This window comes from Castellaniella sp. MT123 (assembly GCF_039614765.1).
Taxonomy (GTDB): Bacteria; Pseudomonadota; Gammaproteobacteria; order Burkholderiales; family Burkholderiaceae_B; genus Castellaniella.
Window position 1 is genome coordinate 1,256,235 of sequence record NZ_CP154879.1, and the last position, 457,866, is coordinate 1,714,100.

Genomic DNA, 457,866 nt, shown 5'->3' on the forward strand with positions numbered 1-457,866 from the left:
TCCTCGTCCAGCAGGGCGACGGCGGCACGCAGCTGTTCCAGCCCCAGGGAATCGCCCTGCGCCGACTGGGTCAGCAGCTGCGGCAACAGCACCTGCTGACGCCGCCGCCCGGCAATGGCATCCGCGCTTTCCACAGGCTGTGTGATCGACATCAACGCGGCCAGATCCGCCTCGGAGGGGGCGAACTGGGTGCGGGCGGACTGCATGGGCGCAAGCGCCCGGTCCACGAGTTCGGTTGCGGTCAGGAACTGCAGATTTTCGGGGACTTTTTGCCCATCGGACACATAGTGGATCGGCAATCGGTAGCGGATGGTGGTGTCCAGCACCGCCCCCAGGCAGGCGGCTTCATCGATCTTGGTGATGATGCAGCCGCGCAGCGGCGTGCCACCGTCACGAACATACGAACGGGCGACTTCGTCCAACGTATCCCCATGGCTGGAGGCGTTCAGGGCCAACAACCGCTCGACCCGGCGGCCGGCGCCCGCCAGCAGGGCGGCCTGGTCCGTGACATAGCGGTCGCGCTGACTGATCCCGACGTTGTCGATCAACACCGTCTGATCGGGGCGGACCGTCTGCAGGACCCGCCGCAATTCATGCACGTCCTGGACGACGTGCACCGGCACACGCATCATCTGCCCGTAGATCTTCAACTGCTCGTGCGCGCCGATCCGGTAAGTGTCGGTGGTCAGGAGCACCAGGCTGTCCGGACCTGCGCGCCGCACACAGCGGGCCGCGAGCTTCGCAATCGTGGTGGTCTTGCCAACCCCCGTGGGGCCGACCAGGGCCAGGGCAAGCCCGGGCTGCCACAGGGCGTCCTCGGAGGCCAGGACCGGCAGGTGCTTGACGAGTTCGCCGCGCGCCCACTGCAGGGCAGCCCGTGTGCCACTGAGTTCCGGCATGCTCTTGAGCATGGCGCGCAGCAGCGTGGTGCTGAAACCAAAACGCAGCAGTCCCTGAAAGAGCGTGACCGCCTGCGGCGAACGGCGCAATTGATTGCCCCACAGCAGCTCGTCGATCCGGCTTTCGAGGGAACCCTTCAGGTCGTCGATCGCGCCCATCAGGCCATCGCCTGGCGCGACCGCCGGCGTCGGCGACCGGGCGGGTGCCGACACGGACGCCGCAGGAGCCGTGGGAACGGCGGCCGGCGCGGACGGCACCGACACGGGGGTCCGTGCGGCGATCTGGTCATGATCGGGCAGCGAGGTCGGATCCGTGGCGAGGATTTCGACCCCGCCATTGACCCGCTTGCTGGAAATGATGAGGGCATCCGCGCCCAGCGCCAGACGAACCTGGCGCATGGCCTCGCGATTGGTGGCCCCGAAAAAGCGACTGATGTTCACGCAGGACTCCCGCCGATGACGGCCGTGACCCGGATCATACGCTCCTCAGGGATCTCGGCGCTGGAGAGCACCGCCATGTGCGGCAGATGATGGCGCAGGAAGCGCGACAGGGACGCCCGCAACATGGGCGGCACAACCAGCACGGGCGCATTGCCCTTGTCTTCCTGTTCCTGGACGTGCCGCTGCGTCTCGCCCAGCAGGTTTTCCGCCAGCCCGGGTTCCAGCGCGCCGCTCGCGCCCAGCGCCTGCATCAGCACCCGCTCGAGGCGCGAATCCAGTCCGATGACCCGCAATTCCTCTTCGCCCGCAAACCAGTGCTGGACGATGGCCCGGCCCAGGGCCACCCGGGTCTGGGCCAACAGCTCGTCCTGGTTGGGGCCGGTGCCGGCCGGATTGAGGCTGGCAAGACGCGGCGCATATTCGGTGACTGTCTCGAGGATGCTGCGCATATCGCGGATGGGGACTTCCTCGTCCAGCAGGCTGCGCAGCAGATTCTGCAACTGCGGCAGGGTGATCGTCTTGGGCACCAGATCCTCGACCAGCTTGGGCACGTCGCGCCCGACGTGGTCCAGCAGCTGCTGCGTTTCCTGGCGGCCCAGCAGCTTGGCGCCATACCGGTGCATCAGGTGATTGAGGTGTGTGGCCACGACGGTCGCGGCATCCACGACGGTGTAACCCGCAATCTGCGCCTGCTCACGCAGGGACGCGTCGATCCAGACGGCGGGCAAGCCGAAGGCCGGATCCTTGGTCGGCGTCCCCTGGACCGGCGCCGTCACCCCGCCCGGATCGATGGCCAGCCATTGGCCGGTCTGGGCGACGCCACGGCCGATCTCCACACCAAAAAGCTGGATGCGGTAATCCGTCGGCTTGATTTCCAGGTTGTCCCGGATATGCACCACGGGGGGCAGAAAGCCCATCTCCTGCGCGAACTTTTTACGCAGGCTGCGGATGCGATGCAACAGCTCTCCGCTTTGTTGATGATCCACCAGCGAGATCAGGCGGTAGCCGACCTCCAGGCCCAGCGGATCCACGGTGGAGACGTCATCCCAACTGGCCTCGGAGGCTGCGGCAACGGCCGCAGTCTGCTCCTGGCTGGGCCTGGAGTCCGCAACCTTCTGTTCACGCTGCTTACGCTGATGCAGCGCCCACCCCACGCCGCCGAGGATGGCGGCCAGCAGCAGGAACGCGACGTGCGGCATATTGGGAATCAGGCCCATCAGGGTCAGGATCCCGGCGGTGATGAACAGGACATTGGGATTGGAGAACAGTTGCCCCAGTACCTGCTGGCCCACGTCCTCGTCGGTCGCCACCCGCGACACCACCACACCCGCCGCTGTGGAAATCACCAGCGCCGGAATCTGCGCCACCAACCCGTCGCCGATCGTCAGCAAGGTATAGACGTTTCCTGCGTCGCCCAGCGACATATTGTGCTGCGCCACCCCGACGATCAGGCCACCGATGATGTTGATCACCATGATCAGCAGACCGGCGACGGCATCCCCGCGCACGAACTTGCTGGCGCCGTCCATGGCCCCATAGAACTCGGCTTCCTGGGAGACTTCGCTGCGGCGCCGGCGGGCATCGTCCTCGCCGATCAGACCGGCATTCAGGTCGGCATCGATGGCCATCTGCTTGCCGGGCATGGCATCCAGGGTGAAGCGTGCGCCGACTTCCGCGATCCGGCCGGCGCCCTTGGTGATGACGATGAAGTTGATGATCACCAGGATGATGAACACCACGATGCCCACGGCGAAATTGCCGCCGACCAGGAAATGGCCGAAGGCCTCGATCACGTGGCCCGCGGCGGCCGGGCCCTTGTGGCCGTTCATCAACACCACGCGGGTGGAGGCCACGTTCAGTGACAGGCGCAGCAAGGTGGCAAACAGCAGCACCGAGGGGAAGGCGGCGAAATCCAGCGGCTTGCGGGTGAACATCGCCACCAGCAGGATCATCACCGACAAGGCGATGTTGAACGTGAACAGCAGGTCCAGGACGAACGGCGGCAAGGGCAGGATCATCATGCCCAGCACCATGAGGATCAGCACCGGTCCCGCCATCAGGCGGGCATGCCCGAAACCTTGGGTCTTGAGAAAATCCAGGAAATTGTTCATGAGACGAATGCGGGTGCCGCTTCAGGGCTGCGTTGCGGATCGAGTTCGGGAGGGACCGGCAGTGCCTGCGGCGCAGGTGGCAGTGTACCCGAGCCCTGCCGCCAGTTGCGGACCTGATAGACCCAGGCCAGCACTTCGGCCACGGCGGCATACAGCGCAGCCGGGATTTCCCGATCCAGTTCAACGTGATGATACAGGGCACGCGCCAGCGGCGGCGCCTCCAGGCGGGCAACCTGATGTTCCTCGGCCAGCTTGCGGATCTGCGCGGCGATCAGTCCCGCGCCTTTGGCGACCACCATCGGCGCCCCCCCCTGCCCCTCGCGGTAGCGCAAGGCCACCGCGTAATGGGTGGGGTTGGTCACGACCACGTCGGCGTCGGGCACCGCGCTCATCATGCGCCGCCGCGCCATGGCACGCTGCTGCTGGCGGATGCGGCCCTTGACGTGCGGGTCGCCTTCGCTTTCCTTGTGTTCCTGCTTGACGTCCTCGCGCGACATGCGCAGTTGCTTGGCATGGTTCCATAACTGCCAGGGCACGTCGATCAGAACGATGATGATCAGGGACGATGCGATCAGCAGACTGCAGGTCGCCGCCAGTTCAAGCCCCCGGGCCAGCCCCTCGGTGGGCGGCATGTGCGACAACGCCAGCATGTCCTCGCGATAGGACCAGATCACCTTCACCGCCACGTAGCCTACCAGGACGGCCTTGCCCAGCGTCTTGATCAGCTCGATGAAGGTCTGCATCTGGACGAACCGCTTGAGCCCCTTGAGCGGGTTGAGGCGCTCGAACTTGGGCTCCAGCGCCTTGGACGACAATAGGAAACCGCCCAGCGCGACCGATGAAAAAACCCCGACGACCAGCAGCAGCCCCAGGATGGGCAGAATCACCAGCAGGCCCTGCCAGGCCGAGGCCGCGGCGACATTGAGCATGACGTCGGGATCCCGCACGATCCTCGGATCGAACCACAAGCCGCTGCGCAGCACGCCCTCCAGGGCGCGAAACAGCGACCCACCGCCGAACCACAGGGCACCGATGCCGCTGATCAGGGCCATGAACGTGCCCAGTTCGCGCGAACGCGCAACCTGCCCCTCCTCGCGCGCCTTTTCCAGGCGCCGGGGCGAGGCGGCTTCAGTCTTTTCGAGATCGCTGTCCTCGGCCATCTGGTCGGGCGCCCGTCGTCAGTCAGAAACCCAGGCTGGCCAACAAGTCGTCCACCTGATCCTGATTGGCCACCACGTCGTTCTTGCCCTCGGCGTTCACGACCGGGCCATTGAGCAGCGATTGGGTTTCCTCGCGCTTTTCCTGAGGCGCGTTGTCGATCAGCACCTGGACGAGTTCGGTCTCGATGGTACCAATGACCCCCAGCATCTTCATGATCACCTGGCCGGTCAGGTCCTGGAAGTCCTGGGCCATGATGATTTCCATCAGATTGTTCTGCGAGGCCTGGGTCTTTTCGGGGACGCCCTTGATGAAAGCCCGGGTGTCGTCCACCAGCGCGCGCGCCTGATCGAGCTCGACCGGATGCTCGAACCAGTCCTGCCAGCGCGCATCCAGCGCCCGCGCGTCGCTTTGCATCGTTTCCTGCCAGGGCTGGATCTGCTCGGCGGCATTCAGCACGCGGTTGGCCGCCTGCTCCGTCATCTGCGCTACGTAGTGCAGCCGGTCGCGGGCGTCCGGAATGGCATGCGCGGCGTCCTTGATGGCCTGATCCAGACCCAGTTCCCGCATGCTCATGCGCAGCGTGCGCGTCAGATGGGCGATCCGGTGAATCAGGTCCAGCGAAGGCGCCTGGAAGTCGATCTGCCCGTTTTCCGTCTGTTCTGCAGTCATGATGCGCCCCTTACAGTTTCTCGAAGATCTTGTTGAGTTTTTCCTCGAGTGTGGCTGCCGTGAAAGGCTTGACCACATAGCCGCTGGCGCCGGCCTGGGCCGCCGCGATGATGTTTTCCTTCTTGGCCTCGGCGGTGACCATCAGCACCGGCAGCGTGGCCAGGTTCGGATCGGCGCGGATGTTCTGCAGCATCGTCAGACCATCCATGTTCGGCATGTTCCAGTCGGACACGACGAACTCGAACCCCCCATTGCGCAGCTTTTCCAGGCCGATGGCGCCATCTTCCGCCTCGTCGACGTTTTCATAGCCCAGGTCTTTGAGCAGATTCTTGATGATCCGGCGCATCGTGGGGAAGTCATCGACGACCAGGATTTTCAACGTTTTTTGAACCACAGGTCACACTCCAGTCAATAAATGCAGCAAGGTAGGCAGGGAATCCTTGCTGTTGTTCACACCCGGTGCCCGTAGGCGCCCGCACTTTTCAGAATCCGTTCACTGATCTCGTCCAGCGGGACGGCCTCTTCGGCGGCGCCGATCAGCAAGGCCTCGCGCGGCATGCCAAAGACGATGCAACTGGCCTCGTCCTGGGCGAAGGTCCGCGCCCCCGCCTCGCGCATGGCCAGCAACCCCTGGGCACCGTCCTTTCCCATGCCGGTCAGAATGACGCCCACCGCGTTTTTCCCTGCGACCTGCGCAGCCGAATGGAACAGGACATCGACAGAGGGGCGATGCCGGTTCACCGGATCGGTGTATTCCAGTTTGACCACGTAATTGGCGCCGGAACGGGCCAGTTTCATGTGCGCGATGCCCCCCGGTGCCAGATAGACGTGCCCCGGCAAGACACGCTGCCCGTCCTCGGCCTCGTGAACCTGGACGGCGCACAGACCGTCGAGACGCTGGACGAAGGATTTGGTGAAGCCCGCGGGCATGTGCTGCGTGATCATGATAGCCGGGCTGTTGGCCGGCAGAGGTTCCAGCACGTGGCGGATCGCTTCTGTCCCACCGGTGGAGGACCCGATCATGATGAGCTTTTCGGTCGTGGAGAAATTGCCCGCCAGGCGCGGCCGCGCGGGATGATCGCCCGCGTGCGCCGGCCGAGGGCGCAGCCGCGCGTGCGCAGCCGCCCGGATCTTGTCGGCGATCATGTCGCTGTATTCCATCAGCCCGTCGCGCAAGCCGAGCTTGGGCTTGGTGACGAAATCGACCGCCCCGAGTTCCAGCGCGCGCAGCGTGACCTCGGAGTTGCGCTCGGTCAGGGATGACACCATAACCACCGGCATTGGCCGCAGGCGCATCAGCCGTTCGAGAAAATCGAGGCCGTCCATGCGCGGCATTTCCACATCCAGCGTCAGGACGTCGGGATTGTGCTGCTTGATCAGTTCACGCGCAATCAGCGGATCCGGCGCGGTCGCAACGACTTCCAGATCCGGCTGCCCATTGATGATCTCCGTCATCAGGCTGCGCACCAGCGCCGAATCATCCACACACAACACACGAATTTTCTTGATTTCAGCCATATCAGCAATTGTTCCCGGCAAGTTCAGGCAAGCTCATACACGGTCTGCCCTCGAAGCCGCAGGGATTTCGTCAGGTACGTAAAGTTTTCCGAGTGCCCCGCGAACATCAGACCGCCTGATTTGAGCAAGGGCACGAAGCGATCCAGGATTCGTGTCTGAGTCGGCTTGTCGAAGTAGATCATGGTGTTGCGGCAGAAGATCGCATCGAACTTCTGGTTCACCGGCCAGACGGGCGCCACGAGATTCAGCTCATCGAAGGTCACCAGGTTGCGAATCACCGGTTTAACCATCGCCATACCGGCCTGCCGACCCGTCCCGCGCAGAAAATAACGGCGCAGAAATTCCGGTGGCACCGGCTTGATGCGATCCAGGGTATAGACCCCCTTGCGCGCCTGCGCCAGGGCCTGCACGTCGATGTCGGTCGCGAGGACCGAGATGCCGACGTCCGACTGGCCGCAGGCGTCATGCAGGGTCATCGCCAGCGTGTAAGGCTCTTCACCCGTCGACGAGGCGCAGCACCAGACCGAGATCGGCTTGCGCCGCGTCCGCACGAAGTCCGCCAGGATCTGGAAATGGTGCTGCTCGCGGAAGAACGCCGTGTGATTGATCGTGAAGGCGCTGATGAAGCGGTCCCATTCTTCGGCCTGGGGATTCTGTTCGAGCAGATTCAGGTAATCGCGCACCGAATCGAGGCCGGAATGATGGGACCGCAGCCCCAGCGTGCGTGCCGCCATGTCCCGTTTATGGTCGCCCAGCACGATCCCGGCCCGCTTGTGCAGGATATCGACCACGCGGGCAAGGTCCTGCGGCTCCGCCTTGGGCAAAGCCGGCTGCGAGAAATACGAGACGGAGGATACGGCATCGTGAATCATAAGAGGTGCTCTGTGCTCAAGCCTGCTCCAGAGCCAGCCTCGATGCGCCCGCCGCCGGCTCGTAGCCGAGCTGCCCGCCATGGACGTCGATCACCGGGCCACCCTCCTGGATCTGGAAAGTGGCCACGGCGGCGCTGAGGTGCTCGGCCTGATCCAGCAGGGAGCCCGCCGCGCTGGCCGCTTCCTGGACCAAGGCCGCATTCTGCTGCACCACGTTGTCCATGTCGGTAACCGCAGCATTGATCTGGCCGATGCCTTCGGCTTGCTCGCGCGAGGCCGAGGAAATCTCGTTCATGATCGCCGTCACCCCCTGCACGGACTGGACGATCTCGCCCATGATGCGCCCGGCGTCCTGGACACGCTCCGAGCCTTCGCGGATACGCACCACGGAATCGTCGATCAGCCCCTTGATTTCCTTGGCGGCCTGGGCGCTGCGCTGCGCCAGCGAGCGGACCTCGCCCGCCACCACGGCAAATCCCTTGCCCTGCTCGCCCGCGCGGGCCGCCTCGACGGCGGCATTGAGCGCCAGGATATTGGTCTGGAAGGCAATCCCGTCGATGACACCGACGATCTCGGCCATCTTGCCGGAGCTGCTGGTGATGCCGGTCATGGTCTCGGCGACACTGGACACGGCCGTCCCTCCCCGCTGAGCGACCTGGGCGGCGCTTTTCGCCAGCTGATCGGCCTGCTCGGCGTGATCGGAGTTCTGGCGCACCGTGCTGGCGAGCTGTTCCATGCTGGCCGCCGTCTGCTGCAGCGACGCCGCCTGCTGCTCGGTGCGGCTGCTCAGGTCCGTATTGCCGGCAAAAATTTCCTGGGACCCCACACGGATCTCGCCGACGCCGCTGCGCACCGTGGCCACCATGCGTACCAGGCTTTCCTGCATGCGCTGCATGGCCAGATACAGGACGCCGATCTCATTGCGGGACGGCACCTGGATGGCCGCCGTCAGGTCGCCTGCGGCGATGCGGTCGAAGTGCTCGCCAGCGCGCCGCAGAGGGCGCAGCACGACGCGCTGCAGGAACAGGTAGGCGGCGATGGCAAACAGCAGCGCCACGACCATAGAGACGCCGACGATCAGGATCACGTTCTGGAGATGGGCCCTTTCGTCCTCCATCTTCCGGTGCGTCCATTCGCTCTGTTGCTGGCGCAATACGGTGTAGGCCTTGTTGAACCGCTGCTCCGCCGGCTGGACTTTTTCTCTTTGCAGCCGGTCATACTGATCGATATTCCCTTCCTTGAGTTGAGCCAGTACCGTGGGAACAGTGTCGACCAATCCGCTAAAGAGCTTGGCGACCTGGGTGCTGTCCCCCTCCGCGCTCAGGTACGTGCTCGCGGCGGAATTGAACAGATCCATGGTTTCGTTGGCCCGGAACAAGGAGGATTCCGCGCCGGCGATCAGGCGGCGGGTGTCGTCGCTGATCTCTTGCGCGGATGCGCCACCGCCCGTGTTCCAGTTGGCGGCGATGGCATTGTTGCGCAGATCGTTGTTGACGACGATGCTGGCCAGCGCCCGGCCCATGCCGACTTGCGCGTCCTTGTACTGATTGACCGCGTCGTCCAGCAAGGAAATGGATTCCTGTCCGTTGGCGACCTGCTCGAACGCATCATTGTTCATCTTCAGGGACAGCACGCCCAGCAGCGCGCCCGAAATGAGCATGATGAAGAAAAAAACAAGCACCAGAACCAGACTGGTGCGGACCTTGAGCGCGCCAAGAAACGACTTTTGACTTGCCTGCATGAATTCAGAACCTCGTGGGCATGGATGCGTCTGCGAGAGCGAAAGACGAGGTCCAACGCTCCGCCTGCTTGATGTGTGTACTGGAGAATCAGCCAAACGGGCCGCCCGATCAGGCCACCGCGCTTTCGACCAGTGCCATTTCATCGCTGGTCATGAGTTTTTCGATATCGACCAGAATCAGCATGCGCTCGCCCACGGTCCCGATCCCCGTCAGGTGTTCCGTCGAAAAGGCGGATCCGAACTGCGGCGCGGCACTGATCTGGGACGGTTGCAGTATCAGAACGTCGGACACCCCGTCCACGACAACCCCGACGACACGCGAGCGAACGTTGAGGATCACCACCACGGTCTGGGCTGTGTATTCCACGTTGTCCATGTTGAACTTCATGCGCAGATCAACGATCGGCACGATCACGCCGCGCAGATTGGTCACGCCCTTGATGAAGGACGGTACGTTGGCGATGCGGGTCACGGTCTGGCTGTCATAGCCCCGGATCTCCTGCACCTTCAGGATGTCGATACCATATTCCTGGTTGGCCAGGGTGAAGAGCAGGAATTCCATACCCTGGGTTTCGACCTGATCCTGTTTGACGGCGGAAAGATTCATGGTGGCTCCGAAAAAGCGAGGGAAAGGGGGTCAGGCCGCCGCGGCGACCGTGCGCATCGTGGCGGTCCGGCGCAATGCGAAAACGTCCACGATCAGGGCCACGCAGCCATCGCCCAGGATCGTGGCGGCGGAAATCCCCGGAACCTTGCGGTAGTTGGTTTCGAGGTTCTTCACGACCACCTGATGCTGGCCGATCAGATGATCCACCATCAGGGCGAAGCGCTGGTCTTCGGCCTGCAGGATGACGGCGATCGCCCGGGTCAGATCGGTCTCGGCGTCATGCACATTGAAGACCTCGTGCAGTGCGATGATCGGTAGATATTCGCCACGGACATGCAACATCTGCTCGGTTTCGGAGATCCGGTGGATCTGATCCGGCGTCGCCTGCATCGATTCAGTGACATGCGACAGCGGCAGGATGAAGGTTTCCTCGCCGACCTTGACCGACATGCCGTCCAGGATGGCCAGGGTCAGGGGCAGGACGATGCGGGTCGTCGTACCCTCGCCCTTGCGCGAGGACAGCTGCACATGCCCGCCCATGCTCTGGATGTTGCGGCGCACGACGTCCATGCCGACACCCCGACCGGAGATGTCCGTGACCTTTTCCGCTGTGGAGAATCCGGGGGCGAAGATAAGCTGCCAGAGTTCGTCGTCAGGCGTCGATTCGGAGACCGGGAAGCCAGAGGAAATGGCTTTCTTCAGAATTTTTTCGCGATTCAGACCGGCCCCGTCGTCGATCACGTCGATGATGATCTGGCCGCCGCTGTGCTGCGCGGACAGGATCAGGGTGCCCTCGGGGTCCTTGCCCTGGGCGATCCGGGCTTCCGGAACTTCCAGGCCATGATCCAGGCTGTTGCGCACCAGGTGCGTCAAGGGGTCGATGATGCGCTCGATCAGGCTCTTGTCCAGTTCGGTGGCCTGGCCCTTGGTGACCAGCTTGATCTGCTTGCCCAATTTCTGGGCGTTTTCGCGCACGACGCGCGGGAAACGGCTGAACACATAGTCCATGGGCATCATGCGGATGGACATCACGGCTTCCTGCAGGTCGCGGGCATTGCGTTCGAACTGTTCGATGCCGCTGAGCAGCCGGTCGTGCAGGACGGGATCCAGGGACTGCGCCGTCTGTACCAACATGGCCTGGGTGATGACCAGTTCGCCCACCAGGTTGATGATCTGATCGACTTTTTCGACGCCAACCCGGATGGTGCCGCTTTCTTTTTTGGCAGTCTTGGTGCCTGCGGGCTTGTCCGCGGAGTCCGGATGATCGACGGAAGCGGCAGGCCGATCCTCAGCGTCGGTGGACGTATCCGCCGAAGCCGGGGCCGCAGGCGCGGGCACAGCGTGGGCGACAGGCGCCGTGCCGGCATCCGGCGCCACCGCGGGCTGGGTCGTGGTGGCCGCCCCACCCGGAAGGGGTTCGCGGCTGATCGCCACCTGGTCGGCATTGACGATGAAGCAGCAGACCGCTTCCAGATCAGACGCCGGCGTCACGGTATGCAGCCACAGGGACAACGTGCCATTGTCATGGTCGCGATGCAGGATGTCGCCCATGAGCGACATCTCTTCGGCCAGGGGCTCGACGTCCTTGTCCTGGATGCGGCTGATGCGCACCACGACCGGCAGATCGCCCGACGCCACCGCCTGGGCCGCCACGGGTGCCGCCGCGGCGACCGGAGCGGCTGCCGCCCCACCCTGCTGCTGTTCCAGGGCCAACTGACGCAATTGCGCGCAGATACGCTCGTAGACCTGCTGGTCCGGCTTTTCCGAGCCGCGATACGCGGCGACTTGATCGGTCAACACGTCCTTGGTTTCCAGAAATAAATCGATCATATCCTGACGCAACGCCATCTCGCCATGGCGGATCAGGTCCAGGAGGTTCTCCAGCAAATGGGTCGTCTTGGCCAGTTCCTCGAAGCAGCCGAAGGTCCCGGCCCCCCCCTTGATGGAGTGAGCCGCGCGAAAGATGCCGTTCAGGTCATCCGAATCCGGATTCTCCAGATCGAGGCTGAGCAGCAACTGCTCCATGTTGGCCAGCAGCTCGTCGGCTTCGTCGAAGAACGTATCGTAGAATTCACTCAGGTCCACGCCTGCACTCATGATCTGTCCTCACCCTTGATTGCCGGGCGCCTTGGCGGATGCCGCCGCGCCCGATGGTTGATTCGTGACGGACTGCGTCGAGCCCGACAATTGAGAAGTGCCGGTGGAAACCGCACCCGTGGCACTGGACCTGCCAGACGCAGGGGCAGCGCGTACCGCCGCAGGCACCAGTGACGAAACCACGCCTGACGGGGTCACCGCCGACGCCGCATCGGGGTGGCTCAGTTCTTCCAGCCGCTTGCGAATCCGGATGCCATCCTCGCCCGCCGCGTTCTGCTCGTCGATGCGGCGCTCGGCGCGCCGGTTCAGCACCAGGATGCTGATCCGGCGGTTCACGGCCGCCAACGGGTCGTCCTTGATCAGATTAACCGTATCGCCCAGCCCCAGAATGCGCTTGACCTTGTTTTCGATCAGACCGCCGGTCACCAGCTCGCGGCGCGCGGCGTTGGCCCGATCAGCCGACAATTCCCAGTTGCTGTAGCTGCGGTCGCCCGCCGCGTAGCGCATGGCGTCCGTGTGGCCGGACATGGTGATGGCGTTGGGCAGCTGGCTGATCGGCGGTGCCAGTTCGCGCAGGATGTCACGCATATAAGGCTGCACCCGGGCGCTGCCGGTGGCGAACATGGGGCGGCTTTGCTGATCCAGGATCTGGATGCGTAGGCCGTCGGGCGTCATGTCCAGCAACAGCTGGGGACGAAACTGCTTGAGCACCGGATTATGCTCGATCAGATTTTCCAGGTTCTGTTTCAGGTTTTCCAGGTTCTCCTGATCCTGCATGTCGCTTTGATCCAGCTGGCTGGCATCCGGCTTGGCCGATGGCATGGGACTGCGGTTCGGGATCACGCTGGGCTGCCCGCCGGGGATCACCGACTTGCTGTTATCCAGATTCTGGCCACCGGTCACGGCGGTCATCAGGGGCATGCGGAAGTACTCCGCAATGCCCTCGAGTTCTTTCTTCGGCACCAGCAGCAGCAGCCACATAACCAGGAAAAAGGCCATCATCGCCGTCATGAAATCGGCGTAAGCGATCTTCCAGCTGCCCCCGTGGTGCGCTTCGCTGTAAGTGCGCTTGCGCCGGACGACGACCCGGCCGCTATCGTGATTGGCCATGCCCGCTGTCTCCCGTCAGCGGCCGGCGGCCTGGCTTTTGGTCTGCCGCACGTGCGCTTCCAGTTCGGAGAACGACGGACGGACGGACGAAAACAGTACCTTGCGGCCAAATTCGACTGCTAGCGGCGGCGGATAACCGTTCATGCTGGCCAGCAGGGTGACCTTGATGCATTCCAGGACCTTGACGGCCGCGACGGACTGGCGCTCGACGGCCGCCGCGAACGGCGCGGCGAAGCCGTAGGACAGCAGAATGCCTAGAAACGTCCCGACCATGGCCTTGGCGATCAGATCCGCCAGGATGGCGGGCGGCTGGTCCACAGCGGCCAGCGCATGCACGACCCCCAGGACGGCGGCCACGATCCCGAACGCGGGCAGGCTGTCGGCCACGCCGCGCACAGCGTTGACCGGCGTGTTGTGTTCGCTGTGCAGGGCCTCGATTTCCTGGTCCATCAGCGTTTCGATTTCAAAAGGATTCATGTTGCCGCTGATCATGATGCGCAGGTAGTCCGTCAGGAACTCCATCAGCTTGGGGTCCTTCTGAATTTGGGGAAACTGCGCGAAGGTGGCGCTTGCCTTGGGGTCTTCGATATCGGATTCGATGGACATCAGCCCATCGCGGCGCGCCTTGTTCAGCAGGGTGTACAGCAAGCCCAGCAGTTCCATGTACAGCGACTTGCCGTAAGGGTTGGGTTTGATGGCCTTGGGGATGGCTTCCAGCAACAGTTTGATGGAAGCGCCATTGCTGCCACCGATATAGGCGCCCAGGGCGCAGCCCCCGATCAGCACGAATTCGAAGGGCTGATAGAGCGCCCCCAGATGCCCGCCCACCCCGATGAAACTGGCGAACACCCCCGCCAGGACAACCAAATACCCCAGAATGATAAACACTTGCGCGCGCCCTGATAGTCAGAATACTGTCAATGTTCGCCTGTTTTCATGCGTTCAAAAGCATGGTTCAACAGGACTTTTTGTCCACAAATCCGCTATCTGACCGAAATCAGGCGATCACGCGGGTATTTGCCTTGCGGCGCGCCCGGGTCTTGCCTGCCCGGGGTGGCGGTTTACAGATGGCGCAAACGAAACCGGCATCGGGGTCGTGCGCATGGGCGACGAACTGGCCGTGGCACTGCTGGCAGCCAGACAGCTGCACCAACCCGCTTTCGAAAAAGCGCACCAGCATCCAGGCGCGGGTGAAGCTGAGCACGGGTTCATCCTGGGACTCGCCCGGCTGCAGGCCGGTCGTGGACTGTTCCAGGTAAAGCCGATAGGCTTCTACCAGAGCCAGCGACTTTTTCGCTGGCGTGAACGTATCCAGATATCGGTAGATGTTGTAGAACAAGCTGGAATGAATGTTCGGCAGCCAGGTCATGAACCAGTCGACCGAAAACGGCAGCATGCCTTTGGGGGGCGAGGCCCCCTTGACTTCGCGGTACAGGCGGGCCAGGCGGTCGTAACTGAGCGAGGTTTCCGCCTGCAGCACCTGCAGCCGCGCCCCCAGACGGATCATGTCGGTGGCCAGCAGGATGTCGTCGGCCTCGCGGGAGACGCTTTTGCCGGTCGTGATCACAGCCTAGGCCACCGCGGTTTCGGCACGAGCCATCAGGATCGTGGAGTGCGCCTGCTGCAGCACCCCCCCCAGAACCTCGTGTGTCAGAGAGTTGAGCAGCTGCGCGTCATTGAGCCGAAAAGCGCAGAGCACCGAATTGGAGCTGGCAAGCTTGACGATCTGCGCGGGCGACAGGTTCAGGATGATGTCCGCGACATCCTCACAGAACCCCAACCGGAACATGCCTGCCGCCAGGTTCTCGCGCAGCAGGCGCTGTGCGAGCATCAGGTAGGACAGATTGACTTCTCGAATATCGGTCAACAACGCGGAATCCAGGGTGGACATGATATCCCTTAGCTTAGTATGGGCAGTAATTCCCTCGGCAGCGAAATACGAATCATGACAAGCCGGATGGATCACACCCGACAGGAAGAATCTTGTCACGTTTCAGGCCACTACGAGAATTAGATTCAGACATCAAAGAAACATTTTCATGCACATTCGACATGAACAGTGGCAGTATAGCGGGAACTAGCCTGTCTTTTGACGTCTGGAATCCAGATATGAAGAATATAGTTGTATCAAATTATTTAAATTGCCAATTAATATTAATGGTCATGAAAGTGTGTTAAGCCGGAACCTGGCCGTACTGGTCGGCCAACGCCAGGAAGGTCTTCAACTGCCCGTCTGTGCCAATTTCGTCCTGCAGGATCCTGGAAACGGCCGGTGCCGACCGCCTGGCCAGGGAGGCATTCAGAAAAAGCATCCTGTGGCGCCGGGCCAACACGTCTTCCACCGAGCGGGCATATTCGTGGCGCGCGGCAAACCGCACCATGGCCTCGGTCAAGCCCAGTCCCAGATCGACGTCATGTCCGGGAAGGCCCTGGACGGTGCCGGCCTCGTCGCCATAACAGTGCAGCCCGGGTAAGGCGGTGAGGCTGGTGGGCACGGCGCCAGCGCCGGGGGCGCCCACCAGGGGAAAGTGTGCCGTACGGCACTTGGGCAGGATACCCAGATGGCCGGCCTGGACGCATTGATGCAGGACGTCCTCGGCCATGGAGCGATAGGTGGTCCATTTGCCCCCCGTGACAGTCACCAGGCCCGAGGGACTGATACGCACGGTATGTTCGCGGCTGATCGACTTCGTGTTGCCCCCCGCCTGATCGTCGGGGCGCACCAGTGGCCGCAGCCCGACCCAGACACTGAGCACGTCGCTGGCCGCGGGGGCGCGCGCCAGCACGTGGGCGGACTCGTTCAGGATGAACGCGGCTTCCTCGGGCAAGGCGCGGGGTTCACGCGCGGTATCCCGCCGCGGCGTATCTGTCGTCCCCAGGATCACGTGCCCCAGCCAGGGTACGGCGAACAGCACGCGGCCATCGCGAGTATGCGGCACCAGCAGCGCGTTGCGGGATGGCAGAAAGGACCGGTCCACCACCAGATGCACCCCCTGGCTGGGAGCCACCATCGCGGATGTGCCCTGTCCCCGGGCCGCGTCGTCCAGACGGCGGACATCGTCCACCCAGACCCCGGTGGCATTGACGACGCAACGCGCCCTGACCTGCCCCCCGCGCGGCACATCATCAGGGGCCAGCGCATCCCGCCAGCACACGCCGCTGACGCGTCCATCCTGGTGCAGGATGTCCACCACCGGACAGTAATTCAGGACCAGGGCACCCTGGGCGGCCGCCGTGCGGGCCAGCGCCAGGGCCAGACGCGCGTCGTCGAACTGGCCATCCCAGTATTTCACGCTGCCAAACAGATGGTCGGTATTGACGCCAGGCAGTTGCCGGGCAGTCCCCGCTCGGCCCAGCCATTCGGTGCGCCCCAGGCTGGCGGCCCCCGCCAACGCGTCGTAGATCTTCAGGCCGGCGCCATAGAACGGTATTTCCCAGGGACGGTAGGCCGGCATGATGAAGGCCAGGGGCTGCGCCAGATGCGGCGCGTTGTTCAGCAGTGCGCGCCGTTCGTGCAGCGCCTCGCGCACCAGGCTGATGTCACCCTGAGCCAGATACCGCACGCCACCATGGACCAGCTTGGTCGCCCGCGACGAGGTGCCGCCGGCGAAATCGTGAGATTCGAGCAACAGTACCGACAGGCCCCGCAACCGGGCATCCAGCGCGACGCCCAGTCCGCTGGCGCCACCCCCGATGACGATCAGGTCCACTTCGTGCAGCGCTTCGAGGGATTGCAGCAACCGAGCCCGATCGGTCGGGGCGGAAAATGGCGCGGGTGAGGAAGGCATCGGGACGCGGATCAGGAATTCTGAGGTCAGGCCAATGATGCGCCCGAGGATCGTTTCTCCGGGATTTTAACGGGCCGGTATCATTTGTTCCACGCAAGAACATTCCTGTCGAGGATTCCTTCATGACTTACCTGCTCGCCCTGGATCAGGGCACTTCCAGCACCCGCGGGATCGTCTTCGACCGGATGGGTCGCATCGTGAGCCTGTCGCAGCGGGAATTCACCCAGCACTATCCGCAGCCGGGCTGGGTCGAACACGACCCGATGGAGATCTGGCACACACAGCGCGACACCCTGCGAGAAGCCCTGCACAGGGCCGGCATCTCCGCGCGCAACGTCAGCGCCATCGGCATCACCAATCAGCGCGAGACCACGGTGGTCTGGGACCGCCGCACGGGCGAACCCATCCACCGCGCCATCGTCTGGCAGGACCGCCGCGCCGAGCCCACCTGCGCCGAGCTGCGCCAGCAGGGGCTGGAAGCCACGATCCTGCAGCGCACGGGCCTGCGCGTCGACGCCTACTTTTCCGCCACCAAGCTGAAATGGATTCTGGATCACGTGCCTGGCGCACGCGCGCGCGCCCAGGCTGGTGAACTGCTGTTCGGCACGATCGACAGCTGGCTGATCTGGCAATTGACTGGCGGCCGGCATCATCTGACGGACGTCAGCAATGCGGCGCGCACCATGCTGATGGACGTACACCGCAACGCCTGGGACACGGAACTGCTGGACCGGCTGGACATCCCGGCCCGCATGATGCCCGGAATCCAGCCGTCCTCGGCGGACTTCGGCCTGACCTCGACAGAGATCCTGGGCCATACCGTTCCGATCCGCGGCGTGGCGGGCGACCAGCAGAGCGCCCTGTTTGGCCAGGCCTGCTTTCATCCCGGCATGGCGAAAAATACCTATGGCACCGGCTGCTTCATGCTGATGCACACCGGCGACCAGTTCCGGGTATCGGAGAACGGCCTGGTGACGACCAGTACCGCGCAGACGGACGCCAGGCCTACCTTCGCCCTGGAAGGCAGCGTTTTTGTCGGCGGCGCCGTGGTCCAGTGGCTGCGCGACGGCCTGCGCGCCTTCACGCGCAGCAGCGACATCGAGGAGATGGCCCGCAGCGTGCCCGATTCGGGCGGGGTCATGTTCGTACCCGCCTTCACCGGGTTGGGCGCCCCCTGGTGGGACCCACAAGCGCGGGGCACCATCACCGGTCTGACCCGCGGCACCACTATGGCGCACATCGCCCGAGCCGCGCTGGAGAGCATCGCCTACCAAAGCGCTGCTCTGCTGCAGGCCATGAGCCGCGACGCGCAGGCGGCCGGCACGACTGCGCTGCCAGCCTTGCGGGTGGACGGTGGCGCCTGCGTGAACGACTTGCTGATGCAGTTCCAGGCGGACCTGCTGGGCATCCCGATCCTGCGCCCGACCATGGTGGAAACCACAGCGCTGGGCGCCGCGTTCCTGGCAGGCCTGCACGCCGGCATTTACGCCGATCTGGACGAGCTGGAATCGCTGTGGCGCATCGAGCGCCAGTTCGACCCGGCGATGCCGCGCGACCAGGCGGCCGAATGTCTCGCCCGCTGGGACCACGCCATCCGCCAGGCCAGCGTGCGCTGATTCGCGGCAATCCCGATAGAATGACACAAGAACGCCCGACGTCCCGCACATGAACGGAATCATTCAACCGATCAGACGGGACACCCCTTGCAACCATCGGGCAGACTATTTGCAGGATTTCCATGCTGAAAAAACTGATCCTGATCATCGCGGTCTTCGTCGTCATCCTGCTGGCCCTGAGCTTCGGCGAGATCGCCTTTGGCCGGGTCTTCGTCTGGATCTCCAGCCTGACGGGCGTGCTGGTGCGCAATTTCAGCGAACTGTTCGCGGTGATTGCGTCCTACCTGCAGGCGCACACCGGCAAGGTTCTGCTGGCCATCCTGCTGACCGTGCCGGTCAGCCTGTGGATCCTCAGTTCTCACCGCGAGGCACTGGGCCGGCCATCGTCGCAGCGCCGCATCGCGATCGTCCTGGCTATCTTCCTGGGCTGGCTGGGCGCGCACCGCTTCTTCCTGGGGCAGATCGGCTGGGGCCTGGGCTATCTGGCGATCGCCTGGATCTTCGTGCCGCTGGCGGTGGTGCTAGGCCTGATCGACGCCATCCGCTACCTGTTCATGGACGACGAAACTTTCGCCGCCACACAGTTGTCCTGACCCCGGCTTGATGCCGTCTTCATTTCCCGCCCCCGCGCGCTACCGGCTGCTGGACCTGGATGCCGACGCAAGACAGGATCCGCTGGCCGACGAAGTGCTGCTCAGTCTGGCCACCGAGGGGCCGGTCGCGTGCCTCTGGCAGGCGGATCAGGGCCTGGTCGTCCCGCGCACCTACACGGCCCACCCCGGTTTTATCGCTGTCCAGAAAATATTCGCGGCCCGGGGATGGCCCGTCCACGTCAGGCAATCGGGCGGCGGCGTCGTGCCGCAAGGGCCCGGCATTCTGAACCTGAGCCTCGCATACACCGTCGCCGGACGGCCGCTGGATCATTCGGAAACGTTCTATCGGCACCTCTGCGGCATTATCGGCGCCGCACTGCTGTTCTTCGGTATCGACGCGCGGGCGCAGGCCGTCGAAGGCTCTTTCTGCGACGGCCGATACAATCTGGCGGTCGGGCAGCCGCCGCGCAAGATCGTCGGCACGGCTCAGGTCTGGCGGCGCATGCCCGGCCAATCTCCGGGGTGTCAGGTCGGGCTGGCGCATGCCTTGATCCTGGCCGATTGTGACCCGGCCACGATCACAGGCCAGGCCAATGCCCTGGAGGAAGCCCTGGGAACGCCGCGTCGCTACGCGGCCGACCGGATCGCTTCCCTGGGCAGCCTGCTGCCCGAAGCCAGCCGCGCGGCCTTTCTCACCGCCTTTCACGCACGCCTGCGGGACGTCCTGCTGGCCAGCCCGCCGATCGGGCCCGATCCGCACGACTGACGCCACAATCGATGCTGCACCGCAACGCGCTAAAATGCCGCCTGCTCAATTTCCGTTTTCTGGATACAACGTGAGAAAAATCGTCCGCGCCAAACTGCATGGCATCCGCGTCACCGGAGCCGACCTGGACTACCACGGCTCCATCACCCTGGATCCCGACCACTGCGAAGCCGCCGGCATCCTGCCGATGGAATTCGTGGATATCTGGAACAAGAATTCCGGCGCCCGCATCAGCACCTACGTCATCTACGGCGAGCGGGGTTCACGTTGTTGCATCCTGAATGGCGCGGCCGCCCGCACCTGCCAGCGCGGCGACGAAGTCATCATCGCCAATTCGGAATACATCCAGGAAGCCGAACTGGAGCACATCAAGCCGATCGTCCTGACCTTCCATCCGGACAACAGCGTGCGCGAACACCTGGGATATTCGGTCGGCCGCGACGCACAGGGCCGGCTGAGCTTCGAGATTGTGCACTTCGACTGAGCGGAACCGGAGCCGGCCTTGCCCATCGGACGGCCGACTCCTAAAATCACCCACGCCACACCCATTTTCGAGTCCCGCTAGGGGTGCCGCCACAGCGGCTGAGACAGTCCCTTCGAACCTGATTGAGATCATCCTCGCGCAGGAAAGCAGCTCGCCATGGCGACTGCTTTCCATCGCCCGCGCCTGCCCTCCTCGCCCAGACAGACAGGCGCACCATGAATCAGAACACTTCCCCATCCCGCCAACGCCCAGTCCGCGCGAACGCCGGTCGTCGTCCCGACGCCACCGGTTCCTCAGCGGGGACTCCCGGCATACCCGAGGTCGAACGGGTATTCGGCTGGCACGACCACATGGCCCTCTGGTTCAGCCTGGGGGTCGGCCTGCTGGTGATCCAGGTCGGCGCGTATCTGGCGCCCGCCCTGGGCACCCGTGGCGCGCTGATCGCGGTCATCGCCGGTTCAATCCTCGGCGCGGGCCTGCTGGCCTGGGTGGCCCGCCTGGGCTGCGACAGCGGCCTGTCCAGCGCCGGCCTGATCCACGCGGTCTATGGCCAGCGCTTCGCCCACCTGCCCGTCTTGCTGAACGTCGTGCAACTGCTCGGCTGGGCCACGTTCGAGCTGGTCATCATGCGCGACGGCACCCAGGCGATCGCGGAAAAGGCCTTCGGCGTGAACACCGGCCTGATCGTCCCGACGCTATTCTGGGGGCTGATCGTCCTGCTGCTGCTGCGCGGCTCCATGGTCACACTGGTGCGGCGCATCGTCAGCCGCATCGGCCTGCCGCTGGTGGTGCTGTCGCTCATCTGGCTGACGGTGCAGTTCGGCCTGAAGCTGGATGCGCCAGGCCTACGGGCACTCTGGCAGCGCACGGGCGATGGCAGCATGAATACCTTCCAGGCGCTGGACCTGGTCATCGCCATGCCGGTGTCCTGGCTGCCGCTGGTGGCGGACTACGCCCGACATGGCCGCAGCGGTCGCGGCGCACTGGGCGGCACCTGGTTGGGCTACACCATCGCCAACATCTGGTGTTACGCGCTGGGTGTGCTGGTCATCACCGTGACAGGCCCCGATGTGGACATGGTCAATGCCCTGCTGCTGGCCCAGGGTGGACTGCTGGCCCTGGGCCTGATCCTGATCGACGAACTGGACAACACCTACGGCGACCTGTATTCCGGATCCGTCTGCAGCCACAGCCTGCTACCCGCCTTTGGCCTGAAAACCTGGGGCACATTGCTGGCCGCGCTGTCGATCGCGCTGGCCATGGTGCTGCCGATGCACAGCCTGGAACCCTTCCTGCTGGCGCTCAGTTCCGTGTTCGTGCCGCTGTTTGGCACGATCCTTGGACGGCTGGGCATGCGGCCCGATCGCCTCACCGACACGCCGCGTGGTTTCCACGCGATCCCCGCGGGGATCTGGGTGCTGGGGATCGCCTGCTACCATTTCCTGGCACAATGGGCACCGGATTACGGCAGTGCACTTCCCACGCTGCTGTTGACATTCACTCTGGGCGCACTCACCGCCAGGAACGGCTTCCGGTCCGCTGAACCGGCCAGATCCTGAGCCCGCAACCGCGGGCAGCCCTGGCGGCCGAGGGCCCCTACAACATAGAAACAGGACACTCGCCATGCAAATCGGCATGATCGGACTGGGACGCATGGGCGCCAACATGACAACCCGGCTGCTGCGCGACGGCCACGACTGCGTCGTGCACGACCGGAATCCGGAAGCCATCGGCCGGCTGACCGCGCTCGGCGCCACCGAGGCCCACACCCTGGGGGAACTGGTATCGGCCCTGGCCGCGCCCCGCGCCATCTGGCTGATGGTGCCGGCCGGCACGGTCGATGCCGTGCTGGCCGACTTGACCCCGCTGCTGCAGGCCGGCGACATCCTGATCGACGGCGGTAATTCCCACTATCACGACGACTTGCGGCGCGCTGCGGCCTTACGGCCACTGGGCATCCACTACGTGGACGTCGGCACCAGCGGCGGCATCGCGGGCCTGGAACGTGGCTATTGCCTGATGGTGGGGGGCGACCAGGCGGTCGAACACCTGACCCCGATCTTTGCCACTCTGGCCCCCGGCGAGGGCACGCAGCCGCCCACCCCAGGCCGACAGCCCGGCGCAAGCACGGCGGACCAGGGCTGGCTGCATTGCGGCCCGCACGGCGCAGGCCATTTCGTCAAGATGGTGCACAACGGCATCGAGTACGGCATCATGGCCGCCTATGCCGAAGGCATGAACATCCTGCGTCATGCCGACATCGGGCGGCAGACACACGCCGCGACTGCCGAAACGACGCCGCTGCGCAATCCCGAACACTATCAGTACGACATGAACCTGCCCGATATCGCCGAACTCTGGCGGCACGGCAGTGTGATCAGTTCCTGGCTGCTCGACCTCACCGCCACGGCGCTGGCGAGCAACCCGGCCCTGTCCGGCTTCCAGGGCCGCGTATCGGATTCCGGCGAAGGCCGCTGGACCATCCAGGCAGCCATCGACGAGGCCGTGCCCACACCTGTCCTCAGTGCCGCACTGTATTCGCGTTTCGCCTCGCGCGGCGAGGACGACTTCGCCAACCGGGTGCTGTCCGCCATGCGCCAAGCCTTCGGCGGCCACGTCGAACTGCCGGACACGCAGGATTAAAAAAGCCCGCCTCAATCGAGGCGGGCTTGCTGTCCGGGGGCGCCGTTTCGGGCCCCCGGTCGCTGGAAGAAAAACGCTCAGGTGCGTTGCGCGGCCAGCTTGCCGTCGACCACCGGGGCGGCCTTCGCATCGAACAGAGCCGTCACGACCTGCCACATCACACCCAGGCCGCCGACGATGAAGACCACGTCGCCGAAGGTGCGGGTCCAGCGCAGGGTCCGCAGGATGTCCTGTTGCATGAAGGTCTCGCCGCGGGCCCACCAGGTGCCCTGGCTGACGCTGGCGTAGAACTGCATGACGCCGATTGGCAGCAGGCTCAGCGTGATCATCATCACCAGGCCGATATTCATGCACCAGAACGCCGTGTTCATCAGGCTGTTGTTGAAGCTCATGTTCGGGCGCAGATAGCGCAGAACGAACAGGACGAAGCCCAGGGCCAGGAAGCCATACACACCGAACAGGGCCGCGTGCGCATGCACCGCCGTGGTGTTCATGCCCTGGATGTAGTAGAGCGCGATCGGTGGGTTGACCATGAAGCCGAACACCCCGGCACCGATCATGTTCCAGAAAGACACGGCCAGGAAGAACTGCAGCGGCCAGCGCAGGTTTTCCATCCATGGGGCGCGGGACTTCAGGCGCCAGTTTTCCCAGGCTTCATACCCCAGCACGACCAGCGGCACGACTTCCAGAGCACTGAAGGATGCGCCAATCGCCATGATTGGCGTGGTGGTGCCCGAGAAATACAGGTGGTGCATGGTGCCCGGGGTGCCGCCCAGCATGAACAGCACGGCCGAGGCCAGGCTGGCGGTGGTGGCACCGCGCTTGGACACCAGACCCATGGTGGAGAAGATGAAGGCCAGTGCGGCAGTGGCGAACACTTCGAAGAAGCCTTCCACCCAAAGATGCACGACCCACCAGCGCCAGTATTCCATGATGGTGAGGTTGGTCCGTTGGCCGTAGACCAGACCGGCACCATAGAACAGGCCGATACAAATCACGGAAGCGGTGAACAGCGCCAGCAGGTTCTTGTCGCCCTTTTGCTTGAGCGCCGGCACGATGCCGCGCAGCATCAGAACCAGCCAGAACACGACACCCAGAAACTTGCCGATCTGCCAGACACGGCCCAGCTCTACATACTCATAGCCCTGGTGACCCAGCCAGAAGCTCCAGCTTTCGGGCATCAGGTGGGCGATGGCGGCAAAGTTGCCGGTGAACGAGCCCAGGACGACTACGACCAGCGCCCAGAACAGGATATCGACGCCCAGCTTCTGGTATTTGGGGTCTTTGCCGCCGTTGAGGATCGGAGCCACGAAAAGGCCGACCGCCAGGAAGCCGGTTGCGATCCAGAACAGTGCCGCCTGGATGTGCCAAGTACGCGTCAGCGAATAGGGCAGCCACTTGGACGCGTTGATGCCGTAGAAGGTCTGGCCTTCCACCGTGTAGTGCGCCGTGAAGCCGCCGATGAAAATCTGCGCCACGAACAAAGCCACCACCAGGAACAGGTACTTGCCCAGCGCGCGCTGCGAAGGCGTGAGCACCAGCTGCAGGATCGGATCACGCGCCGGCGCGGGGGCTTCTTCCTCTTCCTTGTGCATGAAGGCCCAGGCCCAGACCAGCAAGCCCACGCCCGCGATCAGGAGGATCACGCTCACGACCGACCAGATGACGTTCTCTGGGGTCGGCACGTTGTCGATCAGCGGCTCATGCGGCCAGTTGTTGGTATAGGTCGCTACGCTGTCGGGCCGATCCGTCCCGGCCGCCCAGGCGGTCCAGAAGAAGAAGTTTGCCAGACGTGCGCGATCTTCCGCGCTGGGCAACGTGCCTTCCTTCATGGCGAAGTGAACACGGCTTTCGTGCAGGGACGCGTCATCGCCGAACAATTTGTCGTAGTACGACGCGGTGTTCGCGATCGCCTGAGCGCGACGGTCGGACACCGTCACCACGCCGCTGGTCGCGTCATAGGTATTCTTGCGGTATTCGGCCTTCAGTTGACGCTGCAGGATGACCTGATTGTCCGCATCGAGCTGATCGTACTTGACACCGAACTTTTCCTGCGAGGCCAGATCCAGCCAGCCCGTCAATTCACGATGCAGCCAGTCCGCCGTCCAGTCCGGGGCTTGGTAGGCGCCGTGTCCCAGGATCGAGCCCAGGGTCATGCCACCGGCCGACTGCCAGGCAACCTGACCGTCCAGGATCTGGTCGTGGGTCATCAGAACCTTGCCATCCGCCGTCGCGACCTGGGCGGGGATCGGAGGCGCCTGATGATAGACCTCCTTGCCCATCCATCCCAGGACGCCAAACGCCACCACAAGAACGCCGATCAGCGTCCACCATAACTTCTTATACTCACCCATTCTGCGCTCCTTCTGCAGCCGCGAGAGGTTTTCAATGACCAGCGCCGAAGGGCGCCCCCTTTTTTCACTTCATGATTCTTCAAGCAATAAACGTGCCAGCTGAATGCGCTAGGGTAACTACTGATATAAATCAAATACGGTGATTTTTACCTTTCAATTCAGGGTATATTTAACCGTTCAATGGTAAAAAATACCTTTATGGAAACACAGCTTCTGACGGATCTGGCGACCGACCTGCCCGACGGCGTCCGGCTGCAACGCGCGGCCACGGCGATCCGACAGGCCTTCTCCTGCGATGCGGTGGGCCTGCTGATGCTCGACAGCAACGACACGCTGCATCTGGTGGCCGCCGCCGGCCTGGCGCACGAAGCGCTCGGCAGGCGCTTCGTCGTCGGGCAGCACCCACGGTTTGCCACCATCCTGTCACGGCGCGAACCCACCTGGTTCGACCCGGGTAGCGTGCTGCCCGACCCGTACGATGGCCTGCTGGACGACCGCAAGGGCTTGCCCCTGCCGGTGCACGACTGCATGGGTATGACGCTCTACCATCAGGACCGACCCTGGGGCATCATGACGCTCGACGCCCTGAACACCGGTATCTTCGACGAAGCGGCCCACACCCGGCTGCTGCGGCTGGGCCTGATCCTGCAGGCGGCCGTGCGCATGACCGACATGGAACGTGAGAACAGACAGTTACGCCAATTGGGCAGTTCGCAACAGGGGATCGAACGCATCGGCGAAGTCACGGAAATTCTGGGCCATAGCGAAGCCATCCAGTCCCTGCTGCACGAGCTGGACCTGGTCGCCGATTCGGACCTGCCCATCCTGCTGCTGGGGGAAACAGGCGTGGGCAAGGAACTCTTCGCGCGGCGACTTCACCGCCATTCGCGCCGCAGCCAGCAGACCATGATCCAGGTGAACTGCGCGGCGCTGCCCGAGTCCCTGGCCGAAAGCGAGCTTTTCGGCCACGTGAAAGGTGCCTTCTCGGGCGCCACATCGGACCGGCCCGGGCGCTTCGAAGCAGCCCAGGGCGGCACCTTGTTCCTGGACGAGGTGGGCGAACTGCCCCTGAGCCTGCAGGCCAAGCTCCTGCGGGTGCTGCAGAACGGCGAGATCCAGCGGCTGGGCACCGACCAGGTCATCAAGACCGACGTGCGCATCATCGCCGCCACGAACCGCGATCTGAAGGCCAACACGCAGGCGGGGCTCTTTCGGGCTGACCTGTACCACCGCCTGTCGGTCTACCCCATCCCCATTCCGCCGCTGCGCGAGCGCGACCGAGACATCCAGATCCTGGCCGGGCATTTCCTGGAGTTCAACCGCGCCCGTCTGGGGCTGCGTGGCGTGCGCCTGTCCTACGGCGCCGAACGAGCGCTGCAGCAGTACCCCTGGCCGGGCAACGTGCGCGAGCTGGAACACGTCATCAGCCGGGCAGCCCTGAAAATGCTCAGCCGAGGCGCGTCCCGGGACCAGGTCCTGACCATCGAAGCGGAGCTGCTGGATCTGGATATCGAGCCGCAGCCCGCGGCATTATCGAAAACCGGCGTGCCGCCTGGCGAATCGGCGCCCGGGGCGCTGGCCGGCGCGGATGCGGCGAACATGCCGCCATTGGATATCGAGAACATTCCCTTATTGCGCACCAGCGTGGACGCCTGCCAGCGCCAGGCGATCCGCCAGGCGCTGGTCGCGGCCGGCGACAACTGGGCCCAGGCCGCCCGCGCGCTGGGGCTGGACGCGAGCAACCTGCACAAGCTGGCGAAGCGGTTAGGGCTCAAGAACCGGATCGACGAGTGACCCACCAATCCACCCCATGTTAGAGATTCGCTGGGCAGCGTCCCCGATCCAGGAAACCTTTCCCCTGCGCAGCCATCCAACCTAAAATGCCCACGCACGGGCCCACGCTCAGCGGGCCGACCTTCTGCAAGGATCCCTAATCCATGTCATGGCAAGACATCCTGATCGAAAGCGGCCTGTGGCTGGCCAAGGCCTATGTCCTGACGGTACTGGCCGGCGTCATCACCGTCTGGGGCCTGAGACGCTACACCCGCTGGGGCGAGCAGTTCTGGCGCCTGAGCGCTGAATTTTTCTCGCCGCGCCGCAACTGGCGACCACTGGCCGGCGTCGCACTGATCCTGCTGCTGACACTGGCCGCCGTGCGTCTGGATGTGCTGTTTTCCAACTGGTACAACGCCATGTACAGCGCGCTGCAGGCGCTGAACGCCCCCGGCTTCTGGGCCGCCATGCTGCTGTTCGCGCTGTTGGCGGCGGTGCACGTGGTGCGGTCCCTGTTCGACTTCTACGTCCAGCAGGCTTTCGTCGTGCACTGGCGGGAATGGCTCAATGAGCGTCTGCTGAAGAACTGGATGGACCAGCAGGCGTACTACCGCTCGCAATCGCTCAGTCACCTGGCCGACAACCCGGACCAGCGGATCCAGCAGGACATCACCAGTTTCGCCACCAACTCGATGACCCTGGCGGTGGGGCTCATCAACGCCTCGGTGTCCACCATCGCCTTCACGGCCATCCTCTGGCACCTGTCGGGCCCCATGACCGTGTTCGGATACGAGATCCCGCGCGCCATGGTGTTCCTGGTCTTCATCTATGTCTTCATCGCGACGCTGCTGGCCATCTGGATCGGCAAGCCGCTGATCCGCCTGAACTTCCTGAACGAAAAGCTGAACGCCGATTACCGTTACGCCCTGGTGCGCGTGCGCGAATACGCCGAGAGCATCGCCTTCTACCGCGGTGAACGCGTCGAGGGCAATACCCTGCGGAACTGGTTCGCGGCCGTCATCGGCAACGCCTGGGACATCATCTACCGGTCCCTGAAATTCCTGGGCTTCAACTTCGTCGTCACCCAGACGGCGGTTGTCTTTCCCTTCATCATCCAGGCCGCGCGGTTCTTTTCCAAGCAGATCAGTCTGGGCGACCTGATTCAGACCGCCCAGGCCTTCGGCCAACTGCAGACCAACCTGTCGTTCTTCCGGAACGTGTACGACAGTTTCGCCAGCTATCGCGCCACCCTGGACCGTCTGAACGGTTTCAACGAAACCATTGACCGCGCCCGGGACATGGTCCTGCCGCATTCCCGTCAGGACGGCGGGCGCCTGGCCCTGCAAGGGGTTACCGTCCGCCGCCCCGACGGCTACGCCTTGTTGAAGGATCTGGACATGGAGGTCATCCCCGAGCGCCCGGTGCTGGTGCGCGGCCCCTCCGGGGCGGGCAAAACGACCCTGCTGCGCATGATCGCCGGCATCTGGCCCTATGGCTCGGGCGAGATCATCCGCCCGGAGTCCGCATCCCTGTTCCTGGCGCAGAAACCCTATCTGCCACTGGGAACACTACGCGAGGCACTGCATTATCCAGCCCCCGTCGATCAGGTCCCTCCCGGGCAGGACGAAGCCATTCTGGATCTGGTGCACCTGGGCCATCTGCATGACAAGCTCGATGTGCAGGACGACTGGAGCCGGATCCTGTCGCTCGGCGAACAGCAACGCCTGGGATTCGGCCGCCTGCTGATCGCACGCCCGGATGCGGCGTTCCTGGACGAAGCGACATCGGCGATGGACGAGGGCCTGGAGGACGCCATGTACCGCCTGCTGCGCGAACAACTGCCGGCAACCCGCATCGTCAGCGTGGGCCATCGCAGCACGCTGCGCCGCCACCATGGTGCCGAGCTGGTGCTGCAGGGCGAAGGCGGTGGCTGGCGGTTATCACCCATCGCGGCCAGCTGATTCGTCACGCCCCTCGGTCCGCCCAAGGCGATTCAACGTCCCCGCCCTTGGCAAACCGAGGTATGGAACAAGGGTATACCCGTGTTCCGCGCCCTGGATGGATTACACTGGGCGCGGCCCGGATACCCGTGCGCCCGCCATCGGACCGGTCATCCGGCCATTCCCACAATTCCCCTCGCCGTCAAACCCATGTACGAATACTATCTGCCCATCAAGCACCTGCACATGACGGCTGTCGGGCTCAGCATCACCCTGTTCGTCATCCGCGCCTACTGGTCGGTGACCGGGTCCGGCCTGCTGCAGCACAAACTGGTGCGCATCCTGCCGCACGTCGTCGATACGGTGCTGCTGACCTGCGGCATGATACTGGCGGCAATGATCGGCCCCAACCAGCCCTGGATCCTGACCAAGATCGTGCTGCTGATCGCCTATATCGGCGTGGGCACGGTCGCCATCAAGCGCGGCCACACGACGCGCGGGCGGCTGACCGCCGCCCTGATCGCCGTGCTGATCTTCGTCTACATCATCGGTGTGGCGATCACCAAGGATTCCGGTTCCTGGTTCTCGATGCTGTAAGAACCCGATTTTGACCCAGGCTGCGCTTTTTCACAGGCTGCCCATCAGGGACTGAACCCCCAGGCTGCTGACCGACACCGCCGCCCAGACCCCCAACCCCAGAAGGATCGGGCGGGCACCCGCCAGTGCCATGCGGCGTAAATCCGACGACAGGCCGATCGCAGTCAGCGCCATGATGATCAGGAACTGCGACCCCAGGTGCAGTGGTTCCAGCAGGAACGTCGGCACCAGATCCAGTGTGCGGATACCGGATGCCACCAGAAACCACAGGATGAACCAGGGGAAGATCCGCGCCAGCGACACCCGGGTTTCCGCATGGCGGGCGCGCCAGGCCGTCCACAGCGCCAACCCGATGCAGACCGGGATGATCAGGGTGGCACGTGTCAGCTTCACGATCGTGGCGATGTCGCCCGCCGCGGTACTGTAGCTGTAGCCCGCCGCTACGACGGACGACGTGTCATTGATCGCCGTGCCGGCCCACAGACCGAAACCCGAGTCGCTCAGGCCCATCCAGTGGCCCAGCGGCGGAAACACCAGCACCGCGACCACATTGAACAGGAAGATGGTGGAAATCGCCAGCGCGGTGTCGTGATCGTCCGGCTTGATGATGGGGGCCGCAGCGGCGATGGCCGAGCCCCCGCAGATGGCGGTCCCCACGCCGATCAGCGTGCGCAGATGCCCATCGAGCCCCAACCAGCGCCCCAGCAGCCAGGCCGAGACGAACGCCACGGTCAGCGTCACCAGCGTCACGGCCAGCGACGAGGCCCCTGTCTGCACCACCTGCCCCAGGCTCAGCCCGAACCCCAGGCCGATGATCGACCATTTGAGGACCTGGCGGCTGCTGTAAGTGATGCCCGGCACGAATACCGGCGAAACACCCAGCAGATTGCGCCATAGCATTCCCAAGACGATTCCCATGACGGGCCCGCCGATCAGCGGCAGCCAATGCCCCAGTTCCCAGGCCACCACGCCCAGGCCGGCAGCCAGCAGCACGCCATACCAACGTGAGGGCGCGCGCGGCGGATTATCCAGCCCGGAACGGGCGTCCATGCGGCCCTGGGCCGGCAAAGGATGGGGAACGGCGGAGATCGGCAACATAGAGAACAGCAAGAGGTGAATCGGATCACAGGCATTCTAGTGATGCGCAGCCGATCAATAAATTCAATAATGATGAGTGTTAGTATCAATAAAATTGAATCATTGAGGCATTCATCCTATGCTCGGTCTCAGCATCCGCCAGCTTGAAGTCTTCCACGCCGTCGCCTCGACCGGCAGCGTGCGCCGCGCCGCCGAGCAGTTGTCCCTGACGCAACCAGCCGTCAGCATGGCGCTGAGCGAACTGGAACGACAGCTGGGCAGCACCCTGTTCGACCGCGAGCGCGGCCGCCTGCACCTGAACGCCCAGGGCGCCGAACAGCTGCCCCGCGCCCGCGAGATCCTGGAGCGGCTGCAGGACATTCAGCGCCAACACCCGGACGCCCAGGGCGCCCTGAGCGGCGAACTGCGCATCGGCGCCAGCAACACGGTGGGCAACTACCTGGTCGGGGAACTGCTGGGTCCCATCGTCGCCCGGCACCCCCAGGTGGCGCTGCGCCTGACCGTGGACAATACCCGCGCCATCACGGGCATGCTGCTCGATCACACGATCGACGTGGCCTGCGTCGAAGGGCCGGTGCACCATGCCCAGCTGGAAACACGGCCCTGGCGCAGCGACGCGTTGGTGGTCTGCGCCGCACCTTCCCATCCGCTGGCCCGGTTGCCCCGGCTACGGATCCAGGATTTCGCGGGTGCCCACTGGATCCTGCGCGAGCGCGGCTCGGCCACGCGCAGCCTCAGCGAACAGGCGCTGACCGCGCTGCCGCCTGGCCGCATTCTGCTCGAACTGGGTCAGATCGAAGCCATCAAGCAGGCGGTCATCGCCGGTCTGGGGATCGCCTGCCTGCCCTACGCCGCGACCCTGGACGCCGTGGCCACCGGCCGGCTCCGGGTGCTGCGCACACCCTTTCTGAATCTGGACCGGCGCCTGTCCATCGTGCTGCACCGCAGCCGATATCGCGGTACGCTGATCGAAGCGTTCCTGCATTCCCTGGAGGCCGACCCCCATGCCCAAGACTGAATCCCGTATCCAGGCTGCTCTCCAAGCCTACGACGTCCGCGCTCTGGTGCTGCAAGGCGGCGGCGCGCTTGGCGCCTATCAGGCCGGTGTCTTCGAGGGGCTCAATGAAGCCGGCATCAACCTGACGGACCTGGCCGGCATCTCCATCGGTGCACTGAACGTAGCCATCATCGCCGGCAATCCGCTCGAAAAGCGGGTGGAACGCCTGCACGAATTCTGGGACACGATCTGCCAACCCTATGCCGGCCCCGGCTCCAATGCCCTGATGGAGCAAAGCCTCTTTCAGGTCAACGATCTGGCCCGTCAATTCCTGGGCACCGTCCACGCCAGCAGCGCGGTGATGCTCGGGCAGAAAGGCTTCTTTCATCCCCGCTTTCCACCCGCTGTCCTGTCGCCCACACTGGACCCGACCTGCGTCGGCCACTATGACACGCGCCCCCTGAAGGACACGCTGGAGGCTCTCTGCGACTTCGACCGCATCAACGACAGCGGGCTGCATGTCTCGGTCGGCGCCGTGAACGTGCGCACGGGCAATTTTGTCTATTTCGACAATCGCAAGATCCGCCTGCGGGCCGAACACTTCATGGCCTCCGGCGCGCTGCCCCCGGCCTTCCCGGCCATCGAGATCGACGGTGAGTATTATTGGGACGGCGGACTGGTGTCCAACACGCCGCTGTCCAAGGTTCTGCAGCAATGTCCGGAACGCGACACCCTGGTGTTTCAAGTGGACCTGTGGTCGGCGTGCGGCCCGGCGCCCCGCAGCATGAGCGAAGTAGGCGACCGCGTCCAGGACATCCGGTATTCCAGCCGGACCCGGTTTGTCACCGACGAAATGCGCGCCCACCGGAAGATGCAGCGGCTGCTGCGCCAGGTCTTGGATCAGGTCCCGGCCGAATTGCGCGAGAGCGACCCGGCATGCCGGCAGGCAGAGGGGCTGGCCTGCAGCGCGCGCAGTAACGTGATCCACCTGATCTACCGCGACAAGCCCTACGAGCAGCATTTCCGCGATTTCCAGTTTGGCCCGGCGACGATGCGCGAACATTGGGCGACCGGACTGCAGGACATCCGCAAGACGCTGGCGCATCCACATTACCTGTCGATGCCTGACAACGCGGCCGGGTTCGTGACGCACGACGTGCACCGCGACGAAGCCGAAGAAAGCATGCAGTGATGTGTAGCGGGATGCTCAGGCCTCGGACAATCTGGGTTGGGCGGACGTCTTCGGGCGCCGGCCCAGCACCACGGCGGCGGCAGCCACCAGAACGGTACCGGCCACCTGCGGCAGGGTGATGGGCTCGCCCAGGAACGCCCAGGCCAAAAACAGAATCGAAACGGGCCCCAGCAGCCCCAACTGGGCCGTCAAAGGCGCCCCGATGCGCGCCACCGACCACATGATCATGAAGGTCGGCAACACGGTATTAAGCGTCGCATGGATCAGGGACAGGCCATAGACCGGCCAGGCCTGATCCAGGCCGGCAACGCCCTTGACCATGAAAAAATGCGCCATGGTCACCCCGGTGGATACCGTCATGGCATAGGCGACCAGCCGCGTCGCGGTCACCCGCTCGATCAATTCGCCCGAACCGATCAGGTACAGCGCGTAGGAAAAGGCCGCGCCCAGCACGCAGGCGGACCCCAGAACGACATGCTCGCCCGCCACCGACAGATCGTCCCAGAACACCAGGGCCACGCCGCCATAGGCCAGGGCCATGGCCAGCCACTGACGCGGCGCGATCGGCTTGCCCAGAAACCAGGCCGAGATCAGCAGCACGAAAGTCGGCGCCAGAAACAGAATCAGGCGCTCGAGCCCGGCGGAAATGTACTGCAGCCCGAGAAAATCCAGGAAACTGGACAGGTAATAGCCGATCACCCCCAGGATGACCACGCGGACACTGTCGCGCCAGCCCAGGCGCGGCAACAGCCCCCGGCGCGCCCGCAACGCCTGGTGCCATGCGATCGCGGCAAAGAACGGCAGCGCCAGCAGCATGCGAAAGCCAATGACGTCCAGCGCGTCCACGCCGTGCAGATACAGCAGTTTGGCAACGATGGCCTTGGCCGAAAATAGTACCGCCCCCAGCCCGGCCAGCAGAAATCCGGTCCAGAACATGCGCCGTGAAATTTCCGCCATTATTAGTTGCCTAGTCAGTTATTGATGGCGTAGAATTTTATCATGCAAGAACCTTCCTCCCAGCATCCCGAAAACCCGGACCCCATATCGGCTCGCGCCTCATCCGGCTGTTTTTACAGCGACAGCCCCGGCGAACTAACGGCGGACCGCAATGTCGGCCTGCTCATACGGCACCTGCACGTCTTGCTGCACCGGGTCCTCGACCTGCGCACCCAGCCAATGGGGCTGACGGCGAACCAATGGCGTCCGCTACTGCTGATCCAGCACAAAGGCATCGACACGCCCGCCGAACTGGCGCGCGCCATCAACGTGGACAGTGGGGCCATCACCCGCATGCTGGACCGCCTGGAGGCCAAGGGCTTCCTGCGCCGCGAACGCATTCCCGAGGACCGCCGGGTCGTGAAGGTCGTGCTCACAGATGCGGGACATGCGCTGACCGATCAGATCATGCCCATCATCGCCGATGTCCTGAATCAGCAGCTTCAGGGATTTTCCGAAGACGAGATCCGCATGCTGCTGGCTTTGCTCAAGCGCATGATCGCCAACGGAGAAAACACCCTGCGGCAAGCCAGCGGTTCCGTCTCCGCCGACTGAAGCCCGGAACGCTCCCCGACGATGAAGCCGGATACATCCCACATTACAATTGCCTAGTCAGATATAGACTCGATCAACTACTTTCAGTTTTCTGTCAGCATGAAACCTTTCATCCCCCTGCTGCTGGTTCTGTCCCTGTCGGCCTGCGCGCCCATGGATCCGGGCGCACCCGCCGTACAGACACTCACCGGCACCCAACTCGACCTGCACGGCGATCAGGCCGTGGCCTGGCCCCAGGGTCACTGGTGGACGCGATACCAGGATTCGCAACTGGACGGGCTGATCGACCAGGCCTTGCTGGCCAATCCCTCGCTTCAGGTGGCGACCGCCCGCGTACAGGCCGCGCAAGCGGCAGCCAAAGGCGCACGGGCCTTGCAGTGGCCACAGGTGAACGCCAATTTCCACGCGACCCGCGGGCTCTATAGCGAGAATTACATCTACCCGCCCCCAATGGGCGGTTCCTACCAGACCGACGCCGGGCTGGGACTGCAGATGGACTTCAACCTGGATCTGTGGGGCAAGCAGCGGGCACTCGCCCAGGCGGCGGGTGAACGGGCCGTGGCGGCGCAGGCGATGCGCCAGCAGGCGCGTGTACTGCTGGTGTCCGCCGTGGCCCAGGCCTATTTCCAGCTGCAGGACGCCCTGGCCCAGGCCCAGGCCATCGAAGACATCGTCGGCAAGCTGCAGGAAGCCCTGAACATCACCCGCGACCGCTACAAGAATGGCCTGGGTATCCAGGTCGACGTCGATCAGGCGGATTCGGCCGTCTCCTCGGCCCAGGTCCAGCTCAGCCAGGCGCGCAACAACGTCCAGCTGCTGCACCACCAACTGAGCGCCCTGCTGGGGAAATCCCCGGAACAGTTGCCGGCAATCCAGGCCCGCACGCATCAGGGGCTGCCCGCCAGCGTGCCGGCGCACATGCCCATGGCGCTGCTGGGCCGGCGAGCCGACATCGTGGCGGCCCGCCTGCAGGCTGAAGCCGCTGGCGCCGAAGTCTCGGCCGCCAAGGCGGACTTCCTGCCCAATGTGGATCTGTCGGCCGCGGCGAGCTATCTGTCCCTGGGCCTGGACAAACTCATTCGCAGCAGCAGCGAAAACACCAGCGTCGGCCCCGTCATCACGCTGCCCATCTTCAACGCCGGCGCGCTCAATGCCAGACTCAGCGGGCAGCGGGCCGCGCGCGACATCGCCATTGCCCAGTACAACGAAACCGTGCTGGGGGCGATCCGCGAAGTCGCCGACGCCAGTGCCTCGATCCACTCGCTGCACGAGCAGATCGGCCACCAGGAAGCCAGCCTTAAGGCCATCACCTCGGCCTACGACGTGGCACTGGATCGCTACAAGGCCGGCCTGGGAAATTTCGTGCAGGTGCTGCTGGCCCAGAGCGAAGCCCTGAAGCAGACGGTCCAGACTACGGATCTGCATGCCCGCGCCTACATCCTGGATGTCCAGCTGGCGACGGCGCTGGGCGGCGGCTATATCGAACCCGCTTCAGCCTCCGCCACACCGTCTTCCGCCCCATCCTCGCCCAGCCAGACGACCCCGACTTCCACCGACTGAACCCGATATATCATGACTGCAACCAGTTCCGCCCCACAATCCGCGCGCAAACGTCTGCTCCTGGGCGCGACCGCTGTCTTCATCCTGATCGCCGTGCTTTACGGCATCTGGTGGGCGATCTTCGCCTCGCACTACGAATCGACGGATGATGCCTACGTCCATGGCAACCTGGTGTCCGTCAGTGCCCAGATTCCGGGCACCGTGGTGAGCATCGGCGCCGATGACACCCAGACGGTCACCCAGGGTGCGCACCTGATCACCCTGGACGGCAGCGACACCGAAATCGCCCTGGCTCAGGCCGAGGCCGCCCTGGCACAGACCGTGCGCCATACCCAGACCCTGTTCGTGCAGAACGATACCCTGGCCGCCGACGTTGCCGTGGGCGAAGCCAACGTCGAGCAAGCCGACACTCTGCTGCACAAGGCCCAGAACGATCTGCAGCGGCGCAACGCCCTGCGCGGCTCGGGCGGGGTCAGCGGCGAAGAGCTGCTGCATGCCCAGGTCGCCGTGAAGTCCGCCCAGGCCAGCCTGGCGCAGGCGCGGGCCGGTCTGGCGGCCTCCAAGGCCAAGCTGGCGACCAATCAGGCCCTGACCCGTGGCAGCACCGTCGCCACGCATCCCGACGTCCTGCAGGCCGCCGACCGGGTCCGTCAAGCCTGGCTGGCCCAGGAACGCATCCGCGTGCCGGCCCCTGTGACAGGCATGGTGGCCCAGCGGTCCGTGCAACTGGGGCAGCGCATCCAGCCCGGCACGCCGCTGATGACGATCGTGCCGCTGAATTCCCTGTGGGTGGAAGCCAACTTCAAGGAAAACCAACTGCACGCCATGAAGCCAGGCCAGAAGGTCTCCCTGGTTTCGGACCTGTATGGTAGCGACGTCACCTACCACGGCACTGTGGTGGGGGTATCGGCCGGCAGCGGCAGCGCCTTCGCCCTGCTGCCCGCGCAAAACGCCAGCGGCAACTGGATCAAGGTCATCCAGCGTGTGCCGGTGCGCATCGAGCTAGATCCGAAGGAACTGCAGGAACACCCGCTGCGCGTCGGCCTGTCCATGACGGTGGACGTCGATCTGTCCAGCACGCCGAAACAATCCCCGAACCAGTTCGCCGCACAGAGCACCGACAAGCCGGTCCTGAGCACACCGGTCTACGATCATGACCCCGCCCAGGTCGATGCCGCGATCAAGCGGATCATCCAGGACAACCTGGCATCATGAGCGCTACCCTCGCCCAGGCCGACGACGCGGCGCTCCCTGCCGCGCCCCCGGGCCGCCCCCCCGAAGGCGGCCACCCGCCGCTGGAAGGCAGCGCCCGCGCCTTCGGCACGATCGCCCTGTCGGCCGCCGTGTTCATGAATGTCCTGGATTCGTCCATCGCCAACGTGTCGATCCCGACCATCGCCGGCGACCTGGGCGTCAGCACCACCCAGGGCACCTGGGTGATCACGTCCTTTGCCGTGGCCAACGCCATCACGGTCCCCCTGACCGGATGGCTGACCCAGCGCTTCGGCCAGGTGCGCCTGTTCGTCCTCGCCACGCTGCTGTTCGTGCTCAGTTCCTGGCTGTGCGGCTTTGCCTGGTCGTTCGAATCCTTGGTGTTCTTCCGCGTGCTGCAAGGCGCGGTCGCCGGGCCGATGATCCCGCTATCCCAGGCCCTGATGCTCTCGAGCTATCCACGAGCCAAGGCAGGCATGGCGCTGGCCCTCTGGTCCATGACCATCCTGGTCGGCCCCATCGCCGGGCCGCTGCTGGGTGGCTGGATTTCGGACAATTATTCCTGGTCCTGGATCTTCTACATCAACATCCCGATAGGCCTGGTCGCCGCCTGGGCGTCCTGGCAGGTCTATAAATCCCGCGACTCCCTGCGCACCCATCGGCCCATCGACCGCATGGGGCTTTTCCTGCTGGTCCTCTGGGTCGGCGCCCTGCAGGTGATGCTGGACAAGGGCAAGGATCTGGACTGGTTTGCCAGCCCGCTGATCTGCATCCTGGCCGTCGTGTCAGTCGTGGCCCTCATCTATTTCGTGATCTGGGAACTGACCGCCGCCCACCCGGTCGTCGACCTGACCCTGTTCATGCAGCGCAATTTCACGGCCGGCACGGTCTCCCTGTCGATCGCCTATGGGGTCTTTTTCGGCACGGTGGTGCTGTTGCCCCTGTGGCTGCAGAACACCATGGGCTACACGGCCACCTGGGCCGGCGTGGCGGCGGCGCCCGTCGGCATCCTGGCCATCATCATGTCGCCCATCGTGGGCCAGCTGCTGGCCCGCAACGACCCACGCCGGATCGCCACGTTCGCCTTCCTGATCTTTTCCCTGATCAGTTACATGCGGGCGCAGTACAACACCAACGTCGACCTGTTCGGCGTCATGCTGCCCACCTTCATCCAGGGCGCGGCCATGGCCACGTTCTTCATCCCGTTGACGACGATCTCGCTGTCCGGCCTGCGACCCGACCGGATCCCGGCCGCCGCCGGGCTGACCAACTTCGTCCGGCTGGTGTGCGGGGCATTCGGCACCTCGATCACGACCACGCTGTGGGACAACCGCGCCATCATGCACCACGCGCGCCTGACGGAAGTCGCCCGCCCTGGCGAACCGGCCTTCGACCACATCATGGGTGGTCTGCGGAACCTGGGGGTCGACCCGCTGCATGGCGCAGCCATGCTGGACCAGGTCATCAATCAGCAAGCCTACACCATGTCGGCGACCGACTTCTTCTACGCCTCGGCCCTGATCTTCCTGATCCTGATCGGGCTTATCTGGCTGGCGCGTCCGAAGACGGCGGATCACGGCGGCGGAAGTGCGGCGGCGGGGGCGCACTGAGGCTCGGTGCATGCTCCACAAACCGCGCGGGACGTGACCCGCCCAGGCCATTTGCGGACCCAGAAAAAATTATGCTATAGTTTCGCTTCTTCGCAGTTCCCCGATAGCTCAGTCGGTAGAGCGACGGACTGTTAATCCGCAGGTCCCAGGTTCGAGCCCTGGTCGGGGAGCCACAGAATACCAAGCGTAAATGCTTGAAAAGCTTGAAAAATAACGCCTCTTTCGTAGGGGCGTTATTTTTTTGTCTGGTCAACCCCCCAATTTGGGTGCTTTGATAGTGCAAATGATAGCGCTGCTATCAATGGGCTTGCTGCACCGGCAACGGCACGCACTTTGAAGGTGGGAAGACATGCCTCAACAATTAAAGTCGAGCCCGCGCAGGCAACTGCTCGACCTCCATATACGCCTATGTCACTCAACTTTCAGGGACATAGCCGTGACAACTTGCCATCTCGACCAGCACCACCCGCTAGCATTCGTCGGCCACCCGGGCCAGGCAGGAGGTGCACAATGAGCACACGCCTACCTCAGCCCTTTCGCTACCGTGGTCGCTGGCGCGCCCAGGTCACGCTCAAAAACGGCGAACGCCCCAGCGAGGACTTTGACACGTTCGCACACCTAATGCGACTGATGGGGCGCTGAAGACATGAGCGCTGACAGCCGGGAAAGACCGGCACCCCAAATGCAAAAAAGCCGCCCCAGTCTTACTTGGAACGGCCTTTCTAAGCTAGCTGCTAGCTAGTCGTATCAGATCACCTGGATCTGCATTGCGCAGGGGCCTTTCTGCCCAGCGCCAGTAACAAACGAAACTCGCTGGTTCTCTTCCAGGCTTTTGTGGCCGGAGCCCTGAATTTCGCTGTAGTGCGCGAAGAGATCCTTGCCGCCTGACTCGGGCATGATAAAGCCGAAGCCCTTGTCATTGTTGAACCACTTCACGATACCGATTTCTGTTTTCAATGTATGTCCTAAATATAAAAGGGAAAAATATCCCCACCCAGACTATGGGTGATAGTGCGCTAGATAGCCAGCACTGTTACCAAATAGCACTCCTTTGATAGCGCTCGTGGCCTTCCGGGCGCGCCACATCCTCACCCCTCCGCAGACAGCACCTGACGGGTAAGAATCGTCGGCTTGCCTATCCCCTTTTTCGAGTACGTGCGCCACCCGGTGACTATCCGGGCGTCTCGTGCTGTCTGCCGAGGGCTGAACTCCTGAACCTACCAACACCGGACGGCCATGAACGGACGCGACGGTGCGGGACGACTGGTATTGGGCCGGAACCGCCCGCACATCAATCACCATGGCAGTGCCTGTGTTCACGGTTGAGGTAACCGTCAATAGTCTCTTTAAAAAGAACAATTAATCTATAAAAACGGTATTTATCATCAACATGATATCCAATAAAGTTGATCTCACGCCAGCACTGATTGACCAGCGTGTCGGCAACGGATCTCTGAGCACCCTGTTTCATCCACTCATTGGAAGGATTTTTCATCATGAACATCACACTCATTGGCGCCGGCAACATGGGCGCGGGCTTCGTCAAACAACTGACCCAGGCGGGTCACCAGGTACGGGTCACAGCGCGCCATCTGGAGAAGGCCCAGGCTTTGGCCGATGCCCATGCGGGTGCCACCGCGACGCCGGCGGATCAGGTGCTTGGTGATTCGCAGGTCGTGATCGTCGCCACCGCCTTCGCTGATGCCGTGCCCGCGCTCAAGGCGTTGGGCTCGCTCGACGGCCGCATCGTCATCGACATCACCAACCCGCTGACGGCCGACTTCATGGGTCTGACGCTGGGCCACGAAACCTCGGCCGCCGAAGAGATCGCCAAGGCACTGCCCGGCGTCCCGGTGGTCAAAGCCTTTAACACCCTGCTGGCCCAGGTGCTGGCCGAAGGCCCCACGTTTGCCGGGGGCCAGACCGCGCCTGTTTTCTATGCCGGTGACGATGAACGAGCCAAGCAAACCGTGCGCGCGCTGGCCGAGAGCATGGGCTTCGAGCCGGTGGATGCGGGCGGACTGAAGAACGCGCGCTATCTGGAGCCGCTGGCCGGCCTGAACATCTACTTTGCCTATGGCGCCGGTCATGGCACGCAGATCGCACCGACCTGGATCCGCCGCGCCTGATCACGGAATCACCCACATGCCCCGTTCACCCTCGCTCTTCATTTCCCACGGCTCACCCATGTTTGCGCTGGAACCCGGCATTCTCGGGCCCCGTCTGCGCCAGCTGGGTGCTACGCTTCAGGGCATCGCCGCCATCCTGGTGGTATCGCCCCACTGGCAGACATCAGGCTTGCGTGTGACGGGTGCCGAGCGGCAAACGGCCATTCATGACTTTGGCGGATTCCCGGCACCGTTGTACGCGCTCGAGTATGCGCCACCTGGCGCACCCGCGCTTGCGCAGGGAATCGTCGAGCTGCTCGACCATGCCGGCCTGCCCGCCACCGTGGACGTGTCGCGCGGGCTGGATCACGGCGCCTGGGTGCCCTTGCGTTACCTGAAGCCGGATGCCGATATTCCGGTGATACAGGTCTCCATGCCGCGCGGCATGGATGCTGAAGGTGCATTACGGCTGGGACGGATGCTGGCCCCACTGCGCGACCACAATGTGCTCATTGTGGGATCGGGAAGCCTGACGCACAACCTCTACGAATTTCGCCGCCACATCAAAGACCCCCAGTATGCTCAGGAATTCGCGGACTGGGTGGCATCGGCCCTGGCGCGGCACGACGACGATACGCTGATCGGCTACCGCGCACGCGCACCCCACGCATCGCGGGCTCACCCGACCGAAGAGCACTACCTGCCTCTGTTGGTGGCGCTGGGCACCAGCACATCGAACGAGTCCCGCACCCGCATCGTGGGCGGCATGACCGACGGCGTGTTGTCGATGGACAGCTTTGGCTTCGGCCTGAATCTTGAACAACAGCAGGAGGCTGCATGAACGATAGAACCTGGTCCGCGCTGCGCACCGATCGCACGCTCGCATTCCACACCAGTCACCCCGAGGGTCCAGCGCAGAGGCTGCTGATTCTACTGCATGGTGTCGGAGGCAACGAGACCAACCTCGCACCGCTTGCCGAGGCAATGCCTGCGGACACACTCATTGCCCTGGCCCGAGCGCCCTTGACCCTCGGAGCGGGTCAATATGCCTGGTTCCAGGTGTCCTTTGGACCGCAAGGCCCACGCCCGGATCTGATTGCAGCTGAGAACAGCCGCCAGCAGATCGCCCAGTTCATCGCCGAACTGCAAGACGAGTACACCGTGTCGCCGGCCAGCACCGTGGTGGCCGGTTTCAGCCAGGGCGGAATCATGAGCGCCAGCGTTGGGCTGACCCGCCCCGAACTGGTCGCGGGCTTCGGTATCCTTGCCGGGCGCATTCTCCCCGAGTTGGAGCCGCAACTGGCGGAGCGCGCCGCACTGGCCAGGATTCGGGCATTCATCGGGCATGGCCGAAGCGATACCAAGCTGCCGGTGGATTGGGCACATCGGGCCGACGCCTGGCTCTCGAACCTGGGCATCCCGCACGAAACGCATTTGTACCCAGGAGATCATGGCATCTCGCCGGCCATGTACAAAGACTTCGCGTCCTGGTTCATAGCGCTGACCAGCCAGGAAAAGTGAGAATCTCACGCGCACTCAGGGCTGCTGGGCGAATCCAGCCTCAGCCGCTTCATGCCCAGTTGACGGCCGGGCGTTGCACGGCCGTCAACTGATCAAGGCAAGCGCATCAGGATCGGCACACCGGCCTTGCGCAGACAACCCGCCGTCACACTGCCCAGCAAAGCCGCCTCAAGCGCGTCCTTGCGCCGCGTGACCATCGCCAGGATGACGTCGCCACGGCGAACCACATGATCGGTGATCGCCATCACCGGATCGCCGTGCAACACTTCCCAATCGATGCGCACACCGTGCCGTTTGGCCAGATCCGTTGCCATGGAGTGGACATAGCCGGATTCGAGCGCCGGCATTTCACTGCCGGCCGCCTCGCCGACCTCGGCGGCACTGACGGACTGAACCGCGCTGACGACCTCCAGATCGGCATCGATCCAACGGGCAAACTCGGCCGCGTCACTGGCCATCGCCTCGGGCAGCGAACCGCCATCCAGGGGCAGCACCACACTGCGCAGCTTTACTGGGGCGCGGCCCTGCGTCCTGGCCCCAGTCGGGTGATACACGAGCACCGGACCGCCGACACCGCGCACGACACGTTGCGCCACACTGCCCAACACGAGTTCCATCAGCCCGGAACGCCCGCGCGAAGTCATCGCCAACAGGGTCGAAGGCTGGCGGCCGGCCTCTCTGAGGATCGCCTGGGCCGCATCGCCGGTGTCCACCAGGGACAATCCGTGGGCTCCGTGGGTGGACGCGATCGAGTCGATGTAATCCCTGGCATCCTCCTCGTCGGAGGCCTTGTCGGCGACACGCAACAGCACCAGCTCCGTCCCGTGAACGGCCGCCAGGCCAGCCGCGTAAGGAATGATTTCCTCCGAGAACGGCGAACCATCGAGCGGCACGAGAATACGTTTGTACATAGTCATCACTCCAGAAGGGGTTCTCCAGGGCACTGCTCAGCCTTTCAAGGCGATCTCAGTATAGGGTCCGCCAAACGCAATCGCCATAGGGGACTGCGCACGGATGTTTGCGCAAAAGCAATCTAAGGCAAGAAATATTCGCGGTCCCGGCCGTGCGCAGCCTGGCTGGCCGGTCCGGATTGACGGCCCGTCGCGCGATTAGCATAATCGGCCGAGAGCCCCCTACGAGAGATGGACATGGACAACCGCCCCGCCGCGCTGATCGAAACACCCGGACCATGCAATGTGAACACCCTGTCCAGCGTCATGGCAGGGCCGCGATGACGCTGCCTCCAGACCTCGCCAAACGCCTGCGGGCCATCCAGGAATCCCCCAGCTACCGGTTGGCGCAGGAAGACGTCGAACTGCTCGGGGAAAAAGACCTGCGGCCGCTGCGGCTTCAACTCGAACTGCTCAAACCCGAACGCGTCCTGCTCGAGCAAGGCGTGGGTTCGACGATCGTGGTGTTCGGCAGCGCGCGCGTGACCGATGTCGAGACCGCCCATGCACGGCTTGCCGCACTGCAGAAAACAACCACGGCCTCGGCAGGCGCGGACACACGCCGCGAACTGGCGCTTGCCCGCCGCCGGGTCGAACAGGCTCGCTACTACGAGCAGGCACGCCGCTTCGCCCAACTGATCTCATGCCGCTTCCAGAAGGAGGAACGCTGCGATTTCGTGGTCGTGACCGGAGGTGGACCCGGGATCATGGAAGCCGCCAATCGCGGGGCCTTCGAGGTCGGTGCACGATCGATCGGGTTCAACGTCAACCTGCCTCACGAACAGGAACCCAATCCTTACATCAGCCCGGAACTGGCATTTCGCTGCCATTATTTCGCCTTGCGCAAGATGCACTTCCTGTTGCATGCGCGCGGCCTGGTCGCCTTTCCCGGCGGCTACGGCACATTGGACGAGCTGTTCGAGGTGCTGACCCTGATCCAGACCCGCAAGATGGAGCCGATCCCTGTGGTGCTGGTCGGACGGGATTTCTGGCGCCGGACCATCGACTTCGACTATCTGGTGGACGAGGGCTATATCGCGCCGACCGACGTTGACCTGTTCACCTGCGTCGACGAAGCCGAGGAAATCATGGCCGCGCTGGAACGCTTCCATGCGGGTCGGATACCTGCCGACGTACCATGACGCGTAGCGGGCAGAATTTTTCCGCTGGGAATCACAGCGGACACACCTGATCCTGACGCGGCACGATCGCATCCCAGCCGAGCTCGCGCCGGATCCGCACGCGCAGCGCCTCGGATGCGTCCGGTTCCCCGTGGACGATGAATACCCGGCGCGGCCGCCGCTGAAAGCCGGCCAGCCAGCGCATGAGGTCATTGCTGTCCGCATGCGCCGACAGCGTTGGCAACTCGGTGACCTCGGCGTTCACGGGAATCCATTGACCATGAATGCGCGTCTCGCGGGCACCACCGACGAGCAATTTGCGGCCGCGCGTGCCAGCCGCCTGGAAGCCGGAAAACAACAGCGTGTTGCGATGATCGGGCGCGAACGCCGCGATATGGTGCAGCACTCGCCCACCGGTCGCCATGCCGCTGGCGGAAATGATCACTTTGGGGTACGGATTGGCCGACAGCGCCTTGGATTCCTGGACATCGCGGACGCAGTGCACCGCGTCGCAGGCCGCCTCATAATCGTGAGGCGGCAGCCGATGGTCGTCCGGGTAGGCGCGCATCAGGTCGCTGGCGCTGGTCGCCATCGGGCTGTCCAGGTAGATCGGCACGTTGCGCAGCCGGCCGGCGCGGCGCAGCAGCCACATTCCGTAGATCAGCAATTGGGCACGCCCGACCGCGAAAGCGGGCACCACCACCGTGCCCCCACGCTTTACCGTGCGCTCGATCACCTCACCCAACGCCTGCATGGGATCGCCGGGCTCATGCAGACGATCGCCATAGGTGGACTCGATCACCACATAATCCGCGTCGGGCACAGGATCCGGATCATGCATCACGAGGTCGTTGTAGCGGCCCAGGTCGCCCGAAAATGCGATGCGTACGCCACCGATATCCACCTGGGCGGTCGTCGCCCCCAGGATATGGCCCGCACGACGCAGCAGCAACGATGCCTCGCCCGGCAGCGCCTGCTGGTGATACAGCGGCACAGAGTGGAACAACCTGATCGCGCGCTCGGCATCGGCCGACCCATACAGCGGCAACGCCGGCTCGTGTTTGCTGAAGCCCTTGCGGTTGGCGAAGTCGGCATCCTTTTCCTGCAAAAAGGCGCTGTCGCGCAATATCAGGGCGGCAACGTCCCGGGTAGCCGCCGTGGCATGGATCCGGCCACGAAAGCCATCACGCGCCAGGCGCGGCAGGTATCCGCAATGGTCCAGGTGCGCGTGCGTCAGCACCACCGCGTCGACCGACTGCGGCTCGACGGGCAGACGCTGCCAATTCAGTTCGCGCAGGTTTGCCAGGCCCTGAAACAGGCCGCAGTCGACCATGATGCGAGTATCGCCATGAGTCAGCAGGTGCTTCGAGCCCGTGACAGTGCCTGCGGCACCCAAAAAGGTCAAAGATGGCATGGCCTACCGCCCCCGAATCTGATCGATCAGCCGCCGGTCGCGCTTGGTCGGCCGGCCGGCAGCCAGATCCAGCGCCGGTTCCGGCGCCAGGCGGCGCTGCTCGGCAGCCCGCGCACGCGCCGCCGTGCTGTCGGCCGTTTCCTGATACAACAGGGCTGCCTGGGGCGCGGGGCCACGCGCGCCGCTAAGCGCCCGTACCTCGACCTCGATGTCGAAACCGGGTTTGCGCACCCGGATCCGGTCACCCACACCGACTTCGCGCGCCGGTTTGGCGACGAGCTGCTCGTTGATCTGAACACGCCCCGCCGCGACTTCATGCGCAGCCAGACTGCGGGTCTTGTAAAAACGCGCGGCCCATAGCCATTTGTCGAGTCGAAGCTTGTCCATCCAGTCATTTCCTCAGTGATGCTGCCAGAACGTCCCGTGCACATAGGTCGGCGTTTCCGCGTAGGGGGCCGGCGGTTGCCACAGCACGGCCACATACCAGGTCGACCACGCCACAATGATAAGCGACAACACCCAAAGCCACACCGGAATGGGTGATGGGGATTCGGCGCGGCGCGTGCCCGAACTCTTGGCAGCGATGCACAGGGCCAGCCCGATCATCGCCGGGCTGGCCCAGGCGTAAAAAGTGTCATTCGTGTGGATCGGTCGAAGACGCCCAAGTCAGTTCCGCATCGGCCTGTTCCTGTCCCGCGGGTCGTGAAACGATTGCGACATTGTCCATGTCCCACCTCCTTCACTTCCCCCTGCGGTCAGCGTACGCTGGAATGGTGTCGTACTCCTGAATCCCAGCACTGCGAACGTAGTCAAGATCATGCCCAGCCTGCCCACTCTCTACACCATTGGCCATTCCACCCACAATCTGGCCACCTTCGCCGGACTACTGACCGGGGCGGGCATCGAGCTGCTGGCGGACATCCGCACCGTGCCACGCTCGCGAACCAATCCGCAGTTCAACCGGGACACGCTGCCAGAGGCATTGGCGGCATTCGGGATCGCCTACGAACACATGGCCGCCCTGGGCGGGCTGCGCGGCAAGTCCAAGACCGTGGCGCCGGGCGTCAACGGTTTCTGGGAGAACGACAGCTTCCACCATTACGCCGACTATGCGCTATCGGACGATTTCCGCCAGGGGCTGGAAGCGCTGATCGCCCAGGCGCGGGCCCGACGCTGCGCTGTCATGTGCTCCGAGGCTGTCTGGTGGCGCTGTCACCGGCGCATCGTCGCCGATCATCTGATCGCGCGCGGCATCCCCGTGTTCCACATCATGGGGCCCGGGCACATCGACGCGGCCAGCCTGACGCATGGGGCAGTCATCCGGCCCGACGGCACCGTGGTCTACCCGCCCGCTGGTTCGCAGGCGCCGGGCTGACCTGCCCAGCGCGACACCACGGATCGATGCCATCGACAAAACCACCCCTCTCGCTGTCCCCGAAACGCCAGCCACTGCGCCAGCTTCCATGGGCCTGGCACCGCTCGCTTTCAGGCCCTGCGTTCAGTCAGCCGTCAACGTCGTAAATGTTGGTATCCATGGAGAACCATTCCACGCCGCCATGATCTGAGCATCAGGTGGATCACAAACCACTCGTTGGGATGCAAGTGTGCCCCGACATTCTCTGGAGTTCTTGTCATGACGACACGTTCCCGCATTGCCTATCTGGCGGCCTGCTCTGTGGCCGCTTTCGGCCTCGCCACGGCCTCGCCTGCCTTCGCCGCCAGCACGGCAGGCACCCCCGCCCAGACCACGGCCCAGGCGAGCGCGAAACCCGCCCCGGCCCACAAGGCCAAGGTGCACAAGGCGAAGAAAGCGCGCCATCCGGCCGCCAAGAAACACACAGCAGTGAAGAAATAAGTCCTTGCCGTGGTCATGCCAAACGCCGCAGCTTCACGCTGCGGCGTTTTTTTCATGGTTTTTCGATACACTGAACCTTCTTCGACACGATCCCCCGCCGCCCCCGCATGCACCTGCGCCGCAATGCCCTGCACAATGAGCTGCACGCCCGTCCGTCGATGTATTTCGACGCACCCGCGCAGGTCTTTCACTTGGCTTTTCTGGATGAAGACGATGCGGCGCAATCCATCATCCGGACTTTGTGCGACCGGCATGTCGCACTGGCCGACCCCACGCTGCCCCAGGGCGAATTCCCGATCGGCGATGCTCGCCTGAAGTGGGAACGGCACACGGAATTCCTGACCCTGACGCTGGTGACCCCCGGCACCCAAGCAAGCCCCTGGTCCGCCCTGCCAGCTGTGCTGGCCGAGGTCGCCGAGGCGCATAGCAGCCTGCTGATCAATGCCGATCAAATCTGTGTGGAATCCGAGGACTCTTGGCGTGGCGACCTGGCGCAGTACGGCTTTCACGACCCGCTGGGTTCCAATCTGGACGACGGCAAGGCTACCGTCTGGAGCGACCTGCGACTGAACGGCAACGGTCTGAACCGCATGCTGGTGCTTAACCGCCAGTTCGACGGACGGCGCCTGGGCCGGATGGTCCGCCGGCTGCTGGAGGTCGAGACCTACAGACTGATGGCATCGCTGACGCTGCCGGTGGCCCGGTCCCTGAGTGGCGAACTGCGCCAGTATGAAACCGAACTGGTCGCCCTGTCCGATGACAACGCGCATACCGGTGCGGAAGACATCCGGGCGCTGCTCAAACGCATCACCCGCCTGTCGGCCCGCGTCACGCAGACCCAGGCCCGCACCCGGCTGCGCTTCAGCGCCACCGAGGCCTACGCCCAGCTGGTCTTCGAACGGATCGCCGAGCTGCACGAAAGCCGCACCGGCGACTGCCAGAAACTGGGCACCTTCATCGAACAGCGTTTCCGACCGACGGTGCGCTACTGCGAATCCACCGACCAGCGCCTGACTCGCCTGGGTAGTGCAGTGGCGGATCTGGGAAACCTGCTTCAGGCTCGCGTGCAGGTGGACATGGAAGAACAGAACAGCCAGATCCTGCAAAGCCTGAGCACCCGCGCCGATACCCAGATCAAGATCCAGAAAGCGGTCGAAGGCCTGTCCATCATCGCCATCAGCTACTATCTGCTCAGCCTCTTCAAGCTCCTCTATCAGGGGCTCCTGACGGTGGGGTTCGATCTGTCACCGCGCGCCGCCCTGCTCGCCGGCATGCCGCTGGCCGTGATCATCATCGGCGCCATCGCCTACCAGATCCGCAACGCCCGACGGCACTGACGCTCCATACGATACCCGCATGAATACGACGACCCTACACTTTCGCAGCTTCCTGCTCCTGCTGACCGCCGTCTCGTTCGCGTTCCTGAGCATCCTGCTGCCGTTCTACGCCGCGATTTTCTGGGGCAGCGTGCTGGCCCTGATCTTCAGCCCCCTGCATCGGCGTCTGCTGCGTCTTCTGGGGGGACAGCGGCCCGGACTGGCCGCATTCCTGACCTTACTGTGCATCACCCTGATCGTGATCCTGCCCCTGCTGTTCATCGCGGGGGCCCTCGCCAACGAAGTCGCAGGCCTGTACACCCGCATCAACACCGGCCAGCTGAATCTCGGCCAATATTACGAGCAGATCGTCGCCGCCCTGCCGCCATGGGTGCATGGCTGGCTGAATTCGTTCGGAGTGGGCGATCTGCTGAGCATCCGCGAAAAGCTGTCGACCGGCGCCCTGCAGGGCAGCCAGTTCCTGGCCAAACAAGCCGTCAGCATCGGCCAGAACACCTTCCAGTTCGTCGTCGGCCTGGGCGTGATGCTGTATCTGCTGTTCTTCCTGCTGCGCGACAGCACCGAGATGATCCCCACGCTCAAGCGCCTGATCCCGCTCCAGGACGAGCACCGGCACAAGCTTTTCCAAAAGCTCGCAACCGTGGTCCGGGCGACGGTGAAGGGCAACATCATGATCGCGGCCACCCAGGGTCTGCTGGGCGGGCTGATGTTCGCCTTCCTGGGAATCCAGGGCGCGCTGTTCTGGGGCGTGCTGATGGCTTTTCTGTCCCTGCTGCCGGCCATCGGCGCCTCGCTGATCTGGGCGCCGGTCGCGGTGTATTTTCTGGTCACTGGCGCGTGGTGGCAGGGCATTACCCTGACCCTGTTCGGGGTTCTGGTGATCGGCTTGATCGACAATCTGCTGCGGCCGATCCTGGTGGGCAAGGACACCAAACTGCCCGACTACGTCGTGCTGATCTCGACGCTTGGCGGCCTGTCGGTCTTCGGCCTGAATGGCTTCGTGATCGGCCCGCTGTTCGCCGCCCTGTTCATGTCCTGCTGGGATCTGTTCCCCGACGCGGTCGCCATGATCCAGAATGCCCGCCGCCAGGATGATGCATTGGACAGCGCCACCGAGAAGCCGGACAACGGCAACCCGTAAGACGAGGCGTGGTTCATCGCCCCTGTTCCTGTGTAGGTTCCAGAAAATTCATGTACAATGCCTGGCTTTGGTGGAGGTCGCCCTTCACCTGAAGTGGCAGGTTATCAGAACCTGCCATGGCCGGCTTAGCTCAGTTGGTAGAGCAGCTCATTCGTAATGAGAAGGTCGGGGGTTCGACTCCTCTAGCCGGCACCATATCCCCTTAAAAATAAAGAAATATTTCGATTGGCACAATCGTTGCCACATCGTTTTTTTATTTATCTGTACCTTATTTCACGTCAATGCGACCGCTCTTGAAACATGGTTTAATTCGGCGACCTTAGCGAAAAGCCCATGGACAGAATTGGGCTGAAGCAAAAACTGGGGCTTCATCGGCGTGAATTCATGGTGATTTCGGTCTGCGGAAAACGCGTTTCGGCGTGGCTTGGCATCATCGCCATGCTGCTGCTCGTCTGTGCGCCAACGGTCAGTCACTTCATGCATGCGACGCGCAGCATGACCTTGCCACTTTGCACGGTGGCACAGTTTGGGCATTCGTCTGCCGCTATCACCGTCTCAGTGAGCAATGCTCACGACACCGATCACGGCGCGGACTCTCATCTCCTTGATGACTGCGGCTATTGTCATTTACTACAGCACGACGCCGTCTTGCCGTCCGTGTCTGCGGGGTCGCCACCCGTCTTGTGGCTTTTCATCCTGGCCTTGGTGCTGTTGCCGGCGCGGTGTTTCACGCCGATCGGCGCCTTTCCTGCGGGCCGACCTAGAGCACCTCCCGTTTTTTCTCATTCGTAAGCCTATCCGGTTGACATGCTGACGCCTACATCGCGGCGACAGCACACGTTCGTACAACACGAATCTGAACGACTTGAGAATTTGAAATGACGAGACTTGCACTTGCCACGCTCGTGGCGCTGATCTTTCCTGCCCAAATGGCATTCGCTGACAGTGCGGCGAATGCTCCCGCCGAGCTTGCACCGATTGTGGTCAGTGCCAGTCGGGATGCTGCCACCCTGGAGGAGATTCCACAGAGCACAACGATCATTACGCGGCAGCAGATCGACGAGAGCCCCGCCCAATCCCTTGACCAATTGCTGCGCAATGTGGCGGGATTCAATCTGAGCAGCGTCCCAGCAACATCCAAGGATCCCACTGGGCAATCATTGGGCATGCGCGGTCTCGGGAATGTCTCCGTACTCGTGCTGCTCGATGGCATACCGATCATGGATCCGTTTTATGGCACCGTGCAGTGGTACAAGGTGCCGCTGGCCAATATCGATCACGTGGAGGTGGTGCGCGGAGGTTCCGTCGTATGGGGCAATATGGCTGTTGGTGGGGTGGTCAATATCATCAGCCGTCAGCTGACAGACAACCAGACTGCCTTCTCAACCCATTACGGCAGCTTTGGGACCAAGGATGTGGCGTTTAGCCAGAACATCAAGGTCAACGATGGCCTGGGACTGAATCTGTCGGTCAATCGGACCGATGTTCGTGGCTACCCCTTGACGCCTGCCGCATATCGCTGGCGTTTTCCAGGCCGGGATTCAGTGTGGACACGCGAAACCAATGTCCAGTTGAGCGCCAGGTTCAACCCTGCATCCGATCTGCAGGGATATGTGCGTCTGGGCTATCACATCAACGATGAGAAAACTGGCTACGAGTATGGCCGCGCCAAGCAGACCACCCCGGATTTTGCGGCCAGCCTCACCAAGACGCTGGACAAAAAGAGTTCAGTGACCGCATCCGCCTGGGGACAGCGGGTGGCGTTTGACAAGTACAACGGCGCGAGTTGCTATTGGAAACCGACTGGCAAGTGCTTGTCCATGCCGCCCTCGATGCAGGAACTCCCGACGGCGCAGGCGAATGACCGCGTGGATCAGTACTACTCTCAGTACGGCGATCAGAGCTACAACGAAACCGGTTTTTCGACGATTTATTCAAGGGAGATCGGCAACATCTGGCAGGACATCCAGCTGGGCGTCGATTACCGCCGTCTCGGTGCTTCCGATAGCGAATGGATCTACAACGCACCCACCGTGTTCGGTACACCGACCGGCACATTGGCCTCGACAGTCGAAGGCAATGGAACACAGACGTACAGCGGGGTCTTCGTGCAGACGCGGATTGCACCGGTGGACTCGCTCTTGATCACGTTGGCCGCCCGGGGGGACCGCTTCTCCAGCGATATTTCCTCCACCCAAGGTGACAACCCGGAATTAACGGGTGGCACCACAAAGACGCGGCTAGACCCAAGCGTTTCGATGCGCTATTTCGCCAGCGATGACCTGTCGTTGCGCGCATCGATCAATCGGACATTTCGTGGCCCGGGTCTGAACAATACCTTGCGATCCTATGGCAGCCCCAGTTCGACGCCGTCCATTGCAAATCCATCGCTTGTTCCTCAGGACATGCTGGCACGCGAAATCGGCCTGGACTATAAACACGGCGATCTGCAGCTGAGCGCCACCTATTTTTACTATTCGATCCACAACGCGATCCTGTCGACCTCCGGCTCTATTGCGGATGCGCCATCGGAATATCAGCGGGCCTTATGTGCTCATTTCCTGGCGGGTTCTTCGAACACCAATTGCAGTTTCTACAGCAATGCCGGCGATCAAAGATCCCAGGGGATGGAATTGATCGGATCCTATCAAGTGTCGCCACAGCTCCGCATCAACGGGTCCTTGACCTACACCGATGCGGTGCTCACCAGCACAACCACGAACACCCCCGTCGATGTGCAAATTGCGGGCATCCCAAAGTGGACAGGCAATTTCGGTGTCAGCTGGAGTCTGACCGAAAAGCTCCAGGTGGCTGCTCAAGGGCGTTACATCGGCCGGATGAACTACTACAGCTCGAGCACTTTGGGCACGTACTCTCAAGGCTCGAATACCGTCTTCGATGTCAATCTGCGTTATCACCTCACGCCTGCCGTCGATTTGACGCTGGCGGTCAATAACGTGTTCGACCGTACCTACACCGACAGCACATGGACCTATAACCAGCCGTATACACAGACGTTGGCCCCGCCTCGCATGGCCTATGTCGGCATTCAAGCGTCGTTCTGAGTTCAGACATCCAGATAGAGGACATCATGTTGATCGCAAAAATCCGCCGCCGCATCAGCGTTGCTATTGGGTTTTCGGTGGTATCGGCGCTACTGCTTCCAGTTCCTCAAAGTATGGCCCAGTCCATGTCCGGAATGCATATGCAGCCGCGCAAGGCAGCGCAACCCTGCAAATCGTCGCAGCCATTAGGGTGTGCCGATAGAGCATCGGGAGCATTCTCGCCGGACGGCACACTATTGTTGGCCTGGACCCAAGACAAGAAGGTCTATTTCGCCCGCTCCAAGGATAAAGGCCAAAGCTGGACGCTGCCCTTGATGATCGGTGACGCCAGAGAAGGGTTCGACGGTGGCGGTGATGCCCGACCGCAACTGGCCGCTAACGCCAAAGGCAGCGTGCTGATTGCCTATGACACGTTCAAGGATCAGAACTGGAATGCGGAAATCTGGCTCGCCAGCTCTGTCGATGGGGGCACGCATTTTGACACGCCAAGGGTCTTCGAGCCCGAAAGCGTGAGTCAACGGCTTCCGGTGTTGAGCATGACACCGGCAGGCAGAATACTGATGCTTTGGCAGGACAAGCGCCTGAGCGGGCCTCAAAAGCGACCGGGGGCCTCGCTTGCGTACGCCTGGTCAATGGACGGTGGCCGGACATTCTCACCGTCTGCGATTGCGGCAGAGGTCAGCTGCGAGTGCTGCCGCATCGGCGTGACAAATTCAAGCAGTGGGGAACCTGTCGCTGCATTCCGGACGATTTTTCCGGAACAGGTGCGCGATCACGCGCTGCTGCAATTTTCGCCTTCCGGGTCGCCTCGCGCTCCGCTTCGGGTTGCCACCGACAATTGGAAAACAAACGCCTGCCCACATCACGGACCGTCCGTTTCAGTTTCCAACGACGGGACGACACACATGGTCTGGTACACCCAAGGCCAAGCTCGCCAAGGGCTGTTTTATGCCAGACTGGGCCATGGCGAGCAGGCGTTCAGTGAGCCGCAGCGCTTGGGTGGCGTCGACGATGCCTCGTCGCATCCGTACGTACTTGTGCAAGGGCAGCAGGTATGGCGGGTGTGGAAGGCATTTGACGGGCAAGCTTCACACGTGATGCTCCAGCAATCAGGCAACGATGGTCGTGATTGGAGTGCACCGAAGGTAATCAGCAGCTCGACGGGCGGTTCGGATCATCCACTGCTGCTTGGCTATCAAGATCATGCATACCTGTCATGGCTCAGCAGCCAACATGGCTATCAACTGATCGATTTGAAGGAATGATCATGAAACTCAATCGAATGCTGCTGGTTGTCGCCGGCCTGGCCGTGTGCCGACTTGCCGGCGCAGCCGGCTTGCAGTGGTACGAGGCGGGAGACTGGGCCACCTTGCGTGGCCAGCACGCTTCCGCACCCTGGGTTGTCCATTTCTGGGGCATGAGCTGCAGCCCATGCCGGCAGGAGCTTCCGGCGTGGAGCCGGTTCATCCGTGATCATCCGGATGCCAGAGTCACCTTCATTGAAGTTGAACAAGCCGATCCGTCCGCGGTGCAGGCCGTACTTGAAAAAGCAGGCCTTGCCGAGAGTGATCAACGGCTCAGCTCGGATGGTTTCGATGTTGCCGAGCGTTACGCAATCGACCGGCGTTGGCACGGAGAAACGCCCATGACTCTCTTGATCTCCCCGGACGGCCAAGCACAAAAAGTCACCGGCACCATGGACTTTGATCGACTGACTGCATGGACGGGTCTGGACAGGCCATAGGATTGGAGTTGGGAAAACTTTAAAGAAGCCGGCCGGCGGCAAGAACTCCCAGGACGACCGCTGACATTTCCGAGTACGGGGCATAATATGCCCCGCTTTTCAACAGACCTTCGCCATGTTCATCCGGCGTTCATCCCGGCAAGCCTACTATGATCCGGTCCGCTGCCAAGGAAACTCCCGACCATGCAATCCCCTCAAAATCATTACAACCGCCTGTCGATCTCCCTGCATTGGCTGACGCTGGCGCTGCTGATCGCCGTCTATGCGCTGATCGAACTGCGCGACCTCGCCCCCAAGGGCAGCGCACTGCGCGACGGTATCCAGATGTGGCACGAGACGCTGGGGTTGACCGTGTTCTGCCTGTTCTTTTTCAGGCTGGCGGTGCGCAGGACGTTCGGTATCCCGCCCATCACGCCCCAGCCGCCGGCCTGGCAGCATACGGCTGCCCGCGCCATGCACTGGGCACTGTACCTGTTCCTGATCCTGACCCCCGTGCTGGGCTGGATCACGCTCAGTGCCCAGGGCAAAGTCGTGCCGTTTTTCGGCTACGAATGGCCCGCCCTGATGGGCCCCGACAAGGCCTGGGGTCACGACCTGAAGGAAATCCACGAAACCATCGGCAATCTGGGCTACTACCTGATCGGCCTGCACGCACTGGCGGCGTTGTATCACCATTACATCGTGGGCGACAACACCCTGCAAAGGATGCTTCCCAAGGTGCGCTGACCCCAGGATCACGCCTCATTCCGCCGGCCCGCTACCGGTGGAACATATTACAAAAGGTCGATCGATACATTATATTTGGCGTACTGAGGCTGGAAATCCGAACCGGGTGCCCGGGCCCTAGACGGAGAGAGCCGCCATGTCCATTCGGATCCAGCCGTTCCACGACACCGCCACCGGTACAGTCAGCTACGCGCTGTCCGATCCGGCCAGCGGGATGGCCGCGGTCATCGACCCCGTGCTGGACTACGACGCCAGCTCCGGGCGCACCCGAACCACGGCCGCCGACCGCATCCTGACGTACATTCACGACCGGCAACTGACCGTGCAATGGATCCTGGAAACCCATGCCCACGCCGACCATCTGTCAGCAGCAGCCCACATCCGCCAGCATGCGGGGGGCAGAATCGCGATCGGCGAGCACATCCGCCAAGTGCAGGACGTATTCAAAAAACTCTACAACCTGGGGGCGGAATTCCTGGCCGACGGCAGCCAGTTCGACCACCTGTTCACCGATGGTGAAACGTTTCTGATCGGATCCCTGACAGCTACGGCGATGCTCGTGCCAGGCCATACGCCCGCCGACATGGCCTATCGGGTGGAGGACGCCGTATTCACCGGCGATACCCTGTTCATGCCCGACCTGGGCACGGCCCGCACCGATTTCCCGGGGGGCGATGCCCGGATCCTGTATCGGTCGATCCAGCGGATCCTGGCGCTGCCGGATGCGACCCGTCTGTTCGTCTGCCACGACTACCCACCGGACTCGCGCCCCGTCGCCTGGGAAAGCAGCGTAGCCGAGCAAAAATTCCGCAACATCCATGTGCGCGACGGCGTCACGGAACACGAATTCGTTGCGCTGCGCCAGACGCGGGACGCCACCCTGGCTGCGCCCACGCTGATCCTGCCCGCGCTGCAGGTCAACATCCGCGCCGGGCAACTGCCGCGCCCAGAGGCCAACGGCGTCTCTTATCTGAAGATCCCGCTCAATGTCCTGGGCTCGAATGCCTGATCATGGCCATACGCACCAGGCCCATCAAAGCCCGAATCACGCGCGTAACGGCCCGGCCTGATTGGCGGGGATCACCTGGATGATCCGGGCCGCGCTGTCGGTGGCCGCCGCCAGCGCGGCCTGCGGCGCGGCGCCATCGGCCCAGGCATGCACGAAGGCCGAAGCAAAGGCATCGCCCGCGCCGATGGTGGACACTGCCGGCACCATTCGAGCCGGGTGAAAATGCCCGTCGGCGCCGTCGTAAAACAAGGCTCCGCCAGATCCCAGCGTCACCAGGACGGCCTGCCCGGGCCGGTGGATCAGCCGCTGGGCCAGGCTTCGTGCCACTTCGGGCGACGGCGCGTCGGTGTTCAGGGATTCGTCGCCGCACAGTTTCGCCGCCTCGCGCGCGTTGACACACAGCAGGTCGGCCTGATCCCACAGGCCATGCAGGGCTGCGGGATCGGACAGCTGCCGCGCTCCCGGCGTGACGACCAGGCGGAATGGCCAAGGCGCCGACAGGTCCGCCAGCGCGGCCTGCAGCCAGGATTGGGACTCCAGCGACAGCCCGGTCACGTAGACGACATCCGCTTGCCGCAGATCGGGGAAGCCGTGCTCTCCGACCCAGGCGCTCGCGCCCCGCTGCGCATAGGCCCGCGCGGCACCCGAATCGTCCACCATGACGACCGCCTTGCCGGTCGGCAGGACATGGTCCGGCATGGCGGCCCGGATCCCGTGTCGCTGCAGTAGATCGCGCAGCAGGCCGCCCTCCAGATCCCGCCCCACACAGGCGTACACGCTCGTGCGCGCACCGCGCGCCGCGACATTCAGCGCCGCATTCACGGCGCCACCGCCGGCATACAGGCCAATGTGCTCGACATCCTGCTTGGCTCCGCTCATGGGTCGGACACGGGAGACGACAATATCGACGATAGCGGCGCCGATGGTGGTGAATTGCATGGCGAGAGGGACTCCGGATGGCGGGACGCGACAAGACTAACCGGGCCCCCGTTCAATTGCAACAACAGGGATTGATACGACTGTCCTACACCAATCCGTTGAAGTCCGATGCGGCATGGCGTTCGCGCAAAGTCCCCTCGGCTGTGCGATTGACCAGCCTGCCCCGCCGTACAGCGGGGCGTTCCGCGATCTGATCCGCCCAGCGCACAACATGTCGGTAGTCCTGCGCCGACAGGAACTCGGCCGCCCCGTATGTCTGCCCCAGCACCAGCCCGCCATACCAGGGCCAGATGGCGATATCGGCAATGGTATAGGCGTCGCCCGCGATAAATTCATGCTGTGCCAGACGCTGGTCCAGCACATCGAGCTGACGCTTGGTTTCCATGGCAAACCGGTTGATCGCGTATTCGATCTTGGTCGGTGCATAGACATAGAAATGCCCGAACCCGCCACCGACATACGGCGCGCTGCCCACCTGCCAGAACAGCCACGACAGGCATTCCACCCGCGCGGCTGGCTCGGTTGGCAGGAAGGCGCGGAATTTTTCCGCCAGATACAGCAGGATCGCGCCGGATTCGAAGACGTTGACAGGCGCAGGGCCGCTGCGATCGACCAGCACCGGAATCTTGGAATTCGGATTGAGCGCCACGAAGCCGCTGCCAAACTGGTCGCCCTCGCCGATGCGGATCAGCCAGGCGTCGTATTCGGCGCCGGTATGGCCGGCCGCGAGCAGTTCCTCGAGCATCACGGTGACCTTGATACCGTTGGGCGTGCCCTGGGAATACAGCTGCAGGGGATGATCGCCCACGGGCAGCACCTGCTCGTGCGTCGCCCCCGACACCGGACGATTGACGTTGGCAAACCGCCCACCGCTGGGCTTTTCCCAGGCCCAGACCTTGGGTGGAACGTATTCTGACGACTGACTGCTCATTGCTTGACTCATGCTGATGACCCCGGGAATCCGGCGTGACACGAAAATTCTACGCCACCGGGCCATTGCGGAGCCCGGCGAGCAGGCCGGGATCCCGTGCGGCCAACGTCTACTGACGGGACTTCAGCGGGCAGGTGTTGATGCCCAGCACGGCATACAACGGGCAGAAGCGGAACAGCGCCGTGGCAATCGCAACCAGCCCCAGCCATCCCCACCATCCGATGGTGCCATTGGCAGCCAATACGATGAGCACCAGCCCAAGAATCAGGCGCAGGACGCGATCGATCGTTCCGACATTGAGTTTCATATACCCCCCGTGAATGGATTCAGTGAATGCACAGCAAGACTATTTCAACACAGGGGGCACAACACCGGTTTGCGCCATGTCAGACCTGGCGGGCAAATGCGCTCGACGCTCAATCAATAATGCGGCGGACGCTCGTCCTGTGGATTGCGGGCGCCCGAGCCGCCGTCCGGCGACTGCTGCTGGCGCAGGCCGGCCAGTTCCCGCGCCAGGACCTCGATCTGCTGTTGCTGGCGAAACACCGTCTGGTTCAGGCGATCCAGCAGATCATCGGCATAGACGGACTTCAGCTCCAGTTCGACGATGCGCTTTTCCAGCGCGGCAACTTCATTCATGGTCACGGCTCCAGGCAATCCGTCATTACAGCACAGGGCCTGCGAGGAAATCCGCCAGCATGCCGGCCACGACCTGGGTCGCGCCTCGCAGATCGCCGAGTTCGATGTGCTCGTCGGCCTGCTTCGCCCGGGATTCCAGGACGGTGCGCGGACCAGCGCCGTACATGACGGTTGGAATCCCCTGCTCGGCATACAGGCGGGCATCGGCATACAGCGGCGTGCCGACCGCCAGAATGGCCTCGTCGAACACGGCCAAGGCATGCCGCTGCAGGCTGGCCACGAGCTTTTCGTGACCGGACAGCGGCCGCAGAGCGCGGGCCAGGAGCAGGCGACGAATCGTCACCGTGATGCCTGGCAGGCCCACGACCGCCGACTGGATGAAGCCCCGAACCTGCGCCTCGACCTGCTCCGGATTTTCTTCCGGAATCAGCCGGCGGTCCATCTTCAGGACCACCCGACCTGGCACGACGTTCGTGTTGGTGCCGCCTTCGATCCGGCCCACGATCATGGTGGGATTCGTGATGCCGTCGATCGCGGAATGAATCTCGTCCAGCGCCGCCGCCTGACGATAGACCTCGTCCAGGATACGGCTGGCCGCCCGCAGGGCATCGTGCCCTGTCTTGGGCGCCGAGCCATGCGTGGCCTTGCCCTCGACGGTGACCTCGAACTGCAGGCAGCCGTTATGCGCCGTCACCACGGCGTGGCTGAAACTGGCGCACAGGACGTAATCCGGCCGCGTCAGGCCATGTTCCAGCAGCCAGCCCGGCCCCTTCAGGCCGCCGAACTCCTCGTCGTAGGTGAAATGCAGTTCCACGGCGCCCTTCAACGCGGCGCCGCTGGCCTCCAGCGCCCGCACGGCATGCAGATAGGTCGTGAAATCGCTTTTGGACACGGCCGACGCGCGGCCGTACAGGCGGCCATCGATGACTTCGCCACCATAGGGATCATGAGTCCAGCCCTCGCCAGGCGGCACCACGTCGCCATGCGCGTTCAGGGCGATCACCGGCCCGCCTGGCGCGTACCGGCGGCGCACGATCAGGTTGGTGATGCTTTGCATCCCGTAGGCCCGGATTTCATCATCGGGCACCGCGTGGCGTTCCACCTGCCAGCCCCAGCCCTCCAGGATCCCCGCGACGACTTCGGCATGTGGCGCGTTGTTTCCCGGTGGCGTATCCGTGGGCACGGCCACCAGTTGGCGCAACAACGCCACCTGATCGTCGAAATGATCGTCCACCCAGGCATTCAGGCGGGCGGACAGGAAGGAATCGGTGGATACGGTCGTATTCATCGGTGGTCTCCTGGATGCCGGGCGCCCGCGGACGCCCATGCCGATCAGCGGGCCAGACGCCCCCAGATGCGCACGCGGCTGATACCGCCGTCGGGGAACATGTTGACCCGAACGTGCGAGACCGGGCCGACCGGTGGCAGGACGGCACCTTCGTAGAAGTGCTGCTTGTCCATCTCGGTCTTCTGCTCGCCCAGGACCACAGGCCAGAACATGGCCTGCGTCACCAGCGACTGATCCGTGGATTCATGGACCAGCGCCCCCTGCACCGATACACGATCCGGGTAATTACCCTTGAAGTGAGCGGTGTCGATCTCGATCTTTTCAACCACGACCGGATGACCCAGTTCGATGATGACCCAATCATTGCCGGGTTCGCGGCGGCGGCGCGTTTCCCAGCCGTCACCCATGTCGACCCCGCGGCCCGGCGTGAGCAGCGGCATGGGCGAACCGAAGTGGGAATCGTTGTAGGCCACGATGCGACCGCCGTTGGCCAGCGCCGAGACTTCATACAGCGCGTCCGGATCCTTCTTGTCCCAGTCGCAGGCCGGCTGGCCATACACGCGCAAGCGCGCCACGCCGCCGTCGGGGAAGATATTCAGACGCAGGTGCGTCCAGACGCGATCATCCGCGATTTCGACGAAATGATGGGAATTTCCCTGCAGGGATTTTGCCGGAACGATCTCGACCCATTCGGTCCCATCGTCGGGCTCGCCGTCGCAACGGGCGACCTGCACAGAGGCTGCCGGGGGAAAATTGCCGGTGAAGTGGCTGGTGTTGATGTCCAGGCCCTTGATCGTGCCGGGCAGACCCAGCTTGACGATGGCGGTGTCGTTGCCGCCATTGCGGCGGCGCCGGGTTTCCCAGCCATCCATCCATTTCCCGTGATCGTCGAATTTACCGACGATGAAGACGGGTTCCGAATCCTGCAGCATGCGCTGCGCGCCGGCGAAAAATTCATCCGTGCAGGACAGGACCCGGGCCCCCAGCTTATCGCTGGCCAGGTTCGTGTGGCGGGTGGCAAACGGAGGCAGATCGACGGCAGGGGCGTCGATCACGGTGCCGACGGGCAAATTGGGGGAAACCATGGTGTTACGCTCCAAAAATTCAGAAAAAACGCGGCGGATCAAGCCGCCTTGAAGGGATGTTCCTTCACCCAGTGGCGCGCAATATCGGCCCGGGTGGCAACCCAGACGCGGTCGTGCTTCTGGATGTGATCCAGGAAGCGCTGCAGACCGGCAAAGCGGCCCGGGCGGCCGATCAGGCGACAGTGCAGGCCCACGGACATCATCTTGGGCGCGGTTTCACCTTCCGCGTACAGCACGTCAAAGGCGTCGCGCAGATAATGGAAGAAATGGTCGCCGGTGTTGAAGCCCTGCGGTGAGCCAAAGCGCATGTCGTTGGTGTCCAGCGTGTAGGGCACGATCAGCTGCGGATGTTTTTTCCCGCCGCCCAGGTCCACCTCGGTCCAGAACGGCAGATCGTCGCCGTAGTAATCGGCGTCATACAGGAATTTGCCTTCCTCGGCGACGATGCGCAGCGTGTTGGGGCTGTCGCGCCCGGTATACCAGCCGTCGGGGTGGCGGCCCAGCAGCCGCGTCACAATCTCGACACAGCGCTGAAAATGTTCGCGTTCCACCGATTCGGATGCGTTCTGATAATGGATCCAGCGGTAGCCGTGGCAGGCGACCTCATGGCCCAGTTCGACGAAGGCGCGCGCGACCTCGGGGTTGCGCTCCAGCGCCATGCCCACGCCGAACACGGTCAGCGGCAGGCCCCGGCGCTCGAACTCGCGCAGGATGCGCCAGACCCCGGCCCGCGAGCCGTATTCGTAGATGGATTCCATCGACAGGTGACGGTCGGGATAGGCGGCCGCGCCGATGATTTCCGACAGGAACTGTTCAGACCCGGAGTCGCCGTGCAGCACGCAGTTTTCGCCGCCTTCCTCGTAGTTGACGACGAACTGGACGGCCACGCGGGCCTGGCCGGGCCAGTTTGCCTGCGGCGGGGTGCGACCATAGCCGGCAAGGTCACGGGGGTAATGCGGATCGGTCATGAAGGGTCTCCTGAAGAATGAACGTCAGCGCCGCACGCTGAAGGCTGACCAAGGATCGGGCACGCCGTCGCCGGGCGCCTCCATCCGTTGTTCGCAGTCCTGTAAATGATGGTTCATGGCTGACTTCGCCTCTCGGGCGTCGCGTCGCCGGATGTGGGCCAGAATGTCCTGATGCTCGACATATGAGCAGGCGCTGCCTTCGGGGCTGCCGCCCAGGGCGATGATGAGCGTGGTGCGGGCGCACAGACCCGACAGCATGTCGGTCAGCACCTGGTTATCCAGCAGCCGCGCCAGTTCGACGTGAAAGGCGTTGGACAGACGAATCCAGCTGATGCGGTCGCCCTGTTCGTACGCGCGCCGTTCCCGGTCCACCATGTCATCCAGCGGCGCCAGGCGTGATTCCAGGTCGTCAAGCACCACCAGCTGGTCGATCGTGATGTTTTCCAGGGCGCGGCGCATGGCGAACACGTCGCGCACTTCCTTCGGGGTAGCCTGCCAGACACGCGCACCACGGTTCGGCTCGATCAGCACGATCTTGTCGTAGGCCAGCCGCGCCAGGGCGGCCCGCACGGTGCTGCGCGAGCAGTCAAAGATCGAACACAGGGTGGCCTCGGTCAGCTTGGCCCCAGGCAGCAGACGGCGGTCCATGGCGGCATCGAAGATCTCGTTATAGACACGGTCCACATCAGACGGGCTGTCGGCGCGTTTCGGATTACGCAGAGACGACGCCCGGGGAGCGCGCAGATCCGGCGAGACGCCTCTTGAGGGTTTCAACTTGAGCATCGGTACGAACGATTCAGAATCGGCTGCAATGATCAACAAAAATTGTTGACAATTATTGGGGATCACGCCAGAATCGTCAACACAAATTGTTGACGATCTGTCGGGCCCTTGGGGTTGTACGCTTTCGCATACCACCCAAACCCGACGCAAACCATCCTGCCCCGAGGCCATCCGCTCCCATGCGGTCGCCTCGCGAACCGGTGCCACGCACCGGGACGGCCAGACCGGGGGCCATACTGGCGGGATACTGACCGGGGATTCAATCTCATGGGAAAACTTTCCACCCATGTCCTGGACACCGTTCACGGTGTGCCGGCTCAGGGCGTCGCCCTGGAACTCTATCGCCTGGACGGCGAAACCCGCACCCTGCTCACACAGACGGTCACCAACCAAGACGGCCGCTGTGACGCGCCCCTGCTCAGCGGCGACGCGCTGACCAAGGGCACCTACGAGCTGGTCTTCCATGCCGGAGACTACTTCGCCCGCAAGGGCATCAGCCTGCCCGAACCACGCTTCGTCGACATCGTCGTCCTGCGCTTCGGCATCGCCCACCCGGAACAGAACTATCACGTTCCCCTCGTGGTCACGCCGTGGACCTGGTCCACGTACCGCGGCAGCTGATCAAGAAGATACGTCCCACCCCCATCGAATACAAGAAGAGGAGACCTCGCCATGGAAGGCTTTTTCCTGGAATACGGCAATCTGCTGCTGCGCTGGCTGCACGTGATCGCCGCCATCGCCTGGATCGGCGAATCGATCTATTTCGTCATGCTGGACCTGAGCCTGCACGCCCCTAAGGGCGAACTCAGCAAGAAGCTGGGCGTCCACGGTGAAATGTGGGCCGTGCACGGCGGCGGCTTCTACCACAACCAAAAATACCTGACCAATCCGGCCGAGCTGCCCGACGACCTGCACTGGTCATTCTGGAAGGCCTACACCACCTGGCTGTCAGGTTTTGGCCTGTTCATGCTGCTGTACCTGCTGAAGGCCGACATCTACCTGGTCAACCCCGCCAGCCCCTGGGAATGGGCACGCCAGATGGGCGGCGTGGAAGCCGGCACGCTGGCCGTGCTGTTCCTGGTGGTGGGCTACAACGTGTATTCGCGCCTGTGCCGCATCATCAGCCCCACCGTCAATCACGACGGCTGGCTGAGCGCCGCCGTCGGCGTGATGATGATCATCACCGCCTGGCTGACCAGCCAGATCTTCCCGGGCCGCGCGGCATTCCTGATCACGGGCGCCCTGATGGCCACCTGCATGTCGGCCAACGTGTTCTTCTGGATCATCCCGGGCCAGCGGCGCATGGTCAACGCCCTGAAAGCCGGCAAAAAACCCAACCCTCTGGATGGCGCCTGGGGCAAGCAGCGGTCGGTGCACAACACCTATTTCACGCTGCCGGTGATTTTCCTGATGCTCAGCAACCACTATTCGTTCACGTATTCGAACCCGCATGCGTGGCTGATCATGGTGCTGTTCATCTTCGCCGGCGCGGTGATCCGCCAGTACTTCGTGCTGCGCCACACGGGCAAGAACGACCTGCGCTACCCCGCTGCCGGCATCGTCATGCTGGCCCTGATCGGCTGGATCGCGGCCCCGGCGCCGGGCGCGTCCCAGGCCGCCGGCCAAGCGAGCGGTGCGTCATCGGCCGTGACGGTCGGCCAGGTCCACGGCATCGTGGCCTCGCGCTGCGTCGAGTGCCATTCCGCCAAGCCGACGCAGGCGGGCTTTGCCGCCGCCCCGGCCGGCATCATGCTGGACACCAAGGCGGAAATCATCCAGCATGCCGCGAAGATCAAGGAAGTGGTCGGCAACAAGTACATGCCGCTGGCCAACCTGACGCAGATGACCGACGCCGAACGCACCGTGATCGCGGCCTGGAACGGGAAGTAAAAGCGCGGTTTCAGCGATTGGGCAGGCACAGGTATCCCCGGCTCAAGCCTTCGAGCGCGGTCAGGGAACCGCTTTCAGCCACCTGCACATCGCTGTACCCCGCCGCGCAGGAGCAGCTGCCGGTCAGGGGATTCGCCGTCGTGACCCCTGTCGCACTGGCACAGCCCTTGCGACTGTTGTACATGTATCCACCGCCCGCCGGCCGGGCCAGTTGCTGCCACGTACCGCCCAGGCAGATCAACAGCCCCGGGTAGCGCTCATCACGACCCAGCGCCCTATCGGTCGAGCAGGCGGCGTTTCCCCTCCATCCCTTGTCCAGTACCAGTCCGTCGCGTGCCTGCAGCCAGGTTCCGCTGCGCACCGCCCCTGCCACGGAAGCATCCCCCTGAAAGTCCGGGTCGCGGGGATCGCGCACCCGCAGATGGTCCGGGTCATCCGTCGAGCCGCCGGGCGGCAATGCCGGATCGGTCCCGATGGGTAGCCAGACCGCCAACGCAACTGTGCCGGCCCCCCATCCCCAGGCTGAATCGGGGGCAACGGCAAGCCCCGCTCCGCGCAGCAGACCGGGTTGACGCGGCCAGACAACCAGGCCGCGCCCACCGGAGGCTTGCAGCCACTCAGCCACCAGTTCCTCGTCCACCCCGCCCTGACGATGCAGCAGGCCCGTGCGGCTGGCGATCAGGGCCTGCAGCCGACAGGGCGTCTGGGGGCATGAGCCATCCCGCACGATGCGCAGATCGAGTGTCTGACCTAGAGGGCCGTTTTCCTCCCAGCCCGGTGGCAACAGACCCGTCGCCCGCAGCTCCGCCCACGTGGGTGCCGACCAGTCGGCAACACCTTGCGCCGCCAGCGCCGTCGGCGTGTCCGCCCGCATCAGCGCGTCAGCCTGCTGTCGAAGGAATGCCTCGGCTGTCTGACGAGCGGGCTCCATCCACGCCGCCAGGGCCCGCGCCTGCAACGCACGCGCCCGCCGCGCCCATTCCTGGCCCGCCCAGACCGCCAGCGCCAGGCTGAGGATCGCCACGATCATGAATTCGACCAGGAGAGATCCCTGCTGGTCCACGAGCCTGCGGCGCCATGGGTACCGGTCAGACCGAAGATCAGCGCACATGAAACACGAACTGATTGGTATCGCCCCTGGCGCAGACGCCCTCGGCCGACAGCGCACTATAGGGGGTGGTCTCGTCCTTGACCGTGCGGGCCGCCCCCCCATCCGCGCTGACCGTGATCCGGTCGGCCACCCGCTGCAGGACGGATGCGATCGACGGGCAAGCGGCATGGTTCACACGCAACAGACGCAGCAGAAAGCCCGCGCCGGCATCGGTCGGTTCGACTTCCACTGTGCCTCCACCTCCCAGGCCATGCAGGACGGAACCGTCGCCGGCACGGGTGAGTACGGTCGAATCGGCCACCATGGACGCCAGATTGGCGGTCCCGATGGCGACATAGGGCGGATCGCCGGCGGTACCCGCATTAACACGCGTATGCATGACAAATCGCACCAGTTCCTGACCGACCTTGGGCACCTTGTTCTCCATGACGTACCCGCCAATCGCCGGAATACTGATGACCGCGATCAGCAACACGATGGCCGTGACGATGGAGACCTCGATGAGGGAAAAACCCTGCTGCCTGCGTCGCGGATCACGCCCCCACGCGCTTTCCGGACTGTCCTGTCCCGCACCGGCCTCGTCTCGGGCGATCCGCCGCACGACACTCGTCCGCGCCCGGCATTCGGCCTGCCGGCGAATCTGCCGGCGCTGCCGGCGTTCCCGGTCGACGGACGGCCATGTTTCCCATTCCCGCATGTTGCCTCCTTTGCCGGTCCCCCGGCCACGACATGCCGTCCATCATTGGCCGGCATGAAACATCATCCAGCCTCGACGCAATTCATCGATGGCCGCGTAATGCCACAAGCCGATCCCCAACACGACGACCACTCCCGCCAGCAGCACGAACCAGCGCAAGGCTTGCGCTTGAACCCGGATACGCGCAAGCCAGACAGTTGCCATGCGATCATGGGCGGCCTGCAATCCCGCCTGCAGGCCGCGCGCCTGCGCCATGTCCTCCAGGTACCAGTACAGGTCGCGATCCAGCAATCCCGTGTCGAAAGCCGCCGCACCGGCCAGACCCTGATCGACCCGCCAGACCATATGCTGGAGATGGGAAGCCATCCAGGGGCTGGCACCGTCATGGAACAGGACCAGCACGGGCCGCAACTGGGACGAACTGCCGGAACCGGGCTGCAGCAGGATCGACACCAGCGCCAGCAGCCGAAGCGCCTGAACCTGGCGATACAGACGCCAGGGGCCGATACGGTCCAGCCGCTGACGCCACATGCCATGCGATCGCGGCAGCGTGTGCAAACCGACCGCCAACCCGCCCAGTACCGCAAGCGGCCCGACGAAACCCCAGGTGCGCAAGCCATCGGCGCAGGCGAACAAGGCGCGCGTCCAGCTTCCCTGGAAAGCCACCGGCAACCCCTGGAAGGCCTGCTGCAGAGCAGGCACGGTCCAGGCTGGCAGTGCAAGGATCAGCAAGCTGACCACCATCAAGGCGGCAGCCGCCGCACCCAGCGTGGCCCACAGCAGCTGCTGTGCCTGAATCATCAAGGCCAGATGCCGGGCCAGCGCCTGAAAGCAGGCCAGCAGACGCGCATTGCCAAAAGCCTGGGCCGCCCGGATCAGCGCGAGTTCGTCCGGCGGGAAGCAGCCGGTCCAGGTCACGTACAGGTCCCCCCCGCTGGTTTCGCACGCGGCTGACCAGTGGCGCGACAGCCTTCCCCGCACCGCATCCGGCCCGTAACGCAACGCATCCCGGTCGAACAACTCGCGCAAGGTCAGGCGTCCCTGGGTCGCTGTCAGGATTGCCTGCAGGTAGTCGAAGTAATCGGCGCGCCCGTTGGCAAAACGCCAGGCATCGGAACGCAGCCGCCAGCCGGACAGGATGGAGCCTACAGCCATCATGGAGCACCTCCATCGCGCCGCGATGAGATGGGGTCGCCCTGCCGCTGGCTGCGGCGCAGCATGAGCGTCTCGAACGCTATGAAGCGCACCTCGACATCGCGAGGATCGAGCAGGCCGGCGGCGGCCTTGTCCATGGCATGCGCCATGGCACTGTCGCGCGGATCCGGCAGATACCCCTGGCCACGCTCGGTCAGGTCGACCGACAGGCCGGGTTCGATGAGTTCGGCAGCCACTGTGCGGCCCCGGTAGCCCGCCAATTCAGGGAGCTGCGCCACCCGGCAGTTTGCGCATCCCGCAGGATCGCGCATGCGCAGCCGGCAGGCATCGATGCCCCAGGTCTGTTCGATCCAGCCCAGCCAGCGCCGCCAATCGGCCGGCACACCCCCCTGCTGGCGCACGAGCTCTCCGGGGTCCGCCGGACCCGCACAGTCTGGACACAACCGCGGCAACAGAACCTGGGACACCAGCAGTTTGAGCACCCCCGGCGTTTGCAGGAAATCCCGTGGCACCCCAATAAATTCCGAAGCCAGCCGGTCGACGATGGCGCGGGCGGACGGCGCATGCACCGTGGTATAGACATTGACCCCGGAACCCGCGAGATCCATGAATGCCAGACCGCTTTCGGCATCGCGGATTTCCCCCAACAGGACGTCACTCATGGCGGAACGCTTCAATGTCCGCAGCTTGGCGGCGTAGCGGCCATGCGCCTGCTGATCCAGATCCCTGCCGATGGTGTTCTGCACCGCCTGCGCGATCCGGTATTCGACCGGTTCCTCTAGTGTGATGACCTTGCGATGGTCCGGCAGTCCGCGAATCAGAGTGGCCAGGGTCGTGGATTTCCCCGACCCCACCGTACCGGCCAGCACGATGGCTCCGCCCTCGGAGCGCATGACACGATCAAAACGCGCCATCTGGTCCGGACGATACCCGAGGGAATCCAGGGTGGCATGCACCGGATCCGCGTCCCGCGACAGGAACCGCAGACACACGCTGGGCCCCCGATCCGCCGCCAGGGAAGCCCAGCGCAAGGTGTAGGCCCTGCCATCGACCCGGCGCAATAGACTGCCCTGCTGCTCCAGCAAAGGATCAAAGACCGCTCCGTTTCCCCCCTGGATATCCATCCAGGCGACCGACAGCACGTCGAGCAGCAGATCCGTCGGCATGGGGCGGAAACGCTCGGGCGCGACGTAACGCCCGGCCACGGTATAGCGGACCTCAGATTCCGGCGCATCCCGATATACGTTCAGGTGCAGATCCGTGGCCCCCTGGCGCACACCCCATTCCACAAGATCCTGAAAAACACCCGCAAGCGCGGTCGGCGTCCGGTCGGCCGCGCGCATCGACGGCATGGCTGCGCCGGGATTCCTGGACAGCGCCAGCAACAAGGCGGCCGGCAGCACATAGCGGGCGGGATCGGACAGACGATAGCCAGCCGACTGGATGCGGCGGACAAGCGCGTCAGCCTGATCGCCCCCCACATATTCCGCTCGCGCCAGCAGGGTCACGCTGCCATCGGCACGCTCCACCGGACAAAGACGGTCCGCAAGCGCTCGCACCCCGAACTGCTGGTCCAGCAGGCGGCGCACAGGCGGCTGCAACGCCGACAGCTGCTCCGGCTGATCAATGGTCGCCGCGCGAGACAGATCGAAGGGTACCGGCGGCTCGGCAAGCCGCAAGGCCGGAGACCAGATCTTCATGGCCGCACCTCGCCCAACAACAGGCGCAGGCACAAGGAATGACGATCCTCTCCGCGCTCCAGCTGGACGCAGGCCCCGTTCATGCCGCGCAACTGATACACCCCCGCATCCCCGGCATGTCCGGCGGGATAGGCCTGCCCCCGCACGTACAGATACCCGCGCGGCCCCACCTGAACCTCGGCCATCAGGGTCTGGCCAACCCCGTACAGGGCAACCAGCCGGGGAGCCAGGACAGGCCGCACAGGAACATCCGCCAGGCGGGAGCCCGACCGTCCGGGGGATCCTGATGGAGCATTTTGCGCATCCCGCAGATCCTGCTGCATCAGGTCACGGACGGACTGGACCTCCCATTGGTCCTGTTCCCCGGAAGGCTCCGTGGCAAGCTGCGCGGGCAGCATGGCCGGATACAACCCCAGGACACATCCCGCCAGCCACAGAGGCACGCGGCGCGATGACTGGTTCAGGGCATCCCTAGCGACGGTTTTCATAGACGGACCCTTCCAGATGCAAGATCAGACGGCTGGCCCGCAGGGCCGGCCGGGTCCCTGGCGCATGCGACAGGGATGCCTTTTGCCAGGACACGGATTGCGCCAGCGGGGCCAGAAGCGCCGCCGAACGCAGCGGCCCTTCCACACGCAAGGGCCGCAGGGCCAGTGCTGGCAGGTCGTCCGGCTGAGGCTGGGGCCGACCCTGCGCATCCCGGGGTGCCGGAATCGCCAGAGGACGCGGCGAATCGACGCGCAAGGTGGTGAAGGCAGGCAACACGGCCTGCAGTGCGCTTGCCCAGTCGCGTGCCAGCAGACGCGTGGTTGGCAGGCCAAGAGGATCCGGTGCCCGGCCGTCCAGGGTGAGCGGCCAGCTCGCGTGGGCGACATCGAGTGACGGGAACTCCACACGCCAGCCGGCGGGCGCGGCGCGCAACAGGCCACGATTGTCCGCCTGCGAACCCAGGCGGCGATATTCGCTGCGGCACTGCCAATGCGGGCCATCCATATTCCGCTGGCAACTCAGGTTTCCCAGAACCCAGCCTGCCAGCCGGGCCGGCTGACGATACAAGGCCTGCAGCAAGGTCCGGGTGCCCTGCTCTCCATGAATGGGATGCCGCGCAAGGGTCAGAGCCAGCGCCTGCTCCCAGGCCCGCCGGCCATCCTGCGCCGGCTGAGCCTGGGCCTGACCCACATATCGGTTCCAGCCGAAGCCCAGCATCACGACAACCGTCACCAGCAGCCCCACCAAGGCGGGGCCATGACGGCGTACGCGCGTCAGGGGCGTGGAAACCACCGATTGACGAGCCAGGCGCTGGAGAATCTCCCCACCCCCAGGGTCGGCCTGAAGAACCTCCATCTTCGGGTAGGCCAGGAGCAAGGCTTCGATGGCCTTTGCCGCCATGTCGGGATCCGGATAGCCACGGTCAGCGCGGGCAAGCACCACGCCTTCGTGACAGGCCAGGACATGCCAGGTCCGCGGGTCCGGCGTCAGCACGCAGGCGACTGTTCCCCTCGGGTGAAGGCGCGTCAGGAGATCAGCCGCGGACCAACAGGACTGTCGCAAGGACACACCGCGCGCCAGCCCCAACGCGGCCGGGGGATTGCCGGAGAGCGCCAGATGGGAAGCCTGCTCGCGGCGCGCTTGAGTCCGTACCCGGTCGGGCACCCCCAGCAAAGGCACCCAATCCAGACCGAATACCAAGGGCACCTGATCAACCCAGACGAGGCGAGCCTTCCGCATGATCAGAGCCCCTCTTCGACCTGTGCTGTGATGATCAACACTGTGGCCAGACGCTGCGAATTGAGCTGATCTCCTCCGCCCAGGATGGCTGGCAGGCCCGGGTTCAAACGCCGTTCGGCCGATTCGGACTGCCGCCGGTCGAAGCCGGATACCACCAGCGGCTGCCCCGGCTGCAGCGCCAGCTGCTGCACCGTTCCGTTGCCTTCGATGGTCAGCTGTTGCAGCTGCAACGGATTGGCTTTATCGCCAAAGGTCACGGTCTTCAGCGGCTGGGCCACGGTATTGTCGTAGGCCAGCGAGAGCAGGATCTGGCCGTCTTCCTGGGCATCGGGCACCAGGGTCAGCAGGGAACCCACCGTTTCTTCCTTCTGGTTGACGGAGACGGCAGGAACCGCCAGCCCGTTGGCACCGGACAATGGCGTGGTTTCCACCCGGTCGATGTATGAGAACGTCGTCCGCACCGCATGCGTGACAGGCCGGCGATTGAGGGTCAGCATCGGCACGCTGCTGCGCCGCACGAGCTTGACGGATTCCCCCATGGCCCGGATCACGGCTTCGCTACCCGTCATCGGCCCCTGTACCACGCCCACGCCCAGACGGCCAACAGGTTCCGTCGCCAGGGCCGGCATTGCCAGGCCCGCAGCCAGCCTGGCCCCGGAGAACACCACGTTCCAGTCCAGGCTGACCTGGGCCTGTTCGCTGAGCGCAACGGTCAATTCTTCGAAAATCAGCCGCACGCGCCGGGTCAGCGCCCGGTTTTCCTGATCCAGATAGCGCGCGATGCGATCCAGCACATCGGGGGTATCGGTGACGACGATCGACGCTCCGGCGCCCGGTTCGGCGACCAGCAGGCCGGCACGCGACAGAAAGGGTTCGATCCGGGCCCGCACGGTCTTCATCACATCCTGCTCGCCGCTCTTGAGCTGCGTGCTGGATGTGCTGACGAAGCCGCCCTCGGCCTGCTTGGCCCCCAGGCCCAATGAGGCCTGCGCCCGCGCGTCCAGCGTCAACGCCCGCACATTGAAAACCCGGGTGTCGGTCCGGAAGAATTCAATGCGCCCCTGCTCGTAACGCCAGCGCACCCCCAGGTTGGCCGACAGCCGGTCCAGGATGTCCGGCAGCGGCGCGGGCGCGGACGCCAGATCGAACGGCCGCGCCGGATCCGCGACCGGCGTCCCCTGACCCGCCGTGCTGGCCAGCCGCGGCAGGAAATGCCAGGCAGGCAGCACGGCATCGGGGCGCACGTGCACCGGGATCCCGGTGACCGAGGCAATCCGCCGGGCGATCAGACGCAGGTCGTCGGTGCCATCGGCGAACAGCAGGGTCGTGCGGACCTGGGCGCGCAAGGCCGGCGGCAGCGACAGCTCGCGGGCAAGCGGCTGAGGACGACCGGCGACCCAGGGTTTATCGATTTCCTGAGTGGCATGTCGCTGCCCGGGATTGGTCAGGGATCGTGCGAACTGCCCATGGCCCTGTTCAACCGACTGGTCCGCCTGCAGATAATCGCGCGCTGCCTGCCGCAGACGTTCCGGCAAGGCACAACCGGACAACGCCAGACAGGTAGCCAGCAGCCCGCACGACAGGCGCCGGTTCATGATTCCGCCCCAGGCTGCTGCGTGCGGTCGCAGCGTTGGGCCAGAGGGATCACCCGCAGTACCTGGTTGGCGTAAAAGCAGGGTTGCACGGGGCGATCGCCCAGTTCGGTCGCCGCCAACAGGCCACGGACCGCGGCACGAAATGGTTCCTTGAAGACCGCGGAACCCGCCAGCGGGATATCGACGTCCACGGCCCAATGTTCCGCCTCGAAGGTCCAGCCTGCCAGGCGCGCCCAGCGCGCGAGTGCCCGGCGCAGGTTGCCATCAGCGGGAGTCACTTCGAAGGCATCGAGTGGCCGGGTCACAGCGGGATCGACAGCCTCGCGATTGGCGGACGCCCGGGGCTTCTTCCGATCCGCCCTGAGCGTGGCAGTCGCCTGTCCGGTCTTGGCCGGTGCCTGAGGATCGGCGAATTCCGGCATGGCCGGAGACCGGGACACGGGCATGCCGGCCGGGGCTGGCAGGGCCAATGGCTGGGGCCCAGTCGCCACGAGCGGCGGCGCCGCAACGGTCAGCGGCTCGGCTGCGGAAGATGCCGCCGACGCCACCCCGGCCTGCGGCCGCCAGGCCTCGGCCTGCAGCAGGCCGCCCCGAATCACCAGCCGATCGGGAACCCCACGCACAACAAGGTAGTCGCCCTCGCGCCGGGCCTGCAACAGCCGATCGCCCGTCGATGTGCGGGCAAACAGAGCCGGTGCCGTCTGGGTTGGCGGGTACTGCAGCCAGGTCTGACGGCCATCGTCGAACACCTGCAACGGTGCGACGCTGGTGTCCCCTGACAGGCGCCAATCGAAGTGGTATTCACCAACCGGCACCCCCTGGCCGGTCAAATCGCGCCACCAGGCGCCGCCATCCATCGTCGCGCACCCGGTCAGCCCGAGCATCAGCCCAACCGACAGCCCCATCGCCAATACCCGTCCGATCATGCCGCCCTCCGCGAATGAACCCGGACCCGGCGGAAAGAAAAAGGCACCGGATTCGGGGAATCAGGTGCCTATGGTGGCCTGGCGGCGGGACCGCCGCCAGACTGGGAAGTACGAACGGATAAAAAGGCCCCCGGACCGGATCCGGGGATTGTGCGCTAGCGCTGGCGCGCCAGGCGGTTGCCTTCCACCGCGGCCAGGCTCAGCGCCGTCACGGCCGGTTGCTGACCGTCCAACGCGGAATTCAGGATCTGCTGGAAGCGCGTGCGGATCGCCGGGTAGTTCTGGATACGGAAGCCTTGCGCCGTCACAGCTGAACGGCCCGAATAGACCGCGACCAGGCTGCGCCACTGACCCAGGTTGGCGTAATACCCGGCCGGCGTACCGTCGAACGCCGCCTGCGTCACGGGCAGATAACCGGTTTCCTGGTACCAGCGCGTGGCCTGCTGGGGTTGCGCCATCCAGCCCAGGAAGGCGACGGTGGCGTCGGTGACCGGCTTGGGCGATTTCATGACCCACAGCCCGGCCCCGCTGACGAAGGGGTTGCCCGGCAGCTTGGTGACTTCCGGATAATACGGCAGACCCACGACGGAGTAATGAAGCTTGCCCTGGCCGCTGAACTGGCCGATGTGCCCGGAATTGGACATCAGCACAGCGCACTGCCCCTGCGCGAACTTGCCGACGGACTGCTGGCCGACTTCGGGACGCACCATGATTTGCGAACGCACCCAGCTGATCATCAGCGACAGGTGGCGCACGTAGGTGGTGTCGAAGGAAAAGCTGGGCAGGCCCTTGGCCTTGAGGCCATTGTCGGCGCTGGCGTACAGCTGGTTGTTGACCGCCGCCAGGTTTTCCAGATTGATGGACACCGGCAGGTCGGAAGCCAGCGGACACTGGCGCGAGCCATGGTTGGCCAGATCGACCAGTTGGCCCTGCAGCTCCATCCAGGTGCGCTGGGGCGCGGCCGGCGTCAGGCTGGCTTTTTTGAACGCATCCTGGTTGTAGTACATGACCGGGATTTCCAGCATGGCCGGGAAGGCCATCAGGCGGCCCTTGGGATCATGGATGAAGGCGTTGTCCGACGACACGAACCAGCGCACGTCCTTCAGCGGCCCGGTCTTCTGCAGCGTGTACAGGGGTTGGACGTAGGCGCGTTCGGAGATTTCTTCCAGTGTATGGCTGTCGCCGATCTGGGCCAGGGCCGGCAGGGTCTTGGTGCGCGCAGCGGCATCCAGTGCCTGGTTCAGCGCGTCCGGCGTGTCGAACGCGCGGACCTTGACCTGGACGGCGGACTGACTGCGGTTGTAGGCCTTGACCAGAGCCTGGAAGGCATCGGCATTATGGCCGTTCAGGGTCACCCAGACGGGGACATCCGTGGCCGCCCAGACGGGCGACGCCACGACGGCCGCCGCCAGCACCCAGGCGGCGTACGATCCCGGACGCCGCGCGTCGGAGCCAAATGCGAATTTCATCATGAGTCAATCCAAAAAAGGAAAACGAATGTCCGGCGAGCGCCCCGACACCAGGTCGGCCAGGACGCGGCCGGAGCCGGCGCCCATGGTCCAGCCCAGGCTGCCGTGCCCCGTGTTCAGATACAGGTTGCGGATGCGCGAACGGCCGATCAGCGGCACGTTCGACGGCGTCGTCGGCCGCAGACCAGACCAGAACTGAACGTTATCAAAATCGAGGGCCGTTGGGAACAGGGACCGGGCGTGTTCCACGAGCTGATTGCAACGGACCGTATCCAGGGTGCGCGAATAACCGCCGATTTCCGCCGTGCCTGCCATGCGCAGATGATCGCCCAGCCGCGAAGTGACGATCTTGGCTTCCTGGTCGACCAGGCTGACCATGGGCGCGGCCGCCGGATCCCGCAGGCTGAATGTGGCGGAATAGCCCTTGGCCGGCCAGACCGGGCAGGACACGCCCAGCGGGGCCAGCAACATCGGGCTGAAACTGCCCAGCGCCACCACGTAGGCATCCGCGTGCAGCGCCCGGAAGAAACCGTCGGGCTCGACCAGTTCGGCCACGGAGATCCTGCCGTTGACCGGCACCAGCCGGTTGACCCGCGTGTTGAAACGGAAAGTGACACCCGCCGCCCGCGCCCGTTCGGCCAGGACGCGCGTGAACAGGTGGACGTCGCCGGATTCATCGTCGGCGGTGAAGTCGCCGCCCAGGATCGGACCACGGGCCGCCGCCAAGGCCGGCTCGATGCTCAGGACTTCGGCCGTATCGACCACGCGGCGGTCCACCCCCAGGTCGCGCATCATCGCGGCGCTGGCGCGCGCATGCTCGAATTCGCGCGGATCGCGGTAAAAGGCCAGGATGCCGCGTTCCAGATGGTTGTATTCGATGCTCAGTTCGGTGCGCAGTTCGCGCAGTGTGGCGCGGCTGTACTGGGCCAGCGCCACCATGGCCCGCAGATTGGCCGCGAAGCGCGGTGCCCGGCATTCGTACAGGAAGCGCGCGCACCACAGCCACTGTCGGGGACTCAGGCGCGGACTGACGCGCAGGGGCGCATCGGCGCGTCCGATCCAGCGCAGGACCTTGTGCAGGGTATGGGTGCTGGCCCAGGGCTCGGCGTAGCAGACGGAGATCTGGCCGCCATTGGCCCGGCTGGTTTCCAGCGCGGCGCCGGGGCGGCGGTCGATGACTTCGACCTCGTGGCCGGCCCTGGCCAGCCACCAGGCACTGGACACCCCGATGATGCCCGCCCCGAAGACGGCAACCTTCATGCCTGGACCTCGGCCCGATCGGCTTCCGACGTGAACGCGTCGGCATGGAAGGCCTGCGGCGACAGGCCGCGCTGGTGCACGAAATCGTGCCGGGCGGCCTCGACCATGGGAGGCGCCCCGCAGGCGTAGACCTGATGCCCCGACAGATCCGGAAAATCGGTCATGACGGCCTGGTGTACCCAGCCGGTGCGCCCGGCCCAGCCGTCTTCTGGCAGCGCATCGGAGACGACCGGTACGAACCGGAAACCGGGCAGGCGCGCCCGCCAGCCGCTGGCCAGTTCCGCCTGGTACAGATCGGCAGGGCGTCTTCCGCCCCAGTACAGGACGGCCGCACGCCTGTCGCCGCGGCCCAGCATGCCTTCGATGATGGCCTTGATCGGGGCGAAGCCCGTGCCGCTGGCCAGGAAGATGATCGGACGGTCGTCAGCCCGCAGAAAGAACGAACCCAACGGGCCTTCGATGCGCAGGATGTCGCGCGCCTTCAGGGGCTCGTCCCCCCGGCCGAACACACGGTCGGTAAACGCGCCGCCCGGCATATGGCGCACGTGCAGTTGCACCCGGTGATCGACGGCCTGGGCGCAGGCCATGGAATAGCTGCGCCGCCGACCGTCCTTGAACAGGAATTCCAGATACTGGCCCGGCTGAAACCGAAAGGCCTCGGCCGACGGCAGTTGCAAGGTGACCTCCATCACGTCGGCGGCCAGCGGCGTCAGGGCCTGGACGCGCACCGGCATCTTGCGCACGACGATGTCGCCGCTCATGCGGACCTCTTCGGCCTCGATCACCACGTCCGACGTGGGTCTGGCCTGGCACAGCAGCGTATAACCGCGCGCCAGGTCATCGGCTTCGAGGATGCGCGCCGGCGCCGGGCCCGCGTCATAGCTGCCCGACACCACCCGCCCCCGGCAGGTGGAGCAGGTGCCGTTGCGGCAGCTGTACGGCAGGATCATGCCGGACGCCAGGGCGGCGTCCAGAATGGTCTGGCCGGGTTCGACCGTGAATTCACGGCCTGCGGGCTGAACCGAAACCTTGAAGCTCATGACGGGATCCAGAAACGTGGGCAATACGGCATTTTATCCCGCAGCCGCAGCCCTGCCCCCGGAAGCCATCACGGCGATCAGGCGCCGTCCGCCAGTCCCGACCACAGGCTGGGCTGCTTGATCTTCACGTCCAGCAACTTGCCCTTGCGGGCGCGGCGCCCGGTGTACGCGGCCAGGTCCTCGGGCGTCAGGGTCAGCGCCGTGTCGCGCGCGCGGTAGACACCGCGCAGCACGACACCCGCCGGCCCGACGCCCGCCCACTGCGCCAGCCGATCGTCGTCATCCAGTCCCATCAGGATGGTGCCGCGTCCACCGCCCGACAGGGTCTTCAGTTCGCCCAGGGCCACCACCAGGAACTTGCCTTTCTTGCTCAGCAACGCCACGGCCTGGTCATCCGGCTTGAGCAGCAGCGGCTTGAGCAAAACGTCCCCCTTGTCGACCGTGACGAACTGCTTGCCCGCATGCTGGCGGGTGGACAAGTCGGCGACCCCGGCCAGAAAGCCGTAACCCGAAGCCACCCCCAGGAGGACACTCTGCCCGGCCTGCCCTACCCACATATGGGCAATGCGGCTGCCGGGTTCCAGCGTCAGCATGGACGTGATCGGCTGCCCGTCGCCGCGCGCCGAGGGCAGACCGGACACCGCCACGCTGTAGGCGCGCCCGGTATTGGACAGGGCCGTGAGTTCCTGAGTGCTGCGGCATTCGACCGCGTCATACAGCGCATCGCCCGCCTTGAAGCCGAACTGCGTGGCGTCGTGACCATGACCCTGGCGCACGCGCAGCCACCCCTTCTGGGACATCACGACGGTCACGGGCTCGTCGACCACCTGGGTTTCCAGCACCGCGCGCTCGGCGGTCTCGATCAATGTGCGGCGATCGTCGCCGTATTGCTTGGCGTCGGCCTCGATCTCGCGGATCATCAGGCGGCGGAACGTGTCGGGATTGTCGAGGAGGTCCTGCAGCGCGCGTTGTTCCTCGCGCTTGCCGGCCAGTTCCTGCTCGATGCGGATGCCTTCCAGCCGGGCCAGTTGCCGCAGACGCATCTCCAGGATGTCGTCGGCCTGGCGTTCGCTCAGGCGGAAGTGTTCCATCAGAGCGGCGCGCGGCTCCTCGGCCTCGCGGATCACGCGGATCACCTCGTCCACGTTGAGATAGACGATGCTGCGCCCTTCCAGGATGTGGATGCGGTCCAGGACCTTGTCGAGCCGGTGGCGCGTGCGCCGGGTGACGGTCTGGGCGCGGAATGCCAGCCAGGACTCCAGGATCTGGCGCAGGCTGCGCTGACCGGGTCGGCCGTCGGTGTCGATGCACACCAGGTTCAACGGCACGTTGCCTTCCAGGCCCGTGCGCACCAGCAGCAGGTTGACGAACTCGTCGCGGTCGATGGTGCGTGACTTGGGCTCGAACACCAGGCGCACCGGTGCCTGCTTGCCCGATTCATCACGCACGGCATCCAGCAGCCCCAGCACCAGCGCACGGTTCTGCTGCTGCTCGGCGCTCAGCGCCTTCTTGCCGGCGCGCGGCTTGGGGTTGGTGAGTTCCTCGATGGTTTCCAGGATCTTCTGCGCCGAAGTGCCCGGCGGCAGCTCGGTGACCACCAGCTGCCACTGGCCGCGCGCCAGATCCCCGAAGTGCCAGCGGGCCCGCGCCTTCAGGGTGCCGCGTCCGCTGGCGTAGATCTGCGCGATCTCGTTGGACGAGGAGATGATCTGGCCGCCGCCGGGAAAATCCGGCCCCGGGATTAGCGTATATAGGTCGGCATCACTCAGGCCAGGTTTGCGTAGCAGGGCCACGCAGGCCTGGGCGATCTCGCGCAGATTGTGCGACGGGATCTCGGTGGCCATCCCGACCGCGATGCCCGACGCCCCGTTGAGCAGCATGACGGGCAGGCGCGCCGGCAGACAGACCGGCTCCTGCTGGCTGCCGTCGTAGTTGGGCACGAAATCGACCGTGCCCTCGTCCAGTTCGTCGAGCAGCAGCCGGGAAAACGGCGTCAGCCGGGCCTCGGTATAGCGCATGGCCGCCGCGTTGTCGCCATCGCGCGAGCCGAAATTGCCCTGCCCGTCGATCAGGGGATAGCGCAGCACGAAGTCCTGCGCCATGCGCACCATGGCGTCATAGGCCGCCTGATCGCCGTGCGGGTGATACTTGCCCAGCACGTCGCCAACGACGCGCGCCGATTTGACCGGGCGCGACTGCGGCCCCAGGCCCATGGCGTCCATCGCATATAGAATGCGCCGCTGCACGGGCTTCTGCCCGTCGGAGATTTCCGGCAGGGCGCGCCCGCGCACCACCGACACCGCATAATCCAGGTAGGCCTGCTCGGCATAACGCGCCAGCACCAGGCTTTCGTCGTCGGCCGTGCTCGCCAGATCCGGCGTATTGCTGTCCATCATTCTTCCTTATATGTCCACGTCGGCCAGATTGCCTTTTTCTTCCAGCCAGACGCGCCGCTGGTTTGCCTCGCCACGCGCCATCAGCATCTCGAACATCCGCTCCGAATCCCGCAGGCCCTCGTCGCCATGCCGCACCTGCGCCAGCCGGCGAGTGTCGGGGTTCAAGGTGGTGTCCCAGAGCTGTTCGGCGTTCATTTCACCCAGCCCCTTGAAGCGGCTGATCCGCCAGGCGTTCTCGCGCAGGCCCTCGCCGCGCAGTTTTTCCTGCACGGCATCGAGTTCCAGCTGATCCAGGCAGTAGACCTTGCGCGCGGGGCGCTTCCCGGCCGCCGGCACATCCACGCGGAACAACGGCGGACGGGCGATGTACACGTGACCGGCCTCGATCAGGCGCGGGAAATGCCGCAAAAAGAGGGTCAGCAGCAGCACCTGGATATGAGAGCCGTCCACGTCGGCATCCGACAAGATGCAGATGCGGCCATAGCGCAAGCCCGACAGGTCCACCTCCTGGCCCACGCCGTGCGGGTCCACCCCGATGGCGACGGAAATATCGTGGATCTCGTTGTTGGCAAACAGCCGGTCGCGCTCGACCTCCCAGGCGTTCAGGATCTTGCCGCGCAGCGGCAGGATGGCCTGGAATTCCTTGTCGCGCCCCATCTTGGCCGACCCTCCAGCGGAATCGCCCTCGACCAGGAAGACCTCGGTGCGGGACGCATCCGAAGATTCACAGTCCGTCAGTTTGCCCGGCAGCACGGCCACGCCGGAGCCCTTGCGCTTCTCGACCTTGCGGGCCGCCCGGGTGCGTGCCTGAGCCTGACCGATGGCCAGTTCCGCCAGCCGTTTGCCGTATTCCACATTGGCGTGCAGCCAGAGTTCCAGCGCGTTGCGCAGGAACCCGCCCACCAGCCGCACGGCGTCGCGGCTGTTCAGGCGCTCCTTGATCTGGCCCTGAAACTGCGGATCCAGCACCTTGGCCGACAGGATGAAACTGGCCCGCGCGAAAACGTCCTCGGGCAGTAGCCGGATCCCCTTGGGCAGCAGATTGTGCAGCTCCGCGAAGGATTTGACGGCGTTGAACAGCCCTTCCCGCAGGCCGGATTCGTGCGTGCCGCCCGCCGGCGTGGCGATCAGGTTCACGTAGGATTCCCGCACCACGGATCCTTCGTCGGTCCAGGCGACGACCCACTGGGCGCCCTCGCCCGCTGCGTACTGCTCGTCATCGTCGCCCGCATACTGCTGGCCTTCGAACATCGGCACCAATGTCGGGGTATCGCCCAGGGCCTCGGCCAGATAGCCCTTCAGGCCGGATTCATAGTGCCATTCGCGCTGCTGGCCGGATTTTTCCAGCGCCAGGGTCACCCGCGTACCGGGCAGCAGCACCGCCTTGCTGCGCAGGGCATGTTCCAGATCGCCCAGCGGCACCTGGGCTTGGTCGAAATACCGGACGTCCGGCCAGACCCGCACGCGGGTGCCCGAACGCCGCTTGCCGACCGACCCCACCTGGGACAGTGGTTCGACCACCGTCCCGTCGGCAAAGACGATGCGCCATTCGCCACCGTCGCGCCAGACGGTGACTTCCAGCCGGGTGGACAGCGCGTTGGTGACCGACACCCCCACGCCGTGCAGACCACCGGAAAACGCATAGGCGCCGCCATCGGCCTTGTTGAACTTGCCTCCCGCATGCAATCGTGTAAAGACCAGCTCCACCACGGGCGCATGTTCTTCGGGGTGCTCGCCTACCGGGATGCCCCGGCCGTCATCTTCGACCGACAGGCTGCCGTCGGCGTGCACGGCCACGGCGATGCGGCTGCCAAAGCCGGCCAGCGCCTCGTCGGCGGCGTTGTCGATGACCTCCTGGATGATGTGCAAGGGGTTATCGGTGCGCGTGTACATGCCCGGTCGCTGGCGCACGGGCTCCAGCCCTTTCAGGACGCGGATCGATGACTCGTCATAGCGTGCAGTGTTCACTGGGTGTCCGTCGTTGACATTCGAAAAGGCCACCATTTTACGAAGATAATGGTATGCTTAGGGCCATCGGGTCCAAAGCGCCACTGCTGCGCGACAATCATCATTGGGCCCTGTTCCCTTTCCCGTCTTTGCGCACATAACCGCACATCATGAGTGACTCCATCAAGCACGTAAGCGATGCGTCCTTCCAATCCGACGTGCTCCAATCCGATCTGCCCGTTCTCGTCGATTACTGGGCCGAATGGTGCGGGCCCTGCAAAATGGTCGCCCCGCTACTCGACGAAGCCGCCGCCAAATACCAGGGCCGCGTCACCATCGCCAAACTGAATGTCGACGACAATCCCAACAGCGCCGCCAAATACGGCATCCGCGGGATCCCCACCCTGATGCTGTTCAAGGACGGCAAGATCGCCTCGACCAAGGTCGGCGCATTGTCCCGCGCCCAGCTTCAGGCCTTCCTCGACGAATCCCTCTGACCTTTTTCAATCATCTACCCGGATGATGATCGCGCGGGCCCGACTCCGGGCCCGCTCATGATCCGACGGTTCTCTCTTCTCTTTCTTTCCCATGCACCTGAACGAACTCAAAGCGCTGCACGTTTCGCAGCTGCTCGACATGGCCGCCGGTCTCGAGATCGACAATGCCAGTCGGCTGCGCAAACAGGAACTGATGTTTGCCATCATGAAGCGGCGCGCCAAACAGGGCGAACAGGTCTTCGGCGACGGCGTCCTGGAAGTCCTGCCGGACGGATTCGGTTTTCTGCGCTCGCCGGAAACGTCCTACCTGGCCAGCACCGACGACATCTATATTTCCCCCTCGCAGATCCGCCGCTTCAATCTGCACACCGGCGATTCGATCGAGGGCGAAGTCCGCACCCCGAAAGATGGCGAGCGCTATTTTGCCCTGGTGAAGGTCGACACGGTCAACGGCATGCAGCCGGAAGCGATCAAGCACCGGATCATGTTCGAGAACCTCACGCCGCTGCACCCCGACGTGCCGATGGTGTTGGAACGCGACATCAAGAGCAAGGAAAACATCACCGGGCGCATCATGGATATCTTCGCGCCCATCGGCAAAGGCCAGCGCGCCCTGATCGTGGCCAGCCCGAAATCGGGCAAGACCGTGATGATGCAGCATATTGCCCACGCCATCACCGCAAACTACCCCGATGCGGTGATGATCGTCATGCTGGTTGACGAGCGCCCCGAGGAAGTCACCGAGATGCAGCGCACCGTGCGCGGCGAGGTCGTCGCCTCCACGTTCGACGAACCCGCGACACGACATGTGCAAGTCGCGGAAATGGTTATCGAGAAGGCCAAGCGCCTGGTTGAGTTAAAAAAGGATGTTGTCATTCTGCTGGATTCGATCACCCGCTTGGCACGCGCCTATAACACCGTGGTGCCAGCGTCGGGCAAGGTCCTGACCGGCGGCGTGGACGCCAACGCGCTGCAGCGCCCGAAGCGTTTTTTCGGCGCGGCACGCAACCTCGAGGAAGGCGGTTCGCTGACGATCATCGGCACGGCCCTGATCGAAACCGGCAGCCGGATGGACGAGGTGATTTACGAAGAATTCAAGGGCACCGGCAATTCCGAAGTGCACCTCGAACGGCGATTGGCCGAAAAGCGCATCTACCCGGCCATCAACCTGAACAAATCCGGCACGCGTCGCGAAGAGCTCCTGATCAAACCCGAACTTCTACAGAAGGTCTGGGTGCTACGCAAGTTCATCCATGACATGGATGAGGTCGAAGCCATGGAATTCATCCTGGATAAAATCCGGGCTACCAAAAACAATGCCGAATTTTTTGACATGATGAAGAAATAAGCGAGCATCTTTCATGAGTCTTCCTTCCGTCGAACAGTTTCTCAGCCAGCTGCAGGCACGCGACCCGCACCAGCCCGAATTCATGCAGGCTGTCAAAGAAGTCATGCACAGTCTCTGGCCCTTCATCCAGAAGAATCCGCGCTACGCCAGCCAGGCTCTGCTCGAACGCATCGTCGAACCGGAACGCGCCTTCCAGTTCCGCATCTGCTGGATGGACGACACGGGACACACCCGCGTCAATCGTGGTTTTCGCATCCAGCACAGTTCGGCCATCGGCCCCTACAAAGGCGGCATGCGCTTCCACCCTTCGGTGAACCTGTCGATCCTGAAGTTCCTGGCCTTCGAACAAACCTTCAAGAACGCGCTGACCACCCTGCCCATGGGCGGCGGCAAGGGCGGGTCCGACTTCGACCCCAAGGGCAAATCCGATGCCGAAGTCATGCGCTTCTGCCAGGCGCTGATCATTGAACTCTATCGTCACCTGGGCCCGGACACCGACGTGCCCGCCGGCGACATCGGCGTGGGTGCCCGCGAAGTCGGTTTCATGGCCGGCATGATGAAAAAATTGTCCAACCAGGGCGCCTGCGTCTTCACCGGCAAGGGCCTGTCCTTCGGCGGCAGCCTGATCCGGCCGGAAGCCACCGGCTACGGCGCGGTGTACTTCGCCGAGGAAATGCTCAAGCACGCGGGCCAGTCCCTCGACGGCTACACGGTCTCCGTCTCGGGCTCGGGCAACGTCGCCCAATACACCATCGAGAAATGCATGCAGCTCGGCGCCCGCGTGATCACGGTCTCCGACTCGCACGGCTGCGTCGTCGATCCGGCCGGCTTCACCCCGGAAAAGCTCGCCGCCCTGATCGAACTGAAGAACGAAAAGCGCGGCCGCGTGGAAGAATACGCCCGGCAGTTCGGCCTGACCTACGAGGCCGGCAAGCGCCCCTGGCACGTGCCGGTAGACGTGGCCCTGCCCTGCGCCACGCAAAACGAACTGGAAATCGAAGACGCCCGCACTCTGATCGCCAATGGCGTGCGCTGCGTGGCCGAAGGCGCCAACATGCCGTCCACCATCGAAGCCGCCGAGGCCTTCATCGCGGCGGGCGTGCTGTATGCCCCGGGCAAGGCCAGCAATGCGGGCGGCGTGGCCGTCTCCGGCCTGGAAATGAGCCAGAACGCCCAACGGTTGCACTGGACGCGCGACGAGGTCGATGCCAAGCTGCACGCCATCATGCGCGACATCCACCAGAACTGCGTGCATCACGGCAGCGAAGCCGGAAAGGTCAATTACCTGAACGGCGCCAACATCGCCGGCTTCGTCAAGGTCGCCGACGCCATGCTGGCCCAAGGGGTGTACTGACATGCCTCACCCACAGATGTCGAAGCATCCGTGAAAAAAGCTCCTTCGGGAGCTTTTTTCATACCTGCCCGCGTCAGGAAACGGGATTCACGAGACCGGCTAATTCGATACGGCGGCCTTTGCCGACGGCGCCGGTTGTTCGGCCGAAGCCACCGGCACGTCCGTGATTCTGGGATCGTCCCAGGTGCCGGTGATCCGGTAGCGCACCGTCATGGCCTTGGCCAGCGGTGTCTTCAGCAGCCATTGGGTGACGAAGGCACCCAGCCCGATCAACGGGTTGACGGCGATCCCCGCCGCAATCGCCGCGCCGCTGACGTCCAGATTGGGCACCATGACCGCCTGCAGGTTCAAGGTCTTGTCCAGGATGTTGGTGCGGCCTTCGAGCAGAATCGTGCCCACCGGCCCGATCACCTTGTAATCGTGCGCCTGGATCACGCCCTGGTTCAAGCTGAGCATGCCGCGCAGCTGATCGAATGGGAAACCATCCTTCGGTAGACCGGTCAGCCCCTGTCCCAGGTGATTCAGCCGCGTGATCGACTGCAAGGACAGAAACTCCAGCAACTTGGCCGTCTGCGAGCCCAGCTTCAGGAAACGCCCCTTGTCCAGCGAAATTTCCAGTTTTCCCCGCAAATCGGCCTTGTCGTGACGCCAGGGTAGATCATGCCATTCGAAGTCCCCCTTGAGCGTCCCCTGCCCGCCCGCGAGCACACCGGGCAGGCCAGCGTGCGACAGCCAGGTCCCGAGATCCTGCGCCGTCGCCGTCGCCTTGAGTGTCAGGCCTCGGCCCGGCCCACGCAAGCGCCAGGTACCGGTACCCCGCAGGCGGGCATCCTCGTCGCCGATCCGCAAATGGCTCAATAGCCAGACATGGTTCGCACTGTCGCGGGAGCCTTCCAGGGCCAGCGCGCCAACCGGGTGTCCGTACAGACGCAATTCGTCCGCCTGCAGGACGATGCCCGGGATCTCCAGGTCGTCGTCGAACGCGGCATCCTGGTCCACTTCGGCTTCGGGCAGCAGGGATTGGGTATCCCGGGAATCATCGCCCAGGCTCAGGCGCGCGAAGCGGCCCGACATGCGGCCCGTCACCCGGCCGTCCTGTTCCTGCCATTTCAGCGTACCGGTCGTCTGCTCGGAGCGCAGATTCATGGACCACTGTTCTTCCTGGGTGCGTGTCACCCGCATCACGGCATGGTCCAGACGGGTGCCCAGCAGGCGCAACTGGTCCGCCTGGACGCTGAGCAGCGACAGATCCGGCCATAGCGGCCGGCTGGCCGATCGCCCGGCCGGCGCGCGCCCGCGCCGCGGAATGGAAAACTCGTCGACGATCCGGTTCCAGATATCCAGATCGAACAGGGGATAGGCCAGCGTCACGCGCAGCCCGGCCCCATCCGCGTCGGGCGCCTGCCCCATCCCGATGGCGGCTCGCTGAAAATAGGATCCGGCGCGGACCTGACGCTGATGGCGCAACCCCAGGACCACGAAATCGCCATAGCGGATATCGAGCGTATCGGACTGCGGATCGGCATCCGACCAACGCACCTGCAACTTGCGCGGCTGTGGGGCGGGCTTGGACAACGGCGCGGGGAAATCCAGCGCAAGCCCCTGGGTATCCGAATCCAGGGTGAGGTTGTAGGCCTTTCCCTGCTGCGCCAGCTGGGCCTGGTAGTCCAGCGTACCCGTGATCCGCCGCATGCCCGGCACGCCGACGAAGGCGGCCAGTGCCTGAGCTGTCATCCGCCCGTGAAAGGACAGGCCCGTCGCGTGCTTGCCGCCCAACGCGCCCTGCGCCTGAAGCGCTCCCCCCAGCAACTGTGCGTGCAGCGCCTGGACGATCCGCACCCCTTGTTCGCTGAAATGCAGGCTGCCCCGGATATCCTGGAATGCCGGGGCCTGGGGCAGAAACTGCAAGCGCCCCTGCTGCAGATCGACGCGGCCCTGCACTTGCGCATCCTCGGCATGCAGCAAGGGGATTGTCAGGGACAGCGGCACTTGCCAATCACCGGCGGCGCTGGCCTCATCGAAGACACCGTCCAGCATGCGGCCGATGGGCGTGTGCCGGATCAGGGCCATATAGGTACCGCCATCGGCCTCGGTCTGGCCCGACACCTGCAGTGTGGCTTCATGCTCCAGATCGGGGATGCGGGCCTGCAGCCCGCCCAGCCGGATCACCTGTCCGGCCAGAGGTTCCATCCGCGCCGTACTGGCCGTCAGACGCAGGTCCATCCGGTGCAGGTCGGCCGTTCCGGTGACGCCCTGCAGCAGAGGCCACGACCGGCCTTTCGGAGCATCCGGCACGAACTCGATGCGGGCATCCTGAAAATCCCCCCAGACGCGGAAATCGCCAGCCTGTGGCTGTTCGCCGAACGGGAAGCGGTCCAGGTCACCCTGCAAAAGCCAGTGCCCATTGGACAGCGTGCCCGCTTGCAGACCCTTGGCCAGCCAGTGGCGGGCATCCGCATCGACTTCGCGCGGCAGATAGCGGTAAATCGCATTCAATTGCGCCTGGGCGATCGTGCCCTGAAAATCGGCCTGTCCTGCGTCTCCCCCGCCGGCATCCCAGCGCCCCGCACCCCGCATGCTGATGTCCGCATTGCGCCAATCCAGCTGGTCGAGCGTCAGGGACCAATGTCCGGCATGGCTCACCTTGCCGCGCACAGCCACGGCACCGAATGCCAGGGGCTCGTCGAACCACTGCGGCTGGCGCAGTTGCGTATCCTGCAGACGGACGTCGAAGGCCAGGCCCTCTGTCATGGACGTCCCCAGCGACAACCCTTGCCATTGGCTCAGGCGGCCTTGCGCCCAGATTTCGGCGCGGGGCACCTGGAGGCTTTCCTGGTCGTCCGGCGCCCAGCGCAGGGCCTCGAACCCCAGCAGCATGGTCAGCCGCGGCGAGTCCTTGGCCGCCTGCATCCAGGCCTGTGCATCCAGCCGTCCCTGTTGCAAGGCATCCGGCAGGTCGATCCAGGCACGCCAGGCACGTGCACTGGCCCCGGAAACCCGCAACCATCCTTGCCAGTCCTGCGGCTGCAGCCCCTGCACCAGCCGGGCCGCGTCACCCACCCGCACGCGCAGGTCCAGCCGGGCATCCTCGGCGGCAGGCGCGCGCGCCGAGAGCGACAGGCCCAGACCATCCGGTCCCTGGCGACGCAGCACGGCATCGACGTCCTTGAGCACGAGCTCGGGCGCCCCGCGCCGCTGATCCCGCCAGCGCAGCGTGGTGTCGTGAAAAGCGATCAGCGGCTGAGCCAGCACCCATTGCAGCCAGCCCGGCATGGCTTCCTGGCGGGTGGAATCGCCCGGGTCCAGGTTCTGTCCCAGGAAGTCGATGCTGCCGTCGGGCCGCCGGTCCAGGGTCAGATCCATCTGCCGGACCCACAGGCGCAGTGCGCCCTGGCGCCCCGGCAGCAGCGCGGCCCAGTTCAATCGTGCGCGCACGACGGGCACGGCCAGCAGCGCATGACCGTCGGGAGCGGACACGCGTACGTCGCTGACGTCGAACTGTGGATCCCAACCCCGCCAGGAAACCTGGATCGGCCCCAGGGCAACCGGAACGCCCAAGGCCTGCGACAGTCGATCGGCGATCCACGGACGCCAGTCGTCCAGATGCGGCAGGACGACGTAGCGCGCCGCCAGCAGCGCGCCGCCCAGCCCGAAATACAGGCAGACGATCAGAACGAGGGCGCGACGCCCCCAGTTGCGGGAAAGCCTTGAAATGAATTGGCGCATGCCAGGTTTTGCAGTATGTTAAAGCCCCCTGCAAGCCCGGCTGCGCCGGGCTCAGTCCCATCGAACCGCTGGCAGATCCGATGTCTCGAGCCATTATATTAGAGCCCGCCTTGCAATGGTCCGGCGCCCTGCGGCGCTACCTGCTGGCCCATCCCGACGCGCGGGACGGCCTGCTGGAAGACGCCGCCGAGCCGCTGACACGCAAGACACTGAATGCATGGTACGCGCAGACGATCGCCGGTCTGGCTGGCCAGCCACCCGACCGCCCCGCCCTGCAGCGCGCCCTGCGCCGCCTGCGGCAACGGGTGTTCCACACCCTGATGGTGCGCGACATCGCCGGCCAGGCGCCGCTGCATGAGGTGGTGGCGGCCATGTCGGCCCTGGCCGATCTGGCCGTGGGGCAGGCCTACGCCTGTGCCATGCGCACACTGACAGAGGTCCATGGCATTCCGCGCCATCCCGAGACCGGGGCTCCTCAGGACATGCTGATTCTGGGCATGGGCAAGCTGGGCGGCAAGGAACTGAACGTATCCTCGGACATCGACCTCATCATGCTGTACGACGAGGAAGGCGAAACCGACGGGCGCCGGCCCATCAGCCATCACGAGTTCTACGGCAAGGTCTGCCGTCTGATGATGCCCATCCTGTCCGAACTGGACGCCGACGGCTACGTCTTTCGCACCGACCTGCGCCTGCGCCCCGACGGCGACAGCGGACCGCTGGCCTGGAGCCTGGCCGCGCTGGAAACCTACCTGGTCGCCCAGGGGCGCGAGTGGGAGCGGTACGCCTGGCTGAAGGCGCGCCTGATCCACTGTCCGCTGTTCGACGAAGCGGTGTTCATCAGCCAGGCGCAAGCACTGGAATCGCTACGCCGGCCATTTGTCTATCGCAAATATTTCGATTTCGACGCCCTGGCGGCCCTGCGCGGCCTGCGCGAACGCATCCGCATGGACTGGCAGCGCCGCGCCCAGGCTCGTCACGGGGTGGATACCCGGCACAACATTAAACTAGGCGACGGCGGGATCCGGGAGATCGAATTCGTCATCCAGCTGAACCAGCTGATCCGTGGCGGACGGCAGCCTTCCCTGCAGCAGCGCAACCTGCTGGCGGCCCTGCACAAGCAGCACCGCGCCGGGATCCTGGACGACACTCAGGCCGGCGGGCTGGAAGCCGCGTACGGCTTTCTGCGCCGGGTCGAACACCTGCTGCAATACCGCGAGGATGAACAGACCCATCTGCTGCCCCGCGACCCGACCGGCATGGCCGCCCTGGCCCAGGCCATGGGATACCCGGACATGGCCAGTTTCCAGGCGACGCTGGAACGGCACCGCGCCTACGTGTCCCAATGCTTCCAGGATGCGTTCCGGATCGCCGGCATGGGCGGGGACTCGGCCGACGACGAAGAATCCCCCGCTGCCGACACACCACCCGCCACGCTGTCCGACGAGCAGGCGAACGATATGCGCACGCACATCGACAGCCTGCTGGACAGCCACCGCATCCAGGGGCTGTCGCGCACCAGCCAGGAACGTCTGCGGGCCCTGCTGCCCGGCCTGATGCGGGCGGCAACCCTGACCGACGATCCCCCCGCCACCCTGCTGCGGCTACTGAACCTGGTCGAACACATCGCCCAGCGCAGCGCCTATCTGGCCCTGCTGGCCGAATATCCGGAAACCCTGGCGCGGGTCGCCCGGATCGTGAGCGCCAGCCCCTGGGCCTCGCAGTACCTGACCCGCTACCCGCTGCTGCTCGACAGCCTGATCGAATGGCGCAGCCTGATGCAGGCCCCGGATTTTCCCGCGCTGGCCGAACAGCTGCGCAGCGACCTGGACGCCTGCGTCCTGCCCGACGGCCAGCCCGACGTCGAGCAGCAGATGAACCTGATGCGCGACGTCCAGCATCAGGTCACGTTCCAGCTGCTGGCGCAGGACCTGGAACACGTGATCAGCGTCGAGAGCCTGGCTGATCACCTGTCGGCGCTGGCCGATCTGATGCTGGCCGAAGCAATCCGCCGGGTCTGGCCGCAGGTGCTGCCGCCGGATCGCCGCGCCAACCCGGGACACCCGCGCTTCGCGATCATTGCCTACGGCAAGCTGGGCGGCAAGGAAATCGGCTACGCCTCGGACCTGGATCTGGTGTTCCTGTATGACGATCCCGATCAGGATGCCAGTGAACGCTATGCGAAGCTGGGCCGGCGGGTCGCTTCCTGGCTGTCCACCCTGACGTCGTCCGGCCGGCTGTACGAGATCGACCTGCGTCTGCGGCCCGATGGCGATGCCGGCCTGCTGGCACTGCCCATCGATGCCTTTGAACACTATCAGCTGAACCAGGCCTGGCCCTGGGAACACCAGGCACTGACCCGCGCCCGCTACGTCGCCGGGGATGCCGCCATCGGGGCCCGCTTCGAGGACATCCGCCGGCATATCCTGCTGCTGCCACGCGACCCGGAGGCCCTGCGCCGCGAGGTCCGGTCCATGCGCGACAAGATATCCCAGGGTCACCCGAACCGCAGCGGCGACTTCGATCTGAAGCATGACCGCGGCGGGATGGTGGACATCGAGTTCATCACCCAGTTCCTGGTGCTCAGTCAGTCTCGGGCCCACCCGGAACTGCTGGGCAACCTGGGCAACATCGCCTTGCTGGGGCTGGCCGCCCGGGCGGGCCTGATCCCCGGCCCCCTGGCCACCGAAGTTGCCAATGCCTATCGCACGCTCCGCGCACGTCAGCACGTCTTGCGGCTGCAGGGGGCGGAAAAGGCGCGCGTCCCGCAGACGGAACTCGTGCATGAACGCGAGGTGGTGGGGCGGTTGTGGGGGTTGGTGCTGGAAGGGGGAGATCAGGGCTGAGGCTTTGGTTTCCGGAGAACCTCATCGTCGTGGCCAGCCCTCCGGGGCGCCGGTCGCATCTTGGCGGCTTCGCCGAATATGGGGTGGTGAGCTCCAACAGCGCCCCGGAGGGCTGGCCACGACGATTGACGCAAGAACAGACACCAGATAGCCCCGACGAAAAAACCGAGGCGCCGCGCCCAGGGGAGCGGCGCCGTCAGGATCGCTGTCAAGTACGATAGCGACGAGGACCGATCACTGCAACGTCCGCTCGAAGACGAACTTCTCGCCGTCCCAATCCACCGGGACCACATCGCGCGGACCGAACTCGCCTTCCAGGATCAGCCGGGCGACCGGGTTTTCCACGTACTGCTGGATGGCGCGTTTCAGCGGCCGCGCGCCAAAGACCGGATCGTACCCCACCCGGGCCAGTTCCTTGACCGCCGCATCGGTGACTTCCAGCCGCATTTCCTGCTGAGCCAGGCGTTCGGCCAGGCGCTTGATCTGGATACGGGCGATCGGCTCGATGTGGCTGGAATCCAGACCATGGAAAACCACGATTTCGTCGATCCGGTTCAGGAATTCCGGCCGGAAGGCGGTCTTCAGTTCGTCCCGGATGACCTCTTTGACGACCTCATAAGGCTGGTCTGCCATGTTCTGGATATGCTGCGAACCAATGTTCGAGGTCATGATGACCACCGTGTTGCGAAAGTCCACGGTACGCCCCTGACCATCGGTCAGCCGTCCATCGTCGAGCACCTGCAGAAGCACGTTGAATACATCCGGATGCGCCTTCTCAACCTCGTCGAGCAGGATCACGCTGTAGGGCTTGCGCCGCACGGCCTCGGTCAGGTAGCCGCCTTCCTCGTAGCCCACATACCCCGGAGGCGCGCCGATCAGGCGGGCCACCGAGTGCTTTTCCATGAATTCGCTCATGTCGATGCGCACCAGGTGGTTGTCCGAATCGAACAGGAAGCGCGCCAGCGCCTTGGTGAGTTCGGTCTTGCCCACGCCGGTCGGCCCCAGGAACAGGAAGGACCCATAGGGCCGGCTCGGGTCGGCCAGGCCTGCGCGCGACCGGCGGATGGCCTCGGACACCAGGCGCACTGCCTCGTCCTGGCCCACGACACGTTCGTGCAGCACCGCTTCCATGCCCAGCAGCTTGGCGCGCTCGCCTTGCATCATGCGCGAGACCGGAATCCCGGTGGCCCGTGACACGACCTCGGCGATCTCCTCGGCCCCCACCTGGGTGCGCAAGAGGCGCGGCTTGCCGGATTCCGCATCCTTGGGTGCGGCTTCGGCGGTCTTCAGTCTGGCTTCGAGTTCCGGCAGGCGGCCGTACTGCAGCTCGGCCAGTTTGTCGTACTGCCCCTTGCGCTGCAGTTCCGCCATCTCGGCGCGAACCTGGTCGATTTCTTCCTTGACCGCTTGCGAACCCTGGACAACGGCCTTCTCGGCCTTCCAGACTTCTTCGTAGTCGTTGTATTCCCGCTGCAGGGATTCGAGTTCCTCCTCGATGACCTTCAGGCGGCGTTCCGACGCTTCGTCCGTGTCCTTGCGCACGGCCTCGCGTTCGATCTTCAGTTGGATGATGCGCCGATCCAGCTTGTCCATGACTTCCGGCTTGGAGTCGATTTCCATGCGGATGCGCGCCGCCGCCTCGTCGATGAGGTCGATGGCCTTGTCCGGCAGGAAGCGGTCCGTGATGTAGCGATGCGACAGTTCCGCCGCCGCGACGATGGCCGGATCAGTGATCTGCACCCCATGGTGCAGTTCATAGCGTTCCTGCAGTCCGCGCAGGATGGCAATGGTCGATTCCACATTGGGCTCGTCCACCAGCACCTTCTGGAAGCGGCGTTCCAGGGCGGCGTCCTTTTCGATGTACTGGCGGTATTCGTCCAGGGTGGTCGCGCCCACGCAGTGCAGCTCGCCGCGCGACAGCGCCGGTTTGAGCATATTGCCGGCATCCATGGCACCTTCGGCCTTGCCGGCGCCCACCATGGTGTGCAGTTCGTCGATGAAGACGATGGTCTGGCCGGAATCCTGGGACAGTTCCTTCAGGACGGATTTCAGGCGTTCCTCGAATTCGCCGCGATACTTCGCGCCCGCCAGCAGGCCCGCCAGATCCAGCGCCAGAATACGCTTGCCCTTCAGGGTTTCGGGGACTTCGCCGTTGACGATGCGCTGGGCCAGGCCTTCGACGATGGCGGTCTTGCCCACGCCCGGCTCGCCGATCAGCACCGGATTGTTTTTGGTGCGGCGCTGCAGGATCTGGATGGTGCGACGGATCTCGTCATCGCGTCCGATCACCGGGTCCAGCTTGCCTTCGCGCGCCCGGGCGGTCAGATCCAGGGTGTATTTTTTCAGCGCCTGGCGGTTGTCCTCGTCCTCGGCACCCGAGACGGTCGCGCCGCCCCGGACTGCCTCGATCGCGGTTTCCAGCGCCTTGCGCTGGAGGCCGGCGTCGCGCAGCGCGCGACCGACCTCGCCCTTGTCGTCGGCCAGTGCCAGCAGATAGAGCTCGCTGGCGATGTAGGTGTCGCCGCGCTGACCGGCTTCCTTGTCGGTGCGCGCCAGGGCGGCCTGTAAATCGCGCCCCGCCTGGACGTTGTCCTCGCCGCCTTGAACAATGGGAATGGCCTTCAGCTGGCGGTCCAGTTCGGTCTGCAGCCGGGGCACCGCCACACCCGCGCGCGCCAGCAGACTGGACGATCCACTGTCGGAATCGGCCAGCAGCGCCAGCAGCAGGTGGACGTTTTCGATGTAGGGATGATCGTGACGCACCGCGAGGCTCTGGGCATCGGCGAGTGCCTGCTGAAATTTCGTCGTCAGTTTGTCGAATCGCATGGGTGGAACCCTTCATGGGGAGGGGGCTCTGCGCCCCGATATGCCGTATATGCGGTTGGTTGGCGGGTTTTCAAGACACTGCCCCAGGACGCCGTGATTGAGAAAAATCAAATACGGACCAGATAAAACCTGGATCTGGCGGCATGGGACCTCAACCAGGGTTTACCCGGTGCTACAGTTGGACGAACCTCAACGAGGTCGTGTCCCCACTGCCGAAGAACCGCCATGACATCACACCAGGACTGGGACCCCCGCGCCCCCGAAGTCCTTGCCGATCCCATCGCCGCCTACGACCACATGCGCAGGCGCTGCCCGGTGGCACACAGCGACTATCTGCACCACTCGGTCTTCCGCCACGCCGATGTCATGCGTATTTTGATGGATCCGCAGACCTTCAGCAGCCAGGCGTCGCGTTACGTCTCGGTGCCCAACAGTATGGATCCGCCGGAGCACACCGCCTACCGCGCCCTGATCGAACCCTACTTCGGCCCCGATCGCATGGTCGAATTCGAGCCCACCTGCCGCCGCATCTGCGCCGAGCTGGTCTCGGCCCTGCCGCGCAACAGCAGCACGGAAATCATGTTCGGCCTAGCGCATCCCTTTGCGCTGCGCATGCAGTGCGCCTTTCTCGGCTGGCCCGACAGCATGCACGAACCGCTGTTGCAGTGGATCCACAAAAAGAACGTGGCCACGCTATCCGGCGATTCGCACGCGATCGCCGCCGTCGCCATGGAATTCGACGAAACCATCCGCGACCTCCTCAAGGCCCGCCGACGGGCCGGCGACCAGGCGCCGGACGATGTGACGACCCGGCTGATGCACGAGACCGTCAATGGCAATCCGCTGGCGGAGGAAGAGATTGTCAGCATCCTGCGCAACTGGACGGTCGGCGAGCTGGGCACCATGGCCTCCAGTGTCGGCATCATCGCCAACTATCTCGCCAATCACCCAGACCTGCAGGACCGCCTGCGGCGCGACCCCGACCTGGTCAGGCCGGCCAACGACGAAATTCTGCGCATCCACGCGCCGCTGATCGCCAACCGCCGCACGCCGACTTGCCCTGTCCGGGTGGGCGGCACTCAGGTCCAGCCTGGGGAGCGCCTGACCCTGATCTGGGCCTCCGCCAACCGCGACGAGACCGTCTTCGGCGACCCGGACGAATTCCGGCTGGATCGCGATCCGTCGTTGAACCTGCTCTACGGGGCCGGCATCCATGCGTGTCCGGGTGCTCCGCTGGCCCGGCTGGAACTGGAAGCCATGATCCAGGCCCTGCTGGCGGACACCCGGCGGCTGGAACCCAGCGACGAACACCCCCCCATGCCGGCCATCTACCCGGCCAGCGGCTACCGACAGGCCATCCTGATGCTGCGGCACGACTGAAACAGCGGGTTCGTGGCGGGGATCGGACATCCGCATGAGCACATAAGAAATTCTCATACCCCTCGCGGCAATACGCCGTGAGGGGAGACTACAATTCAAGCATGAATCATTCGGGACGGAGATCGCCCCGGCCTTCCGCTTGAGGCCTGCCATGTGTCAGTTATTGGGCATGAATTGCGCCACGCCCACCGACATCACGTTTTCGTTCACGGGGTTCGCCGCGCGCGGCGGCGAAACGGACCACCATGCCGACGGCTTCGGCATCGCTTTCTATGAAAATCGCGGTTCCCGGTGTTTCCTGGACAATGCCCCCTGCTGCCAGTCGCCCGTGGCCGAACTCATCAAACATTACCCGATCAAGTCGCGCAACGTCATCGCCCACATCCGCAAGGCCACCCAGGGCGCACTGGAACTGGAGAACTGCCACCCGTTCGTGCGCGAGCTCTGGGGACGCCACTGGCTGTTCGCCCACAACGGCGACCTGAAGTCCTTCGACCCCACGCTACGCGGCGATTACCTGCCCATCGGCCAGACCGACAGCGAACGCGCCTTCTGCGTCATGATGGAGGGGTTAAAGGCGCGTTTCGGCTCGCGGGAACCCGACGACCAGGCGCTGTTCACGGCCGTGGCCGAGATGACCTCCGACCTGACCCGCCACGGCGTATTCAATTTTCTGCTGTCCAACGGGCACTGCCTGCTCGCCCATTGTTCCACCAGTCTGTTCTACATCGTGCGCGCCTGGCCGTTCCAGATCGCCCACCTGGTGGATACGGACGTGTCCGTGGATTTCTCCCGCGTGAACGCGCGCGGCGACTGCGTCTCGGTCATCACCACCCGGCCCTTGACCGACAACGAGACCTGGACGCCATTGCAAACAGGCGAACTGATGATGTTCGTCGACGGCCGCCCCCAGTCCAGCCAGCGGATCGAGATCCCGCAGGACGTCCAGCGCAGCAACCAGGAAAATCTGGCCTGTATCTGAACCCCCGTGACGGCGGGACCGCCGGCCGGTCCGGACCGGCTGACCTATGATGATGCAATGACCGATACCACCACGAACGACGACTCGCGCCCGGACGAACCTGTCGAGCCCGATCTGAACGAATGCTGCGGCAACGGCTGCACACCCTGTGTGTTCGACACCTACGCCGAAGCGAAACGCGCCTGGCAACAGGCTGTGAAGGAATGGGAACAACGGCATCCGGACGCCATCCATTCCGGACAACCTCATTTGCCATAGGGTTCCCACCCGGTTTTCGGAAGGCTCGTTTCTATAATCGGAGTCTCCGACTCATCTTTTCAGGACATCTCTACCGTGGCTTCCGACGCTATCCCCATGTTTGCCGAAAACACGTATCCGTTCGACGCCCGCGGCGTGGCCAAACGCTTCCGCCATGCGGCGATTTTTGGCGCCCTGTCGGCCCTGCAACCGGGCGAGACCATGCGCTTCTGCAACGATCACGACCCGCTGCCGCTGCTGCAGCAACTGAAAGGCCATTTCGGCGAAAACATCGAATTCGAATACCTGGCCCGCAACCCCGGCGAGATCGTCATCGATTTTCATATCGTGCCCTGATCGCCGATCGTGGACAGCGATCTCATCAAAAGCCACTCTGCGGAGTGGCTTTTTTCATGTCCCATCCCATGACTGCGGGGACGAGGCATCAGAGACGGCGACCCTCGGGGCCGACGACGGGTTCGCCGTCTTCTTTGCTGAATGCGCCGCGCTGCGCCTGGGGCAGAATCTCCAGCACGATTTCCGATGGGCGGCACAGACGCGTGCCCAGCGGCGTGGCCACGATGGGCCGGTTGATCAGGATCGGGTGCTCAAGCATGAAGCCGATCAACTGATCGTCGGTCCATTTCGGATCCGCCAGACCGAGCTCGGCATAGGGCGTGCCCTTCTCGCGCAATAGCGCGCGCACCGGCATGCCCATCGCCGCGACCAGCGCCGTCAGCGTGGCGCGGTCGGGCGGCGTCTTCAGATACTCGATGACCACCGGCTCTTCGCCGCTGTTGCGGATCATGGCGAGTACGTTGCGCGACGTGCCGCAAGCCGGATTGTGATAGATCGTGATGTCGCTCATGGTCGGGGTCCAGTCATCGTGATGAAGGCCAGATTATTGCACTGTCAGGCAACATCAAAAACCGCGGTATACGACGACGCGCGGCGAGTCCGGATTGGATCCAGCTTACAATGACCGCCCAACATCCATTCAACACATCCGGATGCATGCTCTGGCGGCAACCGCCACTACCAACCACCGGATACCCGACATGACTCAGGCGAAATTCGCGAAGAACGCCAAGGCGCAGCTGTTCGAAGATCTCAAGCGCCAGATCCTGACGATGGAACTGGGCCCAGACGAGGATCTGGACGAGGTTGCCCTGTGCGAACGCTACGGCCTCTCGCGCACTCCCGTACGCGAGATCTTCCGCCGCCTGAGCGGCGAGGGCTACGTGGATATCCGCGAGAATCGCAGTCCCCGCGTCTCGCCGATGAATCACTCGACGCTGCGGCACTTCTTTCTGGTGGCACCGATGATCTACGCAGCGGTGGGCCGACTGGCGGTGCGACATTTCACTGCCCACCAATTGGCCGACCTGAAGGAAACCCAGGCGCAGCTTCGCCAGGCGAGCCTGGCTGGAGACGTCCAGGCCATGGTCCTGAAGAACAACCGCTTTCATGAAATCATGGGCGAGATGTCCGGCAACGTGTACCTGCAGACCAGCTTGAACCGCCTGCTGATCGATCACGCGCGTATCGGCCGCACCTTTTACCAGCCGCACGATCAAGACACGGCCAGGCGCAGCGAGACATCCATCGACCACCACGACCAATTCATCGATGCGCTGATCGCTCGCGACGAAGAGGCCATCGTGCGGCTGTCCTACGAGCACATGGAACTCTCGCGCGAACATATGGAACTGTTCATCATGCCGCCGGGGCTGAAACCGGAACCGCCGCAGTCGCTCTGACCCTTCCGGCCTGACCCTTCCGGCCGGCCCCCGCCGGACCAGGCCGCTCTCCTTCGCTCTCGCACCGCCCTCCCGCCCTTGCCGGGAGCTCGCAGCCGTGCTGTTACGCCCAATAAAAAATGTATTCCCAAAAAATCCATTTCTAACTATAATTGAATACAAATCGAATACAACATAAATACACACGAGACAAACCATGAGCAACACCAAGCTCAGGGCTTTGGAGTCCTCGGCAGCGCCAGGAAAAGGTCACAATAAATCCAGGCTCTACGAAGATCTCAAGCACCAGATCCTCACCTTGCAGCTGGCTCCCGACGAAGACCTGGACGAGCTCAGCCTGTGCGAGCACTACGGTCTGTCCCGCACCCCGGTGCGCGAGGTCTTCCGCCGCCTGGGCGGCGAGGGCTACGTGGACATCCGCGAGAATCGCGGCGCGCGCGTCTCGCCGATGAATCACTCGACATTGAGGCACTTCTTCCTGGCTGCGCCAATGATCTATGCCGCGATCGGCCGCCTGGCGGCACATCATTTCACGCCAGCCCAGCTCGCCCGACTCAGGAATACCCAGGCACAGTTCCGGCAGGCCTGTGCGGCGGGTGACGTGACCGCCACAGTCCTGTGCAACAACCAGTTCCACGAAATCATCGGCGAAATGTCGGGGAATATTTACCTGCAGGCGAGCCTGAACCGCTTACTGGTCGACCATGCCCGCATCGGCCACACGTTTTACCAGTCACACGGCGCCAGCGAATCCAAGCGCCAGGAACTAGCCCTCTCGCAGCACGATCAATTCATCGACGCCATTGCATCCCGCGACGAAGAAGCGATTGTCCAGATCACCTTCGCGCATTGGGAACTGTCGCGCCAGAACATGGAAATGTTCATCACACCTGCCGGGCTCATCCCGGATACGCCGCACAAAGATGCGGAAACCCTGTCGATATAGGAGTCATCGCATGTTCGAAGGCATCTACACCCCGCTCATCACCCCCCACAACGCCGACGGTGGCATCAACAAGGCGGCGTTCGCCGAACTGATCGAATCGCTGATCGACGCCGGCGTGCACGGCCTCGTCGTCGCCGGGTCGACCGGCGAATACTACGCACAGACCACGCAGGAACGGATCGATCTGGCCGCCTACGCCAAGCAAGTCATCGGCACCCGTGTGCCGCTGGTGGTCGGCACGGGCGCCACGCGCACCGAGGAATCCATCGAATACGCCCTGGCCGCCCGGACCCTGGGCGCCGACGCGATCCTGGTGGGCTCCCCCCCCTACGCCCTGCCCCTGGAATCGGAAAACGCCGACCACGCACTGGCCATCGACCGGGCTGCGGATCTGCCCATCATGCTCTACAACTATCCGGGCCGCATGGGCGTGCACATGGGCCGCGACTACCTGACCCGTGTCAGCCAGTCGAAGAACGTCAAAGCGATCAAGGAAAGCTCGGGCGATGTCAACCGCATCCACCTGCTGACCCAGGAATTCCCGCAGATCGAGATGTCCTGCGGCTGGGACGACCTGGCGCTGGAATTCTTCGCCTGGGGCGCACAAAGCTGGGTCTGCGCGGGGTCCAACTTTCTGGCGCGCGAACACGTGGCCCTGTACCAGGCCTGCGTACTGGAAAACGACTTCAACAAGGGCCGCAAGATCATGGGCGCCATGATGCCCTTCATGAACTTCCTGGATGCGGGAAAATTTGTGCAGTCGATCAAATACGGCTGTGAATTGAACGGTCTGGCGGCCGGTCCGGCGCGGGCGCCGCTCCAGGCGCTGGACGAAGCAGAAAAAGCCCGCTTCCAAGCCATCGTCGCCGAACTCAGACACAACGTCGCCGATATCATCGGAGCATGACATGAGGAGCTCACGCCCGGTCCTGTCCGGACCATCGAGCACGATCCCATCCATCCCACTGAATAAAACGCAATGAGTCAAACCACGATTCGCCAGCCCACCGAAACCGGCCTGTCGGGCTGGGCGGCCCTTGCCCCCCGGCGGTTTCCCGCCCGCGCCCTCGAAGGGGCTCAGTCAGCCGACTGGCTGATCATCGGCGCCGGCTTCGGGGGCCTGTCGGCTGCGCGACGACTGCGCCAATTGCGCCCCGAGGACAAGATCATCGTACTCGACGCCCAGGAGATCGCCATCGGCGCCTCCGGGCGCAACTCCGGCTTCATGATCGACGTGCCCCACAACCTGACGTCCGGCAATTATTCCGTCGGCGGCGCGGACTCCAGTCTCCTGGAAATCCGCCAGAACCGCATGGCCATCGCCTTCGCCGCCGAGGTCGCACGGGAATACCGTATGCCGGCCACAACCTTCGACCCCTCGGGCAAGATCAACGCGGCCGCCACGGAACGAGGCCTGAAGCTGAACCTCGGCTTCGCCGATTCGTTGCAGCAGATCGGGGAACCCAGCGAGACCCTGGACGCCGTCCAGATGCGCGAAATCACCGGCACCGACTACTACCTGGGGGGCGTCCATACCCCGGGCGCGGTGATGATCCAGCCAGCCGATTACATCCGGCGACTCGCCGAAGGCCTGGCAGGCGAGACCGACCTGTTCGAGCACTCGCCTGTGCTGTCGCTCGCCCGCAAGGGCCCAGTCTGGGAAGCGGTCTCGACCCGGGGCACCGTCCAGGCTCCCCGCGTCATCCTGGCCGTCAACGGCCACATCGAAAGCTTCGGCCACTTCCGGCACCGCCTGATCCATGTCTACACCTACGCATCCATGACGGCCGCCTTTCCGGCCGGCGCAGCCGGTGTCGACCGCTGGGCCCTGCTGCCCGCCGATCCCATGGGGGCCACACTGCGCAAGATCACCCACGACGGGCAGTCGCGCATCGTGGTCCGGACGCACTTCACCTACAACCCGGACATCCGGGTTTCCGAACAGCAAGTCGCGAAAATCGCTGCCCAGGAACGGCGATCCTTCGACGCACGATTCCCCGCACTGAAAAACATCCCCATGGAATTCAGCTGGGCGGGCGCGCTGTGCCTGAGCACGAACCATGCGCCCGCCTTTGGGGAAATCGAGCCGGGGCTTTATTCCGCCTGTTGCGAGAACGGACTGGGCACGGTCAAAAGCACCCTGGCCGGCATGATGGCCGCGGAACTGGCCACCGGCACGGACAGCGAACCTCTGCGGCAGTTCCAACAGCAACCGCCGCCGTCCCGTCTGCCGCCTCAGCCGATCGCCTGGCTGGGTATCCAATCCGTCATTCGATGGCACCAATTGCGTGCCGGCCGGGAGGGCTGACCTCCCACCGACGCAAGCGCCCGGAACGGCCCCCGATCCGGGCACCGAAGTAAACCGAGAACACAACGACATCAGGAGACAACACATGAAACTGCTCAAGAAACTGCTCTGCGCCGCCGTCATGACCGGCGCCATGGCCTCTTCCGCCTACGCGGCCAAAGGCACCATCAACATGGGAACAATGTCCTGGGAAGACCTGACTCCCATCACCTACGTCACCAAGAACATCCTGGAAAAGGCCGGCTACGACGTCAAGGTGACCGAATTCTCCGAGATCGGCATTGCTTACGCCGCGCTCGTCAAAGGCGACGTGCAGTTCATGGCTTCGCAAATCGATTATGCGGCCCAGGACTACTGGAGCCGCAACAAGAGCCGGTTGGAAAAACTGTCCCCCGTGTCCTTCGGGCTGTACCAGGCGGTTGCCGTCCCCAAATACGTGACGATCGACTCCATGAAGCAACTCAATGAAAACGCCAGCAAGTTCGGCGACAAGATCGTCGGCATCGAACCCGGCTCCGGGCTCATGCGCGACGCCGCCTCGGCCGTCAAGGCCTATGACCTGAAGCTCAAGCTGGTCGACGGCAGCACGGCCGGCATGACCGCCGCCTTGAAGTCCGCCGTGGACCGCAAGGAGTGGATCGCCGTGACGCTGTGGGAACCGACCTGGATGATGGTCAAGTACGATATGAAGTTCCTGAAGGATCCCAAGAACGTCTTCCCCGGCCCCCAGGCCTACTACTGGATCGGCAAGAAGGGCTTCGCCGAGGCCAACCCCGAAGTGCGTGAAATCCTGGCAGGCATCTACCTGCCCCTGAGCGCCATTGCCGACATCAACGTCGGCATGAATGACGGTCAGACCGTGCAACAAGCCAGCAAGGCCTGGATCGCCAAGAACGCCGATCTCGTCAAGCGCTGGGAAAACATCAAGAAGTATTGATCATCCCCGGACTCCGGCATCGCACCGCAAGGCCGGAGTCCTGGCAGAGAAGCCACCTGCGCACACGCTGCGCAACCGGAGGAGCTCAGCATGACCACAACCACCATACCGTCCGAAGAGATCCTGGTCGACTGCCAGCAGGTCTGGAAAATATTCGGCGAACAGGCGCCTGCGGCGATGAAAGCCATCACCAGTCAGGGCCTGTCCAAACGCGATGTGCTGCAAAAATTCGGCTGTACGGTCGGCGTGTCGGGCGTTAGCCTGCAAGTCAAGCGGGGCGAAATTTTCTGCATCATGGGCCTGTCCGGCAGCGGAAAATCGACGTTGATCCGCCTGCTGAACCAGCTCATCCGACCCACCCAGGGCCGAGTGCTGGTCAAAGGCAAGGATCTGGCCACCCTGGACGCCGCCGGCTTGCGCAACATGCGCGCGCACCATATCGGCATGGTGTTCCAGAGCGTCGCCCTGCTGCCCCAGCGCACCGTGCTTGAAAATACCGCCTTCGGCCTGGAAGTCCAGCGAGTGCCCAAAGAAAAACGCAACAAGATCGCAGCGGAAGCGCTGGACAAGGTCGGCCTGGCCGACTGGCAACACCACTACCCCAATGAACTGTCAGGCGGCATGCAACAGCGCGTCGGACTGGCGCGCGCCATCGCCTCCGATCCCGAGATCATCCTGATGGATGAACCGTTCAGCGCGCTCGACCCCTTGATCCGACGGCAATTGCAGGATGAATTCCGCACGTTGACCAAACAACTGGGCAAATCGGCTGCGTTCATCACGCACGACCTGGAAGAAGCGATCCGCATCGGCGACCGTATCGCCATCATGAAGGACGGCGTCCTCATACAAGTCGGGACCGCCGAGGAAATAGTCCGCAACCCCGCCGACGACTATGTGGCGGAATTCGTGGCCGGCATCTCCCGCCTGCATCTCGTCAAAGCCCGTTCCATCATGCGGCCGGTCGCCGAATTCCGCGCCGCGTATCCGGACGTCGCCATCGAGGCCCTGCCACGCGCCGCGGCCGAGACCGACATCGCCGAACTGATCACGCTGTCCACCCTCAAGGAACTGGACTCGGTGGCCATCATGGGCGACGGCAGCCCCATTGGCATCGTCTCGCCCCGCGATCTGCTCAACGGCATCCAGGGCAACGAACGGCCCGCCGCGCATTGACCTGCTCCAGGAGCGCATCTCATGAACCATACCGATCTGATCTCCGCGTTCGACGGCTGGATGGAAGACGCCCTGGCCCGTCTGACAGACAGCTCCAGCCAGATCTTCACCGCCATCCAAGCGGGGCTGGAAGGCCTCAACGCCGCCATCCTGTGGGTCCTGAACCTGGCGCCGTTCTATATCGTGGCGGGGGTGGTTGGCCTGCTGGGCTGGCGCCTCGTCAGCCGGCGCTTCGGGGTCCTGTCCGCCGCTGCCCTGGTGATCTGCCAGATGATGAATCTATGGCCCGAGACCACCGCCACGCTGGCATTGGTGATCGCCGCCACTTTGCTGGCGCTGCTGCTGGCGATCCCGTCAGGCATCCTGAGCGTCTATATCCGCGGGATGAGCCACTTGGCTGAACCCATGCTGGATCTGCTGCAAACGCTGCCCCCGTACATCTATCTGCTACCCGGGATTGCGCTGCTCGGCTACGGGCCGGCGACCGCGCTGGTCGCCACCCTGGTTGTGGCGTTTCCCCCGGCCTTCCGCCTGGCGGCGCTCGGCATGAGGATGGCGCCGGTCGAATATCTCGAACTGGGCATGGCTACCGGCATGACACGCTGGCAGATGTTCACCAAGATCCGGCTGCCGTTCGCCCTGCCCAGCATCATGGCCGGCATCAACCAGAGCCTGATGATGGCCTTCGGCATGGTCGTCATCGCCGGCATCGTCGGTTCCGGCGGCCTGGGTCAGACCATTTACGACGCGATCCGCAAGCTTGACATTGCCAAGTCCATCGACGCGGCACTGGCTATCGTGATCCTGACCATGATTCTGGACCGGCTCAGCCAAAGCGCCGGCGCCTCCAGCCCCAAAGGGAGAAAAGCATGAGCGCGATCCTTCCGACCCTCTCGCCCGGCGCCTGGTTGACCCCGGCGGTGGATTGGCTGAATGTCCATTGGCATCCCTTGTTCGCCCTCATCAGCGATGTCATCCAGCTCGTGCTGGACGGCCTGACCGCGCTCCTGATGATCCTGCCGCCGTGGGCGCTAATCCTCGTCAGCACCGCGCTGGTCCTGAAGCTGCTGGGTCTGCGCCCCGCCGTCATCACAGCCCTGACGCAGGGATTCTGCTGGGGCGTGGGCCTGTGGCCCGAAGCCATCCAGACGATCACCCTCGTCACGGTGGCCGTCGTCCTGTCCGTGGCCATCGCCTTTCCGCTGGGCGTGCTGGCCGCCCGCCGGCCGGCTCTGGAAGCCGTTCTGCGTCCGATACTGGACATCATGCAAACCGTGCCGCCCTGGGTGTATCTGATCCCGGCCGTGATCCTGTTCAGCCTGGGCAGCGTCCCGGCCATCATCGCCACCATCGTCTACGGCATCCCGCCGATGCTGCGCCTGACGACGCTGGCCTTCAAGCAGATCCCGCACGATCTGCAGGAACTGGGCCAGGCGCTGGGCGCGCCGCCGCGCACCGTGCTGCTGAAGATCGAAATCCCGGCTGCCATGCCCACGCTGCTGGTCGGCCTGAACCAGTGCATTCTGATGTCGCTGGCGATGGTGGTCCTGGCCGGTCTGGTCGGATCGGGCGGCCTGGGTGCGGAAGTCACCCGCGGTCTGACGCGCATGGAAATGGGCCTGGGGCTGCGTGCCGGCCTGGCCATCGTCGCGGTGGCGCTGCTGATGGATCGGCTGTCCAAAGCGGCCCTGGGCGGCAGGGGGAAACCCCGTCCATCACGATAACGCGCTCCGATCACACCTAGCCCATTGCCGACGCCCCATCGTTCATCAACCCAGAGAGTCCCCATGTCCGACTTCCTCACCACGGCCCAATACCACCACATCGCAGCAGAACTGAAACTGCCGCAACACGCCTTCATCGATGGCGTATTCCGCCCGTCAATCTCGGGCCGGACCTTCACCACCGCCAATCCCGCCACTAACGAAGTGCTGACGGAGATTGCCGCCTGCAACGCCGAAGACGTGGATCTGGCCGTCGGCGCCGCGCGCGCCGCATTCGAAGACGGCCGCTGGTCGCGCATCCACCCCCGCGAGCGCAAGGAAACCCTGCTGCGCCTGGCCCATCTGATGGAAACGCACGCCCGCGAACTGGCCGTACTGGAAAGCATCGACAGCGGTAAGACCATCTTCGACTGCGAAACCGTGGATGTGCCGGAAACCATCCACGTGCTCAAATGGCACGCCGAATTGATCGACAAAATCTACGATCAGGTCGCCCCCGCCTCGGACAGCCACATCGCCCTGGTGGTGCGCGAGCCCGTCGGCGTCGTCGGCCTGGTGCTGCCCTGGAACTTTCCGCTGCTGATGCTGGCCTGGAAAATCGGCCCCGCCCTGGCCTCCGGCTGCTCGGTCGTCATAAAGCCCGCCGGAGAAACGACGCTGACAGCGCTGCGCGTAGCCGAACTGTCGGTCCAGGCCGGGCTGCCGGCCGGCGTACTGAACATCGTCACCGGTTCCGGCACCGAAGTCGGTGAGCCCCTGGGCAAACATCCCGACGTGGACATGGTCAGCTTCACCGGCTCGACGGCGACCGGGCGGCGCTTCTTGAATTATTCCTCCGCCAGCAACCTCAAAGAAGTGGTACTGGAACTGGGCGGCAAGAACCCCTGCGTCGTTCTGGACGACGCGGAAGACCTGGACACCGTGGCGGCGCACGTCGTCAACGGCGCGTTCTGGAACATGGGGGAAAACTGCTCGGCTGCGTCCCGGCTGATCGTCCAGCGCGGCATCAAGGATCGCCTGCTCGAACGAGTCAAGGCCGAGGCTGCGCAATGGATCGTGGGGGATCCGCTGGATCCCGCCGTGCGCGTCGGCGCCTTGGTATCGAAAGCACACTTCCAGAAGGTCAGCGCTTACCTGGAAGCGACCCGGGCGGAAAAAGTCCTGATGGGCGGCAAGATCGTGTCCGAAGGCTTCGTCGAACCCACCATCGTCGACACCCGGCGCGACTCGAAACTGGCCATCGAAGAAATCTTCGGTCCCATCCTGAGCGTGATCACCGTCGACAGCTTCGAGGAAGCCATCGCGGTCGCCAATGACACCGACTATGGATTGGCCGCCTCGATTTTCTCGGCCAACGGCAAACGGGTGATCCGAGGCGCCCGGATGCTGCGCGCCGGCACCGTCACCGTCAACAGCTTCGGCGAGGGCGACATCTCGACGCCATTCGGCGGCTATAAGCAGTCGGGTTTCGGCGGCCGCGACAACTCCATCCACGCGCACGACCAATACACCCAGCTCAAGACGATCTGGATCGATCTGTCCTGACGCTGCGATACGTACCGCAGCCCGTCATCCTTGGCCCTCTGGGAATCGCACCGCCATCCAGGCACTGACCGGGTGGCGGTGCGCCGCGTCTGTTCTTGACCCCCATCAAGGCTATCAGAAAAAGGCTCTGGATCGCTTGATGACACTATATATTGTGTTTAATATTCACGAATACACAATATATAGAGGAATTCCGGATGACTTCCATCCAGCCCCAGAGCCCGGCCGAGCGCCCCATTCCCCACGTGGACGTCATCCGTTCCATCGACGAATACCTGCGCCAGCAGGACTGGCGCGTGAACGCCAACGCCAACCAGGGGTACTCGCTGGGCGGGCTGATCCTGAACACCTCGGGCAAGATGATCGCCAATTACTGGCTCAGTCACGTCTACCCGGAAACCGTCGGCCAGGCTCACCGCCAGGGCGACCTGCACATCCACGACCTGGACATGCTGTCGGGCTACTGCGCCGGCTGGTCGCTGCGCACGCTGCTCAACGAAGGCCTGAACGGCGTGCCCGGCAAAGTCGAATCCGCCGCGCCGCGCCACATGTCCAGCGCGGTCGGCCAGATCGTCAATTTCCTGGGCACGCTGCAGAACGAATGGGCCGGCGCCCAGGCCTTCAGTTCCTTCGACACCTACATGGCGCCCTTTATCCGCAAGGACGCCATGACGTACGACCAGGTGCGCCAGTGCATCCAGGAACTGATCTACAACCTGAACGTCCCCTCCCGCTGGGGAACGCAGACGCCGTTCACCAACCTGACCTTCGACTGGGTCTGCCCGGAAGACCTGCGCGAGCAGGTGCCCGTGATCGGTGGCGAAGAAATGCCCTTCGCCTACGGCGATCTGCAGGCCGAGATGGACATGATCAATCAGGCCTACATCGAGGTCATGATGGCGGGCGATGCGCACGGACGGGCTTTCACCTTCCCCATCCCGACCTACAACATCACGCCGGACTTCGACTGGCACAGCCCCAACGCCGAACGGCTGTTCGAGATGACGGCGAAATACGGCCTGCCCTACTTCCAGAACTTCATCAATTCGGAACTGAAGCCCAACATGATCCGGTCCATGTGCTGCCGCCTGCAGCTGGATCTGCGCGAACTGCTCAAGCGCGGCAACGGCCTGTTCGGCTCGGCCGAGCAGACCGGATCCCTGGGTGTGGTCACCATCAACTGCGCCCGCCTGGGCTACCTGCACCCGAACGACGAACCCGGTCTGCTCGCCAGGCTGGACGAACTGCTGGCCCTGGGGCGCGACAGTCTGGAAATCAAACGCCGGGTCATCCAGCAGCACATGGACGACGGCCTGTTCCCCTATACCCGCCGCTACCTGGGGACCCTGCGCAACCATTTTTCCACGCTGGGGGTCAACGGCGTCAATGAAATGATCCGCAACTTCACCGGCGACGAACATGATCTGACCACCCCCTGGGGCCATGCCTTCGCCGTGCGCCTGCTGGACCATGTCCGCGCCCGCATGATCGAATTCCAGGAAGCCACCGGCCACCTATACAACCTGGAAGCCACCCCGGCCGAAGGCACGACCTATCGCTTCGCCAAGGAAGACCGTGCCCGCTGGCCGGATATCCTGCAGGCGGGCACGCCCGACATGCCCTACTACACCAATTCGTCGCAGTTGCCGGTGGGATTCACCGACGACCCCTTCGAGGCCCTGGAACGCCAGGATGAGCTGCAACGCAAGTACACCGGCGGTACGGTACTGCATCTGTATATGACCGAACCGCTGTCGTCGGCCGAGGCCTGCCGCACCCTGGTGCGCCGCACGCTCAGCCGCTTCTCGCTGCCCTACATCACGATCACGCCGACCTTTTCCATCTGCCCGAAGCACGGCTACCTGCCGGGCCGGCACGACTTCTGCCCGACCTGCGACGATGAACTGCTGGCACGCAAACGGGTCACTGCCTCGACAGCCGCCCCGGTCACCGAGGGCATCGCGGCCGCCAGCCCGGCCTGAGCGCCGGCCCACCCTTTTCACCCGTCCGGGCCTGCCGGGCCCGGCATTTTTTCACTCACCATCCTTTCAGGAGCACATCATGACCCACACCCCCATCACACTGAACGACGCCGAACGCCAGCCCTGCGAGATCTGGACCCGCGTCATGGGCTACCACCGGCCCATGTCGTCCTTCAATATCGGCAAGAAGGGCGAATTTCACGAGCGCCGCTTCTTCGTCGAACGGCGCACGGGGCAAGCCCCGGCTCGACACGCCGCATAAGCACAGAGCACTGGTCATTCCACCGCGGACGCCGTCGCGACGGCGTTCCAGGCCGGGACGAGGCCGGTGCGTAGAACACTCCCCCCAAGCAAAATGCCAACCACCACACGCATCAAGATCGGCGGCCTGGTGCCCTTCACCGCCACCGACTATCCCGGCCTGCTGGCCGCCGTCATCTTCGTCCAGGGCTGCCCCTGGCGCTGCGGCTATTGCCACAACCCGCACTTGCAGCCCCGCACCGCCGACAGCCCGCTCGACTGGAATGGCGTCCTGGCCTTCCTGCGGCGCCGGGTCGGCCTGATCGACGGTGTCGTCTTCAGCGGCGGCGAGCCCACTATGGATCCCGGCCTGGGCGCCGCGATCGACCAGGTCAGGGCCCTGGGTTACCGCATTGGCCTGCACACGGGCGGGACCCACCCGCGCCGGCTCGCACAGGTGTTGCCCGCTGTGGACTGGGTGGGTCTGGACATCAAAGCCAGCTTTGAGGACTACGAACGGATCACTGGGGTGACCCGCAGCGGCGAACCCGCGCGCGACAGTTTGCGGGCCGTGCTGGACAGCGGAGTGGATTTCGAATGCCGCACAACGGCGCACCCCGATCTGATCAGCCAGGACGGCTTGCTGGCGCTGGGCCAGACACTGGCGCAATACGGGGTGCGCCGCTACGCAGTGCAGGTATTCCGGCCCCAAGGCTGCGCCGACGAGGCTCTGAACGCACATGGCCAGTCCTTGCGGGACTGGCCATGTGCGGCGGTCAGCGACGCACTGGCGGCGCTGTTTCCGTCATTCGAGCTGCGGCGCGGGTAGGCGCCGCGATCGCCCCCGCAGGCGGCCCGTGCCGCCACGCGGATCGGCGGTCAGCTCTCCATCGCATCGAGCAGCATGCGCACGGCGTAATCGGCGAAGCTGCGCCGCACGATCAGTTCCCAGGCATCGCCATCTTCCCCCAGCGGGTACAGCAGTACGCTGGTCTTGAAGAAATGCGACTGGGCACACCGGCCGAACGGCAAGGCACGGGGGTGCAGATCCAGCGGACAGCCCGCGTTCAGCACATTGCGTACCCCCGGTCCATGCAGCTGGACGACGGAATAGCCACTGCTCTGGTCCGTGACCGCGAACCAATGGCCCGCCAGCGCGTGTTCGGCCCGGGATGCCAGATCGTCCCCGCTGCCGGCCCCGGTGCGCACCAGCCACTCGTCGGGTGCCAGCCACAAGACCGTGATATCGCCATGACGGGTCACCGTATTGGGCACCAGGGGCAGTTCCAGCCCCAGACACGCCTGGACGGCCCCCAGGGCGGCGGGATCGGATGGGTCCACACGCAGATTGGCCAGGCTGACCAGAGGCTGCTCGCTCAAGGACACCCGATCAGGGGCGCCATGCAACAGGGGCAGGCCAAAGTCCACATGCAGTCCCGTCAGCGGGCTCTGCTGTTTGTTTTCAGTCAACATTTTGACGGGCTCCTTCGGGATCGTAGAACACCGGACTGCAGACGCGTGCCGGCATGAATCGGCCATCGGCCGTGGCCACCGTGACTTCATGGCCCATCTGTGCTTGGCCGTCCTTGAGCATGGCAAGCGCAATCGACCGTCCCAGGATCGGGCTCATGTAGCTGGAGGTCACATGGCCGAACATCGGGGCGATGGTCGCCTGGGTCGGGCCCTGCAGGATCTGGCCGCCTTCAGGCAGCACGCAGGCGGGGTCCTTGGCCAGCAGGCCGACAAACTGCTTGCGCCCGGGACCACTGGTATGACTGCGCGACAGCGAACGCTTACCCAGGCAATCCTTGGTCTTGGCCAGCATGCCGCCCATGCCCAGATCCATCGGGGTGACCGACCCGTCCGTATCCTGGCCGACGATGATGTAACCCTTTTCACCGCGCAGCACGTGCATGGTCTCGGTGCCGTAGGGCGTGATGCCGTAGGGCTGGCCAGCTTTCATCAACCGCTCGACGATATGGCGGCCCATGTTGGCCGGCATATAGATTTCGTAGGACAGCTCGCCGGAAAAGCTCACCCGCAGGACGCGCGCGAACACCCCATCGATGGTGCCTTCCTGGAAACTCATGAAAGGAAAGGCTTCATTGCTGAAATCGATGTCCTTGCAGACGGCGGTCAGGACCTTGCGCGCGTGGGGGCCCGCAACGGTCGCCACCGCATACTGGTCGGTCACCGACGTCAGATAGACCCGCAGATCCGGCCATTCGGTCTGCAGCCAGCGCTCCATCCAGCTCATGATGCGGGCGGCGCCACTGGTGGTGGTGGTCAGCAGAAAATGGTCCTCGGCCAGGCGAATGCTCACGCCGTCGTCCATGACCATGCCGTTTTCATCCAGCAGCAAGCCATAACGGCAGCGCCCAGGCTGCAGCTTGGTCCAGGAATTGATGTACAGGCGATTGAGGAACTCGACCGCATCCGGGCCGCGCACATCGATCTTGCCCAGGGTGCTGTAATCCAGGATGCCGACGCTGTTGCGCACGGCCAGGCATTCGCGCCGCACCGCCGCGTGCATGTCCTCGCCCGGTTTCGGATAGTAGTGGGCGCGCTTCCAGTTGCCCACATCCTCGAAGATGGCGCCTTGTTCCAGATTCCAGTCGTGCAGGCAGGTGCGGCGGATCGGATCGAACCAGTCGCCCAGTTCCCGCCCCGCCATGGCGCCGAAGCTGACCGGCGTGTAGTTGGGACGGAATGTCGTGGTCCCGGTTGCCGGAATGCTTTGCTTCAAGGCTTCAGCCAGCACCCCCATGCCGTTGATGTTGCCCAGCTTGCCCTGATCGGTGCCAAAACCCATGGCGGTATAGCGCTTGACGTGCTCGACCGAGTGGTAGCCCTCGCTGACCGCCAGCAGGATGTCGGAGACGGAGACATCGTTCTGGTAATCGATGAACTGCTTCGAACCCCGCGTGGCATCCTTGCCTTTGCCAACCGACCACAGCGGCAGCAGCGGCGTGACCTCGACGGAATGGGTGGACCAGTCGGGAAGATCGGCCGGACGCGTCGGCGCGGCGCCCTGCACCGCCCGCAGGCCGGCTTGCACGCCACCCACCAGGGCGGCTTGCAAGCTGAAGTCGCCGTTGGCGGCACCCGCGCTGCTTTGCGGCTGAGCCGCCGCATCCGGCACGAAGCAGGCCCGTTCCTCGCACCAGCGCGGTTTGCCACGCGACTGGGCGTACAGGTGGATCACAGGATTCCAGCCGCCGGACATGACCAGCAGATCGCAGGCCAACGCATCGATGCCGTCGCGCAAGCTGGCGCCGTGGCCCCGCAGGCGCACACCGGTCACATGCTTGCCGCCGCGTGCCTCGGCCACCACCGTCTGATGGATGACCCGGACCCCCAGGCGCTCGGCCTCTGTCGGCAGGGTCCCGTGGCTGAGCACGCGCGGATCGACGACGGTGACATCGGCGCCATGGCGCTTCAGGTCGATCGCTGTCTGGTAGGCACTGTCGTTGTTGGTGAACACGACCGCGCGGCGGCCGGGCAACACACCATAGCGGTGGATATAAGCGGAGACGGCACCCGCCAGCATCACGCCCGGAATATCGTTGTTGCCGAATACCAGCGGCCGTTCATGGGCGCCAGTCGCCAGCACCACGTGCCGCGCGCGGATCTTCCAGATGCGTTCGCGCACGCCGCTTCGCTGCATGATCGGCAGATGGTCGTGCAGCCGCTCGCAGGCGGTAACCAGATTGTGATCCTGGTAGCCAAAGGCGGTAGTGCGCTGCAGCACCTGTGTTTCCGGCTGGGCGGCCAATTCCGCCATGCGTTCGGCGACCCAATCCAGCGCGGGTTTGTCGTCGATGACTTCCTGGGCGCGCAACAGGCTGCCCCCCGCCTCGCCACCATCGTCCACCAGAATGACCCGGGCACCGGTGCGGCCTGCCGCGCAGGCAGCCGCCAGCCCCGCCGGCCCCGCCCCCACCACCAGCACATCGCAGTGCGCATAGCGTTTCTCGTAGCGATCGGGATCCTGGGTGTCGGGCACCGAGCCCAGACCCGCGGCGTCACGGATCCGTTCCTCGTATTTGCCCCACCAGCTGCGCGGCCACATGAAGGTCTTGTAATAGAACCCCGCCGGGATGAAGCGCGCAAAGCGCTGCATGATCGCCATGCGGTCATGCTCGATGTCCGGCTTGGCATTGACGCTGGTCGCGCGCAAGCCTTCATAGAGTTCGACCTCGGTCGCACGCGCGTTGGGCACCGTATACGCGCCGCTTTCCAGCTGCACCAGCGCATTGGGCTCTTCGACCCCGGCGGTCATGATGCCGCGCGGGCGGTGGTACTTGAAACTGCGCGCCACGAAATGCACGCCATTGGCCAGCAGGGCCGACGCCAGCGTGTCTCCTTGCAGGCCGGTATAGGCCTTGCCATTGAACGTGAAGTGCACGGGCGCGCCGCGCCGTACACGCCCGCCCTGGGGCAAACGACTATCCTGATTCATACGGCCTCCCGGATCGGTTCGGCGGTTTCGTGACTCTGACCATCGAAGGTCTCGTAGCCCTGGATGTCATAGGTCCGCGTATCGCGTTCAGCCATGAACCAGCGGCGGCAACCCTGGGCATGAACCCACTGCTCGCGAAACAGCCCGAACGTATTGCGGCGCATGAACACGTAATCACCCCATTCGCGATCATCCATCGAGGCGTTGTCCACGGGACGCACGATCCCGGCTTCCCCGCCATAGCTGAATTCGCTTTCGGCGCGATCCCCGCACCACGGGCATTTGATCTGCAACATGATGTCTCCTTCAGTGGGCCACGGCGGCTGCGCCGTGCTCGTCGATCAGATGGCCGCTATAGAAGCGGTCGACGGAGAAGGCCTTGTTCAGTGGATGCGGCTCGTCGTGCGCAACCGTGTGCGCAAAGACCCAGCCCGAGCCCGGCGTGGCCTTGAACCCCCCGGTTCCCCACCCGCAATTGAAATACAGCCCCTTGATCCCGGTCTTGGTGATGATCGGGCACGCATCAGGCGACACGTCCACGATGCCCCCCCATTGACGGTTCATGCGCACGCGGCTCAGGGACGGGAACATCTCGACGATGGCCTGCAGCGTGTGTTCGATGCTCTGGAAGCTGCCACGCTGGCCGTAACCCAGGTACTGGTCGATGCCGGCGCCGATCACCAGGTCGCCCTTGTCGGACTGGCTGATGTAGGCGTGCACGGCATTGGACATGATGACGGTATGGACGCAGGGCTTGACCGGCTCGGAAACCAGCGCCTGCAAAGGATGGCTCTCGATGGGCAGACGCACGCCGGCCATCTCGGCCAGCACGCTGGAATGCCCCGCCACCACGACGGCGACTTTCTTGGCCTTGATGAAGCCTTTGCCCGTCTCCACGCCTTCGACCACGCCGTCTTTCTTCCGGATATTGAGGACCGGACAATTCTGGATGATATGCACCCCAAGCCGGTCCGCCGCGCGGGCAAAGCCCCAAGCCACGGCATCGTGGCGGGCCACGCCGCCGCGCCGCTGGAACGAACCGCCCAGCACGGGATAGCGGCTGTTCAGATTGATGTTGGGCACGATCTCCTGGACCTGCGCCGGCGTCAGCCATTCACCATCGACCCCGTTGTAGCGGTTGGCATTGATGCGCCGCTGGGTGTCGCGCACTTCCTGCAGATTGTGAGCCAGGTTCATGACGCCGCGCTGGCTGAACATGACGTTGTAGTTCAGGTCCTGCGACAGGCCTTCCCAAAGCTGCATCGCCTTTTCATAAAGCTGGGCCGATTCATCCCAGAGATAGTTCGAGCGGACGATGGTGGTGTTGCGCGCGGTGTTCCCACCGCCCAGCCAGCCTTTTTCCAGCACGGCCACATTGTGGATGCCATGCACTTTGGCCAGATAGTAGGCGGTGGCCAGGCCGTGTCCGCCCGCGCCGATCACGACGACATCGTATTCCCGCTTGGGTTCGGGGCTATGCCACGCCCTTCCCCAGTTTTCATTGTGGCTCAGCCCGTTGCGAATCAGGCTGAAGATCGAGTAGCGATTACTCATGGTCTCCTCGCTTGTATGATGGCGCACCCATGTTTGGCGTCATGGGTGTAGTACATCAAATGCGGGCTCGACTCGATAGAATTATTTCGCCGTACTCATGGAAGATTCCGGCTAGGAATCCCCAGCTCAGAAGAACTCGCTGCGCCCGGGAAATACCTCGCTGATGTAATCGGCCACCGGGTCGGGTGGCGAAAGCAGCGTATCGGGCAGCTGGGCACGGCCGCGCCACGCGCTGGGCGGCATCTTGAAGGCCGCGCGAAATTCGCGCCCCAGATGGGACGCATCGGCAAAACCGCATTCCGACGCAATGGCGGCAATGGTTTTCTTGGTATGAGTCAACAGCCAGGCCGCCAGGCGCAGCCGCATGCCGCGCGCATAGGCCTGAGGCCCCTGCCCGGTGGCTTCCTTGAAGAGCCGTTCCAGGTGGCGCACGGAAATACCCAGCTTGCCGGCCAGTTCATCCAGGCTCAGTGCCCGTCCGACGTGCTGCTCCATCAGCAGGACGGCGCGCCGCACGGCGGGATGCGTCGTCGGCTGGATGCCGGGCGGCAACGGCTGGGCGGCGCTGGCCCGGCCGGCATCCTCGACCTGCAGGATGCGCAGGGCCTTCTGCACGATGGACTGATCGATGTGACGTCGCAGGATTTCGGCGGCGACATCGATCGACGCCCGCCCCCCCGAACACGTGATGCGGCGCCGGTCGAAAACATACAGACGGTCGGCCACAACCTGTGCCGGATCGATTCCAGGGAAGCGTTCCAGAAAATCCCAATAATGGAACCAGCTGATGCAGATGCGATGCTGATCCAGCACGCCAGCCTGCATCAGGGTGAACACCCCCGTGCACAAGCCCACCAGATGGACGTCTTTGCGCGCCGCTTCGCGGATGAACTCGAGCATCCCGGGACTGACCGGCGGACGCTGCAGCAGGCCACCGACGACCACCACATAATCGAAGCGGGCGGGATCGCCCAGCGGTTCGGAGGGCACCACCTGGATGCCACTGCTGGAGCGGACCGGCGTCAGGGTTTCATCGACCACCTGCCAGGCGCACCGCATCGGGCGGCTGTGGTCGCCCTCATCGCCAGACAGGCGCAGCACATCCAGCATGCCGGAAAAGGCGGTCAGGGTGAAATGCGGCAGCAAAATGAAGCCAAAACGCACCGGTCCAGTACTCATATGATCTTGCCTCTCCATGCCCGACGATTCAGGCGCCATGACGTTTCCATTCTAGGCGGATACGCGCCCTCATGATGTAGTGGGCACCGATACAGGGCCGGCGCGCCCCGCCAGCCACTCGACCCAGGAGACACATCATGCAGCACCCATCATCGCCCATCCCACCCGCCGCCAGCGCACTGTTCTGCCTGACGGTGTCCTGCCCCAGCAAGGCCGGCCAAGTCGCAGCCATCGTCTCGTTCCTGGACCAGCGACAAGGCTACATCGACGAATTCACCGTCTTCGACGAAAAAAGCACGCAGCAATTCTTTGTGCGCTGCGTCTTCCACACCGATGGCCCCCAAGCGCTGGACATCGCCTCCCTGAACCGCGATTTCACCGAATTGGCCCAGCGTTTTTCCATGCGCTGGACCATCCACGACATGGCGCGCCGCCCCAGGGTACTGATTCTGGTGTCGAAGCTGGAACACTGCCTGGCGGACCTGCTGTTTCGCACCCGGATGGGCGAACTGCCGATGGACATCGCGGCCATCGCGTCGAATCACGACACCCTGCGCAGCCATGCCGAGGCCGCCGGCATCGCATTCCACCATCTGCCCGTCACCGACGACACCCGGCCGCAACAGGAAGCCGCCATCCTGGATCTGGCGCGCACGACCGGTTCCGAACTGGTCGTTCTGGCCCGATACATGCAAATCCTGCGTCCCGAAACCAGCAAAGCGCTGGCGGGCCGCGCCATCAACATCCATCATTCCTTCCTGCCGGGCTTCAAGGGCGCCCGCCCTTACCATCAGGCTTACGAACGCGGCGTCAAGGTGATCGGCGCCACGGCCCACTTCGTGACCGACGATCTGGATGAAGGCCCGATCATCACCCAGTCCGTCGAACCGGTCGATCATGCGCAAACCCCCGATCAGTTGCTGGCCACCGGCCGCAACCTGGAATGCCGCGCGTTGGCCCAGGCTGTGCGCGACTATCTGGAACGGCGGGTCTTCATCAGCGGGCATCGGACAGTGGTGCTGTAAAGCGATCCCGATCCGCATCGGGCGGCGCTCGCGGGCGCCGCCCGGGTTCCGGACGCGGCGGCAACTCAGTCGAACGCGGTCCGCAACGCGTCTGTGATGCCTTGTACGCAGACCGTCAAGATCAACTGGCCGTGTTCCGCGCTGGCCCGGCTGGCCGACGACAGGCAACCCGACTCCGGGGTCCATTCCGGCTTGATCGGGAAAAAGTCGTAGGGCGGGAACGTCGCCGGCGGATGATCCCGCACCTGACTCATGTCGACCAGATGCGGATGCAGATGCAGCATCAGGGACGTTTCCAGCACCCCGCCATGCTCGACGGCCCAACCCGGAAAATCCCCCTGGTAGATCGCATCGATCGTCGTCTGGTCGATAAAGTCCCAGTAGGACAGAATGATGCTGCGGAAATCCCGGATGCCGTCCCAACGCAGTTCACGCAGTGCCAAGTCGACGCCCTCGGTGATGAACGCGGAGTTCTCGTAATGACCATTGACCAGGACGACCTTACGGACCCCGTGGCGCGCCAGTTCCTTCAGCACATCACGGATGATGCTGGTGACGGTCAGCCCATCCAGACTGGTCGTCCCCGGCATGTGATTGCCACCGCCGCTTTTTTGCTGCGACTTGTAGCCGTAGGCGATGGCCGGCGCCACCAGCGCCCCCATGTGCGCCGCCACGCGCTCCGAGATGGCGGTCGGCAGCAGGACATCCGGATTCATGCTCATGTGGGGGCCATGCTGCTCCAGCGCGCCGACGGGTATCAGCACGACAGCCCCAGCTTTGACTTTTTCCGCGTAGGCTGGCCAGGCCAGCTCCGCAATACGAACGTGATTCATGTTCTACCTCTTGAAGGCCAGACGCGTGCGTCCCATGTTGAAACCCAACGTCAGGACCAGATAGCTGACCGCCGTCACGCCGATCGTCGGGAAGGATGCTGTCCAGATCGCCGCGGCGTCTGTCAGGCCGTAATGCAGCAGGTAGAACGCGCCCAACCCCAGCGCCATCGAAACCCAGCCGGAAACGTTCCAGTCACCCAGCCGGCTCTTGGTGGAACCATCGGGATAATTCCCGGCAAACAGGTCCTCATCCCGAACCTGGCATCTGCGCACGATGAAATAGTCGACAACCACCAGCGTCCACAACGGAATGAAGACTCCGCCGACGATGCCGAGAAAAAACTCGAAATACTCGATGAACTTGTCAAAGGCCAGCGGCAGGAAGCACATGACAAACTGCAGGACCGCGATAAACAGCAGGTAGCGCTTGGGCGATTCGCTGCGCGTGGCACCCACCAATCCCATGCCGGCCCCATACAACACGGTCACGTTGGTGCTGACAGTGGCGAAAAACACCACCAGAAAGGCAACGGTACCCAGCCCCAGGGAAGCAATGGTGGAACTGGGATCCGAGTTGTTCGGATCGAAGACGCCGGTGTCCAGGACGACGCCGATCACACCGATGGCACCGACGATCATGAACCAGCCTTGGCCCAGATTGACCCCCAGCCAGCTGCCCGCTGTGGCGGCACCCGGCCCCTTGGCAAAACGGGCAAAGTCGCCGATCATCGCCCAGCCCCAGCAGAACCCGAAAGCCAGATCGAAATAAAACGCCGGCGTATGCTGAGCCTCCGGCAAAGTCAGGCTGGCAATTTTGGCGTAGTCCCAGTGCTGCAGGACGACGATGGTTTCCCAGACACCCAGGACGACCAGCAGGACGACCGAGATCCATTCCAGATACTTGATGGCCTGATGTCCCACGACGACGATCACGCCCTGAACGACCGCGGTCACCAGGATGCCCAGAATCAACGGCATCATGGAACCGGGCTGCCCATACGTCGGCCAATCCCACATGGCATGGAAGACGTAGGTCAGTGAAATAGCCGCGATGAAAGTATTGATGCTGGGCCAGCCGATCATGCCCAGAAATTCCCCGATGCCGGCCCAGCGCGAACCCTGGACGCCCAAAGCGGGAACCGTGCAGGTCACCGTCGATGCGCCATGTTTCCAGGAAATCCAGCCGATCATGGCCCAGGGAATCATCATCAGCGGCAAATAAATGAAGGCATATTGCCAGACGAAACTCATGCCGATGGCCGCCGCCATTCCGCCGAAATACCAGGATCCGGTGTTGACCCCGGACCCGAACCAGGTCACGACCTGGTCAAAAAAGCCATACTCGCGCTTGTCATGCGGAATTCTGGCGGTGCCGTATTCCATGTAGTGTCTCCTCGAAGGTGCGCCGGCCCCCCGTTATGTCCCGGGAGTGTACCGGCTCTGGTGATTGAGCGGCGGCGTTTTTTCCGCATCCGCCCAATCCATCTTAGAGACAGGAAGCCTGGCGGCTTTTTTCAGAAACGACCTTTACTTGCCAGAAAGCGAAACCATGCCTAAAGCCGCACGCGCGCTCAGGCCCGGGAACCCAGAATGCGGGTCTCCTGCACATCCCAGCTGACATGAACCCAGCCATCGTCCTCCACCGGCAATCTCGCGCGCCCGGCATAGGGGACCTGCGCCTGCAATTCCAGGCCGGTTTCCGTTTGAAGATGGATCGTCATGATGGCACCGACGAATTCTTCTCCGATCACGCGACACCGCAAACGATTCTGGCCTGCACCGCCCGGCCCGGCGAAGCGCATGTCCTCGGCACCGACATACAAGGTGACCGGATCCCCTTTGGCAACACGCCCGCCAGCCGCCACAGGCGTTTCCAGGACCCCATGATCAGATCGGACAATGATTTTGTCACCGGCGATATCGGCCACCTTGCCTTCGATGATGTTCTTGCCGCCAATGAATTCCGCCACAAACCGGTTGCATGGCATGGAATAGATTTCCTGGGGGGTACCCACCTGTTCGATATGGCCCTGGCTCATGATCACCACCCGATCGGCCATCGCGAAGGCTTCGGAATGACTATGGGTGACATACACGAAGGTGATGCCGATCTCCTTTTGCAGCTCGGTCAGTACGCCTTGCATGCGCACCTTCAGGTTTGCATCCAGAGCGCTCAGCGGCTCGTCGAGCAACAGGATGGGGGGCTCGGTCACCAGGGATCTGGCCAGCGCAACCCGCTGGCGCTGGCCGCCCGACAACTGACTGATATCCCGATTCGCAAACTCGGCGAGCCCCATGCGATCCAGCCATTTCCCGGCCCGGCGCCTGCGCTCGGCCTTCTGGACGCCGCGCATCCGAAGACCGAATTCAACATTCTCGGTGACGCTCAGAAAGGGGAATAGCGCGAGGTTCTGCCACACCAGGGGCGTGTCGCGATCCCAGGTACTGAGCTCGTTGATGCGTTCTCCGTTGAGGCGAATTTCGCCTTGCGTGGGCTGATCCAGACCGGCCAGCATCCGCAGGGTCGTTGTCTTGCCGCAGCCGCTCGAGCCCATGATTGCCAGGAATTCGCCTTCACTGATGTTCAGGTTGATCGATTCGACGGCGGTAAAGCCCCCAAATGACTTGCTGACATTATCCAGTTCCACCAAAGGACGATTCATGTTTTCACTCCCCTTTGGCCGTGGCCAAAATTTTTCGAGTCTTGTTTTTCCCATGCCGCAGCAACAGAATCTGCGCCAGGACAACCAGCATGATGGTGACTGTGAATACGATGGAACCGATCGCGTTGATCGTCGGGCTGACGCGCCCCTGCAAGGTCGTGAGGATGCTGACGGGGACCGTGGGGTCCAGCCCCGACACGAACCAGGCAACGGCATACTCGTCGAACGACACCGCCATGGTCACAAACAGCGCCGCACCGATACTGGGCAGGGAAAAAGGCAGAATCACGTGCCATAACGCACGCCACTGGCTGGCACCCAGGTTCCAGGCCGCCGCCTCCATGTCGGCGGGCATCAGTGCCAGGCGCATCCGGATCACCGCCATCGCAAACGGGGCGCACATGACGATGTGGCTGATCATGACCGCCTGGATATTGCCCGACAGACTGACACGCGACAGAAATGCCAGCATCGCCAATCCCATGATGACCACCGGGATGGTCGGCGGCAACAGCGCCAGCGTCAGATAGACCGATTTTCCGAAGAACCGATAGCGATGATCGGTATACGCGGCGCAAAACCCCAGCACAGTGGACACCACCGCAACGGTGAAACCGACTTTTGCGCTGTTTCCAAACGCCAGCCAGATATCGGCGTCGGAGATGATGTCCCGATACCACTGAAAGCTGAAATCGCCCAGAGGCAAGGTCGGAAAGCGATCCGCGTTGAATGAAAAGACAAAGCTGGCCGCGATGGGAGTAAAGATGAATACGAATATCCCAAAGGCATAGCAATAAAGCGTCAGATTGATCCATCGGTTTTCGTTCATTTCGGCCTCCGGTAGGCGAACCAGATTGCCGCCAGGGCAACCGCCAGCAAAGTTATGACCATCGTCACCGCCACCACGGCCGCCTGTGGCCATTGCTGGCCGGACTTGACGGTGTCGATGATCACGGTGCTCAGTACGGTTCTCAGGCCCCCTCCCAAATACAAAGGACTGACAAAATCGCCAAACGTCAGGATGAAACAGAACAGCGCCGCGATCATGATGCCGATTCTGGCGGACGGGATGATGACGTGCCAGATCGTGCCAAGACGGCCACACCCCAGGTTATGGGACGCTTCCACCAGATTACGGTCCACGTAGATCAGGCTGAGCAACTGCAGCAAGGTCACCAGCGGCAGGCACAGGGTGGCATAGCCGATCAAGGTGCCCCCCAGGGTATTGAGCATCGCCACCGGCGGCAGGGATAGCCATTTCAGGAGCATATTGACAACCCCTGAATCCGCCAGGACGACTTGCCAGGCATAAACACGCACCAGGTAACTGGTGAAAAACGGGATGATCAGCAACAGCAGTGCAAACTGTCGTGCGGAACCCCGAAATTTGAAGGCGATCGCATAAGCGCATGGAAAAGCAATCGCACTGATGACGATCGCGGTGAAAATCGCCATCCCGAAGGTCAGAGCGTATGCGTCGTAAAAATAGCCGCGCGTATAGATGAACGCCCAATTGGCGAACGTAAAATCCGGCTTCAGTCGGAAGAACTCGACCGACCAGAAGGTAATGACCAGCAGGAACACCACCGGGAAGACCAGAAAGAGCAGCTGCCACACGAGCGGCGGCAGGCTCAGGGAAAAGGCATATAGCCTCTGTTTTGGAACGAAATGCCCGGCACGCGGCGACTTCCGTCGCAACTTGCGCACGTCTGCCGCGGCGCCAGGGGATCGCATTGAACTCTGATGCGGGATTATCACCGAAACCTCCTGTGCCACGAGGCCCAATCAGGCCCTGTGCGGGCTTTCTGTTTTTGAGCCAGGGACCGACTCCGAAACCGCAAGCCGCTGACCAGGCTCGTGCCCACCCCAGATTGCATCGGGCACGACCGGCCTGGTCAGGGATTGCTCAAGCGCTCTTGTACTTCTGCCAAAAATTATTCCAGTCCTGCAACGATTGCTGGACCGGAAGCTGCCGATCGTGGATGCGGCCTTCCCGGATGATGTTCATCACGTTGTACTCATCCATCAGCATGCCCCCACGTTCTGCCGCCACGTGATTGACCTTTGCCAGGAGCTTCCATCCCTCTTGATTCGGGATCAAGGCCGGGTAAGCCTTCATGGTCGCTGCCTTGACCTGCCCTTCCGGGGTGGACATATATTGCAGGAACTTGGTGGCCAAGCCGACCTTCTGGCTGCCCTTGCCGATGCACAGGCATTCGTCCCATTGCAGGCCGCCTTCCTTGGGCACGACCGTCTTGAACGAACCGCCGTCCCGCGCCAGCAGGCCGGTAATCCAGTCGCCGATGCCCAGCATGGCGTGGACCTGCTCGGTTTTCAACGCGGAAAGCGTGCCGCCATAGCCAAAGAACCCAGCGATCTGCGGACGCAGGCTCATGGTTCTGTCCTGCACCTTTTGCCAGGCGGCGGCATCGATATCGTAAGGCTTGGAATCCCCGTTCAGCAGGCTCATCTGACCGAGATTGGGCAAATGCCAGTCGAAATGCGCAACCTTGCCTTTGAGCTTCTTGTCCCAGAACATCTCGTAGGAGCTTGCCTGCTCGTCGGTAATATATTTGGTATTGAACGAAACCCCCAGGAATCCGAAACGCATGAGCAACGCATACATGTCGTTCTCATGCCATAGCATGGGAAATCTACGGAATTCCGGAAAATAATCGTTAAAGGGATAGTCCGCCGGATTCAGCTTTTCGATATAACCCGCGGTCCGGAGCTGCTGGACATATTCACCGTCCGCAAGAATGACGTCGTAAGTACCCGGCGGCGACTGCGAGATCAGCGCCAGCATCTCGTCCCCACCGGTATAGTACTTGGCGCGGATCTTGACGCCATGCTTGTCCACAAAATCCCCGACCACCTCGCGCTCGGCGAAACCATTCCAGGTCAGCATCGTCAACTGCTCGAGCGCCAACGCGCTGCGCAGCGGAAGCGCACTGGTGACGGCAGCGGCGCCCACCAGACCTCCAAGTTTCGTGACAAAACGTCGACGCGATGCAAAATCGCTGCGTTTCAAGGGAAGTTTCATGTTCCATTCCTCCTCAGTCGTACCTGGCCATATCCGATATTGATTGGCGCTATTGGAAACAACGAAAGGGACAGTCGCCCTTTCAGGATTTACTTCCGTACAAATGTCATGCGCTGTGGGTTGGACAACGGGCCTGGCCATCACCAGGACGCCTGAAAGCATCGAACCGGCACACCGCGAGGGAACCTGGGCCAGCCACTCCTTTGTCTCCGTCTTATTTATGTCATTGTTTCAGGTTGCCTGTAACGACGATCCTACGGGTTCCGACCGTGGGGCTCGTTGTCGGAAACGACATCAAATTGTCTGAAAGCGAACCGGCGCCTACCGGATGCGGCGCGTCAGCCCCAGGCACCGGACGCCGCGCGCTGGCCCGGGCCGCGCGCGACTATCCGGAGCGACGGTTCTTCACCAGCGGGGATCGAACGGTGGTGCTGCCAGTACTTACATGGATGACTTCGGCCGCTGCCGCGTCAGCAGGGTCAGTGCGATGAACAGCAGAATGGACAAGCCCAGCAGCAGGGTGGCAGCCGCCATGATCGTCGGATTGATCTGGTCCCGGATACCCGAAAACATCTGGACGGGAAGGGTCCGTTGCTCAGCCGCGGTCATGAACAGCGCCACCACAACCTCATCGAACGAGATCGCGAAGGCGAAGATCCCACCCGACACAACCCCGGGGAGGATGCTGGGCAAGGTCACGCGAAAGAACGTCGACAAGGGAGACGCGCCCAGGCTCAGCGCCGCCCGCGTCAGATTGGTGTCATACGTGGACAAGGTCGCCGTCACCGTGATGACGACGAATGGCGCAGCCAGCGCCGTGTGTGCGAGAACCAGGCCCGTGCGCGTGTTCGTCAGCCCGAACTGCCCGAAGAACAGATAGCTGCCCACCGCGACAATAACCACCGGGACGATCATGGGTGAAATCAGCAATGCCATGATCAACCGGCGCGCCGGGAAATCGGGCCGCGAAATTCCCAGCGCCGCCAGCGTGCCCAGCGTCGTCGCCAACACGGTAGTCAGCACCGCCGTGATGGTGCTGTTTACGATGGCATTCATCCAGCGGGCGTTGCCGAAGAAATCGGCATACCAGCGCAAGGAATACTCCTGAACGGGCAAGGTGAAGAAAGGATCCTTCGAAAAGGACAGCGGCACGACGATGAAAAGCGGTGCAATCAGGAACAGCATCACCGCGACGGCAAACGCGACCACGAAGATGCGCGGTAGGCGCTCCGCGCGCGTTGCATAGGAAGGCAGCCACATGACGTTACCCCAGCTTGATTTTGTCGGCGCCCCCGACCAGGCGCAGGAAAGCGACGTAAACCACCAGCGTCGCGACCAGCAAGACAACGCCCAGCCCCGAGGCCAGGCCCCAGTTGAGATCACGATTGATGAAGTCGGCAATAAAATTGGACACCATCTGGTCGCGCGACCCTCCCACCAAAGCCGGTGTGATGTAGTAGCCCAGGGACAGGATAAACGTCATGAGGCATCCGGCAACCACGCCAGGCAAGGTCTGCGGGGCATAGATGCGCCAAAACGCGGCAAGAGGTGGCGCCCCCAGCGAACGAGCGGCTCGCAATTGAGTGGTCGAAATCGAGCGCATGACACTATAGATCGGCAAAATCGTGAAAGGCAGCTGGATATGGGTCATCGCCGTGACCGTACCGACCCGCGTGAAGATCAACTGCACTTTTTCGCTGACCAGATGCAGGGAGAGCAACACGTCATTGATGACGCCGTTCGACTGGAGCAGCACGACCCAGGCCGTCGTACGCACCAGCAGCGAGGTCCATAGCGGCAGCAGCACCATCAACATCATGACGGCGGCGATCCCCCGGGGTGCGATCGTCAGTACATAGGCCACTGGATAACCCAGAATCAAGGTCAGAAGAGTGACTAACGCGGCGATGTAAAAGGTCCGCCCAAGGATGTCGACAAATACCGCCTGATCGCCAGCCACCCGGCCGACTGAGGCATCCAGGTTTTGCTGCAGGTCCAGTGCACGTAACAGATAATAAGGGGTGAACGCTGAACCGCTGCGCTTGATGATGGTCCAGACGGCTGGCGACGCCCAGTCCTTGCTGAGCCCTAGAAATCTTTCCTTATATGGCCCCGACTCAACTCTTTCAACCATCCGCGCTGCTGTTAATACACGGCTACGCATTCCTGAAATTTCATAATTGAGACGCTTGCCAAGCAGTGCCGCGGTGCTATCATTTTGGGCCGCCCTGAGATCGACAGCGAGCGCATCGTAGATTGGTTCATCAGACACGGAAACCCCATCCCAGCTTTCTAAAGCTACCAAAGTGCGGGGCAATACTTGGCGGACCTCGGGATTGGCAACGGCCGTCGTCAGCAAGTACAAGATCGGAACGACAAAAACGATCATCAGAAATGCGATCAAGGGCAGTGCCAATGATAGCGCGGCACGGCGGGCAGGCTGTTCGGCGCGCCGCACTGCCTTTGAGACATCGATGTTCGCAATCACAGCGGCTGTCATGTCTTTATGCCTCCAGCAGCTGGCAATCGGCAATCCCACAGTCGAGGGCGACCGGCTCTCCAGGCACAAAATGGCGAGCTTCACGCGCGGGGATGCGGGCGGTCAGCATCTGGCTGCCGAAGGCCTTAATCGACAAGCGCATGTGATCACCCAGGAAGAAGACTTCATGAGCCTCTCCGATAATCCGGTTGCCTTTCCCGCACGGCTCGCCGCTGGCTAGTGTCAAGCTTTCCGGTCGGACGGACAGACTGACGTCATCAGTCGCACCCGACAGTCCATGTCCCATCCCCTTCAGGATCGTACCGTCGGGCATTCGCACCACCGCCAGATCCCCTTCGTGCGCGACCAGGGAACATGACAAGGTATTGTTTTCACCGATGAACGAGGCGACGAAGCGATTCGACGGCTGCTTGTAGAGCATCTCCGGTTCCGCCAATTGCTGGATGCGGCCATCATGGAAGACCGCGATCCGATCCGACATAGTCAGCGCCTCGGACTGGTCATGCGTGACGTATACCATCGTGATACCCAGAGAGACCTGGAGCCTTTTGATCTCGATCTGCATATGCTCGCGCAACTGTTTGTCGAGGGCGCCCAACGGCTCATCCATCAATACCAATGAGGGCTCGAACACCAAGGCCCGCGCCAGCGCCACCCGTTGCTGCTGTCCTCCGGAAAGCTGCGCCGGCTTGCGATCCCCAAAATTCCCGAGGCCGACACGGCCAAGTGCCTGCCGCACCGTCGCAGCAGCGTCGGCGCCCTTGATGCCGCGATAGCGCAAGGGAAACGCGACGTTCTCCGCCACAGTCATATGTGGAAAAAGCGCATAGTTCTGGAACACGAAGCCAATATTGCGCTTCTCCGGCGGCAGCCGTTCGACGGGCTTCCCGTCGAGCAGGATGCGCCCGAGCGTCGGTCGCTCAAACCCCCCTAGCATCATCAATGTCGTCGTCTTGCCAGAGCCCGAAGGCCCCAGCATGGTCAGAAATTCTCCTCGGCGCACGGACAGATTCAGTCCGGAGACGACGAAATTGACACCATCATAGGATTTCTTGACTTCCTCGAACCGGACCAGCGCTTCAGCCGACCTGCTCGGCGCCGTCGATCGCATTTCCCCGGGATGACCCATAGCTAGCCTCCATCGATCAACAGCATCACTGTGCAATCCACGTTGTGAAGCGACGGCGGATTTCATCCCCATGATCAGCCCAGAAACCGTTATCGAGCGTCAGGGCGCCGGTCATGTTCCGGGGACTCGTGGGCAGATTTGGAGCGACATCCCTGAGCACGAACCGCGCCGCAGACTTACGCACCGGACCATAAGGAATATATTGCGAAACACCGGCGAGCTCTTTGGGCTCGATCGCATATTTGATGAAGGCCAGGGCGCCCGCCTGATTCTTCGCCCCCTTCGGGATGACCCAATAATTGGAATCGAGAATCTCATGATCCCACACGATCTTGAAATTCTTGCCTTCCTTGTTGGCGTTATAGATACGCCCATTCCATGCCGTCGTCATGACCACTTCGCCGGAAGCCAGCAACTGCGGCGCCTGGGCACCGGCTTCCCACCACACGATGCTGCTCTTGATCGTATCGAGCTTCGCGAACGCCCGATCGACGCCCTCTGGTGTGGATAATGTTTTGTAGACCTGATCAGGCGCGACGCCATCGGCAAGCAAGGCAAATTCGAGGTTGGTCGCCGGATTCTTCCACAGACCGCGCTTGCCTGGGAATTTGGTCGTATCGAACAGATCCTTGATGGCCGTCGGTCCATTGGCCAGCCGGGCACCGTCATACGCCAGGGTGGTCGCGTAAACGATGGTCCCAACCCCGCACTTGGACGTGGTGCCATCAAGCCAGTCGTCCTTCGGACCGATCTGCGCCCAGTCGATCTTCTCGAAAATGCCCTCGTCGCATCCCTGCAGCAGCGTTGGCGCATCCACGTCGACGGCGTTGAGCGTGACATTGCCAGATTCGATCATGGCCTTGATCTTGGCAATCTCGCCGCCGTATTCCTGCTCGATGATCTTGATGCCGGCCTTGGCGGTGTACGGTTCGAAGACCGCCTTTCGCCAAGCCTGTTGATATGCGCCGCCGAAGCTCATGACTGCCAGCTCTTCCTGCGCCAGCGCGGGCTTCGCACCGACTGCGGCCAGCGCCGCCAACGAAATGACCAATAGACTGCCCGTAAAGCGATGTTTCATCTTCACACTCCCTAACAGCAGTTAACATGAGCACCGGCCGACCGGCGCACCATGCGGATACGCCCGCCACGGAGATGGCTCGGCGCCATCATCCGAATCAGACGGAGGATTTTTGTCAGTGAATCAATCCGCTAAAGCAGCGCGGGAAAATCGGGAATCAGCCACAGTTGTCTCCGTGTCTTTTGAATCGTTTTAATTATCTGTAGGAACCATCCTAAGGGCTCCGGTTGCGGGGCTCGTTGTCGGAAACGACATCAAATTGTCTGAAAGCGAACCGGCGCCTACCGGATGCGGCGCGGGACACGATGCGTCAGCCCCGCCAGCAGATCATTGGCGATCGTGCTGGACGACCAGGCGACCTCATCCACCGAGGGCCCGCCATCCCCCCACAAGATGACCGGCGACCCGATGTCCGCGGCTGGCACGGGATCCAGGTCCACCGACAGCATGTCCATGGAAACCCGGCCCACCAGCCGGGTCCGGACACCGGACACTGTCACCGGGGTGCCGGTAATGGCGTGGCGGGGATAACCATCGGCATAGCCACAGGCAACGATCCCGACCCGCATATCGTGATCTGTCCGGAATGCGTGACCATAGCCGATCGCCTCGCCCGCTGGCAGCACATGGACGCTGATCAGTTCAGAGCCAAGCGTCATAGCCGGAAGCAGCCCCAGGGAGTCGGCATCCCGCCCCACATACGGAGACGCCCCATACAGGCAAATCCCCGGCCGCGCCCACTGGTCTTCCCCCGGCACCCGGGCGGCCAGGCCTGGCGCAAGGACCGCCGCCGAATTGCAGACACTGACCGGTCCGGGCAGTCCTGCGGCGACACGGCTGAAGCATTCCAGCTGCGCCCGTGTCACGGCCAGGTCGTCATCGGCTCGGGCAAAATGCGTCATCTTGCCGACCAACCCCAGGACGCCGGCGCTTTGCAGCGCCCGCGCCCGGTCGAATGCCCCACGGTATTCCCCTGGCTGAAATCCCAGCCGGTGCATGCCCGAATTGAGCATGACATGGGCGTCGATGGCGGCCGGGCGTGGATACGCCGCCAGCATGTCCATCTGAGCATGACAGTGGACAACCGTACCGATCCTGTAATGGTCCAGCACATCCAGGTCGCGCGGCTTGAAGAAGCCCTCCAGCAGCAGGATGGGCCGCTGCCAGCCCAGCTCGCGGCACTGCACCGCCTCGTCGAGATCCAGCAGCGCCAGACCATCGGCGGCGGCGAAACCGCGTACGGCGGCTTCCAGGCCATGGCCATAGGCATTGGCCTTGATGACCGCCCAGATGCGTGCGGGCGCGGGCGCGTCGTCCGCCAGACGGCGGGCCACGCGGTTCAGATTGTGCGCCAGCGCGCCCACATCGATCGTTGCCAGAATAGGACGTGGCATGACATCCTCGCAAAAAGTGCGGGACAACCCCGGTGCCCCGCAACCCGCACTCCCGGAGGCTTTCCGGATTCTCCAGACGCCAGACTGGGCAACCAGCCCGCCCAGTCCTCGGTCATCGAACGTTCGCGCTGTTCACCATGGCATACGCCGAGTGATTGTGGATCGACTCGAAGTTTTCAGCCTCCACCTCGTAGGATGCCACGTCCGGCAGCCTCTGCAACAGGACAGCCACGTCGCGTACCAGGTCTTCGACGAACTTGGGATTCTCATAGGCATGCTCGGTGACGAATTTTTCATCCTCACGCTTGAGCAGGCTCCATAGCTGACCGGAGGCCTGCGCCTCCACCCCGCGGATCAACGCATCCAGCTGGGCTGCCACAGGGGTGTCGTAGTCCAGGCGGACCTGCACATGCGAGCGCTGGTTGTGCGCCCCATACTCGGAGATCGCTTTGGAGCAAGGGCACAGGCTGGTCACAGGCACCTGGACGCACTGCGAAAAACGCGCTGGTGCCCCCCGCGAGGCGTGGGCCATCCAGAGGACCTGATAATCCATGAGGCTGTGCAAGCCGGACACCGGCGCCGCCTTTTCCAGGAAATAGGGAAAACTGGCGGTCAAGTCGGTGCTCTCCACACCCAGCCGGTCGCACACAGCCTGCGCCATGCGGCAGAAGCCATCCGGGGACATCGGCGTGTCACGCCAGGCTTCCAGCACCTCAATGAAGCGCGACATGTGGGTACCCTTGTCCTCGGCGGGCAAGGCCACGGTCATTTCCCAATGCGCAACGACTTGCTGCGGCTGGCCGGCCGACATGGCCAGCCGCAGCGGATAACATACCCCTCTGACACCGACCCTTTGAATAGGGACCCCGCGAGTATCCGGACCGCTCTGCACGTCCGGCATCGAGACCGCCATAGGATCGAAAAGAGTATTCATGTGCTTTCTGCTCAGTCCACGAATCGTCGAAACGAATCCCTAATCCGCGAGCGGGTCACGCGAGGTCTCCTTGCTCATCGCCATCGCGACCAGCGCAATGCCCGCCGCCGCCACGAGATACCAGGCAGGGGCCAGCTTGTTGCCCGTCAGATGGATCAACCAGGTCGCAATGAACGGTGCAGTCCCGCCAAAAATCGCATTGGCCAAATTGAAGCTAAGTGCAAAGCCGCTGTAGCGCACCCGGGTTGGAAAGATCTCCGATAAAAAACACGGCAAAGTCCCGTCGTTCATGGTCAACATGGCGCCAAACACGATCTGGATCAGGACCATGCCCAGAAAGCCCACGGACGCCAGACTGCTGAACAGCGGCACCGTCAACCCGATGAAGGCGATCGACGCCAGAATCAGCATCGTCTTGCGGCCCCAACGATCGGACAGGATGCCCATCAGGAAGATGAAACCGATATAGGAAATCAATGCGATCGTCGTCGCCATAAAGGACTCTGTTTCGCCAACCCCCAGCTCAACAGCCAAATACGTGGGCATGTAGCTCAAAATGATGTAAAAGCCCACGGCATTGAGCATGGTGACGCCGATCGCGATCACCAGGGCGCGGCGATGCCGGGACAACAGCAGGCTGACCGGCGCATGGGACACTTCACGCGATTCTTCCATTTCACGGAACTTGGGCGAATCTTCGAGATGGATCCGGATATAGCGGCCGATGTAGCCCAGAGGCGCCGCCAGCAGAAACGGCAGGCGCCAGCCATAGGACTGCATCTGCTCCGGGGTCAGAAACAAATGCATGCCAGAGACCATCAGCGATCCCAACAGCAAACCGGCGGCCGTACTGGCCGGGACGATGCTGGCGTACAGGCCGCGCTTGTGAGCGGGCGCGTATTCGACCAGAAACGCCGAGGCGCCCGCATACTCGCCCGAGGCGGAAAATCCCTGCACCAAGCGCAAACCCAGCAACAGAACGGGTGCCCAGACGCCGATCTGATTGAAGTCCGGCAAAAGGGCAATGGCGAACGTTGCCAGGGACATTATGATGATCGACAGTGACAACGCATGCTTGCGGCCGATCTTGTCCCCATAGTGGCCCCAGAACACGCCACCGATGGGCCGGACGATGAAGGACAGCGCAAAGACCCCGAACGTCGCCATCAAGCCGGCGGTCGGTGAAACATCGGGGAAAAAAACGGCTGCGATGATGGTTGCCAGATAGGCATAGGACGCGTAATCGAACCATTCGACAAAGTTACCGATAAAGCCGGCAGCGGCAACCTTGCTAATGACGCGGCGCTCACCAACGCCAGGCATGATGCCCGCGTGGACGGTGGCAGAATTCATTGCTGTCTCCATGGGCCGTCCTTCCAGCCGATCCTTTCCGGACCGTACCGAGTGGACGTGCTCCTTTATTGGTATAGCGGCAAATCATGTAAATCCGTGGGGCATGAGGCGCCGATCCGAAGCATACCGGGAACGGCCCCTCATGCAACAGCGGATCAGCGCTTCACGATGTTGTGTTCCGGACCGTACGGGAACTTGGTGATGTTCTCGGCCCCGTCGGCCGTCACGACCAGGATATCGTGCTCGCGGTAGCCGCCGGCGCCCGGCAGACCTTCGGGCAACATCAGCATCGGTTCCATCGAGACCACCATGTTGGGCACCAACACCGTCTCGATATCCTCGCGCAGTTCCAGTCCGGCCTCACGCCCGTAATAGTGGGACAAGACACCGAACGAATGGCCGTAACCGAAGGTACGGTATTTCAGGACATCATGCCGATGGAAGATCTCGTTCAGTTCCGACGCGATGTCGCAGCAGCGGGCGCCCGGGCGGATCAGTTTCTGACCGGCCTCGTGCACTTCGACGTTGATCTCCCAGATGCGGCGGTGGGCATCCGAGCACTCCTCGGCGAACAATGTGCGCTCCAGTGCCGTGTAGTAGCCCGAGATCATCGGGAAGCAATTCAGGCTCAGGATGTCGCCACGCTGGATCCGGCGCGACGTCACCGGATTGTGGGCGCCATCGGTGTTGAGGCCGGACTGGAACCACGTCCAGGTGTCCATCAGCTCGGCATCCGGGTAAGTGCGGGCGATCTCGCGCACCATGGCCTGTGTCGATGCCAGCGCCACTTCGTGCTCGGGCACGCCCACGGCAATGGCGTCACGGCAGGCGGCGCCGCCGATGTCGGCGATCCGGGCGCCATGCTTGATCAAGGCGATTTCCTCGTCGGATTTGACCATGCGCAGCCGCATGCAGGCCTTGCCGATGTCCACCAGTTCGCTACCCGGCAGGGCGGCGCGCAGTTTGTCCAGGTTTTCCGCCGTGACGTGATCGAGTTCCACCCCGACCCGCTTCTTGCCCTTCAGCAGAGTCTGGACCGCATGGAAATAGTTGTCACGCTGCCAATCCGTGTAGACGATGTTGTCGCCGAAGCTGCGGCGCCCCGGCTGGCCGGCGTCGATATTGGCGCTGATGGTCGTGTGCTTGTCTTGCGTGAGCGCCAGCCCATAAAAGCGCCCGAAGTGGCAAAATAGAAAGTCGGCGTAGTAATTGATGTTGTGGTACGAGGTAAACAGGACGGCATCGATGTCGTTGGCAGCCATGTGCGCGCGCACAGAATCGACGCGCCGCTGCATTTCGGCAGCCGAAAAGGTCGGCTTGGCGCGCGGGCCGTTGGGGATCTGCAGCAGGCGCGTTTCGCGCATCTGCTGGGCTGCTGTGGCGGCATTGGAAAATTGCAGACTGCTCATGGGGATGTCTCCTGTGATTGGCATCGGCTTTTGAAATGACCACGCGGTTGTCCGCGTTCGTGCAGACCATCTTAGAGACCGCGCGCCGCATGCCTTTTTTCAGAAGCGACCTTTAATTGCCTGGAAACGAAGATCCGCGCCGAACAAGACGGATCGACAATAAAAACACCCTTTCAATCTGAAAGCGGAAGCACTTTTTGGACGGAGACAAGCAGGATGGATGTCCCTTCGGTTCAGGACGCCTCGCATGGGCGCCCAGTCCCGGACACGCAGCACTACGGTTTTTTGCTGGTTCCCGGATTTACGTTTATCGGTTTTTCCTGCGCGTTGGAACCCCTGCGCATGGCCAACCTGGCTAGCGGGTGTCCGCTGTTCCAGTGGTCCACGATCAGTCTGGATGGCGCACCGGTCCAGGCCAGCAACGGGATCCCCATCCAGCCTGACCACGCGCTGGACGACGCGCCCCCATTCGATACCCTCTTCGTCTGCGGCTCCAACCCGATCCCAGCCCGCATCGACTCGCATTGCCTGAACTGGTTGCGCCATCGTGCGCGCCAGGGAACGGTCCTGGGCGGTATCTGCACGGGTAGCTACTGGCTGGCACGGGCGGGCCTGCTGAACGGCTACCGTTGCACTCTGCACTGGGAAGACACCGAACGGCTGCTGACCGACTTTCCGGAAATCATCGTCTCCAAACGCATTTACGAAATCGATCGGGACCGCTATACCTGCAGCGGCGGGATCGCGCCCGTGGACCTGATGGTCGCGCTCATCGGCCAGCGGACCGGCAGCCACGAGATCGCCGCCAAGGTCTCCGAACTGATGGTCTGCGAACGGATCCGCTCCACCCAGGATCCCCAGCGGATCCCACTGCGCCAGCAACTGGGTACGGGCCAACCCAAACTGACCGAGGTCGTGACCCTGATGGAAAACAACCTCGAAGAGCCCCTGACCAAGGAAGAACTGGCCCAGTTCATCCAGGTCTCGGTGCGCCAGCTCGAACGCCTGTTTCAAGAACATCTGAAATGCACGCCCAATACCTACTACCTGGAATTGCGGCTGCGGCGGGCGCGGCAGCTGCTGCTGGGCTCGGAACAATCCATCATCGACGTGGCGGCCGCCTGCGGTTTCGTGTCGGTGACCCATTTCACCCACCGCTATCGGGACTACTTCGGCACAACACCGGGCCGCGAGCGCCGGATCGGCCATCCGGCGCATGATCCGGCGCCGGCCGGCCGGCCGCCTGCCCGGGTATCCTGACCAGCCGCCAAACCCCATCCGCCACGGCACTCGCGTCCCAGTACTATGGCGCGAACATACAAGCGGAAAACACAGTTTTCCCTAGAATAAGCATCGAGCGAGACAGCCGGAGGACCCGGCGGATTCCGCCGACCCCGGCCAGCCTCGCAAGCGCGTCGAATGCGCTCACGACAATACCTGACTCACCACAGGAGACACCATGTTTTCAGACAATCAACGGATCCAGGGCTTTGACGATACGCTGTGGGCGGCCATCGAAGCCGAACACCAGCGCCAGGAACAGCACATCGAACTGATCGCCTCGGAAAACTACACCAGCCCCCGGGTCATGCAGGCCCAGGGAACCAAACTGACCAATAAATACGCCGAGGGCTACCCGGGCAAACGCTACTACGGCGGCTGCGAATATGTCGACGTGGTCGAGCAGTTGGCCATCGACCGCACCTGCGAACTGTTCGGTGCCGATTGGGCCAATGTGCAGCCCCATTCGGGCTCCCAGGCCAACGCGGCGGTCTATCTGGCCTTGCTGCAACCCGGCGACACGCTGCTGGGCATGAGCCTGGCTCACGGCGGACACCTGACCCACGGCGCCAAGGTCAGCTCCTCGGGCCGCTTGTACAACGCCGTGCAGTACGGCCTGGACGAAAACGACCGGATCGATTACGACGAGGTCGAGCGCCTGGCCCTGGAGCACAAGCCGAAGATGATCGTGGCGGGGTTTTCCGCCTATTCGCAGATCCTCGATTTCCCGCGTTTTCGCCAGATCGCCGATCGGGTGGGCGCCCTGTTCATGGTGGACATGGCGCATTTCGCGGGCTTGGTCGCCGCAGGCCTGTACCCCAGTCCGGTCCCCCACGCCGACATTGTCACGACCACGACACACAAGACCTTGCGCGGTCCCCGGGGCGGTCTCATCATGGGCCGGGCCAACCCCGACATCCAGAAGAAAATCCAGTCGGCCGTGTTCCCCGGCGCGCAGGGCGGCCCGCTGATGCACGTCATCGCAGCCAAGGCAGTCGCCCTGAAAGAAGCCATGCAGCCGGAATTCCGCGAATACCAGCAGCGGGTGCTGGACAATGCCAAAGCAATGGCCGAGGTCTTCGTCGCCCGGGGCCTGCGCATCGTCTCGGGAGGCACCCACGATCACTTGTTCCTGGTGGACCTGTCGGCCAAGGGCATCACCGGCAAGGCCGCGGATGCGGCTTTAGGCGCCGCCCACATCACGGTCAACAAGAACGCGGTACCCAATGATCCACAGCCGCCGTTCGTCACCAGCGGCATCCGGGTCGGCTCGCCGGCGATCACGACCCGCGGTTTCCGGATCGAACAGGCACGCGAGCTGGCTGGCTGGATGTGCGACATCCTGGACGACCTGGACAATCAGAAAACCATTGCCCGGGTTCGCGACCAGGTGATCGAACTGTGCCAGCGATTCCCGGTGTATCGCACCAGCGTCGAGACTGTCGCGGCATGATGTCGTCATGACCCCCAACCCGGCCGCCACCACGGACGAGCCCCACAGCGTCCGCACGCAGGCGCTCTTGTGCCTGGCTCTGTTCGCGGCGGCCTACACGGCGCAGACGGTCTCTCCGGTGATGCTGTTCTACACCATCGATCTGCGCCTGTCCACGACAGATCTGACCCTGTTCTTCACGGTCTATGCCGCGGGTCTGATGCTCGCCTTCCTGATCGGAGGCCCCCGATCGGATCGTCACGGCCGCAAGGCCGTCGTCCTGCCCTCGGCGGGCCTGCTCCTGCTGGCCGTGCTGGCCTTGATGGGCGCGACAGTCGGGGGCAAGCCGATGATCCTGGCCGCGCGATTCATCCAGGGCGTTGCCAGCGGCGCCATCTTCACCGTCGGTACCGTGTGGCTGCGCGAAATGGCGGGTACCCGCAACGCCACGCGTGCCTCGATGCTGGCCAGTGGCGTCATGGCGTTCGGCTTCGCCATCGGGCCGTTCGTCTCGGGCGTGCTGGTCCAATGGCTGCCCTGGCCGCGGCTGTTGTCGTTCATGATCGCGCTGGCCATGGTGGGGGGCGCCATCCTCATCCTTCGAGCCTTGCCGGAAACCCTGACCGAGGGCCGGGCTTCCCGAGTGCAAATCGGCCTGCCGCCGGGAACCGCCACGGGGTTCTTCTGCTACCTGATCCCCTGTGGACTGCTGGTCTACACCTTCACGATGCTGTCGCTGATCGCTTTTCCCATCCAGTTGGGCAAGGCGGGATTCGCACAGATCTATTTCATCCTGGGGCTCAGCGCCTTGATCGTGCAGGGGTTTGCCGCATTGGCCACACTCTGGGCGATGCGGCTGGGGCCGACTCAAGCCGGCTGGATAGCGGGCCTGTGCGGCGCGATTGGCTGCGCCCTGGGTTATCTGTCGGTTCAACCTGGCGGCTGGCTCTGGGTCCTTCCGGCCTCGGCCGCCATCGGCCTGGCCAACGGCCTGTCCATGGCTTCGGGGGTGGCGGTGTCGGACCGCCTGGCACCCGCCGGTCAGCGGGGAGCCTTGATTTCGATGTTCTATGTCGTCGTCTACCTGGGCTATTCCAGCCCGACGCTGTTGTCGCTGATCTGGGGCAAACAGACGATGGAACGCGGCGACACCCTGATCGTCCTGGGTGCCTTTGCCCTGGCCATGACCGTCGTCATCACCACGGTCGGCCGGCGGGCCATCCGCAGCCACCCGGCCAACGCGCCCGCGAACCATGCGACGGCTGCGGCGACCTCGTCAGATGCCTGAATTGACGCCTGAGGAATGCCGTTGAGGGCGGGACTGGACCAACGCCCCCACCCGCCGGCGCAACCCCGCCAGCGCATCGCGCAGGACGACCTTGGGATGAAAGACCGCCATATCGATGGAATCCAGGGTGTTCTTCACCATCAGCCCCAGTTCGGTATCGCCTTCGATGACCAGACGGCGGCTGAAGAAGAGCGTGTCCGGATCTTCCAGACGCTGCAGCAGGCGGTAGAAATCCCAGGCGTCGGCCCGGATGGTCAGGTCCGGTTCGGCATTGCCATGCTGCGCGGCACGAAACGCACCGGCGCGCCAGGTGTAATCGAAGCGCACATGAGCATCGACGACGTGGATACGCAGGGACCGACCTTCCAGCATGTGCAGGGTGTCGGGATGCAGATGGCGTGCCAGCATCAGGTTCAGGCCGGCAACGAACAGGATGGAGCCCGGATAGCGGGGCAGGCGCTCGAGCGCCTGGGCCAGCGGTTCGGGGACGCGATAGGTGGAAGTCGAAGGATTCTGCATAACCTTGCCTTATCAAAAAAAAAGGATTCAGCCCACGCGAGCCCGGATGCCCGGCACGGATGCCTGGGCCACCGCACCCTGCGGCAACACCATGTCCAGACCCGGGCGGCCATGCCAGTAGCCGTTGCAGGGACCAGCCGGCATCAGGGGTACCAGGCGCTCATGGGCATCCTCAGCGGATTCCTGTCCATCGAGCACCGCGCGAAACGCCGCGACGACCTGATCCATGTGCTGCGATTGTGGACTGAGGCGCAGCACGTCGACGCCCAGGTCCCGCAGTTCGTCCAGCTCGTGGATCAGGGTATGGACCAGCGCCGACTGGGTCTGGATGCCGTTGATCGTCAGGAAAGCCTGAGATTCTTTGGTTTCCAGCAGCAGACCATCGGGATGATCCATGCAGACGTACTGGCAGTTGTCCTTGGGGAAGTTGCGGTTACGCGCCGTAAAACACCGGGCGGAAAACGCCAGCGGCATGCGGCCATAGGCGAAGACTTCCGTCTGCAGACCGGCGGGCCGGTCCTGCTGCAGCTGCGTCAGGCCAGCCCGGCCCATTTCCAGGGGCATGACCCAGCGGGTGGCCCCCTGCGCGACGATCACGTCCAACGTGGGTTTGCTATAGATGTTCAGAAACGGACCCGCAATGAAATCGAGCCCCCACGCTGCGCCTGCGGCTTGCTGCCCCCTCACGAGATGCACAGCCCCCATGTCGTTGGCTTCGATGCCGTAGCGGCCGTTTTCCGTGATCTTGCGCAGGGTGTTCAGGTCATTGCCCGATTCCAGCAGCACCTGGGTGGACAGGATCGGAGTCTTGCCGGCCTGGGCCAGCATGTCGGCGACCTCGATCCAGTCGGGCAAGCGCAGTTCGTGACGCCGAGAACAGACGGTTTCGCCCAGATAGACGATGTCCACCGGCCAGTCGCGGACCGCCGCGTAGAATTCCAGCGTCGTCACGCGCGGCCAGTAGTACTGCAGTGGGCCCAAAGCTAGTTTCATGATGGTTTTCCTGATGTGGCATGCACCGCCGCCGGCCTGGGCCGGCGCGATCCGCAGGGCAATGACGGCAATTATTTCCAGGGGCGGTGATAGGCCCCCAGCGTGTGCTGCTGACCCTCGGCGACCTTGTTCAGTTCGGCCATCCAGGACGGATGCACGGAATAACGCGCGGAGTTGGAGCGCGCCTGGTCGATGGCCTGGCGCCAGACCCGGGTGACCTGGGCGACATAGGCAGGGCTGCGCTGGCGGCCTTCGATCTTGATGGCGCGCACACCCATGGCCATGAGTTTCGGCAGCAGTTCCAGCGTATTGAGGCTGGTGGGTTCTTCCAGGGCGTAGTAGTTTTCGCCTGCCACGTCGAAGCGGCCCTTGCACAGCGTGGGGTAGCCGGCGTTTTCACCCTGATCATAACGATCGATCAGTACGCCGTTCAGGCGTGATTCCAGGCCGGCGTCGGTCTGCTGCCAGCGCACGTGTTTCGCCGGTGAACAGACCCCATGAGTGTTGGGCGATTCGCCGGTGGCGTAGGACGACAGCGCGCAACGGCCTTCGACCATGACGCACAAACTGCCAAAACCGAAGACCTCGATCTCGACGGGCGCGTTTTCGCAGACCTGCTGCACCTGGGCCACGGACAGCACACGTGGCAACACAACCCGCGCGATCCCGAAACGTTCGTGATAGAAGTGGATGGCCTCGTAGTTGGTGGCCGACCCCTGGACGGACAGGTGCAGACGCAGATCGGGATATCGGGCGTGGGCATAGGCCATGAGCCCCGGATCAGCCATGATGACCGCATCGACACCAGAATCGGCGGCGCGGTCCACGGATTCCTGCCACAGGCGCCAGGCATCGGGCTGCGGATAGGTGTTCAGCGCCAGGAAGACCTTGCGGCCACGGTCATGCGCATAACGGATGCCCTGGGCGATGGCGGTGGCGTCGAAGTTCAGGCCGGCGAAATTGCGCGCGTTGGTGGCGTCCCGGAAACCCAGATAGACGCAATCGGCGCCCTCGTCGACGGCGGACTTCAGGGCAGGCAGGCTGCCGGCCGGACAAACGAGTTCGAAGCTGGACAGGCCGTGATGGGGCACAACGCCGGGACGGATGGAAGGAGTCGAAGACATGGGGGCGATCCTGGGCGATCCTGGCGGGGCACACCGCCGGGCCCTGCCTTGGCACTATCTGGGAATGCGACGATCCGGTCCGATCTCGGGATGACGTCTGGCCGCCGGGTCGAAGCGACTTTCGCACTATGCACCCCCGCACGACGCCCCGCCTTAATCCGGATCAAGGCCGGGCCAGATTGAACACAGCACGGAAACGGTACCGCGTACGCGGTTTTCCACCCTGCGGGTAGGGTCGATCGTGTAAGGTAGCGCCTTGACCTGCGAGGTACACCCATGAGCCATCCCGACATCACCCTGGACGTGCGCGGCCTGCCGCCGCCGGAACCGCTGGAACACTGCCTGGAGGCGCTGGCCGATCTGTTACCTGGCCAGCGGTTATGCATGTTGATCGACCGTGAACCGTATCCGCTGTACGCCATGCTGGACCGCGACGGGTTCCAGCACGAATGCACCTTCGAGGAAACCTATTTCCAGGTCACCATCTGGATCGACTGACCATGCAGCGCGCACTGGATTTCGACAAGACACCCGCTCTGGGCGTACCCCTGCCCTTCTTCCTGAACGTGCCGCTGTTCGGGGCGCTGGCCGGCGTACTGGCCACCTGGGTGGGCCCTCAGGCCTTCGCGTCACGCTGGGATGCCGCGACCCTGGCCCTGACGCACCTGTGGACCCTGGGCATTCTGGGTAGCGCCATGCTGGGTGCCCTGATCCAGATCCTGGCGGTCGCCTGCAACGTCCCCGTGACACCGGCGCGGGCCGTGGCGAATAGCGCCCATGCGCTGCTGACGCTGGGAACCCTGGCTCTGGCGGCCGGCTTTCTCTGGTGGTCCCCAACGGCCTGGCTGACAGCCGTCGGGTTGCTGGGACTTGCCTTCGCCCTGTATCTGGCGGCGGTCGGTCGGGCGCTCTGGCGCCACCGCAAACAGGTCTACAAAGGGGCGCGCGAGATCCTCGTCCCGGTGCGCGGCGCACTGGCGGCCCTGGCTCTGGCGGTGCTGATCGGACTGATCATGGCGGGCGCGCTGGGACTGGGGCTGGGGCTGCCGGACTGGGTGGGCAGCCACATTCTGTGGGGGCTGCTGGGCTGGGGGGGCTTGCTGCTGATGGGCATGTCCTTTCAATTATTGCCGATCTTCCAGATGATCGAACTCTATCCAAAACCGCTAACCCGCTGGCTGCCGCTGCTGATCCCCGCGCTGCTGCTGGCCTGGAGCGCGCTGGATGCCTCCACCGGGCTGCCGCATCTGATGCGCGAAACGGTGGAACTGCTGCTGACAGGGGCCTACGTGACCTGGATCGGCACATCGTTGCAGCGGCTGTGGACCCGCAAGCGTCCCACCGCGGAACCGACGACCCTGTTCTGGTTCACCGGCTTGATCTGCCTGCTGGCCTGTGCGCCGGCCTGGGTCTGGCTGCGTCACGGTCAGTCCACGCAGGCCGCGATGGTGCTGGGTATCCTGCTGATCGTGGGCGGGCTGGGATCGGTGGTGCACGGCATGCTGTACAAGATCGTGCCCTTCCTGCTGTGGAAGCACGCACAGGACGCCATCGTCATCCCCGACCGAGACCCGGCCCAGGTCCGTGTCTACCTGAAGGTGCTGCCGAAGATGGCCGCCTATATCCCGGAACGCCCGGCACAGACGCAATGGGTGATCTACGTCCTGATGGTGGTTTCCTGGGTGCTGGCAGCCACGGGCTGGCGGCCCGCCGCAACGATCGCGGGGCCGCTCCTGGTCCTGTCGGCCGCGCTGCAGGCCTGGAACCTGGCGCGGGCGCTGATGCTGTACCGCAAAACATTGCGGGCCATGGCGGCCCTGCCGATCGCGGCGGCGGGGGGCCGACGCGACGTCTCCTGATCCCGGGGTCAGTCGTTCCCGATCTCCGCCAGAGCCCGAATCAGTTCCGCCATGTTCGACACACCCAGCTTTTCCATCGCCTGAGCCCGCTGCACCTCGACATAGCGCACCGACACCCCCTGATCCGCCGCAATGTCCCGGTTCGTCAGGCCCGCCTCGACCCCGCGCACGACGGCCCGCTCCCGCGCGCTGAGCGCCTGGTAGAGCGCCCGCAGGCGGCGGCGCCGGTCGGCCTGCCTCGACCGATCCAGGGCGCGATCGATCGCCGGCATCAGGGTGTCCAGCAGCACGGGCTTTTCCAGGAAATCCACCGCGCCATTCCGAAAGGCCCCGGTCGCCATGGACACGTCCGCATGCCCGGTCAGGATGATCACGGACAAGGGGCTGCCCAGCTGTCGCAAGTGTGTCTGCACGGCCGGCCCATCCCATTCGGGCATGCGCATGTCCAGCAGGACCACCCCGGCCGCGTACAGGTCGGCGCCATCCAGGAAGGCGCGGCCATCCGGCCAGTCCAGGCAGCGCAGGCCTACCGTCTCGAGCATGTAGCGGCACGCGCGACGCACCGACGCGTCATCGTCCACGATATGAATCACGGCATGGGGCTCGGTCATGGCAGGGAATCCGGGGGGATGGACGGCAGCTCCAGCAGCACCAGGGCGCCGGTCACGCCGTCGGCACGATTGCCGATCTGGATCCGCCCTTTCAGGGAGAGCATGATACGCTGCGCGATCAGCAGCCCCAGGCCGAGCCCATCGGGCCGCGTCGTGCGAAACGGCACGAAGGGAAACCGCACATGCTCGGCATCGAAGCCCGGCCCGTCGTCGGCGACCTCGATTCGCAGAACGCCTTCCTCGGCCGCAGCCCGCACAGAGATGCACCGCGCACCGGCCTGCACGGCATTGATCAGGACATTGGCCAGCACTTGCTCGAATGCCCGGGGAACGTCGCCGGCCACAAGGGCCTGGGGGATGTCCGCCTCGATACGCACCCCCTGGCGGTCCGCCTGCAACCGTACCATGCCGACCACCTGTTCCACCAGGGCGCCCAGCGCTTGTCTTTCCGACACGGGCTCCGGCCGTTCCGGCTTGGCCCATCCGCGCAGGTTGTGGATGACCCGATCGCAGCGCAGGACATCGTCCCGGATATGTCCCAGCACGGGAAGCAGGGGATGGTCCCGGTCCTCGGCCCGCAGCCGATAAGCGGCCGCCTCGACGTATTGCAGAATGGCGGCCAGCGGCTGCTTGACCTCGTGGGCGATGCCCGCCGCCATCTCGCCCAACAAGGCGATCCGGTCCGCCTGGGCCAGCGCCTGCTCATACTGGTGCAGTTGCTCATGCGCCAGATGCAGACGCTGGCGCTGGCGCCGCGCCACGCGCGCCAGCCACAGGCTATTGCCCAGCAACAACAGTCCGAGGCCCAGCACCGAAACCAGCCAGGGCCAGTAGTGCCACAGCAGACGTCGCAGCTGGCCCCAGACATCGGCATCGGACACATACCCAATCCGGTGCAGGCGTCGCTCCACGTCGGCGGCCGATACCGGCAAAGACCATCGGGGCAGGCCGGCGGGCGGCGAGTCACCCAGCAGGACGCCACCCAGGGCCGCCGCCAGACCATCCGGGACCGTATCCAGAGCGGCCAGCGACCAGCCAGGCAACAGACGCGTGCTGGATGCGCAGGGAGCCGCCTCCGCGGGAGCGGCCGGACCGGGAAATGTGTCCGAAGCACCCCAGGCTGGTTCCAGGAGGCGCAGGCGCATGCCCTTCAGGCGACCGGAGGCCGACAGTTCCTCGTACAGACACACCGGCACGATGGCGGCGTCCACCTGGCCCGCGGCCAGCTGCAGCAGCGGCCGGTCGGCGGGAAACCCGGAAAAGACAGGAACGTAGTCCCGTTGCGGCGCAAGACCCTCGCGATCGAGCAGTTCCACCCCCAGCAGATATCCGCCCAGCGCCTCCGGGTGCACGGCGCCCACCCGCCGCCCCTTCAGATCCGCTAGCGACAACGGACCATCCTCACGCACCCAGATGGCCGAACCGATTTGCTCCAGAAATTGGAGGTCGCCGCCGCCCGAAGGTTTGAGCGTCGCCAGCCAGCGCACTGGCCGGCGGGGATCCAGCGCGCGGAACTGGACCGGATTGGCCAGCAGGAAATCCAGACCCTCCAGGGTCCCCGGCCGCAAGGCCTGATCAGGCACGATCGGGAGCAGATCGAAATGCTCGCCGGGCAGGCGCTGTTCCAACCAATCCCGCCAGGAGCTCCAGGCCCGCAGCGCCTTTTCCGGACCGCGCGGCGCCAGGATCCCGATCCGCCAGGCATGCAGGGACGCCGCCTCCCCTTCCCCGGCCGCCCGGGCGCCAGCCGTCAGCAGGACCAGCCCGGCCAGCAGCACGACACGCGACAGCCGCCCCATCACACGCACGATTTGCTCCATATCAATAGATCCCTACTAGCAGTACGGTTTTCCACATAGCGCGGTCCGATGCCAACCCGCACAATCAAATCGGGCCGGCATCGGCAACGAGACGATCCTCCGGCCCCGCGACACGAGAAGGAAACAGCAATGTCCAAAAGACGCATCACACCCCTGCGCGCTCTGCTCATGGCCGCCGGATTGACCGCCGGACTGGTCATCGCGGCCACCTGGGGACTGGCGTGGCAGCGCCGCCCCGAACCGCCCGCCCACACGGACCTGGCGCTCGACGATCCCGCTCTGATCCGGCAAGGCGAGTATATTGCCAGAACCGCGGACTGCATCGCCTGCCACACGGCACCCGGCGGCAAGCCGTACGCCGGCGGCCTGGCCATGCAAACGCCGGCCGGCGCGATCTACTCGACCAACATCACGCCCGATCCCGACACCGGGATCGGCGCCTACGACTACGAGGCGTTCCGCAACGCGGTCAAGCATGGCATCCGCCGGGACGGGGCGGCGCTCTACCCCGCCATGCCCTATCCGTCCTACGCCATCATGCCGGAGGCGGATCTGCGCGCCCTGTACGCCTACTTCATGAAGGCCGTGGCGCCACAGCGCCAGGCCAATGCGAAATCCACGATTCCCTGGCCACTGAACATGCGCTGGCCGCTGATCTGGTGGCAGGCGCTGTTCGCGCCCACCCGTACCTTTCAGCCCGCTCCCGAGCTGGACGCCAACCTGAACCGCGGCAAATACCTCGTCGAAGGCCCGGGACACTGCGGCGCCTGTCATACGCCGCGCGGCATCGGCTTCCAGGAAACGGCACTGAACCTGCAGGACGGCGACACATTCCTGTCCGGCGCCCTGATCGATGGCTGGCGCGCCAAAAGCTTGCGCGGCGAGGCGCAAGGCCTGCATTCCTGGAGCCAGGCGGAAATCATCGAGTTTCTCGCCTCGGGACGCACCAACCGGGTAGCCGCCTTCGGCGCCATGGCCGACGTGGTCAGCCACAGCACACGACACATGACGGCCGAGGACCTGGGCAGCATGGCCGCCTATCTGAAGCAATTGCCGCCCGCCCCCGGCAAACTGGCGGCTTTTGCGCCCAAGCGGGACACGTTGACCGAGTCGCTGCTGGACGGGACAGAGCGCGTCCGGGGCGCCCTGCTCTATCGGGAGCACTGCATGAGCTGCCACCGGCCTGATGGCCAGGGCGTGCCGCGCATCTTCCCGGCGCTGGATGGCAATTCCGCGATCTTCGCCCACAATCCCCAGTCCACCATCCAGGTGACACTGGAAGGCGGTCGCATGCCGCTCGATCCCCGCGCCGACAAAATGGCGTTCGCCATGCCCGGCTTCAGCCACCTGTCCGATCAGGACATCAGCGAGGTGCTGAGCTTCGTGCGCAGCGGCTGGACCAATCAGGCGCCCGCCGTTACGCCTGAACAGGTGCGCGAGATCCGCGCATTCCTGGCCACGAAGGCGCCCCACATCCAGACAGGAGAACATCAATGAGTCACCATCGCTCCCTGCGCCTGTGCCTGACCGGGCTGGCGCTGGCCCTGGGTCTGAGCGCGGGCGCGCTGGCCCAGTCCACCGGTGCGGTTGCCCCGCAGACTTATGCGGTCAAGGACAAGAACGGCCAGCTGCTGCCCGCCTACACCATCCCGGAAGACAGCGAAATGCTGAAGCATCCCGACGCCGAACAGATCCTCTACGGACAGCGCCTGCTCAACGAAACGCAGCGCCTGCTGCCCGACCGCGTCGGTGCCGCCATGAACTGCAACAGCTGCCATGTGGTACAGGGCAAGAAGCCGCTGGGCGCACCCTTCATCAACACCTACAACAGCTTTCCGCAATACAACCCGCGATCCGAACGCGTCATGACGCTGGAGGAACGGATCAACGGCTGCATGATCCGGTCAATGAACGGCAAGAAGCTGCCGCAGGATTCCCGCGAGATGCAGGCCATGGTGGCCTACATGAAATGGCTGGCCCAGGACGTGCCGCACGGCGCCCAGGTACAAATCCAGAGCAGCCGCCCGATCGATATGAGCATCAAACCCGACCCCGTACGGGGCCGCACCATCTATGGCGCACAGTGCGCATCCTGCCACGGCGCCAACGGCGAAGGCCGCAAGGATGCGCGCGGCAACATCGTGTTCCCGCCACTCTGGGGCGACGAGTCCTTCAACATCGGCGCGGGACTGGCGCGGACTTACAAGGCCGCGTCCTTCATCTACGACAACATGCCCATGGGCGTGCACACGAAAGGCGCCTGGGGCGAGGGCCGCACACTAAGCCTGCAGGACGCGGTGGACGTCGCCGAATTCTTCACCCATATGCCGCGCCCAGATTTTCCGATGAAGGACAAGGACTGGCCATCGGGGAAGAAACCGAAGGATGCACGATATTAGGACGGGGTTCACCCCCTGTACGACCTGAGGCCTTCGGCGTTCAGGACGGTGAATTCGCGTCCGCGCACCCGGATCAGGCCACGCTCGCTCAGTTCACGCAGGATCCGGGAAAAGTGCTCGGGTGTGAGATTCAGCCGGGACGCGATCACCGATTTGCTGATCTCGATGCGGAAAGGCGTGTCCTCCTCGCCGCGCCATTGGCGAAACAGGAAAGAAATCAGCCGCTGAGCGCCGGTGTGCAGGGTGTAGGCCTCCACGTCGCCCATCAGGCTGTAGAGCCGCCGGCTCAGGCCCGCCAGCATCTTGCGGGCCACCCCTGGATGGCGGTCGATCTGCGCGAACAGCGCGTCACGCCCGACATGCAACAACAAGGTATCGCGTAGCGCTTCGGCGGTGACAATGTAGTTCTCTCCCATGAACATCAGAGCCTCGCCGAACCCATCGCCCGGTCCGATCAGGCGCACCACCCGCTCGACCCCGGATGCCGAAATGAACACGAGCTTCACCTGGCCATACACCACGACGTGAAAGCCCAGGCAGGGTTCGCCCCGGCGGAAGATGATCTCGCCGCGCATGGCAATGACCTCGGTCGTGCCCTTGGCGATCGGATCCAGGTCGGCAGCCGGCAATTCGTTGAACAACGGCACCTGCCCCAGCAGATCGCGGATCCGCAGATGACGCGACCCTTCGTCGCTGGCCAGATGCACGTGTCTGCTCTCCGGATTGCTAGAATTCACATCATGATCCGTGCGCTGTTTACCATCCTGGGCACGATTTCCCTGGCGCTGGGCGTGCTGGGGATCTTCCTGCCCCTGCTGCCCACGACGCCCTTCCTGTTGCTGGCGGCCTTCTGCTACCTGCGCGGCTCGGCGCGCCTGCATACCTGGCTGATGTCCCATCGCATTCTCGGTCCGTATATCCGCGACTTCCAATCGGGGCGCGGTATCCCCCTGCGCAGCAAATGCATTGCTTTGGCCCTGATGTGGCCGTCGCTGGCCCTGTCGGCCTGGATCATGCCGGTACTTTGGGCACGCTGGCTGCTGCTGATCCCCGGCATCGGGGTCACGATCTATCTATGGCGCCTGCCGACCCGCGCCCGCGACGACGACATCAAATGAGCTTCGAGTAGGTCGCCACCCGCGGCCGGCGCACGTACTGGTCGAACACCATGGCGAATGCCCGCACGAACAGGCGGCCCTTCGGCAGAACCTGCAGGCCCTGCCCATCGAGGGCCAACAGGCCGGCCTCGACGTACGGCTGCAACTGCGCCAGTTCGTTGGCGAAACAGGACTCGAACGATTGTCCATGACGCGCCTGGAACGCCGCGAAATCCAGCGGCATGCTGCACATGATGGTCATGATCACCTCGCGGCGAACGGCATCGTCAGGGCTCAGATCGAAGCCCTTGGCTGTGGGCAGCTGGCCGCGCGCCAGGATGTCGCGGTAGGCATTCAGGGAATGGTGGTTCTGCACGTAGGCATCGCCGATCTTGCCGATCGCCGAAATCCCGAATCCGACCAGATCGCATTCCGCTCGCGTCGTATAGCCCTGGAAATTACGGTGCAAACCGTGTTTCAGGCGAGCGCGGTTCAATTCGTCATCAGGCTTGGCGAAATGATCCAGACCGATGTAGACGTAACCGGCCGCCAGCAGCCGACGCGCCGACATCAGGAAGATCTGCAGTCGCGTCTCGGCGGACGGCAGGTCTTCGGTACGGATCAGCCGCTGCGACTTGAAGCGGTCGGGCAGATGCGCATAGTTGTACAGCGCGATCCGGTCGGGCGACAGTTCGATCAACTGATCCAATGTGCGGCTGAAGCTCTCGAGCGTCTGTTTGGGCAGGCCGTAGATCAGGTCCGCATTGATGGATTCAAAGCCGTTGTCGCGGCTGGCCTGCAGAGCCGTACGCACCATATCATAGGGCTGGATCCGGTTGACAGCCGCCTGCACGTCGGGATTGAAATCCTGCACGCCGAAACTGGTGCGGTTGAAGCCCAGGCCGGCCAGCATGGCCAGGGAATCCGGCGTCACCGTGCGCGGGTCGATCTCGACACCCAGTTCCGCATCGGGGGTGAACTCGAAATGACGGCGGATATGATCCATCAGGTTGGTGAGTTCGGCCGCGCTCAGGAAGGTCGGCGTTCCGCCGCCCAGATGCAGCTGCACGGTCCGCCGCTGGTTTCCCAGATGCGGGCTGACCATGTCCATTTCCTGGAACAGAATGTCCAGGTATTCGGCCGAACGGCTGTGATCTTGCGTGATGATCTTGTTACAGGCGCAGAAATAGCACAGGGATTCGCAGAACGGCAGGTGGACATACACCGACAGCGGCGCGGCATGATCCGACGCGGTGCGGCGGGCCAGATGGTCCAGATAGGATGTGGCCGGATAATCGCGCTGAAAACGGTCGGCCGTCGGGTACGAGGTGTAACGGGGACCCGATTGGTCGAAACGCCGGATCAGCGATTCGGAAATTTCCAGGTCCGGAAAGGCAATCGTCCGCGGATCGCCAGAAGCGTCGGGTGTTCCCGTGTGGCTGGCCACGTCGGATGTTGCTTGGGTTGTCATGCCATGAGCTCCTGAGGCAAAACAGCACCCGGACCCTTCTGGTTCCGGATGCAATTGGCCTCATTGTCCAGTATCAAAAGCCATTGTCACGCGAAAAGCAGCCATCAAGCTTGATTCATGTCAAGTCTCTGACTTCGCGTATCATAAACGACTGGTCGCTCCTCAGAATCCCGCCGCGTGTCCCTGCTCCTGACTCTGATCCTCACCATCCCGTTCGCCGGCAGCCTGTGCGCCGCGCTGCTGCCTGCGACCGCGCGGCGTGCGGGGGCCTGGATCGCCGGCGGCAGCGCCCTGGCCTGCCTGCTGCTGACACTGGCACTGACACCAGAGGTCGCACACCTCGGGCTGATCAAGCTCAGCTTACCCTGGATCCCGTCCCAGGGGGTGGACCTGACGTTGCGCATGGATGGCTACGCCTGGCTGTTCGCCGTCATCATCTCGTCCATGGGCGCCCTGATCGCCCTATATGCCCACTATTACCTGTCAGCCCAGGATCCGGCACCCCGGTTCTTCGCCTTCCTGCTCAGTTTCATGGGGGCCATGCTGGGCGTGGTGCTGGCGGGCAATCTGATCCAGTTGCTGGTGTTCTGGGAACTGACCAGCCTGTCGTCCTTTATGTTGATCGGCTACTGGCACCACCGCATGGATGCCCGGCGCGGCGCGCGCATGGCACTGCTGGTCACCGGGGCGGGCGGCTTCTGCCTGCTGGCCAGCATGCTGATCATCGGCCACATCGTCGGCAGCTACGACCTCGACGACGTCCTGGCCGCCGCGAGCCAGATCCGCGGACACCGCTGGTATCCCATCCTGCTGGTGCTGCTGGCCGTGGGCGCGTTGACCAAAAGCGCGCAATTCCCCTTCCATTTCTGGCTGCCCAACGCCATGGCCGCGCCCACGCCAGTGTCGGCCTATCTGCACTCGGCCACCATGGTGAAGGCGGGCGTCTTCCTGTTGGCGCGGTTCTGGCCGATCTTTTCCGGCACCGACTGGTGGACCTGGATCATCGGCAGCGCCGGCCTGTGTTCCCTGCTGCTGGGTGCCTATGCCGCCACATTCCAGCGAGACATCAAGAGCGTGCTCGCCTATTCGACGATCAGCCATCTGGGCCTGATCACGCTGCTGCTGGGGATGAACAGCCGCCTGGCGCTGGTCGCCGCCATTTTCCACATGATCAACCATGCCACCTTCAAGGCCTCGCTCTTCATGGCCGCCGGCATCGTCGATCACGAAACCGGCACACGCGACCTGACCCGCTTGTCCGGCCTGCGCACGGCGATGCCGCTGACCGCCACCCTGGCGATGGTATCGGCTGCCGCCATGGCCGGCGTGCCACTGCTCAATGGCTTCATCTCGAAGGAAATGTTCTTTGCCGAGACCATCTTCACCTCCGGCCACTGGCTCACGCGCTGGGGCTTGCCGGCCGCAGCCGTGGTGGCGAGCGCCTTCAGTGTGGCCTATTCGCTACGCCTGATCATGCAGGTGTTCTTCGGCCCGCCAGCGCACGATCTGCCGCGGACGCCGCACGACCCGACCCGCATGATGCTGATCCCCAGCGCGATCCTCGTCGTCATCTGCCTGGCCGTGGGCATGCTGCCGGGCCTGACCCTGGGCCCGGTCCTGGACATGGTTATGCGCGGCCTGCTCGGGCCGGGTCTGCCGGCCTTCGACCTGCAGGTATGGCACGGACTGAACCTGCCCCTGCTCATGAGCATGATCGCCATGGTCGGCGGGGTCGGCATCTATCTGGCGCTGCGCGAACGCGACCGCAGGGCGCCCGGCCAGGTCCCGATCATCTATCGGCTCGACGGCCGCCGGAGCTTCGAGAACGCCCTGGAAGCCATCGACAGCGGCACCTTGTGGCTGCTGGGCCGGTTGCAGACCCAGCGGCTGCAGCCCCAGGTGCTGCTGCTGGTCTTGTGCACGCTGGGCGTGGCCCTGCTGCCGCTCGTCGACGGCGGCTGGTGGCCACAAGCCAGCACGCGCGACACCCCGCTGCAATGGTCCTTCGGCCTGATGTGGCTGGCCGGTGGCGCCTGCGCCATCGCCGCGGCCTATCAGGCCAAATACCACCGCACAGCCTCGCTGATGCTGGCCGGCGCATCGGGCCTGATCACCTGCGTCACATTTGCCTGGCTGTCGGCCCCGGATCTCGCCCTGACCCAGCTGGCGGTCGAAGTCGTCACCACCGTCCTGATCCTGCTGGGCCTGCGCTGGCTGCCGCCGCGCATCGAGGAATACCCCGGCGCCACATGGCATCGCACCCAATGGCGCCGGTGGCGCGATTTCACCGTGGCGGTGGCCGGCGGCGCGGGCCTCGCGGTCCTGGCCTACGTCATGATGATCCGTCCTGCCGCATACCAGAGCATTTCCAGCTTTTTCGTCAAACAGGCGGTGCCGCTGGGGGGTGGCGCGAACGTCGTCAACGTGATCCTGGTGGACTTCCGGGCCTTTGACACCTTCGGTGAAATCACGGTGCTGGCTGTCGTCGCCCTCAGCGTCTATGCGCTGCTGCGACGCTTTCGGCCACCGGCGGAGGCGCTGGCGATGTCCTCGCGCCCATACAGTGCCCAGTCCGACTCGCGGGACCTGGAATCGGACACGCAGGCCACCCTGCCCGACGGCCTGATGAAGGTTCCCGCCGTCCTGGTGCGCCTGCTGCTGCCCGCCTCCACCCTGATCTCGCTGTATTTCCTGCTGCGCGGCCACAACCTGCCCGGCGGCGGTTTCGTGGGTGGCCTGGTCATGGCTACCGGCATCATCCTGCAATACATGGTGGGCGGCATCCTCTGGGTCGAGGCCCGGCCCCTGATCCGCCCGCAGGCCTGGATCGCCCTGGGCCTGCTGGTCGCGGGTATCGCCGCCATGTCCGTCTGGTGGGTGGGGCGCCCCTTGCTGTCGGCCTACACCCTGGACCTGATGCTGCCTGTCGTCGGCGAGCTGCACCTGTCCAGCGTGTTGCTGTTCGACCTGGGGGTCTACATGCTCGTGGTTGGCGCGACCATCCTGTTCCTGATCGCGCTCGCCCACCAGTCCCTGCGCTTTCACCGCAACATCACAGAGCCGGCCGACGGCCCGCACACGGAGACCTGACCATGGAATGGATTCTGGCCCTGGGGATCGGCGTGCTGGCGGGATCGGGTATCTGGCTGCTGCTGCGGCCGCGCACCTTCCAGTTCATCATGGGGCTGACCCTGATGACCTACGCCGTCAATCTGTTCATCTTCGCCATGGGCCGCCTGCGGCTGGACGCCCCACCGGTCATCGACCCGCACTGGGCGGACCCGGCCCGCTATGCCGACCCGCTACCCCAGGCCCTGGTCCTGACCGCCATCGTCATCGGGTTTGCGACCACCGCCCTGTTCCTGGTGGTGCTGCTGGCCTCGCGCGGCATGAGCGACACCGACCACGTCGACGGCGAGGAGCACCGCCCATGATGCCCTGGCTTCAGCACCTGCCGGTCCTGCCGATCCTCGTGCCGCTGCTGACCAGTGCGCTGATGCTGCTGACCCGCGACAGCCAGCGGCGCTTGCGTGTCGGGCTGGGAACGGCCGCGATCCTGCTGCAGATCCTGATCGCGCTGATGCTGATCCGTGCCACGCAAGGCATCGGCGCCCCGGCCTGGCCCGACGGTATCGGCGTCTATCGCCTGGGCAACTGGCCCGCGCCTTTCGGCATTGTCCTGGTCGCCGACCGCCTCTCCGCCCTGATGCTGGGGCTGACCGCCGTGCTGGGCCTGTGCGCCTGGATCTACGCCACGGCCCGCTGGGACCGGGCGGGCAGCCACTTCCACCCGCTGTTCCAGCTGCTGCTGATGGGCCTTAACGGCGCGTTCCTGGCCGGCGACCTGTTCAACCTGTTCGTCTTCTTCGAGATCCTGCTGACGGCATCCTACGGCCTGATGCTGCACGGCTCGGGCAAGCGCCGCGTCGGCGCCGCCCTGCACTACATCGGCGTCAACCTGATCGCCTCATTCCTGCTGCTGATCGCCATCGCCCTGATCTACGGGCTGACCGGCACGCTGAACCTGGCCGATCTGTCAAAACAAGCCCTGACCCTGGCGGGGGCGGACCGGCAGCTCTTTGACAGCGCGGCCGCCATCCTGGGCGTCGCCTTCCTCATCAAGGCCGCCGCCTGGCCGCTGAACTTCTGGCTACCCAACACTTACACCGAAGCCGCCGCACCGGTGGCGGCACTGTTTACCATCATGACCAAGGTCGGGATCTACGCCTTGCTGCGCATCGGATCCCTGCTGCTGCCGGCTGGCGCGCCGGCGGCCTTCGGCGGCGCCTGGATGTTTCCAGCCGGCATCGCGACACTGGCGTTCGGCACCTTGGGCATGCTGGCCAGCACCCAGCCCCGGCGAATTGCCGCCTATGCGGTCATCACTTCATCGGGCACCCTGTTCGCGGCGCTGGGCATGCCCGGCGTCACGGTGACCGGCCCGGCCCTGTACTACCTGCTCAGTTCCGTCCTGGGCCTGGGCGCGTTCTTCCTGCTGCTGGAACTCACCGAGCGCAGCCAGTCCTTCGGGGCGGACATGCTGGCCATCACCCAGGAAGCCTTCGAAGGCGACGAACCCGAGGCCGCCAGCCTGTCGGAGCAGGTGGTCGGAACACCGCTGCCCGCCACCATGGCATTCCTGGGCCTGAGCTTTTTCGCCTGCTCCCTGCTGATCGTCGGCCTGCCGCCTCTGTCCGGCTTCGTGGCGAAATTCTCGCTGCTGTCCGCCGCGCTACAAACCGCCGAACAGGGCGCACCCACGTTCAATGTCTGGCTGCTGGTGACGGCCATGCTGACCTCGGGCGTCGCCTGCCTGATGGCGCTGGGACGCTGCGGCGTGCGGCTCTTCTGGGTTCCCGAACAGCTGCACGTCCCGACCCTGAGGATCAATGAAATGGCCCCCATCCTGATCCTGCTGGCCGCCTGCGCGCTGTTGACGGTTCAGGCCGGTCCCGTCATGGATTATCTAGAGGATACCGCGCACTATCTGGACCAGCCCGCACGCTACATCCAGGCCGTGCTGGCACCCGCCTTCCCAGGAAGCCAGCCATGAAGCGTCTGCTCGGTTTCCTGCCGCTGCCCTGCCTGCTGCTGGCCTTGTGGCTGATCCTGAACGACAGTCTGTCGGCCGGTCACATCGCGCTGGGCCTGGCCATCGCACTGATTCTCAGCCTGTTGACCCCGATCCTGCGTCCCGTCCGCGCGCGCCTGTCCCACCCACTCACAGCGCTGCGGCTGGTCGGCCACGTGGCAGTCGACATCGCGCATTCGAACTGGTTGGTCGGCCTGCGCATCCTGCGCGGCGACACCGCGAACGCCCGGCCCGGATTCCTGGACATTCCGCTACGCATCCGCGACCCCCACGGACTGGCCGCACTGGCCGGCATCGTGACCTTCACCCCAGGCACAGTCTGGGCCGGACACGATCCGGCGCACAACATCCTGACCCTGCACGTCCTGGACCTGCACGACCCCGCAGGCCTGACGCACACCATCCAGGACCGTTATGAACGCCCGCTGATGGAGATCTTCGAATGAGCGCTTTGATACTGGACTGGGCCGCCGGCTTCGCCCTGTTGTGTTTCGTCCTGGGCCTGGCCTGCGCGGCAGTCCGCCTGATCCGGGGCCCCCGGGCGGAGGACCGCATCCTGGCCCTGGACACGCTCTACATCAACGGCATGCTGATCCTGCTGGTGCTGGGCCTGCGGTTCGAGGCCGGACTCTATTTCGACGTGGCGCTGCTGATCGCGCTGTTCGGCTTCGTCGGCTCCACGGCCCTGGCGAAATTCCTGTTGCGCGGCGAGGTCATCGAACCATGAACGAACTGCCCTTGTGGGCCGCCATCCTGGTCGCCCTGTTGCTCGTCCTGGCCGGGATCGTGACATTGACCGGCTCGATAGGCCTGCTGCGCCTGCGCACCTTCTACGAGCGCATGCATGCGCCGACGATGGGGACGACGATGGGCGCCTTCTGCATCGCACTGGCGGCGACGCTGGTCGCCAGCCTGCTGCAGGAACGGCCCATCTTCCACGAATGGCTGATCTGCCTGTTCCTGTTCATGACGGCCCCGGTGACGGCCATCCTGCTCATGCAAAGCGCCATTCAGCGCCGCAAACCTTGATGGAAAAGCGCGCTTGAGCATATTTGTAACATATTGCTAAGGGGAAACCCGTACACTGATTGTTATCAGTACCCTTCACCGGGCCGGGATTACGCCCGGAATCACTCAAGGAGAGCCCATTATGCGTCAAGCATTACAGATGTCTTTGCGTGCCACCCTGCTGGCGGCCGGCCTTGGCTGCACCGTCCTGTTCATGCCGGCCGCCCAGGCCGCTGCCCCGCAAACCCAATATCAGCGGGACGTGGAACACTGCAACTCCACGCCTGGCATCGACAAGAAAGCCTGCCTGCACGAAGCCGGCGCAGCGGCGCAGGCCGCCCGCCAGGACGCACTGACCAGCCCCCCGACGCAGACGGAGGACAAGAATCGCACCCTGCGTTGCAATGGCCTGCCGGCCGGTCAGCGCGAGGATTGCATGAAACTGATGGAAAGCGCCAATACCCGTGAGCAAGGCTCGGTCCAGTCGGGCGGAATCCTGCGCGAAACCACGATCACCATCCCGGCCACGACCGGTTCGTGATCGCTCACAGTTCCATCTGCATGCCCATCTCCACCACCCGGTTCGGAGGAATCTTGTAGAACCGGGTGGTGCGGCTGGCATTGCGCGCCATGAAGGCGAACAGGTGCCGCCGCCAGCTCTGATGCCACGGCAGGCGGCGCACCACGATGACGGTCTGACGAGACAGAAAATACGAAGTCTGCATCGGTTCCAGATTCAGTTCCGGAACTTCGTGGCCGATCTGCTCCACGACCTGCGGTACGTTCGGTTCTTGCTTGAAACCCCACCGCGCAATGGCCTGCCAGCTGCTGCGGCTGACCCGCTCGACCCTCAGCCGCTCGTTGAACGGCACATAAGGCTCGTCCGCCACCTCGATGGTCAGAAACAGCGCCTGTTCGTGCAGCACCTTATTGTGTTTCAGATTGTGTAACAAGGCGGGCGGCACCGTACCCACGATCATGCTCATGAAGACCGCTGTTCCCGGCACCCGCGTCGGCGGGTAGGCTTCCAGCGATTCCATGAAGCTGACCAGCGACTGATGGTCCCCGGCCAGGTTGTCGTGGATCCGCTGGCGGCCCTGCTTCCAGGTCACCATCAGCGTCAGCAGGACAATCCCCACCACCAGCGGCAGCCAGCCACCCTCGTGCAGCTTGAGCGTATTCGACAAGAACAGCAGCACGTCGATCACCAGAAACAACACGATCAGCGCCAGCCAGGCTACGCGCCGCGCGCCGCGTGAACTGCGCGGCAGTACCGCAAAGGCCAGCACGGACGTCATCAGCATGGTCCCGGTGACGGCGAACCCGTAAGCATGCGCCAACCGGTCCGATGACCCGAAGGCCAGGATCAGCACCAGCACGGCAATCAACAGCAGCCAATTGACCCGGGGCAGATAAATCTGACCTTCTTCCTTGGCCGAGGTGTGCTGGATCACCATACGCGGCCAGTAGCCCAACTGGACCGCCTGGCGGGTCATGGAGAACGCACCCGAAATAACCGACTGCGACGCGATCACCGTCGCCACCGTCGCCAAGCCGACCAGCGGGATCAGCCCCCAATCCGGGGCCAGCAGGAAAAACGGGTTGCGGATCGCAGAGGGATCGCTGAGCAGCAGGGCCCCCTGGCCGAAATAGCACAGCACCAGCGCGGGTAGAACCATGGCAAACCAGGCGCGGCGGATGGTGGGCCAGCCAAAATGCCCCATGTCCGCGTACAGAGCTTCCGCCCCGGTCAGGGCCAGTACCAGCGCTCCCAGCGCCAGGAAGGTCTGCCAGGGTGCATCGCCGATGAAACGCAGCGCCCAGACAGGATTGATCGCCTGCAACACTTGCGGCTGCTCGAACACACGCCAGGCCCCGAGGATGCCCAGCGTCAGGAACCAGAGAAACATGACCGGACCAAAGAGCCTGCCCACCGTGCCGGTCCCCCGCGACTGGACCATGAAGAGCGCAACCAGCACCACCACCGAAATCGGCACGACCCAGGCATCGAGTCGATGCGACACGATCCCGATGCCTTCGACCGCCGACAGCACGGAAATGGCCGGCGTGATCATGCTGTCGCCATAGAACAGACTGGCCCCGATCAGGCCCAGGAACGCCAAACGCCAGCGCGTGCGCTCCGGTCGCCCTCGCATGGCCAGTTCCATCAACGCCAGGGTTCCACCCTCTCCGCGGTTGTCGGCACGCAGGATACAGGTGACATATTTCACCGACACCACCACGATCAACATCCAGAAAAGAATCGACAGCATGCCCAGCACGTGTTCGATATCCGGTTGCCCGGTCATCGACAGGGCGACCTTCATGGTGTACAGCGGGCTCGTGCCGATGTCGCCGTAGACGACGCCCAGTGCACCGATCAGCATGGCCGCCTGCGGGCCTTTCAAGTCCGTATCTTTCTGAGTGCTCATGGTCATTCGGCCCGTGTCAGGCAAGCCCCCCGCCAGGGGCCGGGAAAAATCAGGGTGATCCGCGTCCCCGCGAAGGCGGGGCGGCTGATGACTTTCCACCAGGCGCCATGCGCCCGGGCGATCTCGCGCACGATCGCCAGACCCAGGCCGGATCCTCCCGGGCCCGCATCGGCCGCCCGATAGAAAGCCTCGAAGACCCGCTCGATGTCGTCCACCTGGATGCCGGAGCCGTCGTCCTCGACGGAAAACGACGGCGGGTTCGCCATGACGCGCAGCTGAATCAGCCGGGCGCCCACGCCGTAGCGCAGGGCATTATCGATCAGATTGCCCAACAGTTCGCCCAGCAGGACCGGATCGCCGTCCACCCAGACCGGTTCGTCGGGCGCGGCCAATTGCAGGTCGATCGATCGATCGCGCGCCCGGTCCAGCCATTCGGATCCGGCCTGGCGCATCCATTCGCACAGGTCCAGACGCACGAAACTGTCCTGGGGCCGGGAGGCATGGTCCGCGCGGGCCAGCACCAGCAACTGCTGCCCCATGCGGATCATGTGGTCGGTGACTTTCTTGATCCGACCCGCCCGCACCCGGATGTCATCGGGCAGATCCTGGCCCAGCATCAGCTCGGATTCGAGCTTCAGCCCGGCCAGAGGGGTGCGCAACTGATGGGCGGCATGGCCGACGAAGCGGCGCTGCGCCTGGACGGAATCGTCCAGCCGCACGAGCAGATCGTTGAAATGCAGCACCAGGGGGGCGACCTCGCTGGGCAACCCGGCCAGGTCCAGCGGCTGAAGGTCCTCGATCGACCGCTGGCGGATCTGATCCGCCAGCCGATTGATGGAGCTGAGCTCGTGGCGGATCCCGGAAATCAGCACCCAGACGAACAGCACCACCAGCAAGCCCTGCGTCAGCAGCATCACCCAGAACAGATCGCGCAGCAACCAGGACTGGGGGTTGATGACCCCGGTCATGAACCAGGTCGCCAGCAGATCGATTGCGACCAGGATGAAGAAGGCCGGCAGCAGACGCCGGACCAGCCGGCGCGCGAGGGAGTCCTGGGGCATCAGATGTTCGAACAGCCCCAGCGCGCGGCGATCCTGGCGGGGATCGGATGCGACGGACCTATTGGGCACGTTCAATGTCGAGCAGATAGCCGAAGCCGCGCACGGTCTGAATGCTGGCCCCGGTCCCGTCAAGACGCTTGCGCAGACGATAGACATAGACCTCGACCGCATTTTCGCTGAAGTCGGCATCCCAGGCCGACAGGGAACTGACGATCTGCTGTTTGGTGACGACCCGGCCTGGCCGGGCCATCAGCATTTCGAGAACGGACAATTCGCGCACGGACAACGCAAGCCGTTTGCCGTCGACACGGATCTGCCGACCCACGGTATCGAAGGCCAACGGCCCGCATTCGAGAATGGTCTGGGCCTGGCCTGAATGACGGCGCGCCAGCGCGCGCACCCGTGCGGCCAGTTCGGCGAGTTCGAAGGGTTTGGTGACGTAGTCATCGGCGCCGGCGTCCAGGCCGGCGACCCGGTCTTCCAGGCCGTCGCGCGCTGTCAGGATCAGGACCGGCTCCTGGAAGCCATTGGCGCGCAGACGCTGCAGGACTTCCAGACCGCTGAGGCCCGGCAGATTGAGATCCAGCAGCAGCAGGCCGTAGGCCTGACCGGCAACCGCGCCCTCGACCCGGTCGCCCGTCTGCAGCCAGTCGACGGCATAGCCCTGGCCGCTGAGGAATTCCTGGACTGCGTGGCCCAGTGTGGTGTCGTCTTCGATGACTAGAACTCGCATGGGGTGATTCTAGCCTGAAGACGTCATGACAAGTCACTGGTGCGCGCCGCTCGTTACATAGCTGACAGGCGCTTGAAACGCGGCCTCAACGGGCCGGGGAAGCCGTGCCAGCGGTGTGCGCGGACGCATTGGTGGCGGTCGGCACGGCCGCTGTTCCCACGTCCTGCGGCACGGGCCCGGACACAGGCGTGGGGGCTGGCTGCGTCACGAATCCCAGCCGCTTCATACCGGCGCGCCGTGCCGCCCCCATGACCTGCGCGAGTTCGCCATAGCGCGTATCCACGTCGGCACGGATGCGGACCTCCGGCTGTGGATCAGCGCCGGCTTCGGCTGTGAACCGGGACTCCAGCTCGTCCAGTGCCACCGGCTGCTCGTTCCAGAACAGGGCACCGGCGGCATCGATCGCCAGATCGATGATCTCGGGTCGCTGTTCCACCGGCTGAGCCGTCACCTGAGGCACGTTGATCCGGATCGAATGGCTGAGCAGGGGCGCCGTGATGATGAAGATCACCAGCAGCACCAGCATCACATCGATGAGCGGCACCATGTTGATTTCCGACAGGGTCGTGCCGGTTCCCTTGGAATCGAAGCTGCCGAATGCCATGTCAGTTTCCCCGGGTGCTGGCCAGGCTGATGTGGCGGCCTTGGCGTTCGTGAGCGCCATCGTCCACCTGTTGCCCGGTCGTCAAAAAGGTGAACAGGTCATGGGCAAAGGCGTCGATTTGCGCCAGATAGACCCGGTTCAGGCGGACAAAGGCGTTGTAGGCCAGCACCGCCGGAATCGCCACCGCCAGCCCCAGGCCGGTCATGATCAGGGCCTCGCCCACCGGCCCGGCGATGCGGTTGATGGTGACCCCATCAGCCATGCTGATGCTCAGCAGGGCATGGTAGACCCCCCAGACCGTCCCGAAAAGTCCGACGAACGGCGCGGTGGACCCCACCGAGGCCAGCACCGTCAGGCCGTTTTCCAGCCGCGCGGTTTCCTCGTCGATCACCTTGCGGATCGTGCGTGTCACGAAGGCCGCCGTCGAACCGCTTTCCTCAAGCTTCAGCGCGCCATACTTCGCGTGATGCTTCTGCGCATGGATGGCGTGGCTGGCCAGACGGGCAAACGGTTCGTCAGCCCCATGGGTGGAGATCTCATTTTCCACCTGTTCCAGCGAACTGGCCGCCCAGAACTCGGACAGGAATTTCTTCGAACGCTGCCGGATGCGCAGATGCGTGAATCCCTTCATCAGGATCAGATACCAGCTGGCCAGCGACATCAGCAGCAGAAAGACAAACAGCGACTTGCCCACGGCATCGCTTTGCCCGATGAAATGCAGCACCCCCTGACTGCCCGCCGCCAGCTCGGCGGCCTGCGCGACGGCTGCGACCGGGGCCACTGCGGCGGCAGCACCGGGGGTCGCCGCGGCGGCATGCACGGCACCCGCCGCCGTTTCCGGCCCCACCGCCTGTGCCAGCGCCAGCATCGCGCCGCCGATCAGATCGATCATCATGTTTTTGGACTCCTGTCAGGAAACTGACCTACAAAACGAAATCGAACGGAATATCCACGAGCGCCTTGTAGGCGATGCCGTTTTCCGTGTAAGGACGAAACCGCGCCTGCCGCATGGCCTGGGCGGCCGCCTCGTCCAGGCGCTCGTATCCCGACGAGCGCTGGACCTTGACCTGGGCCACGTGGCCTTCAGGGGAAATCAACACACGCAGCACCACCCGCCCCTGCTCGCCGCGCCGCTGCGAGACACGCGGATAGGCGGGACTCGGACGCTTGCCCAGGTAATCCACCTGGCCGATCACGCGCGGCCGATCCGGGTCCACCGCGCGGCTTTCACCATGCGCCTGAGCCGACTGCGGGGCACCACCGGACTGCGCATCCTTCGATGCCTTGCTATCAGCTGGCTGCCCGGCTGTGCCGCTCTGTGGCTGGGCTTCCGGCTGCGGCTTGGGCGCGGGTCGTGGCTTGGGCCTGGGTTCCGGTTTCGATTTTGGCTTGGGTTCAGGCTGCGGCTTGGGCGGGGGCGCCTCGGTGATCGATTCCGGCTCTGGTTCATCCACCACGGGTTCGGGCGGCGCTTCAACCACTGGCTTTACCTCGGGTTCCACCCCAGGTTCGGGCTCGACGACGGGATCCGGCTCTGTCGGATGGTCGACGGTCCGCGCTTCTGGTGAAGCGCTGGCCGGCTTGGCCGCCGGTGCGGGTTCGACCACGGAGCCAAGTTCCACGAACTGCACATCCAGCGCATCAGGTTGCCCCAAGGCGACCTGAGCCACGGGCGCGGACAGGATCATCGCCAGCACAGCCGCATGCAACCCCAGCGCCACACCAGCGGCTGCCAGCTTCAACCAGGGAAAACGCGAAGAAGGACCCAAACCCATGAATCTAATGCCACTTCAATAAAGGCGGGATGTTATCAATAATGAAAACTATTCTCAATGTCGATTGAACGAATCCAATAATTTTCCTCCACTTCCAACTCGAATGTGGAAACAAAGTCACACACTTCTGATGAAACTCAAACACTGAATCGCGAGTCCCTTGAGTCTGGAGACCGGATTCAATGCCGATCAATCATAAGAGGCCAAAAAAATCATGCCTAGAATGCTAGTAGCCCTGTGGGCGGCGGCCCTATGCGCCCTGAGCTTCCAGACCGCCGCGCTGGCCGCCGACACCATCCCGCCAGGCATCTACCTGTCCACCGATTTCCCTTCCCTGACGCTGAAAGCGGGCGAGACATCCACCATCTCCCTGAACCTGCGCAACCAGGCCATGCCCCCGGAACCACTGACCTTGTCCCTGGATGGGGTGCCCAAGGACTGGAAGGCCACCCTGCTGGGAGACGGCCGGCCCGTCGAGTCCGCCATGCCGGGCAGCGATCAGACCCTGTCCCTGAAGTTGCGGCTGGACATCCCCAAAGGCGAAGCCCAACAGCAGGGCACCCTCACGGTGCATGCCAACAGCAGCCAGCACCACCTGAGCCTGCCCATCGGCATCACCCTGGCGAAACAACTGCCGGCGCAATTGTCGGTCCAACCCGACCTGCCCCAGCTGTCCGGCTCGGCCCGCACTTCGTTTGACTACCAGTTGACCATCCGGAACGACAGCGGCCAGGACGTCCTGGCCGCCCTGACCGCCAGCGCCCCCGGATACTTCGATACCTCGTTCACCGAAGGCTACGGCAGCCAGCAGATCAGCGCGGTGCCCATCAAGGCCGGCGAATCCAAAAACGTGAAGCTGCACGTGCGCCCACCCGCATCCGCAAAAACGGGCGAGCACGACATCCAGGTCAAGGTCGCGGCCGACGGCGCGCAGGCCGCCACGGACCTGAAGCTGAACATCACCGGCCAGCCCGCCCTGGACCTGTCGGGCCGCGACGGCCTGATGAGCGCGGGCGCCCAGATCGGCGGCACCAGCACCATTCCGCTGGAACTGCATAACGGTGGCACGGCCGCCGCCCAGGACATCAAGCTGGAAGGCAGGGCGCCGTCAGGCTGGAAGATCGACTTCAAGCCTGAACAGGTGGCCCTGCTGGAACCTGGCAAGACGACCGAAATCCAGGCCCGCATCACGCCGTCCGCGCAATCGCTGGCTGGCGACTACATGGTGAAGTTGCATGCCAGGTCCGAAGGCCAGTCGGCCGACGGCGACCTGCGGGTATCGGTCACGACGTCGGGCCTGTGGGGCGTCAGCGGCGCCATCCTGATCGCCGTCGCCCTGCTGATCCTGATCGGTGCCGTGGCCCGGTACGGCCGCCGCTGAGCGGGCCTGCCATGAACGGACCCGCTACCACTCCGATGGCAGGAGACACCCCGGCCATCGCCGCCCAGGGGCTGGGCAAGGACTACGGATCGCGCACCGTCGTGCAGGCGCTGAATTTCGAAGTGCGGCGCGGCGAGGTCTTCGGCCTGCTGGGCCCCAACGGGGCCGGCAAGACCACGACCATCCTGATGCTGCTGGGCCTGACCGAGGCCACTCGCGGCCAGGTCCGCGTCCTGGGAGAGGACCCCTGGCGCAATCCCCTGGCCGTCAAACGCCATGTCGGCTATATGCCTGATTCCGTGGGGTTCTACGACCACCTGAGCGCCCGCGACAACCTGCGCTACACCGCCCGGCTGCTCGGCATCCCAATGGACGAGCGCGACGCGCGCATCGAGCAAGCCCTGGGACGCGTCCGGCTGGCCGATCGCATCGACCAGCGTGTGGGGACGTTCTCCCACGGCATGCGCCGCCGCCTGGGCCTGGCCGAGATCCTGCTGAAGCAAGCCGCCATCGCCGTTCTGGACGAACCGACCTCCGGACTGGATCCGCAATCCACGGAATCGTTCCTGCGCCTGATCGAATCGCTGCGCGACGATGGCGTCACCGTGCTGCTGTCGTCCCACCTGCTGGACCAGATGCAGCGCATCTGCGACCGGGTCGCACTGTTCAATACGGGGCGCATCGCCCTGATGGGGCCGGTGCAGGCCCTGGCCCGACAGGTACTGGGCGGCCACAGCCACGAAGTGCACATTCACGCCGATGGCCCCGACATCCAGGCGGTCCTGGCGGCCGTCCCCGGCGTCGGCAGCGTGCGCCTCGACGCACCCGGCCACTACGTCCTGCAGGCCGAAAGCGACGTGCGCGCCCAGGCCGCACAGGCTGCCGTGGTGGCCGGCGCGCAGCTGCGCGATCTGACCGTGGACTCCCCCAGCCTGGAGCGCATCTACCGGCAGACCTTCACCAAGGATTCCCCGACATGAGCACACCCCGCCTGGGATCGCCCTGGCACGGCCTGGGCGCCGTCCTGTCCAAGGAACTGGCCGACCATCTGGGCAGCGCCCGCATGCGGCTGCTGGAATGGCTGATCGTGCTGACGGCCGCCGCAGCCCTATATAGCGCCATAGAAGGGATTCGCCAGACGACCTCGTCGGATCCCTTCGTCTTCCTGCGCCTGTTCACCGACACCCGCGCCCCCCTGCCATCGTTCGCCGCGCTGCTGGGGTTTCTGATTCCGCTGGTCGCCATCGGCCTGGGGTTCGACGCCATCAATAGCGAATACAGCCGCCGTACGCTCAGCCGCATCCTGTCGCAGCCCATCTACCGCGACGCCCTGCTGCTGGGCAAATTCCTGGCCGGCCTGGCGGCCCTGGCCATCTGCCTGGTGTGCCTGTGGCTGCTGGTGATGGGCGCAGGCCTGATCCTGCTGGGCGTGCCCCCCAGCGGCGAGGAAGTCCTGCGGTCCCTGGCCTTCCTGATCGCAGCGCTGGCCTATGCCGGCGTCTGGCTGGCCGTGGCGCTGCTGTGCTCGATCCTGTTCCGCTCGGCATCCACGTCCGCCCTGGTGGCGCTGGGCCTGTGGCTGTTCTGCGCCCTGTTGTGGCCGATGCTGGCTCCGGCCCTGGCCCAGGCCATCGCCCCGCCTGATCTGCTGACGCTGATGAGCGGCGGCGTGGACCTGCATACCGTCGCCTGGCAGCGCAGCCTGCTGCTCCTGTCGCCCGCCACCCTGTTCAGCGATACCGCCATCACCCTGCTGAGCCCCGCCACCCGCACCCTGGGGCCGGTCTTCCTGTCGCAGCTGCAGGGAGCCCTATTGGGCAGCCCCCTGCCCCTGTCGGAAAGCCTGGCAATCGTGTGGCCGCAGTTCACCGGACTGATTGCCGCCGTGGTGGTGCTGTTCACGGCCGGGTATGTGGCGTTTCAGAGGCAGGAGGTGCGGGCGTGAACATGCGCGGATGCAGGCCACCTCAGCGAGGACAGGCACCTCATTCATCTCCCAACGCCAGATACACCGCCCGCACGACCTCTTCCCCGTACTTCCGCTCCAGCCGCCGCACGACGAAATGACCGCGCGCCATGTCCTGAAAATGGTCGATGAACAGCGTGTTGATCAGCGCGCCGCCAGCGGCGCCCAGTGCCGGGACCGCCTGGGCAGCGACCTTTTCGGTGACCTGGATGCCGAAACGATCGGCAACCACGGTGATCAGGCGAACCATCGCGGGGGCGGCCGCCTGATCCGCCACGACCTGGGCACCCAGATAATCGGCCGCCTGACTGACGGCCCTGGCCAGCGCCACGCGCACGGCGTAATAACCGCTTTCGGTGGCATCATCGGCGCCGGCCTTGCCCCCCAGCGCAAAGACCATCAGGCATGCCTTGCGCGTGTCGTCATCCCGTAGAGATTCACCTTCGCTGCGGGCGATGGCGGCGATGGAACGCATCATCAGTGTGGTGGAGATGGGCAGTTCCACCGCCAGGCCGGCAACGCCAAAGAAGCCGCCCACTCCGCCACTGAGCGCCGCCCCCCATTGGTGCCAGCGCTCGGCACCGCCCCTGCCAGGGGCATCATCCAGGGTGGAAATCGCCACATCCGCCGCTTTGCTCAAGGCCATTCTTGTGATGTCCATGATCCGGCCATGCCAGCCGGAAGGCAGCATGTCCAGGCCTTTTTCGATCGGCGCACCGACCAGATTGGTCATGCGGGCAACCAGGCCAGGATTTTCCAGCAGTTGACGGGCCGTGCGCAGATCGCGCAGATCATCGGCATTCATCGGCATGTCCATGGGGTCGTTCCATTCTTGTTGATCCATGTGGATATTGTGCACCGGACATGCGGCAAACCCTGTCGCTTCTGCCGTGAAGACCGAGGTCATCATGTCCCTTTAACCCTATAACGATCAGGCATATCAGAAAGATCACATCGCATAGTCATGATTTGAAGCATTCCGACTAAGATCGCCGCATTGAGCCTCTTCGAGACAACGCCATGCGCGACATGAAAATCAGCACCCGACTGACCCTGGGATTTGGCTTCGTGGTCATCCTGTTGCTTATCCTGTCGGGCATCGGTGCCTGGCGCATCCTGGATTCGCAACGGGACAATCAGGAACTGAGCCACCGGCTGAAGACCAACGATCTGATCCAGCAACTGACCCGTCAGGTGGGCATCAACGCCAACCAGACACAGGCCACGCTGGCGGCCGACCCCGATACGCTGCGCGCGCTGAAGACCTCGATCGCGACCTCCGACACACAGATCCAGAAAATCAGCCAGGAACTGGCGGACATGCTGTCTGGCACCGATACGGCCGCGCTGCTACGGCAGGCTGCGAAAGATCGCAAAACCTATCTGGATAGCCGCGATCAGGCGTTCAAGAATCTGGACAGCGGCAACTACGGCGAGGCGGATGCGTTCTTCAACCAGCAACTGCCGAAAATGACCGCCGGCTACCTGGGCCGAGTCGACCAGTTGTCCGCCCGCCAGAGCGAATCCGTCCGGCAGTTGTTCGACCAAAGCGCTCACTCCAGCGAACTGGGCCTGACGGTGCTGGCCATCGCCACACTGCTCGCCCTGATCCTGTCGCCCCTGTTCGCCTGGCGGGTCACGCGATCGATCATCCAGCCGCTGCGCCACGCGGTGGGCCTGGCCGGCGCCGTCGCGCAACGGGATCTCAGCGTGCGGATCCAGTCACGCGGACGGGATGAGATCGGTCAACTGCTGTCGGCGCTGGGCGCCATGGCGGACAACCTGCGCCATGCGCTGGGCGAGGTGCACGGCAGCTCGGATGCGATCGCGTCGGCCTCGGCCCGGATCACGGCGGGCAACCTGGACCTGTCCTCGCGCACCGAGCAGCAGGCCAGTTCCCTGGCCGAAACCGCCGCCACGATGGAACAGATCACTGCCACCGTGCGCCAAAGCGCGGACAATGCCCAACAGGCCAATACCCTGGCGGAATCGGCCACACGCACCGCCACCGATGGCGGCACGATCGTCGCGGAACTGGTCGGCACCATGGGCGAGATCAACGTCAAATCCCAGCAGGTGGCCGACATCATCGGTGTCATCGATTCGATCGCCTTCCAGACCAACATCCTGGCCCTGAACGCCGCCGTCGAGGCCGCCCGCGCCGGCGAGCAGGGCCGCGGATTCGCCGTGGTCGCCGCCGAGGTGCGCGCCTTGGCGCAGCGATCCGCGGGGGCTGCGAAGGAAATCAAGGCGTTGATCGACACGTCCGTTGCAGCCACCGCCAAGGGCAACGAGCAGGCCGCACGGGCCGGCGCCACGATGCGCGACATCGTGGAAAGCATCCGCCGCGTCACTGACATCATGGGCGAGATCAGCGCCGCCAGCCGCGAACAAACCACCGGCATCGAGGAAATCAATTCCGCCATGACACAGATGGATGGCGTCACCCGCCAGAACGCCAGTCTGGTGGAAGAATCCGCCACAGCCGCCACAAGTCTGCGCAATCAGGCCGATGCGTTAGCGGATCTGGTGGCGACGTTCACGTTGCACGAGTCCGATTCCGAGGCCATGGTTGCGCCAACAGCGGACATCCCCGCACGGCGCGCCGCAGTCCCGTTGCTGATGGGGACATGACGTCCCGCGCCTGGAATCAGGGGATGCTTAGAAAGCAGACATGTCCGTCCAGCGCATCAGGGCTTCAATCGTCGTTCTCGTCATCGCGGTGATGGCGCTTCCAATGACCGTGCGCCCCATACGGTCTCCGCCAATCCCGGTCGCGCTCATGATCCCATCCGGGATAAGCCCTGCCGCCGACAATGACCACACCAGGGCCATAGACCTCGTCGGGGGCCTCGTAGATCACGGGCGGAGGCGGCGGCGCGTACACCACAGGGGGCGCCACGTACACCGGTGCCGGGACGCCCAGGTAGACCCCGACGTCGACATCCGCCAGGGCGATGCCGGACACGGAAAAGGCGCAGAGGCCGGTCATCAAAAGCAGGGCTGTACGTTTCACATCACTCTCCGGTCAGAAGCCGCAGGTAGCCTGATGGCGATGGCGGAAATGCTAATCCTCTTCCCCGCCCCAGACTGAAACCGCCACGATTCGTTTGTAACGAGAAACGCGCGTGCGCAGCCATGTCTACCGATTAGCTGCGCGGCCCGTCACAAAGGATGCGACGCAGCTTTCGTGGTGTGTGGGGTCAGGACAAAGGGGCTCAGCCGACAGACGAAAGCCCCAAGGCCACGCAAGTACCGCGCCCTACCGAGCTATTGATCTCCATGCACCAGGTACGCATCCGCCAGCCACAGAAACACCAATTGAGCGGCGCTGACCTCGGGGCGCTCACTGACGTAGAGCGGCCAGAGGACGGAAGCATGTCTTCTCACTGCGGCCACTTGCGCTGTATCATGACGGCGCAAGTTACATCCTGTTGAAGAAACTGCCACCGGTAGCAGCGGACAGGCTGTGATCCCAAAAGGATCCATCCGAGGCATGGAACGGATGACCGCGCCTTCTGGTGTGGCTTCGAACTATAGGCCTGGTGGGCACTGAGGAAGAGGTACCGCAAATGATGAATGGCTCAGGAATGTTATTTTCGCTTGTAGGCTATCTCGTACTGATCGGGATCCCGGCAGCAATCATTTTGGGAAAGGCCGGATACAGCAAGGCTTGGGTCATCTTGGCATTCATTCCGGTAGTGAACCTGATCGCGCTTTGGGTGTTTGCGTTTGCAAACTGGCCTGTGCTTCGCAGGTAGCGCCTTCTGGCTTGGGTTTGACGGGCAAGGGGAAAGATGATGAACGAAGCAGCAACGGCAGGCATGATGGGCGGATTCGCCATCGTATGGGTCATCCTTGGCTTAGTACTCGCGGTTCTGTGGATCGCCCTACCCTTCGCGGTGTTCGGAATCAAGAAGCGGCTCGACGCCATCCTGGTGGAACTGAAGCGTATCAACAGCGTCCGGCCGCCTGAGGGTAGGTAGAGAGGCTTCTGGCGTGGCTACGGCCTCTGACCAGTAGCCGGACCAATGCGAGGAGAGACAGATGGAAGAAAACGACCAAGGCGGCCAAATCCTGGATCTTCTCGGGAGGCACAGTGGCTCCATCAACTCCTTGATGGTGGATATCCGCAACGTATCCATGGATGTGATTGTGCTCAGAGCCATGGTCTCCGGGCTGATGGAGCACGCCGAGGACGCTGGCGTGGATCTTCGACCTGCATGCATGACCATGCACGACCAGTTGCCAGAAGAGTACCGGGCGGCTTTCGTTGATCGTCTCAGGATGATGTACGGTATCGACCTGACCGTGTAGGACGTGCCTTCTGGTGCGGGGGTGGAAGTAGTGGGACGTCTGACAAGCAATTTGACTCCCGGGAGACACATACCCAAGCATGTCCATAACGTGGGAGGAGGTCACGGCCTGGCCTTGCGGATCGCCACGTCTGATAGCTGCTGGGCAAGCTTGGGGATAGTCTGCGCCCCATGAGGACCCGATTTGAGCATTTGACCTACAAGATACTCAAACACGATAGCTTCAACTGGACGAACATCGGACGCTATCGGACCCGCTGAAAGCAAAAAACCCGCAAGACTGATTGTCTATGCGGGTTTCGCTTTTCGATGTCGGATCACACCGGACTATATTGGACTTCTTAAAACTAAGAAGTGGTCAGGAGAGGCAGCAAACAATCAGAAAACACGCCACTTTCCAGGTACGCACACTTTCAAAGTACCCAAACTGGTACCCAAAAATAACGGCTTGGGCTAACCTCGCACAACTTCCGCCGCAAGTTCAGGGGTGTACCTTTTTTGTGCCGCCATCGTGGGGGCTCCCTATCGTCGTTTTCTCATTCCTGGTCGGGGGCGGCTGCTCCGTCCGGTACTGGGCGGGAACCTGACACCGGGAACGCCCGTTGCAGATTGCCTGAACCGTGGCCTTGGGCATGTCCATTTTGCGTGCAATCTCGCCATAGCTGTCCCCCTGGCCGCGAAGCTTCAGCACCAGGTCAATTTCCGTATTGGTGTACCGGGCACGGGGGTGGTCTTCACCAATGCGCAGGTTGCCTTCGTTAACTGCGTACCGTCTCATGGGTTGAACCGCCCCCGTGGCGCGTCGGGTATCAGGTCGTCGGGTGTGAAACCTCGCATCAGCAGTTCCCGCCGTACCCTGTGCATGGCACCGGCCACGACGCGCCGCACTTCTGCCACCGTCACCGGCCGGCCTTCCTGTTTGGACAGCCACGCGGCGATTTCCTCATCCGTCGCGGCATCGATCAGTGCAGCTTCGCTTGCGACAGCAGTCAGCATTGGTCACCTTCCAGTCATGTTGCCAAAGTTCGGCATCCGGTCTGGCGTCCGGCCTGGTGCCATCCTTGCGCGCCCGGTGTGCGTCGTCGTCGGGCATCGTCTTACTGCCGAGGCTCCTGACCCATCAGGAATCCACGGATGTCCTGCCCGGCTCTTGTTGGGCGAACTGGGCAATGGCGTCGGCCATGCCGGGAGGGTATTGGTTATCGGACATTTTTAGAGGACCAGTAGGGGTGGTTAAGCCCACCCGTTCTTTTTGATGAAATCACCCAGCGGATCACCGCTACCGCTGCTTTGCTGGTACCGGTACCAGCTCTGGGCGACCTTGCCGGCGCCCGTGAGCAGGGTTCCTGCCGCAGAGCCCGCGGGGTTGATACCGTCAGCACTGGCGGACTGCAATGCGCTGGTGGCGTTCAGGCCAATAGCCTGGGACTTCTGGTTCAGGGCCGCCATATCGGCGTTCGATTGCACGTTCATGGCCTGCACGCCAGACTGCAGCTGGGCATTCATGCCCTGTTCCCGGTAGCCCAGAGCCTGGCCCATGGCGTTGTACTGAATGGTGTGCGTGTCGATGTCCTTCACCATCCCGGTGGAGGCCTGCACCTCGGCTGCACTGCCCTCGCCCAGATCGACACCCCGAGCCGCCATGACTGCACGCTGTGTGCCCGCCACCTGGCCCGCACGCAGCGTCTGCTGCATGACCTGGTTCTGGCCGGTGAGCAACGCGGATTGCGCACCCAGTTCGGCCATCTTGGCGTTGTAGCTGCCCACGGTTTCAATGGCGTCCGCATTCGCGTTGCCGATGGTCAGCAAGGTGTTCGCGTTCGTGTCGGCGATGCCGGCGTTGATGCCCGACATCTTCGATTGAAAATCGAGGTTGCCCCGCTGCTCCTGCGCGCCGTAGTAGCTACCGGCGGCGGACATGACGCCCCCACCGATGTTGCCGATCAGCGAGGCCTGCGCAAGTTGGGCCTGCGCGAGTTGGGTGGATGGAATGGTCATTCTTCACTTTCCCGTGCTGACTGCAGCCGCGTTTGCGAGGAGTCGCGGATTACGCCCACATCACCGTGTGACTGGGATCGGGCCACGCTGGCCACGCTGGCCAGGAAGGCCTCGGCCGATTCCCACTGCTGGTCAAAGCCTTCCACGGTGCCGTCCGGGTTCAGGATGGCCCGATAGTCATCAATCAGCCCCTGCGGGCCTATCGGCAGCGTGCAGCCAGCACTGTCCACGGCAAATCCCACCACGGGGGTGCGCCACAAATCGGCGCTGCCATCGACCAGGGAAAGAGTGAAAAAGCCGGGGTATGCCGGGATGACGTGCTGAGGGGTAAAGGGCGGGGGTGTATAGGCCATGTCACTGCCCCGCTTGCTGGGTTTCGCCGCCCCACTGGGCGGCCACCCGGCACGCGCTGGCGTGCTTGCTCAGGTCTTCGCCATCGGTGAAAGGTGCGGGCATGCGTTGCACGGCATTGAGCAAATGCTGCGCTGCCTCGATGTCCCAGTTTTCCCAACAACCACGTTGCAGCCGCTGGGAAAACTGAAGCATTTCAATAGCCAGCGGCATCAGCATTTTCTCAGCCATCAACAGGCCGGCACTCATGCCTGCCCCTTGACCATCTGCGACGGCCGCACACCCTGGCAGGCGTCCACCAGGGCGCCATACTCCGAGGGGAGCAAGCGGGTCAGGTTCTCAACGCCAAAGCGGGCCAGCACGGCCACCGCCTGACTCCGCCCCCGCGTCACCACCAGTTTGATGATGGCCTGCTTGGCCTGTTCAAAGGTGACCGGCATATTAGCGGCCTGGGACTGTTGCTTATTCATGGCTCACCCCCGCGATGATGGACGCGATTTCACGCGCAAATTCGGCATTGAAGACAGTCGCCCGTTCAGGCAGCTCCGGCAGGCCAGCACAATGCGTCCGACACCGGGTGTCGCGCCAGTCAGTAAGGGTCAGGGATGGGGTACCGATGAACCAAAGCCGTGCCGAATGGCGGGCCTCACGTTCGGTCAGGGGGAAGGTGTGCGCAGAACGCGCAGGTGTGGGTAATGCAGCCATGGTCGGCTCCTTTGACGGTTGACCCGCCCACATCGCTTCCAAACGATGGTGGGCAGCAAGTGGCGGGGTTGGAAGACTGGCGTCAAAGGAAACCAGCGCACCGAAGTGCCCCCACCACCGCCGCCCAAAGGGTGCCATGGCACGCGGATACAAAAACGCCACCATAGGTAGGTGGCGGATGCTCCGCCTTTGACTGTACAGGCTTCCAAACCCGGCACGCTTTGTTTTGCGTGCAGGGACAGTATGCCGCAGGCCGTGGGATTGCGCAATCGCTGATTCGCCCATGGTCACAGCCCCTTGTGCTGGGCTTGCCAGGCCAGCGGGTCAGTCGCCCAGGCGTGCAGTTCCTCATTACGCCACGCGGCTACGCGGGGGCTGATCTTCACAGGGGCAGGGATTTTCCCCTGACGCACCCACAGCCACAGGGTTGAGGATGCGACGCCGCCCGCGAACTTGCGCACGGCCGGCTGGCGGGAAAACCCGGTGGCAGGCAGCTGGGTGTCAGGGATTGCCGCTTGGGCAGTGTCGGTATCGCTCATAGTTCCATCGGTATCTGTTAGACGACGATGGATGAATGCTATGGGCTTTTAAATTAGCGTTTTGCCAATTGGCAAAAGCATTTGCCACTGGCAAATTCACTTCAACAGCAAAGTCACCCCCTCGCTGACGCTTGCACGAATGTTCGAATTACCCAATCCACGGGAATTCGCATCGGGCATGGCGGACATCAATTCCGCCGTAGCCTCAGCAATTTGCAACGCATTTGGCCTGTCGCCCCGTCTATACCTGCCGGGCCGTTCCGCCAATAACAGCGCCAGCGCACCGACAAGTCGCAAGAGCCTATCCCGTTCCACCTCTGGTTGGCTGGGTATCTCGCTCGCCTTTTGCTCGCTGTCCCCCTCGGTCCAGAAATAGTGGGCACTCCTGTATCGCCTGGCCCTCAGCCAGGCGGCGATGTCTTCCCGGTGAAATACGATTTCATCGAAGGCCGGGTCATCTACAGGGCCTGTACGCCCCAATACGTCGACGAGGCCGACGAGACAAAACATGTCCCAGTCCATCCAAAAATCCTGACTTGGCAGGAATTCCCCATCCCTGCGCCAGGGTTCATCAGGCGTTGGGGATTTTGCCTTTTCCCACTGCTCAGCTTCTTGGTGAACCGTGTGATATGTGCGCTCCCAATCACGGGCCATTGCTTTTTTGATGGTCGATACCGGCCCTTTGTAGGTTTCCCGCTCAGTCTCCCAGTGCACTGGGTCAAGGCCGGCAATGAGACAGGCCGCCTCATGGGCCGTGAACTCTTCCAGCAAGTCGTAATGCGACAGGCTTACTTCTTCTTCGGTTTCGCTCATACACGCCGCCTCAGCATGTGCCCATAGATAGGTGCCAGCACCAGGCCGCTAGGCTTGCGGCTTTTCGCCCCGTCGGGCTAGGTGCTGGCGTACTCGATTACGCCCGCCGCATCTCGACGATAGTTTTCTGTCCTGCCTGCTCCTGCAGGAAATCCGCCCAGGTCTGCATCACCTGGCGCCGTTCATCCTCGAACCGTGCCCGGTCATAGGCCGCCTGGATTTCATCCTTCTTTGCGTGGGCCAACTGGGCTTCCAGCACATCCACATCGATTTTTAGCCGTTCGCGCGCCACGGTCCGCAGCATGGCCCGGAACCCGTGGGTAGCGTGCCGCCCCTTGAAGCCCATATCCCGCAAGGCTTTGCTCAAGGCGTCCCGGTGCATGTGTTCGTTGCTCTGACTGCCCGGGAAGACGTATTCACCGTCACTGTACTGGCGCACGCCCTGCAGCAGCGCCACCGCCTGGGTGGGCAGGCTCACGATGTGTTCATGACGCATCTTCATTTTGGCCGCCGGGATCGTCCATTCTGCCCGGTCAAGGTCGATTTCCGACCAGGCAGCAGAAGCCACCACACCCGGGCGGCAAGCCGTGTAGGCGGCCAGCAGCAGGCCGGCGCGCACGATGACGCCGGGGTATGTGTCGACCGCTCGCATGAGTGGCCCGATACCTTGCACCTTGGTGATGGCCGGTATGTGGCCACTGCGGTACTTGGGCAGCACGCCACGCAGCCTCAGCACCTGGTCATCGCCGCGCATGCCGCGCTGAATGCTGTACTCAATCACCCCATTCAGGTACTGGCGGGCCTTCCTGGCCAATGATGGCGCATCGGTACCCATCTGGTGCAGCACGTCCACCACGTCCTTGCTGGCCATGGTGCGCACGTCCAGGGTGCCGATGAAGGGCTGCAGGCGCTTCCTGACGATGAATACCGCCTTGTCATAGGTGGCCGTGGCCCATCCCGGCTTGCGATCCGCCAGCCAGGCATCAGACAGCATCGTGAATGAGTGGGCCAGTGCATCGGCGGCCACCCGTTCCGCTTCTATCTCATCCTCGGTCTTGGCCCGGTTCGCCGCCTTGATGCGGTCGACCATCCCCACCGGCTGCGCGCCCACCCGTACCCGCTGGTGCAGTTCCTCGGCAGCCTTGTGAGCGTCGGCAATGCTCATCTCGGGGTACACCCCCACGATCTTCTTTCCGCGCTTGCCGTCTGGGGTGCGGTAGCGCACCTGCCATTGCTTCAACCCTGACGGCTGGATGACCAGGTGCAGGCCGTTGCCAGAAGCCAACGTATAGGCGGCATCTTTCGGGCGGGCCTTTCGAGCGGCCAGGTCGCTGATTTGCTGGGCGAGTTTCGGCATGGGATTGGGTACTTTGGCGTCAGGTACCCATCCAAGGTACCCAAATTGGTACCCAAAAGCAATAGATTCAGTTGAACGAACATCGGACGACATTGGACCCGCTGAAAGCAAAAAACCCGCAGAACTCAATGTTCATGCGGGTTTCGCTTTTCGATGTCGGATCACATCGGACTATATTGGACTTCCTAAAACTAAGAAGTGGTGCCCAGGAGAGGACTCGAACCTCCACACCTTGCGGCACATGGACCTGAACCATGCGCGTCTACCAATTCCGCCACCTGGGCACGGCATAACGTGTATGCTATTGCTTTCGTCGAATCTCTGCGTTTTTGTTGCGTTGTTTCGGCGAAGACAGAACTATACAATACATTTTTTTTGGATGCAAACAGCCTTTGAAAAAGCGAACCAACAACGACAATAACCGCGACGCTTCCTCCTCGCCAACGGCCGACCTGCCGCCGGATTTCGATCCTAGCGTACCCAGCCGCGAACAGGTGCTCGACACCCTGCGCCACGCTGAAAAACTACTCTCGCTCGAAGCGCTGGCGGACGCCACGCACGCCTCGATTCCCCTGTCCACCGGCTTCATCCGCCGCATCAAGGCCATGGAACGCGATGGCCAGATACGCTTCAACGCGCAGGGTCGGTTGCAGATCTGCAGCGACACCGCCTTCATATCGGGCACCGTCCAGGGGCACCGGGATGGCTACGGATTCCTGATTCCGGACGATGGCAGCCGGGACCTGTTCCTGTCGACCCATGAAATGGCCAAGGTCCTGCATGGCGACCGGGTGCGGGTCAGGGTTTCCGGCGAATACCGGGGCCGCCCCGAAGGCACCATCGTCGAGGTCCTGGAACGCCGCACGGTGAAGCTCGTCGGCCGGTTCCTGAAGGAACACGGCACCTTCGTGGTTGCCCCCGAAGACCAACGCATCAAGCACGACATCCTGATCGCCCCCCAGGACTCCGGTGGCGCCGAACCCGGCCAGGTGGTGACGGTGCAGATCCTGCGCCAGCCCGCCAGCCATATTCAACCGCTGGGCCGCGTCACTGAAGTCCTGGGCGAAATCGACGATCCGGGCATGGAAATCGAGATCGCCGTGCGTAAATTCGACGTGCCGGTCGAGTTTTCCAAAGCCACGCTGCGCCAGTTGAACTCCATCCCCGACCAGGTCCGCGACGGCGAAACTGCCGGGCGCATCGATCTGCGCGACGTGCCATTCATCACGATCGACGGCGAAGACGCCCGCGACTTCGACGACGCCGTGTTCTGCATGGCCACCGACCTGGGCACCGAAAAACGCGCCCGCCCCGGCTGGCGTCTGCTGGTGGCGATCGCCGATGTCAGCCACTACGTGAAGCCCGGCTCGGCCCTCGACGACGACGCCCTGGATCGCGGCACCAGCGTCTACTTCCCGCGCCGGGTGATTCCCATGCTGCCCGAGGCCCTGTCCAACGGCATCTGCTCCCTCAATCCGGACGTGGACCGTCTGGTGATGGTCTGCGACATGATGATTCCGGCGAGCGGCGCAAAAGCCGGCACCGTCGTGGCCTACCAGTTCTACGAGGCCGTCATCCATTCCCACGCGCGGACCACCTACACCGACATCTGGGCGGCCCTGCAGCAGCCCACGGGACCGGCCGCGCAGAACCTGGGGGATCTGTATCCGCACGTTCAGACAGCCTACGAACTCTTCCAGGCCTTCGCACAGGCACGCCGGTCGCGTGGCGCCATCGACTTCGATACGGTCGAAACCCGCATCGTCTGCAATCCGCTGGGCCGCATCGAAAGGATCGAACCTTATACCCGCAACGATGCCCACAAGCTGATCGAGGAATGCATGCTGGCCGCCAATACCTGCGCGGCCGACTTCATCGTGCGCAACAAGCGTCAGGCACTGTTTCGCGTGCATGACGGCCCCACCCCGGAAAAGCTGCAGACCCTGCGCGACTACCTGCGCCACATCGGGCTGACGCTGGACGGCGGCGACGATCCGCAGACCGCCGACTATGCCAAACTGATCCAGGCCAGCCGCGCGCGCCCCGATTTCGAACTGATCCAGACCATGTGCCTGCGTTCGATGCAGCAGGCCATCTACAGCCCGGAACAGACCGGCCACTTCGGCCTGTCCTACGAACACTACGCGCACTTCACATCGCCCATCCGGCGTTATCCGGATCTGCTGGTGCACCGCGTCATCCGCGGCATCCTGCATAAACAGCGCTATCAGCCGCCGACCCTGCCGGGTACCCCGGCCGATCCCTCGCTGCCCGCCAAGGTCAACGAGCACGACGCCTGGGACGCCTTGGGGGCGCTGCTGTCGGCGCGCGAACGGCGCGCGGACGATGCTTCCCGCGATGTCGAAGCCTGGCTGAAATGCTGGTTCGTGCGCGAGCATGTGGGCGAGGTCTTCAGCGGCCGCATCAGCGGGGTCACCAGCTTTGGCGTCTTCGTCACGCTCGACACCCTGTACGTGGATGGGCTGGTTCACATTTCCGAACTCGGTAGCGACTACTTCCAGTACAACGAGGCGTTGAACGAACTGCGCGGCGAGCGCACAGGCTTTCGTTATCAGTTGGGGGATGCCCTGCAGGTGCAGGTGTCACGCGTGGACCTGGAAGCACGCCGCATCGACTTCCGTCCCGTCCGGGGCGAGGACTTCAAGTCCCTCCAGGCTGAAATCGAAGGCGAACCCCGCGGCGCGCAGCGGCCGCACAAAAAGGCGGCAGGCGCCAAGCCGGCCGCCCTGCGCGGCACCACCGCCCGCCAGCGCCGCGCCGACGCCAAACGCGCAGCCCGTCAGGAAACTCCGCGCAAGCGACACAACTGACGGCCGAGGCTCGATGACGACCGGTTGATTTCCAACCCGTCGTCATTCACTCTCCGCGCCAGGATCCGACCGCCTGATCCTGGCGGACGGGCTCTACAATAACGGACACGGCCCGGGCGGAACGCACCGGGCACACCGCCCTTTCAGGAACACCATGTCATCCCAACAGATTCTGGCCGGCTTTCACGCCGTGCAGGCCCGACTGCGCCATGCGCCCGACTCCATCCGCGACGTCTACCTGGACACGACACGGCAGGACGCCCGCATGCAGCGCTGCATCCAGCAACTGGAATCCGCCGGCGTGCGCTGGCATGCGGCTGACGCCCAGCGCCTGGATGGCCTGGCGCATGGCGTGCGCCACCAGGGCATCGTTGCCCTCGCCCGTCCCAGGCCGCTGGCCGTCGCCGTCGACGAAGTGCTGGACACCCTGGAAGACCGCCAGGAACCAGCCCTGCTCCTGGTGCTCGACGGCGTCACGGATCCGCATAATCTGGGCGCCTGCCTGCGCACGGCGGACGCCGCCGGCGTCCATGCGGTCATCGCTCCAAAGGACCGCGCCGTCGGCCTGAATACGACCGTGCAGCGCGTGGCCTGCGGCGCCGCCGACACGGTCCCCTACCTGATGGTCACCAATCTGGCACGCACCCTGCGCACTCTGCGCGAGCGCGACGTCTGGCTGGTGGGCACGGACGATGGCGCCAGTCGCAGCCTGCACGACGTCGATGCGCGACGCGCCATGGCCTGGGTCATGGGCGCGGAAGGCGAAGGCATGCGCCGCCTGACGCGCGAGACCTGCGACGAGTTGGTCTCGATCCCCATGCGGGGCTCCGTCGAAAGCCTGAACGTCAGCGTCGCCAGCGCCGTCTGCCTGTACGAGACCGTGCGCCAGCGCCTGGTCTGAAAAAGCGCATAATGCCGGGATCTTCGCCACTTTTGCCGCACACCATGTCAGCCCCAGGTTTCACGACCCAGACCGTCCATTTCGGCCACCGCGCCGATACCGAGCATGGCTCGGTTCACGCCGCCATCCACCCGTCCACCGAATACACCTACCGGGACGCGCACGAACTGGCCGCCGTCTTCCAGAACCGCAAAAAGGGCTACACCTACGCCCGTACGGGCACGCCGACTACAGCGGCCCTGGAAACGCAGATCTCGATGATGGAACAGGGCAACGGCACGGTCGCGTTCGCCACCGGCATGGCGGCACTCAACGCCGTGTTCTTCGCCCTGCTGCGCCAGGGCGACCACCTGATCGCCAGCAAGTACATCTTCGGCAACACCAACAGCCTGCTGATGACGCTGGAAAATTTCGGCGTAGAACTCAGTCTGGTGGATGCGACCGACGTCGCTCAAGTCCAGGCGGCCCTGCGTCCGAACACCCGCATGGTGTTCGTGGAAACCATCGCCAACCCTGGCACCCAGGTCGCCGACCTGAAGGCGATCGGCGATCTGTGCCAGGCCCATCGGCTGGTGTATGTGGTCGACAGCACCCTGTCGTCGCCCTATCTGCGCCCGGGGCGCGACTTCGGCGCCTCGCTGGTGGTCAATTCCCTATCCAAGCATATCGGCGGACACGGCAACGCCCTGGGCGGCGCGGTCACCCAGACAGGCCTGTACGACTGGACCCATTTTCCCCACATCCACGAGGCCTACCGCAAGGACGATCCCCATACCTGGGGACTCATGCAGATCAAGAAAAAAGGCCTGCGCGACATGGGGGGCACCCTGTCTTCCGATGTGGCCCACCGTCTGGCCGCCGGCGCCGAGACCCTGGGCCTGCGCATGGACCGCATTTGCGCCAACGCCCTCGCGCTGGCGCACTTCCTGGATGACCACCCGCTGGTGGAACGGGTCCAGTATCCGGGCTTGCCCAACCATCCGCAGCACGCCCGCTCCACGGAATTCTTTGGCGGGCGCCATGGCGGCTTGCTGGGTGTGGTGCTGAAGGAACAGACCGACGTCTTCGCCTGCCTGAACCGTTTACACGTGGCGGCCCTGGCCACCCACCTGGGTGACAACCGCACGCTGGTGCTGCCGGCAGCGCACACGATCTACTATGAAATGGGCGCCGAGCGACGGGCGCTCATGGGTATCCCCGACGGATTCCTGCGCATCTCCGTTGGAATCGAAGACGAAGCCGATCTGATCGACGATTTTGCACAGGCCCTCGAGATACGCTGAGATGTCCGGGTATACCCGTAGAATCAACGCTGGCTTTAATGAACGTCAGGAAATACGCGGTTCTTCAGCGGTTTTTCGCTTGACACTGCCCGCCATTCGAAGGCTTAATACGCCTTAGCCACCAAGTCCGGCCGGGGTCCGATCACAGACTGTGCGGCCCCGGGCAGCACCAGCCGGGCGGGATGGCATGACACCAGACACGTCCATCAAATAACCCGATGGATCATCCATCGGGTGACAATAAACCTCAGGGGTATCTTTTAAATGAACAAGACCGAGCTGATCGAGCATATTTCCTCCAAAACCGATCTGTCCAAGGCCGACGTCGGCCGCGCCCTGGAAGCCTTCGTCGGTGCTGTGAAGACCACCCTGAAGAAGAAGGGCTCGGTCACCCTGGTGGGCTTTGGCACCTTCGCCGTCTCCGAGCGGGCCGCCCGCACGGGCCGCAATCCCCGCACCGGCGAGGCCATCAAGATCAAGAAAGCCCGGGTGCCGAAGTTCCGTCCGGGCAAAGCCCTGAAGGACGCCGTGAACTGATCGGTTCCCGCGCATGAAAAGGCCGCCGCTTCCGGTGGCCTTTTCATTTTGGCTCGTCGCCCGATCGGCGTCTGCGCGCCTGCCATGGTTTGCCCCGCTTGCCTGGCACCGATATAATTGCGCCCTGGCCGTCCGGGCGACGGTGCGGTACCCGGGTGCTTAGCTCAGTTGGTAGAGCGGCGCCTTTACACGGCGTAGGTCGGGGGTTCGAGCCCCTCAGCACCCACCACCCCCGGGATCCGACCCTCTCACGGGGCCTAACGCGGCGGCTGCGCCGGATTCGTCCCGACCTGCGGCCCGCACACTTCGAACCCTATCCGTGTCCACCACCACCAAGGCTTACCTGCAGCTTCACCTATGCGTGATCCTGTGGGGGTTCACGCCGATCTTCGGCCGTCTGATCTCCCTGGATGCCTTGTCACTTGTCTGGTGGCGTATGCTGATCACGGGCATCGCCTTGCTGGCACTGCCCAGCGTCCGGCACCAGCTTCGACGGATGCCATGGCGGCTGACCGGCGCCTACGCCGCGATCGGACTGCTGCTGGCAGTCAGCTGGCTTCTGTTCTACGGCGCGATCAAACTGTCGAATGCCTCGGTCGGCGCGATCTGCCTGGCGGCCGGCCCCATCTTTCTTGCCATCATCGAACCGCTGATCACCCGGCGGCCGTTCAATGCGCGGGAACTTCTGCTGGGTGTCGCCCTGATCCCAGGCATGGCGCTGATCGTCGGCGGCATCCCGTCCGACATGTACCTGGGACTGGCCGTCGGGCTGGCCTCCGCCTTCTTCCTGGCCGCATTCAGCGTCTTCAACAAGCGGATGGTGGACCGTGCCGGCGCGTTGGTGGTCACCGGCACGGAAATGACCGCGGGCGCCCTGTCCCTGATGATCCTCGCCCCCGTCATCCCGCACACCGGCGCCGCGCTGCAATTGCCCGGCTGGCAGGATGCCTGGCTGCTGGTGGTGTTCGCGGTTGGATGCACGCTGGCACCTTTCGTGCTGCTGATGAAGGTGTTGCGCCACATCAGCGCCTTCACGATGCAGATGGCCACGAATCTGGAACCGGTCTACGCGATCCTGATCGCGATCCCGCTACTGGGCGAACAGATGGAGCTCAGCCCGCTGTTCTACCTGGGGGTCGTGGTCGTGATCGGCGCCGTGATCCTGCAACCCATCATCGTGCGCGGCAAGGTCTGATCCTCGCATACCCGCCGGCCCCCACCACCCCGGGTGGCGGATCTACAATCCCCGCATGAATCGCCCTGCACACCCGCCCGGCTCCCTGCGCTGCGGCCTGGAATCCCTGGATCAATTCGACGAGATCATCGACGTCCGCACCCCGGCGGAATACGCCGACGACCACATCCCCGGCGCGATCAACGCGCCCGTCCTGAGCAACGAGGAACGCGTCCTGATCGGCACGATGTATGCCCAGGAATCCCCGTTCAAGGCCACGCGTCTGGGCGCCGCCCTGGTGGCGCGCCACATCGCCGGCTATCTCGAAACCCTGTTCGCGGATCGCCCCCAAAACTGGCGGCCACTGATCTACTGCTGGCGCGGCGGCAAGCGCTCCGGCTCCATGACGACCTGGTTCAACCTGATCGGCTGGCGCGCGCGGCAGCTGGACGGCGGCTACAAGACCTGGCGTCGTCATGTGATCGACACCCTGGAAACGGCACCTGCCCGACTGAACTGCATCGTGCTGACCGGCCCGACCGGCTCGGGCAAGACACGGCTGCTGCAGGCCCTGGGCCAAGCAGGCGCCCAGATTCTGGACCTGGAAGGCCTGGCCCGCCATCGCGGGTCGTTGTTGGGCGATCTGCCTGAACAGCCACAACCCAGTCAGCGCGGCTTCGAATCGGCGCTGTTGCGCGCCATCGACGGCCTGGACCCGGCACACCCGGTCTTCATCGAGGCTGAAAGCCGCCGCATCGGCCAACTGAGCCTGCCCGATGCGCTGCTGCAGGCCATGCATGGCGGGCGCTGCGTGCGCGTGCAGGCCACGCTGCCGCAACGCATCGAATTCCTGCTGCAGGATTACCGCCACCTGTTCGACGCGCCGGACGCATTCAAGCAGACACTGGAACGGCTCGTGGGGCTGCACAGCCGGCAGACCATCCACGACTGGCAGACACTGATCGACGCCGACCGGCGCGCGGAGCTGTTCCAGGCGCTGGTCCAGGACCACTACGATCCGGCCTACCGGCGCAGCAGCCACAGCCACTATGACGGGCTGGCACAAGCCCCCGTCTTCGACTACGACCCGACGGATGCCGATGGACGCCAGCAGGCACTGGCGCTGATGCGGCAGTGCGGCTTGCTCGTCCCAACTCCTGCTTCCTGATCGCAGCCTGACAGAAAACCGAATCCGCTACCACGAGCGGCCTGAAACACCTGGAACATCTCCATCATGACCGAAACCACGACTCCTCGCCTGACATCCCTTTCCCACGGCGGGGGATGCGGCTGCAAAATCGCGCCCGACGTGCTGGCCAGCCTGATGCGCAACGCCCTGCCCGCCAGTCTATTCCCCGATCTGCTGGTCGGCACACAGTCCTCGGACGACGCCGCCGTGTATCGCCTCAACGACGATCAGGCGCTGATCGCCACGACCGATTTTTTCATGCCTATCGTGGACGACCCCCATGACTTCGGCCGGATCGCGGCGACCAATGCGCTGTCCGATATCTACGCCATGGGCGGGCGCCCCATCATGGCGCTGGCCCTGGTGGGCATGCCCATCAACGTGCTGCCGCACGACACGATCGCAGCCGTGCTGGCGGGCGGCGCCTCGATCTGCCAGCAGGCGGGCATCCCCATCGCCGGCGGACACTCGATCGATTCGGTCGAGCCCATCTATGGCCTGGCCGTCATGGGCCTGGCCCACCCGGACCAGATCAAGCGCAACGACCAGGCGCAGGCCGGCGACATCCTGATCCTCAGCAAGCCGCTGGGGGTTGGCATCCTCTCGGCCGCGCTGAAGAAAAACCAACTCGACGACGCCGGCTATCAGGCCATGATCGGCAGCACCACCCGCCTGAATACCCCCGGCACCCGGCTCGCACAACTGCCCGCCGTGCATGCGCTCACCGACGTCACCGGCTTCGGCCTGCTGGGCCACACGCTGGAAATGTGCCGGGGATCGGGGCTGAGCGCCGAACTGGACTATGCGGCGCTGCCCTGGCTGGCGCCGGCACGGGACCTGGCACGGACAGGGATCCAGACAGGCGCGTCCGGGCGCAACTGGCGCGCCTGCCAGAGTGAGATCACGCTGGATGCCGGCCTGCCCGCAGAAGCCCAGGCGCTGCTCACCGACCCGCAGACCTCCGGCGGTCTGCTCATCGCCTGCGCCCCGGAAGCCGCCAACGAGGTCCTGACCCTGTTGCGCGCCGATGGCTTCGGCCAGGCTTCGCGGATCGGGCGACTCGGCGCTGGTGCGCCACACATTCGGGTATCCTGAGCTTTCATCGTCCAAACCAGGGATCCTCTATGGCCGAGCCTCTGATCATCGCCCGCAACCCCGACTTCCAGGCGACCCTGCTGCCCCAGATGGCCAACCGGCACGGCTGCATCACCGGCGCCACGGGGACTGGCAAAACCATCACCCTGCAGGTGCTGGCGGAATCTTTCTCCCGCATCGGCACCCCGGTCTTTCTGGCCGATGTGAAGGGCGACCTGGGCGGCATCTCCCAAACGGGCACCCCAACCGCGAAACTGACCCAGCGGCTGCAGTCCCTCGGTCTGCCGGAACCCGCCTGGGGCGCCTGCCCGACCACGCTGTGGGACATCTTCGGCGAACAGGGTCACCCCGTGCGCGCCACGGTGTCGGATCTGGGGCCGCTACTGCTCGCGCGCATGCTGGATCTGAACGACACACAGGAAGGCGTGCTGAACATGGCCTTCCGCGTCGCCGACGACGAAGGCCTGCTGGTGCTGGATCTGAAGGATCTGCGCACCATGCTGCAATACGTCGCCGACCACGCCAGCGAACTGCGTACCCGCTATGGTCAGGTCTCCGCGACCTCGATCGGCGCCATCCAGCGCAGCCTGCTGCGCCTGGAATCCGAAGGCGCTGAACAGTTCTTCGGCGAACCGATGCTGGACGTCTTCGACTGGATGCGTACCGACGCCCAGGGACACGGCATGGTGAACATCCTGGCGGCTGACCGCCTGATGCAGTCGCCGCGCCTGTATGCCGTGTTCCTGCTGTGGATGCTGGCCGACCTGTACGAGCGGCTGCCAGAGGCCGGCGACCTGGACAAACCCAAACTGGTGTTCTTCTTCGACGAGGCCCACCTGCTCTTCAAGGACGCCCCCAAGGCGCTGCTGGACAAGATCGAGCAGGTCGTACGCCTGATCCGCTCCAAAGGCGTCGGCGTCTATTTCGTCACACAGAACCCTGCCGACATTCCGGACACGGTCCTGGGTCAGCTGGGCCACCGGGTGCAGCACGCCCTGCGCGCCTTCACACCCCGCGACCAGAAGGCCGTCAAGACGGCCGCGCAGACCATGCGGCCTCGTCCGGGCCTGGACATCGAAGCCGCCATCACGGAACTGGCCGTGGGCGAAGCCCTGGTATCGCTGCTGGACGCCAAAGGGCAGCCCGTCCCAACCGCGCGCGTCTGGATGGCTGCGCCGGGTAGCCGCATCGGCCCCGCGACCCCTGACGAGCGCCAGGCACTCCGGTCGGCATCCCTGGTGGGAGGCAAATACGACCAGGTGATGGACCGCGAATCCGCCTACGAGATCCTGCAGCGGCGCGCCCAGGGACCCGATGCGGCGGAACCAGGCGCGAACAGAACTTCCGGCGCAGGCCGGGGCGCGACGGAAAACGGCGCCTCCGGCCAGGACGCCGGCGGCATGGGCGGCGCGATCGGCGATTTCCTCTTCGGATCCACGGGGCCTCGCGGCGGTCATCGGGACGGTGTCGTCCAGTCCGTGGCCAGGAGCATGGTGCGCAATGCAGCCAACCAACTGGTGCGCGGCCTGCTGGGATCACTGGTGGGCCGTCGGCGCTGATCGCCCCGGCCGACTCATTGCCCCGACCGGCATCCGACTCCCATGCCCACTGCCGCTTCGCCCACCCCCTCCCCGGTAGACATAGCCGGCGGCACCCCCGCGCGCTGCCGCTGGTGCACCGACGATCCGCTCTACATCCGCTATCACGACCAGGAATGGGGCGTGCCCTCGAGGAATCCGCATCATCTCTTCGAGATGCTGATCCTGGAAGCCTTTCAGGCCGGGCTGTCGTGGCTCACCATCCTGCGCCGGCGGGAAGCATTCCGGACGGCCCTGTTCGGATTCGATCCCCAGGCGCTGGCCCGCACCGATGCCGATTGGGTACAGGACCGGATGCGGGATACGAGCATCATCCGCAACCGCCTGAAGCTGCGGGCGGCGGGCACGAATGCGCGCGCCTGGCTGGCCTTGTCCGATCCGGTCGAACTGATCTGGTCGGTCGTCGACGGCCAGCCCAAAATCCACGACTACGCTGGCGTTGAAGAGATCCCCACGGCGGGTCCCGAGGCTCAGGTGCTCAGCCGGCTGCTGAAGCGCCATGGCTTCACCTTCGTCGGTCCCACCATCTGCCAAGCCTACCTGCAGTCGATCGGCTGCCTGATGGACCACACGACTAACTGCCACCGGCATGCCGAGCTGGCCGGCCCGCCACGACGCCGAACATGACGCCCCTGGTACAAGCCTACCGGGATGCGCTCTATCGCATCGACGCCGCCCCGACCCTGACCCTGCGCATCGGATGGGCGGACCCGGACCTGGAAATGTTGCACCGGCGCCACAGCTGCGCGTGCAGTGTTTTCCTGACCGCTTGCAACCCGCGCAGCCGCAGGTTGCGGCCTGCGGCCAATGCCCGGCGCATGCGGGCCCTGCAGCGGACGCTGTCCCGGGAGGGTCGGGCCTGGCTTCCGGGACGAAGCATCGACCCACTGGGTTTATGGCCAGACGAGCCCAGCGCCTGGATTCCAGGCCTGCCGCTGCCCGAGGCGCTGAATCTGGCCCGCCGCTTCGGACAGAATGCGCTCGTCTGGTGTGCCGCGGACGGCATTGCGCGTCTGATCTGGGTTCGCCGGGGACCTGCCGGGCCCGCAGGGCTGAACGGGACCTGAATCCGCGTCATTGCGCATTTTCATCGACAGTGGCTTGCACTAAAATCCGTCACGTAGTGCGTTTTGGGATCACAAACCGCGCCGGAATGCTTGGCAATTCGCCCATTCCCCCGCACCCGATCGAAAGCCGACATAAGGGTTTCATCATCATGCGCAGCACCTGCAAGATTCTGTTCCTCTCGCTCCTGGCCGCGGGCGGCCTCTCCACCGCGCAGGCCGCGGACATCAAGATCGGCATCGCCGAAGCGCTTTCGGGCCTGGCCGCGCAATACGGGCACTCCATCCGCAACGGCTTCGAACTCGCCGCCTCGGAAATCAACGCCGCCGGCGGCATCGACGGCAACAAGATCCAGTTCGTCGTCGAAGACGAGCGGGGCAAAAAAGAAGATGCGATCAACGCCTTCAAGAAACTCGTCTTCGCCGACAAAGTCCTGATGGTGTTCGGTCCGACCCTGTCCAATTCAGCCCAGGCGGCAGACCCCATCGCGCAATCCGCCAAGACCGTCGTCTTCGGCACCTCGAATACCGCGGACGGCATCACGTCGATCGGCAACTACGTCTTCCGCAATTCGGTCACCGAATCCGACGTGCTGCCGGTGACGCTTTCCGTTGCACAGCACAAGCTGAACCTGAAGAAAGTCGCCGTCCTGTATGGCAACGACGATGTCTTCACCGTCAGCGGCTACGACAACTTCAAGAAGGCGCTGGCCGACCTGAAGATCCCCGTGACCACGACCGAAACGTTCGCCAAGGGCGACGTCGACTTCAAGGCTCAGCTCACCAAGATCGCCAGCACGAATCCGGATGCCATCGTCCTGTCGGCGCTGCTGGCCGAGGGCGCGCCTATCATGGTCCAGGCCCGACAATTGGGAATCAAGGCGCCCTTCATCGGCGGCAACGGCATGAACTCGGTCAAGGTCTTCACCCTGGCTCCGGGCGCGTCGTCCAACGACCTGTGGGTCGGCAGCCCCTGGTCCATCGACAACAAGACGCCCGAAAACACCAAGTTCATCGCCGCCTACAAGACCAAGTTCAACGCGGACCCCGACCAGTTCTCGGCCCAGTCCTACGATGCCATGTACATCGTCGCGCAGGCCATGAAGCAGGTGAAATTCACCGGCGACCTGGCCGCCGAACGCGCCGCCCTGCGCAACGCATTGCCCAGCGTCAAATGGACGGGAGCGACGGGCCCGTTCGAATTCGCCCAGGCCAAGAACAAGGCCGGACAACCGGCGGGCTATGACGCCAGGCAGACCGCCATCGTCAGCGTCACCCGCGATGGCAAATACGTCATCGAGAAATAACCCACCCCCCTCTCGCATCCGGCGCAACCACACAGGGATCCGGGCATGCTGGCACAACAACTGGTCAACGCCTTGTCCCTGGGCTGCGTCTACGCGCTCTTCGCCCTGGGCTTCACGCTGATTTTCGGCGTGCTCGACGTCATCAATCTGTCGCATGGCGCGGTCTTCATGTCCGGATCCTATGCCGCCCTGTATTTGATCACCCGGCTGGGCCTGCCGCCGGCCGCCGGGCTCGTGGCCGCCTTCGCGGCTGCGGGCGCGCTCGGTGCCCTGATCGACCAGCTGGTGCTGCGGCCGCTGCGCAAGCGGGGCGCACCCCAGCTGATCCCCATGATCGCCACCATCGGGATCGCCATCATCCTGACCAATGGCGCCCAGGGTATCTTCGGTCCGGACAACCAGCGCTTTCCCCATGGCACGGTCCCCAGCCAGACCCTGATCCTGGCCGGGGTGCGGATCACGGTGGTCGAGATCGGCATCATTTTCCTGTCGTTCGCCCTGATGGCGCTGCTCATGTTCATGCTGCGCCGCACGCGCCTGGGACGCGCCCTGCGCGCCGTGGCTGAATCCCCCAAGGCGGCCTCGCTGCTGGGCATTCATGTCGAACGCGTCTTCCTGACCACCTCGTTCGCCGCCGGCGGCCTGGGCGGCATCGCCGGGGTGCTCATCGGCCTGTATTCCGACGCGATCTATCCGCTGATGGGCGAGCCGATGCTGCAGAAAGGGATCGCCGTCGTCATCCTGGGGGGGCTGGGCAGCATCCCCGGCGCCCTGCTGGGCGGCATCTTCCTCGGGTTCTCCGAAGTCTTCTCTGTCGCATACATCGGCTCAACGATGCGCGACGCCGTGGCCTTTGGCCTGCTATTCCTGGTGCTGCTGCTGCGTCCACAAGGACTGTTCAGCAAAGCCACGCAACGCAAGGCATAAGGGCCACAGCGACATGAGCGGCAATCTGACGACATTCTGGGATATCTACAGCAACCTCGTGCTTTCGCTGGGCACCAACGCCCTGCTGGCGCTCTCCATCTGGCTGACGCTGGATTGCGGGATGCTGTCCATCGCCAACGCGGCCTTCATGGGGATCGGCGCTTACGCATCCGCACTGATCACAGTCAATTTCGGCGCGCCTTTCCCTCTGGCCCTGGCTGCAGGCATGCTGGCGCCCGCCCTGGCTGCGGCCATCATCGGACTGCCCACCATCCGCCTGTCCGGCGTCTATCTGGCGATGGCGACACTGGCCTTCGGCGAGGTCATCCGGGTCATCATCCTCAACACGCAGTCGGTGACCGGCGGCGCACTGGGCCTGAACGGCATCCCGCAGCTGACGCAGTGGTGGCACGTCCTGCTGGCCGTCGTCGTCGTGATGCTGATCCTGTGGCGCCTCAGGATCTCGAAGATCGGCCGTGCGTTCGATGCAATCCGCGGCGACGAGACGGCCGCCAGCCTGATGGGTGTCAACATCGTCGCCAACAAGATACTGGCCTTCGTCCTGGGGGCCGCGATCGCCGGACTGGCAGGCGCCCTCAACGCCCACCTGACCTTCTTCATCGGGCCCGAGGAATACGGCTTCGGGCGGGCGGTCGACATCCTGACCATGACCATCCTGGGCGGGATCGGCGGGCTGACCGGGCCCGTGCTGGGCGGGATGATCGTCACGCTGCTGCCCGAGGTCCTGCGCGGACTGGCCGGGTTCCGGCTGATCGCCAACGGTCTGATCCTGGTGCTGATCGTCCTGTTCCTGCCGCGCGGCATCTGGGACCCGGCACGCTACGCGCAATGGCTGCGCCGCGGAGACAGACGCCGTGCTTGAACTCTCCAACATCGCCCTGCATTTCGGCGGGCTGCAGGTGCTGCACGATGTCAGCATCCAGGTGCCCCAAGGGTCCATCTTCGGTCTGATCGGCCCCAATGGCGCGGGCAAGACGACGATCTTCAACCTGATCACCGGGCTGCTCGCGCCGAATCAGGGCGCACTCTCATTCGACGGCCACGCGCTGCAAGGTCTCAAGCCGCACCAGATCACCCGCCTGGGCCTGGCGCGCACCTTCCAGAACATCCGGCTGTTCAAGGAAATGACCCTGCTGCAGAACGTCGTCGTCGGCGCCTACCGGCACATGCACTATGGGTTCGCCTCGCTGCTGCTGGGGTTGCCGGATTATCGCCACCAGGAAGCCCGGGCGCGCGAGCGCGCCATGGAACTGCTCACCTGGATGAAACTCGACCATAAGGCGCAGGAACTCGCCGACCATCTGTCGTACGGGGAACAACGCCGCCTCGAACTGGCGCGGGCGCTCGCGACGGAGCCCCGGCTCCTGCTGCTGGACGAGCCCGTGGCCGGCATGAATACCGGCGAACGCGCCGAACTGATGCACAACCTCCAAGGCATCCACGACCGCGGCTACACCATCCTGATGATCGAGCACGACATGCACTTCGTCATGGGCCTGTGCGACCGGATCGCCGTACTGAATTTCGGCCGGATCATCGCCGCGGGCGAGCCCCAATCCATCCGCGAGAACCCCGAAGTCATCGAAGCCTACCTGGGTCGCGACGAGGACGCCGATTCTCCGGCGCCAAAGGCCATGCCATGACCGCGGCGCTCCAGGTCCGCGGCCTGATGGTCCGCTACGGCCACGTCGAAGCCGTTCGCGGCATCGACTTCACGCTTGAACAGGGCGGAATCACAGCCCTGGTGGGCGCCAACGGAGCCGGCAAATCCACCACCCTGCTGGCGCTGTCCGGCCTGGTCCCCAAGGCGGCGGGGTCCGTCGTGTTCAACGGCGAGGACATCACTCGTCTTGCCCCCCACCAGATCGTCGCGCGCGGCATCATCCAGGTGCCCGAGGGGCGGGCCATCCTGACGACCATGACGGTCCGTGAAAATCTTGAACTCGGCGCCTATCGCTGCGGCAACAATGGCGCGCCCAAGGATTTCGACTACGTCTTCGCGCTCTTTCCACGCCTGAAGGAACGGCTCGACGGGCTGGCCGGCAACCTGTCGGGCGGCGAACAGCAGATGCTGGCCATCGCCCGCGCGCTCATGGCCAAGCCGCGCCTGCTGCTGCTCGACGAGCCCTCCATGGGCCTGGCTCCCCTCCTCGTCCAAGAGATCTTCCATGCCCTGCGCGCCATCAATGCCGACGGGCTGACGCTCTTTCTGGTGGAACAGAACGTCCGTCAGGCGCTCAGAATCGCGCAGCAAGGCTACGTCCTGGAAAACGGCAACCTGGCGCTCTCGGGCTCCGGGGCCGAGCTGCTAAACGACCCGCGCGTCCTGCATGCCTATCTGGGTGTGGTATCTCAGGGTAATTACTAATGCAATCCAGGCTGCGGATTTCTATACTGAAGGCGCTACCAGAGTGGTAGTTTTTCATCGCCTTTGCGGCGGTGATCTGGCACTGCGCCCATGCAGTGCTTACCGCCCCAGCGGCGGTAGGGCCCCACCAAAAGGTGGGGCCTTTACGTTTTTGCAGTTTTACGTTCAGATTTCCCCGCGCGACAGGCGTCCGGATTCCCCGAATTCGCCATCCCTGGCCACCCGGTTGCGCCCCGCTTCCTTGGCACGGTACAGAGCCTGATCGGCCGCCTTCAGAACGGCGTCCATGTCGCCCCGAGTCCAGGCAGCCACCCCGATCGACACTGTGACGGCGCCCTCGGGCAGGATCGATGCCTGCTCCACGCTCGCCCGCAAACGCTCGGCCACGCTGACGGCGACTTCCAGCCCCATCCCGGGCAACAGGATCAGAAATTCCTCGCCGCCCATCCGGAACAGCGAATCCCCTTGGCGCGCGTGACCGCGCATCAGCTCGCCGACCCGGCGGATTACCCGATCGCCCACGTCATGTCCATAGTGGTCGTTGATACGCTTGAAGAAATCAATATCCAACGCCATCACGGCAAAAGACCGCCCGAGAGTCCTGGACGTCCGCAGTGCGACATCCAGTGCCCGGCGATTGCCCAGCCCGGTCAATGGGTCCGTATGGGCGGCATCAAGTAGTAATCCGAACTGGCTACGCACTGCGCCGGCCCCCAGCAGCAAAGCCCGCTTGAGCTGCTGGGCCTCGAAATACCAGCAGCTCACCTGGCCGATACGCTGAGCCAGGTTCTCGCCATACCCATCGCGCACGATCAGCGCCAGTTGCCTCAGGGGGCGTGAAATCCAGCGCGACAACAGCCACAACAGAACCAGCAGCGCCATGGCGGGCACCAACACCCGCCAGGACACGCGCCACATCAGATCGTCGACCGGGCGGAGAGCCACCGAGGTCGGGCGCTGCACCACGACGCCCCAGTCGGCGACCGGCACATGGGCATAGCCCGCCAACATGTCGATCCCCTGGCTGTTGACCAGCCGCTGGCGACCCGAACGTCCTTGCAGCACGGCGTCGATCACCGGATTACCCAGAATGGACTGACCGATGCGATCCGGCTGGGGATGATAGATCAGCCGCCGCGATGAATCGACCACGTAGACATAGGTCTCATCGTGGAAATACTGTTGTCCGAACAGCCGTGACACTCCCCCGTCGGTTTTCAGATAGAGGGCGCCCGCGATATAGCCCAGGTAGCGCATGTCCGGCGCATAAAGCGGATGCGTCATCAGGACCGCCAGATCGCCCAGCACCGTGATGAAAGGCTTGCTGATGGCGGGCACCTGATGCCGCGAGACCGACAGCGGTTCGTCCGTATCCACCCGATGCCCCTTCAAAAAACGCAGTGCGCCAGGGGAAACCACCTGAAGCACCCCGTGCTCATCAGTGATGGAGACCACATTGAAACCGATCCCCTGCTGGCGCAGACGTTCGACTTCGGCCTGCAGCACCGTGGGCGTCATGCCGGATTTCTCAATGATGTCGGCGGAATAGGCCATGCCGTGCTGCGCCTGCCGCAGAAGGTCGGACGCTGTGGCTGCAAGCTTGGCGGCGAAGGCCTCGTTGGTGGACAACACCTCGTCGATCAGTTGCTGCCGCTGCGCTTGATAGGTACCGGCCAGGCCGGCCACCAGCATGACGAGCATGCTGAAAATGGACAGCACAAGGATGAGCTGACGCAGATTGATTCTGGAGGGTCGCCGGATATGCATTCCTGTTCCTCGATTGTGCCGGGCAAGCTGTGCCGAATCCGGTTGCGGCCGTCAGGCTACTACGCCACCACCGGGCCAAAGCCCGAAATTCCCGCATGCAACGCTCACACGGCTCGCAAACTTGTCGTACGGATCTGTACGAAACTCAGTGTCTGGCGGCATCGTGGGCATGCTGCCAGCCCAGGACCGCCTGAGTGGCATGCGCCATGATGCGTTCGTAATGCTCACGCGGCAGTGCTTCGCGCAAGGCGGCAAACAGGCACCGGGTACCGCTCTGGGCAAGCTCGGGCAGATCCGGGTGATCGATCAGGCCGATCTGAACGTGGGCCAAGGTATCGGCCACCAGCCGCCACCCCAGCGTGGGCATGCGAGCATCCAGCGCCAGTAGCAGGCTGCCCAGCGTATGCAGGACTGGCTGCGCGGCCTCGAGATCGGTCTCGGCCGCCATGGCATGCCACAAAGCCAGATGGATCGCGCGCCGCAGCTCGATCTTGAAGTCGATGGCGGCCGCTTCGACTGCGTCGATCTGCGCGAACCACCGCTGGAAGCAAGCGTCTTCCTGCGGATCCAGATCGGTGCGCAGGCCGCCCAACAAGGCCGACAGCACAGGCATGGCCGTGATTCCGAAGGCCTGGCTGAAGGCCAGGCCCCATTGGTCCAGCCCCGTCAGCAGCAACGCCAGCCGTAGCGCCCGCGCATCGCGCGAATTCGCGGCGTCGCACCAGGCAGCGCCACGATCCCGCAGCTCATCCAGCGTGGATTGACTCGCCGGGGAACCGGCCGCCTGGCGAAACGCCAGGGTGAACAGACGTTGTGCCAGACGGGTGGCCTCGGCCTGCGTCTGCGGCAAAGCCAGACCGGCAAGCGGATCCGTGATGTCGGCGGGTTCCTGGGGCATGAGTGCCTCTAAAAGAAAAAAGCCCTTAGATTGGGGGTCTAAGGGCTTGATCCATCGAATTCTGGTGGCGCATCAGGGACTCGAACCCCGGACCTGCGGATTATGATTCCGTCGCTCTAACCAACTGAGCTAATGCGCCAAAGCACGAGATTATAGCAAGAAATCTTCCGTCTGCAAGCGCCGACCCTACCCAACTTGATTTCGTGCCCATCACCGCAGCATACTGAATCATCATCAACCACATCGAGATCCCGGATGACTGATATGGACATCACCTTCGAACAGCGCGCCCAGGGTGCCCTGATGGGGGCCTTCATCGGCGACGCGCTGGCTCTGGGACCCCACTGGTACTACGACCTGGAAGCCCTGCGCCACGACTACGGCAACTGGATCACCGATTACACCGACCCACGCCCGGACCGCTATCACGGCGGGCTGAAGGCGGGTCAGTCCTCACAAGCCGGGTACATCCTGGATCTGCTGGCGCACTCGCTGGCGGACCGGGGCCGGTACGACGAGCCCGACTTTTGCCGGCGGCTGGACCAGGATCTGTTTCCGAAACTGGATGGCACGCCGATGAATGGGCCGGGCGGCTATACCAGCCAGTCGATCCGCGAAACCTGGCGGTTGCGGGTGCGCGAACACCGCCCCTGGGGGCAGGCCGCCGGCGTGGCCGACACGACCGAGGCGGCCGAGCGCATCCTGGCTCTGGCCATCCGCTACGCACACAACCCGGCGGAACTAGCCCAGCAGGTATCCGCCAACACGGCGCTGACCCAATACGACACCACCGTCATGGCCATGACGGTGGCCTACGGCTGCATCCTTGGCAGTCTGGTGCGCGGAGAACCGCTGGATGAGCAGACCTCGGGCCGGCTGATGGCCATGGTGCACGACGGTATCCTGCCCTTCCATGCAGTCACATCCGTCGGCGAGCAGGCCGTGCCTCCCGGCCCCGCAGCCGTACGGCAAGTGGGCCAGTTTCCCTCGCCCGACGCCTTGCTGACGGTATCCTGCATCCTGCGCGCCACGCAGGACCCCGACATCCGCATCGAGCCCGCCTGGAAGGCATCCCTGGTCTATGGAATGCCCTGCGCCGTCTACCACCAGTTCCCGGCCGCCTACTATCTGGCCGGACGCTTCCAGGGCGATTTCGAATCCGCCGTCCTGCACGCGGTCAACGGCGGCGGCCAGAACCAGGCGCGCGCCATCCTGACCGGCGCGTTGGCCGGTGCGATCGGCGGCATCCAGTCGATCCCGGATCGCTTCCTGAAAGGACTGGAATTCAGCCAGGAACGGCAGGATCTGGCACGGAAACTGGCACGGCAAGCCAACGCGGCCACCTGACGCCAGCATCCGGGCGGGCCGCCATCTTTCGCGCGGCCTGCCCGACCCGTTCAACGCACCGGCAGGAAATTGAAGAACAACAGACCCTGCAGGTAGCCGATGCCGATGCGCCGGACGCTTTCGTCCTGCAGCTCGGCCACCAGATCCAGGCGGGCGATCATGCGGCCGAACTCGCGCTCGAAGCTCAGGTTGGTGACGCCGTTGCCCAGCTCATTGGACAGCAGCAGCGGCTGACCCCGGGCATCGCGCCGGCTGGACAGCATCCAGGCGGCGATTTCCACATTGCGCGCCGCATTGAACACATGCCGGGCATCGACCGAATCGCCCACGTGAAAGCGGGTGAGCCCGCCATGCGCCGCGATGATCATGTTGGACAGGCCCAGCACGAATGCCGCCGCCCGGTCCCCGGGATAGCGCGGATCCATGGCTACGGACAGGACCTCGATGTCCTGAAGCCCCTCCAGTTCCTTGGGGACTTCGCCCTTGCGGATGCGCGTATCCCCCTGGGCCAGGGCCGACTTCAGATCCGTGAAGCCCGCCTTGCGCCATTCCGCGGGATTGCGCCGATACAGCTTGTCGAGCAAGCGGACCAGACTATCCAGATTGTCCCGCATCACCAGGGTCTGGACGCGGTTGATGTCGTTCTGCACGAACTGATCAGCGGACAGGGATTCGCCTTTCGGCCCCGGACCCTTGTCGGGCGGCGCCGCGCAGCCGGTCAGTGCCAGGACGGCAAGCAGCCCCAACGCCGCCCATACCATGACACGACTGGCGACCGACCCGATCATCAGTACTGTCGGGCCCGATCCACGATGCCAGTGATCGGCTGCCCCTGCGCTACGGCGTCGATCTTGCCCGCGATCTGCCGCACAGTCAGATCCATCAGGCTGGCCCCCGCCACGTGCGGCGTCACCTGAATGCGCGCATCGTGCCAGAACGGATGGTCGGGCGGCAAAGGTTCCTGGGAAAAGGCATCCAGCGCCGCGCCGCGCAGCCGCCCCTCGTCCAGGCAGGCCAGCAGGTCTTCGGCGACCAGATGGTCGCCGCGCGCGATATTGATCAGATAAGCGTCGGGCCGCAATTGCTGGAACAAGGAACGGCACAGGATCCCGCGCGTGTCGCCGGTCAGCGGCAGCACGTTCACCAGCACGCGGGTGCGCGCCAGAAAATCCGCCAGCCCGTCCCGCCCGAAAGATTCAGTGCCCGCAACCGGGCGACCACTGCGCGACCAGACGGCCACCGGGTATTCCAGCGCCGCGCAGGCCTGCGCGACCCGGGCCCCCATCACACCGGCCCCCATGACACCCACTGTCCAGGCCGACCGGTCGATGTCCGCCAGCGGCTGCCAGCGGGCCTGCGCCTGCTGCGCGGCATAGCGGCCCAGATCGCGGGATTCGCGGATCAGATAATGCAGGACGTATTCAGCCATCTGCACGGCCATGCCGCCGTCTTCCATCCGGACCAGGGTAATCCGATCGGACAGACCCGGCATGTGCAACAGGGCATCGACCCCCGCGCCCAGGTTGAACAGGTATTTCAGCCCAGGCTCGCGGTCGAACAGACCGGCTGGCGGGGCCCACACCACCGCGGCATCGGCCCGCCCCGACGGTTCCTCGTCGTCCCACAGACGCACCCGATGATCCGGCAAAGCCGCCTGCAGGGCACGCACCCATTCCAGCGGATTCGACTCGTGACGAGAGGCAAAGACAATTTCCATGTTCAAGCATCCGATCCGACGTTGACTCACCCGCGCAGAGGTGGATCCAGTCCCCGGGACTGTAGCATAGGGACTTTGATCCGTATTTTCCCCAGGTCTGATAAAAGTACCAGCATCCGGCCAAAATGTGCATTTCCGCATATTGCTAACATGTTTATGATTTTTTCATCCCACCCAGGGACGCCACCCAAGGAGATGAAAACATGAGCCAAGCCGTCACCGTCCTGCCCCAACCGGACGCCGCCACAATACTGGAAAAAGTCCAGGCCATCCTGCCCGAGATCGCCGCCCGCGCCGCCCAGGCGGAACAGGACCGCATGGTGCCGGCGGAAAACATTGCCCTGCTGAAACAAACAGGCCTGCACCGCGCGTTCCAGCCCAGGGCCTACGGCGGGCTGGAACTGTCCCTGCCGGAATTCGCCCAGTGCGTCGTCGCACTGGCGGGCGCCTGCGGCGGCACCGCCTGGGCCTTCAGCCTGCTGTGCACTCACAGCCACCAGCTGGCCATGTTCCCGAAGCAACTGCAGGACGAAATCTGGGGCGGTGACCCCGACGCCACCGCCAGCAGCAGCATCGCGCCCTTCGGCCGGACCGAGGAAACCGAGGGCGGCATCCTCTTCAGCGGCGAGATGGGCTGGAGCAGCGGCTGCGACCATGCGCAATGGGCCATCGTCGGCTTCAACCGCCTGAACGCGGCCGGCGAGAAAACCTACTGCTTTGCCGTCCTGCCGCGCCAGGATTACACGATCCGGGATGACTGGTTTGCCATCGGCATGCGGGGCAGCGGCTCCAAAACCCTGGTGATCGACAAGGCCTTCGTGCCCAATCACCGGATCCAGGCCGCCAAGGACATGATGGAGGGCAAATCCGCCGGCTTCGGTCTCTACCCGGACAGCAAGATCTTCCACACCCCCTACCGTCCCTATTTCGCGAGCGGCTTTTCAGCCATCAGCCTGGGGATCGCCGAGCGAATGCTGCAGGCCTTCAAGGAAAAGACCCGGAACCGGGTTCGCGCCTACACCGGCGCCAACGTCGGCACCGCCACTCCCGCCCTGATGCGACTGGCGGAATCCACCCACCAGGTGGCTGCCGCACGCGCCTTTCTGGAAAAGACCTGGGATGACCACCGGGCCCATGGCGAAGCGAAACGCTACCCCAGCCGCGAAACACTGACCTACTGGCGCACCAACCAGGCCTACGCCGTCAAGATGTGCGTCCAGGCCACGAACCGCCTGTTCGAGGCCGCCGGCGCCGGCGCCTGGTTCGAAACCAATGAGATGCAGCGCCTGTTCCGCGACAGTCACATGACGGCCGCCCATGCCTACACGGACTACGACGTCTGCGCGCAGATACTGGGGCGCGAACTGATGGGCCTGGAACCCGACCCGACCATGATCTGAGGAAGGAACGACGCCATGGATGCCATCCACCGGGCCGAATCCGAAGTGATCGACTCCCGCTGCCTGCGACGCGCCCTGGGCAATTTCGCAACCGGCGTGACCATCATGACCGCCCACGACGGCACGCGTACGGTGGGTGTCACGGCCAACAGCTTCAGTTCCGTGTCGCTGGACCCGCCCCTGATCCTCTGGAGCATCTCCAAGCGGTCAGGCAGCTATCCGGTGTTCGAGCAGGCCAGCCATTTTGCCGTGAACGTGCTGGCCGCCGACCAGATCACCGTGTCCGACCAGTTCGCCCACCCCTGCGACGACCGGTTTGCCGGCGTGGAGTATCGCCAGGGCCGTGGCCGATGCCTGCTGCTGGAAGGCACCAGCGCCGGCTTTCAGTGCGAAAAATTCCAGACGCTGGATGGGGGCGACCACTGGATCCTGATCGGCCGGGTCATCGCCTTCGAGGATCATGGACGCGCCCCGCTGCTCTACCACCAGGGTTCCTACGCCACAGCCCTGCCGCATCCGCATCACGAAGTCATATCGGTCCGGTAGCTGCCGGGTGCCACGCCCACATGACGCAGAAAGAACCGGCCGAAATAGGCCGGGTCCTCGAAGCCCAGGCTGTACCCTACCTGGCTGACTGACTGACTGGTGGACAGCAGCAGGCGGCGCGCCTCCTGGATCAGGCGCTCGTTGATCAGCTTCTTGGGGGGCTTGCCTGCCACCTGGCGGCAGACGTCATGCAGCCGCTGTTCGGTCACCCCCAGGCTGCCTGCATAGCGCGGCAGTGTCCAGTGGTCCCGGAATCGCGCTTCGATCAGGGTGCCAAAACCCCGAAAAAGCTGAAGCTCCTCGCGACAGGACGGGGGCGTCTCCAGCGCCTGGGATGACAGGCGCAACAGACCGATGAAGACCAGCCGCGCCAACAACAGCAGGCTCTGGGAACGTCCCGGCCGGCCGCCGGAATATTCGGTGTGCAACTGGTCGAACAGGCAGACCATCCGGCGCGCCTCATCGGCATGATCGCCCGCCAACGTCCCCAGCGCCAGGCACACGGGCATCACGGCGGACTGCCCGCTGGGCCAGGTCGTTTCGTCATCCAGCATGGGCCACAGCAGTTGCTGGTCCACCGTCAGCACATAGCCGTCGGCATCGTCTTCCGTGACGAAGGCGTGCAGAAAGGCTGGCGGCGTCAGGAACACCATCGGCCCGCGCAGCTGATACAGCACGTCTTCCAGCTGCACGCGCACCGCGCCATCCCGCACATAATGGACCTGGAAGAACCGGTCGTGGCGGTGTGTGAACATGCTGCGACCGAGCTGGCTGGCCAGCGTGCCCAGCGCCTCGCAGTGCAGGCCGGCATCGGCCAGCTGCGGACCCGCCAGATCGGTCAGGTCGAGATTGGGGATGTCAGGCCGCGACATGGCAAAAGATCCCACGGAGTTCAGGCCAAAGTAAGAGTTGTAAATATAGCATTCCCCTACTGGAGGCCCACTTTCCAGTGACCCCGTCCACAAGGCAGGAGGTTCTCATGTTGCGCAGATTTCTCTCTTTTTTTCTGGTCGGCTCGATGCTTTTGTTTTCGGCTCTGACCACGGCAGCCACCGCTCCACCCGAGATCAAAATTGGGACCTTGTATGCCTCTTCGGGGCCGTTCGCGGCAATCTCGATGCCGGTCTATCTGGGCCTGAAACTCTGGGTCGGGATCGAGAACGCCCAGGGCGGCGTCATGGTCAAACCCTACGGCAAGCGGATCCCGATCAAACTCGTCGCCTATGACGACCAGAGCAATACCGCGACGGCGGCGACGCTCTACAACCAGTTGATCACCCAGGACAAGGTCGATATCCTGGTGTCGGACAGCGGATCCGTACTGACCTCGATGGCGGTCCCCATCGCGCGCGAGCACAAGATGCTGCTTCTCGACACCACCGGCACCGGCGGCAAATTCTTCGCGGGCGACAATCCCTACATCGTGCTGATGTCGGACCCGGTCTCGACCATCTGGCCGAAATACGCGGCCGACTTCCTGATCCACGAAGGCCCAAAGCTGGGCATCAAGAAAGTCGCGCTGCTGTACGCGACTAATGACTACACCACCACCCAGGCCAATGCGGTGCGCAAGATGATCCAGGAATCACACGCGCCGCTGGACATCGTGTATGACAAGGGCGTGCCCACCAGCACCACGAACTACACCGTGCTGATCAATGCCATCCAGGCCGCCCAGCCCGATGCCGTGGTGCAGATGGGTTACCCGGACAACGACGTGGCGTTCCTGCGCAACCTGCACGAAAGCGGAACGCACTTCAAATGGCTGTTCGACATCTACCCGGGCCTGGAGACCGACCATATGCTCAAGACCGCCGGCGCGGACAGCATGAAGTATGTCTACACCTATGCGACGTCCTCGGTGGTGGAATACAAAGTCGAGCACGGCATGAATCTGCCTGAATTCCACCAGGCCTGGGACAAGGCCTACCCGGACAGCAAGGTATCGTTCGGCTTCAATTCCGTGGCGGGCTACACCACCGGCCTGATCATCGAGAACGCGCTCGCCAGCACGAAGAGCATGCAGCAGCTGGACCTGCGCGCCGCCATCTTCAGTCTGTCGGGCAAACTGAAGACCCTGGACGGCACGTTCAAACTGGACGAGCACGGCGCCCAGGTCGGCGAGATCACGCCATTGGCACAGCTGGTGCCGGACGGCAAGGGCGGACTGAAGTTCGCCATCGTGTACCCGCCCGAAGTCGCCACGGGCAAGGCAGTCTACCCGGCACCCGCCCAGTAACCGCCCGGCGCGCATCATGCTTGCCTATGCGATCCTGGCCGGCATTCTCTTCGGGCTGTATTTCAGCCTGGTGGGGCTGGGCCTGAATCTGGTGTTCGGCGTGATGCGCATCGTCAACCTGGCTCATGGCGACTTCGTCATGCTGGGGGCGCTGCTGGCCGGCGCTCTGTATGGCGCCTATGCCATCAGCCCGGTCCTGGCGGCCGTCATCTCTCTGATCGTTTTCATCATCATCGGCTTTCCGCTGTATTACCTGCTGGTGCCACGCCTGCTGCAGGCCCCTGACCCGGAGATGCTTTCAATCATCCTGTTCTTCGGCTTTTCCCAGGTCATCGAATCGGTCACGACCATCGTGGCGGGTCCCTCTGAACGATCCATCCCGGGCCGCGCCATGGGCACGCAGCCGGTCCACATCCTGGGCCAGACCTTTCCGGCCGCCTGGGTCTGGAGTGCCGTCGCCAGCGCCATCGCCGTCCTGCTGGTCTTCCTGTACCTGTACCGCACCCGCGTCGGGCGGCTGACCCGCGCAGTCATGGCCGACCGCCACGAGGCGCTGGCCAGCGGCATCGACGTCGGCCGGATCTCCGGCCTGGCCTTTGGCATCGGACTGGGGCTGGCCGCCGTCGCGGGCGCCTTTGCGCCCTTCATGCTGGGCGGTATCAGCCCGGCCAGCGGCGTGAGCCTGACGATCCAGTCCTTCACGGTCATCATCGTCGGTTCGCTGGGCAGTCCGCTGGGGACCGTCCTGGGTGGCCTGATCTACGGCATCTCCATCATGCTCATGCAGACCTACCTCAGTTCCTGGGCCGCGCTGCTGCCCTATCTGCTGCTGATCGCCATCCTGCTGGTCCGCCCCAGCGGATTGCTGGGACACGAGGTGCGCCATGCCTAGGAGTGCTCTGCGCAACAGCCTGTGGATCCTGATTTCGCTGGGGCTGGTTGCGGCCCTGGCCCCCCTGGCCTATGCCAACCAGCTGCTGCTGTTCAATTTCATCGTGTTCATGGTGCTGGCGCAGGGGGTCAACATCCTCTACGGGTTCACCGGCTACCTGCCCTTCGGCTACGTCGGGTTCTTCGGCGCGGGAGCCTATGGCTTCGCTCTGGCGGTCATGCACCTGCACACCGGCCCCTGGGTCGCGTTGGGTGCCGGGGCCCTCGCCTCAGTCCTGTTCGGCTGCGTGCTGACCCCGCTGCTGCGCTTGTCGGGCGCGTATTTCGCCATCGCCAACCTGGCCGCTTCGCTCGCCATCGCCGAGGTGGTCTCCAACCCCGCCCTGACCGACCTGACGCAGGGCCCCTATGGCGTCTCTCTGGCTGACACGTTCGCACCGACACTGAGTTACGGCGCTGCCGTCGCCATCCTGCTGTTGACGACCGCCTGTGTGCTGGTGCTGCGCTACGCCACCCTGGGACTGGCGCTGCAGGCGGTACGCGACGACCCGATCAGCGCGGCCATGGCGGGGATCCCCGTGGTGCGCACCCGCATCCTGGCCTGGCTGCTCTCAGCCCTGGTCGCCGGCCTGATCGGCGCCAATTTCGCCTGGTACGTGTCCGTGTTCTATCCCGACAATGTCTTCAGCCCGGACTTCAGCATCTTCGCCCTGGTATTCGCCCTCTTCGGTGGCGTGGGAACCGTCCTGGGGCCCATTCTGGGGGTCCTGCTGCTTTACGGGCTCTACAACACCATCGGTATCTCGGCACCACAATATTTCCAGCTGATCTACGGCCTGCTCATCATGGTCCTGGTCCTGTTTCTGCCCAACGGGCTGGCCTCGCTTCTGCGGCGTTGGGGGATCCATGTCATTTGAACCCGTCACTTCAGATGCTGATGCCGCGCCGCTGCTGGTGGTGGATGGCCTGGTCAAGACATTCGGCGGCTTCCACGCCCTGGACGGCGTCAGCTTCGACGTACGCCCAGGCGAGGTCCTGGGGTTGGTGGGCCCCAACGGTTCGGGCAAGACCACCTGCATCAACGTCATCACCGGCCTGTACCGCCCGGATGGCGGCACCCTTCGTTATCAGGACAGGTCCATCGGCGGCGTCGCAGCCCACCAGCTGGCGCATCTGGGCATCAACCGCAGCTTCCAGATTCCCAAGCCCTTCAGATCGCTGACCGTACGGCAGAACATCGAGGTCGCCTTGCGGTACGGTGGACGCCGCCCCAGGCGCAGCGACATCGGGCCGCTGATGGAGTTCGTCGAACTCGACCACCAGGCGGATCGGCTGGCCACCGAACTGACCAGCGCCCAGCAGAAAATGCTGGATCTGGCGCGCGCCCTGGCCACTCAGCCCCGGCTGCTGTGCGTGGACGAACTGGGCGCAGGGCTCAATCCGGCCGAACTGAGTCAGGTCGCCGCGCGTCTGCGCACCCTGGCCAGGTCCGGCATGGCCCTGCTGGTCGTGGAACATCTGATGGATTTCGTCGATCAGGTGACCGACCGCCTGATCGTGCTGAGCGCGGGCAGGAACATCTTTGCCGGCCCGCTGTCGCAGGCCATGCGCGACCCGAAGGTGATCGAAGTCTTCCTGGGAGCCCCGGATGAGCACTGAGCTGCTGCGTGTCTCCGGGCTGAGCGGCGGCCATGGCCGGATTCAGGCGCTGTGGGACGTCGACCTGAGCGTTGCCACCCACGAAACCGTAGTCCTGATCGGCGCCAATGGCGCGGGCAAGACCACGCTGATCCAGACAGTGCTGGGGCTCATTCCCCTGTGGAGCGGTGACATCCGGTTCAACGGCGCACCGATCACCCGCGAACGCACGGACCGCCGCATCCGCGCGGGCATCGCCTACATGTCCGAGACCGGCTGTTTTCTGGATCTGAGCGTGCAGGACAACCTGCTGCTGGGCGGTCAGTCCCTGCCCCCCGCGCAGGCCAGGCGCCAACTGGATCAGCTGTATGACCGCTTTCCCATCCTGAAGCAAAAGCGCCGCGATCCCGGCAGCAGCCTGTCCGGGGGACAACGCAAGATCCTCGGTGTGGCAAAGGCACTGGCCAGCCGCCCCAGGCTCTTGATCATGGACGAGCCCTCGGCCGGACTGTCGCCACTGTTCGTGAAGGAAGTCATCCAGGTCCTGGGGCAGTTCCGCGAAACCGGACTTTCCCTGCTGGTCGCCGAGCAGAACGTGAAGTTTCTGGATCTGGCCGACCGTGTCTACACACTGGAGGGTGGCCGGGTGGGATTCGAAGGGACGGTGGCCGCCATGCATGCCGATGCCGCGCTGGAGCGGGCCTATTTCGGGCTGAAGTCCAGCTCGATACTTTCGTCCCCCGAGCAGTCCATCTACTTGACGAAATGACGTTGCAACCGCAGAGTCTGGGCCTGGTTCAAGCGCTTGGCCTCTTGTTCGGCGTAGTCGCTTTCCCCCGACTCGTACTGACCGTCATACATGCAACTACGGGGGTTCCACCGGCACTGGCTGTCACGGCCGACGGCCCCGCCGCCATCAGCGGACCCACCGCCGCCTGAAGCACAGCCGGAGATCAGGACGAGGAAAAACAGCGCGGCGCCGATCTGGCTGATTCGTTGAATGGACATTCTTCTGACCCTGCGAAGCTGCGATAGCTGTTTTTATAGCAGATTCCGCAAGACGCCCATGTAGCCAAACGAAAAGGCGGGACCCCCATATTTCAAGGGGCCCCGCCACACTGCGCTAACTACCTGTTTACCTAAGCAAACAGGTTGGTAGTTTTTAGATCACCGCGACTTGCGTCGCGCAAGGACCTTTTTGCCCTTGGCCAACCACGAAGGAAACGCGCTGGTTTTCTTCGAGGGATTTATGACCAGAGCCCTGAATCTCGCTGAAGTGTACGAAGAGATCCTTTCCGCCATTATCCGGCGTGATGAAGCCGAAGCCTTTGTCGTTGTTGAACCACTTCACGACACCTGTTTCTGTTTTCAAAGTCAATCCTAATATCTGTGTAGGGATAAATTGTCCCGTTTGCTAGTTTCACCGATGCACATCAATAAAGATAGGCCTGTTTCAAAAAGACACAAACTATCCTGACTGAACAGCCGGGTGGTAATTGGCATCCTTCATCAGGATAACCCGGGCAAATGGGTCTGATACAAAAAAGACCCGGATTTTCATCCGGGCCCCGCATGTACTGGTGGGCTGTGAGCGGCTCGAACGCTCGACCGACGGATTAAGAGTCCGCTGCTCTACCAACTGAGCTAACAGCCCGTCGCAAGTTTTGCGAAGAACGAAATAATACACGAATTCACAAGGCCATGCAAAAACTGATCGGCCGCTCTACCCGGGAACGCATCCATACCTGCGGTCCCAGGCCTCATTCACACGCATGAAAGCCGCTAGAACTACACCGCCGCCGCCAGCTCTGCCGCCAGCCCGACGTAGCTGCGCGGCGTCATGGCCAGCAGCCGCGCCTTCGGTTCGGCGGGCAGATCCAGGCCCGTAATGAATTCCCGCAGGGCGTCTTGCGTGATGCCCTTGCCACGCGTCAGTGCCTTCAGTTGTTCGTAGGGCTGCGGCAGACCGTAACGCCGCATGACGGTCTGGACCGGCTCGGCCAGGATTTCCCAGCAGGCGTCGATGTCGGCGTCGATGGCCGCCGCATTCAGTTCCAGCTTACCCAGACCGCGCAGGCAGGCGTCATAGGCCACCAGGCTATAGCCCAGCGCCACACCCAGATTGCGCAGCACCGTGGAGTCGGTCAGGTCCCGCTGCCAACGCGACACGGGCAGTTTTTCCGACAGATGCCGCAAGACCGCATTGGCCAGGCCCAGATTGCCCTCCGAGTTTTCGAAGTCGATCGGATTGACCTTGTGCGGCATGGTCGACGAGCCGACCTCGCCTTCCTTCAGACGCTGCTTGAAGTAGCCCAGCGAGATGTAGCCCCAGACGTCCCGATTCAGATCCAGGAGGATGGTGTTGGCTCGGGCGATGGCATCGAACAGCGCCGCCATCCAGTCATGCGGCTCGATCTGGATGGAATATGGGTTCTGGGTCAGACCCAGGCCGCCCAGGACTCCGCCGGCGAAGGCTGGCCAATCGATCTCAGGATAGGCGGCCAGATGAGCGTTGTAATTGCCCGTGGCGCCATTCATCTTGGCCAGCGGCTGCACGGCGCGGATTGCCTCCAGCGCGCGATCCAGGCGGGCCACGACGTTGGCGAATTCCTTGCCCACGGTGCTGGGCGTGGCCGGCTGGCCATGGGTGCGCGACAACAGCGGTTGGCCGGCGTGCTGGCGGGCCAGTTCACGCAGGCGCGCTGCCACGGTTTCCAGCACGGGCACCACGCACTGCGACCGTGCGCGACCCAGCATCAGGGCATGCGAGGTATTGTTGATGTCCTCGGATGTGCAGGCGAAATGAATAAATTCCGCCGCCTGCGATAGCTCGGCGTCATCGGCAACCTGCTCCTTCAGCCAGTACTCGACCGCTTTGACGTCATGGTTGGTGGTGCGCTCGATAGCCTTGATGCGCGCAGCGTCGGCTTCGGAAAAATCCCGCACCAGCGCCTGCAGCCGCGCCCGCGTCGCCGGAGAAAAGGCCGGCAGTTCGGGCAGCCCGGCATCGGCAAGCCCGATCAGCCAGGCGATTTCGACCTCGACGCGATGGGCCATAAAACCGGCCTCGGACAGGAAGGGTCTCAGGGGGTCGGCTTTTGCCGCGTAACGCCCGTCCAGGGGCGACAGCGCATTCAGGGCGCTCGGGGTGGAATCGATCTGCATGTGAGGGAATCAGCAATGAAAGTGAGCGCCGGCAGGCAACCCGGGACAGGACGCGAACGCCCGCTGGAAACAGATACCCATAGGGTCGCCAGCGGATAATCGCAAGTGGTCAAGCCGCGATTTTATCATTTGACCCCAGGTGTCAAGCCCGTGACCGGGAGTGGGCGGATATACCACACCCAGTCGTAAAATCCTGTGAAAAACCGGATTCGTCGCGTACTGGATCTGGATCCCCTCCACTGCCCTGCTATACTTTTTTTGCCTTGGACTACCCCTGCTTCGCCATGAGATTAATCGGTTCCCTGACCAGCCCCTACGTCCGCAAGGTCCGGATCGTGCTGGCGGAGAAAAAACTCGACTATGAACTGATCCTTGACGACCCCTGGGCGGCCGGGAATCAGGTGACCGCGCACAATCCCCTTGGCAAGGTCCCCTGCCTCCTCCTCGACGAAAACGAAGCCCTGTTCGATTCGCGCGTCATCGTGGAATATCTGGACACGCTTTCGCCCGTCGGGCGCCTGATCCCGCCGCCGGGCCGGGAACGCATCGAGGTCAAGCGCTGGGAAGCCACCGCCGACGGCATCATGGACGCGGCAGCTGCCGCGTTCCTGGAAACCCATCGCAGGCCCGAAGCCCAACGCAACACTGATTGGGTCCAGCGGCAGACCGCCAAGATCCAGGCCGGTCTGGACTACATGAACACCTTGCTGGGCGAACAGCCCTATTGCACGAGCGTCAATCTGTGCCTGGCCGACATCGCCGTCGGCGCCGCCCTGGGCTACCTGGACCTGCGCAGTCCGGAACTGGACTGGCGGTCGCAATACCCCAATCTGGCCCGTCTGGCCGAGAAACTCGAAACCCGGCCATCGTTCGTCTCGACGCGCCCGCCCGCCGCCTGATCCTCATCAGGCGATGATCCCGCCTCCCAGGCAGATCTCCCCGTCATACAGCACGGCCGACTGGCCGGGCGTCACGGCCCACTGCGGATCCTGGAACGCCAGGCTGAACGCCGCCGCGTCGCGCACGCTGAGCGTGCAGGGCGCATCCGCCTGGCGGTAGCGCGTCTTGGCACCATAGGCGCCGGGCGTGGGTGGCTCGCCGGCCACCCAGCTGGCATCCTGGGCGGTCAGGGTCGGGCTGAGCAGCCAGGGGTGATCGTGCCCCTGGACCACATACAGGGTATTGTCCGCCATGCTCTTGCGGGCCACGTACCAGGCGTCCGCCGTGCCATCGTCGCGCTGCGCACCCTGCACGCCGCCGATCCCCAGGCCCTTGCGCTGCCCCAGTGTGTAGAAGGCCAGCCCCTGGTGCTCGCCCAGCGGCAGCCCCTCGGGTGTGCGCATGGGACCCGGCCTGGTCGGCAGATACCGGTTCAGGAATTCCCGGAATGGCCGTTCGCCGATGAAGCAGATGCCGGTGGAATCTTTCTTGGCGGCGTTGGGCAAGCCAATCTCGTGCGCGATGCGACGCACCTCGGTCTTGCGCACTTCCCCCAGGGGAAAGACGGTGCGCGATAGCTGGGCCTGGTTCAGGCGATGCAGGAAATAGCTCTGATCCTTGGTGGCATCGACCGCCTTGAGCAGTTGGCTGCGCACACCGGCATCCGTACGGACACGCCGCACCCGGGCGTAGTGTCCGGTGGCAATGTAGTCCGCCCCCAGGCTCATGGCATGATCCAGGAAGGCCTTGAACTTGATTTCGGCGTTACACAACACGTCCGGATTGGGCGTGCGTCCGGCGGAATATTCCCGCAGGAATTCGGCGAAGACGCGGTCCTTGTATTCGGCGGCGAAATTGACTGCCTCGATGTCCACCCCGACCACGTCAGCCACGCTGGCTGCATCCAGCCAGTCCTGGCGTGACGAGCAGTACTCGCTGTCGTCGTCATCTTCCCAGTTTTTCATGAACAGGCCGATGACCTGGTAGCCCTGCTGCTTCAACAGCCACGCGGAAACCGACGAATCCACACCGCCGGACATGCCGACCACGATCCGGGCACCGGGCGCCGGCATCCCATCCGCAATCCGGGTTGCGTCAACCATGCAGGGCCTCGTCGACCGTCTCGATCCAGTGGCGCACCGGGGTCTGAGTCCCCCCTTGCAAGTGACAGATGCAGCCGACGTTGGAGGACACGATGGTATCGGGCAGCGTCGTCTGGATGGCCTGCAGCTTGCGGTCTCTCAGTGACACGGATAGCGCCGGCTGCGTGATGGAATACGTCCCCGCCGAACCGCAACACAAGTGGGATTCGCCGAAGGCCTGCAGATCGAAGCCCAGTTCCGTCAGCAGACGCTCGGTCAGGGGACGCAAGCCCTGCCAGTGCTGCAGAGTGCAGGGCGGGTGAAAGGCGCAGCGGCCGGGCGCGCGGCGCATTTTCGCGCGCACGTCGGCGGCCAGAGGCGCCAGGAACTCGGCAATGTCTTTCACGTAGGGCATCAGCCGCGCCGCACGCTCGGCATAGACCGGATCGTACTGAAGATGGTGCGCATAGTCCTTGATCATGCCGCCGCAGCCCGATGCGTTGACGACCACGGCCTCGACCTGGCCGGATTCCAGCAGCGGCAGCCAGGCGTCCACATTGGCGCGCATCTGGTCGCGGGCGGCTTCCTGGGCATCCAGGTGGAAATTGATGGCCCCACAACAGCCGGATCGCGCAGCGAACCGCGTGCCGACCCCGACAGCATCCAGCACGCGCTGCGTCGCGAAATCGATGGACGGCAGCATGGCCGGCTGCACACAATTGGCCAGCATCAGCACCTGGCGGGCATGGCGCCCCGGCTGATCCGGCAGGGGTCCGGCCGGCCGCGCGGCGGCAATCTTGGCCTTCAGCATCGCGGGCAGCACCGGACGCACCCAGCGCCCGATCCTGTACAGGGTGCCGAACGCGGGCGACATCAGCAAGCGGCGCAGGACAACGCGCAACAGGCGCTGGTTCCAGGGGCGTTCCACGCGATCGCTGACCAACTGGCGGCCAATGTCCACCAGCTTGCCGTATTCCACACCCGACGGACAGGTGGTTTCGCAATTGCGGCAGGTCAGACAGCGATCCAGGTGCTGCTGGGTCACATAAGTGGGCTGGGCGCCTTCCAGCACCTGCTTGATCTGATAGATCCGGCCGCGCGGGCTGTCCAGCTCGTCCCCCAGAATCTGGTAGGTGGGACAGGTCGCCAGACAGAAGCCGCAATGTACGCAGCGACGCAGGATTTCATCGGCTTCACGGCCGACATCCGTGTCGCGCGCCCAGTCGGCAAGTTGGGTTTGCATGATCGATCCTCAGAATTCCGGAACCAGCCGACGGGCATTGAAAACCCCGGTCGGGTCAAATTCTTGTTTGAGCCGCCGGTGGATCTGCATCACACCGGACGAGAGCGGATGAAAGGTGGGAACATCCCGGGACACGCCGCCGCGGTGATAGAGGCCGGCGGAACCGCCCAGCGCCTGTACCCGTGCGCGCAGAGCCGCCGCATCCTGATCGCCGGCCAGCCAGCGCAAACCCCCACCCCATTCATGCAGGGTCGGCCCCAGGCCCAGTGCGGGCACCCGGGGCGGCAAGCTGACGCGCCACAGCGGGCGCTGGCGGAAGAAGGCATACGTCTGATCGCGCAACCCCAGCCAGAAGGCGGCGGCCTCGGCGTCGTTCAATGACTCGCCACCAATGGTCGTCTGAGCCTGACGGACCGCGGATTCATTGCCCGACAGCCGGACCGCCAACCGGCCGCCCTGTTGCGGATCATCCAGCCAGGCCGTGGCCGAAATGGGAAGTGGCTTTGCGCGCCAGGACAGGCACCGACGCAGGGCGGTGGCTTCGTCCACCGCCAGCACCCGCGTGGCCTCGAATCGGGGCCGAGGCATGACCTTGATGGAGATTTCCACCAATGCTCCCAGGACGCCCAGCGAGCCCGCCAGCAACCGCGACACATCATAGCCGGCCACGTTCTTCATGACTTCGCCGCCAAAGCGCAAGACATTGCCCTCGGCGCCGAGCAGCCGCGTGCCGAGTACAAAGTCGGCCAGCGCGCCCGCAGCCATGCGGCGCGGACCGGACAGCCCCGTCGCCACGCAGCCGCCCAGCGTCCCTGCCGCGCCAAAACGGGGCGGCTCGAACGCCAGCATCTGGCCCTGGGAAGCCAGCAGGTCTTCGATTTCCGTCAACGGCGTGCCGGCGCGCGCAGTGAGCACCAGTTCGGAGGGCTCATAGCCCACCACCCCGCGATACTCCGACAGGTCCAGCCAGCTGACCGCATCGCCTGATGGCAGCGGCTCACCATAAAAGAGGCGCGTGCCGCCTCCGCGGATCAGGAGCGGTCGCTGGGCGGCGCGCGCCGCGACCACCTGCTCGCTCAGTTCAGACAGGACGAATTCCATAGGACCACTTTAGAATCGGGGAATGTCGGGAAAGCTCAGCTCACCCTGATGGACATGCATTTTTCCATACTCGGCGCAACGCACCAGGGTCGGAATGAGCTTGAGCGGATTGAGCAGGCCGTAGGGGTCGAATGCCCGCTTGAGCGCCGAGAACGCGTCGAGTTCCTCGCGCGAGAACTGCGAGCACATCTGGTTCATCTTCTCGAGGCCCACCCCGTGTTCCCCCGTGATGGTGCCCCCCACCCGGACACAGAGTTCCAGGATGGCCGCGCCAAAGGCTTCCGCGCGTTCGACCTCGTCGGGCTGGTTGGCATCGAACAGAATGAGCGGATGCAGGTTGCCGTCCCCGGCATGAAAGACATTCGAGCAGCGCAGCTTGAACTGGCCTTCCATGTCGGCGATGGCGCTCAGCACTTTGCCCAGATGCCGGCGCGGAATGGTGCCATCCATGCAATAGTAGTCGGGCGAGATCCGGCCGGCGGCGGGAAAGGCGTTTTTGCGGCCAGCCCAGAATTTCAGCCGTTCAGCCTCGGAGGAAGACACCTGCAGCCGGGTCGCGCCGGCCTCCCGCAACAAGGCCTCGACCCGGGCGATCTCTTCGGCGACCTCGTCGGGCGTGCCATCGGACTCGCACAGCAGGATGGCCTCGGCATCCAGGTCGTAGCCGGCCTTCACAAAGGGCTCGACCATGCGCACCGCGCGCTTGTCCATCAGTTCCAGCCCGGCCGGGATGATGCCATCGGCGATGATGCGCGTCACGCCCTCGCCCGCCATCTCCACCCCGGGGAAGCTGGCCATCACCACCTGCGCCAGCTGTGGACGCGGAATCAGGCGCACGGTGACTTCGGTCACCAGGCCCAGCATGCCCTCGGAGCCGATAAACGCCTGCAACAAATTCAGGCCCGGCGCATCGGGCGCCTCGCCCCCGAGCTCGATGACTTCGCCCTCGATGGTGACCATCCGCACCCGCAGCACGTTGTGTACCGTCAAGCCGTACTTCAGGCAATGCACCCCGCCGGAGTTTTCCGCCACGTTGCCGCCTATCGAGCAGGCGATCTGGCTGGAAGGATCGGGCGCGTAGTACAGGCCATGGGGCGCGGCCGCCTCGGAGATCGCCAGATTGCGCACGCCGGGCCCCACCACGGCCATACAGGTTTCGGGGTCCAGGCGCACGATGCGGTTCAATTTGGCCAGCCCGATCACCACACCCTGCGGGTGCGGGGTGGCGCCCCCTGACAGCCCGGTGCCGGAACCGCGCGGCACCACCGGCACATTGTGCTCGTGACAGGCCTTCAGCAGTTCAATGACCTGCGCCTCGTTTTCCGGCAGCACCACCACAGGCGGCAGTTCACGGTACAGCGACAGGCCGTCGCACTCGTAGACGCGTGTCTGATCGACCCGCGTCAGGATGCAGTGAGCCGGCAATTTCTGGCCGATCCGGGCCAGAAAACCGGGAAAATCCGGCACGATGGCATGTGGTTCGGTGACCGGGGAAGCGATGTCCATGCAGTTTCCTTGTGCTCAGGCCACCGAGGGCGGCAGCATCTTGCCCGGATTGAGGGTGTTGCGCGGGTCCAGCGCTGTCTTTAGCGCGCGCATGACGTCGAGCGCATCGGCGCCGTGTTCCGCCTGCATGAAAACCTGCTTGTGCAGACCCACGCCATGTTCGCCCGTGCACGTGCCTTCCATGGCGATGGCACGTTCGACCAGCCGGTGATTCAGGCGTTCGGACTCGTTCCATTCGGCATCGCTGTCCGGATCCAGCAGCATCAGCACGTGGAAATTGCCGTCGCCCACGTGCCCCACGATGGTGTAGGGAAAAGGCGCGGCATCCAGTTCGCGCGCGGTCTCGCCCACGCACTCGGCCAGCCGGGAAATCGGCACACAGACATCCGTCGTACTGGCGCGGCACCCGGGGCGCAGCTGCACGCCCGCGAAATACGCGTTGTGCCGCGCCGTCCACAGGCGGTTGCGGTCTTCCGGGCGTTCCGCCCAGTCGAAATCCTGGCCGCCAAGATCGCCCGTGATCTGCTGGACCAGTTCGGCCTGCTCGCGCACGCCTGCGGGACTGCCGTGGAATTCGAACAGCAGCAAGGGCGATTCGCGCAGGGTCAGATGGCTGTAACGGTTGGTGGCACGCACGGCACCGACGTCCATGAATTCCACCCGGGCGATCGGGACGCCCATCTGGATGATCTGGATGACGCTGCGCACGGCCGAATCCAGATCGGGAAAATTGCAGACGGCGGCCGACACGGCCTCTGGCTGCGGATACAACCGCACCGTCACTTCGACAATAATGCCCAGCGTGCCTTCGCTGCCCACGAACAGGCGGGTCAGGTCGTAGCCCGACGAGGACTTGCGCGCCCGGTTGGCGGTTTCGATGATGCGCCCGTCTGCCGTGACGACCTTCAGGGACATGACGTTCTCGCGCATGGTCCCGTAGCGCACGGCGTTGGTGCCGGACGCGCGCGTCGCCGACATGCCGCCCAGACTGGCGTCCGCCCCCGGATCGATGGGAAAGAACAGGCCGGTTTCGCGCAAGGATTCGTTCAGCTGCTTGCGCGTGACGCCCGCCTGCACCGTGGCGGTGAAGTCTTCGGCATGTACGTTCAGGATCTTGTTCATGCCCGACAGATCCAGGCAAACCCCACCCTGCACCGCCAGCAGATGGCCTTCCAGCGAAGAACCCGCGCCATAGGGAATCAGGGCGATCCCATGGTCGTTGCAATGGCGCGCCACCCAGGCGACCTCGTCCACGGACTGCGCGAACACCACGACGTCGGGCAGCATCGCCGGATAAGGCGACTCGTCACGGCCATGATGATCGCGCACCGGTTGCGCGGTCGAGCATCGCTCGCCAAATCGCTGCCGCAGGGTTGCCAGAAAGCCTTCCGGCAAGGGTCGCGGCTGCTGTACGAAATGCAGTGTATCCATGTTCGATCCTGAAAACGGGATTCGTCGGGTCAACCGGATCGGGCGGCTGACAGGCAAGGCATCAGGCGGCGCTGCCGACCGATTCGCGATCGGCGGTGGCCAGCCGCTGACGACGCACACGCACGGCCGCAGCCAGGCGTTCCAGCAGCGCTACCGAGGTATCCCAGTCGACACAGCCATCGGTGATGCTCTGACCATACACCAGCGGGCGCCCCGGAACCAGGTCCTGACGGCCGCCCACCAGATGACTTTCGATCATGACGCCGAACAGGCGGGAATCCCCCGCCTCGACCTGCCGGCAGATGTCCTCGACGACCTCGGGTTGGCGAGTGTAATCCTTATGGCTGTTGGCGTGGCTGGCATCCACCATGATGCGTGCGGGCATACCCGCCTTTTCCAGGGCCTGGGCCGCCGCCTGCACGTGTTCGGCCTGATAATTGGGGGCCTTGCCGCCGCGCAGGATGATGTGGCAGTCCTCGTTGCCGCGGGTGGACACGATGGCCGAATGGCCGCCCTTCGTCACCGACAGGAAATAATGGGAGTTCGATGCCGCTTTCATGGCGTCGATGGCGATGCGCGTATCCCCCGTCGTACCGTTCTTGAAGCCCACCGGGCACGACAGCCCGGACGCCAGCTCGCGGTGCACCTGACTTTCGGTCGTGCGCGCGCCAATGGCCCCCCAGGACACCAGATCGGCAATATATTGCGGCGTGATCATGTCCAGGAATTCGCAGCCGGCCGGCAGACCCAGCGCATTGATGTGGATCAGCAGTTCGCGGGCGGTGCGCAGGCCCTGGTTGATGTCGAAGCTGCCATCCAGGCCCGGGTCGTTGATCAGTCCCTTCCAGCCGACCGTGGTACGGGGCTTCTCGAAGTACACCCGCATGATGATCTCCAGATCGGAGGCGTACTTCTGGCGTTGTTCCACCAGCAGGCGGGCGTATTCCATGGCGGCCTTGGTATCGTGAATGGAGCACGGCCCGATCACCACCACCAGGCGGTCGCTCTGGCCATACAGCACGTCGTGCACAGCGTGCCGCGCATCATGCACGGTGCCGGAAATCGCCGGTGTGCAGGGAAACTCGCGCATCACGTGCGCGGGCGGCGCCAGTTCACGGATTTCCCGGATGCGGATATCGTCGGTATTGTGTGACACGGTCTTGCTCCAATCATGAATCCGGTGTTCAGGGCAGCAACAAAAAAGCCGCCTGGCATCGCCGGCGGCTTTTGGGGAATTTGTTGACTACCTGAATGTACAGCGATTCCCTTCCTCCACCAGCGGCTTCAGAAACGGAAAAAAATAAAAGAAATAGGGAATCGAGTTCATTGGATGATCCTAGCACAACGCAGCAGCAATGCCAAACGGTTTCTGGTGCAGGATCGCACCAGAAACCGTGGCTTCACATCAATGCCCTGAATTCGGGTCAATCGCCTCGTCGCTATGGAACAGCGTCTGATCCGCTTTGCCCTTGACGGTCAGGAAGCCGCCCACGCCCTTTTCCACCCGCGACAGGGCATGATCCACCAGCAGATAGCGGCCCGGATAGTCCGTCTTGAATTCCACCATCGTGGCTCCGCCTGGCGGCACCAGGGTGGTCTGCACGTCGGTCAGCGGCTTGCTGGTCAGGGATGCCTGGTCATAGACCTTGTCAAACACTTCCCCGATGATGTGGAAGCTGGACGTCAGGTTGGGCCCGCCCACCCCGAAGAAAATACGGACGGTATCGCCCACCTTGGATTCCATGCTGTAGATCTTGGTCAGGGCATCCATGGATCCGTTGAACATCACGTGCTCCGGATTTTCCGCCAGCAGCTTTTCCAGCGAGAATTCCTGCAGGCCGCTGGCACCATGCCGCTCGGCCGTATACAGCTCGCCCTGCATCACATAGAACTCGTGATCGACCTTGGGCAGGCCGCCTTCAGGTTCGATCAGAATCATGCCGTACATGCCGTTGGTGATGTGCTGGGCCACCATGGGCGTGGCGCAGTGATAGACGAACAGTCCTGGGTGCTGCGCCTTGAATGTGAATGACTTCGTCTGCCCCGGCGGCACCTGGGTCACCGCCGCCCCGCCGCCAGGCCCGGTCACCGCGTGCAGATCGATCGAATGAATGTGGGTGCTGTCCTTCGCGTTGGTGACGTTCACGGTCACCGTGTCGCCTGCCCGCGCCCGCACGAACGGGCCAGGGACCTTGTTGTTGAAGGTCCAGAAGCGATACGTGCTGTTGTCGCCCAGGCGGCCTTCGACTTCCGTCGTCAGCAAATCCACTGTCACCTTCCCCGGCCCGCGCTTGCCCACCGGCGTGCCGACCTGGGATGGATCATGGGCGATTTGCGGCGCCTGGGTCTTGATCTCGGTCGAGGGCTCGCCCACGATCACCTTGCCCACCATCCCGGCGGCCTTGTGCCCCGGCAACGTGCACAGATATTCGAACGTCCCGTTCTTCACCGCGCGGAACACGATCGCCGTGGCGGCGTTCTTGCCCGCGATCTGATCCGAGTGGGCCTTGAATTCCGGCACGGCGATGTCGTGCGTGGCGCCATCGCCGTTGATCAGGTTGATCTGCACAACCGCGCCCTCGGGCACTTTCAGGTCCGGGTTGACCTCATCACCGTGATCCCCGATAAATACCAGTTTGCCGTCGGCAATCGACGTACGCAGGGTAAAGGTCACATCGGGCTTGTAGCTGACATCCTGGCTGCCATGCGTCTCGGCACCGTGCTCGGCCCAGGCCTGGCTGACGAATCCCAGGCTCGCCGCACCGAGCAGCAGGCCAACCAGCATGTGTCTGATCAAGGACATATTCTTTCCCCCGTTTGTCCGGTACCCGGATTTCGTCACACTGCTTGAAATCCTTATGGTTGCGTTTTAAATTATTGACACTTAATCTTTACTGCGGGCATTCTACTGTACAGACGCCGCGCCGACAGGGCGGAACATCCCGGCAAAAGCCGACAAAACGCAACGTGGCAGCGAAGAAGCACTGGAAAAAGATGGTACAAACCACAAATATTCTGACAGAGAACTTATAATCCCCTTCAGAAGCTCGGGGCTTTTCATCCCGGTGCTTATTTTTTTTGGATATATCCTTGCTGGCTGATCCTCCCTCCTCCGGACCGACTTCCAGAACTTCCATGCTCCGGCGCATCCCGGTGGCTCCCGAGTCCACCCGGTGTTCCACCTGCATGCTGAACGCCATCTGCCTGCCCTTGGGCATGGCGCGGCAGGATGCGGTCAAGATGGATGAACTGATCAAGGAACGCATCCGCCTACAAAAAGGCGGCACGCTGTACCGTCAGGGTGACGCGTCCGAGGCAATCTACGGTCTGCGGTCCGGGTCTCTCAAGACCCAGATCGAGGACGCCAGCGGGCAGGTGCAGATCACCGGTTTTATGCTGCCAGGCGAGATCCTGGGCATCGACGGACTGATGAACGCTCAGCAGGTCTCCCACGCCATCGCACTGGAAGACGCCGAGGTCTGCATCATCCGGCTGGACGAAATGGACCGCCTGGCCTCTCAGTTGCCCGCGTTGAACCTGCAGCTGCGCCGGCTCATGAGCAAGGAAATCAGCCGCTCGCACCAGCAGTTGCTGTCGCTGGGCAGCCTGCGGTCGGAACAACGCCTGGCCGCGTTCCTGCTGAATCTGTCCCAGCGCCTGCAGGTGCTAGGCTATTCGCCCCATGAATTCATCCTGCGCATGAGCCGCGAGGAAATCGGCAATTTCCTGGGTCTGACACTGGAAACCGTCAGCCGTCTGTTTTCGCGCTTTGCGCGCGAAGGCCTGATTCGCGTCCAGCAGCGCGAAGTCCAGATCCTGGACGTCGGCGGCCTGCAGGAATTGTCAGGCGCCGACTGCGGCTAAGACCGGACCCCGCAAAACCCGGTCAGTCCACCGGATCCCCGAATTCGTCCAGCACCACACCGCGCGGCGCAATGCGCAGAGTCAGCGCGCTGGACAGCGCCGCCATGCACCAGAACAGGAAGAACCCCAGGGTATAGACCGTCGGCCGGCTGGCGCGAAAATGCCCCAGAAACACCAGATCCAGGGGATCGACCAAGGCGAACACCACCGCGCTCGCCACCCCGCCCATCAGGAAGGATGGCCACAGGATCCACATCAGATTGCGTGCCTTCAAAGCCGTTCTCCCGAACATGGAACGTAAAACCAAAACCTAAAATCAGCGCGCCGCCTGGGCTGGCTGCGCCACCACAAGCCCCTGCCGCGTACCGCCATCGTGGATTTCCTGGTCGCCATAGGCCTGGAACGCCAGGGCAATCGTGATGGCACACCCGACGACTGCGACCGCGGGCCCCAGCAGCAACAGCCAGGGCCAGCGATGACGCCACCACGGCTGGCCTTCGGATAGGGTTTCCTGCTGACGGTTTACTGGCTGCATGATAGCGTCCTTATCAATTGGGGACATAGAAACTGGACTGTTCGATCACGGTGTTCGTATCGCCCGGACCCCGTGTACCGACGGTTTCGAAACGGATGTCGTAGAGGCCGGGCTTCAGGCCATTGGCCGGAGCCTGCAACACCACCGGCACCAGACGGTTGGACGAACCCTCCACCCGCACACGATTCGTGCCCTGATCGGCCGTGCGCAGGACCAAACCCGGCACGCCGGTGGCCGACAGATCCAGATCGACAGGCGTTTCCGACGAGTTGATGATCTGCAGCCGGTAGACGTTCTCGATCTGGCCACCAGCCACTTCCCGGCCCAATGCGCCTCGATCCCGGATCACGTCCACCCGCAGTGTCGTGCGCGTGGCCAGCGAGAAGACGAAGCCGATGGCGATTGCCCCAAGCAGCGCCGAGTACGCCAGCACCCGGGGCCTCAGCATGCGCTTGCGCACCTGCGGCTGGGTGAGCCGTTCGGTGATCGCATTGCCCGAGGTATAGCGGATAAGGCCGCGCTCGTAGCCCATTTTGTCCATGACGGTGTCGCAGGCGTCCACGCAGGCGCCACAGCCGATGCACATATACTGCAGGCCGTCGCGGATATCGATCCCGGTCGGGCAGACCTGCACGCACAGGCTGCAGTCCACGCAGTCGCCCATGCCGGCTTCCTTGTGGTCGATCTTGCGCGAACGCCCGCCCCGAGGTTCGCCACGCACGTGGTCGTAGGTGACGACGAAGGTGTCGTCATCGACCATCACGCTCTGGAAGCGCGCGTAGGGGCACATGTACTTGCAGACGGCTTCACGCATGAAACCGGCGTTGCCCCAGGTGGCGAAGGCGTAGAACAACATCCAGAACCACTGCCAGGGCCCCAGATCGAAGGCGACCAGATGCGCGCCCAGATCGCGGATCGGCGCGAAATAACCAATGAACGTGTAGCCCGTCCACAGTGCCAGCACAACCCAGAGGAAATGCTTGGTGCCCTTGATGCGCAGCTTGCGGGCGTTCCAGGGCTGCTCGTCCAGACGGATCCGCGCCAGCCGGTCGCCTTCGACCTTCGCCTCGATCCACATGAAGATCTCGGTGTAGACCGTCTGCGGACAGGCATAGCCGCAAAACAGCCGTCCCGCCATGGCGGTGAAGAGAAACAGCGCAAAGGCCGACAACACCAGCAGCACCGCCAGGTAAATCACATCCTGCGGCCACAGCACCATGCCGAACAGGTAGAACTTGCGGGCGCCCAGATCGAACAGCACCGCCTGGCGCCCACCCCACTGAACCCATGGCAGGCCGTAGAAGATCGCCTGGGTCAGAAAGACCATCAGCACGCGGATGCGTGCGAAATTCCCCTGGACGGAGCGTGGGTAGATCTTCGAGCGGACCTCGGCCAGCGCCTTTTCCACCTGTGGCGACGTGCCGCCCCCCGAACCCTTGCGGATTCTGCGCACGGGCTGCCAGGCCGGATCGTCACGCGGTGGCTGCGTGGCGTCCTGTTGGGAGGGTTCCTTCTGCATGGTGTCCTCTGTGATGCTGACTGGTCTGTCTGACAGGCTCTTCTGGATTGAACGGTTGCATGGGTCGGCCACGCGCTCAGGGGGCGGTGGCCGGCTCGGCTTAGGGCTTAGCGGTTGGACTGACCCCAGACCCAGGCCGCCAACAGACGGATCTGTTCCGGCGTGAGGTTCTTTTCCTGCGCCGGCATCTGGTTGGTACGACCGTTCAGAATCGTTTCGAGAATGGTTGCCTCGGAACTGCCGTAGAGCCAGATTTCATCGGTCAGGTTGGGCGCGCCCACCAGCGGATTGCCTTTGGCGTCGGCCCCGTGACAGGCCACGCAGTAGGTCTCGAAACCACGCTTGCCCGCATTGACCCGCAGCGGATCATGCGCCAGGCCCGACAGCGAACGCACGTACTGGGCGATGGCCGATGCTTCTTCCGGTTTGATGACCGCACCCCAGGCCGGCATCATGCCGTGCCGGCCCTTGGTGATGGTCTGCAGGATCTGATCGGGCGAGCCCCCCCAAAGCCAGTCGTTGTCCGTCAGGTTCGGAAAGCCGCGTCCGCCCTTGGCATCGGACCCATGACATTGCGCGCAGTTGTTCAGGAACAGGCGCTGACCGATGTCGCGTGCCTGGGCATCCTTCGCGATTTCCGGGATCGGCATGTCGCGGAAGCGCTCGTAGATCGGCTGGATGCGGGCGTTCAGGGCGTCCTGCTCCTGCAGGACCTGATTGCCGGCGGTGAAGCCCAGCGTGCCTTTGTAACTGCCCAGCCCCGGATAGAGCACCAGGTAGCCCAGCGCAAAGGCGCACAGCAGCAGGTACATCACGGTCCACCAGCGCGGTACCGGATTGTTCAGCTCGGTCAGGTCGCCGTCCCAGACGTGACCGGTGCTTTCGACCACCTTGACGTCGCGCTTGAGCCAGGCACGCTGGGAAAACAGCAGATACACACACCAAACGATGCCGCCCAGGGCAATGATGGCGATGTAATAGCTCCAGAAACTGCTGATGAAATCACTCATGGGGATCCCCGTTCTTCTTGTCGTCCTGATATTCCTCGGGCAGGGCGAAGGGCAGCATGGCCGACTGCCGGTTGGCCTCGGCGCGATGCGCCGACCAGGCCCACCAGACGATGCCGGCAAACGTCAGCATCCCCAACACCGTCACCACGCCATTGATCACGGCGACCATGTCAGCGCCCCCCGTTCTGCATGGCCTGCTCGGCCGCCGCGCGGCCACCGACGCCCAGCCCCTGCAGGAAGGCCACCAGGGCGTCTTCCTCGGTCTTGCCCTTCAGCGCTTCGGGCGCCGTGGCGATGTCCTCGTCGGTGTAGGGCACGCCCAGCGTGCGCAGCACCTGCATGCGATCCTGCACATTGGTGCCTTCCACCGTGTTGTGCTGCAGCCAGGGATAGGCCGGCATGTTGGATTCCTTCACCACATCGCGCGGATTGCGCAGGTGGATGCGGTGCCACTCGTCCGAGTAACGCTGCCCCACGCGGGCCAGATCCGGCCCGGTGCGCTTGGAACCCCACAGGAAGGGGTGGTCGTACACCGATTCGCCCGCCACCGAATACGGTCCATAGCGCTGCACTTCGGACTGCAGCTTGCGGATCTGCTGCGAGTGACAGCCTACGCAACCTTCACGGATGTAGACGTCGCGCCCTACCAGCCGCAGGGACTCGTAAGGCTTGACCCCTTCGACCGCTGTGGTGGTCGAATGCTGATAGAACAGCGGAATGATCTGCACCAGACCGGAGAACGACACGACCAGGATGCTGAAGACGATCAGCAGACCGACGTTGCGCTCCAGCATCTCGTGCGAAAAGCGTTTCTTGCTACCAGACATGGTCAACTCCTCAGGCCGATGCCGGCACGGCGGTTGCGGGGGCGGCGTGCGCATCCGGGCTTTCCAGCGGCACCAGCGGATTCACCCGTTCCTGACCGCGCACGGTCAGCCAGGTGTTCCAGGCCATCAGACCCATGCCCGACAGGAAGAACAGGCCGCCGATCATGCGGATGATGTAGAACGGGTGAGTCGCTTTCACGACCTCGACGAAGCTGTAGGTCAGCATGCCGTCCTCGCCGGTGGCGCGCCACATCAGGCCTTGCATCACGCCGGCAATCCACATCGAAGCGATGTACAGCACCACCCCCAGCGTCGCCAGCCAGAAGTGCAGGTTGATAAGGTCCGGGCGCGCCATGCTCTCGCGACCGTACAGGCGCGGAATCAGGTAGTACAGCGAACCGAAGGTGATCATGGCCACCCAGCCCAGCGCGCCGGAATGCACGTGGCCGATGGTCCAGTCGGTATAGTGCGACAGCGCATTCACCGTGCGGATGGACATCATCGAGCCTTCGAACGTGGCCATGCCATAGAAGGACAGCGCCACGACCAGGAATTTCAGGATCGGATCGGTGCGCAGTTTGTGCCAGGCCCCCGACACCGTCATGATGCCGTTGATCATGCCGCCCCAGGACGGTGCCAGCAGAATCAGCGAGAACGCCATGCCCAGCGACTGTGTCCAGTCGGGAAGCGACGTATACAGCAGGTGGTGCGGGCCGGCCCACATGTAGGTGAAGGCCAGCGCCCAGAAGTGCACGATCGACAGGCGATACGAATAGATCGGACGGCCGGCCTGCTTGGGCACGAAGTAGTACATCATGCCCAGGAAGCTGGTCGTCAGGAAGAAGCCCACGGCGTTATGACCGTACCACCACTGCACCATGGCGTCCTGCACCCCGCCATAGGCGGAATAGGACTTCCACATCGACACCGGGAGTTCCAGGTTGTTGAAGATGTGCAGGATGGCGATGGTCAGGATGTAGGAACCGAAGAACCAGTTCGCCACGTAGATGTGCCGCACGCGACGCTTGGCGATGGTACCGAAGAACACGATGGCGTAGGCCACCCACACGAGGGTGATCAGGATATCCAGAGGCCATTCCAGCTCGGCGTATTCCTTGGTCGAGGTGTATCCCAGGGGCAGCGTGATGGCGGCGCCCACCAGCACGGCCTGCCAGCCCCAAAAGGTGAAGGCGGCGAGCTTGTCGGAGAACAGGCGGACCTGACAGGTGCGCTGCACCACGTAGTACGACGTCGCGAACAAACCGCTGCCGCCAAAGGCGAAGATCACCGCGTTCGTGTGCAGCGGCCGCAGGCGGCCGTAGCTGAGCCACGGGATATTGAAATTCAGTTGCGGCCAGATCAGCTGCGATGCGATCAGCACGCCGACTGTCATCCCCACGACGCCCCAGAAGATCGTGGCGATGGTGAACTGTCGGACGACACCGTAATTGAAGGTTTCGGCCGGTGTCCCGGTTCCCCCCGTCGTGCCCATAAACGTTCCCCTCAGAACAAGGTTAAGACATGAATTTTTGAAAAGCTGAATATTCACTTAAGCGCCAAGGATTGACCTTGACATAGATCAACTCGGCCCGGCACTGCCACGATCGTCGTCATTCAGGATGGCGGTGGCCGCGTCCCGGGTATCGTCGAACTGGCCGGCGAAAATCGCCCACCAGAACGCCACGCCAATCCCCAGGACGAACAGCAGGGAAATCGGCAGAAGCAAGAACAGGGCATCCATCGGACGAACCTCAGGCCGGATCGGCGAGCAGCGGCGCCGCATGGCCCCGACCGCCGCGCGTCAGCCGCCAGGCGTTGGCCGCCACGGCCAGCGTGGACAGCAACATGGTGATGGCCGCCAGCCAGGGCTGCACCCAACCGAAGGCCGCCAGCGGCGTCATGAGCAGATGCCAGACCAGCGACCCATACAGATTCTGGAGCGCGATGCGCCGTGTGGCGCCGTCCAGCGCGGCGACGTCGCCCTCGCCCGCCGCGGCGATGCGCAGCCGCGCGGCATGGCGCGCCGCCAGGGCCGACGGCACCGACATGGACATGGCGCAGGGGCAGCTCATCACCAGCAGCGCCACGGTCACGGCCAGCGCGTGATCGGGCTGTGTCCGCCACCAATACCAGCCGACCAGGACCGCCAGCAGGATCTGCAGGCACACGAACCAGAACGCCAGGCGATCCGCCGAACGCAAGAGCCCCGCATCCCGGCCGCCCCCGGGCTGGCCGCTGACGGCCTGACGCGCGCAAGTTTCCAGAAAGCGGGCCGCCAGCAGGAAGGCGACGAACATCGATACCGAGTCGAAATAGACCTCTCCCGCATCGCGCCAGGTGGCGATCACGCTGGGGATGAAGGCTGCCAGGATGCCCAGCGCCACCGGCACATCCATGCCGATACGACCGCGCCGCAGATCGCGCCACGCACCGGACCACACTGGCCAGGCGCAGTACAGCGCCAGCGGCACACACAGGATCAGGCTGAGCCAGTTCATGAGGATGATCGCTTGTTCCAGCGCCAACTGGGAATCGGCCGCCCTCGCGCCATGGCGCAGGTACCCGGGAAACGCCAGCATCATCACCTGCATCATGATCAGCCACGCCAGCCCGGTGCGGGCAAGCATGTGCCGTCGCGCGCGGCGCATGACATCGGTCATGTGAGGTGGAGGCGTCAACAATGAGGGAGCGTGCATGGCTGGACTATAGCCAGCTTCCCGCCAGCCAACTTTGACTCAAGTCAATAAACCGGAAAAGCCCTTGCCCGATCCGGGGATTAAATTCTGGGCGCCCTCCCGCACCACGATAGCCGCCACGTTGGTGCCGCAGCGCACCGTCCTGATCCATCGCCGCTTGGAAAACCCGGCAATTCCTGGTGCTGCCTTCCGGCACCCGAAGCCATCCAAAAGTTGGCATCACGTTTGCTTATATCCAGATGAACACCTTCATCCAACAGGAGCGGCAACCATGTACGACGACACCATCGACGGCTTTGTAAAGGCAGCCAATGCCAAGCTTGATCACCTGCGCCTGGCACCACACAGCTTCTTCATCTCCTGCATGCTCGCGGGCGCCTACATCGGTCTTGGCATCATTCTGATCTTCGCGCTGGGCAGCCATCTGGCACCTGACATCCGGCCCCTGGTAATGGGACTCACGTTCGGGATCGCCCTCATCCTGGTGGTCATTGCCGGTGCCGAACTCTTCACGGGGCACACGATGGTGATGACACTGCGCCGCTATCGCGGACAAGGCAGTTGGGCGGACGCCGCCACTGTCCTGTGCGTGAGCTGGGCCGGCAATCTGTGCGGCGCCGCCGTGTTGGTCGGGCTGTTCGTCATGGGCGGCGGCGGTGGGCTGCTGAGCGACCCGAACGGCCCGCTCATGGCCGCCGCGGTAGCGAAGATGAATGCAGGCGCCGCCAGCCTGTTCGCCCGCGCCGTGCTGTGCAACTGGCTAGTCTGCCTCGCCATCTGGATGTCGGCGCGCGTATCGTCCGACAGCGCCCGCTGCATCGTGATCGGCTGGTGTCTGCTGACCTTCATCGCCAGCGGCTACGAACACAGCGTGGCCAACATGACCGTGCTGCTGCTGGCGCTGGCGGGCCATCATCCGGACTCCGTCAGCCTGTCCGGCATGCTCTGGAACCTGAGCTGGGTAACGCTGGGGAACCTGGTGGGCGGAGCGATCTGCGTTGCTGGCGCCTACGGCATCTCCTCGTCCCGCCGGGCCAGCCTGAACACGCATGGGACCACTCCCAACCCGGACACACCGGCCGCCCGCTCCTGAACCCGTCGCTGATCACCCCTGGAGTCGATTCATGAATCCTCACGCCTCTCCCACCACCACGACCGGCTCGGTCCCGAGAGCGAAGCTGGTCATCATCGGTCACGGCATGGTCGGACACCGCTTGCTGGAGGAACTGGCACGCGATGCGCACGGCTATGACATCACAGTCTTCTGCAGCGAACCGGCACTGGCCTACGACCGCGTGCATCTGAGCCAATGCTTCGACGGTGCCGGGCCCGCGGAGCTCGCCCTGGCCGACGAGGCGTTCTTCAATGAACACGGCATCACAGTCCTGCGCGGACAGCATGCAGCCTGGGTCGATCGCAAAAAGCGCCGTGTCCACCTGGACAAGGATCAGTCCTACCCCTATGACAAGCTTGTCTTTGCCACCGGGTCGGTGCCCTTCATCCCGCCCATCGAGGGCGCCGACCGACCCGGCTGCCTGCCCTATCGCACCCTGCAGGATGTGAAAGCCATCCGGGAATCCGCCGCCGGCGGCCGCCGGGGCGTGGTGATCGGCGGCGGCCTGCTGGGGCTGGAAGCCGCGCGCGCCCTGCAGGGCCTGAAGCTGGAAACCCATGTGGTCGAGTTTTCCCCCTGGCTCATGACGACACAGCTGGACGAACCTGGCGGCCGGCTGCTGCGCAAGAAGATCGAGGCTCTGGGCATTCACGTCCACCCGTCGAAAATGACCGCATCCATCGGCAACGGCCTGTGCTCGCGCCACCGGCTGCGTTTCTCGGACGGCGATTTCCTCGAATCCGACCTGGTCGTGTTCTCGGCCGGCATCCGGCCCTGCGACCGGCTGGCGAACGGCTGCGGCCTGGTGATCGGCGAGCGCGGCGGGATCGTCATCGACGAACACTGCAGGACATCCGACCCCGACATCCACGCCATCGGCGAGGTGGCCAGCTGGCACGGGGGCACGTTCGGCCTGGTTGCACCGGGATACGAGATGGCGCGCGTCTGCGCCGCGCATCTGACCGGCAGGGACGCGCCGGTCTTCCAGGGCACGCTGCCGGGCACCAAGCTCAAACTGCTGGGAGTCGATGTCGCCTCGATCGGCGACGCCCAGGGCCGCACGCCCGATAGCGTCAGCTGCGTCTTCGAGGACACGCTGGCTGGGGTCTACAAGAAGCTGGTACTGGATCCGACCGGCAAACGCCTGCTGGGTGCCGTGCTGGTGGGCGACACCGAGGCCTTCGGCGTGCTCGACCAGTATTTCCGCACCGGAATGAACCTGCCCGGTCAGCCGGCGACGTTGATCGCGCCCCCCGCCGGCGACACGCCCGCCTTGGGTGTGGACACACTGCCCGACTCGGCACAGATCTGTTCCTGCAATCAGGTCAGCAAGGGCGACCTATGCGGCGCCATCGCGGCCGGCTGTACCACACTGGGTGACCTGAAATCACGCACCCGGGCCGGCGCGACCTGCGGCGGCTGCGTGCCACTGGTCAAGCAAGTGCTGGAGAGCGAGCTGCAACGTCGCGGAATTGCCGTCGACCACAGCCTCTGCGAACACTTTGCCTACAGCCGCCAGGAACTCTATCACCTGATCCGGGTCAACCAGATCCGCGACTTCAACACCCTGATCACCCGCCACGGCAAGGGGCGCGGCTGCGACATCTGCAAACCGACGGCGGCATCGATATTTGCGTCGTGCTGGAACGATTACGTCCTGTCGGCCCCGCTCGCGCCCCTGCAGGACAGCAACGACGCCTACCTGGGCAACCTGCAGAAGGACGGCACCTATTCGGTCGTGCCGCGCATCCCCGGCGGCGAGATCACGCCCGACAAGCTGATCGTCATCGGCGAAGTGGCGCGCCAGTACGACCTGTACACCAAGATCACCGGTGGCCAGCGCATCGACCTGTTCGGTGCCCGGCTGGAACAACTGCCGGAGATCTGGAAGAGACTGATCGATGCCGGCTTCGAATCGGGCCATGCCTACGGTAAGTCCCTGCGCACGGCCAAGTCCTGCGTGGGTAGCACCTGGTGCCGCTACGGCGTCCAGGACTCCGTGGGGCTGGCCATCCGTCTGGAAGACCGTTACCGGGGACTGCGCGCGCCGCACAAGATCAAGATGGCCGCCTCGGGCTGCACGCGCGAATGTGCCGAAGCCCAGAGCAAGGACGTCGGTGTGATCGCCACCGAAAAGGGCTGGAATCTATACGTCTGCGGTAATGGTGGCATGCGCCCGCGCCATGCCGAGCTGCTGGTGGCCGGACTGGATGACGAGGCTCTGTTCCGGACCATCGACCGCTTCCTGATGTTCTACATTCGCACGGCCGACAAGCTGCAGCGCACAGCCGTCTGGCGAGACAGCCTGGAAGGGGGCCTGGATTACCTGAAGGATGTGGTCCTGCATGACAGCCTGGGAATCGCAGCCGAACTGGAGGCCCAGATGCAGGCCGTGGTCAAAAGCTACGAGTGCGAATGGACCAGCACCCTGAAGGATCCCAAAGCCCTGCGCCGCTTCGTGCCGGCCGTCAACAGCGATGCGCCCGACGAGCACATCATCCACCGGCGCGAGCGGGGCCAGCCACGCCCCGCCACGCGCGCCGAGGCTGCACAGGATGCCGCCAACCGCCCTGTGCATGCCCCCATGGTCAGACCCGAGAGCGCCGAGTGGCAGGACGTCTGCCACGTGGACGACCTGATCCCGGATGCCGGCATCTTGGTCCGCGCCCATGGCACCCAGATCGCCGTGTTTCACACCGAGGCCGGACTGTTCGCCATCGACCATGTCGATCCCTTCAGCGGCGCGGCGATCCTCGCGCGCGGCATCGTCGGCGATCTGCAGGGCCACACGGTCGTCGCCTCGCCCATGTACAAGCAGCATTTCCGCCTGGACACGGGCGAATGCCTGGAAGACGGCACCATGTCCGTACGCTGCTGGCCGCTGCATGCAGCGAAAAACGGCAGGATCAGTATCGGCCGCACGGCCCCCACCGCCCTGAAGGAGACTGCCCATGCTCTCGAACCCGAAGTCTGATGGCGCAATACCGGCCAGGGGGCCGGCGCCACCGGCGCACGACCCAACCATTCCCGGCCGGATCGGCCATGTGTGGCTCGTCGGCGCTGGCCCCGGCGCCCCTGATCTGATCACGCTGCGCGGCTTGCGCGCACTGCAAGCTGCGGACGTTGTCGTCCACGACCGTCTGGCCGCCTCGGAATTGCTGGAACATTGTCGTCCAGACGCCCTGCGGATCCATGTCGGGAAGCGCGCCGGCCTGCACAGCGTGCCTCAGGAAGACATCCAGGATCTGCTGGCGACACACGCCCTGGCAGGTCGTTGCGTCGTCCGTCTGAAAGGGGGCGACCCGTTCATCTTCGGCCGCGGCGGCGAGGAAATGGCCGCTCTGAGGGCCCAGGGCATCCCCGTGACGGTGATCCCGGGCATCACCGCGGCATCGGGTTGCGCGGCGGCCACCGGGATCCCGCTCACCCACAGAGACCTGGCGTCCGGAGTCTGCCTGATGACCGCCCATCGCCAGGATGGCGGCGAGGAACTGGACTGGGCATCGCTGGCCGGTGACCGCCAGCGCACCCTCGTGTTCTACATGGGACTGAGCCAGATCCGGCGTGTGGGCACGGAACTGATGTTGCACGGCTTGCCGGGATCGACACCCGCCGCCATGATCTCCCAAGGTACGACATCAGCGCAGGCAGCGCTGCGCTGCTCGCTCGCCGATCTGGCCGCAGGCATCCGCGACGAACGATTGGCCTCGCCCTGCCTGATCGTCATCGGACCTGTGGTATCCCTCGCCGATCCGGACCGGGTCTCCGGGATCGGCGAGCCGGCACCCGGCCGGGGCGCGCCCGCCGCGCCGGATCAGACGCTCCTGACAACGATGTCCGCCGCCACACTACCCGCCGCCCACCGGTCCGAAGCCTCTGCGTACTGGCCGCAGCCGAGCCGGAGACGTGCCGCATGAAGCCCCTGTATCCGCTATTCGCCGATTTGGTCGGGCGGGATGTGCTGGTGGTCGGCGGCGGTGCCGTTGCGGAGCGTAAGGTACGCAGCCTGCGGGATAGCGGCGCCCGGATCCGGGTGGCCGCGATCCGGCTGAACACCCGCCTGCGGGAATGGTGCGCCGAAGGGCACCTGACCCATCTGCCAGGCCCCTTCGACCCGCAGTGGCTGGATGACGCCTGGCTGGTGATCGCAGCGACCAATGATCGACCGCTCAATGCCCGCATCCGGGAAGCGGCCGACGCGCGCCGTATTTTCAGCAATGTCGTGGACGACCCGGTCCTGTCGTCCTTTCAGGTCCCGGCTATCCTGAACCACGCGCCACTCGTGATCGCCATCTCCACAGCCGGCACAGCCCCCGTCCTGGCCCGACGACTGCGCACACATCTGGAGCCCCTCGTCGATCCGGTCCTCGGCACCCTCGCCCGACTGGCGGGTGAACACCGGCAGGCAATCCGCCAGGCCTACCCGGACATCGGCGCGCGCCGCCGGTTCTTCGATGGGCTGATCGACGGGCCAGTCCTGGCGTTGCTGCGCCACGGCGACACAGCCCTAGCCGCGCGAACCCTGCTCGATCAGCTATCCGGAAAGGCCGCAGCCGCTTGCCCGCCGCCAAGGATCACCTGGGTCCACCCCTGTCCAATAGATCCGGAATTGCTGACCCTGAAGGCACTGCGCGCCATGAACCATGCCGATCTGATCCTGCACACCCTCGGGATCCCGGCATCCCTGCTCTCACTATCCCGCAAGGATGCCGATCGCGCGCTGCTGGATGATGACATCGGCGAGACGAACCCGGGTGTCCGGGACGCCCTCATCCGGGACAGATACCCGACCCACCGTGACATCGTGGTGCTGGCAGGCTGAACCTCAAGCGCGCCGACGGCCTTCGATATTGGCTTGCAGGTCTTCCGACCGTGACATTGTCATGGGCTTGCCATATAATTTGAATTGCAAATCAAATTAGTTGAACCTCATTTTTTCCCCTTATGACCTCCTCCCCCGGACCGCGCGCCCGTTTCGGCATCCGTTTTTCGCTGCTGGCGCGCCGCTGGCACCATGTGCTCGACGCGCATCTCGTGCAGGCGGGGCTCACGGGCGCAACCTGGGCACCACTGATCCACCTGGACGAAACCGGCGGCGGCATGACCCAGAAAGACCTGGCGCTGCTGGTCGGGGTCGATGGCTCCAGCCTGGTCCGGGTGCTCGATATCCTCGAACGCCAGGGGCTGATCGAACGGCAGCGCAGCGAAACCGATGGGCGCGCCCGGCTGGTGCATCTCACACCAGAGGGCAAGCGCCATGTGGCCGACATCCGCCGGGAGCTCGGCCAAGGGGAACGCGCCCTGCTGGCTGACCTATCCGACGATGAAATTCTGGTCCTGTTGCAATGCTTCGATCGCATCGACAGCCGGATCACCGACCTTGAAAACACAACAACACGCAACCTCCACCAGAGAACCACCCCCGATGTCCGATAGTCCGACCACGACCGATCACGCGCCAATCGCGCTACCTGCCCGCCGACGCGACGCCTTGCGGCAGATCCTGCACACGCGGCGCTTCGAAGAAAGCCTGAAACTGGGCACGCCACCCTCGGTACGCAATTCGGCACTCGCGGGTCTGCAGGCGGGGCTGACCACCGCCATCTGCGTGCCCCTGTTCCTGCTCTCGCCCTGGGCGCATCTGGCGGGCTTTGCCTCGTTGGGCGCGCTGGCAGCGCTGTTCGGGCGCTTCGCCCCTCGGCGCAGCCGCACGGGCATTGTGCTGCAATGCGCCTTCTGGCAGACCTTCGCGGTCTTCGCCATGTCGGCGACCGCCTGGCTGGGCTGGTCGCCAGCGGCCCAGTTGGCCTTGATGGCAATTTCCTGCGGCTTCTACCTGCTGATCAGCTTCCGGCACCACTTCGGCGCACCCGGCCCTCTGATCTTCATCTTCGCAGTCGGTGGCTCGATGACGGACACGCTGGACCTGAGGCAAGTGGCCGAGCGCACACTGGCCACGGCGATCGCCGCCGTCTTCGCCTGGCTGATCTGCATCGCCAGTGAATCCTTGCGCCATCCGCCGACGCCGGAGCGAACCTTTCCGAAGGATCCGGAACGGTCCCTGGGAGAACTGGGCTTCATGGCGATACGCGTGTCGATCGCGGCGTTCATTGTGGTCTATGCCAGCCACGCCCTGGGCATGAACCACCCGGCCTGGGCTGCCATGGGGGCCGTCGCCGTCATGCAGGGCAGCCATCTTCACATCAGCATGCACCGCGCTCTGCAGCGGATGGCGGGCACCTTGATCGGTGCAACCCTGGCGTGGCTGCTGCTCATCCAGCAGCCCCCTGCCTGGCCGATCGTCGTGGCCCTCGTGCTGCTGCAAGTGCTCACCGAAATCATCATCGGCGTGAATTACGGCCTTGCCCAGACGCTCATCACACCTATGGCGCTGCTGATGACACATCTGGCCGCGCCGACCGCCGCCAGTGCCGCCATGGCGCCCGAACGGGTGATCGATACCATCCTGGGCGCCATCGTGGGTATGGTGATCGCGTTGATCCTTTCGAACGCCGACGACCGGCGATCGCTCGCGCATCATCATCAATCCTCGCGCCAGTACGGCTGACAACGGCTATAAAAAAAGGGAAGGCTCACGCCTTCCCGAAGCACACCACAGAGGGGGCCCTCTTCCCCCCTGCCCTCTCAACAGATCAGATCATCCCCCGGTCAGGCTACCCGGGCCTCCGTGGCCGCTTCGAACTGGGCTTCTTCGGTCGAGCCGGTCAGCGCAGTCGTCGAGGACTGGCCGCCCTCGATCGCCTGCGTCACGGCGTCGAAATAGCCGACACCCACTTCACGCTGGTGCTTGACCGCGGTGAAGCCCTTGTCGGCGGCGGCGAATTCCTTCTGCTGCAACTCGACGAATGCGCTCATCTGCGTGCGGGCATAGCCGTGGGCCAGTTCGAACATGCTGTAGTTCAGCGCATGGAAGCCGGCCAGCGTGATGAACTGGAACTTGTAGCCCATCGCGCCCAGTTCGCGCTGGAACTTCGCCACAGTGGCGTCGTCCAGGTTCTTTTTCCAGTTGAAGGACGGCGAGCAGTTGTAGGCCAGCATCTTGCCGGGAAATTGGCGATGAACCGCCTCGGCGAACCTGCGGGCGTATTCCAGATTGGGCGTCGAGGTCTCGCACCAGATCAGGTCCGCATACGGCGCATAGGCCAGACCGCGGGAAATCGCCTGGTCCAGACCGGCGCGGGTGCGGTAAAAGCCTTCGACTGTGCGCTCGCCGGTGACGAACGGCGCATCGTTGTCGTCGATGTTGCTGGTCAGCAGGTCGGCGGCCTCGGCATCGGTGCGGGCCACCAGCAGCGTCGGCACGTTCAGCACGTCGGCCGCCAGGCGGGCGGACACCAGCTTGGCCACAGCTTCGCGGGTCGGCACCAGGACCTTGCCGCCCATGTGGCCGCACTTCTTGACGGATGCCAGCTGATCCTCGAAGTGCACGCCGGCGGCGCCCGCCTCGATCATGGACTTCATCAGCTCGAAGGCGTTCAGCACACCGCCGAAGCCGGCTTCAGCGTCCGCCACGATGGGCGCGAAGTAATCGATGTATCCGGCGTCGCCCGGATTCTTGCCTTCCATCCACTGAATCTGGTCACAGCGCGTCAAGGTATTGTTGATGCGTTTGACCACGCTGGGCACGGAATTGGCGGGGTACAGCGACTGGTCGGGATACATCTCGCCGGACACGTTGGCGTCGCCCGCCACCTGCCAGCCCGACAGGTAGATTGCCTTCAGGCCTGCCTTCACCTGCTGCATGGCCTGGTTGCCGGTCAGGGCACCCAGTGCGTTGACGAAGTTCTCGGTGTGCAGCAGATCCCACAGCTTGTCGGCGCCCCGGCGCGCCAGCGTGTGTTCCACGACCACCGAGCCGCGCAGACGCACGACCTCGTCGGCGCCATAGCCCCGTTTAATGCCCTGCCAGCGGGGATCTTCCGCCCAGCTGCGTTGCAAATTGCGCACTTCCGTTTCGCGAGAGGTCATGGTGTTGCTCCTGATGGAAAGAGAAAACAAGAAACCGATGCAAAACAGTCTACGCTGATGCTGCAGTGCACATAGCACTTGTATCTTATATAAGATAGAAAATTTTATTCATAAAAATCAAAATGTTATTAATTTAATTTCATGCTATGAAATTATTTTCCCATCAATGAAACATGATCGGACGCGGCGCAGCATTGATTTTTCATATTGAAAAACCATACTTTCATGATGTGAAATTTGCCTTGCGCGGGCATTACAATGAACGACCGACCGCTTGAATTGCACCGCCATGCCGGGTCGAACCCCGATCCAGGATGAACTCCATGCACACATCCACACTCGAACACAGCCCGCTTGGGCACGCCACCGCAGGCTCCGACCACTATGATCCGGCGCTGCTGTTTCCCATCGCCCGCACCGAAACCCGTGCCGGCCTCGACCTGCCGCAGGCGCCTTATGGGTCCGACATCTGGAACGCCTATGAGCTGTCCTGGCTGAACGCCAAGGGCAAGCCGATCGTTGCCATGGGCCGCTTCACGGTGTCGGCCGACAGCCCGAACCTGATCGAATCCAAGTCCCTCAAGCTCTATCTGAACAGCTTCAACGAAGAGCGCTTCGAATTTCCGGACATCGCGCGCCAGCGCATGTTCACCGACCTGTCACGCGCCTGCGGCAAACCCGTGCACGTGGAGATCCTGTCGGTGCGGCCGGCCTTCGAGCTCAGCTGCACGCCCCTGCGCGGCACCTGCATCGACGACCAGGATATCGACTTCGAACCGGTCGATGCGCCGGCCCCCGACAGCCTGACACATTCGCAACCCGCCCCCTTCGTGCGGGAAACGCTGGTCAGCGAACTGCTGAAATCCAATTGCCCCGTCACGGGCCAGCCCGACTGGGCCAGCCTGCAAATCCGTTATGCGGGTGCGCGCATCGACCATGCCGGGCTGCTGCGCTATATCGTGTCGCTGCGCCGCTGCCGCGAATTTCACGAGCTGTGCGTGGAAAAGATCTACGGGGAAATCATGGCGCGCTGCGCGCCGGACGAACTGCTGGTGTATGCACGCTATACCCGGCGCGGCGGGCTGGACATCAATCCGTGGCGGGCGAATTTTCAGCCAGACGAGGTAGGGCAGACGCGGACGTTGCGGCAGTAGGCAGGCCGCGATATCGTCAATGGCCGCGCGCGATCTGGTCCCGCGCCTGCTGGCGGAATTCGACCGGGCTCAGCCCGGTATGCTTGCGAAAAAAGCGGCTGAAGTACACCTCATCGTCAAAGCCCAGACGGCCCGCCAGCATCTTGATGGCATCGGATGTATAGACCAGGTCGCGCTGCGCCTCGCGTACCAGGCGGGCGTTGATGACCGCGGACGCCGGCATCCCCAGGACATCCCGACACAGGCGTGACAGATTTCCCACGGTCATGCCCAGCTCATTCCCATAGGCGGATAAGGCCACATGGTCCCTGAACCGCTGGTCCACCAATTCACGGAATTTCTGGATCTGCCGCGCCTTGCGGGTGCTGCCTGCCCTCAACGGCAGCCCACGACTGTGGCGGATACGCCCCACTCGCATCATCAACGCGGACAAGAGGGACATGCATATTCCCGACTGGCCAACTCGATGGCTGCGGAACTCGGCAAATATCGCTTCGAACAGGGAGGCCAATTCACGAGCCTCCCGATCATTCTGATCGAACTCCATCACGATTGGCTCACGGACCGCTTGCAGCATATCCGGTTCGGATGCGCCCACCATCAATTCCAGCACATGCTGGACCGCCGTGATCACGGGACCATCCACTTCCGGCAGGAATTTGAATAAATGCACTATCTGTTCTGGAATTGACAAAATGCACGGGGCCTTGACATGCCAAATCCGGCCGTCGATGCCCACCATTCCACCCCCCTGGGCCAGAAACAGAATTTGTATGAAAGATTCATGCAAATGAGGCTTGATTTCCCAGTTGTTCAGCGAAGATCGCTTCGGAATGGATTCTATGTGTACAGAATCCACCCAATGATCGAGCCCGTGAGTGGCATATAAACCATAGCTAGGGATTTCCCTCATCCTGCTTCCAGCGTGCGGAGAAAATGCACGAATTGTCCTGTCATATGCATGAATTGTCAATTCAATAGACTTCAAATATCCAGATAATAAATAAATACATGACCTGTCGGCCTTCTCCCCAATCCGGTGTGGGACGCCGCCAGTCGAATAAACGGAGACAATCATGCAAGACCCCCACTGGCTCGGGCTCCAGGGCCGCGCATATGCTGTCACGGGCGCAGCCCGCGGCATCGGTCAGGGCATCGTGCAAGCGCTGGCCGATGCCGGCGCCCGCATCGCCCTGCTGGACCACGACGCCGCCGCGTGCGAGGAAACCGCCGCCGCCCTACGTGCGCAAGGCACCGACGCGACCGCGTTTGCCTGCGACGCATCGGACCCCGACAGCGTCGCCCGAACTGCCGCGGCGGTACATGACGCTCTGGGCCCTTGCGCCGGGCTGGTAAACAACGCTGGCATCCTGCGGCCCGGCGCCCTCCAGGACGTCGATCTTCAGGAATGGAACCGCGTACTGGGCGTCAACCTGACGGGCTACCTGCTGACCGCGCGTGCCTTCGCCGCCCGGATGCGAGACAACGGCGGAGGCAGCATCGTGCACATCGCCTCGATCTCGGGGAGTTTCCCGCAGACACGCAGCGGCGCCTACAGCGCCAGCAAGGCGGGCGTCATGCTCATGTCGCGCCAGATGGCCGTCGAATGGGGCGCGGACGGTATCCGCAGCAATACGGTCTGCCCCGGCATGATCCGCACACATCTGTCGGCGGCCTTCTATGCCGAGCCAGGCAACGAACAGCGGCGCGCCGCCATGACCGCCAGCCGCCGGGTCGGAGAAACGGCCGACATCGCCAACGCGGCCCTCTTCCTGCTCAGCCCCCGCTCCAGCTACATCAACGCCACCGATCTGGCCGTCAACGGCGGCATGGACGCCATGCTGATGGACATGGTCCCACGGCCGGGCTTCAACGACACGGCGCCGCGCACAGCAACCCAGCAATGAGCATCGACATGAACACGACCCCACTGAAAGACAATACGCATTGCGACGTTCTGGTGATCGGCGCCGGTGTCGCCGGATTGACGACCGCGATCGTCGCGGCCAAACAGGGACTGAAAGTCATCGTGGCCGAAAAGGCGCCGGTATTCGGCGGCACCGCCGCCTATTCCGGTGGCGTGCTCTGGATCCCCGGCAACCACATCGCGCGGGAAGCGGGCATTCCGGATTCCCGGGACGCGACCCTGACCTACATCCGCAACGAGGCGGGCGCCCATTTCGATCCCGAGGCCACCGACGCCTTTCTGGATACGGCCCCCGAAATGGCGGAATTCTTCGAACGCGAGACCCATCTTCAATTCGTCCCCACGCTGTACCCGGACTACCACCCGGACCGCGAAGGCGGGGCGCAGCAGGGACGATCCATCCTGGCCAAGCCCTTCGACATCCGCGCCCTGGGGTCGGACATGGAGCGCCTGCGCCCGCCTCTGCGCTCAATCACCTTCATCGGCATGATGTTCAATTCCTCGAACGCGGACATCAAGCACTTTTTCAACGCAACCCGCTCTCTGCCCTCGTTTCTGTACGTCGTCAAACGGCTGGCTGCCCACGTGAAAGAACTCGCGCTGTACCGCCGGGGGGTCAACGTCACGAGCGGCAACGCGCTCATGGCCCGCTTGGCGAAAACGGCTCAGGACCTGAACATCCCCGTCCATACGGACTGCCCTGCGATCAGCCTGATCGAGGAAGACGGCGGGATCACGGGCGCGGTGCTGGCCACGCGGCGCGGCGAAGTCCGCATCCTGGGCGACCGTGCCGTGGTCCTGGCAGCCGGGGGCTTTCCTCATGATGCCGAGCGCATCCGGAAAATCTACCCGCACCTGCAACGAGGTGGGGAACACTTGTCTCCCACCCCTGCCGAAAACACCGGAGACGGGATCAGGATGGCCGAGGCACTGGGCGCCTCTCTTGCCATGGACTACCCCAGCGCATCGGCCTGGATGCCCGTTTCCCGCATTCCGTACGGCCGCGGCCAGTATGGCGCCTTCCCCCACCTGCTGGACCGCTACAAGCCTGGCGTAATCGGCGTCCTGCGCGACGGTCGGCGCTTCACCAACGAATCGAATTCCTACCACGACGTGGGCCAGGCGATGATCGACGCCTGCGCCCCATCGAAGGAAACGGCGATGTGGCTGATCTGCGACCAGACCACCATCAGCAAGTACGGTCTGGGCTATGCAAAACCAGCCCCCATTCCCCTGGGGCCAATGCTGCGGCGCGGCTACCTGCACAAGGGACGCACGTTGAAGGAACTGGCGCAGGCCGCCGGCATCGATCCAGACGGACTCGAAACCACGGTACGCGCCTACAACGAAAATGCGGCAAAAGGCGAAGATCCCCAGTTCCACCGCGGCTCGACGGCATTCAACCGCTATCTGGCCGACCCGGAGCACCGGCCCAATCCCTGCGTCGGCCCGATCATCCACGGCCCGTTCTATGCACTGAAGGTCGTGGTGGGCGATCTGGGGACTTTCGACGGTATCCGCACCACGGTGGTGGGCGAGGTCCTGGATGGCGAATCCAAACCGATCCCGGGCTTGTACGCGGTCGGCAACGACCGGGCGAGCATGATGGGCGGCAGTTACCCCGCCGCCGGGATCACGCTCGGACCCAACATGACGTTCAGCTATATCACGGCGCGGCACATCGCCCGGGCCGGCGCCTGAGGCCGCCAAGCAGCCAACGAGGAGACAATTTCATGCATACCGACAGGACCCTTCCCCTGGTCGATCACAGAATCTACACCATCGCCCTGCGCAAAATGCCGGAATTCCTGGACGTCTTCGACCGGCTGGCCATGCCGATCCTGCTGGAGACCCTGGGCAACCCGGTCGGCATCTACACCAGCCATGTCGGCCCGCTCAATCAGGTCGTGCATCTGTGGGCCTACCAAGACCTGGCGGATTACCAGGAACGTTGCCGCCGCCGCGACACCCATCCGGACTTCCCCGCCTACCTGGAGGCCTCAGGCCATCTGATCGTGGCGCAGGAAACCCGGCTCCTGATGCTTACCCAGCTGCCCAGCATGCAAGGACGCTTCCAATGACACAGACCTCCAATTCGATGCCGGTCACCATCATCACGGGCGCCGCCGCAGGCATCGGCTGGGCGACGGCCCAACTGCTCGCCGCCGAAGGCCACCGCCTTAGCCTGCTGGATCTGGCCGGTACCCAGGCCCGTGCGCGCGCCGAGGAACTCGGCCCGAGCCACATCGGGCTCGCCTGCGATGTCGCCTCCGAAGCGGATGTGGGCGAGGCCATCGCACGCACCCTGGAGCAGTTCGGACGCATCGACGTCCTGGTCAATAACGCGGGTATCGGCGACCAATCGGCCGCCACCGTGGACCAGACGACCGAAGGCTTCGACCAGGTTCTGCGCATCCATCTACGCGGCACGTTCCTGATGTGCCGCGCCGTGGCTGCGCACATGCTCGCCCGCAAGCGCGGCGCCATCGTCAACCTGAGCTCGATTGCGGGTATGGCCGGCATCCCGGGCCGTAACGCCTATTCCGCCGCCAAGGCCGGCATTGCCGCCATGACGCGCTCGATGGCCTGTGAATGGGCGCGAGGCGGCATCCGGGTGAACGCGGTGGCACCGGGGTACACTCGCACGGCCCTGGTGGAGGAACTGGAAGCCCGCTATGCCCTCGACACGCGCAGCATCGCGGCGCGGACACCCATGGGGCGCCTGGCACGGCCCGAAGAAATCGCGGCCGTCATCGCCTTTCTCGCTTCCGAACGGGCGAGCTACGTCACCGGCACGACGATCCATGCCGACGGCGGCTGGCTCGCCCTGGGCGCCCCCGAAGATACCCTGGCGCCGCACGGCGACCGATCCACCTAGGAGGCTGTGAGCACAATGCTTGCCATCAACATCATCAACGGCCTGGTCTACGGCGCCCTGCTGGCCATCGTCGCCTCTGGGCTGGCCCTGATCTACGGCCTGCGGCGCGTCGTCAACTTCGCCCACGGATCGCTATACATGCTGGGCGCCTACATCGGCTACTCCGTCGCGATCCACGCGGGCTTCTGGGCCGCGTTGATCGCCGCGCCCTTGGCCATGTTTCTCATCGGCGTCCTGCTCGACCGCTACGGCCTGAGGCTGCTGCGCGACTATGACCCGCTCAGCGTGATCCTGGTTACGTTCGGCCTGCTGCTGATCGTCGAGGACCTGGTGCAGACAATCTGGGGCAAAGGCAATCTCTCGCTGGCCGAGCCGGACATCCTGAGCCATTCGGTGGACATCGCGGGAATGACACTTCCCGCGTACCGGATCGCAGTGGTCGTCGTCGGCGTCCTGGTCGCGATCGGGCTGACGTTCTGGCTGCACAAAACCCGCATGGGACTCTTTGTGCGGGCATCGAGCACCGACCCCGCCACCACCGCCATGCAAGGCGTCAATACGGACCGCCTCAGCGCCTTCGTGGTCGGTCTGGGGACCGCGCTCGCCGGCTTTGCCGGCATCGTGACGGCCCCCTTCCTGTCCCTGTCACCGACCATGGGCAGCAGCGTCCTCATCGATTCGTTCATGGTCGTCGTGATCGGCGGCCTGGGCAGCCTGCCGGGCGCGTTCCTCTCCGCCCTGGTCCTGGGCCAGGTTCAAACGCTGGGAGCCACGTATCTCCCCGAAATATCGGCCTCCCTGCCCTTCATCCTGATGATTGCCATCCTGATCTGGAGGCCGGCTGGCATCGCCGGAAACCGCACATGAGCACACTGTTTCGCCCCAACCGGCTGACGCTGACGACGATAGGCTGCGTCGCCCTGACCGTGGCCCTCGGTCAGATCATCAGTTCCGCAACAGTCCTTTCGATCCTGACTCAGGCGGCCATCTTCGCGTTGTTTGCCACCGGCGTGGGCGTCCTGCTGAAACAGAACGGCATGGTGAGCTTCGGCCACGCCGCATTTTTCGGACTAAGCGCGTATGGGATCGCCATCTGCCTGCAGGAGACCAGCCTCCCGGCCGAGCTCATCATCCTGATCAGCCTGGCTGCCACCGCGATATTCGCATTCGTCCTGGCCCTGGTCATCGTGCGCGTCCCCGGCATCGCATTCGCCATGCTCACTCTGGCTTTTGGCCAACTGTTCTACCAATTGGCGCTGAAATCCCGCAGCCTGACCGGCGGCGCGGACGGCATCAGCATCGCCTGGCCGGATACGCTGTTCGGCATCCCGACTTCGACGCTCCTGGACAACAGCGTCATCTTCACCATCAGCGGGGTCATTCTTGTCCTGACCCTGGCACTCCTGGCGTGTCTGCACCGGAGCCGGTTCGGCCAGACGACCGAGGCGATACGGGACAATCCGGAACGCGCCGCCTTCATCGGCATCCGCCCCACTCTCCCGCGAGCCTTGATCTTCACGCTATCGGCCGTGATCACCGCGGCGGCCGGCATCCTCGCTTCCTTCAATTCCGGGTTCATCTCCCCCGACAGCCTGCACTGGAGCGTCTCGGGAACCGTGCTCATGATGGTCGTCGTAGGCGGCTACTGGAATGTCACGGGTCCAGCGCTGGGGGCCGTCATTTACATCGTCGCCAAAGATCTCATCGGAGACCTGTCCACACATTGGCTGTCGCTATTCGGCGCCCTGCTGATCGTGATCGTCGTATTCGCGGAAAACGGCTTGAGCGGCGCATTGCGTACGCTCGCCGCCCGCACACGCCGCTCCGCCGCCCCCAACATCTCCAGTCAAGAAGCCTCATGATGGATGAAAAAATGATCCTCAAAGTCACCGACGCGGCTGTCCACTACGGCGGCGTGAAGGCCGTGGACGGTGTGTCCTTCGCCCTGAACCCGGGCGAAATCCACGGTCTGATCGGTCCCAATGGCGCAGGAAAGTCCACCGTCATCGATGCCATCAGCGGACGGCGCGGCCTGACGCGCGGCAACATACACCTGGCGGGTCAGGACATCACACGCTTGAGTGTGATCGACCGGCGCAGGCTAGGGCTGGCCCGATCCTTCCAGCGGACCAGCATATTCCCGAAGATGTCCGTCTGCGATCAGATCGGGTTGGCCGCCCACAAAGTCGGCGCCGAAGCACCCGAGCAGGATGCGCGGCACGTCATGGATCAGCTCGATCTGTCGGGGGTGGCCAACGCCGTCGCCGGGAGTCTGGGCTACGGCCAGCAACGCCGACTCGATCTGGCACTGGCATTGGTAGGCCGGCCCATCGTACTGCTGCTGGATGAACCCATGGCCGGCCTGTCCCCCCAGGAATCCACCGATCTGGCGACCCACCTGCAGAAGCTCACCAAAGATTGGGGCGTCTCCATCCTGCTGGTGGAACACGACACCGACACGCTGTTCAGCATCTCGAATTCCGTCACGGTATTCGAGCTCGGACACATCATCGCCAGTGGCCGGCCCGATGACGTCAGAATCCAACCGCGCGTCCGCGAAGCCTACCTGGGGAGCGCCGCATGAAAACTCTGCTTCACATGAGCGACGTCCATGCCTACTATGGCGCGGCACACATTCTGCACGGCCTCAGCCTGCAAGTCGCCGAAGGCGAACGGGTCGCATTGATCGGACGCAACGGGGTGGGCAAAACCACCACGGTCAACGCCCTGTTGGGCATCGCCCGCCTCGGATCCGGCGAGATCCGACTGAACGGCACGCTCGTGCGCAAGGCGCTGCCCTACACCCCCGCCCAGTTCCAGGTCGCCATCGTCCCTCAAGGACGGTGCATCATCCCCAACCTGACGATCGAGGAAAACCTGCTGCTGGGATCGGCAAGCCGGCATCCAGGCCCCTGGAATCTGTCGGAAATCCACCGCCTGTTCCCCATCTTGAAGGAACGCGCACGCACGCCCGGCACCGCGCTTTCAGGCGGCCAGCAGCAGATGCTGGCCATCGGACGCGCCCTGATGGCCAACCCCAGGCTCATGATTCTCGACGAACCCACCGAAGGACTCGCGCCGGTCGTCGTCGACCAACTGGCGGACACCCTGAACCAGGTGACCCGTCAGGGAACGGCCATCCTGCTCATCGAGCAGAACCTCGGGCTGGTGGCCCGCACGACCTCACGCTATTACGCCGTCGAAAAGGGCCGCATCACCGCCGGCGGTGCCGTCGATTCCACCAACCTCGAGGCGCTTCACAACCACATCGCAGTCTGATTGAAACCCACCACCCAGGAGACAACGACATGACAAGCAACCCATTCAAACTTTCACTCGTGACCTTCGCGGTCGCCGCCGGCCTGATCGGCGCAGGCGCGCAGGCAGCCGACAAAGATCCGATCCGGATCGGCGCAGTGACCTCCTTATCCGGCGTATTCGCGCAACAGGGGGAGGAAGTCCTGCGCGCCATCCAGTTCGCTGTGGATGAAGCCAATGCCAACGGCGGCATCAATGGCCGCCAAGTGCTGATCAAGACCGGAGACGACGAAAGCACTCCCAAGGAGGGTCTGCAAGCATCCGAGAAACTTGCCCGCGATGGCTACAAGTTCCTCATCGGCCCTATCGCATCGTCCATCACCATGGCCGTCGGCCAGAATCTCAACCGCTGGGACGCCATGCTCGTGGCCACGGTCAGCAAGAGCGACAAGATCACCGGCGACACCTGCAAGCCCAGGCTGTTCCGGACCAATCACTCGGACGCCATGGACGTGGCCATGTTCGATCAGTGGACGAAGGACATTTCGCAAAAGAATTTCGCCATCATCGCGGCCGACTATGCCTGGGGCCACGACTCCGCAAAGACTTTCACCAAGGCCGCGGAGGCCCAGAACAAGAAGGTCTCCCTGACGCTTTTCCCGCCGCTGGGCACCAAGGATTTCGCCCCCTACATCTCCCAGATCAAAGCCGACCCGACGATCGATGGGCTATGGGTAGCACTCGTCGGCAGCGACCTCATCGCCTATGCCAAACAGGCGCAGAGCTTCGGGCTCACGTCGAAGACGACGCTGGGCCACGCCATGATCATGAACTTTGCGGTCAACGCAACCGGCGACGCCATGAAGGGAATCGAGGGCAACATGGAATACGGCTCCGGGATCGACACCCCAAGAAACAAAGCTTTCGTCAAAGCCTGGGAGGCCAAATTCCATCGGGTGCCGACCGACAACGAGGGTTCGGCATATAACGGAATGGAAGCCATTTTCGCCGGCGTGAAAAAAGCCGACAGCGTAGATCCCGGCAAGGTCTCCAAGGCACTGGGCGGTCTGCAATACGACACCGTCTATGGCCCCGCCACCATGCGCGCGGCCGACCATCAACTGGTAATCCCGAACTACGTGGGCGAAGTCAAGGAAGTCGACGGCGTGCTGCGGCCGACGATCATTCACAGTTTCCCTGCCTCGCTCGTGCCGGAACCTTCGGGCGAATGCAAGATGCGCTGACACAGCGTGCGCATCTCCCCGGCTGGCGCAGCGGGGCGTGCGGCCCCCCAGGCAACCTTCCTGGATCCCGCAGACGGGCCTACACCCGGCTGCGCATCTCCGGCCAGGCCTTTTTCAGGTAATAGCACATCGACCAGACGGTCAGGATGGCGGCAACCACGATGAGGATCTGGCCGACAACACGTGTGGAAATGCCTTCCAGGGGCTGCCAGTACAGCAAGCAAGGAATGGCGATCATCTGGGCGGCGGTCTTGAACTTCCCCAACGTATGCACGGCGACGCTGCTGCTGGCACCGATCTTGGCCATCCATTCGCGCAGCGCGGAAATGGTCAGTTCGCGCCCGATGATGACCAGGGCGATCACCAGATCGACGCGTCCCAGATCCAGCAGGATCAACAAGGCCGCCACCACCATCAGCTTATCGGCCACGGGATCCAGGAAGGCACCGAAGACGGATGTCTGATTCCAGCGCCGGGCCAGATAACCGTCGAACCAATCGGTCACGGCCGCCACGATGAATGCGACGGCGGCCACGCTGTCGCGCCAGCCCGACCCCATCCAGGCGTCCGGCAAATAGAACAATCCCACGAGCAGCGGGATCATGGCGATACGCAGCCAGGTCAGGGCAATGGGAATGTTGAGCGGCATGATAGGCGTAATACTACCTTAAGGCGTGGTAAATGCGCTCCGCCAGCTGACGGGAAATGCCTTCGACGCCGGACAGTTCGTCGATGCTGGCATCCACGACCCCGGAAAACCCGCCGAAACGTGCCAGCAGCTTCTGCCGGCGGTGCTGGCCGACGCCTTCGATTTCCTCTAGTCGGGACACGTTGCGCGCCTTGGCGCGGCGCGCCCGCATGCCGGTGATGGCGAAGCGATGCGCCTCGTCGCGCACCTCGGCCACCAGCATCAGGGCGGCGGACTCCACCCCCAGGGCCACGGACGGCCTGCCATCGACGAAGACCAGGGTTTCCAGACCAACCTTGCGGTGGTCGCCCTTTTTCACGCCCACGATGCGGCTGGCGTCCAGGCCGAGTTCTTCGAAAACCTGGCGAGCGACGTTGACCTGCCCTTCCCCGCCATCGATCAAGACAATGTCGGGCAGGGCGACATCGCCGTCGGCGACCCGGGCATACCGCCGGGTCAACGCCTGACGCATGGCAGCATAGTCGTCGCCCGGCTCGATCCCCGCGATGTTGAAGCGCCGGTACAGCGAATGCTGCATGGCGTGGTCCTTGTAGACCACGCAGGACGCCTGGGTGGCTTCGCCCGCGGTGTGGCTGATGTCGAAGCATTCGATGCTCAGGGCATCCAGGGCATCGTCATCCGTGTCCAGGTCGAGCTCCACCGCCAGCGCGCGGGTGCGCGCCTCGCGCGCGCTGGATTCGGAAAGGCGCTGCGCGAGCGCCAGGCGGGCATTGCGCTGCGCCTGTTCCAGCCAGGAACGGCGCGCGCCCTGCGGCCGGGTCAGCACACGGATCTTGTGCCCGTGCTGTTCGGCCAGCATGACGATCAGGTCGGGATCCGGCAAGGCGTGGGAACACACCAGGACCGGCGGCACCGGATTGTCGGCATAGTGCTGGGCGATGAAAGCGGCCAGCACCTCTTCGGCGGGTTCGTCCTGGGTCTGGGTGGGAAATAGGGGTTTGTCCCCCAGGTGACGCCCGGCCCGCACCATGGCCAGATTGACGCAAACACGGCCACCCGACAGTTCAATGGCGATGATGTCGGCGCTGTCGTCCCCGACCTGCTCCATGGTCTGTTGCTGGAGGACCTTGGCCAGGGCCCGCATCTGATCGCGCAGCACGGCGGCCTGCTCGAAATCCTGACGTTCGGCGGCCGCCGTCATGCGCTGCTCGATGTCTTCCAGCACCTCGGTGGTGCGGCCTTCCAGGAACCGGATCGCGCGCTCGACGTCGGCCTGGTAGTCTTCCAGGGAGATCTTGCCGACGCAGGGCGCCGAGCAGCGCCCGATCTGATACAGCAGGCAGGGCCGCGTGCGATGCGCGTAGACGCTGTCTTCGCAGGTACGCAGCTTGAAGACCTTCTGCAGGATCTGGATGGTCTCGCGCACGGCCCAGCTGTTCGGATAGGGACCGAAGAAATGCCCCTTGCCCTGCGTACTGCCCCGGTAATAGACGATGCGTGGGGCCTCGTGATCCGTGATGTGCAGATAGGGGTAGGACTTGTCGTCCCGGAACAGGATGTTGTAGCGCGGCTTCAGGCGCTTGATCAGGTTGTTTTCGAGGATCAGCGCTTCGGCTTCGGTGCGCGTGACCGTGACCTCGGTGCGCACCACCCGCGCCAGCATGTGCTCGATGCGCGGGCCGTGGCCGGTCTTCTGGAAGTACGAGCTGACGCGGCGCTTCAGGTCGCGCGCCTTGCCGACATACAACACCTCGCCGTCGACATCGAGATGTCGGTAGACCCCCGGCAGATGCGGCAGGTCAGCCAGAAAGGTTTTCAGATCGAAGGCTTCGGGCACGGAGATATCTCGGATCGGACAACAGGCCGGCCCAGTCGGATGACGGACGGGTCGGCATCAGGCGGCGGATGCGGTGCACGGCCCGCGGGTCCAGGGGCCGATCGGCCAGCGCGGCCAGCAGTTCATCGGCCAGATCAGGCCGGTTGCAGACCAGCACCATGTCGCACCCCGCATCCAGGGCGGCACGCGCACGCGCCCGGATATCGCCCGCCACGCTGGCGCCTTCCATGGTCAGATCGTCGGAAAACACCACGCCGTCGTAGGCGAACTGCTCACGCAGGATGCCGGTCACCCAGCGGCTGGAAAAACCGGCGGGTTCGGGCGCAACCTGCGGGTAGATGACATGGGCGGGCATCACCGCCGGCAGCACCAGGTCACCCAGCCAGCCATAGGGCGCCGCGTCGGCGTTCAGAATCTCGGCCAGAGGCCGGTCATCGACCGGAATCGCCAGGTGCGAGTCCGCAGCCACCGCCCCATGCCCCGGAAAATGCTTGCCGCACGCCGCCATGCCCGCCTGGGCCAGCCCCTGGATCAGCGCGCGCGCCAGCAGGGACACGACGGCGGGGTCTTCATGAAAAGCACGATTGCCGATCACCTGGCTGACTTCGTAATCCAGATCGAGCACCGGTGTGAAACTGAAATCCACGCCGCAGGCGCGCAGTTCACTGGCCAGCACGAACCCCGTTTCGGTTGCGCCATGCAGGGCCGCCTGCGGATCCTGGTCGTACCACCGGCCGAAGACACGCATGGCGGGCAAGGGTGTGAAGCCATCGGTGCGGAAACGCTGCACCCGCCCGCCTTCGTGGTCCACCGCGATCAGCAGCGGCTCGTCGCGCGCGGCGTGGATCTCGGCGCACAGATGGGTCAACTGGGCGCGGTCCGAAAAGTTGCGGGTAAACAGGATCACGCCGCCCACTTGCGGGTGACGCAGGCGCAGGCGTTCCGCGTCGCTCAGTTCCAGACCGTCGATGTCGACCATGACGGGACCGGGGGGCAAGGATTTCTGCATGGGCGCGATTTCCGATGGGATCAGAGGATGAGGGGGTGCTCGGGTCAGCCATCGTAGCGCATCCGCGCCCACCCAACGCCGCTTACGCCTGGTCCCGAGGCAGGTTTTCCACCACGACGAATGCGGCCACCACATCGGACTCGTCGGTCATCGAGACGTGCGCCGGTCCGAAGCGCGCATCGTACCAGTCCTTCAGCGGGCCGGACAGGTGGATTTCCGGAGCACCGCCGCGACGATTGATGATCTGCACCCGCGACCAGGTCATGGGCATGTGGATGCCCAGGCCGATCGCCTTGGAAAAAGCTTCCTTGGCCGCAAAGCGCGTAGCCAGATACAGGATGCCGCGCCGGGGGTCGCGCGCCTGGCGGCGGGCATGAACCAGCTGTTCGTCGGTGCCCAGAATACGCCGCACGAAACGCCCGCCGTGGCGCGCATGGATGCGCTCGATGCGATCGACCCGCAGCAAGTCGGTGCCGATGCCTGCGATGCTGCCACTACCCATCCCGGGGCTCCTGGAAAATCAGACGGAGACAACGCCGCGCACAAGGCGCGGGAGGCCGTGACGCGCTCATAGCCGCAGGAAATGTTCCCGGTAGTGCTTGAGTTCGTTGATCGATTCCTGGATGTCGGCGAGCGCCTCGTGTTTGCTGGCCTTGGTGAAGCTGCGATAGACCTCGGGCTTCCAGCGCAAGGACAGTTCCTTCAGGGTGCTGACGTCCAGATTGCGGTAGTGAAAATAGGCTTCCAGGCGCGGCATGTACTTCACCATGAAGCGCCGGTCCTGGCCGATGGTGTTGCCGCACATGGGAGACTTCCCGGACGGCACCAGGGGCGCCAGGAATTCCAGCAGCACGTCCTCCGCCTGGGACTCGGTCAGGGTCGATGCCTTGACCTTGTCGATCAGACCGCTCTTGCCATGCGTAGACTGGTTCCATTTGTCCATGGCGTCCAGCACGGCCTTGTCCTGATGGATCACCAGCACCGGCGCCTGGGCCACCACGGTCAGGTCGGGCTCGGTCACAATCAGGGCGACTTCCAAAATGCGCTCCTTTTCAGGGTCCAGCCCGGACATTTCCATGTCCAGCCAGATCAGGCGCTGATCGTTCGCAGCCATCACCTATAATCCTTTGAATCAAAAACCTGATTTTCGCACACTGACCAGACAGACATGCTGACCATTCTGTTCCTTGCCTGCCTGATCGGCGATCTGCTGATACGCTACTGGCTGGCCCGTCGTCAAATCCGTCACGTCCAGGCGCACCGCAACGACATCCCCGCCGCCTTTGCGGGACGCATCGGCCTGCGCAGCCATCACCGCGCGGCGGACTACACCGTGGCGCGCTGCCAGCTTGCCATGATCGAACGCATCGTCGAGGCCGGGATCCTGCTGGCCCTGACACTCCTGGGCGGGCTTCAAGCATACGACCTGTTCCTTGGGCGTCACATCGAATCCGAACTCTGGCGCCAGATGGCCCTGGTCGCCGGCGTCCTGGCCCTGCTGGGAACGATCGGGCTGGCCTTCTCCGCCTGGCGCACCTTCCGTCTGGAGGCCCGGTACGGCTTCAACCGCATGACCCCTCGCCTGTTCGTCACCGACGCGATCAAGATGTTGCTCGTCACCCTGATCCTGGGCGCGCCGCTGCTGGCGGCGATCCTGTGGGTCATGGGGGCGGCGAGCACCAACTGGGCCTGGTGGGCCTGGGGGTTGTGGGTCGGGTTCAATCTGCTGGTGCTCTGGCTGTATCCCAGCTTCATCGCCCCCATCTTCAACCACTTCACGCCATTGGACGACCCGGAACTCAGCCAGCGCATCCATGCCCTCGCCCAGCGCTGCCACTTCGGCCTGTCCGGCCTGTTCGTGATGGACGGATCCCGACGCTCGGCGCACGGCAACGCCTACTTCACCGGCTTTGGCCGCCACCGCCGCATCGTGTTCTTCGATACGCTGCTCTCGCGCCTGGATGCCAACGAGGTCGAAGCCGTCCTGGCCCACGAACTGGGACACTTCGCCCACCACCACATCCTGCGGCGCATCGTGGTCAGCCTCATTTCGGCGGGCCTGCTGCTGCAGCTGCTGGCCTGGCTTTCCACACAACTGTGGTTCTATACCGGCCTGGGGATCATCCCGCAGCTGGGCCGCCCCAATGACGGGCTGGCCCTGGTCCTGTTCATGCTGACCCTGCCAGTGTTCACGTTCTGGTTCACACCGATCGCCAGCCTGCTGTCGCGCCGCGACGAATTCCAGGCCGACCGCTACGCGGTCCGGCAATGCGGAGCCGATCCGCTCAGCAGCGCGCTGGTCAAGCTCTACGACGACAATGCAGCCACGCTGACCCCGGATCCGCTCCACTCCGCCTGGTACGACAGTCATCCGTCAGCCGCCGTGCGTATCGCCCACCTGCGCCATGACTGACGCGACGCAGCCGGGCCGGGTCATCGCGGCTCACGGACGCCATTACCGCGTAGCCATCGACCACACTGACGTGCTGCGCCACTGCTACACCCGGGGCAAGAAAGCCGGCCCCGCGGTCGGCGACCACGTGCTGATCCGCCCGGAAGGCCACCTGGAAGGCGTCATCACCGAGATCCTGCCGCGCCGTAATCTGTTCTACCGGTCGGACGCCCAACGCAGCAAGCTGTTTGCCGCCAACATCGATCAGCTGCTGCTGGTGCTGGCAGCAGAGCCCGAATTCTCGGACGACCTGCTGGGCCGCGCCATGGTGGCCGCCAGCAGCGCGGGTATCCAGATCCGCATCGTGCTGAACAAGGCCGACCTGCCATCGACCGCGGCCGCGCGCGCGCGTCTGGCCTCGACCGAGGCGCTGGGCGTGCCGCTGACCCTGATCAGCGCACTGGATACGGCACAGGTCCATGAACGCCTGGAGCCCCTGCTTCGAGGCCGCTGCACCCTGCTGCTGGGCCAAAGCGGCATGGGTAAATCCACGCTGCTGAACGCGCTGGTGCCGGAAGCCGGGGCAGCCACCCGGGCCCATTCAGAAGCGCTGGGCACCGGGCGTCATACAACCACCCAGACCCGCCTGTACACCCTGCCCGGCGGCGGCGACCTGATCGACTCGCCCGGATTCCAGGCCTTCGGACTGCAGCACCTGAGCCCTGACGAGATCGAACAGGGCTTTCCGGAATTCGCCCCCGCCATCGCCCAGTGCCGCTTTTACAACTGCACCCATCAGCACGAGCCCGGCTGCGGGGTACTGGCAGCCGTGGCGCGGGGCGACATTTCGACAGACCGGCATGCGCTCTATATGCGCATCCTGGCGGAAAACAAAGCCGCGCAGCGGTATTGATGCCGGACCGCTGAATTAATCGCGCGGCACCCCGGACAGCCCCGCCGAAGCCGCCAGAAAATGGTAGAAGTTGCGCACCAGGATCGCCGTGGCGCCCCAGATGAAATACGACTGCCAACGGATCGAAAAATAGCATCGACCATGGCCCCAGGCGGTCTGCAGCTGATGCAGGCAATGCTGCGCCGGATCCATCAGGACTTCTAGCGGCACCTCGAAGACCTCGGCGACCTCGGCCTGATCGGCCACGATGTGAAATCCGGGCAACAGTTCCCCCACGACCGGCGTCATCAGGAAATGCGTGGTCGTCAGCAGCGCGGGCTGCACCCCGATGACGTGCACGAATTGCCTTTCGACACCGATTTCCTCGCGGGTTTCCCGGATGGCTGCAGCCACTGGGTCTGGATCCGAGGCCTCGATGCGCCCCCCCGGAAAGCTGATCTGACCCGCATGGTCGTGCAGGTGCGCCGCGCGCCGCGTGAACAGTACCCGCAAGCCCTGATCTCGCTGGATCAGGGGCATCAGGACCGCTGCCTGGCGCGCTTGCGCGTAGGCCGCACCCCCGGGAAGGAAGGCCTGGGCAAACAAAGGATCGACTTGCCAGTCGACGGCGTGCGTAAAGGCCTGCCGGATGTAATCCAGCTGCAGACACTCGGGAGGTAGGGATGGCAGCGGTGTGCCGGGCAGAATGGGTTGGACGGTCGGGTCAAAGCCCGCTGATCGTCGGGTATCCAGAGAGGGGATCGGAGGCGTCATGACTTCCACAAAAATGGCCGTGAACCCAAAACAAAGGCACCCTGACGGGTGCCTTTGTGTGGAATGACCCGATCAGGATCAGACGGCCTTGCGGACCAGTTTTTCCTTGATGCGAGCGGCCTTGCCCGTCCGGCTGCGCAGATAGTACAGCTTAGCACGGCGGACATCGCCCCGGCGCAGGACCTCGATCGAGGCGATCTGCGGGGAATACAGCTGGAACGTGCGTTCCACGGCCTCGCCGGAGGAGATCTTGCGCACGGTGAAGGCGGAATTCAGGCCACGATTGCGGCGGGCGATGACCACGCCTTCGTAGGCCTGGGCGCGCTTGCGCGTGCCTTCGACGACGTTGACGCTGACGATCACGGTGTCGCCAGGGCCGAATTCGGGGATGGTGCGGCCTTCGGTCAGGCGCGCGATTTCTTCTTGTTCGAGGGTTTCGATCAGATTCAAGGTAGGCTCCGAGGCATCTTGGAGATGGCTGTCGATGGAATTGGTGCCATGCCAGAGGATGCGGTAAACATGCGATTATATCAGAACCCAGCGGCCGCACCGAGCCACATGAAGCCGGGAATCATGGCCGCCCAGATCAGGACCATGAGAACGTCGGTAGCCGCGGACCACAGCGTCCGCCAGGCGATACGCCGGATACGGGCGACGCGCCGCGGACGGCGCACCGGGCGTACGGCGCGCGCGGCGCATGCACAATCGGACTTCGGCCGGCGAAAGCCGCCCTGGTTCCCCTGCCCCACCAATGCCCATGCACCGGGCCATGTGGATGTGATTGCCATGCTTGTCTCCTGGATGAATGCTGGCCGGAAGGGATCAAATCGGGATTGATACCGACGGCATAGACTGGTGTTCTATACAGTGTTTTTGATACTGTACAAAACAACAGTCATTGAAGCAAGCAGAAAATGGCCGGGATGACGTTGCGGGTCGACGCGGGAATACCCCCGATGGGCCTTGCCCAATGAAAAGCCCAGGCAAAAACCTGGGCTTTTCGAAGCTACGCCGATCCGGTTACCGATCCGGCTGCGGCGTGGTGCGCAGATACGGACGGATCTCCTTGTAGCCCTTCGGGAATTTTTCCTTCAGGACGGCGGGATCCTTGATCGACGGCGCGATGATCACGTCCTCGCCGGGTTTCCAGTTCACGGGCGTCGCGACGCTGTAGTTGTCGGTCAGCTGCAGCGAATCCAGGGCGCGCAGGATCTCGTCGAAATTGCGCCCCGTGCTGGCCGGATAAGTCAGGATCAGGCGGATTTTCTTGGCCGGATCGATGACAAAGACGGAACGCACCGTCGCCGTCGTGCTGGCGTTCGGGTGGATCATGTCATAGAGCGTGGCGACCTTGCGGTCCTCGTCGGCCAGGATCGGGTACTGGACATTGGCCTTCTGCGTATCGTTGATGTCCTTGATCCAGTCGATATGGGACTGCTTGCCGTCCACCGACACCGCGATCACCTTGGCGCCGCGCTTGGCAAAGTCACCTGAAACGATGGCGGTATAGCCCAGCTCGGTGGTGCAAACCGGGGTGAAGTCGGCCGGGTGGGAAAACAGTACCCCCCAGCTATTGCCCAACCATTCATGAAATTTGATTTTCCCCAGGGAGGATTCCTGTTCGAAATCAGGGGCGACATCGCCCAGACGTAACGTGGCCATCAGCATCTCCTGTTTTCCAAGCACCCGCCACCGGGACGATCCAGGCAGCGGATGGTTTAAACATTTAAGATTCTTGCAGAATATAGGATACGACTGAAATATAACGACGTTATAACTATATCTGAGCCTGTCTCACATAACGATCCGCCAGACAGCCGTCCTGGATGGCGGACCCGAGCGCAGCCGCGCGCGGCAACACGTGCACCGCATACTGCACGGCGGTCGAGATCTTGTTGGCCAGGAACGGATCCGTGGCACCTGCCTGAATCCCCGCGGCCGCCGCCAGCGCGGCACGCCCCAGCTGCCAGCCGGCATGCGCGGTACCGGCCAGCATCAGGCAGGGCACGCTGCCGGTGAAGACGCCCCGAATGTCGTCACGCACGTGGGCCAGTACGAATGCGACCGCGGCGTCGTAGGCTTGGGCCGCAGCTTCCAGCCTGCCGGCGATCAGACCCAGGGCCTCGGCGTGGACACCCTGCGCGGCGTGCAGCGCAGCCACGGTTTCCCGCATGCCGGCGATTTGCCCCCGGGCGACCTGCCCCCCGTCGCGCACGATCTTGCGGCCGATGAAATCATTGGCCTGGATGGCCGTCGTGCCTTCATAGATGGGCAGGATCCGGGCGTCGCGGTAATACTGGGCCGCCCCGGTTTCCTCGATGAAGCCCATCCCGCCATGCACCTGGACGCCCAGCGACGCGACTTCGATGGATGATTCGGTGGAAAAAGCCTTGACGATGGGCACGCAGTATTCGTAGATCGCCTGGGCCTCCGCCCGGGTGGCCACATCGGCGGCATGGGTCGCCTTGTCCCGATAACCGGCGGCCACATAGGCCACCGCGCGCGCGCCTTCGGTCAGCCCGCGCATGATGCCCAGCATACGGGCCACGTCCGGGTGACGGGCGATCGGCACGGGGCCCGCCGAGCCTTCCAGCGCATTGCCCTGGACTCGCTCGGCCGCATAGGCCGAGGCGTGCTGCAGCGCCCGCTCGGACACGGCAACGCCCTGCAGACCCACCGCATAACGGGCCGCGTTCATCATGATGAACATGGCTTCCAGGCCCCGGTTTTCCGCGCCGATCAGATAGCCGACGGCCCCTTGGCCGACCTCGCCCTTCTCTGACCCATAGAGCAGCACCGCCGTCGGGCTGCCGTGAATACCCAGCTTGTGTTCCAGCGATGCGCAATAGACGTCGTTGCGGGCACCCAGGCTGCCGTCGTCGTTCACCAGGAACTTCGGCACGATAAAGAGTGAAATGCCCTTGACGCCCTTGACGCCCTTGGGCGCATCGGGCGTGCGCGCCAGCACGAGATGAATGATGTTGTCGGCCATGTCGTGATCCCCATAGGTAATGAAGATCTTCTGGCCCGTGATGCGGTAGCTGCCGTCATCCTGACGAAGGGCCCGGGTTTTCAGCAAGGCCAGGTCGGACCCGGCCTGCGGCTCGGTCAGGTTCATGGTCCCCGTCCAGCGGCCTTCCAGCAGCGGCGGAATGAAACGGGCCTTCTGCTCGTCCGAACCCACGATCGTCAGGGCTTCGATCACGCCATCGGTCAGCAAAGGACACAGCGAGAACGCCAAATTCCCCGCATTGATGCTTTCCGTGGCCGGGGCCGAGATCAGCTTGGGCAGGCCCTGCCCACCGAATTCAGTCTCGTGCGCCAAGCCTTGCCAACCGCCCTGGACGAATGCCTGAAAGGCGGCACGAAAACCGGGCGTGGTCTGGACGGCGCCGTCCCGCCACTGGGCCGGCTGGGTATCCCCGGTACGATTCAGCGGCGCGATTTCCTGTTCGACGAAACGGGCGTTTTCCTCGAGCACGGCATCCACAAGGTCTTCTGAAACCTCTTCGAAACCGGGCAGCGCCAGCACGCCTTGCAGATCGGCCAGCTCGCGCAGAATGAAACGGATATCCTGGGTGGGAACCTGGTATGTCATCGCAATTCCTGTGAAAGGCGGAATCCAAGCAGAAGCGACGATTCCGCGTGATGCAACACGGGCCCCGTTGCGGGGCCCGTGGCAGCGAGCAGGGTCAGAGCGCCTTGACCAGTTCGGGCACGGCCTCGAACAGATCGGCCACCAGACCGTAGTCGGCTACACCAAAGATCGGCGCCTCGGCGTCCTTGTTGATGGCCACGATCACCTTCGAGTCCTTCATCCCGGCCAGATGCTGGATCGCCCCGGAAATACCCACGGCGATGTACAGCTGCGGCGCGACGATCTTGCCCGTCTGGCCGACCTGCCAGTCGTTGGGAGCATAGCCCGCATCCACCGCCGCGCGCGAAGCACCCAGCGCCGCCCCGAGCTTGTCGGCCAGCGGGTCCAGGATCTTGAAGTTTTCCGCGCTGCCCAGACCGCGCCCGCCCGACACCACCACGGAGGCGGCGGCCAGTTCGGGGCGATCGCTCTTGGCCAGTTCCCGGCCCACGAAGGACGATTTCCCGAAATCGGCCACCGCATCCACCGATTCGATGGCGGCGGCGCCGCCCGTGGCCGCCACCGGGTCGAAGGCGGTCGTACGCACCGTGATCACTTTCTTCGCGTCGTTGGACTGCACGGTCGCCAGCGCATTGCCCGCATAGATGGGGTGCACGAACGTGTCGGCGGATTCGACGGCGACGATGTCGGACACCTGGGCGACGTCGAGCTTGGCCGCGACGCGCGGTGCCACGTTCTTGCCCGCCGCTGTGGCGGCAAACAGGATGTGGCTGTAGCCGCCGGCCAGCGCCAGCACCTGGGCCGCCAGATTTTCGGCCAGGCCATTGGCCAGCGCCGCGCCATCGGCGAGCAGAACCTTGGCCACGGAAGCCAGCTGAGCCGCCTGTTCGGCCACGGCGCGGGCGCCGGAGCCCGCCACCAGCACGTGGATGTCCCCACCCAGGGCTGTAGCGGCCGCAACGACGTTGCGGGTCGCGACGCCCAGCTGGGCGTTGTCATGTTCGGCAATAACCAGAATGCTCATTTACACCACCTTCGCTTCGTTCTTGAGTTTGTCCACCAGGGTCGCGACGTCGGGCACGATCACGCCAGCCGAGCGGGTCGGCGGCTCGGTCACCTTCAGGGTCTTCAGGCGCGGGGCGGCATCGACGCCCAGGTCCGCGGGGGACACGGTGTCCAGCGGCTTTTTCTTGGCTTTCATGATGTTGGGCAACGTCACGTAGCGCGGCTCGTTCAGACGCAGGTCGGTGGTCACGATGGCCGGCAACGCCAGGCTGAGCGTCTCCAGCCCGCCATCGACCTCGCGGGTGACCTGCACGCGATCGCCCTGGATTTCGACCTTGCTGGCGTTGGTGGCCTGAGGCCAGTCCAGCAACGCGGCCAGCATCTGACCGGTCTGGTTCGCGTCGTCATCGATGGCCTGCTTGCCCAGGATGACGAGCCCAGGCTGTTCCTTTTGGGCCAGCGCGGCCAGGATCTTCGCCACAGCCAGCGGCTGCAGTTCGGCATCGGTCTGCACCAGGATGCCGCGATCGGCCCCGATGGCCATGGCCGTGCGCAGGGTTTCCTGGCACTGCGCGACCCCGCAGGATACGGCGACGACTTCCGTGGCTGCGCCCTTTTCCTTCAGGCGAGTGGCTTCCTCGATCGCGATTTCGTCGAACGGATTCATGGACATCTTGACGTTGGCGATGTCCACGCCAGTGTGATCGGATTTGACGCGTACCTTGACGTTGTAGTCAACGACACGCTTGACCGGTACCAGGACCTTCATCGAGCTAACTCCAAATGAAAAAGAAAAAGAAATGACGGTTGCAACCAGCGGCTGAATGCGGATTGGCGCGTCTTCATCAGTAACCCCCCAGCACCCGCACATGCGCCACGGCGCTGCGTCCCAGGGCGGACAGGTCATAGCCGCCTTCGAGGAAGCTGACGATCCGTCCCTGCGCGGACTCGGCGGCCAGCTCGACCAGACGTTCGGTGATCCAGGCATAATCCGCCTCGACCAGTTTCAGGCTGCCCATGTCGTCTTCACGATGGGCATCGAATCCCGCCGACACCAGGATCAGCTCGGGTTGAAATCCCCGCAACGCGGGCAGCCAACGCTGTTCTACGACATCGCGCACGACTCGCCCATCGGAATAGGCGTCCACGGGGATATTGATCATGTTGGGCCCCGGATTCTCCTGGCGGGTGTCGGGAAACAGCGGATATTGGTAGAAACTGCACATCATGACCCGGTCTTCGTGCAAAAAGACTTCCTCGGTGCCATTGCCATGATGCACGTCAAAGTCCACAATCGCGACACGATTGAACCCGTACCGGTCCAGCGCATAGCGGGCCGCGACGGCGATGTTGTTGAAAAAGCAGAACCCCAGCGCCTGCCCGGGCCGCGCATGATGCCCCGGGGGACGGATGGCGCAAAAGGCAGTCCTGGCATGACCCTCCATGATCTCGTCGAGTGCAGTCAGCCCCGCCCCGGCGGCCGCCCAGGCGGCTTCCAGGGTTTCCGGGTTCATGATGGTGTCGGGGTCCACCGGAAAATACCCGTGTGCCGGCGCATGCTGGCGCAGAAAGGACAGGTATTCCGGCGTATGCACCCTCAGCACGTCGTCCGGTGCGGCCGGACGGGCCTGGCGCTGGCACAGGAAATCCATCAGCCCGCTGGCGGCCAACTGATCGGCCACGGCATCCAGCCGCTGTGGGCATTCAGGATGCCACGCGCCCATTTCATGCAGGCGGCAGGCGGGATGAGTAATATAGAGCGTCTCCATAAGGGCGATTATGTTCAGACCAACCCGTATTTTGCAAGTTGCCGTAGCGTCGCTGTTTCTGGCTGGTTGTGCCACCAGCAACGGAGGCCACGGAGCCAGCGCCGCTGGTCCTATGAATCAACAGAATCAAACGACCGTTTCAAACGATCGTATTAATTCTAGCAGAAACGGGAACTCGGGCAGGCCGGAATCCGGACCTGGCGATTTTCTGGATGCCCAAGGGCACTTGATCCCCGAGGTCCTGGCCTTCGCCCAGGAAACAGCCAAAACACGTCAAGTGCCGTTCAATAACGTCGAATCGCTGCTGAAGTCCGCGCGATACGACACAACCGCGGTGCGCCTGATGACGCCGCCGCCCCGTACCGGTCGTATCCGCCGCGCCTGGCTCAGCTACCGAAAACGCCACGTCGACCCGATCCGCATCCGCCGGGGCGTCGAATTCTGGCAGGCGCACCGCCAGACCCTGGACCGGGTCAGCGCCCTGACCGGTGTTCCGGCCTCAATCATGGTGGCCATCATCGGCATCGAAACGGTCTATGGCCAATATACCGGCGACCACCGGGTGCTGGACACACTTACGACCTTGGGGTTTCGCTACCCTGATTCAAACCGGCCAGAACGCCAGACCATGTTTCGCAATCAGTTGGCCGACCTGATCGTGCTGGATTATCAGGGGGTGCTGGATGCCCGCACGGTCGAGGGCTCGTTCGCCGGCGCAATGGGATTGCCGCAATTCATGCCGGGCAGCCTGATGCACTACGCTGTCAGCCACGACGGCGGCAAACAGGTCGATCTGACCAACACCGACGACGCGATCGCTTCCGTCGGCAATTTCTTGAAACTGCACGGCTGGGTGCGCGACGTCCCCGCATTCGCCCCCGTCAGGCTGCCAGCCAACGCGGGCGATCTGACCCAGGACGGCCTGGACCCCCTGAGCGACTGGACCCATCTGGAAGCCGAAGGCGCACGGGCGCTGCCGGGTGGCGGAACACGCTGGCAATCGCAGCCTCTGGGGGTGATCGACCTGCAGGACGAAATCCGGGGCACGCACGAATACCGCTGCGCCACCCCGAACTTTTTTGCCATTACAAAATACAACCGCAGCTATTTTTATGCGGCATCCGTGGCCGATCTGGCCAGCGAGATCACGAACCGGATGGGTTCCTGAGCATCCCGGCGCCCACCAGGACGCCGGGTGAAGGATCAGCCAAACACGCCGGTGGACAGATACCGGTCGCCGCGATCGCAGACAATGAACACGATCGTGGCGTCACGCACCGTCGCGGCCACCCGAAGCGCGGCAACCGCCGCGCCGGCCGACGAAATCCCGCCGAAAATGCCTTCTTCGGCCGCCAGGCGCCGTGCCATGGACTCGGCCTCTTCCTGCGTGATCGGTTCGAAGGCGTCGACCTGGGCTGGATGATAGATGCTGGGCTGGTAGGCTTCCGGCCATTTGCGGATGCCCGGGATGTGGGCGCCCTCGGCGGGCTGGGCACCGATGACCCGGATGGCGGGATTGCGCTCGCGCAGGTAGGAACCCACGCCCATGATCGTGCCTGTCGTGCCCATGGCGCTGACGAAATGCGTCACCTGGCCATCGGTCTGTTCCCAGATCTCGGGCCCAGTGGTTTCCCGGTGAGCACGTGGATTGTCCTCATTGGAGAACTGGTCCAGCACGACACCCTTGCCCTCGGCCTGCATGCGCAGGGCCTCGTCGCGGGCGAATTCCATGCCGCCCTGGTCGGCAGGCGTCAGGATCAGTTCGGCCCCGTAGGCCGTCATGGCCGCGCAGCGTTCCTGTGACGAGTTGTCGGGCATCAGCAGGATCATGTGATATCCCCGCACTGCGGCGGCCATGGCCAGGGCGATCCCGGTATTGCCGCTGGTGGCCTCGATGAGGGTGTCGCCCGGCCGGATGTCACCGCGCAATTCCGCTTGGCGGATCATGCAGAGCGCAGCCCGGTCCTTGACCGAGCCGGCCGGATTATTGCCTTCGAGCTTGGCCAGGATGACGTTGCCGCGTGCCGCGCCGAATGCTTCGGGCAGACGTTGCAAACGCACCAGAGGGGTGGAGCCGACGATGTCTTCGATGGTGGGATAGGTTTTCATGGACAAAATCATACACCCGGCCAACGCGGTCGGCCGGGCTTGTCCGTCAGACAAATAAGCTTATCGATCCAGGTCATATGCGCACCCGTGCGAAGGCCATCGACCCGCGCACAAACCCGGAGCGCACTCCCTCGAACCATACCGTCCGGCCCATTCACGAATCGACCGGACGGGACATTACCGTTTCTGTGAGGACACCCTGCCCGCCGGCGCGACCTTTGTGGCGTCGGCCGCCTGCCGCTCCTGGGCGCCTTGTCCCGACAGACGCATGCCCCCGCCATCGATGGTCAACCCGGCGGACTGCAAGGTCTGGGCACGGCGCGGCCCGATGCCGCGCACCCGGTCGGACAGATCCGCGAAGGACAGATATTTCCCGCCACGGGTCCGCTCGTCGAGGATGACCTGGGCCGTCTTGGAGCCAATGCCCCGGACGCCTTTCAGCTGATCCAGGGTTGCCGTATTGAGATCGACGGCACCGGCCGTTCCCGCCCAGGTCAGGGCGGCCAGGCTGGCGGCCCTGACGGTACGGGACAATCGCGGGGCGGCGGGCAGACGCCAGTGCCGGCCACGCGGCTGGCTGGACGGCACGGCGTCCGGCCGGGCCTGGGCGACGGTGTTATGCAGGAAGGGGTTCATAACGGAGCTCCTGTCGAATTGAAAGAGGTCCGTCCATGATGCCGGCAACGCCGCGCCGGCGGTCGATGCCTTGATCGGTTTTGTCACTGCGGAAAAACCGAACCTGTCGGATCGGCAAGCGCTGGCCCGACCGCCGCTATCGCAACTGCCCGCCTTCGAGCAGGCACTGGACGTAGGCGCTGACGCCGGTCTGCACGTCGCAGAACGCCCCTGTGTATCCCGCCGCCCGCAACTGGCCGAGGTTCGCTTGGGTGTGGCTCTGATAGCGCCCCTTCAGGTCGTCCGGAAACGGGATGTAGCGCAGTTGACCGCCCGCCACCAGTTCTTCCAGCGGCAGGGCCAGCTGGCCGCGGTGTACCCGCAGGCTGTTGACCACGGACTGCGCCACGTCGTTGAACGGCTGGGCGCGTCCGGTGCCACAGTTGAAGATGCCCGAGACTTCGGGATGATCCAGAAAATGCAGATTCACCCGCACGACGTCATCGATGTAGACGAAATCGCGCTGCTGCCCCCCGTCGGGATAACCGTCCCAGCCGCCGAACAGGCGCACGTGGCCTTCTTCCACATACTGGTTCATGTTGTGAAAGGCGACCGAAGCCATGCGGCCTTTATGCTGTTCGTGGGGACCATAGACGTTGAAATACCGCAGACCCACGACCTGGGCGGTGAGTTTGTCCATGCGGCGCCGCAGCACCTGATCGAACAGCAGCTTGGAATAGCCGTAGACGTTCAACGGAGATTCATTGGCGGGATCCTCGACATAGCGCGGGCCGGCGCCATAGACAGCCGCCGAGGACGCATACAGGAACGGGATTTCACGGTCCTGGCAGTATTCGAAGAGTTCCAGCGTGACGCGGAAGTTGTTGTCCATCATGTACTGGCCGTTGCGCTCGGTCGTGTCCGAGCAGGCCCCCTGATGGAACACGGCATCCGGACGGGGCAGCTCGCCCGTCAGGACGCGGCGGCGGAATTCGTCCTTGTGCAGATAATCGCCAATCCGCAGATCGACCAGATTGCGGAATTTGTCGCCGTCGGTCAGATCGTCGACCGCCAGAATGTCCGAAATACCGCGGGCATTGAGCCCGCGTACCAGGTTGCTGCCGATGAAGCCGGCCGCGCCGGTGACTACGATCATGATGACAACTCCTCTGCCGTCACAATGGATGTTCCCAGTTTGCCGACGACGATGCCACCGGCCCGGTTGGCCCACAGCATCGCATCGTACCAGTCCAGGCCCGCTGCCCGGGTGACGGCCAACGTGGCCAGTACGGTGTCCCCCGCCCCGGAGACGTCGAAGACTTCGTGGGCCTGGGCATCGGCATGCTGGCGACCCGCCGCCGTGTACAGGGTCATGCCCTGTTCCGAGCGGGTGACCAACAGCGCCTCGAGGTTCAGTTCCTGACGCATCGCCTGGGCGCGGCGGGTCAGGTCGTCTTCGGAGTCCCAACGGCCGACCGCATCCTGCATCTCGCTGCGATTGGGCGTGACCAGCGTGGCGCCCTGGTAACGTCGATATTGGTGCCCCTTGGGATCGACCAGCACCGGGACACCCGCATCTCGGGCCGCCTGGATCAGGGGCTCCACACGCGCCAGCGCGCCTTTTGCGTAGTCCGACAGGACCAGCAGGTCGTAATCCGCCAGAGCCGCGCGAAATTCCGTATCCAGGGCATCCAGCGCCTGGGAACCGGGGCCCTGTTCGAAATCGACACGCAACAACTGCTGCTGGCGCCCTAGCACACGCATCTTCAGCGTCGTGTCCATGCCTTCGGCGTCTTCGACCAGCCCGTCATGGATGCCCGACCCACGCACTAGCGCCCGGACCCGCGCCCCCGCCTCGTCGGAACCCACGATCCCCATGAGCCCAACCTGTGCGCCCAGGGCCGCGATGTTCCGGGCGACGTTCGCCGCGCCACCCAGACGATCCTCGCGCCGGGCGACTCGCACCACGGGGACGGGCGCCTCCGGCGAAATGCGGTCCACCTCGCCGAACCAGTAGCGGTCCAGCATGATGTCACCCACCACCAGAATCCGCGCCGCATGAACGGCCGACGCCGGAAACAGCTTCATCGAATTTCCTCCAGGCGTCGAGGCCGATAGGTTTCCCAGGCATTGCATCCCGGGCATTGCCAGTAATAGCGGCGAGCTTCGAACCCGCACTGACTGCAGGCATAGCGATCGAGCCGCTGGGTATGTTTGTGAATCAGGCTGCGCAGCAGACCGAGGTCCAGATCGGCACCCGGGATCAGGCTGTTGCGCGTGCCGTGGTCGCCTTCCTGGGACAGCTCGACTTCCAGCAGGCGATCGAGCCCCAGCAGCGAGGGATGGGCCCGCAACGCCTGACGGGCAAAGGACCAGGCCGGCTCCACGCCATCCCGGGCGCGCAAGGCGCGAAAGACGACATTGAACAAGTCCAGGGTCGGCATCATCGCATATTGCGCCCGGAGCAACTCGAGACATTCCTCGGCGCGCCCCAGGATTGTGCAGCAGGCCAGCAAAGGCTCGGCCACCAGCCCCGCGTATTCCGGCGCGGTGTTCAGGACATCCCGCAGTTGCACGCGTTGCGCTTCGACATCCCCGCGTCTGGCGGACCACTGGGCGCGCAACAGACGGATGCGGGTCTCGGAGGCCGGCGTGGCGCCGTTCTGACGTGCGGCGTTTTCAGCCGCATCCAGAGCCAGGGCGGCAGCATCGAAATCGACCGGATCGGATTCCAGCAGCACCTGGGCACGCTCGCAGTGATAGTGGGCGAGCTGCGGCACCGGTTCGTCGGCGCGGCCGCGCAGCTGTTGAACAGCCTCGATGGCTCGCGGCCAGTCGTGCTCGGATTCGTAAATGCGGATCAGGGCACGGATGGCTTCCTGGGCGTGGCGCGTATGCGCGATGGCCTGGAAACCGTGTTCCGCCCGATCGAGCATCCCGGCCTTCAGGAAATCCTGGGCAAGTTCAAACTGCGCATTCTCGCGGTCGGCCAATGGCAGGTCCTCGCGGGAAAGCAGGCTTTGATGCACACGGATCGCCCGCTCGATCTCGCCTCGGCGTCGAAACAGGCTGCCCAGCGCAAAGTGCAGTTCCGTGGTTTCGGGGTCGAGCTTGGCCACCTCGATGAACGCGTCGATGGCGCGGTCAGGCTCTTCGTTCAGCAGGAAATTCAGGCCTCTGAAGTAGGAATCGGGCAATGTCCGTGTTTCCGACAGCATCTGCCGGAAATCGAAACGCGCCGCGAGCCATCCCAGGCCGAACAGGACCGGGACGATGATCAGCCACCAGGGTTCGAAATCCACGCGAGTCCTGCCCGGTCAGAGTGGAGCCAGGGGCGCCACGGTTTCCGGGATGACAGGCCCGGACGTCGACAACGGATGCGCGAGCGCATCCTGGGCACGGGATAGTTCGCGCCGTAAGCGGTTGATCTCGCGCCGTCGGCGCAGCACCGCGGTGAACGCCACCAGCAGGCCGAAGACCACGCCCAGCACGAAAGCCGCGAGCATCACCACGATCAGGGGCACCTGATGCAGCACTCGATCGGAGAAGAAGCCGACATCCACCGGTGCCGTGTTTTTCAGGGCAAAAAGCAGCACGATGACGAAGATCACCAGGCGCAACAGCCAGACCAGATAGCGCATATGCCACGCTCCTCGAGACGGAATCCCGACATTGTAAGGGGAAAAAAATCGGCGACCCGCGGGCCGCCGATTCAATCCAGTCTGAAATCATCCACGGGGATGATTTCGTATCCGGAGTCATTCATTGTAAAGACGCATCTGATACAAGTCCGCGACCGTCGCTGGTTCATCCGGGTCACCGGCATCCGGCCCCAGATCCACCCGCTCGCGCAATTCCTTGCCGGGCTTGAAGTGCGGCACCAGTTTGGCTGGCACCAGCACTTTTTCGCCGGATTTCGGATTGCGCCCGACACGCGGCTGGCGCTGCGACAACGAGAAGCTGCCAAAGCCGCGAATCTCGATGCGCTGGCCCTGGGCCAGCGCATCGGACATCGCGTCCAGTACCGTTTTCACTGCCAGGTCCATATCGCGGATCGCCAGTTGTGGATAGCGACCCGCCAGCATGGCAATGAGCTCGGACTTGGTCAGACCAGGCATCAGTTGTCGCGCTGCTGATCGAGTTTGGCCTTCAGCAGGGCACCCAGATTGGTGGTCCCCGAGGAGGCGCTGGCTTCGGTCATACGCTGGATGGTCTCGGCCGTTTCCGCATTGTCGCGCGCCTTGATCGACAGCTGGATCGAACGCACCTTGCGGTCGATGTTGACGATCATGGTTTCGACTTGGTCACCCGCATGCAGCACGGTGGTCGCGTCTTCGACGCGGCCGGCGGAGATTTCAGATGCGCGCAGGTAGCCTTCGACGTCCACGGACAGGGTCACGACCGCGCCCTTGGGCTCGACGGATTTCACCGTGCCGGAGAGGACGGCACCCTTGTCGTAAGTGGCCACGAAGTTGTTGAACGGATCGCCTTCGAGCTGCTTGACGCCCAGGGAGATGCGTTCCTTGTCGGTGTCGATACCCAGCACCACGGCGTCGAGCTCGTCGCCCTTCTTGAAGTTGCGCACGGCTTCTTCGCCGGTTTCCGTCCAGGAGATGTCGGACAGATGCACCAGGCCGTCGATACCGCCCGGCAGACCAACGAACACGCCGAAGTCGGTGATGGACTTGATCGCGCCGTGGACCTTGTCGCCACGCTTGAAGTTGGCGGCGAAGTCTTCCCACGGATTGGGGCGGCACTGCTTCATGCCCAGCGAGATGCGGCGGCGATCCTCGTCGATTTCGAGGACCATGACTTCGACTTCCTCGCCCAGGGTGACGACCTTGCGCGGATCGACGTTCTTGTTGGTCCAGTCCATTTCGGAGACGTGCACCAGACCCTCGATGCCGGCTTCGACTTCGACGAACGCGCCGTAGTCGGTCAGGTTGGTGACCTTGCCGAACAGGCGGGTGCCTTGCGGGTAGCGGCGGCCCAGGCCGATCCAGGGATCTTCGCCCAGTTGCTTGACGCCCAGCGACACGCGCTGCTTTTCCTGGTCGAACTTGAGGACCTTGGCTTCGATTTCCTGACCCACCTGAAGGACTTCGGAGGGGTGGCGGACACGACGCCAGGCCATGTCGGTGATGTGCAGCAGGCCATCGATGCCGCCCAGGTCGACGAACGCGCCGTAGTCGGTGATGTTCTTCACGATGCCCTTGACCACCGCACCTTCGTGCAGGTTCTCGAGCAGCTTTTCGCGTTCCTCGCCCATGCTGGCTTCGAGCACGGCACGGCGCGACAGCACGACGTTGTTGCGCTTGCGGTCGAGCTTGATGACCTTGAATTCGAGGGTCTTGCCTTCGTAGGGGGTGGTGTCCTTGACGGGACGCAGATCGACCAGCGAACCGGGCAGGAACGCGCGGATGCCGTTGGTCATGACCGTCAGGCCGCCCTTGACCTTGCCGGTGATGGTGCCGTTGACCAGTTCGCCGGATTCCAGGGCTTGTTCCAGCTGCAGCCAGGCCGACAGGCGCTTGGCACGGTCACGCGACAGGATGGTGTCGCCATAGCCGTTTTCCAGGGAATCGATGGCCACGGACACGAAATCGCCGTCCTGGACTTCCAGTTCGCCCTGATCGTTCAGGAATTCTTCCAGGGGGATGTAGGCTTCGGACTTCAGGCCTGCATTGACCACGACGAAATTGTGGTCGACGCGCACGACTTCGGCCGAAATGACCTCGCCGGAGCGCATGTTCTGATCCTTGATGCTTGCGGCAAACAGATCGGCAAAGCTTTCGCCGCCCAGCGCGGCTTCGGTGGTAAGGGTGGACATGAACAGTAATCCATACGCCCCGAGGGGCAATCATGACACGCCAGGATTTCCCCGGCGGAGTGAGCAAAAATCCCGCATGACGGCAGCCGGAAGACCGACAGGATCCGTCAGGCGGGCCCGCGTGCCGACCAGAGGTCGAGCACCTGTTGGACAACATCATCGATCCCGGCATGGGACGAATCGATCGTCACCGCACCCGCTGCCGCAACAAGCGGCGCATGTGCGCGATCCCGATCCCGTGCATCACGGGCGCGAAGATCACTTAAAAGGTCGTCTAGATTAGCAGAAATTCCCTTGCCACTCAACTGCTTATGGCGCCTTCGGGCGCGCACGTGGACATCGGCGTCGAGGAAAATTTTCAGCGACGCATCGGGAAAGACGACGCTGCCCATATCCCGCCCGTCCGCGACCAGGCCCGGTGCCTGGCGGAATTCGCGCTGACGCGCGAGCAGCGCCTCGCGCACCGCCGGCCAGGCAGCCACTCGGGAGGCCAGATTGCCGATCTCTTCCTGGCGGATCCGCCTGGAGACGTCTTCGCCACCCATCAGGATGGCGCCGGACTCGAAACGCACGTCCAGGTCACGGGCCAGGCGTGCCGCCTGCCTTTCGTCGGATCCATCGCCGCCCGCCCCCAGGATGGCCAGCGCCGTGAGCCGGTAGAGCGCGCCGCTGTCCAGCGCGTGCCAGCCCAGATGCTCGGCCACACGCTGGGCGATGGTGCCCTTGCCCGAGGCGGTCGGCCCGTCGATCGTGATAACCGGCGCACCGGATGCATCCTGCAGCAGGCCCTGAAAATCCCTGAAATAGGCTGGATAAGTCTTGGCGACGCAGTCCGGATCCAGGATCGTGACAGGCACGGGACCGAACGCCGCCAGCGAAAAGCACATGGCCATCCGGTGATCGTCGTAGGTACGGATCTCGGCGGCCTGCCACTGCCCGGCCGTCAGCGGATGAACGGTCAGGCTGTCCTCGTCGGATTCCACATGGGCACCCAGACGGGTCAGTTCGGCATGCATGGCCGCGATCCGGTCCGTTTCCTTCACCCGCCAACTGGCGATGTTGCGCAGGCGGCAGGGGCCGTCGGCGTACAGCGCCAGGACGGCCGCCGTCATGGCCGCGTCCGGAATGAGATTGAAATCCCGGTCGAATGCCCGCAGACGCGCGCCGTCGGCCACCACCCCGCCCTGGACGACCACAGCGTCGGATTCGTAACGAACATCGGCTCCCAGGGCCTCGACGACTTCGGCGAAGGCCAGGTCGCCCTGGATGCTGTCGCGGCCCATGCCTTCGATGCGGATCGGCCCGCCGGCAATCGCCCCCAGCCCGAGAAAATAGGAAGCCGAGGAGGCGTCGCCCTCGATGCGGTAGCGGCCGGGACTGCGATAGCGGGCACCCGCCGGGATCGTGAAGCGATCCCAGCCCTCGCGCTGGACGGTGACGCCGAAACGCGCCATCAGGTTCAGCGTGATGAGGATGTAGGGTTTGGAAATCAGGGGCCCGTCCAGTTCGATCACGACGTCGCGGCCAGTACGCCCGGCGGCGACCGGCGCGGCCATCAGCAGCGCCGTCAGGAACTGGCTGGAGACCGAGCCGCGCACGCGGATCGGCTGATCCGGATGCAACGCGCCCTGCCCGATCCGCAGCGGCGGATAGCCGTCCTGCGTCTCGTATCCGACTGCGCAGCCCAGCCCCCGCAGGGCCTCGACCAGATCGCCGATCGGCCGCTCGTGCATGCGCGGCACGCCCGACAGCCGGTAGTCCCCGCCCATGACGGCCAGCACGGCCGTCAACGGCCGGAACGCGGTGCCCGCATTCCCCAGGAACAGGTCCGCCCGCCGTTGGGGCCAGATGCTCGAACCGGTCACGCGCAGCCCACCCGAATCCAGCGCATGCAGATCGACGCCCAAAGTCCGCAGCGCCGCGACCATCACACGGGTATCGTCGGAATCCAGCAGACCGTCGAGTTGGGTGGTGCCGTCGGCGAGCGCCGCCAGCAGCAGCGCGCGGTTGGAGATGCTTTTGGAACCTGGCAGGACGACGGTTCCGCTCGCCCGGACAGACGGCTTCAGGGTCAAAAAAGGTGTTCGATCGTTCATGGCATTTGGCTGCGGCCACCCCAGAAGCGACGGGCCAGCGCGGATTGATCCAGCAGGGCTTCCAGAGTACCTGGATGCGTGTCGTCCTCGAGCGCCGCGCGCCAGATCTTCAGGACCTGCTCGAAGTCGTCGAGTTCACGCAACACGGCTGCACGATTGGAAAAAAAGATGTCGCGCCAGACCTCGGGGGACCCGGCCGCGATGCGTGTGAAATCCCGAAAGCCCGTCCCCGCCAGGTTGAGCCGAGTGTCGGCGTCCTGAGTATGGACCACCTGCCCCATGTAGACCGCGGACAGGAAATGCGGCAGATGGCTGACGCTGGCCAGCGCCTGATCATGGGCGACCGGATCCATCAGCAGCACACGGGCACCACAGGCTTCCCAGATGCGGATCAGGCGATGCTGCACGGCGCCGGGCGTCTCGTCGAAGGGCGTCAGAACGACCTTGCATCCGTGGTAGAGCAAGGGGTCGGCGGCTTCGGGGCCGGTCATCTCCGACCCGGCGACGGGATGCCCGGGGATGAATTGCGGATGGCGATCCCCCAGGATATCCCGCGCCAGCCGGGCGACGTCGGACTTGGTGCTGCCCGCGTCCGTCACCAGTGTGCCGGGGCGCAGCAGCGGCGCCAAGGTCTTCAGGATGGCGGGCATGGCCCCGATCGGGGTCGCCAGAAAGATCAGATCGGCCTGGGCGGCAGCCTGACTCAGGTCGGCGACCTCGTCGATCAATCCCAGTTCGCGGGCACGCCGCAGCGATGCCGGCTGGCGCCCCACCCCCAGAACCCGCCCGACCTGTCCCACCCGACGCAAGGCGGCTGCGAAGGATCCGCCGATCAGGCCGGTTCCGACGACCGCCAGGACAGGGACCAGAGGGTCGGGAACACTGGTCATGTGCCGAGAATATCCGACAGCGCCTCGACGAAGCGGGCATTTTCCTGCGGCAACCCGATGCTGACCCGCAGATGCTGCGGCAGACCATCGCCCGCCACGGGCCGGACGATGATGCCCCGGCGCAGCAGTTCCGTATTGATACGCGGCGCGTCGCCGACCCTGACCAGGACGAAGTTCGTGTGGCTGGGCACGAAATCCAGCCCGAGCGATTTGAACGCGCCCTGCAACTGGGCCCGACCATCACGATTCAACGCATAAGTGCGCGCCAGGAAATCGGTGTCGGCCAGCGCCACCCGTGCGGCCAGTTGCGCCAAGACATTGACGTTGAAAGGCTGGCGCACCCGGTTCAGCAAATCGGTCAGGGGCGGCTGGGCCAGTGCGTAACCCACCCGCAATCCGGCCAGCCCGTACGCCTTCGAAAAGGTGCGGGTCACGATCAGGTTGGGATATTCCTGAACCCACCGGGCGCTATCGACCCGTTCTGCCGGATCCAGGTAGTCGTCGTAGGCTTCGTCCAGCAGAACAGTCACGCGTTCGCCGTGACGCGACCGCACGGCGTCCAGAAAGGCCTTGACCTGATCAGCCGGCACGTGGGTGCCGGTCGGGTTGTTCGGATTCGCAATGAACACCAGGCGGGTGTCATCGGCGATCGCGTCCAGCATGGCGGGCAGGTCATGGCCGTAATCCCGGGCTGGCACCATCAGATGACGCGCGCCGCGCGCCTGGGTCGCCAGTCGATACACTGCGAACGCATGCTGCGCGTAGACCGCCGATGTGCCCTCGTCCAGCAAGGCCAGCGAAGCCAGTTCCAGCAGGTCGTTCGAACCATTGCCCAGCGTGATCCAGCTGGCCGGCACGGCATGACGCGCGGAGAGATCGGCCTTCAGGTCAAAGCCGTTGGGATCCGGATAACGCCCCTGCAGGGTACCCGCCGCTTCGCTGAGCGCTTCGCGCACCCGGCCGGAGCAACCCAGCGGATTCTCGTTGGAGGCCAGCTTGATGATGCTGGCCGGATCCAGACCGAATTCCCGGGCGAGTTCCTCGATGGGCTTTCCCGGTTGATAGGGCGCGATTGCGCGGACGTGTTCAGGCGCCAGGGACTGAGTCATGAAAGCATCACCTCATTGCCGGGGATAGGAACCCAGAATTTTGAAAAAAGCGACTTGCTGGCGCAATTCGGCGAGGGCCTGGCTGACAGGCTCGTCCTGGTGGTGACCCAGCAGGTCGACGTAAAAGTAATATTCCCACTGGCCGGTGCGGGCGGGTCGCGACTCGAACCGGGTCATGGAGACGTCGTGCCGCGACAACGGCGCCAGCATCTCGTAGACCGCGCCGGCTCGGTTGGGCACCGCCAGGATCAGGCTGGTCTTGTCCCGCCCAGTCGGGCCGGCATCGTGGGGCCCCACCGCCAGGAAACGGGTCTGGTTCTGCGGATCGTCCTGAATGCCATTGACCACAGCGCTCAGCCCCCAGGCCGCCGCCGCGGCATCGCCCGCGATCGCGGCACAAGCGGGATCGTCGGCGGCCATTCGGGCCGCCTGGGCGTTGCTGGCCACTGGCAGGCGCTCCAGCCCCGGATGGTTGCGGCTGAGCCATCCCTGGCACTGGGCCAGCGCCTGGGGATGTCCCAACACCTGCCGCACGCCTTCCAGGCCGCCGGTCAGGGTCAGCAGATTGTGATGGATGCGGATGGTGCGCTCGCCCAGGACTTTCAGCGAGGAATTGAGCAACAGGTCGAGACTGCGGTTGACCGCGCCCTCGGTGGAGTTTTCCACCGGCACCATGCCGACATCCGCCTGTCCGGCCTCGACCACGCGAAAGACCTCGTCGAACGAGTCGCAGCGCAGCCCGGTGATGGCCTGGCCGAAATGCTCGTAGGCCGCCTGTTCGGAAAACGAGCCCTGCGGCCCCAGAAATGCCACGGTCAGCACGCTTTCGAGCCCCCGGCAGGCGGAAATGATCTGTCCCCAGATCGCCGCCACCGCCGCCTCGGGAATCGGTCCCATATTGACCGACTGCAGGCGGCGGATGATCAGCGCCTCGCGTTCAGGCTTGAGAATGGGCCCGCTAGCATCGAATCGTTTTTTTACGTCGCCCACCTGCAGGGCAGCCTGGGCACGCTGATTCAGCAGCACCAGGATCTGCTCGTCGAGCGTATCGATCCGGGCCCGCAGAGGTTCGAGGCTGGACTTCAAGTCCTGATCAGCCATGACGCGCCTCGAAATCCCGCAGGAAGTCGATCAGCACCTGAACACCCTCGAAGGGCATGGCATTGTAGAGGGACGCCCGCATGCCGCCGACGGCCTTGTGTCCCTTGAGCGCAAGCAGGCCGGCCGCTTCCGATTGCGCCAGGAAGGTGGCGTTGAGCGATTCGTCCCGCAGGAAGAAAGGCACATTCATGCGCGAGCGCACTGCCGGATGAATGCGGCTTTCATACAAGGACGATCCGTCCAGATAGCCGTACAGCGCAGCAGCCTTGCGCGTGCTGGCCACGTCCATAGCCGCCACGCCGCCGTTGCGCAGCAGCCATTTGAACACCAGCCCCGCCATATAGATGGCGTAAGTCGGCGGCGTATTGAACATGGATTGCGCCCCGGCGACATTGGTATAGTCGAAGACCGAAGGGCAATGCGGCAAAGCATGGCCAAGCAGGTCTTTACGCACGAACACCAGCGTGACGCCGGCGGGGCCGGCATTTTTCTGGGCGCCGGCGTAGACTAGGCCAAGCTTCGAAAAATCGATGGACCGCGACAGGATGTTCGACGACATGTCGGCGACCAGCGGCACGTCCGGCGCGCCCAGGCTCGCCATGTCGGGCATTACCGCCTGCTCGACACCACCGATCGTCTCGTTGGCACACAGATGCAGATAGGCCGCATCGGGCCGCACGCGCCATTGATCCTGGGCCGGCAACCAGCACCACGCACCGTAGCGGCGGCCATCGAAATCGGCTTCGGATTCAGCGGTGGCCGCGACGGCGATGTCGCCGTAGCGCTGCGCCTCGTTCCAGGACTTGCGCGCCCAATGCCCGCTGAGCACATAGTCGGCGCGGCCGCGTCCCGCGCGGCCGATCAGGTTCAGCGGAATCACAGCATTCTGCGCCGACGCGCCGCCCTGCATGAAAAGGACCTCGAAATCGTCGGGCACCGCCAGCAGCGCGCGCAGGTCGGCTTCCGCCTCGTCGCGAATGCGGCTGTAGTGCTTGCCACGATGGCTCATTTCCATGACCGACATGCCGCTGCCTTGCCAGTCGCACAAGTCGGCGGCGGCCTGTTGCAGGACTTCCAGAGGCATGGTCGAGGGGCCGGCCGCAAAATTCCACGGGCGATTCATGAAGGATCCTTAAGTTCAAGTCGAAGAAGAATCATTGGACGAGCCGGCAACATCGGGTGCCGCGCCGCCATCGGGGCCGGCCGCGCCCGAGGCGGGATCCGTGGCATCGCCGGATTCGGAATCGTCCTCGTCCGCATCGCTTTCGGCGACCCGGCGCACGCCGGACAGGCGGCTGTCCTGATCGACATTGATCAGGGTGACCCCCTGGGTAGCACGGCCCATCTCGCGGATCTCGGCGACCCGGGTACGAACCAGAACGCCGCCGGTCGTGATCAGCATGATCTCGTCTTCGGGCTGGACCAGCACGGCGCTGACGACCTTGCCGTTGCGCGTCGAGGTCTGAATCGCGATCATGCCTTTGGTGCCGCGGCCATGGCGCGTATATTCGACGATGGAGGTGCGCTTGCCATAGCCATTTCCCGTGGCCGTCAACACGCTTTGCGTTTCGTCTTCCGCAACCAGCAGGGCGATCACGGACTGGCTGTCATCCAGCGACATGCCGCGCACGCCGCGCGCCGTGCGACCCATCGGGCGCACGTCGTTCTCGTCGAACCGCACCGCCTTGCCGGCGTCCGAGAACAGCATCACGTCATGCTGGCCGTCGGTCAGTTCGGCACCGATCAGGTAGTCGCCCTCGTCCAGGCCCACGGCGATGATGCCGGCCTTGCGCGGGTTGGAGAAGTCCGATAGCGGGGTCTTCTTCACGGTACCCCGCGACGTGGCCATGAAGACGTAATGATCGTCGCTGAAGCCCTTGACTGTCAGCACGGCGGTGATGGTCTCGCCATCGACCAGGGGGAACATGTTGACGATGGGGCGGCCACGTGAATTGCGCGAACCCTGGGGCACTTCCCAGACCTTCAGCCAGTAGACACGGCCACGATCGGAGAAGCACAGCAGATAATCGTGCGTATTGGCGATGAACAACTGGTCGATCCAGTCGTCATCCTTCATCGTGGTGGCCTGCTTGCCGCGCCCGCCCCGTTTTTGCGAACGATATTCGGACAGCGGCTGGCTCTTGATGTAGCCGCTACGCGACAAGGTCACCACCATGTCCATCGGGGTAATCAGGTCTTCGGTTTCCAGCTCGGTCGCGTTGAACTCGATTTCCGAACGGCGCGGATCGGCGGCGCCGGAGAATTCCGCCCGGATGGCCTGGAGTTCGTCGCCGATGATGGTCGTGACGCGTTCCGGCCTGGCCAGGATGTCCAGCAGGTCGGCGATCGTGTCCATGATCTCGCGGTATTCGCCGACGATCTTGTCCTGTTCCAGGCCAGTCAGGCGCTGCAGGCGCATGTTCAGGATTTCCTGGGCCTGGACCTCGGACAGGCAGTACTGTCCATCGGACTGCAGGCCGTACTGTGGCTCCAGTCCTTCGGGACGGTAGGCTGTGCGCCCGCCGGAGGCGATGTTGGCGTCTGCACGGGCCAGCATTTCCCGGACCAGGGACGAATCCCAACTGCGTTCCATCAGGGCCTGACGCGCCACGGGCGGCGTCGGAGCGGCCTTGATGATGGCGATGAAGTCGTCGATATTGGCCAGCGCCACGGCCAGGCCTTCCAGCACATGGCCACGTTCGCGCGCCTTGCGCAACTGGAAAATAGTGCGACGGGTGACGACTTCACGGCGATGCTGCAGGAAGTATTCCACCATTTGCTTCAGGTTCAGCAGGCGCGGCTGGCCATCGACCAGCGCCACCATGTTCATGCCGAAAGTTTCCTGCAGCTGCGTGTTCTTGTAGAGGTTGTTCAGGACGACCTCGGGGACCTCGCCGCGTTTGAGTTCGATGACCAGGCGCATGCCGTCCTTGTCGGACTCGTCGCGGATGTCGGAGATGCCCTCGATTTTCTTCTCGTTGACCAGTTCGGCGATGCGTTCCTGCAGGGATTTTTTGTTCACCTGGTAAGGAATGGCATCGACCACGATGGCCTGCCGGTTACCGTGCGTGAGGTCTTCGAAATGGGTCTTGGCGCGCATGATGACGCGGCCGCGCCCGGTACGGTAGCCCTCGCGCACGCCGGACATGCCGTAGATGATGCCGCCCGTCGGGAAATCCGGCGCGGGGATGCGCTCGATGAGCTCGTCGATGGTGCAATCCGGGTTGCGCAGGCAGTACAGACAGCCTTCGACGACCTCGGATAGATTGTGCGGCGGAATATTGGTGGCCATGCCCACCGCGATCCCGGCGCTGCCGTTGACCAGCAGATTGGGCAACCGCGACGGCAGCAGCAGGGGTTCCTGCTCGCTGCCATCATAGTTGGGGCCAAAATCCACTGTGTCCTGGTCGATGTCCGCCAGCAATTCGTGGGCGATCTTGGACAGCCGGACTTCCGTGTAGCGCATCGCGGCCGCGTTGTCGCCATCGATCGAGCCGAAGTTGCCCTGCCCGTCCACCAGCATGTAGCGCAGGGAAAAATCCTGGGCCATGCGCACCATGGTTTCATAGACCGCCGAATCGCCGTGCGGGTGATATTTACCAATCACGTCGCCGACGATACGGGCGGATTTCTTGTATGCCCGATTCCAGTCGTTGTTCAGCTCGTGCATCGCAAAGAGCACGCGCCGATGTACGGGCTTGAGCCCGTCGCGCACATCGGGCAATGCGCGTCCCACGATCACGCTCATCGCGTAATCCAGATAACTGCGGCGCATTTCGACTTCGAGCGAAATGGGCAACGTCTCTTTGGCAAAGGATTCCATGTATATGTCCGAAACCTACAGGCGTGAAACAAGTGGGGGCCAATCGTTGATTCTATCATTCACCCCGATGTCCCATCGGTTGCACCGGCTATCGGCGGTGAAACGTCGCCGCGACTCTTTTATCCCACCAGACGTTGCAAAAATCCCACAGCCTGATGGCCTGGTCCCAGGAAATCGCGCCAAGTGCGCATACCTGAGCATCAACACTTAACTCCACCGGGAAAAATGCCTTAAGATTTCGGCTAACACGCACCAAACCCAGCGCAATTCATAGTTTTCCAACTGGACATTGCTATACTGGAATCGTTCTTTCGAGATGCGGCGGGGGTTCGCTGCGGTCACTTTCAAGCATCATGCTCAAACGAGGAGAAACATGAACAAACCCTCCAAAATCGCAATCGGACTCGCCATTGCTGCCATGGCTGCCGTGGGTACCGCGTCGGCTTCCGACAACGTGACCAACGTCGACGGTCACGTCTGGAAGGATGCCAGCGGCCAGAACTGCTGGCGCGATGCATTCTGGACGCCGGCCACCGCCGCTGAAGGCTGCGGCAAGCCCGTCGCCGAAGCCCCAGTCGTCGCCCCGACCGCCAGCAAGGTCGTCCTGAACGCCGACACCTTCTTCGACTTCGACAAGTCCACGATCAAGCCCGAAGGCAAACAGGTCCTGGATCAGGTCGCCCAACAGGCCAGTTCCATCAATCTGGAAACCATCATTGCCGTGGGTCATACCGACTCCATCGGTACGGTGGCCTACAACCAGAAACTGTCCGAACGCCGCGCCAACTCGGTCAAGCAATACCTGATCAGCAAGGGCGTCCCGGCTGACCGCATCTACGCCGAAGGCAAAGGCAAGAGCAGCCCGGTCGCTTCGAACAAAACCCGCGAAGGTCGCGCCAAGAACCGTCGCGTGGAAATCGAAATCGTCGGCACCCGCAAATAATCCGGTTGGCCGCACGAGTCGCCCCGCCTCTGGCGGGGCGGGACCCAAGGCTCCGCGCGTGCGGGGCCTTGTTCATTTCAGGATACCCATCATGCAAACCGCCAACGTCGACCAGGCAGAACTCGACAAATTCAGCGCGCTGGCTTCCACCTGGTGGGATCCGCAAGGTGAACTGAAAACACTGCACGACATCAACCCCCTGCGGCTGGACTGGATCCGCACCCAGGTGGGGACGTTGGCCGGCTGCCGGGTGCTCGATGTGGGCTGCGGAGGCGGCCTGCTGGCGGAGGCCATGGCGGCCGAAGGCGCGCAGGTGACGGGCATCGACCTGGCCTCCCAATCCCTGCAGATCGCCCGCCTGCACGGGCATGAATCCGGCGTCCAGGTGCAATATCAATGCATCAGCGCCGAAGACTATGCCGCACAGCAGCCTGGCCAGTTCGATCTGGTGACATGCATGGAACTGCTGGAACATGTGCCGGATCCCGCCTCGGTGGTGAACGCCTGCGCGCGTCTGGTGCGCCCGGGCGGGCTGGTGTGCTTTTCCACCTTGAACCGCAATCCCAAGTCCTTCCTGCTGGCAATCGTGGCTGCGGAATACCTGCTGCGCATGGTCCCCCGGGGCACGCACAGCTACGAACAGTTCATCACTCCCAGTGAACTGGCCTCGGCCGCACGCGCATCCGGCCTGGAAATCGCCGCGCTCAGCGGTATCCAGTATCAGCCGCTGACGCGGCTCTATCACTTGTCGGCGGACGCGGGTGTGAACTACCTGATGGCCGCCCGCCGCCCGGACTAGGGCCTGCTCAGACTCATCCCCATGCCGAACCACCTGATCCTGTTCGATTTCGACGGCACCCTGGCCGATACCGCTCCCGACCTGGCTGCCGCCGCCAACCGCCAGCGGCAGTATCGCGATCTGCCGCCGCTGCCCTACGAGGACTTGCGCCCCCATGCGTCCCAAGGCGCGCGCGGCCTGCTGAGAGCCGCGCTGGGCATGATGCCGGAAGACCCCGAATACGCCGCCACGCGCCAGCGGTTCCTGGATGACTATGCCCAGGCCATGCTGGTCCACACCTGCCTGTTTCCCGGCGTGGAGACGCTGCTGGATCGGCTGGCCAGACAGACCCTGGCCTGGGGAATCGTCACCAACAAGGTCGAGTCCCTGGCGCTCCCGATCGTACGCCATCTGGCGCTCGACACGCGCTGCACGGTGACTGTGGGGGGTGACACGACACCCTACACCAAGCCACACCCTGAGCCTCTGCTGCATGCCGCCCGCCAGGCCGGCGTCAGCCCCGAACGCTGCATCTACATCGGCGACGATGCCCGCGACATCCAGGCGGGCAAGGCCGCCGGGATGGCGACCGTCGCAGCCGCTTATGGCTACTGTTCCCTGGATGACCCGGCGCGCTGGGACGCGGACGCCATCGCCCTGTCCCCCGCGGATCTGTGGCCGATCATCGAGCGCTGGGCTGTGCGCGATAGGATCCGGCAGCCGTAAATTTTCTGCAAGGAACCACATGGCATCATCCCCTATCCGCATCGGTATCGCCGGCTACGGCAACCTGGGACGCGGCGCACAGGCCGCCATCGCCTGCCACCCGGACATGCATCTGGCCGGCATCTTCACCCGCCGTCCCGCAACCACCCTGTCCGTCGGTAATTCGACGGTACCGGTCTGGCCACTGGCCGACGCGGCCGCTCACCGGGACGAGATCGACGTGCTGATCCTGTGCGGGGGCTCGAAGGACGACTTGCCTGTCCAGGGCCCCGAACTGGCCCAATGGTTCACCACGGTGGACAGCTACGACACCCACGCCCGTATTCCACAGTATTTCGAGGCTGTGGACACCGTCGCCCGAACGCACGGCAACTTGTCCATTCTGGCGGTAGGCTGGGACCCGGGCCTGTTCTCCATCAACCGTCTGATGGGCGAAGCCATTCTGCCGGGCGGCGCCACCTATACCTTCTGGGGCAAGGGGCTGAGCCAGGGCCATTCCGACGCCATCCGCCGGGTACCGGGCGTGGCGGGCGGCGTGCAGTACACCATTCCAGTCCCGCAGGCCGTCGAACGGGTCCGATCCGGCGAGCAGCCGCAACTGGGCACGCGCGACAAGCACACCCGTGAATGCTATGTCGTCCTGCAGCCCGGCGCCGATGCGCGGCAGGTGGAACAGGCCATCGTCACCATGCCCGATTATTTTGCGGATTACGACACTCGGGTCCATTTCATCGATGCCGACACATTGCGGCGCGAACATGCCGGCATGCCGCATGGCGGGTTCGTGATCCGCAGCGGCCAGTCCGGCAGCGGCGACTCGCAGGTGATGGAATATTCCCTGAAGCTCGCCAGCAATCCAGGGTTCACCTCCAGCGTGCTGGTGGCCTATGCCCGGGCCGCCTGGCGCATGAAGGCCGCGGGGGAAACCGGCGCACGCACGGTATTCGACGTGGCGCCCGGCCTGCTCTCCCCGAAATCGGCTGCGGATCTGCGTCGCGAGCTGCTGTAAGCCGTCGGTCGGACCGGCGATTCCGCCGCCCTGAGGCATCGGGGATTGGAGTACCTTTATGGGTGCCGCCCGCCCTGACGGCGGTACCCAGCCAATACCTACCGGGGATGCCATGAACCACACGCCACAGACTGTTCCGACCCTGCGCCACGCCGCCCAGGCTGTGGTGGATTTCTGGCGCGAGGCGGGGCCCGGCAAGTGGTTCGCCAAAAATGCATCCTTCGATGCGACCTTCCGCAGCCGGTTCTATGACGCGCACTATGCGGCGGCCCGTCAGGAGCTCGAAGACTGGCTGACGCAGCCAGTCTCGGCCCTGGCTCTGATCCTGTTGCTGGACCAGTATCCGCGCAATGCCTTCCGGGGAACCGGCCACATGTTCGCCACCGACGGACTGGCCCTGGCCTACGCGCGCCGCAGCCTGGGTTTTCTGGACCAGTTCGAGCCGGATCTGCGCAAGTTCATTTGCCTGCCGTTCATGCACTCCGAAAACCTGGCCGTGCAGGAAGAAAGCCTCAACCTGTACCGTCTGCGCGTCCCGGATGCTCTGCGCCATGCCACCGAGCACCGCAACATCATCGTCCGCTTCGGCCGGTTCCCGCACCGCAACGCGGCACTGGGCCGCATCACCACTCCAGAGGAACAGGCATTCCTCAACAACGGCGGATTCGCGGGGTAGGGGGCTCCTCCCTGACACCAGCAAGGGATCCCTGGCCGGTCGGGACAGCCAGGTCTATGATGACAAGAGAATCCAGACACAGGAGCTTTCCATGGATACAACACCCATGTACCCCCATGCCACTGCCGAACTGGCCAAACGCCGGGCGGAACTCGCACCGGAACCGCTGGCCGCCTTCAAGGCATTCAGCAAGGCAGTCTTCGCACCCGGCGCCCTCGACACCAAGACCAAGCAACTCATCGCCGTCGCCGTCGCCCACGTCACCCAGTGCCCGTATTGCATCAAAGGCCACGCAGAAGGGGCCTCGCGCGCGGGCGCGACGGATGCCGAAATCATGGAGGCCATCTGGGTCGCGGCGGAAATGCGGGCGGGCGGCGCATACGCGCACTCCAATCTGGCACTGCAGGCACTCGAAGGCCTGCACGGGCACTCGCACGCATAGTCGTCCGCATGAGGGCCGCGGGCCGGGCACGCGACACCGCCGAATGCCCGCCCGCGGGACGGGACACCTCCGGCGACAGCCGGTGAAACGTTTCCCGGGGTACCGTCATCCAATGGCACCACCGGAATTAGGAGACGATGTGGACACCCAGATTCAACACGACTTCGCAAAGGCCGACGATCTCTCGCTGATCGCCTATTGCAGGGCCGGCCACCTGGCCGCCTTCGACATCCTGATGCGCCGGCACAACCAGCAGCTCTACCGCGCGGCCCGCAGCATCCTGCACGATGAAGCCGAGGCCGAGGATGCCGTGCAGGATGCCTGGTGGAAAGCCTTCCAGCATCTTGGCGACTTCCGGGCTGATGCCCAACCGGCGACCTGGCTGACCCGCATCACCGTCAACGAGGCCCTGATGCGCCGTCGACGAAACAAATCGCGCGAAGCTCACATCCAATCGGCATACCAGGCTTCCAACGAGCAGGACCGCATGCTTCCTCCCGGCTCCAATGTCCCCGCCCCCGACACGGCGCGCCCAGACCAATCGGCTTGGCGTGCGGAACTGCGGCAGCGAATCGAGCAGCACATCGACGCGCTGCCCGACATCTACCGGACCGTGTTCATGTTGCGCGGGGTCGAGGAAATGCCGGCCGCCGAGGTCGCCCAGGTGCTGGGCATGCCCGAGGCGACCGTGCGGGTGCGTTTCATGCGGGCACGCCACCTGCTGCAGACCGCCATGCGGCAGGAATTCGATCCAAAGGCCGCTGGCGCCTTTTCATTCGCGGGCGAGCGCTGCGACCGGATCGTGGCCGGCGTGCACGTGCGGATGCGCGCAGCGGGACTCCTGCCGGGCCCGACGGACAACACACACTGAAAGGCCCGTCCCACCCAGGAGGTGAAATGGGCCCTTCAGGCCGCGCCAGGCGATGAGTCCCGGCCAGGTTGGGGTCAATCGACGTGACCGGTCTTCAAGATGTCGGCCACCGTGGGAAAGTTCGCCAGGGCCACGGCGGGCAGTTTGGTATCGGTCGCCGCATAAGGCTCGACACCAGCCGGCGCCTCGCCCACGATGATCCGCCCGACCATCCCCGCCATCTCGTGCGGGATGCAGAAATAGTCATAGACACCGGGCACATCCAGCACCGTCGCAAAGGACTGATCAGGCAGCAGATAGCCGGAATTCCAGGGGGTGGCCGCAGCGGGAATCCGCAGGGGCTTGCCGTTGTCGGGATGATAGGCGGTCGTCGTGTGCGCACTGCCCGCCTGCCGGTTCACCCAGCGCACTGTCTGTCCAGGCCGGATCAGCAGCCCCCGGGGCCGGAACCAGACGCGGGCACCATCCGGCGTCCCGGACATCTCGATGACCACCTCGTCAGCGGCACCGGCCCGCCGGATCAGGGCTGCCGTCAGCAACAGTCCGCCACCGGACGCCAGCAGGCGCCGCCGTCCCGGATTGAAGGGGATGGTGTTCATATCATTTGGCCACGCGGCTTTCCCCGGACACCGGTACATTCCACAGGACGATGTGGATATGCGGCTCTTCAACGCCCGGGTGACCGGCGTTGTACTGGATGTCCACGTGATCGACCTTGCCGGCCGGCGCCTTCAGATCCTGCAAGTTCATACCCGCCTTCATCTGCGAGATCGGAATCATGTAGGTGGTGGTGACCAGATGGCCTTTGTGGTCATAACCCAGAAACGGCCCTGCCGGGATGGTCGACGGGTCAACGAACAACTGCCCCAGGCCAGGAATGAAGCTGGGCAGCTTGACCAGGGAACTGACGGCCTTGTAGGGGGCGGCGGGCGGCGCCTTCATCACTGAAGTCTGTGCGGCCAGCGCACCGGCGGAACCCACGGAAAGCACCAAGGCGGCGGCGGCCGCCATCAACATTGAACGTTTCATCTGAATCTCCCGAAGCACGCAGCGAAAATCGCTGGTTTCGTGCATTGGATGCGGACATCCCGGAAGCCGTTTCACGATCGTTGCCGTGTCCGGGCACGAGACTTCATCTTCCAGTATGAAGCTTCAATGAAACAGGACGCCATGCTACGATCCCAGGCATTGTCAACCACCCCGATCCCCCATGACAGACACGTCCACGCCTTACCACGCCAACGCAGCCGACAACCTGCGCTCGGCCCGCAATCTGGCCCTGGTGGTCTATGCCCTGCAGGTTGCCGGATTCTTTCTGGGCGGCGTCCCCTCTGTGATCGGTGTGATCATCAATTACGTCAAGCGCGGCGACGTCCAGGGCACCTGGGTGGAATCGCATTTCCGCTGGCAGATCCGCACCTTCTGGTTCGGCCTGTTGTGGGGGGTGATCGGCGCCATCCTGGTGTTCGCCTATGTCGGTGTCGTCATCCTGGCGGTCAACACCGTCTGGATCATCTACCGGATCGTGAAGGGCTGGCTGCGTCTGAACGACAACCAGCCCATGTACCAGAACTGAACGATCGCCGGGGCAACCGCCTCTGGAAACCATCGTGGGACCGCAGGCCCCGCGTGGTCAGGGCACCTTGGCCAGCCAGGCCTCGGTGCCGAATTTTTCCCCGATCAGGCGTTCGGCCGCCGCCTGCTCGTCCGGCGTCAGCGCCCCGTCGCGCAGCCCGTTGCGGCGCCGGAAGGTATCCACCATGTGCTGGATGACCACTTCGCGCGCTAACCCCGTCTGGCTGCGCAGAGGATCGACCCGCTTGGCCGCCGACGTCGTGCCCTTGTCCGACAGCTTTTCCCGACCGACGCGCAGCACCTGCAGCATCTTCGTGGCGTCGATATCGTAGGCCATGGTGACATGGTGCAGCACGGCTCCGCCGCGCCGGGCCTGGGCGGCCCCGCCAATCTTGCCGCCTTCGGATGTGATGTCGTTCAGGGGCTGATACCAGGCTCTGATGCCCAGGTCGCCCAGCGCCTGCAGGACAAAGTCGTCCATGCAGGCATAGGCATCCTGGAAACTCATGCCTTCCACCAGCGACAGCGGCGCATAGATCGAATAGGTGATGGTGTTGCCCGGTTCGACAAACATCGCGCCGCCACCGCTGATGCGGCGCACCACCTGAATCCCGTGCGCCTGGGCGGCCTGCGCATCGACTTCATTTTTCAGGGACTGGAAGATCCCGATCACCACCGCCGGCGCCGCCCATTCCCAGATCCGCAGGGTCGGCGCACGCCGGCCGGCAGCAACTTCGTCGAGCAGGACCTGATCCAACGCCATGTGCCGCAGCGGCATCAGCGGCCCGGGGTGAACGAGCTGCCAGTCGAAATCCGTCCACTGGCTACGAATCGATGTCTCGTTCATGCCAGCGCCCGCTGAATAACGACGGCAATCCCTTCGGGACTCAGGCCGAACATCTGGACGTCGGCGTCCAGGGCGCCCCGGACCGCGTCCGCCAGATGCCCGGCATCCGTACCGCAAGGCAGCCCTTCGAGGGCGGCATTGATGGCATCGAGCGCCTCGGGGGGTTCCAGAAAGAAATCGCCCGACAGCCGCACGTCTTTCAGCCGTCCCTCATTGACCCGCAGGTCGACCACCACCAGTTTGCCGCCGGGAATCTTGTATTCCCCATGGCCGCTCCTGGGATTCCTGGTCGTATCGTTCATCCGTTTTTCCCGTCAGTGTGCCGCCATTATGAACGGGATCGACACGCCACAGCAGTCCATCCGGACAGCCCGACGGCAAATGTCAACGTCGCCCGCCACCTGAGCCGGACGCGCCGCAAGGTTCAGGGGTGATGCGAAGTCATGGTGTGCCCATGCAGGGGATACAGCGAGTTCGACGCACGGGCCGACTGAAAGTAAATATCGGGCAGCGCCAGACTGCGCGCTGCCAACAGGTCGGGACGCAGGGCGATCAGATAATCGCGGTTGGCCTCGGGCGCGGGCAGCGGCTGGCCGGACCTGACGGACTGCAGGGCCCGCAAGGCCTGGTGCGCAGCCTGCTCGCCCAGACCCCGCGCGGAAGGCACCACGGCCAGCGCGCCACCACCCGCCACAAACGACTCGCGGCTGCCGATCACCAGGGGCTTCGAGGTCCGCTCGGTCCAGTCCGCCAGAACGGCGGTCTCGACATCTTCCGCGCTGCCCGGCGCCTTGGGCAAGCCACCCGTGCTCAGGACCAGCAGGACGTCGGCGTCCTCACCGGCCGCCTGCACGGCAGTTTGCCAGTCGACATAGTCATTGACCAAGTCAACCCCCAGCAGACGGTCAGGTCCCCAATCGAAGTCCCGCACCTGCCGCGCCTCGGCGCGCCCGGTTGGATCATTGATACCCAGCGCCCGGATGCGCACCGGACGGCCCAGGAAGCGCGTAATCTCGAGAACCTGGCCCAGCGGTAGCGATTCCAGCACACCCGTGACATTGCGCGCCGACGGGTAGCCGAACTCGGCGGGCTCCTCGCCCATGGCATAGACCAGACGGGGGGCCGGACTGCCCGCATAATGCCGGCCGACGAATTCCTGGGCTTCCTCGCCCACCGTCACGACCACGTCCGGGTTCCAGCCATCGATCATTTCGCGGCTGCGGCGACTCGCCGCCATCCACTGCCGGGTACTGAGATGCTGGGAAAACAGCATGTAGTGCCAGCGCACGGAGTTCGGCTCCAGATTGCGGGCCAGTTCCTTGCGAAAGCCCGCGTCAAACGCCTTTTCCCAGGCGCCGTCCTCGGAAAAACTGTGCAGGATCAGCAGGCGCGGCTTCTGGTGGTTGAACACCACCAGCAAAGACAGCAGCAACACCACCAGGATTCCCGCGCACACCACGGCCAGCCGGTTTTTCATGGCATCCTCAGTACAGCCCCAGCCACTTCCAGTACGGAATCGAGGCATAGGCCAGCACGATCCGCAATGGATTCAGCCACCAGGCATAGCGGAAAAACAGCATCTCGTCACAACGCGACCGCAGCCCCGCAGCCAGCGCCTGCTGCAGGGCCGAATTCTGATGCGGCATGAACCAGATGTCGGAAAATAACGACGCCAGAAAGACCACCAGCCAGGGATGGATCCCCTGTTCCAGCCCGATCGGCATCAGCACGGTCACCGCCAGGATCATGCCCGCAGTCAGCGGCAGCACCAGGCGCAAGGCAACCGTCACCACGAGCGCCAGCAGGATGAACCACCCCAGGCTACCCCCCACCCAGTCCAGATGATGGCCGATCGCCTGGATCATCAGGACGTCCAGCCCCAGGTAATGGATCGCCTCGGTCAGTCCATCCAGGCAGAGCAGGAAGAAGATCAGCGGCCAGTCGATCTGTGTCTTGAACGCCCCCTTGTTGAACAGCCCCAGGATCAGCAGGCCAATCAGCACGAAGCCCGCCAGCCAGGCGGTCTGCGACTGATGCCACTGCGGAACGATCGCACCCAGCAGAAATACCAGGAATGCCAGCGCCGCAACCCATTCCGGAGCCCGCAACGGCCCCAGCAAAGTCATCTGAGCCTGGATCCGCGCGACGGGCAGGGGCCTGCTGACCTCGGCGCGAAACAGAAACCGCATCGCGAGCGCGTGGACACCCAACAGCCCCACGGCGACGACCGCTGCACTCACCAGCCACCCCAGGCCCTGGTATTCGGCACGCACCTGCGTCGGCAGGCTGACGAACGCGGCCAGATTGGAGGATTTGGCCGTCAGCAGCAAGGGCGAAAACAGGGTCGCCCCGGTGAACACCGCAATCATCAAGGCGCTGGCCTCGCGGCTTTGGGCACGCGCGCCCAGGCTGTCGTCCATTTCCCGGTACAACGGCAGGAGCAGTGCCAGACGCGCATTGGCGGACGGCATCACGATCGACAGCAGAAAACCGAACAGCGTGAGCGCCGCCCGATGCCAGAAGGCGGAGTCGGGCAGACGGACCAGCACCCACAGCATGAATCGATAGGCCAGTCCGGAGCTGACCATGACCGCGGCCAGCGCATAGACCCCCAGCAACAGGAGAAACGTACGTGAATAGAATCCGTGCAACGCCACGTCGGCCGGCACCAGATCGATGAACAACATGGCCACCACCGCCATGATGGGCGGAATGAATTCGTCGACCAGAGCGAACAGCCACATCAGCGCCGTCAGCGTGAACAGACCCAGATAGACCGCCGCCTGGGGCGGCAGCCCCGCACGATCCGCCAGCCACCAGACCAACGGCGGAACCACCAGGGCGGCACCCCAGCCGATCCGCTGCCTCCAGGGCAACGGACGGGCTGCGGCCACAGGCACGGGCGGATGGGCGGGAGGCGAAAGCTCGCCTAATCGCGCCGCCAGACCGAGCAACGCGCCGGATTTCAGCGGCGGATTGTGTGACGCGAGTTCGAGCAGGGCCGCGCGCGCCACCCGGACGGCGGCAACCGGGGTCACCGCACGCGCATTCGTCAGATGATGGGCATGGGTCGCGCTGTCTGCAAATGCCTCGGCGCCAAAGGCGTCCCCAGCACCCAGCGGCGCGGATGCGCGCGTCGACGCGAGTTCGACCTGACCTTCGAGAATCCAGTAGGCATGCCGCGCCTGATCGCCTGCCCTGTAGATTTCGTCGCCCGCCGCGAAGTCACAGGACTCGGTGGCGGCAAGCAGCCGGGCGCGATCCAGCGGCGAAAACTGGGCGAGCAGCGGGTGTTCCTGAATGGTGATGGCGAGTCGATCAGCCTGCATCGGGGGTACGGAACCAGAATGTTTGAAGCACTGTAACCAAAAAACCCGCCATGTTGGGAAACATGCGGGCTTTTCGATGACTGGCGGAGAGGGTGGGATTCGAACCCACGGTGCGGGGAAACCGCACGCCTGATTTCGAGTCAGGTACATTCGACCACTCTGCCACCTCTCCGGATCGACTGCGGTCAAGCCGTGCATTCTAGCATAAAAAACACAGCACTCTGGTGCACCAGCATTGCTGGAAGCTGACAAACCACTTATAGTGAAACAAGGCGTAGCAAACAGTTGGAGGACACCATGAACATCCAAGCGCTGCATTTCATGCTCGACGCCGACGGCAATGGCGTCATTGCGGGCTGGGAAATCCTCGCGGCCCTGAAGTGGTTCTTCACGCTACCAGGCCGCCTGCTGGTCGAAGGCCTGGGCAACATCCCCATCATCGCCGATGCCTTCGGCATCCAGGCGTCACAGGCCACAGGCTACGCCAGTTTTCACGGTTTGCTGGCAACCGGATCCAGCCTGGTGTTCTGGGTCCTCGTCCTGTATTTGCTGACCCGCATCGGTTCCAGTCACGAGGACGACAGCGCCCCTATCGCACCGCCCGCCGTACCCGGCATGCCCCACTATCGCGGGCCGAAACACCGGAACCACACTGGCTGACATGACACGCGCGACGCGGCGGGACTGGCCCGCCGCATCGGCCCTGCACGATCACCCTGCGGACATGGGCAAGACGCCTACTTTGACTGAATGATTTCCAGCCCGCCCATGTAGGGCCGCAGTACCGCCGGAATCACGATGCTGCCGTCGGCCTGCTGATAGTTTTCCAGCACAGCGACCATGGCGCGCCCCACCGCCAGCCCCGAACCGTTCAGGGTATGCAGGTATTCGGGTTTGGCCTTGGGGCCTTCCGGACGGAAACGGCCCTGCAGGCGGCGCGCCTGAAAATCCAGGCAGTTCGACACGGACGAGATCTCGCGCCACGTGTTCTGGGCAGGCAGCCAGACTTCCAGGTCGTAAGTCTTGGCCGAGCCAAACCCCATGTCCCCGGCGCACAGCAGCACTACGCGATACGGCAGACCCAGGGCCTGCAGCACGTGTTCGGCGTGGCCGACCATCTCGTCGAGCGCCTGCCAGGACTGGTCCGGATGTACGATCTGCACCATTTCGACCTTGTCGAACTGGTGCTGGCGAATCAGGCCGCGCAGATCGCGACCGCCACTGCCCGCCTCGGAACGGAAGCACGGCGTGTGAGCTGTCAGCTTGACCGGCAGATCCTGCGCATCCAGGATGCGGTCGCGCACCGAACCCGTCAGCGGGATTTCCGCCGTGGAAATCAGGTACAGATCTTCGGCCTGGCCTTCGTCATCCGGCGTGCTGCCCTGCCCGCCCTTGGTGACCCAGAACATGTCGTCCTTGAACTTCGGCAACTGGCCCGTGCCATACAGCGTCGAGCTGTTGACGATGTAGGGCGTATAGCATTCCTGATAGCCGTGTTCACCGGTCTGCAGATCCAGCATGAATTGCGCCAGCGCGCGATGCAGGCGGGCAACGGGGCCGCGCAGCATCATGAAGCGCGCCCCTACCAAGGAACGGGCAGCCTCGAAATCCAGACCCAGGGGCTCGGCCAGCGTCACATGGTCACGCGGCTCGAAACCCAGGCCGGCCGGGTTGCCATCCGGTCCCGCCGTGCCGGGCAGCCAGCGGCGCACTTCGACGTTGTCCACCTCGGACGCGCCATCGGGCACACTGTCGTCCGGCAGGTTGGGGATGGTCATCAGCCACTGTGATAGTTCCTGCTGCACCGCCGCCAGGTCCTGCTCCAGGGCTTTCAGGCGATCAGGAATCGCCTGGGATTCCGCCAGCACGGCAGAGGCATCTTCACCCCGGAACTTCATCTGACCGATCTGCTTGGCCAGCGCATTGCGGCGTGCCTGCAGTTCCTCGGTCTGCACCTGGACAGCCTTGCGGCGGGCTTCCAGGGCATGGTAGCGATCCGTATCGAAAGTCAGGCCACGGCGGCCCAGTGCCCGCACGACGCGGTCCAGGTCCTTGCGCAGCAGATTGGTGTCTAGCATGGTGATGGGCGAATGATGAAGACCCACGGGAAAAAGATCCCGAAAAGGCCGTGACTGGGCCCGAACAGCGGACGGACCAAAACCGGCGCCACGAATGACGGCATCCGAAGCCCGGATATTGTATTAAATTAAATGATCGAACCCCGATTTCAACGAACACACTGACTCATGCAGGACATCATCCGCTTCATCGCCGCCCAAGAACTGCAACCCACCCCGTGGAAGAACGGGGGCGGCGTCACCCGCCAGATCGTCATCCACCCGGCTGATGCCAGCGCCGACGATTTCATCTGGCGCATCAGTGCCGCCGACGTGGCGTCGGCTGGCCCCTTTTCGTACTGGGAGGACATCGACCGCATCCTGGTTCTGACCGAAGGCGGGCCCATGCGCCTGATCCGCACGGATACCGGCCGGGAAACGCTGCTGGAAGCCGGCACACGGCTGTATTTCGCAGGCGAAACGCCCTACACCGCCGAACTGCCGGCCGGCCCCGTGCGGGATTTCAACCTGATGCTGCGCCGCAAACAGGCCCATGGCTGTGTGGACATGCGCAGCGGCCACCAGAAATTGCCCCTGCGTCCCGGCGACACCATCCTGCATTGCGTGCAGGGCCGGTATCAGGCCGATCTGCCGGCGCATCTGGGTGGACGGCGCATTCTGGACACCGGCGACACACTGCACATCACGCTGGACTACGTGCCGTTTTTCACCCTGGATCTGAGCCCGCTGACGCCGGATGCCCGGCTGGTGGATGCCCGGGTGAATCTGTATCCCTGATCCAACGAGATCGGTGCGACCCGGGCCGAAACTTCGTCGAGGACGACATGCGGGTCGGTCTCATCGAGCCAGCCGCATCAGCAACCCAGCGCAGTCTCCGCCGCCGCCCGTGCATGAATTGCCGTGGTATCGAACAGCGGGACGCCGGCATCTTTCTGCCCGACCAGCAGGGAAATTTCGGTACAGCCCAGGATGATGCCTTGGGCGCCGCGGTCGGCCAGGCGCTGCATCACCACGCGATAGGCTTGACGCGAGGCATCTTCGATGCGGCCTAGGCACAGTTCTTCGTAGATCACGCGGTGGACGAGCGCCCGATCCTCCGGAGTCGGCACCAGCACCTCGATGCCGTGGGCATCCTGCAGACGGTCACGGTAGAACGCCTGTTCCATGGTGAAAGCGGTACCCAGCAGCCCAATACGGCTCAAGCCAGCCTGGCGGATCACGGCTGCCGTCGGGTCGGCGATATGCAGCAGCGGGATCCGAACGGCCGTCTCGATGGCGGGCGCGACCTTGTGCATGGTGTTGGTGCACAGCACCAGGAAATCCGCACCGGCACGTTCCAGGGCACTGGCCGCATTCGCCAGGACGACGCCGGCGGCATCCCAGTCGCCCCGGTGCTGCAACTGCTCGATTTCAGCAAAATCAACACTATAGAGGACTATCCTGGCAGAATGGAGGCCGCCCAGCCGGGCCTTCACGGCTTCGTTGATCTGGCGGTAATACGGCACGGTGGATTCCCAGCTCATGCCGCCGATCAGGCCAATGGTTTTCATGGTTTCAGCCCCCTCCCGCTTCCTCATCCCACTTTCGCAGCTGTGACAGCTTCTCGCCGATCTTGATTTCCAGCCCGCGGGGCGCTGGCTGATACCAGCCTGGTTCAACCATGCCATCGGGCAGGTAGGTTTCGCCCGCCGCATAGGCATTGGGCTCGTCGTGGGCATACCGGTACTCATGCCCATAACCCAGTTCCTTCATCAGCTTGGTCGGGGCATTGCGCAGATGCACGGGTACCTCGCGGCTCTTGTCCTGCTTGACGAAGGCGCGGGCCTGGTTGTAGGCCATATAGCCGGCGTTGCTCTTGGCTGCGATAGCCAGGTAGATGACGGCCTGCCCCAGCGCCAGTTCGCCTTCCGGCGAACCCAGACGTTCATAGGTGGCCGCCGCATCGTTGGCGATCTGCAGGGCGCGGGGGTCGGCCAGGCCGATGTCTTCCCAGGCCATGCGAACAATGCGCCGCGCCAGGTAGCGCGGATCCGCGCCGCCATCCAGCATCCGGGTCAGCCAGTACAGGGCGGCATCGGGGTGGGATCCGCGCACGGATTTGTGCAGAGCGGAAATCTGATCGTAGAAGTTGTCGCCGCCCTTGTCGAAACGACGAGCATTCAGGGTCAGCGCGTTCTGAATGAAACCGGCATCGATCCGCGTGATGCCGCTGGCGCCGGCCGCGGTCTGGCACTGTTCCAGCAGATTCAGCAGGCGCCGGGCGTCGCCGTCGGCATAACCGACCAGCGTATCGACGGCCAAATCGTCGAATGCCAGGTCCCCCATGGCCTGCGTGCGCGCCCGTTGCGCGAGCAGCCGCAATTCGTCTTCTGTCAGGGACTTCAGGACATAGACCTGGGCGCGCGACAGCAGGGCCGAATTGACCTCGAAGGACGGGTTTTCCGTCGTCGCGCCGATAAACGTCACCAAGCCGCTTTCGACAAATGGCAACAGCGCATCCTGCTGGGATTTGTTGAAGCGGTGGATTTCATCCACGAACAGGATGGTGGGCTGGCCTCCGGCCCGATTCTGTTCGGCCTGGGCCATGGCGGCGCGAATGTCCTTGACGCCCGAGAACACGGCGGACAAGGCGATGAAGGCGCAATCGAAGGCGCTGGCGGTCAGCCGCGCCAGGGTGGTCTTGCCCACGCCCGGCGGCCCCCAGAAAATCATGGAATGCGGCTTGCCGGACTGGAAGGCCAGCCGCAGCGGCTTGCCCTCGCCCAGCAGGTGGGACTGGCCGATGACCTCGTCCAGGGACTTCGGACGTAATGCCTCGGCCAGCGGGGCATTGACGGCTGGCCCCGGCGGGGATGACGCGGCCGGCCCCCGGCCGGGAACGCCGCCTGGGGCACTTCCGGAAAATCCGGCGGCACCTGGGTCCGGCGCATCCCCCAGCAGGTCACCCTGTGTCGCCATCAGTTCATCTTCACCAGATCGGCGCCCTTGGGCACGGTGAACTGGAACTGGCCGGCGGGGATCGCGGGGTTGGCCTTCAGATCCGAAAACTGGATGCGCGACGTCTGGCCAAAGGCATCCAGCAGTTCCAGGCGACGCGGCAGGCCGTCCGTAAAGCCGATGTCGGCATGCACGAACCCGGCATCCGGTGTTTTCGGGACGGCGCGCAGCCACTGCAGGCCGTCCCGATCGGGTTGCAGTTGCAGATTGAAGGCCTCGTCCAGCGAACCGGAGCCGAACAGCAGGGCCGCGGGCGATGCGCCGATCGCCTGGCCTGCCTTGCGCTCGGTGACTTGTTCCAGGTCTGGATCATATTGATAGACGTGCTGCCCGTCGGACACGATCAGTTGGGCATAGGGCTTGAGCACCTGCCAGCGGAACTTTCCCGGGCGCTGAAAGGCAAAGGTGCCGTTCTGGACACGTTTGGTGCCGTCCGTTGCCGCCTGTTCCTGGCGGAACTGTCCGGTGGCGGACTTGACCTTTTCCACGAAGGACTGCAACTGGATCTGGGCACTGTCGACTGCCGCAGCCACCCCTGGCAGGCCCAGCAGCCCGGCCAGCAAGGCCCCCGCGCACAGCGCTCGGCAACGGCCTGACAGGGCCGGACCCGGCAGCCGGCGCCCGGCTTCGGAACCCATATGACGATTCAGGAAAAGCGATTTCATCTGACGTTCTTTCCGATTGAATGCTTCGATCTTCGACGCGCTACTCGTCTTCGCCGCCCGCCTGGGCCGGCACCAGAATGTCCCGGTTGCCGTTGGGCTGCTGCGGGCTCACCAGCCCGGAACGTTCCATCTGCTCCAGAATCCGGGCCGAACGGTTGTAGCCAATGCGCAGATTGCGCTGCACGAAGGAAATCGACGCCCGCCGGCTGCGCATCACGACCTCGACCGCCTGATCGTACAGGGGATCGTTTTCCTGGTCGACGAAACCGGTCACGGAACTGACACCATCGCCGGTTTCACCTTCCGCCGCGCCTTCCAGCAAACCCTCGACATAGTCCGGCTCGCCGGACTCCTTCAGGGTCTCGACGACGCGGTGGACCTCGTCATCATGCACGAAAGCCCCGTGCACACGGGTCGGCACGCTGGTGCCCGGCGGTTGATACAGCATGTCACCCTGACCCAGCAGTGCTTCGGCCCCCATCTGATCCAGGATGGTGCGCGAATCGATCTTGGACGACACCTGAAAGGCGATGCGCGTGGGGATGTTGGCCTTGATCAGGCCGGTGATCACATCCACGCTGGGACGCTGGGTAGCCAGGATCAGGTGAACCCCGGCCGCCCGCGCTTTTTGCGCCAGACGGGCGATGAGTTCTTCGACCTTCTTGCCCACCACCATCATCAGATCGGCCAATTCGTCGATCACCACCACGATCATGGGCAGCGTGCCCAGCGGTTCAGGCGCATCGGGCGTCAGCGAGAACGGATTGGGAATGGGCTGTTCCTGCTTTTGCGCCTCACGGATTTTGGCGTTGTAGCCAGACAGGTTGCGCACCCCGAGCTTGCTCATGAGCTTGTAGCGCCGTTCCATTTCAGCCACGCACCAGTTCAGCGCATTGGCCGCGTGCCGCATGTCGGTCACCACCGGTGCCAGCAGATGGGGGATGCCCTCGTAGACGGACATTTCCAGCATCTTCGGGTCGATCAGGATCAAGCGCACCTGACTCGCGTCCGCCTTATAGAGCAGCGACAGGATCATGGCGTTGATTCCGACGGATTTGCCGGAACCGGTGGTGCCCGCCACCAGCAAATGAGGCATTTTCGCCAGATCGACCACCACAGGATTACCGGCGATGTCCTTGCCCAGCGCCATGGTCAGCAGCGACGCGCTGCTGTGATAAACCTGGGAACCCAGGATTTCCGACAGGCGCACTATCTGGCGACGAGGGTTTGGGAGTTCAAGCCCCATCAGGTTCTTGCCCGGGATAGTTTCCACCACCCGGATGCGCACCAGGCTGAGTGCCCGGGCCAGGTCTTTTGCCAGATTGACGATCTGGCTGCCCTTTACGCCTGTGGCGGGTTCGATCTCGTAGCGCGTGATGACCGGGCCGGACTGAGCCGACACCACGATGACGCTGACCCCGAAATCCGACAATTTCTTTTCGATCAGGCGCGACGTGAATTCGATCGTTTCCGGCGATACGGTTTCCTGGGATGGTTCGACCGGATCGAGCAGCGACAGGGCCGGCAGGCTGCCCGCCAGCGATGGATCTTCCTTCACCGTGAATAGCGCTTGCTGCTTTTCCTGCTGCACGCGCGGCGATTTCGGCACCGTGGTGACCGTGGGTTCGATGCGCACCGGCTGTTCGTGCACCAGCTGCGTCTGCCGGGTTTCGACCATTTCCTGGCGTTCGGCCTGAGCCGTTGCGCCCACCCGACGGTCCTGCCAGGCGTTCTTCAGGTCCATCAGGCGGCGCAGGCCCAGTTCCAGGTACAGGCCGACACGTTCCGACACGTTCAGCCAGGAAAAACCGAAGAACAGGCTGGAGCCCATCACAATGAAAGCCAGCAGCAGCAAGGTACCACCGGCATTGCCGGCGAGCTCGGCCAGGATTTTGGCCAGCAGATGCCCCAGCTGGCCGCCGGCGCCGGCAGGCAGCGCCGCACCCCAGTCCTGCAACCGCAAGGCCTCGGTACCCATGCAGCCCAGGAACAGCAGAGTAAAGCCGATACCGACTTCCCAGCGCACGCGCGGCAGCAGTTCGGGAACTTTCGAGGGAAGAACGATGCGCGTCAGCCGATAGAACCCGACCGCGACATAGCGCAGCAGCCAAAGCACCCACAGCCAGGCCGATGCGCCAAACAGGTACAGCATCAGATCCGCCACATAGGCGCCAAAGGTGCCGCCCCAATTTCGGGTCGTACCGCTGTATAGGGAATGCGACCAGCCCGGATCCGATTTGTGCCACGTGGCCAGCACGAGGATCAGCCAGCCGGCCAGGGCCGCCAGCAGGATCCAGCGGGCCTCGCGCAGCAGACCGGTCAGGCGTGTCTGCAGGGGCGAAGGGCCATTGCGCACGTTGCGCGTGGAACGGGAAGAGGTCACCGGAATTCTAGCCATCACGACATTATAATTGCCGGGTCGATGATGAACGGATTTTCTGTGATGTCCACTGCAAAGCACGCGAAAGTGATGATTCTGGGCTCCGGCCCGGCCGGTTATACCGCTGCGGTCTATGCCGCGCGCGCCAATCTGTCCCCGGTGCTCGTCACCGGCCTGGAACAGGGCGGCCAACTGATGACCACGACCGAGGTCGACAACTGGCCCGCCGACGTGGCCGGTGTCCAGGGCCCGGATCTGATGCAGCGTTTCATGGAACACGCCCAGCGCTTCAACACCGAAATGCTGTTCGACCACATCGCCAGCGTCGATCTGGGCAAACGGCCCTTCGTGCTGAATGGCGACACCGGGGCGACCTATACCTGCGACGCCCTGATCATCGCCACGGGCGCTTCCGCGCAATACCTGGGCCTGGAATCCGAGACATCCTTCATGGGCCGCGGGGTATCGGCCTGCGCCACCTGCGACGGTTTCTTCTACAAAAACCAGGACGTGCTGGTGGTCGGCGGCGGCAACACCGCGGTCGAGGAAGCCCTGTACCTGTCGAACATCTGCCGGACGGTCACGCTGGTGCACCGGCGCGACAAGTTCCGCGCCGAACCCATCCTGATCGACAAGCTGATGGACAAGGTCGAAAACGGCAACATGCGTCTGAAGCTCTTCTGCGAACTGCAGGAAGTCCTGGGTGACGCGTCGGGTGTCACGGGCGCGCGACTGATCAACAAGCAGACCGGTCAGACCGAAGACCTGGCCGTGACGGGCACTTTCATCGCCATCGGCCACAAACCCAACACGGCCATCTTCGAAGGCCAGCTGGACATGGAAAACGGCTACATCATCACGCGCAACGGCCGCCAGGGGCTGGCCACGATGACGTCCGTTCCTGGGGTGTTCGCCGCCGGCGACGTGCAGGACCACGTCTACCGCCAGGCCATCACCAGCGCCGGCACCGGCTGCATGGCGGCCCTGGACGCACAGCGCTGGCTGGAGAATGAAGGACACTAAGCCCACCCTGGCCGACCTGCGCAAGCTGCGGGCGGCCGCGCAGGAGATCGCGGAACAGGCCCGGAAGACCACCGCGCGACAAAAGCATCCCGCGCGCGAGTCCCTGCCCGATACCGATGCGCCGGCGCGGGCGGCGGACAGCAACCGCACGCGCACGCCCGAGCCGCTGGACCCGGCCGACCAGGCCCTGTTTCGCCAAGCCATGCGCTTCGTCCAGCCCCTGCCGGATCACGGCCCCCGGGCCCGCATCCTGGCAGGCGCCGGGCGCGATCCGGAATTGCTGCTGCGGACCCGCCGCCTGCATGCCCAGGGCGCAACCCCCGACCTGGACGCAGGGAGGCCCCCATCCCTACCCCATCGATCCCGCGTCGACTTCGACCCCCAGGCCCAGGAATTCCTGCAGCCGGGCTGCGGGACGGATCTGGTGCGTGGCCTGCGCCGGGGTCGATGGATCCCTCAGGCCACGCTGGATCTGCACGGCAGCACGCTGGACCAGGCCCGCGAACGCCTGGACCGGTTCCTGGCATCCTGCCTGGAACACGGCATCCGCTGTGTCCGTGTGATCCATGGCAAGGGCATCGGTTCGCACCGGGGCGAACCGATCCTGAAGGACGCCATCCGCCTGCACCTGAGCCGCCAGGCCTGCGTCCAGGCCTGGGTCCAATGCGATGACGCCTCGGGCGGCGCGGGCGCCGTCCATGCGCTGCTGCGCTTGCCACAACAGGATTGACGCCCCAGTCGGGATCGCCTACGCCGTCTGGTCGGGCGCCGGCATCGTCGCCATTGCCATCATCGGCTACTTCGTCTTCGGACAAACGCTGGATGTGGCCGGCCTGATCGGCATCGGTCTGATCCTGGCGGGTGTGCTGGTGCTGAACGTGTTTTCAGCATCCGGCGGGCATTAGGAATACCCAAAAACGAACAGGGCCGGCGATCGTGTCGCCGGCCCTGCCGGATTTTCATTTTTATGGGTACCGCCTACAAATGAAAGCGCCATCTCCGTAGCGCCAGTGCCCAAGCGGGGCTGTCTCCTCACCTGCATGGGCTGCATTATGCAAGCTGGCACAATATATGACACTTAGGGAAGTCCCTAGGGATCCCTAGGGAAGTCCATCTGAACACTGCTCATATGGCGCCGCCGCAGGACCTCGCACAGAAATGCATGCGCGGGCGTACTATCTTCAGACGAGCAGGAACCCCGTGCATCCGTATCGGGGATCATGTGGCGGCCAGTCCGGAGTGCGCGCTAGCGGCCACAGGGATGTTCCGAAATGCGCACATAGGCAGAACAGAAAGGATGGAACCATCATGGCTAAAAATGTGGATGTCGCTGTCATCGTCGGGAGCCTGCGCAAGGACTCATTCAATCGCAAGATCGCCCAGAACCTCGCCGCGCTGGCGCCTGAACCGCTGGTGCTCACGATCGTGGAAATCGGTCAGCTTCCTCTCTACAACCAGGATTACGACGCCGCCAGCCCGGCGGAATACACGCCGTTTCGCGCCCGCATCAAACAGGCTGATGCCCTGCTGTTCGTGACGCCCGAACATGACCGTTCCATGCCAGCCGCGCTCAAAAACGCGCTGGACATTGGCGGGCGCCCCTGGGGCCAGAGCGTATGGGCCGGAAAGCCCGCCGGCATCGTATCCGCATCGATTGGCGCAACAGGCGCCTTTGGTGCCAACCATCATCTCCGGCAGACTCTGACCTATCTGGATACGCCCACCATGCTGCAGCCGGAAGCCTACATCGGCAAGGTGGACACGCTGCTGGATGAGAAGGGCGGGATCAACAACGACGGTACACGCGACTTCCTGCGCGGATACATGGCGGCGTACGCAAAATGGGTGAAGCATTTCGTCGCCGCATGATTGAATGACCGGCGCGGGAAATGGCCGATGCCTGCGGCTGGCAAAGGCCTGCCCCGCACAATGCGCGGCAGACGCCTGCCAGAATATGAAAAGCCCCGCTTCCGAATAGAAGCGGGGCCTGATCGAACCTCCGGCCGTCAGCGGCCGGGGCACGTTCTTTGGTGTTGGCATCAATACGAGCGCGAACATAGGTACCAAAAACGGAGGGCTTGGCACTTGTGTGCTGGAAGTCTCCCGAGACATGCCTGGGTGTCCGTGAGATACGGTATAACGAATCTGCTCCGTACTGCATCACCCCTATCACTCGTCATTCTCCTGAACCCTGCTGCCGCACAGGCGGGAATACGCCATGACCGAAGAACAACAACTGATCATCTTTGAAGCCGAAGCCGGGCAGGTGGAAGTACGACTGGAAGGCGAGAATATCTGGCTGACACAGAAGCAGATGTCGGAGGTTTTCGAGACCACCCCCGAAAATGTGCTGATGCACTTGAAAAATGTATATGCAGCCAAAGAGTTGGATGAATCCGCAACTGCTAAGGATTTCTTAGCAGTTCGCCAGGAGGGTCGCCGCCAGGTGCGACGAACGCTGAAGCACTACAACCTGGACGCCATCATTTCCGTCGGCTACCGCGTCAACTCCACCCGTGCCACTCGCTTTCGCCAATGGGCCACACAGGTTCTGCGCCAGCACCTGACCCAGGGCTATACCCTGAGCCAGCAGCGATTTGAACAAAACGCCGCTGAACTGGAAGCTGCCCTGACGCTGGTGAAAAAGGCCGCCGCAGGCGCAGCCCTGACGACCGACCAAGGGCGTGGCCTGGTCGATGTTATTGCCCGCTACACGCACACTTTTCTGTGGCTGCAACGCTATGACGAAGGCCTCTTGGCCGAACCTACCGGCAGCCCGGGCGGTGTGCTGCCCTCTCCTGAAGAGGCTCACACAGGCATCGCACGGCTGAAAGCCGACCTGATGGCCCGCCAGGAGGCCACCCATCTGTTCGGCAATGAACGCGACGACCACTTCATCGCGATCCTGGGCAACCTGGACCAAACCGTATTTGGGGAGCCCGCGTACCCGACCGTTGAAGCCAAGGCCGCCCATCTGCTGTACTTCGTCATCAAGAACCATCCATTTTTGGACGGCAACAAGCGCATCGGCTCCTATCTGTTCGTCGATTTCCTGGCCCGCAATGGCCGCCTGCTGCGCCACAACGAACCCGTGATCAACGATGTCGGCCTGGCCGCACTGGCCTTGCTGGTGGCGGAATCAGACCCGAAAGCCAAAGAAGTGATGATCCGCCTGATTGAAAACATGCTGGCACCCGCCCAGACCCGTCATCAGGCTTCTTCCAGACCTGACTGACACGCTGGCGTGTCACACCACCAATTCCAGGAAACCCCATGACTGCCCCCCCCTCTCCGAGGTCATCCGCATCCGGGTGACCCCATCCCATGCTGCGCGGTTGGGCGAAGCCGCAGCCCTATCCGGTCTGTCCCTACCATCAAGGCCGGATTGGATTCCGCCGCCAAGTTGCGAATCGCATAGCTAAAGACCCGCTGGATCAAGGCACGCACGCTTTCAGCCGTATTCGCCGTCTCGCGCAACGGCTCCACGACCCTCAGCACATCGCGAGGCGTGATGGCGTTCAGATTCTGCTGACCAATCACCGGAAACACATGGGCTTCCAGCCAGCGAAGCTGCTGGGCGCGGTACGCCGCAGACCGATAGAACAGGGTTTCTTCAACCCACTTTCGGGCATAGTGCTCGAAGCTGGTTTCGCCACTCGCCTTTGACCGGCCAGACGCCTTGATTTGCAACCCCGCCTTGGGATCCTGGCCCGCCGCGATCTTTTCCATCAGTTCGGCATACCGCTGCCGGGCATCCTTCAACGAAACAGCCGGGTTGCGGCCAATGGTGATCTTGTCGCGGCGACCGTTGTAGTGAAATTTGTAGCGCCAGACCTTGGTGCCAGTGGGCAGGATTTCCAGATACAGACCCCCGCCATCTGTCAGGGCGTAGGGCTTGTCCTTGGTTTTGGCCGCATTGATGACAACAGGCCGCAGGGCATACGAAAAAGTGACAGGCATGGGGCCACGGTTCCGGCAGTTTTGGGGCCATGATCATGATAGCAAAATGGCCCCAAATCATGGCCCCAAAATCATACGATGGCACTGGCTTGCATCGCACCCAACTGGACACTAAAAAGCCCCGAATCCCAATGGAGACGGGGCTTTTCTGAACCTTATTGGATCAGATCGAAAACCATTACATATTGTCGATCATCACCTGGCCGAAGCCCGAGCACGACACCTGGGTCGCACCTTCCATCAGGCGGGCGAAGTCATAAGTGACCTTTTTCGACAGGATGGATTTTTCCATGCTGCTGATGATCAGGTCGGCCGCTTCGGTCCAGCCCATATGGCGCAGCATCATCTCGGCGGACAGAATTTCCGAACCCGGGTTGACGTAGTCCTTGCCGGCATATTTCGGCGCCGTGCCGTGGGTGGCTTCGAACATGGCCACGGAATCCGACATGTTCGCGCCCGGGGCGATGCCGATCCCGCCGACCTGGGCCGCCAGGGCGTCGGAAATATAGTCGCCGTTCAGATTCAGCGTGGCGATGACGTCGTATTCGGCCGGGCGCAGCAGGATCTGCTGCAGGAAGGCGTCGGCGATGACGTCCTTGACCACGATGTCGCGACCCGTCTTGGGGCTCTTGAATTTGCACCACGGGCCGCCATCGATCAGCTGGGCGCCGAATTCGCGCTGCGCGAGGCCATAACCCCAATCGCGGAAGCCACCCTCGGTGAACTTCATGATGTTGCCCTTGTGCACCAGCGTGACGCTCGGGCGGTCGTTGTCGATGGCGTACTGGATGGCCTTGCGCACCAGGCGTTCGGTGCCCTCGCGCGACACAGGCTTGACGCCGATGCCCGAGGTCGCCGGAAAGCGGATCTTCTTCACGCCGAGTTTGTCCTGCAGGAACGCAATCAACTGGCGGGCCTTGTCGGATTCGGCTTCGAATTCGATGCCGGCATAAATGTCTTCCGAGTTTTCGCGGAAGATCACCATGTCGGTCTTTTCAGGTTCGCGCACCGGGGAAGGCACACCCTTGAAATAACGCACCGGGCGCAGGCAGACATACAGGTCCAGTTCCTGGCGCATGGCGACGTTCAGCGAGCGGATGCCGCCGCCGACCGGCGTGGTCAGCGGGCCCTTGATCGACACGACGTAGTCACGCACGGCTTCCAGGGTTTCCGCAGGCAGCCAGACGTCCGGGCCGTAGATTTTGGTGGACTTTTCGCCGGCGTAGACTTCCATCCAGTGGATCTTGCGCTTACCGGCATAGGCCTTCGCAACCGCGGCATCCACGACCTTCAACATCACCGGGGTGATGTCCTGGCCCGTGCCGTCACCCTCGATGTAGGGCAGGATCGGTTCATCGGGGATATTGAGGGAAAAATCCGCATTGACCGTGATTTTCTGACCACCGGCCGGGACCTTGATGTGTTGATAAGGCATGAGTGCTCCAGTGTTGCTGGGGTTGTTGTTCAAAAGAGGGAGTCTGTGCGAGAGTCTAAGTCTTATATAAGAGTTTAACGTAAACTTGCCGCGCGGTACGCCACCGATCCCACCGTGGCCGGATAAATCGGGCTACGCTGATGACCTCTGTCGCGGCGGCACTACCATTCTACCGGCCTGTTTCCCGAAGAAAAGCCCGTCATGACCCGCATGACCGGATCCTTGCGCCGGATCATCGGAACCAATCCCTGAATGGACCGCTAAAATGGGGGTCGAAGCCCTCTTGATCGCGAGCAATCGCCACACTCGATGTTCAACCCCTCTAAAGAGCAGGTCCGCGAATTCTTCACCGAAGCCTGGCGCAAACGGCGCGAAGGCGGCGTGCTGACGCCGCTGGAAACCATGGCCGCCGACCTGGTGGAACGCCACCCGGAATATCAGGACGATCTGCGGGATCCCGAAGCGGCCCAGCGTGAATACCCGGTCGAGGCTGGCCGCACCAATCCGTTCCTGCACCTGTCGATGCACCTGGCCATCCAGGAACAGCTGTCGATCGACCACCCGCCCGGCATCCGGGCAGCCTGGAACGGCCTGCTGCAAACACACGACGAGCACGAGGCCGCCCACATCATCATGGACGCATTGGGCGAAGTCGTCTGGGAGGCCCAGCGGCTGGGCAAGCCGCTGGACAATGATCACTACCTGGACCTGATCCGGCGCTACGCGACCCGGGGCCGGTAGCAAGTCACGCCGCACGGGCAACCGGCCCGGGCGGTAAAAAAGAACGCCCGGGGCCGGTCAGCGGTTCTACTTGAATTCCGACGGATGAACGGACAGCGGCGTGGGCAGGGTCGTCAACCACGCGGCGATGTTGTCGATATCCGTGGCCGACAGCTGGGACGCCATGGCACCCATGATGGGATGTTTGCGGACGTTGGCCGAGGCAGGCTCGCCCTTCTGGCCGCGCTGATAGGCCACCAGCGCGTGGGTCAGATAATCCCGATGCTGCCCGGCCAGGACCGGATAATCCGGCTGGATCGGCGATTTGGCATCCGCCCCGTGGCAGGATACGCAGGTGAATTTCTCGAAGGCCGCCTTGCCCGCGGCCAGATCGGCCGCCTGGGCGGTGGCCGTCGTCAAGCCCAACCCCAGCAGGGCAATCCAGAGTGTGCGCATGGTGTCTTCCTATTTGAGGCTGGAATAGTAGGCGGCGACGTCTGCCATGTCCTGCGGGGACAGGGACCGCGCGATGGCGTCCATGGTCGGGAACGTTCGCGCGCCACTGGCGTATTCCTTCAGCGCCGCCACGATGTAGCCCGCGTTCTGACCGGCGATCATGGGGACGTGGTACAACTCGGGATAGGCGGCCTTGTAGCCCTGGATGTCATGGCAACCAATGCACATGGAGACCTTTTGCGAGCCGGCCTTGGCGTTGCCCTGAACGGCCGGAGGATCTGCGGCGAAGGCCGACCCGGCGACCAGACAGGATGCCACCACCCCGGCGACTCCCAAACCATGCTTTGTCAATCCTTGTGACTTCATATGGCCTCTTGTCTCGTATTTCATTGTAGATGTCGGCATCAGCCTCTATCCTGCCGGGCCGATGAGGCACACTGATTGTACGATAGTTGTCTTCATACAAACAGTCATCGAATTTCGAACCCTATAACATTCCTGCCGCAGACAGCCTGCTTTCCCGAATCCGACCCCATGACCGCACAGCCATTTTCTTCCGCCTCCGAACGCTTCGAGGGAACCGAACGCTACGTCGCCACCGATGCCCTGAAGATGGCTGTCAACGCCGCCCTGGTCCTGCAGCGCCCACTGCTGGTAAAGGGCGAGCCGGGCACCGGCAAGACCCTGCTCGCCGAGGAAGTCGCCCAGGCACTGGGCCGCCCCTTGCTGCAATGGCATATCAAATCCACAACCAAGGCGCAGCAGGGCTTGTACGAATACGACGCGGTGTCGCGGCTGCGCGATTCGCAGCTGGGCGACGCCTCGGTGCGCGATATCCGCAACTACATCGTGCGCGGCGTGCTGTGGCAGGCCTTCGAGTCCGACACCCCCTGTGTGGTGCTGATCGATGAGATCGACAAGGCCGACATCGAATTCCCCAACGACCTGCTGCGCGAACTGGACCGGATGGAATTTCACGTCTACGAAACGCGGCAGACCATCCAGGCGCGGCACCGGCCGCTGATCATCATCACCTCGAACAACGAAAAGGACCTGCCGGACGCCTTTTTGCGACGCTGCTTTTTCCACTACATCGAATTCCCCGACCGCGCCACGCTGGGCGAGATCGTGGCGGTCCATTTCCCCGACCTGCGCGCCGATATCCTGGGCGCGGCGCTGGACGTCTTTTTCCGTCTGCGCGAAGTCCCGGGCCTGAAGAAGCGGCCTTCGACCTCGGAATTCCTGGACTGGCTGGGCCTGCTGCTGGCGGAATCCGTCCCCCCCGAGACCCTGTCCCAGGGTGACGTGCCGCCCCTGGCCGGCGCCCTGCTGAAGAACGAACAAGACCTGAACCTGCTGCGGCGGCTGGCGGCCCTGACGCAGCGCGGGGGACGTTGAACCCGGCAACCGCACAGCGGGGCCCGGATCCTTGATCGACACGCGGGAACCCACCCGATCGATGTTCACGCGGCCTTCTCGGCGCCGTCACGCACAGGACACTTACCGATGAGTACCAGCCAGTTCAAACAAGCACCGCAACCCACCACGCTGGAAGGCCACGGCGTGCGTCTGATTCCATTGACTCCAGACCATGCGGACGGCCTGCGCGCGGCCGCCGCCGACGGCGCGCTGTGGAATCTGCGCATTACCTCGGTCCCCGAGCCGGACCAGACCGAAGCCTATATCGCCACCGCCCTGAATGGGCGGACCGAAGGCCACATGCTGCCCTTCGCCGTGACCGATGCCGCCAGTGGCGCCATCCTGGGCACCACCCGCTACCACGACATCGTGCCCGTCGTTGCGCGGCTGGAGATCGGCTACACCTGGTACGGACGGTCGCACCAGCGTACGCACGTCAATACCGCCTGCAAGCTGATGCTGCTGGAACACGCCTTCGAGACCCTGGGCGCGGCTGTCGTGGGCTGGCGCACCGACAACTACAACCTGGCCTCGCAGCGCGCCATCGAACGCCTGGGCGCTCACCGCGACGGCATTATCCGCCACCATGTGCTGCGTCGTGACGGCACTGTGCGCGACACCGTCATGTACAGCCTGCTGGCCGGCGAATGGCCCGAGGTCCGCGCCCACCTGCGCTACCAGTTGCAACGCGGCCGCGCCTGACGGCCGCGTTGCGCTGCCCTGCCCCGCTGACCCGACCGCCATGCTGATCGATTTCTTCACCCAGCTGCGTGCCGCCGGCATTCCGGTGTCGATCCGGGAATATCTCAGTTTGCTGGAACTGCTGCGCAGCCCCGCGGCGCCGTCCAGCACGGAAGACTTCTATCACCTTGCGCGCATGGCGCTGGTCAAGGACGAGACCCGCTATGACCGATTCGACCGCGTTTTTGCGGCCTTCATCGGCCAGTTGCAGGCCCGCTCGGGCAGCACCGACATCCCCGCCGAATGGCTGGTGAAGGCCTTCCAGAAACACCTCAGCGACGAAGAAAAGGCCGCGCTGGAAAAGCACGGCTGGGACCGTCTGATGGAGATGTTCCACGAACGGCTGGCCGAACAGAAGGAACGCCACGCCGGCGGCAGCAAATGGATCGGCACCGGAGGCTCGTCGCCATTCGGCCACGGGGGCTATCACCCGGAAGGCATCCGCATTGGCGGCCCGTCAGCCGGCAACCGTACGGCGGTGAAAGTCTGGGAACAGCGCAATTACCGCGACTACGACGACCAGCAGACCCTGGGCACGCGCAATTTCAAGATGGCGCTGCGGCGCCTGCGCCGATTCGCGCGCCAGGGCGCCGACCTGGAACTGGACATGCCCGGCACCATCCGGGGCACGGCCGAACAGGCTGGCCTGCTGGATCTGCGCTGGGTGCCGGAGCGGCACAACACCGTCAAGGTCCTGATGCTGCTGGACGTGGGCGGCAGCATGGACGACCACATCGCCCGCATCGAATCCCTATTTTCGGCGGCACGCAGCGAATTCAAGCATCTGGAAGTCTTCTACTTCCACAACTGCCCCTACGAGTTCGTCTGGCGTCACAACGAACGCCGCCACGGCGAACGCATCGAGACCTGGGACCTGTTGCGCGGCTATGGCGAGGACTGGCGCCTGATCCTGGTGGGCGATGCGTCCATGAGTCCCTACGAATTGCTGTATCCCGGCGGCTCGATCGAGCACAACAACGCGGAAACCGGGGCCGCCTGGCTGCAGCGCATCCTGGGCCACTGGCCGCGCGCCGTCTGGCTGAATCCCGAACCCGCCGGATCCTGGCAATACCGCCAGTCGATCGCCCTCGTGCGCGAACTGATGCATGATCGCATGTACGGCATGACGATCGACGGCCTGGAACAGGCGATGCGGCTGCTGTCGAAGTAACCGTGCCCGTGCACGGCGACCGCGCGAAAGCTACGCGGGCGGCGCGCTAGCTGCCCCGCCCGTGCACCAATTGCTCAGAAATCGACCTGATCGCCCCCCTTGAGCTGCAGCATGGCGCGCGCATCGTCCGGGCTGGCCACATCCAGGTTCAGCGCTTCGAGAATGATACGGATCCGACTCACCTGCTCGGCATTGGACGACGCCAGCTGTCCCTGCCCGATCCACAGAGAATCTTCCAGCCCCACCCGTATGTTGGAGCCCATGGCCGCGCCCATAGTAGCCAGCGGAATCTGGTTGCGCCCTGCCCCCAGAATCGACCACTGGTAGTTGTCGCCAAACAGGCGGTCGGCCGTGCGGCGCATGTGCATCAGGTCTTCGGGGTCGGGGCCGATGCCGCCCAGGATGCCGAACACCGACTGGATGAAGGGCGGGCTTTGCACCAGCCCGCGATCCATGAAGTGGGCCAGATTGTAGAGGTGGCTGATGTCATAGCACTCAAACTCGAAGCGGGTGCCGTTTTCCGTGCCCTTGCGCAGAATCGTCTCGATATCCTTGTAGGTGTTCTTGAAGATCAGATCGCGGCTGTTTTCCAGATGCTCGCGCTCCCATTCGTGCTGAAACTCTTTGAAGCGATTGAGCATGGGAAACAGGCCGAAGTTCATCGAGCCCATGTTGAGCGACGCCACTTCGGGCTTGAACGTCATGGCTGGACGCATGCGCTCTTCCACCGTCATGTGCGGGCTGCCGCCCGTGGTGATGTTAACGACCGCATTCGTGGCGGCCTTGATCTTTTGCAGGAACGGACGGAAGTACGCGGGGTCTTGCGTGGGACGCCCGTCCTTGGGGTCGCGCGCGTGCAGGTGCAGGATGGCGGCGCCGGCACCGGCGGCGGCAATTGCCGCCTCGGCGATTTCATCCGCCGTGACCGGCAGGTGCGGCGACATGCTGGGGGTGTGGATGGCGCCCGTGACCGCGCAGGTGATGATGACTTTTCTCTTTGCTGCCATGATGTCTCTCCAGAAAAATTCAGGAATTCAGTGTTCTTGCTGCTGTCTGTGCAGCGCCAGGCCCATCAGGCGCTCGTCGCGCCACAGCCGTCGGGCCGCCAGCTGATCTTGCGGCAGCTGCGTGCGCCGCTGCGTCTCCAGGATATCGATGACGGACGCGGTCCAGGGCCGGGTGTCCGCCTGCTCTCGCGCAATCGATGCAAACAAAGCGCCATAGCGCTGGCAATAGTCGCGGATGCCGTCCGGCGCATTCAGGTCAATGGTCTCGAACGGCCCCATGAACGACCAGCGCAGGCCCAGGCCATCCTTGACGGTGACGTCCAGGTCTTCGGCGCTGATGCAGCCCTGCTCCACCAACCGGAAGGCCTCGCGCAGCAAGGCGCCCTGCAGGCGGTTGAGCACGAAGCCCTCGATCTCGTGGCGCACTTGCACGGGCTTCTGACCCATCTCGCGCATGAGCCGCGCGGTGGCATCGAGCGCAGCGGGCGCCGTCCATGGCGCCCCGCACACTTCGACCACGGGCACCAGATAGGGTGGATTGACCGGGTGCGCGATCAGGCAGCGCGCCCGGCCAGGCAAGGACTCGGTGAACTTCGAGGCCGGGATGCTGGAGCTGGAACTGGCCAGCACCGTGTCGGGTGCCGCCAGGGCATCCAGGCGCGTAAAAATCTGCTGCTTGACGTCCAGCCGCTCGGGGAGGTTTTCCTGCACGTAGGCGGCGCCGTCCAGCGCCGCTTCGAGCGAGGCCGCGGTGGTAATCCGCGCCTGCACGGCGGCCGCGTCGCCGATGAGCTGTCTGTCCTGCAGCAGACGGGCGAGCTCACCGATGAGCGGCGTGGCGCGCGCCAGGGCGGCGGGATCGCCATCCCACAGGCTGACGTCGCAGCCGCCCCGCGCAAAGACGATGGCCCAGGCCTGACCAATCAGCCCGGCCCCCACAATGGCTACTTTCATAGTGTGTCTCCTTGTGCCGCAAGGCATGTCCGGCGCAGCGCCGACGCCCCGTAGCTACACCAGCTGCTGGGTGTGACCGTCCACCACCAGCGTCTGGCCGCTGACGCTGGCCGCGGCCCCGCTGGCGGCGAACAGCGCCATATTGGCGATGTCGCGCGCCGTCACCATGCGCCCCAGCGAGGCCTGGTTTTCGTACTGTGCGGCCACGTCGGCCACGGGGCGCCCGAGGGTCTTGGCCTTGGCCTCGATGACGGCGCGGATGCGCGGGCCTTCGACCGCTCCCGGCAAAATGGCATTGACGCGAATGCCGTCTTTGCCCAGTTCGATGGCCAGGGTCTTAGTGAAGCCCACCACGGCCCATTTCGACGCCGAATACGCCGAGCGCCCGGCAAAGCCCAGATGCCCGGCGGCGGACGACAGGTTGAGGACGACCCCGGCCTGCGACTGGCGCAGCAGGGGAATGGCCTGGCGCGCGCATAGGAACTGGCCCGTGATGTTGACCGCCAGCGTGCGATCCCAGTCGGCCCTGCTGATCGTCTCGACCATGCCGGTGGGCCCGGCAATGCCCGCGTTGTTGATCAGCACGTCCAGCCCGCCCAGAAAGGCCTGGGCCTGCTCGAACAGGGCGGCGACGCTGGCCTCGTCCGAGACGTCGGCCTGCACGGCGCCCACGGCGGGCAGCTCGTGCTGCACGGCCGCCAGCGCCGCGGCATCGACGTCGCAGACGAACACCCGGGCGCCTTCGGCGGCAAACACGCGGGCCATCTCCAGCCCCAGGCCACTGGCGCCTGCCGTAATCAGAACTTTCTTGTCTTTCATGCTGATGTTGTCGAACATGGTTTTCCTCGGAAGAAAGAAATGTTTCCCTGGGCGCCTTCTGTCGGCAAGCCCCAAGGTTTGCGATTAGCGCTGGCGGGCGGCGGCCTGCAAAATGAGGTCGGCCCCCTTTTCCGCCACCATCATCACCACCCCTTGCGTATTGCCGGACACCATGGCCGGGACGACGGAGGCATCGACGACGCGCAGGCCATCGAGCCCGCGCACGCGCAGCTCGGTGTCCACCACGCTGGCGGCATCCGAACCCATGCGGCACGTGCCGATGGGGTGGTAAATGGTCTGGCCGTTTTCGCGGGCAAAGCGCAGCCAGTCGTCACGCGACTGCGTCTGTGCGCCCGGGTTGAGTTCCTGCTCGACGTAGCGGGCCATGGCGGGCTGACCCATGATGCGACGCGCCAGCTGCATGCCGCCGATGAGGCTGTCCTGGTCTCCGGTGCAATCGAGAAAATTGGGCCGGATGACCGGGCCGACGGCAGGGTCGGCGCTGCGCGCGTGGATGCTGCCCACCGACTGCGGCCGCAGCTGGGCCACGCCCAGCGTCATGCCGGGCCGGTGATCGAGCTTGCGCTCGGCGGCGTTGGCGTAGCTGGCATGCATGAAAAAATATTGCACGTCGGGCGCGGGCAGATCGGAGCGGTTTTTCACGAAGCCGAAAACCAGGCCCGTGCCCAGCGTCAGGATGCCGGTATGCCGGGTGAAGTACTCGGACACCGCCCGCCCCAGCCGCCAGCCGCGCGTGAGTTCATTGAGCGTCTGAGTGTGCCGCACGCGCCAGTTCATGCGCGTGCAGAAGTGATCGATGTAGTTCTCGCCCACGGCGGGCAGGGCGTGGCGCACAGGCACGCCGATGGACTGCAGCACGCCCGGGTCGCCGATGCCCGAGAGTTCGAGAATCTGCGGCGACTGCACCGTGCCGGCGGCCAGGATCACCTCGGTCCGGGCACGCACCTGCACGCGCTGCCCCTGCCGCAGATAGCTCACTCCCACGCAGCGGCGCCGGGACTCATCCAGATCGAGCCCCAGCACCTGGGCCTGGGTGTGCACCGTCAGATTGGCGCGGCTGCGCGCCGGGTCGAGGTAACCCTGGGTGACGCTCCAGCGCCGGCCCTGGCGCTGCAAGACCTGGTAGTAGCCGAAGCCCTCCTGCTCGCCCGCATTGTAGTCGGCGTTACGCGGCTGGCCCGCCTGGGCGGCGGCCTCCAGCAGTGCGTCGGCCAGTACGTGGCGCTCGCCCACCTCGCTCAGGTACATGGGCCCGTCGTGCCCGCGCGCGGCCCCGCCCTGTGCGTAGTTTTCGAGCTTGCGGAAGTAGGGTTCGACGTCCGCCCAGCCCCAACCCTGCGCGCCCAGCGCCTGCCAGTGGTCGTAGTCGGCAGGCTGGCCGCGCACGTAGATCATGCCGTTGATGAGCGACGAGCCGCCCAGGCCCTTGCCACGCGGCACGGCAATGACGCGATCGAGGGTGTTGGGCTCGGGCGCGGTCTCGAAGCGCCAGTTGAAACGCGGATCAACCAGCAGCTTGCTGAAGCCCGCGGGAATCGGAATCCAGAACCCGCGCCCCTCGCCGCCCGCCTCGAGCAAGAGCACGCGGTGCTTGCCGGACGCCGTCAGGCGGTTGGCCAGGATGCAGCCCGCGGTGCCGCCGCCGACAATGACGTAGTCATACTCTTGCATGTCCGCCCCGCTCGATGCCTCAATCTTGCAACATGAAACGCGCCATCAGCTGCACCTGCTCGTCGAGCATGTGGCGGCCAAAGTGCACCGGGCAGCCGCGCGCCTGCGCCTGGGCAAGCAAGGGGGTCAGTTCGGGCTTCATGATGATTTCCGCCACGAGGGTGCGCGGCTGCAGCCGGTCGATCACCAGCGGCAGGGGGTCGTCCGGCTTCATGCCCAGCGACGTGGCGTTGACGACCACGTCATAGCCCTGCGGATCGGCGTCTCCGGCCTGGATATCGGCTTGTGGAAAAGCCTGGCGCACGCGCTGCACAACGGCCTCGGCCTTGGCGCGCGTGCGGTTGGCGACGACCACTTGCGCGGCCCCCGCCTGCACCAGGGAAAAGGCGATGGCCCCGGCCGCGCCGCCCGCCCCCAGCAGCAAGCAGCGCTTGCCCGCCGGATCGTGGCCCTGGACGCGCAGGCCCTGGACGAACCCGGCACCATCGAACATGTCGCCGACGAGCCGGCCATCCGGCTCGCGGCGCACGGTGTTGACCGAGCCCGTGGCCTGGGCCGCCGGGCCCAGCGCATCGCACAAGGCCGCCACCGCCGTCTTGTGCGGCACCGTGACGATGAACCCGCCCATATTCCGGGTGCGGCGAAAGCCCTCGACCACGGCGGCCAAGCCCTCGGGCGCCACATGCACCGGCACCAGCACGGCATCGAGCGCATGCGCCTCGAAGTAGGCATTGAGCACCTGCGGCGTGCGCACCTGCGCAATGGGGTCGGCCACGATGGCAAAGAGTCTGGTGTTTCCGTTGATCATGGGAAGGTCACTCCATCAGTCTTGATTGGCCTGCGTCCGGCGGTTTGGCCCGGCGCGAAGGACGCTGCGCAGCCGCGCTCAGGTCATCAGCCAGCCGCCCGCCACGTCCACCACCTGCCCGGTGACGAACGCCGCCTCGCCCGACGTGAGAAAGGCACAGACGTTGGCCACTTCGCTGGGCTTACCCAGGCGCCGCAGCGCGGTCTCGCGGATGACAGCCTGATTGGCCGCATCGGCCACGGTGCTGAGCAGCGGCGTGCTGATGCGTCCCGGCGCCAGCGCGTTGACGGTGATGCCATGAGGCCCGAGCTCGGCGGCCGCATGGCGGGTGAAGCCGATGAGCGCCGCCTTGGTGGCGCTGTAGTGCGCGCCCACGATATTGCTGATAGCCACCTTGCCCGCCACCGACGACATGGACACGATGCGGCCAAACCCCCGGGCGATCATGCCCGGCGCAAGTAGGCGCGTGAGATAGAACGCGCTGTTCAGGTTGACCCCCACCACGCGATCCCACTCGAGCGCGTCCATGGACTGCACCGGCGACGGCGCCCCGTCGTGCTTGGGCGAAATACCCGCGTTGTTCACCAGGGTGTCGATCTCGCCCAGTTCGGCGCGGATGTGCTCGACGGCCGCCGCGCAAGCGGCGTACTGGCTGACGTCCGCCGCTGCAAAGCTGACGACATGCCCCTGCTGGCGCCAGTCCTGCACCGCGGCCTGGCCGCGCGCATCATCCAGATCGACCAGCCCCACGCGCGCGCCCTCGCGCAAATAGCGCTCGACCAGGGCGCTGCCGATGCCGCCCGTTGCGCCCGTTACCAGAACGACCCGATTTTCATGCCGCATGTTGTTCTCCTGCGATTTCGAGCACCAGCTTGCCGATATGCTGGCTGCTTTCCATGAGGCGATGTGCCTCTTGTACCTGATCCATGGCAAACACCCGGTGGATGACGGGCAGGCACCGCCCTTGCTCCAGCAGGGGCCAGACGTGCTTGCGCACGTCGGCAGCCAAAGCCGATTTTTGCGCCACTGAGCGTGCCCGCAGGGTGGAGCCCGTGAGCGTGAGGCGGCGCAGCATCATGGGCATGAAGTCGAAATCGACCTGGCTGCCCTGCAGGAAGGCGATCTGCACCAGCCGCCCTTCAAGGGCCAGACAGCGTACGTTGCGAGGGATGTAGTCCCCCCCCACCATGTCGAGCACCATGTCCACGCCACACCCGCCGGTTTCTTGCGCCACCACGTCCACGAAATCCTGCTCGCGGTACTGAATGGCCACGTCGGCACCCAGCTCTTGGCAGGCCTGCGCCTTGGCGGCATTGCCCACCGTGGTGAGCACGCGCGCGCCGTGGGCCTTGGCCAGCTGGATGGCGGTGAGCCCGATGCCGCTGGAGCCGCCATGAATGAGGATGCTTTCGCCCTGTTGCAAGCGCCCGCGCTGAAAGACGTTGGTCCAGACCGTGAAATAGGTCTCCGGCAGGGCACAGGCCTGCGTCATCGTCAGGCCCTTGGGCACCGGCAGGCAATGCCCGGCGTCCACCACGCAGTATTCGGCATAACCGCCGCCCGACGTCAGCGCGCAAACAGCGTCGCCCGGCTGCCACTGGGTGACGCCCTCGCCCACCGCCGACACATAGCCCGACACTTCGAGCCCCAGATAGGGTGAAGCGTCGGCGGGCGGCGGATAAGAGCCCGAACGCTGCAGCACGTCGGGCCGGTTGACGCCGGCATACTGGACAGCAATCAGCACCTGCCCAGGGCCGGGCTGGGGCATGGGCGCCTCGACGAGCCGCAGACACGCCGCTTCGCCGCCCTTCCCATGATCGATCAATTTCATTGTCTTGCTCGCAAAATTGAAGCGTTTCAAATTTAGCACCGATTATGAAGCGCTTCAAATATGAAACCCTAAGTAGAATCCCTGGTGCCCCTTGCAACTATTCTGTGCCGTCAGGCTCAGACAGACGAAGCGGCCGGGCCCCCTTGAGTGAATCCAGCAGAACGCAGACGCTATGACTCATTCAAAAAGATCCCGGGGCGCTCTCAAATATGCAAGGCCCTGCCGTAAGCGGACAGCACGGCCTCATGCATGGCTTCGGATTGCGTCGGATGCGCAAAGATGGTCTGCATGAGTTCGGCCTCGGTGGTTTCCAGTCCCATGGCGACGCCATAGCCCTGGATCATCTCGGTCACTTCCGCCCCCACCATGTGCGCCCCCAGCAACTCGCCGCTGGCGTCATCGAAGATCACCTTGACGAAGCCCTCGGTGTCGCCCAAAGCGATGGCCTTGCCGTTGGCCACGAAGGGAAACTTGCCCACCTTGACGGCGCGCCCGTTGGCGCGCGCCTGCGCCTCGGTGAGGCCCACGTGGGCCACTTGCGGATGGCTGTAGGTGCATGCTGGAACACGCTCGGGAACCAAGGGGTGCGCATCCAGCCCGGCGATCTTTTCCACGCACAGCACGGCTTCGTGCGACGCCTTGTGAGCCAGCCAGGGGGCCCCGGCCACGTCGCCGATGGCATAGACGCCGGGCTCGCCGGTCTGGCACCAGGCATCCGTCAGGATGTGCGTCTTCTCGACGCGCACGGCAGTGTGCTCCAGCCCCAGCTGCTCGACATTGCCCTGGATGCCGGCCGCCACCAGGATCACGTCCACTTCGCAGGGCTGGTCGTGCCCATCGAGCGTCACCTGCCAGGCCCCGGCGACCCGGCGGGTGGCCGTGATGCGCGTGCCCAGGTGCAGGTGGAGGCCCTGCTTGCGCAGGGCAGCCTCCATGTGGGTGCTGACCTCGATGTCCTCGGCGGGCAGGACGTGCTCGGCCATCTCGGCCACCTGCACCTGCGCGCCCAGAGCGTGATAGAAGCTGGCGAACTCGATGCCGATGGCCCCCGCGCCCACCACCAGCAGCCGCCGGGGCAGAAACGTGGGCGCCAGGGCCTCGCGGTAGTACCAGACCGAGGCCGGGTCAGGTGCGAGCCCCGGCAGCTCACGAGCGCGCGCACCGGTCGCCAGGATGATGGACTTGGCCCGCAGCCGGGCGGGCACCTGGCCGCCCGCCACGGCAGCAAGGTTCAGGCAGCCGCGCCCGGCCAGGCTGGCCTGCGCGCGGATGACCTCCACACCGTGTTTTTTCATGAGGTGCGCCACGCCGCGCTGCAGCTGGCCCGCCACCTGACGCGAGCGGGCCACCATAGCGGCCAGGTCGGCTTGCGGCTCGGCCACCTGCACGCCAAACTGCGCCGCCGCGCGGGTGAGGCGCAATACATCCGCTGAGCGCAACAGCGCCTTAGTGGGGATGCAGCCCCAATTGAGGCAGATGCCACCCAGGTCGGCCTTTTCGATCAGGGCCGTGCGCAGCCCCACCTGTGCCGCGCGGATGGCCGCGACATAGCCGCCGGGCCCTGCGCCAACGACGGCGACGTCATATTCAGTTTGTGCCATGGCACCCTCAGATCAAAATGCTCATGGGCGCCTCAATGAGGCGCTTGAAGACCTTCAGCCAGCATGCCGCCAGCGCGCCGTCGATGGCGCGGTGATCGACCGACAGCGTGACCGTCATCATGGAGGCGACGAAAATCTGCTCTTCGGAATCGACGATGGCGCGCTTTTCGGTAGCGCCCACGGCCAGGATGGCGGCCTGCGGCGGGTTGATGATGGCGGCAAACTCGGTGACGCCGTGCATGCCCAGATTGCTGACCGTGAAGCTGCCGCCCTGATATTCATGCGGCTGCAGGCGGCCTTCGCGCGCGCGAGCTGCCAAATCGGCGATATCCGTGCTGATGGCCGACAGCGCCTTCTGGTCGGCCTGGCGCACGATGGGCGTGATGAGGCCGGACTCGGTGGCCACGGCCACCGACACGTCCACCGCCTCGTATTGCAGCAAGGCGTCGTCCGTCCAGCTGACGTTCATCTGCGGCAGCTCGGCCAACGCCACGGCAGCCGCCTTGACGATCAGGTCGTTGACCGAGATGCGCTGCGCCACGCTGGCGTTGATGCGCTGGCGCAAAGCCAGCAGCTCGTCCATGCGGCAGTCGGCGCGCAGGTAAAAGTGCGGCACCGTGGTCTTGCTCTCCAGCAGGCGGCGGGCAATGGTGCGGCGCATGGCCGTGTGCGGAATGCGCGTCACGCCAGTCTGACCGGTTCCCATCGCCGGGGCGGCAGCGCTGGCAACCGCTGCGGGCGCAACAGGCACCTGCGGCTGCCGCAAGGCGGCCTGCACATCGCACCGCACGATACGGCCATGCGGCCCGCTGCCCGGCAAGCCCTGCAGCGCCAGGCCAGCCTCGGCTGCCAGGCGGCGCGCCAGAGGACTGGCGAACACGCGGCCTTGGGGGGCATCAGCCACAGCCAGCGGCGCAACCAATGCGCCCGGGGCGGGGGCGGGGGCCGCGCCCAGCGACGAGGCCGCCGAAGCAGCTAGCCCCGCAGCGGACGCCCCCGAAACGGAGGCTGCCGCGCCAGCGGCAGGCGGCGTACCGGCACCCACGGCCTGGGCCGGCGGCTGCGCAGCCGCAGCGTCGCGCGCCTGCCCCACCAGGGCCGCCGCATCCGCGGCCGTCTCGCCGGGGGCCAGCAGCAACGCGATGGGCGCGGCCACGGCGGCGGCCTGGCCCGCGGGCACCAGAATCTTGCCCAGCACTCCGTCGGACTCAGCGTTGAACTCGATGACGGCCTTGTCGGTCTCGATCTCCGCCAGGCAGTCGCCGACGGCCACCGGGTCGCCCTCGGCCTTGCTCCAGGCCACGATGGTGGCGGACTCCATATTGGCGGCCACCTCGGGCATCTGTAATAGAACGGCCATGTCACCGCCCTCCTTGTTCAAGATTGATCATGATTGCCCTTGCCTGACGTACGCAAGAGCGTCCCATAGGGGATACAAACCGTGGCGGCCTCACGCGCGCAGCGGCGCGCCCTGCTCGCGCATCACCCGCTCAAGCCCCTCGACCACCTCTTCGGTGCGGGCGCAGGCAGCGCGCTCCAGCACCTTGGAAATGCTGGGCGACGCCTCGCCGCCGGTCACCCGCTGGATCGGCTGGTCGAGCCAGTCGAAGAATCGGCGCTGAATCTCGTCGGCCAGCCAGGCGCCATACGACGTGCCGCGCGCGCCCTGCTCGACAATGAGCACGTTGTTGGTCTTGCGGATGCTGGCGCCGATCGTCTCCCAGTCGAGGCTGGCGCGATCCAGCCAACGCAGATCGATAACCTCGGCGTCCACGCCGGTCTGCTCGACCGCTTCGAGCGAGTGGCGCACCATGGACAGATAGGTCAGCACGGTGAGCGCCGAACCCTCGCGCCGGACGGCGGCCTTGCCAAAGGAGGTCTGGTAGTCGAAATCGTCCACCGGCGCCAGGCCGCTGCTGGCGTACAGATCGACGTGCTCGATGACCAGCACGGGGTCTTCCAGCTGCAGCGCGGCATGCATGAGGCCCACGTAGTCGAAGGGCGTAGAAGGCGCCACGATGCGCCAGCCCGGGCTCGTGGCGAAGATGCCGGCGGGGTCCATCGAGTGCTGCGAGCCATAGCCCGTGCCCATGGCCACCTTCGAGCGCAGCACGAGCGGCATCTTGCTGTCGCCGCCAAACATGTGCCGCGCCTTGCCAATCTGGTTGAAGACCTGGTCGGCGGCCACCCAGAGAAAGTCGGGATACATGAACTCGACCACTGGCCGAAAGCGCCCATCCATCGCCATGCCGCCGCCCAGGCCCGCGAAGGCGTTTTCGCTGATGGGCGTGCCCAGCACGCGCGTGGGGTACTTCTCTTTCAGGCCGCGCGTGGCGCCGTTGGTGCCGCCCTTCAGGCGGTGCACGTCCTCGCCCAGCACGACGATGCGCTCGTCGGCGGCCATGCGGCGATCGAGCGTATCGGCGATCACGTCGATGAACTTGCGCTCGTGCAGCGCGCCCTTGAAGCTGGACTCTTCCTCGCAGCGGGCGCCGTCGAGCTCGTGCAGGTCGCCGCGCAGGCCCACGTCGCGAAAGCCCGGATCGGGCCACAGCTCGAGGCGGATGCGCTTCTTACCCGCCTTGCCCGCAGGGTCGGCCTCGGTCAGCGCCTCCACGGCCTGCTGCATGGCGGCCTGCATGCGCGCGCGCAGGGCCTCGACCTCGGCGGCGGTGATCATGCCCAGTGCCTGCATGCGGGCGGCCAGATGATCGAGCGGATCACGCTGGCGCCAGGCGGCTTCTTCTTCCTTGCTGCGGTAGCCAAAGGCGCTGCCCGGAAAGCCGCCGTTCTGGTGCAGGTAGCGGTAGACGTCGGCCTCGATCACCACCGGGCCCTTGCCCTGGCGCATATGCGCCAGGGCGCGCTGCATGGTGAGGTGCACGGCGTAGACATCCATCCCGTCCACTTTCCAGCTGGGGATATTGAACGCCAGGCCGCGTGCCGACAGGCGCGGCTCAGCGGTGGCTTCCTCGACGTTGGTGGACACTGCATAGCGGTTATTCTCGATGAAAAAGCACAGCGGCAGCTTCCAGGCGGCGGCCAGGTTCATGGTTTCCAGTACCGAGCCAATGTTGACCGCGCCGTCGCCAAAGAACGTGACCGCCACGGCATCGCTGCCCGCATGGCGGTGCGCCCAGGCCGAACCCGCCGCCAGCGGCACGCCACCGCCCACGATGGCGTTGGTGCCGGTGACGCCGGCCTTTTCCCAGCGCAGGTGCATCGAGCCGCCACGGCCATGGCAAAAGCCTTGCGACAGACCCAGAATCTCGGCTAGCGTGCGCTGCAACAGGGCTTGCACAGGCTGGGTCAACGCGGCGCGGGGGTCCACACCGGACGGCATGAGGTAGGCCAGCGACTTGGACAGGAAATGATGGTGCCCGCGGTGCGAGCCATTGACCTGGTCGGCTGCCGTGAGCATCGCCAGCGCCCCGGCGGCACCGCCTTCCTGGCCGATGCTGGAGTGCGCCGGGCCGTGCACCAGACCATCCAGGGCCAGGCCCACCACGGTTTCTTCAAACGCGCGAATCAGGTGCATGTGCGACAGCAGGGTGCCCAGCACGGCCGGGTCAGCGGCCTTCCAGTCGGCCTCGGTGACGCGCAGTTCGGCCCACGGAGCGGCGGGAGACAGCGAAATAAGTTTAGACATGAGAGCTCTCCACGAGATGATCAGATATAGCTGTAGGCCGACCAACCGCCATCGGCCAGGGCCACGTGACCGTTGATGAAGGCGGCGTGATCCGAGGCCAGGAACAGGCCCAGGGCGGCGATTTCTTCGGGGGTGCCCAGGCGGCCGCTGGGCGTGCGGCGCACCAGGGCGTCGAGATCCATGCGGCCGCGCGCCACGAGGTCATCCACCAGCGCGGTGCGGATGTAGCCCGGCGCGATGGCGTTGACGCGCACTCCTTCGGGGCCCCATTCGATGGCCAGGGATTTCGTCAGCATGGCCACCGCCGCCTTGGTGGCGCAATACGCCGCCCGCTCGGGAGCGGCCACCACGCCGTACATGGATGCCATGTTGAGGATGACGCCCTCGCCGCGCGCCACCATGCAGCGGGCCGCCGCCTGCGCGCAATAGAACACGCCGTTGAGATTGACGTCCACCGCCTTGCGCCAGGCCTCGCCCGAGAGTTCGAGCGTGGGGCAGTTCATGGAAATGCCAGCATTGTTGAGCAGCACGTCCACCTGCCCCCACTGCCCGTCGATGGCGGCAAAGGCCCGCGCCACGGCGGCTTCGTCATCGACCGCAGCCACGTGACGGGCCAACTGCGCCTCGGGAACGGCTTGCTGCAGGCCCTGCGCGGCGGCCTTCAGGGCCGTGCCGTTCAGGTCGATGAGCGCCAGGCGCGCGCCGGCGGCGGCAAACGCATGGGCCATGGACAGCCCGATGCCGCTGGCTGCGCCCGTGATGACGACGACCTTGTCGCGCAGGCCCGCGAAACCTTGGCCGCGGGCCAGCCCCTGAAGGGCGTCGAGTGTGTAGGGAGTCGTCATACGGCCAGCCAGTCCTTGAGCAATTGAGGTTGATCGGTAAGTTCTTCGGGCGTGCCGCTGAACACGATGTGGCCGTGTCCCAGCAGACAGACGTCGGTGGAAATCTTCATGGCGATGGCGAGTTTCTGCTCGACCAGGATGACCGAGACGCCATGCTGGTGGATGTCTTCGATAGCCTCGCCCACCACCTCGACGATCTTGGGTGCCAGGCCCTCAGTGGGCTCGTCGATCATGATGAGCTGCGGGTTGCCCAGCAAAGAGCGGCAGATGGTCAGCATCTGCTGCTCGCCGCCCGACAGATTGCCCGCCAGGGTGTTGCGCCGCTCTTTGAGCCGCGGGAAATAAGTGAACATCTGCTCGATCGTCCACTGGGCCGCGCCCTTGCGTGGCGGCTGCATGCCCATCACCAGGTTTTCCTCGACGCTCAGATTGGCGAAGACGTCACGCTCTTCGGGCACGAACGCCATGCCGCGGCGGGCGATGGCGTAGGGCTGCATACCGGCCAGCTCGTGGCCGTCGAAACACACCTGCCCGGCGCTCGGGGGCACCATACCCATCAGCGCCTTCAGGGTGGTGGAGCGGCCCGCGCCATTGCGGCCCAGCAGGCTCAGCACCTTGCTGCGCCCCACCTCGAAATCGAGCCCCCGGAGGATATGGCTCTTGCCGTAATGCGCATGCAGGCCGCGCACCGACAGCAAGGGCTGCGCCGCGGGCGGCATCGTCTGACCGGCGCTCATACGCTCACCTCCGTGCCCAGATAGGCTTCCTGCACCTGCTGATTGTTGCGGATTTCATCGGGCGTGCCGGTGGCGATGATCTGGCCGTAGACCAGCACGCTCACGCGGTCGCTGAGCGAGAACACCACGTCCATGTCGTGCTCGACGATCATGAGCGTGCGCTTGGCCGTCAGCTCGCGGATCAGGCCCACGCTGTAGTCGGTTTCTTCGCGCGACATGCCGGCCATGGGCTCGTCGAGCAGCACCACCCGCGGGTCGGAGGCCAGCGCCATGCCGATCTCCAGCGAGCGCTGCTCGGAATACGACAGCTCGCCCGCCAGCACCTCGCGCGAGCGCAGCAGGCGCAGCTCTTCGAGCAACTGCTCGGTCTCCTGCGTGATCGCGCGCGCCTGATCGACGCGGCTCCAGAAGTTGTATTGCAGGCCGTAGCGGCGCAGCAGCCCGAAGCGCAGGTTCTCGAACACGCTGTGCCCGGGGAAGATGTTGGTGATCTGGAACGAGCGGGCCAGCCCCATCTGATTGATGGCGCGCGGCGTCTTGCCCTGAATCTCGCGCCCCTGCAGCGTGATCGTGCCGCTGGTGGGCTGCAGCTGCCCCGAAATCAGGTGAAACAACGTGGATTTTCCCGCGCCGTTGGGCCCGATGATGGCGTGACGCTCGCCCTCGATGATGGACAAATCCACCCCGCGGATGATCTGCGTCTCGCCAAACGATTTGTGTACCCCGGACAGCTGCAGGATCGGGGCCGAGGCCGCCCCTTGACGTACCTGACTCATGATGCATACTCCTCACGCAAGCGGGCCCAGCGGCGGCTGACACCCAGCACTCCCAGCACTCCGGCCACCATCAGGGCCAGCGGCACCAGCCACACCCACACCTGCCCCGGCAGCAGTGACAAGCCAAAGAGCTGGATGGCCGGCCACGGCTGCCCGGCCACGAGCAGCGATTGATAATCCTGGGCCAGGATCACGGCCAGCACTTCGACGACGAACACCAGCCCCACCGCGCCCAGCACGCAGGCAGTGCTCCAGCCCGCCAGCACCGCGCCCAGCTGGCGCACCGAGTGGTGGTCGCTGTGGCGGCGCCACCACTTGCCGATGCTGAACAGCCCGGCGGGCATGAACATCATCACGAGCACGAAGATCACGCCCTGATACAGCAGCCAGGTGCGCGTCAGGTCGGACACGGCATAGCCGAAGAACGTCATGACCGCCGCCCCCAGCGCCGGGCCGAAGAAGGCGCCGATGCCGCCGATGTAGGCATTGAGCACCACCTGCGCCGACAGGTTCATGTCGAAGAGCACGTAGTTGGCGGCCTCGTTGTTCATGGCCAGCAAGGCTCCTGCCAGCCCCGAGAAGGCCGCCGACACGGTGAACACCATGAGCCGCAGGCGGTGCACGTCGTAGCCCATGAAGCGCAGGCGATGCGTGTTCTCGCGCAGGCCTTCGCACAGGCGGCCCAGCGGCGTGCGCGTGAAGTAGTACAGCAAGGCCACCCCCAGCACCACCCAGAACAGCGTCAGGTAGTACACCTGGACGGAGGAGCCGAAATCCAGGCCCCAGGCCGGCATGCGCATGGCCGACACCCCGCCTTCACCGCCGAAGATGCCGCTCAGGTGCGGCGCGAGCGAATGCAGCAGCTCGGCCAGCGCCAGCGTCACCATGGCGAAGTAGACGCCGCTGCGCTGGGTGGAAAACCAGCCGGCCACCACGCCCAGCAGGCCGCCCCCGATCAGCCCGGCCAGCGGCAGCAGCGGCGTGGGAAAACCGGCGATCTCCTCGACGGCATTCATGGCGTGGATCGTGGCGAAGGTACCGATGGCGAAATAGGCCGAATGGCCGAACGACAGCATCCCGCCCTGCCCGGCCAGCACGTTGAAGGCCGTGGCGAACAGAGCGGCGATCAGCATCTGGATGCCGGCATTCACCAGGGCCATGGGCAGGTACAGGGGCGCCAGCACCAGCAGGGCCAGCAGCACCAGCAGCGTCAAAATACGACTTGACATCATTTTTCTACTCCCGATTGCCCATCAGCCCGGAGGGGCGCACCATCAGCACCAGCAACATCAGGGCGAAGGGGATGGTGCCCGCCAGGGAAGACACTTTCAGCGTCAGCAGGCCGCCCACGCGCTGGGCCCAGTCGCCCAGCCCCAGCAGCCCCAGGCCATCGGCCAGGCTGTAGTCCACGCCGACGGCAAACGAGGTGATGAGACCGATCAGCAGCGATGCCACCATGGCGCCCCCCAGCGACCCGAGGCCACCCACCACCACCACGACGAACACCATGACGCCCAGTTCGAGCGACATGTTCGGATTGGTCGTATAAAACGCCCCGGCCACGGCACCGGCCAGCCCGGCCAGCGCCGAGCCCACGGCGAAGACGCCCATGAAGACCATGGGCACGTTATGCCCCAGCGCCTCGGCCATGCGCGGCTTGAACACGGCCGAGCGCACCACGATGCCGACGCGGGTGCGCGTGAGCAGCAGGTAGATGAGGGCGAACATCAGCACCGAAGTGCCGCCGATCAGCAGGCGGTAGAAGGGGTAGTTGGCCCCGAAGATGCTGAAGGCGGAAAAATCGAGCGAGGCCGGCACCTGGTAGTCCACCGGGTAGTTGCCGTAGAACAGTTTGACCAGCTCGGTGATGATGAAGGACACGCCGAAGGTGAGCAGCAGCTGGTGCCCGTGGCCGTACTGGTGCACGCGGCGCAGCATGTAGCGCTCGACCAGGCCGCCGATGACCCCGACCAGCACGGGCGACAAGATGATGGCGGGCCAGAACCCCAGCACTTTCTGCAGGCTGTAGGCCAGATAGGCCCCCAGCATGTAGAAGGCGGCGTGCGCGAAGTTCAGAACCCCCATCATGCCGAAAATCAGTGTCAGGCCGGCCGACACCATGAACAGCAGCAATCCGTAGATCACGCCATTGAGCAAGGAGATGGTGAAAAATTCCATGCGGATTCCCCGTAGCGCAGCGCCGGGCCGAAGGCCGGTCTATGCGCGGTGAACGACGTTTTTTGGAGACGACGGCAGCCGGGACCGCCGTCAGCGGCGGCCCCTGCTGCCGGTTCAGGCGGGGCGCTTCATCTTGCAGGTGGATTCCACCGGATTGACCGCTTCTTCGCCGGTGAAGGTCTTCACGGCCAGAAAGCCCATGTCGGTGTCGTCGGCCTTGTACTTGGCCTCTTTGCTGACTTTGGACACCACGATGGGCAGCACCACCTGGTGATCCGCAGCGCGGATGGTCTGCTCGCCCATGGGGGTCTGGATCTTCACCTTTTCGAGGTTCAGGGCCAGCTGGCTGACCGGCATTCCGCCGTCCTTGGTCGGCGTGTTCTTCAGCGCCTGGCCCAGCATTTCCATGCCAAAGACCGTCTGCGGCTCGATGAAGGTCGGGTAGTGACCAGTCTTGGCCTTGTAGGCCTCGCCGAACTGCCCGGTCTTGTCGTTCAAGCCGAGGTTGAAGGCCGTGGACACGTAGTGTCCCAGCGCGGTTTCACCGGCGTTGGCGATATTGCCCGGCTGGTCGAGGAACACCGTGCCGAAGCGCACGTTCAGGCCCGCATTGCGCGCGCTCTTCATGAGCAGCAGCAGGTCGTTCGACCAGTTGCCGGTGATCACCGTCTGGGCGCCACTGGCGCGAATCTTGGAGGTGTACGGCGCGAAGTCCTGAATCTTGTTGACGTCATGCAGGACGGATTCGACCACGGTGTAGCCGCCCTCTTTAGCAAAGCTCTGAATGGCCTTTTGCATGTCCATGCCCCAGGAATAGTTCTGGTTCATGGAGAACACCTTGGTGCCCAGGTCGCCCGCGTCTTTCATGGCATGCACCAGCGTCTTCACGCGGATCGTGGCATTGGTGGTGAAGCGGAAATGATAGAAGTGGCACTTGTCGCCTGTGAGCTCGAGCGCCTCACCGCCCATGTTCAGGTAGAGCACTTCCTTGCCCGGGTTGCGCAGATTGTATTTGCGCACGTCTTCCGTGATCTGCCCCGACACCGCCGAGGACGAACCCTGGATGATGACGCGAGCGCCGCCGGCAATCGCCGCCTTCACCTTGTCGGACGCGCCTGCGGGCCCGCCCTGGTTGTCGTATTCAGCCAGCTCGACCGGCGCGCCGTCCCAGCCGCCCGCCTGGTTGATTTCTTCCAGTCCGTACTTGACCGCCGTGCGGTACAGAAGCCCGGTCGAGGCCTGCGGGCCGGACAAGGTTTCGACCAGGGCGATCTTCAGCGGTTCGGCCTGGACGGTGCCGACGGCCAGCAAGCCGCACACCGACATCATTGCTGCAATCTTTGTGTACTTCACTCCTGCCACTCCTATGTAGTTATCCATATTCGTACTTGTCTGATATGTTTGCTTAGCTTATCAGACAAGTTGTAGAATTCTAGTCAGGTCGAAAATTGCTTGTCAACGAAAGTCCATGGCGCGACTGGCAAATTCTCGATCAACAAGAATTATTCGTTTATTTTCAATAATTTGAACAGTATTAGGAATAACCCTAACAGGAGACTCGCATGATTTCTTTCACCGGCAAAACCGCACTCATCACCGGCGCCAGCGGCGGCATTGGCCGCGAGGTGGCCCGGCAGATGGCCCAGGCCGGGGCCAACGTCGCCCTGTGCGATCTCTCCACCCAGGCGCTCGATGCCCTGGCCTACGAACTGAAGACTTCACCCGGCAGCATCTCTACCCACACAGTGGACGTATCAGACGCCCAGGCCTGTCAGCAGTTGGCACAAACGGTTGCCAGTCACCACGGCGGCATCGACTATCTAGTGCATTCGGCAGGCATCTACCCCGAGCAGCGCATCGAGAGCATGAGCGATGAACAATGGCGAAAGCTGATAAGCATCAATCTGGATGGCACCTTCTATATGTGTCGCAGCGTCATCCCGCACCTGACCGACAACAGCGCCATCGTCACCCTGTCGTCTCTGGCTGGCCACCGCGGTAGCCTAGGCCACGCACACTACTCGGCATCCAAGGGTGCCGTCAGCAGCCTGAGCAAAAGTCTCGCGCTCGAACTGGCCCCCAAGACCCGGGTAAATATCGTAGCCCCTGGCATCATTGCCACCGCCATGACCGAACCCCTAGTGCGCCAAAAAGGCCAAGTGCTGCTCGACAGCACCCCCCTGAAGCGTTTTGGCTTGGCCGCCGAGGTGGCCAGCGTCATCGCCTTCCTATGCTCCGATCTGGCCAGTTTCATTACCGGCGAGACGGTGCACGTAAACGGTGGCCTGTATATCGTGTAATACTGACCGACGGCACGTACCTATGACTAAAAACATGGACACACCCTCACAGCCACTCACCACCGGCATCATCGACTGGCTGAAAGACGAAATACAACAAAGCCGTCTTGCCTCCGGCAGCAAGCTGCCTAGCGAAAAGCAGTTGTGCGAGCAGTTTGGCGTCAGCCGCTCGGTCGTGCGCGAAGCCATCTCACAGCTCAAGTCCGAGGGCCTGGTCAGCTCGCATCAGGGGCGCGGCGTCTTCGTCAACGAGCGCAGCGCCCGACAATCATTTCGGCTTTCCACCACAGCGCTCAACGATCACGATGCCATCGAGCACATCATCGAACTATTGGTGGCATTTGAGTCGGCTGCCGCCCGGCACGCTGCCGTGCGCCACACGACCGACGACCTGAAAGAAATCCGCCGGGCACTGGTGGGCATGGAATACGCCATTCTCAACGGTCAGCCCGGCGACAGCGAAGACTACGCCTTTCACCAGGCCATCTGCGACGCCACGCACAACCCACACTTCATCGCGCTCAATGAATACCTCGAACAGCACGTACGCGGGCTCATCCGCCGGGCCCGCACCAATACGGTCACCCACCACCAGGATCTGGTGATGGCCGTGCAGACCGAGCACCACCAGATTCTCGACGCCATCGAGGCGCACGACGGTACCACCGCCGCCCGCGCCGCCGAAACGCACCTACGCAATGCCGCGCAGCGCCTGGACATCTACCTGAAAGACTGAGGCGCCTAGCCCCCCAGATAGGCCTTCTTGATGTGGGGGTTGCCCAGCAATTCGGCGCCCGTACCCTCCAGCACGATGGTGCCGTTTTCCAGCACGTAGCCGCGGTCAGCCAGCTTCAGGGTCTGGAAGACGTTCTGCTCGACCAGCAGCACCGTCATGCCGCTGGCCGTGATGCGCTCGATGATGTCGAACATCTGCTGCACCAGCAGCGGCGACAGGCCCACCGAGGGCTCGTCGAAAATCAGCAGCCGGGGTCCGGCCATCAGGCCGCGGGCGATCGCCACCATCTGCTGCTCGCCGCCCGACAGCGAGCCCGCCAGCTGGTTCAGGCGCTCTTGTACGCGCGGAAAGATTTCCAGCACCTCGGCCATGCGCTGCGCCGCCTGCGCCCGGGCGGCGGGCTTGTAAGAGCCCATCAGCAGGTTGTCGCGCACGGTGAATCCCGGAAACAGCTGCCGCCCCTCGGGGATCATCGTGACCCCGGCGGCCACCACGTCGAACGCGTTGCGGTTGGCCAGATCGACTCCCTCGAACTCGACCACGCCCTGGGTGACGGGGATGACGCCGCAGATGGCCTTGAGCATGGTGGTCTTGCCCGCCCCGTTGGCGCCAATCAAGGTGACGACCTCGCCTGCCTGGACGTCGAAGCTGACATTGTCCAGCACCTGGGTCTTGCCATAGCCGGCGCAGAGATTGGACACTTTAAGCATGTTGCTGCTCCCGGCCCAGATAGGCCTCGATCACTTGCGGGTTCTCCACCACCTCGCGCGGCGAGCCGCTGGTGAGCACCTGCCCCTCGCTGATGACGATGATGCGGTCGGACAAGGCCATGACGGCCTGCATCATGTGCTCGATCATGACCACCGACACCCCCGACTCGCGCACGCGGCGGATCATCGCGATAGCCTTGTCGATGTCGGTGGGGTTCAGGCCCGCCATCACCTCGTCGAGCAGCAGGATCTTGGGCCGCGTGGCCAGGGCGCGGGCCACTTCTAGGCGCTTGACCCCGCCCACCGTCAGGTTGCGCGCCTCGACGCCGAGCAGCTCGGTGAGGTCGGTGAGTCCGGCCACCTCGAGCGCCACGGCCTCGGCCTCGCGGCGGTCGGTGGTGTTGATGAAGGCCCCCAGCATGATGTTCTCGAGCACCGTCAGGCTGGTGAAGGGCAAAGCCGTCTGGAAGGTGCGGCTCAGGCCTTGGTGCGCATATTCATACGGCGCATTGCAGCTTGCCCACTGGCCGTCGCGCGCGCGCAGGCGGATCGTGCCCTGGTCGGGCCGGATGAAGCCCGAGAGCTGGTTGAACACTGTGGTCTTGCCCGCCCCGTTGGCGCCGATGATGCCCAGGATCTCGTTTTCAAACAGCGTCAGCGACACGTCGTTGGTGGCGCGCAGGCCGCCGAAATTCTTGAACAGATTGCGCGCCTCAAGCACGGGCGTTTCCTGGCGCGCACAGCCCTGCGCCAGCTGGCCGGCCCGCGCCGGCGCCGCGGGGGCCCGGCCCAGATACGGCAGGCGCGACACCCAGCGGCCTACGCGGGCGCCGAACGACCCCACCAGCCCCTGCGGGATGGTCAGCACGACGACCACCAGCACGACGCCGTAGATGAGCCCGTGCAGCCCGTTGCTCACGCCGCTCAGCCAGGCGCGCGCCAGCTCGGCGATCGGCAGCACCAGAAACGTGCCGGCAACGGGGCCGGCCAGCGTGCCCATGCCGCCGATCAGCGCAAACATGGCGATCTGGATGGACAGTTCGAGCGAAAAGGCGGATTGCGGATCGACGAAGGTGAGATAGGTGATGTGAAAGGTGCCGACGATGCTGGTGAGCATGGCCGACAGCACGGCGGCCTGGGTCTTCTTGCTGGCGGTGTTCACCCCCACGGCCTGCGCCGCGTCCTCGCGCTCGCGGATGGCCAGCAGGTAGTGCCCCAGGCGCGACTTGCGGATCAGCCACGAAGCCCAGAAGACGAACATAAACAGGCCGAAGGCGATGATCAGGTAATTGGTCTTGTTACGGAAGATCATCCACTCCCAGCCGATGTTCAGCGGCAGGCTGATGCCGCTGGAGCCGCCCGTCCAGCTTTCCTCGTGGATCACCAGCAGGCGCACCACCTCCAGGATGGCGATGGTGGCCAGGGCGAAGAACGGGCCTTTCAGGCGCAAGGTGGGATAGCTGATGATGATGGCCACCACGCCGGAAATCACCGCCCCGGCCAGCATGCCGATCCAGGGGCTGATGCCGTATGCCTGCGTGAGCAGCGTGGCGGTGTATCCACCGATGCCGTAGAACACCGCGTGGCCCAGCGACAGCTGCCCGGCAAAGCCGCCGACGATGTTCCAGGCGATCGACAGCGCGGCAAAGACGAAGATGAGAACGAAGAGATTGGTCCAGAAGGCCGTGTCCAGCGCCAGGGGCACGAGAAACGCGAGGATCAGAACCGCCAGGCTGACATACGCTTTTGGATTGCGAAAATCGGGGAACATGAGGCGCTCCTGCTTATTCAGTGCCCAACCCGAACAGCCCGCTGGGGCGCAGGATCAGAATCAGCAAAAAAATACCGAAATAGACGACTTCCTTGAGATCAGGCGCGATGTAGAAGCCCGCCAGGGTGTCCACCACGCCGATGATGAGCGAACCCACCACCGCGCCGTAGAGGTCGCCCATGCCGCCCAGCACCACGATCACGAAAGCCGTCAGCACGAAATACGTGCCCACCGTGGGAAACACCGGATACTGCGGCGCCAGCAGGCCGGCGGCGACCCCCACGAAGGCCGAGCCCAGGCCAAAGGCAATGACATAGACGAACTTGACGTTGACCCCCATGAGCATGGCGGCGTAGCGTTGCTGGGCCACGGCCCGCAGCGCGCGCCCCAGATAGGTGCGGTGCATGAACAGATGCAGGCCCACGGCCAGGGCGATGGCGATCACGAACGTGACCACCTGCCCCGTCACCAGGGAAAATGGACCGACCTCGAACGAGCCAGTACCCACCGAGGTATGCGCCCGAAACACGTCCGCGCCGAAGATGACTAGGGCCAGGTTGAGCAAAATGGTGGAGACGCCCACCGTGGCGAAAATCTGGATTTCCTCGCCCGCGTCCAGCAGCGGCTCGATCACCACTTTCTGCACGAAGGCCCCCAGGGCGAACAGCACGATGGCCGCGGGCACTAGGCCGATGTAGGGGTGGATACCCAGATGCGCTGCCATCAGATAGACGAAGTACATGCCGATCATCAAAAACTCGCCGTGGGCGAAGTTGACGACACGCACGACCCCGAAGATGAGCGTCAGGCCCAGGCTGATGATCATGTAGGCCCCCCCCAGCAGGAGACCATTGATGATTAACTGGAAAAAAATATCCATGGTCAATCTCTTGGAAAAATGAAGGTTTCGTGCCGAGGGGACAAATCAGCCCGGGCGCCAGTCACGGCGACGACGGTGCCACGCTCACTGGTTGAACTTCGGCTTGCCCAGCGCAAGATTTTTGGGCTCAATGGTGACCAGTTCACCGTTTTGCCACTGCATCACATAGAAATTGGAGGCCTCATTCTGGCCCTCTTTGGCGAAATCGAAGCCCCAGCCATTGGCGCTTTCGCCGTCGGGCTTCTTGTATGCCAGCACGGCCTCACGAATTTTGTCTTTATCAAATGATTTGGCGTGTGCCATGATGTCAAGGAATGCCTTGGCCCCGACATAGTTAGCCAGACTGTGCCCGGACTGCGGCGTACTGCTATAAGCCGACTTATACTCGGCAAGAAATTTTTCCAACCCGGGAGCTCCCTTCGGGTTGATCGATGCTTGAGGAAAATCCAGATCGAACACACCGTCGATGTCCGCCCCTACAGCCTTAGCGGTATCCATCAGCGAATAGCCGCCCCCAGCACCAATCACGACCTTGGGATGAAAATTCGCTTCCTTAGCCTGGCGGAAGTACAAGATGGTGTCGTTCTGATATGAAGTCTGCAGCACCACATTGGCCTTGGCACCCTTCAGACGTAGGACCAAAGAAGACAGATCAACCGATTTGGCGGAATAAGGCAGCGTCTCAACCACCTGGTAGCCCAACTCCGCGGCACGCTTCTTCTCGGTTGCGGCCACATCAGTACCATAGGGGCCATCTTCATGAATGATGCCGATGCGGATATCCTTGGCACTCAACCCTATGCCAGGAGCAATCAGGCCATGCAGGGCATCAACCACAGCTACACCATACTTGGCGGTATTCGGGTTGGTGCGAAACAAATATTTGTACCCACGGGTGGTGATCTTATGCGCTGTAGCACCCAACTCAAAGTACGGAACACCAGCCAGTTCGGCGACTGGCGATGCGGCATAGGAGAGTCCGGATGCATAGCTGCCAAAAATGGCAACTACACCATCGGATACCAGACGCTTGGCACCGGACACCGCTTGGTTGGGGTCAACGGCATCTGCCTTGACGATCTCGATTTTGTCTCCATTAATGCCGCCGGCTGCATTCACCTCGTTGATGGCGAGCTCCACCCCTCGAAAGCTTTCCTGTCCCAGCAGTGCCAGGCCGCCGCTGAACGGAAACAAGGCGCCCACCTTGATTGTCGCCGCAGTGGCCGCGGTAGCCCCAAAGGCCATGACACCGACAGCAATGGCAAAAACAGTTTTTTTGAATTTCATGTCTACACTCCTTGATCCCTAGGGCTTCCGGGTGGAATCTCCTGTTGGGATTCACTTGATGTTTTAATGCCCCAGCCTGCTATTCAGGAAAGCCGAGCGAGGCACTGATCGACAACAGAGACATCAACAGCTCCTTCTATTTCAACATTTTTGAAGCGCTTCAACTCTAATTTTTTAAAAACAGCAATTACAATGCTGTTGGGAGGGGTGATTAATAAAATGAAACGTTTCAAATTTGTGTGAGGGCAGGTTACCATAGGCCGCTCAGACACTGTCAATGAGTAAACACCCGATGTTTTTAGGTACTCCATGACATACAGCAGACCCACTCTAGCCGATGTCGCTCGCCTGGCGGGTGTATCGCTGGGTAGCGCTTCCCGAGCACTTTCCGTGCCCGACCGCGTCAAACCCAAGACACTCGAAGCTGTGAACAATGCGGTTGCCCAACTGGGTTATATCCGCGATGGTGCGGCTCGCGCCCTGGCCTCGCGACGCAGCCAGACTATCGCTGCCGTATACCCCACACTCAACAACCCCATCTTCGCCCACTCGACCCACTCCATTCAGCAGGCACTTTGGGCCCAAGGCTACCAGCTGCTTATTGTCAGCCACGAATATCACATTGAAACCGAGGCCTCTCTCATCCGCGCCATCCTCGAAAAGGGCGTAGACGGCATCATCATGGTAGGGACAGACCATGAAGACGCAGTCTTCAGCCTGCTGCGCCAGTACAAACTACCCTATGTACTCACCTGGTCCGTGGATGGCAGCCAACACCCCTATTGCGTTGGCATCTCGAACTTCGACGCAGCCTACAAGCTTGCCAAGCTAGCACTGGAAAAAGGCCATACGCATCTGGGCATTTGCGGTGGCACGATCATCGGCAACGAACGCGCTCGCTACCGACGAGCAGGCATCCTGGCCGCCGTACACGAAGCCGGGCTCGCGATTCCCGAGGACTGGATCATCGAGTACCCCTTTTCTTACGAGGGGGGGCGCCAGGCCATCCGTCAAATCTGGCGGATGTCACCCCGTCCTACGGTTATTCTGTTCGGCACCGACCTGCAGGCCATGGGCGCCTTGCACGAGTGCCGCCGCTTGGGCATCAAAGTACCCGAAGAGATATCGCTCATCGGCTTTGACGGCCTCGAAGAGGCAGCCATGATGCAGCCCGAACTCACCACCATCCGCATTCCGGATAGCGATATTGGCGCTCGGGCTGCTCACATCATCGTGGATCTGCTGGCTGGCAGGCCCGTCCCGCCACAAGAGCCGCTACAACCTACCCTTGTCCCCGGCGCAAGCCTCGGGGCGCCGCCTGCCCCCCGCTGAAAAATCGACTGGCCCTCGCGCCTCCCTGCCGATCAGATGGAAAATTCAGTACCACGATCTTCCCGTGATTTCATCGACACCCGAGCTCGTCACAAAAATAGTGCCCAGCTTGCCCTCGTTACTCCACGGTCTTCAGCACTGCGGCGATGGTTTCGAAAATCCGTGCAATCTGTTCCTCGCTGATAATCAGCGGAGGCGAAACCGCGATGATGTCACCGGTATAGCGTACCAGCACACCTTGATCGAAGCACTTGCTGAAGACTTCCGCGGCGCGCGCCCCCGGCGCGCCTTCACGCGGGGTCAGCTCGATGCCGGCCACCAGCCCCAGATTGCGGACGTCGATCACATGGCGCGCGCCCTTCAGCCCGTGCGCTGCGTTTTCGAACGGCACGGAAAGGTCATGCGCCCGCTTGAAGAGCTGTTCGTCGCGGTAGATCCCCAGCGTGGCCCGGATGGCGGCCGTCGCCAGCGGATGCGCGGAATAGGTATAGCCATGGAAGAATTCAATACCGCTGGCGCTGGCGTCGATGATCGTGTCATGGACGGAACGGCGCACGGCCACGGCGCCCGCCGGCACCGCCGCGTTGCTGATACCCTTGGCCATAGTGATCAGGTCCGGCGTCACGCCGAAGAAGTCGCTGGCGGTCGCCGCCCCCAGCCGGCCGAAGCCGGTGATGACCTCGTCGAAAATCAGCAAAATGCCGTGTTTTTCGGTGATGGCACGCAGTTTTTCCAGATATCCCTTGGGTGGCAGCAGCACCCCGGTGGATCCCGCCAGGGGTTCGACGATGACGGCCGCGATCGTCGAGGCATCATGCAGCGCAATGATGCTTTCCAGGGCGTCGGCAAAATGCGCCCCCCAGGCGGGCTGGCCGCGAGACCAGGCATTGTGGGCCAGATCGTGCGTATGCGGCAGATGATCCACACCCGGCAGCAACACCCCGGAAAACGCCTTGCGGTTGGACGAGATCCCCCCCACCGAAATACCTCCGAATCCGACTCCGTGATAGCCGCGCTCGCGCCCGATCAGGCGGGTGCGCTGCCCTTCGCCGCGCGCCCGGTGATAGGCAACTGCGATCTTGAGCGCCGTATCGACGGATTCCGACCCGGAATTCGTGAAGAAGATGCGATCCAGCCCCTTGGGCATCAGGGCGGCGACTTCCGTGGCGGCGTGAAAGGAGTCCTCGTGGCCGATCTGGAAGCTGGGCGCATAGTCCAGCTGGGTGGCCTGGCGATGAATGGCATCGATGATGGGCTGGCGTGCATGCCCCGCATTGACGCACCACAGGCCGGACGTGCCATCCAGCACCGAATGGCCATCCGCCGCCGTGTAGTGCATGTCCTTGGCCCCGGTCAGCAGCCTGGGGTGCGCCTTGAACTGGCGGTTGGCGGTGAACGGCATCCACAAATTGGACAGATCCATCGTGTTCGTGACTTCGGTGTGCATGGCAGCCTCTCGATGCGGGGAAATGCGGTTGATTCATTCTGGGCTGCCCATTGCCCGAGATACATACACGGTGACAGGATGGCCGGATAACTGTATTGTTTAAATTCAAACAACTGTACTGACCGACAGAGGAATCGACGCATGCATCAAAGCCTCCTGCCAAGATCGACATGATCCTGTTCGAACCGGATCGCGATCGAAAGCGGGCGCCCAGCCTGGTGGATCAGGCCGTGGAGGCGCTGGAACACGCCATCCGCGACCGGGTGCTGCGCCCGGGGATGGCACTCCCCTCGGTTAGGCGATTTGCCCAGGACCACGGGCTCAGCACCTTCACTGTCATGGCCGCCTACAACCGGCTGGTGGCCCAGGGGGTGCTGCAATCCCGGCCCGGTGCGAATTTCCGTGTCGCCCGCCCCAGACAGGTTCCGGCGTCGTCCGTCCCGGACTGGGTGGTCCCGCGGATCGGCTCATCCTGGCTGCTGGCGGACGTCTTTGCCGATCATTCGATTTCCATCAAGGCCGGATGCGGCTGGCTGCCGCCCGACTGGCATGACGAGACCGGCCTGCCGCATGCCTTGCGCCAGATGAGCCGTGTGCCGGTCAGCCAGATGTCATCCTACGGACATCCACTCGGCTATTACCCCTTGCGCGAGCATATTGCCCACCACCTGCTGGAATACGGGCTGGAGGTCGAGCCGAATCAGGTCCTGCTGACCCATGGCGCAACCCAGGCGCTGGACATCGTGGTGCGAACCATTCTGCGCCCTGGCGACCACGTCGCCGTCGAAGCCCCCTGCTACGCCAATCTGCTGCAGATCCTGGCCCTGAACCACATCGTCGTGCATGCCGTGCCCCGCACGCGCGAAGGCATCTGCGAGCAGACCCTGGAAGACCTGGCCAGCCGGCACCCTATCCGGGCCATGTTCGTCACCACCGTCCTGCAGAACCCCACGGGCGCCACATTCACCATGGCTGGCGCATTCCGCCTGCTGCAACTGGCCGAGCGCCATTCCATCCTTGTTGTCGAGGACGACGTATCGCGCGACCTGCTGTCGGAACCGGCCCCGCTGCTGGCGGCCCTGGCCGGCACGAGCCGCGTGATCTACGTGTCGGGCTTCGCCAAAAGCGTCATGCCCTCCACCCGCGTCGGCTACCTGACCTGCGCCAAGGCACTGTTGGAGCAATGCGCCCGCACCAAGATGTCGTTGGGCCTGACCTCGGCCGAAGTGATGGAACGCATCGTCCATCACGTCCTGCGCGACGGCCGCCATGCGACCTATCTGCGCGGTATCCGCGAACGCCTGCATCGGGCCCACGATCAGGTCACTGCCGCCATGCACGAGCACGGATTCGAAATCTGGGACGAGCCCGGCGCAGGCCTGTTCCTGTGGGCCCGGCCCCGACAGCCCTTCCCGGGCACGGACGGCATGATCGGCCTGGCGGCGCGGGCGCTGAAAGCCGGCATCTGGCTAGCGCCCGGCAGCTACTTCGATCCGGCGGGACACGAGGACGGCTGGCTGCGCTTCAATGTGACCTACTCGGGGCACCCGCGCCTATGGCGTTTCTTCGAATCAGAGCGCACGCCCGGGCCTGTGGTCGAACCCCTGTGAAAAGACTTCCAGCAGGTAATCCAGCAGGACCCGCACGTTTCTCGGCGCCTGGCTGGCATACGGCCGCAGGGCGAAAATCGTGCGCCCGAACGTGCTGACCGGACACCACTGAGGCAGGATTTCAACCAATTCCCCATCCTGGACCGCACGTTGCGCGGAAAAGTCGGGTAGCAGCGCCACCCCAGCCCCCGCGCAGGCCATGTCGCGCAGCACCTCGCTATTGTTCGCCACGAAACAGGGCTGGACCCGAACCGTCACCTGACTGTCCAACGATCCGGCATCCATGCGTTCAAAGACCCAGTTCGCCACGCCATGCTGACGCGGGTAATGCAGATGCCGATGATCCCCGAGCTGCCAGGGATCCTGGGGCGTGCCGTACTGCGCCAGATAGCCGGGACTGGCCACCAGCAGGGTGCGCGTCTGGCACAGGACCCGCGCCACGTAGGTATCCGGGGGAACTTCGACGTGGCGCAGGGCCAGGTCGAAGCCCTCGGAAGCCAGGGATACCAGCCCATCGCGCATGTCGAGTTCAAGCCGGATCTTCGGGTAGCGCCGCAGGAATTCCGGCAGGCAGGCGACGAGCTGCTGGCGGGCAAAGGCCACGGGCGCCGTGATGCGCAACAAGCCACTGGGCACTACCGAAAGATCCTGGACATCGGCAAAGCTGGACGCGATGTGCGCGTAGGCATCCCGCGTATCGTCGACCAGGCGCTGGCCGGCCTCGGTCAGGCGGACGGAGCGTGTCGTGCGCTGAATCAACGGCACACCGGCCGCCAGCTCCAGTTCGGCCATACGCTGGCTCATGGCGGCCTTGCTGACCGACAACCGCCGGGCCGCCGCCGTAAAACTGCCTTGCTGAGCCAGCACGGTCAACCAGTGAATATGCGGCCAGAGCCGATCGACATTTTTTGGATCCATCCGGTCATTGTTCACGAAATCAAACAATGATTCCAGCTTTTCGATCTATGCGAGCCGCAATGCCGTTCCTACACTGAGCCGACATCGCATTTCACTCACCCCATCACTTTCTCCGGAGATTCTCATGCAAGCCTACACGGACACGGCGGACGTCGGTCACTTCATCAATGGGCGCCGCACACCGGGCCTGGGCACCCACACCCAAGCCATCCACAATCCGGCCACCGGAGAAATCACGCGCCAGTTGCGACTGGCCAGCCCGGAGGACCTGGAAGCCGCCGTGCGCTCCGCGGCCGCCGCCTTTCCCGCCTGGTCCAATACCCCAGCATCGCGCCGGGCCCGAGTCATGTTCCGGTTTCTGGAGCTGATGAACACCCATAGTGAAGAACTCGCGGCCATCATCACGGCGGAACACGGCAAGGTATTCAGCGACGCTATGGGTGAACTGGCCCGGGGCATCGACATCATCGAATTTGCCTGCGGCATCCCCCAATTGTTGAAAGGAGACTACACCGAGCAGGTCGCCACAGGTCTGGACAACTGGACCCTGCGCCAGCCCCTGGGTGTGGTGGCGGGCATCACGCCGTTCAACTTCCCGGCCATGGTGCCCTGCTGGATGTTTCCGCTGGCGATCGCGGCGGGCAACTGCTTTATCCTCAAGCCCAGCGAGCGCGACCCTTCCGTATCCCTGCGCATCGCCGAACTGTTGAGCGAGGCCGGTCTGCCCGACGGCGTCTTCAATGTGATCCAGGGCGACAAGCAAGCCGTCGAGGCGCTGCTGAGTCATCCCGAGGTCCAGGCGATCAGCTTCGTGGGTTCCACCCCGATCGCCCGCTCGATCTACGAACGGGGCGCGCACCACGGCAAGCGGGTACAGGCCCTGGGCGGCGCCAAGAATCACATGGTGATCATGCCCGACGCCGATCTGGATCAGGCCGTCAACGCCCTGATCGGCTCCGCCTACGGCGCTGCGGGCGAGCGCTGCATGGCGGTGTCGGTCGCCGTCCTGGTGGGCGACGCCGCCGACCGCATCATGCCCTTGCTGGCCGAACGCACCCGAAACTTGAAGATTTCCCACGGCATGGATGCCGAGGCCGAGATGGGTCCCGTGATTACCCGGGATGCCCTGCAGCGTATCCACAACTACCTGGACATCGGCGTCAGCGAAGGCGCTCAGCTTGTTCTCGACGGGCGTGGCCTCACGGTTCCCGGACACGAGGAAGGCTTCTTCGTCGGCGGCTGCCTGTTCGACCACGTCACGCCGTCGATGCGGATCTATCGGGAAGAAATCTTCGGCCCGGTGCTGTCCTGCGTGCGCGCGCCCGACATCGACTCGGCCATCCGCATCATCAATGAACACAGTTTCGGCAACGGCGTCGCCTGCTTCACGCGGGACGGCCACGCCGCCCGGGAATTCGCCCGCCGCATCCAGGTCGGCATGGTCGGCATCAACGTGCCCATCCCCGTGCCGATGGCCTGGCACGGTTTTGGCGGCTGGAAGAACAGCCTGTTCGGCGACATGAACGTCTATGGCGAGGAAGGCGTGCGGTTCTATACCCGCCAGAAATCCGTGATGCAGCGCTGGCCGGACAGCGAGGTCAAGGGGACGGAATTCGCCTTCCCGACACACGGCTGATCGGCATGCTGTAGGAGCCGCTGCAGCGCCCCATGCAGCGGAGTCCGCGCTACCATCCCGCTCCCAGGGGGGATCAACAAATCCGTCGTTCCGCCAGACGCCACCCTATTTGCAGTACTGTTATGGGCGATGACCCTTTACCCACGGGCTGCGACTCTACATGAAACGACTGAAATCCTTCCTTTCCCTGCTGGTACTGTTCCTGCCCCTGGCGATCGCTACGCCTTGCCTTGCACAGGCCAAGACACCCCCCGGCATCACGCCGGTGGTCATGATCGAAGGCATCGCGGAATACCACCTGGCCAACGGCCTGCAGGTGCTGCTCGCCCCTGATGATTCCCGCGCCCAGACGACCGTGAACATGAGCTACAAGGTCGGCTCACGCAACGAGGGCGCCGGCGAGACCGGCATGGCGCACCTGCTGGAACACCTGCTGTTCCGCGGCAGCCCGAAACACCCCGACGCGTTGGCCGAATTTTCCCGGCGCGGCCTGGCCGCCAACGGATCCACTTCGACCGACCTGACCAACTACTACGCCACGTTCTCCAGCAACCCGGACACCTTGCGCTGGTATCTGTCCTGGCAGGCCGATGCCATGCTGAATTCCCGCATCAGCCGCGCCGATCTGGATGCGGAAATGCCCGTGGTGCGCAATGAAATGGAGCGTGGCGAAAACAGCCCATTCAGCATGCTGCTGCAGCAGACCGACGCCGCCGCCTATGTCTGGCATCCCTATGGCCGCAGTGTCATCGGCGCGCGATCCGACGTGGAACACGTCGACGTGGCGCAGCTGCAGGCGTTCTACCACCGCTACTATCAGCCGGACAATGCCGTCCTGATCGTGACGGGCCGCTTCGACACGCAACAGGTGCTGCAGTGGATCGCCCAGGACTTTGGCCCCATGGTCAGGCCGACCCGCGTGCTGCCACCGGAATACACGGTCGAGCCGGTCCAGCAAGGCGCGCGCGCCACCACCCTGCGCCGCATCGGCGGCAGCCCGATCGCGATCGCGCAGTATCACTTCCCGGAAGCGACCAGCGACGTCTTCACGGCGCTGTCGATGGGCACCGACATGCTGGCGGATACGCCGGCCGGACCACTCTATCAGTCTTTGGTAAAAAGTGGCCAGGCCAGCAGCGTCTTCGGCTTTGCGCGGGCCATGCAGCAGCCCGGTTACGCGGTGTTTGGCGCCCAGCTGCAGCCGGATGCCGACCCTCAGGCAGCCCTGAAGATACTGGAACAGACCCTGGAATCCGGCGGGATCGATCAGCTGGATCAGACCGCCCTGGACCGCAACCGGACCGCCTGGCTGAACCAGTGGAAACAGATCTACAACCAGCCCGCCAGCCTGGCCGACGCCCTGTCCAACGCGGTATCCAGAGGCGACTGGCGGCTGTTGTTCATCGAACCATTGCGTGTGCGCGCCCTGACGCTCGATTCGATCCGTACGGAATTGAAAACCTGGCTGCTGCCCAGCAACCGCACCAGCGGCCTGTACCTGCCGACCCCCGATCCAAAGTATGCACCGGCCGCCCCCGCCGCGGACCTGAAGCCCTGGATCGAGCAACTGAAGACCGGGACGACCCGCCCCACCGTGGCGACCTTCGATACCGATCCCCAGGCGATCGACGCCACCACGCAGCGCAGCGCCCTGACGCTGCCCAACGGGACCGTGTCGATGGCATTGCTGCCCAAGGCGACCCCGGGCGACCAGGTGCATGGTTTCCTGCGCCTGCACTTCGGCTCGGTCGAGCAGATGAAAGGCCTCGGCCTGGTGCCGTCGATGACCGCCGCGATGCTGCTACGGGGCACCGACGATATGTCGCGCCAGCAGATCGAGGATCGGCTCAATGCCCTGGACTCCGAACTGGCCTTCAACGACGAAGGCAACACCTTGACCGTCTCGCTGCGCAGTTCCCGCGAACACCTGCCGGAACTGCTGAAGCTGGTCTTCCACCTGCTACGCCACCCGTCGTTCCCCGCGACGGAACTGGCGGAGATCCAGCGCAGTCTGACTACCAACATCGAAAACGAAGCCGTCAGCCCGTCGTATCTGGTGCGCAATGCGCTGCAACGCCACGGACAGCCCTGGAAACCGGAGGACATCCGCTATACGCCCACAGCCCAGGAAATGCTGGCACAGACGAAAACGCTGACGCGGGATCAGCTGCTGAAATTCCACGACCGCTTCTACGGCGCGGGCGGCATGACGGTTTCGCTGGTCGGCGACTTCGACCCGAAAGCACTCCAGGACACCCTGCGCGACGCGCTGTCAGGCTGGCACCAGGCGCCAGCCTACGTCCGGATTCCTGACCCCTGGTATGCGGTGGCGCCCAAGACCTTCGAGATTCCAGCCCCAGGCAAGGCCAACGCCAACTACCTGGCCACCCTGCCGCTGAAACTGCAGGATACGGACCCGCGCTGGCCCGCCCTGATGCTGGCCAATTACCTGCTGGGAGGGTCCGAGGATTCCCGCCTATGGCAAAGCATCCGCGTCAAGCAGGGCCTGTCCTATGGGGTCGGCAGCAATCTACGGGCATCGGCCTTCGAGCCGTCCGGCGCCTGGACGCTGTTTGCCACCATGGCATCGCAGAACGCCCAGACGCTGCAACAGGCGATGCGCGCCACCCTCGATGCCACGCTGAAATCCGGCTTCACACAGCAGGATGTCGATCAGGGCGTGACGTCCCTGGTGAATTACCTGCAGTTGGGCCGGTCCAGCGACACCTGGCTGGCCGACCGCTGGCTGGATTACCTGGAAACCGGGCGTAGCTTCGCCTGGCAGCAGCACATCATCGACCAGCTGAAGGCACTGAAGGCGGATCAGGTGAACGATGCCATGCGGACCTTGCTCAAGCCCGACGACCTGAGCATCGCGGTGGCGGCCGATTCGCATCCGAAACATTAGACGGAAAAGCCCCGCCACCGGGTCATCCGGAGGCGGGGCTTCCAAGAAAGCCGTTCAGCGAACGATTCAGGAAAAGAAGCTCTTCACCTTGTCCGTCCAGGACTCGCTTTTGGGCGAATGGCGGTCGCCGCCGCTGGTCAAGGATGTCTCGAACTGACGCAGCAGGGCTTTCTGTTCGTCATTCAGACGCACCGGCGTTTCCACGGCGACGTGACAGTACAGGTCGCCGGGATAGCTGGACCGGATCCCCTTGATGCCCTTGCCACGCAGGCGGAAGGTCTTGCCCGTCTGGGTGCCTTCGGGGATGGTGATCTCGCCGCGCCCTGAGAGCGTAGGCACTTCCAGGGTGCCGCCCAATGCCGCCTTGGTGAAGGGGATGGTCAGTTCGCAGTGCAGATCCTCGCCGTCGCGCTGGAAGATGCCATGCGGCTTGATGCGGATTTCGACGAACAGGTCGCCCGGAGGCCCACCGTTGACGCCAGGTTCACCGTTGCCGGACGACCGGATGCGCATGCCGTCGTCGATCCCCGCCGGGATCTTGACCTGCAGGGTCTTGTTCTTGCGGATGCGGCCCACCCCGTCGCATTCCGCGCAAGGGTTGGGAATTTCCTTGCCGCTGCCGTGACAGGTCGGGCAGGTCTGCTGCACGCTGAAAAAGCCCTGCTGCATGCGCACCGCGCCGCTGCCGCCGCAAGTGTGGCAGGTATGTGGAGTGGTGCCCGGCTTGGCCCCGGAACCATGACAGGTGTCGCAGGTTTCCCAACTGGGGATACGGATTTCCGTATCGAAGCCGCTGGCCGCCTGCTCCAGGCTGATTTCCAGGTTGTACTTCAGATCGGCGCCGCGATAGACCTGCGGCCCGCCACCGCCCCGACGGCCACCCGCGCCACCGAAGATCTCGCCAAAGATGTCGCCAAAGGCATCAGCAAAACCGCCCGCCCCGCCCATGCCGGCACCGGCCGCTGCATTGGGATCCACGCCCGCATGACCGAACCGGTCATAGGCCGCGCGCTTTTCGGCGTCGGACAGCATCTCGTAGGCTTCCTTCGCCTCTTTGAACTTGTCCTCCGCTTCCTTGCTGTCCGGGTTGCGGTCCGGATGGTATTTCATGGCCAGCTTGCGGTAGGCCTTGCGGATGTCGTCATCCGAGGCGTTCTTGGCGACCCCCAGGATTTCGTAAAAATCTCGTTTTGCCATAGATGTCGATTGCCTGCGCTATGCGCTGCTCATTGAAGGACACAAGCCCGGACCGGCGAAAACGCCAGGGCCGGGCATCTGCATGCGGGTGAACCGCCATGATCCGGACCGGCACGAGACCAGTCCGGACACAGGCGGATCCACGATCAGTCGCGCTTCACTTCCTTGAAGTCGGCATCGACGACATTGTCGTCGGCCGGCTTCGCGCCATCCGCCGCAGCGGCGCCTTCGGCAGCTGCCTTGGCCTGCATGTCGGCATACATCTTTTCGCCCAACTTCTGCGATGCCGTGGACAGGGCTTCGACCTTGGCGTCGATGGCGGCCTTGTCGTCGCCCTTGACGGCTTCTTCCAGGTCCTTGATCGCCGACTCGATGGCGTCCTTTTCGGCCGCCTCGAGCTTGTCGCCGTATTCCGTCAGGGACTTGCGCGTGGCATGGACCAGACCGTCGGCCTGGTTGCGCGATTGTGCCAGTTCGGCAACGCGGTGATCTTCCTCGGCATTGGCCTCGGCGTCCTTCACCATGCGCTCGATCTCGTCCTCGGTCAGCCCGGAGCTGGCCTTGATCGTGATCTTGTTTTCCTTGCCGGTGCCCTTGTCCTTGGCCGACACATGCAGGATGCCGTTGGCGTCGATGTCGAACGTGACCTCGATCTGCGGCAGGCCGCGCGGCGCGGGCGGGATACCTTCCAGGTTGAATTCGCCCAGCCCCTTGTTGCCGGCGGCCACTTCGCGCTCGCCCTGGAAGACCTTGATCGTCACGGCCGGCTGATTGTCATCGGCCGTCGAGAACACCTGCGAGAAACGCGTCGGAATCGTGGTGTTCTTCTTGATCATCTTGGTCATCACGCCGCCCATGGTTTCGATGCCCAGGGACAGCGGGGTCACGTCCAGCAACAGCACGTCCTTGCGGTCGCCCGACAGCACGGAACCCTGGATCGCGGCACCGGCGGCCACGGCCTCGTCGGGGTTCACGTCCTTGCGCGGATCACGGCCGAAGAATTCCTTGACCTTCTCCTGGACCTTGGGCATACGGGTCATGCCGCCGACCAGGATCACGTCGTCGATCTCGGAGACCTTGATGCCGGCGTCCTTGATGGCGGTGCGGCAGGGCTCGATCGTGCGTTCGATCAGGTCTTCGACCAGCGCCTCGAGCTTCGAGCGGGTGATCTTCAGATTCAGGTGCTTCGGACCGGACTGATCCGCCGTGATGTACGGCAGGTTGATTTCGGTCTGCTGCGTCGAGGAGAGTTCGATCTTGGCCTTCTCGGCGGCTTCCTTCAGGCGCTGCATGGCCAGCACGTCCTTGGACAGGTCGACGCCGGATTCCTTCTTGAATTCGTCGATGATGTAATTGATGATGCGCAGATCGAAGTCTTCGCCGCCCAGGAAGGTGTCACCGTTGGTGGACAGGACTTCGAACTGCTTTTCACCGTCCACGTCGGCGATTTCGATGATGGACACGTCGAACGTGCCGCCACCCAGGTCATACACCACGATCTTGCGGTCGCCGCGCTCGGACTTGTCCAGGCCGAAGGCCAGGGCGGCCGCGGTCGGTTCGTTGATGATGCGTTTGACTTCCAGACCCGCGATGCGGCCGGCGTCCTTGGTGGCTTGGCGTTGGCTGTCGTTGAAGTAGGCCGGCACCGTGATCACGGCTTCGGTGACTTCCTCGCCCAGGTAGTCTTCGGCGGTCTTTTTCATCTTGCGCAGGATGTCGGCCGACACCTGCGGCGGGGCGAGATTCTTGTCCTGCGCCTCGACCCAGGCGTCACCGTTGTCGGCCTTGAGGATCTTGTAGGGCATCAGATTGATGTCCTTTTGCACGGCCTTTTCGTCGAACTTGCGACCGATCAGACGCTTGACGGCGTAGATGGTGTTCTTGGGGTTGGTCACCGCCTGGCGTTTGGCCGGCGCGCCGACCAGGACCTCGCCGTCCTGCATGTAGGCCACGATGGACGGCGTGGTGCGGGCGCCTTCGGAGTTTTCAATGATCTGGACCTTGGCGCCGTCCAGCACAGCCACACAGCTGTTGGTCGTACCCAGGTCGATCCCGATGATCTTGCTCATGTTTGATCCTGTCGATATTTGAGGGAGGTGCGGGACTGACCCGCCAATGTTTCTGATGTGGGGCTGGCGGACCCGATTTCAAGACAAGGCCGGAAATTTTCCGGATGCCTGCCGACCGGGCCGCGCCATGCGGCGTCTGAGGACTCAGCCCTGCCCGGCCGATACCATCACCAGCGCCGGACGCAGCACGCGGTCCGCGATCAGATAGCCTTTTTGCAGGGTCTGGGCAACCAAGCCCTGGGCATGTTCCGAAGGTACCGTCGAAATTGCCTGATGACGATGCGGATCGAAAGTCTCGCCCGGCTGTGGTGCGATTTCCCGCATCTGGTTTCGTTCGAACGCCGTGTTGAGCTGGCGCAACGTGGCTTCGACGCCGTGCTTCCAGTCGTCCGCCGTCTGGCCTTCCTGAGCCAGCGCCGCTTCCAGGCTGTCACACACGGGAATCAGGCTTTCGGCGAAGGATTCGGTGCCGAACTTGCGGGCCTTGGCCACGTCTTCCTGGGCGCGGCGGCGTACGTTTTCGACTTCGGCGTGGGCGCGCAGCAATTGGTCGTGATATTCGGTGATCTTGGCCTGAGCCTCGGCCAGCAGCGCGGCGAGGTCCTCGCCGGATTGAGCAGCCGCGGACTCGGCGGATGCAGCGCCGGGGGCATCAGGGGTTTCGGCCGAACCCCGAGGCGCGGCGCCGGGCGCGGCTTTAGGGTCCAAGTCTTCCTGGGGTGCCGACATGGTGAATTCTCCAAAAACAGATGAATGCGAATGTTTTGTCATATGGGGGGGTGAAACGGTGATTTCAAGACCCCGATCCGAGGGCTGACTACGTCCACCCGGCCAGATTGCGGGCGATCAGGCCGGCGAATCCCCGCACCCAACCGGGATCCGCGTTCAGACAGGGGATGTAGTGGAATTCGCGCCCGCCCGCCGCCAGAAAAGCCCTGCGGCAGCCCAGATTGATCTCTTCCAGGGTTTCTAGGCAGTCCGCCAGAAACCCGGGGCAGAGCACGTCGACACGGGCCACGCCTTCGCGCCCCCAGGCTTCGAGCGTTGCCTGCGTATATGGCTGCAACCAGGGCGCGGCACCGAAGCGGCTCTGAAAACTGACGTACAGACGCTGGCCGTCAGCACCCAACCGTGTGCGCAGCGCGGCCGCCGTCCGCATGCAGTCGCGAAAATACGGGTCTCCGCGCTGCACACAGGACTGCGGCAGGCCATGGAAACTGAGCAGCAGGCGGTCCGCGGGCCCAACCTGTTCCCAATGCGTCCGGATGGACTGATGCAAGGCCTCGATGTAGGCGGAATCCTGAGGGAAGCGGTCCAGAACCCGCAGGGTCGGTTGATGGCGCAGATGCGCCAGATGGGCGTTGACCGCATCCACGGCGGTGGCCGTGGTGCTGGCGGCATACTGCGGATACAGGGGCGCCACCAGGATGCGGCCGCAGCCGGCGGCCATCAGGGCATCCAGCCGGCCGGCGATGGCGGGCTGGCCGTAGCGCATCGCCAGTTCGACCCGGACGTCCAAGCCCTGGTCCCGCAAGGTCTGCGCGACGCCCTCGGCCAGGTCCTGCCCATGCACCAGCAGCGGTGAGCCGCGTTCCAGCCAGATTTCGGCGTATTTCGGCGCGATCACCGCCGGTCTGCGGGTGAGCACGAACAGGCGCAAAATGATCTGCCACAACCAGGAGGGCAGCTCTACCACGCGCGGATCGGACAGGAATTCCGCCAGGTAGCGGCGCACAGCCGCCGGGGTGGGGGCGTCCGGCGTACCCAGGTTGACCAGCAGCACGCCCAACGGCCCGCGATCCGGCCCGGCGGCGTCGGGATCCAGAGCGCGCGGATCCGGTGTGTCGGAAATGAAACGTGTCATGAAATCAAATATCACAATGCTGCTTGGCCGAGCGCATTGGACAACATCCGCGCCGTGATGTCCACGATGGGGATGACCCGCTCGTAGGCCATGCGGCTGGGACCGATCACACCCAGCGTGCCGATGACCTGCCCGTCGACGCCATAAGGCGCCGTGATTACCGACACGTCTTCCAGCGGCACCAGGCGCGAATCGCCGCCGATGTAGATCTGCACGCCCTGCGCGTGGCTGGACACGTCCAGCAGGTGCAGCAGATCGGTCTTCTGTTCGAACAAGGCGAACAGCCGGCGCAAGCGGTCCATGTCGGCCGTCATTTCGGAGACTTCCAGCAGCTTGCCCTCGCCCGAGATCACGACCGACTCGTCCACCGTGTCCGGCGACCCGATGCCGGCGTCGACCGCCTGCTGCATCAGCCGGGTGATGTCGGATTTCAGGGAGGCCAGTTCGTCCGCCAGCGACAGACGGACCTCGTGGAAGGACTTGCCGGAGAAATGCCGGTTGAAAAAATTCGAGGCTTCCAGGAGTTCGATTTCGGTGTATTCACGTGGCACGAACAGGATGCGGTTCTGCACATCCCCGTTGGGCGTGACGATGATCAGCAGCACGCGCTTGTCCGACAGACGGATGAATTCGATGTGGCGAAACACCTGCGTGCGCTTGGGCGTGAGCACCACGCCGGCGAACTGCGACAGGTTCGACAGCAGCGAGGCCGCCGCCATCACGGCCCGCCCCGGCTCGGCCGCCGGCAGGCAGTCGGCGATCTGCAGGTTGGGGCTGAGTTCGTAGGGCCGCACGGTCAGCAGGCTATCGACGAACATGCGGTAACCACGCGGCGTGGGGATGCGCCCCGCCGACGTATGCGGGCTGTGAATCAGGCCCAGGTCTTCCAGGTCGGCCATGACGTTGCGGATCGTTGCCGGCGACAGGTCGAAGACCTTGGACAAGGTACGCGACCCTACGGGCTGGCCGTCCGCGATGTAGCGTTCCACCAGCGTTTTCAGCAATGCTTTGGCTCGATCATCCATGTCCAGTTCATCCATCGTCCGGGACAACCACGACACACCGGCACCGGCGGGTGTGCTTTCATCCCCCTATAATCGGGTACTCCTTATTATTCCATTAATTGCGCGAGGCACTGGGTTCCATGCACTTCAACACCGTGGCCCTGGTCGGCCGCTACCAGGACAGCGGCCTGGATGCGCCCCTGCGGCGCCTGGGATCGGTCCTGCAGGCGGCGGGCTGCGCCGTCCTGGTCGAAGCCGAGACGGGCCGCAACAGCGGCGTGCACGATTTCCAGCTGGCTTCCTACGCAGACATCGGGACACGCGCCGATCTGGTCATCATCATGGGCGGCGACGGTACCATGCTGGCGGCAGCCCGGCAGCTGGCGACCTTCGACGTCCCCCTGATCGGCATCAACCACGGCCGCCTGGGCTTCATCACCGACATCCCGTTGGGCAACGCCGACGAGGCCATCACCGGCATCCTGAATGGCGCCTATGTGCAGGACGAACGCACGCTGCTCGAAGGCCGCGTCATGCGCGGCGACCAGGAAATGGTCGCGGGGCTAGCCCTGAACGACGTCATCATCAACCGCGCCGGGCGCGGCGGCATGATCGAACTACGGGTCGAGTGCAATGGCGTCTTCATGCACAGCCAGCGCGCCGACGGCCTGATCATCGCCACCCCCACGGGCTCGACGGCCTATGCCCTGTCGGCTGGGGGGCCCATCCTGCACCCTCAGGTCAATGCGCTGGTGCTGGTGCCCGTCGCGCCCCAGACCCTGTCGAACCGGCCCATCACCCTGCCGGAAGACTCGCTGTTGAACATCACCATCCGTGCGCTCGGCCGGGTGGAAACGGGCGCCAGCGTGCACTTCGACATGCAGACCCTGTCCAACTGCCAGGAAGGCGACCGCATCGATGTGCGGCGCAGCCCGCACCGGGTACGCTTCCTGCACCCGCAGGGCTACAGCTATTTTTCCACCCTGCGCAGCAAACTGAACTGGAACCGGATGCTGCATCCCTGGGACGACCCCGACGACAGCCCCCGCTAAGGCCCTATGCTGCGCGCTCTGCACATTCTCGATTTCGTCATCGTCGATCGCGCCGAGATCGCCTTCGAAGCCGGCTTCACCGTGTTTTCGGGTGAAACCGGCGCCGGGAAATCAATCCTGATCGATGCCCTGTCGCTCGCCCTGGGCGGCCGGGGCGATGCCACCCTGGTGCGCGAAGGCGCCAGCCGCGCCGACATCAGCGCGGTCTTCGACGCGCCGCCCGCCGCATCCGACTGGCTGAACGAACAGGCCATCGAAGGTCCCGAGCTGATCCTGCGCCGCGTGATCGATACCCAGGGGCGCAGCAAGGCCTATATCAATGGCCTGCCCACCACGCTGAACCAGCTGCGCGACTTGGGCGCCCTGCTGGTGGACATTCATGGCCAGCATGCCCACCAGAGCCTGCTGCAGGCGGCCAGCCAGCGCGACATTCTGGATACCCAGGGGGGCCACGCCGATCAGGCACGCGCCCTGTCGGACGCCTGGACCACCTGGCGCGCCGCCCAGTCCGCCCTGGATGCAGCCCGAAACGACGCCGCGGGCCAGGCCGCCGCGCTCGAACAGCTGCGGCAGGACGCCGCGTTTCTGGAAGATCTGGCGCCGCAACCCGGCGAATGGCCGGACTTATGCGCGCGGCAGTCCCGCCTGGCGCATGCCCAGGCCTTGCTGGCCGGCGCGGGTCAGGCGATAGAAGCCCTGGACGGCGAATCCGGATCGGTGGCGCAGGCCCTGCAAGCCGCCCTGCAGACGCTGCAGTCCCTGGTGCGTCACGATCCCCGCCTGGAAGAACACTGCCAGACCCTGGAATCGGCCCGCATCCTGTGCGCGGAAACCGTCCATGGCCTGAACGCCTACGCGGACCGCCTGGAACTGGATCCGGACGCGCTGGCGCAGGCCGACGCCCGCATGAGCCAAATGTTCGCCGCCGCCCGGCGTTTTCACGTCGAGCCCGAAGAACTGGCCGATCTGCGCGACACGCTGCTCACCCGGCTGCGACAGGCGGCCGCCGGCCAGGATCTGGACGCGCTCGCCCAGGCCTGCGCCACCGCCGAAGTCCGCTACCAGACGATCGCGCAGGCACTGAGCACCGCACGCCAGGCCACCGCGCAGCGCCTGGCCGGGCAGGTCACCGCCGCCATGCAGACGCTGTCCATGGAAGGCGGGTCGTTTCGGGTTGAACTACCGGCCAGCAAGCCCTCGGCTCACGGCCTGGAAACGGTGGAATTCGCGGTGGCCGGACATGCCGGGGTGGCACCCAGGCCGCTGTCGCGGGTCGCCTCGGGCGGCGAGCTGGCACGGATTTCCCTGGCACTGTCTGTCATCGCCAGCCAGGCGGCCCGCGTCCCCACCCTGATTTTCGACGAAGTGGACACCGGCATCGGTGGCGGTGTGGCGGAAGTCGTGGGCCGGTTGCTGCACGAACTGGGCTTGCGCCATCAGGTGCTGTGTGTCACCCATCTACCCCAGGTGGCGGCCTGCGCGGTCCACCATTTCCAGGTCAGCAAGACGACGCACGCCCACCGGACGTCTTCATCCATTCGGCCGCTGGATGCCGATGCACGGATCCAGGAAGTCGCCCGCATGCTGGGCGGACTGAAGATCACGGAAGCGACCCGGGACCATGCCCGGGAAATGCTGCGGCTATCGGCCGGCTGAAGCCGGCCCGATCACGCCTTACCCGGTCTTTTTGGACTCCAGGCATTTTGGGCAGACACCGTAGAGCATCATGTGGTGGCTTTCCAGTGAAAACCCGTTTTCCTTGGCGATGCGGTGCTGGCGCTTTTCGATTTCCGCATCGGAAAATTCGACGACACGCCCGCAGTTGGTGCAGATCAAGTGATCGTGATGATCCCCGTCGTTCAATTCGAAGACGGCCTTGCCGCCATCGAACTGGCTGCGCAACAGGATACCGGCCTGCTCGAACTGAGTCAGGACCCGATAGACCGTGGCCAGGCCGATGTCGACGTCTTCCGCGATCAAGGCGCGATAGACGTCTTCGGCGCTGTGATGGCGGGTTTCCGCCTTACGGAATATATCGAGGATCTTCAGGCGCGGAAACGTCGCCTTCAGACCCATGTTTTTAAGCTCGAGCTGATCATTCATGGTTCAAGTATCCTGGGTCTGGCGGGGGAAAGCAAGCCGGGCGGACAAGCCCCGATCCCAGCCCCGCGCATGCGCAATTCCGAATTCCCTTTATGATAGCGGTTTTAGCGGCCGCAATCCGCCGGCCAGCCATCGATCACGGGGGCTTTCGTGCGCATCCGAGCTAGTCATTTTTCCCGCAGGGCAACCCTCTGTCTGGCCGCTGGTCTGCTGACCATCGGTCTGGCCGGCTGCGGTTCGACAAACTGGGGGTTCCCCTATCGGGCCACCGTCCAGCAAGGCAACTGGATCACGGCCGAGCAGGTGACGCAGCTCGAAGTCGGCATGACCCGTGATCAGGTGCGGTTCATTCTCGGCACGCCGACGCTCGAGGATATCTTCCACGCCGAACGCTGGGACTATCCGTATTACAACCAGCCTGGCTACGGCAAGGACGAACTGCGCAAATTCACCGTCTGGTTCCAGGACGACAAACTGGTCCGTTGGTCGGGTGACGAACAACCCGATCGCCAGCCCTTCCAGAAGACCGACAGCGGCAAGGAAGCCGTCGCCCCCGCCAACAAGACTCAGGCCGACGAAGCTGCCCAGCGGGCCGCCTCGCCCGGGCTGAACGATTCGGCCGCCCCCAACGCGGGCATCTCGACACAGACCCCGCAGGCCACGATCCACACCGAAACCCCCGCCAACACCACCAAAGGCCAATGATCATGCGTATCGCCATTGCCGGGGCCTCGGGCCGCATGGGGCGCATGTTGATCCAGGCCGTCCTGGATTCCGCCGACCTGACGCTGGCCGTCGCCCTCGATCGCACTGGCAGCGGCGCGCTTGGCCAGGACGCCGGCACTTTTCTGGGCATTGTGACAGGCGTTCCGATCACCGACGACCTGCAGGCGCTGGCGAATGCCGACTGCCTGATCGACTTCACCCGTCCCGAAGGCACCCTGGCCCATCTGGATGTCTGCGCGACGCACGGTGTGAAATGCGTCATCGGCACCACCGGCTTCGATACCCAGGGCAAGCAGGCCATCCGCGCCGCCGCCCAGAAAACCGCGATCGTGTTCTCCCCCAACATGAGCGTGGGGGTGAACGCCACGCTGAAACTGCTGGACATGGCCGCTCGCCTGCTCAACAGCGGCTACGACGTCGAAGTCTTCGAGGCGCACCACCGCAACAAAGTGGACGCGCCCTCCGGCACGGCGCTGGCGATGGGCGAAGCCGTCGCCCACGCCTGGGGCGTCCAGCTGGAAGATGTCGCCGATTGGGCACGCCATGGCCACACCGGCGTGCGCGAGACCGGCCACATCGGGTTTTCGGTCGTGCGTGGCGGCGATATTGTGGGGGATCACACCGTCTATTTCTGCGGCACCGGCGAACGCATCGAAATCACGCACCGATCCGGCAGCCGCGCCACCTATGCCCAGGGCAGCCTGCGCGCCGCACGCTACCTGGCGCGCAAGGAATTCGGCCTGTTCGACATGCAGGACGTGCTGGCCAGCTAAACCTGCTCTTTCCCCGCATGCCGGGCGGCGCGGGAAACCCGCCACGAAAGATCCGCCACTCGGCCCGGGCCGGTCGTGGTGTCGACGCCAAAGCGCTGTGCCCGTCAATCCAGGATGACGGGCTCCCGCTCCAGATCCACGCCAAACTGTCCGCGCACCGCATCGCCGACAGCCCGTGCCAGCGCCAACACGTCGGCCGCCTGGGCACCGCCATGATTGACCAGCACCAGCGCCTGGCGCTCGTGCATGCCCACCGGCCCCAGGCGCCGTCCCTTCCAGCCAGCCTGTTCGATCAACCAGCCTGCTGCCAGTTTTACCCGCCCATCGGGCTGGGGATAGGTCCGCAGATCCGGGAACCTCTGTTTCAGCGCGGCCGCCTGCGCCTCATCGATCACCGGATTCTTGAAGAAGCTGCCGGCATTGCCCAGCACGGCCGGATCGGGCAATTTGCGGCGGCGGATGTCGCAGACGGCATCGAAGATCCTGGACGGAGTCAGTCCGGCGTTCGGGGCCCGGCAGCCATTTTCGGATGCGGCATCCCGGTGTTGCGGGTCGGGCCTGTTCTGGTATGGCGGCTCGGGCGCAGCTTCCCGCAGCAGCGGATGCTCGCGCACGTCCGGATAATCCAGACGCGGCGTCCAGGCCTTGGGCAGCGCAAAGCGCACCCGCGCGATCAGCCAACGCCCCGCCCCATCATGCTTGAACAGGCTGTCGCGATACGCAAAACCGCAGTCAGCCGGTAAAAGCTCGCACCCCCGGCCGGCGCGCAGATCCCAGGCCACGACGGAGTGCAGGCGCTCGTCCAGTTCCAGGCCATAGGCCCCGATATTTTGTACAGGGGCGGCCCCGACCGTACCGGGGATCAGCGCCAGATTTTCCAGACCAGGCCAGCCCTGGGCCAGGCAATGGCCGACAAAACCGTGCCATGGCTCGCCCGCCGCCGCCTCGACGATCCAGTGATCCGCCGTCTCGCGCCATAGCCGGATACCGCGCAACCCCACCCGCAGGACACGGTGGCGCGGTCGCGCCTGAACCACGATGTTGCTGCCACCCCCCAGAACGAACACCGGATGGTCCTTCGACCGGGGGCCCGCCAGCATCGCGCACAGCGCCGGAATGTCCGATTCATCGTCCAGCACGGCCACGGGGGCGCGTGCCGCCAGCCCCAGCGTATTGCGGGCCTGCAGGGATTGTTCGGAAAACACGAGGGACATAGGGCGGGCGTCGTGCGGATCGCACGGGGGGTGGGCGAAGGCGTAAGCATACCCCGACCGCATTCGACATGATCGGGTCTGCCGGACCGCGTACCGTCGCCTGGGGGGCCGATAGGCTCAGGCAGCGTGATCTGCGAACAACCCATCGCAAGACAGGAGCTACACCTTTTGCGTCACACCCGGCCGTCGCCGCACCACGAGATTTCCCGTGAATATCTGCACGGCTTTCCCGTCCTGATTCAGCGTGGTCGTCCGGACCTTGACCAGACCCTGTCCCGGCCGGGATTTCGATGGCCGCACTTCCAGCACTTCGCTTTCGACATGCAGTTCATCGCCTGGCCGCACTGGAAGCGGCCAGCGCAATTCGTCGAAACCAGCGCCGACGATACCGCCAGCCGGCTTGAACTCGCTGTCCACCAGCAATCGCATGGTGACCGAGGCGGTATGCCAGCCGCTTGCCGCGAGCCCCTGGAAGATCGAACTGCCCGCAGCCGCCTGATCCAGGTGGAAGGGCTGGGGATCGAACTCGGCGGCAAAGCTCTTGATGCGGCTTTCCTCGATGCGGATGCGCGTGCCGCCAGCAAAACGCCGTCCCGGCACCAGATCTTCCAGATAAAGCACGGTCATTTCCAGACTCCGTCAGATTGTTTCGATCATAACATTGCATATGCAATAATTGCAGGTACAATACTGACCATGAACACTTCCGTCAAACCGCAGGGGTGTACCAACCTGAAACTGCGTCAGCTTACCCGCATGGTGACGCGTCACTACGACCGCCATGTCAGCGAAACAGGGCTGAAGAACACGCAGTACGCGCTGCTGTCATACATCGTCGAGCTTGGGCCCATCCGCCCGGGCGACTTGGCCAGGCGCATGCACATGGACGCCTCGACGCTGACACGCAACATGCAGCCGCTGGTGGCTCATGGGTGGCTGAAAATTGGCGCCGGCAGCGATGCGCGCTGCCGCCTCGTGGAAGCGACCGCGGCCGGTCAAACGAAGCGATCTGAAACGCGGCACGTCTGGAAAGAGGCTCAGGTGGCCCTGAACGAGCGGCTCGGGGTCGAACGCATCGCTGCCCTGCACGATCTGCTCGACGCGTGCATCAAATGCCTCGATGACGATCCCGACAGCACCCCCTCCAATCACTCTGGAAGAATGAAGACATGACTCAAAAATCGCTGTTCGAACCCTATGCCCTCGGTCCCCTGACACTTTCCAACCGGATCGTCCTGGCACCATTGACGCGCAACCGAGCCGGCGCGGGCCTCGTGCCCAGCGAGCTCGCCGCCACCTATTACAGCCAGCGTGCCTCGGCCGGCCTGCTGATTTCCGAAGCCACACAGATCTCGCAACAGGCCCAGGGGTATCAGGACACCCCGGGCATCTATACGCAAGCGCAGATCGACGGCTGGCGGCCGGTCACCGATGCCGTCCACGCCAAGGGCGGGCGCATCTTCCTGCAGCTGTGGCACGTCGGGCGTGTATCGCATGTGGACCTTCAGGAAAACGGCGCCGCCCCGGTCGCGCCCTCGGCCATTCGCGCCGTCACCAAGACCTTCGTGCACGACGCTTTCACGGCCGTCTCCGAGCCGCGCGCGCTGAGACTCGACGAGATTCCGGGCATCGTCGATGACTTCCGCAAGGCCGCCGCCAACGCGATCGTCGCCGGCTTCGACGGTGTGGAAATCCATGCCGCCAACGGCTATCTGCTGGACCAGTTCCTCAAGGACGGCGCCAACGTACGCACCGACGCCTATGGCGGCTCCATCGAGAACCGCGCGCGGCTGACGCTGGAGGTCGCAGCCGCCGTGGTGAAGGAAATCGGCGCGGAGCGCACAGGCATCCGTATCTCGCCCGCGTCTCCGTCCAATGGCGTCTCCAGCAGCGATCCGCAGGCGCAGTTCAACTATCTGGTCGCGCAGCTCGACGCCCTGGGTCTGGTGTATCTGCATGTCATCGAAGGCACCACGGGTGGCCCGCGCGACGAGGCTCCGTTCGACTTCGACGCTTTGCGCCGGCTTTTCAAGCGCACTTACATCGCCAACAACGGCTACGACCTGGAACTGGCCAACGCGCGGCTCGCCGGCGGAAACGCGGACCTGTTCGCCTTTGGCCGTCCGTTCATCGCCAACCCGGACCTGGTGGAACGCCTGAAGACAGGCGCGCCGCTGGCCAACCCTGACCGGGCCACGATGTATGGCGGTGGTGCGGCGGGATACATCGATTACCCGACGCTGGCCACCGCCGACGCCAAATAAGCGCAAAAGCCAAAGGCCGCTTTTTAACTGTCGTAACGCAGGCTGGCCTGATGCGCCAAGGTGCCGTCCTGCTCGGCCCATAGCGTGGCCTCGCCATCCTGCTGAAGGCAGCCCCCGACCCGGAAAGGCTTGGGAGCAATCAGCGGCCGCACACCCCGATACGCCAGGGACCGAACCCTGGCGCCCGGATGCGCCCGCAGAAACGCATGCGTCATCCAGGTGGCAATCAGCGGGCCATGCACAACCAAACCGGGGTAGCCCTCTACGTCTCGCGCATAGGGTGCATCATAATGAATGCGATGGCCATTGAATGTTACGGCGGAATAGCGGAACAGCATGACGGAATCCAGTGACACGGTTTCCGACCACTGGGGCTCCGGGGCCGTCTGTGTGCCCACCAGGACGGGGGGCGAAGGTTGCCGATAGACGATATCCTGTTCTTCCGCGATACACAGCACATTGTCCTGGAAATAATGGTGCTCCACCGTGACGAACAGCAATTGCCCGGTGCGGCCGGTTTTTTCCATCACAGCTGCGATCCGGGAACGCCGCTCTCCCGGCACCCCCACCTGTAATGGGTGATGAAATTCCAGCCGACCGCCGGCCCACATGCGATTGCGATCCGCTGCCGGCGGCAGAAACCCGCCACGCTGGGGGTGACCGTCCTCTCCCAAACGGGCATACGGCTGGCCTTCGATAAAGAAGGCCCACTGCCACAGCAAGGGCAGATGTTCGCCAACTTGATCGGGGTCCGTGCTCAGGCTCAATGCCACCCGCCGGACATGTCCCGGATCCAAGGCGTCAACACAGGTTTCGGTGCGGCCGACCCAAGCAGCGGGATCATGATCAGACATTTTCATCTCCATTCAGACTGGGCTCTAGGCTCAGCTCCGTCAGAATGACCCAGGGCCTTCCACTGAGCAGACTGTCCGAATTTCCGCCGCCACCTCTCTCAAAACCCAGCTTGCGAGACACCCACGCGTGAAGCTGCACTTCACGCCCACGAGTGCCTCGTGGCTGAACGCTCTCGAGCGATGGCCCGCAAGCCTTGAGCGCCAGGCTTTGTATCGGGGTGTCTTTGGCTGCGTGCAGGAACGGCGCGAGGCCACCCGCCAGTCTATCGATGCTCATAATGCGCATAGCGCCAAGCCATTCCGATGAGCCAAGAGCGCCGAGGCCATCCTTGCAAAAATCACACGTGCAAGAACAGCCACAGCTTGATATGAATAATCATATTAATAAAAACACTATGCTAGGGATCCTTTGAACAACTTGAGGCCATGTGTGTCAAGGTATTCCGCTAAATGAATTCAGTGTGAAAAGTAGCGCTGCTGCAATTCGGCCACATCCACGTCATGCGCGGCTTGCGACAGCACCAGCTTACCGCTGCGCATGAGGTGAACCTGATCAGCCACCCGCACGGCTTTGTGGGTGTTCTGCTCGACCAACACAATGGTTCGGCCCTCCGCCTTAAGCCGCTGCAACGTATCGAACAGCTCATTGACGATGACTGGCGCCAACCCTAAGGATGGTTCGTCGATGAGCAGCACCTTAGGGTTCGACATCAGGCCGCGGCCCATGGCAAGCATCTGCGCCTCACCGCCCGACAATGTGCCGGCCATCTGCCGTCGACGTTCCTTGAGCCGCGGGAACATCTCGAAGGCCTGCTCACAATTAGCCGATACATCTCCCCGGCTCGCCTTGGGGAAAGCGCCGAGGATCAGGTTATCTTCAACCGACATGTCCTTGAAGATCATGCGCCCCTCGGGAATCATCGCGAGACCCCGACCTAACATTTCCCAGGTGGGCGTCTTTCCGAAAACCTGCCCCTGAAAGCGGATTTCACCCTGGCCCAAGGGCACCAGACCCATGATGGCGCGCAGCAGCGTGGTTTTGCCGGCCCCGTTCGGACCAATGATCGTAGTCAGTTGCCCCTCCGGGACCTGCATGGAGATGTCCCAGAGGATATTGATCACGCCATAACCAGCCCGCACATTCGAGATTTCAAGCATGATCGGCCCCTGTGTAGCTCTTGATCACCTCTGGATCACGAAACACTTCGTCAGGGATGCCGTCGGCAATCAGCTCCCCGTAATTCAGGACGGCGACCCGGTGACACAGATTGCTCACGGTTTCGATGTCGTGCTCGATGATGATGATGCTGAGTGAATAGCGTTGATGGAGATTTTGCAACATGACCATAAATCGTTGCTTGCCCGCGGTTTCGAGCCCCGCCAGCACCTCGTCGAGCATGAGCAGTTTGGGTTCCGTCACCAGCGCCTTGGCGACTTCCAGTGCCTTGAGCTCGGTTAGGGCGAGTTGCGTCGCCGCCTCAGAATCGGCCTTGTCGGCCAAATTCGTGAATGCCAGCACCTCGTCGAGCTTGTCGGCATCCATGTGTCCCGCCCCGAACCGCTGAGCCACCAGCAAGTTTTCACGCACGGTCAACGCTTGCATGGGTTGCGGCACCTGGAAGGTGCGCCCCACACCCAGCCGGGCACGGCGGTGCAGCGGCATATGCTCGATGCGTTCGGAATCGAACAGAATGTGCCCGCTCGTGGGCCGTACCAGTCCGGAGATGGCATTGAACAGGGTGGTCTTACCCGCGCCGTTCGGGCCCACGAGCCCCAGAATTTCGTGCGTATTGACCGACAGGCTCACCGAATTGACGGCGATCAGGCCCCCGAAGCGCACTGTGAGGTTTTCAAGTTTAAGCATAAATGTCCACTCTCATTGCTTATCAGGGCAAGGCACGCGCCTGAAACCGCCGTCCCACCAGGGGCACTAGACCGCTGGGGCTACCAATGATCATGACCACCAGCAAAGCCCCCAGCAGCAGTTGATGACCCACCGGGATGAAGTCCTTGAAAATCAACTGGTCCACCAGATAAACCACCAGAGCTCCGACGATCGGCCCGCTGATAGTTCGATAGCCGCCAAAAATGGCAGCCACCACGGGCAGAATGACCCAGGTCCCGCTGAAGGCGTAGTCCGGCTCCAGAAAATTGATGTAATGCGCATTGAAGGCACCGATCACACCCGTCATGAAGGCCGAGACGAACAGCATCATCGCCTTGAGCAGAACGCTGTTGACGCCCACCACACGGGTGGCGTCCTCGCTGCCGTGTATGGCGCGCAACGCCATACCATAGTGGCTTGCCCAGATGAGCCGGTAGACCACGGCAAACACGACCAGCAGCGTGAGAATCACCAAGTAGCTGCCGTCCCGGGTGGAGAGATCCACCCCCCACACCACGGGTAGGTGCGGCACACTGGACAAACCCGCCGAACCGCCCGTCATGGATTCCCACTGAGTGGCAATCACGCGAAAGATGGTAGCGTACGCCAGAATTGCCAGCGCAAAATAGACCCCTCGCAAACGCAGTACGGGCAACATCGCCACCGAGGCCACCACGGCGCCCACCCCTCCGATCAGCATGGCGGGCATCACACCCACCCCTGCCTTCATGGTGAGCAGGGCTGACACATAGGCCCCCACCCCAAAGAACGCGGAATGGCCGAAACTGAGCATGCCGCCCAGATTGCTCAGCAACGCCCAAGCCAACGCAATACCGCCAATGATCAGGGCTGCTACAAGAAGGCTCATGACGTAGCTGTCGCCCAGCACCCACGGAATGACGACATACGCCACCAGCAGCAGCAGCGCCCAGAGCCCGACTCTTTTTGAATTCGACACAGTCAACCCCTTCTCGCCCGGAGACCAAACAGCCCATTGGGCATGAAGAACAGCACCAGCAGAAACAGCACCATCGCCACCAGTTCCTGCAGCGCCGAGCTATACAGCGTGGCCGTCATCGCCTCGACCAACCCGAGCAGAATCCCGCCAATCAGCACGCCGGGGATAGACCCCAGACCGGCCAGTACAGTGATGATGAAGGCTTTGATGGTGAGCGACTCACCGATGGACGGCTGAATTACTTCATAGCTGAAGATGGCAACCCCCGCAAATGCCGCCAATATCCCAGCAATCAGGAAGGAAATGATTTCCGTGGCGTGCGGATTGATGCCCATGAGCGTGGCCGCTGCACGATTGCTGGCCACGGCCCGCACGGCCCGCCCATACCAGCTGCGCGACAACCACCACCAGAGCCCGACGAGCAAAATGGCGGCAATGACGAAGAACAGCACCTGCGCCTTCATGCTGAACAATGGCCCCACCACAACCGCATCCTGCAGCCAGGCTGAGCCCGTGGAATGAGGGTCAGCCTTCCAGATGAACAAGAAGGCGTTGGTCATGATCACGGCCACGCCATAACTGAGAATCAACGAATTGAGTTCGCGGTCCGCGCGGATCAGGCTGATCAGCCAATAAATAAGGACAGAGCACAGGCAGACCAGCACCAGCGCCACCGGAATCGCGAAGAGCGGGCTGATCCCCAGCTGGGTTTCAACCACGTAGGCCATGTACGCCGCCAGCAGGATCAGCTCGCCATGGGCAAAGTTGATGACGTTCATCGTCCCGAAAACAAGCGCGAGCCCCAGGCCGATGAGCGCGTAAAGGCCACCCTGCAAGATCCCGGAATAAACGGACTGTAGGATAAGATCAATCATGAAAAAACCCTTATTGGATATGCAGCTCGCGCCTGCGGGGGCCGGGGCAGACTGCTGCCTCGCATCCCGCAGACGGTCAAGCACCTACCACGGCAGACCCGGGTACACCATTTTTCCGGTCGCCTGATCATCTGGCCAGACGATCACGACTTTCTTGCCCTGAATCTGGCCGATATGCTGCATGTACTCAGTGTTCAGGCCACCCGCATCAAAGCGGATCTTGCCCAGCACTGTGTCCTCGTCCGTCTTGGCAATGATGTCGCGCAGGCTGTCCCGCGAGGCCTTTTGGCCACTAGCCGTCGCTTTCAAGAGCGCATCGAAGACCACCTTGGCGCCCGCATAGCCGTATTCTTCGATATAGCCGAAGTCTTCACCCGGAAAGATCTTGCGGTGAATGGCGGAAAACGTCTTGCCGTCCGGCGTCGGAAACTCGGCTGGGAAGCTCAGCAGCGACAGGCCAAAGACGTTCTGCACCAGATCCGGGTTTTCCGTGACCATCTCGGGGACCGCTACCTCGTACGTGCCCACGATGGTCTTGACGGCCGGCTTGAGCAGCTTGGCCGCCCGAAGGATACCGATCTCATCATTCTGATACCCCACCATCAGCAAGACGTCTGGCTTATCCTGCAGGCGCACCTTGTTCAGGATGGGCGTGAAACTGGTCGTACTGGGTTCGTACTGGTGCATCATGACCTTCAACCCGGCCGCCTCCAGCCCTTTCTGGGCATCCCTGGCCAGCGCCGAGGTCGATTCGGCCGTGCTGTAGACCAGCGAAACCGACTTGACCTTGAATGTCTTGATCAGCTCGATCACCGGCCTGGAATAACCTTCGGTATTCAGAATTTGGAAGTAATACTTCAGGCCGCGCTTGGTGAGACTATCGGCAATGGCGCCGCTGGACACATACGGCACGCCCAGCTTGTTGGCTGCCTCGGAAGCCGGGCCCACCACGTTGGACCCATAGCCGCCCGTGATCGCAACCACGCCCTGGCTGGCCAGCTTTTCGACTGCGGCCACCGACTTGGCAGGCTGTGACTCGTTGTCGATGGTCACCAGCTTGATGCTGTCCTTGCCGCCCGATGCCTCTTTGAAGGCTTCGGCGGCGATCTTGATGCCGCGCATCTGGCCAATCCCCTGCTTGGCGAAGTGCCCGGTCAAGGGCAGGTCGACCCCGACGGTGAACTCTTCCGCGCTCGCGGGCCCGACCTGAAAGCAGAGCGCGACCGCCCCCAGCGCCAGCATGCTGCTCAATTTTCGAACCATTTTGTCTCTCCTTGATTTAACTGCCACAGACTTCGGTGGAAACTACATTCTGCTTAGCCACGCATTGAGCGCTGGCATGGCCCGCACGATGCCAGCCTCGCACTGGGCCAATACCAGCTCGGGATAGCTCACCGTAAACATGGGGGCTGCTACGACGGGCAATGCCGGGTTCCGCAGAATGGTTGGAACCGTCATACAGCCCCCCCAGTGCGCAGATGCGCAATGGCATCAGATGTGAAACCAAACTCGGCGAGAATGGCCTGCGTGTGTTCTCCCAGCGCGGGGATGGCGTCCATACGCACGTCGGCCGCGCCATCGATCCCCGGCGGCAGTAGGGCCGGCAGCTGGCCCACCGGGCTTGGTACGGAAACCCAGCGTTGGCGCGCCTGCAATTGCGGATGCTGCCACACGTCGGCCATGGTATTGAGGTGGCTGTTGGCAATGCGGGCCGCGTCCAGCCGCGTCACGACTTCATCGGCCGTCAGCGACTCGAAACAGCTCAGAATGATCGTGCGTAAGGCTTCGCTGGAAGCCGATCGCCGCGAATTCGAAGAGAAGCGCTCATCATCCGCCAATGCGGGTTGCTGCAGCACCTGCTCGCAGAAGACACGCCACTCGCGCTCATTTTGCAGACCCAACATCACTGTCTTGCCATCGCCCGCCGCGAACGGCCCATAAGGGTAGATAGTGGCATGCGACGCGCCATTACGCTGAGGCGGTGAGGCCCCGTCGAAGCCGTAATACATCGGGTACCCCATCCACTCGACCATGCTCTCGAGCATGGACACGTCGATCCGGCGCCCCTCCCCCGTCTGGCCGCGCTGCAACAACGCCGCCAGAATGTTCGAATATGCATACATGCCGGCGGCAATGTCGGCGATCGAGCATCCGGCCTTGGCCGGTTCGTCGCGAGAGCCCGTCACGGACAAGAAACCGGATTCGCTCTGGATGAGCAAATCGTAGGCTTTTTTATCCCGATAGGGACCTTGATTGCCGTAGCCTGAGATATTGCAGACGATGAGCCTGGGAAAGCGCTCATGCAGGGCCTCGAAGGACAGACCCAGACGATCCGCGGCGCCAGGAGCCAGGTTCTGCACCAAGACATCGGCCCGAGCCAGAAGGCGCTCGAGGATGTCGGCCGCCAACGCATGCTTCACGTCCAGGGTGAGGCTTTCCTTGGAGCGGTTGGTCCAGACGAAATGTGAGGACAAACCGCGCACGCGCTCGTCGTAGCCACGGGCGAAATCGCCACTGCCCGGGCGCTCGATCTTGATGACGCGGGCACCAAGATCGGCCAGCTGGCGCGTGCAAAACGGCGCTGCGATGGCCTGCTCGAGCGTCACGACTGTCATGCCATTCAAAGGCAACATACTGGGGCCCCTTTAGAACGAACGCGGCATACCAAGGACATGCTGGCCCACATAAGACAAAATCAGATTGGTGGAAATCGGTGCGACCTGATAAAGGCGCGTCTCGCGAAACTTGCGCTCTACGTCGTATTCGCAGGCAAAACCAAAGCCGCCGTGCGACTGCAGGCAGGCATTCGCCGCTTCCCAGGACGCATCGGCTGCCAAAAGCTTGGCCATATTGGCCTGGGCACCGCAATCCTGGTGCGCGTCAAAGAGTGCGCACGCCTGATAGCGCATCAGGCTGGCAGCCTCTACGTTGACGTAAGCACGGGCGATGGGGAACTGCACCCCCTGGTTCTGCCCGATCGGGCGCCCGAAGACCATGCGCTCACCCACGTATTTGCGGGCACGATCCACGAACCAGTAGCCATCGCCGATGCATTCGGCGGCAATCAGTGTGCGCTCGGCGTTGAGCCCGTCCAGAATGTACTTGAAGCCCTTGCCTTCCTCTCCGATCAGGTTTTCTTCGGGAATTTCCAGATTCTCGAAGAAGAGCTCGTTGGTCTCGTGATTGACCATGTTCAGGATAGGCCGCACGGTGAGACCATGGCCGATGGCGTGGTGCAAATCCACCATGAAGATCGACATGCCGTCGGATTTTCGTTTCACCTGATCCAGCGGTGTCGTACGCGCCAGCAAAACCATCAGATCGGAATGCTGTACCCGCGAAATCCAGACCTTCTGGCCGTTGACGACATAGCGCCCATCCTTGTGCACGGCTGTCGTCTTCAGGCGGGTAGTGTCAGTACCCGTGGTGGGTTCGGTCACGGCCATGGACTGCAAGCGCAACTCGCCATTGGCGATCTTGGGCAGCCACTGCTGCTTCTGCGCTTCGGAACCATGGCGCAAGACTGTGCCCATGTTGTACATCTGACCGTGGCATGCACCCGAGTTCCCCCCCGCATGGTTGATCTCTTCCATGATGACGGAGGCCTCGGTCAGGCCCAACCCCGAGCCGCCATATTCCTGTGGGATCAGCGCGGCCAGCCACCCTGCCTTTGTCAGTGCGTCGACAAACTCGGCCGGGTAGCCGCGCTGCTCGTCAATACGCCGGAAATAATCGTCACCGAATTGAGAACACAAATCGCGAATCGCATCGCGAATGTCCTGAAATTGCTCCTGCGCCTTGACCATTGATCCTCCATCCACGAAAGCCGGTGCAGACGTTCGTGTTGTGCACTCTTCTAGGAACTCGTCGGATACGTTCGCAAGGCTCGGCCATTCAGTGGCGTACGCTCGGGCTCAGAATCCGATTCGACTGGACGTTAGCGTGAAGGAATCTACCAGGCCTGACAATTCGGTTTTGACGAACGGAGGCTTTACACAATCTTAAGATCAGAGCTGTCATTGTGGCTTGCCTGCGCCGCATCCCGCATCAGCAAGTCCACCAGTTCTTGCGAGAATGCAGGCAATTCAGTCGCTGCAGGGATGCAGATGTGCAGCTGGCGCAACGCCCATTCGTCGGTGAGGTAGGTGATTTTCAGGGGCAACACCTGCACGTAACGCAGCGCAGCAGTTTCAGGGATAACCCCTATGCCGACCTGAGCCGCGATCAGGCGGCAGGCGGTTTCAAAGTTGCTGACTTCCACCCGCACGCGCAAGAACCGGCCACTGTCTTCGGCCGCCGTGAGAAGAAAGGAGTGGATGGCGCTGGACTCGGCCAGACTGATGAAGTCGTAATCCAACGTACCGGCAAAACTGTGGGGGCCTTGCGCGCGAGCCAGGGGATGGTCCCGGTGGGTCACCAGGACCAGGTGGTCGCTGCGGTAGGGCGTGAACTTGACCCCGGCTCCGCCGCTGCCCTGGGCTGTGATGCCGATGTCTGCGGCGCCCTCGGCCACCGCCTTCACGACCTGATAGCTGAGCCGCTCGCGCAACTCGATATTGACAGCGGGGTGACTGACCAGATAACGCTCCAGCGCCGCCGGGACGAATTCATTCATGGCCGTCGTATTAGCATACAGCCGCACGCGGCCCTTGACCCCTTGCGCATATTCCTGGATGTCGCCACGCAGATGCTGCAACTGATGCAGGACAATGCGCGCATGCCGCACGAAGGCCTCGCCCGCAGGCGTGAGAGTAACGCCCTGGCTATTGCGGTACAGCAGCGGGACGCCTAGGTAGCCTTCCAGGTTCTTCACCCGATTGCTGGCCGCGGGCAACGACAGAAAAGTGTGTTCCGCCGCCTTGGTCAGGCTCATGGCGCTGGCGACATTCACCAGCAACTGCATGTCGGTCAAATCGAAGTGTGAAGCCATGACGATGCGAGATCCTCTGTCCAGCTTAAGCGGTTCTTCAAGAAACAAAAATAGGCAAAGCAGACGCGAGAGTGCAAAGTCGCAAGCTAGAACCCCCTCAAGGAGCCAAGATGCGACACTTCAGCGCGGAACTCGCCCGATTCGCGGCCGAGCTGCAATTCAACGACATCCCTGAACCCGTTCTGCGGCGTACCGAAGATCTGCTGCTGGACTGTCTGGCATCTATTCTAGCGGGTTCCAGCGGCCGCCCCGTACTGGCGCTTCTGGCCTATGCCCTGGCCATGGGCCCTCGAGAGGGCGCTTCGGAAAATATCGTCAGCCGCCACACGACCAGCCCGGTGTTTGCCGCCATGGTGAATGCCGCTGCGGCACACATGGTGGAACAGGACGACGTGCACAACGGTGCCGTCTTTCATCCGGCCGCCGTGACTTTTCCGCCCGCCCTGGCCATCGCGCAGGCTCTGGGCAAATCTGGCCGGGATCTGCTGACTGCTTCTGTCGCAGGCTACGAAGTCGGGATCCGCGTGGGCGAATTCCTGGGCCGCTCTCATTACGCGGTGTTCCACACCACCGGGACGGCCGGCGCGCTGGCCTCGGCTGCGGCGGTGGGCCGCCTGCTGGACCTGGACACCCAGCAGATGCTGCACGCCCTGGGTTCCGCGGGGACACAGGCGGCCGGCCTCTGGGAATTCCTGCGCGACGGGGCGGATTCCAAACAGCTGCATACAGCCAAAGCGGCTGGCAATGGGCTCATGGCGGCCTGGCTCGCCCGCGACGGGTTCACGGGTGCCAGTCACATCCTGGAGGGCGCTCAAGGCATGGCAGCCGGCATGTCCAAGGGCGATGCGGATCCGACCCGGCTGGTGGACGGCCTAGGCAGCCGGTGGGCCGTGATGGAAACGTCCTTTAAATACTATGCGTCCTGCCGCCATACTCACCCGGCCGCCGACGCGTTGCTGCGGGTCGTGCAGCGCCATGAACTGCAAATCGACAACATTGCATCTGTCGTGGCGCACGTGCACCAGGGAGCCATTGACGTCCTGGGCCCTGTCGTGGATCCGACCACCGTTCACCAGTCCAAGTTCTCGATGGGTACCGTGCTGGGGCTCATTGCGAAGTATCAGCGCGCCGGTCTGCCGGAATTCGACCAGGCACTCGCCGATCCCGAAATCCGCGACTTCCGTCGTCGCGTCACGATGAAACTCGACCCCGAGGTCGACGCCGCCTACCCCAAACAGTGGATCGGCAAGGTCACGGTCACGACCCGACGCGGACTCACACTGGAGGGGCGCGTGGATTTCCCCAAGGGGGATCCCGAGAACACACTCACACGCCCTGAAATCGAAGACAAGGTACGGCGCCTGGGGGCCTACCAGAACGCGGCCACACCCGCCGAAGTCGACCGCCTGACCCAACGGATCTGGACGCTTGCCGACACGGCCGTGATTGGAAATCTTCTGCAGCCCTAGGGCTCACGGATCGCATGGGGAGGACGGGCCGTCGAACCGGCCTCCCGTGCGGGCTCAACCAGGTTCAGTGCGGCGCATCAACCTTCAAAACCGATCTCGGCCCAATGAGCCAGAGTGCCATCCTGGCCCGCCCACAACTGAGCGACCTGCGGGGCATCAGAGCGGCCCGCCACCTGAAACGTCCTGGGCGCGATGAGCGGACGCATGCCGCGATACGATAGCGTCGTCACCCGCTGGCCAGGATGCGTACGCGTAAACGCCCGCATCATCAGGGTGGCGATCAACGGCCCATGCACGACCAGCCCGGGATACCCTTCGACCTCGCGCACATACGGCGCATCATAGTGAATTCGATGGCCATTAAAAGTCACGGCGGAATACCGAAACAGACGGACAGGGCTGGGCTCTATCGACTCGGACCATTGGGCTTGCGGCACAGGCCGGGTGCCCTCCAGCCTGGGTGGTGACGGCTCACGATAGACGATGTCCTGTTCTTCCGATATGCACAGGGTGCCGCCCTGCAGGTACTCATGCGCCACCGTGACGAATAGCAGCTTGCCCGTGCGGCCCTCTTTCTCAACCACCCCACGAACCTCGGATCGGCGCTCGGCGGGCGCCCCGACACGCAACGGCTGCAGGAACTTGATGCGCCCCCCGGCCCACATGCGGTTGCGATGATCGGCCAGGGGCAGAAACCCGCCCCGGTGGGGGTGGCCATCCTCGCCCAACAGCTCATACGGCTGCGGCCGGACGAAAAAGGCCCAGTGCCACAGCAGCGGCAACGCATCGCCGACCACCGGGGCCGTGTCGTCCACACTCAGTGCCACCTGTTCGGCATGGCCCACGTCCAGGTTGTCGGGGCAACGCTCGGTGTGCCCCACCCAGTCTGTCGGATTGGAATTCGTCATTTTGCGCTCCTGTGCGATCAAGACGTCTTGCCCGGCCCGATCGCTGCCTCGCTCGCGTGCAACCCGAATTCGGCCAGGATTTCTTGCGTGTGCTGGCCCAGCAAAGGCGGCGCAGCCCGATACTGTATGGGTGTCTCGGAAAAACACATGGGGCTGGCTGTCGTGGGTGTCTGCCCCGCCAGCGGATGGGGCAAGGTGCGCCAGATCTGACGATGCTTCACCTGCTCGTTGTCAAACACCTGACTGAGGTCATTGATGGGGCCACATGGCACACCGACCTTCTGCAGCGCGGCCACCCACTCGGTACGCGGCCGCGTGTGTATGCTGGCCTCAAGCTCGGCAATGAGGGCCACGCGGTTCTTGAGCCGCTGGCCGTTGTGGATGTAATCCGGATGCGTTCCCAGATCCGGGCGCCCGATGACGCCGCACAGGGCGCGATACTGGCCATCCGTGCCGGTAGCAACGATGAACTCGCCGTCACTGGCCTCGAAGACCTGATACGGCACGACATTCTGGTGCGCATTGCCTGCCCGGCGCGGCGCCACGCCCGAAGTCATGTAGTTCAGGGTCTGGTTGGCAAGCATGGCCACGTGGCAATCCAGCAGGGCCAGGTCAATCTGCTGGCCCTTGCCGCTGCGATTGCGCTCGTGCAGGGCCCCCAGGATGGCGACCGTCGCGTACATGCCAGTGATGATGTCCGTCACGGCGACGCCCGCCTTCTGCGGGCCGCCGCCCGGGCGGTCATCGCGCTCGCCAGTGATGCTCATGAGCCCGCCCATGCCCTGGATCACGAAATCGTAGCCAGGTAACGGCGCCATGGGCCCAGTCTGCCCAAACCCGGTGATGGAGCAGTAAATGAGGGCCGGATTGAGCGCCTTCAGGGTGTCATAATCCAGGCCGTATTTCTTCAGGCTGCCCACCTTGAAGTTCTCGACCACCACATCGCACTGAGCCGCCATCTGTCGCACCAGCTCGGCGCCCTCGGGGTTGCCGATGTCGATTGTGATGGAGCGCTTGTTGCGGTTGGCGCTCAGATAATAGGCAGCCTCGCTAGTGTCCCGGCCTTCGGCGTCCTTCAGATAGGGCGGGCCCCACTTCCGCGTATCGTCACCGCCCGCCGGGCGCTCGACCTTGATCACGTCGGCCCCCAGGTCGGCCAGATTCTGTGTGCACCAAGGGCCAGCCAGCACTCTGGACAGATCCAGCACTTTGATCCCCGCAAGGGGCGCAATTCTTTCAGTCATTTCCTGCTCCTGCAGCCGCAAGCTCACGCAACGGCTGCTTCTTGATTTTTCCGCTGACGGTGGTCGGGATCACGTCAATCGGCACCAGGCGCGCCGGTACCTTATAGGGCGCGAGCTGTGTCCGCACGTGCGCCCGCAGCGCGTCTAGGTCCACGGTACCCGCCTGCAGCGGCTCAAAAAAGGCGATCACCTCTTCATTGCCGTCCGCCGTGTCGCGCCCCACGACCGCCGAAAGCTTGATTCCCGGGAAAGTATTGATGACGGCCTCGACTTCAAGCGGATACACATTGAAGCCCGACCGGATGATCATGTCTTTGGTGCGCCCCGTGATGAAGAGGGCGCCATCGGCACTCAGCCGCCCCAGATCACCCGTGCATAGCCACCCCCCCGGCAACAGCGCCTCGCGGGTGCGTTCAGGGTCTTTGTAATAACCCAGCATCACCCCAGGGCCCCGCACGTAGATGGCCCCTGACTCGCCCACTGGCACGGCGGGGGTGCCCGGAACCCCCAGGCGCAGCTCGACTCCCTCTAGCGGATACCCGGCACTGCAATCGCTGCGCGGCCTGTCCATGGGGGTGACGTAGAGCGACCCGGCATACTCTGTAATGCCATATCCATGGTGCATGGGCAGGTCAAAGTAATGCTCGACCTGCTGCTTGAGTGTCGGGTCCAGAGCCGAGCCGCCCGCATAGACATACCGCAGGCGCGGCGCCTTCACAGGCGCTGGGAAAGCAGCCAGAAGGCGACTGTACATAGTCGGCACCCCCTGCAGAATGCTCAGTCCGGGCGACTGAAGGGACTTGAGCAGATCCGCGGGATCGAAGCGTCGCCGCACGACCAGGCTGGCACCCGCCTGCACGGTGGCCATGAGCACGGTGGCGATGCCGAAGATGTGTGACAGCGGCAGGGCCGCATAGCTGACGTCAGCCGCCGTCAGGCCACGCGAAGCCGACGACATGCGCGCAAAATGCGCCAGCCCCTGATGGGGCACCATGACAGCCTTGGGCGCCCCGGTCGTCCCTGATGTGTAGATGAGGGTGGCCACCGCACCGGCCAACGGGCCGGTCTCGGCTTCTGGCTCGTCGGAGGCCGACGACCAGAGATTCCCCGCCCCCCAGACCGACGCATCCGCCGGACGCGCGGCGTACTGCGCCGCATGCTCGGCCGCCGTCGCCGACGTGCGGCTGAAGTACAGCGTCAGCACCGGCTGTGCATGCGCACGAACAGCCTCGATCTCGCGGTGGCTCAGGCGCGCATTCAGGCCAACTGCCCAGGCACCCAGCACACTGCAGGCAAATAGCACCTGGACCATCTCGGGGCAATTTTCGCCCACGATCATCACCCGATCGCCGAGCCTCGCCCCCTGCGCGGCCAGCCAGTCACTGGCCAGCTGCGCCCGCTGCCACATGTCGGCGTACGTCACGGTGCCGCCCTCTTCGAGATGCAGCAAGATGGCCCCGGGCCGATCCAATGCCTGGCGTCGCAGCAAGTGATGAATGCGCTCGGACTGATTCACTTCACCCACGATGTCTCCTTTTGATCCCAAGCCGGCCGCGCGCCTCAGCAAACCCGACAACCCTCGCGAGCCGACCGGCGGCCTTTGGCGCGCTGATCCGGCTACAAGGTGTCTTCTGTCCCCAGGATAGCCGTCGATTGGCTGGACAAGGTGCCGCCGTTGCCGTTGACCAGCGCCAGCTGGGCCCCCTGCACCTGCCGCTCGCCACACTGCCCGCGCAACTGCCGGACAGCCTCGATTGTGATGAAGATGCCATACATGCCCGGATGCAGACATGAGAGGCCGCCACCATTGGTGTTCACCGGAAAATGCCCGCCCGGCGCAATACCGCCGCCACTGACGAAGTCTCCCCCCTCACCCTTCTTGCAAAACCCCAGGTCTTCAAGAAACAACAGCGTATTGATGCTGAATGCGTCATAGAGCTCGGCCACGTCGATATCGGACGGCTTGACCCCTGCCATCTCGAAGGCGATGCGCCCGGACTGCTGGGCTGCCGTTACGGTCAGATCAGCCATGGAAGAAATCTGCCGGTTCCAGCAGGCCGTCGAGTTCCCCAACACATAGACCGGCTTTTGCCTGAGCGAGCGGGCCCGGTCAGCCCGTACCAGGACATAAGCGCCAGCGCCGTCGTTTACCAGGCAGCAATCGCGGATAGTGAGCGGATCGGACACCATTCGCGCGGACAATACCTCGTCGAGGGTGAGCGGGTCGCGCATCAGAGCCTCGGGGTTAAGCTGCGCCCAGCGGCGCGCGGCCACCGCAACTTCGGCCAACTGCTCGCGCGTGGTGCCGTACTGGTGCATATGGCGGGCGGCCGCCAGCGCATAAGAGCTGAGCGGATTCAAAGGGTTGTACGGTGTCTCGTAAGGCTGCGGGTCCAGCCAGCGGCGCACACGGCCCACTTCGGCCCGGCTCAGGCTGGACGTGCGCTGCGTGCTTCCATAACACACCAGCACCGCATTGCATTGGCCTGATTCCAGCGCCTGAATGGCGGGCATGAGATGCGCCACAAAGCTGGAGCCGCCCAGCATGGTGCTTTCAATAAAGGTAGGCCGGATGCCCAGATGTTCGATCACCGGCATCACCCACATGGTGGCCGCAACGCTAGCCGTGCAGATCCCGTCGATGTCCTGCATCGTAAGACCGGCATCGGTCACTGCGCGATGTGAAGCCTGGGCCAGGATTTCGAGTTCTGAGTAGCCCGTGGCGAAGCCCAGACCCGCGTGCCCGACGCCCACAATCGCTGTGGCGCCTCTCAATCGCTTGTCGATCATGACCGGCCCCCCGAAAGATTGAACACCACAAGTTTGCTGCCATCTGCATCCACCACCCGGGCCTTGACGGCCATGCCGATCTTCACATCGGCGGGGGCCAGCCCCTCGACGCGACTCATCATGCGCACCCCTTCTTTCAGGTCGATGAGCGCGACGTTGTAGTCCCCGCCCTGCTCTGCCTTGCGATGCACGACCGTCGTGGAATACACCACCCCTTCGCCCGAAGGGGAAAACCAGTCGAGACGGTCGCTGCCGCAGTGCGGGCAGATCATGCGCGGAAAAAATACGTTCCGCGAGCAGGCCGCGCAACGCTGGATCAGGAAATGCCCCTGGTCCAGCTGCGTCCTGTAATACAGGTCAGCGCCAACTTGCGAGGGCAACGGGTTGGCGGGAAGTTCAATTTTGTCAGACATGGGTCTCCTCGGTGAGCCTGGTCGGCTTGATGCGGGCGCCTTCAGCTTTACGAACAGAAGTGTTCTGCAAATCAAGACCTCTGTGAATTCCATTTTGCTTAAATGACTGTTTCAGCCTTGCAAACCACGGAGCCTCTGCATGGACCATACCTACCAACACATCCAATTCTCCTACGACGGCGGAGTAGGCCACATCGTGCTCAACCGCCCCGACAGCCTGAACAGCATGACGGAAGCCATGCATGCCGACATCCGCGCCGCGCTGGACTTCCTGGAAGCCCGAGACGACCTGCGCGGCCTGATCCTGACAGGATCGGGCCGCGGCTTCTGTGCCGGGCAGGACCTCGGCGAACGCAAACCCCTCCCTCCCGGTGAAAAGCGCGATCTGTCGCGCGGCCTGCGAGAAAACTATGCGCCTCTGGTTCTACGTCTACGCGCATTGCCCGCACCCGTCGTCTGCTTCGTCAACGGCGTAGCAGCCGGAGCAGGCGTCAGCCTGGCGCTGGCCTGCGACCTGGTCTACGCCGTGCACTCGGCCCGATTCATCCAAGCCTTCGCCCGCATCGGCTTGATGCCCGACGCGGGTGGCACGCACGCGTGGCTGCAACGGGTAGGCCTGCAACGCGCCCTGGGTGCCTCACTGTTCGCCGAACCCGTCTCCGCCACGCTGGCCGAGCAGTGGGGCCTGATCTGGAAATGCATCCCAGACGAAGTGCTGAGCGACACCCTGCAATCCGTCAAGGCGCGCCTGGCAGCAGGGCCTACCCGCGCTTACGCCGCCACCAAACAAGCCCTGTACGCCGCAGCAAACCACACGTTGGCCGAACAGATGGACCTGGAAACCACTTTGCAAAAGGCCTTGGGCCTGACCAACGATTACCTGGAAGGCATGGAGGCCTTCGCCGAAAAACGCGCGCCCCGGTTCACGGGGAGGTAGCATCCCGTTGAGTGCCAAACGAACAAAAGCCGGCTAGACATAATCATAATGGTCACTCGTTAAGCGCTGATTAATGCTTGCTTTTGCAATTCGAAGTTGAGGCAGCTCGGCTTTTTCTCTATCGTGGACCGACTGCAGATTCCACGATTCAGACGACAGAGGAGCATGACAATGAGCGAGTTGGTCAAGGGCAAGGTTGCTGTAGTGACCGGGTCAGGTGGCGGCATAGGCCGGGGAATTGCGTTGGCCATGGCGGCCAGCGGCGCTCAGGTCGTTGTCAACGACGTCAGCGCCGAGAACGCCCAGCATGTCGTCGACGAAATCAAGGTGGCTGGTGGTAGCGCCGTCGCGTGTACCGACAGTGTCTCGAGTGCCGCCAGTGCCGCAAAAATCATCCAGGCCGCGGTCGATTCCTTCGGCCATATCGACATCGTCGTGAACAATGCGGGCATTCTGCGCGACCGGCTGTTCCACAAGATGTCTGACGAAGAATGGTCGCAGGTGCTGGACGTGCACCTGAATGGCTCGTTCTTCGTGAGCCACGCGGCGGCGGCGTTCTTCCGCCAGCAAGAGTCGGGAGCCTACGTGCACATGACGTCCACATCGGGCCTGATCGGCAACTTCGGACAAGCCAATTACTCATCGGCCAAAATGGGGATCGTGGGCTTGTCCAAGTCCATTGCATTGGACATGTCGCGATTCCACGTGCGGTCGAACTGCATCGCACCCTTTGCCTGGACCAGCATGACGAGCTCCATTCCCGCCAACACCCCGGAAGAAAAAGACCGGGTGAAGAAGCTGCAAAAGATGGAAGCCGGCAAGGTCGCCCCTCTGGTGGTGTATCTGGGCAGCGATGCCGCGCACGAAGTCACCGGGCAAATCTTTTCGGTCCGTGCCAACGAGATCATGCTCTTCAGCCAGCCGCGGCCCGTCCGTTCCGTGCACATGTCCGAAGGCTGGACACCAGAGTCGATTGCGCAGATCGCCATTCCGGCCATGCAGGGCAGCTTCTACAAGCTAGAGCGATCACCCGACGTCATCAACTGGGACCCCATCTGATCATGGCGCTCGATTATTCGCTCATCAAGCACTGGCCCTTCAAAGACCTGCGCCATGCCTATACGCACAAAGACGTGATTCTGTATGCTCTGAGCATCGGGCTGGGACATAACCCCACCGACCCGCGCGAACTGCGATACGTCTACGAAGACGGGCTCAAGGTCTTTCCGTCCATGGCCGCCGTCATGGGATACCCAGGCTTCTGGATGAAAGACCCCAAGACCGGCGTCACCTGGACCAAGGTCGTGCATGGCGAACAACGCATGCATTTCCACGCGCCATTTCCGGCCCAGGGCGAGGTAATCGGGCGCAGCCGCATCACGCACGTGATCGACAAAGGCGCCGACAAGGGCGCGCTGGTCGTCACAGAGCGCAAAATCCACGATGCGGCGACCGACGCGCTGCTGGCCACCGTCGAGCAAGTCACCTTCTGCCGCGCCGACGGCGGGTTCGGCACCAGCGATGCCGCACTCGACCCCTTGCCCAAAGTGCCCGCCACACCGCCGGATGCCAGCTGCACGCTGACCACTCTGCCTCAGGCCGCACTGCTGTACCGCCTCAATGGCGACTACAACCCCTTGCACGCCGACCCGGCCGTGGCCGCCAAGGCGGGATTTCCGCGGCCCATTCTGCATGGCCTCTGCACTTACGGAGTGGTCGCGCGCGCCGTGGTCAACATGCTGTGCGATGGCGAGGGCGACCGTCTGGCCTACCTGCACGGGCGCTTTTCCGCGCCGGTATTCCCCGGCGAAACCCTGCAAATCGACATTTGGAAGTCCACCCACGGCACCGCACAGTTTCAGACCCGAGTGCCTGAGCGCGGCATCGTCGTCCTCGGCAACGGGGTGGCGGGTATCCGCGCCTGACACGTGTCTTTCCCGAGCGCCAACCAAGGCGCACCCCTGCCCGACGGGCACCGAATTTTTGACTGAGCCACCATGATCAGAGATCAAGAAACCCTGAACCTCCTGCTGGACAATATCTCACGCTTCGTACGCGAGCGCCTGGTCCCCAACGAAGAACAAGTCGCGGAGTCCGACGAAATCCCGGACGACATCGTCGAAGAAATGAAAGCCATCGGGCTGTTCGGGCTCACCATCCCGGAGCAATACGGCGGGCTTCAGCTGACAATGGAAGAAGAAGTGCTCGCCATGTTCGAGCTGGGCCACACGTCTCCGGCCTTTCGCTCCATCATTGGCACGACGGTCGGCATAGGTTCGCAAGGCATCGTGTTCGACGGCACCGACGAACAAAAGCAGCAATATCTGCCGCGCATGGCCACCGGGGACGTGATCGCATCCTTCGCGTTGACGGAGCCAGGCTCCGGGTCCGACGCCGGGTCTCTCAAGACGACAGCACGGCGCGAGGGGGACCACTATGTGGTCAACGGCACCAAGCGTTTCATCACCAACGCGCCGCACGCAGGTATCTTCACCTTGATGGCGCGCACCGACCCCAACATCAAAGGCTCCGCAGGCGTGTCAGCCTTCATCGTCGAAGCCAAGTCGCCTGGCATCACGCTGGGCAAGCGCGACCGCAAGATGGGGCAGCAAGGCGCCCATACCTGCGATGTGATCTTCGAGAACTGCAAAGTGCCAGCGGCCAACCTGATCGGCGGCATCGAAGGACGCGGCTTTAAGACCGCCATGAAAGTGCTCGACAAGGGCCGCATCCACATCGCCGCCATCTGCGTGGGCGTGGCCGAACGCATGCTGGCCGATGCCTTGAAATACGCCTCCGAACGCCATCAGTTCGGCAAGGCCATCGGCGAGTTCCAGCTCATCCAAGCCCTGCTGGCCGACAGCAAGGCTGAAATCTATGCCGCGCGCTGTATGGTGATCGATGCGGCCCGCAGGCGCGACGACGGCCTCCCCGTGAGCACCGAAGCATCCTGCGCCAAAATGTTTGCTTCCGAGATGTGCGGCCGCGTGGCCGACCGCGCGGTGCAGATTTTTGGTGGTGCTGGCTACATGAGCGAATACGGCATCGAGCGCTTCTACCGCGACGCGCGGCTGTTCCGTATCTACGAAGGTACGACCCAGATCCAGCAACTGATCATTGCGCGCAACATGCTGCGTGAATTGGCTTAATTCGTTCCAGGAAAACAAAATGAAGGTTTTGGTCCCGGTCAAGCGCGTAGTTGACTTCAACGTCAAGGTGCGCGTGAAATCCGATCAAACGGGGGTGGACGTGGGCAATGTGAAGATGTCCATGAATCCGTTTGATGAAATCGCGATGGAAGAAGCGGTGCGCCTCAAAGAGAAAGGCGTGGCCAGCGAGGTAGTGGCGATCTCCTGCGGGGTGGCGCAGTGCCAGGAGACATTGCGCACGGCGCTGGCCATCGGGGCCGACCGGGGAGTGCTGGTGCAAAGCGACGCCGAGCTGCAGCCGCTGGCGGTGGCCAAACTGCTTGCAGCGGTGGCAGGTCAGGAGTCGCCATCGCTGGTTATTTTGGGCAAGCAGGCGATCGACGACGATGCAAACCAGACAGGGCAGATGCTGGCGGCGCTGCTCGATTGGCCGCAGGCGACCAACGCAAGCAAGCTCGAGGTGCAAGGCGATCGGGTGCTGGTCACGCGTGAGGTCGATGGGGGACTCGAGACGGTAAGCCTCACGCTGCCTGCGGTGGTGACGACCGACCTGCGGCTCAACGAGCCGCGCTACGTGACGCTACCCAACATCATGAAGGCGAAGAAAAAGCCGCTCGAAACGGTGACACCCGAGGCGCTGGCCGTGGATGTGACCCCGCGCCTGAAGACGCTGAAGGTGACCGAGCCCGCGGCTCGCTCGGCGGGGGTGATCGTGCCTGATGTGGTGACGCTGGTCGATAAGCTGAAGAACGAAGCAAAGGTGGTGAAATGAGCGTACTGGTCGTTGCGGAACACAACAATGTGGTGCTGAGCATCGCGACGCGCAATGCGGTAGCGGCGGCCCTTGCAATCGATGCCAAGGTGCACGTGCTGGTGGCGGGCTGTGGGGCGCAGGCTGTCGCCGAGCAGGCCGCGCAGGTCGCGGACGTCACCAAGGTGCTGCTGGCCGATGCGCCCCACCTGGCCGAGGGGCTGGCCGAGAACGTTGCTGCGCAGGTGCTGGCGGTGGCGGTGGCGGGCGACTACAGCCACGTCGTCTTTCCGGCGACGGCCAGTGGCAAGAACGTGGCCCCGCGCGTAGCAGCCAAGCTCGATGTAGCGCAGGTCTCGGACATTGTGGCGGTGGTCTCGCCCGACACGTTCATACGGCCCATCTACGCAGGCAATGCGCTGGCGACGGTGCAAAGCGCCGAGGCGCGGCACGTGGTGACGGTGCGCACGACGGCCTTCGATGCGGTGCCAGCCATAGGCGGACAGGCGATGATCGAACCCGTGGCGGCGGTGGCCGATGCGGGTCGCTCGGTCTTCGTGGGGCGAGAGGTCGCCAAAAACGACCGGCCCGAGCTCACGGCGGCACGCGTGGTAGTCTCGGGCGGGCGAGGGCTGGGCAGTGCGGAGAACTTCAAACTGCTCGAGCCGCTGGCCGACAAGCTGGGGGCGGCGTTGGGGGCCTCGCGCGCGGCGGTCGATGCGGGCTACGCCCCGAATGACTGGCAGGTAGGGCAGACGGGCAAGATCGTGGCCCCGCAGATGTATGTCGCTGTCGGCATCTCGGGGGCGATCCAGCACCTGGCGGGGATGAAGGATTCCAAGGTGATCGTGGCAATCAACAAGGACGCCGAGGCGCCGATTTTCGGAGTGGCCGACTATGGTCTGGCGGCCGACCTCTTCGAGGCGGTACCCGAACTAGTCAAGGCTCTCTGACCCCACCCACGACACGGACCCCTTCGGGTCCGTTTTTGCATGAATCGCACCCTGAAAGAGGCCACCCAAAGTGATCAACAAAGTTTGTGCCACGCTGTCCGATGCCGTCTCGGACATTCAGGACGGGTCCACGCTTCTGATCGGTGGATTCGGACTAGCGGGAATGCCGGTCGAACTCATCGACGCTCTGCTGGAACAAGGCGCCAGCAATCTGACCCTGGTCAACAACAACGCAGGCAACGGCGACACCGGCGTGGCCGCGCTACTCAAGCACGGGCGAGTGCGCAAGGTCATCTGTTCCTTCCCGCGTCAGGTGGACTCTTACGTATTTGACGGCCTGTATCGGGCAGGCAAGATCGAACTCGAACTCGTGCCGCAAGGCACCCTGGCCGAGCGCATGCGCGCGGCGGGCGCCGGCATCGGCGGCTTTTTCACGCCCACCGCGTATGGAACACAGCTTGCACAGGGTAAAGAAACCCGCGAAATCGACGGCAAGCACTACGTGTTCGAGAAGGCGCTGCACGCCGACTATGCCCTCATCAAGGCCTATCGCGGCGACCGCTGGGGCAATCTGGTCTACCGCAAATCGGCGCGCAACTTCACCCCTGTCATGGCCTCGGCGGCCACCTGCACCATTGCCCAAGTCCAGGAACTGGTGCCGCTGGGAGCACTGGACCCAGAGGCCATTGTCACGCCCAGCATCTTCGTTCACCGCATTGTCGAATGCCACGCCAGCCAGGAGGCCGCATGAACCACCTCACCCGCGAACAGGTTGCCCGGCGCATGGCGCACGACATCCCCGATGGGGCTTTCGTCAACCTGGGCATCGGCGCACCCACGCTGATCTCGGACTTTCTGCTGCCTGACCGCGAAGTCATCCTGCAAAGTGAAAACGGTATCCTGGGGATGGGCCCAGCGCCGGCACCAGGCGAGGAAGACCCGGAGCTCATCAATGCCGGCAAGCAGCCCACTACGCTGCTGGCGGGCGGAGCCTACTTCCACTCGGCGGATTCCTTCGGCATGATCCGCGGTGGGCATCTGGACATCTGCGTCCTGGGCGCCTTTCAGGTCTCGGCACGAGGAGATCTGGCCAACTGGAGCACCGGCGCGCCCGATGCCATTCCCGCCGTGGGTGGGGCCATGGACCTCGCCATAGGCGCCAAGCAGGTCTTCGTCATGATGGACCATCTGACCAAGCACGGAGAAAGCAAGATCGTGCCCGACTGCACGTACCCGATCACGGGCGTGGCTTGCGTCAACCGCATCTATACCGATCTGGCCGTGCTCGACATCACCGCCCACGGAGTGGTGGTCCGTGAGATTCTGGCGGATATCTCCCTCGAGTCCCTGCAAGCCGCCACCGCAGTCCGGCTGCTTGGACCGTAAGCCGCGCCTCCTACCGCCCGCCGACACTTCCGCCGACAGGTCAACCCGAGCCCGCCCCGACAAAAACGGGCCATTCCAGGAGACTTTTCATGAAACTTCGCACTTTGACCGCTGCACTCCTCGCAGCGGGTGTGGGACTGGGCACCAGCGCTGCCACGCTGGCCGCCCAAGGCGTTTCAGACAACGTGGTCCGCATCGGCTTCATTGGGGACCTCTCCGGCCTGTATGCCGACGACGATGGGAACGCCGGCGCGGACATGATACGCCAGGCCATCCAGAACTTCGGGGGCCAGGTGGACGGCAAGAAGATCGAGCTGCTGGTCGCCGACCACCAGAACAAGGCCGACGTCGCCGCTTCCCAGGCACGCGAGTGGTTCGACCAAGAGCACCTGGACATGCTGATCGGCGGCACGAACTCCGCCACCGCGCTGGCCATGGCGGGCATCGCCGCCGAGCACAAAAAGCCCTTCTTCGTGGTGGGCGCGGGCACTTCAGCGCTCATCAACGGACAATGCACCCCCTATACCATCCAGTACGCCTACAACACAGTGGCTCTGGCGCGCGGCACGGGCTCGGCCGTCGTGGCCCAGGGCGGCAAGTCGTGGTTCTTCCTGACGGCGGACTATGCCTTTGGCAAATCACTGGAAGAAGACGCCGCAAAGGTCGTGGAGCGATCCGGCGGCAAAGTGCTGGGCAATGTCCGGGCGCCTCTGGCCACATCCGATTTTTCATCCTTCATGCTGCAGGCGCAGTCTTCCGGTGCCCAGGTCCTGGGCCTGGCCAACGCAGGGGGCGATTTCATCAACTCGGTCAAGGCTGCCAAAGAATTCGGCGTCTCCAAGACCATGAAGATCGCCGCGTTGCTGGCACTCATCAACAGCATCCATACCCTGGGCCCGGACAACACGGCAGGCATGTACCTGACCATCGCCTGGTACTGGAACCAGGATGACGCATCGCGCGTCTGGGCCAAACCCTTCTTCGACAAATACCATCGAGCGCCCTCCTTCCTTCAGGCGGGCGACTATTCGGCCACCATGGCCTACCTGAACGCCGTGAAGGCCGCTGGAACGGATGACGGCGACACCATCATGAAATACATGAAGTCGCACAAGATCAATGACATGTTCGTGAAAAACGGCTACGTGCGCCCGGATGGGCTGATGATGCACGACATGTTCCTCGCACAGGTGAAACAGTCCGGAGAATCCAGTATCCCCTGGGATTACTACACCATCCTGAAGCGCCTGCCCGCCCCATCCGTCTACGGCACGGAAGAGGAATCCACCTGCCAACTGGTGAAGCACGGCTAAGGCGCAAGCACGCCGCCCCGTCACTTGAGCAGCGCTCAGGTGGCGGCCGCCCGCAGCAGATCGCGGGCGATGATGAGTTGCTGTACCTCGGTGGCCCCTTCGTAAATGTGCAAGACTCGAACCTCGCAGTACAGCTTGTCGGCATTGATGTGGTTAGCCGCCAGATTCGCGCCTGTGCCAACAACCTGGCCATAGGCCGCATTGGGACCACTGAGCGGGAACAGCGACCCATGACCACGTTGACCGCCTATGTGGGCACCGAGGCCATAGCCAGCACAGGCACGACCATCCTTCAAATTCGTAAAGTCTGTCTTAAGGAAACAATAATAGTCAAACCCTGCCTGGATCAAGCACAGTAATGCCCGGATCCCAACACTGGCCGCGTCAAACGCGATGCTTGGCCAGCCTTGACCAGGAATGCCATGACACATCCTAGCGCCCTACTGTCCCAATTCGTCGCCGACCTGCGATATGAGGACATTCCCGCCCCCGTACTACGCCGCGCGGAAGACCTGCTGCTGGACTGCCTGGGGTCGATTCTAGCGGGCTCCAGCAGCCGGGCCGTCCAGATCCTGGTGAAGTATGCGCAGACCATGGGCCCCCTTGACGGCCCCGCCGAAAACATGGTCACCCGCGAAGGCACCAGCCCCTCATTTGCAGCCCTGTGCAATGCCGCCGCCGCGCATATGGTAGAGCAAGACGATGTCCATAACGGCTCGGTATTCCATCCCGGCGCCGTGGTGATCCCCCCTGTCCTCGCCACCGCGCAGGCGCGCGGTGCCTCTGGTAAGGACGTACTGACCGCAATCGTCGCCGGGTACGAGTCCGGCATCCGCATCGGTGAGTTTCTAGGGCGTTCGCACTACACCATTTTTCACACCACAGGCACCGCCGGGACACTGGCGGCCGCCATGGCAACCGGCAAGCTGCTGGGCCTGGACGCCACGCGAATGGGACATGCGCTCGGGTCCGCCGGTACCCAGGCTGCAGGCCTGTGGGAATTCCTGCGCGACGGCGCCGACTCTAAACAGTTGCACACCGCCCAGGCAGCCGCCAACGGCCTGATGGCGGCATGGCTGGCGGAAAGCGGCTTTACCGGCGCCTCGCACATCCTGGAAGGCCCCCAGGGAATGGCGGCCGGCATGTCAAGCGACGCCGACCCGAAACGGCTGACCGAGGGTCTAGGCACGCGCTGGGCGCTGTCGGAAACCTCGTTCAAATTCCATGCGTCCTGCCGCCACACGCATCCGGCGGCTGACGCCCTGCTCGGCCTCGTTCGCGAGCACCAATTATCGATCCACGACATCCAGTCCGTCACTGCCCATGTCCACCAGGGGGCCATCGACGTGCTGGGTCCCGTCGTCAATCCGACGACCGTACATCAATCGAAATTCTCCATGGGAACAGTCCTGGGACTGATCGCCAAACACCAACGGGCCGGCCTGCAGGAATTCGACGCTGCCCTGTCCGACTCGGACATCCGCGCCTTCCTGCCCCGCGTCGCGATGCAACTGGATGCGGAGGTCGATGCGGCTTATCCCAAACGCTGGATCGGCAAAGTCACGGTCACGACGCATCAAGGCCAGACACTGCATGGCCGCGTGGATACACCTAAAGGCGATCCGGACAATACACTGAGCCGTGCGGAGATCGAAGAAAAGGTCAGGCGCTTGGGCCGGTATCAGGATGCGGCATCCGACGCCCAGATCGACGCCTTGATCGCCCGAGTCTGGAGCCTGGCCGATATGCCATCCATCGAACGCCTTCTCGAAAGCCGGGGCACCCGATGACCCGGGACGCCACGCAGCCCCTGAACACGGCCCGCACCTTTCTGTTCGTCCCCGGCAACCGCCCGGACCGTTTCGACAAGGCAATGCGTAGCGGTGCGGATGCCGTCGTGCTCGATTTGGAAGACGCCGTTCCCCCGGCCGAAAAACAGACTGCCCGTGACGCCATCGCGGCCGCTTGGCAGCACCTGCGAACCATCCGCACCCCGATTGTCATCCGCATCAACTCACCTGAGCTGCCGGACGGAGCCACAGACCTGGCATGGCTGACGTGCCTGGACCATCCGCCTGCTGGCCTGATGATTCCCAAGGCAGAATCACCCACCGTCCTGGCAACCGTCCACGCCGCACAGCCCGGCATCGCTCTGCTGCCTCTGATCGAAAGCGCCGCGGGTTACGACGCCCTGGCGGACATCGCCGGCTGCGGTGGCGTCGCGCGCCTGGTGCTGGGACACATCGACTTCATGGCCGACACCGGCATCCAGTGTTCGGAAGACAAAACCGAGCTCGACCCCTTGCGATTCGCCCTCACGATAGCGGGCCGCCGCCATCACTTGGCGCCTGCGGTGGATGGCGTCACCGTTGAATTACAGGATGATGACCGCCTGCGACTGGATACGCTGCAGTCGCTGCGCTTCGGGTTCGGCGCCAAGTTGTGCATCCATCCGCGCCAGGTGCCTGTCATTCACCAGGCGCTTCACCCCAGCCCCGACGAGATATCCTGGGCGCAGCGAGTGCTGGATGCTGACGCTGCGGCGAACGGACAAGCAGTCCAGCTGGACGGCCGGATGATCGACCGTCCTGTGGTCCTGCATGCCCAACAGCTACTGGCGCGCGCCCGGCCCGGCGCACACTGACGAACCGCGCCATGCGAAGCCCGCCGATCGAGTCCTCAACGATCACGCTTGCTGCCACACTGACCATCCAGTCCCTGGCGTCGATGTCGCTGCTGACGCTGCCGGCCATTGCCCCCCTCATTTCCGACCTGCTCGGTATCCCGACGGCCTATGTCGGCACCTACGTCGCCATCGCCTACGTAGGCGCGATCATCACCAGTCTGCTGGCGGGGTCCACAATACGCCGCTTCGGTGCCATCCGCGCCAGCCAGGCCGGCCTGCTCACGTGCGCACTGGGTCTGGCGCTGTGCACCGTCGAATCGATCCCGGCGATGGCGGCCGGTGCGCTGCTGGTTGGCCTGGGCTATGGTCCTATCACCCCTGCCAGTTCTCATCTGCTTGCCCGGACCACACCCGCCCACCGCATGTCATTCGTCTTCTCCATCAAACAGACTGGCGTACCGATGGGCGGTGTCCTGGCGGGACTGATCGTGCCCGGCCTGGCCCAATGGATAGGCTGGCGAGAGGCCTTTCTGGCCGTCGCCGCCGCGAATCTCTGCTGTGCCCTGGCCATCCAGCCGCTGTGCGCCCCCCTGGACGCCGACCGTGACCCAACTTGCAAGCTATCCGCCGGTAACGGGCTGATTGGACCACTCCGGCTGGTCTTCAGCCAGCGGAGCCTGGCCGTGCTCGCCGGGGTGTCATTCCTGTTTTCCATTGCCCAGTTGTCCTTGACCTCGTACCTGGTTGCCTTTCTACACCAGGATCTGAGCCTGGAGCTGGTCGCGGCCGGCTTCATGCTGGCTGCGTCCCAGGCGGCAGGGGTGTGCGGACGTCTGCTGTGGGGCTACGTGTCTGATCATTACTTGAACGCTGTCCGCACCCTGATGGGCTTGTCGCTGTTGATCGCGCTCTGCGCACTGGCAACGCCCCTGCTGTCAGTCATCGACTCCAGCCTCACGACCCTGATCGTGCTTTGCCTGTTCGGCGGCTGTGCCATCGGCTGGAATGGCGTGTACCTGGCGGAAGTTGCCCGTCAGGCGCCGCCTGGGCAAGCCAGCATCGCCACGGGCGGTACCTTGTCCATGACCTTTCTGGGTGTCGTCATCGGTCCGCCCATCTTCGGCTCCATCGCGTCATTTTCCGGCAGCTATGGCCTCGCCTACGCCACGCTGATCGTACCCGCCGGCCTCTGTCTGATTCTGCTGTGGCGGAATCGGGACGCGTTTACGCGCTAGGAGTGCGGGAGCGCTGTATTATGCCCTTTACACGGTCTTCGGGTCCTATGCCGCCCCACCCGCTTGCCGCTCGGCGCATTGGGTACTGGACCGCGCCAATTACAGGGTAATGACCTCACCCCGAAAAAGTGGTCAACTCAAAATCGAAAAGTCCGGCCCCTTTTTGAATCCGAAACGGAAAACGAAACTTGCACCGGACCGGCATCCGGGGCGCCTTCCCGGATGCGGCATGACCAGGAACACTGCATGGCAACCCAGCACATCGACTTCCTTCTGATCGGCGGCGGCCTGGCCAGTGCCCAGGCTGCCCAAACCTTGCGGCAGGAAGGCACCACAGGCTCGATCCTGATCCTCTCGGCCGAACCGAATCTTCCCTACCATCGGCCGTTCCTGTCGAAAGCTCGCCTGCTGGGCACGGCGGATGAGGCACGCACCCTGGTCCACCCGGAATCGTTCTACCGGGACCAGCGGATCGACGTGGCGCTGGACACCAGGGCCGTCGCGGTCGATACCGCGGAACAGTGGGTCGAGACATCGGCGGGGTCGCGGATCCACTACGGCAAGCTGCTGATCGCTACCGGAGCCTGCGCCCGGCAATTGGACGTTCCGGGGGCATCGCTCGGCGGCATCCATGTGCTGAGGACCCAGGCCGACGCCGACGTGATCCGGCAGGCGGCCGCCAAAGCCAGGCGGGTCGTGGTCGTCGGCGGCAGCTTCCTCGGCATGGAAGTCGCCGTCACGCTGCGCCAGCTCGGGCTGGACGTCGCCGTCATCGAAATCGGAGACCGCATCCTCAGGCGCCTGGAATCGGCCATGCTCTCGGACTTCCTTCAGCGCCACGTCGAACAGGACAAGGGCATCGCCATCGTGCCCAACGCGTCGGTCGTCGCGTTCCATGGCCGGGGCAAGGTCAAAGAGGTGGAAATCTCCAGCGGCGCAAAGATCTCCTGCGACCTGGTCGTCGTATGCATCGGCATCGCACCCGCGACACAGTTCCTGAACGGGAGCGGGGTCAAGCTCGAAGACGGCTTCGTCGAGGTCGACGACCGGCTGCAGGCCAGCGCCCCGAACGTCTTTGCGGCAGGTGACGTGGCGAGCTTCCTCGATCCGGTGTTCTCGCGCCGACGGCACGTCGAGCACTGGGACAACGCGATCAAGCAGGGCCAACTCGCCGCACGCAACATGCTGGAGCGCCGGCGGCGCTACGACACCGTGTCCTACTTCTTCTGCGAGGTCGGCGACTTCGGGTTCAACTTCCTGGGCGATCCCACGGGCACCCACGAGCGCATTGCCCAGGGCTCGTTGCAGGAACGCGCTTTCTCCCTGCTCTACCTGAGCCAGGACATACTGCACGCCGTCTTCACCCTCGGCCGCACGGCCGACGAGGTGCGTGCCGCCGAAAGCCTGATCCGCTACCGCACCAGCCTGCGCAAAGACAAGCACCGGCTGAAGGACCCCACCTTCGCTCTGAACACACTGCCGATGCAGAACGTGCTGATTCTGCAGGGCGGCGGCGCGCTGGGGGCCTTCGAATGCGGCGTGATCAAAGCACTGGAGGAACGCGGCATCTTCCCCGATATCGTCGCCGGCATCTCGATCGGCGCCTTCAACGGCGCGATCGTCGCCAGCCACCCCGGACACGCGACGGAGGCACTGGAATCGTTCTGGGCAGACATCGAGGTCGCCACCCTGCCCGGCCCGAACGAGCCGGCACGGCGCGCGGCCACCGCCGCGCGGATCATGAGCTTTGGCGTCGAGAAGTTCTTCCGCCCGCGCTGGATCCCGTCATTCGACGCACCGTGGGAGCCGCCATGGAGCTGGACCGGCCTCTACGACACCTCGCCCATGCGCCGGCTGCTGGAGCAGTACGTGGACTTCCCGGCGCTCAAAAGCAGCCCGGTGCGCCTGCTCGTGAGCGCGGTCAACGTGCTGAGCGCGGAACTGGAGACCTTCGACAGCTACGTCGACGACTTCACGCCCGAGCACATCCTGGCCAGCGGCAGCCTGCCGCCCGGCTTCTCCTGGACCTGGGTGGATGGCAAACCGTACTGGGATGGCGGCGTCGTCAGCAATGCACCGCTGGACTTGGTGATCGACCGCTGCGGGCCGGACGGCAAGCGCGTCTTTATGGTGGACCTCTTCTCCAACCAGAAGGCGCTGCCGGGCAACATCACCGAAGTCATGGCGCGACGTGACGAGATCGTCTATGCCCAGCGTGTGCGCAGCGACCTGCACCTGCGCGAGCAGGCCGACGCCTACCGCGGCCTGATCGCCCACCTGATGCAGGAGATCGAGCCCGCCCTGCAGGACAAGATCAGGCGCCTGCCGCGCTACATCCAGCTCATGGGCAACGGCATTGGCACGCGGATCACCCGCTTTACGCGTAAGCCGCCTCCCGAGGAGCTGCCCTCACGCGACTACGACTTTTCCGACGTAGCCATCCGCGGCAACCAGGCGCAGGGCTACGCACTCGCGCAGGCCGTGCTGGCATCGTGCGATCCGGCTGGGGGAATCGGACCCGCGAGCCCCGCAGGATGAAGGTAAGCATCCGGCCTGGGCCGTGTTGAGGAAGCCATCGATGATGGGCAAGGCATGGTAGTCCTCCCGAGCACAACGATTGTCACAGGCCAAAATCGTCTCTGAATCGGTCAATCTGGTGCATCCGCGTGTGCAAGATCGTCACGATACCGATGTCGTTGCTCGATAGCCGGCGCCAGTAGACAAAGTGTTGTTCGTAGCGAAAGAAATAGCCGTCAATACCGAACTCGGCGGGGATGGGGCGTGATGGCGTCCGGCGACTCTCGATCCCGTCGAAAGCCTCGAACAAGCCGGTGATATAGCGGTCGGCCTGTTGCGTTCCCCAATGGTCCCGTGTGTACCGATAGATCTCGTCGAGCCGGAAAGAGGCTGCCTCCTGAACTCGGATTTGTATCTTCGCCACGCGATCAAGTCCGGTTGCGTGCAATCACGTCGGCCGCTGTTAATGGCAGGTACGAAGACTCCGGGGCTGCGTAAGCATGGGTCAGTTCCGTCTTCAACCGGTCGAATGCTTCCCGCTCGATACGCTCCTTGTCCCGGCGGATCAGGTCGCGTATGTACTCGCTGACGTTTTCGTAGGCACCGTGCTCTCCCACGTTGGCGGCAACGAAGTCGCTGAGGGTGCTGCTGAGACGGACCGTCATGGTCGTGGTGGTTGCTCTAGACATGGCTTGTTCCTGCTGATGGATGTATTCAATATAATTAAAGTTGAATACATCTGCAAGGCGCAAGAAGGTGCTTGGTTCAACTATTGCCTACCCAGTGACATGCATTTCTGCGTGGCCTGCCAATAGTAGCGAAAGTGCCACGACTTGCGGCCCTGCGCCGAGATCGCCAAAGACAAGCCGTCCGAATCGCCAAGCGTGTAAGGGCGGCCGGTGGCTTTTGCCTGCCGTACCGCGAAATCCGTAAGTCCCATGCATCCATCCAGAACAAAAGGCCTGGATTGAAACATCTATGCGGATCGACTGCTTGAAAGCCAGTCCATCAGTCCGCGAGTTCGGCTCAAAAATGGACTCAAAAATGGCCTTAAATCGCGTGGCTGTAGGCGGACGCCAGTAGACGACTCTGGACGAAAAAAAGGCCGAAAAACAAAGTTTCCGGCCTTTTTTCAATCATCTATGGACGTTGGTGGATGTCCATGGACGAAAATCTTGGAGCGGGAAACGAGTCTCGAACTCGCGACCTCAACCTTGGCAAGGTTGCGCTCTACCAACTGAGCTATTCCCGCGTTAGCTAGCAAACTAGCTAAGCCATGCATTGTATGCCGTATTTTTTTGTCCGTCAAATCGACAAGGATTTCAACTGACCTTCAAGGCGTCCCATTTGGTCCGCCCTGCCGATACGGAATCAAGCAGGAGCCGAACTATAAGGCACGAATCAGCGTCATGTCAAATGAAAGTCGCGGCCGATTCAGATCGTATGCCAGGACGCCGGGGGCGAACTTCGAGTCCCGCCACGCCACGGACCGACTGTCCATAAAAGCGAACTTGGGCATGTCATCAGGAGCCATCCTTGCACCCTCCAGGAGATTTCAGCCGTAGGCCCGCACAAAAAACGTGATCGTGATGAAAAGCGTCAGTGTCAGCGTGCCGAAACGGATGATCGGCGCCGGGATCCGCTTGCCCAGCAAGGCCCCCAGATAGCCGCCCAGGCTGGCCGTCAGCAGCATGACAACCGCCGCGCGCCACTGCACGGCGCCAGCGACGATGAAGATGACGACCGCCATGGTGTTGGCCACCGTCACCATCATGACACGCGGACCGGCCATGCGCTTGAGATCATGCGACCCCAGCAGCCCCCAGACGGCGACCATCATGATGCCGACTGCCCCGCCAAAATATCCGCCATAGATTCCCAGCCCGAACTGCAGGATCATCACCACGAACGGGCGGACGCGGCAATGCGCCCGCACCCATTCGCCGCCCTGTCGGCCGAACGCCAGGGCCAGCATGGCCACCAGCAGCAGCCAGGGCAGGACGAAATCGAACGCGCGCGACGAGGTAAACAACAGCAACAACGCCCCGATGCTGCCGCCCAGCAGGGTAACCAGAAAGAGCTTTTTCAGTGGAACATCGCCGACCCCGCCCAGGCTGTCACGATACGCCCAGGCGCTGGCCATGCTGCCCGGATACAGGGCCACCGTGCTGGACGTGTTGGCGAGCACCGGCGGGACGCCGGCGGCAATCAGCGCCGGCAGGCTGACGAACGAGCCGCCGCCCGCCAGGGCATTCATCGCGCCAGCCAGCACGCCCGCGCCGGCCACCAAAATCAGGGGGTCCATCGATACCACTCCTCATGATCGAGGCGCCATCATAATCCGCCTGAATGCTTTTCCCAGACAGGACTTATTTCAGGCACGGGACATGAGCCGCCAGCCCGTACGCCTCGCCGAGATTACTGCGCGCGCAGCACGATCTGTGCGATCTCCGAGGGCTTGCCCAAACGAATTGCCAGCCCGTTCCACAGGCCGGCGCAATGACTGACGTACAGGGTCATGGCCCCCACCTGATACAGCCCGGACACGAAACCGCCATTGGCCCATCGAGTCAGCAGATGCGGTCCCAGGATCTGTCCGCCATGGGTATGGCCGGACAACTGCAATGCCACACCCGACCGTGCATTGGCCACGGCGTTGCCGGGACGATGATCCAGCAAGATGACGGGCACGCCCGACGGCACGCCCTGCAAAGCCAGCTCCCGATCCGGCGCCGGCTGGCCGAACGACACCGCTTGCCGATCGGTCAGTCCGGCCACGGCCAGTGGCGATCCGTCCCGATGGATCAGGACATGGGCGTTTTCCAGCATGGTCAGACCCAGCGCCCGATATGCCTTCATCCAGCTCGCGTAATCCGCGTAGTACTCGTGATTGCCCGGGATCGCCAGCACGCCGTCGCGCGCGCGCAGATCCTTCAGCGGCCGGACGTCGTCCGCCCGCGCCTGGGTCGTGCCGTCGGCAAGATCCCCTGTGAGCACGATCAGATCCGGATCCAGCTGATTGGTTCGTGCGACCACGGCCGCCAGCCAGGACCCCGGGAGCAGCCTGCTGACATGCGTGTCCGTCAGTTGCGCGATGCGATACCCGTCGAAGGCGGCAGGCAGCCCCGGGATCGTGACCATCACCGTCTTCACGGGCGGCACCCGGATCGCCTGCCAGACCCCGATAGCCGACAGCACCAGGGCCAGGCCGCCGATCGACAGCAGCAAGACCTGACCCTGCAGGATCGCCCGGCCGGCGCTTCGCAGCGGCAGCCAGACCAGTACACCGATCACGTCGCGCACCAGCAGCAGCAAAGCCAGCAGCAGGACGACACCAAAGGCCCAGGCCAGAACGATCAGGACGGCCTGAGGCAATTCCGGCGAGGCCAGCGACCCAAAGAAACGGCTGGTGAACTGGTGGTACTGGCTTATCAGCAGCAGGACCACGGCCAGCGCGAGCCGGGTTCCGACCCCCCAGGGCAGAGGCCAGACAAAACGCCACAGCACATACAGCCAGATGACACCAGTCACGAACGGAAGCACGGTTCCCATAATGAAGCCCGAATCGATACCCGACCATGTTACCAAGCCATCGAACACAGGCGCCCGCACCGTGTCCCACCCGCTGGGTCTCCGGCGGACCGCCCGCATGAACCCCGGATGAACACCCACTTCACAAACGGTTCACGCAGCCCGGAACATACTGCCCTCCATCGCCGATCGAGATCGACCCGGCAGGGAGAAGCACAATGAAGATCCGCCATATCCTGATCACCTTCCTGGGCATCCTGACCCTGGCCTGGGCCTGGGACGTCTTCGTCCTGAATCCCATGCCCGGCGATGCCATCTGGGTCGCCCGCAAACAGGGCATCTACCTGACCGGCGTCTGGGCCATGGGCCTGATGTCCCTGACCATGATCCTGGCCACCCGCCCGGTCTGGCTGGAACCCGTCCTGGGCGGCATGGACCGCATCTACCACCTGCACAAGTGGGCCGGCATCCTGGCGGTCAGCGCGGGAATCACGCACTGGCTGCTGGAACTCGGCGGCGACACCCTGCGCAGCCTGATCGGCCGCGCCGTCAACAAGCCTCCCCGTGTGGCCGTGCTGGACATCCTGCAATCCAGCCGCGGACTGGCCGAAGACGTCGGCGAGTGGGCGATCTACGCGCTCATCGCCACTCTGCTCATCACCCTGTGGAAGGCCTTCCCCTATAAATCCTGGCGGATCCTGCACCGCGTCATGCCTGTCCTGTATCTGGCCCTGGTGTTCCACAGCGTCGCACTGACCCCGGCGGCCTGGCCCTGGTGCTGTCGGCTATCGGGGTCTGGCAGGCGATCCGGGTGCCGCCCGTGACCCCTTCATCGCCCGGCTGCGCACCCTGTGCGCCCCGCTGCCGGGCATCACCCTGCACGTGCACGACGCCAGCGCCGGGCAACGCCTGGACGCCGAGATCCTGCGACGGGAAAGCGGGGTTCAGGTCGGGGAAGCCATGGACGTCTGGTTCTGCGGCCCGGCCGGCCTGGCCCGGCAGCTGGAATCGGGCCTGCAGTCCCTGGGACTGAAGGACGTGCCAGTGCATCGGGAAGCGTTCGAAATGCGATAAAAAATTTATCGTATAATGCTGGACTTGGCCGGGTGATTCCGGCCATTGACATCACAGGCGCAATGACAGAGTGGTTATGTAGCGGACTGCAAATCCGTCAACGTCGGTTCGATTCCGGCTTGCGCCTCCAGATTGGAAAAGGGCCTCAGAGGCCCCGATGACCACGCTCGATCTGTTTGACGATGCGATGCCTGGCGAACGCCAGCGCATGGGCACGAATGCCCTCGTACTGCGCGGTTTTGCACTGCCCTGCGTGGATGCGCTGCTGTGTGCCATCGACGACATCGATACGCGTTCCCCTTTTCGCCATATGCTCACGCCAGGGGGCCTGACCATGTCGGTGGCCCTGACCAATTGTGGCACGCTCGGCTGGACGAGCGACCGGCACGGCTACCGCTACAGCCGGGTCGACCCCGGACACGGCCAGCCCTGGCCAGCCATGCCTGCCGTGTTCAGCCAACTGGCGCGCGAGGCAGCCGCAGCCGCCGGGTTCTCAGGTTTCGAACCGGATGCCTGCCTGATCAACCGCTATCTAACCGGCTCACGGCTGTCGCTGCACCAGGACAAGAACGAACGCGACTTCAGTGCGCCGGTCGTTTCCGTCTCGCTGGGCATGAGCGCCGTGTTTCTCTTTGGCGGACTGGCGCGCACGGACAAGGCCTTCCGGGTGCCGCTGCATCATGGGGACGTCGCCGTCTGGGGCGGCAAAGACCGCTTGCGATACCACGGCATCCTGCCGCTGGCAGGCCCGCCGCATGAACGGCTGGGCAGCCGGCGCATCAACGTCACGTTTCGCAAGGCCGGATAACCACGCCGGCCAATGTCAGGCCGGCATCGCCGCCAGCGTCTGCGCCACCGACGCCGTCAATCGCTTGGCGTAAGCAATGTGCAGGAATTCGTTGGGACCATGGGCATTGGATTGGGGCCCCAGCACCCCGCACACCATGAACTGCGCATCGGGAAACCCCTGCAGCAGCAGATTCATCAGCGGGATGGTGCCCCCTTGCCCGATATAGCCGCAGGCTGCGCCGAAATACTGCCGCGATGCGGCGTCCAGGGCTGCCAGCAGCCAAGGAGCGGATCGGGGCGCGTTCCAGCCGCTGGCTACCCCGGGATCCGGCTGGAACAGCACGCGGGCCTGATAAGGAGCGTCCTGTTCCAGCAGCGATTTCAGCGCCTGAGCCGCCGTCGCGCCGTCCACCAGAGGCGGAAGCCGCAGAGACAGCTTGAAGGCTGTGCGTGGCCGCAGGACGTTGCCGGCGCTGGCCAGGGGCGGCAACCCCTCGGCCCCGGTGACTGACAAGGCCGGCCGCCAGGTACGGTTCAGCAAGACCTGCTGAGGATCGCGCACCATCGGCAGGACGAAGCCGCCATCCTGACCGCAGGCCCAGGGAAAACGCTTCCAGACTTCGTCGCCCAGGGCGTGTGCTGCTTCGCGTACCTGCTCGAGGCGCTCCGCCGGCACGTCGCAATGAAAGATGTCCGGCAGCACGCGCCCCGAGCCGCTGTCCTCCAGACGGTCCAGCAGATGACGCAGAATCCGGAAACTGGACGGCACCACGCCGCTGGAGTCCCCGGAATGCACGCCCTCGTCCAGAACCTGGACTTCCAACGTGCCCGTGACCAGCCCGCGCAGCGAATTCGTCATCCAGAGCTGATCGTAATTGCCCGCCCCCGAATCCAGACACACCACCAGCGCCACGCGCCCCAGGCGATCCCGCAAGGCATCGACATAGGGCAGCAGGTCATAGCTGCCGGATTCTTCGCAGGTCTCGATCAGCCCCACGCAGCGCGGGCGCGGCACGCCCTGGCGGTCCAGCGCCTCGATGGCCGTCAGGGACGCATACACGGCATAGCCGTCATCGGCGCCCCCTCGGCCATAGAGCTTGCCATCCTGGATCACCGGTTGCCAGGGACCAAGGCCCGCGCGCCAGCCGGAAAACTCGGGCTGCTTGTCCAGATGGCCGTACATCAGCACGGCATCGCCGCCATCGGCCCGGGTGGCCGGCGCCTCGAAAAACAGCACCGGTGTGCGGCCCGGCAGGCGCAGGATCTCGACCTTCAGTCCAGCCACCGGGCGGGATTCCAGCCACTGCGCCGCATCGCGCACCACCTGATCGATATGGCCGTGTTGCACCCAGTCGGAATCGAACGCCGGACTTTTAGCCGGGATCGCGATGTATCGTTCCAGGGCGGGGATGATTTCCCGGTCCCACTGATCCTCGACGAAACCCCACAAGGCATGGGGATCAGGACTGACGGACGGGGTTTCATCGGTCAACGGCACATTCACGGCAACTCCTCGATCGGTTTCACGAGTCGATTCTACTGCTGGGGATGCGGCCCGACCGTTTTCATGCCATCCTTGCGGAACAACCCCTTGACCGGAGGACATCCCATGGCAGACACCTGGCTCACCACACTCATCACCGCGACGCCTCAGGAAGGCTTCGAGCTGGCCATCAAGCTGGCCCGCATGGGCGTCAAATACACGCAACCCTCCGCCGAGGTTCGCGACAAGCTGCGGCCCATCTACGGCGAGGATGCCAACGCGCTGATCGCCTCGTCCCAGGTGGTCGCGACCAATTTCCAGACCATCGCTGCCGCCAACAGCTACTGGAAGTAATGGACGATCAGGTTCTGGCGGCCATGGCCCGCTGGCCCAACGTGCCGGCGGTGCATGGCTGGCTGTCGCTGTCGGCGCGCGGGCAATGGCGCCTGCATCCCCACGGGCAAGGCTGGGGGGCCGCCCCCGAGGAGCCCGGCGAAGCCATCACCAACCCACAAATTCTGGCTTTCATCGGCCGCAATTATCTGCCCGACGGCGACGGTCGCTGGTTCTTCCAGAACGGCCCGCAGCGTGTCTACGTGCGCCTGGATGGCGCCCCGTGGATCCTGCGTACTGAACCGGATACCGACGGGCGGTCGCACCTGCTGACCCACACCGATCAACCCTACGGTCCGGTCACGCACTGGTGGCTGGATGCGGAAGGCCGCCTGTATACCCAATCCGCTTGCGGCGCCGGCCTAGTGACGGACCGGGATCTGGCCCAGATGGTCGACATGCTGCGCACGCCGGACGGTCAACCGCTGAGCGCCTGGCTCGAGCAGGCCGATCTGGCGAAAGCCGGCACCATCACGCATCTGACCGGCGGCACCACCAGAGCCCCCTTCAGCCTGCTGGGCACCGATGCGGTTGAAGCCACACTCGGATTCATCCGCAGGCCGTGAACGGCCCCAAACAGTACCCTACTGAAATCGAACCGAATACGTAAGTGTCCGCAGATCCAGTGCCCGCTCGATCGTCTCATGGGACAAGTCCGGCTGCTGTGCGAGCACCTCCTTCAAGGTCTTACCCGAAACCAGCGCCTCCTTGGCGAGTACGGCAGCGCGTCCATACCCGATGACCGGGGTCAACGCCGTTGCCCCCGCCATGCTAGATTCCAAATGCCCCTTGCAGACCTGAATATTGGCGGAGATGCCGGAAACGCACTTGGAGCTGAGCGTGGAAATCGCACTCGTGAGTAATCGCATCGACTGGAGAATATTGAACACGATGACAGGTTCCATTGCATTGAGCTGCAACTGCCCACTCTCCGCCGCAAGGGTCACGGTAAGATCATTGCCGATCACCTGGAATGCCACCTGATTCACCACCTCGGGGATCACAGGATTGACCTTACCCGGCATGATCGACGAGCCGGCCTGCATCGGCGGCAGATCAATCTCACCTAATCCGCCCCTCGGACCGCTGGACAGCAGCCGCAAGTCATTGCAGATCTTGGATAGCCTCACGGCAAACCGCTTCAACGCGCCGGATACCGTGACGAATGCGTCCGTATCCCAGCATGCCTCAACAAGATTATCGGCCGGTACGAAAGATATCCCGGTCACCTTGCGCAGTTCTTCAATAACCGCCTCTTGATAGTCTCTTGTGGCATTGATACCCGTCCCGATCGCGGTGCCGCCCAAGCAGACCTTGAAACAGGCGGACGCGACATCGCCTAGAGACAAGACGCTTTCCCGGATAGCCACCGAAAAAGCCATGAATTCCTGGCCCAGTGTCATCGGCACAGCATCCTGCAGCTGCGTTCGACCCAGCTTGATCACGTCGGCAAACCGCTCCGACCTTTCTTCAAACGCATCGGCGAGTTCCGCCATCGCGCGCGTGAGTTGCGGTACAGTCAACAAAATTGCCAGGCGTATCGCGGTCGGATACACATCATTGGTCGACTGCGACAGGTTGACATCGTTGTTCGGATGAAGCCGGTCATACTGTCCACGGGGTAGCCCCATGATCTCCAGACCGCGGTTCGCAATCACCTCATTGATGTTCATATTGGCCGAAGTGCCCGCGCCGCCCTGATAGACATCGATCGGAAATTCGCTCAGATGCTGGCCCGACAGGATCTCCCAGCACACCTTGTCGATGGCCGCAGCCTTGTTCTGATCCAGAATGCCCAGACGGGCATTCGCACGAGCGGCTGCCAGTTTCACATAGGCCAGGGCCTGAAGGAAGGCTGGAAACTGATTGATCTGGACATCGGATATCTGGAAATTCAAGACTGCTCGGGTCGTCTCGGCCCCATAGTATGCGCCCGCCGGAATGGCGACCACCCCCATCGAACTATCCTCGAGACGATCCTCCGCGGAAGGATTCTGCATGACGTTCCTGGTGGATACTGGTTCTGAGGCCATCGCTGGTCTCAATGATTGAGGATCTTGGACAGGAAGCATTTCGCGCGTTCGGAGGAGTTTCCCGAAAAAAAATCTGTGGATGGTGTGTCGTCGATGATTTCACCGCTTTCCATGAAGATCACACGATCGGATACCTTCCTCGCAAACCCCATTTCGTGGGTGACGACCATCATCGTCATACCCTCTTGCGCCAGCTCCGTCATGACTTCCAGCACCTCGCTGATCATTTCCGGATCGAGAGCCGATGTCGGTTCATCAAACAACATGATGTGCGGGTCCATGCACAAGGACCGCGCAATCGCTACCCGCTGCTTTTGCCCGCCGGACAATTCCGACGGGTATTTGTCGGCGTGATCCGACAGGCCCACACGCTTGAGCAACGCATAACCTTTGTCTTCTGCTTCCCGCTTCGATCGCCTCAATACCTTGGTTTGAGCAATCGTCAGATTCCTGATGATGCTCAGGTGCGGGAAAAGCTCGAAATGTTGAAACACCATGCCCACGCGGGAGCGCAGCTTCGCCAGATCCGTCCTGGGATTCTTGATCGATACCCCTTCGACACGTATATCACCTTCCTGGATCGTTTCCAGACCGTTGACTGTCTTGATGAAGGTTGACTTCCCGGATCCGGAAGGCCCGCACACCACGACAATGTCACCCTTGTTGATTTTCGCAGAACAGTTCTTGAGGGCATGGTAATCACCATACCACTTGTTGATTCCGGCAATCTCGATCATTGATGTCTCCATACCCATCTTCCTGAAAAGCAGATGGAAAATTGCTTCTGGCCAAAGGTCTTTCGTCAGCCGAAAGCCTTGCTCATGTTATTTATGATCAAAATACCCGGCTCGAATCGTCGAGCCGATCAGGTTGACGATGAACCTGCCCGCAGTAACGCACGTCAGCTGGCAGGCCAAGTCCTTTCCCGGCTGGATTTCGACGATGTCCATCCCAACCACACGACCTTTCTTCACAAGGCCATGAATGAGCTGACGCGCCTGAACATAGGTCACACCGCCGGGTGCGGGCCCCGCGACCGCGGGCATGATGCTCGGGTCGATACCGTCCGCGTCGATACTCAGGTAGTAGTTACCACCATCCGGGATACGATCCAGAATGGCCTTCATGCCGACCTCGTGCAGTTCGTAGGCACTCACGATCTGCGCCCCATAGGCTTTGGCCGCCTCGTACTCTTCGGTCCGTGCGCTGCCCTGTGCTCTCAGGCCAATCTGCACGATGTCCTTCACATGCGCCATCTCGGAGGCCCGGCGAATCGGGCTCGACAGACCTTCCTTGATCCCGTCGACCTCATCACGCCAATCCAGATGCGCATCGACATGCACCAGCGTAATGGGCGCCAGGCTGTCGAATGCCCGCAGGATCGGCGTCGTGATTCCGTGGTCCCCTCCCAGGACGATTGGCAGCGCCCCGGCTTTTAGAATCTGACGCACCGCCAACTCCGCCTTGCGATAATGGTCGCCTGGCTTGCCAAGGTCGGGCAGCACGTCTCCGCAGTCGACGAACCGAATGTCTTCGCGTCCCTGAAGCAAGGGTCCGTCAATATCAAAATCGTAATGATCGGGTTCACGAACGATGCGGTCACTGATGTCACGCATCGTCTGCGGCGTATGGCTTTGATCATTAGTGAATGATCGGGGGCTGTAAGCTGCGCCAAATGGCATACCCAGTATGGCAATGTCGGCCTCAAGGTTTTCCAGGTCGCGAGCAGGCTCGGAATACAGGAGCGTCTTGTGCGCGGCACGAGGGGGTACGGTCAGTTGTTCCATGGTGGTTCCTCGGGATTAATCCGTTCAATGGTCAAGTTCAGTTGATTGGGTATTCATTTCATGCTCCATTTCTCGACATGGCGCTCAAGATGATTACCGGTGACGTCGAGCACGAGACTGCAGAGCCAATACAGGAGCGCAGCCATGCCGAACACCTCGACATAAGCAAAAGTGGTGGATGACAGGAGATTGCTCTGGTAGGTCAATTCTTTCAGCGCCACCACCGAGAGAATGGATGTTTCCTTGAACATCATGATCACCAGGCTGGTGGTGGGCGGCAATAAAAATGACAGCAATTGCGGAATGACGATGTGCCACTGCACCGCCAGCGGACGCATCCCAAGCGAGACGGAAGCTTGCGTCTGTCCCTTCGGAACGCTGTGCAGGGCGGCCCGCATCACTTCACAAAAGTACCCCCCGGTATAAAACGCTACCGTGATCAGCCCAACGTGAAGATCCGACATCACGACGCCGATCTTTGGCAAGCCGAAATAGGACAGGTACACGATAATCAGAAATGGGATGTTCCTGACGACCTCCACATACGACTTGGAAAAAAGCCTGAGAAACGAAACCCGGCTTTCAGCCGCATAGGCCAGCAGCGCGCCGATGAAAATCCCCGTGGGTATCCCGATCACGCTGACCAGGGCCGTGATTTTCAAGCCGCTGAGCAGAATCGGCAGCGATTCGCGAATGGCATCGAGATCAACGAGCATTTGGCAACACCCTTGCAATCCGTCGCTCCACCAGACGCGAAATGGAAGATGCACAAAAGAGAATGATGAAATACACGGCAGCTGTCGCAATGAATACCTGCAAAGGAAGGTTGCTTTGCAAGTTCGCATCCCGTGCCAACGCGGACAACTCAGCCACTGAAATGATCGACAGCAAAGACGATGCTTTCAGCAGGATCGTGAACTCGTTGGTCAGCGGTGGAAGCGACCGGTGGAAAACCTGGGGCAACAGGATGTACAGCCAGGTCACCCCTTGCTTCATCCCCAGGGCGCTGGCGGCGGCACCTTGCCCACGTGGAATCGTGGTCAGAGCTCCACGCAGGATCTCGCTGATGTAAGCCGCCGTGTTGCATGACATGGCCAAGATGCCGGCCTCAATCGGGCTGAGCTCCAGGCCCAGCACCGAAGGAATCACGTAATACGCAATCAGCAGCTGGATCAGCAAAGGAGTGCCCCGCATGACGCTGACGTACAGCCGCGCCAGCATCCTGACGGGGGTCGCGGCCTTGACCCGCGCAAGCAGCAAGAGGGTGCCTAGGAGCAATCCGATGCAGAACGCCACGACACTCGCGAGAATCGTCGCCCCGGATGCCCGCAGGACCCCTGTGTAAAACGGATCGAGCGCCCCATGGACTGTCAGAAGGTCGATCATCGAACGACTCCTTCAGAAGAAAGGGCTAAAGAGCACCTGCAGGCAGGTAATCTTTGGTCGGCAGATCCATAGTCTGGCCAAACCATTTCTCCTGCAGCTTGGCAAGAGTGCCGTTGGCTCGCATCTCGTTCAGCGTGTCATTAATGAACGCGCGAATCTCCGGATCCTTAGGGTTGGTCACCCAGGCCAGCAAGCGGCGCTCACCCACCTCGCCCACGATACGGTAGGCATCCGGCTTTTGCTTCATTTCAAGCGTCAACACATTTGAGGGCAGGACGCCCACGTCGATCGTCCCGTTCAGCAAGGCCACGGAGACGTCTGGATAGGACTGAAAAAGCTTCAGATCCGCGTAACCTTTTTTCCCTTCCTTCTTCAGCTCCTTGTTGTAGTCCTCGATGGCAGGCTGGGCCAGGGACCCCATTTGCGTTCCGACGATCTTGCCGACGATATCGCTGTCATTCTTGATGGCGCCATTGTCTTTTTTGACGACCAGTACGGAGCGCACCTCACCGACAGGCTCGGTGAATGCCACTTTTGCGGCACGTGCCTTCGTGATGCCGACGCTAGTCGCCACAAAGTCGAATTTTCTGGCCAAGACTCCGGGTAAAAGGCCTTGAAACGGCTGGTTGAGCTGGTTCAACTTGACACCTAGCTTCTTCACCATATAGTCAAGGATATCCTTGCCGTAACCGACGATCTTGTCGTTTTGGACAAACTCGTAGGGTTCATAAGCCGCCTCGGTACCAACCGTCAGCTGGCCGCGGGCCTTGATATCGGCAATCGTTCCTCCTGCTGCCGCATACGCGACTCCACAGGAAAACACGCTCGCCGCGAGTGCAAGCCCGGTCAGGGCCTTTTTGCCGAAGGCATTCATTTGTCTCATCCTTGTTGTCATGTAAGGTGCGGATAGGCTATCGTGCATATCGTCTCCAAGAAAGCGATTTTTTCAGGACATGGTATTGGAAAACAAGACCTTTCCCGGAAGCGACCATCATAGGCCCCTGACCGAACGCGACCTCAAGTCCCTGCGTGTTTTCTGCGCAGCAGTTCAGGCCAGCGGCTTTACTGCCGCCGGGGACACGCTGCATATATCGAAGGCTTCAGTCAGTCGACACATCCGGGAAGTGGAAGATCGGCTCGGGGTAAAATTGTGCGAACGCGGACCAGGTGGCTTCAAGCTGACGTCCGCAGGGGCCGTTGCGCTCGATGTGACGACACGCGCCCTACGGGCACTGGACCGGATCCAGCCTGACATCGATGCGGTCAGGGGTGTGCTGAGCGGGCCGTTGACGATCGGCCTGGTCGAGCACATCCTAATCGATCCGGCTTGTACCCTACCTGCCGCACTCAATGAGCTGAGTCAGCGGGCGCCGAAGGTGCATCCGGAAATCATCGTCATGACGCACTCCCAGTTGAATCAGGCGCTGCGCGAACGGCGTGTGCAGATCGCAATACGAGGGCAATACCAGAAGGATCGGACTTTCAACTACCAACCCTTGTTCGAGGAATATCACAGACTCTACGTCGCCCGGCACGTGACACCCGAAGCGGCAAGGAAACTACCCCTGGTCTACCGATCTCATCCCTTCGTCGACAAGATCATGGCTACGGGAAAATTCAGACGTGGGCCAGACGCCGGCGGGCTCGAAGCCATCGCAACATTCATCGCTACAGGCAACTTCGTTGGCCTGCTGACGGAGCATTACGCCGACCTGATCAACGTACGCCATCCCCTCAGGCAACTGGATGGCAGCCCCGAATTCCGCAACCGGATTTGTGCGATTACTGAAGCTTCCCGGCCACTGCCGGCCAGCGCTGAGCTATTCCTGGAAATCCTGCGATCTCAATAGCGGTCGAAATAGTCCTGGATCCGGGTGCGATCGGTCGTTTGGGTCAGAGCCAGCATCAGCAGGATCCGGGCCTTTTGCGGATTGAGTGAGTTGCTGGCGATCAGACCGTGCGGCTCGTCGTGCTGGCTGCGCGTCACGATTCCGGTGGGGACCCGGCTGCTACGCACGCAGACGATGCCTTTACCCACCGCACGCGACAAGCCTTCTTCGGCATTCGGCGACAGGCTGCCATTGCCGCACGCTGCCACCACGATCCCCCCCACTCCGGCCTTGATCGAGGCCAGATAATGGTGCATTCCCGCGCTCTGGTGGTCGTAGACGATATCCACGGAAGGAAGGACACCCAGATCGTCCAGGCTGAAATCTGTCTTCTCGGTATGGACACAGGCCGGCGCCTGAAACAGGTGCACGCGACCCTGGCAGATCGCCCCCAGACTGCCCTGGTCCGGCGCATCGAAAGCCTCGACCCGAGTCGTATTCATCTTGGTGACGAACCGCGCGGCGAAGAAGCGGTCATTGAGCATGACCAGGACACCCAGGCCTCTGGCCTCCCGGCTGGCGGCCAGCAGAATGGCGTTATAGAGATTCAGTGCGCCATCCGCACTGATGGCCGATCCCGGGCGCATGGACCCTACGAACACCACAGGCTTGCGGCTCTTCAGCACCAGGTTCAGGAAGTAGGCGGATTCTTCCAGCGTATCCGTGCCGTGCGTGATCACCACCCCATCGACTTTCGGGTCGTCCAGCAGGTCCTGGACCTGAGTCGCCAGCCGAACCAGCATCCCGTTGGTGATTTCCCGGCTGTCCACGTTGAATACCTGCTGGTAACCGAGGCGGGCGACCTGCTCGATGCCGGGGATGCCCGCGAGCAGGGCGTCCACATTTTCGGTCACGGAATAATCGGACAGGGTTGTGGCGTCGGACGCGGTGGACGCAATCGTTCCACCGGTTCCAAGCAAGACGAGGCGAGGCAATCGTTTCATGCGCTCAGATTCTACCCGACTCAAAGTAAAATCAAGACATGAACCCGTCCGATCCTGCCTTCTACCATCCAGCCCCGCGCACCCAGCAGTTCTGCTCACAATGCGGCCATGCCCTCACGCGGGAAATCCCGCCCGACGATACCCGCATCCGCGATTTGTGCACACATTGCGGCGCGGTGCACTACCAGAATCCCCGCAATGTCGTGGGCGTGGTGCCGATCCTGGGCGACCAGGTGCTGCTGTGCCGGCGCGCGATCGAACCACGCCACGGCAAATGGACGCTGCCGGCCGGATTCATGGAACTGGGCGAGACCTCCGAACAGGGTGCGGCGCGCGAGAACCAGGAAGAATCCGGGGCGCGAATCCGCATCCAGTCGCTGCTGACGGTGATCGACGTGCCCTCTGTCAACCAGGTCCACCTGTACTACCTGGCCGAGGCCCTGGGGCCGCACCTGGCGCCGGGCCCGGAAACCCTGGAAGCCGCATTTTTCGATCTGGACGAGATCCCCTGGGGCGAACTGGCCTTCCGCACCGTCAGCACCACCCTGGAACACTACCTGCAAGACCGCCGCCAGGGCGTGTTTCCCACCCACCACTACGCGATCGATCTGCGGTTTCCCGATTAGTGTGAACAGGCCCTAACATGCCGATCGTCTGGGTCGAAACCGACACGCCGCTGCCCGACGCCGGTCAGGCGCTGCCGGGCGGCCTGGTCGCCGCCGGCATGGACCTGTCCCCCGCACGGCTGCACGAAGCCTATTCCAAAGGCCTGTTCCCCTGGTACAGCCCCGGCGACCCGGTCCTGTGGTGGAGCCCGGACCCCCGCATGGTGCTGCGCTGCGAGGATCTGCGCATCAGCCGGTCGCTGGCCAAACGCATCCGTCAGTTCGGGCGTGAACCAGTCGCCATCGGCGGGCTATGTGTCACCTTGAACAGGGCATTCCCTCAGGTCATCGCCCACTGCGCCGACCGGGGCACCCCCAGGATTTCCGTGGGTGCTGCACGATCCGGACAGCACTGGGCCGCCCCGGAATCCGCCGAGGGGCGCGACAGCACGTGGATCACGCCCGACATCATCCAGGTCTACACGGACTGGCATGCGCAGGGTCATGTACACAGTGTGGAAACCTGGATCGACGGCCGGTTGGCGGGTGGTCTGTACGGCGTCAGCCTGGGCCGCTGCTTTTTCGGCGAATCGATGTTCAGCCTGGCGGCGGACACCAGCAAGATCGCCCTGGCCTATCTGGTGCGTTACCTGCAGGCCCAGGGCGTTCCCTGGATCGACTGCCAGCAGGAAACCCCGCATCTGGCCAGCCTGGGTGCCCGCCCGATACCGCGCGGGCAATTTATGGCGTTGCTGGCGGCCGGGCGCAATGCCGGGGGCCCGCACTGGGGATGCGGCCGTCTGATGGCGGACGGCCAGCTCAGGCATTTCTGATCCGCCCCCGGGCGTCCAGGTCCGATCGGACCCGCACAGGATCCCTTACGACGAAACCACCGGCGTCAGCAGACGCCCCGTCTGTTGCCAGGCGATCAGGTTGTCCACCACCAGCTGGGACATTTTTCCGGCGGTTTCACGGGTGCCACTGGCCGCATGCGGCATGAGCACCGTGCGATCGATGGCCATCAACGCCTCCGGCGCGCCCGGTTCGTGTTCGAACACATCCAGCCCCGCGCCGCCCAGTTCTCCGGACTGCAACAGCGGAATCAGAGCCGACTCGTCGACCACGGAACCCCGCGCGATATTGATGAGCATGCCCTGCGGCCCCAACGCCCGCAATACCGGGGCATCGACCAGATGCCGGGTTGCCGCGCCGCCGGGGCAGGCCACGACCAGGAAGTCCGCCCATCGGGCCAGTTCGACCAGGGAAGGTTCATAACCATAGGCCGGCATATCGGTGCGCGCGTGCCGATTGTGATACCGCACCGTCATGCCGAACCCCTGGCCCCGCCGCGCGACGGCTTCGCCGATACGCCCCATGCCCAGAACCCCCAGGCGTTTGCCCCAGACCTGAGTGGACAACGGAAATTTGCCCTGCGCGACCCAGCGGCCGGAACGCACGTAGCGGTCGCCTTCCGGGATCTGCCGGGCGCAGGCCAGCAACAGCCCCCAGGCCATGTCGGCCACGCATTCGCTGAGCACGTCGGGCGTGTTGCTGACCGCGATCCCGCGTGTCCGGGCCGCCGCCAGCGGCAAGGCATCGCACCCCACCCCCCAACTGCAGATCGCCCGCACCTGCGGCAGCACCTGTAAAGTATCCGCATTCAGGCCCACCCGCGCCGAAGTGACGACCAGGCCGACGTCGGGCGCGAGCGACTTCAGACGGGCCTCGGGCTGATCTTCCCGATATAGCGGCAACACCCGCCAGCGGGCTGCCAACGCCGCATCGTAACTGGCCCCCAGGGATACCAGCTGAGCAAGTTCGAGGCCTGCGTCTTCCATGTCTTTCTCCAGTCTCATCATCGCCCGAATATCGATATTCAGGTCACTTGAATGACATCATACCTCGCATGGAATCCGCATCTTCCCGGACGCTGGTCTTCGTCCGCCACCGGTGTCACAATGAACCGACAGGATTTGGTGCCTTCCGGCCATGAGCAAACCCAGCGAATCGATCTTCCGCCGACTGCAGTTCTATACCACGGCCGCCTATCCGTGCAGCTACCTGCCCGGCCGCATGGCACGATCCGAGGTCGCGGCACCCGCCCATCTGGTGGATGACGCCGCCTATTCACGTCTGATCGAACAGGGTTTTCGCCGCAGCGGCCTGTTCACCTACCGTCCCGCCTGCGACGGCTGCCAGGCTTGCATCCCGCTGCGTGTCGATACGCGCAGATTCCAGCGCGACCGCACCCAGCAAAAACTGTGGCACCGCATGCAGGCCACCCTGAGCGCCGGAATCGCCCCCCTGCACTGGGACGCGCGGCATTTCGAACTCTATCTGCGCTACCAGCGCCAGCGCCATCCCGGCGCCGGGATGGATCAGGACGATCAGGCGCAATATACACAGTTTCTGCTGACCAGCCGGGTCCACACCGAAATGGCCGAATTCCACGACCCGGACGGTACCCTGCGCATGGTGTCCATCATGGACCGCATCGACCATGGCATCTCCGCCGTCTACACTTTCTACGATCCCGACTGGCACGGCAGCCTGGGGACGTACGGCATCCTGTGGCAACTGGACTACTGCCGGCGCCTGGGCCTGCCCTGGCTGTATCTGGGCTACTGGATCGAGGAAAGCCGTAAAATGGCATATAAATCGCGGTTTCGCCCGCACCAGATTCTGCGCGGCGGGGTCTGGATCGAACCTGCCAGCAACTGACCCGCGGCCTACGCCCCCTACGCCTTCATGTCCCTTCTGTTTCGCACCTACCCTCTGGCCCGTCAAGCCCTGTTTTCCATGGACCCCGAGCAGGCGCACGAATGGACGCTGCGCGCCCTGCAACGCAGCTACGACTGCGCGGTCACCCGGATGCTGACATCATCCCCCCAACCCACGCTGCCGCGCACGATCATGGGCCTGCCCCTGCGCAACCCGGTGGGCCTGGCGGCGGGGCTCGACAAGAACGGCGCCTACATCGATGCCCTGGCCACCCTGGGGTTCGGCTTCATCGAGGTCGGCACGGTCACCCCGCGCGCGCAGCCCGGCAATCCGAAACCCCGCATGTTTCGCCTGCCGCGCGCCCGCAGCCTGATCAACCGCATGGGCTTCAACAACGACGGCCTGGACACCTTCATCGCCAACGTCCAGCGCAGCCAATGGCGCCGCCAGGGCGGGATCCTGGGATTGAACATCGGCAAGAACGCCGCCACACCGATCGAGCACGCCGTGGACGACTATCTGCGCGGCCTGGAAGGCGTCTATCCCCACGCCGACTACATCACGGTGAACATCTCCTCGCCGAACACCCATAACCTGCGCAGTCTGCAAAGCTCCGACGCCCTGGATGCGCTGCTGTCGGCGCTGCAGGCGCGCCGCCAGGATCTGGCCGACCAGCATGGTCACCGCACTCCCCTGGTGGTCAAGATCGCGCCGGATCTCCAGCCCGAGGAAATCGACGCGGTGGCCGACCTGATCCCGCACCATGGCATCGATGGCATCATCGCCACCAACACCACACTGTCACGCGATGCCGTCCATGGCCTGCCCTACGAGGACGAGGCTGGCGGTCTGTCGGGCCCACCGGTGCACGAATTGTCGCTATCCGTGATCCGCCGGCTGCGCGAACGCCTGGGGCGCGACACCGCCATCATCGGCGTGGGCGGCATCGACTCCGGTCGCCAGGCCCTGGAAAAGATCCAGGCCGGTGCCGACGCGGTGCAGCTGTACACCGGGCTGATCTATCACGGGCCGGCACTGATCGGGGAATGCGTGCAGGCGCTGGAAGGCGCCTGAATCAGCGGCTCAGGAAGCACCGCATCGGGCATGTCCTGATTCGCCAATCCGCAGTTGGCCCACGACCCACATCACGCGTCAGCCGTCGCCAAAGCCTAAAAATCAATGGGCCAGCGATTGCTCGCGCACGGCCCGGATGAAAAGCTCGGCGACGGCCGTCGGCATACCCCCCTTGCGCGTGACGATCCCAAACGTATTGGCCGGAATTTTCAGCGCGACCGGCAGGATCCGGATCAGCCCCGCCTGGGCGAACATCCGTGCCACGTCGGTTGGTAGAAGCGCCACAACATCGATGCTTTTGTGCAGAATCGCAATGGTCGCGAAAGTCGAACCCGTCTCGATGACATTGACCGGCGACGGCAGGCCCGCCAGATCCATTTCCTTTTCCAGCAGGACGCGCAACGGCATTTTCTTTGGGTAGACGATCCAGCGATGATCCGCCAGCGACTCGAACGCCATGCCTTCCGCTGCGCCAGGATAATTCCGGCCTGCGACGACCGATATGGGTTCCTCGCCGATTGGAAAATAATTGTATTCATACGGTTCCGCGCTCACACCCGAACGGCCAATCACGAGATCGAGCTGCCCGTCATCCAGCAAATCCAGCAGATGCCGGCTCGTACCCTCGACGACTTCCACCGCCAGATGAGGGTGCGCGGTACGAATCCAATTCAGGGCGGAGATCAGGATTTCGGGAATCGCCCCCATGATCGTTCCAACCGCCAGCCGCCCACCCGCCCCTGATTGAATATCGGACACCTCGCGACAGAAATTACCCAGTTCGGTGGTAATGAGTTTGGCGTAGCGAATGGCGCAATGCCCCATGGCATTGGGCACCAATCCGACCTTGGTGCGGTCGAACAGAGTCACTTCCAGCATTCCCTCGATTTCCTGCAATGCCTTGCTGGCGGCCGACTGCGTGAGAAACATGACCGTCGCCGCCTTGTGCAGCGATTTATGCTCGCTGAGCGCGATCAATAACTGCAGCTGTTTGATCCGCAATTTACCAATCACCATCTTCACTGTTTGATCCGCAGGATTCATGATATTCATCACCACATGCAAATTATTCACTCACGATAATATCGCGACATCCCTACAATCTCTCTCGAGATTTAATCCCGGGGGAAAAATGCGCCTTATTCAATTCACCGACACGACAGGCCAGCGCCAGGTCGGCATGCTGGGCACGGATGACCAGCAAGTCAACATCATCCAGGGGGTCTCGTCCACCTACGACCTGGCCATGGCCGCCATCCGCGCCGGGCGCAGCCTGGCGGAAGAAGTGGCCCGTCATGATCTGACGCCCGCGCGTGAGTCCTGCGCCACCCTGCTGGCGGACCGCCGGGTGCTGGTACCTCTGGACCACGAAACCCCCGCGAACTGCCTCGTGACCGGCACGGGGCTGACCCATCTGGGCAGCGCCGCGACACGCGACAAGATGCACGCGGACCAATCCACCGTGGAAAGCATGACCGACTCGATGCGCATGTTCCGCTGGGGCCTGAAGGGCGGCCAACCCGAGCGCGGCGCGCCCGGTGTGCAGCCGGAATGGTTCTACAAAGGGGACGGCGATATTGTGGTGGCGCCCGGACATCCGATCCCATATCCCGAATTCGCGGAAGATGCCGGAGAAGAGCCGGAGATCGTCGGACTTTACCTGATCGGCGATGACCGTCACCCCTATCGCCTGGGGTTTGCCATCGGCAATGAATTCTCGGATCATGTCATGGAACGCAGAAATTATCTGTATCTCGCCCACTCCAAGCTGAGATTCTGTTCCTTCGGGCCCGAACTGCGGGTCGGAAAATTGCCCGACCACATCCAGGGCACGAGCCGCATCCTGCGCGATGGCAAGCCGCTTTGGGAAAAACCTTTCCTTTCGGGCGAAAAGAACATGAGCCATACGCTGGAAAACCTAGAATATCACCATTTCAAATATATGCAATTCCTGCGTCCAGGCAGTGTGCATATCCATTTCTTCGGAACGGCCACCCTGTCATTCGCTGACGGCATCCAGACGCGTCCGGGCGACGAGTTCGAGATTCAAGCGCCGGAATTCGGCGCCGCGCTGCGCAATCCGATCGCGCCAGCGCGCACACCCTATTCCCCCGGCAAAACCATTCAGCTCTGAGCCGGTTTTGTCCGCCTGACGCCGCAAGGCCCGGTCCCCGGTGTCCCGAAAAGCGCCCGATGATGATTATGGTTTTCCCTGATCCTCGTCGGGTGTTTTCTTTTCCTGCCCGCCATCCCCACTCGGAGGCAGCGCAGACATTCCAAAAACTGTTCGGTTGAACACAATTATTCAATAGACGCAAAAACAGGTGTCATGGACACTGTGCGCCAGCGAGGCAGACAAACGCAAACCAACAAAATCATTCAATATGGATTACGGATTCGATTTCAGCTTCATCGGCGAATTCTGGCCGAGCCTGCTCGAAGGCCTGTGGGTCTCGACCAGGATGGCGGCCGTTTCGTTGACCGGAGGCTTCATCCTGGGCGTGCTGCTGGCCGTCGCAAGAAGCCAAGACTCCGGTCTGATACGCCGCCTGGCGGGTGGCTTCGTCGATCTGACGCGCAACACGCCACTGATCGTACAAACCTTCTGGCTGTTCTTCGGCCTTTCCGCCCTGGAGATTCGCGTGCCGGCATTCTATGCCGCCGTCATCGCCCTGGCGATCAACACGTCCGGCTACACCTGCGAAATCGTGCGCGCCGGCATGGATTCGGTGCATCACGGCCAGAAAGAAGCGGCCGCCTGCCTGGGCCTGAGCAAGGCCCGAATCCTGCGCCACGTCGTGCTGCCCCAGGCCATCGAGAAGATGTATCCGTCGCTGATCAGTCAGTTTGTACTGATGATGCTGGCCACCTCGATCATGTCGGAGATTTCCGTCGAGGAATTGACAGCCATCGGCTACCAGATCCAGAGTCAGACCTTCCGCGGATTCGAAGCCTACCTCGTGATCGCAGCGATCTATCTGGCGATGTCCTGGCTGCTGAGAGTGGTCATGACACTCTGCTACAACGTCGCCTTTCCCAAGCAGCGCCATATTGACCAGGCCAGGTCCGCCGGATCCCGGCAGGCCCGCGACAAAGCCCTGTCCGGCACGGCCATGAACGGAGCCAAATCATGATGTTCGGAGTCTCCTACAGCCAATGGATGTTCATCCTGACGGGGGCCGGCTGGACCCTGATCCTCTCGGTCCTGGGTTTCCTGGGCGGCACGGTGGTCGGCCTGCCCGTTGCCATCGGGCGCGCGTCCAAAAGCCGTTTTCCCAGGTTCCTGACGGCCGCTTACGTCAAGCTGATCCAGGGCATCCCGCTGCCGGTGGTCATGTTCATCGTCTATTTCGGTATCAGCATCGCCGGCTATGAGCTGCCGGCGCTGGTTGCCGCCGGCATCGCCATGACGTTGTATTCCAGTGCCTTCCTGGGAGAGATCTGGCGTGGATGCATCGAGGCCATTCCCCCGACCCAATGGGAAGCCTCCGAATGCCTGGCCCTCAACAAGGTGCAGACACTGGCGCACGTGGTCCTGCCGCAGGCCTTCCGGATCGCCATCCCCCCCACCGTGGGCTTTCTGGTCCAGATCGTGAAGAACACGTCGTACGCGGTGGTGATCGGATTCTTCGATCTCACGTATTCCGCGCGCGTCATCAACAACTCGACCTTCAAGCCCTTCGTCGTGTTCACCGTCGCGGCGCTGATCTACTTCGCCATGTGCTATCCGCTTTCCATTCTGTCGTATCGACTGGAACGCAGGCTCAAGCGCCATTCCCGATAATGGAGAACCCCATGAATCCACGCGTCCGGTTCCGGAACGTCAGAAAATCCTATGGCGACACGGAAGTGCTGAAGGGCATTTCGTTCGATGTCTTCAAGGGCAACGTCGTCGCACTCATCGGCCAGAGCGGTTCGGGCAAGAGCACAGCGCTGCGGTGCATCAACGGTCTGGAGGAGATCAACGCCGGGGAACTCCACGTCTGCGGCCGCGAAGTGCACAAAAAGGGCTGTGACATCTCCGCGCTTCGGCTCCAGGTCGGGATCGTCTTCCAGAGCTACAACCTGTTCCCGCACCTGACGGTGGAGAAGAACATCACCCTGGCGCCCCGCAAGGTCAAGCACATCAGCCAGAAGGAAGCCCGGGAACAGGCGATGCACGTGCTGGGACAAGTCGGCCTGGCCGACAAGGCGCAATCCTACCCGGAGCAGCTGTCCGGCGGACAACAACAGCGCGTCGCAATCGCCCGGTCGCTGGCCATGCAGCCGGAACTGATGCTGTTCGACGAAGTGACGTCGGCGCTCGATCCGCAGATCACCGGCGAGGTCCTCAAGGTCATCGAGGGTCTGGCGCGCGACGGTATGACCATGGTTCTGGTCACTCACGAAATGGGATTCGCCACAGCGGTCGCCGACCAAATCCTCTATATGCGGGACGGCATCGTCTGGGAGACCGGCGACGGCAATCTGTTGAAGGATCCTCAAACCCCGGAGCTGCGGCAGTTCATCAGCAACGGGCTGTAATACGCAACCCACCCTCATCACCACACAACAAGCTGGAGAGACACATGCAAATTTCCCGACACTTCCCGAAACTGGCAATCCTGGCCCTGGCGGCGGCATACACGATCGGCGCGCAGGCCAACCAGCTGGAGGACATCCAGAAAAAGGGGGAGATCACGATTGGCGTCGATATCAGCGCTCCCCCTTACGGGATGGTCGATGAAAACGCGAAGCAGACGGGCTTCGACATCGATTCCGCCCATCTGCTGGCGGACGCCCTCGGAGTGAAGCTCACGGTCGTTCCGGTGACGGGTCCGACCCGGGTCCAGTTCCTGCGCACCAAGAAGGTCGACCTCATCATGGCGTCTTTCTCGATCACCGACGAGCGCAAGAAAGTCATCGACTTCTCGCAGCCATACGGCGTCGTGCCGGTCGTCGTGGGCGGCCCTGAAAAAGTGAAGGTCGCGGGCCCGGCGGATCTGGCGGGGAAAGCCATCGCAGTGACCCGCGGCACCACCAGCGACAAGGCCATCACCGACAGCACCAAGGGCATCTCCGGCGTGTCCATCGTCCGGTACCAGGATGACGCCACCACCAATACGGCGGTCATGACCGGCCAGCAACAATACATCGTCGCCGCAAGCAGTGTGCTGCCGGAAATCAAGAAGACCAGCCCCAAGACCGACATAGGCTACAAATACACGGCTGTCAGCTTCCCGATGGGCGTCGGCATCCGCCAGAACGAGCCCGAACTCAAGGCGCGGATCAACCAATGGGTCGAGACCAACCTGAAGAACGGCAAGCTCAACGCGATCTACAAGACGTATTTCTTCGGCCAGTCGCTGCCCGAGGCCATGTTGAAGTAGGAATCACCCGGACGGTGGCGTCCGCGCTCGCGGCGCCACCACCATCATGAGATCGAGGTCATGTCAAAAAGCGTTCCATTTCTAATCCTCAACCCCGCGGACGACGTCATGATCGCCCTGCGGGACCTGAGCCAGGGCGATTGCATCAACGGCGTCACGTTGCTGGACGCCATCCCGTCCGGGCACAAAATCGCCATCAAGCCCATTGCCAAGGGGCAGCCCATCCGCCGTTATGGGCAGGTCATCGGGTTTGCCACCCAGGACGTCGCGATGGGGCGGCACGTGCATGTGCACAACCTCGCAATCGGCGAATTCGAGAAGGACTACCGTTTCTCCCAGGACTATGCCCCGACCGACCGGGTCGACACACCCGACACGTTCATGGGCATCGTCCGTCCGGACGGACAGGTTGCCACCCGCAACTACATCGGCATCCTGACCTCGGTCAACTGCTCGGCCACGGTGGCCCGCGCCGTCGCGGACCAGTTCCGCCGCGAGATCCGCCCCGAAGCCCTGGAGCCCTATCCCAACGTCGACGGCGTCGTCGCCCTGACCCACGGCACGGGCTGCGCCATCGATTCCACGGGCGAAGGATTGAAGATCCTGCAGCGGACCATTGCCGGTTACGTGCGCCATCCAAATTTCGCGGGGCTGCTGATCATCGGCCTGGGCTGCGAGACCAACCAGATTTCCGCCCTGATGAAGGCGCAGGCCCTGGAAGAAGGCCGCAACCTGCACACTTTCAACATTCAGGACGCTGGCGGAACTCCCAAGAGCATCGCCAAGGGCGTGGAAATCGTCCAGGGGATGCTCGAAGAGGCCAACCGGATCGAACGCCGGCCAGTGCCGGTCAGCCACCTGAAGATCGGCCTGCAGTGCGGCGGCTCGGACGGCTACTCGGGAATCACCGCCAATCCGGTGCTGGGCGCGGCCATGGACATTCTGGTGCGCAACGGCGGCACGGCGATCCTGTCCGAAACCCCCGAAATCTATGGCGCGGAGCACCTGCTGACCTGCAGGGCCGCCACACCCGCGATCGGCCGCAAACTGGTCGACATCATCGACTGGTGGAAGGACCTGTGCGCACGCAACAACGCCTCGCTGGATAACAACCCGTCGTCGGGCAACAAGGCGGGCGGCCTGACGACTGTCCTGGAGAAATCCCTGGGCGGGGTCGCCAAAGGCGGCACTACCGGCATGATGGAGGTCTACCAGTATGCCGAGCCGGTCGAAGCCCAAGGCCTGGTGTTCATGAACACGCCGGGCTATGACCCGATGTCCGCCACCGGCCAGGTCGCAGGCGGCGCCAACATGATCTGCTTTACGACCGGGCGAGGCTCCGCATACGGTTGCGCACCCGCCCCCTCGTTGAAGCTGTCGACCAACACGGCATTGTGGGTCCGCCAGCAGGACGACATCGACATGAACTGCGGCTCCGTCGTCGACGAAGGCGCCAACATCGGCCAGCTGGGGCGCGAGTTCTACGACATGATGATCCGCTGCGCGTCGGGCGAACGCTCGAAGAGCGAGCAATACGGCTATGGCCAGAACGAGTTCGTGCCGTGGCAATTGAGCGTCGTGACCTGATCAGGTCATGCGGCCGCGGCCGTCCCCACCGCTGCGGCCGTCCTCCCCGTCATTCGTTTTCCAGGTATTCAATATCATGTCCACCCGCTACCACGCAGCCCGCTACAAGGGCGTCTATCCCGTCGTCCCGACCATCTTCAAGGATGACGCCACCATCGACCTGGACGGTCAACGCCGCTGCGTCGATTTCATGATCGATGCAGGCTCCGACGGCCTGAGCCTGCTGGCGAATTTCTCCGAGCAGTTTTCGCTCACCGACGAGGAACGCAGGATTCTGACGGAAACCATCCTGACGCACGTGAACGGGCGCGTCCCGGTCATCGTCACCACCTCGCACTACAGCACCGACATCTGCATCCAGCGCAACCAGCATGCCAGCGACTTCGGCGCCGCCATGGTGATGGTGCTGCCCCCATACCACGGCGCGACCATCCGCTGCGACGAAGCTCGCGCCCACCAATACTTCAACCGTCTGTCCGACGCCAGCGACATCCCAATCATGGTCCAGGATGCACCGATCAGCGGCACCCAGCTGTCCGCCGCAGCCCTGGCCGGAATGGCCAGGACGATCGAGCAGGTGCGGTACTTCAAGATCGAAAGCGCGGGGGTCGCCACCAAACTGCGCGCGCTGCTGGAGCTTGGCGGCGACGCCATCGAAGGCCCCTGGGACGGAGAGGAATCCATCACCCTGCTGCCGGACCTGGACGCCGGCGCCACCGGCGCCATGACGGGGGGTGGCTACCCCGACGGCATCAAGGCCATCTTCGATGCCCATATCTCGGGGGACCGGGAAAAAGCGGTTTCCCTCTACCAGCAATGGCTGCCGCTCATCAACTACGAAAACCGCCAGACCGGCATCCAGACGGCCAAGATCCTGATGAAGGAAGGCGGGATCATCGGCTCGGACCATACGCGCCATCCGTTTCCGGCAGCAATCCCAGAAATCCGGGCCGGGCTGATCGAAACCGCCCGCAGACTCGATCCGCTGGTGCTGCGCTGGGCACGATGACGCCCGTCGCAATGGAACCTCGCGCCACGGCACCAGAGTGGATGTGGCTGCGGATGGCTTAGAATGTCCGGCGTCGGTCGGCACGCGCAACCATCGTTCGCGAAACGCGACACCACCAACGCAGGGGCATATGCAGAAGTCCGAAGACGAGACGGCGCACAGACAGACCACCGCAAGCCAGACCCTCGTCCGGGGTCTCGAGGTCATCGAGGCCGTCTCGAAGGGCGGCGCCCATGACATCGGCGTCATCGCCGAACGGACGGGGATGACCTACAGCACAGCGCACCGCATCGTGTCGGTGCTGGTGCAGCGTCAGTATCTGAAACGGGTGCCCGGGAAGGGATACCAGCTGGGCCGGAAACTGCTGGCCCTGGGATTCCAGGCGTACAGCCAGGTCGAACTCACGCCGGTCGCCCGGCCATTGCTCGAACGGCTGGCGGCCCAGACCAGCGACACCGTGCACCTGGCCTGCGAAGAACTGGGCGCCGTGTTCTACCTCGACAAGATCGCCAGCCGCCGGCCGGTAGAAATCAGTTCCCGCGTCGGCGGCATGAAGCCTCTGATCACCACCGGCGTGGGCAAGGCGCTGCTGCTGGACGGGTCGCCCGCATCCTGGGGGGCCCTCTATGACACCGATGCCGGGCAGCTGGGGCTTGCCGCCACCCGCGAGGAATGGCTCGACATGATGCGGCATTACGCATCATGCGGCTACACCTACGACCTGGGCGAGGACGAGCCATCGATCCGCTGCGTTGCCGCGCCGGTCCGGGATGCCAGCCATGCGATCGTCGCCGCCATCAGCGTCTCCAGCACGACCGATTACATGCCGCCCTTGCGCATGCGGGAGCTCGTGCCGCTCGTGCTGGAAACGGCGCGCCAGATCAGCGCCGAACTCGGAAACTAGGACTCGAGGATCTTTCCAGGGTTCATGATCCCCTGCGGGTCCAGCGCCTGTTTCAGTGTCCGCATCAGCTGGATCTCCGCCGGGCTGCGGCTGTATTCGAGCCAGGGCCGCTTATGCAGACCGATGCCGTGCTCGGCGGACACCGAACCGGACAGGTCGCGGACGATCGTATAGAACGCCTCTTCGATCCCGTGCTCGGTCAGGCCGCCATCCGCGGGCAACGGCCCCGCAACGATATGCACGTTGCCGTCCCCGACATGGCCGAAATACATGTGCGCAATCCCCGGAAACCCGCTCTCCATCGCGGCCCGCATCCGTTCCACACACGTACCGATGCGGGAGATCGGCACGGACACATCGAAATTGAGGGTCGGCGCCAGCTTGGGAAGCATTTCCGCGACGCTGTCGCGCAAAGCCCAGAATGCCTCGGCATCGCCATGAGACTGCGCAATCGCCGCATCCTGCGCCCACCCCTGTTCCAGGGCATGCTCCAGCACGCCCTGGAACCGGGCGGCATCGTCCTGGGGACGGGGGCTCTGCATGTCCAGAAGGACATACAGGGGATAATCGGCGGCCAAAGGCGCACGTGCGCCCTCCAGGCTGGTGGCCGCCTGGTAATAATCCCGCCACATGACCTCGAACGCGCTGACCTGGCCCGACAGGGCCTGGCGAGCATGACGCAGCAGCTTCAGGGCGGAATCGAACCCATCCAGTGCGACCAGTGCCGTATTGGCACCCGAGATTCCGGGGTGCAGGCGCAACACCGCGCGCGTCACGACGCCCAGGGTGCCTTCGCTGCCAATGAACAGCTGCTTCAGATCGATACCGGTATTGTTCTTGCCCATCTGGTTCATCATGGACAGGACCGTGCCGTCGGGCAGCACCGCCTCCAGGCCCAGCACCAGATCCCTCGTCATGCCATAGCGGATGACCCGGTTGCCGCCCGCATTGGTGGAAATATTGCCGCCGATCTGGCATGAACCCCGGGCCCCCAGATCCAGCCCACAGAGAAAGCCGGCCGCCTGCGCCGCCTCCTGGATGGCCTGCAAGGGCACACCTGCCTGAACGGTCAACGTGGCCGAATCGGCATCCAGGCATTCGATGCGGTTCAGTCGCTCAAGGGACAGAACCACCGCGCCCTCGTCGGGAACCGCGCCGCCCGCCAAACCGGTCAGGCCGCCTTGCGGCACGACCGGGCGCCGCAAGGCATGACACGCGGCCAGGGCCCGGGATACATCCTCCGTACTGCGCGGCAGGACCAACACGGCCGGCCGGCCTCTTCGCTCGGTGCTCCAGTCGCCCAGATAGCGGTCGCTGATCGCCTCCCCGGTACGCACCTGATCATCTCCCAGGGCTGCACGCAGCCGGGTGGCGAGCATCTCATCGTCGCCTCGGATGTCACTTACCACTTCCACGTCAATCTCCAACATAATTATTTCTCAATATGTGAGATTACATCTCATCTATTGAAAAAATTTTATCACCAATCTAGAATTACTCCGTGCCCAAACGGGACACTCAAGCCAGCTCTGCCTGGGCTGATCACAATGAATCAACAGTCCGGCTCCGGATGACACAACCGGACCGGACACTAGACCCTGATCGATGGATCAGGGCAGTTCTCGGAGAAGACATGAACACACTCAAGACGTATGCCGGACACTTCGCGCGCAAGACCTTCCTGATGCCAGGACTGGTCGCGCTGGCGCTCGGGCTGAGTGCGCAGGCGCCAGCCGCAGCGCAGACCGTCCTGAAAGCCGCTCACTCGTCGGCCACGTCCAGCACGGGTCACCAGGCATTCGAATACATGGCCCAGCAGCTGAAGCAAAAAACCGACGGCCGCATCACCATGCAGATCTTCCCCAGCTCGCAGCTGGGCAGCGAACGCGAACAGATCGAAAGCATTCAGCTGGGCAACCTGGACATGTCCTTCGTGTCTTCAGCGGTCCTGGGTGCCTTCAACCCGCAGTTCTTCGCCCTGGACATCCCCTTCATGTTCAAGGACCGCGCCGGCGTCTATCGCGTCCTGGACGGAAAAATCGGCACCCAGCTGATGGCCAGCCTGGACAAGGTCGGCATCAAGGGCCTGGCGTACTGGGAAAACGGCTTTCGCCAGCTGACCAACAACGTGCGCCCGATCCGCAGTCCGAAGGACCTCGAAGGCATGAAGATGCGCACCATGGAAAACGAAGTGCACATCGCCGCCTGGAAAGCCGAAGGCGCCAACCCCGCGCCGCTGGCATTCGGCGAACTGTTTACGGCGCTTCAGCAGGGCACGTTCGACGCCCAGGAAGGCCCGATCAACCTGTTCTACGACATGAAGTTCTACGAGGTGCAGAAATACATCACGCGCACGAACCACGTGTATTCGCCCTGGCCCCTGCTGATCAATCCTGACGTCTACAACAGCTTCAGCGCCAAGGACCGCGAAATTTTCGACCAGGTCGTCAAAGACACCACCCAATACCAGCGCACGCTGGCACAAAAGGCGGATGACAAGGCGGCCGCCGCCATGCCTCAGGTCCAGATCATCGACCTGACGCCGGAAGAGCACACCGCTTTTGCCAGCCGCATGGGCCCCATCCGGGAAATGGTCAAGAAAAAGGTCGGCGCCCAGATCGTGGACGCGATCGACGCCGAGGTCAACCGCTAACAGCCCCTCAGGCTCGGGTGCCGGACGCCGGCACCCGTTTTCCATCCCGGGCCGCCGCCATCCCGCGCATGCCGGCGCGGCTCCGAATCCATGCTCCGGAACACTACGATGCTCAAGTGGATCGATGATCACTTCGAGGAAGCCCTGCTCGTCTTCCTGCTTTCCGCCATGTCCCTCCTGATCGGCGGCCAGGTCTTCATGCGGTATGTCATGATGAACTCGCTGGCCTGGTCCGAGGAACTGGCCCGCTACTGTTTCATCTGGGCCACCTATCTTGGCGTCAGCTACGGCGTCAAACGCAAAGCCCACATTTGCGTCACCGCCGTCAGCGAACGCCTGTCGGGCAACCCGCAGCGCTATCTGCATATTTTCGCCTACCTGATCTTCGGCCTGTTCGCCTTCCTGGTCATGAAAGAAGGCTGGGCGCTGGCGATGAAGATCTTCCGCTTCGGACAGAAATCGTCTTCCCTGGGGATCTACATGGGCTGGATCTACCTGGCACCGACCATCAGTTTCGGGTTGGTCGTCCTGCGTCTGCTGCAGGCGATCGGCCACGAAGTCCGCGCCATCCGTCAGGGAGCCTGAACCATGGTCTCGCTTCTTCTTTTCGGCACCTTCGTCCTCCTGCTCATTGCCGCCGTCCCGGTGGCGATTTCCCTGGGCCTGGCCTCCGCGTTCGCGCTGCTCTACAGCGGCAAGGTCAGCAGCAGCTTCATCGCTCAGGGACTGGTGACCTCGATCGACTCGTTCCCCTTGATGGCCGTGCCCTTCTTCATCCTGGCCGGCGATCTGATGGGACACGGAGGTCTGTCCCGCCGCCTGCTGAACGTCGGCGCGGTCTTCTTTGGCCGCTACACGGGCGGGCTGGCCATCATCGCCGTGGTCACCTGCATGTTCTTCGCGGCCATTTCCGGATCGGGTCCGGCCACCGTCGCCGCCATCGGCGGCATCATGCTGCCAGCCATGAGCAAGGCCGGCTATGACAAAGGCTGGTCGGTCGGACTGATCGCCTCGGCGGGCAGTATCGGCATCATCATTCCGCCGAGCATCCCCATGATCATCTACGCGGTATCGGCCAACGTGTCGATCACGCAGATGTTCATCGCCGGCATCATCCCGGGGCTGATGATCGGCATCGGCCTGATCGTGGTGGCCTGGTTCAGCGCGCGCAAGCGTGGCTACACGGGGGATGAGCGCCGCTACACCGGCCGCGAGATCATCGCCACGATCTGGGATGCCAAATGGGCCTTGCTGGTCCCGATCATCATCCTGGGCGGCATCTATGGCGGCGTGTTCACCCCCACCGAAGCCGCCGCCGTCGGTGTCATCTACGGGTTCATCATCGGCGTCTTCGTCCACCGTGAACTCAGCTGGAAGGACATCTACCGGGTCATTGCGGAATCCGCCTTGACCTCCGCTACCGTGATCCTGATCGTGGGCACTGCAACGATCTTCGGGCGCGTCCTGACGATCGAGCAGATTCCCGTGATGATTGCCCAGGCCATGGTCAGCCTGACCGACAGCCATATCCTGATCCTGCTGCTGATCAACATTCTGTTGCTGTTTGTCGGCATGTTCATGGAGACCCTGGCAGCCATCATCATCCTGACGCCGATCCTGCTGCCCGTCGTCCTGGCCGTGGGCGTCGATCCGGTGCACTTCGGCATCGTCGTGATCGTCAATCTGGCCATCGGCATGGTGACACCGCCTGTCGGGGTCAACCTGTTCGTCGGCGCCCGCATCGGCAACACCAGCCTGGAGAAAGCCTCGGCCGGTGCCCTGATCTTCATCGCCTCGATGCTCATCATCCTGATGCTCATCACCTATGTGCCGTCGCTGTCGCTGGCACCCCTGAGTCTCATGGGAAAGTGAGCGCACCACCCATGACCCTATTTTCACGCTCAGACAAAGAGGAGTTCGCCATGACAAACAAGTTTCGCGCGGCCATCATCGGCCCCGGCAATATCGGCACCGACCTGCTGGCCAAACTGATGCGCAGCGACTGGATCGAGCCGGTCTGGATGGTGGGTATTGACCCGGATTCCGACGGCCTCAAACGCGCCCGCGAGCTGGGTCTGAAAACCACGGACCAAGGTGTCGACGGCCTCCTGCCGCATGTGATCGAAGACGGCATCCGCTTTGCGTTCGATGCCACCAGCGCCTATGTGCACAAATCCAATTCGGACAAGCTGACGGCGCTGGGCGTGCGCATGATCGACCTGACGCCAGCGGCCATCGGCCCGTTCTGCGTCCCGCCGGTCAACCTGGCCAGCCTGGTGGAGCAGGACCAGCAGAACGTCAACATGGTCACCTGCGGCGGCCAGGCCACTATTCCGATGGTCAATGCCATATCCCGCGTGCAGCCGGTGGAATACGGTGAAATCATCGCCACGGTGTCGTCACGATCGGCGGGCCCCGGCACGCGCAAGAACATCGACGAGTTCACCCGCACCACGGCGGGTGCCGTCGAGAAGGTCGGTGGTGCCAGGAAAGGCAAGGCCATCATCATCCTGAATCCCGCCGATCCCCCGATGATCATGCGCGACACGGTGCACTGCCTGACCGAGACCGATCCCGACCAGGCCGCGATCACCGAATCGATCCACCAGATGCTGGAACAGGTCCGCAAATACGTGCCCGGCTACCGCCTGGTGAATGGCCCGGTGTTCGACGGAAAACGTGTCTCTGTGTACCTGGAAATCGAGGGTCTGGGAGACTACCTGCCGAAATATTCGGGCAATCTGGACATCATGACCGCCGCAGCGGCGCGCACCGCCGAACTGATGGCCGAGCACATGCTGCACGGCACCCCCCAAGCCGCCCCGGCTGCCCTCTAAGGAGTCCATCATGACCTCGACTCAAAACAAGATCACCCTGCATGACATGACGCTGCGCGATGGCATGCACCCCAAGCAGCACCGGATCACGCTCGACCAGATGCGCACGATCGCCCAGGGGCTGGACGACGCAGGCATGCCGCTCATCGAAGTCACCCACGGTGACGGGCTGGGTGGTGCCTCCGTCAATTATGGCTTCCCGGCACATTCCGACGAGGAATACCTGCAGGCCGTGCTGCCTGTGGTCAAGCACAGCAAGGTATCCGCGCTGCTGCTGCCCGGGATCGGTACCACCGACCACCTGCGCATGGCGCATGATCTGGGGGTGCACACCATCCGGGTCGCCACCCACTGCACCGAGGCCGATGTCTCCGAACAGCACATCACCGAAGCGCGCCGCCTGGGGATGGACACCGTCGGCTTTCTGATGATGAGTCACATGAACAGCCCCGAGGGGCTGGTCAAACAAGCCCGGCTCATGGAAGGTTACGGCGCCAACTGCATCTACATCACGGACTCGGCCGGCCATCTGCTGCCCCACACGGTACGGGAACGGCTGCTGGCTGTGCGCGACGCGCTCAAACCCGACACGGAGCTGGGCTTTCATGGCCACCACAACCTGGCCATGGGTGTCGCCAACACCATTGCCGCCATCGAGGCCGGCGCAACCCGCGTCGATGCGGCCTGCGCCGGGCTGGGCGCGGGCGCGGGCAACACACCGATGGAGGTCCTGGTCGCGGTACTGGATCTGATGGGCATCCAGACGGGGGTGGACGTCTTCAAGATCCAGGACGTGGCCGAGGACCTGGTCGTGCCGATGATGGATTTCCCGATCCGCATCGACCGCGATGCGCTGACGTTGGGCTATGCCGGCGTCTATGGTTCGTTCCTGCTGTTCGCCAAGCGCGCCGAAAAGAAATACGGCGTGCCTGCCCGCGAGATCCTGGTCGAAATGGGGCGTCGCGGCATGGTGGGGGGTCAGGAAGACATGATCGAGGACACCGCCTTGTCCTTGCTCAACCAGCGCAGCGCCCGGAAACAGGCCGTCACGGCCTGAGCCCGGATGCATCCCCGTCCGGCAGGCTCAGGGCCCTGAGCCTGCCGGACGGGGCAGTGTCGGGACCGGCATCAGGGTTTACCTCTAGTTTCGGCCTCCTCCTGATACAACGGCGTTACACTCAAACACGTATTCGTCTTGCGTGACGTGCCCTCCGGGCCCACGACCGCTACGCAGCTGCATTTCCATCTGTTCGGGGTAGTGCCGCCAGCCAGCCCGGCCTGACGACTTCCCCCTTCGCTAGAGGAGGCAGGTCATGTCGTACACACGCTTCAATCCCCCCCGCCGTTCACTTCCCCCATCTTCCCCCGGCCGACGCCGCATCCTGCAGGCTGGCGGCCTGGCGGGGCTGGCCGCCATCGGCGCCCCGCTATTCCCGCTACGCGCGCTGGCGGCCGACAAAACCCTGAAGATCCTGCAATGGAGCCACTTCGTTCCCAGCTATGACAAATGGTTCGACGCCTTCGCAAAGGCCTGGGGCGAGGCCAACGGGGTTCAGGTCACGGTCGACCACATCAACATCGGCGACCTGGTCACCGCGACGACGTCCGAGCTGTCCGCCAATTCCGGTCACGACATCATCGAACTGGGGCCCGAAGCCGCCCAGTTCACCCCCAACGTCCTGGACATGGCCGACATCAACCAGGAAGCGGCCAAGCAGTTCGGCGCGATTTTCCCGATCACGAAACGCGTCTCCTATAACCCGGTCGTAAAAACCTGGTATGCGTTCTGCCACGGATGGACGGTGGACTGCGGCGACTACCGAAAATCCCTGTGGGAAAAGGCAGGCATGCCCGATGGGCCCGCCACCTGGATGCAGCTGCTGGAAATCGGCGAAAAAATCCGCAAGGAACAGGGCGTCCAGGTCGGGATCGGCATGTCCCAGGAACTGGACTCGAACATGGTGGCCAGATCCGTGCTGTGGTCCTGGGGCGCTTCCGTACAAGACGCGGAGGACAACGTGATCCTGGGCAAGGGCGAAAACCGCAAGCTGGCCATCGAAGCCGTCAAGTACATGGCGGATCTCTACCACCGCACGATGACGCCCGCCATTTTTTCCTGGAATCCCGCGTCCAACAACCAGGACCTCATCGCGGGCAAGGCGTCCTATATCGTGAACTCGATCTCGGCTTATCGCTCGGCCCAGGAAGCCAAACCCGACATCGCCAAGGACGTCTTCTTCACCGGCCCGCTGGCGGGCCCCAAGGGCGATGCCTGGGCCAATGTGCACGTGCTCTATAACTACATCATCCCCAAATTCGCCAAGGCACGAGAGGATCTCGCCAAACGGTTCATCCTGCATCTGACCGCCAACTACGACCAGGCGATGTACCAGAGCAAGCTCTACAACTCGCCCAGCTTCTTTGGCACTCCGATCCTCAGCGGCGATCGGGGCTACGCGGCGGTCACAGGCGCCAAGACCCTGCAAAACCTGAACGACGCCTGGTTTTCCCATGACCCGTTCAAACTACCCGGAGAAGCCGACGGAAAACTCGCACCGCTGATCCCCTCCCCGAAATGGACCACCAACCTGGGGCACCCCGGGTACTCGAATCCGGCTGTGGGCGAGGTCTTCAACACGTTCGTCCTGCCCAACATGATGGCCAAGGCCGCGCGTGGAGATCTGACCCCGGAAAAAGCCGTGGATGAGGCTGCGAGACAGTGCGAAGCCATCTACGCGCAGTGGCGTGGCCGCGGCCTGATCGGCGGCAAGAAAACCTGATCCACCCCACGGAGGAGCCTTCATGGCCAGCCTGAGCATCGAGCACCTAAGCACCACCTACGACCATGGCCGCGTCAAGGCCGTGGACGATGTCAGCCTGGACGTCCCCGACGGGGAATTCCTGGTGCTGCTGGGCGCCTCGGGCTCAGGGAAATCCACACTGATGCGGACGATTGCGGGGCTGGAACACCCCAGCAGCGGCACGATCCATATCGATGGACGACTGGCCAATGAAGAACCTCCACGCCAGCGCAACATCGCCATGGTTTTCCAGAGCTACGCGCTCTACCCCCACAAGACCGTGGCACGCAATATTTCCTTTCCGCTGGAAGCGGTGAAGATGCCGGCCGCGCAGATCCACGACAAGGTCCAATGGGCGGCCGACCTGTTTGGCATCGGCCACCTGCTGGCGCGCAAGCCCCGCGCACTGTCCGGTGGCGAACGCCAGCGCGTGGCGCTGGCCCGCGCTCTGGTCCGCACACCCAGCCTGTTCCTGATGGACGAGCCCCTGTCCAATCTGGACGCCAAGCTGCGCCATTCGGCACGCCGCGAATTCAAGCGACTGCACCAGCAGACCGGCATCACCACACTGTACGTCACGCACGACCAGGTCGAGGCCATGGGCCTGGGGCAACGCATCGCCGTGATGAACCACGGCAAGATCCAGCAGATCGGCACCCCCTACGAGATCTACCATGAACCGGCCAATACCTTCGTCGCCCAGTTCATGGGCTCGCCGCCGATGAATCTGATCCCGGTGGGCGACTGGCTGCTGGGGTTCCACCCGGAAGATGCACGAATCACCGAACAGACCAGCCTGCCGCAGCACCTGATGCTGCCCGTCGAAATCCAGCAGGTCGAGAACCTCGGCGCCGATTCCCTGGTCTACGGGACATTCGTTCCAAACCGGACCGACATCATCCTCAAATTGCCGGAACGCATGGCCGAAGGTCTGGCCGCCGGCCAATCCTGCACATTCTCGGTCCCCGATCCACTGATCCGGCGCTTCGACCCGCGATCGGGGCTGCAGGCCAAGGACTGACACCATGGCCGCCACCCGTTCGTCCATGACACTTTCCCAGCGCGACACGCTGCTGGCCATGGGCATGGTGCTGCCCGCCATCCTGTACATCACCCTGCTACTGGGCATCCCGATCGTCCTGGCGGTGATCTACAGTCTGAACGACGTCACCACCGGCAGTCCGGTGATGCGTTACATCGGCCTGGAAAACTTTCGCGCTCTGCTCGAAATGCCAGACTTTCTGCAGGCGGTCGGCAATACCTTCGTCATCACCGTCAGCACCCTGATCGGCGTCCTGATCCTGGGCACGATTCAGGCCGAACTGCTGGTGCGGCCCACCCGGGGAAAATGGATCATCCGCTTCCTGATCCTGCTGCCCTGGACGGCGCCGGCATCGCTCAGTTCCATCGCCTGGCTGTGGATGTTCGATTCGACTTTCAGTCCACTGGACTGGGTATTCCGAGGCGTCGGGTTTCTGGGCCACCCCGGAGCGCTCTTCGGCGATTTCGACAACACCTTCTGGCTGGGCCGCAGCGGCCTGGCCCTGTTTTCCATCATCCTGGTCAACGTCTGGCGCCTGCTGCCGCTGGCCACCGTCATCATCCTGGCTGGTCTGAATGGGGTCCCGCGCGACATCCTGGAACAATCCGAGATCGACGGCGCGGGCTACTTCCGCCGCCTGTTCCAAATCATCCTGCCCATGCTGATTCCGGTCTTCGGGGTGACGATCCTGTTTACGTTCGTCTTCGTCTTCACGGACATCGTGACGGTCTTCATCCTGACGCGCGGCGGGCCGGCCAACGCCACCCAGGTGCTGCCGACCCTGGCGTTCTTCACGGGCGTGCAGGGCGGCTCGCTGGGCCGGGGGGCGGCCATCGCGCTATTCCTGCTACCCGTGCTGGCCGCCGTGTCCATCGTGATCCTGTCCATCATTCGCCGCCGGGAGATCTGATGTCATGAAAACCGCGACCCCTTCACCCGCACGGACCACCGGCCTGTACGTCGCCACGCTGCTATTTGTGGTCTTCGCGGCGCTGCCGTTCTACGTCATGCTGATCACCAGCTTCAAGACCCAGGGCGATATCTTTACCCCGGCGAACAATCCCTTCTGGTTCACCGAATCTCCCACACTGGACAACGTCAAGCTGCTGTTCCTGCACACCGAGTTCGTGCGGTGGCTGCTGAATACCGTCTGGGTCGGCCTGGCCGTGGTGGCCATCACGCTGGTATTGTCGATCCCCGCCGCCTACGGGCTGGCACGCATCGCCGGCGGGTGGGGCGAGACCCTGGGCATCGGGATTTTCCTCAGCTACCTGGTGCCGCCCACCCTGCTGTTCATCCCCTTTTCCAAGGTCATCGCCTACCTGGGGCTGCAGAATTCACTCTGGGCGCTGATCGTGGCCTACCCCACATTCACCATCCCGTTTTGCACCTGGCTGCTGATGGGATTCTTCAAAGGCATCCCGCGCGACATCGAAGAACAGGCCATGATCGACGGGCACACCCGCTTCAGCGCCTTCATCCATGTCATCCTGCCCCTGGCGGTGCCCGGGCTGATGACGGTTATCGTCTTCGCCTTCACCCTGTCCACCAGCGAATTTATCTACGCACTGGCCTTCGTTACCCATACGGCCGACAAGACCATCAGCATCGCGGTGCCGACGGAACTGATCCGGGGCGACGTCTACCACTGGGGCCCCCTGCTGGCCGGCGCGCTGATCGCCAGCATCCCGATCGCCGTGCTGTATACGTTCTTCATCGATCAACTGGTGGCGGGCCTGACGTCGGTGGCCCGCCGTTAGAGTGATCGTCAATCGGCGGCTCGCGCCGCCAGCCGCTTCGCCCGCAGCCGCCGGGCCTGTTTCATCGCCCTCCCGCGCACGTAGTGGTGATGCAGGCGATCCAGGTACAGATAGACCACCGGGGTCGTGAACAGCGTCAGGGCCTGCGACAGGATCAGGCCGCCGACCATGGAATAGCCCAGAGGCTGGCGCAGTTCCGATCCCGCGCCGCTGCCCAGCATCAGCGGCAGCCCGGCAAACAGCGCGCAAAGCGTCGTCATCAGGATCGGCCGGAAACGCAGCAGACAGGCCTGGTAAATGGCATCGCGCGGCGACAGGCCCTGTTCGCGCTCGGCCACGATCGCAAAGTCCACCAGCAGGATGCCGTTTTTTTTCACGATCCCGATCAGCAGCAGGATCCCGATCAGCGCGATCACGCTGAAATCGAAGCCGCTGGCCATCAGGATCAGCAGCGCCCCCACCCCGGCGGACGGCAAGGTCGACAGGATGGTCAGCGGGTGGATATAGCTTTCGTACAGCAGCCCCAGCACGATGTAGACGGCCACCAGCGCCGCCGTGATCAGGTACGGCTGAGTCGCCAGGGACTGCTCGAAGGCCTGCGCCGTCCCCTGGAATGACCCCTGGACCGACAACGGCACCGCCATCGACGTCTGGGCCTGGCGGATCACGTCCACCGCCTGCCCCAAGGAATAGCCAGCCGCCAGGTTGAAGGAAATCGTCACAGCCGGGAACTGGCCCTGGTGGTTGATCGACAGATAGCCGGTCTTCGAGGTGTCCACCTTGACCATGGCGGACAGCGGCACCTGCCGCCCCGTCAGCGGCGAGGTGATGTACAGGTGCGAAAACACGTCCGGGTCCCGCTGCCATTCGGGGGTGATCTCCAGCACGACGTTGTAGCTGTTGATCTGTGTGAAGTACTGCGCCACCTGGCGCTGGCCCAGCGCATCGTAGATGGTGCTGTCGATCAGGGCCGGACTGATGCCGAACATCGCCGCCCGTGCCCGGTCGATCGTCACCACCGCCGTATTGGCGCCGTTCTGCTGGTCGGTCGCCAGATCCGTCAGGGGCGCCAGGGTGCGGAATCGTTCCAGCAGCCGGGGCGCCCAGACATTCAACTCATCCAGGTTGGCGCTGGTCAGCGTGTACTGGTACTGGGTGCGCGACAGGCGGCCACCCACATTGATATCCTGCCCGGCCTGCATGAACAGCCGCACGCCAGGCACCTTGGCCAGTTCCGGATTCAGCCGGCGGATGATTTGGTCGGCGCTGGCGGTGCGCCCCTGGCTGCGGGGCTTGAGGCTGATGAAATAACGGCCGGTATTGAAGGTCGGCGCATTGCTGGTCATGCCGAACGCCGCGATGTCGGGGTCGCGCCGCAGCACGTCGGCCAGCGCCATCATGCGCTCGTTCATGGCCTCGAAGGAACTGTCCTGGGACGTTTCGGCCAGCCCGAAGATGGACCCCGTATCCTGCTGCGGAAAGAACCCCTTCGGGATGACCACCAGCAGCGCCACCGAGGCGGCCACAGTCGCCAGAAACACGCACAGGGTGATGAACGAGTGGCGCAGAACCGCGTCCAGGGCGCGGCGATAGGCATCCAGCAGTACATCGAAACCCCGTTCGAAGGCCTGATAGACGCGGCCATGCCGCGTATGCTGCAAGTCGCGCAGAAAGCGCGAGCACAGCATCGGGGTCAGGGTCAACGTCACCACGACGGAAATCACGATGGTCATGATGACCGTCACGGCAAACTCGCGAAACAGCCGCCCCACGATCCCACCCATCAACAGCAACGGAATGAACACAGCCATGAGCGACACCGAAATGGACACAATCGTGAAGCCGATCTCGCTGGCCCCGCGCAAGGCGGCCTCCATGGGCTTCATGCCCTCCTCGACGTGGCGCCAGATGTTTTCCAGCATAACCACCGCGTCATCCACGATGAAACCGACAGAAATCGTCAACGCCATCAGGGACAGGTTGTCCAGGCTGTAGCCCGCCAGATACATGAGCGCGAACGTGCCCATCAGGGCCAGCGGCACCGCGACGCTGGCGATCAGGGTGCCCGCGATGCTGCGCAGGAACATGAAGATCACCAGGATCACCAGCGCAATGGACAGCAGCAGGGTGAACTCGACCTCGTGGACCGAGGCCTGGATGTTCTGCGTGCGATCGAGCAAGGTGCTGACGTGGATGCTGGCCGGCATCGACGCCATCAGCGCCGGCAGTTCGGCCCGGATCCGCGCCACCGTGTCGATGACGTTGGCCCCGGGCTGCTTGGTGATCCCCACGACCAGCGAGCGGCCGTTCAGCGCCACATCGCCCTGCCCCGCCCCCTTGCCGGCAAAGGCCCAGGCGGCCTGTTTGGCGTCTTCCGGCCCGGGGACCGCCTGGCCGATATCGCGCACCCGCACGGGCGCCCCGTTGCGCCAGGCAATGATGGTGTTGTTCCACGGATCGGCATCCACGATCTGATCATTGGTATACACCGTGAAGCTCTGGCGGGAACCGTCGATTGTGCCCTTGGGCTGGCTGACCGTGGTGGTGGCGATCACCCCGCGGATCGATTCCAGATCCAGTCCCAGCGAGGCGATCTTGCGCGGATCGACCTGGATGCGGACGGCGGGCTTCTGCTGGCCGAAGATATTGACCTGACCGACCCCTTCGACCCGGGACAGCTGCTGGGCCAGGATGTTGTCCGTATAGTCGTTGACGACGGTGATCGGCAGGACGTCGGACTGCACCGACAGGATCAGGATGGAAAAATCCGCCGGGTTGACCTTGCGGAAGGTCGGCGGACTGGGCATGTTCGAGGGCAGCTGGCGCGCCGCGGAGGCGATCGCCGTCTGCACGTCCAGGGCCGCGCCATCGATGTCCCGGCCCAGATCGAACTGCAGCGTGATGCTGGATTGGCCCAGCGCATTCTGCGAGCTCATCTGCACCAGGCCGGGAATGGTGGAGAACTGCCGTTCCAGGGGCTGGGCCACGCTGGTGGCCATGGTCTCGGGGCTGCCGCCCGGCAGTTTGGCCGTGACCTGGATCGTCGGGAAATCCACCTGTGGCAATGGAGCGACCGGCAACAGGGGAAAAACGGCCAGACCCAGCAGGAACAGGGCCAGGGCCAGCAGCGATGTCCCGATGGGACGCTGGATGAAGGGGGTGGAAATATTCAAGACGCCGCTCCCCTGGCCATCAGGATGCGGAACCGGCTGACGATGTCTTCGCGCCGGCAGCATCATCCTGGATCTCGGCGATCTTCGCGCCCGGTCGCAGTTTGTACTGCCCGTCCACGACGACCCGTTCACCCGCCTTCAGCCCCTGGGACACGACGCTGAGCCCGTCCTGGGACACCAGCACCCGCACCGGCTGCACACGGACCTGATCGTGGGCATCCGCCGCATAGACATACAGACCATCCGCGCCGCGTTGCACAGCTGAATCCGGGATGGTCAGGGCATCGCGTCGGGTGCCCAGGATGAGCCGCACATCGACGGTCTGGCCCGGCCACAACTGCTGATCCGGATTGACCAGCCTGGCCTTCAAGCGCAGGGTGCCACTGGTAGTGTCGATCTGATTGTCGACCAGCACCAGGTCGCCCTGCCCCAGGACCTGGGGTTTGCCCTGCGCCAGGACCTCGACCTGAATCGGATTTTCGTGGGGCCCCGCTGTCGCGTTCCCGGCCGCGGATCCTGTCGCCCGACCTGCGGCATTCCGCCCCGCCTGGTCCTGCAAGGCTGCCTGGATCTGGCTGTAGGCCGTGTCGGGCACGGTGAAGCTGACGGCGATCGGATCGATCTGATTGATGACGACCAGCCCCTGGGCATCGGTCGCCCGGACCAGGTTACCGACATCGACCAGCAACGCGCCGGTGCGCCCGGACAGCGGCGCCACGATCCGCGTGTAATCGATCTGCACCTGGGCCGACTGGATCTGTGCCTCGTCGGACTGCAGGGTAGCCTGCAGGGCCGCCACCTGGGCGCGCTGCGTATCCAGCGTCTGGCGGTTGACGGCGGACTGGCGGGCCAGTTCGACGTAGCGTTTCAGATCCTGGCGGGCGTTGTCCAACTGCGCCTGGTCACGTGCGCGCTGCGCTATCGCCTGGGCCAGCTGCGCCTTTTGCATGCGGTCGTCCAGCTGGGCAATCAACTGCCCACGCTGAACGGTGTCGCCCTCGCGGAAACCCACCTTTTGCAGCTGGCCGTCGATCCGCGAACGGACGGTGACGGTTTCCCAGGCCTGGACCGCACCGATCCCGTGCAGCTGGATGGGCATGTCCTGGGTGCGTACCTGGGCGGTATGCACGAGGACCGGACCTGTCGCCTGTTTTGGGGCGGGTGCCGCCGCTGTTCGACTGACCCACCAGATGACGACCCCGAGAACCAGCAGAACCGGCAGGCCCGACAGCAACAAGGAACGGCGCACAGAGGACATGGTCAAGGGATGTTCGCTTCAATCGCCGCTCCCGAGGCGGCGCCCTGTGCGAGTATACGAGGAAGATCCTCGCGAAAGTTGGAGAAATCGTGGAAATTAAAAAGGGCCGGACTCGATGAGTCTGGCCCTTGAAGCGGACATCCGCCGGTTACGGACCCGGCGAATGTCGGCGATGCCGATCAGTTTGCGGCGCGATGGGCGCGCGGTGCGGCCTTGGTGGCCTTGGTCACGTCGGCGGCGGCCTTCAGGGTCGCGTTCGTGGCGGCGGCGAAGTTCGATTCGGCGGCGCTGGCAGCCTGGCGGGCAGCCTTGGCGGCCGATTCATAGGCGTTCGTGGCTGTGGCCAGGGAAGACTTCAGCAACGCCACTGCACCTTCGGAACCGGTGGGGGCATTACGGGCGAACTGCTCGACGGCTTCGGACACGCGTTCCTGGCTTTCCGACAGATGGGTCTCGGCCAGCTTGCTCAATTGGCCCTGGACGTCGGCCAGGATCTCGTAGAAGTCCTTGCCGTAGGACACAGCCTGTTCAGGGCGCACCAGCCCGGACGTGAAGGCCAGCAGTTCCTGCGCGTCCTTCAGTTCAACGGCTTCCTGGGACTTTTGCGCCACGTCTTCCAGGGCGGCCTTGGTGGCCTTCAGGTTCAGGTCGACCAGCTTTTCGAAGCCACTGAAGAACGTGCCCTGGACGGCCAGGAAGTTGTCGATAACGGCTTTTTGCGAGGCCAGCAGGGTTTGGGAATTTGCGCTCATGATGACTCCTTGTCAGTAAGTAGAAGGCTTCCTCGGAGGCACGATGCCAGGCACCTTCTTAACCACAACCGTTTTGTTGCAGTGCACAAATGCAATTCTAGACGAACCACAACCAAAGTCAAGGAATTTTTGTTGCGGCGCAACAAAAGCGAGATCAGTGCTGCGCCTCGTAGCCCAAAGTCTCGGAAATGCGGGTCGTCGCCGCCAGCAGCAGCGGAATCCAGTCGTCGCGCATGCGCTCGGCCGGCGCCGACAGCGACAGGCCCGCCAGCAGCGCCCCTGTGTCGTCATGAACCCCCGCCGCGATGCAGCGCACACCCAGTTCCAGTTCCTCGTTGTCGCGCGAATAGCCATGCCGGCGAACCAGCGCCAGATCGCGCTCCAGCTGATCGAGTTCGGTGATGCTGTTGCGCGTGTTCCCGGCCAGGCCGGTGCGCATGGCGTAGCTGCGTACGCTGCGAGCATCCCAGGTGGACAGGAAAAGTTTGCCGGTGGAGGTCAGGTGCAGGGGCGCCCGGCCGCCAATGGCCCGCACGACCTGCATGCCGGAGCGTTCGCTCCAGGCCCGCTCAATGTAGACGATCTCGTCGCCCTGCGCGAGCGACAGGTTCACAGTCTGCCCCGTCTGGCGGTGCAGTTCGCGCATTGGCCCAATCGCGGCAGCGCGGACATCCAGCCGACCCTTGACCAGCGACCCCAGTTCCAGCAGTCGCATCCCCAGCCGATACAGGCCGCTGTCCACCCGCTCGACGTAACGCCCGACCGCCAGATCGGCCAGAATCCGATGCGTGGTGGACGCATGCAGACCCGTGGCCGCCGCGAGATCCTTCAGGGCGACCGGATCACGCTGCCCGGCCAGAACGTCCAGGATGCGCATGGCACGATCCAGGACCTGGATCGTCACGGAGCCGTGATCACCCGAGAGCTGATCCCGCGCGGGGTGCGCGCCGGGGGACAGAAGAGGACTGATGCTGGAAGAACGAGCCATAGAATGAATTTGTTGCATTGCCACAATTCCATATTATGAAAGATCATCCCATCTTGCAAGCACTAATGCACACCGATGCGCGACATCGTGGATGCTGATGGCTGCACCCCGCGGTGATCGACCGGAATGACGGATCAGCTCGGTGGATTGAGCCGCCCGCCCAGGGACTGGACCTCGGCCCGCAGCCACGCCAGCGCTTCGGCCGTGGGTTCCGGGGCGCCTTTGACCCCCAGTTCGATGTGCGGATGACCGCCCGAGTCGCCCACATTGGGCAGGCTGAAGGCGCGCACGCCCACCCAGCGGCGCTCCAGCGCTTCCAGGGCCGGTGTGATGCGCGATTCCGGCAGCCCGAAGACCAGAAAGGAATGTTCGACCCGGGATTCCCGATGGTGCCACTGGGCATAGCGGGTATCCAGGGTCCAGGCCATCATGGCATGCGCCATGACGGGAAAGCCCGGCATGAAGCTGTGATTGCGGATGTAGAACCCGGGAATGCGGTTGTAGGCGTTGGGGATGATTTCGGCTCCGACCGGGAACACCCCCATCCGCAAGCGCTGCTGGTTTTCCGGCGTAGTCATGTCGGCGCTGCCCTGACCCTTCGCCGCCATTTCGGCGCAACGCTCGCCGATCAGGCGGGCTGCCTCGGGATGCAGGGCCAGGTCCACCCCCAGGGCGCGGGCGGCAGCCTGCCGGGTGCGGTCGTCGGGCGTGGCGCCGATACCGCCGCAACAGAACACGATATCGTCCGTCGCAAAGCTGCGTAGCAGGCAGGCTGTGATGTCGTCTTCATCGTCCGAGATGAATTCGGCCGCCCGCAGCCGCATGCCGCGTTCCTGCAGCAACTCGATCAGCCGGGAAAAGTGCTTGTCCTGCCGGCGACCCGACAGGATCTCGTCGCCAATGGCAATCAGGCGGACACGGGGCGGCACAGTGGATATCGGGTTCATCGGGACAGTTCCATTCACACATCGATCACGGTTTCCGCCCGCAGGCGGCCAATGGCGTCCAGGCAGAAATGCGCATACACCAGCGACGAGAACACCGGCATCACCAGCCAGAACAAGGGGACGAGATTGACGATGGCCAGGCAAGCCGCGAGCAGCCAAAGTTGCCGGTTATGGCGGCGCCACAGCAGGCGCCGCTCGGCCGGGCTGGCATGTTCGATCATGGCGTCCACCCGCAACATGCGGTTCAGTGCGAACGCCCACCAGAACACCGGCAGAATCAGTGCCATGGGCGGCACCAGCCACAAAGGCATGGTGAAGAACCAGCCCAGGCAGAACAGGACACCCACCCAGATCGCGTTCCACGTACCCAGCGCCGTCGCGTGGCGGCCCTGGCGGCCGAGCCCCTGGTAGTCGCGGGTTTCCAGATGCCGCAGCACGATCGGCATGACGAACACCGCGGCGATCCCCAGCCCAAGGATCCCCGCCAGAGGCAGGAGCAGCCCTGCCGCCATCAGGGGCACCAGCCAGAGCTTGAGGGAGAACAGCCCGATGGCGATGAGCCAGCCGTCCACGGTATTGAACAAACCCCATGACGAGGCCTGCTGATCCAGCCAGCCGGTCAGCGGCGTCCAGAAGAACCACAGCAGGACGATGGCCCCCAGCGCGGCGATCACGAAGGGCAGGAACAACGCCGCGAGCATACGCGGATGCAACTGGCTGATCACGGCACGGCGAAAGGCCTGACCGACCAGCGACAGGCCGCTTGGGGAATGAGACGATCTGAGTGCAAGTTCCTGGTGCGTCATGCTGTACCACGTCCTGTGGGATTGTTTTTCATACTATAGCTGCTTGGCGGAACCCGGTGATGCCGGCCGCCCCGAAGCGCCATGCTATGCTTTTGTCTACCCCGAAAGATTTTCGTTCCCCGCCGCCTCCACCAGGCCGCCACGTCTCCGCATGGAACTCTTCAATCCCCACACCGATCCGTCCGCCCTGCGGGCCCGCCTGTCCCAGGACGCCGGGTGCCGGGTGGTGTGCTACTGCGCCGCCTGGTGCCGCACCTGCGACGCGTACCGCCCCGCCCTGGAGACGCTGGCGGACAGCATGCCGCAGTGGACCTTTATCTGGGTGGACGTCGAAGACAGCCCCGACTGGCTGGGGGACGAGGACATCGAGAATTTCCCCACGATCCTGGTGCAGGACCGTGAAGGGACGCGATTCTGGGGGGTTCAGCTGCCCTACGTCGAACATCTGCGGCGGCTGCTGGAAGGCGCCGGGGATCTGCCCGTGCTGGACGCCGGCCCCGGTAGTCTGGACACGCTGGCCAGGGGCTGATCAGGCGGGCTTGCGCACGCCACCCAGCAATACGCCCACCGGCTGGCGGGCCGGCGTCACCGCAGGACGCATTTCGAGGGCCGGAACCTGTTCGAGGGGCGTGGCTGGCTCGTAGGGTTTGGTGAAGAAATCGTCCAGGGGCTGTTCCGGTGTATGCCGGCCGTATCCGCCTTCCCGGTGCGCACCGACCGGACGGCGTCGCGGCAAGCGTGGCAGGTCGAGCTCGCCGCGCGGGATTTTTGTCCTGATGAGTTTTTCGATGTCCAGCAGATAGCGCTCTTCTTCCGGGGCGAACAGGGCGATGGCCTCGCCCTGGGCGCCGGCGCGCCCGGTGCGCCCGATGCGGTGGACGTAGTCTTCGGGATTGCGCGGCAGATCGTAATTGATCACGCAGGGAATCCCCGCCACGTCCAGGCCGCGCGCGGCGACGTCGGTCGCCACCAGCACTTCCAGCGTGCCGGCCTTGAAGGCGTCCAGCGCCTTCATGCGCTCGATCTGGGATTTGTTGCCATGGATGGATTCGGCCCGCACGCCATCCTGTTCGAGCTGGCGCGCCAGGCGGCTGCAGCCGATCTTGGTGTTGGAAAACACGATGACCTGGCTGAGCTGGCGGGATTTCACCAGATGCACCACAGCGCGGCGCTTGGCCTCGCCTTCCAGGGGATAGGCGATCTGCGTCACGGTGTCGGCCGTGGCATTGGGCCGGGCGACCTCGATTTCGACCGGGGTGCGCAGAAAGGTGCGGCCGAGCTTGCGGATTTCCGGGCTGAACGTGGCGGAAAACAGCAGGCCCTGGCGACCCGGCGGCAACAACCGCATGATGCGGTCCAGATCCGGCAGGAACCCCATGTCCAGCATACGGTCGGCCTCGTCGAGCACCAGGATGCCGACCTGCCCCAGATTGACGTTGCGCTGTTCGACGTGGTCCAGCAGCCGGCCGGGCGTGGCGATCAGGATCTCGCACCCCTGGCGCAACTGGTCGCGCTGCGGCCGGATATCCACCCCGCCGAACACTACCGCCGTGCGCAGAGGCACATATTGGCTGTAGCGATGGACGTTTTCGTGGACCTGATCGGCGAGTTCGCGCGTCGGCGTGAGGATCAGCGCCCGCACCGGATGCCGCGCGGGCGATGCGCTGGTATTGGCATACGGCATCAGGCGATGCAGGATCGGCAGGGAAAACGCCGCGGTCTTGCCGGTGCCGGTCTGGGCTGCCCCCATGACGTCGCGCCCGGTCAGGGCGATGGGAATGGCCTTGGCCTGGATCGGCGTGGCCGAGACGTAGCCGGTGGCTTCGATGGCCCGCATGATGCCGGGGTGCAGGCCAAACTGGCCAAACGTCACGGGCTGTTCGGCAATGGGATCTGTAGGGGAGGTTTCGGTCATTCGCAGTCGGGGGCGCGGGCGCCGGGATGGGCCTCACGCGTTCATGAACGGCATATTTTACCGTGCATCGCCCGAGGGCGGGCAATTGGTACAATGGAGCCTCATTATTCGGGGAGAAGGCAATGTCCATGTCCGACCGTGACGGGGTGATCTGGTATGACGGCAAACTCGTGCCCTGGCGCGAGGCAACCACCCACGTCCTGACGCACTCACTGCATTACGGCCTGTCCGTCTTCGAGGGCGTCCGGGCCTACAAGACCGACCATGGCACGGCCATCTTCCGCCTGGAAGACCACACCCGGCGCTTGTTCAATTCCGCGCACATCTACCAGATGAAGATCCCCTTCACGCGCGAGGCGATCTCCGAGGCCCAGGTCGAGGTCGTGCGCCGCAACGAACTCGAATCCTGCTACATCCGCCCGATCGTGTTCTACGGTTCCGAAAAAATGGGGGTCTCGCCCAAGGGCGCTCAGGTGCACGTGGCCATCGCCGCCTGGGCCTGGGGCGCCTATCTGGGTGAAGACGCCCTGAAACAAGGCATCCGGGTCAAGATCTCGTCCTACGCCCGCCAGCACGTCAACGTCACCATGCCGCGCGCGAAGATCGCCAGCACCTATGCCAACTCCATCCTGGCCAACACAGAAGCCCTGGAACACGGCTACGACGAAGCCATCCTGCTGGACACTGAAGGCTTCGTGGCCGAAGGCTCCGGAGAAAACCTGTTCATCGTGCGCGACGGCGTCCTGTACGAACCGGACATCGCCTGCGCCCTGACCGGCATCACCCGCGCCTCGATCCACCAGATCGCGGCCGATCTCGACCTGCGGATCGTCTCCCGCCGTCTCACCCGCGACGATCTCTACATCGCGGACGAAGCCTTCTTCACCGGCACCGCCGCCGAAGTCACCCCCATCCGCGAAATCGACGGCCGCCAGATCGGCGCCGGCGAGCGCGGCCCCATCACCGCCCAATTGCAGAAAGCCTTCTTCGATGCCGTTTCGGGCAAAACCCCGAAATACCATCACTGGCTCTCGAAGGTCTGACCAGGAAACACCATGAGCAGCGTGTCCGAATCCGCACAGCAACACCAGGATCCCATCGTCGTCGGCGCCGAAGACCTGCCGGTCTTCTGCCCCGGCCCGAAATCGCCCCTCTGGAGCATGCATCCCCGCACCTACATCGAAGTCGTGAAGAACGGCGTCGCAAAATGCCAGTACTGCGGCGCCGAATACGTTCTGCGCGACGGCGACCACCCGCATGGCCACGAACAGGCCGGCATCCGTCTCTGACCCGTCAGCCCGCGTCGACACCAGCCACTGCCCGGTTCCGGTCTGGCTGCCGGGCGGGCATGCCCAGACGCTGTACGGCGCCTTCTGCGCGCAGCATCCGGCGATCTGGTTCGTCCGCGAGCGTGTGGACACCCCCGACGGCGACTTCGTGGACCTGGACTGGTGCGGCCCGGGGCTCAACCCCAACGAACAGCCGGACGGCCAACCGACCCCGCACGAATCCGGGCTGGTGGGCACCGCAGCGCGGCGCTGGCTCGATATCGCCGACTGGCCGCGACTGCCTGCCGACAGTCCGGCGCTGATCCTGTTTCACGGGCTCGAAGGCAACAGCCTGAGCCCATACATGCAGGCCATTGCCCATGCCTTTCGCAGCCAGGGCTGGATCGTGGTGGCCGCGCATTTCCGTGGTTGCTCGGGGGTGCCCAACCGAATGGCGCGCGCCTACTACAGCGGCGACTCGGCCGAAATCGCCTTCATGCTGGACCACGTCCGCAGCCGACTGCCACAGGCCCGATGGCATGCCGTCGGCGTCTCGCTGGGCGGCAACGCCCTGCTCAAGCATCTGGGCGAGGCCGGTCGCAGTATCCAGGGGCTTGAGGCCGCGGCCGCAGTGTCCGTCCCCATGAATCTGCCGGCCTGCGGCCAGCGCCTCTCGGACACTTTCCTGGGGCGACAGCTGTATTCACGGTATTTCCTGCACAGCATCCGCCGCAAGATCTTCGAAAAGGCCCAGGAATTTCCCGGTTCCATCGACGTCATGCGCACCCAGCACATGCGCAGCCTGCGCGAATTCGACGACCTGTACACCGCCCCCATGCATGGCTATCGCAACGCGCTGGATTACTGGACCCGCGCGGCCAGCCTGCCGCTGCTGCCCGGCATCCGCGTCCCGACGCTGATCCTGAACGCCCGCAATGATCCATTCGTCCCCGAGGCATCCCTGCCCGGCAGCCGGGATACGTCCGGCGACGTGCTGCTGCACCAGCCAGGCCAGGGGGGGCATGCCGCCTTCGTGACCGGCATGTTCCCCGGCAATCTACGCTGGCTGCCGACGCGGCTGCTGCATTTCTTCCGGACGGGCGGGTGATTTATTTCTTGTATGGCGCCAGCAAGGCACGCTGCGTATCCAGCTGTTCGCGCAAAGCGCGGATGCGCATGTCCAGCCGCGACTGGACGTAGAAATCCTTCGACAGGCTGCGCGCCTGCTGCAGGTGTTCCACGGCGGTGGGCAAGGCGCCCGTCTGTTCGAAATAGGACGCCATGGCCTCGTGCGCCTCGATATGGTCGCCCAAACGCTCCAGGCCGTTGGCGAGCAACTGCTGGAATTCCGGAATCCGGGGCCACTGCTTGACGGCGGCTCGCAAAAAGGCGACCGCGGCCTGATCCTGACCCGCGGACTGCAGGGCGCGGGCACGTTCCTGGGCCACGGCCTGGCTGTCCGGCCATCGCTTCCAGGCTTGCGCCGCCGCATCCACCGCAGCCGTGGATCCCCGGGATTGCGCCAACTGGATCGCCAGGATGTCCACCTGCGGTGCAGGCTGGATTTCCCGTGCCGCCGCCAGTTGCCGTTCGGCATCCGCCGCATGACCCGCCTTCCAGTCCAGCCAAGCCAGCCCGTAGAGCGCAGCCGCCTTGCGGGCGCCTTGCCGATCACGAACGTCGCTTCTCAGGATCTCGACAAGCCGTTGACGGTCCTCGTTGCCACGGGACTGGATCAGCGCGAGACGCGTGCGCACGAACCAGAACTCGGGATCGACACGCACAGTCGCGGGCGGCAATTCCGCCAAGCGGTTCTCGATGTCGGACAGCCGCTGAATGGACAACGGGTGTGTCGATGCATAGCCGCCGCCATGGCCTTCATTCAGGCGCGAGGCATTCATCAGGCGCCGGAACATGTCGAGCATGCCGTGCGGATCGAAACCCGCCTGGCGCATCATCTGGAACCCGGCCCGGTCCGCCTCTTGTTCGGCGCCCCGGGAAAAGCCCAGTTGGCGGTCGATGGTCGCGGCCTGACCGAACGCGGCCACCCCCATGGCCAGATTACCCTGACCCGCCAGCCCGGCCAGCAAGGCACCAATCAGGCTGGCGACCATGAGGCCGGTACCCTCGGATTGCTGGGCGATGCCGCGCGCAATGTGGCGCTGCATGACGTGGCCGATCTCGTGCGCCAGCACACCGGCCAGTTCGGATTCGCTCTGCGCCCCCACGACGAGGCCGCTGTTGACCCCGATGAAGCCACCGGGCAAGGCGAAGGCGTTGATGGACGGATCGCGCACCGCGAACACGGTGATGGTCTGGCTGAGAGGCTGCGGGGCATGGGCAGCCAGCCGGCGGCCCATGCCGGTCAGGTACTGGTTGACGTCCAGATCGGCGATGTAGGTGGGATCGTGGCGGCCTTCTTCCATGATGGCCTGGCCCAATGTCCGTTCGACGACGGGAGACAATTCGGCCGAGGAGACCGCCCCTAGCGACGGCAGGCCCATCGGCTGTCCCCAGGCCGGCAGCGCGCACGCCAGCGCGCCCACCAGACACAGTGCCCGCCCTGCTTGCCGCACCCGAATTCCACCCTTCATGGGACCCCTCGTTCAGGCGCCGACCGGCTGGCGCGCCACGCGCCGCCTGGATGGCGGCAGACGCCCACGCGACGACAGGCGCATCAACGTCCCCAGGGCATAAAGAAGCCCGAAGGACTCGATCAGCCCGGCGGGCACCCACATGATCAGCCCGCCGATCACCTGATCGTCGAGCGCCCCGAAACTGGGAAGCGCGCGCCCGCACAATTCGAATACGGGGTAAAGGTCGTGGGTGGTGAAGGCGATCGCGGCGCCGGCCACCATCTGCGGCACCATGGTGAATACCGGGGAAAACACCCGGCCACCCGCCGACATGACCGCTGGCGGATGGGGTCGCCGGTCGAGGATTAGGTTCCAGTAGAGCAGCCCGCTGATGACGACCGACCAGTTCATGAACCGGTAGATACGCCAGTCCAGCATGGAGTAGAACTGGACGGTGGGCTCCAGCCAGACCAGCACCAGCACCACAAACAGAAAAGGAATCAGGAAACGATGCGTGGCGAGAGTTTCGAGGCCGCGCAACAGCGGGCGACGACGAGCGGCGGCCAGGCCAGTACGCCAGGCCGGCGGCAGCCCCGCGCGCATCACCTGCCCCGGATACGCCCCCATGACGAGCAACGGCCCGAGGTGGTGCAGCACCAGATGCTGCAGGCGGTGAATGAAGAACATGCGTTCGGCGTAATAATCGACGCGGGTGTGCAGGGACAAGTACAGCAATACCCAGCCGATCCAGAACAGGGCCTGACGCGCGCGCCCCACCCGATGCACCTGCCGCCCGCGCACGAACAGCCATGCCGAGGCCAGAAAGGCCATGACCAGGACGGGAGAGAATTCCCAGGGCTGCAGCCAGGCAAGCGGGTCCATGAGGGGCCGACAGATCGGAAAAACGCAATCCGCTTAGTTTAAAGCATTCTAAAATGGGCGTTTTCCCTGATCGTCCACTGCCATGTCAGCCCCGACCTATGACCTCGTGATTCTCGGTTCCGGCCCGGTGGGCTGTGTGCTGGCCCTCGGCCTGGCACGCGCCGCACCGCATCCGGACCGCATCGCGCTGATGGGTCCGGCCCCGGCGGCCCGCGCACCCGGACAATCGATCGATCCGCGCGCCCTGGCCCTGAACCACGGCAGCCGCCAGCTGCTGCGGCATCTGGACGCCTGGCCGGCTCGGGCGGCCGACATTCTCACCGTTCACGTCTCGCAGGCCGGGCACCTGGGGCGCACGTTGATCGACCAAGCGGAACTCGCCGTCCCCCGCCTGGGCAGCGTAGTGGCCTACGATGATCTGCTCGAATCCCTGCATGCCGCCGTCGCGCGCAGCGGTGTGCGACACATCGCCGAGCGCCCCCCCCGCCCGCAAGCCGGGCAGCCAGTCACCTTGCGGCTGGCCGACGGCCCGGCCACCAGCCGCCTGGTCCTGATATCGGACGGCGCACAGCCCCAGGGGCTGCGCCGCGACTACGACCAGCAGGCGGTACTGGCCACGGTGCGGGCCGCCAGCCCGATCCCGGGGCGCGCCTTCGAACGCTTCACCCGCACCGGGCCACTGGCCCTGTTGCCGCATCCGGCCGGCCATGATCTGTACAGCCTGGTCTGGTGCGCCCGCCCCGCACAGGCCCAGGCGCTGTCCACCCTGCCGGAAGCCGCCTTCGACCACGCCCTGCAGGCCGCATTCGGCCAGCGCCTGGGCCGGCTATGCCGGGTCGGCGCCGCCAGCACGTTCCCCTTGTCCCTGCATGCGGGGCCCAGTCTGCAGGGCGCGGGCATCGTGGCTGTCGGCAATGCCGCCCAGACTCTGCACCCGGTGGCCGGCCAGGGGCTGAACCTGGGGCTGCGCGACGCGGCCCAGCTGGCGCACATCCTGCAGCCCTGGCTGGCCACGCCAGAACAGCCAGTCCAGCCCCTGCTGGAACACTATGCCCGGCAGCGCCGCCTGGATCGCGGGCTGACCCTCGGGATCACCGATACCCTGCCGCGCCTGTTCGCCACGGGCAACCCGCTGGTGCGCCATGCCTGCGGCCTGGGGTTGGCCGCGATGGACCTGCTGCCGATGCTGCGCAAGCCACTGGCCCGCCATCTGCTGCAGGGCCAGCGCCTGTAACCCAGGCCGCAGCTTCTACAATGTCGGTCATGCGCATCGGAACCTGGACCCTGCCCCACCCGGTCTGCGTGGCCCCCATGGCGGGGGTCACCGACCGCCCCTATCGACGCCTGTGCAAGGCGTTGGGGGCTGCCTATGCCGTCTCGGAAATGGCCGCCAGCAATCCGCGTCTGTGGGACAGCGTGAAGACATCCCGGCGGCTGGACCACACCGGCGAGCCGGATCCAGTCGCCGTGCAGATCGCCGGGGCCGACCCGGACATGCTGGCCGAGGCCGCCCTGTTCAACGTCCGCAAAGGCGCGCGCATCATCGACATCAACATGGGCTGTCCGGCCAAGAAAGTCTGCAACGTCGCTTCCGGGTCCGCCCTGCTGCGCGACGAGGCGCTTGTTGCCCGCATCCTTCAGCGCGTCGTGGCCGCCTGCGCACCCCTGGGCATCCCGGTCACATTGAAGACCCGCACCGGCTGGGACCGCGACAGCCGCAATGCCGTCCGGGTCGCCCGGCTGGCGGAAGACTGCGGCATCGCCGCCCTGACCCTGCACGGGCGCACCCGCTGCGACCTGTACACCGGCGAGGCGGAATACGACACCATCCGCGACGTCCGGCAAGCCATCCGCATCCCCCTGATCGCCAATGGCGATATCGACAGCCCCGAAAAAGCCCGGCGGGTTCTAGACTACACTGGGGCCGACGCAATCATGGTCGGTCGCGCCGCCCAGGGCCGTCCCTGGATCTTCCGTGAAATCGCTCACTATCTGGCGCACGGCACGCATCTGCCGCCACCCACGTATGGCGAATTGCGCGAGCATCTGCTCAGCCACCTCGAAGACCACTACACGTTCTACGGCGAATACACCGGGGTGCGCACGGCCCGCAAGCACATCGGCTGGTATCTGGCGGATCTGCCCGGCACCGATGCGCTGCTGCCCGCGATCATGACACTAGGCAGCACCGAACAACAATCCCGCGCGCTGCGCCGCTGGCTGGAAGATCAATCCGCTGACGCACCCGCAATCCCTGTCTTACACTGAAATCCTTCATCCTGACATTTCTCTGAATTTGTTACCCATGCCTACCACCACGCCCCTGGAACAAGCCGTTCGCGACCAGCTCGACCGCTACTTCGAAGACCTCGGGGAATCCGCGCCCAACGACATGCTGGCCATGGTCAACCTCTGCGTCGAACGCACCGTCCTGCTGGTCGCGATGGAACGCACTGAAGGCAACCAGACGCGCGCCGCCGACATGCTCGGCATCACCCGCGGCACTTTGCGCAAGAAACTCCAGGTTCATCAGCTGACGGCCTGATCCCTGGCCGACGGCCGGCCACCCTTTTCCTTTTTTCTCTCGCTGCCATGACCATCCAGACTGCTTTGATCTCCGTGTCCGACAAATCGGGCGTCCTCGAATTCGCCCAGGCGCTGGCCCAGCGCGGGGTATCCCTGCTGTCGACCGGCGGCACCGCCCGCCTGCTGCGCGACGCGGGCCTGCAGGTGACCGAAGTCGCCACCCACACCGGCTCGCCGGAAATCCTGGACGGCCGGGTCAAGACCCTGCACCCCCGCATCCATGGGGGGCTGCTCGCGCGCCGCGACGATCCGGAACACATGCGCACCCTGAAGGAACAGAACATCCCCCCGATCGATCTGCTGGTGGTCAACCTGTACCCGTTCCTGCAGACGATCGCCAACCCGGACTGCATCCTGGCCGATGCCATCGAGAACATCGACATCGGCGGGCCGGCCATGCTGCGCTCGGCCGCGAAAAATCATGGCTCCGAACAGGGCGGCGTGACCGTCGTGATCGACCCGGCAGACTATCCGCGCGTACTGGCCGACATGGACGGTCCGGCCCATCAGCCGTCCTACGGCCTGCGACTGGAACTCGCCGCCAAGGTCTATGCCCATACCGCTGCCTACGACGGCGCGATCGCAGCCTATCTCAGCAGCCTGGCCACCCGCGAACCGGCCCCCGCCAAAGTTCCCGAACGCGAGCCCTGGCCGCGCGTGCTGACCGTCCAGATGCGACGCCAGCAAGCCCTGCGCTACGGCGAGAACCCGCATCAGGGCGCCGCCTTCTATCATGACCTCCAGGTCGGCGAGGGCCTGCTGGCCGGCTATCGCCAGATCCAGGGCAAGGAACTGTCCTACAACAACATCGCCGACGCGGATGCCGCCCTGGAATGCGTACGCAGCTTCCCGACGACGGCCTGCGTCATCGTCAAACACGCCAACCCCTGCGGCGTCGCTCTGGGCGCCGATGCGCTCGCCGCCTATCGCCAGGCATTCAAGACCGACCCGACCTCGGCCTTCGGCGGCATCATCGCCTTCAACACGCCGGTCGACGAAGCCACCGCCCACGCGGTCAGCGAACAATTCCTGGAAGTCCTGATCGCCCCGGCTTACACCGGCGCGGCGCTGGCGGTGCTGTCAGCGAAGAAAAATGTCCGTGTGCTGGAAGTCCGTGCCGGTGCCGCCCGCAACCCCTTCGATGTCAAACGGGTCGGCGGCGGCTGGCTGGTGCAGGACCCGGACGGCCACACCGCCACCGAAGCCGACGTCAAGGTCGTCACGCGTCTGGCCCCGACCGCGGCCCAGATGCAGGACCTGCTGTTCGCCTGGAACGTCGCCCAGTACGTCAAATCCAACGCGATCGTGTTCTGCGGGCAGAGCATGACCCTGGGCGTGGGCGCGGGCCAGATGAGCCGCATCGATTCGGCGCGCATTGCCTCCATCAAGGCGGAAAAGGCCGGCCTGTCCCTGCAAGGCTCGGCGGTCGCGTCGGATGCCTTCTTCCCGTTTCGCGACGGCCTGGATGTGGTGGCTGACGCAGGCGCAACCTGCGTGATCCAGCCCGGTGGCAGCATCCGCGACGACGAGGTCATCGCGGCCGCCGACGAACGCGGCATCGCCATGGTCTTCACCGGCACCCGCCACTTCCGCCACTGATGCGCATCCTGGGGGTCGATCCGGGCTTGCGACGCACGGGCTTCGGGGTCATCGAGGCCCAGGGGTCCCGGCTGCGGTATGTGGCCAGCGGCACCATTGTCGTGCCGCCCACCCTGCCGCTGCACGCCCGGCTGAAGATCATCCTGGACAATCTGCGCGAAGTCGCGCGCGACGCCCGGGCGGATCAAGCCGCGGTGGAAAAGGTGTTCCTGAACGCCAACCCCGCCTCGACCTTGCTGCTGGGCCAGGCGCGCGGCGCGGCACTCTGCGCCCTGGCCGACAGTGGCCTGGCCGTGCAGGAATACACCGCCCTGCAGATCAAGAAAGCCGTGGTCGGCACGGGCCGTGCCACCAAGGAACAGATCCAGACCATGGTGCGCCACCTGCTGACCCTGGATGGCGAGCCGGCCCCCGACGCGGCCGATGCGCTGGCCTGCGCCATCTGCCATGCCCACTGCGCACCCCTGGCCGGGCGGCTGCAGGCGCTGGCGCCCGACACGCTATCGCACCGGACAAGACGCCTGCGCACCGGGCGGTTGATCTCCTGAACGCCGCCCAAGCCATGTCCCGGATCATCCCCCCACCCTTTCATTCACGGAGCCTGCCATGATCGGCCGCATCACCGGTACCCTGGTCGAACTGACCCCGCCCACCGTCTGCATCCAGACCGGCGGCCTGGGCTACGAGATCGACGTGCCCATGAGCACGCTCTATAAGCTGCCGGCGGTCGGGCAGACCGTCAGCCTGCACACCCATCTGGCGATCCGCGAAGACGCCCATGTGCTCTACGGTTTTGCCTCTGCCCCCGAACGCAGCGCCTTCCGGGCACTGATCAAGGTCACGGGCATCGGTGCGCGCACGGCCCTGGCCGTGCTGTCCGGCCTGAGCGTCGAGGACCTGGCCGACGCCGTCGATCGTCAGGAATCCGGCCGCCTGGTCAAGGTACCCGGCATCGGCAAGAAGACCGCCGAACGCCTGCTGCTGGAACTGCGCGACAAGCTCACCCCGCTGGCCGGCGCGTCACGCGCCGATGGTGCCCCGATCGCGGGCGGCGACAGCGATGTGCTCAATGCCCTGCAGGCCCTGGGCTATTCCGCCGCCGAAGCACGGCGCGCCACGGCAACTCTGCCCGAAGGCTTGAACGTATCCGAAAGCATCCGCCAGGCGCTGAAGGCGCTTTCCCGGGGCTAGGACAGGATCGGCATGCACGACGACACGATCCCGTTCTGGGACGAGGATGGCACCCCTGTCGCGGCACAAGCCGCTCCCGGCATCCCTGCCTCCAGACGGTACGGCTCGGCACTGGACGCCTTGCGCGAAGTCTTCGGCTACGACTCGTTCCGAGGCGAACAGCAGGCAATCATCGAGCACATCATCGCGGGTGGCGACGCCCTGGTGCTCATGCCGACCGGCGGCGGCAAGTCCCTGTGCTATCAGATCCCGGCACTGGTGCGCGCCGGCACCGGCGTGGTGATTTCGCCGCTGATCGCGCTGATGCAGGATCAGGTCGATGCACTGCAGGAACTGGGTGTGCGGGCCGCGTTCCTGAATTCCACCCAGTCATCCGGCCAGGCGCGCGAGGTCGAACGCGCCTTCCTGCGCGGCGAGCTGGACCTGCTGTATGTCGCCCCCGAACGGCTGCTGAGCCCACGCTGCCTGGATCTGCTGGACGGCGGGCGCATTGCCTTGTTCGCCATCGACGAGGCCCATTGCGTATCCCAGTGGGGTCACGACTTTCGTCCGGAATATCAGGAACTGAAACTGCTGGCCGAGCGCTGGCCCGGCGTGCCACGCGTGGCCCTGACGGCCACCGCCACCGCCGCCACGCGCACCGACATCGTCGCCTGCCTGTCGCTGGACGAGGCTCCCCAGTTCGTCGCCAGCTTCGACCGGCCCAACATCCGCTACAGCATCATCGAAAAACACGAAGTCCGCCGCCAACTGCTGGATTTCATCCGCGCCCAGCACGCCGGGGAATGCGGCATCGTCTACGCCCTGTCGCGCGCGCGCGTCGAGCAGACGGCGGAATTCCTGTCGCGCAGCGGCATCGCCGCCCTGCCCTACCACGCCGGGCTGGACGCCCGGACCCGCGCCGACAACCAGGCACGGTTCCTGCGCGAGGACGGCATCGTGATGGTCGCCACCATCGCCTTCGGCATGGGGGTCAACAAGCCCGACGTGCGTTTCGTCGCCCACATCGACCTGCCCAAGTCCGTCGAAGGCTACTACCAGGAGACCGGACGCGCGGGGCGCGACGGCTTGCCCGCCGACGCCTGGCTGGCCTACGGCCTGCAGGACGTGGTGCAACAACGCCGCATGATCGACGACTCGGATGGCGATTCCCTGCACCAGCGTCGCCAGATGCGACAACTGGACGCCATGCTGGCCCTGTGCGAAACCGTCACCTGCCGTCGCCAGGACCTGCTGGCCTATTTCGGCCAGACCATCGGCCCCTGCGGCAACTGCGACACCTGTCTGGAACCGCCCGCCGCCTGGGACGGAACAGTGGCGGTGCAGAAGCTGCTGTCGGCCGTCTATCGCCTGTGGCGCGAACGCGGCCAGCGCTTCGGCGGCGGCCACCTGATCGATATCCTGCGCGGCCAGATGACCGACCGCGTGAAGCAGCAGGGGCACGACACGCTCAGTGTCTTCGGCGTGGGGGAAAACCTGTCGGTGGACGCCTGGCGCGGCATCCTGCGCCAGGCCCTGGCCCTGGGCCTGCTGACGGTCGACCTGGAAGGCTATGGCACCCTGGCGCTGACCGAGGCCAGCCGCGCCGTGCTGAAAGGGGAACGCACCCTGATGCTGCGCCCGCTGGCCGTGAAACGCGCCAAAACCAGCCGCCAGCGCACCACCACGGCGGCCCAGCTGGACGCCCTGCCACCCGATGCGTTGGCGCGCTTCGAGCACCTGCGCGCCTGGCGCGCACGCACGGCCCGTGAGCACAATGTGCCGGCCTACGTGATCTTCCACGACGCCACGCTGCGCGAAATCGCCCTGCGCAATCCCGACAGCCTGGACGCCCTGGCCGGCATCAGCGGCGTGGGCGCGCGCAAGCTGGAAACCTACGGGCCGGATGTCGTGGCCTGCGTACGGGAAATCCGGGCTTAGAACAGATCCGGCTCCGTCCCTGCGGTGGGGGCCTTCAGGCCCAGGTGTTGCCAGCAGCGGCGCGTCGCCATGCGGCCGCGCGGGGTCCGCTGCAGATAGCCGTTCTGGATCAGATAGGGTTCGATGACGTCTTCGATGGTGTCGCGTTCCTCGCCGATGGCGGCGGCCAGACTGTCTACACCCACGGGCCCGCCATCGAATTTATGCACGATGGCTTCCAGCAGTTTGCGGTCCATCAGGTCCAGACCCTGGGGATCGACTTCCAGCATGGCCAGGGCCGCCTGGGCGGTGGCCGTATCGATCCGGCCATTCGCGCGGACTTCGGCATAATCGCGCACCCGGCGCAGCAGGCGGTTGGCGATGCGGGGCGTGCCCCGGGATCGCCGCGCGATTTCCGCGGCGCCTTCGGCGGAGGTGTCCGCCCCCAGCAGGCCGGCGCTGCGCCGCACAATGTGGGTGAGGTCTTCCGCCGAATAGAATTCCAGGCGGGATACGATGCCGAAGCGGTCGCGCAGCGGATTGGTCAGCATGCCGGCGCGGGTGGTGGCCCCCACCAGCGTGAAGGGCTGCAGGTCGATCTTGACGCTGCGCGCAGCCGGGCCCTCGCCAATCAGGATGTCGATCTGGAAGTCTTCCAGGGCCGGATAGAGGATTTCTTCCACGACCGGTGACAGACGGTGGATCTCGTCGATGAACAGGACGTCGTTGCGTTCCAGATTGGTCAGCATCGCGGCCAGATCGCCGGGCCGTTCGAGCACGGGCCCCGAGGTCTGTCGCAGCTGCACCCCCATTTCATGGGCCACGATGTGCGCCAGCGTGGTCTTGCCCAGGCCCGGGGGGCCGAACAGCAATACATGGTCCAGGGCCTCGCCGCGCTGGCGGGCGGCCGCGATGAAGATGTCCAGTTGTTCGCGAACGCGCTGTTGGCCGACGTAATCCCCCAGGGATTTGGGCCGCAAGGCGCGTTCGATGGAGTCCTCGGCGTGCGAAGCCACGTCGGGCGCCACCAGGCGGGATTCGAAGGCCCCGGACGACAGGGAATCGGGTTCAATGGCCATGACTGCTGGGGGCAAAGGGGCCGTCACGCCTACGACGTGGACCCTGGCTGTGGAAAATCACAGTATATCTTACGACCGGCGACGCGGCGACAGCACGAAGGCATCCTCGCTGTCCACCGCCCGCTTCAGCTGCGAATAGCGTTCCAGCAGATCCGATTTATAGACCACCCCCAGCAGGCGGGCCGGCTGGTCGCGGCTGATCACCGGCAGACGCTCGCCCTGAAAGGCGCTGAACAGCGCCTGCGCCTCGTCCAGGCTGAGGTCCGGATAGAGCGGCTTGACGAAATCCAGCCGCAGGACCTCACCACAGGTCTTGGACCCGACGTCGATCTCCCCCAGCATCATGCGCGTCAGATCCTGCTGGGCGATCACCCCCTGCCAGCCGCCTTCGGCATCGACGACGTACAGGTATTTGACCGGATAATCCAGGAACATTTCCTGTGCCTGGCGCACGGGCGCATCGGTGCGCACCACCGTTTCCGCGGGACGCAACAGGCTGTCCAGACGTGCCTCGCGCAGGCGCTGTCGCAGCGCCTGGTTATCCTCGTGGTGCAGGGTGACTTCATACATCACGGCCTGGGCCAACCCGCGCGAGACGTAATACGCCACCACGCAGGCCAGCACCAGCGGCAGCACCATCTGATAGCTGAGCGTCATCTCGAAAATCATCAAGATCGCCATGAAGGGCGCGCTGGTGGCAGCCGCCAGGAACGCCCCCATGCCGACCAGGGCGAACACGGCGCCATGCCCCGCCAACGCCGGCCAGGCATCGCCCAGCAACTGGCCAAACAGCACCCCCAGGGCGCCGCCCACGAACAGCATCGGCGTGAACACCCCGCCCACCGCCCCGGAACCGGCCGTCAGCGCCGTGGCGAGGACCTTGCACAGCAGCATCAGCAGCACTGTCTGCCAGGCCCAGTCGTCATGCAGCAGCGACAACACCACCCGATTGCCGTTACCCGCCATCTCGGGCAACTGGGTCAGCAATGCCCCCAGCAGCAGCCCCCCGAGTGCCAGCTGCAGCGGCAGCCAAAGGCCTGTGCGGCCGAACAGTGTTTTGACGCCATGAATCGCACGCAGGAACTGCGCCGCCCCGACGCCCGCCAGGACACCCAGGGCCAGGCAAGGCAGCAGCAGGTCGGCGGGCGCAGCCGCCAGATCCGGCAAGGGATAGCGGGCCTCGTAGTGTCCGGTCAGGTGCATGACCAGGCTGGAGACGGCCGCGGCCACCAGCAGAGGCCCGAAATTCTGGAAGGACATGGATCCCAGGATGATCTCGCCGACGAACACAGCCCCCGCCAGCGGCGCCCCGTAGGCCGCCGACACCCCGGCTGCCGCGCCACAGGCCGCCAGCAGCCGCAGATGCGCCGTATCGACCTTCAGAAACCGCCCCAGACCCGATGCCCACAAGGCGGCCAGATGCACCATGGCGCCCTCTCGGCCGATCGATCCGCCGCTGGCCACTGTGCACAACGAAGACAGAGATCGCAGGAGCCCCTGCCCGATGGACATGCGACCATCACCGATGGCCACCGCCTCCATGTAGCCGGAATGCGCGTCGCGCGACACGCGCCGCGCCGCCACCAGCAAAATGCCCGCGCACAGACCGCCGATCGCCGGCACCAGCACGCGCAAGGTCCAGGGGAGACCGCCCATCACTTGCGTGATCAGACCGGGATGATCGGAAAAAAGGCGCTGGATCGCATGAATGCCCGCATGAAAGGCGATCGTCACCACCGCCCCACCCAGGCCGGCGAACGCCGCCCAGAAGAGCATGGCGATCACCCCGTCGGCCCTCAGGCGCGGATACCGTCCCATGATCAGGTCCTAGCCCCGGAAACGCGGCGGGCTGGGCGGACGCGACCGGCCCAGCATGCGCCAGTACACCCACAGGTTGAAGATGATCGCCACCGGAAACGCCACCACCGTGGCCGACAACGCCAGACGCAATGTCGCCACCGGCGCTGCCGCATCCCACAGGGTGACTTCGTCGAGCACCAGATAAGGGAAGAAACTGTAGGCCAGCCCGCCCAGCAGGAGCAGCAGGATCACCAGCACCAGCGCATACGGCAAGGCCGAGGCCCGGTAGCTGTGGGCGATCATGCGCTGCAGCGTCATTTCAGTGAGCACGAAACACAGCAGCAGCAGGCCCCAGACCATCCCGACCGCCAGCCAGTGGCGACCATCCCCCCACTTCAGGAAGACACCAGCATTGGAAAAATCCAATACCACCGAAACACCCACCGCGCCCACCGCGCTCCAGCGCAGCGTGCGCCGCGCCCAGCCGACCGCCCGGACGCGAAGTTCGCCCGCCTCGCGCATCATCAGCCAGGCCGCACCCAGCAGGCTGTAGACCGCCACGGCGCATACCCCCATCAGGGTCGCAAAACCCACATAACCGGCACCTGCCTGGTAGGCGACCGCCACCTGGGCCAGGAGGTACCCATGGGAAAATGCCACCAGGACGGCACCCGCGCCAAAACCGAACAGCCAGCGCCCCTGTTGTTCCGCCGGGGCACGCAGGCGCCACTCGAAGCAGACCGATCGCAACAACGTCCCCAGCCCCAGCAGGGACAGGGGCACGTACAGACGCCCCAGGGTCTGAGACCAGGCATAGGGAAACGCCACCGCAAACAGCCCCACGCCCAGGAACAACCAGAATTCGTTCGCATCGCGCCACGGGCTGAGCAGCGACAGCATGCGCGGCCGCAACGCCGGCGGTGCCACCAGGGACACGCACCCCACGCCGATATCGAAGCCGTCGAGCAGCACCCCCGCGACCAGGATCGAGAAAAACACCAGCATCAGCGCCAGAGGCATCCAGAATGCGGGATCCTGCGCCCCCAGACCCAGCAGGGCCGCCAGCGAATCGATCATGCCCGTCCCCGGTAGCGCGCCACGGGGACGACCCCATAGCGCATCGTGTGCCCCAGCAATTGGCGAAAGCCCAGCACCAGGGCGCCATACACCAGCACCTGTAGCCCCAGGACCAGCCACAGCCCGCCCTCGCCCTGAACCGTGCCGATCTCGCGCAACGTGACGGTTCCGTAGATCGCGTAGGGCAGGCTGCCGACCAGCAGATGCCCCCAGCCGACCCCCTGCAGGATCAGGGCCAACCAGGCCGTGACCCGCAGGCCGATGCGCCCGGCCGGCGTCAGACTGTCGGGCTCGAACCCCAGCCGGCGCCCGGTCCACAGCGCCCACACCGCCATCAGCCCCAGCAGCCCAGTCAGCAGAACGGCCAGGCGCGACGAGGCATAGGTCAGCCAGACAGGCGGACGCATGCCGATCAGGTCATTGAGCCCCTGAATTTCCGGGACGGCAGGGGGATTTTCGGCCGGTGATTTCGGCGCATCAGCGGCGGTTTCCTTCGGCCCGGAACGCGGCGCGCCATCCAGTGCCGGTTTCGGCGGCAGCCAGTCTGGCGGGATACTGGGCCCCGGCAGCGCCCAGGTGTTGCGTCCGCCAGCCACATCCAGCCAGGCAAGCAGGGATGCGTGTTCGGCCGGCCCGGTGACCCATTGCGGAATGACCGCCGCCGCCCGGGCCGGCTGCACGGGCAGCAGCTGGCGCCCCAGCCCGGCGACCAGCACCGCCTGCGCCACCACTGCCACCAGCAACAACCATGCCCCGCCGGCGAAGACCGATCGGTCCCCCGCGTCGCTGGGCCGGGCTCGCGTACGCTGGGCCGTGAGCGACAGCATCAGGGTCGCAGCGAGGATGAGCGCGCCGCTGGCCAGCACCCCGAACAGCGCGGGGGCCGCGCCACCCAGCAGGGCGAACCAATCCTGGATCTGGTAATGATTTTCCACCAGTCTCGCGCCAACCGGCCACTGCAGCCAGGCCAGCAGCACCACGACCCACCAGGCGGTCAGCGATGTCCCCAACGCCACCATCCCGACCACCGCCGTGTGCGCCGATTCGGAAAGCCAGCGCTGACCATACAGCATGGCGCCCAGGAAACAGGATTTGAAGATAAAGGCGGTCAGGATGGCCATGCCCAGCAACGGCCCCGCGACCTCGCCCGCCCGATCCATGAAATCGGGCCAGAGCGTACCCAGTTGGAAGAGCAGCGGCAGACTGGCGGCAAAGCCGACGATCAGTGCCAGCGCATACACACGCACCCAGAAACGGTAGGCGAGCAGCGCCGCCGCGCCCCGGCGCGCACGCAGGCGCAGGACGAACAATACCCAGGCCAGCCCGAGTTCCAGCGCCAGAAAAAGCAGCATGAAACCCAGGCTGAGATAGAACTGGGTCAGCGACAGAACCCATGCGGTTTGAGTCATAATGTGCGCTAGTTTATTATGCACCGGATTGTATGACCACCGACTCCGCGCCCGTTTCGAATTTCCTGCGCACCATCATCGACAACGATCTGAAATCGGGTCGCTACCAGGGCCGGCAGTGGGCGCCCCCGCCCAGCCCGGCGGCGGTCCGCCGCGCCGGCGCGATCGACCCCGCCCGCATCCGCACCCGTTTTCCGCCCGAACCCAACGGCTATCTGCACATTGGCCACGCCAAGAGCATCTGTCTGAATTTCGGCCTGGCGCGCGACTACCAGGGCATCTGCCATCTGCGCTTCGACGATACCAACCCCGAAAAGGAAGAAGACGAATACGTCCACGCCATCATCGACATGGTCCACTGGCTGGGCTTCGACTGGGTTCAGGACGGTACGGAACACTGCTATTTCGCCAGCGACTATTTCGACACGCTGTACCAGTTCGCCGAAGCCCTCGTGCAGGCGGGCCACGCCTATGTCGACGAGCAATCGGCCGACGAGATGCGCGCGACACGCGGCACGCTGACCGAAGCCGGTACGAATTCACCCTGGCGCGACCGCCCAGCCACCGAATCGCTGACGCTGCTGCGCGAGATGCGGGCAGGCAAACACCCCGACGGCAGCATGGCCCTGCGGGCCCGCATCGACATGGCCTCGCCCAATATCAACTTGCGTGATCCAGTGCTGTACCGCATCCGCCACGCCAGCCATCACCGCACGGGAAATGACTGGTGCATCTATCCGATGTATGCCTGGGCGCATCCGGTCGAAGACGCCCTGGAAGGCATCACGCACAGCATCTGCACGCTCGAATTCGAGGACCAGCGCCCTTTCTACGACTGGATCCTGGAACACCTGGCCGAACTCGACCAGTTGGCCGCACCGCTGCCGCGCCAGTATGAATTCGCGCGCCTGAACCTCAGCTACGTGGTCACCAGCAAACGCAAATTACGCCAGCTGGTCACCGAAGGCCACGTGAACGGCTGGGACGACCCCCGGCTGCCCACCTTGGCGGGTCTGCGCCGCCGGGGCTATACGCCGGGCGCCATCCGCCTGTTCTGCGAACGGCTGGGTGTGTCAAAGGCCGATTCCCGCATCGACTACAGCGTGCTGGAACAGGCGCTGCGCGACGATCTGGACCCGGTCGCGGCCCGCACGGTCGCGGTCCTGGATCCGGTCAAACTCGTCCTGACGAACTTCCCGGCGGACCATGCCGAACCTTGCTCGGCTCCGCTCAACCCCCACGATCCCGACGGCGCCCGGCGCAAATTCCCCTTGACGCGCGAACTCTGGATCGAACGCGACGACTTCCGCGAAGAACCGCCGAAGAAATACTTCCGTCTGTTCCCCGGCAATCTGGTGCGCCTGAAATACGGCTACGTCGTGCGCTGCACCGGCTGCGTCAAAAACGACCAAGGCGAAGTCACCGAAGTTCATGCCGAATACCTGCCCGACACCCGCAGCGGCACACCCGGCGCCGACGCCATCAAGGTCAAGGGCGCCATCACCTGGGTCAGCGCGGCACACGCGATCGCGGCCGAGGTCCGGCTCTACGACCGGCTGTTTCGCGACGCACACCCCGACCGCGGCGACCAGGATTTCCTGCAGGCCATCAATCCGGATTCCTGCCACGTGACGCAGGCCTGGCTGGAACCCGGCACCCAGGCTGAACCTGGCACGACCTGGCAATTCGAACGCCTCGGCTATTTCGTCGCCGACCGCGAAGAATCCACCACCAGCCATCCGGTGATCAACCGCGCCGTCACACTGCGCGACACCTGGGCCTGATACACGCCATGGCCACCACCTCCACCACCCTGGATTTCAAGAGCGCCACACTCTACACACTGCGCGCGGTGCTGCACACGGACGATACCCCGGCCCTGTTGCAGGCGCTGGACCAGCGCATGCAGGAAGCCGGCGCCTTCTACGAGAACGAGCCCGTCATCCTCGACGCTCAGGGTCTGTCCCAGGCACCCGACTGGAAGGCCCTGGTCGCCGCGATGCGCAAGCATCACCTGCACCCGATCGGCGTGCAGGCCGATCCCGACCTGCTGGGGTCCGCCCTGAAGGCCGGTCTGGCGCCACTGGAAGCCGCCGCCGGCAGGGCATCCGCGCCTCGTCCCGAACCCACCGTTAGCGCGGGCGCCGAATCCAGCACCGACATCGGCGCCGGCACAAGGTCGCGCCATGGTGCCACGCCCGCGCCCCAGGCCGCCAACGGTGCCCCGACATCCGTCCCCGACACCGCCACGGCATCCATTCCCGACAGCGTACCCGGCGACCAACCGGCGGGCCAGACCCTGGTCATCCGTCATCCGCTGCGATCCGGCCAGCGCATCTATGCCAAAGGCGGCGACCTGATCATCATGGGCATGGTCAGCCAGGGCGCCGAAGTCATTGCCGACGGGCACATCCACATCTACGGCCCACTGCGCGGCAAGGCGATGGCGGGCGCCCAGGGACGCACCGACGCCATGATCTTCACGACCCAGCTGGACCCGGAACTGCTCGCCATCGCCGGCGTCTACCGCGTGGTCGAGACAAAGCTGCCGGACTCATTGCATAATCAGGCGGCCCAGGTGGTGCTGGACGGGGAAACACTGCACATCCGGGCTTTATAAGAAACCCGTCACACCCGGATACGTACATCGTGCAGCAGTGCACGATTCCCGGGTCTTTTTGCTTTACGATGTCATGAATTTTGAAATCAGGGGAATACGGACACCATGGCGCGCATCGTTGTAGTCACCTCCGGCAAGGGCGGGGTCGGCAAAACCACCACCAGCGCGAGCTTTTCGGCCGGGCTGGCCCTGCATGGCCACAAGACAGTCGTGATCGACTTCGACGTCGGGCTGCGCAATCTGGACCTGATCATGGGCTGCGAACGCCGGGTCGTCTATGATTTCGTCAACGTGATCCAAGGCGAAGCCACCCTGAATCAGGCCCTGATCCGCGACAAGCAGCTGGAAAACCTGTACATCCTACCCGCCTCACAGACCCGCGACAAGGAAGCCCTGACCCGCGAAGGCGTGGAAAAGGTCCTGAACGACCTGGACACAATGGGCTTCGACTACATCGTCTGCGATTCGCCCGCCGGGATCGAAACCGGCGCCATCATGGCCTCGTACTTCGCCGACGACGCCCTGGTCGTCACCAACCCGGAAGTCTCCTCGGTGCGCGATTCCGACCGCATTCTGGGGATCCTGTC

General features: G+C 63.9%; 432 protein-coding genes, 9 tRNA genes, 6 pseudogenes and 1 riboswitch (2 of these 448 running past the window's edge). Of the genes and pseudogenes, 209 read left to right on the plus strand and 238 right to left on the minus strand.

Going from position 1 to position 457,866, the window contains the following annotated elements; genetic code table 11:
- The 15 genes and pseudogenes from flhF to ABCV34_RS05860 all read right to left on the minus strand — a co-directional run.
- Positions 1-1,340 carry the 5' portion of a flagellar biosynthesis protein FlhF gene (gene flhF / locus ABCV34_RS05790; protein ID WP_345798260.1) on the minus strand. Its footprint begins 1,009 nt before the window's first position, so only the first 1,340 of its 2,349 coding nucleotides appear in the window; its start codon is at positions 1,338-1,340; the stop codon falls past the left edge of the window.
- Entirely contained in the window at positions 1,337-3,451 is a 2,115-nt protein-coding gene (gene flhA / locus ABCV34_RS05795) for a flagellar biosynthesis protein FlhA (RefSeq protein WP_345798261.1), read from the minus strand. The genes flhF and flhA overlap by 4 nt, the downstream gene beginning before the upstream one ends.
- Positions 3,448-4,611 carry a flagellar biosynthesis protein FlhB gene (gene flhB / locus ABCV34_RS05800; RefSeq protein ID WP_345798262.1) on the minus strand — a complete coding sequence of 388 codons (1,164 nt, stop codon included), beginning with the start codon at positions 4,609-4,611 and terminating at the stop codon, positions 3,448-3,450. Before flhB ends, flhA begins: the two co-directional genes overlap by 4 nt.
- Positions 4,612-4,633: 22 nt before the next feature.
- The gene (gene cheZ, locus ABCV34_RS05805; RefSeq protein WP_345798263.1) at positions 4,634-5,281 is read right to left on the minus strand and encodes a protein phosphatase CheZ; all 648 of its coding nucleotides are present in this window, start codon (positions 5,279-5,281) and stop codon (positions 4,634-4,636) included.
- 10 nt (positions 5,282-5,291) lie between these two features.
- A complete protein-coding gene (gene cheY, locus ABCV34_RS05810; protein ID WP_345798264.1) occupies positions 5,292-5,675 on the minus strand; it encodes a chemotaxis response regulator CheY in 384 nt (127 codons plus the stop codon).
- A 56-nt stretch (positions 5,676-5,731) separates the two neighbouring features.
- Positions 5,732-6,790: a chemotaxis response regulator protein-glutamate methylesterase gene (locus ABCV34_RS05815; protein ID WP_345798716.1), complete on the minus strand. Its 1,059-nt coding sequence runs from the start codon at positions 6,788-6,790 to the stop codon at positions 5,732-5,734.
- Positions 6,791-6,822: 32 nt separating this feature from the next.
- On the minus strand, positions 6,823-7,671 hold the full coding sequence (locus ABCV34_RS05820) for a CheR family methyltransferase (protein ID WP_345798265.1): 849 nt from the start codon (positions 7,669-7,671) through the stop codon (positions 6,823-6,825).
- Between the two features lie 16 nt (positions 7,672-7,687).
- Positions 7,688-9,412 (minus strand): methyl-accepting chemotaxis protein, encoded by a 1,725-nt coding sequence (locus ABCV34_RS05825; protein WP_345798266.1) that lies wholly within the window; start codon positions 9,410-9,412, stop codon positions 7,688-7,690.
- A gap of 109 nt (positions 9,413-9,521) precedes the next feature.
- Positions 9,522-10,019, minus strand: a complete 498-nt coding sequence (locus tag ABCV34_RS05830; RefSeq protein WP_345798267.1) for a chemotaxis protein CheW — start codon at positions 10,017-10,019, stop codon at positions 9,522-9,524.
- Positions 10,020-10,049: 30 nt separating this feature from the next.
- Positions 10,050-12,116: a chemotaxis protein CheA gene (gene cheA / locus ABCV34_RS05835; protein ID WP_345798268.1), complete on the minus strand. Its 2,067-nt coding sequence runs from the start codon at positions 12,114-12,116 to the stop codon at positions 10,050-10,052.
- A gap of 264 nt (positions 12,117-12,380) precedes the next feature.
- Positions 12,381-13,226 (minus strand): annotated as a pseudogene (motB, locus tag ABCV34_RS05840) (flagellar motor protein MotB); the annotation flags it as partial.
- A gap of 15 nt (positions 13,227-13,241) precedes the next feature.
- The gene (motA, locus tag ABCV34_RS05845) at positions 13,242-14,114 is read right to left on the minus strand and encodes a flagellar motor stator protein MotA (RefSeq protein WP_345798269.1); all 873 of its coding nucleotides are present in this window, start codon (positions 14,112-14,114) and stop codon (positions 13,242-13,244) included.
- Between the two features lie 109 nt (positions 14,115-14,223).
- A complete protein-coding gene (gene flhC / locus ABCV34_RS05850) occupies positions 14,224-14,733 on the minus strand; it encodes a flagellar transcriptional regulator FlhC (protein WP_345798717.1) in 510 nt (169 codons plus the stop codon).
- 63 nt (positions 14,734-14,796) lie between these two features.
- Complete coding sequence (gene flhD / locus ABCV34_RS05855; protein ID WP_345798270.1) at positions 14,797-15,117, minus strand: flagellar transcriptional regulator FlhD; 321 nt, start codon at positions 15,115-15,117, stop codon at positions 14,797-14,799.
- 283 nt (positions 15,118-15,400) lie between these two features.
- Positions 15,401-17,014 carry a glycerol-3-phosphate dehydrogenase/oxidase gene (locus ABCV34_RS05860; RefSeq protein WP_345798271.1) on the minus strand — a complete coding sequence of 538 codons (1,614 nt, stop codon included), beginning with the start codon at positions 17,012-17,014 and terminating at the stop codon, positions 15,401-15,403.
- A 122-nt stretch (positions 17,015-17,136) separates the two neighbouring features.
- Between ABCV34_RS05860 and glpK the strand changes: the two genes are divergently transcribed.
- From glpK to gnd, 6 genes are all read left to right on the plus strand, one after another.
- Positions 17,137-18,630, plus strand: coding sequence for a glycerol kinase GlpK (gene glpK / locus ABCV34_RS05865; protein WP_345798272.1), 1,494 nt, complete (start codon positions 17,137-17,139; stop codon positions 18,628-18,630).
- A gap of 122 nt (positions 18,631-18,752) precedes the next feature.
- Positions 18,753-19,223 (plus strand): NINE protein, encoded by a 471-nt coding sequence (locus tag ABCV34_RS05870; RefSeq protein ID WP_345798273.1) that lies wholly within the window; start codon positions 18,753-18,755, stop codon positions 19,221-19,223.
- A 10-nt stretch (positions 19,224-19,233) separates the two neighbouring features.
- A complete protein-coding gene (locus tag ABCV34_RS05875; protein WP_345798274.1) occupies positions 19,234-19,989 on the plus strand; it encodes a lipoate--protein ligase family protein in 756 nt (251 codons plus the stop codon).
- Between the two features lie 70 nt (positions 19,990-20,059).
- Complete coding sequence (panD, locus tag ABCV34_RS05880) at positions 20,060-20,473, plus strand: aspartate 1-decarboxylase (RefSeq protein ID WP_345798275.1); 414 nt, start codon at positions 20,060-20,062, stop codon at positions 20,471-20,473.
- Between the two features lie 69 nt (positions 20,474-20,542).
- A riboswitch (TPP riboswitch) is annotated at positions 20,543-20,635 on the plus strand.
- Between the two features lie 53 nt (positions 20,636-20,688).
- Positions 20,689-22,032: a cytosine permease gene (locus ABCV34_RS05885; RefSeq protein ID WP_345798276.1), complete on the plus strand. Its 1,344-nt coding sequence runs from the start codon at positions 20,689-20,691 to the stop codon at positions 22,030-22,032.
- Between the two features lie 64 nt (positions 22,033-22,096).
- Positions 22,097-23,116 carry a phosphogluconate dehydrogenase (NAD(+)-dependent, decarboxylating) gene (gene gnd / locus ABCV34_RS05890; protein ID WP_345798277.1) on the plus strand — a complete coding sequence of 340 codons (1,020 nt, stop codon included), beginning with the start codon at positions 22,097-22,099 and terminating at the stop codon, positions 23,114-23,116.
- A 77-nt stretch (positions 23,117-23,193) separates the two neighbouring features.
- Here gnd and ABCV34_RS05895 read toward each other — a convergent pair whose 3' ends face one another.
- Positions 23,194-25,470 (minus strand): nitric-oxide reductase large subunit, encoded by a 2,277-nt coding sequence (locus ABCV34_RS05895; RefSeq protein WP_345798278.1) that lies wholly within the window; start codon positions 25,468-25,470, stop codon positions 23,194-23,196.
- 198 nt (positions 25,471-25,668) lie between these two features.
- Between ABCV34_RS05895 and norR the strand changes: the two genes are divergently transcribed.
- The 3 genes from norR to ABCV34_RS05910 all read left to right on the plus strand — a co-directional run bounded on the left by norR (position 25,669) and on the right by ABCV34_RS05910 (position 29,780).
- The gene (norR, locus tag ABCV34_RS05900) at positions 25,669-27,264 is read left to right on the plus strand and encodes a nitric oxide reductase transcriptional regulator NorR (RefSeq protein ID WP_345798279.1); all 1,596 of its coding nucleotides are present in this window, start codon (positions 25,669-25,671) and stop codon (positions 27,262-27,264) included.
- A 143-nt stretch (positions 27,265-27,407) separates the two neighbouring features.
- A complete protein-coding gene (locus ABCV34_RS05905) occupies positions 27,408-29,204 on the plus strand; it encodes an ABC transporter ATP-binding protein/permease (protein WP_345798280.1) in 1,797 nt (598 codons plus the stop codon).
- 189 nt (positions 29,205-29,393) lie between these two features.
- The gene (locus ABCV34_RS05910; RefSeq protein WP_345798281.1) at positions 29,394-29,780 is read left to right on the plus strand and encodes a SirB2 family protein; all 387 of its coding nucleotides are present in this window, start codon (positions 29,394-29,396) and stop codon (positions 29,778-29,780) included.
- 30 nt (positions 29,781-29,810) lie between these two features.
- Here the strand turns inward: ABCV34_RS05910 and ABCV34_RS05915 are convergent, their stop codons facing one another.
- A complete protein-coding gene (locus ABCV34_RS05915; protein ID WP_345798282.1) occupies positions 29,811-30,878 on the minus strand; it encodes a YeiH family protein in 1,068 nt (355 codons plus the stop codon).
- A gap of 118 nt (positions 30,879-30,996) precedes the next feature.
- Here ABCV34_RS05915 and ABCV34_RS05920 point away from each other — a divergent pair, with 118 nt between their 5' ends.
- Together ABCV34_RS05920 and ABCV34_RS05925 are read left to right on the plus strand one after the other, a co-directional pair.
- Complete coding sequence (locus ABCV34_RS05920) at positions 30,997-31,896, plus strand: LysR substrate-binding domain-containing protein (RefSeq protein WP_345798283.1); 900 nt, start codon at positions 30,997-30,999, stop codon at positions 31,894-31,896.
- Positions 31,883-33,067: a patatin-like phospholipase family protein gene (locus tag ABCV34_RS05925; protein ID WP_345798284.1), complete on the plus strand. Its 1,185-nt coding sequence runs from the start codon at positions 31,883-31,885 to the stop codon at positions 33,065-33,067. Before ABCV34_RS05920 ends, ABCV34_RS05925 begins: the two co-directional genes overlap by 14 nt.
- 15 nt (positions 33,068-33,082) lie before the next feature.
- On the opposite strand, the gene ABCV34_RS05930 is transcribed toward ABCV34_RS05925, so the two are convergent.
- Positions 33,083-34,024, minus strand: a complete 942-nt coding sequence (locus tag ABCV34_RS05930) for a DMT family transporter (protein ID WP_345798285.1) — start codon at positions 34,022-34,024, stop codon at positions 33,083-33,085.
- A gap of 42 nt (positions 34,025-34,066) precedes the next feature.
- Between ABCV34_RS05930 and ABCV34_RS05935 the strand changes: the two genes are divergently transcribed.
- From ABCV34_RS05935 to ABCV34_RS05960, 6 genes are all read left to right on the plus strand, one after another.
- The gene (locus ABCV34_RS05935) at positions 34,067-34,618 is read left to right on the plus strand and encodes a MarR family transcriptional regulator (protein ID WP_345798286.1); all 552 of its coding nucleotides are present in this window, start codon (positions 34,067-34,069) and stop codon (positions 34,616-34,618) included.
- 99 nt (positions 34,619-34,717) lie between these two features.
- A complete protein-coding gene (locus tag ABCV34_RS05940) occupies positions 34,718-36,178 on the plus strand; it encodes an efflux transporter outer membrane subunit (protein WP_345798287.1) in 1,461 nt (486 codons plus the stop codon).
- 12 nt (positions 36,179-36,190) lie between these two features.
- Positions 36,191-37,393: an HlyD family efflux transporter periplasmic adaptor subunit gene (locus tag ABCV34_RS05945; RefSeq protein WP_345798288.1), complete on the plus strand. Its 1,203-nt coding sequence runs from the start codon at positions 36,191-36,193 to the stop codon at positions 37,391-37,393.
- Positions 37,390-39,000 carry a DHA2 family efflux MFS transporter permease subunit gene (locus ABCV34_RS05950; protein ID WP_345798289.1) on the plus strand — a complete coding sequence of 537 codons (1,611 nt, stop codon included), beginning with the start codon at positions 37,390-37,392 and terminating at the stop codon, positions 38,998-39,000. Before ABCV34_RS05945 ends, ABCV34_RS05950 begins: the two co-directional genes overlap by 4 nt.
- 97 nt (positions 39,001-39,097) lie before the next feature.
- Positions 39,098-39,173, plus strand: a tRNA-Asn gene (locus ABCV34_RS05955).
- 337 nt (positions 39,174-39,510) lie between these two features.
- Complete coding sequence (locus ABCV34_RS05960; RefSeq protein WP_345798290.1) at positions 39,511-39,642, plus strand: hypothetical protein; 132 nt, start codon at positions 39,511-39,513, stop codon at positions 39,640-39,642.
- A 105-nt stretch (positions 39,643-39,747) separates the two neighbouring features.
- On the opposite strand, the gene ABCV34_RS05965 is transcribed toward ABCV34_RS05960, so the two are convergent.
- Both ABCV34_RS05965 and ABCV34_RS05970 read right to left on the minus strand, forming a co-directional pair.
- Complete coding sequence (locus ABCV34_RS05965) at positions 39,748-39,957, minus strand: cold-shock protein (protein ID WP_345798291.1); 210 nt, start codon at positions 39,955-39,957, stop codon at positions 39,748-39,750.
- A gap of 334 nt (positions 39,958-40,291) precedes the next feature.
- Positions 40,292-40,498 (minus strand): hypothetical protein, encoded by a 207-nt coding sequence (locus ABCV34_RS05970; protein ID WP_345798292.1) that lies wholly within the window; start codon positions 40,496-40,498, stop codon positions 40,292-40,294.
- On the opposite strand from ABCV34_RS05970, the gene ABCV34_RS05975 reads away from it, so the two are divergent.
- The 3 genes from ABCV34_RS05975 to ABCV34_RS05985 are packed head-to-tail and all read left to right on the plus strand — an operon-like array spanning position 40,497 to position 42,629.
- The gene (locus ABCV34_RS05975) at positions 40,497-41,129 is read left to right on the plus strand and encodes an NAD(P)-binding domain-containing protein (RefSeq protein ID WP_345798293.1); all 633 of its coding nucleotides are present in this window, start codon (positions 40,497-40,499) and stop codon (positions 41,127-41,129) included. The two genes, ABCV34_RS05970 and ABCV34_RS05975, sit on opposite strands and share 2 nt — an antisense overlap.
- Before the next feature lie 16 nt (positions 41,130-41,145).
- On the plus strand, positions 41,146-41,949 hold the full coding sequence (locus ABCV34_RS05980) for a class III extradiol ring-cleavage dioxygenase (protein WP_345798294.1): 804 nt from the start codon (positions 41,146-41,148) through the stop codon (positions 41,947-41,949).
- Complete coding sequence (locus ABCV34_RS05985) at positions 41,946-42,629, plus strand: phospholipase (protein WP_345798295.1); 684 nt, start codon at positions 41,946-41,948, stop codon at positions 42,627-42,629. Before ABCV34_RS05980 ends, ABCV34_RS05985 begins: the two co-directional genes overlap by 4 nt.
- Positions 42,630-42,721: 92 nt before the next feature.
- On the opposite strand, the gene ABCV34_RS05990 is transcribed toward ABCV34_RS05985, so the two are convergent.
- A complete protein-coding gene (locus ABCV34_RS05990) occupies positions 42,722-43,540 on the minus strand; it encodes a universal stress protein (protein ID WP_345798296.1) in 819 nt (272 codons plus the stop codon).
- A gap of 320 nt (positions 43,541-43,860) precedes the next feature.
- Here ABCV34_RS05990 and ABCV34_RS05995 point away from each other — a divergent pair, with 320 nt between their 5' ends.
- A complete protein-coding gene (locus tag ABCV34_RS05995; protein WP_345798718.1) occupies positions 43,861-44,721 on the plus strand; it encodes a TIGR00730 family Rossman fold protein in 861 nt (286 codons plus the stop codon).
- A 31-nt stretch (positions 44,722-44,752) separates the two neighbouring features.
- Here the strand turns inward: ABCV34_RS05995 and ABCV34_RS06000 are convergent, their stop codons facing one another.
- Entirely contained in the window at positions 44,753-46,114 is a 1,362-nt protein-coding gene (locus tag ABCV34_RS06000) for an MBL fold metallo-hydrolase (protein WP_345798297.1), read from the minus strand.
- Positions 46,115-46,117: 3 nt separating this feature from the next.
- Positions 46,118-46,501 carry an RNA-binding S4 domain-containing protein gene (locus ABCV34_RS06005; RefSeq protein ID WP_345798298.1) on the minus strand — a complete coding sequence of 128 codons (384 nt, stop codon included), beginning with the start codon at positions 46,499-46,501 and terminating at the stop codon, positions 46,118-46,120.
- A gap of 430 nt (positions 46,502-46,931) precedes the next feature.
- Between ABCV34_RS06005 and ABCV34_RS06010 the strand changes: the two genes are divergently transcribed.
- From ABCV34_RS06010 to ABCV34_RS06060, 11 genes are all read left to right on the plus strand, one after another.
- The gene (locus ABCV34_RS06010; RefSeq protein WP_345798299.1) at positions 46,932-47,489 is read left to right on the plus strand and encodes a DUF488 domain-containing protein; all 558 of its coding nucleotides are present in this window, start codon (positions 46,932-46,934) and stop codon (positions 47,487-47,489) included.
- A gap of 258 nt (positions 47,490-47,747) precedes the next feature.
- Entirely contained in the window at positions 47,748-47,969 is a 222-nt protein-coding gene (locus tag ABCV34_RS06015) for a hypothetical protein (RefSeq protein ID WP_345798300.1), read from the plus strand.
- A gap of 107 nt (positions 47,970-48,076) precedes the next feature.
- Positions 48,077-49,306: a DUF3422 domain-containing protein gene (locus ABCV34_RS06020; RefSeq protein WP_345798301.1), complete on the plus strand. Its 1,230-nt coding sequence runs from the start codon at positions 48,077-48,079 to the stop codon at positions 49,304-49,306.
- 19 nt (positions 49,307-49,325) lie between these two features.
- Positions 49,326-50,447, plus strand: coding sequence for an AI-2E family transporter (locus ABCV34_RS06025; protein WP_345798302.1), 1,122 nt, complete (start codon positions 49,326-49,328; stop codon positions 50,445-50,447).
- Between the two features lie 119 nt (positions 50,448-50,566).
- Positions 50,567-50,642: transfer RNA gene (locus ABCV34_RS06030), tRNA-Thr, on the plus strand.
- A gap of 138 nt (positions 50,643-50,780) precedes the next feature.
- Positions 50,781-51,239 (plus strand): DUF2946 domain-containing protein, encoded by a 459-nt coding sequence (locus tag ABCV34_RS06035; RefSeq protein WP_345798303.1) that lies wholly within the window; start codon positions 50,781-50,783, stop codon positions 51,237-51,239.
- An 86-nt stretch (positions 51,240-51,325) separates the two neighbouring features.
- A complete protein-coding gene (locus ABCV34_RS06040; RefSeq protein ID WP_345798305.1) occupies positions 51,326-53,512 on the plus strand; it encodes a TonB-dependent receptor in 2,187 nt (728 codons plus the stop codon).
- Positions 53,513-53,538: 26 nt separating this feature from the next.
- Positions 53,539-54,777, plus strand: a complete 1,239-nt coding sequence (locus tag ABCV34_RS06045; protein WP_345798306.1) for a sialidase family protein — start codon at positions 53,539-53,541, stop codon at positions 54,775-54,777.
- A 2-nt stretch (positions 54,778-54,779) separates the two neighbouring features.
- On the plus strand, positions 54,780-55,256 hold the full coding sequence (locus ABCV34_RS06050; protein ID WP_345798307.1) for a TlpA disulfide reductase family protein: 477 nt from the start codon (positions 54,780-54,782) through the stop codon (positions 55,254-55,256).
- Positions 55,257-55,439: 183 nt separating this feature from the next.
- A complete protein-coding gene (locus tag ABCV34_RS06055; RefSeq protein WP_345798308.1) occupies positions 55,440-55,982 on the plus strand; it encodes a cytochrome b in 543 nt (180 codons plus the stop codon).
- 136 nt (positions 55,983-56,118) lie between these two features.
- Positions 56,119-56,991 carry an MBL fold metallo-hydrolase gene (locus tag ABCV34_RS06060; RefSeq protein ID WP_345798309.1) on the plus strand — a complete coding sequence of 291 codons (873 nt, stop codon included), beginning with the start codon at positions 56,119-56,121 and terminating at the stop codon, positions 56,989-56,991.
- A 36-nt stretch (positions 56,992-57,027) separates the two neighbouring features.
- Here the strand turns inward: ABCV34_RS06060 and ABCV34_RS06065 are convergent, their stop codons facing one another.
- The 8 genes from ABCV34_RS06065 to ABCV34_RS06100 form a co-directional block, all read right to left on the minus strand.
- Positions 57,028-57,930: a carbohydrate kinase family protein gene (locus tag ABCV34_RS06065; protein WP_345798310.1), complete on the minus strand. Its 903-nt coding sequence runs from the start codon at positions 57,928-57,930 to the stop codon at positions 57,028-57,030.
- An 85-nt stretch (positions 57,931-58,015) separates the two neighbouring features.
- Positions 58,016-58,861, minus strand: a complete 846-nt coding sequence (gene yghU / locus ABCV34_RS06070; protein WP_345798311.1) for a glutathione-dependent disulfide-bond oxidoreductase — start codon at positions 58,859-58,861, stop codon at positions 58,016-58,018.
- A gap of 109 nt (positions 58,862-58,970) precedes the next feature.
- A complete protein-coding gene (locus ABCV34_RS06075) occupies positions 58,971-59,168 on the minus strand; it encodes a DUF2892 domain-containing protein (protein ID WP_345798312.1) in 198 nt (65 codons plus the stop codon).
- A gap of 113 nt (positions 59,169-59,281) precedes the next feature.
- The gene (locus tag ABCV34_RS06080) at positions 59,282-59,500 is read right to left on the minus strand and encodes a SlyX family protein (protein ID WP_345798313.1); all 219 of its coding nucleotides are present in this window, start codon (positions 59,498-59,500) and stop codon (positions 59,282-59,284) included.
- A 25-nt stretch (positions 59,501-59,525) separates the two neighbouring features.
- On the minus strand, positions 59,526-60,788 hold the full coding sequence (locus ABCV34_RS06085) for a M20/M25/M40 family metallo-hydrolase (protein WP_345798314.1): 1,263 nt from the start codon (positions 60,786-60,788) through the stop codon (positions 59,526-59,528).
- Between the two features lie 44 nt (positions 60,789-60,832).
- A complete protein-coding gene (gene alc, locus ABCV34_RS06090; RefSeq protein WP_345798315.1) occupies positions 60,833-61,873 on the minus strand; it encodes an allantoicase in 1,041 nt (346 codons plus the stop codon).
- A gap of 38 nt (positions 61,874-61,911) precedes the next feature.
- Positions 61,912-62,841, minus strand: a complete 930-nt coding sequence (gene puuE, locus ABCV34_RS06095; protein ID WP_345798316.1) for an allantoinase PuuE — start codon at positions 62,839-62,841, stop codon at positions 61,912-61,914.
- 24 nt (positions 62,842-62,865) lie between these two features.
- A complete protein-coding gene (locus ABCV34_RS06100) occupies positions 62,866-63,624 on the minus strand; it encodes a GntR family transcriptional regulator (RefSeq protein WP_345798317.1) in 759 nt (252 codons plus the stop codon).
- Positions 63,625-63,891: 267 nt separating this feature from the next.
- Between ABCV34_RS06100 and uraH the strand changes: the two genes are divergently transcribed.
- Together uraH and ABCV34_RS06110 are read left to right on the plus strand one after the other, a co-directional pair.
- Positions 63,892-64,245 (plus strand): hydroxyisourate hydrolase, encoded by a 354-nt coding sequence (gene uraH, locus ABCV34_RS06105; protein ID WP_345798318.1) that lies wholly within the window; start codon positions 63,892-63,894, stop codon positions 64,243-64,245.
- A 51-nt stretch (positions 64,246-64,296) separates the two neighbouring features.
- Positions 64,297-65,514: a urate hydroxylase PuuD gene (locus tag ABCV34_RS06110; RefSeq protein WP_345798319.1), complete on the plus strand. Its 1,218-nt coding sequence runs from the start codon at positions 64,297-64,299 to the stop codon at positions 65,512-65,514.
- 10 nt (positions 65,515-65,524) lie between these two features.
- Here the strand turns inward: ABCV34_RS06110 and ABCV34_RS06115 are convergent, their stop codons facing one another.
- From ABCV34_RS06115 to ABCV34_RS06175, 13 genes are all read right to left on the minus strand, one after another.
- The gene (locus ABCV34_RS06115; RefSeq protein WP_345798320.1) at positions 65,525-66,577 is read right to left on the minus strand and encodes a hypothetical protein; all 1,053 of its coding nucleotides are present in this window, start codon (positions 66,575-66,577) and stop codon (positions 65,525-65,527) included.
- A gap of 37 nt (positions 66,578-66,614) precedes the next feature.
- Complete coding sequence (locus ABCV34_RS06120) at positions 66,615-67,127, minus strand: type 4 pilus major pilin (protein WP_345798719.1); 513 nt, start codon at positions 67,125-67,127, stop codon at positions 66,615-66,617.
- Positions 67,128-67,364: 237 nt separating this feature from the next.
- Entirely contained in the window at positions 67,365-68,480 is a 1,116-nt protein-coding gene (locus ABCV34_RS06125) for a pilus assembly protein (protein WP_345798321.1), read from the minus strand.
- The gene (locus tag ABCV34_RS06130) at positions 68,477-70,177 is read right to left on the minus strand and encodes an ATPase, T2SS/T4P/T4SS family (RefSeq protein ID WP_345798322.1); all 1,701 of its coding nucleotides are present in this window, start codon (positions 70,175-70,177) and stop codon (positions 68,477-68,479) included. The genes ABCV34_RS06125 and ABCV34_RS06130 overlap by 4 nt, the downstream gene beginning before the upstream one ends.
- On the minus strand, positions 70,174-70,665 hold the full coding sequence (locus ABCV34_RS06135) for a hypothetical protein (protein ID WP_345798323.1): 492 nt from the start codon (positions 70,663-70,665) through the stop codon (positions 70,174-70,176). The genes ABCV34_RS06130 and ABCV34_RS06135 overlap by 4 nt, the downstream gene beginning before the upstream one ends.
- Positions 70,649-71,905 carry a hypothetical protein gene (locus ABCV34_RS06140; RefSeq protein WP_345798324.1) on the minus strand — a complete coding sequence of 419 codons (1,257 nt, stop codon included), beginning with the start codon at positions 71,903-71,905 and terminating at the stop codon, positions 70,649-70,651. The genes ABCV34_RS06135 and ABCV34_RS06140 overlap by 17 nt, the downstream gene beginning before the upstream one ends.
- Before the next feature lie 2 nt (positions 71,906-71,907).
- Complete coding sequence (locus ABCV34_RS06145) at positions 71,908-73,500, minus strand: hypothetical protein (RefSeq protein WP_345798325.1); 1,593 nt, start codon at positions 73,498-73,500, stop codon at positions 71,908-71,910.
- A complete protein-coding gene (locus tag ABCV34_RS06150; protein ID WP_345798326.1) occupies positions 73,497-74,426 on the minus strand; it encodes a TcpQ domain-containing protein in 930 nt (309 codons plus the stop codon). Before ABCV34_RS06150 ends, ABCV34_RS06145 begins: the two co-directional genes overlap by 4 nt.
- 155 nt (positions 74,427-74,581) lie before the next feature.
- Positions 74,582-75,898, minus strand: coding sequence for an extracellular solute-binding protein (locus ABCV34_RS06155; RefSeq protein ID WP_345798327.1), 1,317 nt, complete (start codon positions 75,896-75,898; stop codon positions 74,582-74,584).
- Between the two features lie 3 nt (positions 75,899-75,901).
- Entirely contained in the window at positions 75,902-77,155 is a 1,254-nt protein-coding gene (locus tag ABCV34_RS06160; RefSeq protein WP_345798328.1) for a D-amino acid dehydrogenase, read from the minus strand.
- Complete coding sequence (locus ABCV34_RS06165; RefSeq protein WP_345798329.1) at positions 77,152-78,195, minus strand: CDP-6-deoxy-delta-3,4-glucoseen reductase; 1,044 nt, start codon at positions 78,193-78,195, stop codon at positions 77,152-77,154. Before ABCV34_RS06165 ends, ABCV34_RS06160 begins: the two co-directional genes overlap by 4 nt.
- Positions 78,196-78,272: 77 nt before the next feature.
- A complete protein-coding gene (parC, locus tag ABCV34_RS06170) occupies positions 78,273-80,591 on the minus strand; it encodes a DNA topoisomerase IV subunit A (RefSeq protein WP_345798330.1) in 2,319 nt (772 codons plus the stop codon).
- Positions 80,592-80,597: 6 nt separating this feature from the next.
- A complete protein-coding gene (locus ABCV34_RS06175; RefSeq protein ID WP_345798331.1) occupies positions 80,598-82,559 on the minus strand; it encodes a DNA topoisomerase IV subunit B in 1,962 nt (653 codons plus the stop codon).
- A gap of 149 nt (positions 82,560-82,708) precedes the next feature.
- Between ABCV34_RS06175 and trxA the strand changes: the two genes are divergently transcribed.
- The 3 genes from trxA (at position 82,709) to gdhA (ending at position 85,737) form a co-directional block, all read left to right on the plus strand.
- Positions 82,709-83,035 carry a thioredoxin TrxA gene (gene trxA, locus ABCV34_RS06180; protein WP_345798332.1) on the plus strand — a complete coding sequence of 109 codons (327 nt, stop codon included), beginning with the start codon at positions 82,709-82,711 and terminating at the stop codon, positions 83,033-83,035.
- Positions 83,036-83,126: 91 nt separating this feature from the next.
- Entirely contained in the window at positions 83,127-84,383 is a 1,257-nt protein-coding gene (gene rho, locus ABCV34_RS06185) for a transcription termination factor Rho (RefSeq protein WP_345798333.1), read from the plus strand.
- A gap of 13 nt (positions 84,384-84,396) precedes the next feature.
- Positions 84,397-85,737, plus strand: a complete 1,341-nt coding sequence (gene gdhA, locus ABCV34_RS06190) for an NADP-specific glutamate dehydrogenase (protein ID WP_345798334.1) — start codon at positions 84,397-84,399, stop codon at positions 85,735-85,737.
- A gap of 99 nt (positions 85,738-85,836) precedes the next feature.
- Here gdhA and ABCV34_RS06195 read toward each other — a convergent pair whose 3' ends face one another.
- Positions 85,837-89,463 (minus strand): YhdP family protein, encoded by a 3,627-nt coding sequence (locus ABCV34_RS06195; RefSeq protein ID WP_345798335.1) that lies wholly within the window; start codon positions 89,461-89,463, stop codon positions 85,837-85,839.
- A gap of 80 nt (positions 89,464-89,543) precedes the next feature.
- Between ABCV34_RS06195 and glnE the strand changes: the two genes are divergently transcribed.
- Positions 89,544-92,309: a bifunctional [glutamate--ammonia ligase]-adenylyl-L-tyrosine phosphorylase/[glutamate--ammonia-ligase] adenylyltransferase gene (gene glnE / locus ABCV34_RS06200; RefSeq protein WP_345798336.1), complete on the plus strand. Its 2,766-nt coding sequence runs from the start codon at positions 89,544-89,546 to the stop codon at positions 92,307-92,309.
- A gap of 234 nt (positions 92,310-92,543) precedes the next feature.
- Here glnE and clpB read toward each other — a convergent pair whose 3' ends face one another.
- The gene (clpB, locus tag ABCV34_RS06205; protein ID WP_345798337.1) at positions 92,544-95,135 is read right to left on the minus strand and encodes an ATP-dependent chaperone ClpB; all 2,592 of its coding nucleotides are present in this window, start codon (positions 95,133-95,135) and stop codon (positions 92,544-92,546) included.
- Positions 95,136-95,360: 225 nt separating this feature from the next.
- Between clpB and ABCV34_RS06210 the strand changes: the two genes are divergently transcribed.
- The 4 genes from ABCV34_RS06210 to ABCV34_RS06225 all read left to right on the plus strand — a co-directional run bounded on the left by ABCV34_RS06210 (position 95,361) and on the right by ABCV34_RS06225 (position 98,091).
- Positions 95,361-96,515 (plus strand): cytochrome P450, encoded by a 1,155-nt coding sequence (locus tag ABCV34_RS06210; protein ID WP_345798338.1) that lies wholly within the window; start codon positions 95,361-95,363, stop codon positions 96,513-96,515.
- A gap of 151 nt (positions 96,516-96,666) precedes the next feature.
- Complete coding sequence (locus tag ABCV34_RS06215) at positions 96,667-97,497, plus strand: class II glutamine amidotransferase (protein WP_345798339.1); 831 nt, start codon at positions 96,667-96,669, stop codon at positions 97,495-97,497.
- 57 nt (positions 97,498-97,554) lie between these two features.
- Positions 97,555-97,755 (plus strand): oxidoreductase-like domain-containing protein, encoded by a 201-nt coding sequence (locus ABCV34_RS06220; protein ID WP_345798340.1) that lies wholly within the window; start codon positions 97,555-97,557, stop codon positions 97,753-97,755.
- 96 nt (positions 97,756-97,851) lie between these two features.
- The gene (locus tag ABCV34_RS06225; protein ID WP_345798720.1) at positions 97,852-98,091 is read left to right on the plus strand and encodes a DUF2249 domain-containing protein; all 240 of its coding nucleotides are present in this window, start codon (positions 97,852-97,854) and stop codon (positions 98,089-98,091) included.
- Between the two features lie 88 nt (positions 98,092-98,179).
- On the opposite strand, the gene arsC is transcribed toward ABCV34_RS06225, so the two are convergent.
- The gene (gene arsC / locus ABCV34_RS06230; RefSeq protein WP_345798341.1) at positions 98,180-98,602 is read right to left on the minus strand and encodes an arsenate reductase (glutaredoxin); all 423 of its coding nucleotides are present in this window, start codon (positions 98,600-98,602) and stop codon (positions 98,180-98,182) included.
- Positions 98,603-98,792: 190 nt separating this feature from the next.
- On the opposite strand from arsC, the gene ABCV34_RS06235 reads away from it, so the two are divergent.
- From ABCV34_RS06235 to ABCV34_RS06290, 12 genes are all read left to right on the plus strand, one after another.
- On the plus strand, positions 98,793-99,494 hold the full coding sequence (locus ABCV34_RS06235) for a GntR family transcriptional regulator (RefSeq protein WP_345798342.1): 702 nt from the start codon (positions 98,793-98,795) through the stop codon (positions 99,492-99,494).
- A gap of 196 nt (positions 99,495-99,690) precedes the next feature.
- Positions 99,691-100,440 carry a GntR family transcriptional regulator gene (locus ABCV34_RS06240; protein WP_345798343.1) on the plus strand — a complete coding sequence of 250 codons (750 nt, stop codon included), beginning with the start codon at positions 99,691-99,693 and terminating at the stop codon, positions 100,438-100,440.
- Positions 100,441-100,450: 10 nt separating this feature from the next.
- Positions 100,451-101,347 carry a dihydrodipicolinate synthase family protein gene (locus ABCV34_RS06245; protein WP_345798344.1) on the plus strand — a complete coding sequence of 299 codons (897 nt, stop codon included), beginning with the start codon at positions 100,451-100,453 and terminating at the stop codon, positions 101,345-101,347.
- A gap of 72 nt (positions 101,348-101,419) precedes the next feature.
- Positions 101,420-102,748, plus strand: a complete 1,329-nt coding sequence (locus tag ABCV34_RS06250) for an FAD-binding oxidoreductase (RefSeq protein WP_345798345.1) — start codon at positions 101,420-101,422, stop codon at positions 102,746-102,748.
- A gap of 85 nt (positions 102,749-102,833) precedes the next feature.
- The gene (locus ABCV34_RS06255) at positions 102,834-103,685 is read left to right on the plus strand and encodes a glycine betaine ABC transporter substrate-binding protein (protein WP_345798346.1); all 852 of its coding nucleotides are present in this window, start codon (positions 102,834-102,836) and stop codon (positions 103,683-103,685) included.
- Positions 103,686-103,775: 90 nt separating this feature from the next.
- Positions 103,776-104,861, plus strand: coding sequence for a betaine/proline/choline family ABC transporter ATP-binding protein (locus ABCV34_RS06260; protein WP_345798347.1), 1,086 nt, complete (start codon positions 103,776-103,778; stop codon positions 104,859-104,861).
- A 21-nt stretch (positions 104,862-104,882) separates the two neighbouring features.
- Positions 104,883-105,734: an ABC transporter permease subunit gene (locus tag ABCV34_RS06265; protein ID WP_345798348.1), complete on the plus strand. Its 852-nt coding sequence runs from the start codon at positions 104,883-104,885 to the stop codon at positions 105,732-105,734.
- The gene (locus ABCV34_RS06270) at positions 105,731-106,585 is read left to right on the plus strand and encodes an ABC transporter permease subunit (protein ID WP_345798349.1); all 855 of its coding nucleotides are present in this window, start codon (positions 105,731-105,733) and stop codon (positions 106,583-106,585) included. Before ABCV34_RS06265 ends, ABCV34_RS06270 begins: the two co-directional genes overlap by 4 nt.
- A gap of 63 nt (positions 106,586-106,648) precedes the next feature.
- Entirely contained in the window at positions 106,649-108,130 is a 1,482-nt protein-coding gene (locus tag ABCV34_RS06275) for an aldehyde dehydrogenase (protein WP_345798350.1), read from the plus strand.
- A 197-nt stretch (positions 108,131-108,327) separates the two neighbouring features.
- Positions 108,328-110,112 (plus strand): ribonucleoside triphosphate reductase, encoded by a 1,785-nt coding sequence (locus ABCV34_RS06280; RefSeq protein ID WP_345798351.1) that lies wholly within the window; start codon positions 108,328-108,330, stop codon positions 110,110-110,112.
- A gap of 79 nt (positions 110,113-110,191) precedes the next feature.
- Positions 110,192-110,374: an anaerobic ribonucleoside-triphosphate reductase gene (gene nrdD / locus ABCV34_RS06285; RefSeq protein ID WP_345798352.1), complete on the plus strand. Its 183-nt coding sequence runs from the start codon at positions 110,192-110,194 to the stop codon at positions 110,372-110,374.
- Between the two features lie 93 nt (positions 110,375-110,467).
- A complete protein-coding gene (locus tag ABCV34_RS06290; RefSeq protein WP_345798353.1) occupies positions 110,468-111,181 on the plus strand; it encodes an anaerobic ribonucleoside-triphosphate reductase activating protein in 714 nt (237 codons plus the stop codon).
- A gap of 50 nt (positions 111,182-111,231) precedes the next feature.
- On the opposite strand, the gene ABCV34_RS06295 is transcribed toward ABCV34_RS06290, so the two are convergent.
- The 5 genes from ABCV34_RS06295 to ABCV34_RS06315 form a co-directional block, all read right to left on the minus strand.
- Positions 111,232-111,825 (minus strand): sarcosine oxidase subunit gamma family protein, encoded by a 594-nt coding sequence (locus ABCV34_RS06295; RefSeq protein ID WP_345798354.1) that lies wholly within the window; start codon positions 111,823-111,825, stop codon positions 111,232-111,234.
- Entirely contained in the window at positions 111,815-114,814 is a 3,000-nt protein-coding gene (locus ABCV34_RS06300) for a sarcosine oxidase subunit alpha family protein (protein ID WP_345798355.1), read from the minus strand. Before ABCV34_RS06300 ends, ABCV34_RS06295 begins: the two co-directional genes overlap by 11 nt.
- Entirely contained in the window at positions 114,811-115,110 is a 300-nt protein-coding gene (locus ABCV34_RS06305) for a sarcosine oxidase subunit delta (protein WP_345798356.1), read from the minus strand. The genes ABCV34_RS06300 and ABCV34_RS06305 overlap by 4 nt, the downstream gene beginning before the upstream one ends.
- Positions 115,111-115,120: 10 nt before the next feature.
- Complete coding sequence (locus ABCV34_RS06310; protein ID WP_345798357.1) at positions 115,121-116,368, minus strand: sarcosine oxidase subunit beta family protein; 1,248 nt, start codon at positions 116,366-116,368, stop codon at positions 115,121-115,123.
- 126 nt (positions 116,369-116,494) lie between these two features.
- Positions 116,495-117,547 (minus strand): GlxA family transcriptional regulator, encoded by a 1,053-nt coding sequence (locus ABCV34_RS06315; RefSeq protein WP_345798358.1) that lies wholly within the window; start codon positions 117,545-117,547, stop codon positions 116,495-116,497.
- Positions 117,548-117,684: 137 nt separating this feature from the next.
- On the opposite strand from ABCV34_RS06315, the gene purU reads away from it, so the two are divergent.
- Positions 117,685-118,572: a formyltetrahydrofolate deformylase gene (gene purU / locus ABCV34_RS06320; RefSeq protein WP_345798359.1), complete on the plus strand. Its 888-nt coding sequence runs from the start codon at positions 117,685-117,687 to the stop codon at positions 118,570-118,572.
- Positions 118,573-118,637: 65 nt separating this feature from the next.
- Here the strand turns inward: purU and ABCV34_RS06325 are convergent, their stop codons facing one another.
- From ABCV34_RS06325 to ABCV34_RS06390, 14 genes are all read right to left on the minus strand, one after another.
- Positions 118,638-119,405, minus strand: a complete 768-nt coding sequence (locus tag ABCV34_RS06325) for a creatininase (protein ID WP_345798360.1) — start codon at positions 119,403-119,405, stop codon at positions 118,638-118,640.
- Positions 119,406-119,408: 3 nt separating this feature from the next.
- The gene (locus tag ABCV34_RS06330) at positions 119,409-120,788 is read right to left on the minus strand and encodes a cytosine permease (protein ID WP_345798361.1); all 1,380 of its coding nucleotides are present in this window, start codon (positions 120,786-120,788) and stop codon (positions 119,409-119,411) included.
- Between the two features lie 188 nt (positions 120,789-120,976).
- Entirely contained in the window at positions 120,977-122,068 is a 1,092-nt protein-coding gene (locus ABCV34_RS06335; RefSeq protein ID WP_345798362.1) for an ABC transporter ATP-binding protein, read from the minus strand.
- A 4-nt stretch (positions 122,069-122,072) separates the two neighbouring features.
- Entirely contained in the window at positions 122,073-122,897 is an 825-nt protein-coding gene (locus ABCV34_RS06340) for an ABC transporter permease (protein ID WP_345798363.1), read from the minus strand.
- A complete protein-coding gene (locus tag ABCV34_RS06345) occupies positions 122,894-123,802 on the minus strand; it encodes an ABC transporter permease (RefSeq protein WP_345798364.1) in 909 nt (302 codons plus the stop codon). The genes ABCV34_RS06340 and ABCV34_RS06345 overlap by 4 nt, the downstream gene beginning before the upstream one ends.
- A gap of 172 nt (positions 123,803-123,974) precedes the next feature.
- On the minus strand, positions 123,975-125,111 hold the full coding sequence (locus tag ABCV34_RS06350) for a spermidine/putrescine ABC transporter substrate-binding protein (protein WP_345798365.1): 1,137 nt from the start codon (positions 125,109-125,111) through the stop codon (positions 123,975-123,977).
- A gap of 441 nt (positions 125,112-125,552) precedes the next feature.
- Positions 125,553-126,371 (minus strand): ABC transporter permease, encoded by an 819-nt coding sequence (locus tag ABCV34_RS06355; RefSeq protein ID WP_345798366.1) that lies wholly within the window; start codon positions 126,369-126,371, stop codon positions 125,553-125,555.
- A gap of 4 nt (positions 126,372-126,375) precedes the next feature.
- Positions 126,376-127,611, minus strand: a complete 1,236-nt coding sequence (locus ABCV34_RS06360; protein ID WP_345798367.1) for an ABC transporter permease — start codon at positions 127,609-127,611, stop codon at positions 126,376-126,378.
- A gap of 4 nt (positions 127,612-127,615) precedes the next feature.
- Positions 127,616-128,740 (minus strand): ABC transporter ATP-binding protein, encoded by a 1,125-nt coding sequence (locus ABCV34_RS06365; protein ID WP_345798368.1) that lies wholly within the window; start codon positions 128,738-128,740, stop codon positions 127,616-127,618.
- 25 nt (positions 128,741-128,765) lie between these two features.
- Positions 128,766-129,818: an ABC transporter substrate-binding protein gene (locus tag ABCV34_RS06370; RefSeq protein ID WP_345798369.1), complete on the minus strand. Its 1,053-nt coding sequence runs from the start codon at positions 129,816-129,818 to the stop codon at positions 128,766-128,768.
- 281 nt (positions 129,819-130,099) lie between these two features.
- Entirely contained in the window at positions 130,100-131,212 is a 1,113-nt protein-coding gene (alr, locus tag ABCV34_RS06375) for an alanine racemase (protein WP_345798370.1), read from the minus strand.
- A 112-nt stretch (positions 131,213-131,324) separates the two neighbouring features.
- A complete protein-coding gene (gene folE2, locus ABCV34_RS06380) occupies positions 131,325-132,146 on the minus strand; it encodes a GTP cyclohydrolase FolE2 (protein ID WP_345798371.1) in 822 nt (273 codons plus the stop codon).
- Positions 132,147-132,185: 39 nt separating this feature from the next.
- The gene (locus ABCV34_RS06385; RefSeq protein WP_345798372.1) at positions 132,186-133,499 is read right to left on the minus strand and encodes an MFS transporter; all 1,314 of its coding nucleotides are present in this window, start codon (positions 133,497-133,499) and stop codon (positions 132,186-132,188) included.
- A gap of 155 nt (positions 133,500-133,654) precedes the next feature.
- On the minus strand, positions 133,655-134,908 hold the full coding sequence (locus ABCV34_RS06390; RefSeq protein WP_345798373.1) for a M24 family metallopeptidase: 1,254 nt from the start codon (positions 134,906-134,908) through the stop codon (positions 133,655-133,657).
- A 216-nt stretch (positions 134,909-135,124) separates the two neighbouring features.
- Between ABCV34_RS06390 and ABCV34_RS06395 the strand changes: the two genes are divergently transcribed.
- The 3 genes from ABCV34_RS06395 (at position 135,125) to ABCV34_RS06405 (ending at position 138,909) form a co-directional block, all read left to right on the plus strand.
- A complete protein-coding gene (locus tag ABCV34_RS06395; protein ID WP_345798374.1) occupies positions 135,125-136,168 on the plus strand; it encodes a GlxA family transcriptional regulator in 1,044 nt (347 codons plus the stop codon).
- Between the two features lie 199 nt (positions 136,169-136,367).
- Entirely contained in the window at positions 136,368-137,642 is a 1,275-nt protein-coding gene (glyA, locus tag ABCV34_RS06400) for a serine hydroxymethyltransferase (protein WP_345798375.1), read from the plus strand.
- Positions 137,643-137,649: 7 nt separating this feature from the next.
- On the plus strand, positions 137,650-138,909 hold the full coding sequence (locus ABCV34_RS06405; RefSeq protein ID WP_345798376.1) for an MFS transporter: 1,260 nt from the start codon (positions 137,650-137,652) through the stop codon (positions 138,907-138,909).
- Here ABCV34_RS06405 and ABCV34_RS06410 read toward each other — a convergent pair.
- The 3 genes from ABCV34_RS06410 to ABCV34_RS06420 all read right to left on the minus strand — a co-directional run bounded on the left by ABCV34_RS06410 (position 138,898) and on the right by ABCV34_RS06420 (position 141,545).
- Positions 138,898-139,428, minus strand: a complete 531-nt coding sequence (locus ABCV34_RS06410) for an SCP2 sterol-binding domain-containing protein (RefSeq protein ID WP_345798377.1) — start codon at positions 139,426-139,428, stop codon at positions 138,898-138,900. The genes ABCV34_RS06405 and ABCV34_RS06410 overlap by 12 nt on opposite strands.
- Before the next feature lie 27 nt (positions 139,429-139,455).
- Positions 139,456-140,421 (minus strand): U32 family peptidase, encoded by a 966-nt coding sequence (locus ABCV34_RS06415; protein WP_345798378.1) that lies wholly within the window; start codon positions 140,419-140,421, stop codon positions 139,456-139,458.
- A 71-nt stretch (positions 140,422-140,492) separates the two neighbouring features.
- Positions 140,493-141,545, minus strand: coding sequence for a peptidase U32 family protein (locus ABCV34_RS06420; RefSeq protein WP_345798379.1), 1,053 nt, complete (start codon positions 141,543-141,545; stop codon positions 140,493-140,495).
- Between the two features lie 276 nt (positions 141,546-141,821).
- Between ABCV34_RS06420 and ABCV34_RS06425 the strand changes: the two genes are divergently transcribed.
- Both ABCV34_RS06425 and ABCV34_RS06430 read left to right on the plus strand, forming a co-directional pair.
- Entirely contained in the window at positions 141,822-142,043 is a 222-nt protein-coding gene (locus tag ABCV34_RS06425) for a DUF2249 domain-containing protein (protein ID WP_345798380.1), read from the plus strand.
- Between the two features lie 2 nt (positions 142,044-142,045).
- On the plus strand, positions 142,046-143,404 hold the full coding sequence (locus tag ABCV34_RS06430; RefSeq protein ID WP_345798381.1) for a hypothetical protein: 1,359 nt from the start codon (positions 142,046-142,048) through the stop codon (positions 143,402-143,404).
- Between the two features lie 8 nt (positions 143,405-143,412).
- Here ABCV34_RS06430 and ABCV34_RS06435 read toward each other — a convergent pair whose 3' ends face one another.
- Positions 143,413-144,015, minus strand: coding sequence for a response regulator (locus tag ABCV34_RS06435; protein WP_345798382.1), 603 nt, complete (start codon positions 144,013-144,015; stop codon positions 143,413-143,415).
- The gene (locus ABCV34_RS06440; RefSeq protein ID WP_345798383.1) at positions 144,012-145,835 is read right to left on the minus strand and encodes a PhnD/SsuA/transferrin family substrate-binding protein; all 1,824 of its coding nucleotides are present in this window, start codon (positions 145,833-145,835) and stop codon (positions 144,012-144,014) included. The genes ABCV34_RS06435 and ABCV34_RS06440 overlap by 4 nt, the downstream gene beginning before the upstream one ends.
- Before the next feature lie 129 nt (positions 145,836-145,964).
- Here ABCV34_RS06440 and ABCV34_RS06445 point away from each other — a divergent pair, with 129 nt between their 5' ends.
- Together ABCV34_RS06445 and ABCV34_RS06450 are read left to right on the plus strand one after the other, a co-directional pair.
- Positions 145,965-147,332: a cytochrome c gene (locus ABCV34_RS06445; protein ID WP_345798384.1), complete on the plus strand. Its 1,368-nt coding sequence runs from the start codon at positions 145,965-145,967 to the stop codon at positions 147,330-147,332.
- A complete protein-coding gene (locus tag ABCV34_RS06450; RefSeq protein ID WP_345798385.1) occupies positions 147,329-148,234 on the plus strand; it encodes a c-type cytochrome in 906 nt (301 codons plus the stop codon). Before ABCV34_RS06445 ends, ABCV34_RS06450 begins: the two co-directional genes overlap by 4 nt.
- 8 nt (positions 148,235-148,242) lie before the next feature.
- Here ABCV34_RS06450 and ABCV34_RS06455 read toward each other — a convergent pair whose 3' ends face one another.
- Positions 148,243-148,941 carry a Crp/Fnr family transcriptional regulator gene (locus ABCV34_RS06455; protein ID WP_345798386.1) on the minus strand — a complete coding sequence of 233 codons (699 nt, stop codon included), beginning with the start codon at positions 148,939-148,941 and terminating at the stop codon, positions 148,243-148,245.
- A 33-nt stretch (positions 148,942-148,974) separates the two neighbouring features.
- Here ABCV34_RS06455 and ABCV34_RS06460 point away from each other — a divergent pair, with 33 nt between their 5' ends.
- Positions 148,975-149,352 (plus strand): YbaN family protein, encoded by a 378-nt coding sequence (locus ABCV34_RS06460; RefSeq protein ID WP_345798387.1) that lies wholly within the window; start codon positions 148,975-148,977, stop codon positions 149,350-149,352.
- Here ABCV34_RS06460 and hemN read toward each other — a convergent pair.
- Positions 149,345-150,802: an oxygen-independent coproporphyrinogen III oxidase gene (gene hemN / locus ABCV34_RS06465; protein ID WP_345798389.1), complete on the minus strand. Its 1,458-nt coding sequence runs from the start codon at positions 150,800-150,802 to the stop codon at positions 149,345-149,347. The two genes, ABCV34_RS06460 and hemN, sit on opposite strands and share 8 nt — an antisense overlap.
- Positions 150,803-150,985: 183 nt before the next feature.
- Here hemN and ABCV34_RS06470 point away from each other — a divergent pair, with 183 nt between their 5' ends.
- The 7 genes from ABCV34_RS06470 (at position 150,986) to ABCV34_RS06500 (ending at position 157,443) form a co-directional block, all read left to right on the plus strand.
- Complete coding sequence (locus tag ABCV34_RS06470; RefSeq protein WP_345798721.1) at positions 150,986-153,892, plus strand: monovalent cation/H+ antiporter subunit A; 2,907 nt, start codon at positions 150,986-150,988, stop codon at positions 153,890-153,892.
- 2 nt (positions 153,893-153,894) lie between these two features.
- Positions 153,895-154,236, plus strand: a complete 342-nt coding sequence (locus ABCV34_RS06475) for a Na+/H+ antiporter subunit C (protein ID WP_345798390.1) — start codon at positions 153,895-153,897, stop codon at positions 154,234-154,236.
- The gene (locus ABCV34_RS06480) at positions 154,233-155,855 is read left to right on the plus strand and encodes a monovalent cation/H+ antiporter subunit D (RefSeq protein WP_345798391.1); all 1,623 of its coding nucleotides are present in this window, start codon (positions 154,233-154,235) and stop codon (positions 155,853-155,855) included. The genes ABCV34_RS06475 and ABCV34_RS06480 overlap by 4 nt, the downstream gene beginning before the upstream one ends.
- A complete protein-coding gene (locus ABCV34_RS06485; RefSeq protein WP_345798392.1) occupies positions 155,852-156,340 on the plus strand; it encodes a Na+/H+ antiporter subunit E in 489 nt (162 codons plus the stop codon). Before ABCV34_RS06480 ends, ABCV34_RS06485 begins: the two co-directional genes overlap by 4 nt.
- Positions 156,337-156,621: a K+/H+ antiporter subunit F gene (locus ABCV34_RS06490; protein ID WP_345798393.1), complete on the plus strand. Its 285-nt coding sequence runs from the start codon at positions 156,337-156,339 to the stop codon at positions 156,619-156,621. Before ABCV34_RS06485 ends, ABCV34_RS06490 begins: the two co-directional genes overlap by 4 nt.
- Positions 156,618-156,923: a monovalent cation/H(+) antiporter subunit G gene (gene mnhG, locus ABCV34_RS06495; RefSeq protein ID WP_345798394.1), complete on the plus strand. Its 306-nt coding sequence runs from the start codon at positions 156,618-156,620 to the stop codon at positions 156,921-156,923. Before ABCV34_RS06490 ends, mnhG begins: the two co-directional genes overlap by 4 nt.
- A gap of 121 nt (positions 156,924-157,044) precedes the next feature.
- Positions 157,045-157,443, plus strand: a complete 399-nt coding sequence (locus ABCV34_RS06500) for a hypothetical protein (RefSeq protein ID WP_345798395.1) — start codon at positions 157,045-157,047, stop codon at positions 157,441-157,443.
- Between the two features lie 4 nt (positions 157,444-157,447).
- Here ABCV34_RS06500 and ABCV34_RS06505 read toward each other — a convergent pair whose 3' ends face one another.
- The 6 genes from ABCV34_RS06505 to ABCV34_RS06530 form a co-directional block, all read right to left on the minus strand.
- On the minus strand, positions 157,448-159,334 hold the full coding sequence (locus tag ABCV34_RS06505) for a potassium transporter Kup (RefSeq protein WP_345798396.1): 1,887 nt from the start codon (positions 159,332-159,334) through the stop codon (positions 157,448-157,450).
- Between the two features lie 2 nt (positions 159,335-159,336).
- Positions 159,337-160,395: a HAMP domain-containing sensor histidine kinase gene (locus ABCV34_RS06510; RefSeq protein WP_345798722.1), complete on the minus strand. Its 1,059-nt coding sequence runs from the start codon at positions 160,393-160,395 to the stop codon at positions 159,337-159,339.
- Between the two features lie 58 nt (positions 160,396-160,453).
- Positions 160,454-161,128, minus strand: a complete 675-nt coding sequence (locus ABCV34_RS06515) for a response regulator transcription factor (RefSeq protein WP_345798397.1) — start codon at positions 161,126-161,128, stop codon at positions 160,454-160,456.
- A gap of 85 nt (positions 161,129-161,213) precedes the next feature.
- Positions 161,214-161,732, minus strand: coding sequence for a biopolymer transporter ExbD (locus tag ABCV34_RS06520; protein WP_345798398.1), 519 nt, complete (start codon positions 161,730-161,732; stop codon positions 161,214-161,216).
- 1 nt (position 161,733) lies between these two features.
- Positions 161,734-162,624, minus strand: a complete 891-nt coding sequence (locus ABCV34_RS06525) for a MotA/TolQ/ExbB proton channel family protein (RefSeq protein WP_345798723.1) — start codon at positions 162,622-162,624, stop codon at positions 161,734-161,736.
- Between the two features lie 31 nt (positions 162,625-162,655).
- Positions 162,656-163,507 carry a TonB family protein gene (locus tag ABCV34_RS06530; protein ID WP_345798399.1) on the minus strand — a complete coding sequence of 284 codons (852 nt, stop codon included), beginning with the start codon at positions 163,505-163,507 and terminating at the stop codon, positions 162,656-162,658.
- Between the two features lie 214 nt (positions 163,508-163,721).
- On the opposite strand from ABCV34_RS06530, the gene ABCV34_RS06535 reads away from it, so the two are divergent.
- The 3 genes from ABCV34_RS06535 to ABCV34_RS06545 are packed head-to-tail and all read left to right on the plus strand — an operon-like array spanning position 163,722 to position 166,833.
- Positions 163,722-164,888 (plus strand): NEW3 domain-containing protein, encoded by a 1,167-nt coding sequence (locus tag ABCV34_RS06535; protein WP_345798400.1) that lies wholly within the window; start codon positions 163,722-163,724, stop codon positions 164,886-164,888.
- Between the two features lie 11 nt (positions 164,889-164,899).
- Entirely contained in the window at positions 164,900-165,868 is a 969-nt protein-coding gene (locus ABCV34_RS06540) for an ABC transporter ATP-binding protein (RefSeq protein ID WP_345798401.1), read from the plus strand.
- Positions 165,865-166,833, plus strand: a complete 969-nt coding sequence (locus tag ABCV34_RS06545; protein WP_345798402.1) for an ABC transporter permease — start codon at positions 165,865-165,867, stop codon at positions 166,831-166,833. Before ABCV34_RS06540 ends, ABCV34_RS06545 begins: the two co-directional genes overlap by 4 nt.
- Before the next feature lie 40 nt (positions 166,834-166,873).
- On the opposite strand, the gene ABCV34_RS06550 is transcribed toward ABCV34_RS06545, so the two are convergent.
- A complete protein-coding gene (locus ABCV34_RS06550; protein WP_345798403.1) occupies positions 166,874-167,698 on the minus strand; it encodes an EcsC family protein in 825 nt (274 codons plus the stop codon).
- 176 nt (positions 167,699-167,874) lie between these two features.
- Here ABCV34_RS06550 and ABCV34_RS06555 point away from each other — a divergent pair, with 176 nt between their 5' ends.
- A complete protein-coding gene (locus ABCV34_RS06555) occupies positions 167,875-169,488 on the plus strand; it encodes a methyl-accepting chemotaxis protein (protein WP_345798404.1) in 1,614 nt (537 codons plus the stop codon).
- 64 nt (positions 169,489-169,552) lie between these two features.
- Here ABCV34_RS06555 and ABCV34_RS06560 read toward each other — a convergent pair whose 3' ends face one another.
- Positions 169,553-169,846 (minus strand): hypothetical protein, encoded by a 294-nt coding sequence (locus ABCV34_RS06560; RefSeq protein WP_345798724.1) that lies wholly within the window; start codon positions 169,844-169,846, stop codon positions 169,553-169,555.
- A gap of 808 nt (positions 169,847-170,654) precedes the next feature.
- Here ABCV34_RS06560 and ABCV34_RS06565 point away from each other — a divergent pair.
- Both ABCV34_RS06565 and ABCV34_RS06570 read left to right on the plus strand, forming a co-directional pair.
- Entirely contained in the window at positions 170,655-170,840 is a 186-nt protein-coding gene (locus ABCV34_RS06565) for a hypothetical protein (RefSeq protein WP_345798405.1), read from the plus strand.
- Positions 170,841-170,901: 61 nt separating this feature from the next.
- Positions 170,902-171,171, plus strand: coding sequence for a hypothetical protein (locus tag ABCV34_RS06570; RefSeq protein ID WP_345798406.1), 270 nt, complete (start codon positions 170,902-170,904; stop codon positions 171,169-171,171).
- 773 nt (positions 171,172-171,944) lie between these two features.
- Here the strand turns inward: ABCV34_RS06570 and ABCV34_RS06575 are convergent.
- From ABCV34_RS06575 to ABCV34_RS06620, 10 genes are all read right to left on the minus strand, one after another.
- Complete coding sequence (locus ABCV34_RS06575) at positions 171,945-172,166, minus strand: hypothetical protein (protein ID WP_345798407.1); 222 nt, start codon at positions 172,164-172,166, stop codon at positions 171,945-171,947.
- Positions 172,167-172,403: 237 nt separating this feature from the next.
- Complete coding sequence (locus ABCV34_RS06580; RefSeq protein ID WP_345798408.1) at positions 172,404-173,168, minus strand: hypothetical protein; 765 nt, start codon at positions 173,166-173,168, stop codon at positions 172,404-172,406.
- A complete protein-coding gene (locus tag ABCV34_RS06585) occupies positions 173,165-173,521 on the minus strand; it encodes a hypothetical protein (RefSeq protein ID WP_345798409.1) in 357 nt (118 codons plus the stop codon). The genes ABCV34_RS06580 and ABCV34_RS06585 overlap by 4 nt, the downstream gene beginning before the upstream one ends.
- 1 nt (position 173,522) lies before the next feature.
- Complete coding sequence (locus ABCV34_RS06590; protein WP_345798410.1) at positions 173,523-173,768, minus strand: hypothetical protein; 246 nt, start codon at positions 173,766-173,768, stop codon at positions 173,523-173,525.
- Complete coding sequence (locus ABCV34_RS06595; protein ID WP_345798411.1) at positions 173,765-173,989, minus strand: hypothetical protein; 225 nt, start codon at positions 173,987-173,989, stop codon at positions 173,765-173,767. The genes ABCV34_RS06590 and ABCV34_RS06595 overlap by 4 nt, the downstream gene beginning before the upstream one ends.
- A complete protein-coding gene (locus ABCV34_RS06600) occupies positions 173,982-174,224 on the minus strand; it encodes a hypothetical protein (RefSeq protein WP_345798412.1) in 243 nt (80 codons plus the stop codon). Before ABCV34_RS06600 ends, ABCV34_RS06595 begins: the two co-directional genes overlap by 8 nt.
- Before the next feature lie 287 nt (positions 174,225-174,511).
- Positions 174,512-174,763: an AlpA family phage regulatory protein gene (locus ABCV34_RS06605; protein WP_345798413.1), complete on the minus strand. Its 252-nt coding sequence runs from the start codon at positions 174,761-174,763 to the stop codon at positions 174,512-174,514.
- Positions 174,764-174,859: 96 nt separating this feature from the next.
- Positions 174,860-175,576 carry a hypothetical protein gene (locus ABCV34_RS06610; RefSeq protein WP_345798414.1) on the minus strand — a complete coding sequence of 239 codons (717 nt, stop codon included), beginning with the start codon at positions 175,574-175,576 and terminating at the stop codon, positions 174,860-174,862.
- Positions 175,577-175,673: 97 nt separating this feature from the next.
- Positions 175,674-176,933 (minus strand): integrase arm-type DNA-binding domain-containing protein, encoded by a 1,260-nt coding sequence (locus ABCV34_RS06615; protein WP_345798415.1) that lies wholly within the window; start codon positions 176,931-176,933, stop codon positions 175,674-175,676.
- Between the two features lie 199 nt (positions 176,934-177,132).
- Positions 177,133-177,217: transfer RNA gene (locus ABCV34_RS06620), tRNA-Leu, on the minus strand.
- 108 nt (positions 177,218-177,325) lie between these two features.
- On the opposite strand from ABCV34_RS06620, the gene rnr reads away from it, so the two are divergent.
- The 16 genes from rnr (at position 177,326) to ABCV34_RS06700 (ending at position 193,228) form a co-directional block, all read left to right on the plus strand.
- A complete protein-coding gene (rnr, locus tag ABCV34_RS06625; protein WP_345798416.1) occupies positions 177,326-179,764 on the plus strand; it encodes a ribonuclease R in 2,439 nt (812 codons plus the stop codon).
- A gap of 154 nt (positions 179,765-179,918) precedes the next feature.
- Entirely contained in the window at positions 179,919-180,665 is a 747-nt protein-coding gene (gene rlmB, locus ABCV34_RS06630; RefSeq protein WP_345798417.1) for a 23S rRNA (guanosine(2251)-2'-O)-methyltransferase RlmB, read from the plus strand.
- 44 nt (positions 180,666-180,709) lie between these two features.
- Positions 180,710-181,948: a cystathionine gamma-synthase family protein gene (locus ABCV34_RS06635; RefSeq protein WP_345798418.1), complete on the plus strand. Its 1,239-nt coding sequence runs from the start codon at positions 180,710-180,712 to the stop codon at positions 181,946-181,948.
- A 264-nt stretch (positions 181,949-182,212) separates the two neighbouring features.
- Positions 182,213-182,485 carry an HU family DNA-binding protein gene (locus ABCV34_RS06640; RefSeq protein ID WP_269495036.1) on the plus strand — a complete coding sequence of 91 codons (273 nt, stop codon included), beginning with the start codon at positions 182,213-182,215 and terminating at the stop codon, positions 182,483-182,485.
- Between the two features lie 153 nt (positions 182,486-182,638).
- Positions 182,639-182,714: transfer RNA gene (locus ABCV34_RS06645), tRNA-Val, on the plus strand.
- 90 nt (positions 182,715-182,804) lie between these two features.
- The gene (locus ABCV34_RS06650; protein WP_345798419.1) at positions 182,805-183,680 is read left to right on the plus strand and encodes a DMT family transporter; all 876 of its coding nucleotides are present in this window, start codon (positions 182,805-182,807) and stop codon (positions 183,678-183,680) included.
- 55 nt (positions 183,681-183,735) lie between these two features.
- Positions 183,736-184,827: a tRNA 2-selenouridine(34) synthase MnmH gene (gene mnmH, locus ABCV34_RS06655; RefSeq protein WP_345798420.1), complete on the plus strand. Its 1,092-nt coding sequence runs from the start codon at positions 183,736-183,738 to the stop codon at positions 184,825-184,827.
- A gap of 66 nt (positions 184,828-184,893) precedes the next feature.
- Positions 184,894-185,943, plus strand: coding sequence for a selenide, water dikinase SelD (gene selD / locus ABCV34_RS06660; RefSeq protein ID WP_345798421.1), 1,050 nt, complete (start codon positions 184,894-184,896; stop codon positions 185,941-185,943).
- A 29-nt stretch (positions 185,944-185,972) separates the two neighbouring features.
- The gene (locus tag ABCV34_RS06665; RefSeq protein ID WP_345798422.1) at positions 185,973-187,502 is read left to right on the plus strand and encodes a helicase HerA-like C-terminal domain-containing protein; all 1,530 of its coding nucleotides are present in this window, start codon (positions 185,973-185,975) and stop codon (positions 187,500-187,502) included.
- 42 nt (positions 187,503-187,544) lie between these two features.
- Positions 187,545-188,168 (plus strand): DNA-3-methyladenine glycosylase I, encoded by a 624-nt coding sequence (locus ABCV34_RS06670; RefSeq protein ID WP_345798423.1) that lies wholly within the window; start codon positions 187,545-187,547, stop codon positions 188,166-188,168.
- On the plus strand, positions 188,165-188,608 hold the full coding sequence (locus tag ABCV34_RS06675; RefSeq protein WP_345798424.1) for a DUF3293 domain-containing protein: 444 nt from the start codon (positions 188,165-188,167) through the stop codon (positions 188,606-188,608). Before ABCV34_RS06670 ends, ABCV34_RS06675 begins: the two co-directional genes overlap by 4 nt.
- A 149-nt stretch (positions 188,609-188,757) precedes the next feature.
- Entirely contained in the window at positions 188,758-189,912 is a 1,155-nt protein-coding gene (locus ABCV34_RS06680) for an ABC transporter substrate-binding protein (RefSeq protein ID WP_345798425.1), read from the plus strand.
- A 45-nt stretch (positions 189,913-189,957) separates the two neighbouring features.
- Positions 189,958-190,839, plus strand: a complete 882-nt coding sequence (locus ABCV34_RS06685; protein WP_345798426.1) for a branched-chain amino acid ABC transporter permease — start codon at positions 189,958-189,960, stop codon at positions 190,837-190,839.
- Between the two features lie 13 nt (positions 190,840-190,852).
- Positions 190,853-191,722, plus strand: coding sequence for a branched-chain amino acid ABC transporter permease (locus tag ABCV34_RS06690; RefSeq protein WP_345798427.1), 870 nt, complete (start codon positions 190,853-190,855; stop codon positions 191,720-191,722).
- Complete coding sequence (locus ABCV34_RS06695; RefSeq protein WP_345798428.1) at positions 191,715-192,503, plus strand: ABC transporter ATP-binding protein; 789 nt, start codon at positions 191,715-191,717, stop codon at positions 192,501-192,503. Before ABCV34_RS06690 ends, ABCV34_RS06695 begins: the two co-directional genes overlap by 8 nt.
- Positions 192,500-193,228 carry an ABC transporter ATP-binding protein gene (locus ABCV34_RS06700; RefSeq protein WP_345798429.1) on the plus strand — a complete coding sequence of 243 codons (729 nt, stop codon included), beginning with the start codon at positions 192,500-192,502 and terminating at the stop codon, positions 193,226-193,228. Before ABCV34_RS06695 ends, ABCV34_RS06700 begins: the two co-directional genes overlap by 4 nt.
- Positions 193,229-193,393: 165 nt before the next feature.
- On the opposite strand, the gene ABCV34_RS06705 is transcribed toward ABCV34_RS06700, so the two are convergent.
- The 3 genes from ABCV34_RS06705 to ABCV34_RS06715 form a co-directional block, all read right to left on the minus strand.
- Positions 193,394-194,995: a sensor domain-containing diguanylate cyclase gene (locus ABCV34_RS06705; RefSeq protein ID WP_345798430.1), complete on the minus strand. Its 1,602-nt coding sequence runs from the start codon at positions 194,993-194,995 to the stop codon at positions 193,394-193,396.
- 145 nt (positions 194,996-195,140) lie between these two features.
- On the minus strand, positions 195,141-195,893 hold the full coding sequence (locus ABCV34_RS06710; RefSeq protein WP_345798431.1) for a hypothetical protein: 753 nt from the start codon (positions 195,891-195,893) through the stop codon (positions 195,141-195,143).
- A 62-nt stretch (positions 195,894-195,955) separates the two neighbouring features.
- Positions 195,956-196,032 (minus strand) — tRNA-Met (locus ABCV34_RS06715).
- A 125-nt stretch (positions 196,033-196,157) separates the two neighbouring features.
- On the opposite strand from ABCV34_RS06715, the gene ABCV34_RS06720 reads away from it, so the two are divergent.
- Positions 196,158-197,240, plus strand: a complete 1,083-nt coding sequence (locus tag ABCV34_RS06720; protein WP_345798432.1) for an ADP-ribosylglycohydrolase family protein — start codon at positions 196,158-196,160, stop codon at positions 197,238-197,240.
- A gap of 50 nt (positions 197,241-197,290) precedes the next feature.
- Here the strand turns inward: ABCV34_RS06720 and ABCV34_RS06725 are convergent, their stop codons facing one another.
- Together ABCV34_RS06725 and ABCV34_RS06730 are read right to left on the minus strand one after the other, a co-directional pair.
- Complete coding sequence (locus ABCV34_RS06725; RefSeq protein WP_345798433.1) at positions 197,291-198,028, minus strand: hypothetical protein; 738 nt, start codon at positions 198,026-198,028, stop codon at positions 197,291-197,293.
- Positions 198,028-198,957: a glyoxylate/hydroxypyruvate reductase A gene (locus ABCV34_RS06730; RefSeq protein ID WP_345798434.1), complete on the minus strand. Its 930-nt coding sequence runs from the start codon at positions 198,955-198,957 to the stop codon at positions 198,028-198,030. Before ABCV34_RS06730 ends, ABCV34_RS06725 begins: the two co-directional genes overlap by 1 nt.
- Before the next feature lie 203 nt (positions 198,958-199,160).
- Here ABCV34_RS06730 and ABCV34_RS06735 point away from each other — a divergent pair, with 203 nt between their 5' ends.
- Together ABCV34_RS06735 and ABCV34_RS06740 are read left to right on the plus strand one after the other, a co-directional pair.
- A complete protein-coding gene (locus ABCV34_RS06735; protein WP_345798435.1) occupies positions 199,161-200,357 on the plus strand; it encodes a p-hydroxyphenylacetate 3-hydroxylase oxygenase component in 1,197 nt (398 codons plus the stop codon).
- Positions 200,358-200,372: 15 nt separating this feature from the next.
- Positions 200,373-200,903 carry a flavin reductase family protein gene (locus tag ABCV34_RS06740; protein ID WP_345798436.1) on the plus strand — a complete coding sequence of 177 codons (531 nt, stop codon included), beginning with the start codon at positions 200,373-200,375 and terminating at the stop codon, positions 200,901-200,903.
- On the opposite strand, the gene hpaA is transcribed toward ABCV34_RS06740, so the two are convergent.
- Positions 200,879-201,775 carry a 4-hydroxyphenylacetate catabolism regulatory protein HpaA gene (gene hpaA / locus ABCV34_RS06745; RefSeq protein WP_345798437.1) on the minus strand — a complete coding sequence of 299 codons (897 nt, stop codon included), beginning with the start codon at positions 201,773-201,775 and terminating at the stop codon, positions 200,879-200,881. The genes ABCV34_RS06740 and hpaA overlap by 25 nt on opposite strands.
- Positions 201,776-201,882: 107 nt before the next feature.
- Between hpaA and ABCV34_RS06750 the strand changes: the two genes are divergently transcribed.
- Genes ABCV34_RS06750 through ABCV34_RS06770 form a run of 5 tightly spaced genes read left to right on the plus strand, consistent with a single transcriptional unit; the run spans position 201,883 to position 206,440 of the window.
- Complete coding sequence (locus ABCV34_RS06750; protein WP_345798438.1) at positions 201,883-203,142, plus strand: ABC transporter substrate-binding protein; 1,260 nt, start codon at positions 201,883-201,885, stop codon at positions 203,140-203,142.
- A gap of 16 nt (positions 203,143-203,158) precedes the next feature.
- Positions 203,159-204,034 (plus strand): branched-chain amino acid ABC transporter permease, encoded by an 876-nt coding sequence (locus ABCV34_RS06755; protein ID WP_345798439.1) that lies wholly within the window; start codon positions 203,159-203,161, stop codon positions 204,032-204,034.
- On the plus strand, positions 204,027-204,950 hold the full coding sequence (locus ABCV34_RS06760; RefSeq protein ID WP_345798440.1) for a branched-chain amino acid ABC transporter permease: 924 nt from the start codon (positions 204,027-204,029) through the stop codon (positions 204,948-204,950). The genes ABCV34_RS06755 and ABCV34_RS06760 overlap by 8 nt, the downstream gene beginning before the upstream one ends.
- The gene (locus tag ABCV34_RS06765; protein ID WP_345798441.1) at positions 204,940-205,692 is read left to right on the plus strand and encodes an ABC transporter ATP-binding protein; all 753 of its coding nucleotides are present in this window, start codon (positions 204,940-204,942) and stop codon (positions 205,690-205,692) included. Before ABCV34_RS06760 ends, ABCV34_RS06765 begins: the two co-directional genes overlap by 11 nt.
- Entirely contained in the window at positions 205,682-206,440 is a 759-nt protein-coding gene (locus ABCV34_RS06770; protein WP_345798442.1) for an ABC transporter ATP-binding protein, read from the plus strand. The genes ABCV34_RS06765 and ABCV34_RS06770 overlap by 11 nt, the downstream gene beginning before the upstream one ends.
- On the opposite strand, the gene ABCV34_RS06775 is transcribed toward ABCV34_RS06770, so the two are convergent.
- From ABCV34_RS06775 to purB, 4 genes are all read right to left on the minus strand, one after another.
- Complete coding sequence (locus tag ABCV34_RS06775; protein ID WP_345798443.1) at positions 206,425-206,679, minus strand: hypothetical protein; 255 nt, start codon at positions 206,677-206,679, stop codon at positions 206,425-206,427. The genes ABCV34_RS06770 and ABCV34_RS06775 overlap by 16 nt on opposite strands.
- A 154-nt stretch (positions 206,680-206,833) precedes the next feature.
- A complete protein-coding gene (locus ABCV34_RS06780; RefSeq protein WP_345798444.1) occupies positions 206,834-207,043 on the minus strand; it encodes a cold-shock protein in 210 nt (69 codons plus the stop codon).
- A gap of 206 nt (positions 207,044-207,249) precedes the next feature.
- Positions 207,250-207,325 (minus strand) — tRNA-Lys (locus ABCV34_RS06785).
- 134 nt (positions 207,326-207,459) lie between these two features.
- Entirely contained in the window at positions 207,460-208,836 is a 1,377-nt protein-coding gene (gene purB, locus ABCV34_RS06790; protein ID WP_345798445.1) for an adenylosuccinate lyase, read from the minus strand.
- A 284-nt stretch (positions 208,837-209,120) separates the two neighbouring features.
- On the opposite strand from purB, the gene ABCV34_RS06795 reads away from it, so the two are divergent.
- Complete coding sequence (locus ABCV34_RS06795; RefSeq protein ID WP_345798446.1) at positions 209,121-209,735, plus strand: glutathione S-transferase; 615 nt, start codon at positions 209,121-209,123, stop codon at positions 209,733-209,735.
- 6 nt (positions 209,736-209,741) lie between these two features.
- On the opposite strand, the gene mnmA is transcribed toward ABCV34_RS06795, so the two are convergent.
- The 7 genes from mnmA to nirK all read right to left on the minus strand — a co-directional run bounded on the left by mnmA (position 209,742) and on the right by nirK (position 218,941).
- Positions 209,742-210,848 carry a tRNA 2-thiouridine(34) synthase MnmA gene (gene mnmA, locus ABCV34_RS06800; RefSeq protein WP_345798725.1) on the minus strand — a complete coding sequence of 369 codons (1,107 nt, stop codon included), beginning with the start codon at positions 210,846-210,848 and terminating at the stop codon, positions 209,742-209,744.
- 22 nt (positions 210,849-210,870) lie between these two features.
- Positions 210,871-212,100 (minus strand): glycolate oxidase subunit GlcF, encoded by a 1,230-nt coding sequence (glcF, locus tag ABCV34_RS06805; RefSeq protein WP_345798447.1) that lies wholly within the window; start codon positions 212,098-212,100, stop codon positions 210,871-210,873.
- Between the two features lie 9 nt (positions 212,101-212,109).
- Positions 212,110-213,201: a glycolate oxidase subunit GlcE gene (gene glcE / locus ABCV34_RS06810; RefSeq protein ID WP_345798448.1), complete on the minus strand. Its 1,092-nt coding sequence runs from the start codon at positions 213,199-213,201 to the stop codon at positions 212,110-212,112.
- Between the two features lie 9 nt (positions 213,202-213,210).
- Entirely contained in the window at positions 213,211-214,707 is a 1,497-nt protein-coding gene (locus ABCV34_RS06815) for an FAD-linked oxidase C-terminal domain-containing protein (protein ID WP_345798449.1), read from the minus strand.
- A 15-nt stretch (positions 214,708-214,722) separates the two neighbouring features.
- The gene (locus tag ABCV34_RS06820) at positions 214,723-216,138 is read right to left on the minus strand and encodes an FAD-linked oxidase C-terminal domain-containing protein (RefSeq protein ID WP_345798450.1); all 1,416 of its coding nucleotides are present in this window, start codon (positions 216,136-216,138) and stop codon (positions 214,723-214,725) included.
- A gap of 61 nt (positions 216,139-216,199) precedes the next feature.
- Positions 216,200-217,294, minus strand: coding sequence for a 3-deoxy-7-phosphoheptulonate synthase AroG (gene aroG, locus ABCV34_RS06825; protein WP_345798451.1), 1,095 nt, complete (start codon positions 217,292-217,294; stop codon positions 216,200-216,202).
- Between the two features lie 249 nt (positions 217,295-217,543).
- Positions 217,544-218,941 carry a copper-containing nitrite reductase gene (nirK, locus tag ABCV34_RS06830; protein WP_345798452.1) on the minus strand — a complete coding sequence of 466 codons (1,398 nt, stop codon included), beginning with the start codon at positions 218,939-218,941 and terminating at the stop codon, positions 217,544-217,546.
- Positions 218,942-219,273: 332 nt separating this feature from the next.
- Here nirK and ABCV34_RS06835 point away from each other — a divergent pair, with 332 nt between their 5' ends.
- Positions 219,274-220,002, plus strand: coding sequence for a helix-turn-helix domain-containing protein (locus tag ABCV34_RS06835; RefSeq protein ID WP_345798453.1), 729 nt, complete (start codon positions 219,274-219,276; stop codon positions 220,000-220,002).
- A 22-nt stretch (positions 220,003-220,024) separates the two neighbouring features.
- Here ABCV34_RS06835 and ABCV34_RS06840 read toward each other — a convergent pair whose 3' ends face one another.
- The 9 genes from ABCV34_RS06840 to ABCV34_RS06880 form a co-directional block, all read right to left on the minus strand.
- On the minus strand, positions 220,025-220,276 hold the full coding sequence (locus ABCV34_RS06840; protein WP_345798454.1) for a hypothetical protein: 252 nt from the start codon (positions 220,274-220,276) through the stop codon (positions 220,025-220,027).
- A gap of 42 nt (positions 220,277-220,318) precedes the next feature.
- Entirely contained in the window at positions 220,319-220,537 is a 219-nt protein-coding gene (locus tag ABCV34_RS06845) for a hypothetical protein (protein ID WP_345798455.1), read from the minus strand.
- Between the two features lie 13 nt (positions 220,538-220,550).
- Complete coding sequence (gene ccoG, locus ABCV34_RS06850; RefSeq protein WP_345798456.1) at positions 220,551-222,056, minus strand: cytochrome c oxidase accessory protein CcoG; 1,506 nt, start codon at positions 222,054-222,056, stop codon at positions 220,551-220,553.
- 107 nt (positions 222,057-222,163) lie between these two features.
- Positions 222,164-223,066 carry a cytochrome-c oxidase, cbb3-type subunit III gene (ccoP, locus tag ABCV34_RS06855; RefSeq protein WP_345798457.1) on the minus strand — a complete coding sequence of 301 codons (903 nt, stop codon included), beginning with the start codon at positions 223,064-223,066 and terminating at the stop codon, positions 222,164-222,166.
- On the minus strand, positions 223,059-223,235 hold the full coding sequence (locus tag ABCV34_RS06860; RefSeq protein ID WP_345798458.1) for a CcoQ/FixQ family Cbb3-type cytochrome c oxidase assembly chaperone: 177 nt from the start codon (positions 223,233-223,235) through the stop codon (positions 223,059-223,061). The genes ccoP and ABCV34_RS06860 overlap by 8 nt, the downstream gene beginning before the upstream one ends.
- 1 nt (position 223,236) lies before the next feature.
- On the minus strand, positions 223,237-223,893 hold the full coding sequence (gene ccoO, locus ABCV34_RS06865) for a cytochrome-c oxidase, cbb3-type subunit II (RefSeq protein ID WP_345798459.1): 657 nt from the start codon (positions 223,891-223,893) through the stop codon (positions 223,237-223,239).
- 10 nt (positions 223,894-223,903) lie between these two features.
- A complete protein-coding gene (gene ccoN / locus ABCV34_RS06870) occupies positions 223,904-225,385 on the minus strand; it encodes a cytochrome-c oxidase, cbb3-type subunit I (RefSeq protein ID WP_345798460.1) in 1,482 nt (493 codons plus the stop codon).
- Between the two features lie 87 nt (positions 225,386-225,472).
- Positions 225,473-225,634: a cbb3-type cytochrome oxidase assembly protein CcoS gene (gene ccoS, locus ABCV34_RS06875; RefSeq protein WP_345798461.1), complete on the minus strand. Its 162-nt coding sequence runs from the start codon at positions 225,632-225,634 to the stop codon at positions 225,473-225,475.
- Between the two features lie 10 nt (positions 225,635-225,644).
- On the minus strand, positions 225,645-226,589 hold the full coding sequence (locus ABCV34_RS06880; protein ID WP_345798462.1) for a hypothetical protein: 945 nt from the start codon (positions 226,587-226,589) through the stop codon (positions 225,645-225,647).
- Between the two features lie 271 nt (positions 226,590-226,860).
- Here ABCV34_RS06880 and ABCV34_RS06885 point away from each other — a divergent pair, with 271 nt between their 5' ends.
- The 6 genes from ABCV34_RS06885 to ABCV34_RS06910 all read left to right on the plus strand — a co-directional run bounded on the left by ABCV34_RS06885 (position 226,861) and on the right by ABCV34_RS06910 (position 234,271).
- Entirely contained in the window at positions 226,861-227,682 is an 822-nt protein-coding gene (locus ABCV34_RS06885; RefSeq protein WP_345798463.1) for a formate/nitrite transporter family protein, read from the plus strand.
- A 31-nt stretch (positions 227,683-227,713) separates the two neighbouring features.
- Positions 227,714-230,677: a nitrite reductase large subunit NirB gene (gene nirB / locus ABCV34_RS06890; protein ID WP_345798464.1), complete on the plus strand. Its 2,964-nt coding sequence runs from the start codon at positions 227,714-227,716 to the stop codon at positions 230,675-230,677.
- Positions 230,655-231,620, plus strand: coding sequence for a uroporphyrinogen-III C-methyltransferase (gene cobA / locus ABCV34_RS06895; protein ID WP_345798465.1), 966 nt, complete (start codon positions 230,655-230,657; stop codon positions 231,618-231,620). Before nirB ends, cobA begins: the two co-directional genes overlap by 23 nt.
- Positions 231,617-232,525: an NAD(P)-dependent oxidoreductase gene (locus tag ABCV34_RS06900; RefSeq protein ID WP_345798466.1), complete on the plus strand. Its 909-nt coding sequence runs from the start codon at positions 231,617-231,619 to the stop codon at positions 232,523-232,525. The genes cobA and ABCV34_RS06900 overlap by 4 nt, the downstream gene beginning before the upstream one ends.
- Before the next feature lie 122 nt (positions 232,526-232,647).
- Positions 232,648-233,139, plus strand: coding sequence for a MarR family transcriptional regulator (locus tag ABCV34_RS06905; protein WP_345798467.1), 492 nt, complete (start codon positions 232,648-232,650; stop codon positions 233,137-233,139).
- Complete coding sequence (locus ABCV34_RS06910; protein WP_345798468.1) at positions 233,129-234,271, plus strand: FUSC family protein; 1,143 nt, start codon at positions 233,129-233,131, stop codon at positions 234,269-234,271. The genes ABCV34_RS06905 and ABCV34_RS06910 overlap by 11 nt, the downstream gene beginning before the upstream one ends.
- Positions 234,272-234,372: 101 nt before the next feature.
- Here the strand turns inward: ABCV34_RS06910 and aceA are convergent, their stop codons facing one another.
- Entirely contained in the window at positions 234,373-235,692 is a 1,320-nt protein-coding gene (gene aceA, locus ABCV34_RS06915; protein WP_345798469.1) for an isocitrate lyase, read from the minus strand.
- A gap of 323 nt (positions 235,693-236,015) precedes the next feature.
- Between aceA and queF the strand changes: the two genes are divergently transcribed.
- A complete protein-coding gene (gene queF, locus ABCV34_RS06920) occupies positions 236,016-236,846 on the plus strand; it encodes an NADPH-dependent 7-cyano-7-deazaguanine reductase QueF (protein WP_345798470.1) in 831 nt (276 codons plus the stop codon).
- A gap of 16 nt (positions 236,847-236,862) precedes the next feature.
- Here queF and ABCV34_RS06925 read toward each other — a convergent pair whose 3' ends face one another.
- Positions 236,863-237,924: a helix-turn-helix domain-containing protein gene (locus ABCV34_RS06925; protein WP_345798471.1), complete on the minus strand. Its 1,062-nt coding sequence runs from the start codon at positions 237,922-237,924 to the stop codon at positions 236,863-236,865.
- Between ABCV34_RS06925 and ABCV34_RS06930 the strand changes: the two genes are divergently transcribed.
- The 9 genes from ABCV34_RS06930 to ABCV34_RS06970 are packed head-to-tail and all read left to right on the plus strand — an operon-like array spanning position 237,923 to position 246,153.
- Positions 237,923-238,753: a glucose 1-dehydrogenase gene (locus ABCV34_RS06930; RefSeq protein ID WP_345798472.1), complete on the plus strand. Its 831-nt coding sequence runs from the start codon at positions 237,923-237,925 to the stop codon at positions 238,751-238,753. The two genes, ABCV34_RS06925 and ABCV34_RS06930, sit on opposite strands and share 2 nt — an antisense overlap.
- A gap of 8 nt (positions 238,754-238,761) precedes the next feature.
- The gene (locus ABCV34_RS06935) at positions 238,762-240,474 is read left to right on the plus strand and encodes an FAD-dependent oxidoreductase (RefSeq protein WP_345798473.1); all 1,713 of its coding nucleotides are present in this window, start codon (positions 238,762-238,764) and stop codon (positions 240,472-240,474) included.
- Between the two features lie 32 nt (positions 240,475-240,506).
- Positions 240,507-240,854, plus strand: a complete 348-nt coding sequence (locus ABCV34_RS06940) for an NIPSNAP family protein (RefSeq protein WP_345798474.1) — start codon at positions 240,507-240,509, stop codon at positions 240,852-240,854.
- Positions 240,851-241,651 (plus strand): SDR family oxidoreductase, encoded by an 801-nt coding sequence (locus ABCV34_RS06945; RefSeq protein ID WP_345798475.1) that lies wholly within the window; start codon positions 240,851-240,853, stop codon positions 241,649-241,651. Before ABCV34_RS06940 ends, ABCV34_RS06945 begins: the two co-directional genes overlap by 4 nt.
- Before the next feature lie 15 nt (positions 241,652-241,666).
- On the plus strand, positions 241,667-242,518 hold the full coding sequence (locus tag ABCV34_RS06950; protein ID WP_345798476.1) for a branched-chain amino acid ABC transporter permease: 852 nt from the start codon (positions 241,667-241,669) through the stop codon (positions 242,516-242,518).
- A complete protein-coding gene (locus ABCV34_RS06955; RefSeq protein ID WP_345798477.1) occupies positions 242,515-243,513 on the plus strand; it encodes a branched-chain amino acid ABC transporter permease in 999 nt (332 codons plus the stop codon). Before ABCV34_RS06950 ends, ABCV34_RS06955 begins: the two co-directional genes overlap by 4 nt.
- 11 nt (positions 243,514-243,524) lie before the next feature.
- Positions 243,525-244,235, plus strand: a complete 711-nt coding sequence (locus tag ABCV34_RS06960; protein ID WP_345798478.1) for an ABC transporter ATP-binding protein — start codon at positions 243,525-243,527, stop codon at positions 244,233-244,235.
- A complete protein-coding gene (locus ABCV34_RS06965) occupies positions 244,232-244,930 on the plus strand; it encodes an ABC transporter ATP-binding protein (RefSeq protein ID WP_345798479.1) in 699 nt (232 codons plus the stop codon). Before ABCV34_RS06960 ends, ABCV34_RS06965 begins: the two co-directional genes overlap by 4 nt.
- A gap of 29 nt (positions 244,931-244,959) precedes the next feature.
- Positions 244,960-246,153, plus strand: coding sequence for an ABC transporter substrate-binding protein (locus ABCV34_RS06970; protein WP_345798480.1), 1,194 nt, complete (start codon positions 244,960-244,962; stop codon positions 246,151-246,153).
- A gap of 79 nt (positions 246,154-246,232) precedes the next feature.
- Here the strand turns inward: ABCV34_RS06970 and pgsA are convergent, their stop codons facing one another.
- From pgsA to orn, 5 genes are all read right to left on the minus strand, one after another.
- Complete coding sequence (gene pgsA, locus ABCV34_RS06975) at positions 246,233-246,802, minus strand: CDP-diacylglycerol--glycerol-3-phosphate 3-phosphatidyltransferase (protein ID WP_345798481.1); 570 nt, start codon at positions 246,800-246,802, stop codon at positions 246,233-246,235.
- A gap of 13 nt (positions 246,803-246,815) precedes the next feature.
- Positions 246,816-248,639 (minus strand): excinuclease ABC subunit UvrC, encoded by a 1,824-nt coding sequence (uvrC, locus tag ABCV34_RS06980; protein ID WP_345798482.1) that lies wholly within the window; start codon positions 248,637-248,639, stop codon positions 246,816-246,818.
- Positions 248,602-249,648 carry a beta-N-acetylhexosaminidase gene (nagZ, locus tag ABCV34_RS06985; protein WP_345798483.1) on the minus strand — a complete coding sequence of 349 codons (1,047 nt, stop codon included), beginning with the start codon at positions 249,646-249,648 and terminating at the stop codon, positions 248,602-248,604. Before nagZ ends, uvrC begins: the two co-directional genes overlap by 38 nt.
- Positions 249,649-249,730: 82 nt before the next feature.
- Positions 249,731-250,150, minus strand: a complete 420-nt coding sequence (acpS, locus tag ABCV34_RS06990; RefSeq protein WP_345798484.1) for a holo-ACP synthase — start codon at positions 250,148-250,150, stop codon at positions 249,731-249,733.
- Between the two features lie 66 nt (positions 250,151-250,216).
- The gene (gene orn, locus ABCV34_RS06995; protein ID WP_345798485.1) at positions 250,217-250,762 is read right to left on the minus strand and encodes an oligoribonuclease; all 546 of its coding nucleotides are present in this window, start codon (positions 250,760-250,762) and stop codon (positions 250,217-250,219) included.
- A 54-nt stretch (positions 250,763-250,816) separates the two neighbouring features.
- Between orn and ABCV34_RS07000 the strand changes: the two genes are divergently transcribed.
- Both ABCV34_RS07000 and rsgA read left to right on the plus strand, forming a co-directional pair.
- Positions 250,817-252,061 (plus strand): M48 family metallopeptidase, encoded by a 1,245-nt coding sequence (locus ABCV34_RS07000; protein ID WP_345798486.1) that lies wholly within the window; start codon positions 250,817-250,819, stop codon positions 252,059-252,061.
- Positions 252,054-252,953 (plus strand): ribosome small subunit-dependent GTPase A, encoded by a 900-nt coding sequence (gene rsgA, locus ABCV34_RS07005; RefSeq protein ID WP_345798487.1) that lies wholly within the window; start codon positions 252,054-252,056, stop codon positions 252,951-252,953. Before ABCV34_RS07000 ends, rsgA begins: the two co-directional genes overlap by 8 nt.
- Before the next feature lie 15 nt (positions 252,954-252,968).
- Here rsgA and ABCV34_RS07010 read toward each other — a convergent pair whose 3' ends face one another.
- The 8 genes from ABCV34_RS07010 to ABCV34_RS07045 form a co-directional block, all read right to left on the minus strand.
- On the minus strand, positions 252,969-253,706 hold the full coding sequence (locus ABCV34_RS07010) for a CoA pyrophosphatase (protein ID WP_345798488.1): 738 nt from the start codon (positions 253,704-253,706) through the stop codon (positions 252,969-252,971).
- A gap of 78 nt (positions 253,707-253,784) precedes the next feature.
- Complete coding sequence (gene rplS / locus ABCV34_RS07015) at positions 253,785-254,156, minus strand: 50S ribosomal protein L19 (protein ID WP_345798489.1); 372 nt, start codon at positions 254,154-254,156, stop codon at positions 253,785-253,787.
- An 80-nt stretch (positions 254,157-254,236) separates the two neighbouring features.
- Entirely contained in the window at positions 254,237-254,494 is a 258-nt protein-coding gene (locus ABCV34_RS07020; RefSeq protein ID WP_345798490.1) for a hypothetical protein, read from the minus strand.
- A gap of 232 nt (positions 254,495-254,726) precedes the next feature.
- Entirely contained in the window at positions 254,727-255,368 is a 642-nt protein-coding gene (locus ABCV34_RS07025; protein WP_345798491.1) for a peroxiredoxin, read from the minus strand.
- 115 nt (positions 255,369-255,483) lie between these two features.
- On the minus strand, positions 255,484-257,304 hold the full coding sequence (locus ABCV34_RS07030) for an acyl-CoA dehydrogenase (protein WP_345798492.1): 1,821 nt from the start codon (positions 257,302-257,304) through the stop codon (positions 255,484-255,486).
- Between the two features lie 94 nt (positions 257,305-257,398).
- Positions 257,399-258,328, minus strand: a complete 930-nt coding sequence (locus ABCV34_RS07035) for an FAD-binding protein (protein ID WP_345798493.1) — start codon at positions 258,326-258,328, stop codon at positions 257,399-257,401.
- Positions 258,329-259,078, minus strand: a complete 750-nt coding sequence (locus ABCV34_RS07040) for an electron transfer flavoprotein subunit beta/FixA family protein (RefSeq protein WP_345798494.1) — start codon at positions 259,076-259,078, stop codon at positions 258,329-258,331.
- Between the two features lie 76 nt (positions 259,079-259,154).
- The gene (locus ABCV34_RS07045; protein ID WP_345798495.1) at positions 259,155-260,078 is read right to left on the minus strand and encodes a histone deacetylase family protein; all 924 of its coding nucleotides are present in this window, start codon (positions 260,076-260,078) and stop codon (positions 259,155-259,157) included.
- A gap of 10 nt (positions 260,079-260,088) precedes the next feature.
- Here ABCV34_RS07045 and mltB point away from each other — a divergent pair, with 10 nt between their 5' ends.
- The gene (gene mltB, locus ABCV34_RS07050) at positions 260,089-261,246 is read left to right on the plus strand and encodes a lytic murein transglycosylase B (RefSeq protein WP_345798496.1); all 1,158 of its coding nucleotides are present in this window, start codon (positions 260,089-260,091) and stop codon (positions 261,244-261,246) included.
- A 35-nt stretch (positions 261,247-261,281) separates the two neighbouring features.
- Here the strand turns inward: mltB and cysM are convergent, their stop codons facing one another.
- The 14 genes from cysM to gyrA all read right to left on the minus strand — a co-directional run bounded on the left by cysM (position 261,282) and on the right by gyrA (position 277,651).
- Positions 261,282-262,193, minus strand: a complete 912-nt coding sequence (cysM, locus tag ABCV34_RS07055; RefSeq protein WP_345798726.1) for a cysteine synthase CysM — start codon at positions 262,191-262,193, stop codon at positions 261,282-261,284.
- A gap of 171 nt (positions 262,194-262,364) precedes the next feature.
- On the minus strand, positions 262,365-262,823 hold the full coding sequence (locus ABCV34_RS07060) for a helix-hairpin-helix domain-containing protein (RefSeq protein WP_345798497.1): 459 nt from the start codon (positions 262,821-262,823) through the stop codon (positions 262,365-262,367).
- A 136-nt stretch (positions 262,824-262,959) separates the two neighbouring features.
- Complete coding sequence (gene rfaD, locus ABCV34_RS07065; RefSeq protein WP_345798498.1) at positions 262,960-263,958, minus strand: ADP-glyceromanno-heptose 6-epimerase; 999 nt, start codon at positions 263,956-263,958, stop codon at positions 262,960-262,962.
- Positions 263,955-264,890, minus strand: coding sequence for a D-glycero-beta-D-manno-heptose-7-phosphate kinase (gene rfaE1, locus ABCV34_RS07070; RefSeq protein WP_345798499.1), 936 nt, complete (start codon positions 264,888-264,890; stop codon positions 263,955-263,957). Before rfaE1 ends, rfaD begins: the two co-directional genes overlap by 4 nt.
- On the minus strand, positions 264,887-266,104 hold the full coding sequence (lapB, locus tag ABCV34_RS07075; protein WP_345798500.1) for a lipopolysaccharide assembly protein LapB: 1,218 nt from the start codon (positions 266,102-266,104) through the stop codon (positions 264,887-264,889). The genes rfaE1 and lapB overlap by 4 nt, the downstream gene beginning before the upstream one ends.
- 15 nt (positions 266,105-266,119) lie before the next feature.
- Complete coding sequence (locus ABCV34_RS07080) at positions 266,120-266,443, minus strand: lipopolysaccharide assembly protein LapA domain-containing protein (RefSeq protein ID WP_345798501.1); 324 nt, start codon at positions 266,441-266,443, stop codon at positions 266,120-266,122.
- 117 nt (positions 266,444-266,560) lie between these two features.
- The gene (locus ABCV34_RS07085; RefSeq protein ID WP_345798727.1) at positions 266,561-266,911 is read right to left on the minus strand and encodes an integration host factor subunit beta; all 351 of its coding nucleotides are present in this window, start codon (positions 266,909-266,911) and stop codon (positions 266,561-266,563) included.
- 8 nt (positions 266,912-266,919) lie between these two features.
- Positions 266,920-268,632, minus strand: a complete 1,713-nt coding sequence (gene rpsA, locus ABCV34_RS07090) for a 30S ribosomal protein S1 (RefSeq protein WP_345798502.1) — start codon at positions 268,630-268,632, stop codon at positions 266,920-266,922.
- Between the two features lie 107 nt (positions 268,633-268,739).
- On the minus strand, positions 268,740-270,728 hold the full coding sequence (locus tag ABCV34_RS07095) for a bifunctional 3-phosphoshikimate 1-carboxyvinyltransferase/cytidylate kinase (protein ID WP_345798503.1): 1,989 nt from the start codon (positions 270,726-270,728) through the stop codon (positions 268,740-268,742).
- Complete coding sequence (locus ABCV34_RS07100) at positions 270,725-271,618, minus strand: prephenate dehydrogenase/arogenate dehydrogenase family protein (RefSeq protein ID WP_345798504.1); 894 nt, start codon at positions 271,616-271,618, stop codon at positions 270,725-270,727. The genes ABCV34_RS07095 and ABCV34_RS07100 overlap by 4 nt, the downstream gene beginning before the upstream one ends.
- Positions 271,615-272,727 carry a histidinol-phosphate transaminase gene (gene hisC, locus ABCV34_RS07105; protein WP_345798505.1) on the minus strand — a complete coding sequence of 371 codons (1,113 nt, stop codon included), beginning with the start codon at positions 272,725-272,727 and terminating at the stop codon, positions 271,615-271,617. Before hisC ends, ABCV34_RS07100 begins: the two co-directional genes overlap by 4 nt.
- Positions 272,728-272,739: 12 nt before the next feature.
- Entirely contained in the window at positions 272,740-273,828 is a 1,089-nt protein-coding gene (pheA, locus tag ABCV34_RS07110; protein ID WP_345798506.1) for a prephenate dehydratase, read from the minus strand.
- Positions 273,821-274,951, minus strand: a complete 1,131-nt coding sequence (gene serC, locus ABCV34_RS07115; RefSeq protein WP_345798507.1) for a 3-phosphoserine/phosphohydroxythreonine transaminase — start codon at positions 274,949-274,951, stop codon at positions 273,821-273,823. The genes pheA and serC overlap by 8 nt, the downstream gene beginning before the upstream one ends.
- Positions 274,952-274,966: 15 nt before the next feature.
- Complete coding sequence (gene gyrA / locus ABCV34_RS07120; protein WP_345798508.1) at positions 274,967-277,651, minus strand: DNA gyrase subunit A; 2,685 nt, start codon at positions 277,649-277,651, stop codon at positions 274,967-274,969.
- Positions 277,652-278,024: 373 nt separating this feature from the next.
- Between gyrA and ompA the strand changes: the two genes are divergently transcribed.
- The 7 genes from ompA (at position 278,025) to ABCV34_RS07155 (ending at position 283,096) form a co-directional block, all read left to right on the plus strand.
- On the plus strand, positions 278,025-278,594 hold the full coding sequence (gene ompA / locus ABCV34_RS07125) for an outer membrane protein OmpA (RefSeq protein ID WP_345798509.1): 570 nt from the start codon (positions 278,025-278,027) through the stop codon (positions 278,592-278,594).
- Positions 278,595-278,685: 91 nt separating this feature from the next.
- On the plus strand, positions 278,686-279,393 hold the full coding sequence (ubiG, locus tag ABCV34_RS07130) for a bifunctional 2-polyprenyl-6-hydroxyphenol methylase/3-demethylubiquinol 3-O-methyltransferase UbiG (protein ID WP_345798510.1): 708 nt from the start codon (positions 278,686-278,688) through the stop codon (positions 279,391-279,393).
- 21 nt (positions 279,394-279,414) lie between these two features.
- Positions 279,415-280,098, plus strand: a complete 684-nt coding sequence (locus tag ABCV34_RS07135) for an HAD-IA family hydrolase (RefSeq protein ID WP_345798511.1) — start codon at positions 279,415-279,417, stop codon at positions 280,096-280,098.
- Between the two features lie 19 nt (positions 280,099-280,117).
- Positions 280,118-281,107, plus strand: coding sequence for a diaminopimelate dehydrogenase (locus ABCV34_RS07140; protein WP_345798512.1), 990 nt, complete (start codon positions 280,118-280,120; stop codon positions 281,105-281,107).
- A gap of 112 nt (positions 281,108-281,219) precedes the next feature.
- Complete coding sequence (locus ABCV34_RS07145) at positions 281,220-281,783, plus strand: DUF924 family protein (RefSeq protein ID WP_345798513.1); 564 nt, start codon at positions 281,220-281,222, stop codon at positions 281,781-281,783.
- 91 nt (positions 281,784-281,874) lie between these two features.
- Complete coding sequence (locus ABCV34_RS07150) at positions 281,875-282,225, plus strand: carboxymuconolactone decarboxylase family protein (RefSeq protein ID WP_345798514.1); 351 nt, start codon at positions 281,875-281,877, stop codon at positions 282,223-282,225.
- Between the two features lie 139 nt (positions 282,226-282,364).
- Positions 282,365-283,096 carry an RNA polymerase sigma factor gene (locus ABCV34_RS07155; RefSeq protein ID WP_345798515.1) on the plus strand — a complete coding sequence of 244 codons (732 nt, stop codon included), beginning with the start codon at positions 282,365-282,367 and terminating at the stop codon, positions 283,094-283,096.
- A 74-nt stretch (positions 283,097-283,170) separates the two neighbouring features.
- Here ABCV34_RS07155 and ABCV34_RS07160 read toward each other — a convergent pair whose 3' ends face one another.
- The gene (locus tag ABCV34_RS07160; RefSeq protein WP_345798516.1) at positions 283,171-283,695 is read right to left on the minus strand and encodes a plastocyanin/azurin family copper-binding protein; all 525 of its coding nucleotides are present in this window, start codon (positions 283,693-283,695) and stop codon (positions 283,171-283,173) included.
- Position 283,696: 1 nt separating this feature from the next.
- Entirely contained in the window at positions 283,697-284,125 is a 429-nt protein-coding gene (locus ABCV34_RS07165; RefSeq protein ID WP_345798517.1) for a hypothetical protein, read from the minus strand.
- A 181-nt stretch (positions 284,126-284,306) separates the two neighbouring features.
- Between ABCV34_RS07165 and ABCV34_RS07170 the strand changes: the two genes are divergently transcribed.
- Positions 284,307-284,672 (plus strand): hypothetical protein, encoded by a 366-nt coding sequence (locus ABCV34_RS07170; protein WP_345798518.1) that lies wholly within the window; start codon positions 284,307-284,309, stop codon positions 284,670-284,672.
- A 57-nt stretch (positions 284,673-284,729) separates the two neighbouring features.
- Here ABCV34_RS07170 and ABCV34_RS07175 read toward each other — a convergent pair whose 3' ends face one another.
- The 5 genes from ABCV34_RS07175 to ABCV34_RS07195 all read right to left on the minus strand — a co-directional run bounded on the left by ABCV34_RS07175 (position 284,730) and on the right by ABCV34_RS07195 (position 289,019).
- Positions 284,730-285,518, minus strand: a complete 789-nt coding sequence (locus tag ABCV34_RS07175; RefSeq protein WP_345798519.1) for a biotin/lipoate A/B protein ligase family protein — start codon at positions 285,516-285,518, stop codon at positions 284,730-284,732.
- Positions 285,515-285,820, minus strand: coding sequence for a biotin--protein ligase (locus ABCV34_RS07180; protein WP_345798520.1), 306 nt, complete (start codon positions 285,818-285,820; stop codon positions 285,515-285,517). The genes ABCV34_RS07175 and ABCV34_RS07180 overlap by 4 nt, the downstream gene beginning before the upstream one ends.
- Before the next feature lie 122 nt (positions 285,821-285,942).
- Positions 285,943-286,995 (minus strand): hypothetical protein, encoded by a 1,053-nt coding sequence (locus tag ABCV34_RS07185; protein WP_345798521.1) that lies wholly within the window; start codon positions 286,993-286,995, stop codon positions 285,943-285,945.
- A 7-nt stretch (positions 286,996-287,002) separates the two neighbouring features.
- Positions 287,003-288,847 (minus strand): SLC13 family permease, encoded by a 1,845-nt coding sequence (locus ABCV34_RS07190; RefSeq protein WP_345798522.1) that lies wholly within the window; start codon positions 288,845-288,847, stop codon positions 287,003-287,005.
- 81 nt (positions 288,848-288,928) lie between these two features.
- Positions 288,929-289,019: transfer RNA gene (locus ABCV34_RS07195), tRNA-Ser, on the minus strand.
- A 125-nt stretch (positions 289,020-289,144) separates the two neighbouring features.
- On the opposite strand from ABCV34_RS07195, the gene ABCV34_RS07200 reads away from it, so the two are divergent.
- The gene (locus ABCV34_RS07200) at positions 289,145-289,507 is read left to right on the plus strand and encodes a hypothetical protein (RefSeq protein WP_345798523.1); all 363 of its coding nucleotides are present in this window, start codon (positions 289,145-289,147) and stop codon (positions 289,505-289,507) included.
- Positions 289,508-289,584: 77 nt separating this feature from the next.
- Here the strand turns inward: ABCV34_RS07200 and serS are convergent, their stop codons facing one another.
- Positions 289,585-290,925 carry a serine--tRNA ligase gene (gene serS, locus ABCV34_RS07205; protein ID WP_345798524.1) on the minus strand — a complete coding sequence of 447 codons (1,341 nt, stop codon included), beginning with the start codon at positions 290,923-290,925 and terminating at the stop codon, positions 289,585-289,587.
- A 168-nt stretch (positions 290,926-291,093) separates the two neighbouring features.
- Between serS and ABCV34_RS07210 the strand changes: the two genes are divergently transcribed.
- Positions 291,094-291,702 (plus strand): HutD family protein, encoded by a 609-nt coding sequence (locus tag ABCV34_RS07210; RefSeq protein WP_345798525.1) that lies wholly within the window; start codon positions 291,094-291,096, stop codon positions 291,700-291,702.
- A 77-nt stretch (positions 291,703-291,779) separates the two neighbouring features.
- Here the strand turns inward: ABCV34_RS07210 and ABCV34_RS07215 are convergent, their stop codons facing one another.
- Genes ABCV34_RS07215 through ABCV34_RS07230 form a run of 4 tightly spaced genes read right to left on the minus strand, consistent with a single transcriptional unit; the run spans position 291,780 to position 296,985 of the window.
- Positions 291,780-292,475: an aspartate/glutamate racemase family protein gene (locus ABCV34_RS07215; protein ID WP_345798526.1), complete on the minus strand. Its 696-nt coding sequence runs from the start codon at positions 292,473-292,475 to the stop codon at positions 291,780-291,782.
- 4 nt (positions 292,476-292,479) lie between these two features.
- Positions 292,480-293,883 (minus strand): replication-associated recombination protein A, encoded by a 1,404-nt coding sequence (locus ABCV34_RS07220; RefSeq protein ID WP_345798527.1) that lies wholly within the window; start codon positions 293,881-293,883, stop codon positions 292,480-292,482.
- Positions 293,883-294,587 (minus strand): outer membrane lipoprotein chaperone LolA, encoded by a 705-nt coding sequence (gene lolA / locus ABCV34_RS07225; protein WP_345798528.1) that lies wholly within the window; start codon positions 294,585-294,587, stop codon positions 293,883-293,885. The genes ABCV34_RS07220 and lolA overlap by 1 nt, the downstream gene beginning before the upstream one ends.
- A gap of 40 nt (positions 294,588-294,627) precedes the next feature.
- Positions 294,628-296,985, minus strand: coding sequence for a DNA translocase FtsK 4TM domain-containing protein (locus ABCV34_RS07230; RefSeq protein ID WP_345798530.1), 2,358 nt, complete (start codon positions 296,983-296,985; stop codon positions 294,628-294,630).
- Positions 296,986-297,030: 45 nt separating this feature from the next.
- On the opposite strand from ABCV34_RS07230, the gene trxB reads away from it, so the two are divergent.
- The 5 genes and pseudogenes from trxB to ABCV34_RS07255 all read left to right on the plus strand — a co-directional run bounded on the left by trxB (position 297,031) and on the right by ABCV34_RS07255 (position 301,225).
- Complete coding sequence (gene trxB / locus ABCV34_RS07235; RefSeq protein ID WP_345798531.1) at positions 297,031-297,990, plus strand: thioredoxin-disulfide reductase; 960 nt, start codon at positions 297,031-297,033, stop codon at positions 297,988-297,990.
- Positions 297,977-298,720, plus strand: a complete 744-nt coding sequence (locus ABCV34_RS07240; protein WP_345798532.1) for a Smr/MutS family protein — start codon at positions 297,977-297,979, stop codon at positions 298,718-298,720. Before trxB ends, ABCV34_RS07240 begins: the two co-directional genes overlap by 14 nt.
- A gap of 4 nt (positions 298,721-298,724) precedes the next feature.
- Positions 298,725-298,895: pseudogene (locus ABCV34_RS07245) on the plus strand (SMR family transporter); the annotation flags it as partial.
- 403 nt (positions 298,896-299,298) lie between these two features.
- A complete protein-coding gene (locus tag ABCV34_RS07250) occupies positions 299,299-299,859 on the plus strand; it encodes an NAD(P)H-dependent oxidoreductase (RefSeq protein WP_345798533.1) in 561 nt (186 codons plus the stop codon).
- A gap of 349 nt (positions 299,860-300,208) precedes the next feature.
- Entirely contained in the window at positions 300,209-301,225 is a 1,017-nt protein-coding gene (locus ABCV34_RS07255) for a virulence protein RhuM/Fic/DOC family protein (RefSeq protein ID WP_345798534.1), read from the plus strand.
- Between the two features lie 62 nt (positions 301,226-301,287).
- Here the strand turns inward: ABCV34_RS07255 and ABCV34_RS07260 are convergent, their stop codons facing one another.
- The gene (locus ABCV34_RS07260; RefSeq protein WP_345798535.1) at positions 301,288-301,950 is read right to left on the minus strand and encodes an Arm DNA-binding domain-containing protein; all 663 of its coding nucleotides are present in this window, start codon (positions 301,948-301,950) and stop codon (positions 301,288-301,290) included.
- Between the two features lie 178 nt (positions 301,951-302,128).
- The gene (gene icd / locus ABCV34_RS07265; RefSeq protein WP_345798536.1) at positions 302,129-303,385 is read right to left on the minus strand and encodes an NADP-dependent isocitrate dehydrogenase; all 1,257 of its coding nucleotides are present in this window, start codon (positions 303,383-303,385) and stop codon (positions 302,129-302,131) included.
- Positions 303,386-303,694: 309 nt separating this feature from the next.
- Here icd and ABCV34_RS07270 point away from each other — a divergent pair, with 309 nt between their 5' ends.
- Positions 303,695-304,126 (plus strand): DUF1841 family protein, encoded by a 432-nt coding sequence (locus ABCV34_RS07270; protein ID WP_345798537.1) that lies wholly within the window; start codon positions 303,695-303,697, stop codon positions 304,124-304,126.
- A 66-nt stretch (positions 304,127-304,192) separates the two neighbouring features.
- Here ABCV34_RS07270 and ABCV34_RS07275 read toward each other — a convergent pair whose 3' ends face one another.
- Both ABCV34_RS07275 and ABCV34_RS07280 read right to left on the minus strand, forming a co-directional pair.
- Positions 304,193-304,561 (minus strand): cytochrome c, encoded by a 369-nt coding sequence (locus tag ABCV34_RS07275; protein ID WP_345798538.1) that lies wholly within the window; start codon positions 304,559-304,561, stop codon positions 304,193-304,195.
- A 9-nt stretch (positions 304,562-304,570) separates the two neighbouring features.
- Positions 304,571-304,927 (minus strand): c-type cytochrome, encoded by a 357-nt coding sequence (locus ABCV34_RS07280; protein ID WP_345798728.1) that lies wholly within the window; start codon positions 304,925-304,927, stop codon positions 304,571-304,573.
- 168 nt (positions 304,928-305,095) lie between these two features.
- Between ABCV34_RS07280 and ABCV34_RS07285 the strand changes: the two genes are divergently transcribed.
- The 3 genes from ABCV34_RS07285 (at position 305,096) to ABCV34_RS07295 (ending at position 307,892) form a co-directional block, all read left to right on the plus strand.
- The gene (locus ABCV34_RS07285; RefSeq protein ID WP_345798539.1) at positions 305,096-305,959 is read left to right on the plus strand and encodes a MoxR family ATPase; all 864 of its coding nucleotides are present in this window, start codon (positions 305,096-305,098) and stop codon (positions 305,957-305,959) included.
- A 108-nt stretch (positions 305,960-306,067) separates the two neighbouring features.
- A complete protein-coding gene (locus tag ABCV34_RS07290; protein ID WP_345798540.1) occupies positions 306,068-306,682 on the plus strand; it encodes a GNAT family N-acetyltransferase in 615 nt (204 codons plus the stop codon).
- A 40-nt stretch (positions 306,683-306,722) separates the two neighbouring features.
- The gene (locus ABCV34_RS07295) at positions 306,723-307,892 is read left to right on the plus strand and encodes a VWA domain-containing protein (protein WP_345798541.1); all 1,170 of its coding nucleotides are present in this window, start codon (positions 306,723-306,725) and stop codon (positions 307,890-307,892) included.
- A 74-nt stretch (positions 307,893-307,966) separates the two neighbouring features.
- On the opposite strand, the gene ABCV34_RS07300 is transcribed toward ABCV34_RS07295, so the two are convergent.
- From ABCV34_RS07300 to ABCV34_RS07375, 16 genes are all read right to left on the minus strand, one after another.
- The gene (locus ABCV34_RS07300) at positions 307,967-308,899 is read right to left on the minus strand and encodes a 3-keto-5-aminohexanoate cleavage protein (RefSeq protein ID WP_345798542.1); all 933 of its coding nucleotides are present in this window, start codon (positions 308,897-308,899) and stop codon (positions 307,967-307,969) included.
- A 27-nt stretch (positions 308,900-308,926) separates the two neighbouring features.
- Positions 308,927-309,853, minus strand: a complete 927-nt coding sequence (locus tag ABCV34_RS07305) for a 3-hydroxyacyl-CoA dehydrogenase (protein WP_345798543.1) — start codon at positions 309,851-309,853, stop codon at positions 308,927-308,929.
- Between the two features lie 54 nt (positions 309,854-309,907).
- Positions 309,908-310,690, minus strand: coding sequence for an SDR family oxidoreductase (locus ABCV34_RS07310; RefSeq protein WP_345798544.1), 783 nt, complete (start codon positions 310,688-310,690; stop codon positions 309,908-309,910).
- Positions 310,691-310,756: 66 nt separating this feature from the next.
- Complete coding sequence (locus tag ABCV34_RS07315) at positions 310,757-312,364, minus strand: GMC family oxidoreductase N-terminal domain-containing protein (RefSeq protein ID WP_345798545.1); 1,608 nt, start codon at positions 312,362-312,364, stop codon at positions 310,757-310,759.
- Between the two features lie 19 nt (positions 312,365-312,383).
- Positions 312,384-313,172 carry a shikimate dehydrogenase gene (locus ABCV34_RS07320; RefSeq protein WP_345798546.1) on the minus strand — a complete coding sequence of 263 codons (789 nt, stop codon included), beginning with the start codon at positions 313,170-313,172 and terminating at the stop codon, positions 312,384-312,386.
- Between the two features lie 78 nt (positions 313,173-313,250).
- Positions 313,251-314,015: an SDR family NAD(P)-dependent oxidoreductase gene (locus ABCV34_RS07325; RefSeq protein ID WP_345798547.1), complete on the minus strand. Its 765-nt coding sequence runs from the start codon at positions 314,013-314,015 to the stop codon at positions 313,251-313,253.
- The gene (locus ABCV34_RS07330; RefSeq protein ID WP_345798548.1) at positions 314,005-315,003 is read right to left on the minus strand and encodes an NAD(P)H-quinone oxidoreductase; all 999 of its coding nucleotides are present in this window, start codon (positions 315,001-315,003) and stop codon (positions 314,005-314,007) included. The genes ABCV34_RS07325 and ABCV34_RS07330 overlap by 11 nt, the downstream gene beginning before the upstream one ends.
- 203 nt (positions 315,004-315,206) lie before the next feature.
- The gene (gene lpdA, locus ABCV34_RS07335) at positions 315,207-316,604 is read right to left on the minus strand and encodes a dihydrolipoyl dehydrogenase (RefSeq protein ID WP_345798549.1); all 1,398 of its coding nucleotides are present in this window, start codon (positions 316,602-316,604) and stop codon (positions 315,207-315,209) included.
- A 7-nt stretch (positions 316,605-316,611) separates the two neighbouring features.
- Positions 316,612-317,964: a pyruvate dehydrogenase complex dihydrolipoamide acetyltransferase gene (locus ABCV34_RS07340; protein WP_345798550.1), complete on the minus strand. Its 1,353-nt coding sequence runs from the start codon at positions 317,962-317,964 to the stop codon at positions 316,612-316,614.
- Between the two features lie 90 nt (positions 317,965-318,054).
- Complete coding sequence (locus ABCV34_RS07345; RefSeq protein ID WP_345798551.1) at positions 318,055-320,253, minus strand: thiamine pyrophosphate-dependent enzyme; 2,199 nt, start codon at positions 320,251-320,253, stop codon at positions 318,055-318,057.
- Between the two features lie 20 nt (positions 320,254-320,273).
- On the minus strand, positions 320,274-321,098 hold the full coding sequence (locus ABCV34_RS07350; protein WP_345798552.1) for a glucose 1-dehydrogenase: 825 nt from the start codon (positions 321,096-321,098) through the stop codon (positions 320,274-320,276).
- Positions 321,095-321,835 carry an ABC transporter ATP-binding protein gene (locus tag ABCV34_RS07355; protein WP_345798553.1) on the minus strand — a complete coding sequence of 247 codons (741 nt, stop codon included), beginning with the start codon at positions 321,833-321,835 and terminating at the stop codon, positions 321,095-321,097. The genes ABCV34_RS07350 and ABCV34_RS07355 overlap by 4 nt, the downstream gene beginning before the upstream one ends.
- The gene (locus ABCV34_RS07360; protein WP_345798554.1) at positions 321,832-322,611 is read right to left on the minus strand and encodes an ABC transporter ATP-binding protein; all 780 of its coding nucleotides are present in this window, start codon (positions 322,609-322,611) and stop codon (positions 321,832-321,834) included. The genes ABCV34_RS07355 and ABCV34_RS07360 overlap by 4 nt, the downstream gene beginning before the upstream one ends.
- Positions 322,608-323,843, minus strand: a complete 1,236-nt coding sequence (locus ABCV34_RS07365; protein WP_345798555.1) for a branched-chain amino acid ABC transporter permease — start codon at positions 323,841-323,843, stop codon at positions 322,608-322,610. Before ABCV34_RS07365 ends, ABCV34_RS07360 begins: the two co-directional genes overlap by 4 nt.
- 4 nt (positions 323,844-323,847) lie before the next feature.
- Positions 323,848-324,789: a branched-chain amino acid ABC transporter permease gene (locus tag ABCV34_RS07370; RefSeq protein WP_345798556.1), complete on the minus strand. Its 942-nt coding sequence runs from the start codon at positions 324,787-324,789 to the stop codon at positions 323,848-323,850.
- Between the two features lie 114 nt (positions 324,790-324,903).
- On the minus strand, positions 324,904-326,118 hold the full coding sequence (locus tag ABCV34_RS07375) for a branched-chain amino acid ABC transporter substrate-binding protein (protein ID WP_345798729.1): 1,215 nt from the start codon (positions 326,116-326,118) through the stop codon (positions 324,904-324,906).
- Positions 326,119-326,351: 233 nt separating this feature from the next.
- On the opposite strand from ABCV34_RS07375, the gene ABCV34_RS07380 reads away from it, so the two are divergent.
- Positions 326,352-327,089, plus strand: coding sequence for an SDR family NAD(P)-dependent oxidoreductase (locus tag ABCV34_RS07380; protein ID WP_345798557.1), 738 nt, complete (start codon positions 326,352-326,354; stop codon positions 327,087-327,089).
- 34 nt (positions 327,090-327,123) lie between these two features.
- The gene (locus ABCV34_RS07385) at positions 327,124-327,825 is read left to right on the plus strand and encodes a FadR/GntR family transcriptional regulator (protein WP_345798558.1); all 702 of its coding nucleotides are present in this window, start codon (positions 327,124-327,126) and stop codon (positions 327,823-327,825) included.
- A gap of 5 nt (positions 327,826-327,830) precedes the next feature.
- Here ABCV34_RS07385 and ABCV34_RS07390 read toward each other — a convergent pair whose 3' ends face one another.
- From ABCV34_RS07390 to ABCV34_RS07405, 4 genes are all read right to left on the minus strand, one after another.
- Entirely contained in the window at positions 327,831-328,535 is a 705-nt protein-coding gene (locus ABCV34_RS07390; RefSeq protein WP_345798559.1) for an ABC transporter ATP-binding protein, read from the minus strand.
- On the minus strand, positions 328,528-330,306 hold the full coding sequence (locus ABCV34_RS07395) for a branched-chain amino acid ABC transporter ATP-binding protein/permease (protein ID WP_345798560.1): 1,779 nt from the start codon (positions 330,304-330,306) through the stop codon (positions 328,528-328,530). Before ABCV34_RS07395 ends, ABCV34_RS07390 begins: the two co-directional genes overlap by 8 nt.
- Positions 330,307-330,319: 13 nt before the next feature.
- Positions 330,320-331,186 (minus strand): branched-chain amino acid ABC transporter permease, encoded by an 867-nt coding sequence (locus ABCV34_RS07400; protein WP_345798561.1) that lies wholly within the window; start codon positions 331,184-331,186, stop codon positions 330,320-330,322.
- Positions 331,187-331,270: 84 nt separating this feature from the next.
- A complete protein-coding gene (locus tag ABCV34_RS07405) occupies positions 331,271-332,431 on the minus strand; it encodes an ABC transporter substrate-binding protein (RefSeq protein WP_345798730.1) in 1,161 nt (386 codons plus the stop codon).
- A 351-nt stretch (positions 332,432-332,782) separates the two neighbouring features.
- Between ABCV34_RS07405 and ABCV34_RS07410 the strand changes: the two genes are divergently transcribed.
- A complete protein-coding gene (locus ABCV34_RS07410) occupies positions 332,783-333,805 on the plus strand; it encodes a LacI family DNA-binding transcriptional regulator (protein WP_345798562.1) in 1,023 nt (340 codons plus the stop codon).
- Between the two features lie 118 nt (positions 333,806-333,923).
- Here the strand turns inward: ABCV34_RS07410 and ABCV34_RS07415 are convergent, their stop codons facing one another.
- Positions 333,924-335,207, minus strand: a complete 1,284-nt coding sequence (locus ABCV34_RS07415; protein WP_345798731.1) for an aspartate aminotransferase family protein — start codon at positions 335,205-335,207, stop codon at positions 333,924-333,926.
- A 215-nt stretch (positions 335,208-335,422) separates the two neighbouring features.
- Between ABCV34_RS07415 and ABCV34_RS07420 the strand changes: the two genes are divergently transcribed.
- Positions 335,423-336,862 carry a PLP-dependent aminotransferase family protein gene (locus tag ABCV34_RS07420; RefSeq protein ID WP_345798563.1) on the plus strand — a complete coding sequence of 480 codons (1,440 nt, stop codon included), beginning with the start codon at positions 335,423-335,425 and terminating at the stop codon, positions 336,860-336,862.
- On the opposite strand, the gene ABCV34_RS07425 is transcribed toward ABCV34_RS07420, so the two are convergent.
- Positions 336,824-337,780 (minus strand): LysR family transcriptional regulator, encoded by a 957-nt coding sequence (locus tag ABCV34_RS07425; protein ID WP_345798564.1) that lies wholly within the window; start codon positions 337,778-337,780, stop codon positions 336,824-336,826. The genes ABCV34_RS07420 and ABCV34_RS07425 overlap by 39 nt on opposite strands.
- 124 nt (positions 337,781-337,904) lie before the next feature.
- On the opposite strand from ABCV34_RS07425, the gene ABCV34_RS07430 reads away from it, so the two are divergent.
- Positions 337,905-339,416 (plus strand): CoA-acylating methylmalonate-semialdehyde dehydrogenase, encoded by a 1,512-nt coding sequence (locus tag ABCV34_RS07430; protein WP_345798565.1) that lies wholly within the window; start codon positions 337,905-337,907, stop codon positions 339,414-339,416.
- Between the two features lie 160 nt (positions 339,417-339,576).
- Positions 339,577-342,324, plus strand: coding sequence for a pitrilysin family protein (locus ABCV34_RS07435; protein WP_345798566.1), 2,748 nt, complete (start codon positions 339,577-339,579; stop codon positions 342,322-342,324).
- A gap of 66 nt (positions 342,325-342,390) precedes the next feature.
- Here the strand turns inward: ABCV34_RS07435 and dnaJ are convergent, their stop codons facing one another.
- The 5 genes from dnaJ to hrcA all read right to left on the minus strand — a co-directional run bounded on the left by dnaJ (position 342,391) and on the right by hrcA (position 348,479).
- On the minus strand, positions 342,391-343,521 hold the full coding sequence (gene dnaJ, locus ABCV34_RS07440) for a molecular chaperone DnaJ (RefSeq protein WP_345798567.1): 1,131 nt from the start codon (positions 343,519-343,521) through the stop codon (positions 342,391-342,393).
- Positions 343,522-343,667: 146 nt separating this feature from the next.
- A complete protein-coding gene (gene dnaK, locus ABCV34_RS07445) occupies positions 343,668-345,590 on the minus strand; it encodes a molecular chaperone DnaK (RefSeq protein ID WP_345798568.1) in 1,923 nt (640 codons plus the stop codon).
- A 144-nt stretch (positions 345,591-345,734) separates the two neighbouring features.
- Positions 345,735-346,319 carry a nucleotide exchange factor GrpE gene (gene grpE, locus ABCV34_RS07450; RefSeq protein ID WP_345798569.1) on the minus strand — a complete coding sequence of 195 codons (585 nt, stop codon included), beginning with the start codon at positions 346,317-346,319 and terminating at the stop codon, positions 345,735-345,737.
- An 88-nt stretch (positions 346,320-346,407) separates the two neighbouring features.
- Positions 346,408-347,454 carry a ferrochelatase gene (gene hemH, locus ABCV34_RS07455; protein ID WP_345798570.1) on the minus strand — a complete coding sequence of 349 codons (1,047 nt, stop codon included), beginning with the start codon at positions 347,452-347,454 and terminating at the stop codon, positions 346,408-346,410.
- A gap of 11 nt (positions 347,455-347,465) precedes the next feature.
- Positions 347,466-348,479: a heat-inducible transcriptional repressor HrcA gene (gene hrcA / locus ABCV34_RS07460; protein WP_345798571.1), complete on the minus strand. Its 1,014-nt coding sequence runs from the start codon at positions 348,477-348,479 to the stop codon at positions 347,466-347,468.
- 119 nt (positions 348,480-348,598) lie between these two features.
- Here hrcA and ABCV34_RS07465 point away from each other — a divergent pair, with 119 nt between their 5' ends.
- Both ABCV34_RS07465 and recN read left to right on the plus strand, forming a co-directional pair.
- Entirely contained in the window at positions 348,599-349,510 is a 912-nt protein-coding gene (locus ABCV34_RS07465) for an NAD kinase (protein WP_345798572.1), read from the plus strand.
- Positions 349,511-349,516: 6 nt separating this feature from the next.
- Positions 349,517-351,166 carry a DNA repair protein RecN gene (recN, locus tag ABCV34_RS07470; RefSeq protein WP_345798573.1) on the plus strand — a complete coding sequence of 550 codons (1,650 nt, stop codon included), beginning with the start codon at positions 349,517-349,519 and terminating at the stop codon, positions 351,164-351,166.
- An 18-nt stretch (positions 351,167-351,184) separates the two neighbouring features.
- Here the strand turns inward: recN and fur are convergent, their stop codons facing one another.
- Positions 351,185-351,613, minus strand: coding sequence for a ferric iron uptake transcriptional regulator (fur, locus tag ABCV34_RS07475; RefSeq protein ID WP_345798574.1), 429 nt, complete (start codon positions 351,611-351,613; stop codon positions 351,185-351,187).
- Between the two features lie 195 nt (positions 351,614-351,808).
- Here fur and ABCV34_RS07480 point away from each other — a divergent pair, with 195 nt between their 5' ends.
- Both ABCV34_RS07480 and dapB read left to right on the plus strand, forming a co-directional pair.
- Positions 351,809-352,318, plus strand: coding sequence for an outer membrane protein assembly factor BamE (locus tag ABCV34_RS07480; RefSeq protein WP_345798732.1), 510 nt, complete (start codon positions 351,809-351,811; stop codon positions 352,316-352,318).
- Between the two features lie 2 nt (positions 352,319-352,320).
- Positions 352,321-353,112 (plus strand): 4-hydroxy-tetrahydrodipicolinate reductase, encoded by a 792-nt coding sequence (gene dapB, locus ABCV34_RS07485; protein WP_345798575.1) that lies wholly within the window; start codon positions 352,321-352,323, stop codon positions 353,110-353,112.
- Between the two features lie 104 nt (positions 353,113-353,216).
- On the opposite strand, the gene murB is transcribed toward dapB, so the two are convergent.
- On the minus strand, positions 353,217-354,326 hold the full coding sequence (gene murB, locus ABCV34_RS07490) for a UDP-N-acetylmuramate dehydrogenase (RefSeq protein WP_345798576.1): 1,110 nt from the start codon (positions 354,324-354,326) through the stop codon (positions 353,217-353,219).
- A 159-nt stretch (positions 354,327-354,485) separates the two neighbouring features.
- Positions 354,486-354,953 (minus strand): MaoC family dehydratase, encoded by a 468-nt coding sequence (locus ABCV34_RS07495; RefSeq protein ID WP_345798577.1) that lies wholly within the window; start codon positions 354,951-354,953, stop codon positions 354,486-354,488.
- Between the two features lie 69 nt (positions 354,954-355,022).
- Here ABCV34_RS07495 and ABCV34_RS07500 point away from each other — a divergent pair, with 69 nt between their 5' ends.
- Both ABCV34_RS07500 and ABCV34_RS07505 read left to right on the plus strand, forming a co-directional pair.
- Entirely contained in the window at positions 355,023-355,499 is a 477-nt protein-coding gene (locus ABCV34_RS07500) for a MarR family winged helix-turn-helix transcriptional regulator (protein ID WP_345798578.1), read from the plus strand.
- Complete coding sequence (locus ABCV34_RS07505; RefSeq protein ID WP_345798579.1) at positions 355,496-356,590, plus strand: alkene reductase; 1,095 nt, start codon at positions 355,496-355,498, stop codon at positions 356,588-356,590. Before ABCV34_RS07500 ends, ABCV34_RS07505 begins: the two co-directional genes overlap by 4 nt.
- 23 nt (positions 356,591-356,613) lie before the next feature.
- Here the strand turns inward: ABCV34_RS07505 and ABCV34_RS07510 are convergent, their stop codons facing one another.
- Complete coding sequence (locus ABCV34_RS07510; protein ID WP_345798580.1) at positions 356,614-357,444, minus strand: MaoC family dehydratase N-terminal domain-containing protein; 831 nt, start codon at positions 357,442-357,444, stop codon at positions 356,614-356,616.
- A 109-nt stretch (positions 357,445-357,553) separates the two neighbouring features.
- Here ABCV34_RS07510 and ABCV34_RS07515 point away from each other — a divergent pair.
- Positions 357,554-357,748 (plus strand): annotated as a pseudogene (locus tag ABCV34_RS07515) (IS630 family transposase); the annotation flags it as partial.
- A 152-nt stretch (positions 357,749-357,900) separates the two neighbouring features.
- On the opposite strand, the gene ABCV34_RS07520 reads toward ABCV34_RS07515, so the two are convergent.
- The 9 genes and pseudogenes from ABCV34_RS07520 to ABCV34_RS07560 form a co-directional block, all read right to left on the minus strand.
- Positions 357,901-358,602 carry an ABC transporter ATP-binding protein gene (locus ABCV34_RS07520; protein WP_345798581.1) on the minus strand — a complete coding sequence of 234 codons (702 nt, stop codon included), beginning with the start codon at positions 358,600-358,602 and terminating at the stop codon, positions 357,901-357,903.
- Entirely contained in the window at positions 358,595-359,308 is a 714-nt protein-coding gene (locus ABCV34_RS07525) for an ABC transporter ATP-binding protein (RefSeq protein ID WP_345798582.1), read from the minus strand. Before ABCV34_RS07525 ends, ABCV34_RS07520 begins: the two co-directional genes overlap by 8 nt.
- A gap of 22 nt (positions 359,309-359,330) precedes the next feature.
- Positions 359,331-360,287 (minus strand): branched-chain amino acid ABC transporter permease, encoded by a 957-nt coding sequence (locus tag ABCV34_RS07530; RefSeq protein ID WP_345798583.1) that lies wholly within the window; start codon positions 360,285-360,287, stop codon positions 359,331-359,333.
- A gap of 2 nt (positions 360,288-360,289) precedes the next feature.
- On the minus strand, positions 360,290-361,246 hold the full coding sequence (locus ABCV34_RS07535) for a branched-chain amino acid ABC transporter permease (RefSeq protein ID WP_345798584.1): 957 nt from the start codon (positions 361,244-361,246) through the stop codon (positions 360,290-360,292).
- Entirely contained in the window at positions 361,247-362,425 is a 1,179-nt protein-coding gene (locus tag ABCV34_RS07540; RefSeq protein ID WP_345798585.1) for an ABC transporter substrate-binding protein, read from the minus strand.
- Between the two features lie 60 nt (positions 362,426-362,485).
- Positions 362,486-362,620 (minus strand): annotated as a pseudogene (locus ABCV34_RS07545) (nitronate monooxygenase); the annotation flags it as partial.
- Complete coding sequence (locus ABCV34_RS07550) at positions 362,617-363,795, minus strand: CaiB/BaiF CoA-transferase family protein (protein WP_345798586.1); 1,179 nt, start codon at positions 363,793-363,795, stop codon at positions 362,617-362,619. The gene ABCV34_RS07550 and the pseudogene ABCV34_RS07545, both read right to left, overlap by 4 nt.
- Before the next feature lie 12 nt (positions 363,796-363,807).
- Positions 363,808-364,968, minus strand: coding sequence for an acyl-CoA dehydrogenase family protein (locus tag ABCV34_RS07555; protein WP_345798587.1), 1,161 nt, complete (start codon positions 364,966-364,968; stop codon positions 363,808-363,810).
- A 185-nt stretch (positions 364,969-365,153) separates the two neighbouring features.
- On the minus strand, positions 365,154-366,092 hold the full coding sequence (locus ABCV34_RS07560) for a LysR substrate-binding domain-containing protein (RefSeq protein ID WP_345798588.1): 939 nt from the start codon (positions 366,090-366,092) through the stop codon (positions 365,154-365,156).
- Between the two features lie 110 nt (positions 366,093-366,202).
- Between ABCV34_RS07560 and ABCV34_RS07565 the strand changes: the two genes are divergently transcribed.
- Complete coding sequence (locus ABCV34_RS07565; RefSeq protein WP_345798589.1) at positions 366,203-367,561, plus strand: MmgE/PrpD family protein; 1,359 nt, start codon at positions 366,203-366,205, stop codon at positions 367,559-367,561.
- 77 nt (positions 367,562-367,638) lie between these two features.
- Here the strand turns inward: ABCV34_RS07565 and ABCV34_RS07570 are convergent, their stop codons facing one another.
- The 5 genes from ABCV34_RS07570 to ABCV34_RS07590 all read right to left on the minus strand — a co-directional run bounded on the left by ABCV34_RS07570 (position 367,639) and on the right by ABCV34_RS07590 (position 372,916).
- Positions 367,639-368,469, minus strand: coding sequence for an itaconyl-CoA hydratase (locus tag ABCV34_RS07570; protein WP_345798590.1), 831 nt, complete (start codon positions 368,467-368,469; stop codon positions 367,639-367,641).
- Positions 368,470-368,486: 17 nt separating this feature from the next.
- A complete protein-coding gene (locus tag ABCV34_RS07575) occupies positions 368,487-369,713 on the minus strand; it encodes a CaiB/BaiF CoA-transferase family protein (RefSeq protein WP_345798591.1) in 1,227 nt (408 codons plus the stop codon).
- Entirely contained in the window at positions 369,706-371,229 is a 1,524-nt protein-coding gene (locus tag ABCV34_RS07580) for a class I adenylate-forming enzyme family protein (RefSeq protein ID WP_345798733.1), read from the minus strand. Before ABCV34_RS07580 ends, ABCV34_RS07575 begins: the two co-directional genes overlap by 8 nt.
- A 101-nt stretch (positions 371,230-371,330) precedes the next feature.
- A complete protein-coding gene (locus ABCV34_RS07585; protein WP_345798592.1) occupies positions 371,331-372,503 on the minus strand; it encodes a thiolase in 1,173 nt (390 codons plus the stop codon).
- Positions 372,500-372,916: a Zn-ribbon domain-containing OB-fold protein gene (locus ABCV34_RS07590; RefSeq protein WP_345798593.1), complete on the minus strand. Its 417-nt coding sequence runs from the start codon at positions 372,914-372,916 to the stop codon at positions 372,500-372,502. The genes ABCV34_RS07585 and ABCV34_RS07590 overlap by 4 nt, the downstream gene beginning before the upstream one ends.
- Positions 372,917-373,055: 139 nt before the next feature.
- On the opposite strand from ABCV34_RS07590, the gene ABCV34_RS07595 reads away from it, so the two are divergent.
- From ABCV34_RS07595 to ABCV34_RS07635, 9 genes are all read left to right on the plus strand, one after another.
- Positions 373,056-373,853 (plus strand): enoyl-CoA hydratase-related protein, encoded by a 798-nt coding sequence (locus ABCV34_RS07595; RefSeq protein ID WP_345798594.1) that lies wholly within the window; start codon positions 373,056-373,058, stop codon positions 373,851-373,853.
- 171 nt (positions 373,854-374,024) lie between these two features.
- Positions 374,025-374,912, plus strand: coding sequence for an SDR family NAD(P)-dependent oxidoreductase (locus ABCV34_RS07600; RefSeq protein WP_345798595.1), 888 nt, complete (start codon positions 374,025-374,027; stop codon positions 374,910-374,912).
- A 2-nt stretch (positions 374,913-374,914) separates the two neighbouring features.
- On the plus strand, positions 374,915-375,778 hold the full coding sequence (locus tag ABCV34_RS07605; RefSeq protein ID WP_345798596.1) for a MaoC/PaaZ C-terminal domain-containing protein: 864 nt from the start codon (positions 374,915-374,917) through the stop codon (positions 375,776-375,778).
- Between the two features lie 72 nt (positions 375,779-375,850).
- Entirely contained in the window at positions 375,851-377,002 is a 1,152-nt protein-coding gene (locus tag ABCV34_RS07610; protein ID WP_345798597.1) for an acyl-CoA dehydrogenase family protein, read from the plus strand.
- A gap of 19 nt (positions 377,003-377,021) precedes the next feature.
- On the plus strand, positions 377,022-377,774 hold the full coding sequence (locus tag ABCV34_RS07615) for an electron transfer flavoprotein subunit beta/FixA family protein (RefSeq protein WP_345798598.1): 753 nt from the start codon (positions 377,022-377,024) through the stop codon (positions 377,772-377,774).
- The gene (locus tag ABCV34_RS07620) at positions 377,771-378,706 is read left to right on the plus strand and encodes an FAD-binding protein (RefSeq protein ID WP_345798599.1); all 936 of its coding nucleotides are present in this window, start codon (positions 377,771-377,773) and stop codon (positions 378,704-378,706) included. Before ABCV34_RS07615 ends, ABCV34_RS07620 begins: the two co-directional genes overlap by 4 nt.
- Before the next feature lie 70 nt (positions 378,707-378,776).
- Positions 378,777-379,457: a 3-oxoacid CoA-transferase subunit A gene (locus ABCV34_RS07625; RefSeq protein WP_345798600.1), complete on the plus strand. Its 681-nt coding sequence runs from the start codon at positions 378,777-378,779 to the stop codon at positions 379,455-379,457.
- The gene (locus ABCV34_RS07630) at positions 379,454-380,092 is read left to right on the plus strand and encodes a 3-oxoacid CoA-transferase subunit B (RefSeq protein WP_345798601.1); all 639 of its coding nucleotides are present in this window, start codon (positions 379,454-379,456) and stop codon (positions 380,090-380,092) included. Before ABCV34_RS07625 ends, ABCV34_RS07630 begins: the two co-directional genes overlap by 4 nt.
- Positions 380,093-380,181: 89 nt before the next feature.
- The gene (locus tag ABCV34_RS07635; RefSeq protein WP_345798602.1) at positions 380,182-381,405 is read left to right on the plus strand and encodes an ABC transporter substrate-binding protein; all 1,224 of its coding nucleotides are present in this window, start codon (positions 380,182-380,184) and stop codon (positions 381,403-381,405) included.
- Between the two features lie 35 nt (positions 381,406-381,440).
- On the opposite strand, the pseudogene ABCV34_RS07640 reads toward ABCV34_RS07635, so the two are convergent.
- Positions 381,441-381,545, minus strand: a pseudogene (locus ABCV34_RS07640) (acyl-CoA dehydrogenase family protein); the annotation flags it as partial.
- Positions 381,546-381,827: 282 nt separating this feature from the next.
- Here ABCV34_RS07640 and ABCV34_RS07645 point away from each other — a divergent pair.
- The 4 genes from ABCV34_RS07645 (at position 381,828) to ABCV34_RS07660 (ending at position 387,804) form a co-directional block, all read left to right on the plus strand.
- Entirely contained in the window at positions 381,828-383,195 is a 1,368-nt protein-coding gene (locus tag ABCV34_RS07645) for an MmgE/PrpD family protein (protein WP_345798603.1), read from the plus strand.
- Complete coding sequence (locus ABCV34_RS07650; protein ID WP_345798604.1) at positions 383,192-384,049, plus strand: CoA ester lyase; 858 nt, start codon at positions 383,192-383,194, stop codon at positions 384,047-384,049. The genes ABCV34_RS07645 and ABCV34_RS07650 overlap by 4 nt, the downstream gene beginning before the upstream one ends.
- 11 nt (positions 384,050-384,060) lie before the next feature.
- Positions 384,061-385,266 (plus strand): MFS transporter, encoded by a 1,206-nt coding sequence (locus tag ABCV34_RS07655; protein ID WP_345798605.1) that lies wholly within the window; start codon positions 384,061-384,063, stop codon positions 385,264-385,266.
- 246 nt (positions 385,267-385,512) lie between these two features.
- Positions 385,513-387,804, plus strand: a complete 2,292-nt coding sequence (locus ABCV34_RS07660; RefSeq protein WP_345798606.1) for an FAD-dependent oxidoreductase — start codon at positions 385,513-385,515, stop codon at positions 387,802-387,804.
- An 82-nt stretch (positions 387,805-387,886) separates the two neighbouring features.
- On the opposite strand, the gene ABCV34_RS07665 is transcribed toward ABCV34_RS07660, so the two are convergent.
- The 6 genes and pseudogenes from ABCV34_RS07665 to ABCV34_RS07690 all read right to left on the minus strand — a co-directional run bounded on the left by ABCV34_RS07665 (position 387,887) and on the right by ABCV34_RS07690 (position 391,314).
- Positions 387,887-388,207, minus strand: coding sequence for a type II toxin-antitoxin system RelE/ParE family toxin (locus ABCV34_RS07665; protein WP_345798607.1), 321 nt, complete (start codon positions 388,205-388,207; stop codon positions 387,887-387,889).
- A gap of 4 nt (positions 388,208-388,211) precedes the next feature.
- Positions 388,212-388,472 (minus strand): addiction module antitoxin, encoded by a 261-nt coding sequence (locus ABCV34_RS07670; RefSeq protein WP_345798608.1) that lies wholly within the window; start codon positions 388,470-388,472, stop codon positions 388,212-388,214.
- Positions 388,473-388,561: 89 nt separating this feature from the next.
- Positions 388,562-388,723: pseudogene (locus tag ABCV34_RS07675) on the minus strand (Arm DNA-binding domain-containing protein); the annotation flags it as partial.
- A gap of 236 nt (positions 388,724-388,959) precedes the next feature.
- Positions 388,960-389,035: transfer RNA gene (locus ABCV34_RS07680), tRNA-Gly, on the minus strand.
- A 303-nt stretch (positions 389,036-389,338) separates the two neighbouring features.
- Positions 389,339-390,088: a sulfite exporter TauE/SafE family protein gene (locus ABCV34_RS07685; RefSeq protein ID WP_345798609.1), complete on the minus strand. Its 750-nt coding sequence runs from the start codon at positions 390,086-390,088 to the stop codon at positions 389,339-389,341.
- A gap of 113 nt (positions 390,089-390,201) precedes the next feature.
- Positions 390,202-391,314, minus strand: coding sequence for a metallophosphoesterase (locus ABCV34_RS07690; RefSeq protein WP_345798610.1), 1,113 nt, complete (start codon positions 391,312-391,314; stop codon positions 390,202-390,204).
- Positions 391,315-391,532: 218 nt separating this feature from the next.
- On the opposite strand from ABCV34_RS07690, the gene ABCV34_RS07695 reads away from it, so the two are divergent.
- The 4 genes from ABCV34_RS07695 (at position 391,533) to alkB (ending at position 393,196) form a co-directional block, all read left to right on the plus strand.
- Positions 391,533-392,138: a ferric reductase-like transmembrane domain-containing protein gene (locus ABCV34_RS07695; protein WP_345798611.1), complete on the plus strand. Its 606-nt coding sequence runs from the start codon at positions 391,533-391,535 to the stop codon at positions 392,136-392,138.
- 58 nt (positions 392,139-392,196) lie between these two features.
- Positions 392,197-392,388, plus strand: a complete 192-nt coding sequence (locus ABCV34_RS07700; RefSeq protein ID WP_345798612.1) for a hypothetical protein — start codon at positions 392,197-392,199, stop codon at positions 392,386-392,388.
- A 56-nt stretch (positions 392,389-392,444) separates the two neighbouring features.
- Positions 392,445-392,518, plus strand: a tRNA-Cys gene (locus ABCV34_RS07705).
- A 27-nt stretch (positions 392,519-392,545) separates the two neighbouring features.
- Positions 392,546-393,196: a DNA oxidative demethylase AlkB gene (alkB, locus tag ABCV34_RS07710; protein ID WP_345798613.1), complete on the plus strand. Its 651-nt coding sequence runs from the start codon at positions 392,546-392,548 to the stop codon at positions 393,194-393,196.
- A gap of 15 nt (positions 393,197-393,211) precedes the next feature.
- Here alkB and ABCV34_RS07715 read toward each other — a convergent pair whose 3' ends face one another.
- Positions 393,212-394,675 carry a M20 family metallopeptidase gene (locus tag ABCV34_RS07715; RefSeq protein ID WP_345798734.1) on the minus strand — a complete coding sequence of 488 codons (1,464 nt, stop codon included), beginning with the start codon at positions 394,673-394,675 and terminating at the stop codon, positions 393,212-393,214.
- A gap of 111 nt (positions 394,676-394,786) precedes the next feature.
- Between ABCV34_RS07715 and ABCV34_RS07720 the strand changes: the two genes are divergently transcribed.
- Complete coding sequence (locus ABCV34_RS07720) at positions 394,787-395,014, plus strand: hexameric tyrosine-coordinated heme protein (protein WP_345798614.1); 228 nt, start codon at positions 394,787-394,789, stop codon at positions 395,012-395,014.
- Positions 395,014-395,619, plus strand: a complete 606-nt coding sequence (locus tag ABCV34_RS07725; RefSeq protein WP_345798615.1) for a DUF2946 family protein — start codon at positions 395,014-395,016, stop codon at positions 395,617-395,619. The genes ABCV34_RS07720 and ABCV34_RS07725 overlap by 1 nt, the downstream gene beginning before the upstream one ends.
- An 18-nt stretch (positions 395,620-395,637) precedes the next feature.
- Here the strand turns inward: ABCV34_RS07725 and ABCV34_RS07730 are convergent, their stop codons facing one another.
- The 6 genes from ABCV34_RS07730 to ABCV34_RS07755 form a co-directional block, all read right to left on the minus strand.
- On the minus strand, positions 395,638-397,053 hold the full coding sequence (locus tag ABCV34_RS07730; RefSeq protein WP_345798616.1) for an aspartate ammonia-lyase: 1,416 nt from the start codon (positions 397,051-397,053) through the stop codon (positions 395,638-395,640).
- A 41-nt stretch (positions 397,054-397,094) separates the two neighbouring features.
- Complete coding sequence (locus ABCV34_RS07735) at positions 397,095-397,823, minus strand: amino acid ABC transporter ATP-binding protein (RefSeq protein WP_345798617.1); 729 nt, start codon at positions 397,821-397,823, stop codon at positions 397,095-397,097.
- Positions 397,824-397,910: 87 nt separating this feature from the next.
- Positions 397,911-398,873, minus strand: a complete 963-nt coding sequence (locus ABCV34_RS07740) for an agmatinase (protein WP_345798618.1) — start codon at positions 398,871-398,873, stop codon at positions 397,911-397,913.
- Between the two features lie 53 nt (positions 398,874-398,926).
- Positions 398,927-399,589, minus strand: coding sequence for an amino acid ABC transporter permease (locus ABCV34_RS07745; RefSeq protein ID WP_345798619.1), 663 nt, complete (start codon positions 399,587-399,589; stop codon positions 398,927-398,929).
- The gene (locus tag ABCV34_RS07750) at positions 399,579-400,259 is read right to left on the minus strand and encodes an amino acid ABC transporter permease (protein ID WP_345798620.1); all 681 of its coding nucleotides are present in this window, start codon (positions 400,257-400,259) and stop codon (positions 399,579-399,581) included. The genes ABCV34_RS07745 and ABCV34_RS07750 overlap by 11 nt, the downstream gene beginning before the upstream one ends.
- Positions 400,260-400,284: 25 nt before the next feature.
- The gene (locus tag ABCV34_RS07755) at positions 400,285-401,142 is read right to left on the minus strand and encodes a transporter substrate-binding domain-containing protein (protein ID WP_345798735.1); all 858 of its coding nucleotides are present in this window, start codon (positions 401,140-401,142) and stop codon (positions 400,285-400,287) included.
- 70 nt (positions 401,143-401,212) lie between these two features.
- Between ABCV34_RS07755 and ABCV34_RS07760 the strand changes: the two genes are divergently transcribed.
- Positions 401,213-402,109 (plus strand): LysR family transcriptional regulator, encoded by an 897-nt coding sequence (locus ABCV34_RS07760; protein ID WP_345798621.1) that lies wholly within the window; start codon positions 401,213-401,215, stop codon positions 402,107-402,109.
- On the opposite strand, the gene ABCV34_RS07765 is transcribed toward ABCV34_RS07760, so the two are convergent.
- The gene (locus tag ABCV34_RS07765) at positions 402,103-403,092 is read right to left on the minus strand and encodes an asparaginase (RefSeq protein ID WP_345798622.1); all 990 of its coding nucleotides are present in this window, start codon (positions 403,090-403,092) and stop codon (positions 402,103-402,105) included. The two genes, ABCV34_RS07760 and ABCV34_RS07765, sit on opposite strands and share 7 nt — an antisense overlap.
- 38 nt (positions 403,093-403,130) lie before the next feature.
- On the opposite strand from ABCV34_RS07765, the gene ABCV34_RS07770 reads away from it, so the two are divergent.
- Both ABCV34_RS07770 and aat read left to right on the plus strand, forming a co-directional pair.
- Positions 403,131-403,718 carry an NUDIX hydrolase gene (locus ABCV34_RS07770; protein ID WP_345798623.1) on the plus strand — a complete coding sequence of 196 codons (588 nt, stop codon included), beginning with the start codon at positions 403,131-403,133 and terminating at the stop codon, positions 403,716-403,718.
- A gap of 17 nt (positions 403,719-403,735) precedes the next feature.
- Entirely contained in the window at positions 403,736-404,530 is a 795-nt protein-coding gene (gene aat / locus ABCV34_RS07775; RefSeq protein ID WP_345798624.1) for a leucyl/phenylalanyl-tRNA--protein transferase, read from the plus strand.
- A 45-nt stretch (positions 404,531-404,575) separates the two neighbouring features.
- Here aat and ABCV34_RS07780 read toward each other — a convergent pair whose 3' ends face one another.
- Positions 404,576-405,535: a 2-hydroxyacid dehydrogenase gene (locus tag ABCV34_RS07780; protein WP_345798625.1), complete on the minus strand. Its 960-nt coding sequence runs from the start codon at positions 405,533-405,535 to the stop codon at positions 404,576-404,578.
- A 151-nt stretch (positions 405,536-405,686) separates the two neighbouring features.
- Between ABCV34_RS07780 and ABCV34_RS07785 the strand changes: the two genes are divergently transcribed.
- Positions 405,687-406,418, plus strand: a complete 732-nt coding sequence (locus tag ABCV34_RS07785; protein ID WP_345798626.1) for an arginyltransferase — start codon at positions 405,687-405,689, stop codon at positions 406,416-406,418.
- Positions 406,419-406,445: 27 nt separating this feature from the next.
- The gene (locus tag ABCV34_RS07790; RefSeq protein WP_345798627.1) at positions 406,446-407,492 is read left to right on the plus strand and encodes a quinone-dependent dihydroorotate dehydrogenase; all 1,047 of its coding nucleotides are present in this window, start codon (positions 406,446-406,448) and stop codon (positions 407,490-407,492) included.
- Between the two features lie 102 nt (positions 407,493-407,594).
- Here ABCV34_RS07790 and ABCV34_RS07795 read toward each other — a convergent pair whose 3' ends face one another.
- Positions 407,595-408,551, minus strand: a complete 957-nt coding sequence (locus ABCV34_RS07795) for a LysR family transcriptional regulator (protein ID WP_345798736.1) — start codon at positions 408,549-408,551, stop codon at positions 407,595-407,597.
- Between the two features lie 73 nt (positions 408,552-408,624).
- Between ABCV34_RS07795 and araD1 the strand changes: the two genes are divergently transcribed.
- From araD1 to ABCV34_RS07835, 8 genes are all read left to right on the plus strand, one after another.
- Positions 408,625-409,626: an AraD1 family protein gene (gene araD1 / locus ABCV34_RS07800; protein ID WP_345798628.1), complete on the plus strand. Its 1,002-nt coding sequence runs from the start codon at positions 408,625-408,627 to the stop codon at positions 409,624-409,626.
- Positions 409,627-409,876: 250 nt separating this feature from the next.
- Positions 409,877-410,626 carry an amino acid ABC transporter permease gene (locus ABCV34_RS07805; RefSeq protein WP_345798629.1) on the plus strand — a complete coding sequence of 250 codons (750 nt, stop codon included), beginning with the start codon at positions 409,877-409,879 and terminating at the stop codon, positions 410,624-410,626.
- The gene (locus ABCV34_RS07810) at positions 410,623-411,276 is read left to right on the plus strand and encodes an amino acid ABC transporter permease (RefSeq protein ID WP_345798630.1); all 654 of its coding nucleotides are present in this window, start codon (positions 410,623-410,625) and stop codon (positions 411,274-411,276) included. The genes ABCV34_RS07805 and ABCV34_RS07810 overlap by 4 nt, the downstream gene beginning before the upstream one ends.
- A gap of 11 nt (positions 411,277-411,287) precedes the next feature.
- Positions 411,288-412,016, plus strand: coding sequence for an amino acid ABC transporter ATP-binding protein (locus tag ABCV34_RS07815; RefSeq protein WP_345798631.1), 729 nt, complete (start codon positions 411,288-411,290; stop codon positions 412,014-412,016).
- 44 nt (positions 412,017-412,060) lie between these two features.
- Positions 412,061-412,861 (plus strand): transporter substrate-binding domain-containing protein, encoded by an 801-nt coding sequence (locus ABCV34_RS07820; RefSeq protein WP_345798632.1) that lies wholly within the window; start codon positions 412,061-412,063, stop codon positions 412,859-412,861.
- Positions 412,862-412,921: 60 nt separating this feature from the next.
- Positions 412,922-414,448, plus strand: coding sequence for an altronate dehydratase family protein (locus ABCV34_RS07825; RefSeq protein WP_345798633.1), 1,527 nt, complete (start codon positions 412,922-412,924; stop codon positions 414,446-414,448).
- A gap of 76 nt (positions 414,449-414,524) precedes the next feature.
- Positions 414,525-415,457: a dihydrodipicolinate synthase family protein gene (locus ABCV34_RS07830; RefSeq protein ID WP_345798634.1), complete on the plus strand. Its 933-nt coding sequence runs from the start codon at positions 414,525-414,527 to the stop codon at positions 415,455-415,457.
- 130 nt (positions 415,458-415,587) lie between these two features.
- A complete protein-coding gene (locus ABCV34_RS07835; protein ID WP_345798635.1) occupies positions 415,588-416,361 on the plus strand; it encodes an IclR family transcriptional regulator in 774 nt (257 codons plus the stop codon).
- Here the strand turns inward: ABCV34_RS07835 and ABCV34_RS07840 are convergent.
- Positions 416,358-417,776 (minus strand): FAD-binding oxidoreductase, encoded by a 1,419-nt coding sequence (locus tag ABCV34_RS07840; RefSeq protein WP_345798636.1) that lies wholly within the window; start codon positions 417,774-417,776, stop codon positions 416,358-416,360. The two genes, ABCV34_RS07835 and ABCV34_RS07840, sit on opposite strands and share 4 nt — an antisense overlap.
- A gap of 218 nt (positions 417,777-417,994) precedes the next feature.
- On the opposite strand from ABCV34_RS07840, the gene ABCV34_RS07845 reads away from it, so the two are divergent.
- The 9 genes from ABCV34_RS07845 (at position 417,995) to ABCV34_RS07885 (ending at position 427,454) form a co-directional block, all read left to right on the plus strand.
- Complete coding sequence (locus ABCV34_RS07845; protein ID WP_345798637.1) at positions 417,995-419,014, plus strand: TRAP transporter substrate-binding protein; 1,020 nt, start codon at positions 417,995-417,997, stop codon at positions 419,012-419,014.
- 108 nt (positions 419,015-419,122) lie between these two features.
- Positions 419,123-419,599 (plus strand): TRAP transporter small permease, encoded by a 477-nt coding sequence (locus ABCV34_RS07850; RefSeq protein WP_345798638.1) that lies wholly within the window; start codon positions 419,123-419,125, stop codon positions 419,597-419,599.
- A 3-nt stretch (positions 419,600-419,602) separates the two neighbouring features.
- A complete protein-coding gene (locus ABCV34_RS07855; RefSeq protein WP_345798639.1) occupies positions 419,603-420,886 on the plus strand; it encodes a TRAP transporter large permease in 1,284 nt (427 codons plus the stop codon).
- Positions 420,887-420,936: 50 nt separating this feature from the next.
- Positions 420,937-421,851 (plus strand): acetaldehyde dehydrogenase (acetylating), encoded by a 915-nt coding sequence (locus ABCV34_RS07860; protein ID WP_345798640.1) that lies wholly within the window; start codon positions 420,937-420,939, stop codon positions 421,849-421,851.
- Between the two features lie 10 nt (positions 421,852-421,861).
- On the plus strand, positions 421,862-422,908 hold the full coding sequence (dmpG, locus tag ABCV34_RS07865; RefSeq protein ID WP_345798641.1) for a 4-hydroxy-2-oxovalerate aldolase: 1,047 nt from the start codon (positions 421,862-421,864) through the stop codon (positions 422,906-422,908).
- Between the two features lie 256 nt (positions 422,909-423,164).
- On the plus strand, positions 423,165-424,631 hold the full coding sequence (locus ABCV34_RS07870) for an ABC transporter substrate-binding protein (RefSeq protein WP_345798642.1): 1,467 nt from the start codon (positions 423,165-423,167) through the stop codon (positions 424,629-424,631).
- Positions 424,632-424,653: 22 nt separating this feature from the next.
- On the plus strand, positions 424,654-425,673 hold the full coding sequence (locus tag ABCV34_RS07875) for an ABC transporter ATP-binding protein (RefSeq protein ID WP_345798643.1): 1,020 nt from the start codon (positions 424,654-424,656) through the stop codon (positions 425,671-425,673).
- A 4-nt stretch (positions 425,674-425,677) separates the two neighbouring features.
- Positions 425,678-426,604, plus strand: coding sequence for a sugar ABC transporter permease (locus ABCV34_RS07880; RefSeq protein WP_345798644.1), 927 nt, complete (start codon positions 425,678-425,680; stop codon positions 426,602-426,604).
- Between the two features lie 4 nt (positions 426,605-426,608).
- Positions 426,609-427,454 carry a carbohydrate ABC transporter permease gene (locus tag ABCV34_RS07885; protein WP_345798645.1) on the plus strand — a complete coding sequence of 282 codons (846 nt, stop codon included), beginning with the start codon at positions 426,609-426,611 and terminating at the stop codon, positions 427,452-427,454.
- An 8-nt stretch (positions 427,455-427,462) separates the two neighbouring features.
- Here ABCV34_RS07885 and ABCV34_RS07890 read toward each other — a convergent pair whose 3' ends face one another.
- From ABCV34_RS07890 to ABCV34_RS07915, 6 genes are all read right to left on the minus strand, one after another.
- Entirely contained in the window at positions 427,463-430,627 is a 3,165-nt protein-coding gene (locus ABCV34_RS07890) for an efflux RND transporter permease subunit (RefSeq protein WP_345795676.1), read from the minus strand.
- A gap of 19 nt (positions 430,628-430,646) precedes the next feature.
- Positions 430,647-431,885, minus strand: coding sequence for an efflux RND transporter periplasmic adaptor subunit (locus ABCV34_RS07895; protein WP_345798737.1), 1,239 nt, complete (start codon positions 431,883-431,885; stop codon positions 430,647-430,649).
- Between the two features lie 179 nt (positions 431,886-432,064).
- A complete protein-coding gene (locus ABCV34_RS07900; protein ID WP_345795677.1) occupies positions 432,065-432,637 on the minus strand; it encodes a phasin family protein in 573 nt (190 codons plus the stop codon).
- A gap of 154 nt (positions 432,638-432,791) precedes the next feature.
- Positions 432,792-433,625: an IclR family transcriptional regulator gene (locus ABCV34_RS07905; RefSeq protein ID WP_345795678.1), complete on the minus strand. Its 834-nt coding sequence runs from the start codon at positions 433,623-433,625 to the stop codon at positions 432,792-432,794.
- Positions 433,626-433,759: 134 nt separating this feature from the next.
- Positions 433,760-434,572: a molybdopterin-binding protein gene (locus ABCV34_RS07910; RefSeq protein WP_345795679.1), complete on the minus strand. Its 813-nt coding sequence runs from the start codon at positions 434,570-434,572 to the stop codon at positions 433,760-433,762.
- A 14-nt stretch (positions 434,573-434,586) separates the two neighbouring features.
- A complete protein-coding gene (locus ABCV34_RS07915) occupies positions 434,587-435,378 on the minus strand; it encodes an EI24 domain-containing protein (RefSeq protein WP_345795680.1) in 792 nt (263 codons plus the stop codon).
- A gap of 151 nt (positions 435,379-435,529) precedes the next feature.
- On the opposite strand from ABCV34_RS07915, the gene ABCV34_RS07920 reads away from it, so the two are divergent.
- Positions 435,530-435,907: a thioredoxin family protein gene (locus tag ABCV34_RS07920; protein ID WP_345795681.1), complete on the plus strand. Its 378-nt coding sequence runs from the start codon at positions 435,530-435,532 to the stop codon at positions 435,905-435,907.
- Here the strand turns inward: ABCV34_RS07920 and ABCV34_RS07925 are convergent, their stop codons facing one another.
- Positions 435,908-437,293, minus strand: coding sequence for a DEAD/DEAH box helicase (locus tag ABCV34_RS07925; protein WP_345795682.1), 1,386 nt, complete (start codon positions 437,291-437,293; stop codon positions 435,908-435,910).
- A gap of 122 nt (positions 437,294-437,415) precedes the next feature.
- Between ABCV34_RS07925 and ABCV34_RS07930 the strand changes: the two genes are divergently transcribed.
- Genes ABCV34_RS07930 through ABCV34_RS07940 form a run of 3 tightly spaced genes read left to right on the plus strand, consistent with a single transcriptional unit; the run spans position 437,416 to position 439,669 of the window.
- Entirely contained in the window at positions 437,416-438,336 is a 921-nt protein-coding gene (locus ABCV34_RS07930; RefSeq protein ID WP_345795683.1) for a branched-chain amino acid transaminase, read from the plus strand.
- Positions 438,337-438,348: 12 nt separating this feature from the next.
- Positions 438,349-438,582 (plus strand): zinc-finger domain-containing protein, encoded by a 234-nt coding sequence (locus ABCV34_RS07935; protein WP_345795684.1) that lies wholly within the window; start codon positions 438,349-438,351, stop codon positions 438,580-438,582.
- Positions 438,551-439,669 (plus strand): alpha/beta fold hydrolase, encoded by a 1,119-nt coding sequence (locus ABCV34_RS07940; RefSeq protein ID WP_345795685.1) that lies wholly within the window; start codon positions 438,551-438,553, stop codon positions 439,667-439,669. Before ABCV34_RS07935 ends, ABCV34_RS07940 begins: the two co-directional genes overlap by 32 nt.
- A gap of 1 nt (position 439,670) precedes the next feature.
- Here the strand turns inward: ABCV34_RS07940 and ABCV34_RS07945 are convergent, their stop codons facing one another.
- On the minus strand, positions 439,671-441,155 hold the full coding sequence (locus tag ABCV34_RS07945) for a M48 family metalloprotease (RefSeq protein WP_345795686.1): 1,485 nt from the start codon (positions 441,153-441,155) through the stop codon (positions 439,671-439,673).
- A 12-nt stretch (positions 441,156-441,167) separates the two neighbouring features.
- Positions 441,168-442,019, minus strand: a complete 852-nt coding sequence (locus ABCV34_RS07950) for a cytochrome c oxidase assembly protein (protein ID WP_345795687.1) — start codon at positions 442,017-442,019, stop codon at positions 441,168-441,170.
- An 82-nt stretch (positions 442,020-442,101) separates the two neighbouring features.
- Between ABCV34_RS07950 and ABCV34_RS07955 the strand changes: the two genes are divergently transcribed.
- Genes ABCV34_RS07955 through recQ form a run of 7 tightly spaced genes read left to right on the plus strand, consistent with a single transcriptional unit; the run spans position 442,102 to position 449,315 of the window.
- On the plus strand, positions 442,102-443,253 hold the full coding sequence (locus ABCV34_RS07955) for an FAD-dependent monooxygenase (RefSeq protein ID WP_345795688.1): 1,152 nt from the start codon (positions 442,102-442,104) through the stop codon (positions 443,251-443,253).
- A gap of 29 nt (positions 443,254-443,282) precedes the next feature.
- Positions 443,283-444,287: a tRNA dihydrouridine synthase DusB gene (gene dusB, locus ABCV34_RS07960; RefSeq protein WP_345795689.1), complete on the plus strand. Its 1,005-nt coding sequence runs from the start codon at positions 443,283-443,285 to the stop codon at positions 444,285-444,287.
- 37 nt (positions 444,288-444,324) lie between these two features.
- Entirely contained in the window at positions 444,325-444,564 is a 240-nt protein-coding gene (locus ABCV34_RS07965; protein ID WP_345795690.1) for a helix-turn-helix domain-containing protein, read from the plus strand.
- A gap of 47 nt (positions 444,565-444,611) precedes the next feature.
- Positions 444,612-446,204 carry a bifunctional phosphoribosylaminoimidazolecarboxamide formyltransferase/IMP cyclohydrolase gene (gene purH / locus ABCV34_RS07970; protein ID WP_345795691.1) on the plus strand — a complete coding sequence of 531 codons (1,593 nt, stop codon included), beginning with the start codon at positions 444,612-444,614 and terminating at the stop codon, positions 446,202-446,204.
- Positions 446,204-446,752 (plus strand): crossover junction endodeoxyribonuclease RuvC, encoded by a 549-nt coding sequence (ruvC, locus tag ABCV34_RS07975; RefSeq protein ID WP_345795692.1) that lies wholly within the window; start codon positions 446,204-446,206, stop codon positions 446,750-446,752. The genes purH and ruvC overlap by 1 nt, the downstream gene beginning before the upstream one ends.
- 58 nt (positions 446,753-446,810) lie before the next feature.
- Positions 446,811-447,395, plus strand: coding sequence for a Holliday junction branch migration protein RuvA (gene ruvA / locus ABCV34_RS07980; RefSeq protein ID WP_345795693.1), 585 nt, complete (start codon positions 446,811-446,813; stop codon positions 447,393-447,395).
- Positions 447,396-447,407: 12 nt separating this feature from the next.
- The gene (recQ, locus tag ABCV34_RS07985) at positions 447,408-449,315 is read left to right on the plus strand and encodes a DNA helicase RecQ (protein WP_345795694.1); all 1,908 of its coding nucleotides are present in this window, start codon (positions 447,408-447,410) and stop codon (positions 449,313-449,315) included.
- Here the strand turns inward: recQ and ruvB are convergent.
- The 4 genes from ruvB to ABCV34_RS08005 form a co-directional block, all read right to left on the minus strand.
- Positions 449,312-450,373: a Holliday junction branch migration DNA helicase RuvB gene (gene ruvB, locus ABCV34_RS07990; RefSeq protein WP_345795695.1), complete on the minus strand. Its 1,062-nt coding sequence runs from the start codon at positions 450,371-450,373 to the stop codon at positions 449,312-449,314. The two genes, recQ and ruvB, sit on opposite strands and share 4 nt — an antisense overlap.
- 69 nt (positions 450,374-450,442) lie before the next feature.
- Positions 450,443-452,191 (minus strand): ClcB-like voltage-gated chloride channel protein, encoded by a 1,749-nt coding sequence (locus tag ABCV34_RS07995; RefSeq protein ID WP_345795696.1) that lies wholly within the window; start codon positions 452,189-452,191, stop codon positions 450,443-450,445.
- Between the two features lie 9 nt (positions 452,192-452,200).
- Complete coding sequence (locus tag ABCV34_RS08000; RefSeq protein WP_345795697.1) at positions 452,201-453,250, minus strand: cytochrome d ubiquinol oxidase subunit II; 1,050 nt, start codon at positions 453,248-453,250, stop codon at positions 452,201-452,203.
- Complete coding sequence (locus ABCV34_RS08005; protein ID WP_345795698.1) at positions 453,247-454,659, minus strand: cytochrome ubiquinol oxidase subunit I; 1,413 nt, start codon at positions 454,657-454,659, stop codon at positions 453,247-453,249. The genes ABCV34_RS08000 and ABCV34_RS08005 overlap by 4 nt, the downstream gene beginning before the upstream one ends.
- A gap of 32 nt (positions 454,660-454,691) precedes the next feature.
- Here ABCV34_RS08005 and ABCV34_RS08010 point away from each other — a divergent pair, with 32 nt between their 5' ends.
- From ABCV34_RS08010 to minD, 3 genes are all read left to right on the plus strand, one after another.
- Positions 454,692-456,443 (plus strand): glutamine--tRNA ligase/YqeY domain fusion protein, encoded by a 1,752-nt coding sequence (locus tag ABCV34_RS08010; RefSeq protein ID WP_345795699.1) that lies wholly within the window; start codon positions 454,692-454,694, stop codon positions 456,441-456,443.
- 8 nt (positions 456,444-456,451) lie between these two features.
- On the plus strand, positions 456,452-457,279 hold the full coding sequence (gene minC / locus ABCV34_RS08015) for a septum site-determining protein MinC (RefSeq protein WP_345795700.1): 828 nt from the start codon (positions 456,452-456,454) through the stop codon (positions 457,277-457,279).
- A 105-nt stretch (positions 457,280-457,384) separates the two neighbouring features.
- On the plus strand, positions 457,385-457,866 hold the 5' portion of the coding sequence (gene minD, locus ABCV34_RS08020; RefSeq protein WP_345795701.1) for a septum site-determining protein MinD. The gene runs 334 nt beyond the window's last position; the window shows 482 of its 816 coding nt (coding positions 1-482); the start codon lies at positions 457,385-457,387; its stop codon lies beyond the right edge, outside the window.

Bases quoted from the DNA above. Each gene is read 5' to 3' on its own strand.
- ABCV34_RS07695 (WP_345798611.1), top strand. From the start codon at position 391,533: ATGAAGATCCGCCATATCCTGATCACCTTCCTGGGCATCCTGACCCTG.
- ABCV34_RS07210 (WP_345798525.1), top strand. From the start codon at position 291,094: ATGCAGGACATCATCCGCTTCATCGCCGCCCAAGAACTGCAACCCACC.
- yghU (WP_345798311.1), bottom strand. From the start codon at position 58,861: ATGAGCAGTCAGTCGTCAGAATACGTTCCACCCAAGGTCTGGGCCTGG.
- ABCV34_RS05945 (WP_345798288.1), top strand. From the start codon at position 36,191: ATGACTGCAACCAGTTCCGCCCCACAATCCGCGCGCAAACGTCTGCTC.
- ABCV34_RS06335 (WP_345798362.1), bottom strand. From the start codon at position 122,068: ATGAATCGTCCTTTGGTGGAACTGGATAATGTCAGCAAGTCATTTGGG.
- ABCV34_RS06575 (WP_345798407.1), bottom strand. From the start codon at position 172,166: ATGCTGACTGCTGTCGCAAGCGAAGCTGCACTGATCGATGCCGCGACG.
- ABCV34_RS06270 (WP_345798349.1), top strand. From the start codon at position 105,731: ATGAGCGCGATCCTTCCGACCCTCTCGCCCGGCGCCTGGTTGACCCCG.
- ABCV34_RS07260 (WP_345798535.1), bottom strand. From the start codon at position 301,950: ATGCCTGTCACTTTTTCGTATGCCCTGCGGCCTGTTGTCATCAATGCG.
- ABCV34_RS07835 (WP_345798635.1), top strand. From the start codon at position 415,588: ATGCAGAAGTCCGAAGACGAGACGGCGCACAGACAGACCACCGCAAGC.
- ABCV34_RS06255 (WP_345798346.1), top strand. From the start codon at position 102,834: ATGAAACTGCTCAAGAAACTGCTCTGCGCCGCCGTCATGACCGGCGCC.
- ABCV34_RS06370 (WP_345798369.1), bottom strand. From the start codon at position 129,818: ATGAAACATCGCTTTACGGGCAGTCTATTGGTCATTTCGTTGGCGGCG.
- ABCV34_RS07575 (WP_345798591.1), bottom strand. From the start codon at position 369,713: ATGACTGAAAGAATTGCGCCCCTTGCGGGGATCAAAGTGCTGGATCTG.
- ABCV34_RS07290 (WP_345798540.1), top strand. From the start codon at position 306,068: ATGAGTACCAGCCAGTTCAAACAAGCACCGCAACCCACCACGCTGGAA.
- ABCV34_RS07720 (WP_345798614.1), top strand. From the start codon at position 394,787: ATGGCAGACACCTGGCTCACCACACTCATCACCGCGACGCCTCAGGAA.
- ABCV34_RS06550 (WP_345798403.1), bottom strand. From the start codon at position 167,698: ATGGATCAACAAGAATGGAACGACCCCATGGACATGCCGATGAATGCC.
- ABCV34_RS08000 (WP_345795697.1), bottom strand. From the start codon at position 453,250: ATGATCGATTCGCTGGCGGCCCTGCTGGGTCTGGGGGCGCAGGATCCC.
- ABCV34_RS07025 (WP_345798491.1), bottom strand. From the start codon at position 255,368: ATGGCCACGTTACGTCTGGGCGATGTCGCCCCTGATTTCGAACAGGAA.
- ABCV34_RS07140 (WP_345798512.1), top strand. From the start codon at position 280,118: ATGGCATCATCCCCTATCCGCATCGGTATCGCCGGCTACGGCAACCTG.
- ABCV34_RS06210 (WP_345798338.1), top strand. From the start codon at position 95,361: ATGACATCACACCAGGACTGGGACCCCCGCGCCCCCGAAGTCCTTGCC.
- ABCV34_RS06520 (WP_345798398.1), bottom strand. From the start codon at position 161,732: ATGGCATTCGGCAGCTTCGATTCCAAGGGAACCGGCACGACCCTGTCG.
- serS (WP_345798524.1), bottom strand. From the start codon at position 290,925: ATGCTAGACACCAATCTGCTGCGCAAGGACCTGGACCGCGTCGTGCGG.
- ABCV34_RS07620 (WP_345798599.1), top strand. From the start codon at position 377,771: ATGAGCGTACTGGTCGTTGCGGAACACAACAATGTGGTGCTGAGCATC.
- ABCV34_RS06355 (WP_345798366.1), bottom strand. From the start codon at position 126,371: ATGTGGCTGCCTTCCTATGCAACGCGCGCGGAGCGCCTACCGCGCATC.
- ABCV34_RS06820 (WP_345798450.1), bottom strand. From the start codon at position 216,138: ATGGATACACTGCATTTCGTACAGCAGCCGCGACCCTTGCCGGAAGGC.
- ABCV34_RS06835 (WP_345798453.1), top strand. From the start codon at position 219,274: ATGCTCCGGCGCATCCCGGTGGCTCCCGAGTCCACCCGGTGTTCCACC.
- ABCV34_RS07495 (WP_345798577.1), bottom strand. From the start codon at position 354,953: ATGACCGTGCTTTATCTGGAAGATCTGGTGCCGGGACGGCGTTTTGCT.
- ABCV34_RS06145 (WP_345798325.1), bottom strand. From the start codon at position 73,500: ATGAACCGGCGCCTGTCGTGCGGGCTGCTGGCTACCTGTCTGGCGTTG.
- ABCV34_RS06925 (WP_345798471.1), bottom strand. From the start codon at position 237,924: ATGATTGTCTCCGTTTATTCGACTGGCGGCGTCCCACACCGGATTGGG.
- ABCV34_RS07955 (WP_345795688.1), top strand. From the start codon at position 442,102: ATGTCAGCCCCGACCTATGACCTCGTGATTCTCGGTTCCGGCCCGGTG.
- hemN (WP_345798389.1), bottom strand. From the start codon at position 150,802: ATGACAACCCAAGCAACATCCGACGTGGCCAGCCACACGGGAACACCC.
- mltB (WP_345798496.1), top strand. From the start codon at position 260,089: ATGTTCAGACCAACCCGTATTTTGCAAGTTGCCGTAGCGTCGCTGTTT.
- ABCV34_RS07275 (WP_345798538.1), bottom strand. From the start codon at position 304,561: ATGCGCACACTCTGGATTGCCCTGCTGGGGTTGGGCTTGACGACGGCC.
- ABCV34_RS06700 (WP_345798429.1), top strand. From the start codon at position 192,500: ATGACCGCGGCGCTCCAGGTCCGCGGCCTGATGGTCCGCTACGGCCAC.
- ABCV34_RS07305 (WP_345798543.1), bottom strand. From the start codon at position 309,853: ATGAAAGTAGCCATTGTGGGGGCCGGGCTGATTGGTCAGGCCTGGGCC.
- nirK (WP_345798452.1), bottom strand. From the start codon at position 218,941: ATGTCCTTGATCAGACACATGCTGGTTGGCCTGCTGCTCGGTGCGGCG.
- hpaA (WP_345798437.1), bottom strand. From the start codon at position 201,775: ATGTCGCGGCCTGACATCCCCAATCTCGACCTGACCGATCTGGCGGGT.
- ABCV34_RS06150 (WP_345798326.1), bottom strand. From the start codon at position 74,426: ATGATCGGACGGGTATTGGCGATGGGGCTGTCGGTTGGGCTGATGCTC.
- ABCV34_RS06005 (WP_345798298.1), bottom strand. From the start codon at position 46,501: ATGGACAAGCTTCGACTCGACAAATGGCTATGGGCCGCGCGTTTTTAC.
- ABCV34_RS06475 (WP_345798390.1), top strand. From the start codon at position 153,895: ATGGAATGGATTCTGGCCCTGGGGATCGGCGTGCTGGCGGGATCGGGT.
- ABCV34_RS07760 (WP_345798621.1), top strand. From the start codon at position 401,213: ATGGTATTGGAAAACAAGACCTTTCCCGGAAGCGACCATCATAGGCCC.
- ABCV34_RS07060 (WP_345798497.1), bottom strand. From the start codon at position 262,823: ATGAACCCCTTCCTGCATAACACCGTCGCCCAGGCCCGGCCGGACGCC.
- icd (WP_345798536.1), bottom strand. From the start codon at position 303,385: ATGCCTTATCAACACATCAAGGTCCCGGCCGGTGGTCAGAAAATCACG.
- ABCV34_RS07605 (WP_345798596.1), top strand. From the start codon at position 374,915: ATGGCGCTCGATTATTCGCTCATCAAGCACTGGCCCTTCAAAGACCTG.
- ABCV34_RS07655 (WP_345798605.1), top strand. From the start codon at position 384,061: ATGCGAAGCCCGCCGATCGAGTCCTCAACGATCACGCTTGCTGCCACA.
- ruvA (WP_345795693.1), top strand. From the start codon at position 446,811: ATGATCGGCCGCATCACCGGTACCCTGGTCGAACTGACCCCGCCCACC.
- purU (WP_345798359.1), top strand. From the start codon at position 117,685: ATGCAGCACCCATCATCGCCCATCCCACCCGCCGCCAGCGCACTGTTC.
- ABCV34_RS06935 (WP_345798473.1), top strand. From the start codon at position 238,762: ATGAACACGACCCCACTGAAAGACAATACGCATTGCGACGTTCTGGTG.
- ABCV34_RS06725 (WP_345798433.1), bottom strand. From the start codon at position 198,028: ATGATCGGGTCGGTCGCCAGTCGTGTCATGGTATGGGCGGCGTTGGGG.
- ABCV34_RS06050 (WP_345798307.1), top strand. From the start codon at position 54,780: ATGAAACTCAATCGAATGCTGCTGGTTGTCGCCGGCCTGGCCGTGTGC.
- ABCV34_RS05970 (WP_345798292.1), bottom strand. From the start codon at position 40,498: ATGATGAAAAATCCTTCCAATGAGTGGATGAAACAGGGTGCTCAGAGA.
- ABCV34_RS07895 (WP_345798737.1), bottom strand. From the start codon at position 431,885: ATGTCCTCTGTGCGCCGTTCCTTGTTGCTGTCGGGCCTGCCGGTTCTG.
- rfaE1 (WP_345798499.1), bottom strand. From the start codon at position 264,890: ATGAAGCTGTTTCCGGCGTCGGCCGTTCATGCGGCGCGGATTCTGGTG.
- ABCV34_RS07965 (WP_345795690.1), top strand. From the start codon at position 444,325: ATGCCTACCACCACGCCCCTGGAACAAGCCGTTCGCGACCAGCTCGAC.
- ABCV34_RS07740 (WP_345798618.1), bottom strand. From the start codon at position 398,873: ATGGAACAACTGACCGTACCCCCTCGTGCCGCGCACAAGACGCTCCTG.
- ABCV34_RS06730 (WP_345798434.1), bottom strand. From the start codon at position 198,957: ATGGAAATTGTCTTTGCCTCTCGTCACGAGTCGAATCCGCTGGAATGG.
- ABCV34_RS06680 (WP_345798425.1), top strand. From the start codon at position 188,758: ATGCGCAGCACCTGCAAGATTCTGTTCCTCTCGCTCCTGGCCGCGGGC.
- ABCV34_RS07945 (WP_345795686.1), bottom strand. From the start codon at position 441,155: ATGAAGGGTGGAATTCGGGTGCGGCAAGCAGGGCGGGCACTGTGTCTG.
- ABCV34_RS07185 (WP_345798521.1), bottom strand. From the start codon at position 286,995: ATGAAAAACCGGCTGGCCGTGGTGTGCGCGGGAATCCTGGTGGTGTTG.
- nagZ (WP_345798483.1), bottom strand. From the start codon at position 249,648: ATGCAGAAATCCTTGCCCCCCGGTCCCGTCATGGTCGACATCGACGGT.
- rpsA (WP_345798502.1), bottom strand. From the start codon at position 268,632: ATGTCCACCCTTACCACCGAAGCCGCGCTGGGCGGCGAAAGCTTTGCC.
- ABCV34_RS07900 (WP_345795677.1), bottom strand. From the start codon at position 432,637: ATGAGCGCAAATTCCCAAACCCTGCTGGCCTCGCAAAAAGCCGTTATC.
- ABCV34_RS06060 (WP_345798309.1), top strand. From the start codon at position 56,119: ATGTCCATTCGGATCCAGCCGTTCCACGACACCGCCACCGGTACAGTC.
- ABCV34_RS06235 (WP_345798342.1), top strand. From the start codon at position 98,793: ATGACTCAGGCGAAATTCGCGAAGAACGCCAAGGCGCAGCTGTTCGAA.
- ABCV34_RS06425 (WP_345798380.1), top strand. From the start codon at position 141,822: ATGAGCCATCCCGACATCACCCTGGACGTGCGCGGCCTGCCGCCGCCG.
- ABCV34_RS07735 (WP_345798617.1), bottom strand. From the start codon at position 397,823: ATGATCGAGATTGCCGGAATCAACAAGTGGTATGGTGATTACCATGCC.
- ABCV34_RS06945 (WP_345798475.1), top strand. From the start codon at position 240,851: ATGACACAGACCTCCAATTCGATGCCGGTCACCATCATCACGGGCGCC.
- ABCV34_RS07560 (WP_345798588.1), bottom strand. From the start codon at position 366,092: ATGGCTTCACACTTCGATTTGACCGACATGCAGTTGCTGGTGAATGTC.
- mnhG (WP_345798394.1), top strand. From the start codon at position 156,618: ATGAACGAACTGCCCTTGTGGGCCGCCATCCTGGTCGCCCTGTTGCTC.
- ABCV34_RS07570 (WP_345798590.1), bottom strand. From the start codon at position 368,469: ATGACGAATTCCAATCCGACAGACTGGGTGGGGCACACCGAGCGTTGC.
- ABCV34_RS06485 (WP_345798392.1), top strand. From the start codon at position 155,852: ATGAAGCGTCTGCTCGGTTTCCTGCCGCTGCCCTGCCTGCTGCTGGCC.
- ABCV34_RS06000 (WP_345798297.1), bottom strand. From the start codon at position 46,114: ATGCCATCTTTGACCTTTTTGGGTGCCGCAGGCACTGTCACGGGCTCG.
- ABCV34_RS06245 (WP_345798344.1), top strand. From the start codon at position 100,451: ATGTTCGAAGGCATCTACACCCCGCTCATCACCCCCCACAACGCCGAC.
- ABCV34_RS07355 (WP_345798553.1), bottom strand. From the start codon at position 321,835: ATGAGCGCCGGTCAGACGATGCCGCCCGCGGCGCAGCCCTTGCTGTCG.
- ABCV34_RS07170 (WP_345798518.1), top strand. From the start codon at position 284,307: ATGACAGACACGTCCACGCCTTACCACGCCAACGCAGCCGACAACCTG.
- flhD (WP_345798270.1), bottom strand. From the start codon at position 15,117: ATGTCCACCCTGGATTCCGCGTTGTTGACCGATATTCGAGAAGTCAAT.
- ABCV34_RS06615 (WP_345798415.1), bottom strand. From the start codon at position 176,933: ATGCCGAAACTCGCCCAGCAAATCAGCGACCTGGCCGCTCGAAAGGCC.
- ABCV34_RS06970 (WP_345798480.1), top strand. From the start codon at position 244,960: ATGACAAGCAACCCATTCAAACTTTCACTCGTGACCTTCGCGGTCGCC.
- flhB (WP_345798262.1), bottom strand. From the start codon at position 4,611: ATGGCCGAGGACAGCGATCTCGAAAAGACTGAAGCCGCCTCGCCCCGG.
- pgsA (WP_345798481.1), bottom strand. From the start codon at position 246,802: ATGCCGCTCAACATTCCCATTGCCCTGACCTGGCTGCGTATCGCCATG.
- ABCV34_RS07370 (WP_345798556.1), bottom strand. From the start codon at position 324,789: ATGGAATTTTTCACCATCTCCTTGCTCAATGGCGTGATCTACGGATTG.
- ABCV34_RS06555 (WP_345798404.1), top strand. From the start codon at position 167,875: ATGCGCGACATGAAAATCAGCACCCGACTGACCCTGGGATTTGGCTTC.
- ABCV34_RS06415 (WP_345798378.1), bottom strand. From the start codon at position 140,421: ATGAAACTAGCTTTGGGCCCACTGCAGTACTACTGGCCGCGCGTGACG.
- ABCV34_RS07520 (WP_345798581.1), bottom strand. From the start codon at position 358,602: ATGCTTGAAATCTCGAATGTGCGGGCTGGTTATGGCGTGATCAATATC.
- ABCV34_RS07040 (WP_345798494.1), bottom strand. From the start codon at position 259,078: ATGAAGGTCCTGGTACCGGTCAAGCGTGTCGTTGACTACAACGTCAAG.
- ABCV34_RS06350 (WP_345798365.1), bottom strand. From the start codon at position 125,111: ATGAAACTTCCCTTGAAACGCAGCGATTTTGCATCGCGTCGACGTTTT.
- ABCV34_RS06665 (WP_345798422.1), top strand. From the start codon at position 185,973: ATGGCCGAGCCTCTGATCATCGCCCGCAACCCCGACTTCCAGGCGACC.
- ABCV34_RS07730 (WP_345798616.1), bottom strand. From the start codon at position 397,053: ATGCAGAATCCTTCCGCGGAGGATCGTCTCGAGGATAGTTCGATGGGG.
- ABCV34_RS07425 (WP_345798564.1), bottom strand. From the start codon at position 337,780: ATGGATCCAAAAAATGTCGATCGGCTCTGGCCGCATATTCACTGGTTG.
- ABCV34_RS06085 (WP_345798314.1), bottom strand. From the start codon at position 60,788: ATGAATACGACCGTATCCACCGATTCCTTCCTGTCCGCCCGCCTGAAT.
- ABCV34_RS06535 (WP_345798400.1), top strand. From the start codon at position 163,722: ATGCCTAGAATGCTAGTAGCCCTGTGGGCGGCGGCCCTATGCGCCCTG.
- queF (WP_345798470.1), top strand. From the start codon at position 236,016: ATGCACACATCCACACTCGAACACAGCCCGCTTGGGCACGCCACCGCA.
- gdhA (WP_345798334.1), top strand. From the start codon at position 84,397: ATGAGTCTTCCTTCCGTCGAACAGTTTCTCAGCCAGCTGCAGGCACGC.
- ABCV34_RS07555 (WP_345798587.1), bottom strand. From the start codon at position 364,968: ATGGTCAAGGCGCAGGAGCAATTTCAGGACATTCGCGATGCGATTCGC.
- ABCV34_RS07435 (WP_345798566.1), top strand. From the start codon at position 339,577: ATGAAACGACTGAAATCCTTCCTTTCCCTGCTGGTACTGTTCCTGCCC.
- ABCV34_RS06045 (WP_345798306.1), top strand. From the start codon at position 53,539: ATGTTGATCGCAAAAATCCGCCGCCGCATCAGCGTTGCTATTGGGTTT.
- hisC (WP_345798505.1), bottom strand. From the start codon at position 272,727: ATGACTCAGTCCCTGGCGCCTGAACACGTCCGCGCAATCGCGCCCTAT.
- ABCV34_RS06165 (WP_345798329.1), bottom strand. From the start codon at position 78,195: ATGAGCTTCAAGGTTTCGGTTCAGCCCGCAGGCCGTGAATTCACGGTC.
- ABCV34_RS06015 (WP_345798300.1), top strand. From the start codon at position 47,748: ATGACGACACGTTCCCGCATTGCCTATCTGGCGGCCTGCTCTGTGGCC.
- ABCV34_RS07905 (WP_345795678.1), bottom strand. From the start codon at position 433,625: ATGGCTCGTTCTTCCAGCATCAGTCCTCTTCTGTCCCCCGGCGCGCAC.
- nirB (WP_345798464.1), top strand. From the start codon at position 227,714: ATGAATCCTCACGCCTCTCCCACCACCACGACCGGCTCGGTCCCGAGA.
- ABCV34_RS07175 (WP_345798519.1), bottom strand. From the start codon at position 285,518: ATGAACGAGACATCGATTCGTAGCCAGTGGACGGATTTCGACTGGCAG.
- aat (WP_345798624.1), top strand. From the start codon at position 403,736: ATGCCGATCGTCTGGGTCGAAACCGACACGCCGCTGCCCGACGCCGGT.
- norR (WP_345798279.1), top strand. From the start codon at position 25,669: ATGGAAACACAGCTTCTGACGGATCTGGCGACCGACCTGCCCGACGGC.
- ABCV34_RS06345 (WP_345798364.1), bottom strand. From the start codon at position 123,802: ATGCGATCCCCTGGCGCCGCGGCAGACGTGCGCAAGTTGCGACGGAAG.
- ABCV34_RS07095 (WP_345798503.1), bottom strand. From the start codon at position 270,728: ATGAACGATCGAACACCTTTTTTGACCCTGAAGCCGTCTGTCCGGGCG.
- ABCV34_RS06965 (WP_345798479.1), top strand. From the start codon at position 244,232: ATGAAAACTCTGCTTCACATGAGCGACGTCCATGCCTACTATGGCGCG.
- ABCV34_RS06395 (WP_345798374.1), top strand. From the start codon at position 135,125: ATGGATGTCCCTTCGGTTCAGGACGCCTCGCATGGGCGCCCAGTCCCG.
- minC (WP_345795700.1), top strand. From the start codon at position 456,452: ATGGCCACCACCTCCACCACCCTGGATTTCAAGAGCGCCACACTCTAC.
- ABCV34_RS06290 (WP_345798353.1), top strand. From the start codon at position 110,468: ATGCCAACCACCACACGCATCAAGATCGGCGGCCTGGTGCCCTTCACC.
- ABCV34_RS06445 (WP_345798384.1), top strand. From the start codon at position 145,965: ATGTCCAAAAGACGCATCACACCCCTGCGCGCTCTGCTCATGGCCGCC.
- alkB (WP_345798613.1), top strand. From the start codon at position 392,546: ATGACCACGCTCGATCTGTTTGACGATGCGATGCCTGGCGAACGCCAG.
- ABCV34_RS06295 (WP_345798354.1), bottom strand. From the start codon at position 111,825: ATGTTGACTGAAAACAAACAGCAGAGCCCGCTGACGGGACTGCATGTG.
- ABCV34_RS06565 (WP_345798405.1), top strand. From the start codon at position 170,655: ATGAACGAAGCAGCAACGGCAGGCATGATGGGCGGATTCGCCATCGTA.
- ABCV34_RS07250 (WP_345798533.1), top strand. From the start codon at position 299,299: ATGGCTAAAAATGTGGATGTCGCTGTCATCGTCGGGAGCCTGCGCAAG.
- ABCV34_RS07815 (WP_345798631.1), top strand. From the start codon at position 411,288: ATGAATCCACGCGTCCGGTTCCGGAACGTCAGAAAATCCTATGGCGAC.
- ABCV34_RS06075 (WP_345798312.1), bottom strand. From the start codon at position 59,168: ATGAAACTCAATGTCGGAACGATCGATCGCGTCCTGCGCCTGATTCTT.
- rfaD (WP_345798498.1), bottom strand. From the start codon at position 263,958: ATGATCGTAGTCACCGGCGCGGCCGGCTTCATCGGCAGCAACCTGGTA.
- ABCV34_RS06705 (WP_345798430.1), bottom strand. From the start codon at position 194,995: ATGCATATCCGGCGACCCTCCAGAATCAATCTGCGTCAGCTCATCCTT.
- puuE (WP_345798316.1), bottom strand. From the start codon at position 62,841: ATGACCGATCCGCATTACCCCCGTGACCTTGCCGGCTATGGTCGCACC.
- ABCV34_RS07390 (WP_345798559.1), bottom strand. From the start codon at position 328,535: ATGCTTAAAGTGTCCAATCTCTGCGCCGGCTATGGCAAGACCCAGGTG.
- ABCV34_RS06035 (WP_345798303.1), top strand. From the start codon at position 50,781: ATGGACAGAATTGGGCTGAAGCAAAAACTGGGGCTTCATCGGCGTGAA.
- ABCV34_RS07340 (WP_345798550.1), bottom strand. From the start codon at position 317,964: ATGGCCGTTCTATTACAGATGCCCGAGGTGGCCGCCAATATGGAGTCC.
- ompA (WP_345798509.1), top strand. From the start codon at position 278,025: ATGAACAAACCCTCCAAAATCGCAATCGGACTCGCCATTGCTGCCATG.
- ABCV34_RS07585 (WP_345798592.1), bottom strand. From the start codon at position 372,503: ATGATCGACAAGCGATTGAGAGGCGCCACAGCGATTGTGGGCGTCGGG.
- ABCV34_RS06605 (WP_345798413.1), bottom strand. From the start codon at position 174,763: ATGAGCGATACCGACACTGCCCAAGCGGCAATCCCTGACACCCAGCTG.
- ABCV34_RS07610 (WP_345798597.1), top strand. From the start codon at position 375,851: ATGATCAGAGATCAAGAAACCCTGAACCTCCTGCTGGACAATATCTCA.
- rlmB (WP_345798417.1), top strand. From the start codon at position 179,919: ATGTCATCCCAACAGATTCTGGCCGGCTTTCACGCCGTGCAGGCCCGA.
- ABCV34_RS07785 (WP_345798626.1), top strand. From the start codon at position 405,687: ATGAGCAAACCCAGCGAATCGATCTTCCGCCGACTGCAGTTCTATACC.
- ABCV34_RS07365 (WP_345798555.1), bottom strand. From the start codon at position 323,843: ATGATGTCAAGTCGTATTTTGACGCTGCTGGTGCTGCTGGCCCTGCTG.
- ABCV34_RS06845 (WP_345798455.1), bottom strand. From the start codon at position 220,537: ATGCAGCCAGTAAACCGTCAGCAGGAAACCCTATCCGAAGGCCAGCCG.
- trxB (WP_345798531.1), top strand. From the start codon at position 297,031: ATGTCCACTGCAAAGCACGCGAAAGTGATGATTCTGGGCTCCGGCCCG.
- mnmH (WP_345798420.1), top strand. From the start codon at position 183,736: ATGAATCGCCCTGCACACCCGCCCGGCTCCCTGCGCTGCGGCCTGGAA.
- glyA (WP_345798375.1), top strand. From the start codon at position 136,368: ATGTTTTCAGACAATCAACGGATCCAGGGCTTTGACGATACGCTGTGG.
- ABCV34_RS06670 (WP_345798423.1), top strand. From the start codon at position 187,545: ATGCCCACTGCCGCTTCGCCCACCCCCTCCCCGGTAGACATAGCCGGC.
- ABCV34_RS06770 (WP_345798442.1), top strand. From the start codon at position 205,682: ATGAGCACTGAGCTGCTGCGTGTCTCCGGGCTGAGCGGCGGCCATGGC.
- ABCV34_RS06775 (WP_345798443.1), bottom strand. From the start codon at position 206,679: ATGTCCATTCAACGAATCAGCCAGATCGGCGCCGCGCTGTTTTTCCTC.
- ABCV34_RS06405 (WP_345798376.1), top strand. From the start codon at position 137,650: ATGACCCCCAACCCGGCCGCCACCACGGACGAGCCCCACAGCGTCCGC.
- ABCV34_RS06955 (WP_345798477.1), top strand. From the start codon at position 242,515: ATGAGCACACTGTTTCGCCCCAACCGGCTGACGCTGACGACGATAGGC.
- ABCV34_RS07285 (WP_345798539.1), top strand. From the start codon at position 305,096: ATGACCGCACAGCCATTTTCTTCCGCCTCCGAACGCTTCGAGGGAACC.
- ABCV34_RS07030 (WP_345798492.1), bottom strand. From the start codon at position 257,304: ATGACATACCAGGTTCCCACCCAGGATATCCGTTTCATTCTGCGCGAG.
- arsC (WP_345798341.1), bottom strand. From the start codon at position 98,602: ATGAGCGACATCACGATCTATCACAATCCGGCTTGCGGCACGTCGCGC.
- ABCV34_RS05995 (WP_345798718.1), top strand. From the start codon at position 43,861: ATGACGCTGCCTCCAGACCTCGCCAAACGCCTGCGGGCCATCCAGGAA.
- ABCV34_RS06110 (WP_345798319.1), top strand. From the start codon at position 64,297: ATGGAAGGCTTTTTCCTGGAATACGGCAATCTGCTGCTGCGCTGGCTG.
- purH (WP_345795691.1), top strand. From the start codon at position 444,612: ATGACCATCCAGACTGCTTTGATCTCCGTGTCCGACAAATCGGGCGTC.
- pheA (WP_345798506.1), bottom strand. From the start codon at position 273,828: ATGGCTGATCAGGACTTGAAGTCCAGCCTCGAACCTCTGCGGGCCCGG.
- ccoG (WP_345798456.1), bottom strand. From the start codon at position 222,056: ATGCAGAAGGAACCCTCCCAACAGGACGCCACGCAGCCACCGCGTGAC.
- ABCV34_RS06525 (WP_345798723.1), bottom strand. From the start codon at position 162,624: ATGATCGATCTGATCGGCGGCGCGATGCTGGCGCTGGCACAGGCGGTG.
- ABCV34_RS06880 (WP_345798462.1), bottom strand. From the start codon at position 226,589: ATGCACGCTCCCTCATTGTTGACGCCTCCACCTCACATGACCGATGTC.
- ABCV34_RS06570 (WP_345798406.1), top strand. From the start codon at position 170,902: ATGGAAGAAAACGACCAAGGCGGCCAAATCCTGGATCTTCTCGGGAGG.
- ABCV34_RS06275 (WP_345798350.1), top strand. From the start codon at position 106,649: ATGTCCGACTTCCTCACCACGGCCCAATACCACCACATCGCAGCAGAA.
- ABCV34_RS07845 (WP_345798637.1), top strand. From the start codon at position 417,995: ATGAACACACTCAAGACGTATGCCGGACACTTCGCGCGCAAGACCTTC.
- ABCV34_RS07400 (WP_345798561.1), bottom strand. From the start codon at position 331,186: ATGGATATTTTTTTCCAGTTAATCATCAATGGTCTCCTGCTGGGGGGG.
- folE2 (WP_345798371.1), bottom strand. From the start codon at position 132,146: ATGAATACTCTTTTCGATCCTATGGCGGTCTCGATGCCGGACGTGCAG.
- ABCV34_RS07770 (WP_345798623.1), top strand. From the start codon at position 403,131: ATGAACCCGTCCGATCCTGCCTTCTACCATCCAGCCCCGCGCACCCAG.
- ABCV34_RS06950 (WP_345798476.1), top strand. From the start codon at position 241,667: ATGCTTGCCATCAACATCATCAACGGCCTGGTCTACGGCGCCCTGCTG.
- trxA (WP_345798332.1), top strand. From the start codon at position 82,709: ATGAGTGACTCCATCAAGCACGTAAGCGATGCGTCCTTCCAATCCGAC.
- ABCV34_RS06225 (WP_345798720.1), top strand. From the start codon at position 97,852: ATGTTTGCCGAAAACACGTATCCGTTCGACGCCCGCGGCGTGGCCAAA.
- dnaJ (WP_345798567.1), bottom strand. From the start codon at position 343,521: ATGGCAAAACGAGATTTTTACGAAATCCTGGGGGTCGCCAAGAACGCC.
- ubiG (WP_345798510.1), top strand. From the start codon at position 278,686: ATGCAAACCGCCAACGTCGACCAGGCAGAACTCGACAAATTCAGCGCG.
- ABCV34_RS07180 (WP_345798520.1), bottom strand. From the start codon at position 285,820: ATGAACGATACGACCAGGAATCCCAGGAGCGGCCATGGGGAATACAAG.
- ABCV34_RS06240 (WP_345798343.1), top strand. From the start codon at position 99,691: ATGAGCAACACCAAGCTCAGGGCTTTGGAGTCCTCGGCAGCGCCAGGA.
- ABCV34_RS07870 (WP_345798642.1), top strand. From the start codon at position 423,165: ATGTCGTACACACGCTTCAATCCCCCCCGCCGTTCACTTCCCCCATCT.
- ABCV34_RS06635 (WP_345798418.1), top strand. From the start codon at position 180,710: ATGTCAGCCCCAGGTTTCACGACCCAGACCGTCCATTTCGGCCACCGC.
- ABCV34_RS05860 (WP_345798271.1), bottom strand. From the start codon at position 17,014: ATGCCTTCCTCACCCGCGCCATTTTCCGCCCCGACCGATCGGGCTCGG.
- ABCV34_RS06365 (WP_345798368.1), bottom strand. From the start codon at position 128,740: ATGGGTCATCCCGGGGAAATGCGATCGACGGCGCCGAGCAGGTCGGCT.
- ABCV34_RS06885 (WP_345798463.1), top strand. From the start codon at position 226,861: ATGTACGACGACACCATCGACGGCTTTGTAAAGGCAGCCAATGCCAAG.
- hrcA (WP_345798571.1), bottom strand. From the start codon at position 348,479: ATGGATGATCGAGCCAAAGCATTGCTGAAAACGCTGGTGGAACGCTAC.
- ABCV34_RS06310 (WP_345798357.1), bottom strand. From the start codon at position 116,368: ATGAGTAATCGCTACTCGATCTTCAGCCTGATTCGCAACGGGCTGAGC.
- ABCV34_RS05935 (WP_345798286.1), top strand. From the start codon at position 34,067: ATGCAAGAACCTTCCTCCCAGCATCCCGAAAACCCGGACCCCATATCG.
- hemH (WP_345798570.1), bottom strand. From the start codon at position 347,454: ATGACACGTTTCATTTCCGACACACCGGATCCGCGCGCTCTGGATCCC.
- alc (WP_345798315.1), bottom strand. From the start codon at position 61,873: ATGGTTTCCCCCAATTTGCCCGTCGGCACCGTGATCGACGCCCCTGCC.
- ABCV34_RS06450 (WP_345798385.1), top strand. From the start codon at position 147,329: ATGAGTCACCATCGCTCCCTGCGCCTGTGCCTGACCGGGCTGGCGCTG.
- ABCV34_RS07160 (WP_345798516.1), bottom strand. From the start codon at position 283,695: ATGAACACCATCCCCTTCAATCCGGGACGGCGGCGCCTGCTGGCGTCC.
- cobA (WP_345798465.1), top strand. From the start codon at position 230,655: ATGCTCTCGAACCCGAAGTCTGATGGCGCAATACCGGCCAGGGGGCCG.
- ABCV34_RS07930 (WP_345795683.1), top strand. From the start codon at position 437,416: ATGTCCATGTCCGACCGTGACGGGGTGATCTGGTATGACGGCAAACTC.
- ABCV34_RS06540 (WP_345798401.1), top strand. From the start codon at position 164,900: ATGAACGGACCCGCTACCACTCCGATGGCAGGAGACACCCCGGCCATC.
- ABCV34_RS07950 (WP_345795687.1), bottom strand. From the start codon at position 442,019: ATGGACCCGCTTGCCTGGCTGCAGCCCTGGGAATTCTCTCCCGTCCTG.
- ABCV34_RS07880 (WP_345798644.1), top strand. From the start codon at position 425,678: ATGGCCGCCACCCGTTCGTCCATGACACTTTCCCAGCGCGACACGCTG.
- ABCV34_RS07350 (WP_345798552.1), bottom strand. From the start codon at position 321,098: ATGACGACTCCCTACACACTCGACGCCCTTCAGGGGCTGGCCCGCGGC.
- ABCV34_RS06480 (WP_345798391.1), top strand. From the start codon at position 154,233: ATGATGCCCTGGCTTCAGCACCTGCCGGTCCTGCCGATCCTCGTGCCG.
- ABCV34_RS06930 (WP_345798472.1), top strand. From the start codon at position 237,923: ATGCAAGACCCCCACTGGCTCGGGCTCCAGGGCCGCGCATATGCTGTC.
- ABCV34_RS06040 (WP_345798305.1), top strand. From the start codon at position 51,326: ATGACGAGACTTGCACTTGCCACGCTCGTGGCGCTGATCTTTCCTGCC.
- fur (WP_345798574.1), bottom strand. From the start codon at position 351,613: ATGAATGATCAGCTCGAGCTTAAAAACATGGGTCTGAAGGCGACGTTT.
- ABCV34_RS06340 (WP_345798363.1), bottom strand. From the start codon at position 122,897: ATGAACGAAAACCGATGGATCAATCTGACGCTTTATTGCTATGCCTTT.
- ABCV34_RS06710 (WP_345798431.1), bottom strand. From the start codon at position 195,893: ATGCCCCAGGAACCCGCCGACATCACGGATCCGCTTGCCGGTCTGGCT.
- ABCV34_RS08010 (WP_345795699.1), top strand. From the start codon at position 454,692: ATGACCACCGACTCCGCGCCCGTTTCGAATTTCCTGCGCACCATCATC.
- ABCV34_RS07685 (WP_345798609.1), bottom strand. From the start codon at position 390,088: ATGGACCCCCTGATTTTGGTGGCCGGCGCGGGCGTGCTGGCTGGCGCG.
- ABCV34_RS06420 (WP_345798379.1), bottom strand. From the start codon at position 141,545: ATGTCTTCGACTCCTTCCATCCGTCCCGGCGTTGTGCCCCATCACGGC.
- ABCV34_RS07925 (WP_345795682.1), bottom strand. From the start codon at position 437,293: ATGACCGAAACCTCCCCTACAGATCCCATTGCCGAACAGCCCGTGACG.
- ABCV34_RS07295 (WP_345798541.1), top strand. From the start codon at position 306,723: ATGCTGATCGATTTCTTCACCCAGCTGCGTGCCGCCGGCATTCCGGTG.
- cheA (WP_345798268.1), bottom strand. From the start codon at position 12,116: ATGAGTGCAGGCGTGGACCTGAGTGAATTCTACGATACGTTCTTCGAC.
- ABCV34_RS06740 (WP_345798436.1), top strand. From the start codon at position 200,373: ATGGATGCCATCCACCGGGCCGAATCCGAAGTGATCGACTCCCGCTGC.
- ABCV34_RS05960 (WP_345798290.1), top strand. From the start codon at position 39,511: ATGAGCACACGCCTACCTCAGCCCTTTCGCTACCGTGGTCGCTGGCGC.
- ABCV34_RS06755 (WP_345798439.1), top strand. From the start codon at position 203,159: ATGCTTGCCTATGCGATCCTGGCCGGCATTCTCTTCGGGCTGTATTTC.
- flhA (WP_345798261.1), bottom strand. From the start codon at position 3,451: ATGAACAATTTCCTGGATTTTCTCAAGACCCAAGGTTTCGGGCATGCC.
- glcE (WP_345798448.1), bottom strand. From the start codon at position 213,201: ATGGAATTCGTCCTGTCTGAACTGAGCGAGCAGGTGGTCGCGGCGCGC.
- rsgA (WP_345798487.1), top strand. From the start codon at position 252,054: ATGACTGACGCGACGCAGCCGGGCCGGGTCATCGCGGCTCACGGACGC.
- ABCV34_RS07565 (WP_345798589.1), top strand. From the start codon at position 366,203: ATGCGACACTTCAGCGCGGAACTCGCCCGATTCGCGGCCGAGCTGCAA.
- ABCV34_RS07780 (WP_345798625.1), bottom strand. From the start codon at position 405,535: ATGGAAGACGCAGGCCTCGAACTTGCTCAGCTGGTATCCCTGGGGGCC.
- ABCV34_RS07915 (WP_345795680.1), bottom strand. From the start codon at position 435,378: ATGACGCACCAGGAACTTGCACTCAGATCGTCTCATTCCCCAAGCGGC.
- dnaK (WP_345798568.1), bottom strand. From the start codon at position 345,590: ATGAGCAAGATCATCGGGATCGACCTGGGTACGACCAACAGCTGTGTG.
- ABCV34_RS06960 (WP_345798478.1), top strand. From the start codon at position 243,525: ATGATCCTCAAAGTCACCGACGCGGCTGTCCACTACGGCGGCGTGAAG.
- ABCV34_RS07660 (WP_345798606.1), top strand. From the start codon at position 385,513: ATGGCAACCCAGCACATCGACTTCCTTCTGATCGGCGGCGGCCTGGCC.
- ABCV34_RS05825 (WP_345798266.1), bottom strand. From the start codon at position 9,412: ATGCAGGCAAGTCAAAAGTCGTTTCTTGGCGCGCTCAAGGTCCGCACC.
- ABCV34_RS07200 (WP_345798523.1), top strand. From the start codon at position 289,145: ATGAACATCCAAGCGCTGCATTTCATGCTCGACGCCGACGGCAATGGC.
- ABCV34_RS07100 (WP_345798504.1), bottom strand. From the start codon at position 271,618: ATGACCAGTGTTCCCGACCCTCTGGTCCCTGTCCTGGCGGTCGTCGGA.
- ABCV34_RS06585 (WP_345798409.1), bottom strand. From the start codon at position 173,521: ATGGCCTATACACCCCCGCCCTTTACCCCTCAGCACGTCATCCCGGCA.
- lolA (WP_345798528.1), bottom strand. From the start codon at position 294,587: ATGAAATCGCTTTTCCTGAATCGTCATATGGGTTCCGAAGCCGGGCGC.
- ABCV34_RS07650 (WP_345798604.1), top strand. From the start codon at position 383,192: ATGACCCGGGACGCCACGCAGCCCCTGAACACGGCCCGCACCTTTCTG.
- ABCV34_RS06675 (WP_345798424.1), top strand. From the start codon at position 188,165: ATGACGCCCCTGGTACAAGCCTACCGGGATGCGCTCTATCGCATCGAC.
- ABCV34_RS06330 (WP_345798361.1), bottom strand. From the start codon at position 120,788: ATGGAATACGGCACCGCCAGAATTCCGCATGACAAGCGCGAGTATGGC.
- ABCV34_RS06460 (WP_345798387.1), top strand. From the start codon at position 148,975: ATGATCCGTGCGCTGTTTACCATCCTGGGCACGATTTCCCTGGCGCTG.
- ABCV34_RS07820 (WP_345798632.1), top strand. From the start codon at position 412,061: ATGCAAATTTCCCGACACTTCCCGAAACTGGCAATCCTGGCCCTGGCG.
- ABCV34_RS07165 (WP_345798517.1), bottom strand. From the start codon at position 284,125: ATGAAACGTTCAATGTTGATGGCGGCCGCCGCCGCCTTGGTGCTTTCC.
- gyrA (WP_345798508.1), bottom strand. From the start codon at position 277,651: ATGGAATCCTTTGCCAAAGAGACGTTGCCCATTTCGCTCGAAGTCGAA.
- ABCV34_RS07645 (WP_345798603.1), top strand. From the start codon at position 381,828: ATGACACATCCTAGCGCCCTACTGTCCCAATTCGTCGCCGACCTGCGA.
- ABCV34_RS05925 (WP_345798284.1), top strand. From the start codon at position 31,883: ATGCCCAAGACTGAATCCCGTATCCAGGCTGCTCTCCAAGCCTACGAC.
- ABCV34_RS07790 (WP_345798627.1), top strand. From the start codon at position 406,446: ATGTCCCTTCTGTTTCGCACCTACCCTCTGGCCCGTCAAGCCCTGTTT.
- ABCV34_RS07020 (WP_345798490.1), bottom strand. From the start codon at position 254,494: ATGGCAATCACATCCACATGGCCCGGTGCATGGGCATTGGTGGGGCAG.
- ABCV34_RS06440 (WP_345798383.1), bottom strand. From the start codon at position 145,835: ATGGAGCAAATCGTGCGTGTGATGGGGCGGCTGTCGCGTGTCGTGCTG.
- ruvC (WP_345795692.1), top strand. From the start codon at position 446,204: ATGCGCATCCTGGGGGTCGATCCGGGCTTGCGACGCACGGGCTTCGGG.
- ABCV34_RS06325 (WP_345798360.1), bottom strand. From the start codon at position 119,405: ATGAATCACGTTCGTATTGCGGAGCTGGCCTGGCCAGCCTACGCGGAA.
- ABCV34_RS06685 (WP_345798426.1), top strand. From the start codon at position 189,958: ATGCTGGCACAACAACTGGTCAACGCCTTGTCCCTGGGCTGCGTCTAC.
- ABCV34_RS06160 (WP_345798328.1), bottom strand. From the start codon at position 77,155: ATGAAGGTTGCCGTCTTCGGGGCGGGCATCATCGGGGTGTCCAGTGCC.
- selD (WP_345798421.1), top strand. From the start codon at position 184,894: ATGACCGAAACCACGACTCCTCGCCTGACATCCCTTTCCCACGGCGGG.
- ABCV34_RS06515 (WP_345798397.1), bottom strand. From the start codon at position 161,128: ATGCGAGTTCTAGTCATCGAAGACGACACCACACTGGGCCACGCAGTC.
- ABCV34_RS07540 (WP_345798585.1), bottom strand. From the start codon at position 362,425: ATGGTTCGAAAATTGAGCAGCATGCTGGCGCTGGGGGCGGTCGCGCTC.
- ABCV34_RS07415 (WP_345798731.1), bottom strand. From the start codon at position 335,207: ATGCCGTTCACCGCCAACCGCCAGTTCAAGGCGCACCCCAGGCTGCTG.
- ABCV34_RS06795 (WP_345798446.1), top strand. From the start codon at position 209,121: ATGAGATTAATCGGTTCCCTGACCAGCCCCTACGTCCGCAAGGTCCGG.
- dusB (WP_345795689.1), top strand. From the start codon at position 443,283: ATGCGCATCGGAACCTGGACCCTGCCCCACCCGGTCTGCGTGGCCCCC.
- glnE (WP_345798336.1), top strand. From the start codon at position 89,544: ATGTCTCGAGCCATTATATTAGAGCCCGCCTTGCAATGGTCCGGCGCC.
- ABCV34_RS07360 (WP_345798554.1), bottom strand. From the start codon at position 322,611: ATGAGTCAGGTACGTCAAGGGGCGGCCTCGGCCCCGATCCTGCAGCTG.
- clpB (WP_345798337.1), bottom strand. From the start codon at position 95,135: ATGCGATTCGACAAACTGACGACGAAATTTCAGCAGGCACTCGCCGAT.
- ABCV34_RS05940 (WP_345798287.1), top strand. From the start codon at position 34,718: ATGAAACCTTTCATCCCCCTGCTGCTGGTTCTGTCCCTGTCGGCCTGC.
- acpS (WP_345798484.1), bottom strand. From the start codon at position 250,150: ATGGGTAGTGGCAGCATCGCAGGCATCGGCACCGACTTGCTGCGGGTC.
- ABCV34_RS06595 (WP_345798411.1), bottom strand. From the start codon at position 173,989: ATGAATAAGCAACAGTCCCAGGCCGCTAATATGCCGGTCACCTTTGAA.
- ABCV34_RS07875 (WP_345798643.1), top strand. From the start codon at position 424,654: ATGGCCAGCCTGAGCATCGAGCACCTAAGCACCACCTACGACCATGGC.
- ABCV34_RS06100 (WP_345798317.1), bottom strand. From the start codon at position 63,624: ATGCTCAAGTTGAAACCCTCAAGAGGCGTCTCGCCGGATCTGCGCGCT.
- grpE (WP_345798569.1), bottom strand. From the start codon at position 346,319: ATGTCGGCACCCCAGGAAGACTTGGACCCTAAAGCCGCGCCCGGCGCC.
- ABCV34_RS06265 (WP_345798348.1), top strand. From the start codon at position 104,883: ATGAACCATACCGATCTGATCTCCGCGTTCGACGGCTGGATGGAAGAC.
- ABCV34_RS07825 (WP_345798633.1), top strand. From the start codon at position 412,922: ATGTCAAAAAGCGTTCCATTTCTAATCCTCAACCCCGCGGACGACGTC.
- ABCV34_RS07000 (WP_345798486.1), top strand. From the start codon at position 250,817: ATGCTGACCATTCTGTTCCTTGCCTGCCTGATCGGCGATCTGCTGATA.
- ABCV34_RS07505 (WP_345798579.1), top strand. From the start codon at position 355,496: ATGACTCAAAAATCGCTGTTCGAACCCTATGCCCTCGGTCCCCTGACA.
- ABCV34_RS06385 (WP_345798372.1), bottom strand. From the start codon at position 133,499: ATGAATTCTGCCACCGTCCACGCGGGCATCATGCCTGGCGTTGGTGAG.
- ABCV34_RS07220 (WP_345798527.1), bottom strand. From the start codon at position 293,883: ATGGCGACACAGGGTGACCTGCTGGGGGATGCGCCGGACCCAGGTGCC.
- ABCV34_RS06280 (WP_345798351.1), top strand. From the start codon at position 108,328: ATGACTTCCATCCAGCCCCAGAGCCCGGCCGAGCGCCCCATTCCCCAC.
- aceA (WP_345798469.1), bottom strand. From the start codon at position 235,692: ATGACCTCTCGCGAAACGGAAGTGCGCAATTTGCAACGCAGCTGGGCG.
- ccoN (WP_345798460.1), bottom strand. From the start codon at position 225,385: ATGGGCACGACGGGGGGAACCGGGACACCGGCCGAAACCTTCAATTAC.
- ABCV34_RS07500 (WP_345798578.1), top strand. From the start codon at position 355,023: ATGAACACTTCCGTCAAACCGCAGGGGTGTACCAACCTGAAACTGCGT.
- ABCV34_RS05930 (WP_345798285.1), bottom strand. From the start codon at position 34,024: ATGGCGGAAATTTCACGGCGCATGTTCTGGACCGGATTTCTGCTGGCC.
- ABCV34_RS07995 (WP_345795696.1), bottom strand. From the start codon at position 452,191: ATGGGACGGTATCCGCGCCTGAGGGCCGACGGGGTGATCGCCATGCTC.
- ABCV34_RS06815 (WP_345798449.1), bottom strand. From the start codon at position 214,707: ATGGACATCGCTTCCCCGGTCACCGAACCACATGCCATCGTGCCGGAT.
- ABCV34_RS06130 (WP_345798322.1), bottom strand. From the start codon at position 70,177: ATGAAGATCTGGTCTCCGGCCTTGCGGCTTGCCGAGCCGCCGGTACCC.
- ABCV34_RS06055 (WP_345798308.1), top strand. From the start codon at position 55,440: ATGCAATCCCCTCAAAATCATTACAACCGCCTGTCGATCTCCCTGCAT.
- ABCV34_RS07885 (WP_345798645.1), top strand. From the start codon at position 426,609: ATGAAAACCGCGACCCCTTCACCCGCACGGACCACCGGCCTGTACGTC.
- ABCV34_RS06155 (WP_345798327.1), bottom strand. From the start codon at position 75,898: ATGATGAAATTCGCATTTGGCTCCGACGCGCGGCGTCCGGGATCGTAC.
- ABCV34_RS06530 (WP_345798399.1), bottom strand. From the start codon at position 163,507: ATGGGTTTGGGTCCTTCTTCGCGTTTTCCCTGGTTGAAGCTGGCAGCC.
- ABCV34_RS06720 (WP_345798432.1), top strand. From the start codon at position 196,158: ATGGACATCACCTTCGAACAGCGCGCCCAGGGTGCCCTGATGGGGGCC.
- ruvB (WP_345795695.1), bottom strand. From the start codon at position 450,373: ATGGCCATTGAACCCGATTCCCTGTCGTCCGGGGCCTTCGAATCCCGC.
- ABCV34_RS07750 (WP_345798620.1), bottom strand. From the start codon at position 400,259: ATGATCGACCTTCTGACAGTCCATGGGGCGCTCGATCCGTTTTACACA.
- ABCV34_RS06125 (WP_345798321.1), bottom strand. From the start codon at position 68,480: ATGATGGCTGTAGGCTCCATCCTGTCCGGCTGGCGGCTGCGTTCCGAT.
- ABCV34_RS07240 (WP_345798532.1), top strand. From the start codon at position 297,977: ATGAAGGACACTAAGCCCACCCTGGCCGACCTGCGCAAGCTGCGGGCG.
- ABCV34_RS07830 (WP_345798634.1), top strand. From the start codon at position 414,525: ATGTCCACCCGCTACCACGCAGCCCGCTACAAGGGCGTCTATCCCGTC.
- ABCV34_RS05875 (WP_345798274.1), top strand. From the start codon at position 19,234: ATGCCGTCTTCATTTCCCGCCCCCGCGCGCTACCGGCTGCTGGACCTG.
- ABCV34_RS06140 (WP_345798324.1), bottom strand. From the start codon at position 71,905: ATGCGGAAGGCTCGCCTCGTCTGGGTTGATCAGGTGCCCTTGGTATTC.
- ABCV34_RS07010 (WP_345798488.1), bottom strand. From the start codon at position 253,706: ATGACGCCTCCGATCCCCTCTCTGGATACCCGACGATCAGCGGGCTTT.
- ABCV34_RS07280 (WP_345798728.1), bottom strand. From the start codon at position 304,927: ATGAAGTCACAAGGATTGACAAAGCATGGTTTGGGAGTCGCCGGGGTG.
- ABCV34_RS07615 (WP_345798598.1), top strand. From the start codon at position 377,022: ATGAAGGTTTTGGTCCCGGTCAAGCGCGTAGTTGACTTCAACGTCAAG.
- ABCV34_RS07035 (WP_345798493.1), bottom strand. From the start codon at position 258,328: ATGAGCATTCTGGTTATTGCCGAACATGACAACGCCCAGCTGGGCGTC.
- ABCV34_RS06750 (WP_345798438.1), top strand. From the start codon at position 201,883: ATGTTGCGCAGATTTCTCTCTTTTTTTCTGGTCGGCTCGATGCTTTTG.
- ABCV34_RS07745 (WP_345798619.1), bottom strand. From the start codon at position 399,589: ATGCTCGTTGATCTCGATGCCATTCGCGAATCGCTGCCGATTCTGCTC.
- ABCV34_RS07910 (WP_345795679.1), bottom strand. From the start codon at position 434,572: ATGAACCCGATATCCACTGTGCCGCCCCGTGTCCGCCTGATTGCCATT.
- ABCV34_RS07600 (WP_345798595.1), top strand. From the start codon at position 374,025: ATGAGCGAGTTGGTCAAGGGCAAGGTTGCTGTAGTGACCGGGTCAGGT.
- ABCV34_RS06435 (WP_345798382.1), bottom strand. From the start codon at position 144,015: ATGACCGAGCCCCATGCCGTGATTCATATCGTGGACGATGACGCGTCG.
- cheZ (WP_345798263.1), bottom strand. From the start codon at position 5,281: ATGACTGCAGAACAGACGGAAAACGGGCAGATCGACTTCCAGGCGCCT.
- ABCV34_RS07755 (WP_345798735.1), bottom strand. From the start codon at position 401,142: ATGAGACAAATGAATGCCTTCGGCAAAAAGGCCCTGACCGGGCTTGCA.
- ABCV34_RS07635 (WP_345798602.1), top strand. From the start codon at position 380,182: ATGAAACTTCGCACTTTGACCGCTGCACTCCTCGCAGCGGGTGTGGGA.
- purB (WP_345798445.1), bottom strand. From the start codon at position 208,836: ATGCAGATCGATTCCACCCCGAGCGCCCTGAATGCGCTGTCGCCCCTG.
- ABCV34_RS06905 (WP_345798467.1), top strand. From the start codon at position 232,648: ATGACCTCCTCCCCCGGACCGCGCGCCCGTTTCGGCATCCGTTTTTCG.
- ABCV34_RS06390 (WP_345798373.1), bottom strand. From the start codon at position 134,908: ATGAGCAGTCTGCAATTTTCCAATGCCGCCACAGCAGCCCAGCAGATG.
- dapB (WP_345798575.1), top strand. From the start codon at position 352,321: ATGCGTATCGCCATTGCCGGGGCCTCGGGCCGCATGGGGCGCATGTTG.
- ABCV34_RS05920 (WP_345798283.1), top strand. From the start codon at position 30,997: ATGCTCGGTCTCAGCATCCGCCAGCTTGAAGTCTTCCACGCCGTCGCC.
- ABCV34_RS06300 (WP_345798355.1), bottom strand. From the start codon at position 114,814: ATGAATCAGGATAGTCGTTTGCCCCAGGGCGGGCGTGTACGGCGCGGC.
- ABCV34_RS07320 (WP_345798546.1), bottom strand. From the start codon at position 313,172: ATGATCAACGGAAACACCAGACTCTTTGCCATCGTGGCCGACCCCATT.
- glcF (WP_345798447.1), bottom strand. From the start codon at position 212,100: ATGCAAACCCAACTTGCCGACTGGGCGCGCGACACGGATGTCGGCCGT.
- ABCV34_RS05870 (WP_345798273.1), top strand. From the start codon at position 18,753: ATGCTGAAAAAACTGATCCTGATCATCGCGGTCTTCGTCGTCATCCTG.
- ABCV34_RS06900 (WP_345798466.1), top strand. From the start codon at position 231,617: ATGAAGCCCCTGTATCCGCTATTCGCCGATTTGGTCGGGCGGGATGTG.
- ABCV34_RS07465 (WP_345798572.1), top strand. From the start codon at position 348,599: ATGCACTTCAACACCGTGGCCCTGGTCGGCCGCTACCAGGACAGCGGC.
- ABCV34_RS07430 (WP_345798565.1), top strand. From the start codon at position 337,905: ATGCAAGCCTACACGGACACGGCGGACGTCGGTCACTTCATCAATGGG.
- mnmA (WP_345798725.1), bottom strand. From the start codon at position 210,848: ATGCCGGCGCCCGGTGCCCGGATCGTGGTCGGCATGTCCGGCGGTGTG.
- ABCV34_RS07630 (WP_345798601.1), top strand. From the start codon at position 379,454: ATGAACCACCTCACCCGCGAACAGGTTGCCCGGCGCATGGCGCACGAC.
- ABCV34_RS07255 (WP_345798534.1), top strand. From the start codon at position 300,209: ATGACCGAAGAACAACAACTGATCATCTTTGAAGCCGAAGCCGGGCAG.
- ABCV34_RS07135 (WP_345798511.1), top strand. From the start codon at position 279,415: ATGCCGAACCACCTGATCCTGTTCGATTTCGACGGCACCCTGGCCGAT.
- alr (WP_345798370.1), bottom strand. From the start codon at position 131,212: ATGCCACGTCCTATTCTGGCAACGATCGATGTGGGCGCGCTGGCGCAC.
- ABCV34_RS06410 (WP_345798377.1), bottom strand. From the start codon at position 139,428: ATGCAGAATCCTTCGACTTCCACCTATCGCGTCCCCGAACCGCTGGCC.
- ABCV34_RS07325 (WP_345798547.1), bottom strand. From the start codon at position 314,015: ATGCGGCATGAAAATCGGGTCGTTCTGGTAACGGGCGCAACGGGCGGC.
- gnd (WP_345798277.1), top strand. From the start codon at position 22,097: ATGCAAATCGGCATGATCGGACTGGGACGCATGGGCGCCAACATGACA.
- ABCV34_RS06640 (WP_269495036.1), top strand. From the start codon at position 182,213: ATGAACAAGACCGAGCTGATCGAGCATATTTCCTCCAAAACCGATCTG.
- ABCV34_RS05910 (WP_345798281.1), top strand. From the start codon at position 29,394: ATGTACGAATACTATCTGCCCATCAAGCACCTGCACATGACGGCTGTC.
- ABCV34_RS07405 (WP_345798730.1), bottom strand. From the start codon at position 332,431: ATGGCCTTTGGGGCTACCGCGGCCACTGCGGCGACAATCAAGGTGGGC.
- ABCV34_RS07550 (WP_345798586.1), bottom strand. From the start codon at position 363,795: ATGTTGCCTTTGAATGGCATGACAGTCGTGACGCTCGAGCAGGCCATC.
- ABCV34_RS07385 (WP_345798558.1), top strand. From the start codon at position 327,124: ATGGACACACCCTCACAGCCACTCACCACCGGCATCATCGACTGGCTG.
- ABCV34_RS06510 (WP_345798722.1), bottom strand. From the start codon at position 160,395: ATGCCCCAGGACTCCCTCGCGCGCCGGCTGGTCCGGCGTCTGCTGCCG.
- ABCV34_RS06430 (WP_345798381.1), top strand. From the start codon at position 142,046: ATGCAGCGCGCACTGGATTTCGACAAGACACCCGCTCTGGGCGTACCC.
- ABCV34_RS06580 (WP_345798408.1), bottom strand. From the start codon at position 173,168: ATGACCATTCCATCCACCCAACTCGCGCAGGCCCAACTTGCGCAGGCC.
- ABCV34_RS07940 (WP_345795685.1), top strand. From the start codon at position 438,551: ATGGCCACGAACAGGCCGGCATCCGTCTCTGACCCGTCAGCCCGCGTC.
- serC (WP_345798507.1), bottom strand. From the start codon at position 274,951: ATGAATCGCCCGTGGAATTTTGCGGCCGGCCCCTCGACCATGCCTCTG.
- ABCV34_RS07380 (WP_345798557.1), top strand. From the start codon at position 326,352: ATGATTTCTTTCACCGGCAAAACCGCACTCATCACCGGCGCCAGCGGC.
- ABCV34_RS07145 (WP_345798513.1), top strand. From the start codon at position 281,220: ATGAACCACACGCCACAGACTGTTCCGACCCTGCGCCACGCCGCCCAG.
- ABCV34_RS05990 (WP_345798296.1), bottom strand. From the start codon at position 43,540: ATGTACAAACGTATTCTCGTGCCGCTCGATGGTTCGCCGTTCTCGGAG.
- ABCV34_RS05905 (WP_345798280.1), top strand. From the start codon at position 27,408: ATGTCATGGCAAGACATCCTGATCGAAAGCGGCCTGTGGCTGGCCAAG.
- ABCV34_RS06220 (WP_345798340.1), top strand. From the start codon at position 97,555: ATGACCGATACCACCACGAACGACGACTCGCGCCCGGACGAACCTGTC.
- ABCV34_RS06910 (WP_345798468.1), top strand. From the start codon at position 233,129: ATGTCCGATAGTCCGACCACGACCGATCACGCGCCAATCGCGCTACCT.
- ABCV34_RS07765 (WP_345798622.1), bottom strand. From the start codon at position 403,092: ATGAAACGATTGCCTCGCCTCGTCTTGCTTGGAACCGGTGGAACGATT.
- ABCV34_RS07935 (WP_345795684.1), top strand. From the start codon at position 438,349: ATGAGCAGCGTGTCCGAATCCGCACAGCAACACCAGGATCCCATCGTC.
- ABCV34_RS06690 (WP_345798427.1), top strand. From the start codon at position 190,853: ATGAGCGGCAATCTGACGACATTCTGGGATATCTACAGCAACCTCGTG.
- ABCV34_RS07805 (WP_345798629.1), top strand. From the start codon at position 409,877: ATGGATTACGGATTCGATTTCAGCTTCATCGGCGAATTCTGGCCGAGC.
- ABCV34_RS07725 (WP_345798615.1), top strand. From the start codon at position 395,014: ATGGACGATCAGGTTCTGGCGGCCATGGCCCGCTGGCCCAACGTGCCG.
- ABCV34_RS07860 (WP_345798640.1), top strand. From the start codon at position 420,937: ATGACAAACAAGTTTCGCGCGGCCATCATCGGCCCCGGCAATATCGGC.
- ABCV34_RS05895 (WP_345798278.1), bottom strand. From the start codon at position 25,470: ATGGGTGAGTATAAGAAGTTATGGTGGACGCTGATCGGCGTTCTTGTG.
- ABCV34_RS06080 (WP_345798313.1), bottom strand. From the start codon at position 59,500: ATGAATGAAGTTGCCGCGCTGGAAAAGCGCATCGTCGAACTGGAGCTG.
- ABCV34_RS07310 (WP_345798544.1), bottom strand. From the start codon at position 310,690: ATGTTCGACAACATCAGCATGAAAGACAAGAAAGTTCTGATTACGGCA.
- ccoS (WP_345798461.1), bottom strand. From the start codon at position 225,634: ATGGATGCCCTGTTCTTGCTTCTGCCGATTTCCCTGCTGTTCGTCCTG.
- ABCV34_RS06505 (WP_345798396.1), bottom strand. From the start codon at position 159,334: ATGAGCACTCAGAAAGATACGGACTTGAAAGGCCCGCAGGCGGCCATG.
- ABCV34_RS07080 (WP_345798501.1), bottom strand. From the start codon at position 266,443: ATGCGCTATCTGGTCTGGCTGTTGCGCCTGGTGATCTTCGTCATCGTG.
- glpK (WP_345798272.1), top strand. From the start codon at position 17,137: ATGACTTACCTGCTCGCCCTGGATCAGGGCACTTCCAGCACCCGCGGG.
- ABCV34_RS07215 (WP_345798526.1), bottom strand. From the start codon at position 292,475: ATGAAAACCATTGGCCTGATCGGCGGCATGAGCTGGGAATCCACCGTG.
- ABCV34_RS07270 (WP_345798537.1), top strand. From the start codon at position 303,695: ATGTTCAACCCCTCTAAAGAGCAGGTCCGCGAATTCTTCACCGAAGCC.
- ABCV34_RS08005 (WP_345795698.1), bottom strand. From the start codon at position 454,659: ATGACTCAAACCGCATGGGTTCTGTCGCTGACCCAGTTCTATCTCAGC.
- ABCV34_RS07420 (WP_345798563.1), top strand. From the start codon at position 335,423: ATGATCCTGTTCGAACCGGATCGCGATCGAAAGCGGGCGCCCAGCCTG.
- ABCV34_RS07510 (WP_345798580.1), bottom strand. From the start codon at position 357,444: ATGTCTGATCATGATCCCGCTGCTTGGGTCGGCCGCACCGAAACCTGT.
- ABCV34_RS07855 (WP_345798639.1), top strand. From the start codon at position 419,603: ATGGTCTCGCTTCTTCTTTTCGGCACCTTCGTCCTCCTGCTCATTGCC.
- ABCV34_RS07595 (WP_345798594.1), top strand. From the start codon at position 373,056: ATGGACCATACCTACCAACACATCCAATTCTCCTACGACGGCGGAGTA.
- lpdA (WP_345798549.1), bottom strand. From the start codon at position 316,604: ATGGCACAAACTGAATATGACGTCGCCGTCGTTGGCGCAGGGCCCGGC.
- ABCV34_RS07410 (WP_345798562.1), top strand. From the start codon at position 332,783: ATGACATACAGCAGACCCACTCTAGCCGATGTCGCTCGCCTGGCGGGT.
- ABCV34_RS06600 (WP_345798412.1), bottom strand. From the start codon at position 174,224: ATGGCTGCATTACCCACACCTGCGCGTTCTGCGCACACCTTCCCCCTG.
- ABCV34_RS05820 (WP_345798265.1), bottom strand. From the start codon at position 7,671: ATGATTCACGATGCCGTATCCTCCGTCTCGTATTTCTCGCAGCCGGCT.
- recN (WP_345798573.1), top strand. From the start codon at position 349,517: ATGCTGCGCGCTCTGCACATTCTCGATTTCGTCATCGTCGATCGCGCC.
- ABCV34_RS06360 (WP_345798367.1), bottom strand. From the start codon at position 127,611: ATGACAGCCGCTGTGATTGCGAACATCGATGTCTCAAAGGCAGTGCGG.
- ABCV34_RS07045 (WP_345798495.1), bottom strand. From the start codon at position 260,078: ATGGAGACGCTCTATATTACTCATCCCGCCTGCCGCCTGCATGAAATG.
- ABCV34_RS06860 (WP_345798458.1), bottom strand. From the start codon at position 223,235: ATGGTCGCCGTGATCAATGGCGTGGTGACGGTGTTGGGGATGCTGACG.
- ABCV34_RS06490 (WP_345798393.1), top strand. From the start codon at position 156,337: ATGAGCGCTTTGATACTGGACTGGGCCGCCGGCTTCGCCCTGTTGTGT.
- ABCV34_RS07330 (WP_345798548.1), bottom strand. From the start codon at position 315,003: ATGAAATTGATCGATCATGGGAAGGGCGGCGAAGCGGCGTGTCTGCGG.
- ABCV34_RS06545 (WP_345798402.1), top strand. From the start codon at position 165,865: ATGAGCACACCCCGCCTGGGATCGCCCTGGCACGGCCTGGGCGCCGTC.
- ABCV34_RS05830 (WP_345798267.1), bottom strand. From the start codon at position 10,019: ATGAATCTTTCCGCCGTCAAACAGGATCAGGTCGAAACCCAGGGTATG.
- ABCV34_RS07190 (WP_345798522.1), bottom strand. From the start codon at position 288,847: ATGCAGGCTGATCGACTCGCCATCACCATTCAGGAACACCCGCTGCTC.
- recQ (WP_345795694.1), top strand. From the start codon at position 447,408: ATGCACGACGACACGATCCCGTTCTGGGACGAGGATGGCACCCCTGTC.
- ABCV34_RS06610 (WP_345798414.1), bottom strand. From the start codon at position 175,576: ATGAGCGAAACCGAAGAAGAAGTAAGCCTGTCGCATTACGACTTGCTG.
- ABCV34_RS07920 (WP_345795681.1), top strand. From the start codon at position 435,530: ATGGAACTCTTCAATCCCCACACCGATCCGTCCGCCCTGCGGGCCCGC.
- ABCV34_RS06305 (WP_345798356.1), bottom strand. From the start codon at position 115,110: ATGTTGCAGATCAAATGCCCGTGGTGCGGGGATCGCGCCGAAAGCGAA.
- ABCV34_RS07315 (WP_345798545.1), bottom strand. From the start codon at position 312,364: ATGCAAGAGTATGACTACGTCATTGTCGGCGGCGGCACCGCGGGCTGC.
- ABCV34_RS06250 (WP_345798345.1), top strand. From the start codon at position 101,420: ATGAGTCAAACCACGATTCGCCAGCCCACCGAAACCGGCCTGTCGGGC.
- ABCV34_RS07375 (WP_345798729.1), bottom strand. From the start codon at position 326,118: ATGATGTCGGTGTGCGGCTTGCTGGCCGTCGGCACCGTCCAGGCCGAA.
- ABCV34_RS05950 (WP_345798289.1), top strand. From the start codon at position 37,390: ATGAGCGCTACCCTCGCCCAGGCCGACGACGCGGCGCTCCCTGCCGCG.
- uraH (WP_345798318.1), top strand. From the start codon at position 63,892: ATGGGAAAACTTTCCACCCATGTCCTGGACACCGTTCACGGTGTGCCG.
- ABCV34_RS06560 (WP_345798724.1), bottom strand. From the start codon at position 169,846: ATGACCGGCCTCTGCGCCTTTTCCGTGTCCGGCATCGCCCTGGCGGAT.
- ABCV34_RS07230 (WP_345798530.1), bottom strand. From the start codon at position 296,985: ATGGCTAGAATTCCGGTGACCTCTTCCCGTTCCACGCGCAACGTGCGC.
- ABCV34_RS07300 (WP_345798542.1), bottom strand. From the start codon at position 308,899: ATGGCAGCAAAGAGAAAAGTCATCATCACCTGCGCGGTCACGGGCGCC.
- ABCV34_RS05985 (WP_345798295.1), top strand. From the start codon at position 41,946: ATGAACGATAGAACCTGGTCCGCGCTGCGCACCGATCGCACGCTCGCA.
- ABCV34_RS07850 (WP_345798638.1), top strand. From the start codon at position 419,123: ATGCTCAAGTGGATCGATGATCACTTCGAGGAAGCCCTGCTCGTCTTC.
- ABCV34_RS05980 (WP_345798294.1), top strand. From the start codon at position 41,146: ATGCCCCGTTCACCCTCGCTCTTCATTTCCCACGGCTCACCCATGTTT.
- ABCV34_RS06765 (WP_345798441.1), top strand. From the start codon at position 204,940: ATGTCATTTGAACCCGTCACTTCAGATGCTGATGCCGCGCCGCTGCTG.
- ccoO (WP_345798459.1), bottom strand. From the start codon at position 223,893: ATGTCTGGTAGCAAGAAACGCTTTTCGCACGAGATGCTGGAGCGCAAC.
- nrdD (WP_345798352.1), top strand. From the start codon at position 110,192: ATGACCCACACCCCCATCACACTGAACGACGCCGAACGCCAGCCCTGC.
- ABCV34_RS07150 (WP_345798514.1), top strand. From the start codon at position 281,875: ATGGATACAACACCCATGTACCCCCATGCCACTGCCGAACTGGCCAAA.
- dmpG (WP_345798641.1), top strand. From the start codon at position 421,862: ATGACCTCGACTCAAAACAAGATCACCCTGCATGACATGACGCTGCGC.
- ABCV34_RS05975 (WP_345798293.1), top strand. From the start codon at position 40,497: ATGAACATCACACTCATTGGCGCCGGCAACATGGGCGCGGGCTTCGTC.
- ABCV34_RS07670 (WP_345798608.1), bottom strand. From the start codon at position 388,472: ATGTCTAGAGCAACCACCACGACCATGACGGTCCGTCTCAGCAGCACC.
- ABCV34_RS06025 (WP_345798302.1), top strand. From the start codon at position 49,326: ATGAATACGACGACCCTACACTTTCGCAGCTTCCTGCTCCTGCTGACC.
- ccoP (WP_345798457.1), bottom strand. From the start codon at position 223,066: ATGAGTGATTTCATCAGCAGTTTCTGGAGCTATTACATCGCCATCATT.
- ABCV34_RS06065 (WP_345798310.1), bottom strand. From the start codon at position 57,930: ATGCAATTCACCACCATCGGCGCCGCTATCGTCGATATTGTCGTCTCC.
- ABCV34_RS06195 (WP_345798335.1), bottom strand. From the start codon at position 89,463: ATGCGCCAATTCATTTCAAGGCTTTCCCGCAACTGGGGGCGTCGCGCC.
- murB (WP_345798576.1), bottom strand. From the start codon at position 354,326: ATGTCCCTCGTGTTTTCCGAACAATCCCTGCAGGCCCGCAATACGCTG.
- ABCV34_RS06135 (WP_345798323.1), bottom strand. From the start codon at position 70,665: ATGAAAACCGTCGCTAGGGATGCCCTGAACCAGTCATCGCGCCGCGTG.
- flhC (WP_345798717.1), bottom strand. From the start codon at position 14,733: ATGATCCGTCTGGGGGCGCGGCTGCAGGTGCTGCAGGCGGAAACCTCG.
- ABCV34_RS07525 (WP_345798582.1), bottom strand. From the start codon at position 359,308: ATGCTTAAACTTGAAAACCTCACAGTGCGCTTCGGGGGCCTGATCGCC.
- ABCV34_RS06760 (WP_345798440.1), top strand. From the start codon at position 204,027: ATGCCTAGGAGTGCTCTGCGCAACAGCCTGTGGATCCTGATTTCGCTG.
- ABCV34_RS07345 (WP_345798551.1), bottom strand. From the start codon at position 320,253: ATGTCTAAACTTATTTCGCTGTCTCCCGCCGCTCCGTGGGCCGAACTG.
- ABCV34_RS06315 (WP_345798358.1), bottom strand. From the start codon at position 117,547: ATGAGTACTGGACCGGTGCGTTTTGGCTTCATTTTGCTGCCGCATTTC.
- ABCV34_RS06940 (WP_345798474.1), top strand. From the start codon at position 240,507: ATGCATACCGACAGGACCCTTCCCCTGGTCGATCACAGAATCTACACC.
- ABCV34_RS05885 (WP_345798276.1), top strand. From the start codon at position 20,689: ATGAATCAGAACACTTCCCCATCCCGCCAACGCCCAGTCCGCGCGAAC.
- ABCV34_RS06500 (WP_345798395.1), top strand. From the start codon at position 157,045: ATGCGTCAAGCATTACAGATGTCTTTGCGTGCCACCCTGCTGGCGGCC.
- ABCV34_RS06215 (WP_345798339.1), top strand. From the start codon at position 96,667: ATGTGTCAGTTATTGGGCATGAATTGCGCCACGCCCACCGACATCACG.
- ABCV34_RS06590 (WP_345798410.1), bottom strand. From the start codon at position 173,768: ATGAGTGCCGGCCTGTTGATGGCTGAGAAAATGCTGATGCCGCTGGCT.
- ABCV34_RS06020 (WP_345798301.1), top strand. From the start codon at position 48,077: ATGCACCTGCGCCGCAATGCCCTGCACAATGAGCTGCACGCCCGTCCG.
- araD1 (WP_345798628.1), top strand. From the start codon at position 408,625: ATGCGCCTTATTCAATTCACCGACACGACAGGCCAGCGCCAGGTCGGC.
- ABCV34_RS06260 (WP_345798347.1), top strand. From the start codon at position 103,776: ATGACCACAACCACCATACCGTCCGAAGAGATCCTGGTCGACTGCCAG.
- ABCV34_RS07590 (WP_345798593.1), bottom strand. From the start codon at position 372,916: ATGTCTGACAAAATTGAACTTCCCGCCAACCCGTTGCCCTCGCAAGTT.
- orn (WP_345798485.1), bottom strand. From the start codon at position 250,762: ATGGCTGCGAACGATCAGCGCCTGATCTGGCTGGACATGGAAATGTCC.
- rho (WP_345798333.1), top strand. From the start codon at position 83,127: ATGCACCTGAACGAACTCAAAGCGCTGCACGTTTCGCAGCTGCTCGAC.
- ABCV34_RS07810 (WP_345798630.1), top strand. From the start codon at position 410,623: ATGATGTTCGGAGTCTCCTACAGCCAATGGATGTTCATCCTGACGGGG.
- ABCV34_RS05915 (WP_345798282.1), bottom strand. From the start codon at position 30,878: ATGTTGCCGATCTCCGCCGTTCCCCATCCTTTGCCGGCCCAGGGCCGC.
- parC (WP_345798330.1), bottom strand. From the start codon at position 80,591: ATGATGGACAGCAATACGCCGGATCTGGCGAGCACGGCCGACGACGAA.
- ABCV34_RS07395 (WP_345798560.1), bottom strand. From the start codon at position 330,306: ATGTTCCCCGATTTTCGCAATCCAAAAGCGTATGTCAGCCTGGCGGTT.
- ABCV34_RS06735 (WP_345798435.1), top strand. From the start codon at position 199,161: ATGAGCCAAGCCGTCACCGTCCTGCCCCAACCGGACGCCGCCACAATA.
- ABCV34_RS06010 (WP_345798299.1), top strand. From the start codon at position 46,932: ATGCCCAGCCTGCCCACTCTCTACACCATTGGCCATTCCACCCACAAT.